Origin of the sequence: Shewanella psychrotolerans, from assembly GCF_019457595.1 — a bacterium.
GTDB classification, from domain to species: Bacteria; Pseudomonadota; Gammaproteobacteria; order Enterobacterales; family Shewanellaceae; genus Shewanella; species Shewanella psychrotolerans.
The window spans coordinates 2,018,505-2,479,877 of the sequence record NZ_CP080419.1 but is presented as its reverse complement, the minus strand read 5'-3'; the positions used below and the strand labels follow the sequence as shown (position 1 = coordinate 2,479,877).

The following is a 461,373-nucleotide window of genomic DNA, read 5'->3' as shown; positions in this document are numbered from 1 at the left end:
AGGTGTATCAGGGGTTCTCCAGACGACACCGTCCACGCCATAAAGATTAAGGCCGCACCATTGTGGATGCTCAGCCAGCATGTTCCATCTCTTTTGAGTCTGTCGAAAAATATCTTTTACAACGTCACTGCCCAATTTCTTTCTTGCCTGAGTGACAGCACTTCGAGCAACATAATCGACCTTATTTGGGAGGATAATATCCAGTTTATTAATCAGTTGCCTAACGGACTCCCCCCGAAATAAAGCCATGCCGATAACAGCCCAAATCATAGACTCCATAGGTAATTTTCGCTTACGAAGCGTGGCTACACCATTGGATTGTAAACAGTTTTGAATAAGCTCTGGACAAAGAAGCTCCCCAAGATTGGTGAACTCAGTAGGTCGATTGATAGAAGTACGCGCTAAAGCTTCAGAAAGTTCCATTAAAAAATCCAGTACAAACAAGAGTCTGTACTGGATTTTGACGGCTTTTAAAGATCAGTCAACCGATCATATTGGCATTAACTGATCGGCATTAAGCTACTGCTGGCTTTTAGATTTTTAGATGTTAGCGGTAACTGATTAGCGTTGCTCGATATAATCAAGTACGACTTGGTGGTGATCTTTGGTCTTAAACTTATTAAACACATGAGCAACTTTACCATCTTGGCCGATTAAGAAGCTGAGACGGTGAATACCATCGTAGATCTTACCCATAAACTTTTTTTCACCCCAAACACCAAAAGCATCTGCAATGGCATGGTCTTCGTCGCTTAATAGTGAAAAGTTAAGTTGATGCTTATCGGCAAAGCGTGCCAGTTTAGCCACTGGATCAGGGCTAATACCAAAAACGGTTACAGCAAGATCATCTAATTGCGGCTTGCTATCGCGTAGCCCACAAGCTTGTACTGTGCAGCCTGGTGTCAATGCCTTAGGATAAAAATAGACCAATACAGGACCCGCTTCTAAGGCATCTTGCAGTGAGATGGACTCATCATTTTGATTTTGCAGCGTAAAGCTTGGTGCAGTATCACCAGTAACTAAGGTGTTCATTTCTGTTCCTTTATTGTTGGGGTTCGATACCTTGCATACGTTCTATACTGCAACTTAGGTTCATTTCGGCAGCTAATTCATTAAGACTCTGCTCAAGTTTTTCGATATCGACTTTTTCTGGGACATTAACGGTAAGTGAAACATTTTGTACAGGCTCACCTTCGAGGTTCTCTTCAGCATGGGAGCGAACAGCGGCAAGATCCAGTGACCTATCGGCCATAAACTGGGTGAGGCGTCCCATGGTGCCGCGCTGATCTTTACCATTAAATGTGACCAGTAGCCGAGAGACAAAATTAAGCGGTGTATGTTTAGAGGTCCGCTTCATCACAGTTAATAAGCCCAGCTCTACACTTAATGCAGGTAGACTCGTTTCCATTTTGGTGATTGAAGCCCACGCCCCAGAAATCATCATGATCAGAGTAAACTCGTTGCCAAATATTGCCATTCTGCTGTCGACGATATCGCAGTCGCATTCACTTGCTAGTCGCGCGAATTTACTGACAATACCAGGGCTATCAGAGCCCAGTGCGGTAACGACTAGATGATTCGACATTAAATTCTCCCTCTTAATTACTGCTACAAATTGTACAAATACACACCAAATAAACCTAGTGTCGTTTTGAGGAGCATTATGCTAACACATGTTCGTTGTTTTGAGATCCCTGTCTTAATAAACAGCCAAAGAAATGGTTAGCATCGGCCTGAGATAAAATTCTAAGAAATCTCAAGAGAGTTATGCTTGTTTTTACAGGTTACCATCAGTACCATAGCGAGTCCTGAACCCTTGGGGAAGTCACATGATAAACGGAAGCATTGTAGCCTTAATCACACCAATGAATAGTGATGGCTCGGTTGATTATTCAAGTTTAGAGAAGCTCGTCGAATACCATATTGAGCAAGGTACTGATGCCATTGTTGCCGTAGGCACAACGGGTGAATCAGCCACGTTACCACTTTCAGAACATATAGAAGTTGTTGCCCATACCGTAAAATTTGCCGCAGGCCGAGTGCCAGTGATTGGTGGCAATGGCGCTAACGCGACAGCAGAAGCAGTAGAATTAACTAAAGCACAATCTAAGCTCGGCGTAGCTGCGATGCTGGGGGTAACCCCTTATTACAATAAGCCAACACCTAAAGGCTTAATTGCCCATTATAAAGCCGTTGCAGCAGCAACCGATATCCCTCAGATCTTGTACAATGTGCCTGGTCGTACCTCTGTTGATATGTTGCCAGAGACCGTTGCACAGCTTGTTGAAGTACCCAATATCATCGGTGTTAAAGAAGCTACTGGTGACGTGAGTCGAGTCGCACGCTTACGTGAACTTTGTGGTGCCGATTTCAAATTATACAGTGGCGATGATGCGACCGCTCGTGAGTTTCTGACGCTCGGTGGTGATGGCGTCATCTCTGTCGCTAACAATATCGTGCCTAAACAGTTTAAAGCCATGTGCGCTGCGGCGTTAAATGGTGACAAAGCTGGTGCTTTAGCCGTCGAAGCTGAGATTAAAGATTTGTTCAGTGTTCTGTTTTGTGAAGCGAACCCGATACCTGTAAAATGGGCCGCTCATCGTATGGGACTTATCAGTAATGGACATATTCGTTTGCCGTTAACGGAACTTTCACCCGAATATCATGGTCTGTTGCTAGAAGCGATGAAAAATGCCCGAATAGAGGTTCAATAATAAATGCTAAAGCAAGTAACTCCAATTTTGCTGATTGCAGCTGTCACAGCTTGTAGTTCACCAATAGATAGACGTCAGGCTAACGGTAATGATGATTATGCTTTGTTGGAGCCTCAACCAAGATTAGTTATTCCCGAAGGTTTGAACGAGCCTAAGTATAGTACCGAGTATGAGATCCCTACAGTCAGTAATAAAGTTGATACTAATTTAGTGGGTAAAAAGCTTGATATTAGACCGCCGCTGCAAGTATTGCCAATGGCAGAAGGCACCCATGTTGAAGAGTCAAGCGACAGTATCAAAATTGTCGTTGAATCTATCGATAACGATGTTGATCTTAAGCAAGAGCTATTTACTATTTTGACCGAATATTTAAATAGTAAGTCAATCAAGATGGTTAAAGAAGATTATGATGCTGGCATCATAGAGACCGATTGGATTGAAAATCAAGAGCTTATTGATTCAACGATGTGGGGCAGCGACGAAATTTACACTGTTCGTCAACGCTATCGTTTTACCCTTAATGTTAGGCCTCATGGACGCACTGGTAATTTAGCCATTGAACTTGCCGAGCATGAAGAGAGCTTTGACGGCAAAGATCAAGACATAGTACTAAGCGGCGAAGATAAGCGTCGTTATACTGTCGATATGCTTAACAATACAATTACTTACATGAGTGTTAAACGTGCTAAAATGCTTAAAGCTAAGCGTTTACGTGAGAGCCTCGGTATTGATGTTGAACTTGTTAAAGCTCAACCTGCTGGCGAAGGCGAGACCGCTGAAGTGAGCTATTGGTTGGCACAGGCTCCATATTCTCGGACATGGGATCGTTTGCGTATCGTGTTGCCAGAAATGGGGTTTGAAATTGTCGATATGGATAGCAATAAAGGTCTATATTACATTAACGTGAATGATGATTCTGGTTTCTGGAGTTCACTATGGAACGAGAAGAAACTTCCTGTGGAGGAAGGTTCATATCGTCTGCGTGTTGAAGAAGATGAGCTTGATAGCAATCAATCACGGATCTACCTCAACGATATGGCTGATGAGCCTGTAGGTAATGATGTTGTTGAAGCGGTTTATGAGGGATTATCTGAACTGATGAAAGAAGATCGTAAACTCAAATAATATCTGTAGATAGCTAAAAAGGAGGCGAATATCGCTTCCTTTTTTTGTGTCTTTTTTGTATCTAGATTTTAACTTTTTTTGATAATGGTACATTGCATGAGTAAATTTTTGCCATATAGTTGAATGGCAATCAGTATAAAGAGGTGATCGCTCAGTGAGAGTTTAGTGCCTCAGAGGCAATGCCCTTAATTGCTCCTCGGCTCTAGCATCCTCAGTAATCGCTCCATGGCTAACTCCTAAGCCTCTTCAACAGCATCAAAAGCGTCTGTTAGGCGTGTTTTTACCTTCCTACCTCCACGTTGAACCTCACAAGGAAATAAGCATTTCATCATCCACTCGCCTTGAATGCGTTGCCAAAAAAGCACACTGAGTCGATCACTGTCTTATACTGATTGGTATAAGACTTTTAGCGTACATCGATCTTAATTAGAGATTGATCTCAATGGAGAGCTGATGGCGGCAAAACTGCATCTGCAAGATATCGAAGCTAAATATTTAAAGATTGTCAGCGAGTTTGCTATTGATATGTTGTCCCTTCAAGGGATTGATAATATTTTGTGGCATCTTGCCCAAAATGTCGTTGCACAACTTGGCTTCGATGATGTTGTTATCTATCTGCTCGATGAGAAACGCCAAGTGTTGGTGCAGAAGGCGAGTTTTGGTGCAAAAAATCCCAAAGATCATGAGATCTTAACGCCAATTGAATTGAAGGTGGGTGAAGGCATTGTCGGCCAAGTTGCTGAGACTCAACGTCCTATCTTGATCGGTGATACCCGGCTCTGTGATAACTATATTGTTGATGATGCGCCAAGACTCTCAGAATTAGCGGTACCTATGCTGGTTGAAGGTGAAGTCGTTGGAGTGATTGATAGTGAACACCCAAAGAAGGATTTTTATAACAAGCAGCACGAGCGTACTGTATTTGCTTTAGCTTCGATAACCGCATTAAAAATTCATAAGGCTAAAACCTTAGTAAAACTGCAGCATACCATTGTAGAGCTTGAGTATTCGAGCAAGATCCAAGATACCCTATTTGAAATCGCCGAAATTATTTTTGAAACTGACAACATCTCCACATTTTACCGTCGATTGCATCAATGTCTTGCTAGATTAACATTTGCAAAAAACTTCTATGTTGCCATTTTAGATGACGGCGCCAGCGTATTGCGTTTTCCCTATCATGTGGACCAATTCGATAAGATTGAACAAGGTAGCACAATAGCAATAGATCCCATGTTGTTGAGTATTAATGACTATGTATTGCTAAAAAACAAACCCTTATTAGCGGATGAAGCACAGCTCAAGGCGATGGTCGAAGCGGGGGATATTCATATTAATGGTCGAGTGCCAAATGCGTGGCTGGGTATTCCATTTGCTGGCGATCAATATAAAGGTATTGTGGTGGTGCAAAGCTACCTAGATAGTTATCAATTTCATCAAAACGATAAACAACTGCTGATTTTTGTTGCAAAGCATATTCGTAATGCAATTGAACGCATGAAGGTTAAATCTCGAATGGAGTTCTTAGCCTTGTATGATCCCCTAACAGACTTACCTAACCGAACCTTATTTGTTGATCGGTTGACAAAAGCGCAGCAATCGCTATCAAGCGATAGATTTCAAGGCATCGCTTTACTTTATATTGATATTGATAATTTTAAAGCGATTAATGATACCTATGGTCTCCACCTAGGTGACGAGTTATTAAAAGGCATTGCGCTGCGTCTTCGAGAAGCGATAACAGAGCAAGATACCTTGTGTCGTTTTAGTGGCGATGAGTTTGCTATTTTGTTAGAGCAAATCGATACGCCTCAAAAGAGCCATGAGGTAGGACATAAATTACTTGAGCTCCTTGATGATGTTATCGATCTCGGTGGGATCAGAATCGCAGTCTCTGCCCGTGTCGGTATTGTTAATTGTTTCCAAGCGACTCGGTCTATTTCGCAGATTTTAAGTCAGGCTGATGAGGCGATGTATAACGCCAAGCTATTGGAAAGAAACAGTGTCTATGTCTATGAGGCTGATACAACCGAAGGCCAGTGTTTAGCTTATGAATTAGAAGCTCAGTTTGAAAGGGCGGTAACACGACAAGAGCTGTATCTCGAATATCAGCCAATATATGATCTCAGTTCAGAGGCGATTGTTGGCGCCGAATCCTTAATCCGTTGGTCTCATCCGCAACTGGGCAAACTCGCCCCAAGCCGTTTTCTGCCTGAGCTTCAACGGGAGGGTTTGCTTGAGCGTCTTGATATCTATGTTGTACAGCAAGCGATGGCGTTTGTGTCAGTGAATCAAGCTCAGTTACCAGAGGGGTTTAAGCTCAGCGTTAATATCTCAGTAACAGGATTTAATTCAGCTCATCTGTTAGCACTTTTTGAGGAGCAATACCTGCTTCATCCGCAGATAATGTCGCAGTTATGTATAGAGATCACTGAGCAGACATTAGTCAACTCCGTGAATGAGACTAAGCTGACCATTGCGCGGCTGCGAGAAATGGGGCTCTCTGTATCGCTAGATGATTTTGGTACAGGGCATTCATCATTAAGTTACCTGCATCAGTTCACCTTCGATCTATTGAAAATTGATCGGGCCTTTATCAGTCATATGGATATGCTCAATGATAATCGAGTCGTTCTGGAAACGATCATTAATTTAGCCAAGACGCTCAATATCAAAACCGTTGCCGAAGGGATTGAAACCCAAGAACAGTTTATGAATATGCAACAACTCGACTGTGATTTCGCCCAAGGCTATTTTATGAGCTCTTCATTATCAGGTGCTAGGTTACTTAATATTTTAAATGACCGTCGTAGTTACAGTTGTGTCGACTAAGCTTATGTCTAATAACAATCAGCATAAGACAGTGGTCTACTCTGCGTGTTTTTTGGCAACTCCTTCAAGGCGATGGGTGATGGAGTGCTTGTTCCTTTGTGCGGCTAATCAACACAGAAGTAGGAAGGTAGGGCGAAGCACGACTAAAGGGATTTAGGAGGTAGAGTAACGTATGGAGCGATTACCGAGGATGCTAGAGCCGAGAAGCAATTAAAGACTTTGCCTCATCAGCGCTAACCTTTAGTGATAAATCGTCGCTGAGCGATCGTACCTTTATACTAATTGGTATAAAGATATGTTGACTTTAATCCTGTTCATTTTAGTTTTTTATATCGATTTTATGATAATTAGAAGTTTAAGTTTGAGCTCAAATAACAATAAAGTGGTTAATGTGTCTCGACGTATTTTTTCTTTTAATCTTATATAGATGATCCATTTGAGTCTGTGTTACGTATAACTCAAATGTTTTACGTCAGTTAAGTTTGTAACTAAAAGTAAAACACCTTGATGAGTTGCCGTTCATAGGTAAACTAGCGTTAATTAATTGTCGCAATTCGGAAGATTGATGAAAAAAATTATAACAATCTCAATACTATTAGCGGCAGGTGCCGCCACTTATTACTACCTAAATCAGCCCCAATCGTCAGGCTCTGCTCGAGCAAGACCAACGCCTAATGTCGTTGTTGCAAAGGCTGAGATGCAACCCATTCGTGATGAGGTTGAAGCATTAGGTACCGGAAAAGCCAATGAGTCGATTACCGTAACTCCCAAAGTGACCGATGTGGTAACAGAACTCAACTTTGATGATGGGGATATTGTTGAAAAAGGCCGACTGTTAGTGCGTTTGCAAGATAGAGAGCAGATTGCTAGCGTGACAGTGGCAAATGTTAAAATGAATGACCATAAGAGAGAGCTTGATCGTATTAGCTCTTTGGTGACCAGTCAAACTGTCGCAGCGCTTGAGCGTGATAGATTACAAACCCTAATCGATACGGCTAAAGCTGAGCTTGAACAAGCTGAGTCCGCATTGAAAGATCGCCGTATCCGTGCTCCGTTCTCGGGACGTCTAGGTCTACGTCAAATCAGTCAGGGTAGCTTAGTTACTCCTGGTACAGTGATCACGACTCTTGATGATATATCTACCATTAAACTTGACTTTTCTGTTCCAGAACGCTTTTTACAAGCTTTGCAAATAGGTAAATCAGTTGAGGCCACCGCTGTTGCTTTCGATGGTGAAATGTTCAGAGGCAAAGTGGTCTCTATCGATAGCCGTGTTAACCCTGTTACCCGCGCCGTCGTGGTTCGCGCGGAAATCCCGAATAAAGATTTACGTTTGCTGCCTGGTATGTTGATGAAAGTTAAACTTATCAAGCAGAGCCGAGAGGCATTAATTATTCCTGAAGCTGCAATCATTCCAATCCAGAAAGATCATTTTGTTTATCTTGTTAATGATGAAAATGTCGTTGAGCGTCGTCAAGTTAAGCTTGGTTTACGTAAACGTGGCTGGGTTGAAATTGTTGAGGGGGTTGCAGTTGGTGAACAGGTGATGATCCGCGGTATTTTGAAGGTGCGTCCAGGCGATACGGTCAAGGTACAAATGAGTGAACATTTTAGCTTTCAAGAACAAGCTAAGGTGGAGCCAGTAGTATGATTTTGACGGATTTGTCGGTAAAACGGCCGGTTTTTGCTTCCGTCATCAGCATATTGTTAATTGCGTTTGGTTTAGTGTCATTCGATAAGCTACCACTTCGTGAATATCCTAACATTGATCCACCAATTGTGTCGGTGCAGACCAATTATCGCGGCGCGAGTGCTGCGGTGGTAGAAAGTCGAATTACTCAGTTAGTCGAAGATAGGATCAGTGGCGTAGAAGGGATCCGTAATATCAACTCATCGAGCAGTGACGGGCGTTCGTCGGTTACCCTTGAATTTGATGTCGGCCGAGATATTGAAGCCGCGGCCAATGATGTTCGTGACCGTATATCGGGCCTGTTGAACAATCTACCAGAGGAAGCCGATCCGCCAGAGGTACAGAAAGCTAACGGCGGTGATGAAGTGATCATGTGGTTAAACCTCGTGTCTGATCAGATGAATACATTGCAGTTAACTGATTACGCTAGACGCTATTTGGTCGATCGATTTTCTGTTATCGATGGTGTTGCCAATATTCGGATCGGTGGCGGTAAAGTCTATGCGATGCGGATATGGATCGACAGACAAGCGTTAGCGGCTCGTAACTTGACGGTTGCAGATATTGAATCGGTACTGCGTTCTGAAAACGTTGAGTTACCGGCTGGCTCTGTGGAGTCGCAAGACCGACACTTTACCGTTAGATTGGAGCGGACATTTAAGACCGAGTCCGATTTTGCCAACTTAGTGCTTGCCCAAGGTGAAGACGGATATTTGATTAAACTCGGCGATGTCGCCAGAGTGGAGATCGGCTCAGAAGAGGAGCGGATCACCTTTAGGGGCAACCGTGAATCGATGATTGGCCTTGGTATTTCCAAGCAGTCAACGTCTAATACCCTTGAAGTGGCAAGAGCGGCAAATGTACTTGTCGATAAAATCAATCCCACTTTGCCAGCAGGCATGGAAATTAAGCGCTCTTACGATAGCTCTGTATTTATTGAAGCGTCGATTAGCGAAGTTTACCAAACTCTGTTTATCGCGATGTTTTTAGTGATCGTGGTGATCTATCTGTTCCTTGGCAGTGTGCGGGCCATGCTGATCCCTGCATTAACGGTTCCAGTGTCACTTATGGCAACCTTTATCGTACTCTATGCCCTTGGTTACACCATTAACTTGCTGACATTGTTGGCGATGATCTTAGCCATTGGTATGGTGGTCGATGATGCGATTGTGGTGCTTGAAAATATTCACCGCAGAATAGAAGAGGGCGATTCGCCATTAAAGGCCGCCTATCTAGGCTCCCGCGAAGTTGCGTTTGCGGTGGTAGCCACAACCTTAGTGTTAGTCGCGGTATTTATGCCAATTACCTTCCTTGAAGGGGATTTAGGTAAGCTTTTTAAGGAGTTTGCTGTTGCTATGAGCGCGGCGGTGATCTTCTCAAGTATTGTCGCATTGACGTTAAGTCCTATGATGTGCTCGAAGCTGCTTAAACCCGCGGGGCAAGACCCTTGGCTGGTGCGTAAGATTGACGCTGGTATGAACAAGTTATCTGCCAGTTATCGTGACACCTTGTCTAAAGCGATGGCTCATCCGTTTATCGTCAGTTCATTAGTGATACTTGCGCTCACAGCCAGTGGCTATTTGATGACTAAAGTGCCGCAGGAATTTGCGCCACGGGAAGATAGAGGCTCGATGTTCCTTATCGTCAATGGTCCTCAAGGAGCCAGCTTTGAATACATCACGCCTTACATGGATGAAATTGAAAACCGTTTAATGCCATTGGTTGAAAGTGGTGACATCAAGCGTTTGCTTATTCGCGCGCCACGTGGCTTTGGTAGAAGTGCAAACTTTTCAAATGGTATGGCGATTATTGTTCTCGAAGATTGGTCTGAGCGACGCAGTGCGTTTGAGGTTATTGGTGATATTCGTGCCAGACTATCGGATTTAGCCGGAGTAAGAGCTTTCCCTGTTATGCGTCAAGCCTTTGGCCGCGGTGTGGGTAAGCCGGTGCAGTTTGTGCTGGGTGGTCCAAGCTATGAAGAGATCGCTAAATGGCGTGATATTTTGCTGGAGAAAGCCAAAGAAAATCCAAATCTCGTCGGCTTAGATCATGATTATCAAGAAACCAAGCCGCAACTGAGAGTGGTTATCGATAAAGATCGCGCTGCCGATTTAGGGGTGTCTATTTCTCATATTGGCCGAACACTCGAGTCGATGCTGGGCTCTCGTTTGGTGACCACGTTTATGCGCGACGGTGAAGAATATGATGTGATCATCGAAGGTAATCGAGATAATCAAAATACCGCTAATGATTTAAGTAACATCTATGTCCGTTCCGACAGAAGTAAGGAGCTTATTCCATTAGCAAACTTAGTCTCTGTTGAAGAGTTTGCCGATGCAAGCCAGCTCAATCGTTATAATCGCATGCGTGCGATCACTATCGAGGCCAACTTAGCCGATGGCTACAGTTTGGGTGAAGCCTTAGATTATTTAAATGATCTTGCTTATACCTACTTACCCGCAGAAGCTGTGATTAGCTATAAGGGGCAATCGCTAGATTATCAAGAGTCGGGTAGCTCAATGTATTTTGTGTTCTTGCTGGCGCTAGGGATCGTATTCTTAGTCTTGGCCGCTCAATTTGAGAGTTATGTTCATCCGATAGTCATCATGCTGACCGTCCCGCTTGCCACATTAGGTGCGCTTATTGGCCTTTGGGCGACGGGGCAAAGTCTCAATATCTATAGTCAGATAGGGATCATTATGCTGGTGGGCCTAGCGGCGAAGAACGGTATCTTAATCGTCGAATTTGCCAACCAGTTGCGAGATAAAGGTGTGGCGTTCACCGATGCAATTATTCAGGCGTCGAGTCAGCGTCTACGTCCTATCTTAATGACTGGGATCACTACTGCGGCGGGGGCTATTCCGCTAGTGATGGCGACAGGTGCTGGCGCTGAGACTCGGTTTGTGATTGGTGTGGTGGTGCTTTCAGGCATTGTACTCGCGACCTTTTTCACTTTGCTTGTTATTCCTGTGGCTTACTCACTGTTAGCTCGTAATACGGGCTCGCCAGAGGCGGTCGCTCAAGCATTAGAGAAAGAACTTAAGCAAAGCTAAATGAAATTAAGCTAAACAGTAAAGACGAAGGGCCAACCGAGTTAGAGGTTGGCCCTTTGATTTTAAGCCCTCAATCATTAACTTTAGTAGGTGGTTATCATCAATTAGGCTTTGCCTGAAAAATGAATGAAAGTGATGGCATCGACTATGTTTGATAACTTATAAGCACGCCATTCACCACGGATGCTTAGGCTATAAGAACTTCGAACATCATGTATGGCATTTAAAGCAAAACGAAGAGTTGTAATCGATCGAAGTTAACTGTCGCCAGACCGCCAATGATGCCACGATCTTAATGCAAGGCGCATTACATCATGCGGGTATTACAATGCCGCCTACTTACTTAGTGTACCCCTATTTTGCACATGCATGTTGCGTTCAGGAAAGGGCAAGAGCTGGCTTAAACTTGATAAAACCTACAGATTGAATGCCACTTATATTTAATCTTTATTCTGCTCAGAAATAAACTCCCTAAATGCTATTAGCTTCTAAATCTCATTAGCTTTTAAATCCTATTACCGTCTCAATCCTACCATCGTTTAAAGATATTGACCTTAATTCGAAAGGAAGCTGTGAAAGCGGGTTCAATTACGATGATAGAGAGTGAGATCGACGATCTTTAATGTAAACCTTGCGATCTCAGCGTTTATAAATATACTGTTTTTATATACAGTGTTTGTGCGCAGTGTTTAATATTGAAGCTAAGTACAATGTATTACAGCTTTATAAGGGGAAGATGATGGTGGCATTCAGTGCATTTGAGGCAAAAACGCTTAGTGATCTGGCAATAAAGGATAATCATTTAGCGATAGAGCAGTTATTGCAGCGTGGCGATCTCTGGCGCGGTGATCAAGTTGAACAACAGCAGGTCATCGATAGTGGTTTTAGCCAACTCAATAAACATCTACTCCATGGTGGCTGGCCTGCAAAGGGCTTATGCGAGATTTTTTATGCAGGCGAGGGTGTCGGTGAGTTAACGATAATGTTACCGCTAATGGCGTCACTTATTCCTGCATCAGTTCATAGAGGCATCAATAATAAGTCGTTTAATGACAGCAGCTCTTGTGATCATCGTTATCAACATTATCGCTGTGCCCATCAAGGAGACACCTTGGTGAGTTTGGTATCACCACCTCATATTCCTTACCCTGAAGCATTAGCTATGCAGGGTATCGATGTTCGTCGGCTATTATGGGTCGATACCGCTAATAGAAAAGATCAGCTTTGGGCATTAGAGCAAATAATCAGTAGTGGCGTATCACCATTAACGCTTTGTTGGCTTGATAAGCTAACGGTAACGGAGTCAAGAAGAATACAACTTGCGGCTGAAAAAAGCGGTACTTTTTGCGTTTGTTATTTACCTGAAGCGGCGAAAGCTCAGGCTCATCCTGTACATCTGCGTGTGCAACTAAGTCGCCACCGAACCATTCAACAACATCGCATAGAGCAGCAAGGCCATTTAGCACGACAAGATAATGAGCGAGATGACCGTTTAGTCACTCAAATCAATATTATTAAACGTCGAGGTAGCTGGCCTGTACCTGAGTTTAATTTGTCTTTGTTACCTCCCTATTTAGCTGCAAGCCTCAATAAGCAAAGCCTTATTAATCAGGGTGTTAATCAGAACCTAGCAGCCATGAAACCATCGTTGCCATTGAGTACCAATGTGTTTCAAGGTCCTTGGTCAAGCTAGTATGTTGTGGCTGGCAGTTCATTATCCTAATTGGCTGTTGCAGTACCAAAGCTATTGTCACGGCTTACCGCTTGACTGCGAAACGGCGATATACAACAAGCAAACGAGTAAGATATTAGCCGCATCGCCTCGTGCTCAGATGAAAGGGATTACAGCAGAACAGAGTGTTGCGACGGCGTTGACACTCGTTCCATCACTGACATTAATTGCGTTTGATCGTCGCTTAAGTCAAGAGGCTAATACTTGGTTATGTCATTGGAGCTATGGTTATAGCGCCCGAGTTGTGCTGCCTGTTTGCCAACACCAGATTGATGTCGAGAACCGCGGTGTTATTGATGCTGGGCGAGTGAGCGATACGCTACTATTAGAAGTCGGTTCTATGTTAAAGGTGTTTGCTGGACTAGAGAGTTTAATCGAGCAATATAGGGCGCAAGCGGATAGCTATTCACTGCGATGGCAGTTAGCACTCGGAAATAATCCTTTGTTGGTCTCATTGGCGGCTAAGTATCAGCCGCAATTCGTTAGCGGCGATCATAGTGACTATCATCAAAATAGAGACGAAAGTGCGCAATTTAGTGTGTCATTTTCTTATGTGACATTAGCTCAGATCGCGGCATTGGCTGTAGAGGCATTACCTGTCAGCGATGAGACATTACGTACTTGCCATAATATGGGATTATATCAGATCCAGCATCTATTAGCATTGCCTCGCGCCGAGCTGGCTAAGCGATTTGAACCATCATTGCTGACTTTGTTAGCGCAGCTAAACGATCAACAGCCTCAGCCACAAAGATTTTTTCAGCCACCTAAACGGTACAAAAAAAAGCAAACCTTACTCTATGATGTTGAGCATATAGAAGGGGTGATATTTCCATTGAGTCGGATGTTGAGCGAACTTGCCAATTATCTACAATGTCATCAACAGGCAATATTGAGTCTCAAAGTCTATTTCGTATATCGGGATAAAGCCTGTGAGCCTTTATGTTTAACCATTCATTATCCTTTTGCTGAACATCGCAGTGAAGGGTTGCTTAAGCTGCTTCGAGTACAGCTCGACAGGAGCGCTTTAGCATCTCCAGTGGTCAGTATTGAGCTGGTATTAGGTGAGGTTGTGCCGCTGTCTTTATCACCGAAACAGTGGTGGCAGGAAGGAGCGCAAGATGAAAGTGCTAAGCGCTTGCTGGCAACACTTCAAGCAAGACTTGGAGATAAGGCGGTTAAAGGAATTAAGGCCGTATCGGCGTCAATGCCAGAGTCTTGCTGGCAGGCAACGGGGCTATCGCAGTGGCAGGGTGATCAATGTCGTGAAAGCGGCTCTCACTATCACCAAAACAGGCTGCATAAGAAGCCGATTCAGGCCAAAACGGCAGCCATACGTGATGAGCAACAACTCAAAATGCAGATCGCCGAAGGACTTAATGATGGGCGTTTTCGTCCCTCATGGTTACTTAAGTCTCCGCAGCTTATACAGCCAGATGATGTTGAGCTACTTAAAGGACCTGAGCGGTTATCGAGTGATTGGCAAGCGGGAATAGGGACACGCGATTATTATATTGCGCAGCATAATGCTGGTGGATTGTGCTGGGTATATCGCGATCAACAAGGACTGTTTTTGCAAGGGTGGTTTAGCTGATGTATGCCGAGCTACATGCCATTTCAAACTATAGCTTTCTTCGTGGAGCATCCTATCCCCATGAGATTGTCGAGCAAGCCAAATCTTTGGGTTATCAGGCTATTGCTCTGACGGATGAATGTTCTTTCGCTGGCGCAGTGAAAGCCCATGATGCGGCTAAGCGCTGTGATATCAAATTGATCCATGGTGCCGAATTTCATTTAGCAGAAGGGCTTTTTGTGCTCCTTGCACCAAGTCGCCGCGCTTATGCTGAGATCAGTCGCTTAATAACTCAGGGTCGTCGCAGTGCCGTAAAGGGCGAGTACCAGTTAACCCTTGCAGATCTTATGACGGGGCAGCAAGAAAGTTTGTTACTTTGGAAGCCGCTCACTTTAGCGCAGTACTCGATGAGTGGCCATTACCATGGAGATAAGGATAGTCGTGAAGCGCTAGGATCTGATGTGCATCAGATTCAAACAGATCAGCAACAAGCCGCCGATAGTGACTATTTAGGACGATTTGAATTACAGCTTGAGGCTTATCAGCAATGCTTAAATGCTATCGCTGAACAGCTTAAAGCCGCTTTTGCATCCAGATTATACTTACTTATGGAACGGCATCTGATGGCTGGCGAAGCGTTAAATATTGAGGTGTTGCAGTGTTTAGCCAGAGCCCACAAGGTTAACTGTGTAGCCGCTGGTGGCGTTCGTATGCACAGCACAGATCGCCAGGCACTACTGGATGTGCTGACCTGTATCGCTCATGGAACTAATATTGCTGAAGGGGGGCATCTGCTGTCGACTAATGCAGAGACAAGCCTTAAGCGAGTCGATCAACTTATTAAGCGTTATCCAAAGGAGTGGATCGATAATGGGTTAATTATCGCTCATCGATGTCAATTCTCACTCGATGAACTCAAATATCAATATCCTGCAGAAGTGGTTCCCAAGCAGATGGATGCGGGTGATTATCTTGCGCAAGAGGTCGAAAAAGGTGCCCTTGAGCGATTTGATGGACAAGTGCCAGATGGAGTGAAGCTGCAATATCTTAAGGAGCTGCAGTTAATTAAACAGATGTCCTATGAATATTTCTTTTTAACTATCTATGACATTGTTTGCTTCGCTAAAAGAAAGCACATTTTGTATCAAGGACGAGGCTCTGCTGCTAATTCAGTCGTTTGTTATTGCCTTGGGATAACGGAGGTCGATCCGACTAAAGTGAGCATGTTGTTCGAACGCTTTATTTCTAAAGAGCGAAATGAGCCCCCTGATATTGATGTTGACTTTGAACATGAACGTCGCGAAGAGGTGATCCAGTATATCTATGGCAAATATGGGCGGGAGCGAACAGCGCTTGCCGCTGCGGTGATAAGTTATCGTTTCAAGAGTGCCATGAGTGATGTTGGTAAGGCGTTGGGGCTAGATCAACAGCGGATCAATATAATGGTAAAGAGTATCGATCGTCGCGATCTAGGCTGTGATTGGATAGCACAGCTTGAATCAAAGCAGCTGATACCTAAACAGGGGATTGGTCAGCATCTTGTGCCTTTAGTGCAGCAATTAAGAGGCTTTCCTCGCCATCTGTCTCAACACGTGGGTGGCTTTATTATTTCAGCTGGGCCCTTATCTGAGTTGGTGCCCATTGAAAATGCAGCGATGATCGATAGAACCGTTATTCAGTGGGATAAAGATGATCTTGAGAGTCTTGGGTTACTTAAGGTCGATATTTTGGCATTAGGCATGCTAACGGCGATTCGCAAAACCTTTGCCTTGCTGAGCCGTGATGATTATACCTTTTCAATGAAAGATGTGGTTTGGGAGCAGCCCGAGGTATATCGGATGCTGCAGAGTGGTGACAGTGTGGGGGTATTTCAAGTTGAGTCTAGAGCTCAAACGGCAATGTTACCTAGGCTTAAGCCAGCTTGTTATTATGATTTGGTTGTACAAATTGCTATCGTGCGACCAGGACCCATCCAAGGAGATATGGTGCATCCCTATTTGCGTCGAAGGGAAGGGATAGAGGCGATAAGTTATCCGAGCGCTGAAGTCGAAGCCGTTTTGTCTCGTACTATGGGGGTTCCTATTTTTCAGGAACAAGTGATTAAGCTTGCTATGGTGGCTGCAGGTTTTAGTGGTGGAGAGGCCGATCAGCTTCGCCGTGCGATGGCCAGTTGGAAGCGCTCTGGTGAGCTAGAGCAATTTGAAACCAAATTATTAGCGGGTATGGCACAACGTGGCTATAGCGAAGTTTTTGCCGGCCAAATTTATCGGCAAATAAAAGGGTTCGGAGAATATGGTTTTCCTGAGTCACACTCCGCAAGCTTTGCTTTACTTGCTTACACTTCCGCCTTTTTGAAATATCATCACCCTGCGGCGTTTTGCTGTGGGTTATTAAACAGTCAACCCATGGGTTTTTATACACCTTCGCAGTTAGTTCAAGATGTGCAACGTCACGGTGTTGTAGTGTTACCCGTTTGCGTTAATCACAGTGAGTGGGATAGTACCTTAGTCCCACTTGATATAGTCCCACTTGATTTAGCGCCTCTGGATAAGGTTAAACGGCAAGGGATCCGTTTAGGATTTAGATTGATAAAGGGGATGGTTAAAGGGGAGATTGACCAATTGCTCGCAGTCCGCCCGAAACAAGGCTTTAAGGATGTTGCTGCGTTATATCAAATTGGGCTTTCAAGGCGTTGTTTGACATTGCTTTCAGGTGCTGATGCCCTCGCTATGATCGCTGGGCATCGTTATCAGTCTCAATGGACATTAAGTGCATACCAGCCAAGTCTACCGCTATTTGATGACCTACCGCCGCAGAGTGAGAATATTTATTTAGCTCCTCCTAGTGAAATGGCCTGCCTAGTGAGCGATTATCAGTTTTTAGGATTGAGCTTAGGTCGGCATCTTATGGCGCAATTAAGGACGCGGCAACAACTGGCTAGCTGCATCCGCGCCAGTGATCTTAAGTTATGTCGCCACGGGCAGGTGGTACAAGTTGCGGGTGTCGTCGTTGGGCGTCAGCGCCCTAGTACGGCTTCTGGGGTGGTTTTTGTGACGCTCGAAGATGAAACGGGTAATATTAATGTGATTGTGTGGAGTGCCACAGCAAGAGCACAGCGCCAGCCATTTTTGATGTCAAAAATTTTGAAGGTCACAGGAGTTTTTGAAACACAATCTGGGGTGTGTCATATCATTGCGGGTAGGTTAGATGACCTTTCTATCGATATGAATGAATTTAATGTTAAGTCTCGAGATTTTAAATGATGTCATTTTTCACTCGATTTTTATCATTGCAATTGCAGCTAATAAAATGGTCTTAAACCAGCGCCAATTCAGATAGAATCACTCACCATATTTTAGTGTACTTGCTAAGTTGATGACACCTAGCATATGGGGCTTAAATAGCTGAACGAAAATCAAGCGCATAAAATGAAGATGAATAAGGATTGTTAGATGAAGGCCGCTAGTTAGATGCAGATAGTGTTACTCACCCATGAGCGAGAGCTCCAGCGGCCAACCAATACTGGTTGCCTAGCGTTAACTCATTTTCCCGAGCACTGTCAGCAAGTGGTTTGGTCCCGCGTTCACCCAGACGGTGCATTGCTGCAAGCCTGTGAAACGGGTCAAGCATTACTGATGTTTCCTGCAAAGGATGAGGCGAATAATGACGCTGTTCAGTTAGCTGAGGCCGTGATGGCAATAAAGCCAACATGGACTAGCTATAGTGGGCTTGATCAGATAGAAGCTGTGGCACAGAAACAGATCATTATTTTAGATGCAACATGGCAAGAGGCACGAAAAATGATGCGTCAAAGTCCCTATTTGCAACAGGCAGATAGACTGGCGTTAAGTGGCGCTGGTGATTCATCTTATCAACTACGGCGTAATCAATTAGAAGGTGGCCTATGCACCATCGAATGTGTTCAATTACTCTTCAGGCAAGCTGGAATGTTAAAACAGGCAGAGCAGCTTGAGGTGGTATTTACGCAGTTTAATCAACGTAGGTGATAGCAAATTTGTTATCACGCGAAATTCGAGAAGCAAAAAGCGGTTTGAGATAGGCTCCTTATAATCGAGTTTAGCTTATTTAGTCTCGGCACTATATTACCGTTAAGTAGACGCAGAGGAAGTGACTGAGTGCGCCAGCAAGCACGAATAGATGCCAAATAGCATGATTATAGGGAATACGTTTCACCACATAGAAAATCACTCCGACGCTGTAAAACAAACCTCCAAGCAGTAATAGCTGAAATCCTAGGGGGGTCATTGCTGCGATAAGATCTTCTAACACTAACATGCATAACCAACCCATGGTTAAATACAATACCAGGCTAAAGACCTTGAAGCGGTGGATGAAAATTGTTTTAAATAATACTCCGCCTAAGGCTATCCCCCAGATAGCCGCTAACATGATTGAGGCTTTATCGCCGCTAAATTCGATAAGCATTAACGGGGTGTAGGTACCTGCAATGAGCAAATAGATGGCACAATGATCGGCTATTTTAAGTTTATGTTTCAGTCGTGGGTCACTAACGCTATGGTATAACGTTGAGCAGAGAAAAAGCAGAATGATACTGCAACAATAAACAATTACACCTGTAAGCTGAGTGATGCTCAGGTGTTCAAAGCCTTTATTAACAGAAAATATTAAGGCTAATATACCTGCCGCAATGCCTAGTCCATGGCTAACCCCATTGGCTAACTCTTCCTTTTTGCTATATTGCTTAGGTAAATCAACTTGTTTACTTTGGATCGCAGATAGCTCTTGGCTCGTCATAGAATATCATTTTAACTGTTTAGGTATTATGGCTAGCAGTGTAACAGCTCAAATTCATAACTTCCATTATTAGCTTACAAGTGTTCGCTTGTTGTTTTTTATTCTATAGCGTTTGTTCTATCAGTAAGCTTATAGTTCGCCAGGCTTTTTTTGAATGGTTAACAAATGTACGTCTTAGTTAAAAATGCCTCTGTTAACATAGCGTTTAAACCATAGATGCACTAGTGAAAACAGTGAAGGGTAATCATTATCATTTCATACACGTTATCACTAAGTGTGATGTGTTCCTCGGCTTATTTTCTAATTTTTAAAGTTTAGGCTTAATCATACTTATATTAATCAGGTTATAGCGTAGTCGATGCCCATTTATTGTGAATATGGCTCTACAACATGGGAACTAACATCTATTGATGTAACTCTAAGCGTTTATGCACTGGAAGAGGCTGAGGAAAGGATACTTTGCCGATAAGAATAACGCTTGGCGATAATGGACGAAAACTGTGTTACAACATGGTCGAACCTTCATTTAGTAGAACATTTAGTTCATATCAAGATGACTCAGTTTTAGTTAATCATATCAATGATAGGCGTTTGGTTGATAATACAAAGCGTCCTGTTTCTACGACTATTTATCTGATTTTTGCGGTTGTACTGGCTCATTTACTCTTGTTATGGTGCTTGCAAATTGCTTGGAAACCCAGTTTACACTCTACGGACATCAAGCAGAGCTCGGCAAAGGATAAAAAGGTCAACGCTTATATCATTTACCAGCCTGCGACTTCTTTAACGCTTGATTCAATAGCACCTACCTCCGCTAAAGTTCAGCCTAATGTTATCGAGCAATCTACATCACCCGCAGCTCAGGTGGATTTACAGACTGCAATATTAACGACAGACAACAATGTTAACCAAGCTGATAACCAGTTAAAAAATGGGGTGTCAGAGAACAATAAACCAAGGTTGCAGGATAAAAAAACCAGTAGCCAAAATCACAAAGTGAATAACACGGTTACTCAAACCAGTGCAGGTACTGTTAACGTTAGCCTGTTCACTCAAGGCTATGTTGAAAAACAGCGGTTAATTGCACTCGATTCTTTAGTGGCTACAGAGGCTAACCTTTATACTCAGAACCGCTCACTAAGTGAAATGGATGGTGATATTGAAATCCTTCAACTTAGTTCACCTGATGAGTTTACCGTGGCCGGCACCTTAGATAGCCATATCGATCCTAATCGCATTGTTAAGCAAGGTGATACCTGCTATCGAATTGTTAAAGTGGGGACCGTATTAAATCCCCATGCTGAGAATTTAGGCTATCCGTTTAAGTGTGGGGGACAGACCATTCAGCAAGCATTAAAAGCAGCGCTCGATAAACGTCTCGCCATAATGGGCGTTAAAAACTAATGTAATTGCCATGATTAATATTCAACGAAGTGGTTGGTCTTCTGTATATTTTGAACTTGATTTGTATTTAACTCTTTGTTTTGTTTTTAATATCTTTTGTCAATTAATTTGTCTTAACATCCATTTTTTAGGGCTTGTTTATTTCTCTTACTTGAGAGTATACTGGCCACCTCTTGTCGGAGTGCCATTTGGCTGAGACCGTTTATTCGGGATCCGTTGAACCTGATCAGGTTAGTCCCTGCGAAGGAAACAAGCATGATATTAATGCAACATTATTGTAAAAAATGATAGATTAGACTCAGCAACACGCTTGCTCTAAATCGTCGTTTAAATACCGTTTAGAGTGACTTTTCGAGTATTTTTGAATTTAGTGCTTCTTGGTTTAGTCGTTTTATCTACAATTTTATCGCGTTACTATTTCTGAGCAGTTTAACAGGCAATGACTATTGCTAAGTGTTAATAGACTTGCTCAATGCCATCAACTCTCAATTCTCCTGACAAGCAACTTCATATTCATTAAATAGTGAGATTGCTTATGTCAAATCGTCGTGAAAACCGAGCTCAGGCTCAAGCGTTTATTGATAATCTAAAACCACTGCAACATCCTAATTCTGAAAAGGTTTACTTAACCGGAAGTCGAGATGATCTTCGGGTTGCCATGCGACAAATTGTTCAAAGTGATACTGTTATCGGTAGTGCTGAGCAAGATCAAATACTCGAAACTAATCCACCACTAATGGTCTACGATTGTGCTGGTCTTTATTCTGATCCCGAGGCACAGATTAACGTGCGAACAGGATTACCTAAATTACGTCAAGCTTGGATCGCTGAACGAGAGGATACTGAACAGCTCGAAGGGGTTAGCTCTCATTTTACCCAGCAACGCCTGCAAGAGGATGGTTTAGACCACCTGCGTTTTGAATCACTATTATCCCCCCGAAAAGCAATAGCTGGCCGATGTGTTACTCAGATGCATTATGCACGCCAAGGGATCATCACCCCAGAGATGGAATATATCGCCATTCGCGAGAATATGGCGCGCACAGAGGTGCGTGATGAAATTCTTAATCGTAAAGCGAAAGGTGAAAGTTTTGGCGCGACTATCGGTGAGCCTATTACTCCTGAATTTGTACGTCAGGAAGTCGCTCGTGGTCGCGCAATTATTCCACTCAATATTAATCATCCCGAAGCTGAGCCAATGATCATCGGTCGAAACTTTTTAGTGAAAGTGAACGCCAATATCGGTAACTCTGCAGTGACCTCATCGATTGAAGAGGAAGTCGAAAAGCTAGTTTGGTCAACGCGCTGGGGCGCCGATACTGTGATGGACCTTTCTACTGGGCGTTACATCCATGAAACGCGCGAATGGATAATACGTAATTCACCAGTGCCTATTGGTACCGTTCCCATCTATCAAGCCCTAGAGAAGGTTGGGGGCATCGCAGAAGATCTCACATGGGAAGTCTTTAGAGATACTCTGATTGAACAAGCTGAGCAAGGAGTCGATTATTTTACTATCCATGCTGGCGTGCTATTGCGCTATGTGCCGATGACAGCTAAGCGCCTTACTGGGATGGTATCGCGCGGCGGTTCTATCATGGCTAAGTGGTGCCTTTCTCACCATAAAGAGAACTTTATTTACCAACATTTTGAAGAAATTTGTCAGTTATGTGCAGCGTATGATGTGTCCCTTTCATTGGGGGATGGCATGCGTCCGGGCTCAATCGCTGATGCAAACGATGAGGCGCAGTTTGCTGAATTGGAAACACTGGGTGAATTAGTCAAAGTTGCTTGGCGATATGATGTTCAGACCATTATCGAAGGTCCAGGTCATATTCCTATGAACTTGATTAAAGAGAATATGGATAAGCAGCTCACCCTTTGTGATGAGGCACCATTTTATACATTAGGCCCACAAACGACTGATATTGCGCCTGGTTATGATCATTTTACCTCGGGGATCGGTGCTGCGATGATCGCTTGGTATGGCTGTGCCATGTTGTGCTATGTCACGCCTAAGGAGCATTTGGGGCTGCCAAATAAAGAAGATGTTAAGCAAGGACTCATCGCCTATAAAATTGCCGCTCATGCAGCAGATGTCGCGAAAGGACACCCTAGTGCGCAAATGCGTGACAACGCTTTATCTAAGGCTAGATTCGAATTTCGATGGGAAGATCAATATAACTTAGGACTCGATCCTGACACGGCTAGGGCTTATCACGATGAGTCTTTGCCACAAGAGTCGGCCAAAGTAGCTCATTTTTGTTCCATGTGTGGACCTAAGTTCTGCTCTATGAAGATCACACAAGAAGTTAGGGATTATGCAGCGGCACAGGCGATAACCGTTAAAGCAGTTAATGAAGTTGAACCTTCCTCGGCAGAAGAGGGTATGGCGATGATGTCCAAAGCGTTTAAACGCCAAGGCGCTAATATTTATCAGCCCGTTTCAAAGCTTAGTGCTGCCGAGGAGATAGAAACGACAGAAAGCGGAGCATTGTGATGGGTCGTCAACTACAAAAAGCTGCCAACGCAACACCGTGCAGCAAACCTGTGGTTTGGACCATTGCTGGCTCCGATAGTGGAGGAGGAGCTGGGATCCAAGCCGATCTCGCCACGATCAATGATTTGCAGTGCCATGCTTGCACTGTGATAACGGCAGTGACAGCGCAAAATTCGGTCAGTGTTGATGGTGTTTATGGCATAGATGAAAATACTTTACTGGCTCAACTTAACTGCCTATTAACGGATTTGCCGCCCGATGCGATTAAGATAGGTTTGCTGGTTAATCAAGCACAATTGAATTGTTTAGCTCGTTGGCTTGGCTCTGAGTTTGCGAGCTATCAACAAAAAGTCACCAAGAAGATACCCGTTATCCTTGATCCTGTTATGGTCGCCAGTTGTGGTGACACTTTAGGCGCGGTGCTCGACTATATGGTGCTTAAGGATGTGATCACCTTGATCACTCCCAATGCTAAGGAGCTAGAACAGCTTAGTGGTAGAGAGTTGACATGTGCTGTTGCCTTTTCCGATGCAGCGGTGCAAATGGCTGTTGATTTAAAGACCAATGTGTTGGCAAAAGGGGGAGATAAAGGCGGTTTTTGGCACGAAAAATATGCAAAAGATCTGTTTATTTGTCGAAACGCATCACACACCTCGTTTATTCATCAAGATCAGCGGTTCGTGTTATCAAGTCCACGATCTAATAACCCTAACTGTCATGGTAGTGGCTGTACTCTATCATCGGCCGTTGCCGCTTTTATGGCCCATGGTTATGTTCTCCATGATGCCATCTTGCTTGCAAAGGCGTATGTCACTGAAGGAATTGCTCATGCTCAACAAGTTGGTAAAGGTGCAGGCTCCTTAGCAAGGATGGGGTGGCCTACTGATTTAGATCTATTTCCCGCAATTTTATCTGGTGACAATAGACCTTTGTTACCAGTGGATCTTAATTTTGCGCGGTTAACTTATGCACTGGATATTTACCCGGTTGTTGACAGTGTTGAGCTGCTTGAAACATTGCTTTTAAACGATGCAACGACGGTACAGCTGCGATTAAAAATCGATGAACACTTTGATGATCAAATGCTTGAACAACAGATTGTCGAAGCAATTGCATTGGGGCGTCGTTATAAAGCACAGGTTTTTATTAATGACCATTGGCAGTTAGCACTAAAACATGGTGCCTTTGGGGTTCATCTTGGTCAAGAAGATCTCTATGACGCGGATTTGGAGCAAATAGCGAGTAAGGGACTCGCCCTTGGGATATCTAGTCATGGCTATTTTGAGCTTAAGTTAGCCGCGCAGATTAATCCCTCCTATATCGCAATAGGTCATATTTTTGCCACTACAACTAAGTCGATGCCATCTCTGCCCCAAGGAGTGGCAAAGCTTAGTCGATACGTGAAATTGCTGTCGGGTCATTTCCCAAGTGTTGCGATTGGTGGTATCGATGCGCAAACCCTTGAAGATATCAGCGCTACAGGGGTCGATGCGTGTGCGGTAGTACGGGCTATCACTCAAGCAAAGTCGCCAGCTATGGCTTACCAATTTTTGTCTCGTCTGTGGATGCACTCCTCAAAAGGCTCATTTAACCATTTGCAGGAGGTGGCAAATGGGAATTAACGATCGTCAGTATATTCATTATTCAAGGCAGATCATGCTGCCAGAACTGGGCGAACAGGGGCAACAAGACTTGATGCGGTCGAAGGTCGCAATTGTCGGTGTTGGCGGGTTGGGTCAGCTCTGTTGTCAGTATTTAGCCGCAGCAGGTGTGGGTCAGCTTACTATTATTGATGGCGATGATGTTGAGCAAAGTAATCTGCCTAGGCAACTTCTGTTTGATAAAAACGATATAGGAAACAACAAGGCATTGGTGAGTAGTCGTAAGCTCACGGCTCGTTATTCCGAGTGCCAAGTCTCGGCAATGGATTGCTTCTTAAACGAAGACAATGCAACTGCTTTGCTATCTGGCGCTGACATCGTGCTTGATTGCAGCGACAACTTTGACACGCGCCATCTAGTCAATGATTCCTGCATTAAATTGTCGATACCCAATGTTATGGCATCAGTGGCGCATTTTAGCGGTCAGCTTATGACTATCGATCTAGGACGTTATCCACAATCGGGTTGTTACCACTGTCTGTTCCCGACATCGCTACAAAGTACACAAAACTGCACAAATTCGGGCGTTCTCGGTCCCATGGTCGGTGTTATGGCATCAATGCAAGCCTTGGTGGCAATAAAGCACTTAGCAGGCATCTATGATGAAAATGCGCGGCTTTATCGTTTCGATGGCATGGGACTCAGTCAAACATCTTCATTACTAACCCGAGATCCCAAGTGTCCGGTTTGCAGCAAATTAGTTAAGGAAATACGTTATGAGTAAGATACAGATCACTGTTAATGGGCAATTATTATCCGTTGCCTATGATAGCAGTTTGCAACAAATCTTATTGGATCAACAAATCGCCCTTGATAGCGTAGCACTGCTGCGAGGCAATCGAGTCGTGCCTAAATCGCAATGGTCATTTACCACTTGTGAAGATGGTGATGTTATTGAGCTTTTTGGTGTAGTGGCAGGAGGTTAGTATGTTGACGTTAGCAGATACCCAGTTTTCTTCACGCTTGTTTACCGGTACAGGCAAATTTTCCAGCTCAAAGACTATGGTGGGTGCAATCGAGGCGAGTGGCTCGCAATTGGTGACGATGGCAATGAAGCGCCTCGATCTTAAAGCGGGAACCGATGATATTTTAGCCCCACTTAAAGCTTCCGGTGTAAAACTGTTACCTAATACGTCTGGTGCGAGGAATGCTCAAGAAGCCGTGTTTGTCGCAGAGTTAAGTCGAGAAGTGCTTGGCACCCCTTGGATCAAACTTGAAATCCATCCCGATCCCAAATATTTAATGCCCGATCCTATCGAAACACTCAAAGCCGCAAAAATGCTTTGTGATAAAGGTTTTGTTGTTTTGCCATACGTTCACGCCGATCCGGTATTGTGCCGACATTTGGAAGAGGTGGGTTGCGCCGCAGTGATGCCTCTAGGAAGCCCGATAGGTTCTAATCAGGGATTAGCGACGCAAACTTTTCTAAAGATCATCATAGAGCAAGCCAATATTCCTGTCATTGTCGATGCAGGAATTGGGGCGCCTTCACATGCTATGCAAGCCATGGAAATGGGTGCCAGTGCAGTGCTTGTCAATACTGCGATAGCGAGTAGCCGCGATCCGGTTGCTATGGCGCGGTGCTTCAAAAGCGCTGTCGCAGCGGGAAGAGATGCCTATCTCGCAGGATTAGGGATAACGTCCAGTGTTGCACAGCAAACCAGTCCGCAAATGCCATTAACCGCATTTTTGGAGTCCTAAGATGAGTTTTTATGATGAATTAAAGTTGCTATCTCGAGAGCAACTTAAATTAGCGCTTTACTCCATTGGCCCTGCAGAGGTAGAGCGCGCGTTAGTTAATAGCGAGGGCGATTTATCAAGTCTTATGGCATTACTCTCGCCAGCGGCAGAGCCCTACATTGAGGAGATGGCGATAAGGGCTGCCGAAATCACGCGGCAACGTTTTGGCACTAACATCGGTATGTATTTACCACTTTATCTATCTAACTTGTGTGCTAATGATTGTGACTATTGTGGTTTTAGCATGAGTAATAAGCTTAAACGCAAATTTTTAACGGCTGATGAATTACAGCAAGAGATGAATATTATCAAAGGGCAAGGCTTTGATTCTATCTTGTTGGTCTCTGGTGAACATGAAAGTAAGGTTGGTATTGATTATTTTTGTTCTATGTTGCCTCTGGTCAAAAAGCAATTTAGCTATGTTGCGATGGAAGTACAGCCGCTAGAAGAAGATGAGTATAGGCGCTTAGTCAATCTCGGCCTCGATGCGGTCATGTTGTATCAAGAGACTTATAATCCTACCACCTACCAAAAGCATCATACTTGGGGTAAGAAGCAAGACTATCGCTACCGAGTTGAATCTCCGGAGCGCATTGCCCGTTCAGGAGTCGATAAAATCGGTTTAGGGGTATTGCTTGGCTTAGATGATTGGCGTCTCGATGCCTTGTTACTTGGGCATCATCTGAGTTATTTAGAGCGACATTATTGGCGCTGTCGTTATAGCCTCTCTTTGCCACGTCTGAGACCTTGTACTGGCGGTATTTCTCCGCAAACCGTACTGACAGACAAAGGATTAGTTCAACTGATTTGTGCTTTTAGATTGTTTAATCAACAGCTTGAAATTAGTTTGTCCACGCGGGAATCGGCGAGTTTTCGTGATAATCTTTATGGCCTTGGGGTGACGCATATTAGTGCGGGGAGCTCAACTGAGCCTGGTGGTTACAGTAACCCTAAAAGCCAATTAGATCAATTTGAGATAAATGATGATCGTAGTTCTGCTGAGACGGTAAACGCCATGCTGGCGAAGGGATTTACGCCAGTATGGAAAGATTGGCAATCTGAGTGGGTAAATTTAGCCTAAAGGCGAGGATAAATGTGAGCGGCTCAGTGTTATTGCTGTACATTTATCTTAGTTTGGCTAATAATTAACCTACATGCTTTCTATCTAACGGAGCCAAATGTATGGAGATCCAATCAAGTTTTTCATCGGGATTATCCGGGTTGCAGAGTGCTCAGTCTGGGTTAACTCAAGCGACCGTTGATGTGGCTAAGCCATCTCAACCACCTGCGACAACGACTGAAACATTAGAAGCTGAGACCGCTACACCCGTTGAAGCAACGGATAAAACTCAAGCTTTAGTGTCGGCTGTCGAAGCGCAGAATCAAGGTGAAGCTGCAGTAGAAGTATTAGAGGTTTCATCTGAAACCCTTGGTACTGTGATAGACATACAGGTGTAGTAGCATGAGTGGCGTTATCTCTACGCCTACTAATACGGCGATGCATGTGAATGCAGCGCCTTTTGCTTTGTCTAATAGTAACGCTTCGAGTTCCAGATCCTCAGCGATTAGTCATGCTAGTGCAGGCCATTCTGGCATCAGTCACTCAGGCGTTAGCCCTCAGCAGACTGCTGAGGTAACAAATACCAGTGTCGTCAACGCAGCAACATTAAATGCGTCAGCGTCTTTCGCTGCGTTTTCTAAGCCAGCAGCTTCTCTTAATATTACATCTTCTTCAAGTACAACATCTCCTTCAAATAATATCCCTGTTAAAAATAATCGCGCGTCTTCTGCTTCGACGATACCGACAACTGTGGTTGTTCAAGCAAATACGCCAAGTCGTAGCTACAGTCTTTCTTTGGGGGCTTTGGAGCTATCGGGGATGATAAATAGCACGGCATCTAATGTTTCCCCTCAAGGCGATAATAGTAGTCAGATACGAGCCATTTTTAGTCCCAGCACTACGATTAATGAAGTGAATAATGTTTCTGGAACCAATGATACACCTCAAAATCCGCCCATTTTTACCGATGAGAATGCTCCTGAGTCAGCCGCTAATGCCGCTTTTGTCGAGCCAGAACAAGCATCGAAAGAGCAAGCTTATTCGCCATTTGAGCAGGAAGAGACGTCTGAGACGCAAAATAGAGAACAACAAAAACAGCAACAAAAAGCTGAAGATCTTGCTGAACAAGTTAAGCTGGAGCAACTCAGCAAACGGGATGCGGAAGTGCGTGCCCATGAGCAAGCCCATGCCAATGTCGGCGGAAATTATGCTCGCTCTCCAAGTTTAACGTACGAGCTGGGCAGTGATGGTAAACGTTATGCTGTAGATGGCGAAGTATCTATTGATATCGCAGCGGTTCCAAACGATCCGCTCGCTACGTTAAATAAGATGAAGCGAGTTTATGCTGCCGCAATGGCACCAGTTAATCCTTCGATGGCTGATATTCGTGTTGCAAGTGAAGCGCTGCGTAAGATGAATGAAGCTAAGGGGCAACTAGCGGCTGAACGCGTGCAGCAAGCACCCTCTGTACAAGAGATAAAACCGCTTATCGACGCCGATAATGCCAGTAAAGGGATCGTTATTCCTGAGCCTGTCATTAGCCAAGTGTTTGGTGAGGTAAATGAAAATGGAGTGATCTCGGGTAAGCGGACAGACTCACCCTCCGTTATCGATAATGATAAAAGTCCTTCTCAGACGATAGAGCGTTTAAGCCGTTACATATTGGCTAGCAATCATTCCACAGATAGTGCTTATGGAGGATATCAATCGAAGGTGATTGATAATCAATACCTTAATACCACAAGTGAAAAACGCTCATCGCAACTGGATTTCAGCGTTTAATATTCTTACTTTATATTTATCTCTTTAGCTGCATTTCTATCACTGATGCTGGGCGAGGATCAGTTGCTCAAGTAACTGAGAAGCAGCCCCTTGATTATCCCTATTAGGAATAATCAGATTAAGTGTTCCTTGCCGATGACTGCTGCCCTGTAAATCTAATTTATGCAAGCAGCCTTTTGCTAACAGGTCTGATACTAGATGTTCAGGGATCCAACAAAAGCCGAGTCCTCGGTTTAAAATGGCAATAGCTTCATGAAAATTTGCCACCGTCCATCTTTGTTCTGCTTTTAGCCAACCAAAATCGGATCGAGAGACTTGTCCTGTTTCTTTTATGACAATTTGCAGGTGTTCCGCTAATGATTTGTCATCGAGAGGTTCACTTCTCGTTGCCAATGGATGAGAGGGATGACACACGAGTAAAAACTTCACATGGCATAACGGCTCTGCAAGATACCCTTTAGGTGTTGTTCCTGCGATGGCGATATCCACTTGCTCCGATTCGATAAGTTCTAATGTTCCACTAATGACAGAGTCGAGGATAATGATCCTTGTTCCTCGTCCCTGAGGTTCAAATAGGCTTAATGCATCGACAAGTTTGTCCATTGGATAGATGATCTCGCGAGCAATAACTAGCGTCGGCTCCCAGCCTTTTTGAAGGTTTTTGGCTAATATTTCAAGCTCGGATACCGATCGAGTGATATGACGAGAACGTCTTAACAGTACCTCACCAGTTTCAGTAAGATAAGCTTTACGACCTTTAACCTCTAGCAGCGCAACGCCAAGTTGAGACTGAAGTTTGGCCACCGCATGATTCAGGGATGACTGACTCTTGTTGAGTTTTTGTGCTGCTTGAGCGTAACCACCGTGATCAACCACGGCTTGTAATATCCGCCACTGTTCTAATGTTGATTTTGCTTGGTTCATAGTCAGGCTCACATCCCTAAGTTTTATAAATTAAAGTTCATATCCATTATTAAGGTTTTATTTTAACCTGTTTAGGCAGGTATTTTTTTGTTGCTTTAAGCTGATGGAAATAAGGGCCTTTATGGAGTGTCTCTGGCCAGTCAAGCAACATCATTGCCAGTACATTGCGATGCTCTCCTAAGGCAAGATCTGGGTTTCCTTTTGGGGATGGGATTGTGCGCTCTGTGCTATCAAATGCGTTTACGATGTGGCGCTGGGTCTTATTAACGACTTCGTGATTAGATAATCCAGTGAGATGAAAGCTAATCCCTACTTCGGCAATAATATCATCGGTGGCATCGGCTAATATTCTATCTATATTGGCCGCGAAGTAATCCAAAATCCAAGCAAACTCTTTAGCATCTACTTGATGTTGGTAATATTCGCTAGCAGCAAAGATAAAATGGGTCATACCATAAATTTTGTTTCTAAACTGCTTTTTGGTTAACTGTTTATCTCTACTTTGCGGGTAGACTTGATTAAATGCGTCTTTGTACTCGGCAGTATAGTCACCGACGCCTAGCTGTTTTGCCCAATATACATAATTGATAAGCTGTGCAGCCCATGCTTCGATCATCGCTTTGTCTGTTAAGCCAGCTTTAAGATCGGTTGATTTTAGCGCCGAACGTAACTTGTCATTGCAGGGACCCTGTAAGCCAAACTCGTCTATACGACTAGAGAAACGCAATAATACATCGGTATAGAACAGAAACTCAGGAAAAGGCTGCAGCGCTTTTTTGCGTGCTTTAGCACGAGGACCGTTCCCTAAAACGGCTATAGCAGCTTTAGCTTCACTATCGATAAACCCTGGCTTATCTAATTGGCACGCATAGAAGCTTTGTGCTTCTGTCACTGCATATAGGTCAACTAATGCAGCGTTGGCGTATTTTTCATCACCAGTCATGCGGTAGAGGCGTATCCCATAATGTCCTTGAACACGAGGTGGAAGCTGATATAGGTGATTTTCTAAATTTGTTTTTATCGATTCACGCACTTGCTGTGGTGATATCGAGTCATGGGAGCTCAGTGTATCGGCATCTTTAGTCATGCCGATACTGGGAAAAACTAAAGCTGCAGCAATTGAAACCGAACAAGCTACCTTATAAAACATATTAGCGTTGACCATGTTGGATCCTTTCTATTAAAAATGAGGGTGAGATAGGCCTTCCAAAGATGGTTGCTAATTGCTGGGAGAAGGACAACTGTGCCTCGTTTATCATCAGAGTCGCAAAGAGTTGTTTTTGATCCTGATGGTCTTTATTGTTTTGAAAAATAAGCTGAGCTAAGTGCTTTTGCCATAAACTTTTGTAATACAAAGGGCCTTGATTAATCATGCCTGTAAAGCTGTAAATTGCATCTTGGGCTTGTGGCCATCCTTGATTGAAACTCCGCGAAAATTCGTATTGATATTTCTGTGGGTCGAGCGTTCCTTGATAGAAACCAAGTGCGAGCTTACTTCTAAAGACTTTTAACTGAGTGGCGTAGCGATAAAGATAGTCTTCTCGACTGCCGTCGACAACTGCGGGTAACAATTTATTACTAAGATAGAGCGACAACCAATGTTGGCCAACCTCATTAGTATCTTGGCTGTCGCCTAGTGTGTTTAATAGATAGTAATGGCCACCTTTTATCAGCTGAGCTAGTGAATCGGATAGCGCATCGATTAGCTGCTGCTGTGTTCGATAATCGGTGAGAACACCGGGGAAGGCTAACGATACTTGGCCAAACTGATGGCCAATAACGCTCTGACGCACTCTTTGGGCTTGTGGCGTATTGCCTTGCCTGAGATAGATCTCGCCGAGCAAACGTTGTTGATGCCAAACTCTCAATACTTGGGGATCGACTTCCTCTATCGTGACGTCAAACACCTTGAGTTCTTGGTAAATTTTTTGCAAAAATATTTGGCTAAAGATTGGCTCAATTGGTGTTGGTGACGCGGCTGAAAGGGTTTGGCCTATATCCCATGGTGCTGGAGCCTTGTCGGTTATCGCATCTAAAAATTGGTTAACAGATTTAGGGCTAGAAAGTTGTTGGTCTGCTAAGACATAGTGAGCATAATCAAGATAACCTTGCTGGGCTGCTAGGTTCTGTTTAACGTCGAATAGATACTGCAACGCCTGCTGATTTTTATCTTTTGCCCTAAGCTGGTATGCCTGCCATACCTGTTGCCTGCACTGACTGTCTTGTTGTTCAATAAGGTAAGCCGCTATCGATTCACTAAAGGGGGCCTTGATTTTAGCTGGCGCAGCGCCATCGCTAGGGAGCAAACATCTATGCTCACCAATCACTAAAGAGAGTGATTGGTGGCGTAAGGCATATTTTAGTCCCGCCTCTGTGGTGTGCAACGTGGCCTTTTGCTGAAGTGATGTTTGCCGCGTTATCAACTGAGATAAGCGTTGACCAAGGCGCTGCTCATTGACTGAGGAGCTGTGTTGTAATTGTTGGCTGAAGGTCTCGATGTTTGGTCGATGAGCTAATTTTGCAAACTCATCGGCTAAGCGTAATTGGCACTGTAAAAGTAACTCTTTATCGTCAGTATTAATGGAGAATTGACGATAGTAGTTGACACTATCCTTTAAGTTAAAAAGCCCAATGAGCTGACGCTCCAGCGCTACTGCTTTTTCGGCGGTATCTGTTGAATCGATATCATCGAGTAATACCTCATATGGTAAACATTGCTGAGCTAATAACGTAATAGGCGAGGCGGCTTGCACCGCACTCGTAAGACTAAGCGACAGGAGAATTGCTAAAATGCTTTTTAGCATATGCTACGCGCTCTTCTACAGACATGGATTTATTTTTCATCTGTTCAACATGCCTCAGTCTAGGCAAAATCCCTTGGCCATTGGCAATTTGAATCGCAAGGCCTGGACGCGCATTAAGCTCTAGTAGCAGCGGGCCGAGTTTTTGGTCCAGTACCATGTCAGTGCCTAAATATCCCAGCTCGCTCATTTCATAGGCTTTAGAAGCAGTATGCAATAAGGTATCCCAGTGAGGAACCGTGATATCGATCAGTTTTTTATCGGTATCAGGATGAAGCTCAATAGGTCTATCAAATTGAACGGCATGTAAGCCTTTTCCTGTTGCGATATCGAGTCCAACACCAACGGCTCCTTGATGCAGGTTGGCTTTACCATCCGAGGCTGCAGTAGATAAGCGTAACATCCCCATAATGGGAAAGCCTTTAAATACGATCAGTCGGATATCAGGTACGCCTTCGAAGGAGTAACCATCAAACACAGGATCAAACTGAATAAGTCCCTCTACAATTGCCACATCGGGTTTGCCGCCTAATGAAAATAGCCCGCTGAGAATATTCGATACATGACGATCTATCTCACTTGGGGTTACTTCATTGCCGTTGGGTTTAAAATAGTGACCATTCTCGACTTTAGTAATAACCAAAATCCCTTTGCCACCAGAACCTTGGGATGGCTTAATCACAAAGCCATCTTGGTTATTCACCATTTCAGGAATGTGAGCGATATCATGTTGCTGAGTCACGGTGCCGATCAGCGCCGGAACTGCAATATCATTGGCTAATGCCAATTGTTTAGTGGTGAGCTTATCATCGACACGTTTGTAATATTTACGTGGATTGTAGCGTCCAATAAAGTCGATATTGCGCTTATTCATACCTAGAACACCGTTGTCTTTTAGCGTCTTAGGACGCGCGAATAACATGGTTATTCTCCTGCCAAAGGTCTAAAACGTCGAAGTTCGAGTAATTTATATCCAGTGTATTGGCCCATTAGCAGCACGACAGCCAAAATGACTAAGTGGATACCAAGGAAGTTAAATACCCAATGTTGTACCCACGTTGCACTCATCGCTAGGTACGCCAATGTTGCGACAAACAAGCTTCCCCCGCCTTGAACGACAACTTCTTTGGCTCCTTCCTCTTCCCAAAGTATTGACATTCTTTCGATAGTCCAAGCCAAAATAATCATCGGGAAGAAGGTGATGGTTAGTCCTTCACTGAGGCCAAATTTGTACGACAGCAGGGTAAACAAGCCAATGATACCGATAACGACGATGATCACTGCTGATATTCGCGAAATGAGTAATAGGTTTAATTCCGATAAATAGGAGCGGATCATTAAACCGAAAGCGACGATGAGTAAAAAGCCGATAAGACCTGTGAGTAGGGTGGTCTGGATAAAGGCGAGTGCGATCAGCACAGGCATAAAGGTGCCTGATGTCTTAATACCAATAATCACGCGTAAAAACACTACCATTAACACACCTATCGGGATCAATAAGATACCTTTAAATAGGCTCTGTTCTTCAAGGGGTAGCTGGTACAAGGAAAAATCAAGCGCGTCTTTGTTTTTGAGCACATCGATAGAGGTGGCGAGTGCCGAACGCGTGTCTTGCAACATAGAGAAGGTCACCTGCGAATTAACGCCACCGATCACATCTAAGGTTGATTTGCCTGTTCTATCCCAAATCATCAAGTTGTCAGGGCGACCTTGTGTGCCGTCAGCAGGATTAAATAAAATCCATTCACCTTGATGGTAGACTTCGACGAAGGTGGTCAATTGTTGACGGCGACGTTGGTCCTCAAGGAACAGGCCATTGACTTTTTGCGCTGGGATCCCTTTGCTGTTTAGCATGTTAACAAACAGAGACGCTGGAGAGTTACCAGATAGCAACAGCTCAATATTTTGACTACGTTCGCTAGCATTGATACTTTGGTTAAGTTGCTGAGCAAACGAAAGATTTGTGGCGCTACGAGACCATATCTCATCCATTATCTGCTCGGCTGCAGCTTTTTCTGTCGCTGGCCAGCTGAAAGGCAAGGGCTCCGCTGGCTGATTTTTCGCGACGATCTCATTTTTACCGGTTGGAACCAGAGTGACCTTGTAATAGAGATCTTGTTGGCCGATAGCTGTGCGTGTTGACCAAGTTGCATGACGGCCTAGTTCATCATCTGCAATGGTTAGTCCATAACCTGGGGAGGTTGCATTTTCGACTAAGATCTCGAACGCTGGGTCACTTGGTAGTGAAAAAGTGACTTCAGTCGCTTCACCTACACCCTGAAAGCTGACCTTAGCATCTACCGCCCAGCTTTGAACTTGTTTGCCTGGAAGAAAGGGCACATTGTGCTCAATGCCTCGGTAAATGCTAGCGGCAACACCAGCTAAAAACAGTAGCGCAACTAATATATAAAATGGCTTTCTTGAATGCATTTGCAAATAATCCTATTTTACTTTACTGCCGAGATAGGCGTAGTCTTTCCGTGGATAAAGCTTTGAGCAACATCGACAACCGCGATATCTTGCATGAATTTACGCCCCAGTAGGAGTTGATATTCGAGGTGACTACGGTCAACAAGATTAAGATCGGTTTCTGCTTTATATTTACCGATCTGGAGATGAGCGTGAATAACTGGTCGACGGTCACTATTTTCATCAGAGTCTTGTTTTATACGTACAAAGCGTTCGACTTTGGATTCAAATGTTTGCGCTGGCTTATCCGATCCTTGAGTAAATACATCGAAACGAACCCACTGCTTACCATCGCGCTCAAACAAAATAATATTGTGCGCGTCTAAAGAAGAGGACTCGGCTCCCGTGTCGATACGAGAATGAAAGCCTGATTTTATTTCATCAATATAGACATTCTCAACGCCGCCTAAAACAAATTTATCTCCAATTGGAGATGGTTCGCATTCTATAGGAACTTCGATAACCCTCTTTTCTTGCTGTTGGTTACTCTCGACAGTTGCAGCCAAATCGTTTACTTGACGAGCGAGTGCGCTTATGGCTTGAGATTGTGTTTCCTGATTAGTATTAATCAGCTGCACTAATTCTTTTTGTTGTTGATTTAAGCTAGAGTTGAGCGTTGGTGCATCTAGCGGCACTGGTGAATTGACATTATCTTTGGCTGCGCAGCCAACTAAGGCTGAGGCAATTGCTATGGCGATCATCTGTTTTAACATAATGCGTCCCTACTATTTCAATTAAACCAAATCTTTATTCGGTTGATTCTTGGTGGCTACAAAGGTGGCTCGCTTTGGTGCTGGGTAGCCTTCTACGGTTAGACTTACGTCATTGGGATCAAGGTAATCGACCAAAGATTCATTTGGCATCCATTCGGTGCTGCGCTGCTCTGCTAATGAGGTCACGTCAACATCAACACAGCGAACGTCCACAAAATCGGCTTTCTTGAGCCAGCCTTCTAATGCTTTTACCGATGGTAAAAACCACACATTATTCATTTTTCCATAGCGTTCGCCTGGCACGAGTACGGTATTCTCATCACCATCGACAACCAGAGTTTCAAGCACTAATTCACCGCCTGCCCGCAATTGATCTCTTAACTGAAATAGATGATCGATAGGCGAGCGTCTGTGGTAAAGCACGCCCATTGAAAACACGGTGTCAAAAGCATCCAGTGGCGGCAGGGCTTCTATGCCTATGGGTAATAGATGGATCGGATGATGTTCTCCGGCAAGGCGCTTAACCGCTTCAAACTGACATAGAAATAGCGGTGAAGGATCGATCCCGACCGCATGCTTGGCACCTTCGCCTAACATGCGCCACATATGGTACCCGCTACCGCAGCCAACATCGAGAACAGTACGATTAGTCAGTGGCGAAATATGAGGTTTTACTCGTTCCCATTTCCAATCGGAGCGCCATTCGGTATCGATATGAATGCCATGCAGATGAAATGGGCCCTTACGCCATGGCTTAAATATTTTTAATAGATTCTCAAGCTTTTGTTGCTCACCTTCGCTTAGCTGTTTACCGCTACCTATGGTTACACTCGACAACAGATCAATATGATCGGGTTCAGGGTAATGCAACTTATTGAGTACTTTTTCCCACTTGGGGAGATCGCCATGTTTGTTATCTCTTTGCCACTGTCCAAGTATTGCAGGCAAGTTTTCTAACCAATGTTGTAGGCTAGAGTCGGCTATTTGTTTGTAGAAAGAACTAAAACCAATCACTTTATCGCCACCATAGATGCAAAATTAAAGCATTGAAACCAAACGCTAAAGTGACTAAATCCTTGTGCGTTTAAACGCTGCTCATGCTGACGCAGCGAATCAGGTTTCATTACGTGCTCAAGTGAACTGCGTTTCTGGCTTATTTCCAGCTCGCTATAGCCATTAGCACGCTTAAAGTCTAAATGCAGTTCATCGAGCAAACTCTGTACTGGCGCATCTTCGAATGTGAGTTTCTCTGATAAAACCAGTAAGCCGCCAGGCAACAAACCATCATAGATATTTTTTAGCAGTGTTTCTCTGTCTTTGGGGGCAAGGAACTGCATAGTGAAGTTCAGGATGACCATAGAAGCGTTTTCTATTTTTATATCGCGAATATCGGCGCAGATAAGATCCACTGGTGTTTCGCTGACATAGGCATTTAAGTTTTGCTGGCAACGCTCTATCATCGACTCACTATTATCGACAGCAACAATGGTACAATTACGGCCGTCAAGTCGACGACGTACACTTAATGTCGCTGCGCCTAAAGAGCAACCTAGGTCATATACACGGCTGTTGGGCACAACGGCCTTAGTTGCAAAGTCACCGAGTGTATTGATGATCTGTCCGTAACCAGGCACAGAACGTTTAATCATATCATTAAACACGCCAGCGACTCTGTCGTCGAATTTAAAGTCGCTGATGTTTTCGCAGGCTTGGGCGTATATAGTGTCTTGAGAAGAGTTCATTAGAGTTTTTTAGGTTAATTCGATTTTTCATTCTAGCGAATGATAACATCTAGCAGCAAGTCTAGTACTGGAAATTCTAAATAAAATTCTGTCTAATATCCTTTTTGTAACATGCATTTCACAGCCGCTTGACGTTCTAGGGAAGTTCATTGAAGTCACTTATTTGTTTTATCGTTGGATCGCTTTTCATCTTATCTATATCTGTTTCTGCTGCAGAGACTGAGCGTCCATTAATATTAGTGATGGGCGAAGATAGTTATCCTTATCAGTTTATTGATGATAATGGCGATGCCAAAGGGCTTTTAGTTGACTTATGGCGTGAGTGGTCTTTGCAAACTAAAACACCAGTCGTGTTTGTCGTACGTCATTGGAAAGATTCTCTGGAGCAATTATCGGAGGGTAATGCAGACATTCATCTGGGGATGGGGCGAACTCAGCAAAGAGAAGCTGTTTTTGATTTTGCTAATTCAGTGAGCTCGGTAAGTACTTATCTTTATCTACGAAAGTCACTAAAGGATAAAACAGCATTTAAAGATCTGTTTCCATATCGCATAGGCGTGGTCATGGGATCTTCCCATGAGTCAATTTTAAATGAACAAATTTCGGGGCTTAACTTTCGTTATTATAACAGTCGAGCCACTTTGCTTGACGGCGTTATCAAAGGTGAAGTTGATGTTTTTGCTGGGATGGAAGGTTATCTACGCGATACAACGATTAGTCGAGCGGTGTTGGAAGAGTTTCCCCTTGATAATCGTCTATTGATTAAAAAAACCTTGATCTTACCTGCCGTGAAGAAGGGGAATAAAGCCTTACTAGATAAAGTTAATCAAGGGTTTGCCGCGATGTCTCAGACTATTCGAGATGAGATAGACAAACGGTGGCTGGGTTATAGTCACGACGCCAACACCCTCGTGATTGCTACAACCACAGGAATCCCACCTTTTGTTGATGTCGGGGGCGACGGCGAACCTCATGGCATGTACATCGACATTTGGAAGCTGTGGTCTAAAAAAACAGGGATTAATGTGTTATTTAAACCTGCATCGATGGCCGACACCTTGGAAGATATTAACTATCGACGAGCCGATATTCATGTTGGTTATCCAGAGAGTGAGGCGATGAACACCAGTTTGACTCGTGCCTGGAAAATTTATCAAGTTAAGAGTCGTCTCTTTAGTTATCAGCAACCTTTAAAAAGCCTCGATCAGTTAAAAGGAAAGCGAGTGGGTGCAGTGCCGACCGATCCTTATCTCGATAAACTAAAAGCCTCCTTACCCGACTCTGAACTGAAGCTTTATCCTAATGTCACTCAAATGATTGATGCCGCGAGACAAGGACATATTTCTGCATTTGTCGCGTCTTCTACGTGGACCCAATACTATTTATTGAAATTGTCATCCTGGGGGGATTTTCATCAATATCGTGATTTGGAGTTTTTAACCGATATTTACGGCTTGACTCGTAATGAGGATAAAGGACTTGCACAGCGCATTGAAGCGGGTTTCAACTTAATTACACAACAGGAGTTAGCTCAAATTGAGCGTAAATGGGTGTTAGACCCTGAAGATCGAACCATAGCGGGAGGCCGAGAAAGTTTACAATTTACGCCACAGCAGCTTAATTATCTAGCAAGCCTTAAGCCATTAAAAATCGGCTATTTAAGAGATTGGCGTCCGATGGAATATCAAGGCGATGACGATCAGTATATGGGGATTAATAGCGAGATTAGTCAGTTGTTATTTGTTGACAAACTTAAGCTGCGCCTTGAGCCGATAGTATTTGACGAATGGAATGAACTACTTGGTGCGCTTAAGCACGGTGATATCGATATTGCTGGCAGCGTGGCTCAGACTGCTGACAGAGAAAAGGAGTTGCTATTTTCATCTTCCTATTGGCCATCCCCATGGGGGATCGTCACCAATCTAAGCCAATTATCGATATTTAATTTATCTCAGCTGAGTGGCAAACGGCTTGCCATAGTGGCCGGCTATCACCTTATCCCGAATTTAATGAATAATGGATTGGGAATAGAGTTAGTGTTGGTGCCTAACACACGAGCGGGTATTGATGCCGTAGCACAAGGTAAAGCAGATGCGTTTATTGAAAAAGTGGTCAATATGGGAGTTGAACTAAAAGGCGATGACTATAACGGGTTAAAAATGTCGGTGCTTGCAGATTATGCTGCGGAGCAAAGTTATTTTGGTATTCACCCAAGATTAAAGCCACTTTTACCCATACTTGATAGTGCGATTGCCCAGCTGTCCAAAGATAAGAAAGCGCAAATTTATCAACATTGGGTTAATGATGAAAAACCGAGTAAATTTGGCCAGCTATCTTGGCAACATGGCTTTTTTGCGCTTTTAGCTGTCTCATTGATGGCATTGTTGTTCGTTGTTTTATGGGGTCGTAAACAAAGTTCGGCTGAAATATCTTCGGTTAAAAAGCAGTTAGCTAATTTGGGCCAGTTTGATCCTCAAACTGGCTTGCCCAACCGTAGTTTGCTCGATGATAGGTTAGAGCAGGCACTGCTGTTACATAGAAGAGAGATGCAACCTTTTGCGATACTCTTTGTTTGCTTTGATAACATACGTGAACTCAATCAAGAATTTGGTCATAAGGTGGTAGAGCGAGCTGTGTTGTTCGGTGCGCGAAAATTGAAAGCGATGGCACGCAAGTCTGACACTTTAGCCAGATTTAGTGAAAATGAATTTGTTATGGTATTAAATCGTGTCAAAGACTTAGATAAAGTTTGCCAAGTTGCCGACGGTATAGTGGGTGTGTTTGGCACTCCTATAATTATCAGTGACAAAGATGTTGCACTATCGGTTAGTATCGGTGTCGCCATGTATCCAAATGACGGTGATAATGCATTAGAATTGCTGAAAGTCGCGGATAAATTGATGTCTCGAGCGGTTCAAGGTGGTGGCCGATGTTATCGAAGTGCATAACATGCGACGAAGAAGCCTAGTGTAGCAGCACCAAGTTCTTACTCAGCGATCACATCTTTATTCTGATTGGTATAAGATACTAGGCGATTAAGTTAACCTGAGCGTGACGTTCAGGTTAAGATTAAGATACTGACGCTGGTAAGCCCTCTTTTGGATGGTTTTTAGCGCAGAAAAGTGAATCAAATAACGACATTTAGTTTCAGTTGGTGGATATTTATCCAACCCAAGAGTTTACTTCATTTTAAGATGATGAAGTTGTTTTGAAATCGGCAATATTTCACTATAATGCCGCTTTTGTCATGTATTGAATATTCCCCAAGCACAGCTTTGTGGATGAAAGGAAAGTGTTAGATGCGCAGTCATTATTGTGGAGACGTCAATGGGTCTCATGTTGGAGAAGAAGTCACTTTAGTCGGTTGGGTTAATCGTAGCCGTGATTTAGGTGGGGTTGTTTTTCTAGATCTCCGCGATCGTGAGGGTATTATTCAGGTTGTTTACGATCCTGATTTACCAGAAGTATTTGAAGTTGCAAGTACGTTGCGTGGTGAGTTTTGCGTACAAGTAAAAGGTGTTGTACGCGCTCGTCCAGAGAGCCAAATTAATGATCAGATGCGTACTGGTGAAATTGAGGTGCTCGGTAAAGCCTTGACGATTCTTAATAGCGCTGCGCCGCTGCCGATCAATATGGACAAGAATCAGCACAACACCGAAGAGCAGCGTCTTAAATATCGCTATCTCGATCTGCGTCGCCCTGAAATGGCTGAACGTATCATTTTCCGCTCTAAAGTCACAAGTGCAGTACGTCGTTTCTTAGATGGCAATGGTTTCCTCGATATCGAAACGCCAATTCTGACTAAAGCAACTCCTGAAGGTGCCCGAGATTATTTGGTACCGAGCCGTACTTATAAGGGGCAATTTTTTGCGTTGCCACAGTCACCACAGTTGTTTAAACAGCTGCTGATGATGTCGGGTTTTGATCGTTACTATCAAATCGTTAAATGCTTCCGTGATGAAGATTTACGTGCTGACCGTCAACCCGAATTTACCCAGATCGATATCGAAACCTCGTTCATGACATCTGAGCAGGTGATGGACAAGACTGAAGAGATGGTGCGTGGTCTGTTTAAAGAATTACTCAATGTTGACTTAGGTGAGTTTCCTAAGATGACATTTGAAGAAGCAATGCGTCGCTTCGGCTCTGATAAGCCAGATCTTCGTAACCCGCTTGAACTGATCGACGTTGCAGACTTAGTAAAAGATGTTGATTTTAAAGTATTCCAAGAACCTGCTAACGATGTCGATGGCCGTGTAGCGGTATTGTGCGTACCTGGTGGCGCTTCACTTTCTCGCAAGCAGCTCGATGAATATGGCAAATATGTCAATATTTACGGTGCTAAAGGCTTAGCTTGGATGAAGGTTAATGAACTAGAGAAGGGCATGGAAGGTATCCAATCGCCTGTGCTTAAGTTCCTTAGCGAAGAGGTTGTAAACGGGATCTTAAGCCGTACGAATGCAGCCAATGGTGACTTGATCTTATTTGGCGCAGACAAAGCTAATATCGTTGCCGAAGCAATGGGCGCATTACGTCTGAAAGTCGGTGAAGATTTTGATCTGCTTCAGGGGGAGTGGAAACCATTATGGGTTGTCGATTTCCCAATGTTTGAGCGCACATCTGATGGCGGCTTACATGCGATGCACCATCCATTTACTGCGCCGAGCAACATGACCCCAGCTGAGCTTGAGGCTAATCCTATTGCTGCTATTTCAGATGCGTACGACATGGTGTTAAATGGCTGCGAATTAGGTGGTGGTTCGGTGCGTATTCATAACAGCGATATGCAGTCTGCAGTATTCCGTATCCTAGGTATTAGTGATGAAGAAGCGCAGGAGAAGTTTGGCTTCTTACTTGAGGCACTTAAATATGGTACGCCGCCACACGCGGGTCTGGCATTTGGATTGGACCGTATCATCATGTTGATGACTGGAGCGACCTCGATTCGTGACGTGATGGCATTCCCTAAGACAACGACCGCGGCATGTCCGCTGACCAACGCGCCAGGGTTTGCTAACCCTGTCCAGCTAGAAGAGCTTGGTATCGCAGTAGTCGAAGCGAAAAAAGACGCAGAATAAAGTAGTAAAAAGGCCGAGCGAAAGCTCGGCTTTTTCGAGGAATTCTCGAATAAGGAGTCATTTATGGCAGGTCACAGTAAATGGGCCAATATCAAACACCGCAAAGCCGCTCAAGATGCGAAACGCGGAAAACTGTTCACTAAATTTATCCGCGAATTGACGGTTGCCGCCAGAGAAGGTGGTTCAGATCCTGATTCAAATCCAAGACTTCGTGCTGCAATAGATAAAGCGTTGTCTAATAACATGACTCGCGATACCGTGGAGCGCGCCATTAAGCGTGGTGCCGGAGAGTTAGACGGCCAAGTGCTCGAAACTATCATGTATGAAGGTTACGGGCCTGGCGGCACTGCGGTGATGGTGGAAACCATGACCGATAATCGTAATCGCACGGTATCGGGTGTACGTAATGCTTTTAGCAAATCAGGCGGCAATTTGGGCACTGATGGGTCGGTCGCTTACCTGTTTGATAAACGCGGCGTCATCTCTTACGCTGAAGGCAGCGATGAAGATACCATCATGGATGCGGCCCTTGAAGCGGGGGCTGACGATGTTGTCGTTAACGATGACACATCAATTGATGTCTACACCACGCCGGAAGATTTTGGCGCGGTAAAAGATGCGTTAGATGCGATAGGCATTGAAGCGATTAATGCTGAAGTGACCATGGTACCATCGACTAAAGCTGACTTGGATGCAGACACTGCTCCTAAATTTTTACGTTTGATTGATAACCTTGAAGATCACGATGATGTACAAGAGGTTTATCATAATGCCGAGATCTCTGATGAAATCATGCAGGAGCTAGAGTAACTTGTTGGATATTGCATGCCGATTATATTAGGCGTTGACCCAGGCTCGCGGATCACTGGCTATGGGGTGATCAAATGCCAAGGTCGGCAGCAAATCTACCTTGGAAGTGGCTGTATACGCACTCAAGCCGATGATTTACCTTCACGTCTAAAGATTATCTTTGATGGAATAAGTGAGATCATCCGTCAATATCAACCCGATGAATTTGCCATTGAACGCGTCTTTATGGCTAAGAATGCCGATTCGGCACTTAAATTGGGTCAGGCACGGGGAGCGGCAATTGTTGCCGCGACCAATGCGGATCTTCCTGTGGCAGAATATTCAGCAACCCAAATTAAGAGCGCGGTTGTCGGCACTGGTCGAGCACAGAAATCCCAGGTTCAACATATGATCCAGCAGATATTAAAGTTGCCAGCCGCGCCCCAAGCCGATGCCGCCGATGCATTAGGGGTTGCAGTGTGTCATTTTCATACTTATCAAAGCCTGATCGCTCTAGGTGGTAAAGCAAGTTCAAGAACATATGGAAGGTACAGATGATTGGTCGTCTACGTGGTTTATTGGTAGAGAAGCAAGCGCCTGAGATACTCATCGACGTAAGTGGTGTCGGTTATGAGTTACAGATGCCATTAACCAGTTTTTATGAATTACCCGACCTTAACCAAGAAGCGGTTATTTATACTCATTTTGTTGTTCGAGAAGATGCTCAATTACTGTATGGATTTGTCACCAAGCAAGAGCGTGCACTATTTCGTTTGTTAATTAAAGCCAACGGCGTCGGGCCCAAACTCGCGTTAACTATACTCTCGGGGATGACTGCCGCCGAGTTTGTTAAATGCGTCGAACATGATGATATTGCCACTTTGGTGAAACTGCCCGGAGTGGGGAAAAAGACCGCAGAACGTTTGCTGGTTGAGATGCGCGATAAATTGAAAAGCCTCATGGAGGCTTCTCATGGCTCAGAGCGTGAATTTGTATTGCAGTCAAATTACAAGCCAGCTATTCAAGTTAATAGTGCTGAAGAGGACGCGATTGCAGCGCTGTTAACCTTAGGGTATAAACCTGCACAAGCAAGCAAGTCTGTTTCTGCCGCTTACCAAGATGGTATGGACTCAGAGACCTTGATTAAAGCAGCATTAAAATCGATGTTGTAGCGTGACAATGAGGATTAGATGATAGAAGCCGATAGGTTAATTCACGCGCAGCCTCAAGGTATTGAGGAGCGCGATGAGCAGGTAGATAGAGCGATGCGACCCAAGTTACTCGACGAGTATACGGGTCAAGATGATACTCGCGCCCAACTTAAGGTATTTATCGAAGCTGCGCAAAAGCGTGGTGAAGCATTAGATCACATGTTGATTTATGGCCCCCCTGGCCTAGGTAAAACCACACTTGCGATGATTGTTGCAAATGAAATGGGCGTGAATATTAAGTCCACTTCAGGGCCTGTACTTGAAAAAGCGGGTGATTTAGCTGCATTGCTGACTAATCTCGAAGAAGGGGATGTGCTGTTTATCGATGAGATCCACAGGCTCAGTCCTGTCGTTGAAGAAATTCTTTATCCTGCGATGGAAGATTATCAACTCGATATAATGATAGGTGAAGGTCCTGCTGCGCGGTCTATAAAGTTAGAGCTTCCACCGTTTACCCTTATTGGTGCGACCACCAGAGCTGGTGCCTTGACCTCGCCGTTGCGAGCGAGATTTGGTATTCCGCTACGTCTCGAATTCTATAACGTTACCGATCTCAGTACCATAGTGACGCGGTCGGCAAACGTATTAGGGTTGCCTATTGACGATGTTGGCGCGATGGAAGTTGCCCGGCGTTCAAGGGGCACTCCGCGTATCGCCAATCGCTTACTAAGACGTGTTCGAGATTACGCCGAAGTTAAACATGATGGTGAAATCACTAAAGCGGTAGCGGAGAGCGCGTTAGATCTGCTCGATGTGGATGTGGAAGGCTTCGATTACATGGACCGTAAATTATTGTTAGCCATAATAGATAAGTTTATGGGCGGCCCTGTAGGGCTCGATAACTTAGCCGCGGCGATAGGTGAAGAGCGTGAAACCATTGAAGATGTGTTAGAACCGTTCCTTATTCAGCAGGGCTTTATACAGCGTACGCCCAGAGGACGAATAGCCACTCCAAGAGCCTATCAACATTTTAACTTAATCAAACCTGAGTCATAGGACACATTTTCCATCGCTCAAGCTAATAGCCTTAGCTTGAGCTATAAAATTCCGCTATGAGACGTGATGCTCAGTACGACTCAATTATCTCTCCTATTTTACTATTTGTTATTTAGCACTTTCATATTAGGGCTTGATAGTTCTTAGTCTGTTGGCCGTGCTTTAAGATAAATTGCCTGTGTCGAATCACTCTACAAGTGTCTCTATTTACCCTATAGCTATTTTATTTATTTTTCATTATTAATTATGACCGTTTTAAATGATGGATAAATAGATTTATTCCTTTCATGTTTACGTTGTTAATTGATATTGATTTTTGGCTGAATTATCTAATTATCAATATGCAAACAAAATTCTTATAAAATTTATCGTCATTCAAAAATTAATAATGTATCTACGTTTATTTAATAGCATTATTTTTAGTTTAAAGATTAATTTAATCATAAAGACGGGTAAGTTTTGACTTGTACGGATATGAGTTGTTGATAATCACAGTGTGATACAAATGTTGATTTTATGCATTTAAGGGTCGCCAATGTGTTGGTATGATACATGTATAAACAATTGTTGCATAAGTGTTTTTTTGTTTTGCCGGTGTTTTGAGGGAGATTTTGGTCAAATAAATATTCACTTAAAGCGGTTTACCAACCCTAATATCTTGATGGTTAATGTGATCTGTGTCACATAAATTGATATTGTGCTTGTTGCGCCCATGTTTCAACTGCTGCAGTCGTAATCACTGGCAAAATACTATTTTGTTAGTTCAATCATCTTAACTTAAATAATATAAGCGCTTTCTTGGTTGAGGCTGTTGATATAAAAAACATAGGGGCAACAAAAGATGAACAGTGTGGCGTGAGTTGTTAATTTTTTGGTGGATTGACGAAGCGTAAGTGAAACTACAGTATCGAATGTAACGCCATAAAATAAGGCGTGTAATAAGAATTAGATAATTAGGGAGTTTCACTAGCATGATAAGAACAACCAAATTGGCCTCTGCGATTAAACTGGGATTAATTGCTTCAGTATCAACCAGTGGATTTATTGTTAGCAATAATGTGGTTGCTGCCGAAGAAAGCGCCTCTTTCGAACGTATTGCCGTGACAGGTTCGCGCATTCAACGTCAGGATATGGAAACAGCCTCACCCGTTACCGTTATTGATGCCAGTGCGATTCGCGCCGAAGGCTACAACTCGGTTGACGAGATCCTGCAAGCTCAACCAGCCATGGCGGGTATGGCTGCAGGCTCTACGACCAACAATGGTGCCGATGGTGTTGCCCAGGTAGACCTGCGTGGTATGGGCGCTAGCCGTACCTTGGTACTGTTAAATGGTCGCCGTATGGTTAACTCTGGTTCGGGTGCTGATAGCGCTGTAGACTTAAACACCATTCCAGTTGCCATGATTGCCCGTGTTGAGATCTTAAAAGATGGTGCCTCGGCGGTTTATGGTTCTGATGCCATTGCTGGTGTAGTGAACATCATCACCAAGAAAGACTTCGAAGGTTTCCAGCTCGATATTAACGGCGGCGCAACCGATAAGGGTGATGGTGAAAATGCTGAGATCAGTGCGCTATACGGTTTTAATACCGATGGTGGTAACTATACCTTTGGTGTGGCTTACTCAGATCGTGGTGGCGTCATGCAAAGAGATCGCGATTGGGTAGAGAAGGGGTCTAGTAGCTATATTCCTACAGGTACTTTAGGCGGTAAGGTACAAGATGAAAACGGTAACTGGGTCGATCGCACCGAAGGTTACGACTATACCCAGGACAGCTGGCTACAGACACCCAACGAGCGTTACAGCTTCTTTGCTAATGCCACCCAAGAGTTTGCAAATGACATCGTCTTTACCGGTGACATTCTTTATACCAAGCGTAAATCTGAGCAGATGATGGCGGCCCAGCCCGCTTCTGTAATGTTAGATGTATGTACACCTAGCTCAACAGGTAACTGCATTACCTTAACTGATGCCATGCTTGCTGGCGGAATTACGCCAGACGATCAGGACCGCGTTGAGTACCGTAGAAGAACCAATGATGCGGGTAATCGTATCTATGAGCAAGACACTGATACTCTGCGTGTCTCAGCAGGCTTAGCCGGCGAGTTGGATGTTCACACGGGTATTCAGTGGGATGTGGCTTACACCTATGGTAAGAACAAGGCGAAAACTTGGGTACACAACTCAATCAACGCTAAAAACATGGCACAGTCTGTTTATGATAACCAGGATGCTTGGTTTAGCGGTGACCCACTGTCGCAAGATGTCATCAATGACATTAGCTACTTAGAAAATACAACCGGCGGTAACGAGCAACACATCGTTTCAGGTGTGATCAGTGGTGAAGCGTTTGATTTGGACGCGGGCCCAGTGGCTTATGCGATCGGCGCAGAATATCGTCACGACAGCGGTTATTACAATCCAGATGCAGTGATTGTTGCTGGTGAAGGTACCGCTGCCCAGCAAGATCCAACTGACGGTAGCTACAGCGTCTTCTCTGTTTACCAAGAGGTAAGTGTACCGTTTACCGACAAACTAACAGGTGAATTTGCGCTGCGTTTCGATGATTATTCAACCTTTGGTAATGCGTCGACTTGGAAGATAGGTCTAACCTATGAAGCAACCAACGATCTGATGCTACGGGCTGTTGCTGCTACTGGCTTCCGAGCACCTAACGTCAGTGAATTGTTTGGCGGTAACGTAGGATCTTTCGATTACCTAGATGATCCATGGGGTAACGAGCAAGATCCACAGATTTTAGTGAACTACACCTCAGATGCAGACCTGAAGGCCGAATCATCAGAGTCTTACACAGCAGGTCTGGTTTACTCTCCTAGCTATATCGATGGTATGTCACTAACGTTGGACTACTGGCGTTTCAAGATCACTGATGCTATCTCGCGTCTGGATGTTCAGGCGGGGCTTAACGCCTGTCATGGAGGCGATACCTCAGCTTGTGAGACCTTTGGCATCACGCCAGATGGAAATCTTGAGAACCTGACCAACCCGCTGACTAACGTGGGTTATCAAGACACCAGCGGTGTCGACTTTAACCTGGCTTATCGTTTCGAAGGCTTAGGTTTAGATTGGAGCATTAGCAACGACTTGACCTACCTGGTTAAATTTGAACAGGATGGTATCGATTACACAGGCACTATCGGCGGCATGTTTGGTGGTTACGCTAAGGTGAAGAATAACTTTAGCGTGAAAGCTGGACAGGGTGACTGGAGCCTGATGTACTCTAACCGTTATATCGGTGAGATGGATGATATCAACTATGGTGATAACGTTGATTCAATCTTGTATCACAATATCTCGGGTATGTACCACATCAACGATAGCATTACGGCCAGCCTCGGCCTGAAGAATTTCACCGATGAGAAGCCTGTAATGGTAGCAAGTGGTAACGAAGCTGGTACCGTACCAGAGGTTTACGACACAATTGGTCGTCAAATCTATGGTGGAATCACTGTTAAGTTCTAATCGATAGACTGAATGTAAAAAGCGCCCTAGGGCGCTTTTTTTATGCTTAGCTTATGTATTAGCCTAAGCCTTGCTGGGCTGATTTCATCTGAATGAATTCAATCTTATAACCGTCAGGATCTTCGACAAAGGCAATCTCTGTGGTACCACCGGCAACAGGTCCAGGTTGGCGTGTCACCTTGCCGCCAGCGGCTTCAATGGCGGCGCAGCGGCTATAGATATCGGCTTCGCCAATGGCTAGGTGGCCAAAGCCTGTTCCGAGATCATACTTGTCGGTATCCCAGTTGTAGGTTAATTCGACCACTGCTGAACCAGTAGACTCTTCATCGAAACCGACAAAGGCCAAGGTGTAACGGTATTCTGAGTTTTCTGATTTCCTGAGTAGTTTCATACCAAGAATTTCAGTATAAAAATGGATACTACGATCAAGGTTACCGACTCTAAGCATGGTATGTAGAAGTTGTGCCATGAAGACCTCTAGTTTAGTGTTAGGAGATTGACTATTATAACAATAATCTAAGCGTAATGAGCATACATGCTTTGCAGCAATAAATCAGGGCTTGCCTTGTCCTCTGTGGCCTAAATAGGCAGACTTATACAGATTATTATTAAAGGTAACGATTAAGATAAAGCTAGACGATTGAGAACGCATTATCCTATTGGTTAATGTAATTTATCTTGGATCTTCAGCTCCTCTCATATTGGTTAGCAATAGCCTATGACTGGTGTCACATATTTAGGCTAAATCTTTGGTGTAAATAGTAAGGGTCAGGATAATGGGATTAAATAATTAAGGAGTATAACTATGGTTACTGAATTAAAAATGGCACTTGGGATCACTGTGATTGTTGCTTTAGGTCTATCTGTATTCTTTGTTTGTATGTTCTAAATGTAAAATAAAAAGCCGCAGTAGCGGCTTTTTATTTATTGTTTCTGAGCAATGGCTATTCGTCGGGGTAAACCTTCTCTTTAAACTCACAGAGTTCTTCGATTAAACAGCTACCACATCTAGGTTTACGGGCTAAGCAGGTGTAGCGTCCATGTAAAATAAACCAATGATGCACATCAACTTTGAATTCAGCTGGCACTACCTTTAACATCTTCTGCTCAACCTGATCCACATTTTTGCCCATGGCAAATTTGGTGCGGTTGGCGACACGAAAAATATGGGTGTCGACGGCGATGGTGGGCCAGCCAAAAGATAACAAAAGTAGATAGTGCTTTGTACTAGAAAGTGATAAAAGCAATCAGTTTTTATTTTAATTAAATGTTACATCCCTGACATTTCGTCTTTTAACCATTCCATAAATACTTTTAACCTTTTTAATCTAGTTGAGTTCTGGTCGTAAACCATATAACGCTTAACAGTTGCTGGATGAGGGACGTTAAATGGGATGACCAGCTTACCAGAGTCAAGTTGATGCTTGCATAAATAAGGTGCTGCCAAAGTAACTCCGTGACCATTTAATACCGCTGTTAGAGCCGTATCTGTGCTATTTACTTTTGTCCATTGTTTATGTTTGTCATAGCCAGTGACATTGAGACTTTTAAACCAAGTCCCCCAGTCATATGCTCCGGGTTTTTCTAAAGTTACTAACCATGTAGAAAGAAGGTCGTTAGGCAAAGTTAGATTTTGACTCTTAGCTAACTCAGCTGAGCAAATAGGGTAAACAGAGGCTTCGCCAAAGTATTCACAAATTAAATTTTTAGGTGTGTTCTCTTTTATCTGAGTGCCAAATCTTATAGCTAAATCTATTTGTGATCGCTTAAAGTCTTCAAAGCCAGCAGAAGGAAGGAATCTAATCTGGATACTAGGGTGCAATTTAGCAAAGCTTTGTAGCCTTGGCATTAGCCAAAAAGAAGTAAACGCTTGCGTCGAAGTAACCGTCAGCACGCCTGCTATATCTTCTTGGTGAATTTGGCTTATTCCTTGGTTAATAATGCCTAGCGCTTTCTTGGAAGAATCAAACAAAATTTGCCCTTGTTGACTGAGAAGCATTTGTTTGGCTTTACGGATGAAAAGCTTTGTATTAAGTGCTTGTTCTAATTGTCGCATCTGCTGACTAACCGCTGCTTGAGATATACACAGCTCCTCAGCTGCTATGCTATAGCTTTGATGTCTTGCCGCACATTCAAATGTCACAAGTAAGTTTATATTTTTAAACACAGTCTGCGCTCCGTTTAATACTTTGATAGCATTATAAGTATTTCTTATATAACAAGTCGATTTTTATCGTTGGTGTTTAACATTGAGAATAACGAGAATAACGAGAATAACGAGAATGACCTTTATTTGAGAAAGAGTGCATTGTAGCAAGTCACTCTAAATAGCTACGGGGAAATTTAATGCAAGAGTTTAAAAAACTACACCAACAAGATAAGCCACTATTACTAGCTAATGTATGGGATGCACCAAGTGCTAAATGCGCAGAGCAAGCAGGTTACCAAGCTTTAGGTACTTCTAGTGCAGCTATAGCTAGCTTACTTGGATATGAAGATGGTGAACAGATGCCATTTAATGAACTGGCTTTTATGGTTGGGCGCATTGCTGCTGTAATGTCTCTGCCTTTAACTGTTGATATAGAAGCAGGATATAGCCGAGATCCTCAGGTTATTGCTGAAAACATAAAGCAATTAAGCGAGCTTGGAGTTGTTGGCGTAAATATCGAGGATAGCATAGTAGGCGAAACAAGAACGTTGGTTGAGCGTGAAAGCTTTTCTGAAGTAATACTTCAGTTGCGAACTTATCTTGCGGAATTTGGTGTTGATATTTTCATCAATGTACGCAGTGATGTTTTCTTCTTAGGTATAGAAGGTGCGCGTGATGAAGCGATCTTGAGGGCTAAAAGTTATCAAGATGTTGGTGCAAACGGGGTGTTTTTTCCATGTGTTACTTGTGAAGAAGATATTCGAGCAATAGTTGAAGCAACATCGCTACCCGTGAACGTCATGGCTATGCCTGACTTACCTGATACAACTGTATTAGCAGACTTAGGTGTTAAACGTGTCAGTACAGGGAATTTTTCTCATGACAGAATTTACGGTCAACTGACAAATCTTTTAGTTGATATTAAAGCTAAAGAATCTTGTCAGCCACTGTTTACTTAACATCTTCGTGAGTAATTATTCCCTCTTGTATTTAGCATCATGAAAAGTCGAATTAACATTCAATACTATAAACATCCTTATGCCGAGTTTATTTTAGGCTCGTATGAGGAACACTTATGTTTGTGTGATTTTCGTTATAGAAAAATGAGGGCCAATATTGATAAAAGGATTCAGCAAGGGCTAAAAGCTAGTTTCATAGAGCAGAATGACGAAGTGCTAGAGCAAGCTAAAAATCAACTTGAAGAGTTCTTTTTGGGGCAGAGAAACTCTTTTAATATGAATTTGTTACATGTTGGGACTGAGTTTCAGAAATTAGTATGGCGCTCTTTGATGGCTGTTGATTATGGTGATACTACAACCTATCGGGATCTTGCTATTGAAACTGGTAATAAAAGTGCTATTCGAGCCGTTGCATCTGCAAATGGTGCGAATGCACTTGCTATAATTGTTCCCTGCCACCGAGTTATAAGCGCAAATCATGAGTTAGTTAGCTATGGTGGAGGATTACCATTAAAAAGAAAGCTTCTAGAGTTTGAGCAAGGTTTTAAGTTTTAGTTAGATTGAATGTATGTTGTTATTTTTTGCAGCGTATTGTCTACTTGTTTTTGTGCTTAGAAACAGGTTGTTAAGTAAAGGCACTTGAAAAGTAGTGCCTTTATATTTAGTTATTCCGTTTTATCCTTAAAATCACACAAATCTTCAATAATACAAGCGCCACATTTGGGCTTGCGAGCTGTGCAAACATAGCGTCCATGTAAAATAAACCAATGATGCACATCAACTTTGAATTCAGCTGGCACTACCTTTAACATCTTCTGCTCAACCTGATCCACATTTTTGCCCATGGCAAATTTGGTGCGGTTGGCGACACGAAAAATATGGGTGTCGACGGCGATGGTGGGCCAGCCAAACGCTGTGTTTAATACCACATTGGCCGTTTTTCGGCCCACCCCCGGTAATGCCTCGAGCGCCTCTCTGTTTTCCGGCACCTCTCCATTGTATTTCTCAAGAAGGATCTCACACGCCTTGATGACGTTGATCGCCTTGTTGTTGTATAGGCCTATGGTCTTAATATATTGCTTTAGACCCTCGACACCGAGATCATAGATAGCCTGGGCCGTATTAGCCACGGGAAACAGTTTATCGGTAGCTTTGTTGACGCTCACATCCGTGGCCTGTGCCGACAGGGTGACGGCAACCAAGAGCTCAAAAGGGGATGAGAAGTTAAGTTCTGTTTCTGGTTTTGGATTATTGTCGCGAAGAATCTCCAGTATTTTTATTCGCTTCTCTTTATTCATGACTTAACTCACCTTAGTGATACGGGCACGGGTGACGGCAGGTGCGGCTTCGGCTGCGGGTTTGCGTGCCTCGAGCTGCTTGTCGATCAGGTTTTTGATGGCGATCAGAAACCCCATGGCGATGAAGGCGCCTGGCGGCAGCATGGCCAATAGGAAGTTGGTATCCACCTGCCAAAGATGTATTGTGAGCCCTTTTGCCCAATCGCCTAATAAGAGATCGGCACCGTCAAACAGAGTGCCTTGGCCCAAGATTTCACGACAAGCGCCAAGTGCCATTAACACCAAGGTAAAGCCAATCCCCATCATTAAACCGTCAAACGCAGCCTTAATGACGTTATTACGCGACGCAAAGGCCTCGGCGCGGCCGATAATCACGCAGTTGGTGACGATAAGTGGTAAGAAGATCCCTAGTGATAGGTAAAGGCCATAGGCATAGGCGTTGATCAACAACTGCACACAGGTCACCAGCGCGGCAATGATCATGACAAATACCGGGATACGGATCTCTTTCGGGACAAACTCTCTTACCAGAGAGACAAGTACGTTTGAGCCAACCAGCACCACTAAGGTCGCCAACCCAAGGCCAATGGCGTTCGTTAAGGTAGCGGTGACCGCCAGCAGAGGGCAAAGGCCCAAGAGTTGTACTAAGCCAGGATTGTTTTTCCACAGTCCTTGCCATGCGATATCGCGATAGTTACTCATAGTTGACCTCACAATTGGCTGGACGACTCAACAGGGTCTGTTTATTAGTGTTGAAGTAGAGCAGGGTACGTCGCACCGCGCCAACATAGGCTCTTGGGGTAATGGTGGCACCGGTAAACTGATCAAACTGACCACCATCCTTTTTCACTGCCCAACGTTTGTCCTGCTCGTCTTGAAGGTTTTGACCGTTAAAGCCAAATACCCAAGGGGACTTTCGCAGATCGATCTTATCGCCAAGACCCGGCGTTTCGTTGTGATTAAGGGTACGCACCCCTAGCACTTCACCTTTTGCATCGATGGCGACGATGAGCTTGATCTGGCCATTATAGCCATCCGGCGCGACCGTTTCGATGGCAATGGCCACAGGCTCACCTTGGTTACTGGCGATATAGGCTGGCAACGGTTCCTCAACACCTAAAGCCGCTGCATCCTGAATAAGAATGCAGTGCTCAATCAACGCATTGTCATGCATATCATCAGGGATGAGCTGGTGCAGGGTACGCATCAACTCAAGATCTTCCTGCTGCTTAATACGCTCAAAGGTAAACTGGTTGACTAAGGCCACCAGTGCGGTGCACAGCAGGGCAAACAGACCGAGCAGCGTAGCATTTTTGACTATAGAACGTTTCACTTCATACTCCTGCCGTGGGCTTAGTGGCTAGCTCTGTGGCCATAGGCACGGGGTTTGACATAGTAATCGATAAAGGGCGCGCAAAGGTTTGCCAGCAGCACAGCAAAGGCAAAGGCGTCTGGATAACCGCCAAAGCTGCGTATCAGGTAAACCAGAAGGCCGATAAGCGCGCCGAATATTAAGCGTCCACGGGTGCTGGTTGCGGCTGTAACGGGATCGGTGGCAATGAAGAAAGCCGCTAGCATAGTGGCGCCAGAGAACAAATGTAATAAGGGGCCCATATGGGTATCAGGGCTCAGCAGATAACCTATGCTTGCACAGATAAACAGGCTGGCAAGAATTGCCGTGCTGATTTGCCAACGGATCAATTTGAGTTTCAGCATCACCAGACCGCCAGCAAGGTAAGCCAGGTTGATTATCGCCCAGCCGATGCCGAAGCCAGCGCTAAAATTGGGTTTGAGCAAGACTTCGTTGATGGTTAAGCCAGTTGATAGACCTGTTTTCACTGCATCCAGTGGAGTCGCCATGGTCATGCCATCGAACCCAGCGCGATAGGCGAGGATCTGCTCGGCATCGGCGCCTTGGAAGATAATACTTAGGCTTAGTAATAGATCCGTGCCGTGCAATGCGGCGCCGCTAGGGGCCACCCAGGTAGTCATCTGTACCGGGAAGGAGATAAGCAGCATGACATAGGCTGCCATGGCTGGGTTAAAGATATTATTACCAAGACCGCCATAAAGTTGCTTTACCACTAAGATGGCAAAGATCACCCCAATGGCTGTAATCCACCATGGTGCAAGTGCAGGAATCGCAACACCGATCAGTAGGCCGGATAGCGCGGCGCTATTATCGCTGAGGGTTTTTCCTACAGGGCGGCCGCGTAGCTTTAACACCGCAGCCTCTGTGGCCAGTGCTACGCTGATGGCGAAGACGATTTGGATCAGGGTGCCCCAACCGAAAAAGTAGCACTGGGCCAGCACGCCCGGTAGGGCACACAGCATGACCTTAAACATTAACCCGCGGGTTTGTGCTTTGGTTGAAAGGTGTGGCGATGAGGCCAACTTAAATGCCATGGTTAATCCTTGTGCTCATTGGTTGAGTTATCAGCTTGGGCCTTTGCCAGTTTCTTTGCCTTAGCTTTAGCGACCGCAGCGGCGATTTTGGCTTTCTTGAGCGCCGCGGCATCGTCAACAGGTGCTACAGAAGCAACTGGCTTATCAGCCATGACAGGCGTTTCGTCGGTGGCTTGTTCAACGCTAACGACTGTTTGCTCTTGGTTTAAACCCGCTTGTTGGGCCTTCTTCGCCTTGGCCTTAGCGACCGCGGCGGCGATTTTAGCCTTCTTAATCGCCTCGGCATCGTCAACGGGGCCCACAGAAGCAACTGGCTTATCAGCCATGACAGGCGATTCGTCGGTGGCTTGTTCTGCGCGAGCGACTGTTTGCTCTTGGTTTAAACCTGCCTGTTGGGCTTTTTTTGCCTTGGCCTTAGCGACCGCTGCAGCGATTTTAGCCTTCTTGATTGCCTCGGCATCATCGATAGGTGCAGCTGTATCAGTTAGCGCTTCCCTTGATTGCTCAGTTAAGCCTGTCTGCTGCGCCTTCTTCGCCTTGGCGCGGGCAATGGCTGCTGCGACTTTCTCCTGTTGGCTTAAAGGGGCTGTCTGCTTGTCTGTCTGAGCCGGCTCTTGGTCAATTTCAGCTGCTGGCGACTGTTGCTGCGCGGCTTTTTTCGCTTTGGCGCGGGCAATGGCAGCTGCGACTTTCTCTTTTTGAGTCGATGCGGCCGTGCTGCTATCACCACTTGCTAGCGTTACGCTAGATTCCGTTGCTGCTGTAGATTCAGCTTCTGCTTTTTGCGCGGCCTTTTTTGCCTTGGCTCGAGCGATTGCGGCGGCAACCTTATCTTGTGGCTTCACTTCTTGTGGATTTACTTCTCGTAGATTCACAGGGCTATCAGCGGCTATGGCCTCAGTTTGTGTTGGGCCTGGTGTCTGAGTTTGCTCTTGAGCGGCTTTCTTCGCCTTAATCCTTGCCATGGCAGAAGCGACAGCATCTTTATCTGAGCCTGTCATCTGCGTCTTGCGCCGCTCGGCCGCTTGTTTTGCTTTCTCTTCCCGCGCGTGCTTTTCCTGCTCGAGTCTTAGTGTGCGGGAATCGAAGCGCTGTTTGGCGAGTTCGGCCTGTTTCTTCTCTTCGGCTTCCTGTTTTAGCGCCGATTTCGCTACGCGGTAATATTCAACCAAGGGGATATCGCTTGGGCAGACATAACTGCAACAGCCACATTCGATACAGTCTCTTAGGTTGTAACTGGCTGCCTTGTCATATTCTTGCGCTTTAGCGTGCCAAAAGAGCTGCTGTGGGAGTAGTTGAGCAGGGCAGACTACCGCACACTCACCGCAGCGAATACACGGCTGCTCTGGGCTCTGTGGTGCTATCTCTTGCTTACTCGGCATCAAAAGACAGTTAGTGCCTTTGGTGATAGGTGCATTCCAATTGGGCAGCATATAACCCATCATAGGACCACCAATGATAACGGGAGAATCACTATCACCCTTAAATTGGACGCTATCAAGGAGATGATTAATCGGTGTTCCAATGGGAACCCAGTAGTTCCCAGGCTTCGCAATATTGTTGCCTGTTAAGGTGACCACTCGCTCAATAAGCGGGATATTGCTATAGACGGCTTGTTCAATACTGAAGGCGGTACCGACATTTTGTACCAAGATACCGAGATGCGCGGGTATTGAGCCTGAAGGGACTTCTAGTCCCGTTAAGATTTGGATCAGTTGCTTTTCCCCACCGGAAGGGTAAAGCGTAGGGATCGCGGTAACACGGGCGCAATTACTGGGTAGTGCACTACGATTGAGGGCATGATTCATCTGCTCGATGGCTTGAGGTTTATTGTCCTCAATAGCAATAATGATGCGTTTGGGGCTGAGCAACTGATGAATGATCTCTATCCCAGTGACAATGTCATCACTGTGTTGCTGCATCAAAAGATCATCTGAGGTGATATAAGGTTCACACTCGACGCCATTGATGATTAACAGCTCAATGTCACTCGCAGGTTTTAGCTTGATATGCGTAGGGAAGGCCGCCCCTCCAAGTCCAGCAATCCCCGCATTTTGCACTCTGGTTAGTATCTCTTGTGAAGACATCTGCTGAACATCATTGCGGCTAAGGCGAGCATGTACTGAGCAGGCTAATCGCTGCTGGTGATCATTTTCTATCACGCAGCACATAACAGGTAATCCAGAGGCGTGATTGCTAGGATGCTCTTCTATGGCAACAACAGTACCCGAAACCGGAGCGTGCACCGGCAGGTGTCTAAAGCCATCGCCTACAGTCAGTGGCTGCCCTTTATCTACCACATCGCCGACGTTAACGCCTAACGTACAGTTTTCACCTACATGAGGAATGGGGACGATAAGACGATCTGCATGTGGTAAGCGAGAAATTGGAGATTGGCTCGACAATGTCTTAAATTCTGGTGGATGTATTCCTCCAGGGATCTGCCAAAGTGTTCCTTTATCAATTTGTTCAAATAAAGCTAACACTTAGATTCCTCGCTAATATTCATAACTGGTATTGCATTAAGCTTCCAGTTCCAAGTTTGTACCGTCTGTTCTACTGGTAACATGTCGATGCAATCGACGGGGCAGGGTTCTACACAGAGATCACAGCCTGTACAGTAATCGGTGATCACCGTATGCATCTGCTTGCCAGTACCCAAAATCGCATCGACTGGACATGCCTGAATACACTTTGTACAGCCTATGCACTCGGCTTCTCGAATGTAGGCGACCTTTTTGATTTGAGTTTCTTGTGTCGCGGTCAGCGGCTCGGGATCTACTCCCATGAGCTCGGCTAATTTTTCCATAGTGGCTGTGCCGCCAGGAGGGCATTTATTGATTTTTTCACCATTGGCAATAGCCTCCGCATAGGGACGACAGCCTGGGTAACCACACTGGCCACATTGGGTTTGAGGTAAAAGCGCTTCGGCTTGGTCGATAACGGGGTTACCTTCAACCTTAAACTTTTCTGCAGCGTATCCAAGTAGCGCACCAAAAACGAGGGCCAATAATCCCAAAAGTGCGATGGCGATAACAATTTCAAACATGTTTAATTTACCAAGCCCGTAAAGCCCATGAATGCTAGCGACATAAGACCTGCTGTGATCATGGCAATAGCGCCCCCTTTAAACGGTGCAGGAACATCCGCGGCAGCCAATCTCTCACGCATAGCAGAGAACAAGATCAATACAATGGAGAATCCTGCCGCAGCGCCGAATCCGTAGATAGCAGACTCGATGAAATCATGATTTTCATTGACGTTGAGCAGGGCAACCCCTAACACTGCACAGTTGGTGGTGATAAGCGGTAGATAGATCCCAAGAGCTCGATGAAGCGACGCGCTGGTCTTTTGGACTAGCATTTCAGTAAATTGCACTACGACAGCAATCACAAGAATAAAAGCCATGGTTCTGAGGTAGCCCAGTTCGAAGGGCTGCAAAAGATAGTTATCGACGAGGTAACTCAAAATTGAGGCAAGCGTGAGCACAAAGGTTGTCGCCATGGACATACCTATCGCGGATTCTAATTTACTCGAAACGCCCATAAAGGGACATAAGCCGAGAAATTTGACTAATACAAAATTGTTGACCAGCACAGTGCCGACCAAAAGCAGGAGATATTCGCTCATCGCAAATGGTTATCTATATCTAATTTAACGGCTATTATCGACCTTTCGGCATGGATAAACAACACATAGAAAGCAGGGATTATTTCAAATCGGGTTTAACTGGTTGCAGAGTGTTCATCTGTTACGGTCATTGGTTTCGGTTTTGCAATGTAATAGCCTTGCAGTCCATCAACGAGAAGGTGTTCAAGGGTAAACTTCTCTTCTTGGCGCTCTACACTCGTTGCAATCACTTTAATTGATTGTTTTTGTGCTACATCGACAATCATTTTTACAAAGAAACGATTATTATCATTGGTATCAATTTCTTCAGTATAACTACCGTCAAGCTTTACAAAGTCAGGCCTTATCTCTTTAAAGAACTTAAAGGAGGTAAATCCTAGGCCAAAATGCTCGACAGATACACGTGCACCGACACTGTGCATATCTCTGACAAATTGATGAGCAATATTTATATTACTTTGAATTCCCGATTCGTTAATTTCTATTACTAATCTCGCTGCAATATGGCGATATCGTGCCAATAGATCTTTAACCCATGCCGAAAACTGAGCTTGCTGCATCGAGGCTGTACTGACATTTATACCGAATGATCCCGTTAAGCTTGGATTATTAATCAATAGTTTAATGGTATTTTGAATAATAATTTTATCCAGTTCTACATTCAGTCCATGACGCCCAGCCATACCTATCACTGTGGCTGTGGGTAAAAATTTTCCTTCACGACTGTAAAAACGAGAGAATAGTTCTCGATACACTTTATCGGCACCACGGCAGGGTTGTATATCCTGAGTATGAAATTTCAATGCTTGACGCCGGATAATATCTTCGATTGCTGTTTTCCAATGGGAGTCGCCGATTAATTCATCTCCATTAAGTTTTTCTTGGATGTGACAAGTGTTAGGCCCCATGGTTTGAGCTATGCTGACAGCAGCATCGCCTAAATAAACCAGTGAAAGGGCATCATTTCCCTGTTTGTATGGTACTAACCCCGTATAGGCCACAGACTCAATATCGATAGTTTCTTGAAAAGCGTCGAAATTATGTTTTAGATCGTTTAATAATCCGTGTACGTCGTGAATGAGTAAGTTGGGAATAAAGACGGCAAAATCACTGGCAGATATTCTGAAGCATTCAGCTTGTTGCTGATTGGCGATGCTTTTTCGGATACAGCTGGCGATGCCTGCGAGATAATTGTCACCCGCTTCTCGGCCTTGAGATTGATTTATATTGGCGAGTTCAGTGGCCTTTATCATGGCCATTATGCCGTAGTTATCTTTTCCGGCCTTAGCGAGACTGTCTAGTTTCTGAGTAAATTTGGGGCGAGTGTTAAATAGCGTTACAGGATCTTGATATACTTCTTTATTCAGTTGCAGGTTGTGGTTTCGCATTTCCTCAAACTTGTCATGCAGTATGCCTCTGGCCTTATCTAAGGCTACGCCAATTGGCTTGAGCTCTCCACGAAAACGTGAATGCGCCAATGCTTCGAATTTAAGTTCCGATAGGGCGTCAATATAGCTACTAGCATAAACAATGCTGCGTTTTAATCTCATCATCAATAGGCTAAATATTGTTGCTATTACGAGATAGAGCAACCAAATAATCGTTATATTGCTAACGAATGCCTGTTTGGCCTTGCTGGTTATTTTTGAGTCATCAATTTTTACCTGCAGGCGTCCTTCTGCTAAGCTCCGAGTATCACCTAAGCCTTGGGTAAATAATGCCGCAATAGTATCGTCATTGTCTGGCAGTAATTGTCCCTCGGTATAGTTTAATGTGCCATCTTGCCCGTGAGTATATTGAAAAAAATAAAAGGGATATTGACTATTTAAAGTTGTAAATAGCGACTTTCCATCGACGGGTAGCGTTGTTTTCCAGATAGGGCTATTGAGGTATTGTTGCAGTGCTTCATCGGCTAATTTTGATGCTTTATCATACTCATAGTTAAAACTTATGAACGATAAACTGCCGAATATGATGAGAAGAACTAAATGAAATATTTTCGCAATGCTCATAAAAAGTGTATCCACTACATTGTGCAAGCTAATTATAAATAATTATGATGCCGCTAGTGTAACTGATTATGTAATAAAGCGAAATTTTATTCTTAGGTAGGTTTAATTGTTGAGTGGCTCCCCAGACTGGACTTGAACCAGTGACATACGGATTAACAGTCCGCCGTTCTACCGACTGAACTACTGGGGAATACTCAAAATGATATGGTATAGCTTAAATCTTGTTGAAGTGGCTCCCCAGACTGGACTTGAACCAGTGACATACGGATTAACAGTCCGCCGTTCTACCGACTGAACTACTGGGGAATCGAATACTTCAAACAATAAGATTTATAAGTGGCTCCCCAGACTGGACTTGAACCAGTGACATACGGATTAACAGTCCGCCGTTCTACCGACTGAACTACTGGGGAATCTTATAAAGTATTATTCTAAAATTGGCTCCCCAGACTGGACTTGAACCAGTGACATACGGATTAACAGTCCGCCGTTCTACCGACTGAACTACTGGGGAATCGAATTTTAGTTTTAAATGCTAACTTACGTTAACACTTTGTCTTCCGCTTTATTGCTTTGGCTCCCCAGACTGGACTTGAACCAGTGACATACGGATTAACAGTCCGCCGTTCTACCGACTGAACTACTGGGGATTCGTTAAAGCAACTCGTCGTTGAAGACGGAGCGCATATTAAAGCGCTCTTACACATGAGTCAACTCAGGTTAGAAAAAAAAATGTAATTATGCGGTTAAGTGCTCATCTAATGCTCATCGTGATCGCTTCTTGCTCATTTTGATTATCTTATCAGCGGATTTTAGGCTAGGTGGGATAAGAGCCTGTTGAATATAAGAATAAAGTGTATTTATTTACGCTTTATATTTGTTCGATTGTCAAATGTAGTAAAATTACATCTATTGCATCAGAACGCACTAATAAACAAAAATCGTTTAAAGCCACGGAATACCTAGGGTTGCATGACTTATCCACTAAATCTGTGGATAAACCTGTGGGTTAGCGCAAATATTGGCTTGCAAAGCCTTGTGGATTGGGGATTGTACTTAAAATGCCAATATTTTAGGGCTAGAGATATAGACACATATTTTCAATGACTTACAAAAAGCAATAGCCAGTTTTAATTTGTATCCCAACCGTTACAATTATGTAATAGATTTAGCGGTTCATCTTGTGTATTAAAGTGCCTAATTAGCTGGGTTTTCGTTCAATTAACGACCTGAGAGCACAGATTTTGTCTCTGTACTAAAGTTTCATTACAAACATATTAAATTATGTAAAAGCGCTCAAATAATTTTAAGGCTAGTTCGCCACGATTTACCTATTTCATACTATCTGGGTTTGTTGAAAGCCTTTAGGTCGATTAAGATACACAGCTACATTATTGGGAGTGCTTCATTGAGTGATTCGACATTTCAGCTAGTTTCGCGATATCAGCCCGCGGGAGATCAACCGACGGCTATTCAAAAGTTGGTGGAAGGCATAGAGTCTGGTTTGGCTTGTCAGACACTGCTGGGGGTAACGGGATCGGGTAAGACGTTTACGGTCGCCAATGTAATTAAGCAATTACAGCGGCCTACGATTATCATGGCACCTAATAAAACCCTGGCGGCACAACTATACGGTGAGATGAAAGAGTTTTTCCCTCACAACGCTGTTGAGTATTTTGTCTCCTATTACGACTACTACCAGCCTGAAGCCTATGTGCCGTCAACGAACACCTTTATTGAAAAGGACGCATCGGTTAATGCCCACATAGAGCAGATGCGTTTATCGGCGACCAAAGCGCTTTTAGAGCGTAAAGATGTGGTGTTGATTGCTTCGGTCTCGGCTATTTATGGTCTTGGCGATCCTGACTCGTACCTTAAGATGCTGTTACATCTTCGTCTGGGTGACTTTATGGGGCAGCGTGAAATATTGCAGCGCCTAAGTGAACTTCAATATACCCGTAATGATATTGAACTGCAGCGCGGCACTTTTCGGGTGCGCGGAGAGGTGATTGATATTTTCCCAGCGGATTCGGATAAAGATGCAATACGTATCGAGCTGTTCGATGATGAGATCGACCGATTAAGTTTGTTCGATCCATTAACTGGGCATATTCTACAGCGCATTGCCCGTACCACTGTTTATCCCAAGACCCATTATGTTACGCCGCGAGAGAAGATTTTGGCGGCAACCGAAGAGATTAAGCAGGAGCTGCGGGAACGTAAAAAGTATCTATTAGATAATAATAAGCTTATCGAGGCCCAACGCATCTCTGAGCGAGTGCAGTATGATATTGAGATGATGACCGAGCTGGGTTATTGCTCCGGGATAGAAAACTATTCACGCTATCTCTCAGGGAGGAGACCAGGAGAGGGGCCACCGACCTTGCTCGATTACCTCCCCGCCGATGGATTACTTATTATCGATGAGTCCCATGTTACCGTGCCCCAAATTGGCGCCATGTATAAAGGTGATCGCTCTCGTAAAACAAACTTAGTCGATTATGGTTTTCGCTTACCGTCAGCGCTAGATAATCGTCCGTTGAAATTTGAAGAGTTTGAATCCTTAATGCCACAGACGGTATTTGTATCGGCGACACCGGCGCAATATGAGATAGATAAAAGCGACGGGGAAATTGCCGAACAAGTAGTGCGGCCAACCGGGCTGCTTGATCCTGAGATTGAAGTGCGGCCCGTTTCGATACAAGTAGACGACTTGCTGTCAGAGGTGGGTAAGCGAGTTGCCGTTAATGAGCGGGTATTGGTGACGACATTAACCAAACGTATGGCCGAAGATCTGTCGGAATACCTTGATGAGCATGGCGTTAAAGTCAGATATTTGCATTCTGATATTGATACCGTAGAGCGGGTTGAGATCATTCGTGATCTTCGTTTAGGTGTGTTTGATGTCTTGATCGGTATTAACTTGCTCAGGGAAGGCTTGGATATGCCTGAAGTGTCGCTTGTGTGTATCTTAGATGCTGATAAAGAGGGGTTCTTACGTTCAGAGCGATCCCTTATTCAGACTATTGGTCGTGCCGCCCGTAATGTTAACGGTAAAGTGATTTTATATGGCGATAAGATCACTAAGTCCATGGCCAAGGCCATCGATGAAACTGACTGGCGACGAGAAAAACAGCGCCAGTATAATCTTAATAATGGCATTACGCCTCAAGGATTGTCGAACAAAATCACCGATGTGATGGATATTGGCGGCCATAATGAACATACGGCGAAGGTGTTACCTCGTTATCAAAGAGTCGCTGAGGCTAAGGCGAACTATCAACTTGGCGACGCCGCTAGCTTGAGTCACCAAATTGACGAATTAGAAAAACGTATGCATCAACACGCGAGAGATCTTGAGTTTGAGCAGGCGGCGGCATTACGTGATCAGGTGCTGAATTTAAGAGAGGCGTTAATTAAGGCATGATCTGGTGTGCATTAGCTAAGCTGATTAACGAAAGAAGCCACCTGCTGAAGTAGGTGGCTTTGGGCAGAAAACAAAAGCTCTAGCGCTAAAGTTAAGTCTTTGACTCAGGCTTTGCTCAGCCAATGTATTCCAATGAAAAACACGTTTGAAATGCAATCGACTAGCGCGATATAGAAAACAATCAGACTTATCTTGCTAGTTATTTGATGAATTTTCTAATCACTTTATAAGTAACAAAAACCAAAATGCCTGTCACTACACCCACAAGGTGAGCTTCAGTTGCCACTCGAGCCCCAATTAGCTGAGTAATTTGCTCAGTGGCACCATAGATTTGCTCATAAGCCACTTTTGCGCAAACCCCTGCAAACAACAAGTAGCCAGAGCGCATTCCTGCTTGAATATCTTTAAGCGCGCCATAGGTAAATAGGCCATGTAACATACCACTTAGCCCCACATAGCCCCCCAACGCAGGAAAACAAAGATAGAGGCCAATGCCTTGCAACACGCACAGTATTGCAAATAGCAACGTAAAATTAGTTGCCCTGTAGTGGCATTCGTGTAAAAAGCTGATCACCCAAAGCCCTGCAAGATTCATTAACAGATGCCATTGATTGGTATGAAGCAAATTTCCGGTAAGCAATCGCCACCATTCGCCGCCAGTAATTGATGAACGTCGATAGGCAAGCTGAGAGTCAAAGTCCATAAAGTAAAACAGGGCACAGACTATGGTAATGGCTAATACAACGCCGTAGGGCTTTGACGTTGATTTTAAGTGACTTAGCATTTTTGGTTTAACTCAGCCATGATGCTTGTCTTGTTGTCGAGATACTCTTGCAATCCCTTGCTTCTGAGGATACACGCTGGGCAGGTGCCACATCCTGCGCCTACAATCCCGTTGTAGCAGGTCAGCGTTTGGTCTCGAACGAGGGTTAAACTGCGGTATTTATCAGCCAAGGCCCAAGTTTCCGCCTTATTGAGCCACATTAATGGGGTCTTAATCGTTAATTGTCGATCCATTCCTTGTTCTAATGCCGATTGCATCGCTTTAATAAATTGATCGCGGCAATCTGGGTAGCCAGAAAAATCGGTCTCGCAGACCCCTGTTATCACAGTATCGGCACCGAGTTGATAGGCATAAATTCCCGCTAAGGTCAGAAATAGGATGTTACGCCCAGGCACAAAGGTGTTGGGTAAGCCATTTTCCATTAACTCATTTGAAACGGCAATGGCATCGCGTGTTAATGCAGAAATCGCCAGTTCATTGAGTACTGTCACATCGAGTATCTTATGACTAGCAACACCGAGCTGCTTGCCTAAGTTCTGCGCTATTGCGATCTCTTCTCTATGGCGTTGACCATAATCGAACGTAATTGCGTGCACTTCATCATATTGATTTAGGGCTTGAATCAGACAAGTTGTGGAGTCTTGGCCTCCACTAAAAACAACGACCGCTTTAGACATAGTGATTTATTAAGTATGGAATTTGGCGTTAGTTTAACTGACCATAGCAAGGTTGCAAATCATCTTACTACGCACATTCATATCCAAAAGTTTCCATTAGCAATAAAGTGGCTGCAAATAATGGAGTTATACTTGCTTGTAGCGTCAAAATCTTCTATAAAAGCCGACCCACAGCGATGAGGTTAACCATGAAGTATCCCGTGAATGAAGTGTTTGAAACCATACAAGGTGAGGGCGTCTACACTGGCGTGCCTGCTATTTTCGTACGTTTACAGGGATGTCCAGTTGGTTGCTCTTGGTGCGATACCAAGCATACTTGGGAAACGCTAACTGAAAATCGAGTCGATCCCGATCTTGTTATCCAAATCGATGGTGAAATAGGTCGTTGGTCTGAGCTAGACGCTAAGGAGCTGATCGCGCAATTAGTGGCTAAAGGATTTACCGCAAAACATATTGTGATCACCGGCGGAGAACCGTGCATTTATGATCTACGTCCACTGACTCAAGCACTGTCTGAGCAGGGTTATCAATGTCAAATAGAAACAAGTGGCACATTCGAGGTGTTATGTGATCCACGAACCTGGGTAACAGTGTCACCAAAAGTGAATATGAAAGGCGGTTATAAGGTGCTGGAGCCGTCACTGGTTCGCGCCGATGAGATTAAGCATCCCGTTGCAAAGCAGATGCATATTGATGAATTAGATCAATTACTAGAGGGCATTGATACCCTTGGTAAGACCATCTGTTTACAACCAATAAGCCAAAAGCCTAGAGCAACAGAGCTGGCGATGAAAGTGTGTATTGCGCGTAATTGGCGTTTATCTATTCAAACTCACAAATACCTCAATATCGATTAGATTTTGGTGAGTGATAAGCATAAGGGCTGTTGTGTTTTTAGCCCTTATTGCTAATCACTATTTCCAATAGCTGTGTTTGTTAATCTAGTAGACCCGTCTGATTAAAGCGTTCAAGTCTTGTTTGATATTTACCAATATCACCGATATTGTCGTTAATCCACACCTCATCATAATAGGTATCTAGGTAACGTTCACCGCCATCACAGAGTAAGGTCACTATTGAACCTTTTTGGTTCTCTTGCTGCATTTGGGTTGCCAATTGCAAGGCACCATAGAGATTGGTGCCAGTAGAAGGACCCGCTTTACGCCCGATAAGCTGCTCCAGCCAATAGATAGTCGCGATCGAGGCAGCATCTTCAACTTTTACCATATGGTCGACAACGCCTGCGATAAATGAGGGTTCTGCTCTTGGACGACCAATTCCTTCAATTTTACTACCATTACAACAGGTGACGCTTGGATCTAGACTGTGATAATAATCGTAGAAAACCGAGTTCTCTGGATCGACGACGCATAATTTGGTTTCTTCTCGTTGATAACGGATATATCTACCTATGGTAGCGGAGGTGCCTCCTGTGCCAGGACTCATCACAATCCAGCTTGGAACTGGGTGCGGTTCCCGTTTCATCTGGTCAAATATCGAATTGGCAATATTATTATTGCCTCGCCAATCTGTTGCGCGTTCGGCATAGGTGAATTGATCCATATAGTGACCTGACAGTTCGTCGGCCAGTCGTTGGGATTCGGCGTAGATCTCGCTGGAGTGGTCGACGAAATGGCATTCACCCCCATAAAATTCTATTTGCTGAATTTTCTTTTTAGCTGTTGTCTTTGGCATTACGGCAATAAAGGGCAGACCTAAGAGACGAGCGAAGTAGGCTTCTGATACTGCCGTACTGCCTGATGAGGACTCAATAATAGGAGTCCCCTGTTTGACCCATCCGTTACAGAGTGCATATAGGAAGAGTGAGCGTGCTAAACGATGTTTGAGACTGCCGGTAGGGTGGGTACTCTCATCTTTGAGATAAATATCAATATCTTTTAAACAAGGTATATCGAGTTTAATTAAATGGGTGTCGGCGCTGCGTTGATAATCGGCTTCAATTTTTTCGATGGCTTGGTTAACCCATAAACGTTCCATTCGCTCTCCTGTTATTGGTCCCAGACAAGCCATTACAGATGAGATGCCTGCCTTCAGTAGTGATATAAAATTTAGCGATGAATTATAACTATAAATGCTAACGGAAGTCGTACGAAATATTGATTGATGGTTTTAAAAGCGAATATGAGGTGGGCATAAAATTTTACTAGAGTGCTGACGAGTTTGGCAAACCAGCATAAAGTTAAGTGTAAGGCCCAAATAGCGGAATTTGATACTTCAGAGATCAAACCTGAGCATGAGATTACTTTGGGGACTAAGGTGTTGCACCAGCAGTGCAGCGGGATTATGAAGTGGTGCTATATAAAATGGTGTTGGGTGGAATAGAGACGTTATGTGAGATGGTGGAGGGAGAAGGATTCGAACCTTCGAAGGCTGAGCCGTCAGATTTACAGTCTGATCCCTTTGGCCACTCGGGAACCCCTCCACATATGTCACTTTTACATTTTACAGCTTTTACAACATGTCACTATTTAATTAAGAAATAAAGATGGTGGAGGGAGAAGGATTCGAACCTTCGAAGGCTGAGCCGTCAGATTTACAGTCTGATCCCTTTGGCCACTCGGGAACCCCTCCACAAATATTTCTTTATCAAATTGTGCGCAAATGGTGGAGGGAGAAGGATTCGAACCTTCGAAGGCTGAGCCGTCAGATTTACAGTCTGATCCCTTTGGCCACTCGGGAACCCCTCCTCAATTGCGGCGGCAATAGTAGTCACAAACTCGGCCGCTGTAAAGAGCATTATTGAACTTTTTATTAAAGTTATGCTTCAAGCGGTCGATTAAATTACAACGAGTTGTTTTATTGTTGTTTTTTTATGCGAACCAATCAGTTATTAATCAATGAAGCCAATTTAGGCACCCGACTTAACCAAGCTGTCACTTCAGACAGACGGGGAGAGTTTGGCTTGTTGTTGGCTATGTTATCGATTGATGCGCGTGATATGGCGCAGTTTCATCTTCAATCACCGACGGAAGAGAGCAAATGCCAGTTAAGAGATAAATTTGAACTTGCGGAGGAGCAGCCCTTAGTTGCCAATATGGTGGAAGAGGCCGTTGTTGATAATAGTCCTCAGTTTCACTCGGCAGGCCTGACTAATTTTCATCTACACCAGTACCTAAAACCCGAAGCCTTAGTGATAAGGGGAAGTGATTCACTTGAGATGAGTAAAGTGCTTGCTAATTGCGATCAGGTGACACGATCTCGTTATCGAGGCCTGATTGAACCTCAAGCGATGATCGGTGACTATTTACACTTTGGCGACCAATTGGTTGCTCAGCGCGCAATGGCAGAGATTTTGGCATAGTTTAGAGCTACATCTCGAACTAAAATATTAAAGTCACTATAATTACCGTTTTTGAATACAAGGCAGTTGTGAATTATGAAAAATATTGAAAAAGGGCAATCAGCACTGGTGAATGATACATGTACAGATTGCGGCAGTTACGCTGATATCGGTGCTGTCATAGATGAACACGATACTGTGCTCGTGATAGAGAAACATGGCGCGGATGCTCTTGCTGAGGTCGAATCATTAGCTAATGCAGCCAAGGTAAGGTTTGATGCTGTTCAAGCTGAAATTGTCGATATAGTGGATGGCCAGCAATTATCGTTAACATTTGCATTTAGCGCAGAAAAAATGATTTTTCAGTTACAAAACAACCTGTGATCTTATCGCGTTAAACTTGTTGCTAATCAGTTAATTATTCCTATAGAATTGCCGATAGCCACTTATTTAAAACAAAAAATGTGTGGATAAACATATTAAATGCTCTGTTTTAGAGCGTTTTTACCTCGACAGCGACTTTTAGGCTGTTGGTTGTAGGGATTTATGGTAAAACGCAAATATCAACACTTGCTAGAGTCGATCGTTAATTCGGTAGAGAAGCAAGAAGGAAAATTCAATGAGACTGCCACGCTAGCGATAAATTTGCTGAGTGAGGAGCTTGTTGTCGACTATGTTGGTGTGTGTATTTTGTCTATCGATGCCAATACAATTGAACAGGTTGCCCATTCGGGAAACGCCATCGATGTTATTCGTCCCAAACCGCGATTTTGCTCTCAATACCTAACAGACCTAAAACAACATCGGATAATTGATGTTGCAGATGTCAATGAAGATATTCGCGTTAAAGCGCTTTTTGAGTGCTATTTCTACCCCAAGCAGATAAACAGTTCTCTCGATGTCGCTATTCGTATTAATGGACACCTTGAGGGCGTGCTGTTTCTAGAGTCGAGCACGCCAAGGTCGTGGTCTGAGAGTGAGCTTGATATCGTAGCTCAAGTTGCAGATCAGCTCGCATTGACATTAGCGACTCAACGCGCTTACGAAACCGATGAACGTTTGAGTCTTTTTTTAAAAGCGATTGAGCATTCAGAGCAGGTGAGCATGGTTGTCAATTTACATACCGATATCATCGAGTATGTAAACAGCGCTTATCATTCAATGTCTGGTACCCCGAAACAGAAAATATTGGGATGCCCAATTTATAGCCTCGATTTTTTCAAACAGTCTCCCGATCAAGCTCATTCGGTGTTAACCGATGTTAAGCGAGGCAGAATCGCAAAAGGTGATACTAAGCTCACTCGTTCCGATGGCAGTAGCTATTGGGTGCGTTATTCGGTGAATCCTTTCACTACCCAAAGAGGGAATTATTACGCATTAATTACCGCTGAGGATAGCTCTGATGAGCTAGAACATAAAAATGAGCTCGAGCGCTTAGCGTGGCGATGTTCGCTTACTGGTTTGTATAATCGCAGTTTCTTCAATAAGGCTCTTGAACGTCGAACGACTGGCCATTTAATGTTAATAGATCTGATGGGTTTTAAACGCTTTAATGACACCTATGGCCATGAAAAAGGGGATCGTTTATTGGTTGAGGTTGCGCGGCGTTTGCGTCATTTTGCCAGTATTAATCAAGCAGAGCTTGTCGCTCGTGTTGGTAGTGACGAATTTGCGGTTGTTGTTGATGGTTTAGAAGACAGTAAGCATCTCGATTACCTTATTAAACGTTTATATCATCAATTGACACTTCCCGTGACCATCGGACGCGAAGCATTTGACGCAAAGCCTGCCTTATCGATTGTTGAGATCGATTCCCTTGAAGAGATGTTTTCAGCATTAACTTGCGCCGATATTGCAGTGCAGTACGCTAAACGCAAGCAAGGTGATGCTATTCAGCTTTTTAACAATGCTTTACTTAATACATTTAAAGAAGGTGCACAGATTGAGCGCGATTTACAATCAGCATTAAAGAATCGTGAGTTTGAACTTTATTATCAACCATTAAGAGATCTTAATACACAGCGATATATTGGTGCTGAAGCGCTTATTCGTTGGCACCACCCTAAACGTGGGGTGCTTTATCCAGCAGCCTTTATCGACATTGCCGAGCAAACGGGAATGATTGGGGCGATTGGCGAATGGGTATTGGAGACCGCATGTAGGCAGTTAAACCTGTGGCAGCACCATAATATGAATCTGTCCATGCATGTTAACGTTGCTGCTCAGCAGTTTTTTAATACAAGTTTGTATGATCAAGTTTGGCAGTTGGTAACTCGCTACCGGATAAAACCACGCACTCTTATCATTGAGATCACCGAAACGGAACTGATGGAAGATATTATTTATGCGACCAATTTATGTAAGGAGTTAGCTGAGTTGGGTGTTGGTTTAGCCATTGACGATTTTGGCACAGGTTATAGCTCTATGCGTTATCTTAAGCAGTTTCCTATTTCAAAATTAAAAATTGATCGATCATTTATTTCCGACCTGAGTGTGAGCCACGAGAGTCGAGAGATAGTTAGCGCAATCATAGCAATGGCTTCGGCATTAAATATCTCTTTGACCGCAGAAGGCGTCGAAACGATTGAACAAGAGCAGTTTCTTACTAAATTAAGATGTCATCATGCACAAGGATTTCTATACAGTCCTGCGTTAAGAGAAGCTGAATTTGAGCGATTTTTAAAAGTGAATGTCCAACTTACCGATACGTTACTGTCGGTCTCTTAGTTGCGGTCGTTTAGCATTGTTTTGATACTAATTAGTTTTTGTGCCTAACGACTATTAATTAGTTCTATTTAGAACAGCATTGTTTAAATTTCTTACCGCTGTTGCAGATGCAAGGGTCATTGCGCTTAGGCATAACCGTTTTTAGTTGTTCCCCTGTGGTATATAGCCATCTATCGCCTTGTTTCACAAATTGTGAGATTTCATGAATCGCTTCAATTCCGCCTTCGTTGTACCATGCATGAAACTCTACAGAACTTGTATTTCCCTCAATGTCACAATTATTGATGGTTAAACCAAGCCAGTTGGTGTGGTTGTCTTGATCTAATATGGCTGTAGTGAGGCCGTTGAGGTAACGAGAATCATGAGTTTCAATTAAATAGTCATGGATCTTCAGAACAAAAGCACTATATCGACTGCGCATCAACAACTCTGGGGTTTGTGGCCGCGCTCCTCGATGGTAAGGTTGGCAGCAGTTCTCATAGCTTAATCGTTCTATTATTGATTTGGTGGTTATTTGCCTACCGCAAGGGCAAGGTTGTTGATTACTGTTCATGGTGCAGGGGATCTTCTGTTTTAGTAAATTGGCGGCCGTAATAGAGGTTGGGCGATGGCTTTGCACTGAAGTAAAACGATGGCTCTGAGCGATTATTGGTATCGACAGTTAAATACCATTTACCATCGGCTTTCTTTTTTGAAACGGTGACAAATTTCCCAGCGAATTCACTCATAGGCTCTTCTGTTTCTTTGGGCGGATAAAAGCGAATCAGGTAATAGCCAATATCGGTAGCACTTTGACCTTCCATTTGGCGTTCTACCACACGAAAGTCGACCTCAATTTGTGCATTTTTGTGCTTAATCTTGCCAAAAAAAGCTTTATATAACGCGCCGATATTTTCACGGCCTATTGTGATCTCTTGGCTTTGTTGTTCAGGGATATAACAGGCATTTTCAGCATAGAGTTCTTCAATTACCTCTGCATCAAGTTGTTCAAATGCCGTAGAAAATTGGGTATAAAACTGATTTAATGCCTTGTCGTCACTGTTCGAGTCTTGCGCCATTACCGGCACACAAAGCACACAAATAAGCGTGAACATGATAAATTTCATAAATTTCATTTAGCTATTCATTTTTGCTAATACTTAGCTCACTATAATCTATGCACTTTTGATGGGAAAGATTTAGTTATTAACAAAGTGTGTATCATCTGCTAGGTGTCTATATTTCAACCTTATGTAATTGCTTCTGCTTGGTTGGACAAGAATTCAGCGGTTGTTATATTAGGCGTTTTAATCGACTTGTCATTGCACGTTTTTATCATAGATAATTTATAAACAAGATCCATCCACTAGGTTTCGCTCGCTAGAGAGGAAGAAAATACGATGGCAGAAGATGAGTTAGCGCTATTTCGCGCTTCAATGGCAGATGTGGTGCCGTTAAAGGCTGATGTCACTGTTAACCTGTGTAACGATATGAGACGTGAGGCGCAGCGTGCTAAACAGGCCCAGACGAAGAGAAGAGAGATTGTTTCACTGTTAAGTCTCGATTTTAGTGAGATAACCCCAGTCGAGCCAGATGAGATCGTTAGCTTTAAGCATCAAGGGGTTCAGAGTCAGGTCTTTAAGTTGTTTCGCCAGGGTAAGTATCCCATGCAAGCATCACTAGCTCTAAAGGATCTTGGCGTGAGTCTGGCGCGAGAAGCATTGTATGACTTTATCTTACAAAGTCAGAATAATGATCTTCGAAATCTGTTGATCATTCATGGTACAGGGGTTAATAACAAGCCATTTCCAGCATTACTCAAGTCATGCTTAGTACAGTGGTTATTACAGCTTGACGGCGTAATTGGCTATCATAGTGCGACACGAGCTTTAGGAGGAAGCGGTGCTATGATGGTGATGCTGTCGAAATCAGATAATGCACGCCTTAATACTCGAGAGCTCACCAAGAAAGGGGCTAATTCTCGTTAACCGTTGAAATAATGATATTGAATCCTCGCTTTGTTGTTTAACTTTGTTATTTAACTTTGATGTTAAATTTGTTGCATAACAAGGCGAGGGTTCAATCTAGCAATCGGATTTACCGGTTTTGGGCCATTAATCAGTCCCAAAGCACTGGCAAAAGTTGATGAACTAACGTTCGCTTACCAACCGCATTGACGATTTTTCGATTGGTTTTGCTCATCTAACCACACCTTAAGTGGTGCAAAATAGTCGAGTACAGCTGAAGCATCCATCTCTTTACTGCCAGTTACTACTGATAAGGCTTCGGGCCATGGCTGACTTTGCCCCATCTCAAGCATTGCATTGAGTTTTGCGCCAGCTTCCTTGTTGCCGTAAATACTGCAGCGGTGTACAGGGCCTTTATCACCAGCGATGTCACAGAGCGCTTTGTGAAATTGGAACTGCAATATGTGAGCTAAGAAATAGCGAGTATAAGGAACATTTCCTGGTACGTGGTACTTAGCGCCAGGATCGAAGTCCACTTCGCTTCGTGCAATTGGTGCTTTTACGCCTTGGTACTTTTCTCTCAGCCCCCACCAAGCTTGGTTGTACTGTGCAGGCGTTATCTCGCCACTGAATACCTTCCAGCGCCACTGGTCTATCATCAGGCCAAATGGTAGAAAGGCTATTTTATCTAACGCCTGTTTAAGCAATAAGCCGATGTCTTTTGATTCATCGGGAACCTCATCTAGTAAGCCTATTTGTTTTAAATAATTAGGCGTAATAGAAAGGGCAACGGTATCACCGATAGCTTCATGGAACCCATCATTAGCGCTATTTTTGAAGATGAAAGGTTGATTTTTATAGGCTCTTTGATAGAAGTTATGTCCAAGTTCATGATGGATAACGGTAAAATCTTCAGCTGTCTTTTGAATACACATCTTAATGCGAATATCGTCAAGATTGTCGAGATCCCATGCTGATGCGTGGCAGACGACATCACGATCTTTGGGTTGAACAAATAGTGAGCGACTCCAAAAAGTGTCTGGTAGCGGTTCAAAACCAAGTGATGTAAAGAAGCCTTCAGCCTGCTTAACCATCTTATGTTCATCATAACCTTGCTTTGCAAGTAACTCGGTAACATCGTATCCAGGATCGGCATCTTCCGGCGCTACTATGTCGTAGACATTGCCCCATTGCTGCGCCCACATGTTTCCGAGCAAATGAGCTGGAATTGCGCCATTACTAGGAGCAACATCGTCGCCGTACTTCTGGTTAAGTTCACCGCGCACGTAACAATGTAGCGATTCGTAAAGTGGCTGAACTTGACCCCATAGCCTATCTAGCTCAGCGGAGAATGCGTCAGGTGCCATGTCATACTGGCTCCGCCATAGCTCTGACAAATTCGCATAACCTAAATCTTTAGCGCCTTCGTTGGCTAGCTCGACTTCTCGTTCAAATAGAGGACGCATTGGTTTTGCGATTTGGCGCCAACCTTGCCAGACATCGAGCAATGTTGCAGGATCTCTAGACTCGCCCATGATGCCCGATAACTCGGGTTGAGTAAGGCAACGACCATCGGCTAAACAGTATTTAGCTTTTCCATATAACCCATTTAGCTCGGCGCTAATATTAGCCAGCTCAGCATTCTTAACCGGATCAAGCGGAGCGGGTAACACCAATGAACTACGTAAAATATTGAGTTTTCGTTGTTCATCTTTTTTTAGAGGAAGCCCCGCAAACTCTGCGGCTTTAGTTGCCAATCTTACAGATGTCGCCGTTTGGCGCTCTGCAACCGAGGCTGATAACGCCGCAGTGTCTTCTGTTATGAAATTACTGTAAATCCATTCAGCGCGATTTTGCTCTATCGATAGCTGTGCAAGATTAGCTTCCGCATCTTGAATAAATTGCTGCGCTTCGGCTATAGGCTCGTTTTTTACTGGCGCGGCATTCACTTGTTCATTGCAAGCCGTGGTTGAGATGACTAAGGTCACGATGAGTGATAAAGAGGATAATCGTGGAGATATCGATGACATGCGGGATTCCTTGGGTGTTTGACTGTCGTCGTTGTTATTCTTGTGTGATCTAGTTTACTTAATTTGGTTAAATATTGCAGGCTGTTATTAAACTGGATCTAAACTATTGGCACTAACCGTGGTTCAGCAGAGATTTATCCTTACTTATAGCCGCATTACATCCGAATTTCATTTGACAAAAAGTGTATCAGTGTTTAATTTAAACGCATGTTTAAATCAGAGTTAAGGTCATGGAATGGCAAATCGATCCGATACTAAAACAAGAATACTTGATGCCGCAGAAAAGCTGTTTGCTGAACGTGGATTTTCAGAAACCTCATTACGACTTATCACAAGTAAAGCTGAAGTGAATCTCGCTTCTGTCAATTATCATTTTGGCTCTAAGAAAGAGTTAATTAGAGCTGTACTTGCTCGTTATTTAGATCGTTTTATGCCTGATGCATCTAATGAGCTAGAGCTTCTAAAACAAAGTTCAGAGCCGTCACTTAATGATATTTTTTCATCGCTGGTAAAACCCTTGCTGGAACTGAACAAGCTGAAGGTTGAAGGTACCCGCACGTTCCTACAGCTACTTGGTCGTGGTTATATCGAGAGTCAAGGCCATCTGCGTTGGTTTATCACCACTCATTACGGTGAACATTTAACGCGATTTGTCGATGCTGTTGCAGAAAGTGCGCCACACATTCCACCTGCTGAGATGTTCTGGCGACTACACTTTACCCTTGGCACCGTTGTGTTCACTATGGCATCGGCCGATGCGCTAACAGAGATCGCAGAAGCCGATTTCAATGAACACAACGATATTGAAGCCGTTATTCGTAAAGTTATCCCATACATTGCTGCAGGTGTAGCAGTACCAGTAAGTACCCAATAGGGGGCGTTATGACTGTTTTTATTTTAGTACTATTGATTTTGATAGTGCTGCTAGGTGTTAAAAATATTCGGATGCAATTTATCACTCGTCCTGTGTTCTCCTTTTTCAAAAAGGTATTGCCACCGCTCTCTAATACCGAAAAGGAAGCGATGGAAGCGGGCGATGTCTGGTGGGAAGGTGAGCTATTTAGAGGTAAACCAAACTGGAACACTCTCCACAGCTATGGTAAGCCTAGATTAACCGAAGAAGAGAAGTCCTTTATCGACAATCAGGTGATGACTGCGCTCACTATGATTGATGATTTTGATATTGTGCAACAGCGTAAAGATCTACCACCAGAGTTGTGGGACTACTTTAAGAAAGAGGGGTTCTTCGCACTTATTATTCCTAAGGAATACGGTGGTAAAGCATTTTCAGCCTACGCCAACTCTACTATTGTCAGTAAGCTTGCTAGTCGTAGTGTAAGTGCTGCAGTCAGTGTGATGGTGCCTAACTCTTTAGGTCCTGGCGAGCTACTTACTCATTATGGGACGAAAGAGCAACGTGATCATTGGCTGCCATTATTGGCGACAGGTGAAGCGGTTCCTTGTTTTGCTTTAACTGGCCCTGAGGCTGGCTCTGATGCTGGTGCGATTCCTGATGTTGGCATCGTCTGTCGCCAAGAGTTTAATGGTGAAGAGGTCCTAGGTATCAGTCTTACATGGGATAAGCGCTACATTACATTAGCACCAGTCGCTACTGTACTTGGTCTTGCGTTTCAAATGCGCGACCCTGATGGTCTGCTCGGCGATAAAAAAGAGATTGGTATTACCTGTGCCTTGATCCCAACCGATCATAAAGGCGTTAACATTGGTGCTCGCCATAACCCACTTGATATGGCATTCATGAATGGTACGACTACGGGGGAGGACGTCTTCATTCCGCTAGATTGGATCATTGGAGGCCCTCAATATGCGGGTAGTGGCTGGAAAATGCTGGTTGAATGTTTATCTGCTGGGCGAGGTATTTCGTTACCAGCGCTAGCGACGGCAACAGGACATTTGGCGACCAAAACGACCACAGCTTACAGTTTTGTTCGGCATCAGTTTGGCCTGTCGATTGGGCAATTTGAAGGTGTTCAAGAAGCCATGGCGCGAATTATCGGCAACACTTATCAGCTCGAAGCTGCGCGCCGCTTAACGACAACTGGGATTGACCTGAAAGTTAAACCTTCTGTGGTTACAGCGATAGCTAAATATCATATGACAGAGATGGGACGTAATGTCATTAATGATGCGATGGATATTCAATCAGGAAAGGGGATACAGCTGGGACCTAAAAATTATCTTGGTCACGGCTATATGGCGACACCTATCTCTATCACGGTTGAAGGAGCTAACATCTTAACTCGTAGTTTGATGATCTTTGGTCAAGGTGCAACACGCTGTCATCCGTATGTACTTGCCGAAATGGAAGCGGCTGCGATGGAAGATCAAAGTGCCGCGCTCGAGCGTTTTGATAATCTCTTGATTGGTCATATGGGCTATGCGACCCGTAATGCGTTTAGTGCTTTGTTTAGCGCGCTTTCGGCGAGCAAGTTTAATTCAGCCCCGGTCAGTGGTTGTACAAAGCAGTATTACAAAGATATGAGCCGTATGTCGGCAGCGCTTGCATTTATGACGGATCTTTCAATGTTGATCATGGGCGGCGATCTCAAACGTAAAGAGATGCTTTCAGCTCGTCTTGGTGATGTCCTCAGTGAACTTTATCTTGGCTCTGCAACGCTAAAATTGTTTGAAGATAATGGCCGTCAGCAGGACGATTTACCTGCGGTACATTATGTGATGCAAACACGGTTACATAACGCGGCGAAAGCATTAAAAGAGACGTTAAGAAACTTCCCTAATCGCCCAGTGGCATGGTTAATGCGAGCCGTTGTGTTCCCTATCGGCAATCACTTTAATGGTCCTGATGATAAATTAGTGGTTAACTTGTGTCAGGGAATGTTAAAGCCAAGCCCAGCTCGTGATAGATTGACTTTTCTTTGCCCTGATTTTGATGGCGATGAAGGCGGTATTGCCGAAGTCGAAAACGCATTCTTGGCGCAATATCAGTGCCGTAAGCTCCATCGTCAGATCAAAAAGGCACAAAAAGAGGGTAAGTTACCTAGTAAGATACCTACAGGAGTTTTGTATGAACAAGCCGCCGCTACAGGGATTATTACTCAAGAGGAACATCAGCAACTGATTGATGCAGACAAGCTTCGTAAGGCTGCTATTGATGTTGACGACTTTGAGCGTCTTTAAACTATACAAGAAATTGTACGCATAAAAAAAGGTACGCATAATGCGTAATGCCGTTCACTTAACGTGAACGGCTTTCTTTTTTATGGGATATCGGTCCTTCGAACACTTCAACACTCTAGGATAACTACGCTCCCTCTTTCCTTCTAAAACAAACTGTTTTGCATTTTTTTCTATATCAAAGATTACCTTAGGAATATTGCCGGGAGATATGCTAGGAAGTTGGGATAGTTTAAAAATAATATGCGACGACGCTTCTCTAAAACTCAATTGGTTAGGGAAGACCCCTTTTAATGAGTGTGCCATCAATACCATCTTATATCTCAGCAAGTTATACGCAAGAAGGACTCCCCACAACTCCTGCCTAATTAATTCCGGAAGCTGACTTCTGAGTGTAAACCGAGTTTCAAGCATATACTGCTTCATCTCTCTGTACCCCAACTCTATCTCCCATCGATGTGCATATAAATCAACGATTTCACCTGATGGATAACGCATTGGCTCTGTGAGTGAAGTGATGATTTGCAGCGTTTTTCCTTTCACTGTTTTAGTGAGTAAACGTGCTTCCATAAACTCAGGTAAATCAGGCCTTTTCTTTCTAGATTGAGGGGTTGTGGTTAGCCTGATAAGCTTATCTTGTCGCCCTAAAGAACGTACCACTTCATATTGTGTATTCTTCTTCAATGGCATTAACCAATGTCTATTACTGCCAGCTTGTGACCAGTCATGTAATAACCCCAACGAGTAAAAGCCCCGGTCGAACAGGGTTAAACTGTTATCCGGCGTATTGTTGATGAGATTAGCGGCTAATGCCATTTCATTTTCAGCTACACTCCCAAAAGATGAGTCGACTAACAGATGACTACTGAGTTCCATTAGACACACCATGCGAACTTGAGGATAGGAAGCATTACTCGATTGGTTGCTCGTGCGAGAAAAGGCGCTATCGTTTTCAGGTGTATCAGGGGTTCTCCAGACGACACCGTCCACGCCATAAAGATTAAGGCCGCACCATTGTGGATGCTCAGCCAGCATGTTCCATCTCTTTTGAGTCTGTCGAAAAATATCTTTTACAACGTCACTGCCCAATTTCTTTCTTGCCTGAGTGACAGCACTTCGAGCAACATAATCGACCTTATTTGGGAGGATAATATCCAGTTTATTAATCAGTTGCCTAACGGACTCCCCCCGAAATAAAGCCATGCCGATAACAGCCCAAATCATAGACTCCATAGGTAATTTTCGCTTACGAAGCGTGGCTACACCATTGGATTGTAAACAGTTTTGAATAAGCTCTGGACAAAGAAGCTCCCCAAGATTGGTGAACTCAGTAGGTCGATTGATAGAAGTACGCGCTAAAGCTTCAGAAAGTTCCATTAAAAAATCCAGTACAAACAAGAGTCTGTACTGGATTTTGACGGCTTTTAAAGATCAGTCAACCGATCATATTGGCATTAACTGATCGGCATTACGCATAATGCGTACCTTTTTTTATCTAAACAGGATTAAGCTACGATAAGTACCTTACTGGTGTTAGTACCACCAATGGTTTCCATCGCATCACCTTTAGTCATTAGCACCATATCACCGCTGTTTAAATAACCAGCCGCTTGCAATGCTTCCAGTGCTTTCTTAGCAAGTTCATCTGCAGGGTGTGCAGTAGAATCAAAGTAGAAAGGTTGAACACCGCGATAAAGAGCCATTTTAGCAAGTGTCGCATCATGACGAGATAAGGCTAAAATTGGTAAAGCTGAACTGATGCGAGACATTAACTGTGGTGTCGCTCCAGATTCAGTTAGCGCAACAATCGCTTTAACACCTTCTAAATGGTTAGCTGCATACATAGTAGAAAGCGCGATAGTTTCTTCAACAGAAGTAAAACGCTCATCTAAACGATGTTTAGACACTTGAACGCTTGGATGCGCTTCAGCGCCCAAACATACATTTGCCATCGCCAATACCGTTTCTTCAGGGAAATCGCCAGCAGCGGTTTCAGCCGAAAGCATTACCGCATCAGTACCATCAAGTACAGCGTTAGCAACGTCCATCACTTCTGCACGAGTAGGCATTGGGCTGGTGATCATTGACTCCATCATTTGGGTCGCAGTGATCACTGGCTTATTGAGTTGACGTGAACGGCGGATCAGTTTTTTCTGTACTGCCACTAACGCAGCATCACCAATCTCAACGCCCAAATCGCCACGCGCAACCATTACTGCATCAGATGCTAGAATCACATCATCCATCGCTTCGTCAGTAGCAACTGCTTCAGCACGTTCTACTTTAGATACGATTAATGCATTGCTACCCGCTTTTTGAGCTAGCTCACGAGCATAATTCAGATCAGCACCAGAGCGAGGGAATGATACCGCAAGGTAATCCACTTTAATTGCCGCAGCTGTGATGATATCTAGCTTATCTTTTTCTGTCAGCGCTGCTGCAGAAAGACCACCGCCTTTTTTGTTGATCCCTTTGTTATTTGAAAGTGGACCAGCAACGGTGACTGTAGTGTGAACCTTGTTACCTTCAACTTTTTCAACTTGAAGTTGAACACGGCCGTCATCGAGCATCAAGATATCGCCAATAGTGACGTCTTTTGGTAACTCTTTATAATCGATACCAACTTGATTCTCATCACCTTGGCCTTTTTCTAGGTCGGCATCTAATACGAATGCTTTTCCTAGATCAAGTTGGACTTTTTTATTGTCCTTAAAGGTAGATACACGGATTTTTGGACCTTGTAAGTCACCTAGAATAGCAACATGTACACCAAGTTCTTTGGCGATGTTTCTAACATCTGTTGCGCGTTTTTGGTGGTCTTCAGGTGAGCCGTGAGAAAAGTTAAGGCGAACAACGTTTGCACCAGCTTTGATAATACGACGTAGGTTGTCGTCACGATCAGTCGCTGGACCGAGTGTTGTTACAATTTTGGTTCTGCGGAACATGAGATACTCCGTTAAGTTTAAAAAAAATCTTACTCTATATTAACAGACAAAAATGAGTTTTGTAGGAAAATTACAAACAAAATGATCTATCTCAAATTATTATTTTTATGAAGACTGCGATTAAAAAATAAAAAAAAGGCGGAAGAGAATACTCAAACCGCCTTTTGTCCTTACAAAACCGAATTATAGTATCGATTCTTTCTCTATGCGTGACTCTTTTAAGGCCTCTTTTACACGTTTGAGACTTTCTCTAAAACGAGGTCCTCGGCGCAGGGTAAAGCCTGTCGCTAATACATCTACAATCACTAATTGAGCAAGACGCGAAGCCATTGGAAGGTACATATCGGTATCTTCTGGTACTTCCATTGTCACAGGTAAGGTGCATTCGTTGGAGAGTGGTGAGTTACGGGAGGTTATTGCAATGACTGCTGCACCATTTTCACGCGCTAAACGCGCAATATCGATAAGCGATTTTGTGCGACCAGTGTGCGAAATTAGCACGACAACATCGCCCTCTGAACTATTAATACAACTCATGCGTTGCATTAATACATCGTCAAAACAGATCACGGGCACATTAAAACGGAAAAATTTATTTTGCGCATCGTGAGCAACAGATGCTGAAGCGCCTAAGCCAAAGAAAGAGATTTTATTGGCTTGAGTCAGCACATCTACCGCCTTATTTATCGCAGCAGTGTCTATACTCTGTCTTGCTGTATCTAGTGCAGCCATTGACGATTCGAAGATTTTAGTCGTATAAGAGTCGGGACTATCATCTTCTTCAACATGACGACTAACATAAGGCGTACCATTCGCTAAGCTCTGCGCTAAGTGCAGTTTGAAATCAGGGAATCCCTTTGTATCTAAGCGACGGCAAAAACGGTTAACTGTAGGTTCACTGACATCGGCCATTTTGGCGAGAGTAGCGATGCTAGAGTGAATTGCAGTCTGAGGCGATGCTAAAATTACCTCAGCAACTTTGCGCTCCGATTTACTGAATTGAGTTAGGCTATTTTGAACCTTTTCTAGAGTATTCATATGCGTACATCCACTCGATGGTAATGTAATTATATTTATTCTTTTATGTCGTTAAAGAAACAAACAAAAGTGCTAAAGTTTAGCTTATATAACGAATTATGATTTAACTACAAAGCAAACTTTCTGCTAGATATAGTAATTTTATCACGAAAAGCATATCAGATTTTGAGGTCTTGTTACTAGTTTACTTATAGCTCGATTTTCACAAAATTATGATGCAATAATTAGATTCTGTTGTTATATTACAACAAACGTGTGTATTTCTCATTGACTTGATGAGGCACAGTGACATAGGAGATTTTTAAGCTATGGGCATGACATCACCAGAAGCCAAAGCTTGTGATTTTGTATTGTTTGGGACTAAAGGCGATTTAGCAAGGCGTAAATTACTGCCTTCATTATACCAGCTAGATAAGGCTGGTCTGCTTAATGAAGAGACTAAGGTAATTGGTGTCGCTAAAGACGCGTTTACTCAAGATGAATATCAAGCGATGGTTATCAAGGCGTTAAATAGCTTTGTAAAAGAACCACTGTGTACAGATACGCTTGAACGATTTTTAAAGCGTTGTATCTATATTGGTACTAATTTTACCGAATCTGAAGGTTATAAAGCATTTCATGAGGTGCTAGAGCCTGAAAAGCGCGTGATGGTTAATTACTTCGCGACACCCCCAGCCATTTTTGGCGATATTTGTCGTTGTCTAAACGAACAAAATCTTATCTATCCAGATACTCGTGTTGTTCTTGAAAAGCCAATTGGCTCCGATCTCAAATCTTCTAAAGTCATCAATGATCAAGTCAGTGCTTATTTTAATGAAAATCAAGTTTATCGTATTGACCACTATCTAGGCAAAGAGACGGTACAGAATCTCATCGCATTACGTTTTGCTAATTCTCTGTTTGCGTCTAAGTGGGATAACCGCACAATCGATCATGTACAAATTACCGTAGCCGAAGAAGTGGGTATTGAAGGCCGTTGGGGTTATTTTGATAAAGCCGGTCAAATGCGAGATATGATTCAGAACCATTTATTACAGGTTTTGACTTTGGTCGCAATGGACCCTCCAGTAAATCTGGATGCTGATAGTATTCGTGATGAAAAGGTAAAAGTACTTAAATCACTGAGAAAGATCGATGCCGATAATATTTACGAGAATACCGTTCGTGGTCAATATTCTGCTGGTTTCTTAAAAGGCGCGCCTGTTCCTGGTTATTTGGAAGAGGAGGGTGCTAATACCCAGTCTCATGCAGAAACGTTTGTTGCACTGCGTGTCGATATCGATAACTGGCGTTGGGCAGGGGTGCCTTTTTATCTGCGAAGCGGTAAGCGCATGCCTACCAAGAGCTCTGAGATTGTCGTTTACTTCAAAAATCCACCTCATAATCTGTATCGCTCTAGCTATAGAAATTTGCCTGCAAATAAATTGACTATACGCTTGCAGCCCCATGAAGGTGTCGAGATCCAGATGATGAACAAAGTCCCTGGTCTTGAGCAGAAACAACGTCTGCAAACCACTAAATTGGATTTGAGTTTTTCTGATACGTTTAAAAATGATCGTATAGCCGATGCTTATGAGCGTTTATTACTTGAAGCTATGCTGGGTAATCAGGCGTTATTTGTTCGTCGTGATGAAGTGGAACAAGCGTGGAAATGGGTCGATGGCATCATTCAAGCGTGGGAAGAAAGTAACGAAAAGCCAAAACCTTATCCTGCGGGAAGTTGGGGTCCTGTAGCATCAGTTGCTTTGATAGCAAAAGATGGCCGTTCGTGGGATGAGTAAAGGAGTTAGATTATGATTAAAGAATCTGTATTCAAATCATTTGATAGCAAATCAGCATTAGAAGCACAATTAGCCGATCGTATCGCGAATCAATTGCAATCGGCAATTGATGCTCGTGGTAAGGCTAGCCTCGTGGTTTCTGGTGGATCAACACCGCTAGCGTTATTTGAGCTACTTAGCCATAAAGCCATTGAATGGAACGATGTTTACATCACGTTAGCCGATGAGCGTTGGGTCGATACTGAGTCTGACGATTCTAACGAGAATCTCGTTAGGCAACATCTGTTACAACATCGCGCAGCAGCTGCAAAATTTCGCGGCTTAAAGAATATGTTTTCTACCGCTGAAGCGGGTGTGGAAATGGCGATAGAGCAGCTAGCGAACTTTCCAAAGCCGTTTGATGTCGTTGTTCTTGGTATGGGCAATGACGGTCACACCTGTTCTTGGTTTCCCTGTTCACAAGAGATAGAGCAAGCATTAACAACTGATGCACTTTGTCTTGCTGTTAATCCTGGGGCGGCGCCACATGGCAGAATGACAATCTCTAAACAGGGGATTTTAGCGAGTCGCCAAATATACTTACACATTGTCGGTGAACAAAAGCTGACTGTTTACCGTCAAGCGCTTGAAAATGAAGACGCCAAAGCGATGCCAATACGAGCCGTATTGGCTCAACATCGTACGCCCGTTGATGTTTATTGGAGCGCTTAAGGAGCTATATTATGCACGCAGTAGTAAAGTCGGTTACCGACAGAATCATTGAGCGAAGCAAACATTCTCGCGCTCAGTACCTTAAAGCCCTTGATGAGGCCAAAGCCAACGGCGTTCATCGTAGTAGCTTAAGCTGTGGCAATTTAGCTCACGGTTTCGCCGCGTGTAGTCCAGCGGATAAGAGTACGATTAAAGCGCTCACAAAAGCGAATATAGGTATTGTGACCGCATTTAACGATATGCTGTCAGCACATCAGCCTTATGAAAGCTATCCGCAGCTACTAAAAGATGCTTGCCAAGAAGTGGGTAGTGTTGCTCAGGTTGCTGGCGGTGTTCCTGCGATGTGTGATGGGGTCACTCAAGGCCAACCGGGTATGGAGCTTAGTTTACTAAGCCGTGAAGTTATCGCGATGTCGACCGCCGTAGGGTTGTCGCATAACATGTTCGATGGTGCGTTACTCCTCGGCATCTGCGATAAAATTGTGCCTGGTTTGCTGATTGGTGCGCTCAGCTTTGGCCACTTGCCAATGCTATTTGTGCCAGCTGGGCCGATGAAGTCGGGGATCCCAAATAAAGAAAAAGCACGTATTCGTCAACAGTTTGCTCAAGGTCAAGTCGATAGAGCTGCACTGCTAGAAGCTGAGTCGAAATCTTATCACAGCGCTGGAACCTGTACCTTCTACGGTACCGCGAACAGCAATCAGCTGATGCTAGAAGTGATGGGACTGCAGTTACCTGGTTCTTCTTTTGTTAATCCTGATGATCCTTTGCGAGAGGCGCTAAATAAAATGGCGGCTAAGCAAGTGTGTCGTTTAACCGAAATGGGCACCCAATATACGCCTATTGGTGAAGTGGTTAATGAGAAGTCTGTGGTCAACGGTATCGTGGCATTACTTGCTACGGGCGGTTCAACCAACCTGACAATGCATATTGTGGCAGCGGCTCGCGCAGCTGGAATAATCGTTAACTGGGATGATTTTTCAGAGCTATCTGATGCGGTACCTTTACTGGCTCGTGTTTATCCTAATGGCCATGCCGATATTAATCATTTCCACGCTGCTGGGGGCATGGCGCTGTTGGTAAAAGAGTTACTCGATGCAGGTCTATTGCATGAGGATGTCAATACGGTTGCAGGGTTTGGCCTTCGCCGTTATACCCAAGAGCCTAAATTGATCGACAACGAATTAGTTTGGGTTGATGGTCCTACTGTTTCACTGGATAAAGAAGTGTTAACTGCAGTTTCAGAACCGTTCCAAAGTAACGGTGGCTTGAAATTACTTAAAGGTAACTTAGGACGTGCGGTTATTAAGGTATCTGCAGTGGCAGAAAAGCACCGTTTAGTGGAAGCACCGGCAGTCGTTATTGATGATCAAAATAAACTTGAAGCGATTTTTAAAGCTGGTGAACTCGATAAAGACTGTGTCGTTGTCGTTAAGGGCCAAGGTCCTAAAGCGATAGGCATGCCTGAGTTGCATAAGTTGACACCGATATTAGGAACGTTGCAAGACAAGGGCTTTAAAGTTGCGTTGTTAACTGACGGACGTATGTCTGGTGCCTCAGGTAAGGTACCCGCTGCAATCCATTTAACGCCAGAGGCGCTTGATGGAGGCTTGATTGCCAAAGTACAAAATGGCGATTTGATACGGGTTAACGCTAACACTGGTGAAGTGACTCTTCTTGTGGATGAGAGCATTTTAGCTGCTCGTGAAGCAGGTAAAGTCGATCTTCGTCGTACGAGTTATGGTATGGGACGTGAGCTATTTGCGGCACTACGTTCAAATTTAAGTAGTCCAGAAACGGGTGCTCGTTGCACTACGACTATCGACGAAAATTATTAATCATTGAGGAAGAGTAAAGCAATGGCTGAGAATAACTGGTCAATCCAACCGCAAGATATTTTTAAACGTAGCCCAATTGTTCCTGTGATGGTGATTAATAAGATAGAAGATGCCGTGCCATTAGCGCGGGCTTTAGTCGCCGGTGGGATCAGTGTTTTAGAAGTGACTTTGCGCACGCCTTGTGCGTTAGAGGCGATCACTAAAATAGCAAAAGAAGTACCTGAAGCACTTGTTGGTGCGGGAACCATCTTAAATGAAGCTCAGCTTCAACAAGCTATTGATGCCGGTGCTCAGTTTGTTATAACGCCTGGTGCGACGACCGACCTGCTTAAAGCTGCTATGGCAGGTACCGTACCGCTAATTCCTGGTGTTGCGAGTATCTCTGAGGTGATGGCGGGCATGGAACTTGGTTATACTAACTTCAAGTTCTTTCCTGCGGAGGCTTCTGGTGGCGTAAATGCATTAAAGGCATTTTCTGGTCCACTTGCTAATATCCGATTCTGTCCAACTGGTGGCATTACCCCAAGTAGTTATAAAAATTACTTAGCTTTGAGCAATGTTGACTGTATCGGTGGCAGCTGGATCGCACCTACTGATGCGATGGAACAGGGCGATTGGGATCGTATCACTCAGCTTTGTAAAGAAGCGATTGCCGGCATTTAGGCTGCAGCTTATTTAAATTAAAACCTCTGCTTAGCAGGGGTTTTTTTTTGACTATTTTTCGGGGGAATAATGATATTCGCCATTAGTGTTCCAAATTCGATATCTTAGCTGTGCGCCTTGAGGTAGATAAAATACTTTAGGTAAACGGCTATCGTAGTTGAGCATTAATGATCCTGGGATAGTTAAAAAGGCTTCGGTTTTTGCCATATCAAAACAGGCCATCATAGTACTCGGGCCTTCGGTTATCGTATTGACTTGATAATATTCATATCCCCAGCCACTGAGAGTCATATGCTGTAATGTTCCGCTTAAACCATGCTTATTACAGTCAACCCATTTTTTTTGGCCGATACTAACCTCTAGCTTATAGTGCTGTTCATCGGCTAATTTAGGCAAGGCAATAACATGTTGAACCATGCCTTGAATGGGTTCGGGAAACATCTTACTGCTTTCATTTACTTGATAATTATTACTGTCATAAACTGAGATGGTCGCTGATGAATCCATATTGATACCTGTGTGTTGTGGTGTAGCAGCTTGAGCAAGGGTTAGTGGGCTGAGCGCTAAACTGCTTGCTAAAACCGCGTATTTTAGCGATTGGATCAGTGATTGTTTCATGGATGCTCCTAAGGTACGTATTGAATCTATCTTACGGTATAAACGCCGATTTTTGTGAAAAGGGTTATTCATTGTTAGATATCTGCACCATTGATGCAGATTATGCTTAGTTATCTCAATCTCTCCGAGGATTTATAGATGAGGCAATGCTAGATGTCTGATATTGAAAAGATATAAATTTAAATATTTAGTTTGGCTGTCAAATTATATTCGTTTAGTATATTTTGATTATCAAACTAAATAATTTGACTTTATTATTGGATACCTACTCGATGAAACACAGTATTGAGCCTTGGCAGCATAAGCATCGTTTTTCAAACATTAATACCAGTGGTGAGCGTAATACTCGCTATGTGTTATATCTAACGCTGATCACTATGGTCGCAGAGATTGTCGCAGGTATTGTCTATGGTTCGATGGCGTTGCTTGCCGATGGTTGGCACATGGGAACCCATGCCGCCGCATTTATGATCACCCTATTTACCTATCGTTATGCCAAGAAATATGCAGATGACCCTAAGTACGCTTTTGGTACCGGTAAAGTGAGTGTACTCGGTGGCTTTACGAGTGCAATTGCGTTGGGACTCGTTGCGTTATTAATGGTTGTAGAATCGATAAGTCGGTTACTTAACCCTGAGCATATTCAATTTAACGAAGCTATTTTAGTGGCTGTGATTGGTTTAACGGTAAATGTAGTATCCGTTTTCTTGTTAAAAGATCACCACAGTCATGATCATCACGGACATCACCACCACGGCAACGGACATCATGCTCATAGCCATAATCCTCATAGTCATGAACACCATCATGCCCATGAGGGGGCCGACCATCATGCACACCAGAGCAGTCTGGGACACGACAGCGACAGTCAAGCAAAGCCAACTCATGATCACAACCTCAGGGCGGCCTACTTTCATGTGCTTGCAGATGCATTGACCTCGCTATTGGCGATTGGCGCACTATTGTTCGGCAAATACCTAGGGTTAAACTGGCTCGACCCGGTTATGGGCATCGTTGGCGCGATTATTATTACGAGCTGGGCATGGGGCCTAGTTAAGCAAACGGGACCAATATTGCTCGATGCCAGTATCGATGACGAATATATTTCGAAAATGGTGGCCACAGTGGAAGAGGAGGAGGATCATCAGGTTACCGATATTCATGTTTGGCCAGTCAGTGCCGACCACCATGCAGCAATGATTTCAATTGTGAGTCATCACCCCAAAGATACCGATTATTTTAGGGCTAAGTTAAGTGCGTTTAAGCGTATTGATCATCTGACGGTTGAAGTATTTACTTGTCGTCAACAAGAGTGCGGTGTTAATCAGAGTCAAGCGATAGAAAAATAGAAGGAACAATGAGTTGGATAAGTTGAGTCATGAAATCGTAGAGTTTTATGAAAAGCTCTCCTCGTGGGAGCATTCCGTCGTTAAAAATGCAGGTTATTCTTTGCCCCAAGTTCATGCCGTCGAGATCTTAGGTGCCAATGGCGCTATGCGAATGAAAGAGCTCGCCGAAAAGATAGGTATTACCACAGGTACCTTGACGGTACAAATAGATAAGATGGAAAAGGCTGGTTTAGTTACTCGTAAGGCCCATGTTAGTGATCGCCGTGCCATCTTGGTTGATTTAACCGATAAGGGGGTGGCCGTCTATAAAGAGCATGATCAGCTGCATCACACGTTAACGACCCAAATAACGGCTAAGTTTAGTGATGATGAAAGGCAGCAATTGTTAACTTTCTTTGAGCGGATAAATCAAGAGTTTTAATGTTTTCGATACCATTATTAATGGGTGGGTTAATCATTAAGGTAAATTGATATTCGTAGCGCCTAACAGATAAGGATAGGCCGCGCGCAGCCGCGTTCTATCCTAAGTGTTGGATAAGCACGAGCTTGCTGGAAGTGATACCTTTTATATCGTCACTAACGGCGTGAGAGTTCACGCGAGTTTAGGTGTGATCTCATCAGTGACTCTTTTTGCAGCTCACCGCTATCTCTTAGCATGGAAAGCTACCGCTATATCAGAGCGTTAACCATTTCCTTTTTGTCTATATTTTTCGGTCTCTTAAGTTTGTATTCTTGAGCTTTCCCAGCTTAAACAGTAGCGTTAGGTGGTGTTGCTTATGGTTTTTTTTACGCTCATTAATGAGAGTTTTGCCTAAGCCAATCCTGAGCATCTGTCATCATTTTGTCTCTATGTGTCGCCACATATGTCGCCATTATGGCGCTATCCACGCTTGTATCGCTCCCCATTTGTTACGACTTTAGTCTAAAAATTAACAATATTGTCGACAAAATAAGTCATTGAGCTTGTGTTGGTATTCATTCGTGGCTATATTGTCGACAACATGGTTTTCTAATTGAGTTTTTTATCAAGATGGCATTTGAATCCAAACCCGCTGTGACTTCGGCAGACAAAACCTTTTATCAGCTAAGACAAGACATCGTCGAAGGTGTTGTGGCAGCGGGTTCTAAGTTAAGTGAAACCGAATTGTCGACAACTTATGGCGTTAGTCGTGCGGTGATACGTGAGGCGATAAACCGTTTGGAGTCATGTCACATTGTGGAGCGTAAAGCCAATGTGGGTGCCAGAGTGGTTGCGTTGACATCTGATGGCTTACTTGAACTTTATCAAGTACGCGAGTCGCTGGAGGGAATGGCGGCGAGGCTGGCGGCGAAAAATATGACCAACGATGAGATTGGTGAATTAGAGGCCTTACTTAAAAGCCATTTTCAAGATGTTAAGCAAGGTGAATCTTATTATCAAGAAGCCGGTGATGTCGACTTTCACTATCGCATTATTCTCGGCAGTAAAAACAAACACTTAATCTCTATGCTGTTTGACGGGATTTATCATCTTGTGCGCATGTATCGAGTGCAGTTAGGTATGGCTGGGCCGCGAGTGACCACCGCTTTTGATGAACATAAACATATAGTACAAGCCATCGCCAATCGGGATGAAGAGTTGGCCGAGATGTTGATGCGCCGCCATATTATGTATTCAAAAAATAATATTAAGAACAAGCTTTCATAAATCAAATAGAAGAGGAATCTAGCATGAGCGCAGGTAAAAAATTCCGTCAGGCCTTGGCTGATAATAAGCCATTGCAAATCGTGGGAACGATTAACGCCTACACAGCCATGATGGCGAAACAAATTGGCCATCAAGCTATCTATCTTTCTGGTGGCGGCGTCGCGAATGCGTCTTATGGATTACCCGATCTTGGTATGACATCTCTCAATGATGTGATTGTCGATGTGCAGCGTATTACCTCAGCCTGTGATCTGCCCCTTCTGGTTGATATCGATACTGGATGGGGAGGCGCATTTAACATTGCCAAAACCATTCGCGATATGGAAAAAGCGGGCGCTGCGGCTGTGCATATGGAAGATCAAGTGGCGCAAAAACGCTGCGGTCATCGCCCAAATAAAGAGATAGTGTCAACCGAAGAGATGGTTGATCGTATCAAGGCAGCCGTTGACGCGCGTACCGATCCTGATTTCTTTATCATGGCGCGAACCGATGCATTTGCCCAAGAAGGACTGGAAGCTGCGATTGAGCGAGCGAAAGCCTATATCGCTGCCGGAGCCGATGGCATTTTTGCCGAAGCGGTACAAACCGAGGCGCATTACCGCGCGTTCGCTGGTGCGATTGACGCGCCGTTACTGGCCAATATTACTGAGTTTGGTCAGACAGAGCTTTGGAATAGAGAGCAGCTAGGAGCGTGGGGCGCTGACATGGTGCTTTATCCACTTAGCGCCTTTAGAGCAATGAATAAAGCGGCTGAAAATGTCTATACCGCGATATTACGTGACGGTGACCAAAAAGCCGTTGTCGACACCATGCAAACCCGCATGGAGCTATATGATTACCTCGGTTATCACGATTATGAGCAAAAGCTAGATAGCTTATTTGCCGAAGGTAAAAATAAATAGTGTGGCTTGAGCTGCGCAGTTAATCCTAAGTGATGAGCCGCAGCTCAATAAAGAACAGGTTACACCCTACGACCAAGATGATACTTGGTGACACAAATAATAGAGATTCCAAAAGGAACACATTATGGTTGATAAAAAATTGAGTGGTGCAGGTCTTCGCGGACAAAGTGCAGGTGAAACGGCGTTATGTACCGTGGGTAAATCAGGATCTGGTCTGACTTATTGTGGTTATGACGTATCTGATTTAGCCGACAATGCGACCTTTGAAGAGGTTGCTTATTTACTGTTTAATGGCGAGCTTCCTACTGCGGCGCAGCTAGACGCATACAAAAGTGTATTGATGTCGCAGCGCGATCTGCCTCAAGCCCTTAAAGAGGTATTGCAGCGTATTCCTGCCGATGCTCATCCAATGGATGTGATGCGTACAGGTTGCTCGTTTCTCGGTAATCTCGAACCAGAGGTTGATTTCTATGAGCAACATAAAGCCGCTAATCGCTTACTGGCAGCGTTCCCCGCCATCATGTGTTACTGGTATCGCTATAGCCATGAAGGTGTTGAAATAGAGTGTACAACCGATGAAGACTCGCTCGGTGGACATTTCCTTAAACTGTTAAATGGTAAAACGCCATCAGAGCAACATCGCAAAGTGATGGATGTGTCGCTAATTCTTTATGCTGAGCATGAATTTAATGCATCGACCTTCACCGCGCGTGTATGTGCCTCAACCTTATCTGACATGTTCTCCTGTATTACCGGCGCTATCGGCTCGTTGCGCGGTCCATTGCACGGCGGCGCTAACGAAGCTGCTATGGAGATGATCCAGAAGTTTAGTTCGCCAGAAGATGCCAAGGTGCAGATGGCGGGTATGCTTGAGCGTAAAGAGAAGATCATGGGTTTTGGCCATGCGATCTATCGTACATCGGATCCACGTAACGTGATCATCAAAGCTTGGTCTGAAAAGTTGGCGCAAGAGTTTGGTGATACCTCTTTATATGATATCTCAGTCGCGTGTGAAGAGTTTATGTGGGATACCAAAAAGCTATTTTGTAACGCTGACTTCTTCCATGCATCGGCTTATCACTTTATGGGGATCCCGACCAAATTATTTACTCCTATTTTTGTCTGTTCACGTTTAACAGGCTGGGCCGCCCATGTGATGGAGCAGCGTGCTAATAATCGTATCATTCGTCCAAGTGCGGATTATGTTGGATCTGAGCCACGTAAAGTTGTGCCTATTAGCCAGAGATAAGGGCGCAGGTAAACAGAATAAATAGTGAGCCCGATTGATGATATTAAATGGCCAGTCTGATCACACCGTCGCAACGTATCAGAGTGTTTTGCCATCAGTTGGGGGATTTTTCGCGCAGCATAAGAGGTTGTTTATGCTGCGCATCACGCCAAGAGATGAGTTGGTCATTAGCATAGCGGTTATCACCGTTAGCGACTAAGTGTCGATGTGGCGTGAGCGTCAATAATTCAGTGGATGATGTTATGAACACAACACACCGTAAACCGCTTGCCGGTACCACGTTAGATTACTTTGACACCCAAAGTGCTGTCGATGCTCTAGTACCTGGTGCCTACGATAAACTTCCTTATACCTCTAAAGTGCTTGCCGAGAATTTAGTTAGACGATGTGAGCCATCGATGCTCAATGATGCGTTACTGCAGCTTATTGAGCGTAAGCGCGATCTTGATTTTCCTTGGTATCCAGCGCGGGTCGTTTGTCATGATATTTTAGGGCAAACTGCGTTAGTGGATTTGGCGGGTCTTAGAGACGCGATTGCCGATAAAGGTGGCGACCCTGCAGAGGTTAACCCTGTGGTGCCAACTCAGCTAATTGTGGATCACTCGTTAGCCGTCGAACATGCAGGTTTTGACAAAGATGCTTTTGCTAAAAACCGTGCCATCGAAGATCGTCGTAATGAAGACAGGTTTCACTTTATCAACTGGACCAAGAAAGCATTTAAAAATGTCGATGTGATCCAGCCTGGCAACGGCATTATGCATCAGATCAACCTAGAAAAGATGTCGCCCGTGATTCAGTCTCGTGATGGCGTTGCTTTTCCTGATACCTTAGTGGGCACAGACAGCCATACTCCCCATGTAGATGCACTTGGTGTTATCGCTATCGGTGTGGGTGGTCTAGAAGCCGAGAACGTCATGTTAGGCCGCCCCTCATATATGCGTTTGCCCGATATTATCGGGGTCGAATTAACTGGTAAGCGTCAAAGTGGCATTACAGCAACCGATATCGTATTAGCCTTAACCGAGTTTCTACGCGAGCAAAAAGTGGTGTCATCCTACTTAGAGTTCTTTGGTGAAGGTGCAGCCAACCTTACCCTTGGTGATCGCGCGACCATTTCTAACATGACGCCCGAGTTTGGTGCATCGGCGGGCATGTTCTATATCGATCAACAGACTATCGATTATTTGACCATTACTGGTCGTGATAGTGAGCAAGTTAAGCTGGTCGAGAACTACGCCAAACAAACAGGCCTTTGGGCTGATAGTCTCAAAAATGCTGAATATGAACGAGTGCTGAGCTTCGATTTATCCAGTGTCGTGCGTAATATTGCCGGTCCTTCTAATCCTCATCGCCGAGTTGCGACCAGTGATTTAGCGGAGAAAGGGATATCAGGTATCGTCGAGAATGAAGCTGGATTAATGCCTGATGGTGCAGTAATTATTGCGGCTATTACTAGCTGTACTAATACCAGTAACCCTCGTAACGTTATCGCGGCGGGTTTAATCGCTAAGAAAGCCAATGAACTTGGATTAACCCGTAAGCCTTGGGTGAAATCCTCATTTGCTCCTGGTTCAAAAGTGGCCGAGCTCTATCTGAAAGACGCCAACTTGTTGCCTGAACTTGAGCAACTGGGTTTTGGTATTGTTGGCTTTGCTTGCACGACCTGTAATGGCATGAGCGGCGCCCTTGACCCAGTTATTCAACAAGAGGTGATCGATAGAGATCTATACGCCACCGCAGTCTTGTCGGGTAACCGTAACTTCGACGGCCGTATTCATCCATATGCTAAACAAGCCTTTTTAGCATCGCCTCCGCTAGTCGTAGCTTATGCAATTGCCGGTACGATCCGCTTTGATATCGAGAAAGATAGCCTAGGGCTCGATAATGCTGGCAACCCAATTCTGCTTAAAGATATTTGGCCAAGTGATGAAGAGATCGATGCTATCGTTAAGGCAAGCGTTAAGCCTGAGCAGTTCAGAGAGATCTATACGCCAATGTTTGATATCGCTGTCGATTACGGCGAGCAAGTGAGTCCACTGTATGATTGGCGCGCTCAAAGTACCTATATTCGTCGTCCTCCCTATTGGGAAGGCGCGCTTGCTGGTGAGCGAAGCTTAAAAGGGATGCGTCCTTTAGCCGTGCTTGGTGATAATATTACTACCGATCACTTATCGCCATCAAATGCGATTCTGGCAAGTAGTGCAGCGGGTGAATACTTAACCAAGATGGGTTTGCCTGAGGTTGATTTTAACTCCTATGCGACTCACCGCGGCGATCATCTTACGGCTCAACGTGCGACCTTTGCTAACCCTAAATTGATCAATGAAATGGCGGTAGTTAATGGCGAAGTGCAGCAAGGCTCGTTAACCCGTCTTGAGCCAGAAGGGCAAGTGACGCGCATGTGGGAAGCGATTGAAACCTATATGCAACGTAAACAGCCGTTGATCATTGTTGCTGGTGGCGATTACGGACAAGGCTCATCACGAGACTGGGCTGCGAAAGGGGTTCGTCTTGCTGGCGTTGAAGCGATTGTCGCCGAAGGCTTTGAGCGTATTCATCGCACTAATTTAGTGGGGATGGGCGTGCTGCCACTTGAATTTAAAGCGGGGGATACACGTAAAACCTATGGTATCGATGGCACTGAGACTTTTGATGTTGTCGGTGAGCCGACCCCAAGAGCCGATCTGATCTTAGTGATCTATCGTCAAAATGGTGAACGTATCGACGTTCCAGTGACCTGCCGTTTAGATACCGCAGATGAGGTGTCTGTCTATCAAGCGGGTGGCGTATTGCAGCGTTTTGCTCAAGATTTTCTTGAGGCTAAAAAGGCATAGATGATCTTAGCGGTGGCATGGAGCTACTTATGCCACCGCTAGACTTGCTAAAGGAATGACCATGAAACAGATAAAGATTGCCGCAACTTATATGCGTGGCGGCACGAGTAAAGGGGTGTTTTTTGCCCTAAACGATCTGCCTGAGGCGGCCAAGGTGCCAGGCGCTGCGCGTGACGCTATGCTGTTGCGGGTGATTGGTAGTCCCGATCCTTATGGTAAACATACCGATGGCATGGGCGGCGCGACCTCTAGTACCAGTAAAACGGTGATCCTATCGAAAAGCACTAAAGCGGATCATGATGTTGACTACCTTTTTGGCCAAGTTGCGATAGATAAACCTTTTATCGATTGGAGCGGCAACTGCGGTAATTTAACCGCTGCTGTGGGCGCGTTCGCGATTAGCAAAGGATTGGTTGATCCAATTAATGTTCCCGGTAACGGGGTTGCTGTGGTGCGAATTTGGCAAGCCAATATTAGTAAGACCATTATCGCTCACATCCCGATGCAAGATGGTGAAGTGCTTGAGCTAGGTGATTTTGAGCTCGATGGTGTTACGTTTCCAGCGGCCGAAGTCTTAGTTGAATTTGTCGATCCTGCCGATGGTGAAGGCGCAATGTTCCCTACAGGCAATTTGGTCGATGAGCTTAACGTACCGGGTGTTGGCACCTTTGCCGCGACCATGATCAATGCGGGGATCCCAACGATATTCTTAAATGCGCAAGAATTGGGATACGATGGCACCGAATTGCAAGAAGTGATTAACGGCGATGCTGCTGCCTTGGCTAAGTTTGAGTTGATCCGTGCTTATGGCGCGCTGAAGATGGGTCTTATTGACGATATTGAGCAGGCTAAAACTCGGCAACATACGCCTAAAGTGGCCTTTGTTGCACCGCCGACAGCTCATATATCATCGAGTGGCAAAGCTGTCTCAGTAGATGATGTCGATCTGTTAGTGCGTGCCTTGTCTATGGGCAAATTACACCATGCCATGATGGGCACCGCGGCGGTTGCTATCGGCACGGCGGCAGCTATTCCCGGAACCTTAGTTAATTTGGCTGCTGGCGGTACTGAACGCAGTCATGTGCGCTTCGGTCATCCTTCTGGGACGCTAAAAGTCGGCGCTACAGCAGCTCAAATTCAAGGTGTGTGGAGCGTTGAGAAAGTCAGTATGAGCCGCAGTGCGCGAGTATTGATGGAGGGATATGTCAGGATCCCACCCTTAGACTCAGTTTTATAACGTCTGATTATTGAAATCGTTTCCGATAAAAGGATGCAGTAATTCGCATCCTTTTTTGTAATGAAAATAAGAGTTTGCTAATTAGCGTTAAATTTAGCCAGCAATAGTCAAAACGTTTAAGGCCTAATTTTTGTACCGTATTATTCTAAAATAGATTACTTATAAATCATTGATTTAGTGATGAACAATTTGTCCTTTCCTATTGATAGTATTTGGGCTAAATTACCATGTGTATCGTACGCAAACTAATGTCGGTTTAGTGTTGGCTATCAGGGTAGAGTTAAGTTGATATCTGTATATTTGGTTGATGACCATGAGTTAGTGAGAACTGGGATACGTCGTATTCTCGAAGATGAGCGTGGGATTAAAGTTGTGGGTGAAGCCGGCGATGGAGAATCTGCTGTGCAGTGGAGCCGTAACAACGAAGCCGATGTGATCTTAATGGACATGAATATGCCAGGCATTGGGGGTCTTGAAGCCACACGTAAGATTCTCCGCTATCAATCCCATGCGAAAATTATTGTGTTAACTATACATACCGAAGATCCTTTTCCAACCAAAGTGATGCAAGCGGGTGCATCTGGATACCTGACTAAAGGGGCTACACCGCCTGAAGTGATCCAAGCGATTCGACAAGTTGCCGTCGGTCAACGTTATTTATCTCCCGAAATTGCCCAGCAGATGGCGTTAAGTCAGTTTAATCAATCTGAAGATAATCCATTTAAGTCATTATCAGAGCGAGAGCTACAGATCATGATGATGATCACTAGTGGTGAGAAGGTGAGTGACATCTCTGAGCAGCTTAATTTAAGCCCTAAAACCGTTAATAGCTATCGTTATCGTTTGTTTGCAAAATTAGGCATTAGTGGTGATGTGGAACTGACCCGATTAGCCATTCGCTATAAGATGCTTGATACTGGTCAGTTTTAATTTTTATCCAGTAGATAAGTCGTCATAATGCCAGGTCCTGTATTCGATTCAGCGCAATTTCTTAAAACGGTTTCCTCTTCTGCTGGCGTCTATCGTATGTACGATGCTAGCGGTACCGTTATTTATGTTGGTAAAGCAAAAGATCTTAAGAAGCGTCTTAGTTCCTATTTTCGTAAAAACCTAAACAACGTTAAAACAGAGGCTTTGGTATCAAACATTTGCGATATCGATGTCACTTTGACCCACAGCGAAACCGACGCGCTCATTCTTGAAAATGATTACATTAAGCAGTACATGCCCAAGTACAACGTATTGCTGCGTGATGATAAGTCTTATCCCTATATTTTACTCAGTGACCATCAACATCCTCGGCTAGCGTATCATCGCGGCCCTAAACGAGAAAAAGGCCAATATTTTGGTCCTTATCCTAATGGTGGGGCGGTAAGAGAAAGTTTGCATCTAATGCAAAAGCTATTTCCAATCCGTCAATGTGATGATCTTTACTATAAGTCACGTTCGCGCCCCTGTTTACAGTATCAAATTGGTCGTTGCAGCGCGCCGTGTGTCGGCAAAGTATCCGATGAGGAATACCAAGAGCAGGTCAAGTTTGCCACGCTGTTTTTAAAGGGCAAAGACCAACAAGTGATGGGCAGCTTGGTGGGCAAAATGGAACTTGCGGCTCAAGTGCTTAATTATGAAGATGCGGCGCGTTACCGCGATCAAATTGGTGCGCTAAGGCGGGTTGTTGAGCAGCAAGAGGTCTCTGGTACCAGCGGTGATATGGACGTTATTGGTGTCTATTTTACTTCTGGTATCGCCTGTTTTCATTTGCTGTTTATTCGTAGTGGCAAAATTTTTGGTAGTCGCAGTTATTATCCTGCGGTACCTGATAAGACAGAGCTCGACGAAGTGCTCCGATCGTTTATGTTGCAGTTCTACTTGAATGCCGATAGTCACAGAACCTTACCCGCTGAGATTATCGTCAGCCATGAATTTGATGATATTCACGAGTTAGAGCATGCCATAAAGCAAGCATTAGAAAAGAGTGTCGTCATTAAAACCAAAGTACGCAGTGAGCGAGCGAGTTTTTTACGTATTGCTGATACAAATGCTAAAAATGCGGTTGAAACACGTCTTTCCCACCAAAACACGGTCGAGCAACGCTTCGTCTTGCTAGAGGAAGCGCTTGAGCAAACTAAGACGATTGGCCGCATGGAGTGTTTTGATATTAGCCATACCATGGGTGAAAGTACGGTAGCTTCTTGTGTGGTATTTAATCGTGAAGGACCAGATAAGGCAGAGTATCGCCGTTATAACATTGATGGTATTACGCCGGGCGACGATTACGCCGCAATGAAGCAAGCCATCAGTCGTCGTTTCGATAAGATTGATGCGACAGGCAAAATTCCAGATATCTTATTTATCGATGGTGGTATAGGGCAGCTTAGGATTGCGCAGAAAGTCGTCGATGAAAAATTTGCCGAGCTAGATGTCGCCCCAACCTTAATTGGCGTGGCAAAAGGGGAAGGGCGTAAACCAGGTCTTGAAACCTTGATCTATGGGGAAAATGAAATCACTTTTAATCTACCGGCAGATTCGGGGGCGTTACATTTAATTCAACATATTCGAGATGAGTCACATCGTTTCGCGATAACAGGGCACCGCAATAAACGTCAGAAAACGCGTAACACCTCGAGTTTAGAATCTATCGTGGGAGTGGGTCCTAAACGTCGTAAAGCACTGCTGCAGTATATGGGTGGCTTGCAACAAGTTAAGGCTGCAAGTGTCGCTCAGTTGACAAAAGTACCCGGTATTAGCTTAGAAATGGCACAAACAATACATGATGCATTGCGAGGGTAGCAAAATTAAGGCAAGATTGGCGCTGCTTTTAGATAATTGGTTTCATCATGCCGTTTAATGTTCCAATAGCGCTGACGCTATTCAGGTTGGTTTTACTACCTATTTTTGTTGTTATTTTTTATTTGCCTTACAGTTGGTCGCCGTTTGCTGCTGCCTTCGTGTTTTGGCTTGCGGCGGTGACCGATGCCCTTGACGGTTACGCAGCGAGAAAGCTAAAGCAATCGACTCGATTCGGCGCCTTTCTCGATCCTGTTGCCGATAAAATCATGGTCACTACCGCATTGGTGCTATTGGTCGCTGAGTTCAATAGTATCTGGTTGACGTTACCCGCACTATTTATGATTGGCAGAGAGATAGTCATCTCTGCACTGAGAGAGTGGATGGCTGAAATTGGTAAACGAGGTGCGGTCGCAGTGTCTTGGATTGGTAAGTATAAAACTGCTGCGCAAATGGTTGCGATTGTTGGGTTGATTTGGCGACCTAATGACGTTTTAACTTATACAGCAATTGCGCTGTTTTATGTGGCTGCGATTTTGACGTTTTGGTCTATGGTTAGCTATATTATGGCAGCTTGGGGCGATTTAACCGACGAATCGAACAATTAAAATGCAATGCGATCACTTAGTGTTCAAACGGCTCAATAATCTAAAATAGAGCGTTGACACTGATGGGTAAATCGGTAGAATGCCATTCCGCAGTCAGGAGAAAGCTTCTAAGTAAAACTTGATTGAGATTGAACGTTTTAAATGAGGCGACATTAGCTCAGTTGGTAGAGCGATACCTTGCCAAGGTATAGGTCATCGGTTCGAACCCGATATGTCGCTCCAATCTTTTAGATTGGCATTAAACATTCGATGATGGCGCGATGGCAGAATGGCTATGCTGCGGATTGCAAATCCGTCGATCTCGGTTCGACTCCGGGTCGCGCCTCCACTTTTAGTTTTAACGTTGTTAACGGTAAAACACACATTGCCCGTGTGGTGGAATCGGTAGACACAAGGGATTTAAAATCCCTCGCTGAATAAGCGTGCCAGTTCAAGTCTGGCCACGGGTACCATCTTAAGATGACAAAAAAGCCTCAACAGTTGTTGAGGCTTTTTTGTTTGAATTTTTTGTATCTCTAATTAGAAATACGATGGGTTATGACCATTAAACATGTGTTTGTTGGATATCTTTCCTTACATAATTGTTCAAATCGTATTTATCGTCAGTCAAGGCGTTGAATTATCGCCTCTTAATGATGTTGTTTGGTATTCCACTTAAAATACATCTTTAGTTGTCTAGGCTAGAAGTGGATCTATGCATCATAATAAATCGAGGAGGATTTATGATGCGATGGACGATTTTTAGTTTGTTGCTGTTGATTAGCTTTACGTCATTGGGCGACGAGCGACTTCAAGCTGCCAATAAATTGCTGTTAAATCAGCTCAATTTTATTTTGTTAGCAAGTCCTGATGATGAGCTGCGCCAATTTAAGGTGCAGTTAACTACTAACAACACTATTTCTCCAGCGCATATTCAAGAAATTAGTCAGGCTATTGCCTATTATTGGCAAAAAAATGCAATTACAACTCGCTATGATCCAGTAGCTAACTATCACGATCCCTATTTTCAAGCGCAAGCAGCCGAGCCACTGGTCGGAAACTACTTACAGGTCAATAACCGGATAAGGTATCTGCTATGGCTAGATGATACCCAGCAATGGCCAAGGCTGACACCTGGGGTTTGGCTGCATTTAGGTGATAGACATTCAGATATTGCGTTGATCTCAAGTCGGTTAAATTTATTGGGTGATTATCCAAGCCCTGAGCTAGAAAACTCTGTCTTTTCTGAATCCTTACGCCAAGCCGTGGTGAGGTTTCAACGACGCCATGGCTTAAAGCAAGATGGTATTATCGGCCCTGCAACCATTAAGTGGCTAAATTGGACGCCTTTACAACGAGCCCAGACATTGGCGAGAAACTTTGTCGAGAAACATCGGTATCTTGCTCAAGTTGGACCGCGTTACCTGTTAATCAATATTCCTGAGTATCAAATGGTGTTGGTCGACCATAACCGCATCGCCTTGCGTTCTAAAGTGATTGTCGGCAAACCTTATAGACAAACACCATTAATCAAAGGTCAAGTTAGTAATTTAATTATCAATCCGAGTTGGCGAGTACCTCGTCGATTACTTAAATATGATCTGCTACCCAAAGTGAGGGAGGACGGTAGCTATATAAGTCGTCGTAATTTCGAAGTGTTTGATTATTCGGGTGAACAGGTAGTTAAGACGGATGAAGAGTGGCGAGATATGGCTAAAGGTCAATTTCCCTATCGATTAGTGCAAAAACCGGGGGAGGACAACACTCTGGGTCGGTACAAGTTTTTCTTCCCTAACCAATATAATATCTACTTGCATGACACCACAGACAAACATCTATTCGCTAAAGAGGTTAGGGCATTGTCGTCTGGTTGTATTCGAGTGGAAAAAGTGGAGCTGCTGGCAAACTGGATTGCGTCCAATTTAGTGAGAGATAAGCAAACCTGGGTCGATATGCAGATTGAACGAACTAAAACTCAGTGGTTTGCTTTCGATGAAAAGCTCCCATTACATTTGGTATATTGGACCTCATGGTTAGACAGTCAAAGCATTCCCCAGTTTAGGGATGATATATATAATAGAAATCAGAATATTACCTCAGTATTACACGCTGGTAATTAGCCTCTAGCCCTTGCTGGCAAAGGGATAGCAAAAAACAATTACTTGATCTCAATGCCGATAACGTTTAATTTAGCGTCTGTTTTGTATAAAAAGTAATCGGCGGTATTAATGTCAATAGTGTGTCCTGCGCGTAGGCAGTTGTTGTTAGGCCTAGGTGGTGTAGCGATGTTTTCTATGGTATCTCCAAAAGTACAAGCGAGTCGTTCGACCTCAGGGGTACGCTCTCTTGGCTTTTATAACCGACATACCGGGGAAAGAGGGCAAGGAAGCTATTGGATTGACGGGGATTATCAAGCAAATACCCTTTCAGATTTTAATCATATTTTGCGTGATCATCGCCAGAATGAAGTGGCGCCGATGGATAAGCGACTGTTTGACCTGCTTTTCTCTTTAAAGCAAACATTAAATGTTGACCAAGAGTTTCACGTGATCTCGGGTTATCGCTCGCCTAAAACCAATAATATGCTGGCCCAGAAAAGTAACGGGGTTGCGAAGAAAAGCTACCACATGAAAGGCATGGCAATGGATATTGCCATGCCTGATGTTCACTTAAAAGATCTACGTGACGCTGCGATATCGCTAAAATTAGGTGGCGTTGGTTTTTATCCTAACTCTGGTTTTGTTCATGTGGATACAGGGCCGGTTAGAACATGGTGATATTTTAACGCGATCTTCTATTTGTGCTGTTGATAAGCTTGTGCTAGTATTCGCTCGCTTTAAATGAGGTCGTTGTTGGTCGAAAACGACGACCACCCAATATTTTATTAAAAATTAAGTGAGTAAATTATGTCTTACACAATTACCGCACAGACCCGTACTGAAATAGGGAAAGGTTCGAGCCGCCGCCTACGTCATGCTGGTAAAGTTCCTGCTGTTATTTACGGTGCGGGCAACGAACCTGTTTCTATCGAATTCGAACACAGAGAGATCATCAACATTCAAGCGAATGCAGATTTCTATACTTCTGATATCACTATCGCTTTAGATGGTAAAGAAGTTAAAGTTCGTGTTCAAGCTATTCAACGTCACGCGTTCAAGCCTCTAATTGAGCATGTGGATTTCACTTTCGCTTAATGCGAGACTGAGACAATAAAAAAGCGCCTAATAGGCGCTTTTTTATTGTCTGTTTTTAATCGGAAAAGCGTAATGTTGTTGCATTAAATACTATCTAACTCTGCTTGTTTATCAGGACAAGACGCAATAATGCACGACTCGCCTTGTTCATCAAGCTGTTCTAACGTGACCGAAAATCCCCAAAGCCGATGCAGATGTTTCACCACTTCATTACAACTGTCATCGAGTGGAATTCGATTGATAGGGATATAACGTAATATCAATGAACGATCACCAGATACGGCGACACTTTGTACTTGTATATTGGGTTCTAGGTTTGACAAGTTATATTGTTGAGACAGTTTTTGACGTATATCTTGGTAGCCCTGTTCATCATGAATTGCCGACACGTTGAGATAGTTTTTTTTATCATCGTCAAGGATGCTGAACAATTTAAATTGACGGATGATATTGGGTGACAAGTATTGGCTAATAAAGCTTTCATCTTTAAAGTTTGCCATCGCAAAATGCAGTGTATCGAGCCAGTCACTCCCCGCGATATCTGGAAACCAACGTTTATCCTCCTCTGTAGGTGATTCGCAAATCCGGCGAATATCAACGAACATGTTAAATCCTAATGCATAGGGGTTAATGCCACTATAATAGGGGCTGTTGTAACTTGGTTGTGCAACGACATTAGTGTGATTTTTTAAGAATTCAATCATAAATCGGTCACTGACTAGGCCATCGTCATAGAGGTGGTTGAGTATGGTGTAGTGCCAGAAAGTTGCCCAGCCTTCATTCATTACCTGAGTTTGCTTTTGAGGGTAAAAGTACTGTCCCATTTTTCTGACAATACGAACCACCTCACGTTGCCAAGGTTCAAGTAAAGGCGCATTTTTTTCGATAAAATAGAGAATATTCTCTTGGGGCTCGGTTGGAAAGTTAGCCCTGAGTTCCGCTTTTTCTGCCGCGGGATTGAGAGGAATTGTTCGCCATAGGTCGTTCACCTGACTTTGCAGGTATTCTTCACGCTCTTTTTGACGAACTTTTTCCTCTTTAAGTGAGATTTCACTTGGACGTTTATAGCGGTCAACGCCATAGTTCATCAAAGCATGGCAGGAGTCGATAACGAGCTCTACTTGATCCGCACCATAACGCTCTTCACATTCCCGGATATAGTTTTTGGCAAACACAAGATAGTCAATGATTGAGCTCGCATCGGTCCAGGTTTTAAACAGATAATTACCTTTAAAAAAGCTGTTGTGGCCAAAGCAAGCATGGGCCATGACTAATGCTTGCATCGTAATGGTGTTTTCTTCCATGAGATAGGCAATACAAGGATCTGAGTTAATCACTATTTCATAGGCAAGCCCCATTTGTCCACGCTTGTATCCTTGCTCTGTTTCAATGAACTTTTTACCAAAGGACCAATGGGTATACCCAATAGGCATACCTATCCCGGCATAGGCATCCATCATTTGTTCGGCAGTGATAACTTCTATTTGATTGGCATAAGTATCGAGGCGATAGTGTGCAGCAACCCTTTCAATTTCAGTGAGATAAGACTGTAGCAAATCAAATGTCCAATCCGGACCATCATCCAATCTAGTGCGCTTTTTTGAATTCATAAGTCCCCCTTAAACAGCTTGCTTCTTAAATAACTCTCTAAATACAGGATAGATATCTTCAGCTTGTTTAATATGTTGGACGGCTATATTATCGTGAGTCTTTTGTAGTCCTTCATATTCGCGCCATAGTGTTTGATGAGCACGGTTAGTAATCTCTATGTAGCTAAAGTAGCGCACAACGGGTAATAGTTGTTTCTCTAATAATTGTCTGCAGGTAGGGGAGTCATCGGCCCAGTTATCACCATCAGATGCTTGGGCTGCGTAGATATTCCACTCGCTCTCTGGATAGCGTTCTTGTTGGATCTCATGCATTAATTTCAGGGCACTTGAGACAATAGTTCCGCCTGTTTCTTGAGAGTAGAAGAACTCATGTTCGTCGACTTCTTTTGCTTGGGTATGATGACGAATATAAACCACATCGAGGTTTTTATAGGTTCGGGTAAGAAACAGATACAGCAGTATATAAAAGCGTTTCGCCATATCTTTCGTCGCTTGATCCATTGAGCCCGATACATCCATTAGACAGAACATCACCGCTTGACTAGAGGGAACCTCTCGTTTGGCAAAATTGTTGTAGCGCAAATCGAAGGTATCGATAAAAGGGACTTTCGCTATTCGCGCTTCGAGTTCGTGGATCTGCTCTTTCAAACTGATGATCTTTTCTGCTTCAGAACCAGGTGTTTGTTCCAACAGTTCCAGTTCAGCTTTTAATTCAGCCAACAATGCTTTTTTTGATGACGACATGGCGATGCGTCTCGCAAGCGATGACCGTAGTGAGCGAACAATATTAATATTGGCGGGAACCCCATCGTTAGTAAAACCCGCTCGATAAGTTTGATATTCAACTAATTTGTTGAGTCGATTGTTTTGTAAATTGGGTAACTCGAGATCTTCAAACAGTAGTTCTAAATACTCATCTTTTGAGATTTGAAATACAAAATCATCCTCTCCCTCACCAGAATTAGAGGCGTCGCCTTGGCCGCTACCTTTTCCACCTCCTTGAGGTGGACGATCAAGTTTGTCTCCGCGGGAAAATTGATCGTTTCCCGGATGAACTCGTTCTTTTATTCCACCGCGACCTTGATGAAAAGAGGGCTCGCTGATATCCCGTGTTGGAATACCAATTTTTTCTCCTTTATCTATATCGGTGACACTGCGTCTTGTTACCGCATCGCTAACCGCTTTTTTTATTTGCTGTTTATAGCGATTGATAAATCGTTGTCGATTGACTGTACTTTTCCCCTTGGCATTTAACCTTCTATCGATAAAATTAGCCATGCGCACCTCCTCAAGACTCGTGGGGAGCAAGCTCCCCATGGGGTGATTATCAAGATGATTTACGCACCCTTAGATACCACTCTGATAATAACCTTACTTGTTTTTTGGTATAGCCTTTTTCCATCATACGATTAACGAAGTCATCATGCTTTCGCTGGTCATCAGTAGATGTTTTGGCATTGAAGGAGATCACTGGCAGCAGATCTTCGGTATTAGAAAACATCTTTTTCTCGATAACGGTACGAAGTTTTTCATAGCTGGTCCAAAGTGGATTTGAACCTTCATTGTTTGCTCTGGCTCGAAGAACGAAATTAACGATTTCATTCCTAAAGTCTTTTGGATTACTGATCCCTGCTGGCTTTTCAATTTTTTCGAGTTCAGCATTTAGTGCTTGGCGATCAAACAATTGCCCGGTTTCAGGATCGCGATACTCTTGATCTTGGATCCAAAAATCAGCGTAGGTAACATAACGGTCAAAGATGTTTTGCCCGTACTCTGAGTAAGATTCTAAATAAGCGGTTTGGATCTCTTTACCGATAAATTCGATGTACTTAGGTGTTAAATATCCTTTTAAAAACTCCAAGTAACGTTCGGCTGTTTCACTAGGAAACTGTTCTTGTTCGATTTGGCGCTCTAATACATAAAAGAGGTGGACCGGATTGGCCGCAATTTCACTGTGATCGAAGTTAAATACTTTAGATAGAATTTTGAATGCAAATCGCGTCGATAGTCCCTGCATCCCTTCATCGACACCTGCGTAATCTCGATACTCTTGATAGGATTTAGCCTTAGGATCGGTATCTTTTAAGCTTTCGCCGTCATAGACACGCATTTTTGAGTAAATTGATGAGTTTTCGGGTGTTTTTATGCGAGATAACACGCTAAATTGTGCCAAGATTTCCAATGTATAAGGGGCACATGGTGCTTGAGATAGCTCTGAGTTCAACAGGAGTTTTTTATAGATTTGAATCTCTTCAGATAGGCGTAAGCAGTAGGGGACTTTGACGATGTAAACCCTGTCTAGGAACGCTTCATTGGTTTTGTTGTTTCTAAATGTGGTCCACTCTGATTCATTTGAGTGAGCAAGGATTATTCCGCTGTAGGGAAGGGCCGATAGTCCTTCGGTGCCGTTGTAGTTACCTTCTTGTGTTGCGGTTAACAAAGGATGTAGCACTTTTATAGGTGCTTTGAACATTTCGACAAATTCCATCAATCCCTGATTGGCACGGCAAAGGGCACCAGAATAGGAATAGGCGTCGGCATCATGTTGAGCGAAATGCTCTAGCTGGCGAATATCGACTTTACCTACGAGTGACGAGATATCTTGATTGTTTTCATCACCAGGTTCGGTTTTAGCGATACCGAGTTGATCTAAGATAGATGGATAGACTTTAACAACCTTAAATTGAGAGATGTCACCACCAAATTCATGTAGCCGTTTTACAGCCCAAGGCGACATGATTGTTTTTAAGTAGCGCTCAGGAATGTTGTACTCTTTTTTCAATAAGTCAGCGTCTTCTTCTGGATTGAATAAGCAAAATGGATGGTCATTAACCGGGCTTCTAACGCCGTTAGCACTCAATACATAAATTGGAACATGCTGCATTAAGGATTTTAGCTTTTCGGCGAGCGAAGACTTACCGCCACCGACAGGTCCGAGTAGATAAAGGATCTGTTTCGATTCCTCTAGCCCCTGAGCTGAGTGTTTTAGGTAGGCTACGATTTGTTCAATGGCTTCTTCCATACCATAGAAGTCTTTGAACGCGGGATAACGTGAGATCAGTCGGTTAGAAAATATTCGACTGAGCACAGAGTCTTTAGACGTATCGATGACTTCTGGCTCACCAATAGCGATTAATAGTCTCTCCGCTGCGGATGCATATGTGCTCCGGTCGTCTTTACATAAGGCTAAAAATTCTTGTAATGAATACTCTTCATCTAACTTCTTTTCATAGCGCTGTTGATAATGCTCAAATATGCCCATTTTTCACCCCCTGAAACGCCAACGATACATCGTGAGGAACAACTGATATTCAGCGACCTACTCTTAATAATAGACGCTAAATGTGATGAGGCTATAAAAAATGTAATAAAAACAATAACAAAACATTGCAAATGCAACTGTTGCATATGTTGTATCATCTTAAACTGATGAGAGTAGTCTGTTTTTGGGCATAAAAAAGGGAGCCATTAATGGCTCCCTTTTTGCGCGTGGCGTTGATTAGCCTGCGAAGTTGCTGTTAACGAATTCCCAGTTAACGAGTTCCCAGAAGTGAGCTAAGTAATCTGGACGAACGTTACGGTAATCGATGTAGTATGCGTGTTCCCATACATCTACGGTCATCAATGGTGTAACACCTTCATCTGTTAGTGGTGTCGCGGCATTGCTAGTGTTTACGATAGCAAGGCTACCATCTGCATTTTTAACTAACCAAGTCCAAGCGCTACCAAAATTGTTCACTGCCGCGTCAGTGAATTGTGCTTTAAATGCATCGAAAGAACCGAAAGCGGCATCAATCGCAGCAGCAACGTCACCAGTAGCCGCGCCGCCACCGTTAGGTGATAGGCAGTTCCAGTAGAAAGTGTGGTTCCAAATTTGAGCAGCATTGTTAAAAATACCACCTGTAGAAGTCTTGATGATCTCTTCTAGGCTTTTTTCTGCAAGTTCGGTACCTTCAACTAGACCGTTTAGCTTCACGACATAAGTGTTGTGATGCTTACCATAGTGGTACTCAATAGTTTCTTGGGAAATATGGGGCTCTAGTGCGTTTTTTGCATAAGGAAGTGCTGGTAATTCAAAAGCCATGTTTTTTCTCCATTGACATTCAATTGTCTTATTAGGTTTGCTCACTCGCCACATTCTACCTGATAAAATTGTGATGTGAATCATTGTTTGGACGATTTCTTCGATTAATTCAATCGCTTTATTGCTGAGTATAAAAACCATAAAAAAAGTAGGTTTTTGTTCTGGCCTTTCCTGACGTACAATAGGGCAAATTGTTTAAGTAGCTTAAGTTGCAATATTTAGGAAAGAACATGGAAACGAATGAAACAGTAGAAAAGATCAAGCAGCAAATTGCTGAAAACCCAATCATTGTCTATATGAAAGGCTCTCCTAAGTTACCTAGCTGTGGATTCTCTTCTCAGGTAGCGCAAATTATGATTAATTGTGGTGCTCAGTTTGCGTATGTCGATATTTTACAGCATCCAGATATCCGTAGTGAATTGCCTAAGTATGCAAACTGGCCAACCTTCCCCCAGCTATGGGTTGAAGGTGAGTTAATTGGCGGTTGTGACATTCTGGTTGAAATGTATCAAAAAGGTGAGCTACAAACCTTAATCAACGAAACAGCTGCTAAATATCCTTCAGCAGAAGCTGACGCGTAAATAAGCTTAAATTAACAAAAAGCCCAAACATGTTGTTTGGGCTTTTTTATTACAAATGTCTTGTACTGATTGGTATAAGCTTGGGATTAAAATGCCAAATCAAGTGCACAAAAAAGACCAGCAACAAACGCTACTGGTCTAATGGAAACCGTCAACTTATTTCATAACGGGACAAAACAGCTGAAGCTTTGGTTTAAGCTGCTTGATGCTGCTTTTGTGCGATAGGCTCTTGTGCCTTTAGTTCACTGGGGTCGAAATCATCAACATTAATTGACTTCATACGACCGATTTCAGCGCGTTCAAGTAAGGCTATTTCATCTTCGCTTAAAATCCCTAACGCCTTACCTTCAGCAGCTAGCTTATCTAACCACATAAATTGAAGACGTTTGCCTGATGCTTTACAGATTTTATCGTACAGAGGTTCGCAGGCAAGAATATCTTTAAAGGTTTGCTCTTGAATACCCACAGCGTTAAATTCAGAAGGCGTCCAGAATTGACCTTTACCTAGACGATCACGACTAGCACAAGGGGTTTGCATGATCTTAGCCACCTTATGATCCAACAAATCACTCGGACGTTTCAATGGGCGACCGAATGGGAAGATCACAAAGCGTAATGCTTTACCTAATCCCATAGGGAAATTATCTAACAGATCATCAAGTGAATCTTGTAGTTTGTAGAGCGAGTCTTCAACGGCCCACTGTACTAGTGCTAAATCTTCAGTTTGACGACCTTCATCTTGGTAACGCTTCAAGGTTGCGGAAGCAAGATACAGTTGGCTCAGCAGATCGCCAAGACGTGCTGAAACGCGTTCTTTACGCTTCAGTCCACCACCCAAGGTTGCCATTGCAAGATCTGATAACAGGGCAAGGTTCGCACTGAAACGGTTCATATGTTGATAATAACGCTTGGTCTTATCGCTATATGGACTGTTTGAAAAACGGCTGGATGTTAGGCCTAACCAAAAACTGCGAATAAAGTTGCTCGTGGTAAAGCCAATATGACCAAATAACGCTGAATCAAAATCATTAAGTGCTTTGTTCGCATCTGGATCAAATGCCGATTCCATTTCCGCTAAAACATAAGGATGACAACGGATAGCTCCTTGACCATAGATGATCATTGAGCGAGTTAAGATGTTGGCGCCTTCAACGGTAATCGCAATTGGTGCCGCTTGATAGCCACGGCCAAGATAGTTGCCTTCACCTAAACAGACACCTTTACCGCCATGAATATCCATGGCATCGATAATACATTTTTGCATTCTGTCGGTGAGGTGATATTTAACGATTGCCGAGATAACCGACGGTTTTTCACCAAGATCAATACCGGTTGTGGTTAATGTTGTCACTGCATCCATTAAATAAGCGTTACCACCGATACGTGCCATTGGCTCTTCGATGCCTTCAAGCTTACCAATAGGTAACTTAAATTGGCGACGAATACGGGCGTAGGCACCCGTCGCCACCGCTGCGGTTTTAACGCCTCCGGCAGAGTTAGAAGGCAGGGTGATTCCGCGTCCAACGGACAGACATTCAACCAGCATGCGCCAACCTTGGCCTGCCATCTCTGGACCACCGATAATAAAGCTCAGTGGCACGAATACTTCATTACCGCGCGTCGGGCCGTTTTGGAACATACAGTTAAGCGGGAAATGACGACGGCCGGTCTCAACGCCTGGTACATCGGCGGGGATAAGGGCACAGGTAATACCTAACTCTTCTTTATCACCAAGTAGTTTATCTGGATCTTGTAGTTTAAACGCTAAACCTAATACGGTAGCGACGGGCGCTAAGGTAATATAGCGCTTGTTCCAAGTCAGCTTCATACCAAGTACTTCTTCACCTTCCCATTGACCTTTACAAACCACGCCAAAATCGGGGATTGCGCCAGCATCACTACCCGCTTCAGGGCTGGTTAGTGCAAAACAAGGAACCTCTAAACCTTTAGCTAGGCGAGGTAAGTAGTGATCTTGCTGCTCTTGAGTACCATAATGCTGGAGTAGCTCACCAGGGCCTAATGAGTTAGGTACACCGACAGTTGACGCCAATTCGCTCGATACGCCAGCGAGTTTTTGTAACACGCGAGATTGTGCATAGGCTGAATACTCTAGACCACCATATTTCTTCTTGATGATCATCGCAAAGAAGCCGTTATCTTTTAGATATTGCCAAATCTCAGGTGGAAGGTCTGCTAATTGATGGGAAACTTGGTGCTCATTTAGCATCTTACAGACTTCTTCAACAGGGCCATCGAGGAAGGCTTGTTCTTCAGCGGTTAATCGTGCAACAGGATAGTTGTGTAGTTTTTTCCAGTTTGGTTTACCTGCAAAGAGGTCTGCTTCCCACCATGTTGTCCCTGCTTCAATTGCTTCTTTTTCGGTTGATGACATTTCGGGCATGATGCCTTTGTACATCTTAAGTAGCGGACGAGTGATAAAGTTTTTTCGAAAACTTGCGGCATTAAGTGGTAACGCAATGACAAGAAAAACTAGCCAAGTTAGTGGGGCGATAGCATCCATAGCTGAACCAGCTGCCATGACAATGGCTGCGAGAACGCTCGAGGTGAGTAGAGAAACTCTTAGATAGGCTAGGGCGCCTAGCGTGAAGAGCATCACTAAAATCCAAAGTAAGGTAGTCACTGTTATTCTCCTTCAATTGCGACTGATAACTGCACTAATGCGACAGGTAACGGCGCTAAGTCAGCTCTTTTTTTTGTATGACCTTTATCACAATTATAGATTGTGGTCAGACCTGTGTCGCATAAAATCTACCCGCCTCGTGACTTTTATACAAGCATTTTTCAAACAATTGTTTAAATATTTTTATAAAAGTGAGCATTCCACAAATCGCATCAACTAGTTAGAATGACTTTAATTTCAGATTTGTAAGTAAAAGGTATCGCTTTTATGTGTGAGCTACTGGCCATGAGCGCAAACGTGCCAACCGATATTGTATTTAGTTTTACAGGCCTAGCTGAACGCGGTGGGGTCACAGGACCCCATGTTGATGGCTGGGGGATCACCTTTTATGAAGGTAAGGGAAGTAGAACATTTAAGGATGCTTGTCCTAGCAGCCAGTCCCATGTCGCTAAACTCATTAAATCTTATCCAATTAAGAGTGAAGTCGTGGTGAGTCATATACGGCAAGCAAACCGTGGATGCGTATCTCTTGAGAATACTCATCCGTTCACCAGAGAGTTATGGGGCCGTTATTGGACCTATGCTCATAATGGTCAGCTAAGTGATTATCAAAGTAAGTTTGCTGTTTCTCGCTATCAGCCTGTAGGAGATACCGATAGTGAATTGGCCTTTTGTTGGATCTTAGAGAAAATAGTTATGCAATTTGGTGATACAGAGCCAGATGATCTGCTCAAGGTTTATCGCTATGTAGCAACACTAGCCGATGAGATTCGTGAACTTGGGGTGTTCAATATGATCCTAAGCGATGGCGAGCATTTGATGAGTTACTGCAGCAATAACTTATGTCATATCACTCGCCGCGCGCCTTTTGGCAAGGCTAAGTTAATTGATACCGACGTTGTCATTGATTTTAATAAAGAAACAACCCCCAACGATATCGTCACCGTTATCGCGACGCGGCCCTTAACCGATAATGAGCAGTGGCATATTTTAGCACCGGGAGATTGGAAACTCTTCTGTCGTGGTGAGATTGTGCTCGGGTGTTAAACGGGGTTAGCAATAGCATGCGAGGAATACCCCCTCGCGTCTATTTTTGTTCTGGGCTGAGTCGATCACTTTGTCGTATTAATTGGTAACATTTGTGTTTCACTCTCTGAACTCACCTTGTTGGTCGTCTCAACGTTGATTGGCATGGCATCAAAGTGATAGGTCAGTAGCTTTATGTCTAACTGCTTACTGCCTTTCTCGAAATGGGTTAATCTAATTGGCAGGTAGCCCAAATCCGGTGCCATCCAAAATAAGGTTTGGCGTTTGTTGTTGTCTCTGACCACTTCTATTTTAACGGTATCGTAGCTGCCACTTTCGATGTTAACTCGCTCTCTACCCACGACCTTGAAATCATACTCATCAATTTCGCCACTCTTTAACATCTTGTAATGCATGGTTTTAGCACCAGCTGCAATATCGAGTCGAAATTGCAGCTGAACCATTAGCGGGTCAAATAAATCTTCGGTGTAAGGGAATTTTGCACGTTCGTCTTTATAGTGACTATGAACTAAATTTTGACTGAGTACATAGGCTGACTGTTCCTGATAACTGGGGCCAGTGCCATGGCGTTCATGGCTGTATCGCATGGGGATAAGCTTAGTGCCATTTAAGGTAAAGATGCTCTTTACTGTGCGTCGATCAGATAGCATCAACAGGCTCACATCACTGTCGAATCGGTATTGGTAGAGATCGCCCTCAGGCGCTGGGAGTTGATAGCGTGCCTTGCCCAGCTCAATACTGCCGTAATTGACCTGATACTCGGCTGTTTGCGGCGCAAGAGGTTGTTCGGCTGCTCCGACGTTAACACTAAACACAAGTAGGTAAGATAGGATAAATTTACGTTTCATTGTCGACAAAAATATCTCCTACAAGAGTCAGTTAAAATGATAATTCAAACATGAGAGTTGCGAGATCCGGTCGCCACTCGTAATTGGACAGCTTAATTTTACCACGGTTCACTTCGATATTTTCGTTTCTTAACAATTGCATCTGTTCTATGAACGCGGCACTTGTTTCAGGGAAGGCTATTTTGCCCTGACTATTAATGACCCTATGCCAAGGCAGATTTAGCTCATCAGGTGCCAGTTTCAGGGCGCGAGAGACATACCTAGCTCTCCCTGGGAGGCCTGCTAAATCGGCGATTTTCCCATAGGAGCTCACCGTACCTCGAGGGATTAATGCAACGACCTGCCAAATCCGCTGTATAGGTGAAACCGAACCTTGTATCACTTTATAACCTAAATGGAGTGTTATGAACAAAATATACCGATTAACTTGATGCTAGACCAGTTAACCTAGGATAAAAACAGTAACAAGTAGATATGCCCTAAGATGAATAGGCCGAGCCGGTTATCGTGTAAATCCCTAGTAGTAATGGGAGTGGTAATTTGCAAGATGTGGCATAGACGACAAGGCTAACCACAATTATTAATATAAAAAGTGCGATCAAGTTGCCTTTAGTGTGATTTCGGTCATAATGACGGCAAATTTTTTACATCAAATAAAATAATGTCAGTACTGGAAATTCTTACTATTCCTGATGAGCGTTTAAAGCGTAAGGCTCAAGCCGTTAGCGATATCGATGCGCTACAACCTTTTATCGATGATCTGATAGAGACTATGTATGACACAGATGACGGCATTGGTTTAGCAGCAACTCAAGTTGGTAGTCCTCATGCGATTATAGTCATCGATCTGTCCGAAAATAGAGATGATCCGTTGGTGCTAATCAACCCTGAATTTATTGAGCGCTCTGGTGAGTTTGTTGGTGAAGAGGGTTGCTTATCTATCCCTGGTTACCGCGCTAAAGTGACCCGTTATGAAAGCGTGAAAGTCAAAGCATTGGATCGCCAAGGTAATCCAATTGAAATTGAGAGCGATGATTTTCTTGCTATCGTGTTGCAACATGAGATGGATCATCTTGATGGTAAAGTGTTTATTGAACACTTATCTAAACTCAAGCAGCAAATAGCACTAAAAAAAGTTAGCAAGTATCGTTAATTTTTAAGTTTATCTATTTTTTAAGCTATCGACTAAAAGAACCACCTCTATATTTAAGAGGTGGTTTTTTTTATCATGGGATGGAAGATTACAGTTGCACCTACACCGAGTTATCTATTTCTTCGATTTAGCCTTACTGATATCACTTGGCAGTCAAAAAGTTAAATTGTTTTTGGACAAAAATAAGCTGACCTTCGAATGAAGGTGTTGGCATTTTTGGTTTGTAGCATTTAGCTGTGTTGATTTTTACTTCGCTGATGGTAGCGTTGACCTTCATGGTTTTGAATTGCTTGCAGCAGGCCTCTCGTGCAAACACATTTGTGACACGCTACAAGCACTTCTATGTGAGCTCTACCTCGGCATCCATGCCTCGGAAGGTCACAACTGTGTTCACACCGAGTTTTCTGTCTCTTCGATTGGACCTTACCGGTACCACTTGGGCAATCATAAGTTAACTCATTTTTGGATAAAAGAGTGTTTACCTTCGAATGACGGTGTTGGCATTTTTGTGGTTTAACATTTGGCTGTGTTAGTGTTGGCAGAGTGTCTTTGAAATTTGTATTTTCACTGTAACTAATCGCCTGTCCAGCGAGGAATGTGCAGATACTGCTGCTACACGCCGTGAATCCATCCGTGGAGGCTCGACGATGGCATCCCTGCCATCAACGTCCGCAGCCGCATCTGCACCGAGTTTTCTGCCTCTTCGATTTGACCTTGTGAGAAGCTTTTGGACAGAAATACGTTAGAGCTTAAACACTAGTCCATTATGCTTTGATTAGGAAAAATATGGCAACATAGAGAAACAGTTAAGTGTCTAAGAAACTAGGGGCTTACCAAAGTGTTAAAAGAATAGTGGCTAACAAGTCTTACGCTCTAAATTAAATGACACTAAATAATTGGTGATAAGACTCACATAATATTCAACATTGATTCTATAAACTATGTTCATTCATTAGAAAGGAGTCTTGTCGTGCGATTATGGATTTTAATCGGTTTAGTCTGTTTACCAATCACTTCTTGGGCCTGCAAACCTTTACCTACACAGTTAGAGGCTGTAATAGATAATAGTCGTCCTTTGCTACTCGGTGAAATCCATGGGAGTGCTGAAGCTCCTCAATGGATTGAAAACATCGTCTGCAATCAGCTGAAAAAGGGACCAGTAACTCTAGCCATTGAGTTGCTTGGTTCTCAAACCGATATAAGTGGCGACACCAGAAAACTTGCTAAGAGCATCGCCTCTAGCTACCAATGGAATAAGCTTCACACCGGAAAAACGAGTGAAGCTATGTTTGAGCTTTTAGAGGCACTACTTCCTTTAAAGAAACATGGCCTCACCTTGGTTCTTTTTGATGACCATCAGGAGCCAAGATCGTTGAGAATGGCCAACAAGCTCAAGCCATATCTTGACCATGAATCTAGACTAATAGTATACGGTGGAAATTGGCACACCAAAGTCATACACGACATCAGTTGGTCTGAGGATGCGACGAATATGGGAGCATACTTAAAGGAGTGGGGGGGCAATCCACTGAGTATCAATCTTTTACCTGCTGGCGGCAGTGCCTATAACAACCAGGAGCAAGGCCCGATGATTTATCCCGTCAAGAAGAGGCAACGACCAAAGAACCAGCTCTTGATTTCAGCTTCTAAAACTAGTGGTTATCATTGGCACTTGAATATTGGCATAATCACTCCCTCGTTGCCAAAAGTACGCTAAATTGCCATCATTACAAAAAAATAATCTAGAAAAATAATCTAGCCAGCCATTATAAAACAGTTTTTTTACTGGAGTAATTATGATTAAACATTTATTACCAAGCATCACATTCAATTGTCTAGTAATTTATTTTATTTCTGACCTGCCTACTGCAGCTTTTGTTGGTTTGGCATTTGTTTATTTCGAATTAAAATTTTACAAGATTGATATTGAAAAGACTAAATGGGAACGAAATAATGAAAATTAAAATTAATTTGATTTTATTATTGATGCTCGCTGCATTAGTTTTGTCAAAAAATAATCTAGCCAGCCATTATAAAACAATAACATAATCCCCTTTATGTTTGCGTTCAAGCGACGTAAGGTGGTCAGCCCATTAACAGGTCGATAAAAAGTGGCTAAGTTATAGATAGTTGACAAAATCTAGCTAATTCACTCAAAAATAGCGTTTTTAAGTCGTGATATTCCACCCCATATAGCTTTAGGGGGAATCGGTGTGGTTGATTTACGGCGAGGTGGTAATTAGCTGGCTTGAAAGTGCTGACAGCTCATCGCAAAGTGCCGTCGTCGTTTATTTAAGTGTTCGCAGTAGTTGGTGAGTTCTTGTAGCGTGCCCACTGGGCCATGAAATAATTGACCAAATTCGGTGGTAAGCTTGAGCCAATTATCTTGGGGGATGTTCAACTTAGTCAGTAACTTGGCACTATTTTCACTGATAACACCGCGTTTATCGTCGCGAATGATACGCCCTGTATCATCCACCAGTTCGAGATAATCCGTTAACGAAAAAGCTAAGCCGTTGGCTTGGTTATCGCGTTCATTACCGATGAAAGGCTGTAAGTGCTTGGGCTGCTCACCTTTTAAAGCTGCCTTAATACGCAGTTGGATACTGGTGTGGTCTGATTGCTCTGGAGTGTCTGCCATCTTGGCTCTGATAGGATTCAAATCAACGTAGGCCATACAGGCTAAAACCGCTGCTTCATCTAACAACGGTTGTGATTTAAAGCGTCCTTCCCAGAACCGGCCAGAGCAATTATCTTCTTGATTTGCTAGCCGTGCTATAGGCTCGTTTAGGCAGCGCATAAACCAAGATATATCACACAATCTGCTTCGATACGTCGCAATAGCGTGCTTTAGTCTAGCCACCTCGTAGGCTTCTACCAATTCACCTTGGACAAATTTACGGGTTATTGCATCGCCTTTAAACAGTTTATGCCACTGCTCAAGCACTTGTCGGTCAGTCCAACGATTTGCGCTATCGATATCAATTCGTAACACTAGGTGCAGGTGATTCGACATCACCGCAAACGCTGTAACGTCAATGGCAAAAGCCGTTTCTAGTTCAAATAATAGTGACTCAACCCAGTTTCTACGGTGGTCGTAATTCTTGCCAGAATAAGCGTCATCACCGCATAAAAAGGCACGGCGAACGACTCTGCTACAGCAATGATAATAGGGAGTGTCTTCAAGACTAACTTGAGTTCTGCGAGGGCGCGGCATAAAAACCTCCTTGTTTAATGCTCCTTTCAAGCTTAGTAGAAGGTCGTTTTCAATGCCATTAACTATGGGTGGCCATAGTCATTGTTTTGCCAATTTGAGTTATTCAGTTGTAACCATTTAGTAAGCTGAACATATTCAACTGAATCCTTGTTGATTTTTCCGTTGCATGTAACCCAAGCATCAGGATGATAAACGGTAAAATCTATATCTTTTGAGCGGTCAAACCACAAAAGCAATGCGCCAACTATGACCACTCCTCCAATAAGAATATATGCAATTACTTTCAGAAACTTGACCATGCTAATCCATGCAGTTAACGCCCCAAGCAGGGGATTTTATGAGTGTTTTTCAGCGAGTAAAATTCCCGCTGACTTGGCTTGTTAACTGCTTTTGCAAATACCATGAATTTCCTTTGTATCAACTGACTTTTGTACTTGAGACCAGTTTTGACCGTCATAATAATTAACGACTACGCCATGCTTATATACATGAATCGTAATATCGTCTGATTTATAAAAATAACCAGGAGATGCAGTTGCTACATAGTTTTGCCAATTTGAGTTATTCAGTTGTAACCATTTAGTAAGCTGAACATATTCAACTGAATCCTTGTTGATTTTTCCGTTGCATGTAACCCAAGCATCAGGATGATAAACGGTAAAATCTATATCTTTTGAGCGGTCAAACCACAAAAGCAATGCGCCAACTATGACCACTCCTCCAATAAGAATATATGCAATTACTTTCAGAAACTTGACCATGCTAATCCATGCAGTTAACATTTGTATAGTGCGCATGCGCACGTATTTGGCAAAACACGCATGCACATTTAATAAACCTATTATTTAATTTTTGCTGAAGAAAAGCTATTGATTTATAGGCACTCTACCAGAGTATTACTGGGTAAACGCGCACAGAAATGAACAAAGTGAGCATTGGTATTGATGTTGAATCGAATGTAATTCGTGATTATTACTTGTCGATTCGTAAAAGTTGGCCAACAGACTCTTCACTGTTCTTTCCTGCTTATTGTCTGTAACTAATAAAGGGGCATAATTAAGTTAGCTTCTGAACTAGCAACGCACACCAAATGTAGCCAAATCTGAGAAAGTTAGATACCAAGTGTGAACGCGGCTGCGGCCTTTGCCAGCATGGATGCTGGCGTAGAGCCCACAGGGACTGTGCTTGGGGCGAGTCGCAGAAGTGTTCGCACATTCGCTCACCGCAGGTGATAAGTAGCCATGAAGGTTCGACCTTCAAACACTCTCAGTAAATGAAAACACAGCCAAACGCTACTAAGCCAAAAAATGCCATACCTTCATTCCAAGGCCGCTAAACTTTGGGGCAAAACCTTCTTAGCTTTTAATTCTCAAGTCACACCAAACACTATCAAATCGAAGAGATAAAATGACCCAGTGTAAGCGCGGTTTTGGCCTTCGAAATCATGGATGATTTCGCAGAGCCCACATGGAAGTGCTCGTGGCGAGCCAAAAGAGTGCTTGCACATTCCTCGCCGGATAGGCGATTAGTAACAGTGAAAGTGTGACCTTCAAATACACTTAACAAATAAGATGCGGCCAAACGCGACTCAAGCAAACATAAAAATGCCTTCCCTTCATTCTAAGGGAGAAGGGATGTGAGAGAGTAAAAACGAAAAAGGCTTACCGAGGTAAGCCTTTGTTGAGGATAACGTAAGCTAATCCTTTTTAGTTTTGGTGTTGCTATCTGAATCGAGCTCGGATTGCCGCTCTTTAGATTCAGGATCGCTGTTGTCATCTTTTTTAGCCTTAGGTTGCTGTAAATCATCTTTACCAAACTGAGGCATCTTAAACTTAGCGCTGTATTTAAGCACGGCGATATTACTCGCTATCACGCCGATAACTAAGATGATGATGAGCCAAGCTTCTAAATTAGACATCGTTATCCTTTAGTGGCTGTTAACCTAGGGCTAAACGCTTTTCACATTTGCGAATATCTTCGGGAACGTCGACTTCTGGTGAGTCGCAAGCACTAATGGCAACTTTAATTTTATAGCCATGTTCAAGTGCACGTAGTTGTTCAAGTTTTTCTAAATCTTCTAAGCGGCCAAGTGGTAGCTTTGCGAAGGTCGAGATAAACGAACGGGTATAGGCATAAACACCGAGATGTTTATATACAGGGTAATCGTTGGTATCGCGGCCAAATGGAATACGTGCACGTGAAAAATAGAGAGCATTAAAGTCGTTATCAAATACCATCTTTACATGTTGGGGATCGTTACGATCATGTTCATCGGTAATTTCATAACCTAAGGTGGCCATGGAAAACTCACCTGGATGACGCTCAAAAAGCGCAATAATTTGTTCAATCGATATAGGATCGATTAGAGGTTGATCACCTTGCAGGTTAATGACTAGGTCATCATCTTTTAGGCCTAACAGGGTGATAGCCTCTTCAATACGATCTGTACCCGATGCCGCATTTTCGTCTGTCATGACAACATTGCCGCCAAACGCTTCAACTGCATCTTTAATGCGATCGTCATCAGTCGCTACGTAGATAGCCGTTAATCCTTTGGCTAGGGACGCTCGTTCATATACGTGCTGGATCATCGGCTTACCACTAATCAGCGCTAACGGCTTACCAGGAAAACGGCTAGAGCCATAGCGTGCAGGGATCAAAAGGGTTACATTCATAGATTTACCTATATTTATAGCTGTGTAGCATGTTTGCCAAGAGAAAAGGGGGTTATATTGAACCCTTATCATCACTTGGCCTGTTTAGATGTGACGGAATAGCTCAGTCAGCATTTCGTCGGTCACTTTCTCTTCCCATTCGCTGTCGCAAACATTGTCCCATAGTGAGCCTATGCTCTTAGTGACGGCGACCATCTTAGCGATAGTTTCATCAGACAGATCTTTATATATTCTTCGGTAGAACAATATTGTGATTATCCATCATCTGACGGAATTCTGCTATGCCTTCAGGATAGAACTCTTCGAGTACATTGAATGCTAAGCAGTTACCTATACCGTGATGATAGCTCAGTACCTAGCCCAGACCATAAGATATCGCATGACATGCATCAATCTGCTGGCTATAGATGATACTCATCGCCTCATATATGAAGCGAACATTAATTTGTCATCGTTCTTAGGACGATCACCGAGTAACACTTCACGGCAATGATCCATCAACTTCTCTGCAAAGCTTCCATCTCGCGCGTTTTCCAACGGTCATTACCTATGTGATCACAGTCATAACGGAAAGTGAACCCGTTCTCCACTACGTCTGCAACGTCCGGTTTCTCTTCAGGACCAAATAATTCAAAACCAAACATGGAACATTTTGTTAGCAGTTGCTAAGCGCATTGCACGAAAAAATTATGTGAATTATAAATGGGATAGGGGATAAACTGCGATGTTTATTAAGGATTATTTATCCAAAATGATCGTTTTTTTCGTGTTTGCTTAAACGCTGTGCATAAAGCGCATGATTTTCGGCATCATGCGCCCAGATAAAATAGCTAAATGCCAGTTTTTTTCGAGTTCACGAGTGCTTTATCTACCGTCACATCGAGATCGGAAAGTAAGCCGTTTTCTACACTGTAAATCCAGCCATGGATAGCTACATCATGACCTTTTTCCCACGCATCTTGAACGATATTGGTGCTAGCGACATTACCAACTTGCTCTATGACGTTAAGTTCGCAGAGTCGATCGAAGCGTGTCTTTTCGTCTAATTGATTTAATTCATCTTCGTGAAGGCGATGAATATCTCGAATATGCCCAAGCCAGTTATCGATAAGCCCTAAACGCTCCTTGCTCATGGAGGCTTTTATACCACCGCAGCCATAATGTCCTACCACCATGATGTGCTTCACTTTTAATACATCAACGGCGTATTGAAGTACCGATAGGCAATTGAGGTCTGTATGGATAACCATATTGGCGATGTTGCGGTGAACAAAGACTTCACCTGGCATTAAGTCGATAATTTGGTTCGATGGAACACGGCTATCGGAGCAGCCAATCCATAAATATTCTGGGTTTTGCTGTTGTGCTAGCTGTTGGAAGAAGTTGGGATTTTCTTCAAGAATGCGTCCAGCCCAGCGACGATTATTGTCAAACAAAGGTTTAAGTAGTTTCATTATATAAAATCATGTCTATTGAAAAGATTTTTCTGCTCGCATTCTAACACTGAATATCCAAGGCTCTGGTCTATTCAGTCGATAAACAAATAATTACTCTAATTTAAGTGTTTAGCATAGAAGTCGAGTAGCTGCCGATTGATAAAATCACTTTGCTCTAAGGTTGAAATATGGCCTGCCTTGGGAATGTGAATATACTCACTGCCATCAATGGCATCGTGCATCAAATAACCTTCCAGTGCGGGTCTGGGTTTATCTTCTGTGCCGGTCATGATGAGGCAGGGTAAGGTAAGTTGCTCAACATCTTCCATTATATCGCGGCGGCCAAAAATAATTTTTCCTAGACGCGCAATGGTGTCGATTTGTTCGGCGCTGATATTGGCTAGTTCTTGTTTGAAAGCGTTAATTAGCTGAGGATTATCTTGGTTAACCCCATTTGCAAAAAATAGCGGCGCGATTTGATCGATCAATGATGTAGGTATGGATTGTGCCTCGGTCATGATATCGAGCATCTCGTAATATTTAGCGCGGCTGACTTCCGGTTCGAAACCGATAAAGCAGCCCATCATTACCAGAGTCTTAACTCGACGAGGCGCAAGCAAGGTTAGTTCTGCGCCCCACATTCCCCCGACCGATAATCCTAAAATTGAAAACTGGTCGATATTAAGATGGTCAATCAGGGCTAAATAGTGCTCGGCCAAATGTTTAAGCGAGCGACAGCGAGCGGGCATTGAGCTAGATAGGCCATGTCCCCAAAGCTCTGGCACAATACAACGATAGTGCTGGCTTAATACGGCAATTTGCGGCGCCCACATGGCACTATTCCATAAGTAACTGTGGCCGAGCAATAGCACTGGGCCTTGGCCGACATCGAGGTAACTCATGGTGTGATCATCAATAATAAAACGATTACGGTGCTGGTCTAAATTCATGTTGAAACTCTGAAAAGCCTAGTCGCTAGGCGTTAATATTAGTGGTTAGCCGTGTATAGCTAGGTCTTAGGCCAAGGTGCAATACGGTAGACAAATTCGTCAACTAAGGTCTCTAGTCGCCCAAGCACCGAGTGCTTAAGGTGCATCTCTTGTTGTGACAATATATTGGCCAGTGTTTTAATATCGAATGCCTTAAGGTATTCATTAGCTTTAGGGTAATAACTTAGGTGCCACGGTTCTGGGCTGACGCCACTCAGCTTAGCTTGATAGGGAAAATAAAACCCAAAATTGCTGGCATGGCAAGTGAGCCAATTATGCAGGTAATGGCAGGGCCCGTTGGGCTCATATTCGCTGGAAATTAGCTGCAAATCGTTGCGGGTAATATTATTGGCATCAAACAGGTCAATATCGGTTCCCCAATGATGGCGGGATATGCCTGGTAATGCTGACCAAAGTAAAATGGCATCCACGAGTTGATCGTCGTTAAGTGACGCTATTTCAATTGGCTCGGAATTTTTATCGAGTAAGGTTCGTTTTCCGCTTGCCTTAGCATTCCAGATAGCCAGCTGCTTAGCCAGATCTCGATAGGCAGAGCAGATCTGGATGGATAAACCATCCTTAGCAGCCGCAAGTTGCATCAGTTTAAATTTAGCGAGTGTATTGGGTTCGACAAGATGGCCTTGGTATTGCTCGAGTGGAAGCTCCCCAAGACCATAGATATTGCTAACGGCATCTAGCACAGTAGTTTTTCCAAAATACGCTGATAGACCTTGGCAAGCTGTTCGATATCATCGACTTTAACGCATTCGTTAACCTTATGAATGGTCGCGTTAACAGGCCCTAGCTCTATTACTTGAGCGCCCGTTGGTGCGATAAAGCGTCCATCAGAGGTTCCGCCAGACGTTTGTGGATCGGTATCTGTGCCTGTTACTTCTTTAATTGCAGCCCGGGTGGCATCAAGCAGTGGGCCATCTTCAGTTAAGAAGGGTAAGCCGTTAAAAATCCAGCTAATATCATAATCTAAGCCGTGGGCATCGAGAATGTTAAGTACGCGTTGGATTAATATTTCCGCGGTGACTTCGGTTGAGTAGCGAAAGTTAAACATCACTTCTAATGTTCCGGGGATCACATTTGAAGCGCCAGTACCGCCGTTGATATTAGCGATTTGGAAGCTGGTCGGTGGGAAAAATTCATTGCCATTATCCCACTTCATTCGAGCAAGCTCATCTAATGCAGGCGCGGCTTTATGTATTGGATTGTCGGCAAGGTGAGGGTAGGCCACATGTCCTTGAATGCCTTTAACCGTCAGGTTGCCGGTTAAGCTGCCACGGCGCCCATTTTTGACGATATCTCCTAATTTGTGGGTGGACGATGGCTCACCGACCAGCGACCAGGTGATCTTTTCATTGCGCGCTTCTAAGGTGTCGATAACACGGGTCGTCCCATTGATGAAAGGACCTTCCTCATCGCTCGTGATCAGAAAGGCGATGGAGCCATGATGATCGGGGTGTTCATCGACGAAACGTTCGGTGGCGACCAGCATTGCAGCCAGTGAGCCTTTCATATCGGCGGCGCCGCGCCCGTGGAGATAACCATCTATCACTACAGGATCGAAAGGCGGTGTATGCCAACGATTTAGATCGCCTACGGGGACTACATCGGTGTGACCTGCGAAACAAAATAGTGGTCCACTATTGCCGCGTCTTGCCCACATATTAGTGGTATCTTCAAATAGCATTGGCTCGATATTAAACCCTTTAGCTGCCAGTCTGTCGGCCATCAGTTGTTGACAACCTTCATCGAGTGGTGTTACCGATGGCCTTGAGATAAGGTCTTGCGCCAGTGTTAATACATCTTGAACCATTATAGGAAGATCTCCTGATACTGCAGGGGCTTAAAGCCGACAAAGACCTTATCGTCTTTCGCTAAGACGGGACGTTTGATTAGTGTCGGATAGGTTAACATCAGATCGATGGCTTTATCTTGGGTAAGATCTGATTTTTCTGCTTCGGTTAAATTCCTAAAGCTGGTGCTGCGCTTATTAAACAGGGTTTCCCAACCAACGCATTCTACCCAATATTCGATATCCGTCACCGTTAAGCCATCTTCGCGAAAGTCGTGAAAGGTTACCTGTTGTTGATGCTGTTCAAGCCATTTACGGGCTTTTTTCACTGTGTCGCAATTCTTGATGCCATATAGGGTCAAAGCGGTTCTCCTTGTTGAGCTGGCTCATAGTGTGAGCTTATATTATCTGTGCATTGTGGCATTGAGTCGGCTGCGGCTCAAGTGGATATCACGATTGGGTGAGTTCGACGGGATGAATTAAATTCAATAGCATATATATGCTCCGAATGTATCGGAGCACATGAGTTGAGCGTTAAAGTTGAACAGAGAAGATGATATCTTTACCCGCTTCAATTGATCCTTGGCGTTTATCGATGCTCTGAACGTCTTCCATATTCGCTAGGACAACAGGTGTCAGTAGGCTCTCAACATGGTCTTTTAAATATGTTAAATCAAACTCTAAAATAGGGTCGCCCATTTTGACGTTTTGACCCTCTTCGGCTAATCGTTTAAACCCATTACCACGCAGTTCGACAGTACCTACACCGAAATGCACAAACAACTCTAACCCGTGAGGTGATTCAATACTGAATGCATGGTTTGTTTCAAATATCTTGCCAATGGTGCCATCTACTGGCGCGAGAATTTGAGTCCCTTTAGGCGCGATCGCAATACCGTCACCGACAATTTTTTCTGCAAAAACCACGTCCGGTACCTTTTCGATCGCCACAATTTCACCAGATACGGGCGCGTAAACATCTATACCGCCTTTTACGGGAGGCTGTCCTGATATTAACCGTCGAATTCGGCTTAAAAATCCCATTTTTGAGTTCCTGTGTTGATCCACGTGTGACGCATTTTTATTTTCCTAGCATACTCAATAATTATCAAGAGTGACAGCGTGTTAGCAATTCATTTAGTTTATCTATGCGCGATATCACCATTGCCTGCTCGGCCTGTTTTACACAATCCTCATAGCGCCATCGACTGAGCTCCTGCTTTATTTCTAATAGTGCTGCGACGCTGACACTTAGCTCATCAATGCCTAGGCCAATAAGTAACGCGGTAGCATTGGGATTACTCGCCAATTCACCACACATGGATACTTGCACATTTGCGGCTTTTGCGCTGGATATTGATTGGGCGATCAACTTGATAATAGCAGGTGACAGTACCGGATATTTATCAATAAGATAAGGACTGGTACGGTCTGCGGCCATAGTGTACTGGGTTAAGTCATTGGTTCCAATGCTGATAAAATCAAGTAAAGGTAACATGGAGTCTAAGTTTATCACTGCGGCAGGGGTTTCAACCACAATGCCAATAGTGATATCACCAAAGCCCTTTTCCGCTTCATTGAGTTCATCTTTACATCGCTCAATGAGGGCTAGGGCGTCTTCTAACTCTTCGACTTGGTTAACCATAGGGAACATCAATCGAATCGCGCCGTGATTCGCTGCACGAAGAACCGCACGCAGCTGCGCACTAAATAATTGCGGATGGTTCAAGGTGTAACGAATGCCGCGTACGCCCAGTGCTGGATTTTCCTCTTTTATCATGGATAAAGAGGGCACCTCTTTATCTGCCCCCAAATCGATTGTCCGTATCGTTAATGGCTTGCCGTTAAGTAACTGAAGCGCATCACAATAAAGCTGGTATTGTTGGTGTTCATCGGGCAATTCGTGGTTATTCATAAACATAAATTCGGTACGAAACAACCCAACACCTTCGGCACCAACATCCGCTAGATGATTGATTTCGCTGATACAACCCACATTAGCGAGTAGCGAGATCTTATGACCATCTTGGGTCTGTGTTGCTTGGTTTTTAAATTGCTCTAAGCCAACTTTACGTTCGATGGCTTGTTGCAGCGCGACTTTTAATCGTGCGACTTGCGCTTCAGTCGGGTCAATAATTAGCTCCCCCGATATCGCATCTAAGGCGATAGGGGTCCCGTTGGCGATAAGCGCTAAATCACACGGACAACTCATCAGCGTGGGGATTGATGCACTACGGGCCAAAATTGCGGTATGACTGGTCACGCCGCCTGTTTGCAGCACTAAGCCTTTTAATCTATTTAACGGAAGCGTGGCAAACTCTGCTGGAGTAATGTCTTTGGCGATGATAATGCTGTTATCGGGGATATTGGATAACTCTGTAGATTCGCCTGTCAGCAGTATTTGAATGAGGCGTTGTCCTAAGGAGAGGACATCTTCGGCGCGGCAGCAGAGGTAGGGCGTGTCCATATCTCGCATCGCTTGTGCCTGTTTGGCAAAGGTGTGCTCTACTGCTAAGGCTGCAGAAAATTGTTGCTTAGCGATGGCGACATGTAATTCCTGTTGCAACTCTTCATCTTCGAGCAGCATTAAATCGGCTTCGATTAACTGGTAATGCTCGCTATCGGGTTGTAGATGTAAGGCGCTGTTTTTTATCTGACTAACGAGTGTGGCAATGGCATTATCTAGGCATATTTTTTCAAAACGAAGTTGCGAAGGGGGAAGTAGATGATAATCGAGTTTGTTGTCTAGCGGTTGAAGTACTTTTGCTTGACCTAAAGCGATACCCGCTGAAACGGCAATTCCTTTAATTATCATTCATATACCCTTTTAGCTAAGTGTGATAAGCAGCTCAGAGACTCTTTCAACAGCCTGCTGCGACTGTTCTCCTTCCGCGCTAACGGTGACAGAGACACCTTTATAAAGACCTAAGGTTTGTAGTTTAAACAGGCTTTTGGCGCTCGCTTGTTTGCCGTGGCATTCGACCAAAACATCACAATCGTACTGTTTTGCTTCTTTGACTAAAAGTGCTGCTGGTCGTGTATGGATACCATGTTCAGCCGTAATAGTAACGGTTTTTTCATATATCATCGTGATTCTCTACTGCGTCATATTAACCGTAAACGGCTAATAATGAATAATCTGATAATTGTTTTTTTTAAGAGCTTGTATGGCGAGTTCAAGTTTATCTTTTTTAACTAGGATATAGTCGGTATCAAAGGTTGAAATGGCAAAAATACTGACTTTAGCATTCGCCAATGTTCCTGAGACACTAGCTAAAATACCTGTCATTGAAAATCCTAAGGGGCCTACCACCTCGAAACAGCGCCAGTCACTTTCAATCTCTAGACTCTTTAGCGATAGGTCAGCTGGTACAACAACCGACAGTTCATCTTTGGTCTTGCCAATAAAAAACATGGGTTGTTCAAATACTTGTGGATCGATTTTACTATCAGGAGTAAAGCTATGAATGCTATAGAGCTGAGGATGTACCGCTAACGTCATTCGAGCCATGATTACTTGGTCACTTTAGTTATATAGTGGGACTAAGCTTATCATAGTTTAGGTAAAAAAAAGGAGAAGCCATTTGCTTCTCCTTTTTGTGATAAATCGATGGGTTAGACTTTAAACTGCCCTAAAATCTTAGTGCTGGTTTGGCTTATCTCTCGTAAAGATTGTGCTGCCAATCGATTGCTCTCGTTAGCCTTAACAGAGACTTCAGAGAGTTCGGTAATGCTACAGATGTTACGATTAATTTCTTCAGTAACTAAAGATTGTTCTTCTGTTGCACTGGCCAGTTGGGTATTCATATCACTGATATGAGCGATAAGATCTAAAATCGAGCTAAGAGATACACCAACGGCTTGCGCTTGGCTTTGCAATTGCTCTGACTGATCCTGAGTTTGGCTGTTACTCGTCATCACGCTAGCAACACCATTTTGGATATCAGTAATGATCTTCTGGATCTCATTGGTAGAGTCTTGAGTGCGGTTTGCTAGTGCCCGGACCTCATCGGCAACCACGGCAAAGCCTCTGCCGTGCGCTCCGGCGCGTGCAGCTTCAATGGCCGCGTTGAGTGCCAATAGATTAGTTTGATCGGCAATTCCGCGAATGACATCCAAAATACTACCGATCTGTTCTGACGATACGCCTAAGTGTTGAGTGATTGATTCGGCATTTCGTAGCTCATTAACCAGTTTCTCAGCATTGAGTACAGTGCTGTCCATTTGCGTTTTGCTGTCGAGTGCTTGCTCTTTTACGCTATTTGCTGCATCGGCCGCCTGTTGAGTGCTGCTTGCCATCTCATGTGTTGTTGACAACATTTGATTGATTGCCGTAGCAACACTACTGGTTTCTTGATGGAGGTGATCCACGCTGGCATTAGATTCGCCCACGGCACAGAGTAATCTATCGGCGTCCAAATTTAGGTTTTGTCCAACGGGTTGAAGATCTGCGACCATCATGTTGATTTTACCAACAAAGATATTAAATGCCTTAGCAAGTTCGACGACTTCATCGTTACCTTTTGTCGGAAGACGTTTAGTCAGATCTCCTTCACCTTGTGCAATATCCTTCATCGCTTCAATTGCTTGGGTCAGGGGAGAACTAATAGAGTGATTTAATACAAGGAAAAATGCAAAAATCGGAACTGAGATCAGCATCATAATGATAAAGTAGTTAAACAGTAGAGAAATTAACGTGTCGTTGACATCACTCATATAGGACGCTGTGACAATCGTCCAGCCCCACGAGTTGAAGCGGCGAGCCTCCATTAACGCTGTTTCTTGCTTATTGTTAAGAGGGTTAACAGTGTCGAATGTCGCGTAGGCAATGCCTTTTGAATTGGCTTCGTTTACCAATTGACTGATTGTGGATTGTCCCTGTCTGTCTTTTAAGCCACTAACGTGCGTACCCAAGGCGTTGGAGCTTGCACCGTGAGCGATGACGACTTGCTTAGCGTTAAATATAATAAAGAAGCCATCAGAACCGTATTTTATGCTATGAACAAGCTTGCTCGCGGTTTTCTTTGCCTCTTCTTGAGTCATTAAACCTTGCTGAGCTTGTTTTTCGTGTGCGTCGAGGACACTCAATATGGTCGATAACTGTGCGTCATTTTGTATCCATTTTTGAGCAATTAGACTATTGCGTTGCTCGTTGATGGAAAAACTACCAAATACAAATGTACCAATTGCTGCAAGTATTAACATAAAAATAAGGCGTTGCAGAATAGTGAATCGTCTTAAAATAGCTAACATGATAATCCTTACACGGTAGCGTTAGGTAACAGTGTTACAAATATACCTGTTATCTATATTAAATTGAACAAATACTAAATTAATCTGTCGATTATTGGCCGTATAGTTGAATCAGTTCACGCTATTACTTAACTGTACTGAAACAGGCCTGATTAACATCAGCTATTTCAATGCGAAACCGACATTTTATGCAAATTTGCAACTAAAGTTGTAGGCTGTAACATATTTGTAAATCGCAAGTATTCAATAACTTGTATAGAAATATGCGCCAATTTGTTGCAGTGCTATACTAATCCGCTGTTTTCACTTTGATTTTTACATCAATAGAGCGCAGAATTAAGTATTGATTCTTTTCGGTTAGTAACATGACTATGACATCTCAAGTGATCACCTCTGACGATATTTTATTAAAGCTTTGCCATTCGGTTTCTCATGTTCTTTCGAGTACAACTTCTAGCCAAGTATCTCATGCGGCTATGGTGCAAAGTATTACTAAAACCTGCCTTAAGCCTGATTTAGGTTGTTTCTCCATATTTGATGGCGGGTTTTCTGGTTTAGTGGTAATTAACTTCTCTGCGCAAGCCGCTGTCGAAATATACCAAGCTTATATGACACAGATGGGGATGCCTGAATCTGAGTTTGCTTTTTCACACACGTCTGATGAAGTAGGTGATGTGATGGGTGAGCTAATGAATCAAATTTTAGGTGACTTTATCGTTAAGGTTAACAAAGAATTACAGACATCCATTAATCAGAGTCAGCCAAAAATGCTGACCATTAATAAAGAACTCACCATCTCTATTGATACTAACTTAGATGAAGCTGTTGCGCGCCGAGTGGCATTTAAGACTGAGAGAAACCATATTTTTTATCTTGAATTCGCGATGGATAAGACAGAGTTTATAAAGTTAGCTGATTTTGTAAATGATGAAGAACACGATCCTGATGCACTACTTGCCCAGCATGGTCATGGAAGCAGTAACATTCTCGGATCTACAACCTGGTCACAAGGTGTTAAAGGTGCCGTAGTCGTCGATGATGCTGATGATTTAATGAAGGAGCTAGGTATCTAATCAAGTGCAGATTAATTGGTTAGCTATTTAAGTTGTATGGTATTGGTCGGCGAGTGCTACTCGGCGACCATTTTAGGTTAAAGGGTAGCAACAACGATGACAACAAAAGCGACCTCAATAGATATAGCTTATAGGGCTGGAGTGTCCCAATCAACGGTTTCTAGAGCGCTACGCAATAGTCCATTAGTTAATGAAGAAACCCGCTTGAAAGTGCAAGCAATAGCGAAGGAACTCAATTACAAAGTAGATAAAAATGCCAGTAATTTACGTACACAAAGTAGCTTAACGTTAGCGCTGTTACTGTGTGAAGATCCCACCAATGATGATTCGCTGATCAATCCGTTTTTTTTGTCTATGCTTGGTTCGATCACTCGTGCGACTGCACAACAAGGTTATGACCTCTTAGTTTCTTTTCAACAGCTTAGCAGTGATTGGCATGCTGATTATGAAGACAGCAATAAAGCCGATGGCATTATTTTGCTGGGGTATGGCGATTACATGGATTATGAGGCGAAGCTAGAAAAACTGTTAGCGCAAAATACCCATTTTGTTATTTGGGGAGCCGCGCAAACCAAGTCTTCTGTATTATCGATTGGTTGTGATAATCGCCAAGGTGGCATTATTGCAACTGAACATCTTGTAAAAAAAGGCCGTAAAAAAATCGCTTTTATTGGTGATGCATCGAGTCATAGTCCTGAGTTTCAAGAACGTTATTTAGGCCATCAACAGGCGCTTAAAGATGCCGATATTAAATGTAACGCAGCATTACAAATCGATGCCATTAGTACTGAAAGCTCAGGTTATGATGCGACGTTAGCACTTATTCGATCAAAGGTTGAGTTTGACGCTATTTTTGCCGCCAGTGATCTCATTGCTATTGGCGCTATTCGAGCGTTAAAAGAGCAGGGGTTTGATGTGCCAAATGATATTGCCGTTGTGGGTTATGATGACATTCCTGTGGCAAGTTTTGCTAATCCGGCATTGACGACAGTGAAACAAAATACCAAATTAGCAGGGGAAATCTTGGTCGAAAGTTTGTTGAAATTGATAAAAGGTCAGCAGGTTTCTAATCAACTTATTCCGACGAATTTAGTTGAGCGTCAGTCGTGCGGTAGCTGATGAGTTAAAGCTGTTGTGTTAAAACGATTCAGTTATACATATTTGGTTAAAAACTTGCTGATATTGGCCTTGGATTGCTTTTGTAAGCTTAACATCAGCTCGAAGCTTGGATTATGGCAATGCCAGCGCTCGGCTAATGTGCCCAACATGTGTTGCCATAACGTTGCCGTCATCTGTGCATCGGCTAATGCCCGGTGAAATACCCCATCGTGTTGAATCCGATTGTAACTGACTAAGGTTCCTAATTGATGATTGGGGGCATCTGGATAAATTCGTCTTGCAAGTAGCATGGAACACGCAAATGGCGATGAATATTGCCGGCCAATGCGTGACAGCTCAGCCTCTAAGAAGCGTTGGTCAAAGCTCGCATTGTGAGCAACCAGTTTTGCATCGCCAATAAAATCAGCAAAGTCCGCCATTCCTTGTTTACAGCCAGGAGCATCACTTAACATCTCATTAGTGATCCCTGTGTATTGTTCTATAAAGCTAGTGATGCGAAACCCTGGATTCATTAGCTGCTGAAACGTATCTACGACGATACCTTTCTCGAGTTTGACTGCGCCAATTTCGATTGCGCGGTCGCCTTGGGTAGGCGAGAGTCCTGTGGTTTCAAAGTCGAGTATTACAACACTGTTTGCTTCTGTCACGTTTTCTCCTTTGTGTTCGACTCTTTTATTCGGTTTTCAATAGAGATAAAAAGAAAAACCCTAACGATCTGCATCGTTAGGGTTTTATAGCTAGCAAGCGTGCTTAAAAAGTAATATTACTTCTTAGCTTCAGCAGCCTTACGCTCTTTAACTTGCGCAATAACTTTCTCAGAAACGCTGTTTGGACATGGGTTGTAGTGAGCGAACTCCATAGAGAACTGACCACGACCAGATGTCATTGTACGTAGTGAACCGATGTAACCGAACATTTCTGAAAGTGGTACTTCAGCCTTGATACGAACACCTGTTACACCAGCGTTTTGATCTTTGATCATACCGCGACGACGGTTAAGGTCACCAATTACGTCACCAACGTTGTCATCTGGGCTAAATACGTCAACGTTCATGATAGGCTCAAGAAGTTGTGCACCCGCTTTTGGCATAGATTGACGGAAAGCGCCTTTAGCAGCGATTTCGAACGCGATAGCTGACGAGTCAACTGCGTGGAAAGCACCGTCAGTCAGTTCTAGTTCAACGTCAAGTACTGGGAAGCCTGCAACGGTACCAGTCTGCATCATGCTCTCGAAACCTTTTTCAACAGCAGGCCAGAATTCTTTAGGTACGTTACCACCAACAACAGATGACTTGAACGTGAAGCCAGAGTTTTGCTCACCAGGACGGATGGTGTAGTCGATCTTACCGAACTGACCAGAACCACCTGACTGCTTCTTGTGCGTGTAGCTATCAGAAATTTCTTGAGTGATAGTTTCACGGTATGCTACTTGAGGCTCACCAACGATTAGGTCAACGCCATAAGTACGCTTCAGGATGTCTACCTTAATGTCTAGGTGAAGTTCACCCATACCCTTAAGGATGGTTTCGCCTGAATCTTCGTCAGTTTCAACGCGGAATGATGGATCTTCTGCGATCATCTTACCGATAGCGATACCCATTTTCTCTGAGCCGCCTTTATCTTTTGGCGCAACAGCGATAGAGATAACTGGCTCTGGGAATATCATGGCTTCAAGAGTACAAGGGTGCTTAACATCACACAGAGTGTGACCAGTTTGCACGTTCTTCATACCTACGATAGCGATGATGTCACCCGCTTGAGCTGATTCAAGTTCGTTACGTTCATCGGCTTGCATTTCACACATACGGCCGATACGTTCAGTCTTACCAGTTGCACTGTTAAGAATGGTATCGCCTTTGTTGATGCGACCAGAGTAGATACGTACGAAGGTTAGGGCACCGAAACGGTCATCCATAATCTTGAACGCAAGCGCTTTTAGTGGCTCGTCAGCTGAAACGATAGCGTGTTCGCCAGTCTCGTTACCTTCTTCGTCGGTAAGAGGCTGTGGATCTACTTCGTCTGGTGCTGGCAAGTAATCAACAACTGCGTTTAGTAGAAGCTGCATACCTTTGTTCTTGAAAGCAGAACCACAGTATGTAGGGAAGAATGCTAGGTCACGAGTACCCTTACGGATACAACGATTAATATCTTCCATAGATGGCTCTTCGCCTTCCATGTAAGCTTCCATTAGGTCATCGTCTTGCTCAACGGCAGTTTCAATTAACTGTTCACGGTACTCTTCAACTAGGTCAACCATGTCAGCTGGAACATCTTCGATGGTGTAGTTTTCAGCTTCGCCAGTTTCATCCCATATCCAAGCTTTACGAGTCAGTAGGTCAACAACACCTTTGAACTCATCTTCGATACCGATTGGTAGAACCATTACTAGTGGAACGGCAGCTAGAACGTCTTTAGTTTGCTTAACAACACGTAGGAAGTCAGCACCCATACGGTCTAACTTGTTTACGAAGATGATACGAGCAACTTCTGATTCGTTCGCATAACGCCAGTTGGTTTCTGATTGTGGTTCAACACCACCAGAACCACAGAATACACCGATACCACCGTCTAGTACTTTAAGAGAACGATAAACTTCAACTGTGAAGTCAACGTGGCCAGGGGTGTCGATAACGTTAAAACGGTGATCGTTCCAGAAGCAACTTACAGCAGCAGACTGAATGGTAATACCACGCTCAGCTTCCTGTTCCATGAAGTCGGTTGTAGATTCACCATCATGAACTTCACCGAGCTTATGAATCTTACCGGTTAGTTTAAGAATACGCTCAGTTGTGGTGGTCTTACCCGCATCAACGTGAGCGAAGATACCAATGTTTCTGTACTTTGATAAATCAGTCATTTTTCTACTCTATTGGAGTTACGTTCTAAAATTCGGGGGGAAGTATATCAATACTTTTAGAATTCTTTTATAGATTTTTATTAAAATCGTTCAAATTTCACCAATTAGGTCTGCTTTTGATGGGATAACGGCTTATCGACGTTTGCTAAAAGCCTTGTTATTTCTATGTTTGCTGCATTTTTAGCCTGTTAGCTTTAACGGTTTTTTTCTTTATATCATTTTGTTCAAATATGAGCTCAGTTCATTACTGATTATTATGTTTGGGTCCAGTTTCGGGTTCACAGTTGTTTTTACACCAGTTTATTAGCAATCTGCTTCTTTAATAGGCTGGTATTCATTTGCAATAGTCAGGTTATTGCCGTTAGAAGTTGGCATACCGTCTTTTTAATCTTATTGGGAATTTAAAGCAAGCCGCCGTATCTGATATTTGCTATTGTGCTAGCCAAATCGAATTGGGCTCATTAGTCTCTATTCGAGCAACTATTTTAGGAGCGTTGATCTTGGCCATTGAACATAGTGGTTTAGTCGCGGTTTTGAGTTTACTCAACTGCAGAACTAACTTTACCATCAAAAAAATCACAGAATATATGTTACCTGCATTGAAAGAGCCGTTTTATCTCCATGGCAGCGAGCGCGATTGTCAGCTGGTGATCCGTCCAGCATATGAGATCTTTTTATCTGAATTATCGGCTATTGAAGGGGTGAGTCATAAAGAGGGCTATTTTCATAACAGTGAAATGACGCGGTTTCCCAAACGCATTCAGAAGAGCTTAAACGGTATCCATTATGGCCTCGGATTTAAATTTAACGACGAGGCAGCGGTAAAACGTTTTATCGAAAAGCTGATCAGCATTAACTCTGGTGGGTGATCTCGTTTGCGAATAGATAAAACGGTCATTTTCGCGGTTATTAGCGATCAGCTTAAAGCGCTCACCCAAGTTGCCATCACCGCTGCAAATCAAGCGCATGAAACGGCGACTCACAGTGAGACTGTGGCCCGAAGTAAATATGAAACCTTTGGTCTGGAAGCGTCTTATTTAGCTCATGGACAAGCGCAGCGAGTTGCAGACTGTAAAACGGCTGAGGCGATGTTTGATGCTTTGAACATCAGAGGGTTCGGTATCTATGACGCCATCGACTTCGGTGCTGTCGTGGTGGTGAGGGATGGTGAAGACAGAACTCAGCTACTTTTTATTGGCCCCGCGGCTGGCGGTGTAAGGGTTAAATTACCTTTAAAAGTGACTAATCTGCCGCAGGGATTAGATGAAGTCATGGTGATCACACCATCCTCTCCTTTGGGGGCGGTTTTGATGGGCCGCTATCAAGATGATGAGGTGGTTATTCATATCGGTGGAGAGCAAAAGCGGTATCTGATCTCTTTGGTCGCTTGAGATTAAGCTTGTGATTAAGATAGGGGCGTAATGGTCAAAATTTTTATTGATAAAGGAGAAAGATAAAGTAACTTACTAATTAGGGACTAAATCATTTTCTCCTTAGTTGGCTAAATGGAATTATAGATGCGATTATCTAAGATAAAACTGACTTCCTTCATTAGTCAGGTATTACAATATTGTGATACTTATCGTTATAGCGCTGTGTTACTTATCATTCTGTCGGTTTCAAATTTCGCTTACGCCCAAGATTTAGAGCCTCGTAGCTATACCAATATCCCCATCAACATCAACTTTCTTGCCACTGGTTATCTTCATTCTGAAGGCGGTGTGTCACCTTCTCCAGGTGTATTACTCAAAGATGCTCAACTTAATATCAATACTGCAGCGTTAGCCTATGTGCGCTCATTTGAACTCGCTGGGCGCAGCGCGAAAGTGGATTTAGCCCTTGCTCGAAGTTGTTTTGAAGGTAGTGCTATCTTAAATGGTGAGCGGATTGAAGCGGACAATTGTGGTTATAACGATCCCACACTTAAATTAACATGGAATTTCTTGGGCGCACCCGCCTTGGAAATAGAAGAGTTTGCCTCTTGGCAACAAGGCGTTGTGGTTGGCACCAGTTTGGAGGTAACGGCTCCGATTGGTAGCTATAATGTTGATAAATTACTTAATGCCAGCGCTAACCGTTGGATATTAAGGCCTGGCGTTGGAATGTCGCAAAAATTAGGTGATTGGTATTATAACGTGATCGCCTCGGTACGGTTTTATGGTGATAACAATGAATATCTGGGTAAGGGGACATTAGCACAAGATCCTCAGTATACACTGCAAGCGCATCTTATTTACACCATAGGCCCAGGGCACTGGATCTCGCTCAATAGTAATTATTTTTTTGGCGGGGAGACGATTAAAAATGGCGTCAATTCAGATGATAATCAAGATAACTCACGCTTTGGAATAACCTATTCAATGGCAATAAACCCTGTTAACAGCATTAAGCTTAACTACAGCACGGGAGTGCTAACCCGCTTTGGTAATGATTTCGATTCATTTGGTGCCTTTTGGATGTATCGTTTTTAGACCTAGTCGGTGCATACGTCAGTGCATTGTAGATATCTAAGATGCAGTAAAGATTCGCGCGTTAAAAACAAAAAAACCAGTCGCTTAATTTTAGGTAAAGCAAAGCGACTGGTTTTTATTATCAGCTCACCGCAATCACTCGGTTAACGCTGGCGATACGATAGGGTATTTATCCCAAACTTGATTGTCTGTCATCGAGCGAACTAATTTGACATATTCGGCGTGGGTCCAGGCGAGTGGTGTAGCCGAGTTTGTACCTTGTCCTTGCTGATAATGGTATCGCGTTGGGTGGCCGACGCCGTCCCATGCTTGCTCTGGCAGCATTAGGCCATCATTAGCAAAATATTCCATTCCTTTTACATATTGATTTTTTAATTGCGAGTGGCGCTCCGCGGTCAATGTGCCAGTTGCTAACGCTTTGGCTAGTTCAAAATGACCTCGCTCGCCAGTAAAGAACGGCCATACTCGTCCTCGCTGATTGCTCGTATTACTACCTGATTCGGCATAGTTAGCGCCACTTTGAGTATCTTCACCATAGCCATCATTGCCATAACGTCTAAAGCCAGGGATCTGCCTGCCATCTTGGGTGGTGAATAGGTACTTGACCCTAAGATTATCTTCTAGCGCCATATTATCAATCAGGCTAACAGTATGATTAATGGTTGGATCATCGGCGCTGCGCACGCCGTAGCGCACAAGCTCTAAGAAACCGCCGTCTAATATTAGCCGTTGATCAAGACCCGTTTTACCATTGTTGTCAGCCAGTTTTTCACTGCTATTAGGTTGTCCAGTTGGCGCAAGGCGAACATAGTAAGGTGCAGTGTCACGGGCTTGACTATTGTCTTTTTCATTGAGCAAACCTTGGGTCGTGATCATTAATTCGGAAAGGCGAGAGTCCATCAGCTTCGCTTCATCGAGATAACGAATCGCGCCTTGTTGATCACCACTTTGTTTAGCAATGTCGCTCGCTGCGATTAAGCCTGCAATGACGGCTGCCGCTGTCGATGGCGAGTAACCTTGCTGCTCCTCCCAGCGCTCTTGTTGTGTCTTAAGTGGCGTAATGCTGGTGTGGTTCCAATCTAAGTTAATATCGCCACCCGTTACCAAAAATTCGGCCGCGGGTTTCAGCATCTCATGATACCAATGGCTGATCTCAATATCGGTTAATACCCCAGCTTGCCAAAGCTTCCAACCTAGCATGATAGGCATAGCAGTTTGATCGAGTTGCACACCAACCCATTCAATTTCGCCATCGACATGGGTCTTTTGCAAGAACCAACCCGGTACCCCTTGATATCCGAGTGTTTGCGCCGATACTTGGACTTTCTTTAAGTATTCAAAGGCAACTTTTGGAGTTTGGCTGTCTCCCATGGCGAGAAAGGCCATCGCACATTGATAGAAATCTCGTGGCCATACTGCTTTATAGCCAGTACTCCCCTTATAGGCAGAAACGGTATCACCCCAAGGGTTAGACAAGGAGGCGATCAGCGCCCCTGCATGGGTTTTATCTTCCTGTGCTTTTAGTACCAGCGCACTGGCATACAAGAGTTTACCATTATCAGTCGTATTGGCTGTCATTGCTGGTAGTGTATCGAGAGAAGCGAGGTAATCTTGCCAGCCAAGCGCTTCGCCTTCACCGTTATAACGACTCAACACTTTGTCGTAACCGCTATCTAATGTCGCTTTAGTGGTCGCTATGCTGCTTGTTTTATCTGGGCCAAAACCAATGACAAAAGTCGCACTTAGGCTGGGTGCGCCATCTTGACTTACTTTAAGGCTAGGCAGCTGAGCGGTTAACGCCACATTACCTGTTGGACTATTGTGGTCGGTTGTCGTTTGATACTGCCAATCCATGTGTCCATTTTGCTTAAGATCTGTCATGCCATCAGAGCGCCCAACAAACCCCGCACTCGATTTTACGAATGGGATATCGGCTTTGATGGAAATCACTGTGGAATCTTTGTTACCCGTTTCGGCAAATAAAGTCGTGCCGTCGCTACTGATGCTGGCGATATCATTGGCACCACTGTTATCGACATGGGGATTAACATAAAGGTAGGGCGTGATTCCTGGCTCAAAAGCGGTAAAGATCACCTTCATCATTAAGGCATCACGATCGGGATCGGTAAAAAAATGTTTTTCTATCTGGTATTTGCCTTCAATATCTTTGTTGACCACTTTATAGGCGAGCGATAGTGGCCGACCTGCGTCATCCTTATGCAAATAATCTATGCTCGTGACTGTGTTGTCTTTTTCGGCGTCGACAAAACCTTTACCCGCGATAATAAACTGTGCTTCTTTTAGCTGGGCATTATGAATAAGCCCATACATGGTTTCGGTTAGCACCCCTTGTGCTAACGAGAACCAAACTCTGCTAACAGCGTTGGCAGCGCTGTCTTTGTATTCCCCAGCGCGTAAATCGGTTGTTGTATAGGGTTCATAGGAGGTGCCTATTCCTGTTTTACCTGAAAACGCCCAAGTCGGTGATGCACCTGGCGCTCCCGGTGCCACAGTGGCTGGGGTTTTAGCGCTAGTGTCTGCAGGGGGGCTCGATTCTGCTCCGCAACCAAAGAGGAAGGCACTGAGCGATACGGCAATCAGTGATCGGCTAAAAAGGATTGGCTTGATAGTCATTAGGCAAGTCCGTTGTCAGTTAGTATTAGTTATTGTTTTGCAGGGTTAGATGACACAAATAACACGCTTATTCCTGCCAACAACATAAAGCTTCCACCCATGATTAAGGCAAAAATGGGTTGGCCATCGAAGAAGGTATTTAAGAGCACCCCGAGTACGCTAGCGGCTAATAGTTGAGGAATAACAATGAAGAAGTTAAAAATTCCCATGTAGATCCCCATCTTTTCTGCAGGTAGTACATTTGATAGCAGGGCATAGGGGATCGATAAAATAGAAGCCCAAGCGATGCCCACGCCTATCATAGGCAGCCAAAGTAACTTTGGATCGTTAATGAAATAGAAACTAATAAGTCCGAGACCACCACAGAAGAGATTGATTAAATGAGTAAACTTGAGCCCTACGGCCATGGCTAGTAGGGGAATTAACAGTGCCGCTAATGCTGAAAATCCATTGTAAGAGGCAAATAGCATTCCGACCCAATCGGCGCCATCATTATAGGCCTTAGATAATACATCTTGGGTACCATAGTGATAGTCGGTGACGGCTGCTGTGGTGTAGATCCACATCGAAAACAGCGCGAACCAAGAAAAAAACTGCACAACGGCGAGCTGACGCATCGCCTTGGGCATATGAAATAGTGAGTCAATAACGCTAAATATCATTCCCTGCTCATCGCGTTCAACATCGCTATGATGCTGTAGACGCAAGCTGCAAAACCATTGCAGCGGCCCGAAAGCGAAAACTCCTAACGTTAGAATATACAGCTGTTTATCGAGTGATTTAAGTAGAACTAAGCTTGTTAATACTGCGCCTATTAGGCTCCAGATAACTGCCGCTTTTCGGTAGGCTTGCCATGTTCGAGTGTACTGGGCTGTAAAAGCGTGCTGCTCGTGAGATTCAAATGTAGCGAGCTCTTGTGGCGAATATTCTTTGGTCGTAAATACAGTCCAGCACACCGCCAACAATAGGACTGCGCCGCCAAAGTAAAAGGCGTAGCGTACTGAGTCGGCAATTTCGCCAGGGGGCGCGGTATTGGCGACATTAAAATAGTTAGTCAATATATAGGGCAGCGCTGAGGCAATCACTGCGCCGATGCCGATAAAGAAGCTTTGCATTGCATAACCTTGGGCTCGCTGCTGGTTAGGCAGGTTATCACCGACAAAGGCACGAAAGGGTTCCATAGCAATGTTGATCGATGCATCCATGATCCACAACATACCAGCTGCCACCCAAAGCACTGGGGAGTGAGGCATCACAAAAAGGGCTAGAGTGGTGCAGATAGCGCCAATAAGAAAGTAGGGGCGACGACGGCCCAAGCGGCCCCAAGTATTATCGCTCATGTAGCCAATAATAGGTTGAACCAACAATCCTGTAAGCGGCGCGGCAATCCACAATATTGGAATATCATCTATTGAGGCGCCTAATGTTTGAAAGATGCGGCTAACATTGGCATTTTGCAGCGCAAATCCAAACTGTATGCCAAGAAACCCAAAGCACATATTGAAAATTTGCCAAAAATTAAGCATGGGTTTGGTGTGAATTTGCTGAGCACTTGAATCAATGTCAGTCATCAATTTTTCTCTTGTTATTATAAGGGTTATGGTGTTTTTATTGTTCTATTTTGTCTAGCTTCTTTTTAGGTAGTTCTTGTTCAAAAGGCCTAATTCATGGCTTCATTCAGCACTTAGAGCACTTAGAGCACTTAGAGCACTTAGAGCACTTTTGGCGCAAGATTTAGCTTCGGAGTTAGTGTGCCAATTTGGGCACACTAACTGGGTTTCTTGAGTCTCGATAAAAAAATAGCGAATACACGCTTCCCTACACGGGTATTCGCTAACAGCTCGGGTTCTACTTTCTCAAGGCTGTCGCCTAGATGAGTAGATAGAGACGCTAGAGCGACTCAAATGAAGTAGAAACAGTTTACTTCAACCTGAGTCGGTTCGACCTAGTCAATTCCATATGGATCACACAACATGAAATTAAACACCTCTGCATGTTACCCCTGAGCCGATTTCACCTACAACCGATTACATACGTATTCATCACTGCGCATTAACTTTTGCGCATCCTGTTATTAACTTGAATTGGTGGGAAGTGGGAAGGATTGATTGGTCAAAAAGATAAAGAGGTTAATTTAACAGCGCAATGCTTAATACTAACATTGCACTGTTATCCCTGTAGCCAAGATGATTTTACTGCGGTTTATTTGGCGTGGATCTTTTGTACTAAAACTTACCCGCAGCGCCGGGGAATACCACAGGGCTAGTGTTGCCATTGTGACCCACTGCGGCAACACCAAATAGGTAGTTATCTATAACCAAGTTGTTGAAAGTAAATTGGTCGACGTGACCAACATAACGGCTGTGACTCCATTCACTCTCTGTGGTATTGCGCCAATATACACGGTATCCTGCCACATTAGCTTGGTTTGATTTTTGCCAATTGAGTGTGGTGTCAGCAGTGACTTGGCCACTTATTTTAACGTTACTCGGTGGTGTCGGTGCCCAAGCCATTGATGCGAGACTTATGGCATTTAATGCGGTGAGTTTTGCCGTAAGAACCTTATCAACCCCCTCCATAACATCACCATAAGCGATACCGTTTTCGAGGCGAATATCTTGATGCTGGCGATTGTAATTTTCGTTAGTCTCCATTATCCGAACGGCAGGGAGTCCGGCTTTGTTAAACGGCAGATGGTGGCCGCCGCGCCCAAACCTATCTAACCGGTAGATTAATTTCACATCCAGATTCGTCATATATTGATCGGCAAGGGATTTAATATGGCGGGCAAGATTACGAGAGGCCGAATCATTCTCGCCTCCACTGAAATAACGCTCTTTTGCTTCGCTAGGAGTCTCTGCGATACGCACACCTTCTGAAAAAACCCGTACCGTGTGATTACTCACCACACCGTTGATCCCTTCGATGTTACCTATCATATCGTTGTTAAGCACAGCTTCTACCTGCCAGCCTTGGTTTTTGGCATAATCGGCAAGGGCTGCGCCGCCATATAAGCCTTGCTCTTCACCCGACAGCGCCGCATAAACAATGGTGCCTTCGAACTGATATTTTGATAACACTCGCGCGGCTTCTAACGCGCCGGCTACGCCAGAGGCATTATCGTTAGCGCCAGGGGCGGTAGAGGTTGAGTCCATGACATCGCTCACACGTGAATCGATATCACCGCTCATCATCACTACGCGATTAGGGTCTGTTTTGCCTTTTTGAATGGCGATGATATTGATCACTTCACTTTCTGTGGGAATACGTTTACCAGAGACCTTAGCGCCCACTTCAATGACATCGAGGCAATTGCCACATTGCGCCGATATGCGCTCAAATTCGGCCTTCACCCAGCGACGCGCAGCGCCAATCCCATGGGTATTTGACGTCGTATCAGACAGAGTATGGCGAGTACCAAAATCGACTAAGGTTTGAATATCCTTAATGATGCGCTGACCTTGTGTGGCAGTGGCAATATCATAAAGACGTAGATCTTCGTTTGATGGCGCCATTTGAGGAGTGTTTGGCGTTTGTGATGATACTGTCGCTGTCGCGGTAGTGATCCCTAAAGGCAAAAGCAGCAATAGAGTGTGAAACCTGTGGGTTGTCGGGCGAATGTGCATCATTACCTCATTATTTTTGTATACAAGTTTTGGCTATAAATATTGTCGTAAGTTGGTCGATAAGTATCGTTGATAAAATGGCCATCACGCTTTCTGTTTTGTGACGTGAGCACACAAATAGTCAGTAACAGTATCAAAAAGTAGCAATAAGTGTACAAAAAAATAACAGTAAAAAAGTGAGTAGATGTTACAGCGAACAGAGTTTAATGAGGACGATGCTTGCTGTGAGGATGAGTGTCGCGCAGAGCTTAATCTGTTGGTGGCTTTAGATGCGGCTCGTTTGCACTGCCGCATCGAGAGTTTTAGTTAGGGTGAAGTCTTTAGCGTTTATTGAGCGCTTTAAAGCGAATAGCCGTCCCACCGCTGCTTGCAAGGGATAGGGTAAGTTTATCTTTATGGTTAACTAGCTGATTTTCAATGACATAATCGTAGGGCTTCGTTCGCCAGTTAGCTTTATCACCATCACGGTAGATTTGTGCTTCATAGCGTTTGTTTGGCTCTAGAAAGTCTAAATCGATCTCAATTTTACGGGCGGTATCATCGGTTATTGCGCCTAAGTACCAGTCATTCCCATGGCTTTTACCGCCTCGCTCTTGCCGAGCAAAAACAACATATTCGCCCACTTCGCCTGCAAGCGCGATACTTTGCTGCCAATCGGTTGGCACATCTTGAATAAACTTAAAAGCGTCGGGATGCTTTGCATAGTTACGAGGGAGATCGGCTGCCATCTGAATTGGGCTATAAAGCACGACGTAGAGGGCTAACTGCTTAGTAAGGGTAGTTTGGACACGATTGACGGCATCTAACCCTTTAGGCGCTAAGTCAAAGATCCCCGGCGTAAAATCCATAGGGCCTGCGAGCATGCGAGTATAGGCGAGGGTGGTGGTATGGGACGGGTTATTTGGCGGCGTTCCCCATGCGTTAAACTCTTGACCACGCGCGCCTTCACGACTTATCCAGTTAGGATAGGTGCGGCGAAGTCCCGTGTCTTTAATCGGCTCATGGGTATTGATGCTGATCTGGCGTTTGGCGGCTTCTGTGACGCTATGTAGATATTCGTTGACCATAAACTGACCATCGTGCCATTCATGCCGAATGATGCCATCAGCATCGACGCGCTTGATATCACCACCATCAGCCACATATCCTGTTTTTATTTGAGTCACACCATATTTTTGGTACATATCATAAGCGTCCGTCATCTGCTTACGATAGTTGGTTACCGATCCCGATGTTTCGTGGTGACCAATTAGACGCACGCCTTTAGTTGCACCGTAGGCCGCGATCTCGGGGAGATCAAAATCTGGGTAAGTCTCTGTGAAACTAAACACATCGCCATTATGAAACCAGCTGCCGTCCCAACCGATATTCCAGCCTTCAACTAACACGCCCGCAAAGCCATTATCGGCGGCGAAATCCATATATCGTTTGGTCTCGTCGGTGGTTGCGCCGTGCTTATCGCCCGATCCCCAGGTGTTTTCATTGAGATGCATTCCCCACCAAATCCCCACATATTTCCCAGGTTCAACCCAAGTGACATCACCGAGCTTATTGGGTTCGTTGAGATTCAAAATGAGATCTGAGTTGAGCAAACCTGTGGCATTATTAGCAATTTGAATGGTACGCCAAGGGGTTGAAAACCCAGCGTGGGTTTTCACTTTTAGTCCATCTGACCAAGGTGTAAGATCGGCCCGAAGGATCCCATCTCTACGTTGATCTAGGGTCATCGCGGCGTAATCCACCAGCGCGGCTTCATGAATACTCATGTGTACGCCATTGTCGAGTTTAAAAGTAAATGGCGTATGTACTCTGTCTATTTTTGTCAGTGGGGTCTTGTTATACAGGTATTCGTAGCGGTTCCAGCCTCTTGCTGGTATCCACCACGCCGTTGCTTTGTCCGCTTGATCTATTGAAAACTCGGTTAACTCTTGGGTGATATTAAGCTGGTTTAGATCGGCTTGTTTGGGGACGCGATAACGAAAGCCAACGCCATCATCGAAGGCTTTAATATCGACGTAAAAATAGTATTTACCGTTACTCAATTTGGTGCTTAAGCCATTGTGTCTATCAATGACCCATTGGCGTTCTCCCCAAGGCTGTTGCCATTTACGTGCGACTTTAGAGGTTTGGGTTTCCTCAATGGTGAATTTTGAGCCAAATTCGCCTAAAGATTGAAATACCAAGCCAAGCTTTGAGTCATTAATAACTGGCTGACCCTGAAATAGCACTCGATATTGTGGACCTTGATTGTTATCTGTCAGTTCAACGACTATCTGTTTTTCAGGGGAGCTAACAACAACTGTTTTTGCCAGCGCCATGTTTGATATACCGAGAAGCGCTGGGGCTGCCAACACAGAAAACGCTAGGTTAGTATATTTGTTGCGGAATAAAGCAACGCTTTGTTTTGCCACCGTTTTAATAATAGAGTCCATCGACGCTCCATAGTCATTGTTTTTTTATTGTTACTGACCCATGGTAGAAGTTTATTATCTGTCCGAGCAATTGGCTGCATACGTATTCAGGTTATGGTATATGGCGGGATACAGATTTAACGGTCATAAGCAGGGGGCTTTTGCTTAGTGTGGGCTATTCCTCTAATGATGTTTTCGATAGCTTCTCAAATTGTTGATTAATTTTAATAAAGCTCTCAACTAACTTTGGATCAAAATGTGATCCTTTACCCTCGACGATGAGCGACATCGCTTCTTGATGACTAAAGGGGCGCTTATAGCAGCGAGGTGAGGTTAGGGCGTCATAAACATCGACTAATGCGACTATACGGGCCGATAAAGGAATGTTTTCACCTTGTAATCCTTTGGGATAGCCGGATCCATCCCATTTTTCATGGTGTCCGCCAGCGATATCTTTACCCATTTGAATAAACTTACATTGTGGCGCGTAAGTTAACAGACTCTCAAGCACTGTCGCGCCTATGGCTGGGTGCGCTTTGATTTGATCGAACTCTTCAGGTGTTAGGCGGCCAGGTTTTAATAAGATGGCATCTGATATACCGACTTTACCGATATCATGCAACATCGAAGAGAGTGTGATCTCATGAATAAAATCGCTTGTCAGTTCTTGTGGCGCATCTTCATCATTTTTGCGTTCGCTCGCTAGCATACTGGAATAGTGCTGCATTCTAATAAGGTGCGCACCTGTTTCATTATCTCGATACTCTGCAAGCTTAGCTAGACCCATTACGGTCGCTTCTCTGGAGGCTAATGTAGACTCAAGGGAGCGAGTTAATTTACCGAGTAAAAATGAGGTAGATAGAGTAACCATGGCATTAGTTACGATAAAATTGATACTCACGACGAACCAGATAAAGGTCGTGTAGCCAGCTGTTAGTGGCCAATTAAGTTGTGCAAGATGAAATGCGCCGCCAACGACTAATAAGCAAAACGCATTAAGGAACTGGGCAAAAATACTGGCTTTTTTTCCCAGCAAAATGGCGGTTAGTGGAGGAAAAACAAACAACCAAAAAAAACCGGCACCGGTCGGGCCTATCGTGATGAGAAAAGCGAAACCGATACCGTATGCCAGCAGACACCCGATTAAATATCGGTTACGCTCAGATAAGGTTTTTGACAATAATATGTAAAGCAATAAGCCATAAGCTAGGGTGTCAACGATTGCCATTGACCAGAGATCGCCGACGATACATAAGTAGACGCTAGTCAAGTAAACCGGAACACACAGCAGTGCTAAAAATCCAAATAAACGTTTGAAGATGAGGCGACGCCAGAGGGGGAGCGTATCGGTTAAACCTTGTGGCATCGGCCTCGAAAAGTAACGAGATGGGATGTTCATTCCATTGATTTCCTTCACTTTCAGCGAATTAAAAACTGCTGTTGAATAATAGTAGTTTATTAAGTCAAATTTAGAAACTTCTTTTGATATTGCCCTATTTTTACGTAAGTTGAGCTTAATTTTATTATGTGACAACGATAAGTTAGCCATTAACTAAAGCTTCTGTTGTTTGTGGGTTATTTGGGTTGATGTTATCAATGATGATTAGCGTTAGCTTTTTAGCGTGGAGTAGTTTATAAATATGTTTACAAATTTTATTGTTAACAAGATGTTATTTAAGGTGTTTTGGCTAGCGTATGTTGATCTTTTAAGGTTGTTTTTGCAGCGAATTGTTAGATATTTTGCTTAGTTTACTAAGCAGCAATCCATTCGACTCGATTAACCCGTTTTTGTATCGAACAAAATTTAATCGCAAAAGTTCAGCTGGCCCTAGTGATTTGATACCTCTTTGAACTGAATTTACCATGTTAGACTAAACGCAAAAGAGTATTTCATATGTCTGCAGCAGAAAAATCATCTCGAAAAATGAGTTTCTATATCATTGGATTGATCGTCGGGGTCTGGCTTTACAGCTTGTGGGCCGATCGGGTAACGCCAATGACAGGTGAGGCGAGAGTGCATGCCTATTTGGTCAGGATTGCCGCCGAAGTTTCGGGCAATATTATCGATGTAAACGTTAAGAATAATCAAATTGTAGAAGCCGGCGAGCCGCTATTTGAGATTGATCCAAGAAACTATCAGATAAGCCTGCAAACCGCCGAAGCCAACCTTGCTACAGCGGGACAAAATATTGGTGCAAGCACGGCGGCAGTCGAAGTGGCTCAGGCGAAAGTCATTGACGCCTTGGCTGCACGTAATAATGCCAGAGAACAGGCATCACGGATTAGCGAACTTGCTGGCCAAGGTGTGTTAAGTAAGGCTGAGCTTGATAATGCGATTGAAGCTCGTGATCGTGCTCAAGCTAATCTTGAAGCGGCTGAAGCCTCACTTACCCAAGCTAAGCATAGCCTTGGACCTGCAGGTGAAAATAATCCACAAATTTTGGCTGCAATGGCAGCGTTAGAGAAAGCACAACTTGATCTACAAAAAACCCAAGTCAGAGCGCCTTCTAAAGGGGTTGTCACAAACCTTCAACTCACCGAAGGGCAAAACGCTTCAGTTGGCTCACCATTATTAACCTTTATTGACCCTCGCGGTGTGTGGATATCGGCATTAGTTAGAGAGAACTCTCTGGAGCATATTCGAGTCGGAAATCGAGTGGAAATTGTACTCGATGCCTTACCGGGCAGAGTGCTCAATGGCAAGGTTGAAAGTATCGGTTGGGGTACTGGCGGAAGCAATAATATTGACCAATCTACCGGCTTTTTAAGTGCGGATACTAATTCGATGAAAGCACAGCGCTATCCTGTGAACATAGTGTTCGAAAATGGTGACGTCCCTAAAAATATTCGATATGGCTCTCAAGCTACAGTGGCGTTCTTTACTGAACAGAGTTCCTTTGGCGAATGGTTAGCTGGTATATGGATGAACATATTGAGCGTGTGGACTTATGTTTCGTAATCCAGCGAATTCCATTATTAGGCTCGTTTTTTTTCCCGTGATACTGCTGTTTTATCAGCAGTATCATGGCGTGGCTTTGCCTATACTCGCGCCGATATTTGTGGTGATTTTTTTGACAATTATGCCCTCAAAACCACCACTTAACATGCTGCTAAAACTCCTTTTGGTGCTGATGTTTGTCAGTTTTGGGGTTGTATTTCTCGGTGGGCTGCTCATTGATACGCCGACGGGATATGCGCTTTTTTGTTGGTCGATGCTGTTTTGGTGTTTTTATCGAAGTCATCATGATCCCAAAGATCTGATCTCTACTTTAGTGATTATGGTCGTGATCATAATGACAGTAATGAGTGTCCAACTCGGTGCACCTATTGATGTATTACCTTGGTTAATGTTTGAAGCCTTTGTGGTTGCATTGCTTGTGACTTACTTGAGCTTTGTTATTTTCCCTGGTGATGAGCAGGATATTCTACCTGATGAAACCAGTACTGAGGGCGCTGAGACCCATATGGGTCTTATCGTGTTTAAAGCCACAGCAATGAGTGTGGTGTTAGTTGCATTAGTGGGCTCGGGTAGCGCACAGTCTATACTTATTGCCATTACAATCAGTAGTATGATTAAGATCCCTAATCCTGAAGAACACCGCACATTTAGTCAAACTAAAATAGTGACAACCGCAGTAGGGATCTTATTCACTTTACCCTTAATGTTTCTATTTAGGTTTGGAGTTGCAACATGGGTGCTGTTGGGCGTGACGATTTTTCTTGGGTTACAACTTGCTTGTTTTGCAATTAGAAGACAGTGTACTTTGACCATCTATCAACTACTGTTCACCAACTTTGTGGTGTTGGTCTATCAAGTCATTAAACAGCAAGGGAGTGAGTCATTATCTGCTGAATTTATGCGTTTGGTCTCGATTGTTATTTCTGTCCTTATTGGTGCACTTATTTTGAACTTAACCAAACATAAGCCGGTTCTGCGAGAGAAAATAAATGATTAACTGGTTAAGAGACCATGATAAATCTTGTTATTCGCTTTCTAGCATTATGGAGAATAAATAAAACTGTTATACTGACTCGTTCAGATCTTAGGCTCATTTAACGCTGATGTTCAATGAGCCTAATCCCAACATAAAAGCATCATTTTGAGATCTTACATGTCATTTTCTACACTCGGTTTGAACCCGCTTATCCTTAACGCTGTCATTGAGCAAGGTTATGTCACGCCGACTCCCATTCAAGCCGAAGCGATACCGTTAGCATTAAAAGGTAAAAGTTTGATTGCCGCTGCGCAGACAGGTAGCGGCAAAACCGCGACCTTTGTCCTGCCAATTTTAGATAAACTGGCAAGTGGCGACACACAGCGAAAGAAACGTGCACGAGCATTGATTTTAACGCCGACACGAGAGTTAGCGATTCAAGTCGACAAGCATATTCAAAATTACGGTAAGTATCTGAATTTAAAATCGATGGCGATATATGGCGGTGTCGATCTTGCTCCCCAGAAGCAGCAACTGATTGAAGGTGTCGATATTGTGGTGGCGACACCCGGGCGCCTTAGGGATCTCTATACCCAAAGAGCGATCCATTTCGATGAAATAGAGCTGTTAGTGTTAGATGAAGCCGATCGCATGTTAGACATGGGTTTTATCGAAGATATTACTAAGATCATCGACAGCCTACCAGAAGAACGCCAAAACCTGATGTTTTCAGCAACCTTGTCTCGTCAGGTGAGAGAGCTTGCTAAGCAATATATTCCTAATGGTATCCATTTGTCTGTTACCAAGAATAGCCAAGGTGAACCCGATATTGAGCAGTGGCTCACTACAGTCGATAAAGATAAAAAATCTGCATTGCTAAGCCATCTAATTCAAGAGAATAACTGGCCGCAGGCGCTGATATTTATTGAAACAAAGCACGGCGCTGCTAAGCTGGTGAGTCAGCTGGAAAAACGTGGTATTGAGGCCGATTGTATTCATAGCGGCCGCGCGCAAGCTATCCGTGAGCAGATCTTAGCCGACTTTAAGAGTGGCAAAATTAAGTACCTTATTTCGACAGGGATCTCCGCTCGAGGTATCGACATCGATAATCTGCCGTTAGTGATTAACTACGACTTGCCTTTCCCTGCTGACGAATATGTCCATCGTATTGGCCGTACGGGACGCGCAGGAGCTGCGGGTCAGGCGATATCGTTAGTGTCGAAAGATGATTTTAAAAATCTTTGTATGATTGAAAGCCGATTGGGACATCTACTCGAACGCCGCGAGATAGAGGGTTTTGCGCCAAGAAAGCCAGTACCTACCTCGATTCTCAATTATGTGCCTAAGGCCAAGCGTGAGCAGCAAGGTGAAAAGGGGGGCGAAGCGTCAACCAGCCGGGGTGAGAAGGGCACTAAGGATGCTAAGGATGCTAAGGATAAGCGCCAAGAAGATAAGCCTAGCGGACAGTCTAAGTCTCATGAAAAGGCATCGCCCTATAAAGGTAATTTTACAGACAAGAAGGCTAGGCCTGCTAAAGCAAAGGCAGAGCCCAAGGCTGAACAAAAGCCAGCCTTTAATCCTTGGACGGATAGTCGGCCTCCGAAGGAGTAAGGTTAAAATAGAAAGCCCTCTAGTCGAGGGCTTTTTTGTGGCAGGTGGTTTTGGATTTGATTAGCGGATTTTGAAATTCATATTTTCATTTTACTTATAGACCGTGGCTCGCTTAGATGTAGATACTTCTGTGATATATAGTTTGTCGTCTGACTTACATTGATGTTGGAAAGGGAATTGAAGGTCAAACCTTCACTGTGATTTATCGCCTGCCCGGCGGGGGAATGTGCAGATACACCTGTGACACCCTGTCCGCCATCCATGGCCGCTCTGCGGTTTCATCCCTGAAACCGAAGGTCACCGGCGTATCTGCACCTGGTATCTAAACGTCTCTTCGATTTGGCCCCAATTGTAGGAATTGGATCGGAAAGTCTTACCGCTTCTTTATACAATACTACTCTGATAGAGTGCATATTAATTAATAGTTATTTCTCTCCGACAACAAGCACCTTAGATTCCAGTGGGGCTAGGGTTAGTGTAACTTGGGCTCCCTTTGCCGATAGTGTCAGCGGCGTTGTTGGCTTCTTATCACTTAGCATCTCTTTAAGCGGGTAAGCGCCGGGATTGAGTTGCCATTGGTTAACCAAGGTCTCGGGTAGTGCTAGTGTCAGGCTTTTTGTCTCAGTGGATGAGAAATTGCTGACGATGATCAGCTTTTGCGTCTCGTTGAAGCGACTGAAGGCAAAGAGATCTGTGTCATAACCCTTCTCTTGCGCGAGATTGGCCTTGTGCAGATCGCCATACTCACCGCTTAGGGCGCTGAGGCTGTGGCTAAGGTTTAGTAGCTTGGCGTAGTAAGCTCGCAGACTCAACTCTTCTTTTGATGACTGACCGCCGTCAAATTCACCCATGTTCATAAAGCGCTGGTGAGCGGGCACACCAATATAGTCGAAGATACTGGTGCGACTTGGCTTGCCAAAGCCTGCATCTTCACTGCCATCTTCGCCGACTTCCTGGCCAAAATAGATCAGGGTAGGTGCCTGGCTCAGGGTGGTGGACACCACCATGGCTGGGAGTGCCTTGGTGGGATCGCCGGCAAACTCCGGGCTGGCGATACGCTGCTCATCGTGGTTCTCCAAAAAATGCAGCATATGTTCGGCGATGTCCGCAACACTTTGGCGATCGCGCTCGATCGCCCGGGTGTCGGCTTTACCCTGAATGATCGCCTTGAGGCTGTCATAAAGCCCAACTTTGTCGTAGAGATAGTCCATCTTGCCAAGGTGAATATAGTCGCGATAACGACTCGGGGTGTAGACCTCGGCCAGAAGTAGGGCATCGGGATTGGTGTGCTTGATATGGCTATTCAGATAGCTCCAGAAGGCTACGGGTACCATCTCAGCCATGTCGAAACGAAAGCCGTCTACGCCTTTGTCGAGCCAGTATTGGGCGATCTGGTTAAACTTATGCCAGGCGCCTGGGATCTCGCTGTGAGGCACCTGTTGCCAGAAGGCGTAGTGCTCAGCAACGGATTTCGTCTCATAGCCTGAGGGCAGCTGCGGGTAGTCGATGCGGCCGTCTGGTGTGATGCCATAGTTGATCTTCACTGTCTCATACCAGTCGTTGGCATCTGGCTGGGCGGCGCGAGCGCCGTTGCCCGTCCATTTGGCGGGAAACTCATTAAACTTACCATCGGCCTGGGGATGGGACTCGCCGCCAAGGGGCTTTATCTCATCTGAAAGTAAGGGCACCTTGAAGGGAGTGTCGACCACATAGCAAAAGTCGTTGTGCTTAGCATAGCTGACTTGGGTATTGTCATCTGCGCCGAAGTCTCTGACGCCTTTTGGCGCCGATAGCGATTTATAATGACGCGCCACATGGTTGGGCACTATGTCTATGATCACTTGCATGCCCGCCTCATGAGTTCGTGCAATAAGGGCTTCGAACTCCTGCAGACGCTTGGCGGGATCGTCTGCCAGATCCGGGTTGACGTTATAGTAGTCTTTTACCGCGTAGGGAGAGCCTGCACGCCCCTTGACCACATCGGGATCGTCATTGTCTATGCCGTATTGGGTATAATCACCCACCAAGGCATGGTGTGGGATCCCTGTATACCAGATGTGGCTTGCTCCTAATGACTTTATGCTATCAAGCGCCGCAGGGGTAAAGTCACTGAATTTACCGACACCATTTTGCGCTTTGGTGCCCCATGAAATATTGGCGGTTTGAGTGTTACCAAACAAACGGGTGAAGACCTGATAGATCACAGGCTTTTCACTCCTAACGAAAGCTGGCTGTGGCCCAGCAGTTGTTTGGGGCACAACGGCGTGCTGAGCGCCGACTTCAGGCTGCAACGCTGATGGCAGCGCCACCACCTGCGCCGATAACAGCATTGCAGCGCTAGTCAGTAGCAGTTGATAGGGCTGCTTGCAGCGTTTAAGTAATGCATGTGTGGGCATCAATTGGTTTCCTCTATGGCAAGCAGGGTAACCCCTTGGCCGTTAAGTGTTAGTGTTTTCCCAAGTGCGACGGTCTCGCCACTGATCACATCGCGAGCACTGCCAGCGCTTGCGAGCAGATCGCGGTAGCGGGCGAGGGGAAGCGTTACTGGCTTATCGTTTTTGTTGTACACCACCATGAGGCGCGCCTTGTCACTGCAATCTTGTTTAGCGCAGCGCATCTGCACATACACACCATCTTGGGGCACATAGTGACGCAGCCCGCCATTGTGAATAAAGTCTGCCTGTTTGCGGTAATTTAATAAGCTTCGGGTAAAGCTCAGCATAGAGGCTTGGTCATCACTTAGTCCTTTGTTATCAAAAACAGAGACAGCATCATCTTGCCACCCGCCAGGCATATCTGCACGAACAGCACCATCATTTCTGCCTTTTGCTGGACTTTGCATCAAAATTTCTGTTCCATAAAATAGTTGTGGGATACGGTTGCTGGTGAGCACATAGACCAGGGCCATCTTAGTGAGGGCCACATTGTCGCCTAGCAGGCTGTAGAGGCGGTTGGTGTCATGGTTACCCTCGAACAGTACCAATTGGGTTGGGTCGGCATAGACCACATCGTTGGCCAGAAACTCGTACAGGCGTATCAGGCCTTCGCTCCAGCCTTCCTCTTTGCTAAGCGCCTTGATCAGGGTTTCATAAAGTGGGAAGTCCATCAAGCTGGGCAGTTCAGATTGGTAGCCATCCTGATTTTGTTTATCTTTTTGCCAATAGGAGACGGTAACAGGGTTAGCGGTCCACTCTTCTCCGACGATATTAAAGTCAGGGTATTCATCCATTATCGCCTTAGCCCATTTCACTAAAAAGCCTTTGTCCGCGTAGGAGTAGGTATCCTCACGTATGCCACTAAGATTGGCATATTCTATCCACCAGATACTGTTTTGTATGAGGTAAGTTGCGAGCAATGGGTTTCTTTGATTAAGATCTGGCATGCTGTCGACAAACCAGCCGTCAGTAAATTTTTGAATGTCGCTACTGACCGCATAGGGATCTTGCACTGTGGTGCGGCGATGAGTGGTAAATTGGATATCGTCATTTGGATAATTGGCAGTGAGTGGTTTGTTTATCCAATCATGACTAGGCAGATCGTTCATCCACCAATGATTTGAACCTATGTGATTCACCACCACATCGGCAATGATCCCTATACCGTGCTTTTCCGCTTGGTATGCTAATTGACGATATGCTTCATTACTACCAAAACGTGGATCGATCCGGTAATGGTCGGTGACCGAGTAACCATGGTAGGAGTATCGTTGCTGATTATTTTCGGTGAGAGGGTTGATCCATAGTTGAGTAACACCGAGATCTTCAATGTAATCTAGACGGTCGATAATGCCTTTTATATCGCCTCCATGGCGACCATCTTTGTCTGTGCGATCCGCCAGTTCTAACATCTCTGGGTGATTGTCATTGCTGGCATCACCATTAACAAAACGGTCTGGGGTGATGAGATAGATTGCATCTTTATTACTAAATCCTTTTCGCTGTGCACTCCAGCTCTCTCGTTCATTGAGTGAATAGGTAAGGCTTTGCTTTGATCCATCGTTATCGGTAAAGCGGATAGTGAATTCTTGTGGTTTAGCCTGATTGAGATCAAGGTTGATAAATAGATAATTTGGATTATCAGTAGTTTCCACACCGAGTAGTGTTATATCACGGCCATTAATACTGAGTTTTTTACTAGCAATCTTGTTGCCATGCACCATCAGTTGCAGCTGTGGATTTTGCATGCCGGCCCACCAGTTGAGCGGGTCAACTCTTAACTCGAATGATTTTTCATGGGGAATAGGTGAAAACGGCGTAGCACCCACGGTCAATGAGGTTAATAGCAGCATCCCCAGTGAGAGTGGCTTTAGTTTTCTTGCGGTGAAACGTTTAACTATTCTCGACTGGCTTAACATTGTGACTCCTGTGATCCATCTGCTTAATCTAAGGAATAAATAAGCTCTTGTTGCTCTAGGATGAATATATAACGCTTTATTTTTGTTATAAAAACGCCTGTTTCAGTTGGCTGAAGCAGGCGTTTTTGACTAATGCGCTGTGGCTAATATCCTTTGGCTATTGCCCGTTAAGGATGCCGCAAGGACTAATACCAAAGCTAAGGGCCGATCACATGGTATAGCTTAAGCCCAAGAAGTACTGACGACCGAAGCTTTGAATTGTTCCAGTTTGGTGAGGCTCACCAAAGTAGGTCTTATTTGGCTCATCGGTTAGGTTATTGACTTGGAACAAGAACTTAAGTCCGTTATCCATTGCGTATGATGCTTGATAGTCAAAGATGGTTTCTGCATCGAAGAAGGCCAGTTGAGATTCAACGGCGACTTGCTCTGATACATATTCACTGCGATAACGCATGCTTAGGCGAGTATCGAAGCCATCTAAGGTGTAGAACAGCGTTGTGTTGACTACATGCTCAGATAAGCCTGGCAGTGGTATTGATAACGACTGGCCGCTTAAGTCAGTTTCAAACTCTACTTCACTGTCTGAATATGAGTAACTGCCCGTGAAACCTAATCCATTTAGTGCCCCAGGTAAAAAATCAAATACTTGAGTATAAGCAAGTTCAACACCTTGGATATAACCGCCGTTATCGTTATTGATAGCGGTTTGATATTGGCCTTCATCTTTAATAACAGGGAACTCTACGCCGTTATCGACAATAGTGTCAGGCACGATAAAGCCCGCTTTTTCGAAGTCAAATGGCTGGATGGTAAAGTTGTTAATAAAAGATTTAATATCTTTATAGAACAAGGCAAATACGATCGCGCCTTCAGATTCTTCAAAATAGTGCTCATAGGACAGGTCATATTGATTCGCATAGAAAGGATCGAGTAATGGGCTAGTGTTTCCCCAAGCGTTATACTTTTTGTAACCAGGAGTTGACGCGTCATCATACCAAGAACCCATACCCGATTTTAGTTTGTCGATCGGAGGACGCGCCATAACCGATGCCGCGGCAAAACGGATCTGGTCGTTTTGTGTCAGGTGGAAGTTTAAGTTAATCGAAGGTAGGTAATCGGTATAAGATTTACCCACTTCATTGCGGATATAGTCGGTGCTGACTACTCCTTTTTCATCGATAATCTCTTCACCCAAACCAAAGCCAACTTGCTGTAGTCCCTTACTTGATTGGTCTGTGTTCACCACGCGTAGACCAAGGTTACCTGTTACTGGGATATCACCAATTTCGAAATTAAGATTGGCTTGAACATAACCGGCCAGTACGTCTTCATTAACGGATCCACTTTGGATCATGGTCCAGTTGTTGCTCCAATTAGCGGTTGGAGTAAAGGGATCTTGCCCCGTTGCCGCAAGCTGTGCATTGACTAAATCTACTGCTTTATCAAAGTCGATGGCTAGGAAACTAGGATAACCAGATAGCTCACCGCCAAAATTGACCACATTGGTCATATCAGTCGTTAATTCTAGAACTGGTTGATTATCTGGATTGTGACCAAACTCAAAACCGTAGCCAGCTTGAGAGCGCTGAGCATTAAATTCACGCTGGGAATAACGAACACCCACATCAATAGAAGAGACAACGCTATTGTTCAGCTGATAATTTAAGTCAAGCTTATAGGCAATAAGATCATTTTGTTGATCGTATGGCCACATGCCAACTTCTTTCAGTCCTAATGTTGAAGTGTCGGTATAATCGTTGGCAAAATTAACATCGGCAGGGTTAAGCCCGTTAAGCTTATAGTTGATTGACTCTGCCGAGCGAACTTCATTGTCGATATCATCGTAAACTACGGCGCGAGTGCCGCCATTAACAAATTCACCGTCGGCAGAGGAGTAGCTAATATCGGCCACGATAGTCAGGTTTTCACCGTTATTCCATTCAATGTTGACAGCGCCAGAGGTCAGCTCAGAAAATTTAGAATCGTTGTCGTTTACCACAAATACGGCAAAGTTATCTGTGCCGTCGGTTGAAACTGTGCCGCCAACCATTGAGCCATCTTCTACGATAGCATCACTGATTTGACCATTTTTCAGTGATTTAACTCGGAAACCACGGGCAAAGTTTTCTGAATCGAACTTAGAATGGAAAATGTCGCCTTTGATGCTCCAGTTATCATTTGGTTGCCAGTGGATGGCGCCCATATAACCGTCACGAGTATCGGTGCCGCCTTTTTGTTGCATCTCGAAGCCTTCACTGATGGACTCTAGATTACCATCACCGTTCACATCACGTCTGTCATCGTTAAAACGCAGACCAATGAACTGACTTGATACATAAGGTTGATAAAGGTGGGCATAACCAACGGCAACACCAAGCGTTTCTTCCAGGAACTTACCTTGGTAAGAGAAGCTCAGGCGGTTGCCATATTCTTCAGCGTCAGACACTTCGCCAGCTCTGTCGTTAAAGCTGCCACGGGCATTAACGGTAAAGTTGTGTTCATTTGGGGCTTGCAGCGGATCAGCTGTTTTGAGTTCTACCGTACCGGCCACACCACCTTCGATTAGAGATGCTTTTGGTGATTTATAGACTTGCGCCTGGTTAATTAGCTCTGATGGATATTGATCGAACTCGATCGCTCGCTTACCTCCTGTGGTCACTTGCTCGCGACCATTTAAGGTTGCGGAGACAAAGTCGCCATCAAGACCACGAATATTGAGTCCACTTGCTTGTCCACCGGTACGAACCGCAGTAACGCCGGGTAAGCGAGTCAGTGCATCGGCGATAGATTGATCGGGCAGGGCACCTAAGTCATCTGCTGAGATGGTTTCTGATACAGTATCCGAAAACCGCTTGTTGTTAAGCGATTTAATCACACTAGTGCGGAAACCACGTACCTCAATGACTTCGATTGATTCTTCTTGTGTTGTAGCGTTTGCATCGGCTTTAACATCTTCTGCATCAGCAGCGTAGACGTTTACACATGCGCCAGCAGCAAGCATAGCGAGTGTCAGTAGGTTCGGTTTAAATTGAAACATCCATCTTCCCCTTTTCACTCAGTGATTCATTTTACTTCTTATAGGTGCAATTACGGCTGAGCTTTATAGCATCAATATTGCTGAACCAGAGTGATTGTTGTTGTAATTGTTTCTGAGTTGTTATGTTGCAAGTCGATACTACTCTCGCATTTGAGTAAGGAACAATATTATGCATACGTATTCAAAGGATGGCTCTCATCGAAAGGTCCTTAAAACGAGCAACTTTTTATGCTTGTTTATGACTTTAATTTTCTCATTATGTTATTGATTGTAAGGTATTTTGTTGTGTGTCGCTGTAGGCTGCTATCGGTCTAGGGATTATGCATACGTATGCAGGGATATTGAACCTCTTTTGAGGGATGGCGTATGCTCGTTTCATTCTAACAACAAATGTTATCAGTAACGTGCGGGTAACATTGGGATAACGAGTAAGGTGTAAAAAGCCTGTCTACTTGTTTTCACACTAGGGGCAATAATGAATCAACTATCGTGGTGGCGCGGGGCCGTTATTTATCAGGTTTATCCTCGCAGCCTAATGGATTCAAACGGAGATGGTGTTGGTGATCTACAGGGGATCATCTCGAAATTAGATTATATAGCGAGCCTCAATGTCGACGCGATATGGATCTCTCCCTTCTTTAAATCCCCAATGAAAGACTTTGGTTACGATATTAGTGATTATCGTGCTATCGATCCACTGTTTGGTACTATGAGTGATTTTGAGCAGCTTATCGATAAGGCGCATGAGTTAAACATTAAGGTGATCATCGATCAGGTCTTGAGCCACACATCAGATCAGCATCGATGGTTTATCGAGAGCCGCCAAGATAGGGTTAATCCTAAGCAAGATTGGTATGTATGGGCCGATCCAAAAGAAGACGGTACCGCTCCTAACAACTGGTTAGCGATATTTGGTGGCTGTGCTTGGGAATGGGAACCCCGTCGTCAACAGTACTATTTGCATAATTTTTTAACGAGTCAACCCGATCTTAACTTCCACAATTCAGATGTACGCGCCGCTGTGCTCGATAACGTTAAGTTTTGGTTAGATAAAGGGGTCGATGGCTTCCGTTTGGATGCGATCACATTCTGTTACCACGACGAACTATTGCGTGATAATCCAGCTAAACCTAAAGATAAACGTCAAGGTCGCGGTTTTAGTGAAGATAACCCTTATGCCTATCAATACCACTATTACAACAATACCCGTCCGCAAACGGTTGGTTTTATCGAAGCACTGAGAGGGTTGGTAGATAGATACCCCGGGGTTGTTACCTTAGGCGAAGTCTCCTCTGAGGATTCGCTCGCCACAATGGCTGAATATACTCAAGGCGAAGGGCGTTTACATATGGCTTATAGTTTTGAGCTGCTGACCGATGATTTTAGCCCACGCTATATTCGTGAAACCGTTGAGGCTTTAGAGCATAGCATTGGTGACGGCTGGCCATGTTGGGCTATTGGTAATCATGATGTACAGCGAGTCGCATCACGTTGGGGTAAGGCGCACTTTAATGCTGACATGGGCAAAATGCTCAATGCAATGCTCTGTTCCCTTAGAGGCAGTGTATGCAGTTACCAAGGTGAGGAATTAGGTCTCACCGAAGTTGATATTAGCTTTGAGCAACTGCAAGATCCTTTCGGTATAGCTTTTTGGCCAATGTTTAAAGGACGTGATGGTTGTAGAACGCCGATGCCTTGGATTCAAGAGGCGTCACAGGCAGGCTTTAGCGATAGTGAAGCTTGGCTGCCAATTGCTCCGTCCCATCTGTCGCTCGCGGTTGATGTGCAAGATAGTGATCAGAATTCGATACTCAGCAGTTATCGGAAAATGCTTGCATGGCGTGGTCAATATCCTGCTTTAGTTAACGGTGATATCAAATTTATTCAATCAACTGAAAATGTTTTATTATTTGAACGTCGATACCAAGACTCGGTGATCTTAGTGGGCTTTAATTTCACTAATAGTCCAGCAAGTATACACGTTGAAGCGGGCGAACGCTGGGCTGTTATCGAAGGTCATGATTTACCAAAGGCAGTACTTTCAGATGGCAAGATTCAATTCTCACCATTTGGATGTTTCTACGCAGAGCTTAGGTGAAAAAATTTAACAGGATAATTTTGGTTCAAAATTCAGGTTCAAAATTCAGGTTCAAAATCTTGATTCAAATAGAGGTATTTGATGTATTAACAATGCTGCTCGGGGCGAATTGATGATCAGCGTGATAGCGTAGAAATATAATAGCGAATTAAGCATAAAAAGTGGCAAGTAATCAGGCTTGCCTTTTTTATTCGGATAAATCATCGTATCACTTGCGTAATATGACCTTAACTCCTATGATCCTCCCGATTTTTCTTAAGTAGGCTCTATCATGTTAAACGCGTCGCTGTCTCCAAGTTCAACTGAATTAGTTATCAATATACTCGCTATGGTTCTCAATGAAGGGAAGCCGTTGGATAGAGCTTATTCTCATCATTTTTCAGGACTAAAGTTAGCCCCAGCTGAACAAGCGAGGATCACGACTGTTGCCGGTGATTTACTGCGTAGATTAAATCTGTATTGCCATCTAGCGGACATGAAACCGCAAGAGATGGAACGCGAAGGCACCCGTTTACTTAACGCATGGCATATGTTCCATCAACTTGAGTTACCAAAATTACAGTATGCTTTATCTGTCGAGCCTGAGGAGTTTAAACGTCGTTTAGCTGAGGCTAAGGCGATCCCTGCGCTCTATGACGGCTGTCCGCAATGGTTAGATGAGTTAGGTCAAAGCCAAATTGGTGATAAATGGCCTGCAGAACGTGCGGCGTTGGCCATGGCGCCAAAGCGTTATTTACGCACAAATTTATTAAAAACCACTCGCGATGAATTACAGCAAAAGTTACTCCGTGAAGGCGTGCAGACAGAGATAGTCGCTGGCGTCGATACCGCGCTTGAAGTGACATCGGACTCGGCACTGTTTCGCACTGAGTGTTTTAAGCAAGGGCTGTTTGAGCAGCAAGATGCGGGTTCGCAACAGGTTGCCACCGCTGTAGATGCTAAGCCTGGCATGCGTGTTATCGACGCTTGCGCGGGTGCTGGCGGTAAAACCTTGTCAATTGCGGCACAAATGGAAGGTAAGGGACGTTTGCTTGCTATGGATGTAGAGCAATGGAAACTCGATAGTCTCAAGCAACGGGCACGTAGGGCTGCTGCCCATAACGTTGAAACCCGCATTATTGCCAGTAGTAAGACCATTAAGCGCTTAAAGCTAACCGCCGATCGGGTGTTGCTTGACGTTCCTTGTTCTGGTCTTGGGGTATTAAAACGTAACCCTGACGCAAAGTGGCGTGATACGCCTGAGCGTTTACCTGTGTTGCTACAGTTGCAAAAGGATATTTTACAGAGCTACAGCCGTATGGTTAAAGTTGATGGCATATTGATTTACGCAACGTGTTCAATTATGCCTGAGGAAAACCGTCAGCAAGTTGATGCATTTCTAAGTGCAAACCCTCATTTTAGTTTTATCGACGATGAAAGTATTAGCGTTGCCGATAGTGGGTTTGACGGATTCTATTTAGCCCGAATGAAGCGTGTTAGTGAAGCTTAGTCGTCATTAATCGCAATCACTGCAGCTAACGCTTGTACCTCGAATTAAAGGAGGGGAAAGTTTCTCTCCCCTCAATATATTTTCTCTTTGAGCGCTTTCCCATAACCCCTTTTTTGAAAATATTCGTCGTAATCTTTGTACCTTCTGGTAGAGAGCGAGTGCGCCAAAAACACTTCCTTGAACAACTGGAGTTCATTAACGCAATCGGTATCGATTTAGGTCAAGGCTATCAATTTTCCAAACCTATCCCCAGCTCCCAACTTATTGACTTACACCGAAAACAATAGCGAGAGTACAATTTCATTGGCGATAAATACTGCAATTATTGTGATTATCGTTGATAGATCGCTCAAAGTGAGTGCTGTTGGTTAGTGTAATCTGCTGACTAGTGATATGCTTTCTCCTTTCGACGAAATATTGATGGGCTATATGCTTCGTCACGGATGGTTTCATTGTTAAAGATTGCGCACGATTTTACTCACCAACAACTGTTTGCGGGTTTACAACTTCTTCTGCAGCAGGAACTGATCGACTTTTCTCACAACGCAGATAGCCTTTACGGCCGTTTTATCGATCCTCAAGGGGATCTGTTTACCCGTGTATTCTTTACTGTTGAAGGACTTAAATGCGAGTGTTCTTGTTCACAACGGCAATGTGCTCATGTTGCCGCGTTGGTGATCGAATATGACGCGAGCCAACCGGATCCTATTACTGCGCGTAGTCGTCGTGCAGATACCGCTATCCGCCTATTTAAAAGCGAAGCTAATCAACTTTTTGACCCGTTCCCTGCAATGGCCCGTCATCGCGTCTTGTATCTTATTCACGGTGAGCCAGATGCACTGCAATTAAGTGTGCATAAAGGCTATCTTAATAAAAATGGTAGCTATCAATTACGTGGCCCCTTAGGTTTTGATATTACTAACAGCACGCCACTACCTAAATACGTGAGTCAATCTGATTTACAATTACTCTACCAGCTTAAAAGCCTGTTATCGAACGAAGAGGTTGCTGGTCAAAATGATCAGATTCAGCTTCCTTTAGATAGAGGATTGTCAGCAGATTTTTACCAATTGCTTGGCATGACCGGAAGAGGGTTCTATCAAGACGCTCTAAGACCATTACGCTGCGATATTCACTATGATGAAGATTATGTTGATACGAGTTATTTAATTGAGCTTGAAGATAAATGTTATTTGGAGCCAGTAAGTCATACTTTGGTCATCGATGAGCGCGATAGTCATCTCATTGGGCAAAGTATATTAGAGAATATTGATCTCGATGGCGAATGGTTACCTCGTGTTGAGGTGGTACGTCATGGGGTCGATTTCCCTTGGTTGATACCCGCAATGATGCCACTGGATGTAGCCTTGTTTACTATGGTGCATCGTGGTGTCGCATATAACTTATCACAGTTGTTATTTATCGCCGCAAATCATAAGCCCTTGATGACTCAGATTGCCAAGTGTCAACTAATGCTTAATATTCTTCCTTTAGTTAGCCAGCAGTTTGAGTTACCTATCAGCCAAAGTTTAGCTTCTGGTACGCGGCTGGTGCCTGACGATGTCAGTGAACATGTGGTGTTTTTCAGAAGATTGACCTTAGCGGGTTGGCTGGTCGATTTTGCGGCTAAAAAGCGATTTGTAAAAGTAGCCGCAAATAACTGGTTTGCAGAGGTCGAAACACCTAACAAAGATTGGTTTGAACTCAGCTTAGGTGTTGAAGTTGATGGTGAACGAGTCAATCTATTGCCTTTATTAACCAACTTGATCCGCCAAGGTAAATTGTCGTTGGAGCTGAGCTGTGAGCCTATCTCTTTGGAGCTCGATACTGGTGAGTTATTGTCATTGCCAGCCAATAGGGTTGCACGGATTTTGAGTGTATTGGGCGAACTATTTAACAAACAACCGCTAAATGAGTCGCAGCAGCTGGTATTACCTCGTCACCAACTGACCCGATTACCGCAACTCGATAATGCATTAAAACAAGATCTCACCGATAAACGCTCTAAAGCGCTGAAATGGAGTGGTGCGACTTGGCTACGAAAACAGGCGCAAGCACTAAATAGTTATGTGAGTAATACACCTCACCATGCTGATATCGAGGTGCCTGAGGGACTTAATGCGGTATTGAGGCCCTATCAGGAACAAGGCGTTAGTTGGCTACAGTTTATCAAACAGCATCATTTTGCTGGCATTTTGGCTGATGATATGGGGCTAGGTAAAACCTTGCAAACCTTGTGCAGTATTTTGTTGGACAAGGAGCAGGGCAAGCTAACGGCACCAGTGTTAGTCATAGCTCCCACCAGTTTACTCAGCAATTGGCAACGTGAAGCAACCACTTTTAGTCCAAGCTTGAGCACGTTAGTGTGGAGCGGCCGAGCGAGGCGTGATCACCATCAGGCGCTAGGCAGTGTCGACATAGTGATCACCAGTTATGGCATTCTTGCTCAAGATGCCGACGAATTAACTGGGCGCCACTGGTACCAAGTTATTTTAGATGAAGCTCAAACGATTAAAAACAGCAGGAGTAGGGTTACTAAGCTGGTTAATCGTTTAGATACAAGCCATCGTCTATGTCTTACCGGAACACCGATGGAAAACCATTTAGGTGAATTGTGGTCGTTGTTTCATTTTTTAATGCCAGGTTTTCTCGGCAGTGCAGCGCAATACCAACGCCAGTTTAAACAACCGATAGAAAAAGATAATTGTGACACCGCGAGGCGTAAATTAGCCCAACGAATCGCGCCCTTTATGTTGAGACGTACCAAGGTTGAGGTGGCCACTGAGTTACCGAAAAAGACGGTGATCAATACCCTCATTGAATTGAGTCAAACTCAGTCAGATCTCTATGAAACTATCCGCTTAACGGTTGCTGAACAGTTACAGTTAGCTCTATTACAAACGGGGGCAAAAGCCAACCGATTAGCTATCAGTAATGCATTATTAAAATTGCGCCAAGTATGTTGTCATCCAGCAATGCTTAAGCTCAATCCAACTGTTGACGATGACAGTACGCTTAATCTTGAAGGTGATGTATCTCAAGATCTGTTGGTCGCAGAATCTTCTAAGCTAGCTTGGCTTGAAAATAAGCTGCCAAATATGATTGAGGATGGACGTAATATTCTTATTTTTTCTTCCTTCACCACCATGCTTGACCTCATAGCTCAGCAACTTGATGATCAAGGCATCGATTATGAGATGTTAACGGGTAGAAGTCGTCATCGAGATCGGATCATCGACCGTTTCCGTAGCGGCAAGGTTAATGTGTTTCTGATCAGCCTTAAGGCGGGAGGTTCTGGCCTTAATCTAACTGAAGCAGATGTGGTTATTCATGTTGATCCATGGTGGAATCCAGCCGCTGAGGAGCAAGCCAGTGATCGGGCGTATCGCATTGGTCAGCAAAAGCCGGTCTTTGTTTATAAGCTGATATGCCAAAACACCGTTGAAGAGCGTATTCAGCAGTTACAACAAACCAAAAAGGCATTGGCGCAGAGTATGTATCAAACCGAGAGTCTTTCTGTTGCAGAGATGAATAGTGATGATTGGTTAGCCTTGCTTCAACCAATCGCCGATGAAGCCAGCTCAGATCAAGCACAGTCTTGAGTTTAACTTGAGATGAAAAAACCTAATAGTTGCTCATAAAGGGGATTTCATCTCAAGTTCCACTAGCACTATTCACCTTGAATGGTAACGATAATGATTCGTTCGCTGGCGCGATCGCGTGCTTCACAGAGGTAAATCCCTTGCCATGTACCAAGGTTAAATGTGCCATTAGTAATGGGGATGGTGAGTTCAGCGCCAAGTAGGGATGATTTTAGATGGGCCGGCATATCGTCAGCACCTTCATAAGTATGAGTGTAGTAAGGTTCATTCTCTGGTGCTAACTGATTAAAATAGCGCTCAAAATCTTCGCGGACACTCGGATCTGCATTCTCATTTAGAGTGAGCCCGGCCGATGTATGTTGTAACAGAAGGTGCGCTAGCCCGATATTAACTTGTTGCAGTTCTGGGATTGCCTGACATATCTCATCAGTGATCAAATGAAAGCCACGGTTTTTTCGAGTGAGGGTAATTCGTTTCTGAATCCACATGATTAATATACTCTTGTTATCGCGTATGTCGTTAGGATGCGCTCTTAGCGATTGATTTGTAAAGTTTGTATTGTATACCAATCAGTATAAAGATGTGATCGATCCGCAAGAGTTTAGCGCTTATGAGGCAAGGCACTTATAAGGATATTTACAACATCCACATTGATTGGTGTTTGCTGCGGTTTTACCGTTGAAGCTTATACTTCTTCATATCTAAAAAATTGTATCACAAGAAATTATTGCCATAAAAAAACGCCCAAAGATGGGCGTTTTTAAATTTATATCAACTTAATCAATTATATAACTCACTCATTTAGCTATCAATAAATTCGATGCTAAATAAGATCATCGCTTATAATTAGAAATTTGCCGATTTAGGTGCGCGTGGGAATGGGATAACGTCACGAATGTTGGATACACCTGTTACGTAAGACACCAAACGCTCAAAACCTAAACCAAAACCTGCATGAGGCACGGTGCCATAACGGCGTAGGTCACGGTACCACCAGTAGTCTTCTTGGCTCAAATCCATCTCAGCTAGACGCATATCGAGAACATCTAGACGCTCTTCACGCTGTGCACCACCGATGATCTCACCAATACCTGGTGCGAGCACATCCATCGCCGCAACGGTCTTACCGTCGTCATTAAGGCGCATATAGAATGCTTTGATATCTTTTGGATAGTTCTTAACAACCACAGGTGCTTTGAAATGCTCTTCAGCAAGGTAACGCTCATGCTCTGATTGCAGATCGATACCCCACTCAACGTCAAACTCAAACTTTTTACCGCAGTTTTTAAGGATCTCTACCGCATCGGTATAATCGACTTGGGCAAAATCACTATTGACGAAGTTCTCTAAACGCTCAGTGACTGTTTTATCAACACGTTGAGTGAAAAATGCAAGATCATCACGGCGCTCTTCAAGTACGGCTTTAAAGCAATACTTAAGCATACGCTCAGCAAGGCCTGCCACGTCATCTAAGTTCGCGAAAGCGACTTCAGGTTCAACCATCCAGAATTCAGCTAAATGACGACTTGTATTCGAGTTTTCAGCACGGAAAGTTGGGCCGAACGTGTACACTTTTGACAATGCACTCGCGTAGGTTTCAGCATTGAGCTGGCCTGATACGGTCAAAAACGATTCTTTACCGAAGAAATCTTCTTTATAGTCCACTTTACCTTCATCTGTGCGAGGTAGGTTTTCTAAATCTAAGGTCGATACACGGAACATCTCACCAGCGCCTTCACAATCTGAAGCCGTGATAAGTGGTGTAGATACCCAAATAAAGCCTTCTTCGTTATAAAAACGGTGAATAGCTTGAGATAGGCAGTTACGCACACGCGCCACAGCACCGATAATGTTGGTACGAGGACGTAGGTGAGCGAGTTCGCGCAGATGCTCAATTGAATGACGCTTCGCCGCCATCGGATACGTGTCTGGATCATCGACCCAACCAGTAACTTCTACGTTAGTGACTTGTAGCTCAAATGCTTGGCCTTGGCCTGGAGATTCAACAACTTCTCCAGTCATCACTACAGAACAACCTGCAGTCAATTTTAAGACTTCATTATCGTAATTTTCTAAGCTATTTGGCACCACGCCCTGAATTGGGTCAAAACAGGAACCATCATAAACGGCAAGAAAAGAGATGCCGGCCTTGGAATCTCGGCGAGTTCTCACCCAACCGCGCACAGTGACTTGCGAACCAACCACAAAATCACCTTTAAATACAGAAGCGACAGATGCAATGCTCATTGTTGCTTAGTTCTCCAACGAATCGTTTTATTAAAAATTTTGGAGGTTTATATTACCTTGCTGGTGGCTTTTCTCAAGGAAAAAACCGCATATAAAGCCCGTTGGCGACAAATAATCTTGAGTTTATGAGTTGATTTTGCGAATCTGTTGTAAATTATTGGATCCAAGCCATCGGCAGCGGCGATTATATCATTTGCTCATAATCAATATCATGCCCTTTGCGTTACGATAATGTTGAGCGTATTGATCAAATCAAGGCACTAGACACAGTTGCCCCAAGGCTTGTACCTAGTTAGTCAGCTTGTTTCCCCAATCGACATTCTTAGTCTTATGACTTTGTTCATTGCTTTGACATCAGTAAAAGCTGTGCAGACCAGCGTATTGTTAATCATTTAAAACGCCGTTTTTCTGTTTCTATTTTTAAGAGAGACTCGCTGCAATTTGAGCTAAGTTTAGATATTAATTCAAATTGTTATCGCAGTTTGAATTTTGTTCAGGCGTTATACTTGATATAGTGAATGGGATATCGAGTAAACATGGAGTGGTGGAGGCTGATATGAAAAAAATCAAAATTTTTCAGATTTTTTTAGGGACCTTGTCCATCTTAGGTTGGTCTCTGGCTGTTTATGCACTGATCTTATTTGATAAAGCCAGACCCGATCGCGCTGTTGGGTATTTTCTCAGTAAAGGGGCCAGCGTGCGTTTAGATTGGGATCCTACCATTACCTTACGACTTGAATATGTATTGTGGACGTGCGCCGCGATAAGCTTGGTGAATTTAGCGTTCAATTTCTATGTGGCGCATCATAGTAAAATGGGGTACTGGTTTAACATCCCCTTGTTGTTGCTCACTTCCAGTGCTGCTGGGCTTTATATTAAGTTTCTCATTTAATCAAAAGGAGACAAAAAGCTAGACTGAGATTTGGCGACATATTTTGTCTATCATGGCGGCAGTAGCTCCCCAGATAAAATACTCTTCATAGGAGATAAAGTAGACGGGATAGGTTGTTCCGTTGCGGGTGAAATACTTGACGATTCGATTCGCGGGATCGAGCAAGAATGTTAATGGAACGGTAAACAGTTCATCCACTTCACCTGGATCCAGTATTGGTTCAAAGTCCTCTTTAACTATGCCAATAATTGGCGCTATCGCAAAACCAGTAAAGGTATTAAATAGGGGATATTGCCCCAAGATGTCGACGTTTTGAGTTGGTAATGCAATCTCTTCAAACGCTTCTCTCAGTGCCGTTGCAATTCGGTCAGCATCTTGCTCCTCAACCTTGCCACCTGGAAAGCTGATTTGTCCTGGATGGGCTCGCAGATGGGTTGGGCGGCGAGTGAGAATAAGATGTAACTCTTGCTCTTTTTCGATTAATGCTATTAAAACCGCTGCTTGACGAAGTACACGGTTAGTTTTAGGTGCATCATCGCTGGGTAACACCTGCAGGGCATAACGCCGTTTAAACTCATCGAGTGTCATTAGAATTAGCCAAAATCGGTAATATCTTACTTACCTTATCATAGCTTTCTTGATATTCGGCATCGACGAGGCTGTCAGCCACTATGCCGCCGCCAGCCCAGCAGTAGAGCTTGTTATTTTCAGCAACTAAGGTCCGTATGGTGATACTTGAGTCCATTTGGCCATCTTGACTGATATAGCCGATCGAGCCGCAGTAAAGGCTGCGCCTTGACGGCTCAAGCTCTTCAATAATCTCCATGGCTCGAATCTTAGGTGCGCCAGTAATTGAGCCCCCAGGAAAAGCGGCTCGCAATAGATCCGTGGCATGGTAGCCTTTATCTAATTTCGCTGTAACGGTACTGACCAAGTGATGTACCGCGGGAAAGCTCTCGATAGCAAAAAGTGCTGGTACACGGACTGAACCAGGCTGGGCAACTTTACCTATGTCATTTCTCAGTAAGTCGACGATCATTAAGTTTTCAGCGCGATCCTTTTCAGAATTGGCCAGCAGTTCAGCGCTCTGTCGATCGAGCTGCGGATCGGTTGAGCGCGGCATAGTGCCTTTAATGGGCTTGGTTTGGATTGCATCCCCCTTAAGTTGAATAAAACGCTCTGGGGAGATGGATAGCAGGACATTATGTGGCAAGCGACAAAATGCGGAAAACGGCGCCTTATTGGTTTGGCGCAGCTTTAGATAAGCGAGCCATTCATCACCCTGATATTGCGCCTCGAAGCGCTGGGTAAGGTTGATTTGGTAGCAATCGCCGCTATGCAGGTATGCTTGAATGACGGCAAATTTGTCGCTATAGGCTTGTTTGTCTATCTGCGCCTGCCAGTCAGTCGTCAGTGAAAATCTCTCTTTGTGAGCAGGCGTCGCAAAGACTTTTTCAATTTGAGTAAGCTGATTTTCAAGTTGTTGTTGTCCAAGATAATGCACCATGGACCAAGTCGCATTTTGACTATCAAATATCAGCGCCCAAAGGTAGATCCCGACATTCATCTCTGGCAGCGCGATATCTTTTTTCGCTGTTGTAGGCAGAGATTCAATCACTCGGCCCAAATCGTAGCTGAAACTGCCAAGTGCACCGCCACTAAAGGGCAGTTCACAAGGATAGGCTGTAGGACAATATTGTTCGATAGCTTGGTTAAGCAAGAAAAATGGATCGAGTGTGCTTATCTCTGTTGTTGAGGCATCTTGCTTGTGATGGCACATCTTGGTTATCTGGCCTTGAGTGACCAAGGTTGCTATCGGGTCAAAGACAATAATGTCAAAACGGGCGTCGATATGATCCGCACTCGCTGAATCGAGCAGCATGGCCCATGGCTTGTCTGAAAAATGGCTAAAAACCTCCGTCGTTGACAAGTTCCAGCCCAAAGTTCTAACTGCAATGCCTTGAGTTGACGAATAAACCATCAAATAACCTTATCTAAAATGTGATGTTCCCCTAAAAGTCGCGAAAGAGTATCATAATGTGAGCGGATTCAAAAAAAATACACGACCCAGCAAAAGGGCGATGAACAACCAAACTGTGATAAAGGAAAAGTCTGTGAGTATAGAACAGCCCATCATTAAGCAAGCGGATCTTATCGAGAGCGTTGCTGACGCACTACAATACATCTCTTACTATCACCCTAAGGATTTCGTCGATGCCATGGCCGAGGCCTATGACAAAGAAGAAAGTGCAGCAGCCAAAGACGCGATAGCGCAGATCCTAATTAACTCTCGTATGTCTGCTGAAGGCAAGCGTCCGTTATGCCAAGATACTGGCATTGTGACCTGTTTTGTTAAAGTCGGTATGGGTGTTCAGTGGGACAAGACCGATATGACAGTGCAACAGATGGTCGATGAAGGTGTTCGTCGCGCATACACCAATCCAGACAATCCGCTGCGTGCTTCGATAGTGGCCGACCCTGCGGGTAGTCGCAAAAATACCCGCGACAATACCCCTTCAGTCGTTCATATCGATATGGTGCCGGGGAATCACGTTGAAGTGGCTATCGCGGCAAAAGGTGGTGGATCGGAAAACAAATCTAAGATGGTCATGTTAAATCCATCTGATGATATCGCCCAATGGGTTGAAAAAACCTTACCGACCATGGGAGCGGGTTGGTGTCCACCAGGTATGCTTGGCATAGGTATTGGTGGTACTGCCGAGAAAGCCGCTGTCATGGCAAAAGAATCATTGATGGATCCTGTCGATATTCATGAGCTACAGGCTCGCGGCGCAGAAACCACCGAAGAAAAACTGCGTCTTGAGATCTTCGAGCGCGCCAATAAACTCGGGATCGGCGCCCAAGGCCTTGGTGGTTTAACGACCGTACTCGATGTTAAAATCAAATCAGCGCCAACTCATGCGGCATCAAAACCTGTGGTCATGATCCCTAACTGTGCTGCGACTCGCCATGTACATTTCCATCTTGATGGCACAGGTCCTGCTGATCTCACGCCTCCATCACTAGCAGATTGGCCTGAAATCACTCGTGAGGCAGGCGCGGATGTTCGCCGTGTTAACCTAGATACGGTGACACAAGCCGATATCGAGCAGTGGAAGAGCGGTGACGTACTATTACTTAACGGTAAAATGCTCACCGGTCGCGATGCGGCGCACAAGCGTATTCAGACTTTAATAGAAAGTGGTGAAGGTCTGCCAGAGGGCGTCGACTTCACTGGTAAATTTATCTACTACGTTGGCCCTGTCGATCCCGTCGGCAATGAAGTTGTTGGCCCAGCAGGCCCAACAACGGCAACGCGTATGGACAAGTTCACCGATCTGATGCTGGATAAAACTGGTTTGATGGGCATGATCGGTAAAGCTGAACGTGGCCCTGCGACGGTTGAATCAATTAAGAAGCATAAAGCCGTATACTTAATGGCTGTTGGTGGCGCTGCATACTTAGTGTCCAAAGCGATTAAGAAATCAAGAGTGGTTGCGTTTGAAGATTTAGGCATGGAAGCTATCTACGAATTTGACGTACAAGATATGCCTGTAACGGTGGCTGTCGATAGTGAAGGGGTGAATGCCCATGAAACCGGCCCCGCAAGCTGGAAAGTGAAACTTAGCTAACGTTAGTTAATCGTGATTCCACATATTGCGTTACATATTGAATAAGTTCTTGGGGGAGTGGGCGTCTTGCCTAATTCCCCATTTTTGTTTAGTGTGCTTGCGCTTATAAATTTCTGTGTTGGGTGACAACCTGACTATCATTTCAAAAAGATGACAATAACAATGAAAAAAACTGCAATCATACTAGCCCTTGCGGCTGCGGGTGTTGCTTTTGGCGCCAATGCAGCGTCACCAGAGCCTTTTAAGGTTCAGCACCTTGTTAAAATGAATAAACTACATTCGACAGCATTATCTAATGACGGTACCAAAGTTGTTTATGCTGTGAAAAATATTGATGACAATGGTGAAGCCGAATCGGATCTGTATCTTCAGATGATCGACGGCTCTGGTGAAGTTAAGCGCCTAACTTCGATGAAAGGCACTGAGCATACGGTTTCGTTTAGTCATGATGATAAAAAAATCTATTTCCTTGCCGCACGTGATGGCAGCTCACAGCTATTTGAACTTGCACTCGATGGTGGTGAAGCACGCCAGATATCTAAGCTACCTTTAGATATTGAAGGGTACAAGTTGTCCCAAGACACGCAGCAAGTTGTGTTTAACATGCGCGTCTTTCCAGAATGCAAAGATTTAGCCTGTTCAGCAGATAAATTTGTCAGCGAAGCCGAGCGTCAATCCACTGGTCGTGAATACAAACAGTTAATGGTTCGTCATTGGGATACCTGGGGCGACCATGCTCGCAGTCACTTATTTGTTGCGCCATTAAACGGTGAAACCATTACTGCACCCGTCGATGTGACCATGGGCTTAGATACTGAAACGCCACCCAAGCCATTTTCTGGTATGGAAGAGGTGACTTTCACTCCCGATGGTAAATATGTTGTCTATAGTGCGAAAGCACCAAGTACCTCACAAGCTTGGGAGACGAATTATGATTTATGGCAAGTCCCCGTTACTGGCGGTCAAGCTAAAAATCTGACCGAAGCCAATAAAGCGTGGGATGCACAGCCTACATTTTCGACTGACGGACGCTATATGGCTTATTTAGCCATGACTAAGCCTGGGTTTGAAGCCGACCGTTACCGTATCATGTTACGCGATACGGTAACTGGGCAGGAAAAGGAAGTGGCGCCGCTTTGGGATCGCAGTGCGAGTTCATTAATGTTTGCCAGTGATAACCGCACCCTGTATGTGACTGCGCAAGATCTTGGTCAAGTTAGCATCTTCGAAGTGAATACTCAGTTTGGCGATGTTAAGACTGTCTATAACGAAGGCAGTAACAGCCTTGTTGGTTTAACTCAGGATAAAATTGTATTTAACCATAAAAGCTTAGTCGAGCCAGGCGATCTTTATACCATGTCGCTAGATGGCCAAAATATGAGCCGCTTAACTGAGGTTAATAAAGAGAAGCTGGCTAATATTAAGTTTGGTGAATTTGAGCAGTTTAGTTTCAAAGGCTGGAACAACGAAGAGGTCTATGGCTACTGGATAAAACCAAGTAACTATCAGGAAGGTAAAAAATATCCTGTTGCTTACCTTGTTCATGGTGGCCCACAAGGATCATTTGGTAACTCATTTAGCAGCCGCTGGAATGCGCAGTTATGGGCAGGCGCTGGATACGGCGTTGTGATGGTCGATTTCCATGGCTCTACTGGTTATGGCCAAGCATTTACTGATTCAATCTCCAAAGATTGGGGTGGTAAGCCACTAGAAGATCTGCAAAAAGGCTTAGCCGCTGTAACACAACAGCAGAAGTGGCTAGATGGTGATAAAGCATGTGCATTGGGTGGTTCTTACGGCGGCTACATGATGAACTGGATCCAAGGTAACTGGAACGATGGCTTTAAATGTCTCGTTAACCATGCTGGTTTGTTTGATATGCGGTCTATGTACTATGTGACAGAAGAGCTATGGTTCCCTGAATACGAATTCGGCGGTACATATCAGGACAACAAGGAGTTGTTCGAGAAGTTTAACCCCGTTAACTATGTAGAGAACTGGCAGACGCCTATGTTGGTTATTCATGGTGAGAAAGATTTCCGAGTGCCTTATGGTCAAGGTCTTGCGGCATTTAGCTTTATGCAGCGGAAAGGTATTCCGTCTGAATTGCTGATTTATCCAGATGAAAACCACTGGATATTAAACCCTGATAACTTAGAGCAGTGGTACGCGAATGTGCTAGGTTGGATGGATCGCTGGACTAAAAAGTAAGCTTTTGATTCCCGATCACATAAAGCCAGAACCGATGTTCTGGCTTTATTATATGGTCCGCCTCACCCTAAGCTAACCTAAGGGTAGACACATCTTCCTTTCACCAGTACCACGCACGCAAATGTAAGCCAGCTGATGGTTCGGCATCAAAACAGGTGTATCCATGTTTGACTTTCCGTATCCCTTTTGGCGGGCTTTACTAGCAACGACTTGCAGTAAACGATCAATATCGTATCGTTTCGTTCATCATTAACTCGATGAGTTTACGATTACATCCAGTATCAATAAAAGGTATTATCAGATTGCTACTATAGGACTAAGTTGACTGGCGAACTCGGCCCAGATAAGGAGATTTCGATGAGTAATTTGCGTGAGCAAGTGTGGCGCTGGTATGAGCAAGGGAAGATAGCTGCAGAGGAGATGCCTAAGGCATTAAAGCTGGCAGGGCAGTCCCAAGCGGATGTCGAATGGCAACAGAAAATAGAGCAATTATTGCTTTGGCTTGGCGTACTGCTTTTGGCTGCTGGGGTGATCATTTTCTTGGCTTTTAATTGGCAGGATTTTGGTAAATTTGGCAAATTTGCCCTAGTGCAAGCGTTGCTTCTGATTTGTTCCTTTAGCTACACCTGGTTTCGCTGGCAAGAACGTGACTCTCTCGTCGATGGTTTGGGTGCAACCAAAGCCAACTCGGCCTTACTGGGGTTAAGTTTTATGATTGGCGCTTTGCTCGCGCTTGTTGGGCAAACCTACCAAACTGGCGCAGATCCTTGGCAACTATTTGCTATTTGGTCACTGTGTCTGTTGCCATTGGCATGGTTGTCTGGATTTGATCTACTCTGGCTAAAGCTATTACTCTTACTCAATGTCAGTGTGGTGTTATATTTTTCGACCTGGCCGCAAGCGTTATGGTGGTTCGGCTTTGACATCTTCCCCTTGGTGGTGATCAGTGTCTGTAATGGCTTAAGCTATCTCTTTTTCTATGGCGCAACCGCCTTGGGCCTCACCCGCTGTAATGCCCCAATCACTCAGGCGCTCACAATGGTCACTGCATTGAGCGCACTCACTTGGTATGGCTGTTGGCAAGCTGCCGATATGACAAACAAGGCTTCTTTCACTTTTTATTGGTTATATGCCCTAACGGTATTTATCTTATCGCGTTTTGTACTACAACAATTATTTCCTTTAGCCTTAGTGTGTTTTAGCGTTATTGCAGTCAGCACCGTCTGGCTCGCAACGAAACTGTTTGTTGGCGCCAATAATGGAGTCTATATGTTTCTGTTGTTAAGCCTATATGTTATTGGCGTCACTACGATGGCCTCGGTTTGGTTAACTAAGGCTCGTGGTTTATTCCATGGCGCGCAGGCTGATCAGGAGGCGTGAAAATGACAGCAGCAAACGAACAATTATGGCAAACATTACAACAGGCCAATTGTGTCAATCTTGATATGCCAGTGCCAAAGGAGCCTTTAATGCCCCCTTGGTATCTCACCCTGTTAGAAGGGGGCGCAGCGTGGATAGCTGCTGTGCTTTTATTGGGCTTTGTGGGCAGTTTTATGAGATTAATCGTGACTGAAAACATAGGGCTTGGGGTATTGATTATTGGTAGTGTCTTCGTATTGACAGGCCTCTTTTTCGATCGACAATCGACTCGCCAGCAGGTGTTTATGTCACAGTTGGCTTTGGTGTTAGGTTTATGCGGATTACTCTGTCTCAGTTGGGGTTTATGGGAAGAACTTGGTCATCACAATTGGGTGGCTTGGTTTATCAGTTTAGGTGTGCTGCTGAGTATCCATAGTCTTTTTATCCATAATCGCTTGAGCGTGTTGCTTAATGGCATAGGTATTGGTGGATGTATAACCGGTGTCTTGTATCAGTGGCAATGGATGAACCTATTGCCGTTGATAATGTTAGTGCTTGCGATAATACTCTGCCTGAGTATAGAGCGTGTAGGGGTATATTACGGCCGCATATGTTATTTGGCTTATGGGTTGGTGTGCTGGACGTTAATGACACAAGGTCTACTTATTCTAGGCACATCGCAAGTCGATTTTTTTAATAATTCGATTCGCGAGTTATCGGTTTGGGCTTGGTTGCTGCCTTGGTTAGTCAGTGTGCTAGCAAGTGTCATGGTCGTTGGGTATATCTTCAATCAAAAGAGAGCGTCATTAAGAACGCCTGCGGGTTACGCGGCAATGACTGGCGTTTTATTCATTGGCTTTTTAGCCATACCGCTATCGGGCTTAAGTTGTGCGGTGCTATTTTTGTTACTGGGTTTGCAGTTGCATAATAGGGTATTTACCAGTTTAGCCCTCGTCAGTATCCCACTGTTTATTTGCGCCTATTACTATTCACTTACGGTTTCCTTATTAGAAAAATCGCTATTATTAATGGCATTAGGTGTGGTGTTATTGCTTGCCCGCTGGGGAGTCAATTATTGGCTGTCTCAACCGAATAGCCTTACCAGCCAGGAGGTACTATGACATCAATTAATCGAGCGAAATGGAATATTGCGTTGGTGGCAGTGTTAAGCGCTAGCCTACTTATATTGGTTAACTGGGATATTTTCACGCGCGAAGCTTGGCTTGCCAAGGGGGATGTGGTGCGTCTTAAACTTGCGCCGGTCGATCCACGTTCGTTAATGCAGGGCGATTATATGACGTTAAATTATGAGATCATGGCTCCGATCCGTAGCAGTACAACTGAGCAAAACCTCGACGCTTATGTGCGCGTTAAGCGTGATCCTGATCTGGTGGCACAGTATATCGGCGTTGAAACCCGTTATCTCGATTCGACTGCCTTAGCTGAAAACGAGTTGTTATTGCAAGTGAGAGTGCGCGGTGGCCAAGTAAAATTGGCCACCAATGCCTATTTTTTTGAAGAGGGAAAAGGCAAACATTTTGCTGCGGCCAAATATGGAGAATTTCGAGTCAACCACAAAGGCGAATTGCTGCTTGATGCCTTGCTCGATCAATATTTGCAAAAATTGTAAACGCTATCGTAAGTGACTAACTTAATTCTACATCGGTGTTTTAGCCAGATAATTGGTCAACATCGATAGGTCATCGTGACGGCAATCAGATGCTGTGGCTTTCAAGTCTACTGCCGAGCTTATTGGCTATACCCGCACCTTGCCTGAGTCATTGGCAACAGTGTTGGTTATCTGTATAACGCATTATTGATGCCAGCCTCCATTATCCAACGACTTAAAAATCGGATGGATAATGGTGAAATAGTTAATCTAACGGTATACCTTCATTGATGCGATACCAACCCGTTAGGCTGTAACGATCTTTATTGGACAAGCTTACTTCGTGAGGGAATAACTCGCTTAAGAAGACCACCATAGTGCCAAGGCGAGGCTCAACGGTTTCAAATGGCATTGCTTCATCATGGCGATACATGAGTAATTCGCCCCCATCACCTTGCTGCCACTCTTTGTTTAAATAAAGAATGGTGGTTAATTTACGGTTTGATTGCCCTTTAAATGCATCAACATGGCGTTTATAAAAAGTGCCCGGTTCGTAGTGGGCAAACATGGTTTCATAATCGAATAGGCCTAAAAAGAAATAGCGATTAATAGCGAGTCTTAATCGTTCTGACCAATCAAAATAGGGAGCAGCGAATGTCATGGTGTTATCTAGCCAACAAATTTTGTCACTGCGTATAGTTTCAACAACTTGTTGATTTTTTTGTCTACCAATGGCTGCGGGTTTAAATGCGCTAGTGTTTATTTGGCTGAGATCATCGACTAAGTTATTAAGCACTGCGATAGGAAATAGATTGTGTAATACGATATAGCCTTTGTCGGCGATAGTTTCACAAATGTGGTCAAAGATATCTTGGGTTATATCGATAGCGGGTCGGTTGTTCAATTAGGTATTGCTCAAAAAACAGGGGCAGATTTTATATCTCAGTTAGGGAATAACTGATAGCGAATAATTTCTATGGTGTGAACAAATTTAATTTGTTTAGCCTGATCCTTTAGCTTTGGGATTTTTGCTTAGTTGCTTAGTTGCTTAGTTGCTTAGCTCGGGTTGTCGAGTGTGAGAGGGGATTGAAAAAAAGGGCGCCGTATGGCGCCCTGTTAATGTATCGCGATATTAAACGATATCTTGATACTTTTTACCGTAAAAACTTGCAGTAAGCAGTGCCTTAAGTTCAGCGATTAGTGGGTAGCGTGGGTTAGCACCGGTACATTGATCATCAAACGCATCTTCGGCTAACTCATCGAGTTTGGCAAAGAAATCGGCTTCGTTGACGCCTGCTTCTTGGATTGAAGCCGGAATGCCAATCGTCTTCTTGAGCTTAGCGATTTCTTCAAGCAATGCTTCCACTTTTTCCTCATCACTAATGCCTTCGCCTATTGCGCCTTTAAGGTTTAGATGCTCAGCTATCTTCGCGTAACGACATAGTGCTTTAGGGCGGTCGTATTGACTGAATGCAGCTTGTTTGGTTGGCAAGTCTGTCGCGTTAAATCGGATCACGTTGTCGATCAGTAACGCATTGGCGAGTCCATGAGGTATATGGAATTCTGCGCCCAGTTTGTGTGCCATTGAGTGACAAATACCTAAGAAAGCGTTGGCAAATGCGATACCAGCGATAGTCGCGCCATTATGCACCTTCTCCCTTGCAACCGGGGCTTTTGCTCCTAAGTTGTACGAATCAGGTAAGTATTTAAATAATAGCTCAAGTGCTTGCAACGCTTGACCATCACTGTATTCGTTTGCCATGACGCTGACATACGCTTCAAGCGCGTGTGTTACCGCATCGATACCACCAAAGGCGGTTAATGACTTTGGCATATCCATCACTAGGTTAGGATCGACAATTGCCATGTTTGGTGTCAATTCATAATCTGCAATTGGATACTTCATCCCAGTTGTTTCATCAGTAACCACCGCAAATGGTGTAACTTCAGAACCAGTGCCAGAAGTGGTAGGCACTGCCACCATCATCGCTTTCTTACCCATTTTAGGGAACTTATAAATACGCTTACGGATATCCATAAAGCGTAGAGCTAAGTCAGCAAAGTCGACTTCAGGATGCTCGTACATCACCCAAATGATCTTAGCGGCATCCATTGGTGAGCCACCGCCGAGGGCGATAATCACATCAGGCTGAAAACTTTGAGCCATCTTAGCCCCTTGATTAACGATAGCAAGGGTTGGATCAGCTTCTACATCGTAAAACACTTCGGTCTCTAGACCTTGTGCTTTAAGGATTTTTATCGTTTCATCACAATAACCATTGTTGAACAAATACTTGTCGGTAACAATTAATGCGCGTTTTTTATCGCTAAGTTCTTCTAGGGCGATAGGTAAGCTACCGCGGCGGAAATAGATAGAAGAAGGGAGTTTATGCCACAACATATTTTCGGCTCTCTTAGCAACAGTTTTCTTATTGATTAAATGGCTTGGTCCTACGTTTTCAGAGATTGAGTTGCCGCCCCATGAGCCACAACCTAAGGTCAAAGAAGGCGCTAACTTAAAGTTATAAAGATCGCCAATTCCACCTTGAGATGCCGGAGTATTAATTAAGATACGGGCCGTTTTCATTCTGAAACCAAACGCTCTAACACGCTCAGTTTGCGTATCTTGATCGGTATATAATCCAGATGTATGACCAATACCACCAAGCGTAACAAGGGCTTCGGCCTTATCCATTGCTTGTTCAAAATTGGCTGCGCGGTACATCGCCAGGAGTGGAGATAGCTTCTCATGAGCAAATGCCTCTGCTTCTGAAATAGACGTTGCTTCTCCAATCAACACTTTAGTTGACGCTGGCACTTTGATATTAGCCATAGCTGCGATTGTCGCTGCGCTTTGGCCTACGATATCGGCGTTAAGATTACCATTTTTAAGGATAACCTTTTGCATTGCTTTCGCTTCTTTGGCCGACAAAATATAGGCGCCATGGCTAGCAAAGCGTTCTTTTACTGCATCATAAATTTCATCGACAATAACAACGGCTTGCTCTGACGCACATACCACACCGTTATCGAAGGTTTTTGACATCAATATTGAGCTAACTGCGCGCTTAATATCGGCAGTTTCATCAATTACGATAGGTGTATTTCCCGCACCTACGCCAATTGCAGGCTTTCCTGATGAATAGGCGGCTTTCACCATACCTGGCCCACCAGTTGCTAAGATTAGGTTAATTTTATCGTGGGTCATTAATTGGTTCGACAATGCAACACTTGGCTCGTCAATCCAACCGATAATATCTTTAGGAGCACCGGCTGCGATAGCGGCATCAAGTACTATTTTAGCTGCAGTTGTTGTCGACGCTTTTGCACGAGGATGGGGAGAGAAAATAATCCCGTTACGCGTTTTTAAACTAATCAGCGCTTTAAAAATAGCGGTAGAGGTTGGGTTAGTCGTTGGCACAATACCACAAATAATCCCTACGGGTTCTGCAATGGTAATCGTCCCGAACGTAGGGTCTTCGGCTAAAATGCCACAGGTTTTTTCATCTTTGTACTTGTTGTAAATGTACTCAGATGCAAAGTGGTTTTTAATCACCTTATCTTCAATAACGCCCATTGACGTTTCTGTTGACGCCATTTTGGCAAGTGATATTCTCGCATCAGCAGCGGCTAAAGCTGCTGCTCGAAAGATTTTATCGACCTGTTGTTGACTAAAATTGGCATATTGGGCTTGGGCCTTAGCGACCCGTTCTACCAGTAGGTTGAGTTCCTGTTCGTTTGTGACGTTCATAGTTAAGATCCTTGAAAAATATTTAGCCAAAAACAGTTTTGGCTAAATGTTCTCCGTGAATAAAAATTACACCCAAAGCCCCATTTTATCCGTGATCTTAACCACGTTTTTCGTCTGTTATGTAATAAAATGACGAGATTTATAACTTGTTTGGATGATTTGTACTCAATGTGGCACTAAAAATAGAAAATTTAATTCAAAGTTGTGAATTGTGATAGAAAATCTCATTTCTCGAATACTAGGCAATAATGTAGAGTAGCCTTTTTTTCAACATTCCACTTTTATCACCTAGTATTGAAACCTAGTAAAAGTCACTGAGGACATGACATTGGATTTAACTGTATATGTTAAATTTTTTCTTGGCTTAGTTGCTATCATTAACCCGGTAGGGCTACTACCTGTTTTTGTTAGCTTAACCAGCCACCAAACTGAATTGGAACGAAATCAAACCGCTAAGAACGCCAATTTAGCCGTAGTGATTATTCTCTTGGTCACCATCGTCGCAGGGCAACATATTTTAAATATGTTTAGCATCTCACTGTCAGCTTTTCGCATCGCGGGTGGGGCGCTTATTGCAATCATCGCAATGTCGATGTTGCAAGGTAAACTGGGTGAAGTGAAACGTAACCAAGAAGAAGATCGTGAAGCTTCTGGTATGGAATCGGTGGCGGTTGTTCCGTTAGCACTGCCATTAATGGCCGGTCCCGGTGCCATTAGTTCTGTTATTGTGTCGGCTGCGCAGCACAAAACATTGACCGATTTAATGGGGATGTCTATTACGGTGATTATTTTTGGTTTGACCAGTTTTGCGCTATTTAGAATGGCACCAGTGATTTTTAAACTATTAGGTAAAACAGGCATCAACGTAATCACCCGTTTAATGGGTTTGTTAATGCTATCAATTGGGATAGAAGTTATGGCTGCTGGATTTAAAGGTTTGTTTCCGACGTTAGTCGGCTAGTCTAAAATTCACCGTTTAAATGAGTACAGAAGCAAATAGCCAATAAGGAAAACGCGCCAAAGAGCGCGTTTTTTTAGCATTCTACTTATACGTTGAATGACCTCACAAGGGAACAAGCATTCCATCATCCATTTACCTTGAATGAGTTGCCAAAAACACGCGCAATAGATCACTTTCTGATGCTGATTGCTATAGTCCAAGCCGCAAAAATGTGATGACAGAGCGGTTATTATTGCAGATCGATCAATGACCCCGCTCGGGCACTAAACAGATGTTGATGCAGCCTTGCTGCAAACTCATCGGTCATTCCCGATATGTAATCAGCGATAACTCTATGAGTATTACCATCCTTGTCATATGTCACTTGCCAACGCTCTTGAGTATTGAGGGGTAATAGGCGCTGGGGATCGGAGGCGAAGGCTTCAAATAACTCCATCACTATTTGTTGGCCTTTATATTCAAGCATCTGAATCTCAGGTTTACGTATCACTCGCTGGTATACAAATTGTTTTAGTATGTCTAAAGCCTCTTGGAATGGTTGCTCTAAGGCTGCGTTGTAACGCAACAATGGCTCTGAAAAATGGGGGTTATCATCGATAATAATAGCAGTGACAAATCCGTTCACTAACGTGCCTATGGCATCTTTACGCAGGTGATTTTCAATAGAGAACAGTTTATCGCCGATGTTGGCAAACTCCTGCTTTATCCATGAATCCTTGCTGGCGGCTAGTTTGTCTGCGACATCTTGTTGCCACATAGCCTGCGTCACAATCCCCATTACAATGGCATCTTCCAAATCATGGATGGCATAGGCAGTATCGTCTGCAAGTTCCATTATCGAACAATCCAGTGATTTATAGAGAGTTCGTTTATGCTCTGCGGGATCGATAGTCTTGGTCGAGAGGAACAGGCTTTTATCACTGCTTGATAGGGGCTCAAGCACCCAGTCAACAATCGGTTTATCTTCATCAAATATCCCTTTAACGGGCCGCCATTGAGATGGTTTGAGTTGTCGATAACTACTGACTTCAGGTTTGGGATAGGACTGGTATAACTCGGCGTGACAGGCTGGGTATTTTAAGATCCCAAGTAAGGTTCTACGGCATAAATTCATCCCAAAAGATTGAGTATAGGGTTCTAGGGCCGTTAAAATTCTAAAGGTTTGGCCGTTGCCTTCAAAACCGCCATCATTTCGCATCATGTAATTAAGCGCAACTTCACCACCATGGCCAAAGGGAGGATGGCCAATGTCATGGGCTAAACAGAGGGATTCAATAAGACTCATGGAATCAAGCAAGGCCGCCAGTTGCGGGTATTTTTGTTTTAATTGGGCACAGATCCCTGTGCCAATTTGTGATACTTCAAGGGAGTGGGTGAGTCGTGTACGATAAAAATCATTCATGCCGACGCCAAGAACTTGGGTTTTGGCTTGTAAACGCCTAAATGCAGCTGAATGTAATATCCGAGCCCTGTCGCGTTGATAGGGGCTCCGATGATCGTTACGGCGATGTTTATCTTCGCCTAAACGTCTTTCATGCCATTGGACTGAAGTCATTTTTGCTCCTCTTGAGCGAGTAGTTCCTTAGGATATGATCATAAAAGGCGGTTAATATCATCCAAGTTTAGCTCGAAACTCGGGATGAAAGTATCGATAAAATATTTCACGGCAGGGTCTGAATTATTGGCTAAAGATTGTGATAATCGCTTTTTGGCGGTTTTGAACTCATGATTGCCAGCGCCTTCTTCTTCTAAGCACTTCAGGTAAGCACACAGGGTGTCTGCCGATTTAACTATCTGTTTATACGTGCTATCGGTGTTCTCACTGGTTAACAGTTCGCGATAGTCCTCTTTAAATTCATCGGGAACCATCTCCAACAATCTATGTTCTGCAATCGCTTCGATTTTTTTGTATTCAGCTTCGATTTCTTTATTGAAATACTTCACCGGAGTGGGGAGGTCACCTGTTAACACCTCACTGGCATCATGAAAAATGGCAATAGTAGCGGCGCGTTCAGCATTGACTTCGGTATTAAATTTTTTATTACTGATCACCGCAAGCGCGTGTGCCACCATAGCGACTTGCAGTGAGTGTTCTTGAACATTTTCGGGCCGGACGTTGTACATCAATGGCCAGCGTTGAATAAGCTTCATTCTGGCTAAATGGGCAAATAAATGACTCATAATTAATCTATTTCTACTACTGGTGCCAACACATTACCACAGGCGTTGAGTGAAGAAATAGGGGGGATAAAATAAAAAAGCGATCAAATTGATCGCTTTTATTTAGGAATCTAAGTGATTACTGACGATAGGTTTCGAGAAACTCACCAAATTCAGTGATCGCTTTTTCGAGGTCTTCCTTATAGGGTAAAAATACGACCCGCAAGTGATCGGGTTCGCGCCAGTTAAATGCGGTGCCCTGTACTAGGAGGATCTTCTTTTCTTTTAATAGATCGAGGACCAAACGCTCATCATCGCGTAAGTTAAACTTTTTCGCATCGAGTTTAGGGAAGGCATAGAGTGCGCCTTTGGGTTTCTTACAGCTGACTCCTGGGATCTGATTAAGCAGTTCGAAACAGGTATCACGTTGAATCGTTAATCTTCCCTGAGGGGCGACGAGTTCTTTGATACTCTGGTAGCCGCCTAATGCAGTTTGTATGGCGTGCTGATTGGGTACGTTAGCGCAAAGACGCATCGAGGCTAACATATCTAACCCTTCTATATAGCTTTTGGCTGCTTTAAGGTTACCCGATAACATCATCCAGCCAACACGAAATCCTGCTGCGCGGTAGGATTTAGATAAACCATTAAAGGTGACGGTAAGAATATCGTCCGAGAGTGTTGAAGCCGGGATATGCACGGCGCCATCGTAGAGGATCTTGTCGTAAATCTCATCGGTGAACAAAATGATGTCGTGCTGACGACAAAGCTCTATCACCTGCAACAATAGTTCTTTTGAATACACCGCACCTGTGGGGTTATTGGGGTTTATGAGTACCAAACCTCGAGTACGATTAGTGATCTTAGACTTGATATCCTCAAGATCGGGAAACCAATCTGACTCTTCATCACAATGATAATGTTGCGCCTTACCACCAGAGAGGTGAACCGCAGCGGTCCATAGTGGGTAGTCGGGCGAGGGCACCAGTACTTCATCGTCGCTATTTAACAGGCCTTGCATTGCCATGACGATAAGCTCTGAAACGCCGTTACCGATATAGATATTTTCAATATCGACGCCGAACAACCCCTGACTTTGATAATGTTGCACAATGGCTTTACGGGCAGAAAATAGGCCTTTAGATTCACAGTAACCTTGCGCACTCGGCAGGTTAAGGATCACATCTCTGACAATCTCTTCAGGTGCTTCAAAACCAAATGGCGCGGGATTACCAATATTAAGTTTTAAGATCCGATGGCCTTCGTCTTCTAAACGACGGGCTTCTTTATGTACGGGTCCTCGAATGTCATAACAGACGGTATCGAGCTTATTTGACTTAATGATTGGGCGCATTGAAACCTCTTAAATGCCTTCGAAGAAGAATTTTTTGAACTTAAGTCTGCGAACAATAACGAAAAAATCTCGTTATTAAAAGGGGGTTAAACAATAAAAAATGTGGACGAGGCAGGATAAACTGCTGACTTTGGTGTTCTGTCAATGGATGGTCAGTTATTTATCTTGTAAAAAATGCTTTTTACATGATTATTGTCTGATTAATTAGGCTGTGACAGAAAAAAGCCAGCGATATACGCTGGCTTTTTTAAACACGTTAAAAATTAAGCGCGTTTTTTAAATTCGTTAGTACGAGTATCAATTTCGATCATGTCGCCAGTTTTAACGAAGTCTGCAACACTTAGGGTGCCGCCACCTGTGATAGTTGCTGGCTTCATCACTTTACCTGATGTATCGCCACGAGCTGAAGGCTCAGTGTAAATGACTTCACGTACGATAGTGGTTGGCAGTTCAACAGAGATTGCTTTACCTTCGTAGAAAGTCACTTGGCAAATGTCTTCCATACCATCACAGATATAAGCAGCTGCATCGCCTAGGTTATCAGCTTCTACATCGTATTGGTTGTACTCAGAATCCATGAATACATACATAGGATCTGCATAGTAAGAGTAAGTACAATCAAGACGATCTAGAATGATATCGTCCATCTTGTCTTCGCCTTTGAAGGTCGTTTCAGTTGAAGAGTCTTGTAGCACGTTCTTCAATTTCATTTTTACGATAGCCGCGTTACGGCCTGAACGCGTTGTTTCGGTTTTCTGCACAACCCATGGGCTGCCATCTAACATGATCACGTTACCAGGACGGATTTCATGAGCAGTTTTCATTTCACTATTTCCTATTTTAGGTTTTTTCTATTTCAACGCAGTATCTTAGCTATTTTTCACGAATTGAACTAGTCGCGAAGCAAGATCTGTGTCATTTAATGCGTCAATTGGCCACTTCTGAGCATGATGCATCAGTGGCAAATTGGCTAATTCGAGTTTTTGCCAGTACTGTTTTATGTCATTTTCGCTAGCTTCATTGAAGGCTAGATTCAGCGCCTGCCAGCTGTCAGCAATTTCCGGCGCCAGATTATGACAATAAAGTGCCATAAAGGCTCGTAATTTTATTAGATGATAATCCTCTTCTTGAGGATATATGTGCCAAATGAAGGGTTTTGCAGCCCATTGAGCCCTTAAAAACGAGTCTTCTCCGCGCACAATATTAAAGTCACAGCTCCATAATAAGCGATCAAACCCCAATTGATCTGTCATGGGGAGAATATGAATGGTTAAATTGCCATAGGTAAACTGTTGACCGGGACTAACCTGCCCAGGATGAGTTATTATGCTACCTAGGCTGTTTAAACTCCGCCCTATGGGAATTAACGCATGGACTTTGGTTGTAGCCGATTGCCATAACTGACATAAAGACGCTAAGGCTTCAGTTTCATAGCTAAAGATACTAATAACCGTGTCAGCTACGCCTATGCCTTTGAGACCCAATTGTTGAAATAATCCATCTCTGTTGCTCGGGTCTGATTGCCAACTTTCTCGCTCAGCAAAAAGATCCCGCTCACAAATAAGCCCGCCCGTTTTTTCATTAAAGCCTGGGAAGTAAAAATACTTTTTCAATCCACTCGCTTGTAAAGAGGGAAGGGCGTGACACCCATCGACCCAATCTTCAGCACTTAAATATTCGAGGTTTAACCACAAAGGGGCCGTAAGTGCTGTTGAGTGATGGTATTGAGTGATTTTATCAATAACTTCGGTGGGAAGCTCACATGCAAATGCTTCGATAAGCACGCTGCCGGGGTGATACTGGAGCGAGAGCGGCTTATCCCATAACTTAATGGTCACACCATCAAAGTGCTGTATTGCTTGGTTTGGATTAAGCGTCGGTAAAATATGTGAAAAACTATTAAGATCGTCGACCCAAAGGTTAACCGCTATCAGGTATTCCCGCGCGAGTTGTTTGGCAAGGCGCCATGTAACACCGATATCGCCATAGTTATCAACGACAGTGCAAAAAATGTCCCAGTGCTCTTGTGTCTGGTGGGCATGTGTCCAGTGGTTATGAGTGTTGTTATTTGCCATCTGTAATGTTTACATTGCTAGCTAAAAAAAGCGGCTAAAAGCCGCTTTTTATAATGTTTTGGACAAACTCAATTTCATTCAAATTGTATCTTGAATACATCAGAGCTTGAACAAAATCCTGAGTTAATCTTCTAGCTCAGCTAGGCACATCTCTTCATAGATCTGCTTAACCCATGCGTCGACACGTTCCTCTGTAAGTTCTGGCTGACGATCTTCATCAATACCTAGACCCACGAAGTGCTTATCATCGGCTAAACCTTTTGATGCTTCAAAGTCATAGCCGTCAGTTGGCCAATGGCCAATCACAACAGCGCCTCGGGCTTCAACAATTTCGTTAACCATGCCCATCGCATCAAGGAAATACTCGGCGTAATCCTCTTGGTCACCACAACCAAAAATAGCCACTAATTTACCGTCGAAATCAATTTGCTCTAAATCTGGGAAAAAGTCATCCCAATCACACTGAGCTTCACCGTAATACCAGGTAGGAATACCAAAAAGGAGTAGATCATATTCAGCGATCTCTTCTTTAGTACTCTTGGCGATATCTTTAACGTCGACCATCTTTTTACCCAGTTTTTTCTGGATCATTTTGGCGACGGCTTCGGTGTTACCTGTATCACTGCCGAAAAAAAGACCTACAGTTGCCATTGTCTTTCCTTTATCTAGTTCATTAACTTAATTTTATGCAAAATCGCTATAGATCAGTTATTAACCTGCTGTAGCAAAATTGACTCGATTAATTGGCTGCGGCTGATGTTACTGGCCAATGCCTTTTCATTCAAGGCGTCATATAAATCTTGTGACACCTTTAACTCTATTCGTTTTAATCCATTCGCTTTGTCACGTTGGATTTGATTACGTTTGTTGATCTTTAGCTGTTGCTCTCTGGATAACGGATTACTGCGAGGGCGACCTCGACGCTTTTCAGTAGCAAACAGGTCTATCGTTGTTCTGTCTGATGATTCTTTTGCCATTGAAACTACATTTAACCTATGCCTGAGCCTTCCCAGGACATCTGTATTAATCCTTTAGCTATAAACCCGGCGCAGCCGAGAAACAATACTAACCATACAATAACGCGGCCAAATTTAGGAACTTCCCCCTGCTTTAGCACGTCATGAATTGCCATACCAATAAAGAAAAATATCGAAGCAAAAAACAGATCCAATCCAATCGATTCTATCTGCTCCATATACTGAGATAACATTACGGCGTTCCCTCAGGCGAAAAAATGAGGCGCGAATATATCATAGTTAACCCATGTCTGCTATACGATTTACCATCACTTATTTGAAAAAAATGATCTAAATAAGTGATGAATATCGCCGATAAACTGGGATAAAAACACTGATGGAACCGCAGCACGCCCTAATCATTGCTAGCGATAAAATCACTCACCAAGCGATTAAATATTGCTGGTTTTTGAGCATGTAACCAATGTCCTGTTCCTGCTAATGTCTTGGCTTGAATAGCTGGGAACTGCTGCAAAAATTGAGCGCTATGCTCAGCTTTGACATAATCTGAATCACCACCGCGAATACAAAGACTTGGCCCTGTATAACTGAGCTCGGTCGAAATTTTATTTGACGGTAACTCATTTGCGGGCAAATTGTCATCACTCAGATCCCAACCGATGAGCTTGTCGTAACAGGCTTGTAAGCCCGCAAGGTTCATCTTCCAACTAAAACCTGCGTCATCATTTTGCAGGTTCTTCAGTAAAAATTGCGCTGTGCCTTCATCTATACCGCTATTGAGCAGTTCGGTTAACGCTTGTGAGCGGCTACGTAAATTTTTAAGATCCAACTGATTAAGCGCGGCAAAAACGAGCTGATGCCGTGGATTATAGGAAACGGGGGCGATATCTGCGATCACAAGGCTTTTTACATATTGAGGGTTAAGTAGCGCCGCCGCCATCGCGATTTTACCGCCCATTGAATGGCCCATAAAGTGTGCGCTGTCAATCGATAACTCGTCTAATAATTGCGTCATCGCTTGCGCTAAAGAGGGGTAATCCATCTTCTGCCAATGTGGGCTTAGGCCATGGTTAGGCACATCGACCCGTATAACCTGGTGATCGGTCAATGCGTTAGCCAGTGTTCTAAGATTATCTAAGTTGCCGAACAAGCCGTGGATCAGAATCACCGGCGTGCCATTACCCGATATTTGATAGTTGAGAGTCGACATGAGTTAGCTTGTTGAAAATTTGCGTCAAATTGTGCCTGTAAATACTGTTAAATGACAGTACTATGAAAATCGATGAATATCACTTGAATGGTTTTTCAGCAAATGATCGTTAATTTATTGATCAAACGACGATCTGCGATAAATTTAGTGCGATCGCTCTTTATTCTATAAGGGCAGTTGGCATACACTGGAACGGATCTGAGCCAAGGGTGTACGGATCGGTTTATAAACAATAAGAACGAGTTAATTTTCACTTTCTAAGGAAGATTTTGGTCATGAAATATATTGAGATTGATGAAGAGCTATATCGCCATATCGCAAGCAAAACCGAGCGCATAGGGGAGAGTGCTTCAGAGATCCTACGCCGACTACTCGGATTAGATGTTAAAACGATTCCAGTGAAAACGCCGAAACAGATAAGTGAACCGAGCTTAGAAAATAAGCAGACATCAACGACAACAAGACCTGAAGTCGCAATATCGGTTAATTCAATCGAGACTCTAATAGATAAAGAGTTGCTAGCTCAGCAGAAAGGTGCCGTAGGTCGTTTTCTTTATAGCCTTGAAGCCATCTATAACGCAATGCCACAGCAGTTTGATCAGGTGCTACAGATCCAAGGCAGAGATCGCCTCTACTTTGCAACCTCAAAAGAATCGCTACTCAAAGCCAGTAAATCCGCCAATCCTAAAGAGATCGGTAATAGTGGGTTTTGGGTGACGACCAATAATAACACCGCTAAAAAGCGCACCATATTAACTGAAGTGTTATTGCAATTTGGTGTAAGCGAAGCGCAAATTGAATCGATAATTAGTAATATTTAGCGCTTAGGATGTATTTTGTTTTTTGATCACGCATATTCACGATAGGAGTCAATGGTGGCGATAGATAAACGCGCTGGGCAAGCTGCACAACAAACGGATTTGGTTAATATTCCTAAATTGATGAGCCATTATTATCGGCTCTCACCAGATGTTAGCATTGATGCACAAAAGGTGACTTTTGGCACATCAGGTCATCGTGGTTGCGCATTTAGCAAGAGCTTTAATGAAAAACATATTCTCGCGATTGTACAAGCTGTTGTTGATTATCGGCAGCAGGCTAATATCACTGGGCCGATGATTGTCGGTATCGACACTCATGCACTGTCTCAAGCGGCTTACATAACCGCTCTCGAAGTGCTTAGCGGCAATGCGATACAAGTTTTAGTCGCAAAAGATGATGAGTTTACCCCAACACCAGTGGTATCTCATGCCATTATTCGCGCAAATCGAGATAAACCGGCAGACTTAACTGACGGACTCATCATCACTCCTTCACATAATCCGCCTCAAGATGGCGGCATTAAGTATAACCCGCCCCATGGCGGACCTGCTGAAAGCGACATCACTGCTTGGATTGAATCTCGTGCTAATGATTATTTAGCAAAACAGCTCGAAGGTATTAAAAGGCTCAGCTATTCAATTGCTGTCCACACAGCGCTGATCGTAGAGACCGACTTTATGTCTGCTTATATTGACGCGCTCGATGATGTTATCGATATGCAAGCAATTAGCAAAGCTGGAATAAAGATTGGCGTCGACCCTCTAGGCGGCTCGGGGATCCATTACTGGAGTAAGATCGCCAGTCGCTACGATATCGACATTGAACTGGTTAACGACAAAGTCGACCCCACATTTAGCTTTATGACATTGGATAAGGACGGCAAGATCCGAATGGATTGTTCATCACCTTATGCGATGGCGGGGTTACTCGAACACCAAAACGATTTCGATATTTGTGTGGGTAATGATCCAGATTATGATCGCCACGGCATTGTTTGCCCTGGCACAGGTTTGATGAATCCTAACCATTATTTGGCCGTTGCGATTGAGTATCTATTAATGCATCGCCCCGATTGGTCTGTGGATCTCATTATCGGTAAAACCCTTGTTTCGAGTGCGATGATTGATCGGGTTTGCGCCGAACGAAAACGCACCATGAGTGAAGTCCCTGTTGGATTTAAATGGTTTGTCGACGGCCTCGCGGACGCAAGCTTTGCATTTGGCGGAGAGGAGAGTGCGGGGGCGGCATTTTTACAGCGTGATGGCCGTACCTGGTGTACCGATAAAGATGGCTTTATTTTGGCGTTGTTGGCGGCAGAGATCTTAGCGGTAACCGGGTATACACCAGCGCAGCTATATCAGCAGATGGTAGAGCGTCATGGCGAGAGTTTTTATCAAAGAGTTGATAGTCCAGTAAAACCAAAGCGTAAAGCTAAGTTTAATCAACTGATTAGCGAACGGGTGACTACAACGCAATTAGGCTGTGACCAACTTGCGGGTGACGCGATTACTGATGTGCTTACTCACGCACCCGGTAACAAAGCTGCCATTGGTGGCATAAAAGTAGTGACAAAAAATGCTTGGTTTGCGGCGCGCCCGTCGGGAACTGAAGCACTGTTTAAGCTCTACGGTGAAAGTTTTGTGTCCAGTGACCATCTCGAGCAGGTATTGACCCAAGCACAAGAGATGATTGACACCCTGTTAACATAGTGTCAGCCACAGTGACCGTTATAGTCAAATATTAAAAATGACTTAGTTGCCAGCAATTAGAAACAACGACAAAGACCCCATCTATTTCGATGGGGTCTTTTTATTCGTCACTAAGTTTTATTCAGTGAGGTGGTTTAGTAGGTCAGGTGGCAGGATGGAAGATTATTCTTTTCTAAGTAGTTCTGGTGATACTCTTCAGCTCTGTGGAAGGTGACTGCAGGAACAATTTCGGTCACTATGGGTCTCTGTCCCCACTTTCCACTACGAGCAAGCGCCAGTTTAGCGCTCTCAGCTAGCGCTTTTTGTTGTTTGTCATGGAAGAAGATCGCACTTCGATACTGATGGCCAATGTCACCGCCTTGCATATTGAGCATAGTCGGGTTGTGATTAGACCAAAATACCGCGAGTAGTTGTTCATAATCTACGCGTGTTTCATCATACTCAACTTGGACCACTTCAGCGTGACCGCTATTGCCCGCTTTTACTTGCTCATAAGTGGCTGCGTTGTCGTCACCGCCCATGTAACCAGAGGTTGCTGTTGTTACACCTTCTATTTGCTTGAAGAAGTATTCAACGCCCCAAAAACACCCTGCACCAAATGTCGCTAAAGCCATTACTCGTTACCCCATGATACGTATTCGCTAGAGACCTACTAACCAAATCGTGGCCGATTAAAAGCTGATAAGTGATATAGCTAGCGTTTAACCTTTGTTTAAATGCCACCGTCTAATATTAGCAGTCAAATTTTATGCTTCTATCCGTTTAGATGGCTAGATGTCCTTATTTTGGCACTACTACCAATAGTAATGCAAGAGCATTTTTGCTATTAATATTGGGTTTCTACGTTTGATATTCGTGGATAAATAGCTGTCTTTTCCGTTAAATGATACTATGCCACTCGCTGATTATAATTCTAATAAATCAAAGGACACATCCCTTAAGCGCCTGATCATAAGCGCCTTAAGGAATGATAAATGTAAGGAGTTTTCTTGTGTCACACGCACTGAATTTGTCGAAAGACTTTTTGCAATTCACACTTGCTAACCCTAAATCTATCGATGAGGCACTGTCATTTAGCGTCGACGAACATACCGACGTTGAGGTATGGGATACTGGGGTTATTGTGTTCGAGCCCCGCCTTGAATCTGCAAATACACCTGAAAATCAAGTAAAAAGTATCGTGATCTCTTCTGCAGTACATGGTAATGAAACCGCCCCGATTGAACTCTGTAATAGCCTGATCATGGCGTTGCTGACGGGTCAACTCGTGTGCCGTCATCGAATTTTATTTCTTATTGGCAATCCTCCAGCTATTCTCAATGGCACCCGCTTTGTAGAAGAAAACCTCAATAGACTCTTTAGTGGTGCCCATTCGCAGGGGGAAGGTCTAGTGAACGCTGAGCGGGTGCGGGCTAAAAAACTTGAGCAGTATGTTGGCAAGTTCTTTAATAGTATCAAAGCAACCGGGCCACGTTGTCATTACGATCTGCATACCGCAATACGTGGCTCAAAACATGAGAAGTTTGCCATTTACCCCTACCGTGGTGCGAAGCCTTATAGTCAGGAGCAGTTAATGTTTCTTGCGGCGTGTGGCATCAAAACTGTGCTGTTTCATCATGAGCCAACCACCACCTTTAGCTATTTTTCATGGAATAGCTACCAAGCCGAAGCATTTACTATCGAGCTGGGCAAGGTGATGCCTATGGGTCAAAATGATATGACACGGTATATCGCCTTAAAAGAGATGTTGTGCCGCTTGATCACAGGTCAAGCGCTAGAGTTAGACTCATTTGATGAGAGCAAGCTCAATCTTTATCAAGTCAATCGTTCTATTAATAAGCATTTTGATGACTTTGAATTTACATTTGCGAATAATGTGGAGAACTTCACCACTTTTCCTAAGGGCTATGTATTAGCAAAAGAGGGGGGAAGAGATATTAAAGTTGAGGCCCCAAGTGAAGCCATTGTTTTCCCAAATGCCAACGTGCCAATAGGCCAGCGTACTGTGTTATGTTTAATTCCCGCAAAAGATTACAGCATAGAGTGATACGGGTTAGAACAGAGTGTTGTAAAGCTAGATATACATCCGGTGAGGATGCTAGTTAGTGGCTTTAAACTCGTTAAGCTTGATAGGTAGTTTACGTTAACGTAATTTTAAGGCCGCGTAATTAACAAAGAGAGCGAGTGGTGTCTGCATTCGCAACCAGATAACAAGAAAACTCAGCTGATAAGAGAATAGTATGAGCAACGCAACAAGCACTACAGAAACTGTCCATCGTGTCAGCTTTCTCGATAAGGATTCACTGTCAATTCCGATCTTGAAGATCTTACAAGCCGACGGAACCACCTTTGAAAAGGCGGTTTTGCCTGTTATTGACCAGCCATTAGCCGAAAAAATTTATGATACTTGTGTTTTCACACGAGTACTCGATGAACGCATGTTAGGCGCTCAGCGTCAGGGACGCATCAGTTTTTATATGACTTGTACTGGTGAAGAAGCATCAATCGTTGGCAGTGTGGCTGCCCTCGATAATGAAGATGTGATTTTAGCCCAGTATCGAGAGCATGCAGCGATTCGTTATCGCGGTTTTTCAACTGAACAGTTTATGAATCAGATGTTCAGTAACGAAAAAGATTTAGGTAAAGGGCGGCAGATGCCAATCCACTATGGTAGCCAAGCGTTACATTACCAAACTATTTCTTCGCCACTTGCAACCCAGATCCCTCAGGCAACGGGTGTCGGCTACAGCTTAAAAATGCAAGGCAAACGCAATGTTGCTATTTGCTATTTTGGTGAAGGAGCTGCATCTGAAGGTGATTTCCACGCGGGTTTAAATATGGCCGCAGTCCTGAAATCTCCAACCATTTTCTTCTGTCGTAACAATGGTTACGCCATTTCGACTCCAACTAGCGAGCAGTTTGCCGGTAATGGTATTGCAAGCCGTGGCATAGGCTATGGCATGCATACCATACGTGTCGATGGTAACGATATGTTAGCGGTATTGGCGGCAACTCAGCAGGCCAGAGCTTATGCGCTAGAGCATAATGCGCCAGTCTTGATTGAAGCCATGACCTATCGCTTAGGCGCGCACTCTTCTTCGGATGATCCATCGGGTTACCGCTCGAAAGAAGAAGAAGCCAAATGGCAACAACACGATCCCGTTAAACGATTTAAATTGTGGATGATGAATAAAGGCTGGTTGTCCGAAAGTGACGATCAGGGTTTATATGAGAAATATCGTCAAGAGGTGTTGGCTGCAGTTAAGGTTGCTGAGAAATTACCAGTCACCCACGTCGATGAAATAATCAATGATGTCTACGATACGCCAACCCCACGTTTGAAGCAGCAGCTAGCCACATTGAAACAGCACATTAAAAAGTATCCGGATTCCTATCCACATAGCGCAGGGAGAGTATAAATCGTGGCCAAGATTAATATGTTACAAGCCATCAATGATGCTTTGACGATCGCTATGGAAGCCGATGATAAAACAGTATTATTTGGCGAAGATGTGGGTCATTTTGGCGGCGTATTCCGTGCAACGTCTGGGCTACAAGAAAAGTTTGGCCGTGATCGCTGTTTTAATACGCCGCTGACCGAGCAGGGTATTGCAGGGTTTGCAAATGGTTTAGCCTCAAACGGCATGACTGCGATCGCCGAGATCCAATTTGCTGACTATATTTTTCCCGCCATCGATCAGATAGTCAATGAGTCGGCTAAATTCAGATACCGCAGTGGTAATGAGTTTAACGTCGGTGGGATCATCTACAGAACGCCATACGGCGGTGGTATTGCCGGTGGCCACTATCATTCACAATCACCAGAGGCTTATTTTACGCAAACAGCGGGTTTGAAGGTGGTTGTGCCACGTAATGCGTACCAGGCCAAAGGGCTATTGCTAGCCTCAATCCGTGATAAAAACCCAGTGGTATTTTTTGAACCTAAACGTTTGTACCGTGCCAGCGTCGGTGAAGTGCCTGAAGGGGATTATGAGATTGAGCTAGGGAAAGCTGAGGTGGTTAAAGAGGGTACCGACATTACGTTACTCGCATGGGGCGCCCAGATGGAGATCATCGAAAATGCGGCCCAGATGGCAGCGAAGAAAGGGATCTCATGTGAGATCATTGACTTGCGTACATTAGCGCCATGGGACGTTGATACGGTAGCCACATCAGTCAAGAAGACAGGACGTTTACTTATCAATCATGAAGCACCACTAACAGGCGGATTTGCGGGCGAAATCGCAGCAACGATCCAAGAAGAGTGTTTTCTTTATCTCGAATCGCCGATTAGCCGAGTGTGTGGTCTTGATACGCCTTATCCTTTGGTTCATGAAAAAGAATATATGCCAGATGCGCTCAAAACCTTTGAAGCGATCAAAGCGTCGATGAAATATTAGGAGTATAGGCATGATCAAAGATTTTATTTTGCCGGACATCGGTGAAGGTGTTGTCGAGTGTGAGCTGGTCGAGTGGCTCGTTAGCGAAGGTGATGTGGTTACAGAAGATCAACCCATAGCCGACGTTATGACGGATAAAGCCTTGGTTCAGATCCCTGCACCTCACGCTGGTGTCATCAAAAAACTTCACTATAAAAAAGGCGATATAGCTAAAGTTCACGCCCCTCTCTATTCGGTGGAGTTAGAGGATGCTGCAGGGGGAGCTAGCGAGGAAAAATCGGGTGTGGCTGTGAATGTTGATGAAAACAGTTCACAAGAAAGTGCGGCCGTAACACAGGCTGGCGGCAAGGTGATTGAAGAGTTTTTACTCCCCGATATCGGTGAAGGTATCGTCGAGTGTGAACTCGTGGAATGGTTAATCGAAGAAGGCGATATGGTGGTCGAAGACCAACCGATAGCCGATGTAATGACCGATAAAGCGCTAGTACAAATTCCTGCGATAAAAAACGGTAAGGTGGTAAAACTCCATTATCGTAAAGGACAACTAGCAAAGGTGCATTCGCCTTTGTTTGCCATTGAAGTTGACTCTGATGTTGTGTCATCGGCTGCGCCTGTGGCAGACATTGCCAAAGATGAACAACAAAATGACAGCGTAGAAGCTGTATTACCAACAAATGGTAAGGCATTGGCTAGTCCTGCCGTGAGACGTCTCGCTCGTAGTTATGATATTGACTTAGCCCTTGTTCCTGGCACGGGTAAGCATGGCCGTGTTTATAAAGAGGACGTTGAAAGGTATCGAGGTGGTGAAGCGACAAAGGCGCGTGCAGCTAAAGTGGAAGCCGCTGAGCAAACTCACACTGCAGCTGTGTCGACGCCGATAACAGTTGGCGATCGCGTCGAGCCGATCCGTGGTGTTCGTGCTGTGATGGCTAAGATGATGATGGAGTCAGTATCGACCATTCCTCATTTTACCTACTGCGAAGAGTTAGATTTAACTGAGTTGGTTACCCTGCGAGAGTCGATGAAGCAGCGTTACTCCACTGACGAATTAAAGCTAACGATGATGCCATTTTTTATGAAAGCAATGTCATTAGCATTGACGCAATTCCCAGATATTAATAGCCGTGTAAATGACGACTGCAGTGAACAGACATATTTGGCCTCACACAATATAGGTATGGCAGTCGACTCAAAAGTGGGCTTGTTAGTACCTAACGTTAAAGATGTACAAAATAAGTCTATTCTCGAAGTCGCGGCGGAGATCACGCGTCTGACCAAGGATGCACGTAGTGGCCGAGTTAGCCCACAGGATCTAAAGGGTGGCAGTATCTCTATCTCTAACATTGGTGCGTTAGGGGGCACGGTTGCAACGCCGATCATTAACAAGCCCGAGGTCGCCATCGTTGCCTTAGGTAAACTGCAAACCTTACCAAGGTTTAATGACAAAGGTGAAGTCGAAGCACGCAAGATCATGCAAGTAAGCTGGTCGGGTGACCATCGCGTTATTGATGGTGGAACCATTGCTAAGTTCTGTAACCTGTGGAAGCGTTATTTAGAGCAACCGCAGGAGATGTTGCTGGCGATGCACTAGTATTGTCACCTATAGAAAAAGAGCGCGCTGCGCTCTTTTTTTTTTCTAGAGTTAATCTTTGCAGTCGAATTAAGTATAATGCCCTAATCAGTCGTATCCTATTGGTTTAAGCATGAGTCAATCAGCCCCAAGTATTGAAAACATACAGTATCCATTTCCCGCGAAGCCTATTCCGCTAAATGAAATAGAAAAGCAGGAGTATAAGGCGCGCATTAAGCAGCTATTAAAAGAGAAAGAAGCCGTTTTAGTTGCGCACTACTATACCGATCCAGAAATTCAGGCGTTAGCTGAGGAAACGGGCGGCTGTGTTTCCGATTCACTTGAGATGGCACGATTTGGTCGTGATCATCCGGCAAAAACATTAATCGTGGCTGGGGTTAAGTTTATGGGCGAAACCTCTAAGATTTTGAGCCCAGAAAAAACGGTATTAATGCCAACCCTTGAGGCGACCTGTTCCCTCGATGTAGGGTGTCCAATAGAGACCTTTAGTGCGTTTTGTGACGCTCACCCCGATCATACCGTCGTTGTTTACGCTAATACCTCTGCAGCAGTCAAAGCGCGAGCCGACTGGGTGGTTACCTCCAGTATTGCACTTGAAATTGTTGAACATCTCGATAGCGAAGGTAAAAAAATTATTTGGGGCCCAGACCGTCATCTTGGAAGCTATATTGCTAAGCAAACCGGTGCCGAGATGCTAATGTGGCAAGGTGAGTGTATTGTCCATGACGAGTTTAAGGCTAAAGCCTTACGCGAGCTTAAAGCATTGCATCCAAACGCTGCGGTGTTAGTTCATCCAGAATCACCAGCCAGTGTAGTTGAACTTGCCGATGCGGTGGGTTCGACAAGCCAGCTAATTAAAGCCGCGCAAACTATGGACAACGATACCTTTATTGTTGCGACCGATAAGGGTATTTTCTACAAAATGCAGCAAGCTGCGCCAAATAAAATCTTGATTGAAGCGCCCACTGGCGGAAACGGCGCAACATGCCGAAGTTGTGCGCATTGTCCCTGGATGGCGATGAATGGCTTGAAAGCCATTGAACAGGCATTATTGAATAACAGCGAACAGCCGCATGAGATCTTTGTCGATGAAGCATTGAGACAGCGCGCATTGTTACCTCTTGATAGAATGCTTAATTTTGCCAAGACACTCAATATGCAAGTGAAAGGCAACGCGTAGCCTAAATATATTTCTCTATCTCAATTTGAAAGGCATAAGATTTAGCCGACATCAGATGTAGAAGCGCCTTCTTAGGCGCTTTTTTTGTGGCCGAGATTCATCGACGTCTTAGACTATTTGTGCATTGTAGATGTTAGCGATAGCTAGGTAAAATGGGTTTAAATCAAGCAAGTTGGCTATATTGAGTTAGGTTTTATTAGCCTAATTAAGCGCTTGATTTAGATCTGTGCTAACGTTTATAAGCAAGGCTCCTTTAGTAAGCTTTCAGTGTCCATATATTGGATTATTGATAGGTAATATTAATTTTCTCATCTAACATAGTCGCGTATAGCTATAGCTAAGTGAATGTTAGGGATAACGGATAATGACAATGAAATGGATCAGTAACCTCAGTATAAGAAACAAACTTTTGTTAGTGATCGTTCCACCTATATTAGGGGCGACTTTTTTTGGTCTGTATGTGGTTTACAACCAATACCAATTGCATCATGGTTTGAGTCAAGTTGAAACCCTTACCGAATTGACCCTAGTGAATAGCGATTTGGTACATGAGCTGCAAAAAGAACGGGGGATGAGTGCAGGATTTCTAGGATCGAAAGGCAAAGCCTTTGGTGACAAACTTCCAGCTCAGCGTCAACTAAGTGATCAACAGATAAATCAATTTAAATCTTTCATTGCCGCCCATGATATGCCCAAGGCCTTTATCCCTTATATGGCCAATGCTAACAATTTGTTAGATCAGTTGGGTGATATTCGTCGTCGAGTTGATCAACAAACGATAGCGGTTCCTGAAGAAGTTGCCTACTATAGCAAGCTTAATAGCGCGTTACTCGCGATTGTAGATAGTGCAAGTCAGCAAGGCGATGATAGAGCGATTGCTATTGAATCGGCCAGTTTTGCAGCTTATCTGCAAATGAAAGAGCGAGCCGGAATAGAGCGTGCCGTGTTGAGTTCGACTTTTGGTAATAGCGAATTTAAACCTAATATGTTTCTTAAGTTTGCGACCCTAGTATCAGAACAAAACACCTACGAAGAGCGCTTTAAGGCGTTGGCGAGCGACAAGAGCCGTGCAGCGTATAATCAGTTAACTAGCTCTGCGGTGTTTTCAGATGTCAAGCAACTTCGTGATATTGCATTTAGCCAAAATCCCCAGCAACTAAAAGCCCAAAGTTCCACTGAATGGTTCGCCAAATCAACTGCACGAATTGAATCAATACGAAAATTTGAACAACAGCTTTCTCAAAACTTGCTTGTAGATACACGCTCTGCCTTATCACAGGCAACAAGTTTTATGATTGGTGTGATCATCTTAATGGCGATATCTGGCTCTTTGATTATCATCGTTTCGATTATGATTGGCCGGTATCTGCATCGTTCTCTTCGACTTCTGCACCATAAAGTCACCGAATCTCAAAAGCACTATGATCTTAGCGTTAGAGTCGACTTAGATGGTAAAGATGAAGTCGGTCAGCTCGGCCACGCGTTTAATCATATGATGGAAGACTTTGAAGCCGTCATAGGGACAGTTAGAGCAAATACCAAAGGTTTATTAAGCGCATCTCAAGAGATGGAAGGCTATGCCAAAGCAATGCGAGAAGATGTCGCTTTAGGGCACAGTGAAGTTGATCAAGTCGCGTCGGCGATGACACAAATGAGCGCAACGGTGCAGGAAATAGCGCAAAATGCAGTGCAAGCATCTGAAGCATCGGCCCTGGCAAATAAGGAAGCAAAAGAGGGCAGTGAAGAAGTCGAACGCACTTCTCAATCCATCAATCAGTTGGCGGTTGAAATCGGCGAAGCGGCATTGACCATCAATAATCTCGACCAAGATATTAAGGGCATTGTAGACGTACTTGGTGTGATTAGCGGTATTGCGGAGCAAACGAATCTGTTGGCGTTAAATGCGGCAATTGAAGCGGCAAGGGCCGGAGAGATGGGTCGAGGCTTTGCTGTCGTTGCAGATGAAGTTCGAAGTCTAGCGCAGCGAGCGCAGACTTCCACCGAAGATATTCGTAGCATGACCGAACGTCTAGAGCGCGGAGCGCAGTTAGCGGTTAAGGCAATGGAAAAGGGCAAAGCGAGGGCGGAAAGCAGTGTCAGTGAATCAACTAAGGCGGGTCAGGAGTTAGTACGCATTGTTAAAGAAGTGAGCGTTATCGATAGCATGAATGAGCAAATTGCTGCAGCGACTCATGAGCAGTCAGCGGTATCGGAAGAGGTAAATCAAAATGCGATGAAGATCAGCGACATTTACCGCCGAACACATGATGTATCTGATAAGTTGAGTGAGTTAAATGATGTTTTACTAAACGATGTCAGCGCAATGTCTGAGTTAGTCAGTAAGTTTAAATAGGCAGCATTTTAGGCGTTTACAGTATTTGTTGGCGATCAATTATGCAAACGTTTGAGTCTATTGTTTTTTAACTTGACCCAGTTTAGTGATTTGCGTAAAGTAGCGCCCCGTTGGCAGCGTTAATATCGACTATGATATCTCGCATTCAATGATACGGTGAGATGTCCGAGTGGCCGAAGGAGCACGCCTGGAAAGTGTGTATACGGTAACGTATCGAGGGTTCGACTCCCTCTCTCACCGCCAAATTAAAAGAACGGGAATCAGTAACTTACTGGTTCCCGTTCTTGCTTTGGGGCATTTTTGGGGCAAATTCGATGCTTCCGTCTGTTTTTTCATATCACAATTTCACACTTCAAAACTAGACAGGGCATAGACTCCTAATTGCTTGCTCTGCAATCTAAACCATTTAGACGTAGAGTCACGGTACCACCACAGACCCGCTATCAAAAAATGGCATTTGACAGTACAAGAAGAGCTTTAAAATGGTTAGCAGCTACTGTTTTGTTGGGAAACATGCATAGGCAAAATGAATATGTACCATTCCGTGCTGGTAACTAGGAAGCAATTCTTCTCAGTTGCCTAAATCACCTTTGCCCCAAAGTATGTAGGCCTTGGAATGAAGGTTTAGCTTTTTTGGCTTAGTAGCGTTTGGCTGTATTTTCATTTACTGAGAGTGTTTGAAGCTCGAACCTTCATGGCTGCTTATCACCTGCGGTGAGCGAATGTGCGAACACTTCTGCGACACGCCACGAGCACAATCCCTGTGGGCTCTACGCCAGCATCCATGCTGGCAAAGGCCGCAGCCGCGTTCACACTTGGTATCTAACTTTCTCCGATTTGGCTGCATTTGGTGTGCGTTGCTAGTTCAAAAGCTAACTTGGTTTTGCCCCAAAGTTTAGTGGCCTTAGAATGAAGGTTTAGCATTTTTTGGATTAGCCTTAGTTGCGTTTGGTTGCATCTTATTTGTTAAGTGTGTTTGAAGGTCACACCTTCACTGTTACTAATCGCCTGTCCGGCGGGTGCTGTACACGGAAGTACCAATGTCGTGATCACATGGATGTGAAGGAACTACGTATGTGCAAGCACTCTTTTGGCTCGCCACGAGCACATCCATGTGGGCTCTGTGAAATCATCCATGATTTCGAAGGCCAAAACCGAGCTTACACTAGGTGATTTTATCTCTTTGATTTGACAGTGTTTGGTGTGACTTGAGAATTAAAAGCTAAGAAGCTTTTGCCCCAAAGTGTGTAGGTCTTGGAATGAAAAACGATGACATTTTGATTTTTAGGGACTGCTTTAGTGGGTATTAGTTCAGAGAGTTTGAAGGTCGAACCTTCTGGCAACCTATCACCTGCGGTGAGCGAATGTGCAAACACTTCTGCGACACGCCACGAGCACAATCCCTGTGGGCTCTACGCCAGCATCCATGCTGGCAAAGGCCGCAGCCGCGTTCACACTTGGTATCTAACTTTCTCCGATTTGGCTGCATTTGGTGTGCGTTGCTAGTTCAAAAGCTAACTTAATTATGCTCAAAAACGCTTAGAGCAAAAACTAAACATATACTGTTAACACTCACTTAACTTACAAAAAGTAATCTGAAAAGGTGAGTAGTGAAAATTACGCAATGTTTAGCAATCTAATCTAATCTAATCTAATACCCCTCACACCAACTAGCTGCCAAACATTACCCTATTTCTCACCCACCCAAAACAATCATTGATAACAACCTAAAACTCTTAATTGTTTATCTTACACTTTTCGCAACTGTGGTATCATGCAATCGTATTGGTATATCAGTAAGTATCTGGCATATATGAAAATAATAATTATTAGTGATTTGCATGTTGGTGATGCGGCTGTTTCAAACGAGTTTGCAGTAGGAAGCTCTACCAACGCCGTAAAAAATCGGTTTCTAGATGAATTAAGGCAGCTTGCTAAACACGAGAAAATACAAGCCGACTATATTGTCGTCGCTGGTGATATCACCAATAGAGCAACTAAAGAAGAGTTTGAACTTGCATCTACTAGATTGAAAGAAATCGCAACAATTGTGGGTGTAGAACAATCAAAAGTCTTTTTCGTTCCAGGAAATCACGACGGTAACTGGACTGAAGAAGAGATCTCAATGACCGCACTAGAAAACATCAACATAACAATTGAGCGCAAATATAACAACTTGCGTTGTAATGATTTTTTTAAACAATGTTTAGATCGAGCTCATTCCGGCTGCTATTACAACGAGCCATATTTTGCGATTTGGAGTGATGAGAACCTAAATGTCATTGGTGTGAACAGTTCGGTTTTTGACCATTATGACAAAAAACCTCATCACGGTGTTATTCGCCAACAGGACTTAGAAGCACTGAATACAAAACTCCAAGAACTACAGATTGCAAATAGCGATAAGATTAATCTGCTAGTCGTTCATCACCATCCAATCCAGCAGCCTGATTTACCTTTTGACAGAGCTGATCATAGCATCTTACAAAACGCAGCTATTTTGATGGAGATTGCTTCTAAGCATAACGTTAACTTTATCGTGCACGGACATAAACATATACCTAGGCTTGCCCAATACTCCGATGACTATCTGCATCCTATAAATATACTTTGTGCTGGCAGTTTCTCAGCGCGTTTGGATGATAGGTGGTTCCAAGGTGTACCAAACACAATTCATCAAATTGAAATCGATAAAGTTTGTGATGTAAACAAAACACCTTTAGGAAGAGTAATGAGTTGGTCACACAATACCGGACATGGATGGACAAAAGATGAGTCCATTAATGGCATACCTCACAAAGAGTTTTTTGGTAATCGCATGTCACCTGTAGAGCTAAGAAAGCAGCTAAAAGAATCTATTGAGCGTTTTTTTGAGATTCAAACACATGTAAAGTGGAGTGAACTATCCAACCATAGTGCTGACATTATATATACTTCAAGAAAACTACTTGAAAAGACCATTGTAGATTTATCGAGTGAAATAGGGTTTACAATATTTAGAACTCCAGGACAAGATGAGCTGTTCATTTTGCTGAAGGGAAACTAATATGCATAATTTATTTGGATTTAATAATATATTCGAACATTCTAATGCTAGATACTTCACTTCTGACCAACTAGCTGAAGAATTTGTTTGGACTCCTGCATTTGAATCTTTAATATCCAACAAGAACCATATAATATTGGGTTCTAGAGGCTCGGGTAAGACAGCTCTGATTAAGATGCTTTCTCATGAATGTCTTACTAAGTTGAACGATGATAAAGCAAAACAAATCATAAATGAACGCTCATTTATTGCGACTTATATCCCCTTAAAAGTTGAGTGGGTAAACTCAATTGGTGATATTGACGACAATAATCAACTTTTCAAGTGGAGTTTGAACTTATCTTCATGCGCAAGATTTCTAGATACAATAAGAAGTTGTCTGTACTCATATGTTGAAGATGAAGTAAATAGAATTATAACAGAAAAAGCTATTTGCAATAAGATTTCAGAACTATGGTTATCAAAAAAATTAAATACGATTATCGATATCTATGACGAACTAGAGATTGTTGAATATAAAAAGAACATTGTTTTCAATAAAATAAAATTAGATCTAGAATTAAGTGGTGAAGATCTGATGGTCGGAATTAACTTTAATACTGATTTGTTTAAGCCTCTAATAATGGCACTTTCGACGGTAAAAAAAGAAATCGGACTTTCTGATGCTTCCACATTCTGTGTTTGTATTGATGAAGCTGAATTCTTAACAAAAGATCATCATAGAATATTGAACACACATATGAGATCATATAATGAAATAGTGTTCAAAATAACAACCATGCCATATCGACACTACACTCTGGAAACCGATACGGGTACGCCATTAAATATGGGACACGACTTTGATTATTTAAATATTGATAAGCAAGGTCTTCATGGTAGCTCAAAGAATAACTCTCAGAGTTTCTTTGAAAGCTTCGCAGAGAAACTGTTTAGAAAAAGAATAGAAAGTTCATCTATTATAAACAAAGACATATCACTAAACTCTCTTTTAGGGAATTCAATTTTAATTGACTCTCCTAAAGATGCCCTCCCTGATGAAAAATTGATGGATAAAGTTAGAGAGTATTGCGATTCTAATACGATAAAAAGAGCGGAGAGGTTAATTGAAAAAGACTACTCTCTCTTTGAAAGCTCAGTATCAAGAAAACTGAGAGGGACTCTGATATTAAAGGACTCCTTTCAGCGCTATAAAGGTAATGCTTCACCATTTATATTTTCTGGATATTCATTGGTAGTAAGATGTACTGACGGAAACCCACGTCGACTATTAAGGCTATTCAATTATCTTTTTTCAAAAAACATTGAATCTTGCACTGAGCTTAAGCCTCTATCAGACAAAGAACAAGGGGCTAGACTAAAAGAGTTTTCTTACTCAGAACTCGATGCTCTAAACTTAGAGGTGGATGGTAAGAAAGCTTTCGATTTGTTTACAACAATTGGTAGATTCTTAAAGGATAAACTACATACTGATAAGATAAATACTGATACCTACAGCTCATTTTCATTCAACGTTGAAGATGATGAAATATGGAATTATATAGAAAAAGCTGTCGATCTAGGCTTAATTTACCCTGACTTTAGGGGGTTAGATAATGATAATAAAATGCCTAACAGAAAAGGCAGATTCGCCTTGGCTTTTTGTTTGTCACCTCATTTTTACTTAATGCCAAGAAAAGGAAACTCCATCAAATTATCTGTGATAATGAACAATTATTCATATAGCCGATTTAAAGCCTTAAATAAGAAGAATGATGATGGACAATATAGTTTAGACTTGGAGGGGGATGATGAATAAGTTACATGTAGACGACTTGTCAATTGGTGAGTTAAGTCAATCAAAATATGATATTGCACTGTTTTCCTGTGGATACGAAGAGCGCTGTATTGATGTAGCCACACGATTACATAAAGATAATGTCGAAAATGTGATTGTTTTAGCGTTTGACCAACACAAAGAAGACTCTGTTCGAGTAGATAGCTTGAATTATTTTGCTGAAAACTGGAGTGATTTCCAATTACTAGAGGTTTCACAAAGAGAGATATCTAAAATACAAAAAAAACTAAGTGAGACAATTAATAAAGTAAAGCGTGCTGAAATAAAAATATTAATTGACTATACTTCGATGTCTCGAGCTTGGTATGCAGCAATCTTGAACTACTTAGTAAATTTCAGTGAAGTAAGAGTAACGGTTGATTTAACATATGCAACAGCAGTATACAAAAATTTAGACCTCAATGTAGAACTAGGTGAGCTACGCATAATTCCTGGTTGTGAAGGAATTTCATTAACAAAAAGACATAATGCAGCAATATTTATGTTAGGTTTCGATAGATATGGCCCACAACGATTATATAACCTATTAAACCCAAATAAATGCTTTGGTATTATGGCTTCGCCAGCTGCAAGCTATGATTATGAAAATACTTGTTTAGAAAAAAACAAAGACTTTATTTCACACTATCTTGGAGGTGAAGACAAACTTATAAAGCTTCCTATAAATAGTATTGCTACGTGTTATGATAATATGTCACAAATGCTCTCACCTCTTCGGTCTGAGTATAACGTGTCAATCATTCCATTTGGGCCAAAACCACACATTTTGACTGCGATATTATGTAGTTTTAATTACCCTAACGTTACCTGTCTTTACTCTGAATATATTCGAAAGGAAACTACGAAAGTTCAATCCTCTGGTGATTTTGTAATATCTCGCTTGTATATCCAAAGATCTGAATAATTAATTGAAGGGAGTATAATTTTCGAGGGTTCAATTATGATGTAAGGCGCACTATATCTAGAAAGCCTGACACTGATTAGCCGTCAGAGTCAGTATTATAGATGCATTTCCTTCGTACAAGTCTATATTCTTATAGGGGCAATACCTCTAGTTATCACTTGTTAATCGTTTGTAACCTAAACGATTAACCTTTAAGGCTTCAAGATACTTTTTCTAATCTGGTGTTAAGGGTTTAGTGCAATCCTCCTAAATTGTCCCTATCCAAAACGATTTAACTTTTGATTGCCCGAGTGATACCCGTAAGGCTAAATCGAAGAGATAAAATGACCCAGTGTAGATGCGGCTGCGGACGTTGATGGCAGGGATGCCATCGTCGAGCCTCCACGGATGGATTCACGGCGTGGAGCAGAAGTATCTGCACATTCCTCGCCGGACAGGCGATTAGTTAGTGAAGATACAAATTTCAAAGACACTCTGCCAACACTAACACAGCCAAATGTTAAACCACAAAAATACCAACACCTTCATTCGAAGGTCAGCTTATTTTTGTCCAGAAATGAGTTAACTTGTGATTGCCCAAGTGGTACCAGTAAGCTCAAATCGAAGAGACAGAAAACTCGGAGTAGGTGCGGCTGTGACCTTCCGTGACATGGATGTCACGGCAGAGCCTACAGGGAACGTACTTGCGGCGTGTCACAGAAGTACCTGCACGAATAGGTCGCTCTCTCACATCCTGTGATCACGACATTTGCGCATCCATGCGCTTCACCTGCTGCAAGCAATTCAAAACCATGAAGGTCAGCGCTGCCATCTGCGAAGTAAAAATCAATTTTGTATTCGCAGCAATGGTGCCCATTGAGCAGGAATGGATCCCTTTTAGGGAATGCTAAGTTTAAATTGTGTTTTGGGCTATTAGCGCATTGGATAGCTAAGCGTTTAGCAAGGGAATAATTTGGCGAATGTATAGGCAAGCTAGTTGGGATTTATTATAATCAAATGATAATAGTTTCAATCTAGGTTTGATGATGGAAAATAAAACAGCCAGGTTTACAGTGCTGATGGACCCAAGTAAAAAGCAAGCATTTGAGCAACTCTGTGCTTCGCAAGATCTTACGCCATCACAGGTGGTGCGTCAGTTGATCAGGGGATATCTTGAGCAACATGGTGTTGGATATGGGCAAGAACAACCCACTCATAATCCTAAGGTCAAAAGCTAATTTCGTTTTTAGCCATTGATTGATAAATGTTGGCTAGCTGAAACATGATAATTTTATTATAATGCAATTATCATTTGAGACCAGCGTTTAGCTATATACCTAGATATCTTGTCTATAAGTATTTTTCGGCTAGTCAGTTTTGGTTGTTATATTTTGTAAATTAAAGAGAATTTGTGATGAGTGATACAATCCCACCATGTCCAAAGTGTGAGTCTCCGTATGCGTATTCAGACGGCACTTTATTGATTTGTCCTGAATGTGGTAACGAGTGGAACCCAAACGAAGAGATCGTTGATCCTGATGCGATCATCTTGAAAGATGCCGTCGGCAATTTATTGGCTGAAGGCGATAAAGTTACCTTGATTAAAGATCTTAAAGTGAAAGGTTCATCACTGGTCCTTAAAGTGGGTACTAAAGCTGTTATCAATCGTTTTGTCGATGGCGATCACGACATTGACTGTAAAGTTGACGGTAATGGTCAAATGATGTTGAAGTCTCAGTTTGTGAAAAAGCAAAACTAATTATTGCTTTGCGCATCAAAAAATACCTGCCAAGTGCAGGTATTTTTTTGTTTACGATTTGTGTGTTTTGGCAACTCATTCAAGACGAATGGGTGATGGAATGCTTGTTCCCTTGTGAGACGATTCAACTTAGCAGTAGGAAGCGTCTGACAGGCAAGTTTTAGGATGTGTTAACGAATTTGCCCCAAGAAGACGTATGCGCTTCGTCTCATTAGCGCTAACCTTTAGTATTAAATCGTCGCTGAGCGATCACATCTTTACACTAACGAGTATTACCTATTGGGTTATAACAATGGACTGAAAAGATAGAAACAATGTTCTATAAACCTTTTATATAAAGGTCGTCTTTGCCATCGTTTAAGCTCCAGTTGCTCAGCATCATCGATGTAACCCTGTTGAACGTGCGCTAAGTTTCTGGAGAATGTCAGATCGTCGACCGCAAGGGTTAATTCGAAGTTGAGCCATAGGCTTCTCATATCTAAATTGACCGTCCCGATAAGACAATGTTCATCGTCAATGACGACAGATTTAGTGTGCAGTAATCCGCCATTGAATCGATGAATTTTCACCCGAGCTTTAAGCAGTTCGCCAAAGAAAGAACGACTGGCCCACTTCACCATGGTGGAGTCATTTTTTCTTGGTATGATTAGATTGACGTCTACACCTCTTAATGCCGCGGTAGTTAGGGCATCAATTAAATTTTCACTTGGTACAAAATAGGGCGTAGTGATGACAATTTTACGTTTGGCTTCATAGAGACTTTGTAGTAATACTTTGTGGATCACCTCTTGTGGCATGCCTGGGCCCGATGGAATCACTTGAACTAAGGATGTGGGAATTAGCGATGAAATTTGTGTTTCAGGTGGTAAAGGTAACTGGCGCTGATGGGTTTCGACTTCCCAATCCCAAGCGTGTATTGTGTTTATGATGGGAACAACTGGCCCAGTAATTCGAACCATGACATCAATCCACTGTCCTACACCTTCGTCCTGTTTAAAGCATGTGGGATCAACGAGATTCATTGAACCTGTATAACCTATCTTATTGTCGATAACCACCATTTTGCGATGCAGGCGTAGATCTAAACGGCGAAACAGCATTCGTAACGGACTGACGATAAGCGCGGCAACAACCTCAATGCCAGATTGTCGCATTTTCTTTGGCCAAGTTGACTTAAAAAACTGACGACTGCCCGCAGCATCCAGCAGTACCTTGATCTTGACGCCTCGCTTGGCGGCGGTGATTAATGCTATTGCGATCTCATCAGCGAGTCCACCGGGGTACCAAATGTAGAACTCCATGTTAATTGAGTGTTCGGCAGCTTCAATATCCTTAGCGATTGAGGATAATATCTGTTGTGGGGTGTGTTGAAGGTCTAAGTGGTTGCCACTTAGCGATGGAATAGTAAGCTGACTATCGCAAAGCTGGCTAATAGAGACCGCGTAATGACTTTGGCTTTCTGGGCGGTGCTCTGGATGCCTATAGAGTTTAGCAAACCAATCACCATAGGGCTTAAACATCGATTTGGAACGGGTTGCTCTGCTACTACCGATATGCAGTTCGCCAAAAAGAAAGTAGGCAAAGATGCCAACGAAAGGGAGAAAATAGATCACCAAAAGCCAAGAAAAAGAAACGCCAATCGTACGACGCTTTATGACGATTCTAACAGCGACAGCGGCTAAAACGAGCCAATATGCGACGATACCCGCCAGGGTAAGTATTTGGGATATGTTTTCCATTGATGATTAAAGTTCCTTTATCGTCATCTTACTGCTTGTTATGCTGATTGTACTGATATAAAAACTAAAAGCGTACTTATTCACATGTTGAACTTAGGTTTAATATGAAAGGATACCTCTTGCAAACAAATAAAATAAAACTTGGCGTAACTATATCGTTAATTTTGCTAATCGCACTATATTTAGTTGGCACGGCAATTTTCAACGGTGAACCAGAGGTGATGATGAGTGAAGTCGAGCCGATGTTTATTTCACAGTGTGTGTCACAATCAAACCAAACACCATTAGATAGAAATGGTGAGCTCGCCGTTAGCGTGTGGAATATCTATAAACAACAAAAACCACAATGGAAAGCACAACTGCAAGAGTTAACCGATCATAGTGACTTGGTTTTGCTGCAAGAGGCACGACTAAATAATGGCTTTTCAACATATTTGGCACAAAGTCAGCGCCATGTGGTGATGGCTAAGGGGTTTAGGCTTTTTAATATTCCTATGGGAGTGATGAATATCTCTACAGAGCAGGTAGGTCATGCCTGTGCTTATCAAACCATAGAACCTTGGATTCGTTTTGCTAAATCAACATTAATTACCTCTTATCCATTATCGACAGGCCAGCAGCTGTTAGTGATTAATCTGCATGGGCTTAATTTCGATTGGAAATTAGATCGATTTCACGCCCAATGGCAACGGGTTTTGCAGAAGGTTGCAATACATCAAGGGCCTGTCATCGTCGGTGGTGATTTTAATACTTGGCGTGATGGTCGGGTTAAACTCGTAAGAGAGCTGACTGAGCGGTTAAAACTAAAAGAGGTTAAATACCATGTTGATCATCGCCATCGAATATTCGGTTTACCGCTAGATCATCTCTATTACAAGGGCCTTATTCTAATTGATGCCCGTTCTACTCAAACTAATGCGTCAGATCACAATCCCATTTGGGCCAAGTTTATGGTTGAGTCAGTGCTCATTTAGTATCGCTAAACTGGCAGGTCTGGGCATGTCGGTAAAAGGTATCTAGGAATTTAGGGGAGTGGTGTAGAACGGATTTCCCAAAATAGACGCCAAGATCATATTGCATATCGTCACGTATTTGAAACTCAGTCAGTGAGTTTTTGCTTGGCGGCGTAGCTTCTTCAATAAGTAAGCTGTTTTCCATGATTGCATCGATTCGTTTGTTTGATAGCAGTTTGATTAAAGATGCTATCGATGGAAATTGCCTTACTTTTTTAACATTATTGCTGTTCAGTCACCGATAGGTAGTTGAATGGAGGCATTCATCGAAAACCATTATCGGTTTCCATTGATTAACATCGTCTGGGATGAAGTCATCCTTGTTGAACCATTGTTGTTCGATGAAGGTTATGGTGCGTGTGCCTCTGTTTTATTATCGCTAACGGTATTTATACCGATCATGCCTTGCGATTAATTAATCTGTTAGGCAGTCTTAATATTGGCTTTTTATTTAGGTAGCATTTGTGCAATCACTTCTTCAACAGTATTTTGGTTTTGATCACTTTAGAGCGGGTCAGGAACAAGTCATTACCGCCATAACATCTGGCCGTAGCGCTGCGGCCATCTTTCCTACTGGCTCTGGAAAATCGCTCTGTTACCAGTTACCCGCTTTGATTTTGCCTCATTTGACTATTGTGGTTTCGCCATTGCTTGCGCTTATTCAAGATCAATTGGCATTTTTACAGACAAAAGGCATCCCCGCAGCGAGCATAGATTCAACCCAGAGCCGAGAGCAAAGTCAGGCGGTGATGAGTGGCGTTAGGCAAGGTAAGATCAAAATTTTGATGATCTCGGTCGAGCGTTTTAACAATGAGCGATTTAGAGAGTTTATCTCAAGTATCCCGATCTCATTGCTTGTGATTGACGAAGCCCACTGCATCTCGGAGTGGGGTCATAACTTTCGTCCCGATTACCTAAAATTACCCCAATATGTAAAAGAGCTGTCTATTCCTCAGGTGCTTTTATTGACGGCAACTGCGACAGCTAAAGTTATCCAGGACATGGGCGCCAAGTTTACTATCGCGCCAGCAGACATTGCGGTAACAGGATTTTACCGACCAAATCTTAATCTTCACGTCCAAGGAGTTAAAGCGCAAGATAAATTAACCGCATTGGTTGATTGGCTAAGGAAGCGAGACGGGCATCACGGCATCATCTATGTGACATTGCAGCAAAGCGCAGAGGAAGTGGCGAAAGCGCTAAGCAGGCAAGGTCTCAATGCGTTAGCTTATCATGCAGGGATGGACAGTGATAAGCGTCAGCAGGTTCAAAAGGCATTTATGTCGGGTCGATGTCCTATTATTGTTGCGACGATCGCTTTTGGAATGGGGGTCGATAAGCAAGATATTCGATTTGTTGTTCACTTTGATCTGCCAAAATCGATCGAAAATTACGCCCAGGAAATAGGTCGTGCTGGACGAGATGGTCAAGTGGCAGAATGTTTAGTGCTCGCCAATACCGATAATCTCAATGTGTTACAAAATTTTGTTTATGGGGATACACCAGATCGAAGAGGAATAGCCTATGTGCTTAATGACATTGCGACAGCAAGTCGAACTTCTCATAAATGGGAAGTGGTATTAAATCACTTATCGGCTCAATCAAATGTGCGGCTATTGAGTTTAAAAACCTTACTCGTGTATTTAGAAATGCTCAATATTATTAAACCCTCGTTTAGCTATTACGCTGAATACCGCTTCAAGCTGCTCTGTAGCGAATCAGAATTGGTGACTAGGTTTACGGGCGAGCGGCAGCGATTTGTTCAGGCGTTACTCAATAGTTCTCAAAAAGCAAAAATTTGGTACAGCATAGACTTCGATTCGCTCAATAGTTGCTATCCAAGCGATCGGAGGCGGGTTATTTCTGCGATTAATTATTTTGAAGAAAAGGGTCTGATTGAGTTGCAAACAAAGCAAATAACTGAGGTTTATCAGTTATTAAAATTAAACGAAAATATTGATGAAACCGTCGATATGTTAGCGAACAAGTTCCTAATTAAAGAGCGAAGTGAGATAGCCAGAATTCAGGCTATGGTCGATCTACTCGCAAGCAATACGTGTCTTACTAGGCGGTTGTCGGAATACTTTGCAGATACTCAAGTCCCAGAGCAGTGTGGTCATTGCTCTGTTTGTACTAAGGGGGGCGCGATTCTACCTAGTAGTAGCAAGCTTACACCATTGAGCCAGCTCGACTTCTCATCCTTATGTCATGATTTAATTATTCCGCTAAAGGGGACGCACATGGCCGATGCAAACATGTTGGCTAGAGCACTTTGTGGGTTAACCACACCATTATTTACTCAATTGAAAATGCGCCGGGTTCACTCATTTGCCGCGCTTGAAGCTTATCCTTTTGCGGAGGTTAGGCTCTGGTGTGAGCAGCATGTTGAAGCGAGTTTGTAACAAAGCTTGTCCAACCTCTGCCTTTAGCTGATTTTTAACCGCGAACATGATTTACTAACGTGTTCGCGGACACTCATAATAAAAACAGATATCGATCAGGGATATAAATATGAAAAAATCTTTTATCGCAGCGACGATGTTGATTGCGCTTGGCGGTTTGACGGCATGTCAAAATCAATCTGTGACATCGGTTTCCTCCGTAGCCGAAGCTAAGCAACAGAATTTTGCACAGTTTTCACAGCAGTTTATCGATTCATTGTGGCAAGAATCGCCTACTTGGGCATTGTACAGCGGTTATCATAAGTATGATGCCGTACTTAAGGTACCTAATGCGGCAAATCGTATTAAGTCACTGCAATTTATTGAAACTCAGCTGAATTTACTGAAACAATTTGATATTAAAAGCTTAACTTCTGGAGAGGTGATCGATTATCACCTCATCGAAAACCTGTTGTTACGCGATCAATGGGAAATTAACACATTTAGATCGTGGCAATGGGATCCGTCGTCTTACAATGTGGCGGGAGGGTTTGCGCAAATTATCAATGAAAATTTCGCACCGTTAGATGATCGCTTACGCGCCTTCTTAGGACGAATGGAAAACGTCCCTGCTTATTATTCTGCAGCGAGAGAAAATATATCGGATCCGACGCTTGAGCACACCCAACTGGCGGTGATGCAAAATAAAGGGGCCTTTTCGGTATTTTCAGATCAGTTGTTAGAAACAGTGAGTCAATCAGGTCTAACAACATCGGAAAAGCAGCTGTTTAGTGAGCGTTTTGAGCTAGCAACTAAGGCGATTAAAACTCATGTAGAGTGGTTAGAAGCACTTGAGAATAAGTTGAAGAAAGAGGGGGCTCGCAGCTTTCGTATCGGTGATAACTTGTATGAGCAGAAATTTGCCTTCGACATTCAAGCTGGTATGACGGCTAAAGCGTTATATGAAAAAGCCCTTGCTGACAAGGCTCATATTCAGGGAGAGATGGCTAAAATTACCGAGCAGCTTTGGTCAAAGTATTTTACGACACCAATGCCGAAACAAAGCAATGTCGCGACACGTCAACTCATCGACAAACTATCAGCTAAACATGTAAAACGTGAGGATTTTGTGAATGAAGTAAGGGCACAAATTCCACAGCTAGTGAAGTTTGTAAACGATAAACAACTTGTCACACTGGATCCTAAAAAGCCGCTGGTGGTTCGAGAGACACCTGAATACATGAGAGGTTTCGCTGGTGCATCGATCAGTGCCCCCGGTCCCTATGAAAAGTCGAGTAACACTTATTATAACGTAACCCCGCTTGATGAGATGAGCGATGAATCGGCTGAGAGTTATTTACGTGAATATAACCACTGGATTTTGCAGGTGCTCAATATTCATGAGGCGATACCAGGGCACTATACGCAACTGGTTTACTCTAATGAATCGCCCAGCTTAGTGAAGAGTCTATTTGGCAATGGCGCTATGATTGAAGGCTGGGCGGTATATGCCGAACGGATGATGTTAGAAGAGGGCTATGGTGATTTTGAGCCGGAAATGTGGTTGATGTATTACAAATGGAACCTTCGCGTTATCGCTAACACGATCCTCGACTACAGTATTCAAGTTAAAGGGATGACTGAAGATCAAGCGATTAAGTTGATGACTGAAGAGGCGTTCCAGCAACAAGCTGAGGCCGAAGGAAAATGGCGTAGGGCAACCCTTAGCCAAGTTCAGCTTACCAGCTATTACTCTGGATATAGAGAGATCTATGACTTTAGAGAAGAGCTAAAAGGGATCGAAGGTGAAGAGTTTGACTTAAAAAGGTTTCATGAAACCTTCTTAAGCTACGGTAGTGCACCAGTTAAATACGTACGGCAACTTATGTTAGCCAAATAATTACTAATGACTTGTTTAAGGGCCGCATTTGCGGCCCTTTTTATTTGATCAAGTACTCATTTTTTTGCTTACAAATGTAAAAATACTAGTCAGCGTTATTTAAAAGCTGTAATCTTAATGATAATTGTTTTCATTAAGGTTGATGAAGTGAAAAGGGTGTTGTTAGTCGATGATGATCCTGTTTTTAGGGACGTATTACAACATGCGCTTGAGGCCCAGGGATTTAGTATAGTTTGTGCTGGTAACGGCTTTGAAGCGATAAATAAAATGGCCGAGCGAGCAATAGATCTTATCGTGTTAGATGTCGATATGCCGACGATGAATGGCTATCAGTTTCTTACTCGTCGCAATAATAATCTACCCGTTATTCTTATCTCTTCTACAGATACTGAAGATAGAAGGGTTAAAGGCTTTGAATTAGGCGCAGATGATTTTATATCTAAACCGATTAGTGTTAGGGAGTTAACCGTGAGAATAGCCGCATTAAAACGTAGGGTTGATATTGCAAAAACGGATCTTGTTGATGCCGAGCCACTCATGATAAAGGATGTCGAATTTAGTGAACTAGACTGTAGCGTTAAATTTGATCAGCGTTCAGTCACCTTGACTCAGACAGAGTTTAATCTGTTTAAATACTTATTTGAGCGTAAGGGACAAGTTGTGCCTAAGGCTGAGCTGCAAATGAGTGTGTTAAAGAAAGAGCTTGGGCAATTTGACCGAAATTTAGATATGCACATCAGTAATACACGTAAAAAATTGGCTCAAACAGCATTGCCAAAAACCTGGATAAACACAGTTCGAGGCCAGGGTTACTGTTTTTCGTTTTAGCATCATGTTTTCAGCACGACTCATTGGTTTTTTTCGCTATTCACTGCGAAACTTTGTTGATTTAGTTTATCCTAGGGGCACTAACAGGGCTTAGTTCTCTGAGATAAAAACCAATAAAGGAAGTGGATATGCAGATCAGTGCCAATTTTGATGGCGGTAATATTGAAGTCATTAACCAAGATAATATCGATGACGTACAACTGGCGATACGACCCGATGAAGGTGGAGAGTTCTTCCAATGGTTCAACTTTAAACTACAGGGCAATGTTGGCCAACGTTATACCCTCAATATCATTAATGCTGGCAGTGCTTCGTACACAAAGGGCTGGGATGATTATCAAGCCGTGGCGACTTACGATAGACAGCAATGGTTTCGCTTACCGACTCGTTACCAAGATGGCACATTAACGATCCAAGTTGAGCTAGACTGCGATGCCATTCAAATTGCCTACTTCGCACCCTATAGCTATGAACGCCATCAAGACCTGCTCAGTGCGGTTCAAGTGCACCCTTTAGTATCGTTAGAACATCTCGGCTTAACGTTAGACGAGAGGGATATCACTTTAGTTAAAGTGGGTAATGGTGACGAAAATAAAGCCAATATTTGGATCACTGCACGTCAACACCCAGGTGAAACGATGGCCGAGTGGTTGGTCGAAGGGTTACTTAACAATTTGCTCGATAGTGATAGTCCGACGGCAAAATCGCTGCTCGACAAGGCCAATTTCTATATCGTACCTAATATGAATCCAGACGGCAGTGTTCGTGGTCATTTGCGCACCAATGCGGTAGGCGTCAACCTGAATCGTGAATGGCAAACACCATCGTTGGAAAAGAGCCCTGAAGTTTATCATGTGGTGAATAAGATGAAGGAGACTGGCGTCGACCTTTATTATGATGTGCATGGTGACGAAGGTTTACCTTATGTCTTTTTAGCGGGATGTGAAGGCGTGCCGAGTTATAGTGACGATATGGCAAAGCTTCAAGACAAATTTGTCAATGCACTGCTAATGGCGAGTGCAGACTTTCAAAATGAGTTTGGTTACGATAAAGATGAACCGGGTCAAGCTAATCTTACAGTGGCATCAAATTGGGTGGCCGAAACCTTTGGTTGCTTGTCTAACACCTTAGAGATGCCCTTTAAAGACAACGCGAATATGCTCGATCCTATGTCTGGTTGGTCTCCAGAGCGTTCAATTTATTTAGGTGAAGCATCGCTACTGGCAATGCTCGCAGTCATTAACGATATAAAATAGGGGATAGCGAAATGGCGTTGGTACAATGTCCTATTTGCGATAAGCGAATATCTAGTTTAGCTAAGAGCTGCCCACACTGTGCGACAAAGCATAGCTCGGATAACGAATCGGCCAGTCGGATATCCCATATTAAGCGTAGCAATCAGTTGATGAATCAAAGCTTCTTCGCTATGACACTCTTTATTGCAGGCGTGTTTATTTGGTTTTGGGGCGGTGAGCCTGCCGAGGGAATGAGAGCGAATATTGCCGGTGCTTGCTTCGTTTTTGGTTTTATAGGCTACTTAATTACAAGAATTCGTATCGTGTTACATAAGCGGAAAAGTATATGAGTGATATCAATAAAGTCATCGATGAAATGCCTGATGAGGTATATAAAAAGTTGCTTAGCGCGGTTGAATTAGGCAAGTGGCAAGATGGTAGTGAGCTGTCTCAAGAGCAGAAAGATTCGACGCTGCAATTAGTGATGCTTTATCAAGCGAGACGTTTAAACCAGACGGATCATTTTACCATTAATAGTCAAGGTGGCTTGAACGAACTATCGAAAGCCGAGCTTAAAAAGCAATTTAAAGGCGAAAGTATTGCCGCTTTTAAAGAGCAAGATCTGTGATCGTTAGGCTGTATCGCAATTAGATCTAAAACGCCCCTTAACGAATAAGATTAAGGGGCGTTTTATCAATCTTCGGTTAACTCACCAAACAGGTCGCGCTGCATCATATCGCGTATTTGCGCCGATGAGTAATTGGTGGAAAGTAGGTAGTGTAATTTAGTTAGTGCAGCTTCCGTGGTCATATCATATCCACTGATAACACCAGCTTTCGCCAATGCATTACCTGTTGCATAGCCCCCCATGTTCACTTTACCTTGCATACATTGAGTGAGGTTGATCAGGATGATGCCACGCTCATTTGCCCGCCGTAAACATTCAAGTAGCTCAGGCGTTTGGGGCGCATTACCAACGCCATAGGTTAGTAAAATAAGCGCTTTAACGGGTTGCTGCAAAATATTATCGATAATTTGGGTCGAGATCCCTGGATAGAGAGTAACCATGCCTATTGGCTGAGGACTAATACTGGCGACCTCTAAGGTATTCTCGTTTGAGGTACATATCTTTCCCGCTTTCATGCGAATTTTTATCCCCGCTTCTAGCAGGATGGGAAAATTTGGCGAGGCAAACGCGTCAAAACCATCAGCATGGGCTTTTGTGGTTCGATTTCCTCTAAAGAGCTTGTTGTTAAAAAACAGACAAACCTCTGCCACCGGATAGTTCGCAGCAATATATAAGGCGTTCAATAGGTTGGTTTGTCCATCTGATCTCAGTTGTGCCAACGGTATTTGCGACCCTGTCACAATCACGGGTTTAGTCAGGCCTTGCAACATAAAGGAGAGTGCCGATGCTGTGAACGCCATGGTATCTGTGCCATGAAGAATCACAAAACCATCATATTTATCGTAGTTAGCCTTGATATCGTTAGCGATCATTTGCCAATCGGTTGGTGCCATGTTGGAGGAGTCAATTAAGGGCTGATATTCACTGATGACAAAATTGGGCATCTCGCTATGGAAAAACTCAGGCATTGCATTAACACAGTCGGTAAGAAAGCCAGGAACAGGAGCAAAACCATTGTTGGTTTTCTGCATGCCTATAGTACCGCCAGTATAGGCTACATAGATGGAACGTTTACTCATGATTATTTTTGCTTTTAGGGGCAGAGTTTGGCGAGATTATACTGGGGATAACGCGAATAAAAAAGCCCGTATTAACGGGCTTTCGATCTTGTTACTGCGATGAGCTATTAATAGTTACAGGCATCACAGTAGAGATAAACACCATTTGGATCATCGAAGGCACTGAACTCGTCGGCAAACTGGTTAAACTGACTAATAAATTTATCCATTACGCTATGTTGCTGCGACGTTTGCGGAAGATAAGTCGATACTGAAGCGAACATCTCTTGAATAAACTTCTCTTGAGGCGTTAGCTCTTGTTCAATGATATGGCTGTCAAATTTGTCGAGCTTGGCTAACTCTGCCGCTTTGCTTACGGCTTGGTCTATATCGCCAAGTTCATCGACTAACCCAAGTGTTAAGGCTTTCTTACCTGACCAAACACGCCCTTGAGCAATATTATCAACTTGCTCTAAGGTCATATCTCGCTCGTTGGCAACTAAAGAGATAAAATCATGATAACCACGCTCTATATGACGCTGGATAATCTGCTTTAATTCTGGCGTGATCCCTTTGGTCACTGAGAAGGCGGCCCAATCAGATGTTGCAACGCCATCAGTGTAAACCCCAAGCGATGCTAACGAATCTTCGAAGGTTGTCACCATGCCAAAGATACCAATTGAACCTGTTAGGGTTGTCGGCGTCGCAAAGATATAATCAGCGCTAGCCGAAATCCAATATCCCCCCGATGCGGCATAGCTTCCCATACTAACAACCACTGGCTTACCTGCGGTTTTTAGTGCTAGCACTTCTTGACGGATCTGCTCAGAAGCAAAAGCACTACCACCAGGGCTGTCAACTCTAAGGACGACCGCTTTAACCTTATCGTCGAAACGTGCCTTACGCAGTAATGCTGAAGTGCTTTCTCCGCCGATTTGTCCCGGCGCTTGTTGACCGTTCAAAATATTGCCTTTGGCAACTATGATACCCACCGTATCTTGGACAATAAGTGGCGGTAATTCTTGAATCAGGCTTTGATAGTCATAATAACTTATCTGTTTATATTGGTTACCTTCGCTGGCTTTTCCAACTTGATCAATCATATCTAAACGAAACTGCTCAGCAGAGGCTAACTTATCGACCCAGCCTAAGTTTATCGCCATATCAGCAGAACGCCCTTTGGCTTTATCTAGCTCGGTAATATATCGATCAGCGCTCATTACCAGATCGCTTGCAGAAATATCGCGATTACTGGCGACAGTCAGCTGGTAACTTGACCAGATATCGCCTAAAAGCTCGCTATTGGCTTCTTTAGCTGAATCAGACATGTCGTCACGCAAGAAGGGTTCTACTGCCGATTTAAAGGTACCAACCCTAAATACATGCGCCTTAACCTTTAATTTATCGAGTGCCGACTTGTAATATTGACGGTAACGGCTTAAACCATCGATCTCCACACCACCCTGAGGGTTGAGATAGATAGAATCGGCAAAACTTGCTAAGAAATATTGACTTTGCCCGTACCAGTTACCATTGGCAATAATCGGTTTACCTGATGTCTTAAAACGCGTTAGCGCATCACCGATGCTTTGTAATTTACTGATCTCAGTCCACTTTAGTTGGCCGACATCAATAATGATCGATGAGATCCGTGTATCCGCTGCAGCATTATCAATAGCGTGGATAAGATCACTGAGTAATATTTCTGCGTCACTATCGTTACCATTACCACTTTTCATTGCAGCTTCTATGGGATCAACTTGGCGCTTTTGTTCAACGATTGCGCCAGACAGATCAAGCACTAAAGCTGAGCCATCTTCTACAACGGGCAAATCGTTGCTGCTCAGCGCGATGACAACAAAAGCCAAAAATCCAAAGAAGAACAAGTTAAGGACTACTTTGCGGGTGCCATTTAGGCCTTTCCACAATACAGATAAGATCCTTTTAAAAATTGAGGGTTTAGCGGACATCATCCACTCCTATATAACCGAGATGCTCCTATGCTAACTTAAAATTATCTCTGGAGCGAAACACAATTGTAAATGAATCTTTTATCTGGCTGTTGATTGTGTATTGAGCTTAAAACAAGTTACGGGTATGCTGGTTTAAATCACTTGTTTAAAAAGGATGTTTAAATGTCGTTTCCACATTTACTAGAACCCTTAGATCTTGGATTCACTCAACTTAAGAACCGTGTGCTGATGGGCTCAATGCATACAGGGCTTGAAGAGGAAAAGGGCGGCTTTGAGAAACTGGCAGCATTTTATAAAGAGCGAGCAAAAGGTGGTGTCGGCCTGATTGTGACGGGAGGCATATCGCCTAATTTGCGCGGACGCCTCGCCCCCCATGCATGTCAATTGAGTTTCCCTTGGCAAGTCGCTAAACATAAAATCGTCACTCAAGCAGTACATGAGGCAGGCGGAAAGATCTGTATGCAAATTTTGCATGCAGGCCGTTATGGTTATCATCCGTTTTCACAGGCGCCAAGTAAGATAAAGTCGCCCATCACTCCGTTTACCCCTTCGGCTATGTCATCTCGTCAAGTTAGATGCACGATAAAGGACTATGCGACATCGGCAGCCTTGGCAAAAAAAGCGGGCTATGATGGCGTTGAAGTTATGGGATCAGAAGGATATCTCATTAACCAATTCATTTGCGCTAGAACCAATAAAAGAACTGATGAATGGGGTGGTGAGTTTGACAATCGTGCTCGATTCCCAATAGAAATAGTAAAAGCCATACGGGCTAAAGTCGGTATGGATTTCATTATTATCTTTCGATTATCAATGCTGGATCTGGTTGATAATGGCTCCTCGTGGGAGGAGGTGGTGAGCTTAGCAAAATCGCTTGAACAAGCTGGCGTGTCTATTATCAACACCGGGATTGGTTGGCATGAGGCTAGAGTACCAACCATCGCAACGAGTGTTCCACGCGGTGCATTTTCTTGGGTCACTGAGCGCCTCAAAAGTGAAGTTGGCCTGCCGCTTATCGCAACCAATCGCATTAACACCCCTGAGATCGGCGAGCAGATCATCGCATCTGGTCAAGCGGATATGGTGTCGATGGCAAGGCCATTTCTTGCCGATGCTGATTTTGTGAATAAGGCCGCAGCGGGCCAAAGTGAATTAATTAACACCTGTATTGGTTGCAATCAAGCATGTCTCGACCATACGTTTTCCATGAAGCGGGCGACCTGCTTAGTTAACCCAAGAGCCTGTTACGAAACTGAGCTTAACTTTACGCCTGCGGCGATTAAAAAACGCATTGCCGTAATGGGCGCAGGCCCCGCAGGCATGGCGTTTTCGATCTATGCTGCAACAAGAGGACATAAAGTTGTGGTGTTTGAAGCAAAGTCAGAGGTGGGTGGCCAATTTAACCTTGCTCGAAAAATCCCGGGAAAAGAGGAGTTTAATGAAACGATTCGTTACTTCACCGAGCAGATGAAGCATCATCATGTTGAACTGCGTTTAAATACTCGACTCGATGCCTCTGTCGTTAGAGATGAGCAGTTTGACGAAGTGGTCATCGCCGCAGGTGTTATACCACGACAACTCGATCTTCCTGGTTTTGACGATCCTAAGGTGGTGACCTACCAGCAGGTACTTAGTGGTGAGGTTGCAGTGGGTGAGCGGGTGGCACTAATTGGTGCTGGCGGTATCGGTTTTGATATGGCTCACTATTTGGGAGAAAGTGAATCATCGACGTTGCAGCCAGATAAATGGTTAAAACAGTGGGGCATAGATAAAAATTACGCCGAGCGCGGCGGATTAACCGAACCTCAACTGGAGCATCCAAAGGGTAAGATTTATCTGCTACAACGCAAAACAAGCAAAATGGGTAAAGGTTTGGGTAAGACAACGGGCTGGATCCACCGCAGCGTGCTTAAACATCATCAAGTTGAGATGTTAAGCGGTGTGAGCTACGAGCGATTCGATGAACAAGGGTTACATATCAAGGTTGGCGACAAGCAGCAGATCTTAGCCGTTGATAATGTGATTTTGTGTGCCGGTCAAGAATCTAACCGAAGCTTAGTGGATGAGATGAAAGCCACAGGTTTGCCTGTGCACCTTATTGGCGGTGTCGATGTCGCGGCGGAGTTAGATGCAAAACGGGCTATTCGACAAGGTGCTGAGCTGGCCATAGCCCTATAGGGCTCGATTGTGCAATATTGGTGCTGCAAGCTGTATGACCATTTGTGAGTGGTAGTTGCAATCCAGTTAAAAAGCTAACTTTAATAAGTTAGCTTTTTCATTTAATACCAATTAGTAATGATCTATGATCTAATATGCGCACCAACCTTAACCCGTATTCCAAATTGAAAACTTATAGTGCCGAAGAGCTTTTAGCTTTATCTAGAGCAGAAAAAGAACCTCGTAAACGTATGCGATTACTTGCCGTCGCTCTCTTCCTCGAGGGAAATAATCGTACTGATGTCGCCTTGAGGCTCAAAGTTGCCCGCGCTAGCGTCAACGCTTGGGTAGCTAAGTATCTTGCCAACGGTATCAAAGGGTTGGATGCTAAGAAAAATAAGGGACGTGATAGCTACTTAACCTCAAGTCAAAAGCAGCAACTCAGTGCCTACATAGAGGAACAATGCTCGAGTGATTCAGGTGGAAGACTGACAGGTGATGCGATCCTAAAATATGTCAAATATCACTTTAATGTTGATTACCATCCAAACGCGATTTACAAATTACTGGAACAATTAGGTTTTAGTTGGATAACGAGTCGTTCAAAACATCCTAAGCAATCAATAGAAGTCCAAGAGGCTTTTAAAAAAGTTCCAACTGGAAACGATCCTTAACATCCCTGGTAGTGTGGCGCTTGAGCGAGTTGATATCTGGTTTCAAGATGAGGCCCGCTTCGGGCAGCAAAACACGACCACACGTTTATGGGCAAGAAAAGGCACTCGTCCTCGCGCTATACGCCAGCAACAGTTCGAATATGCGCATTTCTTTGGCGCTGTTTGTCCGCAAACAGGCGATACTGAAGCGATGATCGTTCCTTACCTAAGCAAAGACGTCATGCGTCAGCATCTATCACTGATAGCACAAAGGACAAAACCAGGTAGGCATGCCGTTGTTGTCATGGATGGTGCAGGTTGGCATACAGCAGATCTCGCAGATGAGTTTAACAACCTTAGCATCATCAAATTACCGCCATACTCCCCTGAACTAAATCCGATAGAGCAAGTATGGAGTTGGTTACGGCAGCATCATTTAGCTAATCGCAGCTTTCAAGGATACGATGATATCGTTGCAGCCTGCTCTGATGCTTGGAACAACTTCATTAGCGATACGAAAAGAGTGATGTCTTTATGTCGTAGAGAGTGGGCAATAATGACTAAGTATTAAGATGGAATGGTATAATACCACAAAATTATTGGTGGCTAACGTTTATGCAAGCGTGCAATTTGCTTAATCACAGCAATTGGGCGGTTTAAATGAGAAGACGGGAAAACAAGAGAAGCGTAAAACAAGAGTTACGCTTCGTTGGTGGCGTATTTGAGGCGCCTATTCGGCTGTTGAGCCTGTTTATGATCTTGGCTTTGGTTACGTTCTTGTTTTGATTGACGCATGATCACGACATCGACACCTTGAGGTGACAATAACAAGTCAAGATCGCCATCGGGGTGACAACAGCAGGGCAGACACTCATCAGCTTCGAGTTCGACTAACGGCTCGGTGTGGTAACTGACTGCACCTCGAATCATCTTGGTTTTACAGGCGCCACAAAAACCATTGCGACATTCAGAGAAAATCTTAACTTTTTTTTGCTCTAACGCCTCAAGCAAACTTTGATGCTGCAGGGTATATAACAGAACAGGTTGACCTTGAAGGCTCACAATGGGAGCCTTCTTGAGTATCAGCTTATTCAAGTCGGTTTTATTTGCGCTCATTGTTACAGGTTAAAGTCCGCAAACTCACTCTCATCGATTGAAGAATCGATTTGACCCACAAGGTAGGAGGAGACTTCAACCTCTTGAGGTGCGACCTGAACAGAATCACTCTCTAGCCAGCTCTTCATCCAAGGCAATGGATTACTTTGTTCAGCATAAGGACTAACTAAGTTGACCGATTTCATGCGCTCATTAGTAATGTATTCGACATACTGGCATAAGATCTGCTCATTAAGACCAATCATTGAACCATCTTTGAATAGGTATTTAGCCCATTCTTTTTCTTGTTCTGCCGCCTTAACGAAAATATCGGTCGCTATCTGCTCACATTCTTTGGCGATCTCACCCATCTCAGGATCATCTTTACCGGCTTGCATGATTTTGAGCATGTGCTGTGTACCGTTAAGGTGCAGAGCTTCGTCACGGGCGATAAGACGAATAATCTTAGCGTTACCCTCCATCACTCTGCGCTCGGCAAATGCAAAAGAGCAGGCAAAGCTGACATAGAAGCGGATCGCCTCTAATACGTTGACCGATACGGTACAAAGATAGAGTGCTTTCTTGATCTCTCTCTTAGTTACTTCGAGCATCTGGCCATCGATCTCATGCATGCCTTCACCGAGTAAGTGATACGCTTGGCTAAGTTTGATCAAGTGGTCGTAATATTCTGCAATATCACTGGCACGTTTAAGGATCTCTTGGTTTTCGACGATGTCATCAAACACAATCGACGGATCGTTAACGATATTACGAATAATATGAGTATACGAGCGCGAGTGGATTGTCTCAGAGAAAGACCAAGTTTCAATCCAAGTTTCTAACTCAGGTAAAGACACCAAAGGCAGGAATGCCACGTTGGGTGAACGGCCCTGAATCGAATCAAGCAGCGTCTGATATTTCAGATTGGAGATAAAAATGTGCTTTTCATGATCGGGCAGCGCCGCATAATCGATTTTATCTTTACTGACATCAACTTCTTCAGGACGCCAAAAAAAGCTTAATTGTTTCTCAATCAGCTTTTCGAAAACTTCATACTTTTGAATATCGTAACGCGCGACGTTAACCGATTGCCCAAGAAACATAGGTTCTAATGCGGCGTTATTTGGTGTTTGACAAAATGTTGAGTAGGCCATTTTTTCTATCTTCCGATAATGGGGGCATCAGCCCCCTTAAATTAACGTGTTATACCAATTAACAAATTTATGGTTAGATTTTACAGGCGCCGCCAGCGCAACTGTCATCTTCTTTCTCGATAGCGGTGATATCATCGTGGCTATCTGAAGCACCATCACGAGTGTTGTGATAGTAGAGCGTCTTCACACCATATTTGTACGCGGTCAATAGATCTTTAAGCAATACTTGCATCGGTACTTTAGAACCAGGGAAGCGGCTCGGATCGTAGTTAGTATTGGCAGAAATAGATTGGTCGACGAACTTCTGCATTAGACCAACTAATTGCAAGTAACCTTCATTACCTGGCATTTGCCACAACAGCTCATAGCTGTATTGATATTTTTCAAAATCGGGCACGACTTGCTTTAGCTGACCATCTTTACTCGCCTTAACGCTAATCAGGCCTCGTGGAGGCTCAATACCGTTGGTCGCATTGGAGATCTGCGACGAGGTTTCCGATGGCATAAGCGCCGATAGTGTCGAGTTACGTAATCCGTGAGTCTTTATCTCTTCACGCAGCGAATCCCAATCTAGATGTAGTGGCTCATCACAAATTAGGTCTAGATCGCGCTTATAGGTGTCGATTGGCAAAATACCTTTTGCATAGTTAGTTTCATGGAACAGCGGGCAGGGGCCTTGCTCCTTAGCCAAATTAACCGATGCTTTCAATAGATAATACTGAATCGCTTCAAAGGTTCTATGAGTGATGCCATTTGCAGAACCATCTGAATATCGGACACCTTCTTTCGCCAAATAGTTAGCAAAGTTAATGACACCGATGCCTAAGGTACGACGATTCATCGATGCTTTATGGGCAGAGGTGATCGGGTAATCTTGATAATCGAGTAGATTATCCAAGGCTCGTACAGCAAGGTCAGCCAATGGCTCAAGCTCTTCAAGATTCTTAATCGCACCTAAGTTAAGCGCCGAAAGGGTACAGAGTGCAATTTCACCATCAGGATCATTAATGTTGTTCAGTGGCTTAGTCGGTAACGCAATCTCTAAACATAAGTTAGATTGACGTACTGGTGCTACTTTCGAATCGAACGGACTGTGGGTATTACAATGATCGACGTTTTGAATATAAATGCGACCTGTCGATGCGCGCTCTTGCATCATTAATGCAAATAACTCGACAGCCTTGATCTGCTTCTTACGCACAGTTTTATCAGCTTCATATTTAAGATAGAGACGTTCAAATTCGTCCTGATCTTCAAAGAAGGCATCATACATACCTGGTACGTCAGATGGGCTAAACAAACTGATCATTCCACCTTGGATAAGGCGTTGATACATAAGTTTGTTAATTTGGACACCATAATCCAAGTGACGGATACGGTTATCGTCAACACCACGGTTGTTTTTCAGAACGAGGAGCGATTCGACTTCTAAATGCCACATAGGGTAGAAGAGGGTCGCAGCGCCACCACGAACACCGCCTTGAGAGCAAGACTTAACCGCAGTTTGGAAATACTTATAAAAAGGTAAACAGCCAGTGTGGAACGCTTCGCCACCGCGAATAGGGCTTCCCAATGCGCGAATACGACCAGCATTGACCCCGATCCCAGCGCGTTGTGATACGTACTTAACGATCGATGATGCGGTCGCATTAATGGAATCTAAGCTATCACCACACTCGATGAGTACACAGGAGCTGAACTGACGCGTAGGTGTGCGCACACCAGCCATGATTGGCGTTGGCAATGAGATTTTAAATGTAGATGTGGCATCGTAGAAACGTTTGACATAATCTAAGCGGTTTTCTTTTGGATATTTAGCGAACAGACAAGCCGCCACTAAAATATAGAGGAACTGCGCACTTTCATAAATGTCATGGGTAACACGATTTTGTACTAAGTATTTCCCTTCTAATTGCTTAACCGCCGCATAAGAGAAATTCATATCGCGCCAGTGGTCGATATAGCTATCGAGAGTATCAAGCTCTTCACGAGTGTAGTCGTTTAGAATATGGGTGTCGTATTTGCCCATCTCAACGAGCTTAACGACGTGATCATATAGCTTTGGCGGTTCAAATTGACCAAATGCTTTCTTACGTAGATGAAAAATCGCTAAGCGTGCAGACAGAAACTGATAATCGGGCGATTCTGGCGAAATAAGATCCGCCGCGGCCTTAATAATCGTTTCATGAATGGCTTCAGTTGGAATGCCATCATAAAATTGAAGATGTGAACGTAATTCAACCTCAGAAACCGAGACGTTGTTGAGTCCTTTTGCCGCCCAAGTGATCACTCTATGGATTTTATCCAGATCGATGATCTCACGTTCGCCACTGCGCTTAGTGACCTGCATATTGCTGTTCATTGAAGATAAGCCTTGAATTAAATATCGCGATGAGGTGAGCCAATATGTTCACCCGACGTTTCCTTGTAAAAACAATCGAAGGGTTAAGAAAAGTGCCTATGCACAACTGATGTTCTAGTGGCTTCGATTATCACTCATACACAATATATGGTGTTTTATATTTTATAGGATACAAGATAGTGAGGTTGTAGACATATTGCAAGCGTGAATTCAGGGGACAAGTTGTGGATATCTTGGGGGTAAAGCTTAGGGTTAGTGACGGCTAACCTTTAAGCCTTGTTTTTAATTACGATCACTGCCAAGGGTTAACTTTTAGTCAGCTGAATTTAAACTTAAGGACCGCTAGTTTTATAATCGATCGGCTAGATCATCAATGCCATAAAAAGGTCAGATCGTTTTGAGCAAGATAATTTAACCTTGGCTCTGCGTCTGAGTCAGGAAAGCCGCCACTAAATGTTTGGATTTGATTGTTTCAATAAGGCGATAATCTCTTCTGGGCAGTTAAAGATAAAATCTTGTGGCCAAGTGATAGGATCATCGCTTTGTGCGAGATAACCCCACATGGCAATTCCCCCCAACATTTTACTGTTTTGAGCTGCCTCAAGATCGCGCCGTGCATCACCTACATATAATACCGATGTTGGGGCGCACTTTAGCTGCTGTGCCGCCAGTAACATAGGTGCGGCATTGGGTTTACTATAATAGGTTGAATCTCCGCTTATGATCGCTGGCATCAGAGATACTAGATTGAGTTTGGCTAATAGTGGTCTGGCAAATCGCGCCGCTTTATTGGTGACCACACCAAAAGGAATTTGATGCAGTTCAAGATAATCAAGCAGGGCCGCGATCCCATCAAATAACACGGCATGCTCACCATTGACTCGAGCGTAATGGGTTAACAGTGCCTGCTGGATAAGTGCTTTGTTATCATCACTAAGAGAAGGTTGGGCCGCATTAACCAAAGCCAAACTACCATTTGACGCTGCGTCTCTGACTTGTTCAAGAGATTTTGTTGGGTAACCATGCTCAATCAAGGCTAGATTGAGCGCATTCACTAAATCAGGGGCAGTATCCACTAAGGTGCCATCTAAATCGAACAGCACCCCTGTGATATCCAAAGGATTTGCATGACGATTAATTATCGTCATTTTTGACTGTCGCTATCATATAGTTAACATCAAGATTCTTGGTATAGCGAAAGATACCCGTTAATGGGTTATAGGTGATCCCTGCCGCGTCAGTACAGAACAAGTCTGCTGCATCAGTCATTGCAATTAGTTCGGCTGGCTTTATGTACTTGTTATGGTCGTGAGTGCCAACAGGCAACATTTTCAAAATATATTCCGCACCAATAACGGTTTCGATATAAGCTCGGATATTACGATTTATTGTGGAAAAGAAAACATAACCACCAGGTTTCACCATGTCACTGCATGCTTTGATGACAGAAGCAGGATCGGGAACATGTTCAAGCATTTCCATACAGGTGACAACATCGTAATGACCTATATGGTTATCGCGATGGGCTTCCGCTGTATCTTGAACATAATTGATTTCAACGCCCATCTCTAATGCATGTAGTCTCGCAACATCTAATGGCTCAGTACCCATATCTAAACCGTCGACCTTGGCACCAATGCGAGCCATACTTTCAGAAAGAATACCACCGCCGCAACCGACATCTAATACTCGTTTACCAAAGAGACCACCTACCGTTTGATCAATAAAGTTTAATCGTAGTGGGTTTAGCTTATGGAGCGGTTTAAATTCACCTTCTGGATCCCACCAAGTTTCGGCCATTTTTTCAAACTTAGCGATTTCTTGCGGATCAACATTCATTGAATTAGACACTTTTAGACCTCTGTCGAGTCGTTATTTTGCAGCCATTATACCGATAGCTTTTGATAAACAAAGGAGAATCAAGCGGTAACTGGTGAGATATTCAGCAGATCGGTTTTATAGGCGTGAGGTCATTGACCTGAATCAATGTTTATCGGCCTAATCAGTTATTTGAAGGGAAATTTCAATAGGGTCTAGCGACAATAATTATCTGTGTTAGAATGCCAAATCACGTTTTCAGGCTTGACTTAATATTGTCTGGTTTCTGAACAGTATTTTGTCAGCTAAATTTCAAGGGATCGAGCAGTTTATGACTGATCTGGCTTCATCTATAACACCAATTAATATTGAAGACGAATTAAAGAATTCATATTTAGATTACGCCATGAGCGTTATCGTTGGCCGAGCTCTACCTGATGTAAGAGACGGACTAAAACCCGTTCACCGTCGCGTACTTTTTGCGATGAACGAACTTAAGAACGATTGGAATAAACCCTATAAAAAATCCGCACGTGTTGTCGGTGACGTTATCGGTAAATATCACCCACATGGTGATACAGCGGTTTACGACACAATCGTTCGTCTAGCGCAGCCTTTCTCTATGAGATATCCACTCGTTGATGGCCAAGGTAACTTTGGTTCTGTCGATGGTGACTCTGCAGCTGCGATGCGTTATACCGAAATTCGCATGGAAAAGTTAGCCCATTCATTATTGGCTGACTTAGAGAAAGAAACGGTCGATTACGTGCCTAACTATGATGGCACTGAATTTATTCCTGCCGTGCTACCAACACGTGTACCTAATTTATTAATTAATGGTTCATCGGGTATTGCTGTTGGTATGGCAACGAATATTCCACCACATAACTTAAATGAAGTTGTGAAAGGCTGTTTAGCCTTGATTGAGGAGCCAAGTCTCTCAATCGAACAGCTGATGGAATATATCCCAGGACCTGATTTTCCAACTGCTGCATCGATTAATGGTCGTAAAGGTATTATTGATGCTTATAAGACGGGTCGCGGCCGCGCCGTTATGCGTGCCAAGGCGGAAGTTGAGACTGAAGATAATGGCCGTGAACGTATTATCGTTCATGAGATCCCTTATCAAGTTAACAAAGCTCGGATGATCGAAAAGATCGCTGAACTAGTAAAAGAAAAGAAAATTGAAGGCATTAGTGGTCTTCGTGATGAGTCAGATAAAGATGGTATGCGCATCGTTATCGAGATCAAGCGCGGAGAAGTAGGCGAGGTTGTACTTAATAACCTTTATGCTCAAACCCAGATGCAGTGCTCTTTTGGTATTAACATGGTGGCATTGACCAATGGTCAGCCTAAGTTATTTAACCTTAAAGAGATGCTAGAGTGCTTTATCCTTCACCGTCGTGAAGTGGTTACTCGCCGTACTGTATTTGAACTCCGTAAAGCCCGTGAGCGCGCTCATATCCTTGAGGCATTAGCGATTGCGTTAGCTAACATCGATCCGATTATTGCGGTCATTAAAGCCTCACCAACGCCAGCTGAAGCGAAAGTCAAACTTGTCGCGCAAGGCTGGGAGCTTGGCAATGTACAAGGCATGCTTGAAAAAGCCGGCGATGATGCAGCGCGTCCAGAGTGGCTTGAGCCAGAGTATGGTATTCGTGATGGCAAGTATTTCTTAACTGAGCAGCAGGCTCAGGCCATTCTAGAGCTTCGCCTACACAGATTAACAGGCCTTGAACACGAGAAGATCCTATCTGAATATGAAGAACTCTTGGTCCTCATTGCCGGATTACAGCTGATCCTTCGTAGCCCTGAACGTCTGATGGAAGTGATCAAAGAGGAACTCGAAGAGATCTTAGAGCAGTATGGTGATGAGCGCCGCACTGTGATCAACGCCAACGAAATTGATATGAGTCTTGAAGACCTGATCAACGAAGAAGACGTTGTGGTGACATTGTCACACTTAGGTTATGCCAAATATCAGCCGCTAACTGACTATCAAGCGCAGCGCCGTGGTGGTAAAGGCAAAGCGGCAACCAAAGTGAAAGATGAAGATTTCGTCGAGAAGCTATTGGTGGCCAATACCCATGACACCATCTTGTGCTTCTCTGATTTTGGTAAGATGTATTGGCTCAAAGTTTATCAGTTACCGCTTGCAAGTCGCACCGCACGTGGGCGTCCAATTGTAAACATTTTGCCACTCTCTGAAGGCGAACGCATTACGGCTATTTTGCCTGTACGTGAATACGCGGAAGACAAGTACATTATTATGGCGACTTCTCACGGTACCGTGAAGAAGACGGCTTTGACGGCGTACAGCAATCCACGTTCAAACGGTATCATCGCCGTTAATCTTAAAGATGGCGATCAGTTGATTGGCGTAGACATCACCGATGGCAATGATGACATTATGTTGTTCTCTAACGAAGGCAAGGTCGTTAGGTTTAACGAGAAAGCACGCAGTTCAGAGACTGGTGAAGTTAAAATCGATCCAGAAACTGGCGAAGAAGTGATAGCACTACGAGCTATGGGCCGTACTGCAACCGGTGTTCGTGGTATCAAGCTCGAAGATGGCCAGCAAGTTGTGTCTCTCATCGTACCTAAGGGCGATGGCGCTATCCTAACCGTGACAGAAAACGGTTATGGTAAGCGTACAGATCTTGCAGAGTACCCAGCTAAGAGCCGTGGCACTAAAGGTGTGGTTTCTATCAAAGTGAGCGAACGTAATGGGGCTGTTGTCGGTGCTGTTCAAGTTGGCGAAAACGATGAAATCATGCTGATCAGTGACAAGGGAACATTAGTTCGCACACCTGCAACGGGCGTGTCAAGCATCGGTCGTAACACCCAAGGTGTCACGATTATCCGAACAGCCGATGATGAAAAAGTGGTTGGTCTGCAACGCATCGATGAGATCCAAGATGAAGTAGAACTTGATGAAGAGGGAAACCCTATCATTAATAATACGGAATCAGTCGAGACTGACGTAGAGCAAACGCCAGGTGATGAGCCTGACACGCAATCTGACACTGAGCAGCCAGCTGAGTAGCGATTTGTGAGTTTAACGGGCGTCCATTTGGACGCTCGTTTTGTTTCAGCAAGCAAAAAAAGAAAACAGATGATTCTAATAATAATGCCAGTGGCACCAACTATTGTATCAACGCAATTGACCCGATGAGTCAAAGGAGAAGTAAGTGAGCGCGACATATAATTTCTGTGCAGGACCTGCAATGCTGCCTGTTGAGGTGATGAACAAGGCACAAATGGAGTTATTAGATTGGAATGGCCAAGGTGTATCCGTTATGGAGATCAGCCATCGTAGTAAAGAGTTTATTGCGTTAACAGAGCAGGCTGAAGCGGATATTAGAGAGTTAATGTCAATTCCAAACGATTACCATGTGTTGTTTATGCATGGTGGTGGTCGAGGTCAATTCGCGGCTGTTGTGAATAATTTTCTTGGCGATAAAGGTAAAGCACTCTATTTAGTGGATGGTAGTTGGTCATCTGCGGCTGTTGATGAAGCAATAAAACTTGCAGGTAGCGACCAGATAGACACCATTAATATTGTTGATAAATCTAATACTATCAAGAAAGTGGCAATACCTAACTTAGGTGAATTAGACAAAGACTATCGTTATGTGCACTACTGTCCAAATGAGACGGTTGATGGTATCGAAATTTTTGAAGAATTAGATTCTCCTTGGCCAATTGTCGCCGATATGTCATCGAATATCATGTCGCGTCAAATCGACGTTAGCCGCTACGGTTTGATCTATGCTGGCGCGCAAAAGAACATTGGTCCGTCGGGGCTCTGTATCGTTATTGTAAAAGATGAGCTGCTGCAGCATCCACAGTTGGCGCAAGCCTCTATCATGGATTACCGCCTAGCGGTGAAACATGATTCTATGTATAACACGCCACCAACGTTCGCTTGGTATTTAGCCGCGGAAGTTTTTAAATGGCTAAAAGGCAAGGGTGGTGTTGCTGCAATGGAAAAGGTCAATCAACAAAAAGCACAATTGTTATATACATTTATTGACAGTAATGCATTTTATGAAAATAGAGTGGCAGTAGAGAATCGCTCTACTATGAACGTGACCTTTTACTTAAAAGATGAAAGCCTAAATGAAGAGTTTATTAAACAGGCTAAATCGAAAGGGCTTGTCGCATTAAAAGGCCACAGAAGTGTCGGTGGTATGCGAGCGAGTATTTATAATGCGATGCCTATTGAAGGCGTTGAAGCGTTAGTCAAGTTTATGCAGGCATTTGCAGAGCAGCACTGTCGCTAATAGCTATTGCAAAAGCAAAAAACTTATCTCTACAATAGAAAAGTTCCTAAGGTTGTCCCCTAGGAACTTTTTGTTTTTAATATGTTACTTTGGTTTTGCTTCTAGGTTTTGGTTCTATAGTACTTTAGCAATTGACTCGGCCAAATAGTCCACATTGGCTTCACTGATCCCAGCAATGCTAATACGGCTTGAATCGACCATATAGATACTGTGCTCTCGTTGCAATTGTGCAACTTGCTCTGGCGTTATACCAAGGAAAGAGAACATCCCTTTTTGCTGTGCGATAAAACTAAAATCACGAGTTACGCCTTTCTCTATCAACTTGTTTACTAACATGGCGCGATTACCATTTATTCGATCGCGCATCACCTTAAGCTCATCTAACCACTGTTGCTTAAGGTCACTCGAGCCCAAAATAGTTTCGACGATCGCTGCGCCGTGTGCTGGCGGCATCGAATAAATGCAGCGTACAACATAAAGTAACACTGATAACGCGATATCTGCCGTTTGGCTGTCTTTAGCAACGATTGAACAGGCGCCAATTCGTTCACGGTAGAGTCCAAAGTTTTTAGAACATGAACTGCATAAGATCATATCCTCAACCGTTGCCGCCATTTGGCGTACACCATAAGCATCTTGATCAACGCTCTCACCAAAGCCTTGATATGCCATATCGATGAGTGGCGTAAAGCCTTGCTGTTGGGTCAACTCAATGACCTTATCCCACTGCTCATTAGTCAAGTCCATGCCGCTTGGGTTATGGCAACATGCGTGCAGTAACACCACGTCTTCACTGCTAATTGTCGCCAATGTCGCGAGCATTTCGTCAAACTTGAGCGTTTTATTTTCATGATCATAGTACGGATAGGTTTTTACCGTGATCCCAGCTGCTTCAAATAGACCGATATGATTCGCCCACGTTGGATCGCTCACCCAAATCGCCGCATTGGGATTTATACGTTTAATAAAATCTGCAGCCACTCTTAATGACCCTGTACCGCCAGGCGTCGACACTGAGCGAATGCGATTAGCTAAGATTGCAGGATTATCTGTGCCAAACGCTAAATCACCGATCAGTTGATTAAAAGATCCTGAGCCCGCTGGACCGATGTAAACTTTAGTTTCCTCAGTGTCTATCCTAAGTTGTTCGGCCTTTTTTACGCAGGCTAAAATTGGGGTATGTCCAGCTTCATCTTTATAAACACCAACACCGAGATCGATCTTATTAGGATGGGTGTCTTCGCGGTATTTTGCCATTAAGCCAAGGATTGGATCAGCAGGCATAGGGGAGAGTTTTTCGAACATAGTTCCAACGACCTTATATTCTGATTATTGGCCTAATAAAGGCCTTTGCTAGGATTTGACTTAGCATAAACTAAGTTTGTAGCGGATTAATAGTTAAACTCATCATTTTATCAAGAGATAGCGGTGGCAAAGTTTCATGCCAGCTCGCTAAAATCGATCATTTAAATTAGCAAAATTGTTATGCTAAAACGTAATTTTTGGCAGCAAGAAAGAAAATTACTCTTTTAACGATAAAAAAGTGAAAAAAGTATTGAATAGTGCGCCCCAATCAGTAACTTTATAACCACGAGGTTCAAAGTCTTTTTGAACAGATCGCCATTTTGTCGTGATGGTACAAACGTTAATGATAACCCGCGTGGCTGTTAAGGCGCCGTGCAATGATAAAAGAAGTGATTAATGAAGCAACTACGACTCGAACCCATCCACAAAGTCCAAGGTACAATTAACATCCCTGGCTCTAAAAGCATTTCTAACCGTGCGCTATTATTAGCGACGTTAGCGAAAGGGAAAACCAAGCTAACCAATCTGCTCGATTCAGATGATATTCGTTACATGTTGAAATCACTCGAGCAATTAGGAGTGGCTTATCAACTTTCCGATGACAAAACGGTTTGTGAACTGGAAGGACTCGGCGGTGTAATGAATGCCTCTCAGCCACAAAGTCTATTTTTAGGTAATGCAGGAACCGCGATGCGGCCTTTGTGTGCAGCATTAACACTGGGAACGGGTCAATTTACCTTAACTGGCGAACCTCGTATGGAAGAGCGTCCGATAGGTGACTTAGTTGATGCGCTGCGTGATCTTGGGGCCGATATTCACTATCTTAAAAATGAACACTTTCCACCGTTAACCATTAATGCGACAGGCTTGAACGGTGGCGATGTAGAGATAGCGGGGGCATTGTCAAGTCAGTTTTTAACCGCATTATTGATGGTTGCACCGTTAGCGAACGATACCGTTAATATCAAAATTAAGGGTGAGTTGGTTTCTAAGCCCTATATTGATATCACCATTGCGATGATGGCCCAATTTGGTGTCAATGTGATTAACCATAACTACCAACGATTCGAAATCACTACAGGCCAATCCTACGTTTCTCCTGGCACGGTGCTCGTTGAAGGTGATGCATCTTCTGCTTCCTATTTCTTAGCAGCAGGTGCCATCAAAGGTGGCGAAGTAAAAGTAACCGGTGTTGGCCGAAAGAGTATTCAAGGTGATGTGAAATTTGCAGATGTACTTGAAAAAATGGGCGCTGAAATAGAGTGGGGCGATGACTATATTATCGCGCGTACAGGTAAGTTGAACGCGGTCGATCTAGATATGAATCATATCCCTGACGCTGCAATGACGATCGCAACCACCGCGCTATTTGCAGAAGGAACAACCGTTATTCGCAACATTTACAATTGGCGTATTAAAGAAACTGACCGTTTAGCGGCAATGGCGACAGAGTTACGCAAAGTAGGGGCTATAGTCGATGAAGGTAATGACTATATCGCGGTTACACCACCCGCTAAACTTCATACTGCTGACATTGATACCTATAACGATCACCGTATGGCGATGTGTTTCTCTATGCTTGCCTTTGCAGAGTGTGGGATCACTATCAACGATCCTGATTGCACCTCTAAAACATTTCCTAATTATTTCGAAAAATTTGCAGCATTAGCTGTTTAGCCTCCCTAGCAGAAGGAAGCCCGCTATAGGCTTCCTTTTCTTAACCTAAGCTTGCCGCTCGAAGAATAAAGTCAAGTTTTTGCCGCTTTGTTATCAATTTTGGTTTATAATGCGCGCGCTCTTTTTCAGTGGACGACATTCGAGATCTTTAGGGAAGATAGATTTAATTTGGAGAAATATATGTCACAACGGGCTCCTATCGTCACTATTGACGGCCCTAGCGGTGCAGGTAAAGGCACAGTAAGTCAGATACTTGCAACAAGATTAGGTTGGAAGTTATTAGATAGCGGCGCCATTTATCGCGTACTAGCTTTGGCGGCTATTCACCATAATGTAGAACTCGACAACGAAGCATCATTAGCCTTGTTAGCGGCGCATCTCGATGTGCAATTCATTACAACTAACGCAAACGGCATAAAAGTTGTCCTAGAAGGTGAAGACGTATCTCATACTATCCGTAGCCAGGAATGTTCTAACGCAGCATCTAAAGTTGCAGCTTTTCCGAGTGTGCGAGAAGCGCTGTTACGCCGTCAACGTGCTTTTGTCGAAGCACCTGGCTTAATCGCCGACGGTCGTGATATGGGAACAGTGGTATTCCCTTCAACACCCGCTAAACTATATTTGACAGCATCGGCAGAGGAACGGGCGCAAAGGCGCTATAATCAGTTGCAGGACAAGGGCTTCGATGTTAATATCGACCATCTTTTAGCTGAAGTCATTGAACGCGATGAGCGCGATATGAATCGTCCTGTAGCTCCTTTGATCCCAGCTGAAGATGCGCTTATTATCGATACAACGGCAATAAGCATTGATGAAGTTGTCGAGCTTGCGCTTGCCCACATCATACAAAAATTACCTAACGTTAGCTTGTAAAAGCTAGCGTTTTACTATTTATCGCACGGATGTGATGAATGATTAATCTGACTCCACGTCTAGGATGGGCTGTGGTTTATTACTTTAAGTAAATTAAACATGACTGAATCTTTTGCTGATCTATTTGAACAATCCCTTGAAACACTTGAGTTCCGTCCAGGTTCTATCGTTCGTGGTACTGTAGTATCAATCCAGAACGGTATGGTACTTGTTGACGCAGGTCTTAAGTCAGAAAGCCCAATCCCAGCTGAACAGTTCAAAAACGCTCAAGGCGTTCTTGAAATCGCAGTTGGCGACCAAGTTGACGTAGCCCTTGACTCTGTTGAAGATGGTTTCGGTGAAACTCAACTTTCTCGCGAGAAAGCTAAGCGTCACGAAGCTTGGATCGTTCTAGAAAAAGCTTACGAAGATGCTGAAACTGTAATCGGTATCATCAATGGTAAGGTTAAAGGCGGTTTCACTGTTGAATTAAACGGTATCCGTGCATTCCTACCTGGTTCTCTAGTTGACGTTCGCCCAGTTCGCGATACTGCTCACCTAGAAAACAAAGAACTAGAATTTAAAGTTATCAAGTTAGACCAGAAGCGTAACAACGTTGTTGTTTCTCGTCGTGCTGTTATCGAATCTGAAAGCAGTGCAGAGCGTGATGCTCTTCTTGAAAACCTACAAGAAGGCCAAGCAGTTAAGGGGATCGTTAAGAATCTAACTGACTACGGTGCTTTCGTAGATCTAGGTGGCGTTGACGGTCTTCTACATATCACTGATATGGCTTGGAAGCGCGTTAAGCACCCATCTGAAATCGTCAACGTTGGTGACGAAATCAACGTTAAAGTACTTAAGTACGATCGTGAGCGCACTCGTGTTTCACTTGGTCTTAAGCAACTAGGCGAAGATCCATGGTTAGAAATCAGCAAACGCTACCCAGAAAACACTAAGTTAACTGGTCGCGTAACTAACCTAACTGACTACGGTTGTTTCGTTGAAATCGAAGAAGGCGTTGAAGGTCTAGTACACGTTTCTGAAATGGATTGGACTAACAAGAACATCCACCCATCTAAGGTTGTTAACCTAGGTGATGAAGTTGAAGTTCTAGTTCTAGACATCGATGAAGAACGTCGTCGTATCTCTCTAGGTCTTAAGCAATGTAAAGTTAACCCATGGGATGACTTTGCAGAACGTTTCCAAAAAGGTGACAAAGTTACTGGTAAGATCAAGTCAATCACTGACTTCGGTATCTTCATCGGTCTTGACGGTGGCATCGACGGTCTAGTTCACCTATCTGACATTTCTTGGAACGGTACTGGCGAAGAAGCGGTATCTGATTACAAGAAAGGCGACGAAATCAACGCAGTTGTACTTTCAGTTGACCCAGAGCGTGAGCGTATCAGCTTAGGCGTTAAGCAAACTGAAGACGATCCATTCAATGCTTATCTTGCAGATAAGAAGAAAGGTGCTATCGTAAACGGTACTGTTGTTGCTGTAGACGCTAAAGGTGTAACTATCGAGCTAGCTGACACTGTAGAAGGTTATCTACGTGTTGCTGATATTTCTCGTGAGCGCATCGAAGACGCATCTACTGTATACTCAGTAGGTGACGCTGTTGAATCTAAGTTCATGGGTGTTGATCGCAAGAACCGTACTATTAGCTTATCTATCAAAGCGAAAGATGAAGCTGATGAGAAGGAAGCGATGGCTAACTTGAACAAGCAAGATGACGTTGCTATGAGCAGTGCCATGGCTGAAGCGTTCAAAGCAGCTCGTAAGTAAATCGCCTGAAGTTCGGGGATGTTTCATCCCCGTTAGGTGACTGTGTTTGGCTTGATTATAGAGGGTACAGGATGACTAAATCCGAACTGATCGAAAAACTTGCCACTAGGCAGTCGCAGCTGTCGGCAAAAGAAGTAGAAAGTGCAATCAAAGAGATGTTGGAGCAAATGGCAACAACATTAGAAGGCGGCGATCGTATTGAGATCCGTGGTTTTGGTAGTTTTTCTCTTCATTATCGTGCACCGCGTGTTGGCCGTAACCCAAAGACTGGAACGTCAGTCGAGTTAGAAGGCAAATATGTACCGCACTTTAAGCCTGGCAAAGAACTGCGTGAGCGCGTTGATTCAATCAACTCGTAAATGACATTGTTTTAAAAGCCTCCGAAAGGGGGCTTTTTTATATCTAAATTCTCGGTATCGCTAGCTAGTTAGTTAAAATTCTTAGATAATCAATCCATCATTACGCGTATATGGAGTGTAACGTGAAGTCATTTATCGCGACTGTACTTGTCGCCTTATTTTTCGTGCTTGCGTTGTTGTTTGGTGCCCGCAACGAGCAACTGGTGACGATCAGTTACTTTATTGCTCAAGGCGAATATCGTCTTCCTGTTGTATTAGGTGTTGTTTTCTTAGCCGGTTTCCTCGTTAGTTGGCTTTTCGCCATTTATCACATCACTAAAATGAAATTGGTTGTTCGTCAAGCCAACAAAAAGATAGAACAACTGGAAGCAAAACTGCCACCATCAAGTTCTAATGATCAAAAAGCGCTAGGTGATGCTAACGCTAAGGAACTAAACGCTTAATATGTTAGAGATCCTGTTTCTGTTACTTCCTATTGCAGCCGGTTATGGTTGGTATATGGGACGCCGTAGTATTAGGCATAAACAGAATAGTAAACGTAAACAATTAAGTCGGGATTATTTTACTGGCCTTAATTTTCTACTCTCTAACGAATCAGACAAAGCGGTTGATCTGTTTATCTCTATGCTTGACGTGGATGATGACACTATCGACACTCATCTCTCTCTAGGTTCACTGTTTCGTAAACGAGGCGAAGTAGACCGCTCTATACGCATTCATCAAAACCTTATCGCTAGACCGACTTTAACTACCGAACAACGTGATATAGCCATGATGGAACTAGGGAAAGACTACTTAGCAGCGGGGTTCTATGACCGCGCAGAAGAGATTTTTCTTAATCTAGTTCGCCAAGAAGATCACAGTGAAGAAGCAGAAGATCAGTTAATTGCCATTTATCAAGTGACCAAAGATTGGCAAAAAGCAATCGATATCATTAAGACGTTAAAACGCAAACGTCAGCAATCGCTGAAACACCTATGCGCTCACCTATATTGCGAACTCGCAGATGAACAACAAGATCTCGAATTAAAACAAAAGACGCTTAATTTAGCCCTGAAACAAGATAATAATTGTGGTCGAGCATTATTACAGTTAGCAAAACTTTATCTCAACCAGCATGAGTTGGCGCGTGGTAAAGAGATGATAGTTCGTCTTAAAGATGCTGATATTGAACTCTTTCCAGAAGCGCTAGCCATTACCAATGAATTATATCAATCACCTAATGAGCGCAGTGCCTATCGCGAATTACTTCGTGAAGCGTTAGAGCAGGGTGCCGGTGCGAGTGTAGCAATCACGCTCGCGCAGAATATGATTGAACATGGCGACGTACAAGATGCAGAGAAGCTGATCTTAGATGGACTCTATCGCCACCCAACAATGAAAAGCTTTCAGCATCTAATGAAGATGCAATTACAACATGCTGAAGATGGTCAGGCTAAAAAAAGTCTCAATATGCTATCAGAGTTAGTAGAACAACAAATTAAATATCGGCCGAGTTACCGTTGTATAGAGTGTGGATTTCCGTCGCACACACTTTATTGGCATTGCCCCTCTTGTAAGAGTTGGGGGTCAATCAAGCGGATCCGTGGTCTGGACGGCGAATAAACAATAAAAATGCAAAGCACCAGGAGAGATTAATGAGCAACAAACCAATTATAGTGGCGTTAGATTTCGATAATAAAGCCGAAGCTTTGCAGCTAATTGATAAGTTAGATCCAAACATGTGTCGTCTGAAAATCGGCAAAGAGATGTTTACCTTGTTTGGGCCTGAGCTGGTTAACGAGATCCATCACCGAAATTTCGATCTATTTTTAGACCTTAAATTTCACGATATCCCGAATACGGTCGCTAAAGCAGTTGCCGCCGCCGCAGAGCTTGGCGTTTGGATGACCAATGTCCACGCTAGTGGCGGCTTAGCGATGATGCAAGCCGCACAACAAGCATTATTGCCCTACGGTGACAACGCCCCATTACTGATTGCGGTTACCGTATTGACTTCAATGAGTGACGAAGAGCTCAAGTTGCTTGGTATTAATGTATCTGCAGCTGATCATGTTAAGCGTCTAGCCGCACTGACTCAACAGGCCGGGCTTGCAGGTATCGTGTGTTCGGCCCAAGAAGCGACAATGTTAAAAGAGACCTTTGGCAAAGATTTCAAATTAATTACACCTGGTATTCGTCCTGTGGGCAGCGATAAGGGCGATCAACATCGGGTGATGACACCTGTTGAGGCGCTGGCTGCTGGCTCAGATTATCTGGTGATAGGTCGCCCTATCACTAAAGCTGCCGATCCTTTAGCTGCATTAACCGCAATACACGCATCGTTAGGCTAACATCGGAGCAATTAGCAGAAATAGGACCTAACAGGAACGGGATCCGAAGGAGTTAATATGTTTGATAACCAAGGAAAGAATATTGTCGTCGTTGGCGATACGAGCGGAATTAACTGAAGGATCGCTGAGGCATTTGCTAAAGCGGGCGCATGTCAGCGCTGCGAAAGCTGGAGTCGATATGTTGACAAAAAGCTTAGCGCTTGAATGGGGCGCAGAGGAAATAAGAGTAAACTCATTGGTTACAGGGCCAATTGCCGATAACGAAGGCTTCTATCGTCTTGCGCCGAATAAGGCGCTACAACAGAGAGTCGCTCAAAGTGTGCCATTACAACGTAATTGCCAATGCCAAGATATCGCAAATGCAGCGCTTTTTTAGCGTCGCCTATGGCAAGTTATATTACAGGTGTTATTTTACCCATTGATGGCGGATGGTCATTGGGCGGCACCAGTATGGCGATGAGTGAGCTAGGTATGTTTGCTCAAATGAACTAAATTTTTGAAAATAGATAGCATAAGTGATGCTATTGAATAAGCGAGAAAACTAATGGCAAACCCATTTCAAGAACAACTGTTAAAGGCTGGTTTAGTCAGTAAACAGAAAGTACGTGATACTAAAACCCAAAAACGCCGAGATCGAAAAGCCAAAGTAGACGACGGCTCTGAAGTGCTCAGACAAGAGATCGCTGCTAAAAAACAGGCGCAAATAGAAAAAGATAGAGCCTTAAATGAACAGCGTTTTGCCGAGGCGACTGAAAAAGGCCAAGTAAGAGGGCTTATCACCGAGTTTAAGCGCCTTGCTATTGAGATTCCAAAAGATGCTGAAGTGAAATTCAACTACACCTTAGGCACAAAAATCTATTCAATTTATATCAATGATAAATTGCAAAGCCAGCTTCTAAATGGCCAATTAGGTATTGTTCGCCACGATGAAGTTAGCTATTTAGTGCCGCATAAATTAGCCGAAAGGGTACAGTTATTAGTACCTGAATGGTGTGGTTACTTGTGGCAGCAAGACGATAACCAACAAGTAGTTGAAGAGGATGATCCCTATGCCGATTATGTCATTCCAGACGATTTAATGTGGTAATCCACTCTTATAGGCATCATCTTATCGCCCTGCAATAATTGCGGGGCTTTTTATGTCTAGCTGCAAGCTAAATCACGCTAATTCAGTACAAAAGACTTTATTCTAAATGCTATCTAGTATAAGTTTAAACAACCGTTTAAATCCAATGTTTAAGAGTGAAGATATGAACCCATACCAAGCACCGTTAGCCGATATGAAGTTTTTATTAGAGAAGGTGTTTGATGCGCCGACAACCTGGGCGAGTTTACCTGAACTTGCAGATGCTGTAGATATGGATACAGCACAGGCGATAATGGATGAAGCTGACAAAATTGCCCGCGATCTTATTCATCCCATCAATCGCAGCGGCGATGAGCAAGGTGTTCGTCATGAAGGCGACAAGGTGATGACTCCTGATGGTTATAAGGCCGTATACGATCAGTATGCTGAAGGCGGTTGGGTTGGGTTATGTGGCGATCCAGAGCTAGGCGGTATGGGGATGCCCAAAATGCTTGGGGTGCTGGTCGATGAAATGGCTTATAGTGCCTGTAATGCATTTACGCTTTATGGTTCATTAACCGCAGGGGCTGCATTATGTATCAACGCTCATGGTACAAACGAGCTCAAACAAAAATATCTGCCCAATCTTTATAGCGGAGAATGGGCGGGCGCGATGGATATGACTGAGCCACAAGCGGGATCTGATCTACGTAACATTCGTACTAAAGCCATACCTCAAGATGATGGTAGCTATTTGATCAGTGGTAGTAAGATTTTCATTACTGGTGGCGATCACGACCTTACTGAAAATATCATTCACCTGGTTTTAGCCAAATTGCCAGATTCAAATGGGATCTCACTATTTTTAGTACCCAAAATTAAAGTTGATGACAACGGTGAACTCGGCGAGGCCAATGGCGTTACTGTCGGTTCTATTGAACATAAAATGGGCCTAAAAGGCTCAGCAACCTGCGTGATGAACTACGATGACGCCCAAGGCTACCTCATCGGTAAACCAAATCGTGGCTTAGTCTGTATGTTTACCATGATGAACTATGAACGCTTAGCCATCGGTATTCAAGGTCTAGGAACATCACAAGCGGCATATCAAATGGCGGCCGTCTATGCCAAAGAGCGTACCCAAGGTATTGCAGCGGGCGGCTCAGCAACAGGCGCTGTGAGCGACCCAATTATTGTTCACGGTGATGTTCGCCGAATGCTGCTAACGATTCGAAGTTACACAGAAGCTGGGCGTGCATTATCAGTGTTTACTGGTCAGCAGCTTGATTTGGCTAAGTATGCAGAAGGCGAGGTTAAAGCGAAAGCGGCTCGTTATGTTGGTTTACTCACGCCTGTTGCCAAAGCGTTTCTCAGTGATCGCGGTCTTGATGCGGCGATCATGGCACAGCAAGTATTTGGCGGTCATGGTTATATCTGTGAAACAGGAATTGAACAGCTGGTCAGAGATACTCGTATCGCCCAAATCTATGAAGGCACCAACGGTATTCAGGCCATTGATTTCTTAGGTCGTAAGACTACAGGTGACAATGTAGCGGCATTAACAGAGTTATTAAGCGAGCTTGATGTTCAGTTGCAATCATTCGCTCATGTGAGTGACACTCATAAACAGGCGATAGTATCGCGCTTTGATGCGCTGTTAAAAACGGCTACGCAAATCAATGACAACAAACTTGCTCAACCAGCATTGATTAATGCTTGTGCCGTTGATTTCCTCGATGCCTTCGGTCATCTAATTTATGGCTATTTCTGGTTACTGATGGCAGAGCGCTCAGTTGATCATGAAGATGACAATTTCGCTAAAGCCAAAACCCAAGTTGCTGAGTTTTATATGGCAAAGATTCTGCCTAAAGTGGATTACCATCTTGCCCAAGTTAATGCTGGTGATAGCATGATCATGGATATGGAAGAAGCTATTTTTTAATACGTTATACCAAACAGTATAAGAAAGTGATCCACTCAGCGTGTATTTTGCCAACTCATTCAAGGCGAACAGATGATGGAATGGGTGTTGCTTTTAGTGCTAAATCGTCGCTGAGCAATCACCTCTTTATTCTAATTGGTATTTGTTATTACGTAGACAAGCGCTCTTTATAGATAAAAAGCCCTAAGCGTGTTCTATTAGGGCTTTTTTATTGATTTAGGGGCTAGCAGTTTGTTGAAAAGAGCGAGAGAAATCTAATAGTGTTTGTAAAAAAAGTGCGCTAAATGGAGCAAGTTGCGCTTGCTCGGTTTGAGGGCTTTGCCCATTTTCTAATATGGCAAATAGGACTTGATGCTCACTATCGATAGTTAAAAAACCCGCTAAATTATCAACCCCTTGCATCGATCCCGTTTTTGCAATCACCTTATCTTTTAACGGTGCTTTATTGTATCCGCTTTTGTAACGCAGCGTACCGCTTTGGCCCGCAACGGGTAGCTTACCAATAAGATGTGCAAAATGCGGCTCCTGATAAACGAGATGCAATACCTGCATTAATTGGCTTGCACTCAGTAAGTTATAACGTGACAAGCCCGAACCATCGACGATCTGTGAATGAGTTAAATCCACACCAGCATCGGTCAATATTCGAACCATAGCTTTCGCGCCGTTAGTAAAGCTGCCTGGCTGATCATAGACGCTTTCACCTATGGCTTTAAATAAACGATCGGCGATCAAATTATCTGATTTTAATAACATGGTTTCGATTAACGATGATAAGGGCCGCGACCTATGCTCCGCGATAAGCTTAGCGCTCTTATCAAGAGTATGGGTTAATTTAACCTTTCCTTTGACCCGTATCTTTGCTGAGGTGGTCAGTTGTGCCACCAGCTGCTGCGCATAAAGATCGGGCTCTGAAATAGCGATAGCTAGCTTCAGTGGTTTATCGCCGCTAACGCAGCCGCTAATGTGAAACTGGTTTTTGGCCAAGCGCTGTAACGACAGCTCACAAAACTCCTGTTGTTTATTTTTATCAAAATAGGCGGTGGTGGTAATTTTTACGGGAAGATAGCTAGGAAAGCTCAGTTTAGCCTCATTGGTGGCCAGCATAGGGATTAACTGACCTTGGATACAGTTTTGGTTTATCACGAAACGCGATACGGGAGCCGCATAGCAAATTCCCAAATCATCCCAAACGACCCCCGGCGCCTTAAACTGCTCGTCAGCCTGACTAACTAAATAGAGATCGCCAGTAATATCATAGATCCCTAAATTGCTTAGTTGCTTAAAAAGTTGCCTAAGATCATCACTCGTCAACGTTGGATCGCCACTAAATTGCAAATAGAGATCCCCAAGTAGCTTACCGTGCCTAATTGGCGACCTTGAATACAAGCGGGTATCGAAGGTCAAGTTTTCATCAAGCTGAGCGGTCGCCGCCACTGCGGTTAGTAGCTTTTGAGTGCTAGCTGGGATCATCAAGCTATTGGCATTGTATTCAAAAATAGATGTATCAGATGCTAAGTCGAAGGCTACGACCCCCACTTGAGAGTAGGGCGATTTGATCACTGACATCATGTTGGTTAAGTACTGATTAATATCTGAGTCTGCTTGCGCGCTAAAACTTAAAGTTGAACCAAGTATTAATATCATCACCGAGCCAGCGCCGCCAATAACGCTAACAGTAACACCTGCAATATTGATTAACTTAGCCGCTAACTTGATAAAAAAATCCATAACCTCTTTATTTGCATCCCAGCTTCATTGCTCGGTGCACCTTAGTTATTGTCGTTAGGCTTTGCCGCAGGTTTTTCCGACGTATCGTCTTTCTCCATCAAGCGATATAACCTTAAAGTGACAAAGGCAACTAAGCCAATAAATAGCGGCAGGATAAATATCCCAAGCTCCGCTTTAAAATGGAAAATAGCCCAAGCTAACACCAGCGTGATAGCCAAAGTAATCAGGATGTTTCTATTCATACCATGCCCAAGATTAAGAAAAAGATATTGTATATCGCCTGCATTAAAAAAACCGTAATCCAGGCGGAAAAACAACAGCACATCCAAAAACTCTGAGCAAATTCGGCTATTTGGTTAAATTAAAAGCACTATTTACCGACAGGACTCCCATTACAGCAGAAAAACCTTGCCCCTAGAGGCTTAAATCGGTAATTTCTATCTCCTTAAAGATTAGGGATGGGACCACTATGCCACATATTCGTATGCGCGGCTTACCACAAGAGGCGGTCAGAGACATCAGCAAGACGTTAATCGATGAATTAGCGGTACTTTGCCAAACAGCCCCAAGTAACTTTACGCTAGACTGGGTGCAGAGTATTAGTTATCGCCATGGAGAGGTGGACAGAGACTTTGTACAGGTTGAAGTACTCTGGTTCCCTAAAGACCCTGAAACACATCACGCAGTGGAGCAAGTTATTCGCCAAGCCATATTATCGGTTTATTTATCGGCGAAGCATATCTCAATCATGTTCACGGCATTATTGCCAAGTTGCTACTACCGTGATGGACACCATTTTTAAAGGAGGATGCCTTGCTGGATAAGCTAGGTGGAATTGCGTTACCAGACGATGCTATTCGTTGGTTGTTAACGCCAACGGCACTAAAAGCCGAATTACTGCAGCAGATCGCTCAGGCAAAATTTGCAATTACCATTGCCGCACTTTATCTAGAAGATGATGAAGCAGGGCGAGAGATCCTTAGCGCTTTAATGCTTGCAAAAGCCAATAACCCTGAATTAGATGTGACCGTTTTAGTTGATTTTCATCGCGCACGACGTGGGTTAATCGGTCACAAAGGCGATAGTGGCAATTACTTGATGTACAGCAAGTTTGCCCAGAAGGCTGAGCATCCTATTAAGATCTTAGGTGTGCCAGTTAAATCCCGTGAGTTCATGGGGGTTTTGCACCTTAAAGGTTTTATTATTGACGATACCGTTATTTTTAGTGGCGCGAGTCTAAATAACATCTATCTGCATCAAGGTGATAAGTACCGTTTTGACCGTTATCATGTGATCTCGTCGCCTGAGCTTGCTCGCTCGATGAGGCAGATGGTTAAAGACTATATTGAAAATGACAAAGCGGTAACCTCGTTAACGCAATCAAAAGACTGTGAGCAACTGCCCGATAAAGTGGATGTACGCACCCTTAAAACACGTCTTAGTGCAGCTAAGTATGAATTTAAGTCCACCAAAACCGGTAATCGTATTACACCCGTTGTTGGCCTTGGTCGTAAACGTAATAAGCTTAACAAGTTAATCATCGATTTGGTTAGCCAATCAAAACAGTCGCTGTTTATCTGTACGCCTTACTTTAATCCGCCATATATTTTATCAAGAGCACTGTCAAAGCACCTCAAACAAGGTAAGCGTATCGATATTGTTGTAGGGGATAAAACCTCTAACGATTTTTATATACCACCAGAAGAAGCGTTTTCGACAATAGGGGCATTACCCTATTTATACGAACAATCGTTGCGTAAGTTTGCTAAGCGTCAGCAGTGGGCTATTGATTCAGGACAACTGAACATTCACTTATGGAAGCATGGGCGTAATAGTTATCACCTCAAAGGTATCAGCGCTGATAATTGCAACCATCTCATTACAGGCTCTAATCTCAATCCAAGAGCTTGGGCGCTGGATTTAGAAAATGGTTTACTATTGCAAGATGAAACAGGCTGTTGGAAAGAGCAGTTTAATACAGAGCAGCATCATATCCTTGAGCACACTGAGCGTCTTTATCATTACAGTCAAATAGAAACATTACATGATTATCCGACACCGGTAAGAAAGATCATGAATCGTATTCGTCGCTTAAAAGCCGACTTTTTGCTTCGCAGAATACTCTAGCAGACACACGTTTAAGCCAGATATAATTTTTGATGCCATAAATGAGCGAGCTTAAGGCTCGCTTTTTTATTATCAACTTCATGCGTAATGAATTAAGCTTGTTACGACTCATGGCACTCCTTGATATAATGGCTATGTTTGCATTCAAAAAATTTAAAGGCAAAAATGACTCAACTCGGTATTAAACCTCATGCGGTTCATCTGCGTTATCAGTATAGAAAAGCAATTTCGACTAGACCCTATAATGCACGCGGTAAAAACTTGATACGATGTGAGTCATGTTTACTTGCAAAGTCATTTTGTACCTGTGAATTTCGTCGACAGTTAAACTCCAATGTTAGCTTTTTATTGATCATGTATGACGATGAAGTATTAAAACCAAGTAACTCAGGACGATTAATCGCTGATCTTATTCCCGATACCCACGCTTATATCTGGTCGCGTAACTATGCTAATCGTAAGCTATTACAACTATTAAGTGATCCAAGCTATCAACCCTATCTGGTGTTTCCCGGAGCATATGCAGCGCCCGATCAACAGGTCGTTGACGCTATATCGCAACAAAGCGCTAATGAGCAACAAAGTAAGCGACCATTATTTATTCTGCTCGATGGTAGCTGGCGCGAGGCCATTAAAATGTTCAATAAAAGCCCTTATCTGCATCATTTGCCAATGCTGTCATTTACACCAGAAACCGCCGCTCGTTACGGTTTAAGGAAAGGTAGCCGTGATTTTCAATTGGGCACTGCAGAGGTTGCTGCGTTGGCACTGGGCTGTGCCGGCGAGGTTAACAACGCTGCTAGTCTCAATATGTGGTTTTCTTTATTTATAGAATCGTCACTTTTTAGCCGTAGCCGTAAGAGCACACATGACCTTTCACCGTTAACAGCGCTCAGACAAGCGTTCGAACAAAGCCTAGAACCTAGCCAGAATTAATGGTGCATAAGTGAACAAAGTCTGAGTGGAAAAAGCGCATCATATATTGGTCACAGTTACTTGGCCTGCGTCGTTAGCGTATGTTTTGCCTTTTACAACGAAAGTCCCTATATTAATTATTCTAGCTAACGAATAAGGTAGGCTTTTTGATTTCATGGCAGCACAGACTTATCAAGCTTGGCATTTTCCGTTTTAACCTCGCTATTGGCGTGATGTTAACGCTCTACGCTGCAAACGCTGCTCCCAAACATGACCTCTATGTTAAAAAGCTGCAGTTGATGTCTTCTAGTCCCACTAATCACTTTAATTATTCGTTATTGCCAAGATTTACATCATTAACCCCGTACCAATCCCTTTCACTCTATCAATACCAACTAATGTCTCACGCTCAGTTTATTGCAAAGGTTAAATCGCCTTCAGACGATCTGCAGCTCACATTCAATCGTTACCAAGCCATTTATTTTTGTAAAAAGCATCGATGGGAGTTTTGCGAACGCTGGGGCTCTTTAACGGTTACTCGCATTGCATAAACCTATCACTGACTACTTTGTTTATTTTCGCAATCGGTCAAAAACAACTTAACCATATACAACATAAGCTTAACGTGGCTTAATAATGGTTAGTACATTAGGGAGTCACTGTTAGGGATAGTATTTTGTCTTCTATAGAACAAGCCGAGCAGCATATAGCGCAGGGTGAGTATTATTTAGCGCAGCAAATATTTACAGCGCTTACCCACAATCGACCAACCTCAAAAGAAACCGGTTATGCCTATATGGGATTAGGGAAGTTAGCCCTGCTTTCAAAAAATGGCCATAAGGCCGTTGAGCTTCTTAGCCAGTCCTGTGAGTTTTTAGCTGGCGACACTACACCATTATCTTTGCTAGCAGAGGCGTTTAATATGGTTAACGCTGCGGAAGATGCGTTAACGGTATTAAATTACGCAAATCAAATTGTTCCCGAGTCGCCCACATTGCGTTATCAATTAGGTCGACAACAAATAGCAATGGGGGAATTAGAGCAAGCTAAAGCGCACCTATTACTTGCTCTATCAGGTTTAGGACTCACCGACAATGCTCATCCTTGCGAGCTATCCATTGAAGAAGTATCTATTTACTCGCAATGCTTACTGTCGCTCAGTCAGCTAGTGATCCATGCAGACCCTGTCGCCAATCTCAATATGAATGTGGGAGATAACACATCAACTAAAGCTGTAAATCGGTTATTAGAGAAGGCATTGAGGCTTAATCAGTTATGTGACAATATCAACACGAATATCGACGCAAACATCAATAACGATGCGGTGACATTAAATAGCGCTCGGATCGTACTCCATTATTGCTTGGGTCATTTGTTTCATCACAGGCAAGCGCATCGCCTAGCGTTTGATCACTATCAACAAGCTAACAATTTGCAACATCAAGGTTGCTGTGTCAGTACTTCCGAGTTAGCCGCCTATTTTCATTCAATTAAAACCTTTGTCAACAAAGGAGCAATCTCGGTACATAGTGATAGACACTTTGATATTACACCTATTTTCATTTTAGGATTACCCCGCACCGGTGCCAGTATACTTGAGCAGTTATTGGTCAAGCATAATCAAATCGGCAGTGCAGGGGAGTGTGACTATCTCAACGACGATGTACTTTCATCAGCATATAAGTTAACCGCTAAACATTATCCCCGCTGTATCAGCGATCTCGATGTACAGCAGCTAAATACGCTCGGTGAGTTATACCTGAGGAAATTGAAGCAATATGTGAACCCAGAATTTGATACCAAGGCTATTCGTGGTGATAGCCGAGTCTTTCATCCCGATATCACCCATATTATCGATAGATCCCCCGCAAATTTTCAAACGGTCGGCTTAATTTATAAACTGTTTCCCAACGCCAAAGTCATCAACCTGACTCGCCAACCCGAAGCGGTATCTTGGTCGGTGTATCAACACTACTTCGAAAAGAGTGAGCCGCATTTATGCTCATTAAAAGAGTTCGAGTTATATAGACAAGAATATGAAGCACTTATGGCTTATTGGCACCAAACGCTGCCTGGTTTCGTGCTTGATGTCAGTTATGAAGCCTTAGTCGATCTTCCCGAATCGCAAATAAGTCGGGTTTTAGCATTTTGTCGGTTACCTTTTGGTGATACACAAGTTAAGCAGATGAAAGAGATTATCTCTGCGTTTAATATGGTTAAAGATGTCAGCTGGCAAGATTATCTGGGCTTTGTTAACGGTAATGCGTAGTACGATATGGATACTTAATCTTTGTATTTTTTACTTATTAAGCAGTTGATTTTAATAGTGAGTTTTATTCATGAACAATTTCTATAATGACAATGCGAATATGCTAGCGCGCAGGTATTTATTGACTTCTTTTGAAGAGGTTCATGTTAGCTGGCTACACCATCTTAACGATCTTATCAATCAGCAAGAGTCGATATTTAGGGTATTAGATGTTGGTGCTGGCAATGGTCGTGATGCGAAGTATTTAGCCGAGCAATCTACAAATCTTCAAACGGTTGAAGTGGTTGCGGTTGAACCCGCCTATAAACTTGCAGAGTTTGGCGCACGATATACGAGTGACCTCAACGTTAATTGGATTGATGATCACTTACCACGATTGAATCGCCTGACAGTTTACCGAAACAGCTTTAACCTGATCTTATTAAGTGCGGTATGGATGCACATTCCTCCTGAGGAACGACTTACAGCATTACAAACCTTAGCAAAATTAATGACGCCTAATGGACGCCTGATCATTTCGCTGCGCTTTGGGCCTAATGAAGATACAAGAGTACTGCATCCAGTTAGCGTTGAAGAGATTGAAACATTAGCTAAGAAGGCACACCTAGAAGTTATCGAATGCAGCGACAGAGACACAGATAAACTTGGGCGGACACAGGTATTTTGGCAAACGTTAGTGCTGCAAAGAGATAGTGGTAACGTCAATTGATTAAGTTACCACTATCGATTAGAGAAATGTCGATTGGGGCTGAGCGCTCGGGATGAGTAACTATTCAAAATAATGAATGAAGGGCAAAAAATTATCGGGGTTATATTTTTAAAGCTGCATAAAACCGAATAATTATTCTTTGTAATTATAGTCTATTGGATACGGCAAACATCAAAACTACCAGCAACAGAACCCACCCATGCCAGCCTCATTGATCGTTTTCACGAGTTCGCTCGTATTAGCTAATACAGTTTTGGCATTCATCGCCGTTAAAACTGAGTGACATATGCACAATACACCGATGTTAATCTGTATTGTTAATATATATGTCAGCCCCTTTTTGAAGAGGCCTCCCTCCGGTCTCTTCTTTTTTTCTGAAACTATACCATGATAAAAACAAGTAAAACAATATGTTAAGTGGTGGCATTTTCAATTCGCACTTTTATTAAATAACTTTTGTTAAATAACTTTTAGTAGAGGTTGCAAGACAGAATTTAACAAGCAGCTACAAAACATTCGCAGCATCACCTCTACGACCAAGCGCTACATTGTTGCGTTAATCTTTGCCCATTCCTTTTGCAACTATTTTGCTATTTTGCTTTGCATGGCTAAATAGATCATGCCAAAAATAAGCGCCAAGTTCTGCTATCACCCTAGACTCGCCATTTAGCAGCATTGCCATCCCGACATTGAGCTCTGGCGAATAGGCAATTTCAGTAACATATCCAGCGACCCATCCCGCATGGTAAATAAGCGGGTGACCTTGAAAATCATACACACGCCAACCTTTACCATAATGCGCATCGTCTAAATAGGCTTTCCATTCACGACGGCGTAGCTCTTTGGTCGTTCGAACTCCTGGTGTCGTCACATCTTCAATGACTCGCGAAGAAATAACATCCTGTCGATGGCCCATGTTAGCGATTAACCATTTGGATATATCGGTTATGCTGGCATTCACACCCGCAGCGGGTAACAGTTGATAGTAATTAGGTTTAACTTTCACTTGCTTGAAACCAAAACGGGTCTTGATATGCGGCTCTGCACGATTACTAACCTGATTGAATGCATCAAAACCGACCGATGCGGTTTTCATATCCAGAGGTTCAAATAGACGCTGATTAATCACCTGTTCATAACGCTGGCCACTTTGCTGTTCAATCGCTTGTTCAATAAAAGAGAAAGCAACGTTTTGATAGCTATAGCAAACACCAGGGTCACACATAGGGGTCAAATCTGCAAATTTAGGTAAAATGTCGTCGAATTTAATATTGGCGTTAATCAGGTTGTCATAGCTGTTGGGCATCAACCCTGTACTTTGGCCAATGACATGACCAAGGGTTATCTCTGTACTTTTAGCGGGTGGGGCAAGTGAAAACGCTGGCAGATAGGTGGTTATCGGTTGCTGCCAACTGAGTTTATGCTCATGAACCAATAAGCTTGCTAGTGTTCCGGCAAAGGTTTTAGAGACTGAAGCAAGTCTAAATACCGTATCTGCATTGATCTTTTCATCACCGCCTTTATGACGTTTACCGAAAGTGCCGAGGTTAACAATTTTGTCGCCTTCAACAATAACAAATGCGCCACCTGGCACCTTATTCTTTTTTAAGCGTTTTTGAAACTGCTGTTTAAAATCATCACTGACGGTATGATATTGGGAGGCGTCTACACAGGAACTATAGATAGCGGCACTACTACAGAAAACTGCCAAAGACGATATGACCGTTTTTAAAAACATTAAAAATACCCGATAATCCGTATGTATACGGTATTAATTATTATGGTTGCTCAACGCTACCTTTTATAGAGAAAACGCCAATTTATGGTAATTGGTCGTACTTTTAATCGAGCCATACTAGCTAACCCATTAGCAAGATGTAAGTCTAATTCAAAAGTTTTATGTCAAATTGCTTAACGAACACACAAATAGCTAGCATTTACTCCATATTTGAACAATTCGGTACTTCACTCCCAGTGATCTAACCTCAATATGACTTAACGCCAATCTTGCTCCATTGATGCCATTTTCCCTAAGTTGCATGCTTCACACAAAATTTGTAAGTTGTTGATATCGAGTGCGAGTTGTGGATAAAGCGACCTAGGTTTTATGTGGTCAACATGCAATACAACGCCCGTGTGCACCGATGCACCACAAGAGACACAGCGGCGGCCATAACGTTCTAATGCCTCTAAACGCAACTTTAGCCAGGCTTTGCTTTTATAGAAATCGACGTTTTCACTTAGCGGTGATTCTTCAAAAGGGGCATCAAAACTTAAATGGCCTTGGGTTTCACTAAAAAATGAGGCGTTGATATCACGCTCATCTTGATGTTTAACCAGCCACTTACCAATGCCCCGCATTGCACTTTGCTCCGTTTTGTAATGTTTAGTACGAACTCTATTGGCAATCCTAAACGTGACGCTAAAACACCTTTCCATCGACATACTCCTTTTTAAGCTTTTTGATTAACTTACCTTGTTAACAGGTTAAATTGATAGCGAGTCAATATTAAGGCTATTATATCTGGCCATGGAATAGCCGTCGTAGGTATAAGGAGCCAAATATGAACATAGCCAATAGTCCTCGATTATGTTTTGAGATGATGGGCCAAGATGACGGTCAGTTGCTGTTTGAGCTAGATCAAGACCCAGAGGTAATGCGCTATATTAACGGCGGTAGGCCTAGCACTATGGACGAGATCAGCAATATCTTATTACCACGGCTTAAGGCTTATACCAATCCAGAGAAGGGTTGGGGCATCTGGAAAGTCAGCACTCTGAGCGACAATAGCGCTTTATCATCGCGCTATATTGGGTGGATTTTAGTGCGTCCCATGGACTTTTTTGGCGACAGCCCCCAGTATCATGATATTGAGGTCGGTTGGCGCTTTAAGCAGTGTTGCTGGGGTAAAGGTTACGCGACAGAGGCGGCAAGTGCGGTCGCCACACAAATCGCAAAGCAAACGGATGTTAGTTACCTTTCGGCCGTTGCTGATGAGGGTAACTTAGCATCAATAAAGATCATGCAAAAATTGGGAATGACCTTTAACCAAATAGCTCAATACCCTACGCCAAAGGGCTATGTTGAGGTGGTTCATTACCAAATGTCAGCAGATAAACTTTAATGCTTTATTTTGGTACCTAGATGTTTTGGTAAGCAGATGTGTACTAGGCTAGCTATAAAGCAGTCAATTTTGTAACATTTGCCACAAAATCGCCACACGACACTGCAGCCATTATCGCTGCTACGTCCTATGGCACGTTCAGAAGTACCAATCAAACTCCTTAGCAGCTCTATTTTTCTTAATTAAAAAGCAGACTTATAGCAAATATAAAACTGGTTATAACGTCATGAAAAGAGAAGGTATACAAGAAAGATCGGATAAACTAACGAGGGCGCTTGGTATCATTATTAAATTAAAGGAATCCCATGTACCGTATTGTCACTTCAGCAATCGTGACCGCGGCGCTATGTAGCAGTGCATCGCTAAGCGCTAATGAATATGTCTTAAGTAAAGTCGCAAAGCCACTTTCCCAAGCCATAAACTTCAACTTAGATCCCAAGCTCGATAGCTTTTCAGGTTCAACGCAGATCCAAATAGAAGTGCTTAGCCCAACACACATTATCGATATTAATGGTGTCGCTTATACGGTATCTAACATTAAGCTTGATGGCGCGTTTCAATGTGATATGAACGCCAATATGCTTGATACTGGTATCGTTAAACTCAAATGCGACGATGAGATTGCCCCAGGCAAATATACCTTATCAATGGACTTTGCTGCGCCTTACAACCGCCAATCTGTCGGGTTGTACAAAACTATCGATGCCGACCTACCTTATCTGTTTACTCAATTTGAGATGAGCGATGCTCGTAGAGCATTCCCTGTATTTGACGAACCTGAATATAAAATTCCGTTTCAAGTAACCATCACCGCGCCTAGCGACGAAAAGGTGTATAGCAACACACCTGAAATGGAGACGGTGGTAAAAGGTGAGCTAACGCGTCATACATTTGCCCAAACCAAACCGATCCCATCGTATCTCGTCGCATTCGCTGTAGGTCAGTTTGAAGAGCTTGAAGTGACTGGCATGAAAATACCGGGCAGGGTGATCACGACTAAGGGCAAAATTGAATTAGCTAAGTATGCTGCCGAACAGATGCCTATAGTGCTAGGTGCATTAGAAGAGTATTTTGGTGTCGATTACCCTTATGCCAAACTCGATTCTGTTGCTGTGCCTGAGTTTCCTTTTGGTGCGATGGAGAACGCTGGGTTAGTCACATATCGCGAAGATATCTTGTTACTCGATGACAGCAACGCCACTCAAAATGCGCGTCAACGCACGGTATCCATTGTCGCTCATGAGCTTGCTCATCAATGGTATGGCAATTTAGTGACCATGAAATGGTGGAACGATCTGTGGCTAAACGAAGCATTTGCCAGTTGGATGGCCTCAAAGATCACTCATCAGACCCATCCAGAGTTTGAGTCTAATTTACGTTTATCAAAAAATCGTGTAATGGACGTTGATGCGCGTCTATCGACTAAGCCCATTCGTAAGCCAATCAAAACCGAAGCTGATATTATGGATGGGCTAGGGCTCGCATACAGTAAAGGCGAATCCGTGCTTTCTATGGTAGAAAATTGGATTGGAGAAGAAGCCTTTAAATCGGGAATACGTAATTACATAAAGGCCCATGCATACAAAAATACCACGGCAGATGATCTATGGAATGCGTTAGCTAAAGCCTCGGGTAAAAATGTGGCCAAGGTATTAAAAACCTTTATTGAACAATCCTCTTATCCTTTAATCAGCGTTGACGTGTCAGGTAACAAATTAACCTTGAATCAACAGCGCTTCGTCTCGGCGGCAACCAAGGCACCCGCACAGACCTGGACAGTGCCTGTATCAGTCAAGTTTGGCGATAGTCACCAAGTTAGCGAGCAAACATTACTGCTGGACGCGCCGAGTAAAACATTTGAACTCCCATTTGCACCTAAGTGGGTATTCCCTGATGCACAAGGCATGGGCTATTACCGCTGGTTATTAACAGCCGATCAGATGGCGATATTGCTCAGCAACAGTAAAACGGCGCTAACCCCCAAAGAGCGTAAAGCATTAATTTCGGCAGCTGACGCACTACTCGAAGCAGGGTATATTTCTGGTGGCGATCTGTTCAATATCTTAGGAGAGTTTATCAATGATAAGCATCCACAAATTGTCTCCGATGCACTTGGTTATTTGCAAGCGCAAAAGGGCACCTTTGTCGATGACAGTAACCGCGAATTATGGGCAAAATTTGTCACTCAAAAAGCGCGAAACGCGCTAGACTCCTACGGCTTAACCACTAAATCGGGTGAAGATGCTCAGATCAGTAAGTTACGCCCATTGCTAATTGCGTTATTAGGCTTTGAAGGCCACGATGTTAATATTATTGCAACGGCAAAGGCCCAAACACTGCGCTATTTAGATACGCCAATTGAAGTCGATCCCTATCTTATTAGCACCTATTTACAACTTGCCGTATTTCATGGTGATGCAGCACTACTTAAGAAGGTTAAACAGGTTTTTGAAACAACCAAAGACCCACAGCAAAGAACAAATCTGTTGTATGCATTAGGTTATGCATCAGAGGGGAAACTGCAGCAAGATATATTGGCATATAGCTTAAGTGAAAAGCTAACCGCGCCAGATCTAAGTTATCTGTTTGCTGGTCAACATTATACCAAGGCACGTCAGACGGCCTTTAGCAACTGGGTATATGCTAATTATGCGGCGCTTGCTGATAAATTACCGCCGTTCGCATTACCTCGTCTACCCGGATTTTTAGTCGGTAGTTGCGACCTCGAGTCGCTTGCACGTGCAAATGCATTTTTCTCAACCAAGATAGATACGGTTCCTGGTTATGCCAGAAGCCTGTCGAAACTCGAAGAGCGTGTTAGAGACTGTGTACAACTCAAGGCAAGAGAGCAGGCCAGCGTCGATCGTTTCTTGAAAAATCATTAATCGAACCATTACGTTAACAAGAGCTCGCTATGCGGGCTCTTGTTTTTGCTAATCTACGTCACAACGCAGATCACCAATAGCATTGTATTTTCCTTATGCAGGTTCCGTCACGACGTTTTGACCCCATCCTTAGAGCTTGGGCTAAACTTATTAGGGTAAGCAAAAAACACATATGGGGTTACTTCGCGCTAACTAATTAATGTTTTTAGCTAATGTAAATTTTATTCTTCTTTGGTAAAATGCGGCAAATTTTACCGTGAGAATTAACTATGCCAATGTACGTTGTGGGACATAAGATCCCAGATTCAGATTCTATTTGCGGCGCTATCGCACTCGCTTATCTTAAAAATCAGATCGGCGAAGCGGCTATTCCAGCGCGTCTTGGTGAACTTTCTCCAGAGACAGCATTCATACTCGAACGTTTCGGTTTCGAAGCTCCTGAGTTCAAAGAGAGCTATGCTGGCGAACAAGTTTACATTGTTGATCATTCAGAATTAACTCAAGCACCAGATGATATTGCTCAAGCTACCATTGTGGGGATCGTTGATCACCATAAGTTAGGTGACCTAACTACATCGACTCCGCTCGAGTGTTGGATCCGTCCAGTCGGCTGCAGTAATACCGTTATTAAGATGATGTATGATTTCTACAATGTTGAAATTCCAAAAGACATCGCAGGCATCATGCTGTGCGCCATCTTAAGCGACACCGTTATTTTTAAATCGCCAACCTGCACAACTGCCGATATTAGATGTGTTGAAGCATTAGCCGAAATTGCTGGAATTGAAGATTTTAAAGCCCTAGGCATGGAGATGTTTAAGGTTAAATCAGCCGTTGAAGGCACACCGGTTCGCGATCTTGTTATGCGTGACTTTAAAGACTTCAACATGAACGGTAACTTAATCGGTATCGGCCAGCTTGAGGTGATTGATCTGTCTGTATTTGATGATATCAAAGCCGAGCTTGAAGCAGATATTGCTGCGCTAAAAGCAGAAGGTAATCGTCATAGTGTGTTGTTATTACTAACAGATATTATGAAAGAAGGTTCTGAAATGCTGGTGGTATCAGATTGTGATGACTTGACTGCACGCGCCTACGGCAAAGCAACCGAGAACGGCCGAGTTTGGTTAGATGGCGTTCTTAGTCGCAAGAAGCAAGTTGTACCACCATTGCAAGATGCTTTTGCTTAATCAAGCAGACAAATAGATAAGCCGAGTGTTCGGTTAAAAGATCAATCAAATGGCCGGTGATTTACCGGCCATTTTGCTGTTATGTTTACGATGGCTATCATTAATAAAAATAGCGTCTATTTAGCGGACTTAGCTTGGCTTTTTATATGGGCTCTGAGTTTTTGTAGTCGTCTATCTGCGATCCCAAATACTGAATCATCAGCATAATCTTCAAACTCAAAATCGCGCTCGCCAGCCTGCACACCCATTAATATCTCTATTGCTTCCGTTACATGGTCAATCGCCCATATGGAAAAGGTACCTTTTTTAACAGCATCAACAATATCGGATCGCAACATTAAGTTTTGAACATTCGATTTAGGGATAATGACCCCTTGGGTATTGCAGCGTCCTTTTATAGTGCAAACATCAAAGAAGCCTTCAATCTTTTCATTCACACCGCCAATAGGTTGAGCTTGCCCAAATTGGTTCATAGAACCCGTTATCGCAACATCTTGCCTAAGTGGTAACTTAGCAAACGCCGAGATAATGGTGCAAAGCTCAGCCATCGATGCGCTGTCACCGTCGACCCCACCATAATTTTGTTCAAAGGTGAGGTGAGTGGTTAATGGAATCTTATCAGTTTGCCCCAAAACCGTGGCAAGGTAGGCGGTTAAAATCATCACCCCCTTGGAGTGAATGCTGCCACCAAGTTCAACTTTACGTTCGATATCAAATACCGCTCCTTCCCCAAAAGCAACGGTCGCCGTGATCCGGTTCGGTGCACCAAACTGGTGATCAGAGGTTGACAGCACCGACAGCGCATTAATTTGACCCACAACAGCGTTTTGAGTGTCGATTAAGGTAGTCCCATTAACAAAGCTTTGCATAATGTTGTCTCTAAGACGACATACCCTATGTTCATGATTACGCAGCGCTTGCTCAACGTGGCCAAGCCTTATCATGTTAGCATTACTAGATTTAGCTACGTAGTTAGATTCACGCAGCAAGTTTGCAATATCCGCTGAATGAAGCGAAAGCTTGTTTTGTGCATCCGCCTGACGTGAGCTAAATTCGATGATGCGTTTTATTGCACCACGGTCGCAATGCAGCATTTTGTTGCCATGAACTATACTCGAAATAAATTTGGCATATAGAGCTTCTGACGCATCGGTTCTTGGCATTTCATCTTCAAAGTCGGCAGTGACTCTAAATAGTTCTTTAAATTCAGGGTCATAATGCTGTAAAAGTTGGTATGTTTGATAGTCACCAAACAGAATAATTTTCACATCTAACGGAATGGCTTCTGGGTCAAGAGAGATGGTGCCCGACAAAGTTACTTCACGCTCCAGTGAACTGAGGCTAAGCTTTCTTGACCGCAGCGCTCGTTTTAATCCATCCCATACGTAAGGTTGTTCTAGTACCTTAATAGCATCGATCATCAACACGCCGCCATTAGCTTTGTGCAAACTTCCGGCGCGGATCAATGAGAAATCTGAAAAAATGGTGCCTTTAAAAGTAGCGTTTTCGATATAACCAAAGATATTGTGATAGTTAGGGCTTTCCTCTATCACAATCGGCATCACTTTATTTGCGTGATTAACTAATACATTAACTTGATAACGCCGAGGCATCTTCTTTTCGAGTGACGCGTAGGATAGGGCAACTTGCTCTTCATTTTGCTCTAGGAAAATATCGAGATTATCAATAATATCTTTATGCATTTCATTTAGGTGGGCTTTAATTTCACCTTGTTCGGCATAAGCTTCTTTTAACGGATCAATCAGATGGATTAAAACATCTTGCGCAACTTGTTCGTCATGCTTTTGTTGCTTTTCGGAATACCGTTCTTCCCAGGCGGTAAATTTTCGCACCACTTCACGCAGTTTCGATTCCAACTCACCAATTTGCTGTTCTAGTTGTTCCTGTTCTTTATTACTTAGCGCAGCAAAAGACGCTTCGCTATGGGGTTCTTCACCATTCATCGCCACTAACTCATAGCTACCTTGAGCTGTGATGCTAAGGCTAATATTTTTAGAAGCCGCTTCTTTTGTGAGTTGGGTGAGGGCGTTTTCTTGTCTGGTCGCTAACTGTGACTTTAATTTTTCGGCCCGTGCGTAATACATTTCATTGTCGAACGCCAACGGCAATGCTTTAACAAGCCGTTTCATCAATTGCTCAACATCTTTTTTAAATTGAACACCATGCCCTTGAGGAAGCTTTAACACCTTTGGTGTTCGTGCATCATCAAAGTTAACCACATAACACCAGTCATATAGCTGATGATGACCACTAGGCTCATAGCGATCTAAATATCGCATTACCATGGTGCGCTTACCTAAACCATTACGGCCAATAGCATAGATGTTATAGCCTTTGTCTTTCATCGACATTGCGAACTCGACAGCACCTTGCGCTCGTTCTTGGCCCACTATTTCATTAAGCGGTGTTAGGTGTTTTGTTGACTTGATATCGGGCGCCAAGCCTGACAGCTCACAATGGCAATAAAGTTTGTCACTGGTAAGAGGGGAGATTGGCATAGATGAATTACCTTTTATGACAGATATTAACCTCAGTGTAGGCATGAGATTTTTAAATTTCAGTACTTTATTGATGAATAACCGTTTTTTGGCTAAATAGCCTCGTCAAATGCTCATTATATAACCAGAACCAGTCGCCATCCGGTTATCTACCTACCAACCAGTCGACGGGAGCATAAAGACATAACGGTCGCGAGAGACACACAGCGGTAATCTCTCCTAAAAATTGAACAGTCACATTTTGAAATTATTTGCAGTAGGCTAATGTGTAAATACTTCGACGACAAGGTGTTGTGAAGCGGCTTCAAGTTCACGAATGAGAGACATGGATTGCCAAACTGACTTTTATACCAATCAGTATAAGAAAATGATCGACTCAGCGTGTTTTTTGCACTTTTGATGCTGTGTTAACGAGTCTGGCTGACTTATGCAATACTAAACGTGACAGGTTTAATGATGGTGACTCATTGCTTAAATAGGGTCTTGTCTTAATAGTATAGAAGCCAAGACCCACAATGGTTTTCTTGAATACAATTAACTAATTTTTAAATATCATTCTGCGGCGTGGGGCAAAATAAATGACAGTGTTGCTAAGTGCTCAATTTTATCAAATATTGCTAGATTTGTACTTTCCTCATCATATATTGCGGCAACTACGTTCAAACCTTGGTTGCGTAGTGGTAATGTGACTACACCATCATCATTGCTTATCATAGGCTTTTGATCTGGGTCGTTTACAATGTCATTTATCACTTTAGCACCTTTAACCGCTTTACCATTGAAGATTATACGGTAGCTAACCATTGTGCCTTTCTGGTCTGAAAACGAATTGCCTATGGGGAGAATTTGCAATTGTTGCTCTTTAAGTGGAGGAATTTCAACAAGTGGCCCACGTAAATGTACAGCATGTTTTTTTGTGTGCTCGCTTAAGATTGCATCGGGTATCTCATCACGACCATTGGCAAACCATTTGCCATCTTTTGTTTTACTCCACAAACCATTATCGAGCATGCCTGTAACAGCATAAACCGAGTTATCACTCAATATCATCATAGGTCCAGACTCAACAAGTTCCACGCTTTTTTCTTGCCAACTTTTGTTATAACCAGTAACACTTTTGATTTTGTTCTGCCGCTTAACTGTATCTAAGTCTTGTGCACCTTCACCATATATCAGGGCAAGTTGCGATGATCGCTCTGCAAACCATATTGCATGGGCTTGTATCTCTGAGCTGTATATGGTTGATATCGACATGACTAATATAATGCAAGCTAAAGTAAGTTTTTTCATCGTCTTCTCTAAGGTTGTTACTTTGGTTGTTAATTAGGTTTTATTTTTACATTTTTTGTAATTTCTGTGACTTGAAAGGCTGGTTCTCGTTGTAATATTTCTATACCATACCGCAAATGATAACCGTTACCATTTACATGTTCAATAACTGGCGTGGTTAGATTTTAAATGTTTAACAAAAGCCTTAATGAATAAGTAAAGTTGATACCGAGAGATAGAATGAACAGATACCAAAAATCAGCGCTTTCAGTCGTTATTAGCGCAATTTTAACATCGTCCGTATATGCCACCACTGAGTCACCCAACATAGAAAAAATATCAGTATCGGGTGTTAGGCAAGCTTTTCGTGGTGATGTGCCTTTGAACGAACAACCACAAAGTGTTGAATTTATTTCTGCTGAAACACTCAATGACGCTGGGGTAACCACCTTAAGTGACATATTCGATTTAACGCCGAGTATTGCTGAACAAAATGATTTCGGTGGATTGTGGGAAAGCTTTGCAATACGTGGCTTAGTGGGTGATGAGAATATTCCATCGGGCTTTTTAATTAACGGATTTTCGTCCGGGCGAAGTTTTAGCGGTGTCCGTGATACGAGTAATATTGATTATGTCGAAATCATGAAAGGTACCGGCTCTGCACTTTATGGCCGTTCAGAGCCTGGTGGTACTATTAATATCATTACAAAAAAGCCAAAGTTTGAACAACAAGGATATGTGAAAGTTACTGCCGGTAGCTGGCAAAGCTATCGCGCTGAAGGTGACTATACCAATGCCATTTCGGAGCAATTAGCCTTTAGAGTCAATGGTGCTGTTGAAGATAGTGAAAGCTTTAGAGACTATCATGAATCGAATAAAACAGTATTAACACCTTCAATATTATGGATAATTTCAGATAACACAAAATTAAATTATGAGCTAGAGTACGTTGATCAAAGTTCGACGTTTGATCGTGGTATTGTGGCTATAGACGGAAAAATTGATGCATTGCCTATCGAGACTTTTTTAGGTGAACCAAGTGACAAACCTACAGAAGTAAATGCTATTTCTCATCAGCTTACCCTTGAGCATCAAATTGGACAATGGTCCCTTTTAACTGGCTTTAGTTATAATGATTCGGAATTTTTAAGCGAATCGAGTGATGCCGAACTGGCTCCTAGCCGACAAGTTTACTTTATTGATGGAGTAACACTGAGTAGGCAACATAACCAGCGCGACTTTCAAACTAACTATATGTCTGCACGTGTAGAGGTTAGCGGTAGTGTAGAAGCTGCTGGTTTGACGCACCATCTATTAATTGGTGCTGATGCCAGCAAGTTTGATTTTGATAAACACTGGTATAGATACCGTCCCACTCTTGATGACACCAGTTATGCAATAAATATGTACAACCCTGTGTATGGAAAAACGGCGCCTGAAGGTTCACTGCTATTTGATAGTACTGAAGTACAGCATAGCTATGGGGTTTATATTCAAGATCAAATAGACATCACTGAGCAATGGAAAATACAAGTTGGGGGTCGTTACGATTGGTTTGATCAGCGAATCGATAACCACATCAATTTAACTCAATCTGAGGCTGATCAAAGTACATTTAGCCCTCGTGCAGGTGTAGTGTATGCCCATTCTGACGACCTACAGCTCTATACCAGTTACTCTGAAGGTTTTAGGCCTAATAGTGGTTACGATGTAAATGGAGACGCATTTGATCCTGAAGAAACAACCTCTTTTGAGGTCGGGGTTAAATTTAATACCCATATTGTCAGTGGTAGTTTGACAGTATTTAGCGCTGAAAAGAGCAACATGCTAAGCACAGATTTGCAAGCCGGTATATCTAGGGCGTTAGGCGAGGTTACTAGCGAAGGGGTTGAGTTAGAGTTACACGGTGATATTACCGACCAAACGTCGTTTGACCTTGCTTATACATACACCGATGCTAAAACGGCAAAAGATACGGTTAATACAGATTGGTGGGTAAGTTTACCAAAAGGTAGCCCGTTACTTAATATTCCCAAACACAGTGCAAATGCTCGTCTTAAGAGAGATTTAAGTGATCTAATCGACTCAAATTCGACAATTGGTATGTCGGTTCAATATGTTGGTGAGCGATTAGGTGAAGTCATTGATCCTACGTATTACTTACCGTCATACACCTTGGTAAACCTGTTCGCAAATTACCACGTTAATGATGATTTGAGTGTCCAGTTTGTTGTAAATAACGTGTTGGATAAAACTTATTATGCTAACTCCTACTCTGCTATTTGGACTCAACCAGGTGAGCCAGTAAATTATAAGGTTAGCTTAAATTATAATTTTTAATCTAAATTAAAATGCATTTGGCTTAACGGTGATAATTTGAGCCCCCATTCTTTTTCGAGGAGTTCTTTATCAAGGAGTTTGTGGGGCAGTGCTCTACTTAAAAATGGAAACGAACCTTCGGGTTCGTTTTTTGTTGATGAAGCCAAGATGTTGTAGATAAGACAATTTGGCCAGCCACATGTAGGCCTAGCGGATAACCATGCAATTCCTTTTAAAATCAATAATTAGGAATACATGGTGCTGTTTAAACTCATCAATTTCTCTAAAATCTTATAAAAAATGCTATTTTTATAAAAAAAATTTCTAGCATTACCTCTTGGTTTTTTATTTTTCGACCTTAATTTATTTCATGTGGTTAGGTTGTCTGTGACAGAGATTTAATCACCATTAATTGTCTTTATTTTATGTTGCTTCTTACGGAGGATATATTATGAACTCAGTTGATTTAACCCCACTATACCGTAGCAGTATTGGTTTCGATCGCTTAGCATCCTTGATTGACAGTGCGTTAGCATCTGATGCCTCTTCAAGTGCTTACCCCCCTTACAATATTGAAATACTTGATGAATCTCGTTATGCAATTTCGGTTGCCGTAGCTGGTTTTTCTCAAGATGAACTCGAAATCCAAGTAGAGCAGGGGGTACTCAGCGTGAAAGGGCATCGAGGCCAAAACGATGAGCACACATATCTCTATCAAGGGATAGCCAATCGAAATTTCGAACGTAAGTTCAATTTAGCGGATTACGTCGAAGTGACTGGCGCAGATTTATCTAATGGTTTATTGATAATCTCTTTGGTCAAAGAGGTTCCAGAAGCCATGAAACCTAAGTCGATCCCCATTAACCAAGCACAAAAGGCTTTATCTCATCAATCACAGGAAAAAGAAGTGAAAAGTGACAAAGCCGCTTGATGCGGTATTGAAGGAGGGTGTTAATGACACCCTCCATCTCTTCATTAACCACAAGAGATTATGTTCAGTCGAGTTGGGAGGAAAGCGAAAAATTGAATCTACAATATTTTTGTTAAGACCGAATTCAGATAATAACTGCGACACTCTTAATTGAGGCGTAGAAGAAGCCAACTGCTGAAAGTGGTAGGCTTTATCTCGCCAAAGAAAAAAGAGTATCACTATGAGTTATCAGCAGTTGACTGAGGGAAGAAGATATCAGATTTCAGTCCTGAGCACCATAATATTGAACTGGTATATATCCAGCCAGGTAAGCCACAACAAAATGGTTTTTGAACGCTTCAATGGTTCATTCCGCAGAGAGTTCCTTGATGCTTATCTGTTTGAAAATCTCAGTCAGGTGAGAGACATGGCCTGGTTCTGGCGCTTGGATTACAACGAAGAAAGAACACATGAAAGTCTCGGTAACCTGCCTCCGGCAGCTTATCGGGCAAAACTGGAAAACTCTAGCTTAGAATTGTCTCATTAAAGGGGAAGTGGACATAAGGTTTGATACATTCCGACCAAGGAGTGCAATACATGTTCTGATTGGCGTAGCTTCTTAAAAGAGCACAATTTAGAAGCCAGTATGAATCGACGAGGAAACTGTCATGATAATGCTGTCGCGGAAAGCTTTTTCTCGTTGCTGAAGAAAGATAGAGTTAAGAGAAAAATCTATAAAAACAGAGATGAAGCTCGCTCAGAAATATTTAACTATATCGAATATTTCTATAATCCTGTGCGTCGTCATGGTAGTAATAATGGACTGTCTCCTGTGCAGTTCGAAAAACAGTACTTTGAGAAACAGTTAAGTGTCTAAGAAACTAGGGGCTTACCATTACGCATTGTATTGTTAAACGATTCAACAAATGGCTTCATCATTGGTGAATAGGCGGGGTTATATGTAACAGTCACGCCTAAACCTTCACCTAATTTATGAAAGATACTGTTGTTAAAACCAGATCCATTATCCGCTACCAATTCATGGGGCTTTATACTAGTCGGTAAATAATTGTCCGACTCATAGATAGATTGGATCAACCTTGTCACTGATTCTTTGTTTTCACCTTGACCAAATTCCAGTGTCACACCAACTGGAACACGGCTGTACGCATCGAAGGCGATATAGATATCGACCTTTTCTGTTGGTAAGCCAGTCTCATCATCTATTAAGCAGAGGTTGGGGGACATTCGGTCGACTTCAATTCGTTCGCCAGCATAGTTCAACTTAATTTTCTTGCATAATGTGCTGAATATCTTAGAGCGTTCAGACGGGTGAAGGTTTGGGTCTTTCAGTCTGTGTTCGAATTCACTCATGTTCAGTACACGTCTGCGATAAGTGCTAAGGGAAACAGCCTTGATTTCGTTATCCTCTCCATCGACATCTGACTTATAGGCTCTGTAACAAGCGGTCAGGTTATGGTGTTGCCCGTTGCAGAAGTCTTTAAAGATCCTTTCTTCAAGATACTCTTCTGATATAGGATCTAGACGAATAGACTGTTTTCTTTTCTTAGGCATCAAAGAATTGTCATCGTAACCATTGGTTACCCAAGTGTGCCAATAACTACAAATGGTCGTTCTACCGGGCATGCAGTCATAGACTAACTCAGGTTGAGTGGCTAATAACCTTGACTTAAGTTCTTCGAAGGCTGCTTGCGTTGTTGGTGCGAGGTCTTTCCCCAGAGCATTAACTATCTCGTGTAGTGTTTTCACGTAAGCTAGTTTTCGTTTGAATGCTATTTCTTGTTGCTTCGTCATCACAGGGGCTACACGCTGTGGGAGAACTTCCTGTATATCACCATTGAGCAACTTCTGAGCAAATAGTGATGTTTTAATGTACTCCCGCTGCCCCTGATTATCTTCTTTAGCAAGAATAGTCATTTCTTCATCGGCAAAAATAGGCGTCAACATCACACCCGCTTCATTTAGATAGCGACCAGAAAAGGACACTGCTTGTGGAATCATCAGTTAGCCCTCCTCAAGACAGAATTAGGGTTTAATGTCTGTGATGCTTCGAAGAGATAAGCCTTTCTAGCAAGTAACTCATAGATGGCCCCGCTTGGATCCGAGCTTAAGGGGGTCAAAATTGAATAGAGCTCACCAAACGTCAGCTCAACGGGAAGGGCGTTTACTTCAAGAAATGGTAACGCTTTCGCATTTCTGTCGTTGGAAATGAGTTTTAGGTTTAATGCGACCTCAACCGGCAAATCATGCTCGGTAATGATAATAAAATTTGATGGGGTGTTTAGACTGATAAACTTGCGAACCGCTTCCATCTTGGACAAAAACGCTTGATCAATGAAGTTGGAATGATGAACTTCGACGTAGTAAGAGTACCCGTCATGGTCTTCGACCAAAAAGTCAGGGGTATAGCTTAATGTTCTGCCATCAACCTTGATTTTCATGCTCTCTGGTTGAGTAGCATAATGCTTTACCTCTGTAGATAACTCGAGCAGATAGGCATAGGACTGCTCTAAGAATGAGTCAGTAAAAACCGACTTGTCATTCTTGGCACTGAACATCCATGTTACGTTACGTCCTCTCCGCATTCTGGGTAAACGTCGCGTATTCAATTTTTTTTCCTCATCATGTCGCGCTGAACAAATAGTAGCCTATTGGCACGTAAACAGGTGTTTAACTCAGTTTTTGGGGGCTTACCGCCTCCAACGACAAAAAATCAAAAAAACCTCCGAAAAATCAGCCTCTAAAAATTTCAAAAAAACATTAGAAAATTTTTAAGTCCGCGTATTACGACACATTTATGTTTACTGTTACACCCAACCTCAAAATATTTTGTGGATAAAAACACTAAATCAGACTTCGAAATTTTTTGAAACCAAATAAAGCCAAATACTCTAAGTGATTGTTTTATATGCTTTTGTCTGCTTGTTTATTTTTAATGTTTTGTTACAAAATAGCAGTCTGACAATTTACTCACGCAACCGGAGTGAATATGCTGTGAATAAGTTTTTCTTTCTGCTTTAAAGACTTAGCAGTCAATGTTTATTTTTCTAAGTGGCCCCGTTCGTTTTTCATCTCAAAATAGGCATTTTTCTACATTAAATATTCTTAATTTTTGAAAGTGCTCTTCAACTAGCTGTCTAGATAGGTGTTTTTAATTTATGATTGATCAAATTTTGAACCGCTCTAGTTGCTGTTTCAAAAAAACAAAACTGCGCCCATGACTCTTAACACGCTTAAGAGGATATGTAGAAGAAAGCAGAAAGGGATATAGAGATGTGCGAACAGTAGTGGTTTACACAATCGCAAGGGCGCTTTAGGCTATCGGCCAACATGTCATTAAGGGATTAGGAACATGCTCAAACTAGCTAGTTTTGCTTTGTCTGCGGTGATTACCATCACATACGTGATAGGGTTCATTTATGACGCCTCGTTTCTAGAGGCTTTTCATTTGTCCTACTACGAGCTTCTTGGTTCGCCTCTCGATTACCTGACGATTGGGGGCATGTACTTAACGTCAATTGCAGCTAGAAATCTCGTCGCAGTAGTTATCCTTTCCTTGTTGAGCAGTTTATTAGCGGCGGCTATAAGCAACTATTCACACCTCTTAATTCAAATGCTTCCGAATCGATTCAATTCAACCGTTGTGTTGTTAACCCTAAGTCCTTTGGGGCTCATACTGCTCATGCTGGTCGTGCATCATTCTGCGCGAGCAAACTCAGAGAATTACAAGAAAGATGGCAATCACATCATTCAGGTTGAGGGTGCTGATGGTCAGTTTGTGAGTCACTGCGGAAACCTACTTAGATATCGCGATAACAAGACAGTTTTTTACTTGCCTTCTAATGATAAAACTATGGTGATACCGGATAAAAGGGTGATTCAAGTTTTTACAAGAGAATGTAGTCGCCAGAAAGAACAATGATTGGCAATAGGAATTAAGTTGTTGGTAAGTGGTGAGGTTACCGTTCAAGATTCGATGCTTATCGTTAGAATTATTGCGTATTACTAATGCCTGTCAAAATCTCAATCAGTTACACCTGTTTGGTTAAAAACCATACTTACCAACAGGTTACCCTGAGAGAGGGAGCGCCAGTGTATTATGCTTATTTTTCTTTGTGTTCTACACTAATAGCTCTACACATTAAACAAGGACGTATAATGCTAATACTTACACGTGCTGAAGGCGAATCACTGTACCTTGATAACATCTATGATGTTGATGGCAATCAATTGCCACCTATAGAAGTGATCAATATGGGAAAAAATAGCATTGGCGTACATGCTGCAAACTCAATCACTATCCTACGAGCGGAAATCCTCCACAGAGCTAATATAAAGCAGCTCAATACCCGGTATCGAGACAATGTTTGTTTAGCTGACACTGATAAGTAAAAGTCACTTGTCTGCTAATAAAAGCACTTGTATAAAGCTTGGGCATTATTGGTTTCAATCGGTTTTGGAGTTTACGGCAAACTAGGTAGGTCAGATGTAGTATTGCTAACAGTTATTTGAGGGAATATGCTGACATCCACTAAATGTTTCGTGTTGATGCTCAGCCACAAGACATATAAAACCCTAATTATGACACCTGATATCAATCGTTGGGCACCACATGTGCGCTCATGGCTCGGCTTTCATTGAACACACACTTATGCCCTCTTATTTGAAAGTGATACCTACAAAGAATAGATTATGGAAGAATTTATAAAGTTCAGTGAAATAAACAAGCCAGATGAAAGACACGCGCTTTTGGAGCAAGTTACAGGTACAAGGTTTACTCTTGAATGCCTCTACTCGGCTCTTGATGAAATCACGCTAATTGCTGGAGTGCCAGAGGAAATTCAGTCTCAATTTAATGTAACCAAGAATCTAGCCATTTATACATGGTACTCATACTCATTAGATCCTGTCGTAAAACTCAAAACTTACATCCTTATTGAACATGCTCTAAAGGTTAAAACAGGCAAGAAGAAATGGCCTTTCCCCAAGCTAATAAAGCGCGCCATAAGAAGTGGCTGGGTAAAAGATAGTGGATTCAGGCATATTGAGTATGATGAGCTTAACCCTGATATGTACGTTGAAGACATGATAGAGCTACTACCAATCATGAGAAATGCAGCCGCGCATGGCAGTAATGATTTGTATCAAGGTGCTGTACTTTACATCCAGATATGTGCTGATTGGATTAATCAAATTTTTAGCAGTAAAAAAGAGTGAAATCATTCACTCTGGAGGGAAGCAGTCTGTAGTGGTCAAGTAAAACTGGCCGCTGGTTTAGAGCTTTTTCATACTTTTGGTAATCTGAAATGCTGTCATTAGAGCAACAGTCCTAACTCGAAAATGTCCATTTTCGAGTCAGCGAGTCTGCGCTGACTCACTTATGCCCCTTTCCTTGTTTCGCATGGCTGAACTAGCTCTGCTTGGTATTGGACTGTTGACCTAATTTTAGTAATGCTACAAAGTGTCTACTGTTCTAGAGGCTTACTATTCTCTAGATAATCTTGGTAGTGCTTTTCTAATGCCTGCAAGAATGTTGCTCCACCCAATATGTTCTTTCCAAAGCTTGCCATCGACTATTACTCTGTAGCAGTCAATACGATTGGTTTTATATAACTCTAACGTGTGCTTGGTTGGTACACCATTGTCGTAATCTGTAATTTCGATAACTCTACGAAGATCAGGGATGTGTTGAACCGATACATCACCCTGTTCGCATTGTGCTGAGGCCGTATTTACCTTACTGTATGATTTACGATAATTTTTTTTGAGTCTTGCTAGTATGTTTATACATGCTTGGTCTCCTACCTTACAAGGTAGCGTACCTTACAAGGTCTCGCTAATAAGTTGTTATGCCTTAGAGGGAATATATGGCAAGTAAATCTGAAATTGCTAAAGAAGCTTTAACATTAGCTGATGAAGCTCTTAGAGAATTGGAGCTATCGGAGGCCACTTTAACTTCTATTGCGCTAAAGGCTAGCCGAATAGCTCGAATAAGCGGCGACTTAGATATGCAAAATATTTTTCTTTATGAGGTTGGGGGTTACCCTTCGGATCCTGACGGCGTATCTAAAGAAGTATGGCGACTAGCTGATAAAGCTGGTCGTATTTACAGAAAAAATAAAGATGGTGAAGTTAAAAGCTACGCAAAGCTAGAATCAATTGAAAACCTAGAAAGTAGACTTGAAACTAATAGAGAAAGCTTAAAACGCTCGGCACATGCCGGAGAAAGAATACAATTATCTAAATCAATAAGTGATTCATCAGTCTTAACCGGTCAACGAAGAGCATTTATCTATAAATATCTCAGTGATATGTATTATGAGTTGAAATATTCTATCGCCACAGAAGATAGTTTCTCTCGAATTCGGCTGCTAGTTGATAACAATATTGCTGATCTAGTACCGGCTTCACTGCAAAAGTTCTCAGCTATTTACGATAATCTTGAATCAGAGAACTCTGAAGATTGGTCGAATGCTGTTCATAGCTGTCGCAGAGTCCTGCAAGACTTAGCTGATGCCTTATATCCAGCAAGAGAAGATGCAAAAATAGATGTACGTGGGAAAGAAAAAGTAATTAAGCTTGGTCCAGACGCATATATTAATCGATTGGTAGCTTATGCCGAAGAGCATTCAAGTTCAGAGCGCTTTCAAGATATTGTTGGCTCTCATATGAAGTTCCTAGGTGAACGGCTGGATGCAGTTTTTCAAGCAGCTCAAAAAGGTTCTCACTCTGAGATTGTTACAAAGATGGAGGCCGATCGTTACGTTGTATATACCTACATGATAGTTGGGGATCTTATGTCATTAAAACAAGAAGTAGAACTTCAACAAACAACAGCATAACAAGGCCATGCAATCTGACTCCGCAACTTGTCACGCTTTGTGCGTGCCGCACACAGACGTGCCATGTTGCTACGCAGTTGATGGCGGCGTTATCCCATAGAAATTTTTATCCGAAACTGACATGTTAGAGTTAAGGCTTTAACTCGAAAATGTCCAATAATTGTCTGAGAGCGAGCGGTCTTCTCTATTATTCAGAATTAACGCAAATGAGAACCACTTGTATTTGCAGCGTGTTTATGTCATTATAGAACATGAGCTTCTATTCTTATATTCAAACTACCCTCGTCACTACCCTTACATCTTCTAAAAAAATTATTCTTTTTCAATAAGGAGGTATTTTAATGTCCGAACAAAATGTGCAATCAATTCAAAACTGTTTTAACCAAACTAAATGATTATCAATAAATATAAGGAAATATATGTTAAGTAAGCAAAGTCAGAACTATTTAAATGATGTTAAGAATCGAATTAAGAAACATCAGGGAAAGATCAACATCATTACAATTCATCCAATTCCAGAAACGTACAAACTTGTTTTTTTAAGTGGTTCGCCTAGCTGCATTATTAATTCTAAAGAACTACAGAGTAAAAATACTGAGGGAAGTATCGTCCATCTAAATGGCTCTAGTTACAAGATAATAACACGGATATTCATATCTAGTACGGTTCTAGAACTACACCTAGATAATATATTACCTTAATAATGCAAAAATTCTAATATAGGACATTTGCTAAAGTGACGTTACCTTGAGGCGGACATGATTGACCAGCCACATTTAAGCTGGTCGTGCGCTTGCAATACGAGAAGTAACCCGAAAAACTAGAATGATTTATAGATCGTAACTCGGAAATGTCCAACTTCTAGCTATGCCTCTCAGAAGTAATAGATCCAAATTTAGGCAAAGCTTCTACTTCAGAAATGAATCGCCGCTACTATCGTTCAGTTGGAAGTGACAAGGAAGAAACATCTGACTTTGAATTGGTTTGCGCAAGTAATAAAACCATTAAGGAACTAGCCACTACTTTAGATGCCGATTTCTTTGACCGGATCTCCATGCTAATAATCACAATCCCTCCGCTGAGGGTCTGTAGAGAAGACTTACCAGACGACTGGAAAAAATATGGGGAGAAGTAAACATCAATCCGAATTTGCCAAATGACGTGCCGATATCTAGACAATTGAATAAACTATTAGAGCCGTCATTGGCTGGCAATCTTCGAGACCTGAAGAAGCTTGCTTTTATTACCTGTGCATACATGAATAGCTATAGCCCGACTGAAGCACTTTCCAAAGCCATCTGCTCGCTACAAGAGTTTGATAACATTGAGGAGAATGAAGGAACCAAATTTAATTTTGGTGACTTGTCTAATACGACAAAAGATGAATTAGACAAGCTTTTTAAGTATGAGCTAGCAAGGGCTGCGAAACGCCAATTTGGGACTTGGAGTAATGCCGGTAAAAACCTTCAGATTGACCAGAAAACACTACAGAAGTACATGAAAAATGATAGCTGATAACTTTTGCGGACTGATACACTTCTTTAAGTTAATCAAAAATTGCATGAACATTGCATAATGGTTATTACTGAACTATCCTTTTTAATTATAAACTGAATGCTAATTTCATCATAAAAGACAAGGAGTCATGAAATGAATTATTCTAGGAAGATTATTAAGGTCTTCGGAATCATATTAGCAGTTTCATTCTCTATCCAATCAAGCGCTAACAACACTAGTAAAATAACTGGTAACTCACCTGAAACCTTTACTATCGGGAGCATCTCCCTTGGGAATAAAATAGCTGAAATTAAAGCTAGAGAAATAGTGTTAAGCAATGGTGAGATAATACAAACAGGATTAAACGAGAATGTAAATATCGGTAATGCTTTAGATTTTTGTCGCAAGCCTCACCAAGAGCAGATAAATGAATTTAAAAAAACATTCCCTGAAGCTTTTACTAGTAATCTAGGTATAAGCGATTTCTACAAACTGAATTATAAGATTGTTACTCTGCTTGAACCCTATAACGATGTCAATATTTTGTTGAATTCAAATAATAGTATAACAGCTATTACTGTTCGTAAAAAGTATAGTGACGTTGCAGAGGGTGTAGTGATAGATGCAATATTTGATCGCTTTGGTGATCCAAAGTATATTTATAAAAAGAAAAAAGAGATTAAATCAATTATATTCACTGATATCAACTTTAGTGAAGATAAGTTGGATCACATTTGGATAACTGCCTTATATTCAAACATGAACGATTTGCTTCAACTTCTAAATAACTTCTCCAGTATAGAACATAATGACAATATAACCCCATTAAAAGGCAACCACCTATTAATTGTTTCAGCATCCTCCGAGTTCAATAAAGGTGTAGCATTTATGGCAATAAAGGACTACCAACCTTTTTTTGATGAGCTGAGAAGCCTGAGGCGAAAATGTGTAACTGAATTTAAAATCAGACTAGATAAACTAGAGGAAGATACTATAAAAAATGCTAAACCATTTAATTTGTAGTCTATTAGGCTTTGTTGCTTGATTCGGTGAAGAAGAACGAACCGTTAGTAAATCATGGTTGTTTAAAAAAATATAAATTATTTTATGTGGAGAGGTTAAAATGAATTTTTTTAAGTTTTTTTTGTTACTTCAGCTTTTTTTGGCACCATTTGTATTTTCTGAAGCTAAAATGCCCGATAATAAATACTTTAAAATTGGGGGGCATGATAAAATTGAGTTTGGCGATGTATACCTAGGAATGAAAATACCTGTTAATCAGTATTTATCCGGGGATTTTAAGATAGCAGACTTCGAAATTGAAAAGAAGTATTCCATCCCTATAATTAACCTAATGGCAAAAGAATGTTACAAGCACATCCCAAAGGGAGAAAAATACTATGCTTTCAACAGAAATCATGAATATAATTTTAAAATAAACACTTGGATCAAGAATAAGTTCCCCATCAAGAGTATTATACTCAACAATGCACGTAATAATATACCTGCAAAAAAAAGATATGTACATGAGTTGATTTTAAATTCAGAAGATCGTGTTGTATACATGAAGTCTAAACGTGTGTTTAAGGGAGCCTTATCCCAAGCGGAATTATTATCTGCAATAAAAAATCAGTTTGGACAATCTTTGAGTGACCCATATAAACGACAATCAGCAACCGCTGTTTATGCATACTACTTGTATGATGAATATTTTTTATCGAAGAGTAGTAAACTTCTACAATTTAATGATTCATTAGTTTCACGAGTTAATGAAGATATTCTTGGAAAGAATAGAAATGATGAGGATAGTTATTACATCCAAGCTGTTTCTGTAACGAGGCCACTTATACTATTTAATGCCTATAAGTGGATGCCAATTCGAACTATCCTTGAAGATGGTCTATCTGAATGTAAAAGTGAAATTGAAAAGGCAGCTAATGACATTCTATATCCTAAAAATGAATTTAAAATTGACATTTGATATAGTCGCGAACTCAACGCCAATATAAAACTTATGCAACCATAAAATCTGTTATTTAATGCACATGAATTATATTTGCAAGCCGCGACAACTTACGTCGCACAGGTCTTCATTCGGTGAAGCTTTAGAATTTAGCAAGTAAAAGCTGCATAGCTATTTCTAGACCGAAAGGTTGCGCATTCAATCTATTATTTAGCACTTTATCTTTGGAATGTGTGACCACCGTGTCGTATATTGCGGTGTTAGCAAGTCTCGCTTCATTTGCCATTTCGGGGCTACGCCTTGGCCAGCAACAAAAAGTGAGTCAGTTCCATAACGCGCGTTGATACAATCAAGCGCCACCATTAGCGCGGGACTCTTAGGTTGATTGAATAAATCTCGTTGAAAGTGCTTTTCGCTACATAACTCAACCAGGCCTACGCCAACTTTGTAGTAACGTACCCCTGGCTGAAATCTAAGACTACTGTCACGCACTGCCTTTTCTATCAATTCGCATGTATCATTCGTTGGTAACTCGAGAGGGAGCGTGATTTTAAATCCTGCCGGCCGCTCATCAAACGGTGAGTTACTCGCAAAGACGAGTAACGTTTTGCAAAGGGAACCTTGTTGCCTTGCTTTGGCTGCTGCGATAGCGACATGCTTGGTGATAGCTTGGAGTAGGGATGCCTTATCGGAAATACGGTTACCCATACTCCTCGTTGAAAAAATCTGCTTTTTATCAGCCCTTGCTGCATCCCATCCTTTGCATGGAATGCCATTGAGTTCTCTTACTGTGCGCTCGAGCTCAATACTAAATTGCTGGCGTGCAATACTCGGTTCAAGCCGGGCCAAGTCTAATGCAGTATTGATACGAAGAGCCGCCAGGCGTTTCGCAATACGCTTACCCACTCCCCATACATCTTGAGTCTCCATTTGCTCGAGAATATAACTGCGCTCCTCATCTGTGGTGATAGCACAAACGCCGGCGTAGCCTGGTAGGTGTTTAGCCGCATGGTTTGCTACTTTGGCTAGTGTGAGTGTTTCTCCTATACCTACACACACCGGCAACCTTGCTTCTTTCCATACGGCTCTGCGGATTTTATGACCGTGAGATATTAGACAGGGGATAGCCGGGTAAAGGTTTCTGAAAGATAAAAATGACTCATCAATACTATAAATGTGTTGCTCAGGCGCAAACCGACCAATAACTTCCATCATGGCGGCAGAAAGAGAGCCGTATAGCTCATAGTTGGATGACAGAGCAATCACGCCTTTCTGCTGACATAATGACTTTACCTGAAAGTAGGGGACGAACTTGCTTATCCCCGCTTCCTTAGCCTGCCGATTAGCCGCGACAATACACCCATCGTTATTACTGAGCACCACTATTGCCTTTCCACGCCATTCGGGACGAAATACCTGTTCAGCGCTGCAGTAAAAGGAATTAGCGTCGACCAAAGCGAACAAGGTTATTAACTCCTGCTCAGTATCGAGCTTTGCCTGTGACAGCGAATTGAACGAATCACCACGCCCTCAATAGTAAAAGAGTCATGCTCAAAAATAGGTGTGTTCATATGAAAGTCGTTCGCAGATATCAACTGCCTGTTGACTGTATCAATGATTTTGCAAACGAAGCAGCCATTGTAATTCGCAACGATAATGTCTTGGTTTTTGACGGTTACATGCCTATCCACAATGAGGATATCCTGGTCAAAGATGCCAACGCCTTGCATTGAGTCGCCACTTGCCTGGCCGATAAAGGTGGCGCTTGGGTGTTCAATAAGCAACTCATCGAGGCTTAATGGCAACTGTTTATAGTCCGTTGCTGGGGACTCAAAGCCGGTTATCCCGGCACTGGCTAAAATGGGTATGACTTTCATTTCTTACTGACACTGTTTATTTATACAGTATTTTAGCTGAATTTAATTTTTTGGCAATATTCGGAAGCTTTCCTTGTACATGCTACAGCTCGATTCAACGAAAGGTCACTACCTGTTTTGATTTTTACCAACCAAATAGCCCTACACCAAAGTCCGCTAGTGTGCCGATTTTGCTAGCTTTTTACAGCAAATTTATTTAGCGTACTAAAGAGGCACATCAAGTGTCGGCGAGATATGAAACCATGGGTTGATCTTTCAATCGCTGTAATGTCATAAACATGGAGGTTTGTATGAATAGGGTGTACGCGGGCTTAATACGCCGAATCGCATTAGCTTTGGCTTTTACCGTGTTCACGCCTAGTGCCATTGGTCACAGTGGTGCAAAAGATGAAAATGGTGGCCACCTTGACAGGTCAACCCGTACATATCATTGCCATACCCAAGACTGTCTGCTCCCACTTAATGGCTTAGAAGCAACTAATTACCTTTCGATTGTGTCTTTCAATATTCAATTTTTGGGTAACTTTAAAGACCGCGATGATAAAGCGTTAGCTCAACTATTAGCGAATGAGGATATCGTCGTCATTCAAGAGCTTGTTGCCCCGCCTTACGATGGTACCTTTCCAGATAACACGCCATACAAGCCTGATGTTGAAGCTCGCCGATTTTTTGAAGCAATGTCGTCATATGGGTTTGATTACATTCTGTCAGAAGAGGACACAGGCACAAATGACACCATTCACCTTAATAGTGCTGCAACTGAATGGTTTGTCACGTTTTTTAAACCAGACAAAGTGCAATATGAACCAAGCTTGCCTAATGGGTTCTTGGCGGACGACCGCTCGAATAACGATAAGTACGAGCGCGTCCCTTACGCTAGCACGTTTAAAGCAAAAGCGACGGGGGATGACTTTGTCCTGATATCTGTCCATCTACAACCAGGAACGAGCAAGAAGGATGAGGCGCGTCGTAAAGGTGAGCTATTGGAAGTAGCCAAATGGATAGAAGAGAACGATTCAGTTGAACGAGATTTCTTTGTATTAGGCGACATGAACTTCTAAGACTGCGATGAAATATCGACGATTTTACCCGACGCCTTGTCTGCACTGAATGCAGGGGGTAGTTGTCTCATGACCAACACTAACGTTAATAGTCCTCGGCCGTATGACAATGTCATTTATCCGACCTCAAATACAAGTAGTTTGTTTTTGGGCGGGCAGTTTGAAGTCATCGACTTAATAGATGAGATGGAAGATGACTGGTTTGAGGATTTTACGACTCCATACCCAGGATCGCCGTACAACCACAATGCATTCAGGGCTCGGTATTCAGACCATCATCCGGTTCGTTTTAAAGTCGTGCTAACTGGCGATGATGATTGAATTGATAGAGATGAACAAGACAGATTTGGCGACAGTGATGCCCCAAGAAAGTAATGGCTTATGAAAGACTTTTACACTGAGCATGTGAAAGCACTCAGTACCCAATACAACGCACAACGCTTTGAAGATGTGCATCAATCATGGCAAGACTTTTGGCCAAAAGCCGAACAGCGCGTGCTTGATGTCGGGGCTGGCACCGGGCGCGATGCAAAGTGGTTTTCCCATCAAGGCTGCGAAGTATATGCACTTGAACCTAACGATGAAATGCGCGCAGAAGGGAAGCGCTATACCCAATCACACAGTGTGACCTGGCTGAATGATAAGTTACCGGAGTTAAAGAATATTCTTTCATTGGGTATTCAGTTCGACGTTATTCTCGTCAGCGCGGTGTGGATGCATTTGGCTGAGTCCCATCGTCAGCGAGCATTTCGAAAGCTAAGTAACCTTCTAACACCCAATGGAAAGTTGATTATTACACTTCGCCATGGTGGGTTTGATGATGGCCGCGTCAGCTATCCAGTAAGCGTCAGTGAGCAAGAAACACTTGCCAAGATACATGGCTTGCAAGTGGTTCATGTACAGAGCGCGCCCGATAATATGGAGCGGGATACTGTTAACTGGGAAACGGTTGTACTTAATATGCCCGACGATGGTTCGGGAGCACTTCTTAAAATTCGGCATATTTTGGTTAACGACAGTAAAGTCGCAACCTACAAACTCGCGCTCCTGCGGGCATTGGTCCGAATAGCTGATGCGCATCCTGGATGCGTTATAGATAAGACTGACGGTAAAGTGGCGCTTCCATTAGGGCTTGTTTCGCTTTACTGGACTAAACAGTATCACCGCCTTCTATGTTACCCGCTGAAACAGGCCAATGATAATGACTACCATGAAAGTCATAGCGGAATTCAACAAAGCAGCAATAAAACGAAAGGGCTGAGTTTCATCAAAGATAACTGGCACTCTTTGAATAGCCTTCTCCATGCTAATGACTTATCTATCGGCGCGTTGTTTCTCGGCCAAGAGGCCCGAGCAGTAACTGGAACACTCTCTGATTGCGCAGCAACAATACGCGATATGCCGGTTAAGCATTTATGGCACAAAGATAAAGCTAACCATTTATTTCAGGTCAATAAGCTAACCGTCCGGAAAAGCGATCGAGTGATAATTGATAGGCAATACCTCGAATCTTTCGGTGAATTCATTCTCGATGAACAGTTTTGGCAAAGTTTAAAGGTGTTTGGAAGTTGGATAGAACCGCTTATTGTGAATCAGTGGATAGGGCTGATGCAAAGTTTCGAGTTGAACAAATCAAGGCAAGTATCACTTGAACAGTACTCTCAAGCACTGCAGTGGGAAGACGCTAGGCATGATACCAGAGTTGTTCGACAGCGCGCAGAAGAGTTGATACGTCAGAAGAGCAGATTGGAGTCCGTATGGAGTGGTAAAGATATTCGTAAAAACTATCACATAGACCACTGCATACCATTTGCTCACTGGCCAAATAACAATTTGTGGAACTTGCTGCCGTCATCGGTAGCTGAAAATCTGCGAAAGAAAGATAGGGTGCCTAGTGCAGCACAATTGCAGCAGTCAAGAAATCGAGTTCTGGATTGGTGGCAAGAGGCCTGGAGTAATGAAAGTGACAGACAGAAATTCATGATTCAAAGTACTATGGCGCTGCCAGGTCTAGCTATAGATACTCATAGCTTTGAAGATGTATTTGAAGCTATGAATTACCAGGTTAAAGGTGTTAAGGGTAAATTCTTGTTAAGTGAATGGCATGCGTAAAAGTAAAATAGGTTAGGGTGTTTAGCTCTTAAATGCCCCATTCAGAGTTTCGAAGGCTGCTGAGCAGCCCTATTTGTCCATTTCTATTGTTCAAGTTTTAGTAGTGCTACAGAGTGACTAGTGTAATGGTAGCGATTCAGTTTGCTGCCGCAAGCATTAAAAAGGGGACGACCTTGGCCGACAAAGATATACAAAAATCAAAAAAACTACCTAAATGGGTCACAGAACATTTCGAAGATTCTGTAGAGTCTATTCAAACTTTGATACAGATCGTTCATTTAAGCGAAAAGGGAATATCTGTTCTCCGTGGTATGCCACAAATCGTAGGGGTTTTGGCCAAAGTTAACGGTGACACAGAGGCAACTTATACGCAGAAACAACTTGAAAATGCCAAAAAGCAAGCTTTACTTGCACAGACTGAAGTTGAAAGTGGCTTTCCTGTACTCCATGGTTTTGCTGTCGTTTCTCTTTGGGGCTGGCTTGAGCAATTTATTAAAGAGTTTGTAGCACTGTGGCTTTTTCACCGTAAATCAGCCTTGTCTGCACCTTCTGTTCAAAAGCTTAAAATCAGATTTGGTGAGTACATGCAGCTCCCCAAGAGCGAACAGGCTGCTTATCTAGTAGAGTTGTTAGAGAAAGATATGGCAAGTTCTTTGAAAAAGGGAGTCAATCGATTCGAAAGTCTTCTTGACCCATTTGGATTGGGTGGAGGATTGTCTTCCGATTGTACTCAGAGTCTTTTCGAGCTTCAGCAAGTAAGAAATTTATTAGCACATCGAAGTGGTCGAGTTGATCGGAGGTTTAAGTCAGAATGTCCATGGATAAAGTGTCGGGTGAAGGAGCAGTTAGTAGTTAATCAAGAGATGCTCGAACGCTACAGCTCTGCATGCATAGAATATTGGATGGAGCTACTTTATCGACTAGGGGATTTTCACGGAGTTGCTCTTCGACCAGAATCAGGTAAAGCCTGCGATGCAAAGACCTAGCAACATACCCTGCTGAAATTACTTTTGGAATGCACTGACTCTGACCTATTTGTCTAAAAAGTGCTGGGTTTACTTTGCTCGTCAGTACAGTTCCAAAACCGCGCATCAGTCCATAGAAATTCACTTGTTACAGCTGATGTTCTAACACGGTTATATCCAGGGACGTTCTAGGCTTAAAGCTTCTGGCACGCCTTAGCCCCAAAGTGTTTATAGCTTCCAATGAAGACAGATTACATTTTTGTAAAATGTCCGTAGTGAAGTGTGCTCTAAATTTTTGATTAATGCCTATCAATCGTTTGCAATGATATGTGCAAACATTCCTACGACACTATGTGTTTGGTACAAAGAGGAAGCTTGGATATAAGCTTTTAATTACTTAGCTACAGGGCATGTCTGGCGTCATTAGTGAACTTATCTGCAGTATCATAGACCACCTTAAACCCTTCAGTCTTGAAGATAAGGCCATTAATCTCTACACTGTGCATGGTTAATAATTTGTCGACGACGAAGGCACGACCTTTTGCTGTTATAGGCATATAGGCCCAATATGTACCTTCGTTTATCTCAAAACAAAGTCTAAGGGATTTAACAGAAGTTCCTTCGACATACATGAGAACATTATTTTCTACTTCTTCAAGTAAGTTACACGTTTCTGTCTCTGCTAATGAAATAACCCTGAAAGTTGACATAGGACCGTCTTTAAAATTCATGGTCATGTAGTCAATATAACCATAGTCAATGACATCAGTTTCACCTCCTTCCGTAAGCCTATCTAACCCATCCTTAGTAACCCCTAGAGTCCCACTAATGACACCATTAGCCGTTACATTTGGCTTAGCCCATTTAAACGGGTTTTCTTTAGCTATGGAATTAGCGGTAAATAGACAAAAAATCAAGAGAGTTATTGAGGTTATAATCTTTACTGATGACATACCGCTACCTTTAGCCTTCAAATTTTTTTATACGCCCTTCTTAATAATTATGCAAGGACATGTGTTTACAATGACATTTCACAACTGAAGAGTAATTACCAGTGATAGATGCTTGCAGTGAATATTTAATTTTTTACATTGGTTCAGATACTTATATTTATAGCGGCGTTTATCACAACTTGGCACGGTATTAAATGTCATTCAAGTTTACGGATGGATTAAGAATAAATAAAAAATTATGAATTGTTCTGCCATCACGGGTAGACGTTGTTAGATACTGGACTAACTCCTTAATAATCAACTGAAAACGTAACACGCTTTATCTACAGATGTTTCAGTGCATCCTCACTGACTGTGTGATAGGCTATTATCGCGACAGGAACAGTTCCAGTTGATAGCCAGACTGTACTGACCAATAATTATGAAAGCGTTCAATGCATCCAGCAAGAAACGGGCACCGATGTACACTATGAAATTACTCCTAGAACGCAACAATTATTAGTCTATTGTTCTACTCAGTACACCTAGAGGCAAGTAGTTTTTTATTTCCAAGTTGTCGCCGTAAAGGCCAATCTATCAATCGTACGATTATCAGGAACTGGGCTGTAAAGCTGGGGCTGAATGCGGACTATGATGGTACTCATTCCAAGCGACGTACTAAAGCTACTCTGATCTATGGCAGAACTAAAAACATTAGGGCTATACAGATCTTGCTTGGGCATTCGAAACGAGATAACGCTATTTGATACGTTGAAATTGTACAGGAAGATGCACTGGGGCTCTCGGAGCAAACAGATAACTAACATTACTGATACAGGCTTTTCTATCCATTGAGAAGACTACGCCCCAAAATATTTTAGTGAATCCTATCAGTGGTGAGAAGCAGTTTACACTGTGGTCTATTTTTTCTAATACTAAAGTGTCTACATTCTTCAGGCCTTACCAAGCCGTACTTTATGAACTGAACACTTAGGTCGTAACCAGTCCCTCAATTATCACAGATACTAGAAGAACAATTGTAAAAAGAAGAGATAGGCCATATCTTACTGATGTGTAAAGTTATGTTGAGAACGGGCAGTATGGCGCTAGAAGCTGGTGGATATGCAGAAAAGCTTGGCAACAGGTATGAATCTAACTGGATTGCATATCAGTTATTAAGGCTGTTACAAGAAAAGACAAGTTATGTGACTGTAGAGCCTATTGGGGATGATGAGGTCGGAGTTGACTTGGTAATAGGTAATAATGATGGCTCATACGAACACCACCAGTGTAAAGCAAGCTCTGGCAATAGCGAATACTGGCATTTATCTAAACTCCATAGTTCCAACATTCTAAAAAACGCAAGTTTCCAAATCGGCAGAGGGGCTACAGAGTTTCACTTAGTTTCACCACTTTCGAGTAGAATAATCAGCGATTTATGCGAAAGTGCATTGAACAGTAATGCAATGCCTTTTGACTTCCTCGAACATCAGGTAAAACAAAGCCAAGAGAGAGAAAAGTGCTTTAGTTCATTATGTGAATATCTTGGTCTAACTGTTGAGTTAGAGGAAGATATCCGCAAAGCAATGCTGTTTTTACAGCGCTTTAAGATTATCCGTTATGATTTGAATAAACATAACCAAAGTGAGTTAGAAGACAAAGCTTCCTCTATGTTCAGTGGTAGTAGTACCAAGCTAGTCCAGTTCCTTAAATATTATCCTGTTGAGTACAATAAATTACGTAACAAGATTACGGCGAACCAATTATTAAATGATCTTAAAAAGGTTGGGTTTGTTGCTAGAGGGATACCCGAAGATGAAAGAGTACTTTCAGTTGTTGATAACCTTTCCAAAGAGTTTGACGAGTCAATCAAACCATTCTTGATATGTAATCAGCTTATTAAACGAAGAGAGTTGGATAACATCACCGATTCTTTAGAAGAAAACCCTGTAACTCTGATTAGAGCAGAAGCAGGAGTTGGGAAAAGTTCATTACTTCTCGAACTTCATAATTACCTTCGTAAGAGAGGAGCCATAAGTGTTCCAGTGAGGCTTGATCGACGAAATCCAGAGGTTAATCTAGATGCGTATGGAAGAGCATTAGGTTTCCCATACTCGCCACCTTTCAGCTTAAGTGCATTATCAAAACACAACAAAGTAGTGATTATATTGGATCAGCTTGACGCTATCCGATGGACTGGCGCACATTCTAATATAGCTTTGCACATCTGCCAGGAGTTAATCAGGCAAACAATTGCGCTACGTAAAGAAGGTGCCGACATATCAATCGTCTTGGCTTCTAGGGATTTTGAGCTAAACGAAGATATCGCTTTATCAAGTTGGCTAGATAGTATTTCGGAGTCATTGCATGAAGTTACATTATCTACATTAGATGAAGAAAAAGTAGACGAGTTAGTCTCGCCATTTGAGACGTACTCACAACTATCTTCCGTCAAGAAAGAGATTCTTAAGATACCGTTATGGCTTGGTATTTATCTAACTATTGCGCATCGGACACAGACTGCTCCAAGATTTGATAACAAATTAGAGTTGGTTAAGAATTTTTGGGACGATCGACTAAGTCAAATAAGCGCCCATCACTTATCGATTGAAGAAGTTGAAAAACTTATTGATAAGCTAGTGGGCGTAATGATGAAACAGGGTTGTTTGTCTGTGTCATTGACCTCTCTTCCTGCAGGTTCTCGGTGGGCCTTAGATGTATTAATTTCAATAGGAGTGATAACTAAGCAGGATCAACGAGTAAGTTTTAGGCACCAGGCATTATATGATTATCAAGTCGGTTCCAAGTTATATCGAGCAGGAAGCGAATCTTCTGAAAAACTTCTATCTGAGCTTGGAGGGTTTGAGAAGCAAACGCTAGATAAAAGGGAGCACCTTAGGTACGCGCTAAACATGTTGCTAGACGCTGGCCAAAAAAATTATTGCTCTAGCATTGAGGCGGTTTTATTTAGTGATAAGGTTCGTTTTCACCTCAAATTCTTGGCTCTTAATTCGCTAAAAGACCTAAAGGTAATAAAAGCCCCCGCTAGAAAACTAATCAATAAGTTAGTTCATGCCCCTGTATTAAAAAAGAAATTTATCTCGACGAGCTGCTTTAAAAATCCTGAGATAATCGAGTATCTGATAGAGAGTAGCATTTTAGAGGGTTGGCTCAGCAGCTCCGATGAAAAGTTGGTGGATGCTTCGGTTGGTCTTCTAAGTTCTATTTCAGAAATTAAGCCAGACGTTGTGGTCAGCACTCTGCGCCCATATGTCGATGTGTCAGATAGTTGGAATCAAAAAATCTACAGTAGTCTGTGCTGGAAGATTGAAGATGATTCTGATGACATGTTTAAGTTGAGGAAAGATCTTCTACTAAAAAACTGCCCAGAAAACTATATAGATTGGCGTTCTCTTTCAAAGAAGCACCCTAATCGAGCATTGTCTTTGATAGAGGTAGTTTTAGAGCAATACCGAGATGTGATTTGTAAGCCTAGGTATTCGGCAGAAGTTAGGGCGCATGAAAAGCTAACGCAAACGGGTAACTGGTCACCGACTGAGTTAGAAGACATTCTAGGTGTGGCGGATGTGATTCCTGAAGCAGTAATTAGCAGGTTGCTAAGGAAGATAAATGACATCGCTGAATCACAACCAAATCGAGATAGTGTATTTTTATGGTTACATAAGGATGAAGCGAGTGATTATGGTCATGATTGCCGTCTTACATCTGGACTGTTCTCTCTTATAGAAAAGGCTGGGGAAAAGCTAGGCTCTGATCCTAACATGCTGCACGAGTTAGTCAGGCCGTACCTCTCAACATCCAATCCAGTTACAGTACACTTGGTTGCGCGACTATTATTTAATCTCTCTCACAATGAGTCTGATATAGTTATCGACTGGTTGCTGGCGCGTCCAGATTTACACTTGTCTTGTGGGAATACCTACCGTGAACCTATCTGGATTCTACCAGGGAAATTAATCGGAAAATTTTCTGAGAGTTGCAGCCAAGAAGGGTTTACGGCCCTTGAGAAATGTATATGTAGTCTTCAGAGTTACCGTAACCTAGATGAAGTACGGAGGAAGCTTGAAACGAGAAAGTGGGGAGTTTATCGAAGCTATTGGGGGCAAACTCAACATTTTTTACTACCTAAACTCGATCAAACTAGAGTTGTGAATAGTACTCGTGACTTGATCGACATGTTAGCTAGAAAGTTTGAGTCATATTCATATTTAGATTTTTGTTCTAAGTATGAGACTACTGGAGGATTGATTACTTCTCCATTGCCTATGGGAAACAAGTTGTCCAATGGGTCTTGGTCGAAGCTAATTCTAACTCCTGAAAAGCAGTCTGTTGGTAGAAATTGGAAGCAAGTAGCTAAAGAAGTAATTTCTGAATCGACCATCGAACAGTTCTCTCGAACTCTAGAAGGTTCTGTTTGTAATGAACCTGTCAGATTCGCGAACCTTGCTTTGTCACTGCCAAAAGATATAGACCCTCAATATATCAGTGCGTTTTTTCGAGGGTTAGCTGACTGTAGTAAAGAGAAAGCTCATGAATACTACAAAGACAATTGGGCTCCTTGTAGCGATATCTTATTGGATAAGGTGATTTCGCATTTCCCTCACGGTGAAAGCGAGTATGCATTGGTTAGATTGCTCGACTGTCAGTCGTTAGCTTCGGACTCAAAGGCCTTTCATTTATTGTTCCAGCTAGCTCGACATGCTAAAGACCCTGAGTTAAACAAACTGAATGTTTGGAACCCTGACAAAGGTCGCTCAGTAGACGTTGCGTCAGCTAAGTCTTTGATGGATAACTCAATTAAATGTGTTCGTGGGCAAGCATATATAGCGATAGCTAGGATTTTTTTCAAAAATGAATCGCTTGCATACCAAAATAGAGACACTGTCACGTATGCGATTGAAGATGAACACCCAGCGGTTAATATGTCAGCTTTAGAGTTAATTAAACCATATCTAAAGTACGATAGTTCATTTGCCCATACTAAGTTTATAGAGTTATGCACTAAAGATATTCGAATCAGTGCGGGGTATGGTGCAAACTACTTTTTTAATCAAGGATTCGAGAGTGAGCATGTAAATAAATACATTGATCTTGTTTTACGAATGCTAGACTCTCAATATGCGGATATCAGGAAAGAAGCTGCTAGACAAATTTATGCCCGTTGGTTTTTCAATGACCTATTTGAAGATGAGTTAGCATTGGTTCTTAAAGGTGACAAGGAGTTAAGGAGTGGCTGTTCTTCTGTTATTTCCCAGTTCTTAAGCGAAGATAAACACCATGATCGAATTGGCAAAATTGAGTCGTCATACATAATGTTGTTAAACGATGAAGACAAAGATATTTTGCAACAAGTGGGTAGGTGCATTCAGTATGATAGCTACTGGGCAAAGCATAATTCGACGGTCTTATTTAGTGAATTTGTCAAGTCGAAAGCGGTAAGGTACTGCATTTACGACTTATTTAGGATGCTGGAAAGTTTTCCGGGTATGCTTGTAGACATGAGTGACTCTTTGTTGGGGCTAGTCAAAAACATCGTTGAAGTGGATAAGAATGATCAGTCTTTTAAGCATCGACATATGCATATCCGGGAATCTTCTCTTCTAAGCGTGTTGCAACGTCTTTACGATGAAGCAACAGAAGATGAAGATGATGAGGCAATCAGTACTTGTTTGGACATCTGGGATGAACTGTTGAATTCGGAAATTTATACAGCGATGAGTGCAGTTAAAGTACTTGATAATGGGCTTCTGTCTTAGTTGATAAGCATAATGAGGCGAACACGAGTTTGTTCGCCTCATTACAAACTTGCAAAGTATCTATATGTAGACTGAAACTACTGTGTTGACTCAGAATTGTCCAAAAGCGGGTTAGGGGGCTTCACTCACTGCAGCTAAGTTAATTGTCCCCGAAGTAGTTAAGCTCGATGTCGAAGATTTTTTAGATAGTAAAGATATTGACTTTGTACGTGAGCAGATGGAGGCAAAGAGAACTATACATACCTTCCATTATTACCAAGTATGTAGTTATAGATAGTAAAGTCATTTCTGTATCAAACGATGCCACTGTTGATAAAAAGTCTGGCTTAATCTGGTATGCGACTCTAGAAGAAGCGAAACACCATAATGGTTGAGGGTGAAGAGATGAACCGAATACTTTATCGTCAGAACTTACTTAATGACTAGGATCAATCTTAGCCCACTAGCTTGTTCACCACAAAGGGGGGCATCTACGACAGAAGGTTTGAAGAACCTAATGATCATCTGCGAAGACGGCGTTAACCGACAAAAGCTACAACTAAACCTGGAAGTTTAACCCAGAGGTTTTAATTCGGCGCAGTTGGGTCCGTTTAGACTTGGTCGACATCCGTTGGCAATCGCCCCCATAGAGACAACTGCATATCAGCTTTTAAGTGCACGCAGAAACAAAAGCCCAATTTGTTTTAGAAACAACCATCTGTGTTTGTGCAAAACTGAAGCGCATGGAAAGAGTATAGGTGGGCCTGGGTTTTATTTAACACGTTGAACGAGATTCTGACTTTCAGTGAACTTTACCACACTTGTAAAGATTCACTCAATTTCAGAATCTGATTCACCCAAGTAATTGACCTTCCTGCTAACTTCTAAACCCTTGTTTTTTATCGTTCCATTCAAATTCAGATTTTTCACCAAAAATTCCTTTTAAAATCAGATTTTCTGTAATCTATGAGTCCACTAGAATTTTAGAGATAAGTGGTTGTTTTAATGCAATTCATTAAAATTCAGATTTTCAGCGCAAAATCTGAAATTCAATGAACACTATACATATAGTTAGGATGGATACTAGGTAAATATCTTCTACTCTTAGTATTTAGTACCTATCAATTAGATAGTTCGTTTGTATGGCTAAACCTTGTGTGTTGTTATCGGTGGTAAGCCATTTGGCCATTAGACTCGGGGCAGTCCACAATGAATTATTTTTCAGGTGCATTTCGATTTTCAAAGAATTGGACCTGTATGTATCATTCAGCATGAATAAATCATTGAGCAGCGATTGTTTTGATGTAGTCACTTGGTGTTAGTCCAAACTTGCCTTTAAAGCGTTGGCTAAATCGTCCTTCGGATTGATAGCCACACGAAAGGGCCAGCATTGCGACGTTATTGTGACCTTTTTGCATTAAGTTTAACGCATGATTTAATCGGACTTCAGCTAACACTTCTCTATACTGCATGTCTTCTTTCTTAAGTTTTCTAATCATTGTTGAACGGCTTATAGCAAAGTGCTGCGCAACAGTATCTAAAGAGTGTTCTTCACTTGGTTTTTTCGCCAGATAGCGGCTTAATTTCTGACTAAATCTAGTATTGTTATCAGTAAACAGACAATGTAATACGCCACGTTCTGCCAACTGTTGAAAAAGCCCCTGTACCCAATGATATTGTGTCTCTTGACTCATACTTAGTTGGTTGAAAGAGAAAAGTGCGTTAAGGGTAACTTGTAGCTCGTCACTAGCTTCTAGTATGGGAGTCTGTTCTGTACCACCGTTACTTTTACTTAGTTCAATTATTGAGCCATTCGGTAAGCCATAGAAACTGAACACTCTGGAACGAAAATTTCCCTTTTGTGGTAGGTTTTCAAAACTCAATGACTCGGAAGCCTCGCATAACAACAATTCAGAATGGGAAACATCTATGGTAGATTCCCTCCAAAATAGACGTTTACTGCCAGTCATAATTTGAATAATGCTTGGGGAATGAAGCCGTACGTTCCTGAGCTTCTGAAGTTGCTCTGCTCGGAATATCGTAACTTGATATTGTTGGTTCATCACTCCCCTCATTGTTATCTTGCTTTAACGTGTATAAGTAGCAGTTAACTTGGATTTGTCTAAAGCGATACTGTTCAACGTAAAGCCGACCACAGCTGCTGGAGTATTTTCGTTAAGTTCTAGTTTTTCTGTAGGCAATGCCCACACAGTAAATTGGTAACGGTGCATACCATTCCCTTGAGGAGGGCAAGCTCCACCAAAGCCAGCAGTACCATAATCTATACGAGACTCGATACCACCTAGATGTTTAATTTTTACACCTCGCGGTAGTTCGTTGACTGATGCTGGAATATTGAATGCAACCCAATGCCAAAATCCGCTGCCTGTGGGTGCATCGGGATCATAGACTGTGATTGCAAAGCTCTTAGTACCTGATGGCGCGTTTTTCCAGGTTAGCTGAGGTGACTGGTTATCACCACTACAACCCCAGCTATTATATTCAAAGGTCTTAGCCATAGGATAACCTTCTTGAATATCACTACTATTTAATTCAATGGCTTGCACTGAGCCCAAAGTTGCCAAACTTAGTGCCAATAAAGACGTACTGATTACTTTCATTAAAGTTTTCCTTTTCTTGAGTTCGGGGCTAATTATATGCCTCTTATCAAGTTTCGACTGCTCAATAAGTATCATAAGTGGCTTTGGATGATGATTTATTGACACTTATAGTTTCCAGTAAACAGCCTATGCGAATGGTTGTTTGATAGATATCGCAGCATTACACAGCACAAGAGTGTCCTAAGACATTATTGCCCCAAAACTTGTTAGCCTTCGAATGAAGGCTGGTTACATTTTCTCTTTTGTTCATTGTTATTGGGGGGATTACCCATGGTCCTGTGGCACATGTTGTCATTGATTCAACAGGCCTCAAAGATTACGGTGAAAGTGAATGAAAAACCCGTAAGCATGGCAAAGAAAAGCGCCGTATCTGGCACCTCGCAGTTGATAGTAATACGCATGAGATTGTGTCAGCTGATGGTCCACACGATACTAAGGCATGCCATAAGCTACTTCAGCGCAAGAGTTGCAAATCCACTATTCCCGTCAGAAGCAACGCAAGGTGCTGGGAAGGTGGCCACCCGAGAAATGTGGTAGTAAACGCGCTCAAGACAAAGCAATTAGCGCAATGGAAGCTGGATAATGCTTACCACCTAATGATCACTATTTGAGACAGCGATGTATCGATATAAGCAGTTGGTTAGCACTAAGCTTAGTCTTCGGGAGCGCAACGCGCAGGTAGGTGAAGCTTTAGCTGGTGTAAAAGCAATAAACAAAGTCATAGAACTAGGGATACCAATTAGGAAACAAGCTGCCCAATTTGTTAAAACACCTGGGGTAGTTGCATCTAAAACTGGGATTTGATCAACAACGTCCATTGAAGTGAATAAAAATTGTTCGCGATTTTACTCATCTACAAAAATAATTAATAAATATTTTCAAACTTTATCTACTCCTCAAATAGATACAATTGTTATTATTATGTTGCGTTATCCAGCGCTGCGATATAGTTACTCTGTCAAGTCGAACTTTTTGTTAACAATTTTACAACCAAGCGCTAAGTTGATTTTTATAATCAAATTGCTTTTTATTTTTATTCTTTATGTTGCAAAGTGTTTGATAATAGTGTCTTATCAACCCCCACTTTGTAACACACGTAACAAGATTGATTGTTAACATGTAGAAGCTCAATGCCAAAAGAATTTGGCATGTATTTGAGTATATGGAAGTTGTATGTCAGCATTATTTCGTAAACAGGTATTAGAAAAAAGTAAGACAATATACTACAGTAAAGCTGTGGTTATCACTCCAATACATTATTCTGTTTTTTTATTTTTCATTTCGATTGTTGTTATTTTTACTTTGGTTTTTCTTTTTTGCAGTGACTACGCAAAAAAAGAAAAAGTAAAGGGGTACCTTGTTCCAACTAATGGACTTGCTAAAATTTATTCTCATACCAGTGGTGTAATAAGTTCGATTGCCGTAAAGGAAGGAGATGTCGTGACAAAAGGCGACAATTTACTTTCTGTGTCAAATGACAAGTTTCTACAGAATTCATTAAATTCTGACAAAGAAAAAATTAGAGAATTCGATAATCAAATAAAGTTAGTAAAAGGGCAGTTAGAACAATACAACGCTCTATTTAAAGAACGAACATCAAGATTGAAGAGTATTATTGATTATTTAAAGCAAGAGCAAATTGAATTAAGGATCCAAGGTGAATTGTTGCGAAATAGAGTGCAGCTTGCCAAAGAACGTTTAGCCGATATCCGAACATTACAAGCAGATGATTACGCTAGCCAAACTGAAGTAAAAACACAGCTTGATTTAGTATTAGACTTTCAGCAACGGATACAAGAATACAATACTATTGTATTGAAATCTGAGACTAATCTTGCTAACGCATTAAGTGATAAAGCACGATTACCGTTTGAAAGGCTACAGCAAGTTGACCTGCTTAATATTGAACTTTCAAAACTTTCAAATAATAAGGTTGCAATTTTAGAGAATAGTAACTTAGTATTAAAAGCTCCAATAAGTGGTGTTATTTCCTCAATGAAATTTAACGTCGGCGAGTTTGCATCTTCTGGTGATTACCTTGCGACCATTATTCCAACAGACTCTAAACTCGAAGCAGAAGTGTTTATACCTACACGTGCCATTGCTTTTATCAATAAAGGGGATGAAGTCAACCTCAAACTAGACGCGTTTCCATTTCAAAAATTTGGAGTTACCCGTGGACAGGTCTCGCATGTGTCTAAGAATATTATATTTTCTGCAGAAACGGCAAATAAGTTATCATTTAATGAGCCTGTTTATAAAGTTAAGGTCGAATTGGCACAGCAATATATCAAAACCTATGGCAAGCAAACCGCATTAATTCCAGGTATGTTATTGCAGGCGGACATCAGTACTGGAAAAAGAACCCTACTTGAGTGGTTGCTTGATCCATTATTTGTCATCAATGGCTACTAAACTCTAGGTTTCACTAGTTATATTTAAAGGATTTTTTATGAAAAAATTTAACCCAACCAAAGTGACTATTATATTTAATCTTTTATTGATTTACAGTATTAGCGTTGATTTTGTTTTAACTGAAAGAGTAGAACTTATTCATTTTCAGCTTACCACTTTTAATGCTCGCCTTTCAGGAGTGATGTTAGGGTTTGTTATTTTTTATTTTTGCATCGCAATTGCTTTTAACCTCAAGTTCTTTAAGTTAATTATAGGGAAGGCTTATGAACAGAACTTATTTAACTTCGGGAAGTATAGGATGATTCCTTTTAGCATCACATTCGGCCTGTTGTTATCTGGTTATATTCAATATGTTTTCATTCCTATAATGCTATTAGTTAGTATGGAATTGTTATATTTGCTTTTAATGGATAAGAATAATAACCAGCGACAATGCTAGGTTGGCGGGGTATGTGGCCTTGTAGCAAAAAATCAACATGATATTTTATGTGTATCCATGTACTTAATCTCCAAGAATGGTTTTTAAGTTAGTTATCGATGAGGTCTATATTCCCCGAGTGGAAGAAGGGCAGTGAAATGTGTGTAGAACAGTTTTTTTGCACTTTGTTTTTGGTTGCATATCACTATGCCTTTGGTATTGCTGAAAATTACGTTTTCGCCCTTCTATAAGTTATTTAAAATGATATTGGATTATATTAATTTTAATAATAAGTTCAAACTGGAGATAGTACAATTTAAATCAATAAATACCGTATAGATTTTCTACGTTAGAAACGTGTAAAAAAGGTTTTACATTATTTAAAACCCCACAATACTTTTAATAAACAAGGAAAGGAAAAACTATGAAAGAATTATCGATTCATGAACAAGATTCAATAATTGGCGGCGGCTCTGGAGCTTTATCTGGAGCAATAGGGGCTGGACTTGGTGAGGCTGCGTTCGGTGATGGTTCACCTGGATGTGCTGCACTAGGCTCAGTAGTCGGAAGTGGAGTGACTGTAGCTATGGGTATGACTCCAATGGGAGGAGTGGCAGGCGCATTTGTTAGCACAGGAGTAGCCTCCGCTTGCAACAATCGACCTGGATATTCCGGCTCGTCTGGTGGTTCTGCTGGCGGCTCGTTTGGTGGTTCTGCAGGTTATTGGCCATCTAGCGGAGGTTCAACCGGCGGCGGTGGTGGTGGTTCTAACAAGTTTCAGTTTTTAATGTGTATGGCCGAAGAATAATATCATTTTGAGTGCCTTCGGGCACTCATATTAAACCAAAGTAGTTTCTATTCTATGTTTACTCTCCTCCCTCAAAGTAAGTGCTCAATTATATATCAATCTGAATACAGTGAGTGTGGTTTAGCTTGCCTTGCTATGATGTCTAGCTTTTACCAAAGAAAAACCAATTTAATGACCCTCAGAAAAGAACTCGCTTACAGTGAGTCAGGGATGTCAATACGTACACTGTGTGAGTATGCAGAGCAGATAAACCTAGATTCTAGACCCTTACAGGCTGATGTTCATGAGATAGAGCAACTTCGCTTACCCTGCGTGCTGCATTGGGACTTAAATCATTTTGTTGTCCTAACTGAGTACAATAAAAATACTGTAACTATTCATGACCCCGCTATTGGTAAAGTTAAGTATTCGATTGAAAAGTTTAAAGAACATTATACAGGTATCGCGGTAGAGTTTTTCCCTGCAATTAACTTTAAAAAAGAAACTCGTGATAAGGGCCTTAAGTTAAATTCTTTCTGGCAAGCAAGTGTTGGCTTAAAATATGGGTTGTTTAAAATATTTATTGCATCGCTTTTGTTACAGTTATTTGCATTAGCTTCCCCTTATTATATGCAACTAGTAATTGATGATGTTATAGTCAATCAAGATAAAGAACTGCTTAATTTATTGTTTATTGCGTTTTTCATTCTAACATTAGTCTCTCTTATAACAAGTATTTTAAGAAATTTAATTGGTTTGCATATACAGAATCATCTAAACATTCAGTGGAGCTCTGGATTATATTCTCACTTGATTAGATTACCTATTAGCTGGTTTGAGAAACGCCATATAGGTGATATTGTCAGTCGTTTTGGTTCTCAGGGGGAAATACAGTCTTTTATTACCTCTACTTTTGTTAGTGTTGTACTTGATGGTTTAATGGTCACTACAACGTTGATAATGATGTACGTATATAGCCCGAAATTAACATTGATTGCTACTTTAGCCGTTCTTATCTATGCGCTTGTGAGGTGGATGTTCTATCGACCATTTAGAAGGAATGCTGAAGAGATCATTATAGCATCAGCTAAAGAAGATAGCTTTTTCTTAGAAGGTATACGTTCAATTCAAGCTATCCGTTTGCATGGCCATGAAGATAAACGTAAGAATGAATGGCTATCTCTATACTCTGATGTTATTAATTTAGGAATTAGAGGTTCGATATGGTCCCTATGTTTCTCATCTGTTAATACCATTATATTTGCGATTGAAAACTTGTGCGTGATTTATTTTGCCGCGAATTTTGTGATGGATGGTTTGTTTTCGATAGGAATGATGATAGCTTTTATGTCATATAAAGGACAATTCTCCTCAAGAATTAATAGCCTTATAGATAGTTTTGTTTCTTTTAAAATGTTGGACATTCACTTGTCTAGACTATCAGATATCGCATTAGAGTCACAAGAAGATAACCGTAAGGGGCTGGGGTTAACAAAACCTGTCGTTGGCTGTATCAAACTTGAAAATATTAGTTTTAGATATGGAGCAAAATACAAACCTCTGTTTGAAAATGTAAATCTCACACTCGAGTTCGGCGACAACATTGCCATAACCGGCATTTCTGGAAGCGGTAAGACCACACTGCTAAAAATAATTCTAGGATTATTAGAACCCACCTCTGGAAGAATCCTTTTTGATGGCGTTGATATTAAAAAAATTGGTTTAGTAACATACAGAAAATTAATTGGTAGTGTTATGCAAAATGACTCCTTATTATCAGGTACTTTAGCCGAAAACATTTCATTTTTCGACGATGATTATAATCTCTTAAAAGTTGAGCAGGCATGTAAGTTAGCCTCAATACATGATGATATAGAGGCTTTGCCTATGGGATATCAAACATTAATTGGCGACATGGGAGTTCAACTGTCCGGAGGGCAGGTACAACGGGTATTACTGGCAAGGGCTTTATACCTAGAACCCTGCATATTAGTATTAGATGAAGCAACCAGTAATTTAGATTTAGACAATGAACAACGAATCAATTCCGGTATTAACCGCCTCCCAGTAACAAGAATTTTGGTTACTCATAGGGAGTCAACGCTGGAGTATGTTAATAAAGTGTACAACTTAACAACTCAAGGACTTGAATGTGTCTCTTAAGGCTAAAGTGTAGTCATAGACAGGATCTTTAGCGTAGGCATAAAAAAGATAGAAAAATGGCTCTTGGTGTGATCAGGTTAAGTCGCCAAACACAAACTCGAAAGCCATGACTATTATCGACGCAAGCTGTGGTCGAGTAATAAAGATTCATACCAAGTATTAAAGTCTCATACTGAGTAATATAGTTTAATACTCAGGTCGAAAAATCACTTGCCATGACCCCCATAGCTGTCACTTGGGGTCTATCGATTAGAGTAAGAGCCAGCGGCAAGAATCGACACTAGGGCCCAGTGGTAAATATTCCTTTCAAGTCTTGTTATGGTGTCTTTTTTTGTACCTATTCATAGCTTCAACTACGCTAGGAAATATTTCTGGAAAATCTGATATCAAACTTTCTTGGGCTGACATCATATCTTCCACTACTGAGGACTCAAGCTTACGTGTAAAAGGATAAGTGTTTGATGACACTCTTTTAGCTATTTTTCTTCGAATTACCCTAAGTGCATGTTTCGGAGTAATCCGATCACCGATTCCGGGATAAACCGATCACCTGTTTCGGTTTAATCCGATCACACATTCCGCGATAATCCGGATGACGTATAGCGTCCCGAAGCAGTATCTGCACTTAAGCGAGCCGCAGGCTTTTAACTACAATGAAGATTCGACTTTAAACACAAATTCCAATTCCAAAACAGCCAAATGTTAAACCACAAAAAATGCCAACACCTTCATTCCAAGGCAAACACACTTTTGTCCAAAATCGATTTAACTTTTAATTGTCAGATTGATACCCAAAGGCTAAATCGAAGAGATAGAATAACACCGTGTAGATGCGGCTGTGGTAAGCTCAGGAACACTATGCACTTCATACTGGTTGGTGAAATTTGTTCATAAGACTCGGGGCTGTCCATCCATAGCTCCAAAACACTCGCCAATGTTCTACACTGATAGCTCAATACATTAAACAAGGACGTATAATGCTAACGTTGACACGCTTAGAAGGCGAATCCCTTGAGCTCAGTAACATCTACGATGCTGAGGGTAACGAACTCCCACCAATTGTCGTATGCCATGTTAAGGCCAATAAAATCGGTATTCATGCTGACCACACAGTGAAAATACTGCGTAGTGAAATCCTTGCTCGAATCAAAATCGACGCATTAAATGAAAGCTACCATCACAAATTTACCACTGACATAGAAGATTAAGCGGTATATAGGTTCAGATGGCATTTAGCTTAATCCATTTGAGCCTAGTGATAGGCGAATCTATTCGGGTTATTGTATTAGTAGAGCTAAAGCGGTTTCACTGAACAGCAATAGAAAAACGGTTGGTCCTCAATGCGCTTTCTCTATTTCCGCGTCATTCAGAGTGATCCTTTCTACGAGAGCACCTGACGCTTGAGCGGCAGACGATAGGTCATCTAAAACACTTGCAGTGTAAATGCTCATGCCACCTTCAAAATCTTTTGGCAACAAGTAAACCGTACCTGATTGCTGCGGCCAAACAAAGTGATCGCCGTTATCCACTAACTGCGATTTATCTGTAGCACCTGATGATAAGCGCCACCTATCTCCTAAGCGCCAAGAACTAAAGATCTTGTACCAGATTGTGTTGTCTGTATCTGTTACTTTCAGCACGACCCAACCTTCAGATGTGATTTCCATAATTTATCCTCTACTTGTTTTACTCTATGGGTCTGAGTCGAACAGCATCTGTCGCTTACTCAGTCAATTAAGCTGCCGAGTTATCCCATAGAACCAGTTGCTTGCTTTCGAGTTGTTGCCTTAAGGCCAGTACATCTTCAAAACAGCATTGCTCATGCCCACCATGCATCCAGACGCGAGGAGGGCGTAGTTGACCTGTCTTACGCAAACGTTTCAGTGCCTGCTCCGATAGCCCGGTCAACTTCATTGCTTTCTTGAACGATATATTTTGCGGGGAAAATTGAGTGAATCTGCTTTGCCCAAAGGCTTTCAGTGCATCAGCGTTAACATGTATTGAGTGATGTAAATCTACGCTAGCAATGCACTTTGCGTGCAACACCCCACACTTCATCCCTAATAGTACGTCGACCATATCAAGTGCATAGTAATCTAAAATACCACGGAGTTCTGATAGAGACTGGGGCTGCGACACGTCAGCATTGGCTTGCTTTAACATCGAGAGGATCAAGGTGAGATCGACGTCAGCGCCAATATGTATTCTATTGTGCGTATGTGGTATCAAACCTTCTTCTTGTAACAGCTTTAACGCCTTTATATTGGTGGTGAGCAACTTATTCGCATCCGGCACTGAAACCATAAACTTACCCGATAGGGAGGTCTGCTGTGTGTTGGGTAAATCGGCTTTTAGTAGCTGACTGTTCTTCCAGTCGCCGATAGCATTAACCAACATACTTGCCCCGTGATTACGAAACGATGCAGGGAGGGAACTCGGCATACTGTTTGCCATGACACTCCGCCATTGCTTCGCTGTTTCGCTATCGCTCAATAATTTGTAGCCTTGGTTTACCTCCTGTTCTAATGAAGTAAACGTTGGCCATGTCGATACGCTGATTGTCATCGAGCATGTATTGCGCGCGAAGTGACTCGCCAGTATGCAATCCGATACTTGTTGCTCGGTGAGTTCTAAGGGAAACTCTGGCCCTGAAGCCGAGACTAATCGTTTACCGCAGTCTCTATTCGTACATCGACCATCAAGTAAGCCAAGCTCCCAGTTCAGAGTGGTGTCGCAATGCGTGCAACGCTCGATGAACCCTTTGTTATGTTTGGTACATTTCACCACAAATGGGTTTTGTACTTCCAGGTGCACAAATTTTGCCTCATCAATACAATCAAGGCACACGCGTGCTGTCAGTAGCCGATTATTCTTGAACAGTGGGTTAAATACCTCACTGAGCGAATTTGGATGGCTGAGTTCCTGTAAACGCCCTAACACTAGCTTAGAGTAATTCGTCCCTTTGACCAGCCACTGAATACGTGTCGATTTGAGTAGGGAGCCTAAGTATTGGAGCCCATTTCGTTGGGCAAATCTTAGCGCGTACCCGATACCAGACTCATTTGGCAGGCATAGAGGTTGGATACCCATGTTCAGCCCTCCATTCGTTGACCCATACTTTGTGCTTTTCGACGACAAGTGTTGCATCCATGGCGTTATAGTCTTGCTCATTGAAAGGGTTAGCCTCACAAGGACAATTAAGCTCAAAACTCTCTCTTAGCGCATCTAATAACATGATGCGATCGTGAACATATGAAAAGTCATAGCCTTTGAATAATTTGTCCAAGGTACCGAAGTGACCATTGATATAAGCAAGATTCAAACGTGTGATAAGTTCACGTTCATTGCTTTGCAGCAACGGCAGATTTTCTCTTGCCATGAAATAATTAAAAACATTTAACGACTCTTTGCTAATCGGAATAATTTGATGCAATTTCACCGGTTTTATCATGCGGCGTGACAATTGCTCATCATCGTCATAATCCTTTTTAGTTGTACCGAATGTCATTAATCGGTTGGCGGCTTGGGTCCCCATGAACACAATCGGTACGCCTGATTTATCGAGCATGCTCGCGAAACACTTCAGCATTTGTTGAGCCTTTATCCCATCATTTTTAGGTAGGGTGTGTTGAACTTCATCAATGATGAGTAACTCGACTTCAAGTTCGACCAATAATTGATTGAACTGAGCAAACAGTTCAATAAAGTCTATCGCCTTCCTTGGTAGTGGGGCGCCCATCCGCATGATTATTCCGCGAAGTAACGCACTGGGGCTGTTCGTTTCGATTGCCACTTCATGATGCAATACAGGAATAGTGACTTTCTCTTCACTCTCGCGTCTCTTTATCTGACTCGCGTATGTTTCCGCGAGTAGCGTTTTACCGATGCCAGATGGCCCCGTAATGAGCAGTCCGAGCTTCTTATCTTGATGCGTAAAATTGTAATGCACATGGTTCATCGCTTTCCATGCTGCTTTAAGCGTGCAATGTTTAGCAATGTTATCAGGCATATCAATGCGATTTAACGCGGCCATCAGTCGTTCCATAAATCTTCAGCGCCCTCATCATAATTGTCGTTAGGTTGGTGATGTCTCTGTTTTGTTTCGCTCTGCTTCGGTTTGTCTTCTACAACCGCAATGTTTGCATCATATTCCCTGCGCTCATTAACCACTTTTTCGTTTGAACGTTGGACGCGCTCCGCTGCGGAGAGGTTAGCGACATTATTGGCCTCACAAGAAAGCACAGGCTTGCCAGAGCGCTTTTTCCTTACCTTGACGGTTTGCAGGACGCTTTCAACTTGATTGGTTACTTCGCCTTTATGTGCTTGCATATAAACACTGAATGACTTCGGTTTGTGACCATTAAGCTCTTCAAATGAAACAGGGAAGGGCATATCATCGAGCTCTCGGTTGGGCACCACTAAACAAATGTCTGCCTTTGTTTTCGGGTGCTTACCGATAACGGTCACATAGCGAGCATCGAATGGACAATACTGAATCGTAACTGAAGGCAGCTCATGGCCGTAGGTCTTCATCTGACTGTAGAGGTCTTTTAAATCTTTGCTACTGAAAATCTGGTTGTAGCAGGTAATATAACCACTGGCCTGTAACTTGTGTTGACTCGGTTTTAGGTATACATGAAACGCAGAGACGACATGGTCATAATTATCTCGCTTAGATGAGCGCATCATCGCCTTTGTATCCCAACGTTCTTGCGGTGTTTCGCCAGTCATACTGTGCTTGGTATTGACATATTCACTCAAGAACCTATTGAGGTGCTTTTTAAAATCACTCACGAACATGCTTGCGAGTTGTTTTGGTTGTTTGCTTTGTTGTTCTTTTCCCGTCCTAGGAGGTAGGTACCCGGGAACACCGATGACACGCTCGCCATTTGCTAAGGTGACTTGATAGCCCTCAAAGAATTGCTTACGCAATGTATTATTGAACGACTCAACAAAGGGCTTCATCGTTGGCCTATTTGCTGGGTTATGCTTAAGGTTTATTGCCAAGTTATTGCAAAGTTTATGCATGATGCTGTTGTTAAAGCCCGCTCCGTTATCTGTGACAAGTTCGAATGGTCTCCCTTTTGCGGGTAAGAACTCATCCGACTCAAAAGTACTTCTTATCAGATTGGTCACCGACTCTTTGTTTTCACCTTGCCCGAACTCTACAACAACACCAATGGGATAACGCGAGTACGCATCCATCGCGACATAAATCCCCATATTCTCAGTGATCTCCCCAGTGTCATCATCGATTAAACGAAGCGTTGGGCACATTCTGTCCACTTCTACGCGCTCAAGTGGGAAGTCGGTTTTTATTCGTTTACCGATAGTGTTCAGTAACTGATTTCGTTCAGCGTCGGATGTAGCATCGTTATTTAGCTTGTTATAGTGTTCGCTATAGGTTTTTAAACGACGAAGGTAGGTGCTGTAGCTTGCTAATTGGATCGTCTCATCATTGGCCTTCCTTACATCATCTTTATACGCTCTGTAACACGCTTTCTTATTGTCATGGACACCATCACACCAGTCTTTGATGATGCGGCTTATCATGAACTCTTCAGATCCAGTACTTAGCCGTGTTGAAGACTTGCGCTTTTTGGGCATCAGCACATTGTTGTCGTAACCATTTTTGACCCATTGGTGCCAATACGCATTAATTGTCGTTTTGGCGGGCATGTTCGGATAGACAAGTTCAGGGTGTCTTTCAATCAACACCGCTTTCAAGCGTTCATACGCTTCTTCTGTACTAGGCTTCAGTTCCCCATTGCTGTTATCAACAATTTCACACAGGATCTGTACATAGAGCATTTTGCGCTGATGCGCTTTTTTCTGCCTATCATTCAGTACACGATGCACTGGCGGGGGCAGTATTTCAGTAAGTTCACCTTGTTCAAGCTTCTCGTGGAACTCCTCGGACTTTAGATAAACACTTTGTTCTGTTTCATGCTCACCTTTAAGCAGGATAGAATCACTATCTTGATACACAGACGTGAGAATAACGCCTGTGGATGCTTGGTATTGAGTGTTACAGAGCCTTGCCAGCATTGTTATTGCGCCCTCACGAGTTGAGTTGAAGGGCCAAAAATCACACATTCATCATACTTAAAGACTTTGATTGCAATGAGTTCATAAATAGCGGCCGCAGGGTCTTCAAGGTCATCACTTAGCAGCCGATAAAGCTCTGCGTATGTTGTAACATCAGGCAGTTGGCTAACATCAACGTGTTCAAGCTCAGTGGCATTTCGGTTCATGACGATCATTTGTATGTTTTTACCCACGACCATTGGAAGTTCGGCTTCATCTACCAGAAGAAATGACGATGAGGTCGTTTCATTGATGTATTGCTCGGCAGCATCAAGCTTCTTGAGATACTCATCATTAATAAAGGCGTTATGATGAACTTCGACATAGATTGAAGTCCCATCATGATTGACGACAAGAAAGTCAGGCGTATAGCGACATTTCTTACCGTCCACATTGACGTGCATACTCTCAGGTTGTGTGGCATATGCTTTCACCTCAGGTGAAAGTTCTAACTTGTTAGCGTAGGTCTGCTCAAGAAAAGAATCGATGAAGACTGATTGCTCATTCTTGTGGCTGAACATCCATGTAATATTGCGTCCTTTTCGCATATTGGGTACACGTTTAGTCATGTTTAGCTCTCAACTAGCTCTTAATGATTGAATAATAGCCGAACCGGGCAGAGTGCAAGTTTCGGGGTATCTACAACATCAAACTCGTCATTTCAAAAAAATTTGCTTCAAAAAATTGATTTGAATTTTTTTGAATTTTTAGAAATCGCTTAAGTATTCGTATTAAGTCAGAAAAGCGTTCACTGAAACACCCAACATTTAAAATTTTTGTAGAAAAATATTTTTTTGGAATTGCAAAATTTTTTTTGAAAACCACCTCTCAGAAAAACGTTACCTCATTGTTATAAAACAGGTTTATAGTCAAATTATCGCGCGAAACACTTCGTTACAAATCAAATTAAGTTTTATTCTCAAGAGGCACCCACTCAACAACCTATCAGTAACTTAGGCCTTATGCAGCAGCGACTTATCCGTCAATAGCTGATTTGATTTTCATCGGCTATTTTCATCATCTAAAACCAAACATTAATTATTGTTAATCTTTATCAAACTTCTCCAAACAACTGTATACATGTAGTTTTTGTAACATTAATTACCCCCATTTATTGATTTACAGCACTAAGAAAGAGGTCTAACCGTGGGTTTTTCCGTCATGGCACCAGTAAACCGCCATCCCGCTTAATGCCACTAATGATGAAAAGGATTCATAGCTAGTGTTAACGGTTACATCTCAGGCTCATCACCATGAAATAATTGAGGTTTATCGCTTCTGTAGCGTCAGTGAACGTTTCTTACGTTGCAGTGATGGGTGCGCTATCAGCAACTGATTTGCGGGATATCGTGCCAATTGGTTGTGTATTGAGGGGTGAGCATGTCTCGGCGCATTCGCCATTTGGGCGCAATGCCTTGTCCGGCAACAAACAAAGCATCGGTACCATAGCGATTGTTAAGCGCATCCAGCACATTCATGAGCGCAGGGCTTTTAGGTTGGGCGAATAAGTCATGTTGGTAGTGGGCTTCGTTGCACAAATCAATCAGCCCGACACCCACCTTGTAGTAGCGCACGCCATGTTGGAACCGCGACTCACACAGACTCACTGCGGCCTTAACGAGTTCACAGGTATCATTCGTTGGACTAGGTAAGCGCACAGTGACTTTGAATCCACAGGGCTGTTCATCAAAAGGCGAGTTGCTGGCAAACACCAGCATGGCATTGCACAATGAACCTTGGTGTCTCGCTTTGGCGGCGGCTATCGCGGCGTGCTTGGTGATGGCCTGTAATAGGGATGCTTTGTCCATGATGCGCTGCCCCATGCTTCTGGTCGAGAATATCTGCAACTTATCAGCACGGGCTTCATCCCACCCCTTACACGGTAAGCCGTTTAGCTCACGGACGGTTCGCTCCACCTCAATATTGAATTGTTGGCGAGCAATGCCGGGCGCTAAGCGTGCTAACTCAAGCGCCGTGTTGATATTCATCGCTGACAGCCGCTTGGCAATACGTTTACCGACCCCCCACACATCGCTGGTTGCCATCTGCCCCAACACGAACTCTCTTTCGCTGTGACTGGAGATGGCGCACACACCGTTATAGCCAGGGAGCTTCTTAGCAGCATGATTAGCCGCTTTGGCCAAGGTCAGTGATTCCCCCATGCCGACGCACACAGGTAACCGCGATTCTTTCCAGACCGCTCGCCGTATCCGCGCGGCTTGAGTGATTAAGCAGGGAATGGCTGGGTAACAGTGTTTAAACGACAGAAAGGACTCATCAATACTGTAAATGTGCTGCTCTGGGGCAAAGCGACCGATGATTTCCATCATGGCGGATGAAAGCGAGCCATAGAGCTCATAGTTTGAGGAGAGCGCTATCACGCCTTTACGCTCGCACAGCGACTTAACCTGGAAGTAGGGGACAAACTTAGCTATCCCTGCTTCTTTAGCTTGGCGATTGGCGGCCACAATACAGCCATCGTTATTACTGAGCACAACGATGGGCCGACCACGCCATTCGGGCCTGAACACTTGCTCGGCACTGCAGTAAAAAGAGTTCGCATCCACAAGCGCAAACATAGTGGTTAATCTCTTGTGAGTATTGGGCTTTGACGATGACAACGTATCGAGCGAATCACCACACCTTCCACGCTAAACGAGTCATGCTCAAGTATTGGCGTGCTCATGTGCGACTCATTGGCAGAGAGGAGTTGACGATTAACCGTATCAATGATTTTGCAGACAAAGGCGCCATTGTAATTAGCCACAATCACATCTTGGTTTTTGACACTGACGTGCCTATCCACAATCAAGATATCTTCATCGAAAATGCCCACGCCTTGCATGGAGTCGCCACGGGCTTGCCCGATAAAGGTGGCGCTAGGATGTTCAATCAGCAATTCATCAAGACTTAGTGGAAGTTGCTTGTAGTCAGTCGCCGGAGATTCAAATCCGGTGATGCCTGCGCTAGCTGAAATGGGAATAACGTTCATAATTTACTGTGTGCTGTATGTATATACAGTATTTTAGCAATTATTCTGATTTTAGCAATCACCACGAAGCTAGGCCTTTCATTCAACACGCCCATGTTACTGACGAGCTTATTATTAAAGGCAATATTGCTCACCATTGAATGAGTCTAAGCAAGTCGCTCTTAATGCAAACCACCGATGAGAAGCATCTTTAAAGATGGCGAGTTAGAGGAAATGACAGCTCATAAGGATTGCTTAGCAATTCGTCAAGAAGGGCGCAGAAAGGTAAGACAGACCCTTAAACACTATCATTTGGACGCCTGTATATCCGTTGGCTAAGAGTGAAGTTGAAACGTGGTATGAAGCTCCAACCGTGGGCAACAAAACCATTAAGAGAACATTTAGTCCAAGGCTAAACAATCGACCATGCTTGTTTCGAGTCAAGCACTCAACTGGTTAGTGAGTTAACTCGTTTATGCCCCAAAGTTTGGTGGCCTTGGAATGAAGGTTCGGCATTTTTTGGATTAGCCTTCGTTGCGTTTGGCAGCATCTTATTTGTTAAGTGTGTTTTAAGGTCGAACCTTCACCATTTGAAATTGCCTGCCGCAGGCTTTATGTGCAAGCGCTCTTTTGGCACGGTGAGTGAAGCGCAGCTTCGAGCTCATGAACGAGAGGCATGGACGCCGAACTGGATTTTAGACATGGACGTTGTTCGAGCACTTCCATGTGGGCTATGCGAAATCATCTGACTTACATGGAAGTAGGGAATGGCGAAAAATGTCGGGAACATTTTTGGCCATGATTTCGAAGGCCAAAACCGCGCTTACACTGGGTTATTTTATCTCTTCGATTTTACTTCATCTGGTGTGAGTCGCTAGTTCAAAAGCTAACTCGCTTTTGCCCCATTACACGTCAGCGAGACAAGTTTATAGTTTTTATTCTGTCAGAGTTTTACGAGAAAAAACTAATGTGAATAGTTCAAACCTGAAAGCTTGCCAATTAGTTAATTTTCAAGCTTTTTTACTTTATTGAGTGAACTATCAAACTATTATGATCGGTTTCATATTATTCTCTAGTTCAATTGATGGCTACCAAGGCTAGATAAAAGGATGAAGATTAATTTTGTACAAATCCAAAACTTTCGAAAACTAAAGAACTGTAGGGTTAACCTGTCAGATAATGAAACTCTACTAGTCGGTGCAAACAATAGCGGCAAAACTTCAGCTACAGATGCTCTTATATGCTTTCTCGACAAGTCACGGAAGATTACAGTTACTGACTTTACCCTAAGTAACTGGTCGGCTTTAAATCAATACGCAGAATCTTGGCTTAGTACCGACCCAAAAGAGTTAAACGGGCAAGATATAAGCGATTGGATTCCGTATTGCCCTTCACTTGACGTTTGGCTTGATGCTGGTGTTGAAGATGTTCACAGAGTGGCACATTTAATTCCAACACTTAAATGGAAGGGCGAGCCTCTGGGTATCAGACTAACATATGAACCCAAAGATATTGAAAAGCTTAGAGAGAACTTTTTACAAGATTTCAGAGCTATAGATGAGTTGCGCACCGACGAGACAAAGCTATCTTTTTGGCCTCGGGACTTGAAAGATTATCTCAATAGAAAGTTGTCTGATTCCTTTGTTATCAGAGCTTACATCTTAGACCCTAAAAAAATCTCTACTACTCAAGATTTGCCAAAGCAAGCCACTCCACTAGAGAACGATCCTTTTAACGGTTTGTTTAAAGTTGACACTATAGAAGCACAACGCGGATTCACAGATCCTAATAGTGAGCAAGTGAATACAGGCATTACCCTGTCTAGCCAGTTGCAGGAATACTACATTCGCCATCTAAACCCTACTGATTTACCTGATGACGATGATCTTCCTGCACTGAAAGCAATTGAGGAAGCTCAGGAAGAGTTTGATAAGAAATTAGACAAGTCGTTTAAGGGAGCATTGGGCGAAATACAAGCTCTTGGTTACCCAGGATTCAATGACCCTGATGTTAAACTATCGAGTCGCGTTAATCCGATTAAAGGGTTGGAACATGATGCTGCCGTAATATTTGATATTCAAAAGCAAGGTTTTAATAATCACACGTTCTCCTTACCAGAGCAATATAACGGACTAGGATACAAAAACCTTATTCATATTGTGTTCAAGTTGATTACGTTCAGAGATCGGTGGCAACGAATTGGAAAAGCTCAAAAAAGAAGATCTGCAAATGATGTTGCAATAGAACCAATCCATTTGGTATTGGTTGAAGAACCTGAAGCTCACCTGCACGCTCAGGTTCAACAAGTATTTATACGCAAAGCCTATGAAGTTCTTAGGAAAGATATCGACGAACAATTTACTACGCAGATGGTTCTTAGCACCCATTCAAGCTACATAGCTCATGAAGCTGGATTCGAGAAACTACGCTACTTCAAACGCAAAGCCGCAGTTAGTATCGCTGATGTACCTGAGGCTGAGGTCGTCGATTTATCTTCAGTTTTTGGAAGTGGTAAGAAAAAGGCAACTGAAGACGAACAGATTCTTAACACTCAGAAGTTTGTTTCGCGTTACCTCAAGACAACCCACTGCGATCTTTTCTTTGCAAATGGCATCATTCTGGTTGAAGGTGCTGCAGAGCGAATGCTACTACCGCATTTCATTAATTATAATTATCCTGAGCTACGAAGTAGCTATTTATCAATACTAGAGGTTGGTGGTGCGCACGCTCAACGTTTGAAACCACTAATCGATACTCTAGCCTTACCTACTTTGGTGATTACCGATACAGATGCGAAGGGCGTGGATGGCAAGAAGGTTCAGCCTGCAAGAAATAATGATTATAAGTATGGCAGTGATACGCTTAGGGAGTGGTTTGAACTGAAAGACCTAAGTCTGGATGACGTACTGGATCTTTCAAATGATAAGAAAGTTAAAGGTAATGTCAGAGCTGCATATCAATATGGTTTCATGATCAAATATCATACAGATGGTAAAGAAGAGGAAGCGATTCCATACACATTTGAGGATGCAATAGCACTCAGTAACATTCAACTATTTCGAGACTTGACTAGCTCAACTGGGATGGTCAAAAAGATGCACGAAGCGACGATGAAGGTTTCTTTGGAAGAATGTGCGGCTACTCTATATAAAGCCTTAGATGGTGAAAAGGCGAAGATGGCATTGGATCTTTTGTATGATGTTGATCCTAAGAAGCTAAAAGTTCCAACCTATATTGATGAAGGGCTTCAGTGGTTGGAAAAGGAGTTGAGCAATACTGACCAAGAATTTGTCTTTGCAGAACCTGAAGAGGTTGAAGAACCCGAAGAGGTTGAAGAACCCGAAGCCTTGGAGGAGTTCTGATATGGCAGATACTCATAGTCTTCAAGAGGTTGATAAAGAGATTTATCAATATCTAAACCTTGACAGCCCTACTAGTTTTTTATTATTTGCTGGAGCTGGATCGGGTAAAACCAGAACTCTTGTAAATGTTCTTCAGGCAGTACGTGACAATGACCTTCATAGGTTTATAAAAGCAGGACAGCGCATTGCCGTTATCACCTACACAAATGCTGCTTGTGAAGAAATTAAGCATCGCCTTCAATACGATCCAATATTTGCTGTCTCTACCATACACAGCTTTGTTTGGGAGTTAATTCAGCCATTTACGAGCGATATGAAAATATGGTTGGAAGCCGACCTAAAAGCAAGTATTGATGATTTACAAGCAAAAATTTATAAAGCACAAGACAAATCTGGTAAGACGGCAGTAAAGAACGCTCGAAGTAGAGATTCAAAATTAAAACGGTTAGAAAAACTCGACATAGTACAGAATTTTACATACAGCCCAACTAGCACACGATTGACAACAGGGTCTTTGACACATGCAGAGGTAATCAAAATTGCCACTGAATTTTTAACTGAACAGCCACTGTTCCAAAAAGTGTTAGTTAACAAGTTCCCTATACTACTCATTGACGAGAGTCAGGATACAAATAAAGGTCTGATGGATGCATTTATACAGACCCAGAAAAATAATTCAGGCTGCTTTTCTTTAGGTCTTTTTGGTGACCTTATGCAGAGAATTTATAGCGGAGGTAAAGAAGACTTAGCGACAAGTCTACCTGAGAACTGGAAAACACCCGAAAAGAAAACCAACTTTCGGAGCCCCAAAAGGGTTATCAAGCTGATTAATAAAATTAGGCAAGAGGATGATGGTAAACAACAAACTGCAAAGCCAGATGCAGAAGAAGGTATTGTTCGCTTATTTATTGCCCAGACACCTAATGAAAATAAATCAGAAGTTGAGGCTCGTATAAGAGAGCAGATGAAAGCTATAACTGATGATGAGAATTGGAAAGATGTTAGTCAGGTAAAAACATTAACGCTTGAACATGCCATGGCAGCTCGTAGAGGAGAGTTTGACGAATTTTTCACTCCATTGTCAACGGAGGATAGCCTAAGAGATTCATTACTAAACGGAACGAGTTCAACATTTAAATTTTGTACTCATCAGGTTTTACCTTTGGCTAATGCGATTCGTAAAGAAAATGACTTTGAAGTTATGAGAATTATTAAGAAACATTCTCATTTGATAGGGGGAGAGAATAAAGACTTCCTTGCAGATCCGATAGCACTATTAGCTTCTGTGGAGGATGCAGTTAGTAAGGTTAGAGCTTTGCTGAAAAATGACATTAGCCTCAGAGAATTATTGTCATTAATAGAGAAGAATCAACTGTTAGAAATCCCCGATATTTTGAACGACCTTTTACTGGAAGGTATCGCAGATCTCGCAGAGGGCGTTGAGTCACCTTCCATCCAAAAAGCTTGGGATACAGCACTTGATGCAAGACTGAGTCACGTTGAAAACTATGCAAAATATGTGGCCGACGAGCTAGGTTTTACTACCCACCAGGGAGTTAAAGGGTTGGAATTTGATCGCATTTTGGCAGTAATAGATGACAAAGACTCAAAGGGCTTTCTTTTCAAGTATGAGAAGCTCTTTGGCGCTGAAAATCTGTCGGCTACAGATAAGAAAAATGAGGCGAATGGTATAGACTCCGTCTTATCCAGAACCAGACGGTTGTTCTATGTAATATGCAGTAGGGCGGAGAAGAGCCTTGCTGTTGTTGCTTACTCACAAGAGCCTTCAGCAGTCAAGAATCGTGCTATTGATGCTGAATGGTTTGATGAAGATGAAATAATACTGATTTAGTTAGAGGTCATTTTTCTAAGTCTAATAGGCTGAGCTAGAGTAAAGGTTCTAGCTCACTTCTGCCCATGGGCGTTACAGTTCGTTATGACTGACGGTTAGTACGACTGCAACACTGTGAGTTGATAAGCCAGACTCTATGTTGGCCAATAACAACCTGAGAGGAGGTCAACACGAGAAAGTTTTCTTCGGGAAAATGTAGCGGCATTCAAAGACCATCAAAGTATTTAATGTGGATTCCTAATGTTCGGCATTTTTGGTTTGCTTCAGCTTAAGTGTCTACGGCACATTGGTTTAGTTAGGTGGTAGGCGTTATTCCCCCTTAATGCGGTGTTAAGTTTATGGAGAAAGGTATTTGAAACAGGGTATTTTATATTCACAAGAGCAAATTCCAGCATTTGAATGTCCATCATGTAATCAGGGGGATATGAGTCCCGTTGGCGAACTAAAAATTCGTCAGATAGCAGATGCTCGAACTGGTGGGGATACAAGGACAATCTTAAGATCAGACTTACTGTGTCAAAATCAGGAATGTGCTGATGTGGGCATTCTTGTGATGTCAGGTGAGTTATACTTTGATGAGGGCTGTGGGTACGAAATGCTATTTACACCCACATACATAAATCCAGCTCCTGATTTTTTCCCTTTAGACCCCAAATATCCATACAAGATCAGAATGTTGTTGGAGTTAGTGTTTTCACTTTTCTGGGTTGAACAAGCATCGTGTGGCAACAAACTGAGAGTTGCTGTTGAAGAGCTATTGACTCAATTGGGTATTGAGCAGCATAGAACTAAAAGCGGTGTAGCCGTCCTTAGTAGTAAAGGGTATCCAAAACCAATTCCACTACAAGAACGTTTAGATAAATGTAAAAAATTGGGGAAAGTAGAGCGTAAATGTATTGGAGCACTTGAAGCAATTAAGTGGCTAGGTAATGAATCTAGCCATAGTGCAGATGGCGTGTTTCAGCATACGACTTATCAAGCAATTATGGTATTTGGTGCGGTACTACAACAAATTTATTTAGGTGCAGCTCTACCAGAAGACATGGATTTCTCCGTAAACAATATTAACTTTTTTTACAATCCAAACGAGCAAAAAGTAAGACCGAAAAAATGAACTTAATAAGTGTTTAAGATTTCAAGATACTTTTTCTAATCTGGCGTAAGTTGTTTAGAGTAATCCCACTAACCAATTTCTGTCCAGAAATGCTTTAGATTTTGATTGTCAAAGTGATACCAGTAAGGCGAAATCGAAGAGATGAAATAACCAAGTGTAGATGCGGATGAGGGTATCGAAATCATGGATGATTTCGTTAAGCGGTCAGGGATGACGCATAGCGTCCCGAAGCTGTATCTGCACACAAGCGAGCCGCAGGCTTTTAACTACAATGAAGATTCGACTTTAAACACAGATCCCAATTCCAACTAAGCCTAATAGAAAATGCCAACACCTTCATTCGAAGGTCAGCTTATTTTTGTCCAGAAATGTGCCAAGGGTCGTAAATCATTTATGCACCATTGCTTGTTGGCAGACAATTTCATCAACTCTGGGGTAATGGCCATTTTCCATATAAATACTAGTCAAGTTATGTGTCATTCCTATTTTTGAGCTTTGTTTGAAAATTACACAAAAGAGTAAGTACTTCTAAATTTTACTCTGACTCTATTTACTGAAGCTAAAAGCATCAAAAACAAGGCAGAATTCCCTTTCGGACAGGACTTACCTATGTGTCTAATTGAAACAAACAATACAGTCATAGGTACCAGTCGTGATCATTACAGCCATAACAGACTGTCACAGTGACGAGAGTGTAGGGTTTTGATATTAAAACCGTACTGGAATATAATACTAATGCAGACAATACGTTAGCTTATTCAATTCAAATTAGTTTCAGCGAAACGGAACATGATGGCCACAAACAAGAATAGGGACGACTTCACGTCTCTGACTAAGCGGAAAATCGAGAGACAGGCACTTAGCCGTTGCTCAAATCCCAGTTGTCGCCGCGTGACGCACGCCGCCTCGTCGGACCGTCAGGGTGAAATAAAAATTGGAATAGCCGCTCACATCTGCGCGGCCGCACCGGGCGGGCCTCGCTATGATTCTACAATGACTTCGGAAGAGCGAGCCTCTGCAAGTAACGGCATCTGGCTATGTGATGTTCATGCGCGCGCTATCGACGCAAAGGATTCAGAATTTTCTGTCGAATTGCTCCAAGAGTGGAAGCGGAGGACAGATGAAGCCTCGTGGAAAAGCGTCATAGAAGGTATTCCTTTCGGGGTGGAGGTACTGATACCCACTCTCGGTGAGTTGGGCAGTCTGCTGCATGTAGCAACGTCAGCTGACCTCGACATTTTTCGACGTACACCCAAATGGCCCGCGACCACAGTGATGCTCACGCTCAAGGTTGATCATGTAGATGAGACGCTAAGTACTCGTGCACTCGCCAAAGCAGTAATCAAACTGGACGATCTGATACTTGTTGCACCACCCGGTATGGGAAAAACTACCACGTTATTTCAGATCGCAGAGGGCATATTGGATTGTAACGGAGGCACCCCTATCATTGTTCCCCTAGGGGATTGGGCTACAGAGAACGAGACAATTCTGAATTCTATTTTGAAGCGTATTGCGTTTCGTGACATCTCAGAATCTGACCTTCGCAGCGTAGCTTCCAAGCCAGGTGTTGTTCTACTGCTAGATGGATGGAACGAATTGGACGTAGCAGCGCGGGCCCGTGCCCGCTCTCAAGTGGCTACGCTAAAAGCAGAATTACCTGAGCTAAGTTTCGTGATTTCGACTCGAAAACAGGCCACAGATGTTCCATTCACAGGAACTCGTGTGGATCTACTGCCGCTCAGCGAAGAGCAGCAAATAGAAATTGCCATAGCGATCCGTGGTAATGCTGGTAAAAAGCTTGTGGACCAAGCGTGGCGAACAGCGGGTGTCCGTGAGCTTGTAACCATCCCACTCTATTTGACGACGTTACTCGCCCTTCCCGAAAATACACCATTCCCAACGACCAAGGAGGAAGTGCTGCGGCACTTTGTGACTGCACACGAAAATAAAGCTAACCGCGCAGAAGAGTTTTTCGCTGTCACACAAGGATTTCAACAGGATTATCTCAATGAACTCGCGGTAGTTTCTACGTCTATAGTAAATACTGCCATCGTCGATAATAACGCGCGGAAATCAATTAGCCAAACGGCAACTCTGCTGGCCAACGACGGTCAGATCTCGACCAAACCGCAGCCCAACGCAGTGCTCGATGTGCTAGTTAGCAATCATCTGCTCATGCGATCGGGTGAGATGCTCGGCTATTCATTCCAGCATCAGCAGTTTCAGGAATGGTATGCCTCTCATTCAGTCGAACGGCGTATCATGACTGAGGTCGCAGATGTCAAAACACGCGAAGTGCTGAAGGCGGAAGTGCTAAATCTTCCCGTATGGGAAGAAGCTATCCTTTTTTCAGTCGAGCGTCTGGCTCGCGGCGATACGCACCAACGTGCAGAGTGCGGCAAGGCGATCCTTGCCGCGTTTGAAGTCGACCCCATCCTCGCAGCTGAGATGATCTTCCGCTCTACGGAAGATGTGTGGGCACATATCGCCGTGACCATTCAGGAACTGGTGGCACATTGGCACACGCCCGGAAAAGTGGATCGCGCTGTTCGATTCATGCTCACCTCAGGCCGCTCTGAATTCCTTGATGCTGTCTGGCCACTAATCACTGACGAAAACGAGCAGAACAGTCTCGAGGCGTTGCGCAATTGCAGGCGCTTTAGACCGTCAATTCTTGGGAAACAGGCCGAGAATAAAATCAAGGATCTGCCTAAGCACGCTAGAACGGTACTATTAAGCGAAATTGCCTCGCACAGTGACATGGATGGTCTCGACCTAGCAAGCACTATAGCGATGAACGATCCAGAACCAGAAGTTCAGGCGTCTGTTATTGAGGCGTTTATGTTCCGGCGCGCGGACTATCACGTGGCTAAAGTGCTGCAAAAGGCTGGCGACGAGACCTTCGACTTGATAGTCAGAAGGTGCCTTGTCGATGAAGTTGACGATGAGCGGGTCAAGAAGAGCGTCGAGGCAGCTCGAAAAAGACAGGCAGCAGAAGAAGAAACGTCTACATATGAACAGCTACGCATGATCGTGTATGCGAAAGAAGGCGAAAACTTCAGCTCCGAGATAGCTGAGATCATCAGCATGATTGAGATTGATCATCAAAGTGTTGTCAAGCCACTCATCGAGCAGGCGTATAACCTATATCCGGATGCCGTTGCGGACGGCCTGCTGGCACGTGTTAAGGCGGGCAGTACGCTGTTCTATGGCGCAGATGACATCTTGTACTCCGCCGGGTTAGTTTTAGAGGATGATGCGTTGCTTCAACTAGTACTAGCTGGTCCAGCGTCCCGCGATGACCTAGCTGAAGCCGCTGCATCGGTACTGGGACCGATGGCGGTTGGCAATGTAGTTGACGCATGCCTTAATGTGGAAACGTGCTTGCGACTAGCCGATGGAAAATACGATAGTGACACAAGTGATATTTATAGAGGGCTGAAACGCCGACTGGCACACGTACCAGGATCGAGCCTTGTTGCCTCCGTAGTTGCACGTTCGGCGTTAGCGGACAATGGGCAGATGGGGTCCTTGGCCGACCTTCTTTCGGATCATTCCAATGACGATAACTATTGTGGCAGGCCGTTTGATGCGGCTTCGCTTACGGTCATTCAGAACCTCGTAGAGGTCTGGGGCAACCGTATGCTAGCTTCGGGCAAAGCAACCCGCCGACAGCTAGCCAGCATTGCCAGGCTTGTGAGCCGCGTTCCGTCCGTGAGCCTGTTACCAATTTTAAAACGACTTTTGGATGAAGAACTACATCGCTACCGAGACTTTCATGAACAAGCAAGAACGGCAGGCTGGCGACCGAGCGATGCAGTGAACGAAGCTCGCAACCCCTTGACACATGTATATCAACAAGCGTTCCTTGCTATCAAAACGCCAGAAACCGCCGTCATGATAAAGGAATATCTGACGGATGAGTATTTCGGCGTACTCTCTGCACGGATACTCGCCGACCAATGGCAAACTGCAAACGAACCTCCACGGAACAAGTTCTCTTTAGGCAGAGTGGATTTCTCGGGGGTAAAAGAAAAGCATGCCGCCTGCACTGCCAACCCATATGCCACCTCAGTGGAGGCGGAAGCAATTTTCGAGGCTATCGAACTATTGATAGTCGATAGTGCGTCAAAAGAGCATAAATGGCTTGCCGTCGCACTTGCTATTTCAGCGTTGAGACTCCCTCACGGTGAGCGCGATTGTACAATCCAAAAGCTAATTAGCATCGCGCCGAGATCTGGTCACGATTGCTCTCGTTCCGAACTGCTCCTAAGCCTTGTGCTGTCAGGCAAGGAAATCGATATCGATCTCATCGGTGACGGGATTGCTGAGACCTTTGAAGCGGCAGAAACCAAGAGTTGGATTCTGATGCATAGCGAAGGTTACGAGTTGAAGATTTGGTTACGTCTTCTCCCGTTTGTAAATCGCCCCGTCGAGGCGTTGGCCATCGTGCGCGGTATGCCGCCTGAGCAACGTGAACCCCAATTTTTACAGGAAATGATAGACGGTATCGGTTATGCTCCGACAGTAGCAGCCGAGGAATTACTGTTTAAGCTAGCAGAAGAAGACACGCGCTTTTATCTCAATCACCGCTGGCGCGGGGTAGCTTTACGTTTAGGCACACTGTCTTCCGCACAACGAATCCTTAACTTAACCATTAATGGGGCTTTTGATGGTGAAGCTACGAATGATTGGCATTTTCTACGGGAACTCGGCGGGCTGATTAGTGCACACCCTGATTTGCGAGCTCATGTATACGGCAAGTTGAAAGAGGGGGGGCCTACTGCCACGCTCATATTGCTTGCTCGTGCGGTTGCCGAAAGCCCAGATGAAGACGGTATTCTACTACTAGTTAACCTCGAATTAAGCCTGAAGCACTCTTTTTTAAGCTATAGAGCCATCAAAGAGGTTATCACTAAACATATCCCTTCCGAAAGCTGGAAAGGTGCGTACAACATTGTACCAAACCCTGCCATCGAACTTCGCCGAAAGCTATTTGCAATGACCTCTGACGGCTGTGGGACAGATGCACCTGCGCGCTGGCTGAATATAATCGACGAGATCAGAGATGAATACGGCACGCCAGAAACCGAACCACGCCATCCCGATCTTACGTCCGGAAAGGCTTGGCCTATTTCAAACATCAATTCGTACATGTAATGGTTGAGTTTAATTGCCCACTATTTTGAAGTAGGTGAAGCTTTACGTAGCTTATTGATGTTAAGAAATGAGCAAGGGAAGCGGAAAACTTTTCTGACTCAAAGGCAAAGGAGGCGGGCGAATTATGGCCTTAAGATAAACCAAGATACTTTTTCTAATCAATGTTAGGTTGATTAAAATTATTGCTCTAACTTGGTTTTGTCCAGATATGCCTTAGAGTGGTTACCCTAAGACGTTATTGCCTCAAACTGTGTTACGTACTATTGCTCAAAACATAATTGTATCTAATAATAGATGTCGAGTTGTTGGTAAGCCCCTACAACTTCATATTATTAATGTCAAAATCAAGCCAGCAACGACTTGGGAAGAAACGCTGCGCTCATAAACAGGGAGGTTTATATGCTGAATAAAAGTGCAAAACTGCTGCGCCTTGCGGCAGCTATGTCATTTGTGGCGCTTATTCCATCAGCGATTGGTCATGGTGGCGCTAAAGATGACAACGGCGGTCATCTAGACCGCTCAACACGCATTTATCATTGTCACACCGACGATTGCCTCCTCCCTATAGATGCGGTTACATCAAAAGAATACCTCTCCATTGTTTCTTTCAATATTCAGTTCTTGGGTAACTTCAAAGACAGAGATGATGCTGCGCTGGCTAAGCTTGTAGCTGATAACGATATCGTTGTCATTCAAGAGTTAGTGGCACCGCCTTATGACGGGACTTTCCCGGATAACACATCGTACAAACCCGATGTCGAAGCACAGCGCTTCTTTGAAGCGATGGCCTCCCATGGTTTTGAGTATGTATTGTCTGAAGAAGACACCGGAACCAATGATAAAATTCACGTCAATAGTGCTGCAACTGAATGGTTTGTCACGTTTTTTAAACCTGAAACGGTGCAATATGCTCCAGAGTTACCTAAAGGATTCTTGGGTGAAGACCGCTCAAATCATGACAACTATGAACGAGTCCCTTATGCAACACCGTTTACGGTAACCGCTACGGGGGATGATTTTGTATTGGTGTCGGTGCACCTGCAACCGGGCACAAGTAAGAAGGAAAAAGCACGCCGAAAAGAAGAGCTTCATACTGTCGCGCAATGGATAGATAACAATGATGCGGTAGAGCACGATTTCTTCGTGCTTGGTGACATGAACTTTAAGAATTGTGCAGAAATCGCAGAGATTTTGCCTGTTTCACTGACAGCACTGAATCATGGCGAAAATTGCCTCATGACGAACACAAACGTGAATAGCCCTAGGCCATATGACAATGTCGTATATCCAGTGTCGAACGCTAGCAGCTTGTATTCCGGTGGCCAGTTTGAAGTGATTAATCTGATTGAAGAAATGGAAGATGACTGGGCGGAAGATTTTACAACACCATACCCAGGCAACGCCCCGTATAACCACAATGCATTTAGGGCAAGGTATTCAGACCATCATCCGGTACGCTTTAAGGTCGTTCTAGCTGGCGATGATGACTAAGTTAAATGATGAACACGAGACGTTTAACGGCAACGATGGCCAAAAGACAACCCGAATAATGGCAGATTTTTACACAGAACATGTGAAGCAACTCAGTACCCAATACAATGCGCAGCGCTTTGAGGATGTACACCAATCATGGCAGGCCTATTGGCCTAAAGCTGAACAGCGCGTGCTTGATGTAGGAGCGGGCACTGGTCGCGATGCGAAATGGTTTTGCAATCAAGGTTGCGATGTATATGCCATTGAGCCCAATGATGAAATGCGGGCAGCAGGGAGGCATTATACTCAATCACAAAACGTGACTTGGCTGAACGATACGTTGCCAGAGTTAAAGAATATTCTTTCATTGGGTATTCAGTTTGACGTTATTCTCGTCAGCGCTGTGTGGATGCACTTGGCGGAGTCACATCGACAGCGTGCATTTCGAAAGCTCAGCAATCTATTGGCGCCAAACGGCAAACTGGTGATAACGCTTCGTCACGGTGAGTTTAATGATGGCCGTGTTAGTTATCCCGTGAGCGTCACAGAGCAAGAAACACTTGCTAAAGCTCATGGGTTACAAGTGGTTCACGTCCAGAGTGCGCCTGACAACATGAAGCGCGATACCGTCAGGTGGGAAACGGTTGTACTCAATATGCCGGACGATGGCTCCGGTGCACTGCTTAAAATCCGCCATATTTTGGTTAACGACAGTAAAGTCGCTACCTACAAACTTGCATTACTGAGAGCATTGGTCCGAATTGCCAACGCACACCCTGGCAGCATCATCGATAAAACCGATGGCAAAGTTGCGCTCCCACTCGGCTTGGTTGCACTTTACTGGACTAAACAGTACCGCCGACTTCTATCTTATCCGGTGCATCAAGCGAGTCAATTTGACCACCATGAAAGTCATAGCGGAATACAGCAGAGCAGCAATACGACAAAAGGTCTCGGGTTCATCAAAGACAACTGGCGCTCGTTGCACACACTCGGTGCCAATGATTTATCAATCGGTGCGCTGTTTTTGGGTCAGGAGGCTAGAGCCGTAACCGGAACACTCTCTGATTGCGCAACAACAATACGTGATATGCCAGTTAAGCATTTGTGGCACAAAGATAAGACTAACCATCTATTTCAAGTAAATAAGCGAACTGTTAGGAAAAGTGATCGAGTAATCATTGATAAGCAATACCTAGATTCTTTCGGTGAATTCATTCTTGATGAGCAGTTTTGGCAGAGTTTAAAGGTATTTGGCAGTTGGATAGAGCCGCTCATTGTTAATCAGTGGATTGGGCTCATGCAAAGTTTCGAGTTGAACAAATCACGGTATGTTTCACTTGAGCAATACCACCAAGCACTGCAGTGGGAAGATGCTAAGCACGATACCCGTGCAGTAAGACAACGTGCAGAAGAGTTGATACGAGAAACCAATAGGCTGAAGTCGGTTTGGAGCGGGAAAGATATTCGTAAAAAGTACCACATCGACCATTGCATACCATTTGCTCACTGGCCAAATAATAACTTGTGGAATTTGCTGCCAACGTCTGACAACGAAAATCTAAATAAGAAGGATAGGGTGCCTAGTGCATCCAAGCTGCAACAATCTAGAACTAGAGTCTTGGACTGGTGGCGAGAGGCTTGGAAAAGTGAAGAAGCCAAGCAGACGTTCATGATTCAAAGCGTGATGGCATTGCCTGGGCTACCTAACGACACAGGTAGCTTCGATGATGTATTTGAAGCTATGAATGTCCAGGTTAAAGGCGTTAAAGGGAAACTCTTGCTAAGAGAATGGCATGATTAGAGGCTAAACAGTTTAGTGAGATAACTCGTTTATGCCCCAAAGCTATTTAGCTGGATTAATTTAGAATGTAACTTGTCCAACTTCGTGTCAGTCTTTCATCAGGCGCGGTTACCCCCAAAAGTGATAGAATGATAACGCGCTCCATTCACTTTTCCATACTCAAATAATGTAAAAGCAAAGTTCTGAGTTTTTTGATCGATGTAACTTACAAACACACTTCCTTTTATACAACAGATTGACTAACTAGTTTATATTGGTCTCAATACCATTCTGCTTGTAGGAAATATTGCAAATATGTCAGTTGAATTAGTTAAAGAACAAACTCGAAGGTTCCTTTCCACAGAGACCCCTGAAGTATTAGCTATCAAAGGTGATTGGGGGATAGGTAAAACTTACAGCTGGGAGCAGTACATCGAAGAATTCAAAGGTGAATGCGCTTTGAAATCATATTCTTATGTTTCATTATTCGGGATTAATTCAATTTCCGAGCTAAAGCAAACTACATTCCTAAACACGATTGATACCAAGAGAATAGGGCAAGCTCCTAACATCAAAGGCTATTCAAAAAAAGTAGCTGATCTGGTAAAGGATACAAAAATCCCCTATGTGAGTAGATATGTCGGGGGTATTGGTAGCCTTATTAATTCAGTTTCTCAACTAGCGATGAACAAAACAATAATCTGCTTTGATGACTTAGAGCGCCATAGCAACGGCATTAATATCAAAGATTTTATGGGACTAGTTTCTTTCTTCAAGGAGCAAAAAGGATGCAAGGTTGTCTTATTGCTTAATGAGCAAGCTGGTGACCAAACTTTCGAAGATTATAGGAAGTACAAAGAGAAAATCGTAGATAGACAACTCCACTTTGAGCCAACAGCTGAACAGTGTTTCGACACTATGTTTGTAGAAGATTTCGAATTTAAAGATTATGTTCGTGATTGCTGTGTGGGACTGGATATTAAAAATAAGCGAGTTATCAGAAAGATAGTTGAGCACACGAAAGAATTCTTAGAGTTGGTTGATGGTTTCGATGAAAGCATCAAGAGGCAAGTGATTCACTCTACTATAGTACTCAGTTGGTGTTACTACTGTCATGGTGCTGATGAAAAACACATTCCAGAGTTTGGGTTTGTAAAGCAGTCTGGGACTAGGAAGAAAAATGAACAGGCGGGATGGACGAAAGAAATAACCGTTAGATGGAATATGACATTAAGTCGATATGGTTATGGATATACTGATGAAATAGATTTGGCTGTTGCTCGTGGTATTGAGCAAGGGTTTCTTGATAAAGAAAAGTTAATTCCCCTTTGCATACATAAGCAGAAAGAGTTTGAAATTCAAAATGCTAGTGTGAAATGGGATGAAGCTTGGAGACTTTTCCATGGCTCATTTAATAACAATGAAAAAGATATTGCTTTAGCTTTTGAAGAGGGAATGCGAGATATAGCGTCTAGTACTTCTGCTTCTCAATACAGCTCTGGTTTGAAGGTGTTGCGTACGATTGAAAAAGATGACAAAGCAGATGAGTTGATTGAATTTTTCATTGACTCAAGGCGTGGAAGTCCCGAAGCTTTTGATGTAGATAGTGGTTTCTCATTTGAGGTTAAAGACGAGCGGTTTGTTGAAAGATTGCGTGAATCCTACTTAGAGCTAAAGCCAGAACCGACAGTGAAAGATATATTGGACTTGAGGCGTGGTTCAAACTCTTACAACTCGTCTGAAGCTGAAATATTAGCAAGACTCAAGACAGAAGACATTTATAGTTTGTTCATGAGCTTTGAAGGTGAAGAGCTAACGGATTACATTCGAGTCTTTATGCTACTTGCAGGGAGCAATCAAGATTTGGCCACTAAGGTTAATGACGCCCTCGATAAAATTGCTAGTATCAGTGAATTAAACAAATATAGAATGGGTAAATTTCGAAACTAATAGACTAGCAATGCTGGATACATGACTATGCGACTTTTCCATATCAAAGCTAATTCATGAGTTTCTAATTTAGCTAAGCCCGTAAAAAGGTTTTGTCCAGAAACGATTTAACTTTTGATTGCCAGATTGATACCCGAAAGGCTAAATCGGAGATATAAAATTACCCCGTGTAGGTGCGGCTGAGGGTATCGAAAACAGGGATGTTTTCGTTAAGCGGTCAAGGATGACGTATAGCGTCCCGAAGCAGTATCTACACATAAGCGAGCCGCAGGCTTTTAACTACAATGAAGATTCGACTTTAAACACAAATCCCAATTCCAAAACAGCCAAATGTTAAACCACAAAAAATGCCAACACCTTCATTCGAAGGCCAACACATTTTTGTCCAAAAATAGGTTAGGGGACTTAACTCACTAATGCCAAAGCGTACTAGCGTCTATTCTTTGCGACAGGACTATAATTTCGTATAGATACCAACCTGAACCCATTGGACCAAAAGTTACGGCCAACTTTACTGTTCTAGAGGCTTTCCACACCTTTCATTCTGGAACAATCACATATTTATAGATAATCAGACCGCAGATATAGAAAACTAGTGCAGAAAAGTACATTCCCGCTGAATTTTCATCACTATCAACAATTCTATCCAAATTGAAATTTAAGCATTTTCCAAAGAGGCTGTCATAACGCTGCGCACATTCTACTGGGCAATCGTATGGTATCAATGATTTCATGCACGTAGCGACGCCTAATCTTTAATCAATTCAATTGCCTTTCATCATTTAAACAATCTGGACTAAGGCAGAGAGGCTAATGACTGTCATAGCTTGAATTGCTTCTTGATTCAGATTCTGAAATTAAGTGAAACTTTACACACTTACACATGTACGTAATATAAATCAAAGGGAATTTAACATAATATACAGAGTGTGTTTTAAAAAAATAGAAATTAAGATGCGAGGGCTTCATAAGCTGCTGATATTTCTTCATTTTCTATCTTTGCTGCCATTGTCGCAAAATGAGATTTTATTTTGTCTTCACCTGCTAATTCAGCAATTTTAAACAACACATCATCTGACGGAAACTTGCCAGTTTCACGCCATTTAACTAACTGTCCTAAGTAAGTATCCCTAATACCAATTTTAGCTGCTGCCTGTCTTATGCTGCCACGACATGACGCGCGTGCAATTGCACGAGATAAAAGCTCATCGTAATGCATTAATAAAAACCCATGTTTTGTAGTCACCTGCTTAGAATAGCACCAGTATCAAAATGAGACAAATGCGAACAAAAAACCATCACAGCGCGCACTAGGTTGTGTGTACTGTACACAAAATTGTGTGTATTGTTTGTTGCGCCGTTGTTTTGTAGTCACATGTAAAGCATCGGTGTTTTCAACTTCATGAAACAAAAAAGCTGTCTCGGTGTGAAGGGGGGGTGTGCATACCCCCCCCGAACATTTAGCCAAGCCAGCTTACAAACCGAGACTTGAACATGATTGCTATAAATACCATTTTAAAGATGAACAAAGGCTTAACGCCTAATAGTTCAACCCGTCATTTTATTGCGCTCCAAGTAGAGCGATACCAAGAGATCGCCCAATGGCACTTAGAACACGGCAAGCTTAACTCCGCTGTTGAAGCCTTTGGTGTTGTCTGCGCGTATCAGCGTCAAGCTGTTAAGCTTGGTGCGTGATCATGCGGTCATGGTCAGAATCCGAACTCTACGAACAAGCTAAGATCATGCTTAAGTTTGCCAGACAGGACAGGCTAGCAGCTTGCCCACGTTCGGCAACATTCTGTTTGATCTGCGCTGGTGAGTACCGTCAACGTTTAGCCGCAATGAGGTTAAACAAAGCATGAATCAAGCAGCACCAACCACTAAAACCAGATCTGATCGCCCGTTTGCGGCGCTCAATCGGGCGCGTTGGTCGCAATACCTAGAAACCCCTTCAGAGCAAGCAGCGCTGCTTAGTCAGTGTGGGCGAGCTACGCAAAAGCGTTTTCTTAAAGATATAGCCAAGTTAATGACCTGCTTAGTCGATAATATGGAGTTAAGAACGCGCAAAATAGGCATGACTACAAGTAATGGGTTCTTTCTCTATACGTGGGAAACTATCGCGAAAAAGTGCGATCTTCCGCTTTGGAGGGTCAAACAGTGCGCTGCGCGTGTTATCGAAAATGGCTGGATTGAGTCTACGCAGCCGCGAGGCATGAAGAACAGCCAAGGCGAATACGTATGCTTGGCATCGATAAAGCGCGTCACAGAGAAATACTTTGATGTGTTCGGGCTGTTAGCACCCTACGTAGAAGCAGCGAAAGCCACAACTAAAAAGCTCGTTCGTGAGTCTAAGCAGTGGGGCGTAGCAATCAAATACATACTAACCCCTATCACTCTATTAGATAAATTCAGACGCCGCAAACAAGCCCACAGCAATACCCCGCCACCAAACTAGCCAATATATTACCAAAATGCCGCTTAATTGCGGATTTTTGCGATCATCTATCGCAAAAATCGCCTATATATTAACCAATCTCATCGACTTAAATTAGATTGTACTTATGTTTGAACTGGAGCAATGCGACTTGAAGCGGTCAAAAATCGCGCTAGCTGTGTATAAGTATGTGTGTAAGCTGTGACTTGGGACTAAAACTACTCCGTGTAATATGTCCGAACATTTAAACGCCATAGTTACCTAAATGTTTTATCTAAAGATAAAAGGTAAGGGTTGATTAATGCTTTACCCCTCGCAAGCTTGGGGATAAAGCATTAATCGAAGAATGCCTGACCACTTCCTAGCTGCGCTAGGGGTCAGTCGCGAGCGCGGTACCTGATTTTGTCTACGACCGTCTAAGCGTGTTTGTAAGCATGGCTTGGTGTCCCTGCGGGGCTGTTGCTGCGCAACTGTCTAGCAGAACAGAAAGGCGAAATTGTATACCCAAGCAACATTTGTTAACCTGATAGTGAGACAGCCCTTTTTAATTTACTAAGGGTTAACACAGTGACCGATACAAGCCAAAAAATAGAGCAACAAACAAAACCCCTTTCCTTAACACAACAATTTGATGTGATCATGACGAAGCTCGCAGAGATGGATCAAGTGTCCTCTATGAGAGTAGATCTAAAAGCGAAGATGGGCCAACAACTTGTTGTTGATGCCGTCAAGCTATCAGGCACATTAACTCAATCAGTAGAACACCAACAAAATCAAATTAAAGCCCTCTACGCTAAGTTAATCTCACTTGAAAACCGAGTAATAGAATTAGAGGGTGCAGCCAATGAAAAAGCCTAACCCAACAGTTTTGGGAAAAATGCGCTGTCAATGTGGCGATGAAATGGAAGTTCGCCAACGCTCAAACGGGAAAAAGCTGTTATACACCTATTGCCCAACATGCAAGCAAGATATGCGCAGCGGTGAAGGTTTGCAGCTATTTTGGCGGGCTAATATGGTTCCGCTTGATGCCGATTTACCGACTATTTCCGAATCATTAGCCATTGATACAAAATTGCCGAACCAAGATACCCAAACAATCAAAACGCCTGTAAGCGATTCTAACGCAGAAATAACCGAATGGGAGCCAGAGCCTAACGAAATCGAAGATGATCACGATAGCGGCGATTCTGGCGGCTTTTTGGGGTGGGTTTTGGGTGGTTTAGTTACTGCTGGGTTAGTTGTTTTGGGCGTTAAAGTGGTGAGGGCGGTTTAATGACTGGCGAAAATTTAGAAATAAACACCGAAATTGAGACCGAAATACCCGTATTAGAAACCGTTATTGATAACGGAAATGATTGGAATAAATTCGCTTCCGATACCGTAATTGATACCGAAAATACGGAATTTGATGCATTTTTGTTTGAGAGTAGCGCGCCTGATTTTAACGAAGTCAAAGCCGCAGCAGATGAAAAGATAGAGAAGATAACCCAAACCGCCGCTAAATCGTTAGTTATTCAGGGTGCAAACGGTTTGATGATGTTTGCGTCAACAATTACGAAAACCGATCTTAAAATATCGCCCTTTGAGATTGAAAGCCTAGCCGATGATTTAGCGCCTTGTGTTGTAAAATATGGCAATGATATTGCCGATGCACCGCCATGGTTAAAGACGTTATTTAAATATAGAGTTGAGTTAATCGCCTTAAAAGGCATCGTTTTGTTTGCTGTCACCGTATATTTGAAATTTAAAGACCAAAAGCGCTTGCAACTAGAGGCCGAAACAGCAGCGAAAAAGGAAAGGCTAAAAGAGCGATCAGAATTAAGTGAGGCGGCATAATGGCAATTAACAAATCAAACCGCCACAAAGCGCTTCATGTGAGCTATACCGCTGGCACTGGCGGCGGTAAAGCTGTTGCTGTTCAATGGGCTGGCATGATGCCCAAAAGCCCTTGTTTATCGATATTCGATCCCTATGGTGATTACGTCTACAAAAAAGGCAGCATCGACAATACAGGCTTTGCTAACAAGCGGGTTTATCACTATTCGACCAAAGCTACATTTGCTAAAGCGTTTGCATCCGCATGGGCATCTAAAAAACCGTTTAGGATCGCGTATAAACCCGCAGAACCTAGCCGTGAAGAAATGCTTTGGTTTTGTAAGTTGATGTGGTTAGCATCTGACGGCCAACGGCGCTTAGATGTGATCATTGAAGAATTAGCGAAATGGTGTGACAGCACAGGCAAAGAACAAAGCGCATTTGGTGAATGCTTAACAGGTGGCAGAAAATTTGGTTTAGTTATGCATTGTATTTTTCAGCGTTCAACCGAAGTTCCAAAAACGATTTTAAGCATGACACCTTATAAAATAGTTGGGATTCAAGAAACTTTAGCCGATGCCGAACGCATGGCGAGAGAATGCGGAATACCTGTTAATGATATTTTGGCACTGGATCCGCTAACGTATATCAAGAAAAACCCCAAGATGGGGGATATTGAAAGGTTAGATTTGCGGCATATTTACCCCGATGCTTAAATTATAATCTGATAAAACCCGCAAAAGTGCGGGTTTTTTTATGGTCGGTCATCTAGTCATATTACCGAATTTGACCAAATCGAGAACCGAATACCATTTTTTTTGATTCTAAAACGCCAGTTAAAACAGTTGAGGCAATTTAACTATTTTTAACTACAAAGGTAATTCTATGAATCTGACAAAAAAGCAAAGCTGGTCACTAGTGGCAATGCTGGTTATTAGCGCGGTAGTTTCTGCCGCTATTGTTTACGCATCAAACAATATTGATGCAGTTGAAGACGCGATCGGATAAGGGGTTATATATGAATTCAGCATTATTATATGCTCAGTTGATGAACCGATACGCACCATTAAGCCGCGATACTTTATCGCCTGTTGGTATGGGTTGGGGTCAAAAAGGGCATTTGCAAATTCAAGCAGGAATGACAATCCAGTCAATCGAATTAATAACAGATATAACCGATGCTTCAAAAGTTAAGCGCGTTAGCCTTGAATTAAACGGTGAAGAAATTGTCGCGCTCACAGGCGCTGAAATTGTAATGATCCAAGCGTTTAAGAAAACATTTGCCGAAGCTGGGCGCTATATCATCGATTTTGCGGATAAAAAATACCGCACTAAAAACGGCATTCGTAGCGGTGAACTCGTCACGTTACCGACTGACGAAGTTAACTTATTTGTCGAATTGGTTGATGATGTAGATGGCCCATCGTTTTCAATTCGTGGGCGTACTTGGGTAACACCTGCACAGCCTCAACGCTATTTTGTCCCGCGAATTTATGGATCAACTTATGACGCCGCCATGAGTGGCGACAATGATCTAATTTGGAAAAACGGAAATATGAACCGTTTTATTCGTCGCGTTCACTTCAAAGCCGCTGATATTAACCGTGTTCAAATCTGGCGTGATGATACAAAGCGCCACGATTTACGCGCCGTAGATAATAACTATGATTTGAAAGCTAACGATCTTGCACCACAGGCGGGTTATTTTCACTTTGATCCAACACAATTGGGCCTAGGATTAGACGGTCTATTCCCAACTTTCGCAAATACTCAATTAAAGTTTGTGTTAACAAAGGCCGCTTCTGGTGCTGTGCCTATGCTTGTTGAAATGTTAGAGCAGGTTCGACCATTACCAGTGCGCCAAGCATAAGGGGGGCTTATGTCTTGGATTGATGATTTAGTTGGGCTAGGGGGTGAGGTTGTCGATATGGTCGGCGAAGTTGGTTCGCAATACGTTGATTCGTATGTGACCAGCCAGACGGCTAATAGACAAGAGATCAATTCTCAGCCCGAAACCGCACAGCAACGGGAACCAACAAAAGGCACTAATGCCGACGGTTCGCCTATTGTGCAAACTGGCGACTATCCAGCGCAACCCGCACAGCCGTCAATTATTGCAGGTGTAAGCAATCAAAATCTAATGCTAGGCGGTTTAGCCTTGTTATTGGTGTTTGTGCTTGCTCGTAAGGGGTAACAGATGTTTGGAGCCATGACAAGTTTAACGGGCGGCGGCGGTTTGTCGGCTTCTGGTGGTGATGCTACATCAGGAAACGGCGATCAAAACCTTGGTGGAAGTTCGTTCGGGGGCATTAATTTTGGTCAGCAGGGGCCAAACTGGGGAATGCTTGCGGCATTGGGAATTTTGGCTTTGCTGCTATGGAAGCGTTAATACCAGCAATCTGGAGTAAAGCAGCTCGTGAGCAATTAAAGCCAGCGGGGGCGATCAGTAATCTAGAACGTGAGGTTCTCAGGGGTCGAGCTCGTCTTTGGTCTGCTAACAATGGAGAGTTGTTAATAGTAACCCGCTTAGAAGTGGTCAACGGTCATAGAGAGTTTGTGATCGTTGCCGCAGCTGGGCGCGGTCTTAATCGCGCCTCCAGAGCTATATATAATTTAGCTCAAGCTGCTAATGCTTCAGTAATTCGATTCCACACGTTTAACCCCAAACCATTGGCTAACACTATGCAGTATTGGCCTATTTATCTAACAGAAATTAGGCGCGGACTTTTTCGCACTGAATATGTCTATAAATTGGAGGTCAAATAATGGGCGGTAAATCACGTTCAGATCAGACCACAAACACCGCCACACAAAACACCAATTTAGCCATTCAAGGCGACAATGAAGGTCAAGTGATTGGCGGCGATGGTAACAGCGTTACAAATACAACAACGTCTTTTGAAATTGGAGAAGAATTTACAGGCGGTAATCGCACCGAAATTGGCGATGAATTCACAGGCGGCAATCGCTTTGGTGACGATTTTACAGGCGGTAATCGCACCGAGATAGACGGTGATTTTACAGGCGGTAATCGCACTGAAACCGAGATAGACGGAAATTTTTATAATGGTAACTATACCGTTACTGACGGCGGAGCGTTTGCGTTAGCTGAAGAAGTTGTTAAACAAGGATTTAATTCAAACAATAAAGCCTTGGAAAACAGTTTTGATTTTGCGGGGGATACCGTTGATAAAAGCTTTGATTTTGCCACGGGTGCTAATAACAATTTAAAAGATGTTGCTAGTACAGCAATTGACAGCATGAAAGATGCTAATCGTGACGCGCTTAACTTTGGCAAAGGTGTAATAGGCGATTCATTTAAATTTGGCTCATCTGCGCTTAATGAAATGTCAAAAACCCAAGCTAATGCAATGGATAACGTGACCGATGGCATGAAACTCTTTGCTGAAGAATTGCAAGCTATCAGTGATAAGAGCGTAAGCGCTGTTAATTCATCAGCACAAGCGGCTATCAAAGAAAACAGCGAAACAACAACAAAAGGCCTAATGACAATTGAGCAACTAGCAGCAAAAACGGCGCTAGGCGGTCAAACCGTTGTCGCGGAACAAGCTGGTAAAATGGCTATGTATTTTATGGGCGGCGCTGCGCTTATCTTTTTAGGTTTGGTTGTATCGAGGGCGGGATAAATGATTATCACACTGCAAGCGGGTGAAACTCGCTTATTTCCTACCGCTGGACGCTATTTTAATGTGATAGCGGCTAGTGATACTTTTGAATTGAGCAACTCTGCGTTAGGGCTTGCTGCAAATCAAATCAAAGCTGGTTGGATTGTCGATTTAGAAAAATATCCAAGCGTGGATATTGAAAATAAACACAGTTACCCGATCACATTAGAGTTGCAATCGTCACAGCTTAAAATCAATGCAGCGGGTGGTGAATCGGTATCTATTAGCAATAAACCAATTATTCAACGAATAGAGGAATCTATCAGAGTTGACGCGCAAGCCACTGTAGAGAATGGAACTGTTCATGTAGTGCTAGGGGCAAGCGTTGCTGATGCTCAAGATATAACAATAACAGCAGGGCAAAAGGTGCAAGTATTAGCCGCTAATCCTGATCGCAAATCGGCACTAATACAGGTGTTAAGTGCAACACGTACCGATTTACGTATTGGAAGCAATGCAATACAAGCGGGTCGCGGTGTGTTTGTGTCAGGATCTAAATCTGCGCCCGCTGTTATGCCGATTGAGTCAACTGGGGCGCTTTATGCGTTTAATGAGTCGGGCGATATTGCAACCCTATCAGTTACGGAGATCATTAAATGATTAATGTAATTATGAGTGCTGAGCCTGTTGATTTAACGCCAAAATTTGACCAGTTAAAGGCCGATATTCTGGCCGATAATGCGGCCAAATTAACCGCAAACTTAACTGCAAGCGAGAATCAAAACGCGGTTATTGATAATAAGATAGATAATTTGACAACGGTTAATAGCGCCACGAATACAAAAATTGATGAAGTTAAATCAGATATAGCATCTAAGGTCGTGATTAAATCGATCCAGCGTGGGGAATCGTTAGTTAGTTATGAAAGTGTCATTAATATTGCAATTTCCGCCGTTGATCTAAATAAATCTATTTTAAATATTAATTGTGCTGATGGTGTCTCAAAAACAGCGTCTGGAACTACATCTGATTCAACAAGTTTTAGTGCAGGGGGCATTTTAACCAGTGCTACAAATTTAAAATTGGTAGGCGCTAAAAAACTTAATGCCTATATGAGTTATGCGTCAATTGTATTTTGGGAAGTGATCGAATATGAATAACCGTTATCTTTACGCGCAAATAGATAGTAACGGCTTAGTTATTAGTAAGTCAGATTTATCTAAAGAAGTAAGCAATCATCAGTTAATCCCTGTTCAATCATTTGATGGCTTTGATTTAGGAGATAGCTACATTGCAGGGGAATTTGTTCCAAAACAACTAGAGGAGGGCGCTTGATGCGTCCCTTTATCCCTTTTTTATTAGTAATAGGAATCTGGTTAATTATGACTAAAAGCACAGGGGATGCCACGGTTGCGCGTGGTATTCGTAACAACAATCCTTTAAATATTCGTGAAAATGAAAATGTAGATTATGAATGGATTGGTGAGCATGAACAGGATTTAGATCCACAATTTGAGGAATTTGAATCCCCCGAATATGGTATTAGAGCAGCTGCGCGGCTTCTTAATACATACCGAACAAAGCATGGTTTAAACACAATCAACGGTATCATAAGCCGTTGGGCGCCGCGCTCAGAAAATGAAACTGATAGTTATATTGCTTCAGTTGCGCAAAAGGTCGGGATCGATGCCAATGAGCCATTACCGCTAGATCAAATTCCCGCACTTATCAAAGCAATGATTTATCACGAAAACGGATCGCAACCTTACAGTGACGAAATCATTATTAAAGGGGTGGCAATGGCATGAAAATCAATTACAGCTTAGTTATATCTGGCATTGCAACAATTGTTATTGCTCAATTGATACTAAATTACATCGGGGTGAGTAATGAAAATAACAACTAGTGAAAAAATAGAATTACTCAAGATCACTGGGATCGGTATCGCTGTAATTATTGCGTGGAAATACATTAGAACTTGGTCTACACCGATCGGGCAATGGATTGATTCAGGTTCTGCAGCTGCTGGTGTGGCATTATCTGATATTACAGCCGCGCTAAATGGAAATCATCGGGTAGAATTTAGCGAGGCGCGTTTTTTTCTTGATGAACGATATATCGAAAATGATTTAACGGTAAACAGAACATGGATACAAACGCTAATTAAATCTAATGCAGAGATAGAGCCGCTATTTAATGAATTGCTCGATGTAAAAGGGCGCTTAAAACTGAAATATGAGCATTTAATAAATGGCGAAGTATCAGCCGAAACGCTGGCGAACGCCTCTGGCGTTACGATTGGTCTAGTTAATCAAAAGGTATAGGCGTTCTTATGGGATGGTTAACATTGTTAGTCGAACCAATAAAGCTTTGGTTTGAAACACGGAAACAAAAAGCGGCGGCTAAAGCGGCTCGTGATATAGCCGTTCTCAACAATCAGGCGCGGCTTGCGCAAGATGAACAGAGTCATAACCATGATTGGGAGATGGCCAATTTAGCCGATAAAGACAAGGGGCTAAGATATGTAAGCTATTCTATGTTTGCTTTGCCTATCTTGATCACTGTGATTTATCCGCAGCATGGACAAGAGATATTTACTAACTTAGATTTGGTTCCAGATTGGTGGGTTAAAACTTTTATTAGTATCAACGGCGGCGTGTGGGGAATCGTCGAGCTAAAACGTGTTGCACCTGCGCTAATCTCAGCGATAAAGGGGGCGGTAAAAGGTGGATGAAAAAATGATTTTGCTCATGTTTACGCAATTTTTATCAATGGCCGTGATCATAATTAGCAATAAAACAGATATAAAATGGCTTACTAATATCCAGCAAGATCACGCAACAAGAATAACCAAGCTAGAAGATAAATAGCCGTCCAGCAGGGCGGTTTTTTTTGATTGCAGATTTAAAGCCGGTGATTTGCTGCAGAAACTCACAATGCTATCAAATTGCGCCTCGATGCCAGGAACGAAAATCAAAAAATGCAATCATTTTGATTTACTCGAGAAAAAACCAGGTTTACTATCTGCAATCATTAAGAGGTAATTTATTCTGGCACCGGTTAAAGGATTGCAATCAATGGCGATAACAGTAAGAGCAAATGAATCACAGCTAGCTGATATAGAGAAACTAAAGAAATGCTTAGATGTTAATACATCTGCGGGGGCATTACTCAGAGCAGCAAAAGAACACCCAGCATTAGCAGAACGCTATCGTGAAAGCCTAGAAGCAAATAGAAAGCTACAACACGAACTCAATCAAATTAAACGGGCTGTAGGCAATTACAGGGATTATCAAGAAAGCCTATTTAAGCTAGTTGATTAAATAAACATGAAAGCCCCGTCTGGGGCTTTTAATTACTTGCTAGAATGAAACCGCTTCACAAAGTCGGGTTCTCTGTCTCTCCAAGGTTTAAAGTTTCGCGGCTTATTAATAAGCTTTTCTGCTGTTGGTACGCGCTCTAATGTTTCGCACATTATATCAAGTTCCCAAGAGTGGATCACAAAGCCGCTTGATGTCACCAGCGAACCATCAAAGATAAAAAAGCCGTTCCAATGGTTGTTGCATGGTAAAAAACCGCTAGCAGCTATATCTAGAAGCCTTAGCGCTGTTTTATTGGTCGGCTTTCCCTCGTTGATCCATCTATAAGCAGTCGCTTTAGTGACGCCAAAATAGTCACAAATTCGGCGAGGATCATCATTAAATAAGATCTTAAACTTAGCGCTATGAGGGTATGAGTACAGATAATTGTGAGCGTTCCTGAAATTAAACAGCATTATAATTTCACCTTCTTTATAATATTTTAAAATAACAAATGCAGATTTGCCACTTTGAGGTTATAACGGTTGTCATCAGAAAAACTTGATGTAATGGGGTTAATTTTGGTTAGGTGTGTTGAACATTGCAAAAGTGTGACTAATGATTTTAAATGCGCGTTGTGATTGGGGTTTTTGTTATGAATTCGTAAGTCACTGAAAGTCAAGGGTATAAAGATACACAATTTAACATAATATACATTGTGCGCGGTTATGTGTGTGAGGATATGGAGGTGCCGATAATGTCTGATCAACTGAATTCAGATTCAGGTTTCGAACTTTTTTCAGGCTGACTTGTTATTGAGATATTCTTCTGATACTTATCGAGTTTTCCTAAATTTTTAATGCTTAAATTCAATTGCTATATACAAATAAACGCATTTTTTGAAACTTGCGCATGCTGGTTTGAGAAGGATTTCAGAAACCGTGCGCTGTGTGAATGAAATGAAACTTTGCGGCCCCAACTACAGTTTTATTCACACAGCGTGATGTATCTGTATCAATCACACTTCATCTTCATTGCAAGTTTTCATCTTCAAATTTGATATTTTGCTGTATTGATGGCATCAGCCGTTCAATCTGTTCTGATGTGTCATCAATTTGCCAATTAAGTCGTTTGCCCTGGTTTACACGGTATTACTTACTCGCATCAACCCTCAAAGCAAAATGAAACGTCAGCTCAGCTGTAATTAGCACCATTTATTGCCAGTTAATGTAGTCCAAAAAGTTCATTTTAGTGTTAACAACTGTGCAAGCGTGTGACAGCGCAGCTTTAATGGCCTTTTCAAACCAAACTAGCGATATACTTAAGAGTCGCACAAATGAAATGATTTCTAGGTGTATCTACAGATAGTTCCTTCCGAAATGAGCAACGCAACTTCCCGTTATTCAACAAATGCAGTGAGTAGGTTTAAAGAAGGTTAATACGCCCCCTAACCTTTTTTAGCTCGCGTTGTTAAGTACTTATAGCCGTAGTTAAACTTCGTTTTAGTCAGGCTTAAACTTGAGTGCACAAGACTGTGCGATACCTTGTTTCGCCAAAACAATCCATCAAATAATGAAATTCAGACGTATACAGCATAAGGTGACTTTCACGCACCAGAGTGTGTTAAAGCTCAAACAAATGGATCTTTTTTAATATTTTTTTCGGCAATTTTTTGCGTTAATTATCAATATACTAACTCGAAAAATGTCAAAAAATGACTTTCATTTTTGACTTCTCATTGATTTCACTCTGCTTTTCATTTTTGCCATTTTTTACATACTATTTCGATATGTGTTTTACTGTCAAGTCATTGAATTTGTACAATATTGTACGATTTGCACTGCAAAAATAAGTCAGCTATTTTCAATTTTAAGTTTATTAACAGAGAAATTGATTTGAGCGAAATTAGACGAGTCGGAAGAGTCAAACATAAGCACAGTAGAAAGAAGTATACGAACTATTTTTACAGCTACAAATCAGCGCGACATCTCTGGTGCGAAGGTCGTTCCGAAATCGACACAGCACTAATATTAGAGTTTGACGATGCAATTCTGAGTTATTCAGATCAAAATTTAACTTTTGAACTCGAAGATCCAAATGGAAAGCTTTTTACTTACACACCGGATTTCGTGGCTTTTGACTTAACTGTTTTTGACTGGGTTGTTATTGAAGCCAAAACCCAGTTTTATCAAATGACTGAAGAAGATATTGCACTGCTACGATGGTGCTTTAAAACTCAACATGGAAAAACGTTCCGGCATATCGTGCCGGAAAACGAATGTACAGAGTTACGCTTAAAAAATTACCGTACCTTGTACAAATACTTGAAGCTCTGCCCTACGCAAGTACTGCCAATTGTCACTGCCAAAATTCTATGCGGTGATGCTCTTACTTTTGAAGACTTTCGACTCGCTTTATCACAAAGAAATATCGATGACGCTTTTGCTTTCTCATACCTAGCGCATCGCTTAGCAGTTTTTGATTTTGATTTGCCTCTTAATGATCTAACCATTGTGGAGTTTATATAATGACGTCTAAATTCGAATATCAGCTAGTACACTTGGACAGCATATACATAATTGGATACCCGGAAGGGGTGTATTTTCTGTTAAAGATTGACCGTTTCACCAGAAAAATTATTTCCATTCAGCAAATCAAGTGATTAGAGACCAGTTCAATGGCTGAATATCTTCCGTTCAACGTCGGAACTTCTATCTCGTACAAGAGCACGGTTGGTCAAATAAAATTCACAGATCATCGAAATAATATGGTCGGTGTGCACGAAATACACAATGATAAGCTGACCCAATATAAGCTCTCTGAATTACTTGAAGCATACAAGCTCAGAGCACTATCGATTGTCACTGACATTCCGCCGCAATCAAAGGGCGTGCAGCTGACGAGTGCAGAGTTAAAACGCATTAAAAAGATAGACGCATTTTGCCAACAGGCTAGATTGCACGAAACTCCACAAAGCATCCCCATGTTAGAAAAGATGATCCCAGTTGTCGCGGAGCATCATGGCTATGCCGGTAAAGATATACCGAAAGCGAAAACCATACAGGGGTGGTACAGAGATTGGGCATTACATAATTTTGATACAGTGCAATTAGTCATTTCAAAAAGAGCGGGAAAAAATAAACCTCGATTAGCTGATGATATTGAAGACATCATCAAAAATTGCATCGATAACATCTATTTAAAAGAAAAAAACTCTCAAAAAGCGACTATTAAATGCGTTCGAATAAAAATGCTAGATGTCGGATATACAGACAGCGATATCCCTGATGCAAATACTATCCGTGCACGCATAAAACAATTAGACCCCGCCAAGGTAAAGAGAATTCGTGAAGGTGAAATTGCGTACCAAGAGTTCATCCGAATAACCAAATCTCATCACCCTGATTACGCTTTATTAGAACGAGTCGAATGTGACGTCATGCACGTTAATATAGGGATTTTAGATAATGAGGGGTACTACATCGGTAGTCTTTCCATTGCATTTTGTCTCGATGTTGGCACTCGCGCAATCGTGGGTTATTCGTTGATGGTGTCGGATAAGAAAAAAGAAACGGCGTCTTTTGTTCTCGAAGCACTGCTTCACTCGGTGATTAAGAAAAACGATCCCGATTATCCATTCGGCGGCATTGCACATTTGTACGCACAAGATAACGGCCCAGGTTACAGGGATTCTGGTAACAAAAAGTTTATTGAGAAAGTTCTTAACGCGTTTATGCAGATGCTACCCAGTCGTAAAGGATGGGGTAAGCCGTTTGTTGAAGCCGCCGTAAAAAGTATACGACAACATGTCGGCGACGAAGTCCAAGCTGTCCTAGGCAAATACAAGCCTGGTACATTTTCTGAAGACACTTTAAGAAGTACGGCTAAGTACACCATCGAGCAGATTGAAGAAAAGATTTATGATGCTTTGTGTTACACGTACCACGACACCCCCATGGAAGCGCTGAAATATCAGACTCCACGCCAGGTATGGGCTGAACTAGCAGATAAAACGCCACCCATTTATCTAGAGCAATTACCCAATCCTCAAGAATTGCGGCCAGTGTTAATTGAAAATAAAGCGGCAAACTCGGTTAAAGGGGTTCAAGTTCTATATCAAACGTTTCAAAGCGACGATTTGCAAAAATTAGTATTCGAAATCAATGGTAATCGCTCTTTAAAGAGTATCAGGGTTTGCGTTGAAGTTAATTATTACGATGCACGTGCAATCAATGTTATTAACCCAAAAACGGGCGAAAGAATCGAAGTACCCAATACAGCACAACTATCAGAGCGCGTATCCTTCTATCAATTAAATGCGTTTCGTAACGGTATAAGGAAGCGTATTGAGAATCAAGCCACTATTGCATCTGAAAAACGCATTAAACAACGTGCTGCAAATGTACGTAGAGGGCCCAAGACAAACTTTGTACCCAAAGGGGCTCCGAAAGACATATGGGATGACTTATCAAAATCAGGGCTAAGCCCCCATGAATTTATGTCTGAGCACGACATTGAATCAGAGAAAGTAGCAAAGAAAATCGCTGATAGCAAACAGGAAAAGCCTGCTAGTATCGAGCTTAAAAAGGAAAATGCTTCACGATTTGAGTCAGATAATAAACAATCGAAGAAGTCGGGAGGATTTGATGCCATTTAAGCGGCCAAAATTATCGGAAAAAACGCAGAGATTTTCCAACCTGACTTTGAAATTACCCACTTTTTTGAGGGTTCAAAAAGCGCTTAGTCGGCTTCATAAATATGCAGGCGTTCAACCGCGTATTCTTCTTATCACATCCCCTTCGCATTGCGGCAAGACGACAGCACTCAAGCACTATATGAATACCGTTAATGAGTCGGCATCAGAAGAGAATAATCACGAATTTACTTATGCTCCGATTATTTACGTGCAAGCATTTGGTAAATCGGGATTAAACGGGCTCTTAGTGTCTATTCTCAAAGAGCTGGGCGTTCGTAATGCAAAAGAGACAAACAGAGCATCAGATTTATTGAGCTCTGTTGTCGAGAAACTCAAAGCATACAAAATCGACATTGTCATTATCGATGAAGTTCAACACATTGTGCCAGTGTCTGGCCAAACAAAAACGCAAGGTATTGCAGACGTTATCAAGACTATTACGAATGAAACAAACACTTGCGTTGCACTTAGTGGACTACCAGATGCCAAGAAAATATTGAGGCCTTCGGCAGAGGAGTATCGAAAGCAAAACAACTATCAGCACGTTGATGACTCTCAACAGATGCAGTTGACGAACAGAGCGCTAAAGTCTGTTCACTTAAAACCCTTTTTCTACGATATTGATCCGGATTCAGACTGGATGAATATCGTCATCGGTTATGAAAAGGTACTTCAATCTTTGGAAGTGCCGCTAATTGACTTTGAAAAGCAAGATTTGCCGCTGAGACTTTGGCTCGCCACCGGTGGGATCATCGGACGACTAAAATATCTTTTTCAAGAAGCTATCGAAGAGTTTGAATCTGGTGACCATAATCGCTCAAAACTAGATTTAAAGATTCTTGCAGAAGCTTATGAAATCACGGCTGAGTACACGGAAGTTGATGATACGCCGGATTTTAATCCATTCACCGCTACTGATAAGCAATTAGCCCTTCAGCTTTCAATTGCTCAATACGGAGAGTGAACATGACTAAAGCACTTCTTCGTACACACCCTACTCCCAAACCCGATGAAGACCTAAATGCTTACGCGCTTAGATTAGCAGTATTAAACTGTTGGCCGAGTGCTTCCGCGATGTTTAAAGAAATGGGCTATCATGAGTTAGTCAGGAAAAAATATCTAACGGACGAAAGTAAAAAGCCATTGTCTGCATTAAATGGTCATTCAATTGAATTACTTAATCGTTGGGAAAACACCAATAAATTTTCTGATGTGATTTATGACCAAAGCCGGGTATACCGAATCATCTATTCAACAACTCCTGTTATATGCCCAGATTGCGTTAGAAGTGATGGCTACATTAAAAGTGATTGGCAGGTTATTGGGTTAGGCTATTGTGAACAACACCTATGTGATTTGGTTAGCCATTGCCCGAATTGTAGCAAAGCACTTCGTTGGGCCGAACCAACGCTAAGTGGCATATGTTCACACTGCTCTAGTATATTGCGTAGGCCAAATAGCAATTTTGCGCTAACTGTTAACGAACAATTGGAAACACTAGAATTTGCTAACAAAACGAGTGCAATAAAGGATATGTTCTTAGCGTCTCAAAGAGTTATTCGCCCTTTTGATTCTTTCTTTGAACTGATGAAAACCCCTTATGAACTAGATAACTGGCCAGCTATTTTGCTAGATTCATTAAGGCTTCTAAATGATAGCGCATGTGCCTTGTCCTGGCACAAAAAGTTAATATTACAGCGTGCCTGCTTAAAACCGATTGGCGAACTTGCTGTTGGACTACCATATGTATCGCTATTATCAAAATTAGAAAACAATTGGCCAATAACGAACGTAGCATTTGAATCATGTACGCCGCATGCAGCCCATAAGATAACGGAATCCCCTGCTTTTACGTCAATTAAAAAGGCTAGACAACCATATTCAAACGAAGAGCTCAAGTATCACGCCGATACAGAGCAAATGTCTGAAGTACTTGGTTTAGAAGATCATGATGCTTTCTATAAGCTAGTGGATAAAAACTTAATACCGCCGCTTAAACAATTGAGGATTTTACGAGACTCAATATTTGATCTTAAGCAGATCACGAAAACGCTAGAAGCATTATCGAGTAACAATGGTGATTGGTTGGACTATGACCAATATTGGTATCTGCTTGAGCATTTTGGTGTTCGAACAACAGACTGGCTCCAGCTTTTAATGAATAACAAAGTTACTTTTAGACTATCTATTGAACAACATACGTTAATGGAATCTATTCAGGTAGATAGAACAAGTTTACAAGCAACGCTGGTTCGTTCACTCAAAATGATGAAACAAGCAAAATTATCATCTGTACGGACTAAGCATATCTTAGGTCTTAATCAAACATCACTTGCCTTCCTTGCTAAGAACAACAACCTCAAATTGTTTAGTTATAACAATCAAGCACACATTACCGGGCAGGACTTTATAAACCTTATTCGTAACTTTTTACCGGTATCGTGGTTGAGCAAGTTATTACAACTATCTCCTGAGCTGATTGTTTCTCAACTATTGGCTAACGATGCAGAACTGGTTTCAACGAATCGTTTTGTGCCGTTATCGACAAAAAGCTTAGATGCGTTGGTAGAGATTGTACCACAAGATAGCCTTATTAAATCCCGCCACAACCGTCTAATCTGGCTAAATACAAATATACAGTGAGACGTCAATGTTATTGATACTCTACTCCACCATAAACGTAGGTCAGTTCAATTCAGCTGAAACATAGGTTTATTTATGATTGTAAAGGTAGGTAAAAACGGAGCAATCGCTTCTTTACCTTTTTAATGTGTGTAAAAGCATTTTGTAGGTGATCGCGAAACCATCGGCGGCGCTCAACTTGACGAAACTCGTTCAAGACCAACCGATAGTCACACGAGCCAAGACGATCACCACAACCACATGGACAAGGTAATTTATTTGCCTCACGCTTTCAAAGCCCGTAGAACTGATGCTTTACCATTAACATTGAACAACTGAGAATAATCATCAATCAGGCCTTTCTCACCATGGTCCAGTTCGCCATAGGGGAAAGTTGTCAAATTCAACCCTATGGGACACCGAATAAAGAAACCTGACAACAATCTTTTCGAAAAAGGTTGTCAATGACGAGTCGGTTTTTAAAATTGACTTAATTTTCAGGTCTGAGCCAAGACAAAATGATCCATCAGAGTAAGTATGGAAGTCTTGATTATGAGGAAAGTAACCAGCTGTATCAGATACCACTGGTAAAGCCATCGGATAATCACTTGAACATACAATGCTTAGAAAAAATTTTCGTTCAATAAACTGTACTAGCTCATACCTGATCTGACAGTTACCCGGTTTTCTGGTGCCTTCGTCAGATTAGATTTGAGCTAAATTCTTTTCAGCCCAAATCCTTTTCCCATCAGTTAATGTTTCCATTGGCGTTCTGTCACAACTCATTACTCAGAAATCAGAGGATAATTTGCATCTCCCCATAGAGTTTCAGTGTTATCCATCATTACATTAATTATGATCGGAACAAGCTTACTTAAAAAAGCAACTCCGTCTCTTATCTGTTCCCGATTTGCCGTACTATTCCAAGCACCACCACCATGCACAATCTGATTTCTAAGTGTGTATAGCCTTTGCAATATTATGCAGATAACAACATCTGTTTTTTTGCTACTTAACGCATTGTTAGCAGCTAGCTTTGCCGAACTAAAGCGATTTTTCCAATCAGTTTCACTTATCTTGCCATTTTGATAATCCCAAAATGGTTGGTACACCAACTTATTATCTAGCAGTACTCTGATCGTAGATGAAAATTGAGACCAAATTAGCTCTGAAAAATCACTATTTTCATCCATCGCAACTAATTTAGAAACAAACTTTGAAAAAGCTTCTGACTCAGTATGTCTCAAAATCTCTGTATCTTGGGCATATGCAGCATTAAAAGCAATCCATAAGAAAATAAACTGGCTATCTTGTTCGTCACATTGCTCTGATTTATTTAACTAACTGAGAGCACGATGTACTCTTAAGGCTAGGTTTTGCGAGAAGCCATCTCTCACTTCTCTTTGTTTATTTTTTAATATTTGATATTGCATAAATTCCCTTATTAAGCTGTATTTAATTTTACCCTTAAGTTTCTAGATATTTTCTTTTTTCACTACGTGCTGGTATGTACTTTTCTTTCTTAGAGCGGTCTATAATTTCCTTGAATAAATTTACCTCTCCTGTTTTGGGCTTCCAGTTTTCTAGAGCTCTTATATTTCCAAAAAACACTAAATTCTCTTTGGCTCTTGAACAAGCAACATTAAGCCTCTTTTTATCAAGCAAAAACTGCATTGAACCATGTGTTCTTACAGTAGAATAACAAACAAGCTCAGCCTCACTTCCCTGAAAGCTATCAACAGTATCGATTTTTATGCTTAAACTCCCTAGCTTAACCTGTTGACTTCCCTTACTTGTTTTTAATAGTTTTCTAATCAAGCGCTTTTGTGCTCCATAAGGAGTAATAACGGCGACATCGATTTGACGAGAGAATGACTCTGATAACTCTTTTAAATAAGAGCAAATAGCCTCAGCTTCTAATTGGTTTTCAAGACTTGTTGAACCTTGTTGCTTTAGTTGTTTCCCCCAAACATCTACCCAAGTTAGACAGTCTCTAGATACAAATCCATGAGTATCTAATGGGGCTTTATTGCCATTAAATAACCTTCTCTCACCGTCTTTTGTATAGAAAAGCTCAGCAACCAGATCACCTATTGGCTTTGACATCCTAAATTGTTCAGTTAACGCCGCAGTACAATCTTCTGCTAACTGTTCGAATAAGCTTTCAAAAAAGCTAGTTTCTAAAAATGTTTCTTCTAGAAACTTCATTTCCTCTTTTGCGCTATCTTCTCGAAGGACAGGAGCAATACTGGGAGGAAGTTGGTGATGATCTCCGATTAATATTGCCTTACGTGCCCTTAACAATGGAATCAACAGTTCAGGTACTGTAGCTCTTCCAGCCTCATCAACAATAGCTACATCAAATGTAATGTGATCAATACCAGAATGTCTTGCAGCTAAACCGACACAAGTTGCACCTATTAAGTTTTTATTAGCGAGCATCGATGTAAAAAACTCATCTGATACTTTACTATCTGTCGCAGAGTCTTTCATTTGCATCAGTAACGCTCTCCACTCATGCATGGCATCTAGCTTAGCAGTATTATCTTCTTTAGCTTCAATAGCATTAAAAAGGGAAAATCTAGTAGTAGTATCTGACAAACATTTATCAATGAAATTTTTAAAAATTAAATCAAAATGATCTTTAGCCATTTCATCATCAATTTTGTCTGGATTTCCAACCCTGACTATATTTACACATGAGTTTACTAGCTCTGGGTAAACTTTTTTAAATTTAGTGATAGCATTATCTACAGCTGTATTTTGTTGTGATACTACTAAAATTTTTTGGTTAGGATTTTTTTGAAGTAGCTGAAATAACATTTCAACAATAGTCGTTGTTTTTCCTGTCCCTGGCGGCCCCTGAATCATGGCAATATGTTTAGCCGCCAATGCGACCTTAACAGCATGTTTTTGACTTTCAGTGAGTTTGCCACTCCAATGTATATCGCTTTCTAGCCAGTATTGTTGATGTTCTGCATTGTAAGAAGAGGGAGCTAAGAAAATATCTTTTAAATGAGGTTCTACGAGCCTATCCTCAAATAGTGCATCTAAAGCCATTTGTTGCCTATGAAGTGGTGCATTTGGCAACTGAACCATTAATTGAAATTTATGTAGTTCAGTAAAGTCTAACTTCTTAAAGTTGTTCAGAGGGGCTTCGATTTCAATATTACCGTTATCAAGCTGATATCTTATTCTGTGTGTTTGCTTGTGCTGGACGGCTGGTATGTATTTACCATTTTCTGCGTCCCAAATTAATAAACGGCAACTTCGATTAAATTGTAAAAAACCAGAGGTTTCTATTTCCCTCATGAATTGATATGCAGATTTCTCATTTATACGAGACTGTTTGATACATTCGTTACCAATGCTGAGTAAATAATATGAACCTTTGATTTGGACTGGAGATATCTCAAACTCGATGCATCGAATACTTTCTTGCTGCTTTTGGTATTCAACCACTTTTTCCCAGCGTCGAAAAAACTCTACTTGTTTAACTCTCTCTCTTGAAGTAGTCGAGTTAATAAAAGCTTGACTAGCAAATGATAGAAGTTCTTCTAGTCCATAAACCCAGCCAAAAAGCTCGCTTACCGAAAGGTCGGATGAAAGTACAATAAACTCGAAAGGTAAATCTATACCTACTTGCGGTAATTCATGAACTAAAATTTTTCTGATGACTAAACCATCATTATTTTCAGATAACTCGCACCGAGCTTCAACCTCACCTTTACCTAGAGTAATGAGGTTAGTATTTGCATCAAAATCTAATAGTGACCAATGAGTGGATTCACAATAAAAAGAACTATCTGAAGGAATTTTCCTCAATACATGTGCATCAGCTTCTATGAATAACTCAAATTCATCATATCCCATTGTAGATGGAGATTTCTCAGTAACAGAAGGTAATGGTTTCCTGCTTTTTGATTCAAAGCTTCTTAGAGGGTTTGAATCTAAAGTTGCAGAATAACTATCGAAATATACATCTATAGACTGCCCTGGAATACAACGTATTTCTGGCTGAAGGAGTGATTGCTGCGGGAGAGCAGCTCTAACTAAGCCATCATTGAAAGTACATATATAATCTTTAGAGCCACCGCGATAACGCTCTACAGTCATACTTAAAGGTTCTGATAGCCTAATATGATCATGAAAAACGATTCCACGAGCAACACACCCAAAAAATTGATTATGATGATTTTTGACTATGAGTATTGGAAATTCAGAGCCATAACTCAAAGCTAAAGCTTTCTGTTGTTCAGGCTGTTCACCAAACCCTAAAAACTTCAAAATATGACGGCTATTATCTAAGGGCTTGTCGATATCTTCTAACTCAACAACTAATAGTTTACCAGGGTATAGCCACTCCAAAGGTAGTAACGCATCAGCAATGGGTCTTTCTAGCAACCAATCATAGCTACCTTTATCCCATAGCTGATTAACTTTTGTTTTTTCAAACTCTAAATATTTTGCATATTCTGAAATTCGGATTTGAGCATCTTCGATTCGAGCAAACTCTTTTTGAAGGGCTGACTTCCTATAAGGGCTTGTAGTATCAGCCTTAATTTCTGTAACAATAGCGTTATATAACTCTTGGTAAGCTTGAGTTATAGGCAAAACTTTCTCAAAATGTTTGTCGATTTCTCTAAGTAATAATGTTTTGTATTCTCTAGCTTGAGCCTGCCTTTGCTCTCTATAATTTTCATCTTGAGCAGATCGCTTAGCGTTATAACGATTATAAATATTATCGCGGTCTCGATAGGCTCTGTTCTGTCGCTCTATTTCTTCGTTTGTTTTTTCATTATAATAATAAGCTACAGCACTTCCAGCAACAACTACACCAAGCCCTAAAGCAATTTGCCACATAAATTAAGAACCTGACTTAACAGCATAAATTAATTCTGAAAGTTGTTCTGAGGATATTTTCCCACTTTCAACTTGCTCTAATATTCTCATTATTTGTTCATGAGAGTTGGCTTCCTTACTCGTTTCAGAGTAATAATTTAATTCGTTATCCTTACCTCTCTGGTCTATTTCTTTCCTTTTAGTTTCCTCTTCTAAAGCAACTTTTTTAACCTCAGCTTCACTTTTCCTAATTTCAGCTTGAGCAGAAGCTATAACCTGCCCAGTTTTTAAGTATTCTTTAGCTAAATCTAAGCCATTATTAGCTAATTCAATTACACCATTTCCCAGTTGTGTAATTTGGTCGCCGTCTAGTTTGCCAAGCATTTCTCCAACGTCAATTTGTGGGGATTTACTTGCTGGCTTTTGTGGAGAGCTGGATTTTTTCCTTGGAATATACTGGCCTTTAACTGGTTGTGGCTTCCTCATAACTTATTTCCTTACTTATTCAACATTATTTGTAATAAACATTAGAGATGTTAGCAATAAGTGATCTAATGCTTGTTGAGCTTGCTGTAACTGCTTGAAGCTGACTCCTTCTTCTCGTTCTTCTTTGAGCTTTTTTTGTATAATCTTGATTATTTGAAGATGTTTTTTTACTTGAGTAAGTAAATTGGCTCTTTGATCATGACTCAATTGAATTCTTCTACTTAATTCATCTAAGCGAGCCTGACCTTCTTTTAAACTGGTTTCTTGTTTTATCTTTAGTATTTTTAATTGAGCATCTAACTGTGATTTTATTTTTCTATTTTCTGCGAGTATTTGCTTAGTTTTCTGGCATTCTTTTGCATATTTTAAATAGCTATTAACTGCCTCAAAAGCCGATAGTGCAGCATCAACATAAAGTGCTGCTGGATTAATTTTTTTAGCAGCACCTTTAACTCCGTGAGCTAGTACCATCATCCCATATTTACGTACTCTGCTATCATTAAATAAGTGCTCAACCAATGAAGGGTGCTTTTCAACTGCTCTCATCCTTCCACCCTTATAATTTCAGAATCTAAAATGTAACTAGTAACTTCGTCGTATGAAAATTCGTGGCGTTGCCATAACTTATCAAAAGAGTTTGAACGGGAATAAAGTTGGGCATTTTCATCAATATAAGAGATTGAGTGCTCCAATAAACATAAAGCACTTTTTTGTTCGTCAAAATCCCCGTCACTATACAGCCGTTTTTCTTCATCAGGTGAAGATTCAAAACTCATGGAGTTATAAATTTTTTGGTCATTATCAGAATAAATAAAACTCAACGGTTCTATGTTTTCAAGCTCGCCCCAATTAATACCTAAAGGTAATGAAAACTCAATATTCAACCTCAGGAGTTCGGTATATAGGCATAGTTTTTTGTCATTACTTTCAGCTTTGGTTTCATTGAATTCCTTTAACTCTAACTTAATTGGTACACCCATTCTTTTGTCACAAGTTTTAGTTCTAAAAATAACATCCCATTCTTCACCCCAAATACGATTACGATCCGACACGTCAATCACTCGACTAAATTCGGGTAATAGTTTTGGGAGTACTTCAGAGTAATTATTTTGAAACCTCTGGCTTTGTTTAAAGCAATCTTCAATTGGGTTAAAGCGAATATCTCTTGGTAAAGGCACTTCAAAACTGCTGCCTTTAACTTCTTCCAAAATAGAATTATCCTCAGGTACTATAAACCAGTCATGACTATACGAGGTGTAGTTTTGGTCAATATATACTGAAAGCTTATGGCCATGAATGTTCTTTAAAATATAAGCAAGCCTTTTACCTCTTTCTGATAACTCACTCTCATCATCAGTTAGAAAACCTAATGCTTTTAATCTATCTACTACAGGCCTTATTTGTATATCAGATAACCCTGTAACCTCTATAACATTTTCAATTGTTAAATTATGTCTATCCATAACACTTAAAATGAAATGAGATAATTCACCAAGCTCGTTAAGCACTCGATGATTTATCGATACTTCATAAAGCTTTAGTGGTAGCATTACAATCACAACATCTGCTCCATATGCATCATTGTCGAGTTTTATTGCTGGCTCCGATTGCTGTTCGACCTTGCTTTCCATTTCTTTTTCTCTTACTTCTCAATTAGAGTTTTTAAAGGCTTACATACCTACCATTCGTTGCATACTTTGCGTCCACGACGCTTTAAATGCTGAATCTCCTGCGAACAACTTGTAGAGCTCAAGTTCATCTTTACGGCGTTGCAGCATAATTTCCTTGAGCATTTTTTCGAAAGCCAAATCTCGATTATGAGGATCTGGGTTGTTTTTGTATTTAGATTCGAAATCTGGGTGATTGCGGATACTCTCAGCGATGTTCACAAACTTAACTTTTTGCTCTTCAGGTGTGGCACTCCAGCCCTGGAACCATCGCTCATTAAATGTGCGAATGATTTCATCCAGCGGGTCAGTTTCTTTTTCACCGCCATGCGCCCCACGTGGGTTCGGATTTTGAGGATCAAGCTCCGCTTCTTGGTCACTAAGTTTAATGCTGTGGTTAAGCTTCACACGTTGCAAACCGTATGAACTCAGATCGACAGAATCGAGAAGCTCATCAATAGCATCTGCATCAGGATCTTCCACTTTCAATTTCGGTATTAAAAACTTCAGGAACCAAAACAGTTTTTCCCAGCTGACCATTTCATAAGGCATGATAGAAGCCATCTGCCCATAGATTTTAACGAACTGTTTGGCTTTAATCTTAAAGTCCACTTTAGCTTCAGCTTCAAGCTCCAGCTCATGGTCGAACCGGGCTGCTGCAACATCAATGATTGGGCTGAGTGTTTGGGCGTCTTCATTCTTGAAATAACGCGTCACAAAGTCTTCAACCTCATACCACTCGTACACACCGACATCGTCCATTTCATCTTTCAACTCGTGCAGTACGTTTATATCTGTAGCTTGGGACAATGAAGTTGCTGTGTAGAAAGGATCGAATGCTGACTGAATATCTTCAACCGAGTTGAAAAAATCTAAAACAAACAAGTCTTCAGTTTTTTTACCCCATTTAGGCGCACTTCGATTGAGACGAGACAATGTCTGTACACACAAGACACTGGCGAGCTTCTTGTCCACATACATGGCGCAAAGCTTAGGCTGGTCAAAGCCTGTCAGATACTTGTTCGCAACCACTAAAAGTCGATACTCATCGGTATCAAACATATCTTTGGTATCTGACTCGGCAAAACCATTAATATCTGCTTCGGTATATTCAATACCGTCAACTTCTTTGGTTCCTGAGAAAGCAATGGCAACTTTAAACGGGTTTCCTTGCTCCTCAAGTATCCGCCTAATCGCTTTGTAGTATCGAATGGCCGTCTCAATATTTTGAGTGACCACCATTCCCTTACCTTTACCTTTGAGCTTTTTCGCATTCACGACATGTGGAACAAAATGCTCCAGCATAATCTCTGCCTTGGTATCAATCGTTTGCTGGCTTCGCTCTACATAAGCTCTGAGTTTTTTCTGCGCCTTTTTGGTATCAAACTCTGGGTTATCAGCGATTGATTTCTCAATCTCATAATAACTTTTGTACGTCGTATAATTTGCCAGCACATCCAAGATGAAGCCTTCTTCAATGGCTTGTTTCATCGAATACAAGTGAAACGGCTTGAAAGAGCCATCTTCTTGGCGTTGACCAAATTTCTCCAAAGTGCTGTTTTTTGGTGTTGCAGTAAATGCCAGGTACGATGCATTCCCACGCATCTTGCGCGATTTCATCGCCTGAAGGATTTTATCCTGGGCATCTTCGGCCTCTTCGATTTCAGATTTGCCCATCGCTCGGTTCATATTGTCATGCGCCGAACCAGACTGTGAGCTGTGTGCTTCATCAATAATCACCGCAAAGCGCTTGTCACTAAGATCGGCGATACCATCAATAATGAACGGGAATTTCTGAATCGTAGTTATAATGATCTTTTTGCCATTCTCCAGCGCCTGCTTAAGCTCAGAAGACTTGTTCGCCGGGGCAATAATGTTCTTTACTTCAGAAAACTCTTTAATGTTATCCCGCAGCTGCTTGTCCAATAGGCGTCTATCGGTGACCACAATCACAGAGTCAAACAACGGCTGCTCCAAGCTTTTACCACCTGCCACATCAGACGATGCAGGATAGGTTTCAATTAACTGATAAGCGGCCCAAGTAATTGAATTAGACTTACCTGAACCGGCTGAATGTTGAATTAAATAAGTCTGACCGACACCGTGCTGGGCAGCATGGTCTACTAATTTTCTCACCACATCCAATTGGTGGTATCGAGGAAAGAACAGGGTTCGCTTTGGTAATGGATCTTTGCTTGACCCATCCAGACGCACAAAATGCTGAATAATATTCGCCAAGCTTTCTTTGGTGAATACTTCATGCCATAGGTATGCCGTTTTATGGCCAGATGGATTCGGCGGATTGCCTTGTCCAAGATTGTGTCCTTTATTGAACGGCAAGAAGAATGTACTGCCACCTGATAACTTGGTGGTCATATACACTTCGTCGGTATCGACCGCCATATGCACTAGGCAGCGGCCAAAGGTCAGCAATGGCTGAGTTGCATCTCGATCATCTCGATACTGCTTTTGGCCGTGATAACGTGCAGTTTGCCCCGTCCATGCGTTCTTCAACTCTAGCGTTATCAATGGTATTCCGTTGATAAACAATACCATGTCTATTTCTTGTAAGGGATTTGCCATGGAATAGCGCACTTGGCGAGTACAACTAAAAAGGTTGTCCGCAAAGTTTTGCTTTACCTTCTCACTACTGCTTGCCAGGGGGGCTGGATAGAGCAAATTGAAATGAGCATCGTCTACGCTTAGCCCTTTCTTAAGTAAATGCAGAATGCCATGCTTCTTAATCAGTCGGTCAAATCGTTCGAGTAACTTACGCTGCCAATCTGAGGGGTTGTTCTTTTGCAGTTTGGCCAACTCTACTTCTTGTGTCTTTTGCAGAAATTGCCAGAAAAAACGTTCATCAATGGCATATTGCATGTTGAAATCAGATGGCAAGCCCGAAGAATAACCGCAATTTTGCACACCGTACGGTGCAACAAGATTTTCAGACATGCCTGCCTTTTGATCCTCAAGGCAATGACCAGTGAGAGCTCTTTCAATACTAGCCTCTAGTGCCTGCTCGTTAGTCTTACTGACCATTGATTGCTCCTTGTGTGTAATGCCTTTCCAACAATGCCAACATGTTGTTTTGATGCTTCTCTATTTCGGTAGAAGACCATCTGTTATCCGATTGGGTGTACGTCTCAAAAATATCTTTCAGCTTTAAGGCGTCATAACGCGGTTTAGAATCAAAATCTGCTTTTTTCTTTGCTACCGTTTGGTTGCTATATGATGAGTTTTCACCCGGACTTAAGAGCACTAAATTACCAAAAGCATTTAATGGGCTCTTTTCTAGCTCATGATGGTATTCCTCTGTTTGAGGATGAACATGCTCAACCGAATTCTTCGAAGTGATCCGATAACGTTTTAACTTATCATCATTGGCTTTATCACCGTTTTTCCAGAGCAAGTATTCCAGCTTCTGAAACCAATAGTGTTCGAATCGAGTTCCCAAAGAACTTTTAAGATAGGTAGCTTGTTCTTCCCAAGGAATCGTTTGTGGCGAAATATCTGATGCAAGTTTAAAGCTAGCTTCTTTTTGCGTTTCCCTAGTAAGCGACATTTTATTGTCGATGCTCTCCAATAGCGTAACCACGTCTTCATCTTTCGCTTTAGGTTCCGCAACCAATCGACTTAAAAACGCTGTTAGCCAATACTGGGCTGAGCGATCACCGGTAGAGTTTCGCACGGCTTGCAATTGTGCAAGTAATCCAAGCTCCTTTGCTTTACGGTTGATATAAGCTTTATTCTTACTAATCGAAGTTAAACGTAACCGCGCATCTTCCTCGTCATCATGCTCGACCCATTTCACAACCCAGGTATCGAACTGATAACGAACCTGCCATAACAATTCGATAAACGATTTAATGGTTCGTTCATCATGTTGTAGTAACCCTTCAAAACATGACATCAGATTGGTAGCACGGATACGAGGAGCAAGATCATTCCATGATTTCTGGGTGCAAAAAATTCTGAGTGTATGAATCAACAGCAACTCAAAACTGATAATTGAACGACAATAAACGGTCTCATCGTCAAAATCATCGCTTGGACTTTCAGATTGTTCAGGTTCGACATAAAAGTCCAATGATCCAGATGCTATCTCAGCAATTGACTTACCAACTCGTTGAACACTATTACTAGAGCTGACTAGAGGAAATAGCTCTGCCTGATAGTTGGCAAGATCGATATACTCCAGCGTTTGCCAGTCGGCATTTTTGAATATCTGTCTCAGATTACGCTCAAAATAGTTATCGGTATGTTCACACGCTTGCCAAATACTGCTGTAAACGGCTTTATCTGTTGTTATGTGTTTGAACAACTTTGCTTTCAATAAATCAACTGGTTCTAGCTGTATGCCACCTGTATTTAAACTCGAAAACAACCTATTCAGATCCATAGTTGCTGGAACAATATTATTTACCCACTGCACTTGGTTAAAAATGTAGTCAGCAAAACCATGGATATCGAAGTCTGATTGCTCAGCCAACCTATCGACTTGCTGCTTCAGAATAGTAAGGTTGGCTTCTAAATGTACTAGGTACTCATCTTTACGAATATCTTCTTCACCGGGTTTCGTAATTTTGTCCAGTCCCGCGTAGCTACCAAGCAAGTTCCGCACTGACTCTCTGATTTCGAACGTTAACCTTGGATTTTCACCTTTGATACTCACATGAGCCAGCTGAGTCTCAATCCCTACAGCCTTGAAGGCAAGTGATATCAGCATCAATGTTGTGGTTCTTTGCTGCCCATCGATCAGCTCATATTCGTTTTTACCACCATTTAACGCACTCAAGACACTGCCAATAAAGTAATGTGGCTCGTTAGCTAAATAAGCATCTCGAACGTCGTCAAATAACTTAATCACCTCTTCTTCACGCCAGACGTATGGACGCTGATAGCAAGGAATAACAAAGCCAAAATCTTTTGTCGCGATGGTTTGTAATGAAAGCAGCTCTGTTTGTACCTTTGAACTCATGCCGCCTCCGTCATTTTGGTGATATTACGGGTTAATAAGTTAGCAAATGAAGACGCGTACTGTTCTGGTGACAACCCCAGCTGGAAATGCTTAGTCACTTCTGCAATAAAGCGTTTCTTAACACTACTAGTATCTAATTCTAAATTGCTAGGATCGACGACTAAATCAAATGCATCAAAAAGGGCAAAGCACTGCTTTGGCGTATAGCTCAAAGCAATCCAGTCTAATACAGGATAGTCCCTCACAAAACTTGAAATTGAATTTTCTCTTACCGCTTTCTGATTACTTACTCTGCGGGAGTAAACGACTCTGAATAATTTTTTCGCGGCCAACTCTAACTGGTATTCTCCAAACTGGCTGATGTACATCATCAAGCACGCTTCATAGAGACCTTGTAAATAGCCACAGCCTTCTAACCCTCTAAGCCAGCAAATAAAACGGTTGTAACCTTCTTGATGGGGCAACGTCGGATTAACCCAGTATTGCTGATATAAGTTTTGAAAATACGCCAAGTAACGAATAGTGTTGATACCCGAATTAAGCGGCTGTCTGACTTCGTATCCCTGTTGTGCGGCTTGTTGGACAACTTCGCCACCAATCCCGGTTAACCGCAATACTTGACCATAAGCAATGTCATCACCTTCGGTAGTTTGTTCTCCAAGTTCAGCAACAATTTGATCCCTTACCACTTTGGTTTGTTGATGTGGTGCGAGTTCTCGCATATTCAGCTGTTGCCAATAACGTCCTTTTAAAAGAGATTTGACTGAGTTGTCTAATTTACCCAACCCTTCCCATTGCAGTGCAAATCTTGTTTGATGAACCTTAGGAACTGCTCTTAAATGATGTGCTTTAATAATATCTGGGCCACCCAGCCTCACACCGCCAGTGTTTTGCGTTTCAAAAAAGCGGTACGCATCATCTTCTGACTCAGTGACTACCAATGAAAACTGAATACGCTCAAAATTGATAAGTTTCGCCCACTTTGACTTTTGATTTTCAATCCAATCAAGATTTGCCTTAATTTGTTGTTGGCTAAGGGGAGATTCATAACGTAGATCAAGCTTTTGGTTCTGTTGTAAGAGGAAACCGAATAAAGCTAATGTTGTAATGCGCTGTTGACCATCGATGATTTTCAGCTGTTGTTCATCGCGGTGAAGAATAAGGCTACCCAAATAATACGATAGCTCATTATGCTTATCAAAATGCGCTTCTAAATCTTCTAGCAAGCTATCAATTTGCTGGCTTTGCCAACAATAAGGCCGCTGGTATTCAGGAATAACTAATGTTCCAGTAATTTGCTTACCATTACTCCCCTGTATTTTATGGCCTTCAAAAAGTTGTTGCACTGAGCAGGTTGCGACACTTACCGTCATTTCACATCCTTATGTTTTAATTTCTCTGAAGCTTGCAGCAGCGGTGCCTTAAGTACTTTTTCCAGTTTAACCATATGCTCAAGATGCCAGGTAATATGATCCAGCCAAGTGTCTTTATTGAACCCATCGGCTTTAGTGGAAAACTGAATACGCGATTGCTTTTTGTCATCGAGACGAAGCCATTCGAGCGGTTCGCCAAAGGCTGAATCTATCTGATCTTTTTGCTTAACCAGTTCGTCAAATAGCCATTTGTTTTCGTCACTGTTGGCACGGCTCAGCCATAACTCAACACGCAGCTCTTTTTGATTAAAAATTAGACTGAATGGACAGCCTGTTACGCCAGAGCCCGCGCATAACCAGTGATCTTTTGTGGTACTGATATTGTCATACAAGTCGCAGCTGCTTTTCTGAAATGCCTCTAAGGCACGCTCCCAGTACTCGCGACGCACGGTATGGCGGTTTTTTAGTACCACTTCGGTGGTTTTTTCTTCCGCTTCCTTGGCATTAATGCCGATCATCAACTCTTTCGCTTCTGGCGTTGGAATGATCTGGTCAATATTAATCAGTAGCTGTTCACCCAGTGAATAAGGCGTAATTTTGAAGCAGGCAATGCCAATTCCTTGACCCAATAACCACAGCGCGGTGCTGGTCACTTCTTTGCGAAAGTTTGCCGCAACTAGCATAATGCGCTGGCTGTTACCCAGGTTGAGCTTTAACTCATCGAGATCGGGCGCATCCAAAAACTCACATATTCTAGCTGAACCACTTGCAGGGGCATTTAACAGGTCATCCTCTGCTGTTACAGGCTCATAGCGGTCTAAGTACTGCTGGTAAATGTCAACTATTTGTGCTTTGGTTAAACTGGCACAGTAAGAGGCATATTTAAGGGCCTGCCACACCACATCTCGGCCACTGTCGTCCAGCTTGTTTTCAATAATGACCAAGTTGCCATCTTTATCCAGTGCCAGTAAATCTAAACGTTCACGAGTGTCATCAAAGCCATCGAACTCTTTTTGAATAATCAACAGCTCTTCACCGAGTGCGGAAGGCTCGTGTGCCAACCACTCCTGAAGATGCTTGCGCTCAGTAAAGCCCAGCTCACTGAATCTCTTCGTCTTAACAGGACTGATCCTGTTGGTTTGATGATTTACCGTGAACATATTCGCGTCCTATTGCTCAACCATTTCTGGGGTGATTTTTATTTTTCCTGTCACGGCGCTGTTGATCAGGGTGGTTTTGTATTCTTTAAGCTTTTCGATTTGTGCTAATAGCAACTCAATGCCTTCATCAGAAGACTTCATAAAAGCGCTGACGTAGTTAGCTATTTCTTTTTGCTCTTCAATGGGCGGAATAAACAAGTCAACCTTTGAAAAGTTGTCAAAGTTTAGGTCTTGACCATCTCTAATGAAACTTGCTGTCTGCTGCAAAGCTGCTATGTAAGAGGGTAGTTTTAATAAATACCCATAGAACGAAGGATCAATTTCTTCTAATGCTCTCAGGACTACATAGGAGGACCGGATACATCCTTGCGACCAGGCACGCTCTAAGCCGCCTTGGAAACTTCTCATACTGATTACAAAGTCGTCCTTTTCGACGTGCTTCCTTTTATCTAAATGAAGCTGAATTTTGACAACGCGTTTGCCTGTTAACTCCTCATACTGGTCTTGCGGAATAACACCATAAGCTTGAGTTGCAGAAAGCTGTACGTCATCTTTCCAAGCCCGCTCTTTTCTTTGAGTAAATACAAACTTGCTACGACGGACTTCCCAATGCGCTGGAATCTTGCCAATCCAATCCACACCGGAGTCTTTCATTGGCACATTGGGATCAAGCCCTTGGGTCACCGCCTGTTGGATGATGATCTGCTTACGCTCTTTGAGCAGGTTAATTTGCTGCTCTTTGATCGCAATCGCATCGTCGATTTGTGCGGTTTTCTTGTCTAGAAAGGCGGCTATTAGAGATTGTTCTTCTAGAGGTGGAAATACCAGCAAGCTATTCGCAATATGGTTAAAACTAATTGTTTGTCGTACCCCTGAACCCAATAGCTTCATATAAGCAACATCATATCTGTGCAAAAGATATTTGAAATACTGCTTTTGCAGTTCTTTCTTTTCTTTAACGACGATATATCCTGCACTAACAACCACATCAATTTCTGAAAGAGCAATTCTCAAACTGATCAAGTCGTAATTAAGATTTAACGGATTTATTAAAAACTCACCAGATAATACCTCCTGATAAGAGGCTTTAGTGCTCAGTAAAATCTTTTCATCATCTTTTGTAACCACTTTTCCAAAACTAATAGCACCGCAATTCAAGCTCATATTTGGCCGATGCTTCTTTTCATAAAAGAGATGCTTTAACTTTCTAATATCCCAGTGTTCCGGTACATCACCAATCCAGCCCTCGGTAGAGTCCTTGTAAGTTTGATATTTAAGCATTTCAGCAATATTTATCATAACTGCTTACCCCTGAACCTTTTCTACTGCGACGCCCAGAATCTGCGCAATAAGGCCTTCGGCTTTTTGTTCTAGGTTGATGATATCGGTTGCGACCTTTTCTAAACTACGCAGAGGTTTATGACGGTAGAAATACTTATTGAAGCTGATTTCATAGCCAATTTTTACTGTATCTAGGTTTATCCATGCTTCATCAACATGTGGCTTCACTTCGTCTAGGAAGTACTGGTAGATGCTTTGCTGCTCTCCGTCTTTACGTAGGGGAACAGATTCTGTGTCACGCAGGTCTGAATTGGTCTCGTAAGTGATGAACTCGCCCTTTTTACCGCCTTCAGTGGTAAGAACGGGGTAATAACCAAAATCGGGCAAATCAGCGACTTCACACTCATAGCGCTCCAGCAGGTCGTTTAATTTATCACCGCTTAACTTAACTACCTTTTTAACCACTTTCTTGGCGGTTTCGTCATACCAGCTCACCGCGTTCAGGATGGCATTTTTCTCAGGTGCTGAAAGCTTAATGGCGTGGGCTTTTAGTGATTTATCAACTTGAGTTTTAAAGCTATTGAAGTCATCAAATTCAATGCTACCGATATCAGCCATCAGCGTTTGTGCAGTTTCAAGCAATGCTTTTAGCGCTAGCCAGTGTTTCACATCAAGCAGTTTTGCCTTAGCCTTGGCATTGAGACTGATGTCGTTATCTTCACACCAAGAAAGAATGTCCTTCTCAGTGGATTTTAAGAAGCTCTTTTTCTTTTCAGTACCATAGCCAGTTTTTTCGTAAACACGTTCGCCGTGCTCTGCGTACACGTACTCCATCACTTCACTAAGCTGCTTATCAAAACGCAGTGGGGCTATTGCGTCTTGAGTGAACTTGGCTCTTCGGCGGTCTGGGCGCTCGATAGTGACTTTGTAGTAGCCAAAGTCGTCATTACTAAACACCTTGCTGGCGATGCCAACAGGATCGCCCATGCCTTTAGGAGCAGTTGCATCAAGCGCTCTTTCAACGTCCACACACGCGAGGTAAGTATCGGTAATTTCCGTGATGTGCTCAGGCGCAAATTCGCAGTTTTTGTTACCTAAGTTCTTGCGCAACTTACGGTATAGCAAGCTCGCATCAATCAGTTGCACCTTTCCTTTGCGTGCCTCGGGTTTATTGTTGTTCAACACCCAAATGTAAGTGGTAATGCCGGTGTTGTAGAACAGGTTATTAGGTAACTGAACGATGGCATCTAGCATGTCGTTTTCAATGATGAAGCGACGAATGTTACTTTCGCCACCGCCCGCATCACCGGTAAAGAGCGAGGAGCCGTTATGAACAGAAGCAATCCGGCTGCCTAATGGGCTTACGCTCGGATCTTTCATCTTGTTGACCATTTCCATTAAAAAGAGCAGCTGGCCATCACTTGAACGTGGCGTGGCATCCACCACTTCGAGATTTCCCCAATAGTCTTTCAGGCTAACCTTAAAACGTGGGTCAATCACATCACTGCCGTCTTTAATGTGCTTCTGTTCAGACACCCAACTCTTACCGTATGGCGGGTTAGACAACATAAAGTCAAAGCGAGAAGCCGAAAACTCGTCGGTAGACAAGGTTGAGCCTACCTTGATGTTCTCAGGGTTGTTACCTTTGATCATCATGTCCGATTTACAAATTGCGTAGGTCTCGTCGTTGATCTCTTTGCCGTAAAGGTAAACATCTCGGCTGTCGTTCGGGTATTTCTCTTCAATGAAGTTTTGAGATTCAGTGAGCATACCACCGCTACCACACGCAGGGTCATACACTGTCATGGTAAGCGGTAACTGGTCTTTGACTGGGTCGAACACCAGGTGCGTCATCAATTCAATCACTTCACGTGGTGTGAAGTGCTCGCCTGCTTCTTCGTTGTTTTCTTCGTTGAACTTGCGGATCAACTCTTCGAACACGTAACCCATACCCAGGTTAGTAAGGGATGGCATCTTGTTGCCATCTGGGTCTTCGACCGTTTCATGAGTTAGGTTGATGTAGGGGGAAACAAACTTTTCGACGACATCAAGAAGGACTTGCTTTGAGGCCATATGACGAATTTGCGATTTGAGGTTAAAGCATTCAATGATTTCTTTAACATTATCGCTAAAGCCAAGCAGATACTCTTCAAAGTTGGCGAGTAATATCTGTTGGTTATTCGTTGCGGTGTTGAACAGGGATTTCAGCGTCCATTTAGATGTATTGTAAAAGACATAACCACTGGCCGCCTTTAATGGTTCATCATCAAGCTCCGTGGCTTGCATCTCTTCTTTTTGGAACTTTACCTCTTCAAGCACGGCTTCTTTGGTAGGTTCTAGTAACGTATCTAAACGTCGTAATACCACCATAGGTAAAATCACATCGCGGTACTTACCGCGAACATACACATCCCGTAAACAGTCGTCGGCAATGTTCCAAATAAATGAGATGAGCTTGTTATGTACACTATGATCCATTTTATTTTCCTGTTCAGTGTTGGTTGCATCCCACTAAGTTGCTGCAACGGCTTCACTATAAATTTAAAATTCTGTTCTTTATGTAACGTATAAATGGCCGCTACATCTTTTGATTAACTGGTTCTTCCCGGCGCTAGATTTAAGTTTGTAACACCGTAAAGAGCCTGGCTGTTACGCAACCAAAGCTGATACTCAAAGCCCATTAATGAGTGTTCCGTGGAGCAATCCACATGCCATTGACGTAGCAAATACCCAGCGGTTGCAGCCCTAATCTCAACCTTTAGAACGCCATCCGTCATACCATAATCCAGTTCAATCGCTTCGCTGTGCTCAATACGTGGGTGAGGCACTAACTCTAGCTCGACAAAGCGATTCCATTGCCGATCTTGGGTTTCTAGTTCAGTCTCAGATAACGTAGAGTTTTCAAGCACAACCGCTTCTTTAATTCGGGTCAGTACAAAGTCTCTGAATTCACCATGATTGCGGTCAAAACCACGAACGTGCCAACGCAGGCCATTGTCTACCAGCGTATGCGGCACAATTTCTCGCGTGGTTTCACCACTCGATAACGACACATAGGTAATACTCAAAGCTTTGCCTTTATGTATGGCCTCGGTAACCTTTGCGACTATTGATAGACTCGGCTTGTTAAGGTGATAAGGTGCTTCACACGCAAGAGGTGGTTTTACCTTGCCAGTAAAGCCATCTCCGTACCCTTGGCTAATCGTCGCCAATGTTCGAACGACGTCATAATCGAACAAGGGTTCAAATGCTTCACCGCGCTTATGCAACTTGAGCTTTTGGTCATACTCAATATTGCTTGGTGCAAGCTCTCGGTATAGGGTGAAGTCTTTCGTTGCTTGTGTTGGCGCTATACTGAAACGCTCAACCAAATCCGCCCGTACCGCTTCCCCTTTAAACAACAAGGTAAAATCAATGTGGGCAATGCGATCCCTCGTTGCTTGTGGCAACTGCGCTATCTGCGAAAGCCTATCCGGCTTCGTCACTACCGTTTGTTTCAGACCGTTATTTGTCATGCGCCTTGTTCATCCAATTTGGATTAACACCTAATCAAATTTATTAGGTAGCATACTAGCATAAAAATATATTTATAAAACAGTTAGGGGAAATTTACTGGATGATAGAGGAAATGAATTGATGAATACTGTGGTAAATCATATGGTGGATAGCATGTTTTTTGATAAGGGTTAGTTATTTATTTCGCTCCTACTCAAAATTTTTCACAAAATTTTAGTGACACTTCCGAGATATTAGTGACACTTCCGAGTATTTCCCCGATGTTCGTGCTTTACTTAGATTTTGCCTGAAGGAGAGCCCGATGTCCGCAGCTCACGCCCTCGAAAACCGAATGACAAACCACTACCCTAATGTCGTGTTCTATGCGCCCTTAACCGTAGACTCGCCGTTTGTATTTATTCTGAATCGGTTGCTAAGTACGCTATCTACCATGGCAGAAGACGGTCTAGTGGAGGTGCTGCATATCGATGTTTGCTCCGCTACAGGCATCCCTACCGTACAATTGATGCTACCGACTTGGATTAGCAATGCTATGGTGGATCCCTTATTTGATGAAACTCAGATATTGCTGCACCGCGCTGCGGGATTGAACAGCATTCATACCTCCACGAAGGAGGTATGGCAATGAATATCTTGTTTCTGTGTACCTCTAACGTCAATCGCAGTAAGACCGCTGAAAAGCATTTTGCTACTAAAGAGCCGCATGTTCATTTTCGCTCAGCAGGTTTGAGCAAAAAAGAATGCCAGCGCAAAGGCACCACACTCTGTACCGAAGAAATGCTGATTTGGGCAGACATCATTTTTGTCATGGAGGCGGAGCACATTCGCCGGATTGAGGAGCACACAGGCATCCAGTACCTCGATAAAATCCTCAACCTTGACATTCCGGATATCTACAAATATTACGCTCAAGAATTGATTGAGCAATTGGAAGCCCGCCGCGAGGCATTGCATTTCGAAGAATTGTTTGCCCGTATCCAATCTCCGTCCTCTCGGGCATCGGCCTTACGTTTATTTGAGGTCAGTGAAGAGGAACTCGCCAGTACATTTCAACCTGACGGCAGATACAACAAGTACAATCCTACCGAAACCCTAAATCTAAATCCAAACCCGACCGCCGACAAACTGACTCAGGCGAAGCAGGATAAAGAAAGTCAGTGACATAGTGACCCATGCACTTTCGCGGAACAAAGCCTATTACTAACTGTATAAGTTGACGAACGGCACCAGTCTTTCATTGCAGCAGTTGGCTGACTACTTTCTTAATAGCAACACAGTTGCAAAATATTAGCAGGGGTTTATAATTTAAGTGTACGGCAAATTTCGCCGTATAACTTTGTTTTTCAAAGACAATTTGGTTGCAAAAACCTGAATTTGGACTGGTATTTCTATATGAAAAACCTGAGTTTTAATTCGTCTTTTAGACGTTCAGCCTGAACGTTTTTCACAAGTCCTTGATTTTTAAAGAACGGCCTGCCTGTATTTCTATTCAGTTGATCATGTCACTTATCGGCATTAGCCTATCATGGCTTAGGTTTCTATTGGATCGTCATCCGTGATGTCTCTGAGCTCTCCATGGCAATTTTGGCAAGCAATGAATACTGAGTTATCAAAATCATCTGCCCACCATACCTTAAAGCAGTGTTTGCACTGATATGTCGGTGCATCATCACGAGCAACCAATGTTACGCCTTTATATTGGATGACTTGCATGAGGCCTCCTTGATCTCAATTAGCGTGTCATCGAGTCGACCCAGTAACACGCAAGCATGAGCCGTTAATCGCTTTTGAACATCTTCAACAACGATGCCTTTGAGTAAAAACTCATTGATATGGCCAATATCTTTGGCTAGTTCGATAGCTTGGTTTAATTGTTCATCCATGATGATTTCTCCTTAATTAGCGACTTTTAACGTGTCGCTGCTTGTCTGCTTTGACAGTTTGCTGATGGTTAGTCCAAAGCGTTTAAGCTCAAGGCCGCCAAAGTTATTGACGATGAAGCTTGAGCTGTCGGTTTGGAATTGGTCTGCTAGATATGTTGTCCCGTTTTTAAACTTCAGTTGAACCTGAATTTTCGGGGAAAATCAGCTGATGCAGTTAGCCGTCAGTCATTACTTTAGAATTGGCATCCTTTGAACGATCAAAATCGAATCTGTCATCTATAGCGTTGGATGAACTATTATAGGAGGATTTTTAGTAATTAAAGGACCTTGTGCAAGTCCGCCACATTTTATACACAAATCACACACTGATACGTTTTAGACTATTTTTGATGACCGGGTAAATATTATTTAGATAGGAACTTAATAACACCGATTAAAACTGATTAAAAATTAGATGTTAATCATAATGTAACTGTTCAGACATTTAACTGAAAACTAAGACCATTATGGTAGCTAGGTCAACTTATTCTAGCCTTACTTAATATGTTGTGTGTCACAAGAGTGGCTTAATCCCGTACTTTCCCCAAAGGGTACGGGATTTTTTTTATGCTAATTATTTCTATCCTCTTAATATAACTATTCAATTCCCGCTAAAGAATCAATGGGTTTATTAACCGTACTCTGATGACGCTCTGTTTGCGTGGTATGTAAATATTGCGACGTGGTATCGATGCTCTCGTGGCCCGCATCAGCCTGTACATGCGACAATGGACGCCTGTAAATATTAATATCATGCGTGATCCCAGTGTGACGTATATTATGAGCCGTTAATTTTCTCATCGCCTTTGCGTCTTCAAACATGCCAGCATTTTCCGCGCAGTTAGCACCATGTTCAATGATTTTTTGAAGTTCTTCCCTCACCTGTCTTATACCAAGATTTGCGTTTATAAAGCCGACATCCCTTCCCCTGCCTGCAGCTTTATGCCTTATAAACAGTGGGGTTTGTTCGTCTGCTTTGGGTAACTCACTTAAACCAAGAAAGCGTCGATATTCAATGAGTGCATCGAGCAGTGCATTAGAGATAGGAATGTTGCGTGATTTTCCACCTTTACTTTTAGGGATATTAAACCGCCAAATCCCTGTTTGTTTATCTTGAACAAACTGACCCATTATCGGGCTATATCCGACTCGAGCACTCACATCTGAGACTCTTAAATAACAACTATAGATTAACTTGACCAAAAACAGACTACGTTGATGCAGTTCTGGCTGTGCCTTGGCTAATTCCTCGACCCCAGACATAAGATATGACCACTGTAACTCCGTAAATGCCAAGGTATTGAGATCGTCTTCATTCGCTTTGTACTTTCGCTTTTGTGCAAAACGCGAATGATTCATCCACGCTTGCGCGGGGTTACGCTCACAAAAGTCCTCTGCCATTAAAAAGCCATAAAATGATGATAATATAGCCATTTTGGTTTTTAACGCGTTATCGCTCAAGATATAATGTTGCACTTTACCGTCGATTTTTTTACCAACAAATGGTCGCCAATGAGGGTTAGGAATTCGTTGTTCGCTGGCTTTATCGAGTTGAAACTGAGCAACATTGAAATAACCGATCAGAGCTTTGGGTGGATTCTGGCAATAAGCGACAAACTTATCCATGTCTCGCCGACTGACTTCATCGGGAGACAACTGCACAACATCGAAACACCAATGTAAAAAACAACTTAATTCACTACGATAACTTTTATAACTGTTTTCATTATCTCGCTGAGAAAAGAGTAAATCACAAGCTAACTCATAAACAACACCCGCGTCTTTTACGGAATTAATACTAATCGCGGTGATGTGTTGGTTAATGATTGGGTTTCCCTGTTCAATAAACTCCTTAGATTCAAAAAGAGGTAAAACAGGGCATTCCAGTAAACTCGAGTTTATCTGTATGTTATTCATAGATAGTATTGATTAGCTAAAGCAAGATAGGCGTGAGTCTACCACATCTCATTTCGATATTTTGTTAGTTACTGATAAATAACAACTAAATAAAATGTGTTATTTGCCCCGCTGTTAACTAGGTTCCAATGCTGACCGTCACCTTATCTTAATGAAACAATGCGTTAAACATGATAAGTCGCGACTCGGCGCGAAGGCTTACAGCACCGTTAATTTTTTAAGCTTTCAGTAAGATCTCAGCCCTCTGTCTATGTAAAAAAATAGTCAATCTCTCCTAGTGGGTTAATCATCTACCATGCATAACGATTCGACTAAGTACCGATGTCTTGCAATCAGTCCTAACCCTCTTCTCTTACCAAGGTTAGTGCGCTTTATATTAGTTGTCATCAGTATCATGACCTCAACGAGCTACAAAAGTACTAGTTTGCATACATCGATTTAAAGGGGAAATGCACTAAAAAGCATTACACCCCATACTAAAATAATCTTTTATTTCATTGACAAACGGCTGCCAAAATCTGATGTTGTTCTACAATAACTGTTAGTACATTATTTTTTGACGTCGAGGATGTTGAATGCTGATCGATATGGCAAAAAAAAGCCCTCTGTTTGCGGGTAGAAAGAAAGCTCCCGAAGAATGCACAGGCCCAGCTTGGCGTATTTTGATAGTAGATGATGAGCGAGATGTTCATACAGTTACTAAGCTTGCTTTATCCAGATTTCGCCTCGATAACCGTCCAATAGAGTTTATAAATGCCTACAGTGGTGAAGAAGCTAAAAGCATACTAGCAAGTCATAACGATGTAGCGATGGCGTTTGTGGACGTTGTAATGGAAAGCGATCACGCTGGTTTAGAACTTGTGCGTTGGATCCGAGAAGAAAATAAAAATAAGTCCATTAGATTAATACTCAGAACAGGACAGCCAGGTCAAGCACCTGAAGAAGACGTCATAGTAAATTATGATATTAATGACTATAAAGCTAAAGCTGAGCTAGATTCAAGAAAGCTCATTACCAGCGTTTATTCAGCCCTTAGAAGTTATCGCGATATTATGGAAATAGAGCAAGCTAGATTAGCTCAATTACAGTATCGTGTAGGGTTGGAGCGTGTAGTTGAAGCCACATCAGGTTTATTCGAACTTCGTACTCTACATCATTTTGCCGATGGTCTTTTAACCCAAGTCGCTAATCTTCTCAATCTCAATAGCGAAACCATGCTAATTAGCTGTAACGGCATCGATGCGATGAGTGAGGTGCTCAATACCGACAAGTTACATATCCTCGCAGGCACAGGTCAATTTGCCAGTCACCAAGATAAAGCAATACCTGAGCCTATCGAACAATTATTAAAAAGAGCGCTCAAAGAAAGACAATGCTTATACGAAGATGATCTCTTTGTTGGTTATTTTCCCGCTAAAAGCGGTTGGATCAATCTGCTATATATGGACAACATCCATACCATTAGTGAACTTGATAAACGACTTATCGACATCTTTGCAGTTAACGTCGGTGTCGCGTTTGAGAATTTGCTACTCAACAAAGAGCTTGAAGATACCCAATCTGAACTCATTTTCCGTTTGGGAGATGTCGTTGAAAGCCGCTCTAAGGAAGCGGCAAACCATGTTAAAAGAATGGCGGAATATTGCTATAGACTCGCGTTGCTCGCAGGTCTTGACGAACAACAAGCTGTACTCATTAAACACGCCTCCCCTATGCATGATATAGGGAAAATCGCGACCCCTGATGCTATCTTATTGAAGCCAGGAAAGTTAACCGATGATGAGTGGGCAATCATGCGTCAACATCCTGCAGTCGGCCATCAAATTTTGGGTAATTCAGAGCGCCCAATATTGAACGCTGCAGCGATTATTGCGCTGCAACATCATGAAAAGTACGATGGTTCTGGTTATCCAAGTGGACTTAAAGGTAAAGATATTCATATCTTTGCTCGAATCGTTGCCATTGCAGACGTATTTGATGCGTTATCTCATGCACGTTGTTATAAACCCGCATGGCCTATTGAAGACGTTATCGATGAAATGAAACGGGAGGCTGGTCATCACTTTGATCCAGAACTGGCACAAGTTTTCATCGATAATATTGAGATATTTAATAAAGTTAGAATTGAACTCTCAGATGAAAATTAGCGTAGAGCAGAAGCAGCGTATACCAACTGGAGCATGATTTAATTAATCATCGCACCAGTCTTTATACTATCTAGTGGCCTCATCACTGTCAGCCAGAAAATCAAATAGCACAGTTTGTGACTTGCCATCGACATTGAAACTAACAAACATTCGCCAAACCATGTAGTTACTGCTGCATGAACCGTATATTAACTTACCCTGATATCGATTTTCAGCCGTTTGGGCTAATTTCATAGGAATAATCCCCATAAACATATCTCTTCCTTCAACTCTAGCACTGAGATTATCGACGGGTTTTGTGAAGTCTAAATATACATCTAAAGGCCTTTCGCTTGGGGTGTCTGGTGGCGAAATGGCCAAGGTAATCGTGATGCCTTTAACTGTTTTAGTACATGCTTTTAAACCGAACTCACATAAGGTTTTATCCACTGAAAATGGCGTTTCAGCACTTGATAATGCTGCTTCTGTTGCGGGCTCATTTACCTTGGAACACCCTAATAACGTAAAGCTAAACGCTATTGCTAAAGTCGCAGCAGCTTTGTAACCCATCATTCTCGTCAGCACAATTTTTAACCTTCTGAATCAAAGTGTTTACATTCTATATATGTAGTTTGATCTGGATCAATGTTCAGAACCGCATAATTCCTATCTTTTTTGATGTTGCTCAAGTATCATTGCATTACTCAGCATTAATTCGCGTTAATGTTGTGCAACACATTGACACATTCCAGTTTGTTTCGTAGGGAACAAACTTTTGAGGTCACTTTACCGGGTAAAGCATGACTTTACTCAAACAATAAGTATAAGTAATAAGCAGTGGAAGCAATATGATGAACCATTCCCAGCCTCAAGGCGCTGATTACAATTACACCGTTGTCCGCCAATTTGCATTAACCACAGTCATGTGGGGAATTATTGGTATGGCAGTGGGTGTATTGATCGCGGCACAGTTAATCTGGCCACAACTGAACTTCGATACTCCATGGTTAACGTATAGTCGTCTTAGACCTCTGCACACTAACGCCGTGATTTTCGCGTTCGGTACTTCAGCACTTTTCGCAACATCTTACTATATCGTCCAGCGTACCTGTCAAACCCGTCTATTTGCACCTAAGCTAGCTGCATTTACTTTCTGGGGATGGCAAGCAATCATTTTATCTGCAGTGATCACTTTGCCACTGGGTTTAACCAGTAGTAAAGAATATGCAGAGTTAGAATGGCCTATTGATATCGCCATTACTATCGTTTGGGTAGCTTATGCCGTGGTGTTCTTTGGCACCATAGTCAAAAGAACAACATCGCATATTTATGTTGCGAACTGGTTCTTTGGTGCCTTCATCATAACGGTAGCCGTGTTACACATTGTGAACTCTATGGCCGTGCCTGTTAGCCTATTTAAGTCTTACTCGTTGTACTCAGGCGCAGTAGATGCCATGGTTCAATGGTGGTATGGACACAACGCTGTTGGCTTCCTGCTAACTGCAGGTTTCTTAGGTATGATGTACTACTTTGTACCTAAACAAGCTGGTCGCCCTGTTTATTCTTACCGTTTATCTATCGTTCACTTCTGGGCATTGATCGCTTTATATATCTGGGCTGGTCCTCACCACCTGCATTATACAGCACTGCCTGACTGGACTCAGTCACTTGGTATGGTGATGTCTCTGATCCTATTTGCGCCATCTTGGGGCGGTATGATCAACGGTATCATGACCCTATCAGGTGCTTGGCATAAGTTAAGAACCGATCCGATTTTACGATTCCTTGTTGTGTCATTGTCATTCTACGGTATGTCTACCTTCGAAGGACCAATGATGGCAATCAAGACGGTTAACGCCCTTTCTCATTACACAGACTGGACTATTGGTCATGTTCACTCTGGTGCGTTAGGTTGGGTTGCTATGGTTTCAATTGGTTCGCTTTATCACCTCATCCCAGCGGTATATGGCCATGGCCGTATGTACAGTACTAAATTGATTAATGTACATTTCTGGTTGGCTACAATTGGTACCGTACTGTACATCGTTTCTATGTGGATTTCGGGTGTTATGCAAGGCTTAATGTGGCGCGCAGTTAACTCTGACGGTACCTTGACTTACAGCTTTGTAGAGAGTCTTGAAGCTTCTTACCCATTCTACTTTGTTCGTTTCTTAGGTGGTTGTTTCTTCGTGACGGGTATGCTGTTAATGGCATATAACGTAACTAAGACAGTTAGAGCACCAAAAGAATCTTTGCCAGCACTTGCTGAAGCATAAGGAGTAGATCTGATGAAATTTAATCATGAAATAGTGGAAAAGAACATCGGTCTACTGGGTATCTTCACCGTCATAGCAATTAGTTTTGGTGGTTTGGTACAGATAACTCCCCTTCTGTTCCAAAAAGATACGACAGAACCGGTAGACGGTCTGCGTCCCTATTCAGCTTTAGAACTTGAAGGTCGTGATATCTATATTCGCGAAGGTTGCGTTGGCTGCCACAGTCAAATGATCCGCCCATTAAGAGCTGAAACTGAACGCTATGGTCACTACTCAGTAGCAGGCGAATCAGTTTGGGATCACCCTTTCCTTTGGGGTTCTAAGCGTACAGGTCCTGACTTGGCCCGTGTTGGCGGTCGTTACAGTGACCGTTGGCATGAAGTGCATCTGATTGACCCTCGTGCAGTGGTTCCTCAATCTAATATGCCCGGTTTCCCATGGTTAGCAGAAAACGTCCTAGACGGTAAGTTGACTGCTAAGAAAATGGAAGTTTTCCGTGGTTTCGGTGTTCCTTATTCTCAAGAAGATGTCGATAACGCTCAAAAGGCAGTTGAAGGCAAAACTGAGATGCAGGCGTTAATCGCATACCTACAGTCGCTAGGTCACGCACTGAAATAAATTGGAGGCAATAATATGGATTACGGAACAGTACAAGGGATTATCACCATTGTCGTAATGTTGACGTTTGTCGGTATTTTTGCATGGGCTTATAGCGGTCGTCGCAAAAAACAGTTTGACGAAGCCGCTAACCTTGTTTTCTCAGATGAAGAGAAACTCAAGGACTCAGGAGAGCATAAGTGATGATGAGTAGCTTCTGGAGTATTTGGATTACCGTACTCACAATAGTGGTAATCGCGGGATGTTTCATCCTATTGAGACTCGTCTCTAAAAACACCACAGGTGTTGAAGAAGGCAAGTCAATGGGCCATGCCTTTGACGGTATTGAAGAGATCAATAACCCACTACCAAAATGGTGGAGTTATATGTTCTATTTGACTATCGTTTTTGGCGTTATCTATTTAGCGCTTTATCCCGGTTTAGGTAACTTTAAAGGTTTCCTCGGTTGGTCAAGCTCGAACCAAAGCATTGGTACTGAAAACGGTATTAAAGCCGACTCAGAGGCAGCAATTGAGCTCGCCGCTAAAGAAGGTCGTTGGGTTCAGTATGATAAAGAAGTTGAGAAAGCAAACGCCAAGTACAGTCCTATTTTTGAGGCATACTTAGCAACTCCTCTTGAAGAGCTAGTTAAGAATGAAGAAGCGCTTAAAGTAGGCGGCCGTTTGTTCCTGCAAAACTGCGCCCAGTGTCACGGAAGTGATGCGCGTGGTTCTAAAGGCTTCCCTAACCTAACTGACTCGGCTTGGCTATATGGTGGCGAACTTGCGACGATCAAGACGACAATTATGAACGGTCGTCATGGCATGATGCCTCCTAAAGGCGGATTACCGATTGAAGACTCTGAATTGAAAGGTCTAGCTGAATATGTCTTTAAGTTGTCAGGTCGTGAACACGATGCTGAACTTGCTGCTCAAGGCCAAGGGTCATTCATGAAAGGTTGTTTTGCTTGTCATGGTATGGACGGCACGGGTAACAAGTTTATGGGTGCACCTAACCTAACTGACAACGCATGGCTCTATGGTGGCAGCCGTGGCGTGATCATGGAAAGCATCAAAAACGGTCGTTCTGGTGTGATGCCAGCGTGGAAAGACGTTTTAGGTGAAGAGAAAGTTCACGTTATTACTGCATACGTATATAGCTTGTCAAACAAGTAGTTACATAAAAACAACATTAAGGCCTCGAGTAGTTCGAGGCCTTTTTTTTAGGTGCGATTCGCCGTAATTAACGGTAAAATGAGACCAACAAAAACGACAGGTAGTACCCATGAACAAACCGCAAGCTTGGTATAAACAGTTTTGGCCTTGGTTTCTGATCATTTTGCCTCTGTGCGCCGTCATCGCCAGTGTTAATCTGTTGATGGTCGCAATTAATAATAAAGACTCATTAGTGTCCGAGGATTACTATAAAGATGGTAAAGCTATCAACATGGATCTGCGTAAGTTAAAGCAGGCAAAGCAGCTCGGTATGCAGTTTGAATTAACGCTCGACGATAACGAAATTATGCTGACTCAGCATGGCGGCGAAGCTTATCAAGCAGCATTAAGTGTTGAGTTTTTCCACCCCACGTTACAAAAGCGCGACTTTGGCGAGATAGCGACAGCTGACGGCCAAGGTATCTATCGTATTAAATTAGATGCTCCTATCAGTGGTCTGTGGGAAGTTAGACTCGAAGGGTATGATAAATCTTGGCGCATTCAAAAACGTCTAGATCTTAAAGATGACGCTCAGTACTGGCTAAATTAATGAGTCCAGTAGCCTGTTTTCATTGTGGTGAGCCAGTGCAAACTGGCTCGCAGTTTACGACGCTGATTAATGATCAACTTCAGCCTATGTGTTGCCCAGGTTGTCAGGCGGTATCCGCTGCAATTATTGATGCTGGGCTGACAAATTATTACAAATACCGCACCGAACTAGGTAGTAAGCAAACCGCCTTGGTTCCCGATGAGTTAACGACCTACTCTGCTTTCGATCTAAAAGAAGTACAACAAGACTTTGTTCATACCAGTAACGAGACATGTGATGTATCGTTAACAATAGATGGCATAACTTGCGCCGCATGTGCTTGGCTTATCGAACATAAGCTAAAAACGGTAAAAGGCATTAATCGTATTGCTGTGAATACCACCACAGAAAGAGCGCTAGTTAACTGGGATCCGACAATAATAAAACTCAGTGAAATTTTAACACTTATTAGTCAAATAGGTTATCAAGCAGCCCCCTATCAAGTTGATGACGAAGAGATCCAAAGTAAGCGTAATAGTCGTAAATTTTTATTGAGACTTGGACTAGCAGGCTTTGCGACAATGCAAGTGATGATGTTCGCGCTAGCACTCTATTCTGATTACTTCACCGATCTCGATGTTGAATATCGTGATTATTTTCGCTGGGTTAGCATGATATTTGCTGCGCCAGTGGTATTTTATTCAGCTCAACCTTTCTATTTTAGTGCGTTAAGATCCATGTTATCAGGTCGACTGAATATGGATGTCTCTGTATCCATTGCAATATGCGGTGCCTACATCGCAAGTTGTATCGCAACGGTCAGCGGTCAAGGTGAAGTCTATTTTGAATCGGTGAGTATGTTTACCTTCTTTTTACTATTGGGCCGCTTCTTCGAACAAAATGCGCGCCAGAAGGCCTCGGTAAGCTCTAATAATCTCCATAAATTGATCCCGTTAACGGCCAACCTTATTGATGCACAAGGCCAGCATAGTGAAGTGCCTGCCAAGCGGCTTAAAATAGGCGACCTCATTTTAGTTAAACCTGGTGAGGTCATTGCTGCCGATGGTGAATTAATTAATGGGCGCAGCAGCGTTAATGAAGCAATGTTAACCGGTGAGCAGATGCCCGTAGCCAAAGTTGATGGTAGCCAAGTATTTGCTGGCACCATCAATGTTGACCATCCTATCGAAGTTAAAGTCACCGCCATAGGCCAAGATCAGCTCGTCGCGGAGATCATCCGCTTACAAGAAGCCGCCTCCAACAACAAACCCAAAGTCGCACTCTATGTTGACACGATTTCAAACTATTTTACTTGGACAATCCTTATCGTTGCAGCATTGACCTATATGATATGGAAAACCTACTGGCCAGAAGACGCCTTTTGGGTGACTTTATCTGTGCTGGTTGCTACCTGCCCTTGCGCCTTGGCGTTAGCGACGCCCACCGCAGTAACCTGCGCGACAGGTCTATTTACTCGTATCGGCGTCGTGGCCAAAAAACCTGGCGTCTTCGAAAAGCTACCCAAGATTGAACATGTAGTATTTGATAAAACAGGTACACTAACCTGTGGCAGCCTGACGATTGCCCATATCGAGCTCTACAGTGACCTCTCTGAAAAAAGAGTCTTATCGATAGCGGCGGCATTGGAGTCCAGTTCGCTCCACCCTATCGCTCGCGCATTCGAAAAATACCGGGATAATTCGATTTTAACTAGCCACAGCAGAAATCTTTCAGGTTTGGGGATCAAAGCCAATATTGATAATGAGACCTTCTGTATTGGCAGTGCTCAGTTTATTAACGCCGAACTTAATATCGCATTACCTATACTGGATCAACAGGCGGTATATTTAGCCGATAAATCCAAAATGCTGGCGCGATTTGATTTAGTCGATGAAATTAGACCTGATGCAGCAGCTACGGTGAGCCAACTAAAAGCGATGAACTGCGACGTAAGCATTGCCAGCGGAGATAGTTCATCACACGTTGACGAGGTCGCGAAATCAATCGGTATCAATAATGTACATAAGTCACTTAAGCCAAGTGATAAACTTACGCTGATTGAATCTATGCAAAAGAGGCAAGCTGTCGCTATGTTTGGTGATGGTATCAACGATGCTCCTGTGCTGGCTGGCGCCAATTTATCCATTGCGATGGGGAGTGGCGCCGCAGTAACCAAAAATAGCGCCGATGTGATTTTACTTGGCGATCAGCTGTCCCGTTTCGTCGATGCTGTAAAAATAGCTAAATTGACTAGTAAGGTCATCCGTCAAAACTTATTATGGGCGCTTGGCTACAACGTATTCATTATTCCACTAGCCGTAACAGGTCACGTTGTCCCCTACATCGCCGCAATTGGAATGTCTGCAAGCTCACTAATCGTGGTAGCAAACAGTCTTAGACTTCTAAAGGTTCGAATATGAGTATTATCTACGTTTTAATTCCTATCGCGATGTTGTTTGTGCTTATTGCCGTTGGAATTTTCTTTTGGGCGGTAAAATCTGAGCAGTTTGATGATCTAGACCGTCAGAGTGTTTCCATCTTATTTGACGATGACATTCAGAAAACTAAAGATGCCGCTAAAGATGAGTCGAAGCCACTTTGATTGATTTCACCGTTACAGGCGCATTTCTTGTTGGATTGATGGGCGCAGGGCATTGCATTGGCATGTGTGGTGGACTTGTTGGCGCCTTCTCACAGCAGTTACCCAAGCCACCCGGGCAAAATATGCTTGCCGCTCAGTTACAATTTATATTGAGTTACAATTTTGGACGCATCTTAAGTTATACCATCGCAGGTGCCCTTATCGGCGGATCCGCTAGCGTGCTCAGCACTCTTTTCAGTCTTGATCTATATTTGATCAGTATGCGAATTTTTGCTGGGATGATGATGATCGCAACGGGTTTGTATATTGCGCAAATTTGGTCCGGTGTCGTTCAAATTGAAAGGTTAGGTAAATTGGTATGGAAGGTCGTCGGACCTGTCGCTAATCGATTGCTACCGATAAAGAATCTGAAACAAGCATTCGTGGCTGGCTTTTTCTGGGGCTGGCTGCCCTGTGGTTTAGTCTATAGCACATTGACCTGGTCAGTTGCTGCAAATAGTGCTCAACAAGGCGCGTTGATTATGGCTGCATTTGGCCTAGGAACGCTTCCTGCGTTAGTCAGCGCAGGCGTTGCAGCGCAGTTTTTTGCACAACTGGTCATGAAACGTGCGGTACGTTTATTCAGTGGTTTGATACTGGTAAGCTTTGGTATACAGACTTTGTATATTGCATTTGCACAGCTTAGCTAGCTCAGTTAATTAAATTAGTTTAACATAAGGCTAATTGTGAAATTTGAGAGAGATTATGACAGATTATATTAAAAGTCGTCGTTCGGCCGTGCCCGGATGCGCCATTCATTGTCATGACTGCAGTATGGGAACCTTATGTATCCCTTTCACGTTAAATAACAATGAGCTTGATCAACTCGATGAGATCATTGAACGTAAAAAACCGATACAAAAAGGTGAACAAATCTTCAAATCTGGTGACTCTCTTAAGTCGCTCTACGCCATTCGCTCGGGCACTGTCAAAAGCTACACTATTACCGAACAAGGTGATGAGCAAATTACTGGCTTTCATTTAGCTGGCGATGTGATTGGTTTTGACGGCATTCACTCTCAAATTCATCAAAGCTTTGCTCAAGCGTTAGAGACATCTATGGTGTGTGAGATCCCGTACGAAACACTCGATGATCTATCGGGCACTATGCCTAAGTTACGTCAACAAATCATGCGATTAATGAGTAACGAAATTCAAAGTGATCAGGAGATGATCTTGCTCTTGAGTAAGAAGAATGCCGAAGAGCGCCTAGCAGCGTTCATCAGCAACCTCGCTAATCGATTTGGTAGCCGTGGGTTTTCACCTAAAGAATTTCGTTTAACCATGACTCGCGGTGATATTGGTAACTATCTAGGGTTGACTGTCGAAACCATTAGTCGACTTTTAGGACGATTTCAAAAGGCTGAATTGATAGAAGTTAAAGGAAAGTACATAACAATAATCAATTTTGAAGCTTTGAATAAACTAGCTGGAAACAATAAGATCGGTCGCTAAATATACGATATAACGGTCAAATTTGATCTAAAACAAGGCAATTTGCTCTATATCGCTCATTATTAAACTACCACATCAGATAAAGGAATCATCTATGAAGGACTATAATAAAATCCTTGTTGTAGTGGATCCAACTAACGACAAACAACCAGCCCTCGCAAGAGCCATTGAATTAGCTTCTAAGAATCAAGCCGCTATTTCTGTATTTTTGTCCATCTTCGATTTCTCCTATGAGATGACCTCGATACTTTCTGGTCAAGAACGCGAAGCCATGCGTCAAGGCGTTATTGCCCAACGTAAAGCATGGTTAGAAGATTTGCTAGTGGAATATGAAACGAGTGGCGTCGTGATAGAAAGTGAAGTGGTTTGGCATAATCGTCCGTTCGAAAGCATTATTTTACATGCGCTTGAAGGTGGTTTCGATCTTATCGTCAAAGGAACCCATCAACACGACAAGTTAAAATCAGTCATTTTTACACCAACAGATTGGCATTTGATGCGAAAAGCACCTGTACCAGTGCTGCTAGTGAAAGAGCATGATTGGCCTGTCGCCGGTAAAATTTTGTGTGCCATCAACGTAGCCTCTGAAGATGACGATCATCAAACCTTAAACGGTAAAATTATTGAGCACGCACTGGATCTTGCTAAAAAGTTTGATGCTCAAGTTCATTTAGTTAATGGGTATCCTGGTACGCCAGTAAATTTGGCGATTGAACTCCCTGATTTCGATGCGCATACCTATAGCGAAACCATCCGAATGCAGCACGAGCAACGTGTTTGCTATCTTGCAAATAACTACGGAATATCCAGCGACTTTTGTCATATAAAAGAAGGCTTACCTGAGGATGTCATTCCTGAACTAGCAGAGCAACTCGATGCTGAACTTGTGATCCTTGGAACTGTTGGGCGAACTGGCTTTTCCGCAGCCCTTATCGGAAATACCGCCGAGCACGTCATTGATAGCATTAATTGCGATTTACTGGCAATCAAACCCGATGGTTACAAGTCACCATTAGAAGATGATTAAGCTGACAAGCTTCACTTCTTAAGCCGAATTTTTTAAGCTATACTACGCGCCCAGAATTTGATGATACTAGGCGCGTTTTTTATTATGTCTGACGATACCCTCTCAAAAAAGCAGATCACGAGGTTAAATAAACTCCAGAAACGTCTTCGACGTGAAGTAGGCACCGCTATTGCCGACTACAACATGATTGAAGAGGGTGATACGGTAATGTGCTGTCTTTCTGGCGGAAAAGATAGCTACGCCATGTTAGATATCCTGATTAACTTACAGCAACGTGCGCCAGTATCATTTAACTTAGTCGCAGTTAACCTCGACCAGAAGCAACCAGGGTTCCCTGAAGATATTTTGCCAGCTTATTTAGATACCTTAAATGTGCCTTATCATATCTTAGAGAAAGATACCTACTCAATTGTTAAAGATAAAATACCTGAAGGCAAAACAACTTGTTCTCTTTGTAGCCGCTTGCGAAGAGGCACCCTCTATGGCTTCGCTCAAAAAATTGGCGCAACCAAAATTGCATTAGGCCATCATCGCGACGATATTATTGAGACCCTGTTTCTCAATATGTTTTATGCTGGTAAACAAAAAGCAATGCCGCCAAAGCTCCGTTCTGATGATGGTTCGAATGTAGTGATCCGTCCCCTCGCCTACAGCCGTGAAAAAGATATTGCTGAATACGCCGAGCTAAAACAGTTTCCGATAATTCCATGTAACCTGTGTGGCTCACAAGAAAACCTTAAACGTGCAGCAATCAAAGATATGTTAAATACTTGGGATAAACAGTTTCCTGGCCGCTTAGAAACCATCTTTACAGCGATGCAAAACACTAGCCCTTCACAAGGTGTTGATAGATCTCAATTCGATTTTGTGTCATTGAAGCAAGATCCGAACGCACCAATGAAAGGCGATGTAGCCGAGTCAGATCTTCCAGCATTCGACTTTCTTGATTTATCCAACAGTGGTCATATTGATTTAGATGAAGCCAAGCGTAACACTGACGCCTTAAAAATTAATGTGGTCAGCACTTATACGCCGTAATTGGCTGTCGTCGACGAAAAGTAAAACTGCAAATATAAAAGCCCCTAATGATATAGAGTAATATTGAGGGCTTTTATATTGCTATTGAGGCTAGTGATTTATCCACGGGCTAATGACATTAGGTTCACGACTAAAAGAGAGTTTTGTCATGGTATTAATATGTTGGCGAGACAATCTATATGTCCCTTCTATTAACTCCATCTTTCCATCAATTGTTACACTAGCTGGTTCAACGAATTCAAAACTGACGCCAGCAATATCGTCAGTAAAATAACGCATCGGAAAACCTTGCATACTGTGAAGCAGTTCATCCATTTGTGATTGAATGGCTAATAGATCAGCTTTGCCATAATCAATCATTGGTCGTTTGGCTCTTATTTGCATAGCGACGCCACAGAGGCTGGCATCATTTTCCATCTGTAAATTAATTAATGCCCGATCAGACTTCAGCCTTTCATCGAAAGGAATAAACACTCTTTGCTCTGCCGTGATGGTCAGTGGAAACCGCTCTTTTTCGGTGCTAATAAAACCGTCTTGAATGATACACCCATTATCTTTGGGCACCGAAAAAACGAGTTCGATGAGTGGGTAGTGTCCTTTATTTACCTGTTTCAACCTTTGATAAAACCCTTGATATTCAAGAGATATCGGTGATGATTGTGCTACAAAACTCACAGCAAATAGGCAACTAAACAGCAGGCCTTTGTTCATTATTTTCCACCAAATATTGATTGTTATGACGTAACATTTCAAGTAACTCATCAATGTAAGCTTCTTGACGTTCTGAATAATTCATTAAACCGTATACCAGTTTATCAGCGCTAACAGGCTGATCTTCCGCTCTAAGATCGGCCCTTATTGCTCTTAGCAGGGAGTATGCAGCATTTGAATTTAGATTGCGCATGTAGGAGCCAACAGATTCATCAACACTTTTAAAAACAGCAACTTCATGACTCATGCCTTTAGAACGCGATTGTGGTATAAGCCCGCAGCCCTTTTTAAAGCACCATTGTCCAAAAAAATTAAGGCCTTCTTTAGCAAATCGACTACTTCCCCATCCAGTTTCATTAGCAGCCTGAATAAGCACAAGGTTCTCAGGAATAATATCGACTCGAACGAGAAGATTATCTAATGTGTCTTGAGTAACGCTGCGCATGGCATATTGATACTTACTGGCTATTTTGAAAATTCGAAACTCCTCCGCCTCGGACAACATAAGATCCTCTGCCAGATGTTGCTGCGACTGAAGCAAAAATTTTCTCTCATCGAGGATAATCGCGTTATGGTGAGATATAGCTGGTCGCAAAAAATCAAAAAATGCTTGTTTCTTTTCGCCAACATCGACTATTGCGTCAAAATCTGGAATAGCACTGTACTTGAGTTTGTTTTTTAATAGTTTCCCATTCACTTCTTGACTCTGAATCGAATCCCGTTCGATCAATATCAGTTTAATTGCTAATAAAGCCAAAACCACGATGGCTAACGACAATATAAGTTTGTTGATTAGACCTGTTTTCAAATTAGCTCGCTCTTTTTAGACTATATCGCATCGATTATATGTCATCTGGCAATTTTAACAAAACCGCTATGCTAAGCGGTGATATTGGATATAATGGCCACCGTTCGATCAGGGGATTCAGGAAGGAAAGACCCGAATGCAAAACAATGCACTTAATCAATTTTCAAATGTAGTGGCAATTGGCGGAGGCCATGGACTTGGCAGAGTTCTCTCCTCATTATCATTTTTAGGCCCGCGTCTAACTGGAATTGTTGCAACTACCGATAATGGTGGTTCAACAGGCCGTTTAAGACAAGAACAAGATTGTATCGCTTGGGGCGATCTGCGGAACTGTTTATCCCAACTTGCCAGTCGTCCCTCAATCGGCTCGTTATTATTTGAATACCGTTTCGAAGGTAATAGCGAGTTAAACAATCACAATTTAGGCAATCTTATCCTTTTGGCGCTGGATCAGTTGTGTGTCAGACCACTCGATGCGGTTAATCTAATTCGAAGGCTACTAAACATTCAAACCAAAGTGATCCCAATGTCTGAGCAACCAACCCATTTAGTGGCTATTCAATCTTGTGGAAATCGTATATTCGGTGAAGTACAAGTTGATGAAATGAAGGAAGATCCTATTGCACTATCACTTGAGCCAATGGTCGAAGCCACACATGAGGCCTATTTGGCAATAAAAAATGCTGAGTTAATTATTTTAGGACCTGGCAGTTTTTTAACCAGTATTATGCCGCCACTGCTATTGCCCCTACTCAGCCAAGCATTAACTGAGTCTAGAGCAAAAATTATTTTAATAGAAAATCTCACGGAAGAACCATCAACAGCGGCAAACTTTAGTTTAGATAAGCGCTTGCATTGGTTCAAACAGGTTCTTGGAAACAAAGCGGTCGATCACGTTTTATGTAATGGTGAGTCTTATCTCACCGAGGGCAATATTACTTACTATCCGCTTCGTAGTAGACATCATGTCGCACTCCATGATCGCCAAGCATTGGTTGACGCTTTATCGTTAATCGTTGCGTCACCAGAACTTAACGTAAAGGGATAAAAATCCCATTACAGGCATGCAATGGGATTTTTAAATTGTAATTCAACACAAAATATTAGATTACTTGTGCTATCGCTTTGCAGATGGCGGGCATATTGTCACAAGTCATACCTGCCACACTGATGCGGCCAGAACCTACAATATAGATCCCAAACTCGTCCTTTAGGCGCCCGACTTGTGACTTGTTCAAGCCTGAAAAACTGAACATACCATTTTGAGTCGAAATAAAGCTAAAATCTTGAGTTACGCCTTCCGTTTTTAACGTATCGACAAAAAGCACCCGCATCTGAGCGATACGGTCTCTCATCTGTTGTAACTCTGACAACCACAGCGCTTTGAGTTCATCATCACCTAAAATGGTAGCAACGATCAGTGCGCCATGTGCTGGAGGATTAGAATAGTTACCGCGAATGGTACTTTTTACTTGGCTAAATGCAGTATCAGCGGTTTCTTTATCTTTAGCAACAATAGTCACTGCACCAATACGCTCATTATAGAGACCAAAGTTCTTTGAAAAAGAATTAGCAACGATCAATTCTGGGACCACGTTTGCTACGGCACGTAAACCTTGTGCATCTTCTTCTACGCCATCTCCGAATCCTTGATAGGCAAAGTCAAATAGTGGTACTAACTCTTTTTCCAAACATAACTGAGCTATCACTTCCCATTGAGTGATATTAAGATCGATACCCGTTGGGTTATGACAACAACCGTGTAAAAGTACCAGATCGCCAGTCTTGGCTTGCTCAAGATCGGCTAACATCGCATCGAAATCCATACTATGGGTTGATGCATCGTAGTAAGTGTATTGCTTAACGTCTAAACCAGCAGATAAGAAAATATTGTTGTGATTGGCCCAAGTTGGATTACTTACCCATATGGTTTTCGAGTCGGTATTACGAACCACAAATTCAGCCGCTACCCGTAACGAACCTGTGCCACCTGGCGCTTGCGCAGTTGCAGCGCGCTGCGCGTTAACGACACTGCTATCCGCACCAAACAAGAGAGTTTGTACTGCATGGTTGTACGCCTGAACGCCTTCAATGCCCAGATAACTTTTACTCGTTTCATTTCCTAACAATTTCTGCTCAGCCAATTTAACCGACTTCAGAATTGGAGTCTGACCAGACTCATCCTTATAAATACCAACACCTAAATTGACCTTCTCAGATCGAGGATCAGCTTTAAATGAATCGGTAAGACCTAGAATTGGATCTGCAGGAGCCAGTTCTACCTGGTTAAATATCATGACGGCATTCCTAAAATAAAGTGTTAATGTAGGGTTCGTCGCTAGTTATACCACTGTCATCTTGTGCTTCATAGAGGATTTTATTCAACGCAACAATTTTTCCACTTCAATGAGATTTACCGCAATATTTATGGGTTTCAATGCATAAAACTGAAGAATGTTTGATAAAGATAGCTATTATTTGAATGCTGTTCTTGGCGATGAAAAACAAAAAAGCCTCAACAACTATTGAGGCTTTTTTGTCATCTTAAGATGGTACCCGTGGCCAGACTTGAACTGGCACGCTTATTCAGCGAGGGATTTTAAATCCCTTGTGTCTACCGATTCCACCACACGGGCAATGTGTGTTTTACCGTTAACAACGTTAAAACTAAAAGTGGAGGCGCGACCCGGAGTCGAACCGAGATCGACGGATTTGCAATCCGCAGCATAGCCATTCTGCCATCGCGCCTTATATCGAAGGCGTTAACCCAATATGTAACTATTGGAGCGACATATCGGGTTCGAACCGATGACCTATACCTTGGCAAGGTATCGCTCTACCAACTGAGCTAATGTCGCATTATGTAATAACTTTCAATATCATCGAGGTTAACTTAAAAAGCTTTCCCTTGACTGCGGAAACGAATTCTACCGATTTAACAAAAAGAGTCAACGCTATTTTTAGTAATAATTGAGTTTAATTAACTGTTTGCTGCAATATTCACCTTTGTGGTTTTTTGTTAATCAGCAACATCATCTTATTGATAAAAAAATGCCCTAGTCTTTGCTAGGGCATTTAAATTATAACAGTAAGCTATAAACTGATCAGCTTTTAAGCAGCAGGTAGAGACTGATAATTAAGTCCTAACATTTTCTGCATCACACCAACCACCTGGCAGCTATAACCAAACTCGTTGTCATACCATACATAAAGAATCGTACGGTTGCCTTCAGCGATGGTCGCTTGCGAATCAACTACACCAGCATAACGAGAACCGACCAGATCTGAAGAGACGATCTCTGTTGACTCGGTATAGTCGACTTGATTTTGAAGCTCTGAACATAACGCAACATTACGTAGGTATTCGTTCATATCCTCTTTATTCGTTTCGCCATTTAGATTCAAGCTAATAATAGCCATCGACACATTTGGCGTTGGAACACGAATCGCATTACCTGTAAGTTTGCCAGCAAGTATTGGTAGCGCCTTAGCAACCGCTTTAGCCGCACCCGTTTCTGTGATAACCATATTTAATGGCGCACTACGACCACGACGATCTGCTTTGTGGTAATTATCAATTAAGTTCTGGTCATTGGTATAAGAGTGAATCGTCTCTACGTGACCATTAATAATGCCATATTTATCATTAACCGCTTTTAACACTGGCGTGATAGCGTTGGTAGTACAACTTGCGGCAGACACTATGGTATCTTCATCTAAAATGTCGCTTTCATTGACACCATAAACGATATTCTTAATTGCACCTTTTGCGGGCGCAGTTAACAGCACTTTTGATGTGCCTTTGGATTTAAGATGTAAACCGAGACCGTCTTCATCTTTCCAAATACCCGTATTATCAACAACCAGTGCGTCATTGATACCATACTGAGTATAGTCAATCTCATCTGGCGAGTTAGCATAGATGACTTGGATGTAAGTCCCGTTTGCGATGATCGCATTGTTCTCTTCATCGACTTCGACAGAGCCGTTGAATGGTCCATGGACTGAGTCGCGACGAAGTAAACTTGCACGTTTCTCTAGATCACCTTTGCGACCACCACGAAGAACAATTGCACGCAAACATAACTTATTGCTCACGCCCGTTCTTTCAATCAATAAGCGCGCTAATAGACGTCCAATACGACCAAAACCATATAAAACAACATCCCTCGCCTGCTGATTGTCTTCATGGTCGATTGCTGAAGCAAGTTCATGGGCCATATACGCTTCAACTTGGCTTGCATCAGTGTGCTCACGCCAATAGTTAACCGCCAATTTACCAATATCGACTTTGCATTGTTTTACTGCAAGTTTGCTAAGTGCTTCAACAAATGGGAAGCTTTCACGCAACCTTAGTTTGTCACCTACATGACGGCGCACTAAGCGGTGCGATTTAATGATTTCTATAGTGGAAGCATTAAGAAGGGGTTTACCATATAACACCACTTCTACACCTTGATTACGGTATAGCTTACCAAGTAAAGGCTGCATAGCCTCTGCCATTTCGAAACGTTCTTGCCAACTTTGTAGGTGTTTATCAGCGGTCATTGCAGGTCCTTTATCTCACTTTAACTACATTTATTTGTAGAAATATTTGAGTAACAAAAAGAAAAGACCAATACTCTATTATTATCGGAATGTGATTCCAGTTATTGGTCGGCGCTATTGTAATGAAAAGTCGGCTTTTGATCTAGTAAGATGTTTTCGCTAACTATGTAATAATATTAGATAAACTCACGAAAGGACGTTCATTTGAGAGCAAATTTTGTAATCATTACACCATTATTATCTCTTTTCGCTATTTTTGGGCTATTTGGATGTGATAATGCCGTCAATACCGACACTATATGTAAAAATAATCCTGAGCTGTGTGACGATTTACATCGCGACAGTTGGTGTCGTTATGAAAAATCAGACCTGATCCAAAAGCGCTACGCGTTAAAGAACAGCCCTTCCCCCTCTGGAAAACAGATTTATCAACATCTCATTAATCTCGAAAAATACAGTAAGTGCATTGAACTCGCAGCTGGAGTACAACATATACTTCATCCTGAACGGACAAATGATAGAGTGCGAGCATTTGGTATTAGTGCACAGAACTTGGCTGAACTTCGCGATTCAACTAAAAACAGTAAAGATCTTTATCTTTCGTTTTACCATTGGGTAAGGTTTGGCGATCAACAAGCTCAAGCCAGAGTGATAAAAATGGAGCGTGCTGGTGAAGTCAAAGATCCATTGATATTGGCTCATTTAGCGGCCTATTACCAAAAGTCTGATCTTAATAAAGCAAAAAGCTTGTATCTCACTCTGCTAGATATTGCATCTAGAGAAGAGTTTGACCCTAACTGGTTGCTTGGTCTGGCGAGTATTTATCATCAGGAAAATAATTTAGAGAAGACTTATCTTTTTTCCAAAGCCAATGTCTTAATGACTTCAAATACCGCCTCAGCTCAAAAAATGAGTGCTTTGGTCAAAGACGATCCTAAACTTGAAGCCTTTTTAACAGAACAAGCTGAAACTTTAGTAAACCATCTCAATGACGGTGACTACGCTTCTAGTGAAATTAGGCAACAGCTAAACGCCTCAAACTAGCCTGCCGACTTGCCCCATATAGCGCTCGGCAAAATGTTTGCCACTAGTATTTTTTTTACAGAAAAATAGCGACTTTTTGTAAAAAACCTGACCACTGTAAAGAAATCAGTAAATTTGTTAACCTAAATCACCGAATATTGGGGATATTACTTGACGGTCGCTGTCAATTTGGTAATTTTACTACCAGATTATTTTTATACATTTACCTGAGGGATATGAGATGACTATCCGCGTTGCAATTAACGGTTATGGCCGTATCGGTAGAAACGTACTTCGCGCGTTATATGAAAGCGAAAAGAACTATCCAATCAAAATCGTAGCAATTAACGATCTAGGCGATGCTTCAATCAATGCTCACCTAACCAAGTATGATTCTGTGCATGGTCGTTTCAACGCTAAAGTTGATCATGACGAAGAAGCTATCTACGTAAACGAAGATAAGATTGTTACCTTCTCTGAACGTGACCCAGGCAAATTGCCATGGGCTGAGCTAAACGTTGATGTCGTATTCGAATGTACTGGTATCTTCACTTCTAAAGAAGCCGTTCAACCCCACCTAACCGCTGGCGCTAAGAAAGTGATTATCTCTGCACCTGGTAAAAATGTTGATGCAACGGTTGTATATGGCGTAAACAACGACGTTATCACTGCTGATATGACAGTGATCTCTAATGCCTCTTGTACAACTAACTGTTTAGCGCCATTTGCTAAGCCGTTAAATGATGAGATTGGTATCGAATCAGGTCTAATGACAACGATTCACGCATACACTAACGATCAGCGTTTATCAGACGTATACCACACCGACCTACGTCGTGCTCGTGCTGCTGCTATGTCAATGATCCCGACTAAAACTGGTGCAGCTGCTGCTGTTGGTTTAGTTGTACCTGAATTGGCTGGCAAATTTGATGGTATGGCTGTTCGCGTACCGACAGTAAACGTTTCTTTGGTTGACTTATCATTTATCGCAGCTCGCGATACTACGGTTGAAGAAGTTAATGCGATTATTGAACGCGCGGCTAGCATGGCACCTATGAGTGAAGTGCTATCAGTTAACCACGAGCCATTGGTATCTATCGATTTCAATCATAATGCTTTCTCGTCAAATTTCGATGCAACTCAAACTCGTGTTAACGGTCGTTTGGTTAAAGTTATGTCTTGGTATGACAACGAGTGGGGCTTTAGTAATCGTATGCTAGATAACGCTGTTGCATTAATGACAGCTAAATAGCATCTGATCGCTAGATGAAAAAAGGAGCCTATTGGCTCCTTTTTTAGTTCTATCACTTTTAGCTTACTGAATGGCGGAAGGATATGACGACGATTCGCGCAATATCATTGATACAAACCACCAGTCATTCAAGACGCTATTTTTTAATCAGCAGCGCTTATAAACAATATTAAAAGCGTTTGATTCTAACGACTTTCATTATTTCAAAATCAAAGCCCGCTACCGTCTCGGTTTCTGGATAATAGGTCATGTTGACTTTTTGGCCTTGTAGACTGCGATACTTCTTGGTTCGTCGAAACTTAAAAGGTGCATCACACCCTTCAATCGTTACCGTATGCTGCACCCACTCATCAATCTGTCGCTGAGTATGCGAAACAATTTTAACGCCTTCCGAATGAACCAAATCTTTGTGAGTATCAAGCATTTTATCTACAACATGTTTCATAACGAAGCCTTAAAACGAGAGCGTTTGTCTACCTAAGTAAGAGTGGAAGTAAAAAATTATAGAACATAGAGAAAATTTTGCGCTAAGCTCCCATGATAACAAAATTACGCCCTAAAAGTATCGCTCCTTTAGCCATGCATATTGGTAATAGCCTCATTTGCCTAATCTTCTGAAACCAGCATAGAAAAATTTAAATCACTGAGTTTGATAGAGCAGGAATGACCACTGAACATAAGCTAACGAGTGCAGAAATCATCCCAGACAAGCAAGCGCCTTATCACTATCGGTTCGAGGCTAAAAAATGCATCCCCCGTCAGATATTCCTGAATAACAACCTCAAACGATTAACACTTTTTAATACCCATCCATCAGAATGATGAATGAAGTGATTAGGTTAATTATATTTCACGATTTACGGTGGCAATTACCTTTGCTTATTCACGCTATCGAAAGGATAAAAATTGATTGATCATTAACGCAAGTAGATCATGAAATTGCTCTTCAAATTGCGCCAAATCTTTATTAAATACCTTAAGGTAAGCAGTAGCTTGGGTACGAGATAACCCCTTGTTGCCTACCGAATATTCGATTTCAGGCAGCGATTTATCATACCTTGGCAGTGGCAACCATCTTATAAAATGGCTTTCCTCACGCTTTAATTCTTGATTAGCATACCGACAAAAGTCAGCAATATGATCAATACCATCGGGTCCTAAACAACCAGGTTCTATTCTGCATAAGATCACTAGCTTCTTATCGTCATCAAGCATTTGTAGCTCCAAAACGTCATCTTATCTTTGAGTATACCTGAGTAACTCAAAATTACATCGTAGATATTGCTCGTAACGATAGTGCCAGATCGCCAGCGCGTCGATTGGCTATAAATTCATTTCAAACTAGAAAATTTCGTTTTAATTACTGTGCGTTAAGTGACGAGTTACAGTACACAGACACGCCAAAATTATGGGTAAAAATGGCAAGCTAAACACGTTTTTATTTGACGACACACTTAATCTAACTAGTATAGAGGAAACACTAATCACTTAATCGAACTAGCAAAGTATCGTGTGATATTAACAGTTCAATATAAGGCGAATTTAATGGAATTTCCTGCTCATGGCTCAGTAGAGATAAGCTGCTCAAACCAAATTATAGTGGCCAATATTGGGGGACCGTGGAATCTAGAGCTTATCAAGATCTATCGAGAAAAAATGGTGACTTTGTTCAATCAACTCAAACCCAACGAGCCCTGGGGGCTTATTGTGTGCATACATAATTCAGCTACGTGCCCTCCTGATGCTATTGAATTAATAAAAAAAGGTGTCCAGTCAGATAGTATTAAAAACCATCGAATCTGTACCTCTTATGTGATCTCCAAAGAAACTGAGGGAAGAAGATTAATGGATCCTATATGGCGCAAAATTTATCTCAATGTTATGCCCTTTGAGATCTTCCCTACATTAGATGAGGCGATGAATTGGACAGAGATGCAAATCAGTAACAGCAACACCTAACCTTTCTATTTCCGATAAAATCGAACGTGGACTGGCCCCAGAACCCTAGACATTTTAAAGCCTCATTTTGAGACTGCTTCAAACGCTTCAGGACTCGCTCCACCGAGGTGCGTATGGCGTCGTTGGCGATAATAAAATATATCGCTACGCGCCAGTTCACGGGTCTTGTAGACCCGTTTTTTAATCCTTTCTTTTTTAAACTACGAAAAAACGATTCGGCTACCGCATTGTCCCAGCAATGACCGCGACTACTCATGCTTTGTTTAAGGTTATATAGGGGCTCGATAAAGGTACATTGTCTGAGCCAATCCTCTTGGAAAGCCTCTCTAACGCCAAAAACAAAAAAGCCGTTGATAATCAACGGCTTTTTTTGTTTTCAATATGGCGGAGAGATAGGGATTTGAACCCTAGACGGGCTATAAACCCGTGCCGGTTTTCAAGACCGGTGCATTCGACCACTCTGCCATCTCTCCGAACGCCGCGAATAATATAGCTGACTACCCCTGATGTAAAGAGAAAATTATCGCCAGCTACTTATTCGTTTAACTATCAATCAATCTTTATTCTCTTTATCACGATATAACGCAATATTAGCGGGATCTGGCGTCTGTAACTCATCGGTTAATATTTTCCAATTTGATAATTTTCTTATTCTATAACCAGCTAATACACCGACCGAACACACGACTATAGCTAGTGCAATAGTCACTTCGCCCTGTGAAGCCCAAATGGCGACCAGTGAGGATGCACCAAAGGCCATCCCTATCTGCAAGAAGTTCTGTAATCCTGCTGCTTTTGCAGAAGCGTGCTTGAAAACTTGTAGCGCGCTATTAACAACAATCGGATAACAAGCACCATTTGCAGCGGCAAGGATTGAGAAAATAGTTAACAATGGCCAGATAGTTTCGCTTCTTAAAACCAAGGTGCTGAACGCTATACCAGCAACGCAGAGACCAAATAATAACAGTAATAGCGTTAAGCTTTGCTCTACTCCAACCTTTCTGATTAACACCTTACTCATATAACCACCAACAATGAACATGATGGTCTGCGGAATGAAACTTAACCCGATCTCAGTAGCTCGATAACCATGCTGTTCCATTACAATCGGCCAAAGGGTCAAGTAAGAGAAAAACGCTGCTGAGCAAGCGCCAAAAATTATCACGTTACCTAGGTATTTAGGGCTGTTAAACATATCCAAATAGCTAACGGCGTGATTATCGTCTCCACCAAGCTTAACAGGCTCTTTTTTTACCCATAATACGGTGGCTAACATCAATAATACTGTTAGTGCAGTTAACATGATAAAGATGGTTCTCCACTCGCTATGTTCAAGAACATAGGCACCTAAGATAGGGGCTAATGCTGGAGAAAGTGCGACCAATGGCATAATATTACTAAATACCTTTTGTGCCTCTGTCGCGTCATATTTGTCAATCACGATGGCTTGCCAAATAACCGCAGCACTACAAGCGCCGAGTGCTTGGAAAAAGCGTCCAATATTAAACATTAGCATCGAATCACTTATCGCTATGGTATAACTGGCAACACCAAACAATGACAAACCAATAAGTAAACTCACCCGCTTACCATAACGCTGCACCAATGGCCCATAAAGAAGCTGACCAATGGCTAAACCCGCTAAGAAAAAGGTCAGTGAACTCGCCACCTGCGCGGCACTAGTATCAAATGTCATTTCAATTGATTTGAATGCAGGTAAATACATATCGGTTGCAACAAAACCTAACATGCTGAGTAACGCTAAGTAACCAAGAAACAGCAAGCGTCCGCTTTTATTAATAAATTTCATACATACACACTATAGCTAACAAGAAGACGTGCAGTGTAGATACTTGCCAAATACTTGTGAAACGGTTATTTTTGCATGCAGCCTTCAAAATTAATCACAGCAGAGGTCCGCACAATGCTTTCAGAACAATCCATGCAACTTATCGACATGGTCGCTAGAGTTGGAAGTTTTACAGCGGCAGCTAACAAACTTCATAAAGTCCCTTCGGCCGTAAGTTACGCCGTCAAACAAGTAGAAGAAGAACTCGGTGTTATCTTATTCGAACGTCATCACCGAAGTGTTAGTTTAACCCCTGCAGGAATGCATTTTGTAAAACAAGCTAGACTGTTATTGACCAATCTCGAATCGCTAAAAGTCGATACCAAACAAGTGGCAAACGGCTGGCAACCCACCTTATCAATCGCACTAGATAATATCGTCAGAGCCGACAAAATCAGCGTACTCATCGCAGATTTCTATCGTCACTTTGACGACGTCGAGTTGATCATTCGTATTGAAGTATTTAATGGCGTTTGGGAAGCGATTGCGACTGGCCGTAGCGATATTGCGATTGGTGCAACCACCGCTATTCCGGTTGGTGGCGATTATCACTTTAAAGATATGGGAAATATTGAGTGGAGCTTTTTAGTCAGTAAAAATCATCCTCTGGCCTCAATTGACCGCCCTCTTCACGATGATGAACTCAGGATTTATCCTTCAATTTGTTTGGAAGATACATCAAGAGAGATACCTAAACGTATGACCTGGCTACTCGATAATCAACGCAGGCTTGTTGTTCCTGATTGGATCCGCGCCATAAACTGTTTTCGCGAAGGACTTGGTATTGGCTATATGCCAAAACATTTTGCCACCCCTTTTGTGGCTGCTGGCGCCTTGATTGAAAAGCAACTCGAACGACCCAAGGCTGCGAGTCCCTGTTGTTTGGCCTGGAATGACACAAATACATCACAAGCAATGGCATGGGTACTAGACTATTTAGGCGATAGCGAGAAACTACAAAAAGATTGGTTTAATTAAATTGATTTATATTTAGTTATTTAATCGCTTTAACCTAAGAGACTGCTCAGGTATGATTAATCTCATTTAGGGTTAAATGTTATTCATCTAATGGAACTGATAATCACATTTACACTCAAATAAAATATCACGTTATTTAAAGTCACTGGAGACTACAATGACACAAGAAACACTTTATGCAGGACATGCTTCGACCCAAGAAGTAAACAAACTACTCAAAAACACCTATATGTTATTGTCGATGACATTAGCATTCTCAGCATTGTGTGCAGGGCTTGCAATGGTCATGCAGATAGGACCTATGATGTCGCTAGGTCTTTCAATTGGTGGACTAGTTTTGCTTTTTGTTACATTACGTAAAGCGGAAAGTGCTGCTGGCTTGTTTTGGGTTTTTGCTTTTACTGGCATGGAAGGCGCATCATTAGGTTACATACTAAATCATTATGCTGGTATGGCAAACGGCCCTCAGCTAATTATGCAAGCTCTTGGTTTAACTGCTGTTGTATTTGTTACTCTGAGTGGTTATGCCCTAACGACTAAAAAAGATTTTTCCTTTATGAGGGGATTTTTAGTCGCAGGTCTTGTTATCGCTATTGTAGCGGGTATAGCTAACATCTTTATCGGCAGCGGAACCGTATTTATGGCGCTTAATGCGGGTATTGCACTGTTAATGACTGGCTTTATCTTATTTGATACCAGCCGTATCGTGAATGGCGGCGAAACCAATTATATTCGGGCAACGGTTTCTTTATACTTAGATTTCTTAAACCTATTTATCTCTATCTTGCACCTTATGGGTATTGGTGGCGACGATTAATCGTTTTTGATATCCAGCCTAAGGTTTGAGATATCAAGCTAAATTACGATAGAATAGCTCCCATAACAAGGAGCTATTTTTTTGCCCCAAGTGAGCAACAGTGGATCTGATGAGCAAGATATTAATACAAGTCAATCGCCCTGCCTATGGTTACGCTAACAGTTATCAGGCACTCGATTTTGCAAAAGCCGCCGTTGAGCAAGGTCATGAGATAATTAAAGTATTTTTTTATCAAGATGGCGTGCTATCAACAAGCTCATTAAATAGCCCTGCATCAGATGAGTTTCACCTTACCAAAGCATGGGCCGATTTTGGCATAGCTAATAACGTGCCGTTAGTAAACTGTGTATCTGCAGCGCTACGACGCGGGGTGCTATCTGAGATTGAAGCAAGAGAAAACCAACAGCAACATTGGAACCTAACAGCACCGTTTGTCATGGGCGGACTTGGCGAATTGGTCACCGGTATTGAACAAGCAGATCGCGTGATCAGTTTTTAAGGCAAATTTGTGAAAACAATTACCATAATATTTAGGCATTCGCCTCATGGCAAAGCCAATAGCAGAGAGGCTCTCGATTTCGCCCTGCTAAGCGCAAGTTTTGAGCAAATAGTGAGCGTCATTTTTGTCGATGATGGCGTGCTTAATCTACTGCCAAACCAAATGCCGAGCAAAATTGGTTGCCGAGATTTTATCTCCACATTCAAAGCTCTGTCACTGTATGACATTGAAGATGTATTTGTGTGCGAAACATCTTTAGTATCGATGGGGTTAACTACACAGGACTGTTTTATTGACGTTGAAGCGTTAAGCAACGAGCAAATAAAACAACGACTCAAAAAAGCAGATGAAGTATTAGTGTACTGATGATCTTACATACCATTCAAGACTCCCCAACCCAAGATGCTGCTCTATCCTGCTGCTTACGTTATAGCAGCTTAGATGATACCTTGCTGCTCATTGGTGATGGTGTTAACGCTCTGCTGCATCCCTATTGGAAGAAACAGCTAATCAATCGAAAGCTGTTGTTACTCGAAATGGACGTAAGCGCACGTGGATTAACTCAATTGCTTAATCAATATCAACAGATCTCGTCGGCGGAGTTTGTTAAACAAACAATGCTGCACTCAAAGGTAATAAGCTGGTGAGCTATATTCAATATCAAGCACAACAAATAGAGACCGATCCTCAAGGTTATTTAAAAAACGTGTCAGACTGGAACGAAGAACTGGCCGTGGTTATTGCTGAGGGCGAAAATATCGCTTTAACACCCGCACATTGGGAAGTGATCCATTTTGTGCGAAACTTTTATCTGGAGTTCAACACCAGCCCAGCTATTCGCGTGTTAGTCAAAGCGATCGGCCAAGCCTTAGGGCCCGATAAAGGTAACTCAAAATACCTATATACTCTTTTTCCTACTGGCCCAGCTAAGCAAGCGACAAAAATTGCGGGGCTACCTAAGCCAGCCAAGTGTATTTGACCGGCTGTGATACCAAGCCGAATAAAGAACCCACCTTATTAACAAGGTAATTTAGCGCTAAAAATACGAAAGCCTAGCAAATACTAGGCTTTCTTCTATTTGATTTTTAAGACCAATTATCTAAAACAAGTAATATGGCTTTACCAAATGTAGCTAACATTACCGCACCAAATATACAAATAATCACTACATAGCTCAGCCATTGAAAATAGCGTCCACCATTATCCATTTAGCATATTTTCTCTAGACGTTAGCCTATTTGAGTTAACCCGCCCATATAGGGACGTAACACTTCAGGGACCGTTATTGAACCATCAGCATTTTGATAGTTCTCAAGCACTGCAACTAATGTGCGTCCAACCGCCAAGCCAGAACCATTAAGCGTATGCAGTAATGCGGGCTTTTTGGCTGATTTCGCCTTATAACGAGCCTGCATACGACGAGCTTGGAAGTCTTGCATGTTACTGCAAGAAGATATTTCACGATAGGTATTTTGTGCAGGCAACCAAACTTCGATATCGAACGTCTTAGCCGCACCGAAACCCATGTCACCGGTACATAACACCACGGTACGGTATGGTAAACCTAACTTTTGCAATACCGTTTCTGCATGCAGAGTCAGGCTTTCTAATGCTGTCATTGAATCTTCTGGTTTAACCAACTGCACAAGCTCAACTTTGTCAAACTGATGTTGTCTGATAAGTCCACGAGTATCACGACCGTAAGAGCCGGCTTCACTTCTGAAACAAGCGGTATGTGCGGTTAGCTTAACAGGTAGTTCGTCTTCATCGATGATCGTATCACGAGCAAGGTTGGTTAGAGGTACTTCAGCTGTAGGAATGAGGCTCAGCCCCTGCCCCTCTTCAGTAGCCGGTTTAGTGTGGAACAGATCTTCACCAAACTTTGGCAACTGGCCTGTGCCGAGTAAGCTGTCTTCATTCACCAAAAGTGGCACATAAGCTTCTGTATAACCGTGCTCTGTCGTATGCAAATCAAGCATAAACTGCGCTAATGCTCTGTGCATACGCGCAATTTGACCTTTCATGACAATAAAACGAGAACCAGTGATCTTAACTGCATTCTTGAAATCTAAGCCGCTGTGAAGTTCACCAAGATCTACATGATCTTTGACTTCAAAATCAAACTGCTTTGGTTCGCCCCAACGACGGATCTCAACATTTTCATTTTCATCGGCACCAATGGGCGCTGACTCATCAGGAAGATTAGGCACACTCATGGCTATGCTATTAAGCTCTTCAAGTAGCACGGCCAGCTCAGCCTTTTTACTATCTAACTCGGCACCTAAATCCCCAACTTGCGCCATAATTGGTGCAACATCTTCGCCTTTTGCTTTAGCCTGTCCAATAGACTTAGAAATGGCATTTCGTGATGCTTGTAACTCTTCTGTAGCCACTTGTAATGACTTGCGTTTTTCCTCTAGTGAGCTTAAACGACCAACGTCCAAGATAAAACCACGAGTTGCTAAGCGTTCTGCTGTCGCTTCTAATTCCGTTCGTAAAAATTTGGGATCTAACATGTTTTTAGTTTCTTAATAGTTAAATACGAGAGAAAACCAACTGCTGCCCTAAGTAAACCATGAAAAGACATAGACAAAGGTTCAGAGCGATATTTATAAATGCTTTCAACCAATCACCTTGCTGAATAAGCAACAAGGTTTCATTAGAGAAAGTTGAAAACGTGGTAAGTGCCCCTAAGAGGCCAACACCTACTAAAGCTTTTAATTCGGGACTGACATCACTGACTTGACCAAAGGCATAAATCGTCCCCATCAAGAAAGAGCCTATAACATTGACGACCAGTGTACCAAAAGGAAATGCTGAGCCAAATAGCTGAATCATGAATATTGAGATCAGATACCGAAAAACAGCACCAATTGACCCGCCAAGTGCCACAAACAACAAATTACTCATAACGTTTGGTCTCACTTTGCTGGTCAAGTTGGGCTAACGACTCCAACTTGGTCTTGATCCGCTTTTCAAATCCATGCTCGGTAGGATAATAAAACCGACTGTGTGCAAGTTCTGGAGGAAAGTAACACTCACCACTGGCATACGAATGAGGTTCGTCGTGAGCATAACGATACCCCTCTCCTAAACCAATATCGGCCATTAATTTTGTGGGCGCATTACGTAGATGGTTTGGCACACTCGCCTGCCCAGTCTCTTTCGCTAACGTTCGCGCCGCTTTAAACGCGGTATAAACCGCATTACTCTTAGGCGCACTGGCAAGATAGACAATCGCTTGTGCAATGGCTCGCTCGCCCTCTGATGGGCCTACTCGATGAAAACACTCCCAAGCATTGAGCGCTACCGTCATCGCCACAGGATCGGCATTGCCGATATCTTCTGAGGCTATTGCAAGTAATCGCCTAGCAATATAAAGCGGATCGCATCCGCCCTCGAGCATTCGGCAAAACCAGTACAGCGCCGCATCTGGTGCAGAGCCTCGAATCGACTTATGCACTGCGGAGATCAGGTCGTAATACTGATCGCCATTTTTATCGAAACCCGCGAGTTGTTGACCTGCAACCTCGATAAGTAATTGCTCATTGAAGGTACCGGCATCGGGGAGCATATCACTCATTAACTCGATGAGATTTAGCGCTTTACGCGCATCACCCTCACAGATGTTAGCCAGTTTTAACGCTACATCTATTGGCATAACAAGTTGACGTTTGCCCAGACCTCGCTCTATATCAGCAATGGCCTGCTGGACAATATCGACGATTTCATCGTTTTCTAAGCGCTTTATCAGATAAACCCGAGCGCGCGATAGCAAAGCGTTATTGATCTCAAACGATGGGTTTTCCGTGGTGGCACCAATAAAAATAACGGTGCCATCTTCAATAAAAGGTAAAAAAGCGTCTTGCTGGCTCTTATTAAAGCGGTGTACTTCGTCAACAAACAGCAAGGTTCTTTGACCGCGGGATTGAGCAACACTTTTCGCCTGTTCAATTGCCGAACGAATCTCTTTGACACCCGATGTTACTGCGGAAATTCGTTCTACATGGGCATTAGCGTACCGAGCGATAAGCTCTGCAAGGGTCGTCTTTCCTGTCCCCGGCGGTCCCCACAGCATCATAGAGTGCGCGCGGCCGGCTTCAAGCGCCTTTCTCAGTGGTTTGCCTTCATCTAGCAAGTGGCCTTGACCAATATATTGCTCAATCGTTTCCGGGCGCATTCTTGCCGCCAGCGGCCTAAAATCAGGCGCAAAATCGAAGCTTAAACTCGACACGACAAAACCTTAGTTGATGGCTTTAAGGCGCTGATCATCAATATCAACACCTTCAGGAATTACAAATTTAAACAAAGCATCATCGCTTTCTGCAAGCTGATGCTGATCGGTCAACTGAAATTGACTTATATTACCTTGCTGATCTTCAAGCTTCATCGAAGTCAGGCTATCTGTTGAAAAACACACTTCAACCTTAGCTACGCCAGAATCGATATTTTTAGGTGAAATTTGATAGCAATTATCTGCAAGCTCAACCTTAAATTGCTGCCAAGTTGTTTCATCACGGTGAACGAGTAATGCTATTGGAGACGCATCAATCGCTTGGTTTAAATCGAGGACAGACACCTCTTCAGCAAAGGGGTTATAAATCCAAACATCGCTGCCATCTGCCACAATAAGCGATTCATCAGGAGCGGTTAAATGCCAGTAAAACTGATTTGGTACCGCGAGAGCAAATTGCCCAGAGCCCTGTTGTATAAGCTTACCGTTTATATCAACCACGGTTTGACTAAAATCGGCTTTCAAGCTGTCAAGCTCGACCAATTTTTGTTTTAAAGATGCTGAGTCATCAGCGCTAACGTTTGTTGTAAACAATGTCGCAAGACTCAATGTTAATAAAGAAATTGTTTTCAACATTTTGTTTCCTATCCGGTTGCTATATTGCAGCATCATCTGCTCTTAATAATTCTTAGGTGGTGGAGGCGCTAATACTTCACGGTTACCGTTGTGACCTTGTGAGCTGACAACACCTTGCGCTTCCATCTGTTCAATAATACGGGCGGCTCGGTTATAACCGATTTTAAACTTACGTTGCACACTCGAAATTGAGCCTCGGCGAGTTTCTGTCACAAATGCAACGGCCTCATCATAAAGCGCATCCGTATCTTCATCGCTTTCAGCCGCTTCGCCAGGCAATAACACTTGCTCACCTTCAGCGGAACCTTGCAAAATTTCATCGATATATTGAGGCTTACCGCGATTATGCCAATCGGCGACAACAGCATGCACTTCATGATCATCGATAAATGCCCCATGGACACGATTTGGGACACTGGTGCCGGGCGGCAAAAATAACATGTCGCCCATACCCAGCAATGCTTCAGCACCTTGTTGATCTAATATGGTGCGTGAATCGATTCGTGATGACACCTGAAACGCCATACGGGTTGGGATGTTTGCCTTGATAAGACCAGTGATAACATCTACCGAAGGTCGCTGCGTCGCTAAGATCAAATGGATCCCCGCAGCACGCGCTTTTTGAGCGATACGGGCAATGAGTTCCTCTACTTTTTTACCGACAATCATCATCATGTCAGCAAACTCGTCAACCACCACAACGATTGATGGCAGTTTATCGAGCTCTGGCGCTTCAGACTCCATACTGTCTTGAGAACGCCAAAGCGGATCGGTTATCACTTCTCCGCGCGCTTTCGCGTCTTTAATCTTAGCGTTATACCCTTTAAGATTTCGCACCCCTAATGCAGACATCAGTTTGTAGCGACGCTCCATCTCTCCTACACACCAACGTAGTGCATTAGCCGCTTCTTTCATGTCGGTGACCACTTCACACAGTAGATGCGGTATGCCCTCGTATACCGATAGCTCCAACATCTTAGGATCGATCATGATAAAGCGAACATCGTCTGGCCCAGACTTATACAGTAAGCTGGTGATCATCACATTCACACCAACCGACTTACCAGATCCCGTAGTACCGGCAACCAGTAGATGTGGCATTTTACCCAGATCGACAACGACAGGCTCTCCAGCAATGTCTTGTCCTAACACCATACTAAGATGTGACTGACTATTAGCAAAAGCTTCACTGTCTAATACGTCACGCATATAAACGGTTTCGCGGAACTTATTCGGTAATTCGAGCCCGACATAGGCTTTTCCAGGGATAACTTCGACTACCCGCACGCTTTCTGCGAGCAATGAACGAGCTAAATCTTTCGACAAATTAGTGATCTTTGATGCTTTGACACCTGGCGCAAGTTCTAATTCAAATCGGGTCACAACTGGGCCAGGAAAAACCCCAACAACATTAGCCACAATATTAAAATCAGCCAATTTAACTTCAACAAGTCTCGCGACTTGTTCGAGCTCTTCGGTGCTAATTGGGTTCGCTTTTCTATCAGGAACGTCGAGTAATGAAATATCCGGTAAAGGCGTTGTTGGCTTACTTGGTTGCACATCGTCGCCCCCAGGCAAAATAACGATGCCATCAACTATTTTCGCCTTGTCATCTTTACGTTTTGAATCAACCACTGCACCGACAGAGTGTTTAGTATCAAAATTGATAGATTCAATATGGCTCTGTTGTTCTAGCCCATGGTCAGATTCAAATGAAACAGGCTGTTCAGAAGGCGTTTCTACCCGCGTGGTTTTAGGTTGAACACGAATGTTAGGTAAGGAAAATGACGGCTCTGCATCCCGAGGTGATGGCACAGCGTCATCATCAATTTGGTCTTCGTCATCAGGTTGATCTCTTTGTTCGCGCTTTTCTTTAAATCGATCAAATACAGACATAAAACCTTTAGTATCATCAGTCTCTGGCGCACTTGAAAACTTCTCAGGGATGGTTTTAAGCTGCAGGAAACACCAAATCGTTGCAAATCCAACCACATCGATAATAGTTAACCAACTGATACCTGTTAGCAAAGTAAATCCTGCTCCAACGAAACAGAGTAACAACAAGGTGGTCCCAAGCTGATTAAAATAAGGCAACATAGCGCCAGCAATAACGTCGCCAGACACACCGCCAGCAGAGAACTCGTAAATATCATTAGCATTCATGCTTGCTAGTGCCGCTAAACTAAACATGATCAGCAGAAAACCAATGAGCCTTAAGCCCACAGAGAAGTAGTCAACTTCAAGTAACTTATGAATGCGTTTAAATAGCAACCATCCAGTTAACGCCACCATAACCGGAATGATATAGGCCGTGTATCCAAAGAAATAAAATAATACGTCAGCCAACCACGCACCCACAGCACCAGTAAGGTTGTTTATCTCGCCTTCAAAATTAGACTGACTCCACCCTGGATCAGAAGAATGAAAGCTGCTTAAGGCGAGTAAGATAAATGTCGCAGCCATGCAGCAGATGATCAGTCCTCCCTCAAGAAGACGCTGCACTCCATTGAGTGTCTTTACACTATTTCCTTTAGTCAAACGAAAACCCACGATGAAGAAAATGATATGTGGAGCTAAGATATCAAAATAATTTACTCGATGCAGCGTTTTCCCAGCCTATACAGCACAATAGCTTTAGATTGATGAGTTAATGGCGAAATTCTATGCGGGAATAAAAAAAAGGAGCTACGAAAGCTCCTTTTTATCGATAAAGATCGACTTATGACTCTAACGTTACATTAATTGCAACTCTATTGGTTTGCTTAACTTCTTCCATCACTACGTAGGTACGAGTATCAGAAACAGCAGGCAACTTTAGTAAAGTTTCACCTAACAAGCGGCGATATGCAGACATATCTGATACACGCGTTTTTAATAAATAATCAAAATCACCAGAAACTAGATGACATTCTTGAATATCATCTAACAACTGCACTGCCCGATTAAATTTATCAAATACTTCCGCGGTATCGCGATTTAACGTGATCTCAACAAACACTAATAATGAAGCCCCCAAATAATGAGGGTTAACTAGCGCAGTATATCCATTGATGTAACCTTGCTTTTCGAGTCTTTTAACTCTCTCTAAACAGGGGGTAGGACTCAGCCCAACACGCTTAGACAGTTCAACATTTGAAATGCGACCATCCATTTGCAACTCGTTAAGTATGTTACGATCGATGCGATCTAAGTCTTTTATAGGACTCTTTTTATTATTAACCATATTTTTAACCTTGCTTTATTACTAAAACAACATTTATTGCTACGTATGTCAAAACTTCAGCAGCATCAACTACTGAACTGATACTATACTAGATTTCCCTGAAACAATCACGTTCAGGACCTATAAAATAACAATTCAACCCATAATAAATGGGTTTTTATTCAATTTGAGGCTCGAAGATGATAATTGGTGTACCTAAAGAAATCAAAAACCACGAATATCGTGTTGGTATGGTTCCGTCAAGTGTCCGCGAATTGACCATTAAAGGTCATGAAGTTTATATAGAGACAAATGCGGGTGCAGGAATTGGGTTTAGCGACCAAGACTATATCGATGTCGGCGCTTCTATCTTAAACACTGCTGCTGAAGTTTTTGCGAAAGCAGAAATGATCGTTAAGGTAAAAGAACCTCAAGCCGTCGAGCGTGCCATGTTACGTGAAGATCAGTTACTGTTCACTTATCTTCATCTTGCTCCAGATTTGCCACAAACTGAAGATCTCATTAAAAGTGGTGCCGTGTGTATCGCTTATGAAACTGTTACCGATGCCCGTGGTGGTCTACCATTACTAGCCCCTATGTCTGAAGTTGCTGGCCGTATGTCTATTCAGGCGGGTGCCATGGCCTTAGAGAAATCTAAAGGCGGACTAGGTATGTTGCTTGGTGGTGTTCCGGGTGTTGAACCAGCTAAAGTTGTTATTATCGGTGGCGGCATGGTCGGTACCAATGCAGCACAAATGGCTGTCGGCCTCGGAGCTGACGTCGTTATCCTAGATCGTAGCATAGATGCTCTGCGTCGCCTGAACGCTCAGTTCGACAACCGAGTGAAGGCTATTTACTCTACCGCTGATGCGATTGAAAAGCATGTACTGGAAGCCGATTTAGTGATTGGTGGCGTACTGGTTCCTGGCGCTGCAGCGCCTAAACTAGTGACCAAAGATCATATCAAGCGTATGAAGCCAGGTAGCGCAATTGTTGACGTCGCAATTGACCAAGGTGGTTGTGTCGAAACCTCTCATGCAACGACTCACCAAGATCCAACCTATATTGTCGATGATGTTGTACATTACTGTGTAGCGAACATGCCTGGTGCAGTCGCACGCACCTCAACTTTCGCGCTCAACAACGCGACCTTGCCATATATCATTAAGTTAGCCGATCTTGGTTACCGTAAGGCACTACTTCAAGACCAACACCTGCTAAACGGCCTAAACGTTATGCATGGTAAGATCACTTGCAAAGAGGTTGCTGAGGCACTAAACCTTGAGTTTGTCGATCCAAGTGTTTTACTAAGCTAATCAATTTCAAATGTAAAACGAGGGAGCCACATGGCTCCCTTTTTCGATTAGAGCAATCTAAAAGATTGGCTTTACCCAAGGGTGTAAATTCCCTACAATCGCTGCAATTCGCTAAAGGCACGGAGAAAAAGATGAGCCAAGCTAGACACTGTAACTTACTAATTCTGGGTTCTGGCCCTGCTGGATACACAGCAGCAGTTTACGCTGCCAGAGCTAACCTAAAACCCGTGATGATCACAGGGATGCAGCAAGGTGGCCAACTTACCACCACGACAGAAGTTGAAAACTGGCCAGGTGACGCTGATGATCTTACAGGCCCAGCGTTAATGGAACGTATGCAAAAGCATGCAGAAAAATTTGATACCGAAATCATTTTCGATCATATCAATGAAGTTAATCTTAAAGTTCGTCCCTTCCAACTTAAAGGTGACAGCGGAGAATATACATGTGATGCATTGATCATCTCAACGGGTGCTTCAGCTATGTATCTTGGTTTAGAGTCTGAAGAGGCGTTCAAAGGTAAAGGTGTTTCAGCCTGTGCGACTTGTGATGGTTTTTTCTATCGCAACCAAAAAGTAGCAGTAATTGGTGGTGGTAACACGGCTGTTGAAGAAGCGCTTTACTTAAGTAACATTGCTTCAGAGGTCCACTTAATTCATCGTCGAGACAGTTTCCGCTCAGAAAAGATTCTAACAAAGCGTCTGATGGATAAAGTTGAAAACGGTAATATTATTTTGCACTTAGACAACACCTTAGACGAAGTTGTTGGTGACAAAATGGGGGTTACGGGGCTCAAGATGAAAAGCACCAAAGATGAGACAATCAAAGAGATTGATGTCATGGGTGTATTCGTTGCCATTGGTCATAAACCTAATACCCAAATGTTCGAAGGCCAATTAGCCATGAACAATGGTTACATCAAGGTACAGAGTGGCCTCGATGGAAACGCGACCCAAACCAATATTGAAGGTGTATTTGCCGCTGGTGATGTGATGGATCAACATTATCGTCAAGCGATCACCTCTGCGGGAACGGGTTGTATGGCAGCGCTCGATGCTGAAAGATACTTAGATGCATTGAAATAGCATTCATCATTATTAAAAAAGCAGACATAGTCTGCTTTTTTTGTCTCTCAAATTCCGAAGTAAATGCCGATGAGTATAAATCGAAGTAAAAATCCACCTTCTGAAGAAGGTGGCTTTGTATTAGCCCCCTCAAAGGGGGCCAAAAGCGTCTACTTATTTACCCAACCTATTTTTGGCTCTATTTAGCCTGCTTATAGCATTGGGAAAATAATTACACTGCCCCGTACGATGGGTCACTGCATCTATCCATCAATGCAAATTATACCAATTAGTAATGATTTATGATCTAATATGCGCACCAACCTTAACCCGTATTCCAAATTGAAAACTTATAGTGCCGAAGAGCTTTTAGCTTTATCTAGAGCAGAAAAAGAACCTCGTAAACGTATGCGATTACTTGCCGTCGCTCTCTTCCTCGAGGGAAATAATCGTACTGATGTCGCCTTGAGGCTCAAAGTTGCCCGCGCTAGCGTCAACGCTTGAGTAGCTAAGTATCTTGCCAACGGTATCAAAGGGTTGGATGCTAAGAAAAATAAGGGACGTGATAGCTACTTAACCTCAAGTCAAAAGCAGCAACTCAGTGCCTACATAGAGGAACAATGCTCGAGTGATTCAGGTGGAAGACTGACAGGTGATGCGATCCTAAAATATGTCAAATATCACTTTAATGTTGATTACCATCCAAACGCGATTTACAAATTACTGAAACAATTAGGTTTTAGTTGGATAACGAGTCGTTCAAAACATCCTAAGCAATCAATAGAAGTCCAAGAGGCTTTTAAAAAAGTTCCAACTGGAAACGATCCTTAACATCCCTGGTAGTGTGGCGCTTGAGCGAGTTGATATCTGGTTTCAAGATGAGGCCCGCTTCGGGCAGCAAAACACGACCACACGTTTATGGGCAAGAAAAGGCACTCGTCCTCGCGCTATACGCCAGCAACAGTTCGAATATGCGCATTTCTTTGGCGCTGTTTGTCCGCAAACAGGCGATACTGAAGCGATGATCGTTCCTTACCTAAGCAAAGACGTCATGCGTCAGCATCTATCACTGATAGCACAAAGGACAAAACCAGGTAGGCATGCCGTTGTTGTCATGGATGGTGCAGGTTGGCATACAGCAGATCTCGCAGATGAGTTTAACAACCTTAGCATCATCAAATTACCGCCATACTCCCCTGAACTAAATCCGATAGAGCAAGTATGGAGTTGGTTACGGCAGCATCATTTAGCTAATCGCAGCTTTCAAGGATACGATGATATCGTTGCAGCCTGCTCTGATGCTTGGAACAACTTCATTAGCGATACGAAAAGAGTGATGTCTTTATGTCGTAGAGAGTGGGCAATAATGACGAAGTATTAAGATGGAATGGTATTACAGGCTAAGCCTAAATGATGATAACCACCTACTGAAGTAGGTGGTTTAGGGCTGAAAATAAAAAAAGGGACCCTAAGGTCCCTTTTCAAGCAATACATACTAATTACTTAGCTAATGCTTCTTTTGCTTTTTCAACTAAAGTTGCAAATACAACTTTGTCGAATACAGCGATGTCAGCCAAAATCTTACGATCGATTTCGATAGACGCTTTCTTAAGACCGTTGATGAAACGGCTATAAGACAGACCATTTTGACGAGAAGCCGCATTGATACGTGCAATCCATAGTTGACGGAATTGACGTTTCTTCTGGCGACGGTCACGGTAAGCATATTGACCAGCTTTAGTTACTGCTTGCTTAGCAACACGGTAAGTACGTGAGCGAGCTCCGTAATAACCTTTAGCTAGTTTAAGTACTTTCTTGTGACGAGCACGAGCGGTTACACCACGCTTAACTCTAGGCATTGTTCTTTACTCCTCTAATTAAGCGTATGGTAGTTGACGTGCGATTGCTGGCACATCAGACTTTGCAACTAAACATTTTGCACGTAAGTGACGTTTACGCTTAGTGCTCTTCTTTGTCAAAATATGACGTAAATGGGCTTGCTTGCGCTTAAAACCGTTAGCGGTTTTCTTAAAACGCTTTTGTACACCCTTGTCTGTTTTCATTTTAGGCATTGCTAAAACTCCGCATTGGGACATTAATAAAACGCAAGGCGAGCAGAGCCCCTAACAGGTCCCTGCTACTTTTCTGGTTGCCTTACTATTTCTTTTTCGGCGCAAGAACCATTACAGCTTGACGACCTTCCATTTTTGGAAAAGCCTCCACAACTGCAATCTCTGCCAAATCATCTTTAATACGATTCAAAAGATTCATACCAAGACTTTGGTGAGCCATCTCGCGACCACGGAAACGCAGCGTTACTTTCGCTTTGTCGCCGTCATCAAGAAAACGCTTCAGGTTGCGTAGTTTTACCTGATAGTCGTTTTCATCAGTACCGGGACGGAATTTAATTTCCTTCACCTGTACGATTTTCTGCTTCTTCTTTTGTTCTTTTTGAGATTTTGCTTTATCAAAAAGAAACTTTCCGTAGTCCATGATGCGACATACAGGAGGCTCGGCATTTGGGCTGATCTCCACGAGATCAACACCAGCTTCATCAGCGAGTTCTTGCGCTTCGCTGAGGCTAACAATACCAATTACTTCACCATCTAACCCACTCAAACGTACTTCTGATACACCTACAATGAGTTCGTTAATTCTGTTTGCCGCTGCTTTGCGCGCATCTGTTTTTTTGATCTTTATGACCTATTCCTCCAACATATTTAGACTACGGAGCGAAATTTGTTCTTTAACTTTGGCCGCGAAATCTTCGATTCGCATTTTGCCAAGGTCAACACCATCTCTGGTTCGCACCGCTACTTCCCTATTTTCCATTTCTTGATCACCAACGACCAATAAATAGGGAACACGCCTTAGGGTGTGTTCGCGTATTTTAAAGCCTATCTTCTCATTCCTCAAGTCTTTAGAGGCACGAATTCCAAGATCTTTAAACAAATTGACCACTTCGTCAACATATTCTGACTGTTTATCGGTAATATTCATCACGACGGTCTGCACAGGTGCCAACCATGTCGGGAATTTACCAGCATACTCTTCAATCAAAATACCAAGGAATCGTTCAAGCGACCCTAAAATTGCACGGTGGATCATTACCGGTGTTTGACGACTATTATCTTCTGCAACATAAGTTGCACCAAGACGACCTGGTAATGCATAGTCCAATTGAACTGTTCCGCACTGCCATGCTCTGTCTAAACAATCATGAAGCGTAAATTCAATTTTAGGTCCATAAAAAGCGCCTTCGCCAGGTAAGATCTCATATTCGATCTCATTTGACTTTAATGCGTCCATCAACGCTTGTTCAGCACGATCCCACATCTCATCATCGCCGATACGTTTCTCTGGACGAGTGGACAGCTTAACCACGATGTCTTTGAAACCAAATGTTTCATAAGTATCGTAAACCATCTTAATACAGCCACTCACTTCCTGTTGAACTTGCTCTTCAGTACAGAACACATGAGCATCATCTTGGGTAAAGCCGCGAACGCGCATCAAACCATGCAGCGAACCTGACGGCTCATTACGATGACAGCAACCGAACTCTGCCATACGTAGTGGTAAGTCTCTGTAAGACTTAAGACCCTGATTAAAGATCTGTACATGACCTGGGCAGTTCATCGGCTTAACCGCATATTCACGGCTTTCCGAATGTGTAGTGAACATGGCTTCTGAATACTTATCCCAGTGACCACTACGCTCCCACAACACGCGATCCATCATTAACGGACCTTTTACCTCTTGGTAAGTGTATTGGCCAAGTTTTTGGCGAATAAACTTCTCAAGCTCTAAGAAAAGGCTCCAACCGTCATTATGCCAAAACACCATTCCTGGCGCTTCTTCTTGCATATGGTATAAGTCGAGTTGCTTACCGATCTTACGATGGTCACGTTTAGCAGCTTCTTCTAAACGTGTAAGATGGGTTTTTAATGCTTTTTTATCAGCCCAAGCCGTACCGTATACACGTTGCAGCATCTTATTGTCTGAATTACCGCGCCAATATGCACCAGCCACACTCATTAACTTAAAATGGTGACAAAACTTCATGTTAGGAACATGAGGTCCGCGGCACATATCGATATATTCTTCATGGTGATAAAGCGCTGGGGAATCATCTTTACTGATGTTTTCATCCAAAATCGCCATTTTGTAAACTTCGCCACGAGATTCGAATGTATCACGCGCTTCTTGCCAATTGACGACGCGCTTAACCACCTTATAGTCGGTTTTAGCTAATGCGAGCATACGCTTTTCAAGCTCAGCGATATCCTCTTCGGTCAATTTGTGGTCGAGGTCGATATCATAATAGAAACCATTATCGATCACTGGACCAATTGCCATTTTAGTTTCAGGCCACATCTGCTTGATTGCATGGCCTAATAAATGGGCACATGAGTGACGTAATATCTCAACGCCCTCTTCATCCTTGGCAGTGATAATTGAAAGCTCAGAATCGGTTTCAATAAGATCGCAAGCGTCTTTTAGCTCACCATTAACTCTACCCGCGATACAGGCTTTTGCCAGGCCAGGACCAATATCAGCAGCAACATCGAGAGTAGAAACAGATTCAGCAAATTCACGTTTGCTGCCATCAGGAAGTGTAATTACAGGCATGAAAATTCCTTACCCAGTGGTGACCCCCACGTAGGGCCACTTGGTTATTTAGTAAAAAGAAAATAAACATATGAAGAGCAAAACATTACTGAAGTTTTGGTATTCCCCAATGCTGGCTGTCATTCTAGGGGTCTAGACGGTAAATCGCAAGGAATAAGCACTCGACATCACGGATTATGGCAATTAATTAGAAACCCACTTTGTCATCGTTTATTAATTTGAGTGTCATAGACTAAGTGTCATAGATAAGTCATCGACTCACTTTAACCTAGCGACAACTTAATCGAAGCGCATAAAACATGTTAACCGCAGCCCTTTCGCTACCCAAGGCTGCCGACTAAATCATAAAATTATCACGGTTTCATTAACCAAAGCGCATTAATACCACAAACTTTTAATAAGCAAAATTTAGAAGCGGAACTTGATCATCAGTTCAGTAAAGAGTTACTGAAACTGCATAAGCACTCGGGTGATGAACTAAGTAACTATAAGTAACCTTGAGTAACTATAAGTAACGAGTTACTTATAGTTAGCAATACAGGGCTACTACCTGTCTAATACAACCTGCCTTATTAGGCTCCATCTAGATAAGCTATCACATGGGCATAGACTATACTCTGTATCAAGGGCAGCATTTAGCTAAGTTCAATAATCTGACCTCGATAATCACCTCAATGGACTTTTACAAAGCACTATGTTTTTGATCAGCGGAAGAAAAGTGATTTAACGTCAGCGACATGGAAGATGAGGAAACCTCCTCCAATGCCTTTTTAATTGATGCCTTTATCCTAAGAGTCAACACGATGTCTATTGACGAAAATTAGAAGCGCAATAACATATCAAGGAGCCGACAGATGAATATCATTAACAAAGTGATCCACTGCCCTCACTGTGGACATCACCAACACATCAATATCGATCTTTCTTGTGGCGACCAAGACTATTACGATGACTGCAGAATATGCTGCAATCCTATCCATATGCGGACCCATATCGATCCCCAGCATCAAAAAGTCGAACTCTATATTGATGCTGACGATGAACAGGTCTATTAAAAGCAGTTAAGCAAAGCGTTTTGCTAACACACGCTCTACTGTATCGACTATCGCTTGAGTTTGGCTATCAATCTCAATATTTAATCTATCGCCAACTTTACATTCGCTCAAGTTTGTCAACGACAAGGTTTCCGGGATCAGGTGCAGTTTAAAGCCGTTATCAGATACTTCGCCAACGGTTAAGCTACAGCCATTAACCCCAACAAACCCTTTGTATAAGATGTAATTCATCCACTTAGGTTCAACCTTTAAACTTAAGTCGTAATGGCTATCGGTATCACTTACCTCTATCACCGTGGCTTGAGCATGGATATGACCAGACAGAATATGTCCTCCAATCTCACTACCAAAAGTCAGTGACCGTTCAATATTAACTGACGAGCCAACCTTCAATTGACAAAGATTGGTCACGCTTAAGGTCTCTTCCATTACATCGAAAAACACCCTATCATCGACAATCTTAGTTACAGTTAGGCAGACCCCATTGTTCGCGACACTCGCTCCCGTAACTAATCCGTCTTTAAGATGGGGCGGTAACGCAATTTCAATCGTGTTAAGTCCATCATTTTTAGTTATTGCCACAACATTAGATGTAGCTTGAACAATACCTGTAAACATATATTACTCGCTTTATTAAGGCTTCTTTCATGAATCAATTCGGCTTTCAAGCCAAAAAGCTCGTCCAATTAGCGTTACCTGTACTCATTGCCCAAGTGACTCAAACCTTGATGGGCTTTATCGATACCGCAATGGCAGGCAGAGTGAGTGCTGTCGATATGGCAGCTGTCGCAATAGGTGGAAGCTTATGGCTCCCCGCATTACTGTTTGTGCAGGGACTATTAATGGCCTTCACACCGGTTTTCGCACATCATCATGGCGCAGATGATCAAAAAGCCATTCAGCCTATCGCATTTCAAGCCGCTTATATTGCCATAATTGGCAGTGTAATAGTGATCTCCTTTCTGCTTTTTGCGCCACAGATCTTTAAAATGATGGATCTTGAACCTCGCTTAGCGGCATTAAGTGTTGAGTACCTTTATGGTTTTGCATGGGGGGTTCCCGCTTTTGTGCTTTATCAGGTATTACGAGGATGTAGTGAAGGGATCTCTTACACGCTACCGACGATGGTCATCGGGTTTGTTGGACTTGCAGTCAATATTCCAGCCAACTATATCTTTATATATGGCCATTTCGGTGTTCCTGCAATGGGAGGGGCGGGATGTGGTATCGCAACCGCATTAGTTTTCTGGGCAATGCTCATTGCAATGACTATCTATATGCAACTGCATTCACGCTTTGAACAATTAGCTCCATTCAGTGCACTGCACCTACCCAATTGGTCCACCATCTGGACAATGACCAAACATGGTTTGCCTATCGCAATGGCGCTGTTCTTCGAGGTCAGCCTGTTCGCCATTATTGCATTACTGCTCGCGCCTTTGGGCGCAAATGTCGTTGCCGGTCATCAAATAGCCCTCAACTTCTCTTCGATTGTATTTATGTTGCCGCTGTCAATTGGCATCGCGGTATCGATACGAGTGGGGTACTACCTAGGACAAGAAAAGGAAATTGTCGCAAGACTCGTCACTAAGGTGGGATTAACGATAGCGTTTTCTTTAGCCTTAATGACCGCCATCATAACCGTAGCCTTTCGGACTCAGATCGCACTGCTTTATAACAATAATCCTGAAGTGGTCACCCTTGCGGGGAGTTTAATGTTTTTAGCTGCACTGTATCAGCTATCTGATTCAGTGCAAGTCGTCGCAGCAGGTGCGTTACGAGGCTATAAAGATACTCGTAGTGCATTTTATATTACCTTGGTCTCTTATTGGGCCATTGGCATGGTATTGGGATACATATTGGCGCAAACTAACCTTATTGTGCCAGCGATGGGCGCCCACGGTTTTTGGATAGGACTTATTGCTGGACTGACCTCGGCTGCAATGCTATTTGCATTGCGTCTTAAGTACATCCAAACCCATAGATCCGCCATTAGCCAGTTTGAGCATTAACTCAGGCAATGACAAGATGATGGTGATTAGGCCACCATCTTGGAGGATAAAACAACAAGTTGCACAGCAAATCACCGCTTAAATAAAAAGTTAACTTTTTTACTTGCAACAACAGTAAGATCCCCCTTAATATAGCGCTCGTTCGATGGCAACAGCCAAACAACAGTACAACCGTAGCTCAGTTGGTTAGAGCACTACCTTGACATGGTAGGGGTCGGTGGTTCGAATCCACTCGGTTGTACCAATTCTTAATAGCAGAATTAAAAAAGCTAAGTTCAAATACGGACGCGGGATGGAGCAGTATGGTAGCTCGTCGGGCTCATAACCCGAAGGTCGTCGGTTCAAATCCGGCTCCCGCAACCAATTTTGAATAACAAATTATACAACCGTAGCTCAGTTGGTTAGAGCACTACCTTGACATGGTAGGGGTCGGTGGTTCGAATCCACTCGGTTGTACCAACTTCTTTTATAGTCGAAGTAAAAAAGCTATAGCGACTTAAATACGGACGCGGGATGGAGCAGTATGGTAGCTCGTCGGGCTCATAACCCGAAGGTCGTCGGTTCAAATCCGGCTCCCGCAACCAATTTATATTTTTAAGTCATAAGCCAGCGAAAGCTGGTTTTTTTGTACCTCAAGTTCTTCTTACAGTCATTTAATTTGCTGACTTGAGTTCTTATATGTACAAAATTGGCCCTGCCACTACTCCCAACCTTCCCCCTAGCCTTTTACATCGACTTGTACATTCAGTTATTTGGATTAGTTAATGATGCTTAATACCAATTAGTATAACGATGTGATCGCTCATGGAGCATTGGCCATGCCGATGCAAGACCGCTAATGACTCCTCGGCTCAAGTCTCCTCGGTAACCGCTCCAACCTACCCTAACTCCTAACTCCCTATAGTCGTCCATAAAACTAGTCGTCCATAAAACGCATTCACAATGTTCGGCCTCCATAAACGAGGGAATGCCTTAAGTATCAAGGGACATGCAAGACCTTGTTGTTTGCAACGAGATTAAACACAGTCCCTCTATGTTAAAGCTCGTTAATACTGCACCGGATGCGCGAAATGTGTAAACATCACACCATTTGTAATACAATATGGCTTTTGATTATGAGGTGATATATAAATAAACATAATCTGGATTGAAAAAGGCGTTAATCCTGAGTGTAAGGTAAATCACAAATGCTTATTGGATCCTTTTGACAACCATAGGTTGCCCTATGCCCAAGGTCAGCATTTTTGAAAAATAGGATTTTAAATATGGTTATTAAATGGAGCTAAGATGAAAAAAAATTTCGTATTACTAATGTGCCTCATCCCTAGCCTTTGCTTTGCAAAAATTGAACGCGTCGAGACGATAGACAACGGTGGGACAGGCGACTACAAAGCAATAGCGGTAACAGAGTCGACATTAAAAGATTATGTTATCTATCGGCCAAAAAATATTGCTCTCGCTGCCGAGAAGGAAGGTCCACTTGCGGTGATGGTATTTGCAAATGGCGGATGTAATGACACTTCATTTCCCTTTAAACGTATGCTGTCAGAGATAGCTTCCAAGGGATATCTCGTCATAGCCTTAGGCTCAATGCAAAGCAGTTTAGATGACAGGCCGCTAAAAAAAGCCCCAAATGAGATGATGCCTAAAGCTGTAGATTGGCTTGCCAGTCAACAAATGAATGAAGACAGCGAATATTTTCAAACCGTTGATATTAATAAGATTGCCTTTGCAGGCCAATCCTGCGGCGGCGCCCAACTTCTTGCGGTCGCAGCGGATCCTAGGATCAAAACGTACATGATGTTCAACTCTGGTATGGGCGACATGTCAATGGCGGCAGCGAGTCGAAGTTCATTATCCTCGTTGCATGCACCGATCATTTATTTGGTTGGCGGTGAATCCGACATTGCAACGTCTAATGCCGAGCTCGATTACGACCGCATCAATCATGTGCCCATTGCTTTTGCGAACATGCTTGATGGTGGACATTCTGGTACATACGAATCTCCTTATGGCGGCTCATTTACCCGAATGGCCCTTAAGTGGCTTGATTGGCAACTCAAACAAAAAAACAAAAATAGTCAGGTGTTTTTAGAAAATAATTTAGAAGAATTTGACGGCTGGACCATGAAGGCTAAACATTTTATTGGAAGTTAGCACCAAGACAAGTGTTAGCGCTCCCGCTGTTAAATTACCTGCGCCAGTCATTACTGCGCAATATGCGGATCGTTAACCACCTGCTACGCTCCCAAACAACTCATACTTGCAAAAATATGGATATTTAGATGAATAAACTCACGACTATATTCACAGTTACCTTGATGTCACTATTGACGATTTATACTGGCGTCGTTAAGGCTAACACTATGGAGAAAATTACCGTCGAACAGGGCGTACTCCAAGGGAAAATCGAAAACAACCTCGCGATATTTAAAGGTGTCCCATTTGCTAAGCCGCCAGTGGGGGAGCTTCGTTGGAAGGCCCCGCAACCTGCGGAGCCATGGGATGGTATAAAACAAAGTTTCGACTATGCGCCCGCGCCAATACAAGCAGGAAATCCTCCTTCAGGTAAAAGCGAAGACTGCTTATACTTAAATATTTGGACTCCAGCACGCTCGGCTGATGAAAAGTTACCCGTATTAGTGTGGATTTATGGCGGTGGATTTAGTTTCGGCTCCTCTTCAGACCCCATTTTTGATGGACGTAACTTAGCGAATAAAGGCGTTATATTAGTGACGATTGCCTATCGAGTTGGGCAGTTAGGCTTTTTAGCGCATCCTGAATTATCTGCAGAAAGTCCTCACCATGTATCTGGCAATTATGGGTTGCTCGATCAAGTAGCAGCGCTTAAATGGCTACAGAAAAATATTTCAGCCTTTGGCGGTGATGCGCAAAACATCACTATTTCTGGCGAGTCTGCAGGAGCAATATCCGTAAGCATGTTGGCCGCCTCCCCTGTTGCTAAGGGACTATTTCAAAAGGCAATATCGCAAAGTGGAGGCTCATTTGGCCCCGCTAGAACGACTAACTATCCTGGCGAGAATATGTCACTGTTGAGCCAAGCAGAAGCCGAAGGCCAAGATTATGTAAAACATTTTGGCGCGAGCTCAATTGCAGAACTTCGAAAAATGCCTGCAGACAAATTTATTCCAGCAGGATGGTCGTTACCTGGAGGATGGCCAGTCATTGATGGACATGTCATACCTGATGATCAATATAAAATGTATCAACAAGGTAATTTCAACGATGTACCTGTACTCATAGGATATAATTCTGACGAAGGTGCAAGTTTCATGTGGAATAACGATGTTAATCAGTTTGTTCAGGGAATAGAAACGCGCTTTGGAAAGTTTGCACCGAGCCTATTAAAAGCCTACCCAGTGGATAAAGACAAGATCACCAGAAGTGGCAGGAACTTAATCCGCGATGTGGCTTTTGGCTGGCAGACTTGGAGTTGGGCGAGATTACAATCAGATAAAGGTCAGGCGCCAGTTTACCTTTACTACTTCGATCAGCATATTGATCATCCAATAGGTTCACCCAACTTTGATCACGGCTCACCTCATGGGCAAGAAATTGCTTATGTTTTCCAAAACTTTAATCGTGCAGACCCCTCGCTAACGAAAACCGATTTTAAGCTATCGGAGTCGATGGCCACTTATTGGACCAATTTTGCTAAAAATGGCAATCCAAATGGCTCAGATCTACCAAATTGGCCGGCCTTTAGCGATTCAAACCAAAAAGTGATGTATTTTCAGCAGCAACCTAAAGTGGGTCCCGTTCCCGATAAAAAATCACTCGAAGCACTTGATCAATACTTTGAGTGGCGCCGAACGCCAGAAGGTGAAAAGTGGGCCAATGAGTAACGCTCATTAAAGTTAACTATCGACCAACTCGCTGCGTAGATGTCGATGTTTAACGTTCACCAAATCCTCTTTAATAAGAAGGGACCGCAATATCGTCCCTTCTTATTAAGGAAGTATCATCAAAGGTTCAAACATATCAACATGAAAAAATTAACTAACTACATCGTCACATTGTGTTTTATTGCAACATCTATGGGTCAATGTATCGCTCAAGAGCAACCGCCGAAATCTTTAAATGCTGAACTTTGCTTTACCATTGAAGCCAATATTGGCGAAACGATTGTCATGGGGGACAGCGTCGACGGAAAACGCTTATCGATACCGATCACAGGAGGACGCTTTTATGGTGACAAATTAAAGGGAAAACTGCTTGCAGGCGGCGCAGATTATCAAGTTATTCGTAATGATGGCGTAACCTCTTTGCATGCTGTCTATATGATGCAAACCGATGACGGTATATTAATCAATGTCATAAATGATGGGTTGCTGGTACCTCAAGCGGAAGATCAGGCGTTTTATTTTCGCACATCCCCCCATTTTATCGCGCCAAAGGGTGACTATGACTGGTTAAACAAGGCCATTTTTGTGGCAGGCGTTCGAGGTGATGCTCACAAAAAAAATACGGTTTATATTGATGTCTATAAAGTGAATTAATGCACATCGGTTGTATGACAATCCACCTTACGACCGATGAAGATATCCACGACTTGCTCAAACATCGTGATAACAAAGAATTGAGCGAAACTTATAAACGTGATTTCGATAGGTAACGATTAGCCGCTAATCCATTAATGCCATGTAACTGATAAATAAATAGATCGCCAGCTTGAGGCTCAAGCGTTAACTGCTGATCTGACAATCCGTGCTTAGCACTGGTGATGATTAACCAATCGAGATTTTTACCGCCAAACGCGACACTGGTAGGGTTACTCACAGGAAGCGACAGGCTAATATCTATATCACCATCTGGCGTATAACGAACAATTTTGCCTCCGCCCCACTGTGCATTCCATAGATAACCGTCTGCATCGACCTCTGAACCATCGGGAAAAACATGACCCTCTGTCGTAGCAAAACAACAAGGGGTCTTCAATGCTACCGCTTCGCTATCAAAATCAAAACGAGTGATCTGCTGCTTGGTAGAATCAGCATGATACATATATTGACTATCCGGACTCCAACAAAGGCTGTTAGCAGTACCAATACCGGTTAACATCTTTTGGCAACGCGCATAATGATCAACACAGTATAGTGCACCTAACGTCGCTATCGAGGGTTCAGAATCAAAGGCGCTCATCACATGTCTGCTGTGTTCATCCACCATAGTACCTGCCCAAAATCGTCCTTGGCGATCGACTCGACCATCATTAAAACGATTACAAGGTAAATGTTCTTCTGGCTCGGCTAACCACTCAATCTCTGCACTGTTAAGATCATATAAAGCAATGCCTCTATCAAAAGCAACAATTAAACGTGGGTCATCTTTAATTAGCGCAAAACATCCCACTCTATAGGGCATTGAATACGCTTTTAACTGTTTAGTGTCGATCATATATTGGAAAATTGATGCGTCTTCGATATCGGTCCACCAAATAGATTGAGTTTGCTGATCCCAAAAAACACCTTCACCTAGCGTATTTCCGGCCTTAACCGTTGTGATCAAGCTGCCTATTGTTACAGAGGTCATCGTTAGCCTTTTTATCATGGTCATGAGCTAAATGCGCTGCCTAATATAACAAGTAGATCGATGAAACACGAGTGGCTATTTCGAGCTTTACACATTGTTTATTTGAGATTTTATGCCCTGCTTAATTAATCAATCGATCATATAGCTGCTCAAAAAGTAAAAAAGCCAGCGAAAAATCGCTGGCTTTTTGTGATGTAGACACCTCAAACAGCGTGACTACATAAATAACAATTTATTGAGCTTCATTAAATAATTCGACTACATATTCCGCTGTGATAGCTTCATCGTAGAATTTGAGTTCATCGATAGCACCAACAAACGGTGTATCCCAGAAGTTAACTCCGATAGCAAACTTGGTCGTAGGAACAGAGAAGACGTCTGGGAAACTCTCACCAGAGAACTTTTCTTCACCATTAATATATATTTTGATGTTACCGTCGTTGACGCTATAGGCTAAATGGGTCCATTCACCTGTTGGCATCACATAATCAGTTTTTCCATCAAACCAAGTTTCACCAGACCACACTACCATTTTCTCATAGTCATTTTGACCACCAGGTAACACACTCGTCCAGCTGGTATTACTCGCATAACCAAATAATGCAGTAACATACTTGTCTAGTTGAGTAGGATTCAACCACATCGACACAGCGTAGGTATTATCTTTGATCAGGTTATCCGGTAACTCAATGCCCGATGTACCATCGAGTACTACCGCTTTGCCCACGGCACCATCTTCGAAGGTAACACTACCACCTTCAACACCAATTTTATCACCTACGAGGTTGCCCGCACCAAAATTAGCGCTAACATCTTTAAGGTCATCTTCGAAGCTGAAGATTGCAACAGGTGTTGGCGGCGCTTTAGACTTAACGGTTGCGGTAAACACTTTCGTGCTCATCTCACCAGCCAATTTCAATGTCGCCGTTAACGTCACCTGTTTATCGGTTTCCTCACGTCCAGGCAGAGTTACCTTACCCGTTTCGCTAATAATGGTAGGCTCTGACGATGTCCATACGATGGAAGCGGCATATGGTCCCGTTATCGGCAGATCTAGATCTTCTTTTACCGCCGTTAAATCGCCAAGATCTAAAATTTCAGTCGCGGAAGCCAATAATTCGCTATCTGGTAACTTATCAATGTCAAGCGCTTTAACTTCATCGGCCGTTAAGCTAGCTTCATATACGTTAAACTCATCAATCAGACCATTGAAAGGTGTATTCCAGTAGTTAACACCGAGGGCAAATACGCCTTCATTCCCGGTAAAGAAATCCCTTAAATTACCACCACTGAATTTCTCGACACCATTGATATAAACTTTCACTAACCCTTTATCAAAGGAGAATGCCATATGGGACCAGCTATTCTCAGGAATTCGTTCTTCAGCAGAGCCATCAAACCAGACACCATCTCGGGTATTATTGCTCCACAGCATAGTATTATCATCCCATGACTGAGGTACAAAGCTTATCCAATTATCTGATGTCTTATCATCAGATTCGTCAACGTCATACTCATCGACCGCACCGAAAAATGCCGTTGTGTACTTGGTGTTCACTGTAGGGTTAGCCCAAAATGAAACGGTATATTCATTGCTAGAGATAAGTCCTGATGGCAATAACACACCGTGAGCACCATCAAGTGACAATGCTTGTCCGTCGAACCCTATAGCATATTCAATGTTATCTGCTGTTTTAAATAATCTATCCCCAGTAGGTTGACCATCGTCAAACAATCCGAGTGAATCTTCTAAGCTGTTATCAAAACGATAGTTAGCAATACGGTTATAAATCTGTCTTGCTAATACAGTCACCTGATAGGTTTTAACAACCTGTTCACCATTTACCATAATGGTAGCGGTAAGTGTCACCACTTGGTCGCCTTCACCCGCATTAGGACGAAGAACTTTACCGTCGGGCCTGATAACTGCATCATTACTTGATGACCAAGTAATGGTCGCCCCTCGAGTTGCCTCGGTTGGCAAAGAGATGATACCGCCTTTAATTTCACTAGGAATGGTGATGCTCGAACCAATATCTTCTAATACTTCAGATGTTGACTTATTCTCAAGCTGAGAACCCCAAACGGTAACACCATCATCTGATAACGCGCTAAATGTTGGTACCAGCTTTTGTAACTGCTCATCCCATTGCCAAGCGAGAACCCCCTCAAAAATACCCGTTTCACCAAGGTCGAGGGTAATGCGGTTCGGCTCATTCTCATACATGAGATAAGTCCCGCTCACGGCGCCTTTAACTAAACGATCTTCAGTCAAGCTAATATAAACGGACTGTTTAGCCGTTTTATTGGTATCTTTCCCTAAATTAATAAAGCGATAATCGCCAACTAAATCAACACCATCGACAATATTATCTCCATCAATCGGAGCATAGCGTTGAGGAGAAGCAATTAGCCAACCATCGGCGTTAACAAACATCTCGTGAACACGAATTGAATGTTGCTCATCACGATTAGGAAAACGAGTATGAGTGATCAGTAGATGCTTGCCAGTCTTCTCATCATAATATGCGGAGTTATGCCCAGGAGAAAGGTAACCATAAGAGTCTCCCACATCACCGGTTTTCGCTACAAACTCGAAACCACCCATCAGCTTGTTACCAAAACCTTCGGGTGAGTCATAAACGGTACTCATATCATTGCCTGCGGCATCAATATAAGGGCCATCGGGGTTTACAGAGCGAGATACACGAATATTGTAACCACCGTTAGCATCATAGCCGCCGATAGAAGTGAATAAGTAGTAGTAATCTGATTCAGGGCTATAGAGAACATATGAGCCTTCATTGGCATGGAAGTTACCGCCAGTCAGACGTTTACCATAGCCTTGCCCTGGTAATGGCATCGCAGTTTCTTCATCCATTTTAAGAATGAAAATACCACCAGAATATGAACCATAGCTCATCCATAGCTGACCATCTTTATCATAAAAAACATCAGGGTCGATAGCGTTAGGCATGGTAGCAGGATCGTAACTGGTCACACCTTCAGGGCCTTTACCATCGGCGATATCTTGATCAGTCATGCCTGAACGAAGAAATACGCCTTTATTGACATAAGGACCTTCAACATTATCAGCAACTGCGACACCGATAAATGAACGGTGATGACAAATTGCTTCATCTGCATTATCTGGGTTGTTACACCAGTTGTAGTAGAAATAGTACTTTTCATCTTTTAACTGAATGACATCTGCAGCCCAAGAACCTTTAAAGTAAGGCCCAGTCCATTCGAAGGCATCAGCCATCTCGGTAGACATGGTATCAAACAATGGGTTTTGATCAGTGGCATCGTTGGCAATACGCTCAACATCATTATCAGTACGAGTAATGTAGCTCCAATTCATCAAATCAATAGATTTAGCGGCTGCTAGGTGAGAGCCAAATACATAGTAGGTATCACCAGACTTGACCACTGATGGATCGTGAACCCCAAGGTCATTAAAAGTTAAAAGGTCTTTATTAATTGTAGGATCAGGAAATTGTGGAATTTCTGCAATAGGATTTGGCGGCACCCCCCCCGACTGCCCATCATCACTTCCACAACCAGCTAATGCTATGGCCCCAACCATAGCTAACATCAACTTATTCAATTTCATTTGCCTTTTTCCCCAAAGATAAATAGGCCATAGGCCTTTTTTGTTATGTATAAAAATGTCTATGGCGGGTCACTAAAGAACAGGAATTTGTATAAACCGAGGCCAAAAACAGCCCAAATCATCATACAATACTATTTAACAAATCAGTAAAGACTTTTAACAAATAAAGCAACAAAATAAAATGAAAATATGGACTGTTGTTCAAAAAAATGATCGACGCCACAATTAATGTCACACCAAAAACTATTTATTGACAGCCTATTAGTCATACAATAGCATTATTAATAACATAGCAACAAAATCTTTACTGAACCGTTATATCTATAATCAATGAAGTAATTGTACTTTGGGGGCTTTACACATGTTCAAACGCACATTAGTTAGTATGGCTGTAGCTTCATCGCTACTTATCACACAACAAGTCTACGCAGAAGAAGAGGTAAATACTGATGACATTGAAGTCATTCAAGTTACTGGTATCCGAGGAAGCTTAAATAAATCGATATCTTTGAAAAAAGAGAACGTGCAGGTTGTTGATGCAATCGTTGCAGAAGATATTGGTAAATTCCCAGACAACAACGTAGTAGAAGCACTACAACGTGTTACAGGGGTTCAAACGACTGACCGCAACGCTGGTGAAGTTAACACTGTTACCATTCGTGGTCTAACTGATGTAACCACAACCATTAACGGTCGCGAAATGTTTACCGCAGCCGGCCGAACCTTAGCAGTTGCAGATATTCCTGCGGCTCTACTTCAGAGCGTAGCAGTTTATAAAACCCGTTCAGCTAGCCAGCTTGAAAGTGGTATTGCGGGTCAATTAGATGTTCTTACTCAACGTCCGTTTTATTTTGACGGCGCAAAATTTATGATTAACGCCCGCGGCGTATATCAAGATCAAGCTGACAAAACCGATCCAATTGTTAGTGCATTATTGTCTAATCGTTGGGATACTGGACAAGGTGAGTTTGGCGCCTTACTAAACCTCTCTTATGCTCGCACAAACTACCGCGACCAAAGCGTAACAGCAGGTGCGGCAGTCCCATTTCGCGCTGATAACTTAGAACGAATGTTCCCTGATGGATATGGCTGGGAACCAGGTCTGGAAGGTGGTCTATCGACTACACCAGGTTCAACGATTACCGATTTAGCTACTGGTGAAGAAGTTGAATATTTACTCTCTCGTGATGCCATGTTCCAAAATGACTATACCGGTGAACGTGAACGTCCAGCAGTAAATTTATCGTTACAGTGGGCACCGAACAATACTTCTGAGTACGTATTTGAGGCTTTCTATAACGGTTATCGTAATGAAAGCCAAAATGACCTGCTGTTCTCGTTTGCTGACTGGTGGGGCAACCTTCCATCGACACCACCTGTAGTCTACGAAGGCACTAACATTATCAAGTCTCGTGGAATTGGATCGCCATATTCGTTCACTAGTGGTGATGTTACCAAGGAGACCACTGATAGCTACATGTTCGCCTTAGGCGGTAAGTGGGATGTTGGTGAAGACACTGTTATTAAGTCCGAAATCGTTTATCAAACCAGTGAGTTTGAAACTGAGTTCATGGCAATGCGTACTGATACTACGCTGCCTTATGTTGAATTTGATTTCAACGCTGACGATGGTGTACCTGCATGGGATGTTTTGGATCGAGAAGGTGGTCAATCAGTAGATCTAACAGACGTATCAATGTGGAATACTGCGCAAGTATATGATAATGGCGGGAAAAATGAAGGTGATGCGCTGACATATACTTTAGATGCTGATATTTACCTTGATAACGGCTTCTTCACTAGCGCAAAAGTGGGTATGCGTTATGACCTACGTACCGCCAAAGAGTATGCACGTGATGTAGAAGGTGAATATCGTTCTGCTCTAAGTTCACTTGATCCAAGTATGGTGAAGACCATTACTGACTTCTACGATGGTGGCGCCAGTGTGCCAACAAGTTGGGTTGGTATCAATGGTAAAGCACTGATGAAGAATCGTGACTTATATCGTGAACTGTCCGGCTTTAACGACCTAGTTCTAGAACAAACTTTTGACATTGAGCAAACCACTTGGTCACTCTATGCGCAAACTGACTTTGAAACAGAGCTAGGTGGAAATATTTTAGATGGTCAATTCGGTGTACGTTATGTTAACGCCGAAGCGGATATGACCTTCTTTAACATTGATGGCGGAGAAGGAGAAGAAGCATCCACCGATTCAACCAACAGTAGTAGCAAACTATTGCCAAGTTTGGTGCTGCGTTATTATATCACTGATGATTTAATCGCTCGCTTTGCTTACACAGAAACGTTGCGCCGTCCAGAATTCACCCAGTTAAATAGCTTTTTACGCCTTCGTGAAGACGTAACCAATAAAGGCTATGGTGATGGTTCTGGTGGTAACGCAAATCTTAAGCCTGTTGAATCTGTAAACTACGATTTATCACTTGAATATTACTTCGGTGAAGGTAGCTCTGTTTACGGTACCTATTTCTACCGTGATATTGAAGGTTTCGTATATGATTCACTTCGTCGTGTAACCGTTGATAATAAAGACTACATTGTGACCATGCCGGATAACTCATCAAACGGTGTGTTAAAAGGGTTTGAACTTGGTGGAGTATACTTCCTTGAGAATGTGCCAGAGTGGGCGGATGGTTTCGGCATCCAAGCCAGTGCAACTTTCCTAGATTCAAGCCAAGATCTTCCTGAGTATGCAGAAGATGGCTCTCTAATTGGTTACTCGACACGTGAAATGTTCGGTGTATCTGATACTTCATTTTCTGGTGTGTTAATTTATGAAAAAGAAGATTTCAGTGCCCGTCTGTCATATGTATGGCGTGATGCGTTCTTGGCTTACTATGAAGCACCTTCATTCGCGAACCCTCGTGGTGTATATCGTCGCCCAGAACAAAGCTTGGATTTCCAGTTTAGCTACGACATTACTGATGATCTAGTGATCAGCTTCGACGCGACTAACCTGACCAATGAAACGTTCCAGCAATACTATGAATATGAAGACCATTTCAACCTAAGTAACTCAATCTACAGCCGTACCTTCGGTTTAGGTCTACGTTATACCTTCTAATTAGTAAATTAGATACATAGTAAATTTAATAAAAGCTAATCATTTGATTAGCTTTTATTTTTTCTAGCTTCTGCAAACTATTTCCAGGCCACAAGGAGCCAGTATGAAGTCGATATTGCCAATGACATTGTCGTTACTTTGTTTAGCCGCCAACACCGCTTATGGCAACGATTATCAAGTTCACAGTCCAGATCAACAAATAGCCGTCACCATTAGCTTGAACGATAATCAACTCAGCTATCAAATTGATAAAAACAACGCCATTGTTTTAGCACCTTCGTCACTAGGGCTGAGCTTAGCTGATAGACATTTTTATCAAAACTTTACCCAGCTCACAGCCTCTGATATCAGCATAATCTCAGAAGATTATCAGCTGTTTACCGGCAAGCAATCACAAGTACACTATCAGGCTAATCAGCGCCAGTTTTATCTGCTCAATGATAAAGACCAAAAGTTAGCGATCACCTTCAGGGTCTCTGATGATGGCGTAGCCTTTCGCTATAGCGCGCTTGCAGATGAATCAGCAAGCGACAGCGACAGCGTCAAAACCATCACCAAAGAACATACCAGCTTCCAGCTTCCGAGCCATAGCAAAGCCTGGTTACAGCCTATCGCCGAAGCACAAACAGGATGGGCAAACACCAACCCTTCCTATGAAGAACACTACCTCATGGAGATAGATGTTGATCAACCTTCTCCCTCTCCTGCTGGTTGGGTATTCCCCGCCCTGTTTAATACTTCAAAAGCACAAATCGACGAAAAACAGCAAGTTTGGCTCGCCATTACCGAAGCAGGGGTTAAAAGTTATCACCACGCCTCTCGTCTTGAGGCACAATCGCCCAATGGCAATTATCACATCGGCCAACCTCAAGCGGCCGAAGTGTTCACCCATCAAGGATTGTTGACTACGGGAAAATTACCACTGGACACCCCTTGGCGGGTGCTAGCACTAGGTTCATTAGCACAAGTGGCCAATTCAACCCTAGGAACCGATCTGGCTGAGCCCGCTCAAACCTTTGCCACTAACTTCATCAAACCCGGTGTCGCGTCCTGGAGCTGGGGACTACTCAAAGATGATTCCATCACTTTCCCAGTGCAGAAACAATTTATCGATCATGCTGCCGACATGCACTGGCAATACGCCTTAGTGGATGTTAATTGGGATAAGAACATTGGCGATAAAAAGTTAGCTCAGCTGGTTGAATATGCAAACAGCAAACACGTGGGAGTATTTGTTTGGTATAACTCCTCGGGGGATTGGAACACCACGGAGTATAGTCCCAAGAGCCAATTATTGACGAAAACGACTCGTCAGAAGGCGTTTGCTAAGCTACAAGCTGTGGGCGTAAAAGGCGTTAAAATCGACTTTTTTTCCGGTGATGGTCAATCTATGATGCAGTATTATCACGATATTTTAGATGATGCAGCGAAATATCAACTGTTGGTCAATTTTCACGGCACCACTTTACCACGCGGTCTACAACGCACTTACCCTAACCTGCTCACGTCTGAAGCGGTAAGAGGCTTTGAGATGATCACCTTCTTCCAGAATGCCGCAGATAAACAAGCTAGCCACTGTGCGATGCTGCCTTTTGCCAGAAATTTGTTTGATCCCATGGACTTTACCCCAACAACATTTAATGAAATCCCTAGTATCAAACGTAAAACAACCAATGGGTTTGAACTAGCCTTACCCATTATTTTTATTAGTGGTATTCAACACATAGTCGAGACACCCGGTGGAATAAAAACGGTTCCCACCTATGTAAAACAGTTCTTGCGCCAATTACCAGTGCAATGGGATGAATCCCGCTATATTGCCGGTACGCCTGGTAAACTCGCGGTATTTGCCCGCCGCAGTGGCAACTTGTGGTATATCGCAGGTATTAATGGTGAAAACAGCGCTAAAACAGTTAACTTAGATCTCAGTTTTTTAGCGGGTAAAACTGCCTATGCCATCAAAAGTGATGGCGATCGAGGCTTTTCGGATCAAAACATCGTTATAACAACAACGACTAAAGTAACACTTGCTGGTAACGATGGATTTGTCATGCGTATAGAAAATTAATTAGTTTACCCAAACAAAACTCACCGAAGAAGCGATGTATATCATCGCTTTTTTATGTCTTATGCCCTCTGTAAACGCCTATATTAATCATTGCGATACCAATCAGTAAATATCAATCAGTATAAGAAAGTGATCTACTCAGCGTGTTTTTTGGCAACGAATTCAAGGCGAATGGATGAAGGAATGATTGAGGCCATTCAACGCAAAAGTAGCCAGCTAAAAACACACCTAACAGGCGAGTTTTAGCATTTTTGATGCAGTTAACGAGTTTGAGCCTAATTCAACGATGCTCTTCACTCGTTGCAAACAACAAGGTCTTGTATGTTCCCGATATACTTAAGACATTCCCTACATCTTTGGCGGTCAGATATTGTGAATGTCTTGAATGCATGACTGCATGGAGCCGTTAATGAGGAGCAATTAAAGATCTTGCCTCATCAGCGCTAAATTCTTGCTGAGCGATCACCTCTTTATGCAAATTGGTATAAGCCCCAAATTCAAGGCAAAAAAAAGCAGTAACCAATTCCCGGAGTTACTGCATAAAACGTCGAGCGATGGATGTAGCTCAACAAAATTGCCATAGAAGCGACCTATACTCTTATGGCAAAACACATGAACTGGGTTGAAGCAGTTATTTAATCCTTATTCACCTCTCTAAAGTAAAAACTTTGATAAATCGTATTCTTCCACACATCTTCAACGATGTTGTCGCCATTTGAATAGGATTCGCCCGACACTTTCATCGATGAACCACCTTTACGTGACACCACGCGTAAGGTGCCATTTGGCATATATTCACTGCGCCATTCCCCATCATCACTGGTACAGCTACCAAGGGTGAGGTTGCCTTTATCACTTACAAGACACTGACTGGCACTATTGAGCGACTGCAAGCGATAATAACCATCGGTTGTAGGCATCGCTTGCCATTGCTGACAGGCACTTCCCGTGTATTCATATTGCACAACATTGGCATTAGTGTTCTTATCACACTGCTCTGCAGTAACCACTCGACCACTGTGCGCATTAACAATAGCGAACTGTGATACCGGCTCTATGCGCCAATCGGTGCAACTACTGAGGCGATTATCACCCGCGGCGACATCGGCTCCCTTCTTACTGCTGCAGTTGTCAGCTTGAAGATTTTTTATCGATAGTTCATTAGCGAATCTAAACCAACCATCATGAGTTGCATCGACTGACCAGCGTTGGCAGCGAGAAGCTGTCCAAGGACCTGCATTTATGCCAGTTGCTTTTTCATCCTGACACTGCGGTTGAGTCAAAAATGTGCCATGTTCAGCGTTGGCTAAGCGATAAAGGCCTTCGTTGGTCGGATCTATCACCCAAGCGCTACCTTTATCGTCACAGTCACTGACAGTGACATTGCCCTTTTTATCCGTTACCACACATTGATTGATATCACGATTAACAATACGGTATTGAACCCCTTCCACTTTTGTTGTCAAAGGTCCCTTCTCACCGCTAGGTACAGGAATTTGCTGTTTATCGGCTTTGGGCTCACCAAAATTAGGCAGTCCATTTTCATCCCAAGTAAATGATTGTGCTCTCGCTGAACGAGTGCCGCTGCAACCATCGGTAGGCGATGAGTTACCGTGATAGATCAACCAATCTTCACTGCCGTCAGGAGAGGTGAAAAAGCCGTGATGTCCTGGTCCATATACGCCATTTCCTTTACTAAAAAATGGCTTGTCGTATTTAGTCCATGAAGCGGGATCGAGTGGATCTTCACCTGTTAATTCAACCACCGCGAGAGAATAATCCTCGGTGTTACAATAACTCGATGAATGAACCAAGAAGGTTCTGCCGTCACGTTTAATAATCTCAGGACCTTCATTAACATTAAGTCCTGATTTCTCCCATTCATAGATAGGCTTAGTGATCACCTTATGCTCACCAACAACCGTCCAAGGATTAGACATCTCGGCGATCAGGTTAACTTGATCGGCGCCATGCCATTCAGACCATAAAAAGTACAATTTACCCTGGTGTTCGAGGTAACTGCCGTCGATGTTCCAGTGATCTGGCATCGGCGTGCCTTTGAACTTGTAAGGACCCATAGGGTCACTACCTTCGCTTTCTAATATATGATTGCGTTGGCCATCAAAGTTTTCCTTCACGCCAGAGGTATAGATCACATACCAACGCAATCCCTTTTCTGTTTCCATAGGGTGAAACTCAAATGCCCAAAAATTGCAGCAACGAGATTTATCATCACCCGTCCAGATATTATGAGCTGGTGCATCAGCAAGGCCAGCAAGCGTTGGTGATTTACGCATCACTAACTCAGACGTCCACGTGGTCGTCGTTAAATAATAGTTACCATTAAAATAGTGCAACCAAGGATCGGCGCCATTTCTAAATAGTGGATTGGCAAATGTTGAGGCACTGATACTGGTTTCTTCTTGTATCTGCGGTGTAGCCGTTACAGCCGCACTAGACAAACAAGCTGCTATCGCAATTGCCGTCACCGATTTAGCGAGTATACGAGTCATTATTTATTACCTACTTGATTAATTAATACGCTCTGATATTCGTCCAGTGCTTTGGGATCAACGACTGGCCACCCTTTATCATCCCAACTTAGCTCTGCCATCTTTAATTTCTGCAATCCATTATCTGCAGACTCATAGGCATGAAACACTAGATAATCTTTCCCATCAAATTCATATACGCTGTTATGACCAAGTCCAGGCCAAGCTTTTGTGCCGTTAAGTAGTACACTTCCGCCGCCCTTAGCCATATCTTTGCCCTCTTTATCGAGGTAAGGACCAGACACCGATTTTGAACGACCAATGGCTAAACGATAAGTGCTATCATCTGCTCGGCAACATAAGCCGTAAGATACTATTAGGTAGTAATAGTCATCTTTTTTATAGATAAATGGCGCTTCGATCTGCGCAGGTCCTGCCGCAGCTTCATCTTCGAACGCTGGGCGGTCGAGCTTAGCTAAAGTATGCCACTCTTGCGGCTCGGCAATAGAGATCAAATCATCATTTAATTTGACCAACTTAAGTCCTGCCCAAAACGAGCCAAAGCTCATCCAAGGAGTACCTTGTTCATCGATAATGATATTAGGGTCAATAGCGTTCCATGCATCACGGTGCGGAATAGATTGCAATACAATGCCTTTGTCTTGCCAATTGTATTCTTTTGAAGTGGGATCTAATGTTTTATTAACCGCAACACCGATTGCAGAGGTATTTTTACCAAAAGCGGATACTGAGTAATAAAGATAAAACAACCCCTTATGCTCAAAAACATCGGGCGCCCATAAATGACCATTAAAGCCAGGGGCGATATCTCGTGCCCAGGTTGGTTCAGTATCGAAAACACGACCCGAACCTTTCCAATGGATTTTATCTGTAGATGAATAGATGGTGATACCTGGTCCTGTACTAAACAGATAATAGCTATCCCCCTCTTTTGCCATGACAGGATCGTGAATACTAACTTGAGTCGCACTCAAATTTGCGCTACAACCCACAAGCCCTACAAGCGTAAGACATTTTAAATGGCTAAGCGCTTTACTCGTGATATTTGACATAGATCGCATCGTTTCTCCCTAGTGCACATGCATCGATGATTTTGGCATTAATGCTATTGTATGATGATTGAGAATATCTTACTATCAATTTCACAATTAACAAACCCATCGCAGAAATTTAACAGTAAATTTGTGAGTAAGGTTATAGTTATCGGCGCACTACCCCATTGGTGTAACAGGTTGTATCTGACACTATTGGTGTAACAAGCTGTATCTAAATATAATTAAGGGAACCTGGATGAGTACCAATAAGCTTTCAGTACTTGAAAAAGTCGGCTATGGCTCTGGAGACATGGCGGTAAATGTAGTTATTTCATCGATGATGCTAATCATCACGTATTTCTATACCGATATTTTCGGTTTGAAACCAGCAGATATCGCAATTTTGTTTTTGGTTGTTAGGCTTATCGACGCGGTCACCGACCCGTTAATGGGGATTATCAACGATAAAGTCTCAACTCGCTGGGGCCGTTACCGTCCCTACTTCCTCTTTATGGCGGTCCCATTTGGTATATCGGTTTTTTTAACCTTTAGTACGCCAGACTGGGACTACAACAGTAAACTGATTTGGGCTTACTCTACCTATATATTAGTCACTGTTATCTTTACCGCGGTGACGATACCGTACATCTCAATTATTGGTGTGATGACCGATAATCCCAAAGAACGTTTATCCGCGGCAGGCTACCGATTATTTTTCGCTAAAGTAGCCGCATTTATGGTGACCATCATAGTCCCCATTCTTGCAGAGGCGTGGGGAGGCGACAATTTAGCGAAAGGTTATCAAAGTGCTATGGGACTAATGGGCGCAATGGCGACGCTACTATTCCTGTTTTGTTTCTTTACCACTCGTGAACGTGTGGCGTATCAGGTTGAAACTAAACCTATAATCACACAGTTTAAGCTATTAATTCGTAACGACCAATGGCAGATCCTCAGCACTATTTGTGTTATCGGTACCATTGGCTATGTGATCCGCGGGTCGGTAGCGGCCTACTACGCTACTTATTACTTAGGCGGTGACGCAAAACTGCTGTCAGCGTTTTTGTCTACGGGTGTGGTAGCGGCATTACTGTCTATGATCGCATCAACTTGGATCACCAAACGATTTTGTAAACTTAAGCTATTTAGATATAGCCAGATAGGCGTTGGCCTACTCAGTGTCATTATGTTCTTCACCGTACAGCCTGGTGATGTTGCATTGGCGTTTGTCCTCTATTTCCTTATCTCTTTCGTTGTTGACCTTCATGCGCCAATATTTTGGTCAATCATCTCGGAAGCGGTCGATTATGGTACGGTAAAAAATGGCCACCGAGTCTCTGGTTTAGCATTTGGCGGCATCTCTTTTGCCCAAAAAGCGGGCATGGGTATCGCAGGTTTCGTCGTGGGTATGCTACTGACCTACTTTGACTATGAGGCAGGCGCGGTACAAAGTGAATATACCCTTACAGGTATTGCATTGATGCTAACGGTTATCCCAGGCGCATTCCATACTCTAATGGGCTCACTGATGTTCAAGTACCATATAACCGATAGTAGCTATGAAAAAATCAAAGCGCAGCTTGACGATATCACCTATAACGAATCAATTGACCAACAGCAAACACAGTCTGGCATTAAGCCAACTGAAGCCACTGTTTAACAAAATTTGGAGCTAATTAGATGTTAAAGCTATCCCCCATTATCGAACAACGTGCCGATCCGTTCATTTATAAGCACACCGATGGGTACTACTATTTTACCGCATCGGTGCCTGAATACGATCGTATTGAGCTTCGCCGAGCTAAACGCATTGACGAACTAAACGAAGCTGAACCAGTTGATATTTGGCACAAACCAGATACAGGCCCTTACTCTGATTTGGTATGGGCCCCTGAAATTCATTTTAATCAGGGCGCTTGGTATGTTTATGTTGCCATCGCACCGAGCCGTGAGATTAAAGACAATCTGTTTCAGCATCGTATGTATGTTCTTAGATGCAAGGATGCTAATCCGTTAACAGGGACTTGGGAGTTTTTAGGTCAGCTCGATACGGGAATCGATACCTTCTGTCTCGATGCAACCACCTTTGAACATAAAGGTCAGCTCTATTATCTTTGGGCGCAAAAAGATAATGCTATTGAAGGGAATAGCAATCTTTACATCGCTAAGATGGATACCCCAGATAAGATAAGCTCAGCGCCTGTTATGTTGACAAAACCTGAGTTTGACTGGGAAATTAAAGGATTTTGGGTTAACGAAGGTCCTTCAGTTCTTAAGCGTAACGGTAAGATCTTTATCAGTTATTCAGCCAGTGCTACAGACGAAAACTACAGCATGGGTTTATTAACTATCGATGATGACTTAGATCTATTAGAGCCTGCAAATTGGCATAAGTCGAAAGAGCCAGTGATGACAAGTTGCTATGAACACGGTGTTTACGGCGCTGGACATAATAGCTTTACCGTTGCAGAAGACGATGACACAGTGATCTTGGTTTATCACGCTCGTACCTACACCGAAATCGAAGGTGACCCATTATGGGACCCTAATCGTCACACCTACGTCAAAGCCCTTCGCTGGGATGACAATGGCTTGCCGGTATTTGGAAAACCTTCATTGCAAGAATAAATCGATTCAACTCTAAAGCTCCTACTTTGTTAGGAGCTTTTTTATAGGTGTAAATCAATGAAAAAATTATTGCTCGCCGCTACGTTAATCCTCACCACAGGCACCGCATTTGCGATGCAACCAACCCCGATCCCCTTAAAGGATGTGCGCATTACATCGGGACCGTTTCTTCATGCTCAGCAAACTGATTTAGCCTATTTGATGTCGATGGATCCTGAACGTTTACTCGCCCCCTATCGCAAAGAAGCAGGTTTAAAGAGTGAAGCAGAAAACTATCCCAATTGGGAAAATACTGGGCTTGATGGTCATATCGGCGGCCACTACCTCAGCGCACTTGCATTGATGTACGCATCTACTGGCGATGAACAGGTACTCGAACGTCTTAATTATATGATTAATGAGCTTGATAAATGTCAGCAAGCTCACGCGAATGGCTATTTAGGTGGTGTCCCCAATGGCGCAAAGCTGTGGCAAGAGATCGCCCTTGGCGATATTCGCGCTGATCTATTCACCCTCAATGAAAGCTGGGTTCCTTGGTACAATGTCCATAAGGTGTTTGCAGGATTGCGAGATGCTTATCAATTTGCGGGGAATCAGCAAGCTAAAAAAATGATGATACTTTTTAGCGACTGGATGATAAAACTCAGTAAAAACCTCGGTGATGAACAGCTTCAAGTGATGCTGAGAACCGAATATGGCGGGCTCAATGAAACCTTAGCCGATGTCTATGCCATTACAGGCAATCAGCAATACCTAACCTTAGCAAAGCGCTATACCGACCAATCCTTATTGTCACCGCTACTGGCAAAAACAGATGCCCTTACTGGACTGCATGCCAATACCCAAATACCTAAAATCGTGGGCGTTGCGCGTATTGCACAACTCGAAAACAATAGCGCCTGGCATGATAGTGCCGATTTCTTTTGGCAAACCATAGTTAACCAGCGCACGGTATCAATCGGCGGCAACAGTGTTCGAGAGCATTTTCATCCCAGTGATGATTTCTCTAGCATGTTGCAATCGGTTGAAGGCCCTGAAACTTGTAACACGTACAACATGTTGAAACTGTCTAAGCTGCTGTATGAAGGCAATGGCGATCTAAACTATATCGAATATTACGAACGCGCCTTATACAACCACATTTTGTCGTCACAAAATCCACAAACCGGTGGATTGGTCTACTTTACGGCAATGCGCCCCAATCAATACCGTGTCTACTCAGATCCGCAAAAAAGCATGTGGTGCTGTGTTGGCTCGGGGATTGAGAATCACGCCAAATATGGTGAAATGATTTATGCCGAAGACCAAAATGACTTATTCGTTAACCTATTTATCGATTCGAGTATCCACTGGCAGAGCAAGCAGATTGATATCAAGCAAACAACGGACTTTCCCGATAGCAATAGCAGCAAAATATCGATATTAACGGCAGGGAAATTCAATCTTAATATTCGCTATCCCCACTGGGCCGAGAAAGGAAAAGTGAGCGTCAGCTTAAACGGTAAACCACAAGTCATCGACACCAATCCAGGCGACTACATTAAAATCTCACGTAACTGGGCTGCAGGCGATACGCTATCAATCACCTTACCAATGGCGATTAGCCTAGAGCAGATGCCTGATAAATCGTCGTACTACTCAGTGCTATACGGTCCAATTGTATTAGCAGCAAAGACCGACCCGTTCCCTGATGAGAAGTTGGACTTTATTGCCGACGACAGCCGCATGGGCCATATTGCTAAAGGGCAGATGTGCGAGCCTGAAAACGCCCCTATTTTCATTAGCAATGGAACACAATTTTTAAAAGAGATCAAAAAGGTGGCCAGTAGCCAACTCGCGTTTACAACAGGCAATGCCAAACTCAACCTAGGGCAACAGCTCGATTTAATCCCCTTCTACCGACTTCATGACAGCCGTTATACCCTTTATTTTGGTCAAAGTGATGCTGAGCATTGGCAAAGTCGTCAGGCTGAATTGGTACAGCAATCAAAACAAGATGCCCTACTCGCTGCAAACACCTTGGATTTGGTGCAACCAGGAGAGCAGCAACCTGAATCAGACCACTTTTTTCAGGGCGTTGGCAGCGAAGCTGGATTAAATGGCACTCGCCACTGGCGCCATGCAACCAACTGGTTCGGCTATCAGCTCAATGCGAAAGGCGAAGCCAACCCTATTATTAGGCTCACCTATTTCGGTTTAGACACTCATCGTCAATTTGATATTGTGATTAATGATAAAAAGTTGACGACGGTACGCTTATCGGGGACCAACGAGGCAAACTTTTATAGCGTCGACTACCCTATTCCAGCAGACTTTATTGCCGATCCTAACCAGCCATTCAGGGTAAAGTTTGTGGCAAAACCAGGGTCAATTGCTGGTGGATTATATGAAGTCAGACTAATGAAACCCGCGCTAAGTAACTAACAGCATGATGTAACCGACAATACCGTTACCTTTGATATCTGTTAAGCACTTCACTAAAGAGGCCTTACAACTTTATGTTGCAAGGCCTCTTTGATACCAATCAGTATAACGATGTGATCGCTCAGCGATGATTTAGCACTAGATATTTGCGCTTACTTTTAATTGCTCCTCGGTAACGACTCCATTAGTTACCCTAGCTTCTATATCCATTTACCTCCCAACTTCAGTTGATTGGCCTCACAAGCGAACGAGCATTCCATCACCCATTCGCCTTGAATGAGTTACCAAAAAACACGCTGTGTAGACCACTTTCTTATACTGATTGGCATTAGGTTTTTCCGAGTCACTATTACTATTGTTATAAGCAAAAAAATGGCGCTAATCCTAATGATTAGCGCCATTTTATTACCTTACCCGATAAGCTTACATTTTATTTAACGTCAAATGTTTGCCTATCTGAAAGCTCGTTATAAAACTCAGGAAAGCCATCTTCCGACCAACCTATCGCCCGATATCGAGTGTGACGATTACCATCTGTCAATGGGGTGCCCTGTAGCTCTAAATAGTCCCTTGCATGATAAAACATCAAATCGGTTTTACCATCCTCTGCAACCACAAAGCTATTGTGGCCTGGCCCAAAACGCTTGAGTTCGGCTTGTGTTGTAAAAACAGGCTTCTCTAGCTTATGCCAACTCTTAGCATCGAGTAAGTCAGCGGTTTCATCCGCCCAAATTAACCCCATGGCATATCTATCGTCTGTCGCACTGGCAGAGTAAGAAACAAATACCCTACCGTGTTTTTTGATCACCGCCGCCCCTTCGTTAACCTTAAAACCTAAGCGCTCCCAGTGTAATAACGGCTCGCTAATAATTGTTTCAGGTAACTCAGTGCTAATTGGTGACGTCATTTTGGCAATGACCAGCCCAGTGTTATAGGTCTTTGCCGTGTCTTGCTGAGCCCATATAGCGTAACGCTGATCACCCACAGTGAACGTGGTCGCATCGAGCGAAAATGCATCCCGGCCGGTTTTAAAGCGCCCAAGTTCTCGCCACTGCCCAGTCATTGGATCATCACCTTCAAGACCTAAAACGAACATGCGGTTATGGAAACGGGTATTCACATCACTAGCTGCGTAGTAGATATACCAGCCACCATTGATATAGTGCATTTCTGGTGCCCAAATATCGATACTCATTGGGCCTGTTTTATGCTTTTTCCAAATATTTCTAGGCTTAGCGCTGGCAAGTCCATCGATAGTTTTAGCATAGCGGATCTCGATAACGTCAAACTCAGGAACCGAGGCGGTATAATAATAACCACCATCAGCGGCTTTAATCACCCAAGGGTCTGCGCGACGTTCGATAAAATTACTATCTTTAACAGTCGTTTCAGCGACTTCACTATCTAGATTTAGCAGAGGTACGGCATAAACTGCGTTTAACGCACTGAGCCCAAACGCCATCATCAATCCAATCGTCACAATGCTATAAGTTGAGATGCGATTAGCCATGAGACGCCGTTCTCCCGTTAAGCACTTTTTGCAAAATGATGAAGAAGAACAATAGCAAACCGATAACAATCTTAGTCCACCAACTGCTTAAGGTGCCATCGAAAGTGATATAAGTCTGTATGACTCCCATCAAAAACACGCCAAGCACAGTGCCTAAAACATAACCACTGCCACCAGTCAATAATGTGCCGCCAATCACCACTGCAGCAATCGCATCAAGCTCTACACCTATCCCACCTAAAGCATAACCAGAGAACGTGTAGAAAGAGAATACGATACCCGCGATTGTTGCTAAGGCACTACTCATTGCATAAATGGCGATAGTAGAACGACCTACATTGATCCCCATTAATTTGGCCGATTGTGCGTTGCCGCCTAAGGCATAAACATTAGTGCCAAATCGGCTAAAGTGCATCATCACAGCGATTAAGATAAAAATGAAAATAAACAGCAAAGCGCTTGCGTCCAACCAACCATTATCTGGTAGCGCAATCCCAAAATCGGCCACTGCATCATAAAATGGATGATCAATAGCAATAGACTCTTCACTCAATGTCGTTGCTAGGCCTCGAGCGAGGAACATTCCCGCAAGTGTCACGATAAATGGCTGCAATTTATAGACGTGAATCATCACCCCCATCCCCGCACCAAACAAGGTGCCGAGTGGCACTAACAACGCGAATGCCGCGAGTGGATGCCAGCCATATTGTGTTATTAACAAACCAGCAATCACGCCACTTAAGGCGATCACAGAACCGACAGAAAGATCAATACCACCGGAAATGATCACCAGCGTCATCCCAAGCGCTGTAATAAGTAAAAATGCGTTGTCACGAAATAGATTAGTAACAACTCGAACACTGGCAAACCCTTCAAACTGTGTCGCACCGAAGGCGAACATCAGCACCAACAAAGATGCAGTGATCCACAGAGGTAGAAAACGACGAGAGATCATTTAGCACTCCCTTTCTCAGATGAACTAACATTTTTAAAAAAGCTAAACAGTGCTTTAAGTTGGTTTCTAAACAGCTCAGACTGAAGTAGCAGGACTAATAGAATCACTACAGCTTTAATAAGTAGATTAAATTTAGCGGGTAGACCGCTAACAATTATCGTAGTCGCTAGGGTTTGGATTATTAACGCCCCAACAATTGATAAGATCAACGAGAAACGACCACCCGTTAGCGCTGCACCACCAATGACCACCGCTAAAATAGCGTCAAGCTCAAGCCAAAGCCCTGCGTTATTGGCATCAGAACCTTGAATATCCGCTGCGCTGATCATCCCTGCAAGCGCTGCACATAACCCCGCCACAGCATAAACAAACAGCTTAATAGACTTATCGTTTATCCCCATGTAACGGCTTGCTTTAGCATTACAGCCCACCGCCTCAATAAATAAACCCAAAGCCGTTTTTCTGAGCAGTAATTGCGTCGCGATTAGCATCGCAATCACGATCCAAATCGGCATCGGCAAACCAAGCCATTGACCCGTCCCTATTGCTGCAAAACCCGGGCTTTGGAAAGTCACGATTTGTCCCTGGTTAATTAGCTGAGCAATGCCCCGTCCCGCGACCATTAGCAGCAAGGTGGCCACAATCGGCTGAATGCCTAAATAGGCGACTAAACCACCGTTAACGCACCCAGCCAAAATGCCCACCAACAGACCGATGATCACTACAGTAAACACGCTTAGATCCGGTACCAACAGCAAGTTTGCACACGCCGCGCCTGCAATCGCCATCACAGCACCAACTGACAGATCAATACCGCCAGTAGCAATCACCAAACTCATACCTATAGCTAGTAACGCCACTGGCGCGGCTCGATTTAAGATATCGATCAATGAGCCATAGAAGCGGTCATCTTGAAAAGTTAAATGGAAAAAGCTGCTGTCAATAAACAGGTTAACCACCAATAACAACACTAACGCTGCCACTGGCCATAAGTACCTAAGCCATGCTTTTTCCGATCCAGCTTGATATCGACTCGTTTTCTTATCAATCATTTCTTCAGTTTTTTCAGGCACCGCTACCGATGGCTGTTGTAATACTTCTGCTGACTTGCTCATGCGCCCTCCGCTATCGCTTGCATCACATGTTGCGACGTCAGTTCTTCACCGCTAAGCTCTTTGATGGCAAAACGATCTCGCATCACCACCACCTTGTTAGAAAACGCAACGAGTTCATCGAGTTCCGAAGAAGCGACCAGCAATGACATGCCGTCATCACATAAGCTTCTGATCAGCTTAATGATCTCTGCATGCGCACCAATATCGATACCTCGAGTCGGTTCATCTAAGATCAACAAGATAGGTTCAATCGCTAACCAACGAGCCAGAATCACTTTCTGTTGGTTACCGCCACTGAGCTGCTCTATCGGTTTATCAGCATCAGGAGTCGCTATCTGCAACTTATCGATAAAAAACTGCGCCATTTGATCTTGTTTCGCTCGCGACAAACAGCGCCACCATCCAAGTCGTGCTTGCAGCGCTAAAATAATATTTTCACGAATAGACAAAGGCCCAATAATACCATCGACCTTGCGATCTTCAGGGCATAACGCAATCCCTTCATGAATGGCGTCCGCAGGATTGGTAAGCTTTAATGGCTTACCCTTAAGTTGAATATTACCGCTGTTGAGCTGATCGAGGCCAAACACAGCGTTACAAACTTCACTGCGTCCAGAGCCCAAAAGCCCCGCGAGTCCCACGGCTTTGCCTTCTGACAAAGTTAGATTCAAAGATTGAATCGAGCCCTTAACCGATACCCCTTCTAAACTCAGCAGCACCGCCTGAGTGCTATCGGCTGCGTTAGTTGATTTAGGTGCGCTATCGAGTTGAAGATGATCTTCTAGTGCTCGACCCAGCATCGCCTCAACTAACTTAGATTGAGGTAACTCTTTGGTTAAATGCTCTGCAACAAACTCACCATTTCGCAGCACGGTAATACGGTCGCTAACAGCGTAAACCTGATCAAGGAAGTGAGTAATAAAAACAATCGATACTCCCTCTTTCTTGAGCTGATTTAGAATACCAAACAGTACTTTAACCTCATCAGCATCCAAGCTTGCAGTTGGCTCATCTAATATTAATACCTTTGCAGACATAGCTACGCCGCGGGCAATTGCCACCAATTGCTGAACTGCAACCGAATATTTAGATAACGGCTCACTGACATCAATATCTAACTTAAATTGCTTGAGCACCTGCTTAGCTTGTTTAATCATCTGCCGATGATTAATCAGGCCAAACTTTCTCGGCTCATGACCAAGAAACAGGTTTTGGGCAACGGTTAAATTAGGTAGTAAGTTAACCTCTTGATATACACTGACAATTCCGACACTTTGTGCCTCGATTGGCGATGTAAAATCATATGTTTTACCATCATAATCGATAGTGCCACTATTTTTTGTTTCTGCACCGGTCATGATTTTGACCAAGGTTGACTTACCTGCTCCGTTTTCACCGAGCAGCGCATGTACTTCACCAGGATACAGATTTAAGCTCACATCTTGCAGTGCTTTCACACCAGGGTATTGTTTACAAATACCCTTTAATGCTAATACAGCTTCCATTTAGCCTTCCCTCACATTAAATTAAGTCGCTTGTTACACGACCTTATCTATTTGCGCGTTTTTTATATTCTTCCGCAGCAGTTGCTTGGGTAAATACATCGCCGGTTGTGCTAATAAGCTTGGGAATATTTTTGTCTCCCGCTAAGTATTTTTCGATAACATCAAATGATGGCGCGCCTAAGTAAGGGCTAAGTTCAACGGTGGCATTAGTATCTCCTTCTGCCATTGCTTTGAAATAATCGGGGACACCATCAACCGCAACCACTAGAATATCAATTCCTGGTTTAAGTCCGGCTTCTTTAATAGCTTGTACGGCGCCCAATGCCATCTCATCATTGTGTGACCATACGGCACAAAAAGGTTCGTCAGCAGGCTGGGATTTGAGGAAACTTTCCATCACCTCTTTACCTTTTGCCCGGGTAAATTCACCCGTTTGGCTGCGCACTATAGTGGCGTTGGGATAGTTAGCAATAACATCGTTGAATCCTGCAGCGCGATCAATTGCAGCAGTAGCACCAACCGTGCCTTGTAGCTCAGCGATACGACAATTTCCTTGGGTGGTATCCATTAACCAATTGGCTATTTTTACACCCTCTTCCCTAAAATCAGACGCGATACGAGTGAGGTACAAGTTGTCATTAGACACTTTAATATTACGGTCGACGATGACTACAGGGATCCGCGCTCTTTTGGCCTCTTTTAACACTGGCGTCCAACCGGTTTCAACCACTGGCGCAACAATGATGGCATCAACACCTTGGGCAATAAAACTACGTACCGCCTTAATTTGATTTTCCTGTTTTTGCTGTGCATCAGAAAACTTAAGATCAATACCGCGTTCCTTAGCTTCGGCTTTTACCGCCTCACTAAAGCTGGTTCGCCAGCCACTTTCAGAACCAACTTGTGAAAAGCCAACCGTTGTTGCGTAGGCTGCACTGCTTCCTAACGCCCAAAACGCTAATACTGGAATAAACTGTTTAATCTTCATTTTAATATCCTTTACCTTTTTTAGGTACAGCATGGTCGCGGCCTTGATCTCAAAGCCTATTCTTAATTAATAATGACTCAGCTATAGATGTTTAAATCTATGCACCGTTGTTTGTGTATAAGGTGTATTTTTTTCAACTATTGTTGTTGGAAAATGTTCGATATTAACGGCATTAGGATAGCCATGAGTTTCTAAACATAAGCCTTGGTGCTTATTTATAAACTCGCCATTTTCCCGTCGATAAGATCCATCTAAAAAGTTGCCGCTATAAAACTGCACGCCAACTTCTGTGGACAGTATTTCCATTTCGCGCCCAGAGGCCTCATCAGTTAATTTAGCAACAAAATTTAATTGATCAGCTTTATGGTCATTAACAATATAATAATGATCGTAGCCATTACTCGGCTCACAAATATCAACACCAACTAACTTAGGTTGACGAAAATCAAAGCAAGTATTGCTGACAGACTGAATATCGCCATTAGGGATCTGTTGATCATCTAAAGCGAGGATATTATCTGCATTGATCTGCAAGTGGTGATAAAGAATACCGCTGAGCTCATCAGAGCTGAGATTCCAATAGGTATGATTGGTCAAGCAGATAGGCGTAGTTTTATCGCAAACCGCATGATAATTAATGATCAGTTCATTGTCATTGGTAAGGCGATATTCGACACTAGTATGTAGGGTTCCAGGAAAGCCTTGATCGCCATCAGCACTTTCTAAATGGAAAAAAGCACTCACTCCATCGTCATTCGTTTTAGTTTCGGTGCGCCAAATTCTATGGCTGAAACCACCTGGGCCGCCATGCAACTGATTAGGCCCTTCATTTTCAATCAGTTTAAATTGCTCCTCACCGATTGAAAAACGTGATTGACCAATTCGGTTGGCAACGCGTCCAACAGTAACCCCAAAATAGTATGGATTAGTTGCCCAATCTTCTATCTGTTGGTAACCGATCGTCAATGGCACTTTTACACCATCATCACCGATATGCTCGACTGACCATATGCTCGCACCATAACTCGATAAAGTGACAATTAACCCCTTATTGTTGGTTAAGACAACTAAATCAAATTCACTTGGAAACGCGGGGTGTTGCTTATTAAATGTTGAAATTGAAGCTTGCATCGTTTACTACGCACCTTTTGACAAATGTTCCGCTCAAGGAAGCTGACTATGGATTCGCACAGCCAAACTTACAACCCTAAACAATTGCTTGTTAAATGGTGCTGTAACGACTAAATCCAGCCACCATCAACTATAAAATTCTGTGCAGTACAGAGTTTACTATCATCGGATGCCAAAAATAACGCCATCGCGGCGATGTCTTCGGGCATCACATAATCTTTAATACACTGATTATCTTCAATATATTTAGCAGTGTTTCGATCAACCCAATGTGTTAACTGACGCTTCGTCATTACCCAGCCAGGCGTCAAGGTATTGATACGAATATGATCTTTACCAAGGTCGGCAACCAATCCACGGGTCAATCCCATCACTCCCGCTTTTGCCGCGGTATAGCCCGCCATTCCACCTTGGCAGTTATGCCAGCTCATTGAACCTAGGTTAATGATTGAACCACCGCCCAACTTACACATCTGAACTCTCACCGCCTGCGCAGCAAAAAAATAGTGCTTTAAATTGGTATTGATACAACGATCCCAATATTCAGGCGTTAGCTGTTCTATCTTATGACGTTCGTCACAAGCTGCGTTATTAATCAGCACACCGATTGGACCTAAATCGACTTCTACTTGTGCAATAACCGCTTGTAATGCAGGAATATCGACCAAATCACAATGATAAAACTTCAATTCAGGGTCGATATATTGCTTATTTATATAATCAACCAACTGATTTGATTCGTTATCTAAAATGTCCACAAACGCAACTTTGGCGCCCTGTTGTAAGAAGGCTTCGACTAAACAAGCTCCAATACCTGTGGCACCACCCGTAATAAACACTGTCTTACCAGACAATGTTGGATATTGATTGCTTAACTTCATAACGTAACCTTTATTATTGTTCTATTATCTGGTTGCATTATAAAAGAAAAAGTCATCAAGTTTAATGAGAATGTGCAGGAATGTCGGCACCACGACATCCCAAGAGAAAATCAAAATCACATCCTTCATCTGCTTGTAGAACATGCTGTTTAAATAAGGAAAGATACCCTGTCTCAATGCGTTGCTCTTTTATCAAGGATAATTTTTGCAATCTAGTTGCCATCTCTTGATCGCTTATCTCTAATGTCAATGTGCCGGCAAAGCTATCTAAAGCGATAAAATCACCATCTTGTACCGCTGCCAAAGGGCCTAATGCTTTCGCTTCTGGTGCGACATGTAACACCACAGTACCAAACGCTGTGCCACTCATTCGTGCATCAGAAATCCGCACCATATCCTTAATACCTTTTTTGAGCAGCTTTGGTGGCAGGCCCATATTGCCAACCTCAGCCATGCCAGGATATCCCTTTGGACCGCAGTTTTGCAGCACCATGACACATGACTCGTCAATATCTAACGCGTCATCATTAATTCTCGCCTTATAATCATCAAAACTTTTGAATACTACAGCTCGTCCACGATGACACATCAATTCGGCTGTTGCAGCAGAGGTTTTTATCACTGCGCCTCGAGGAGCGAGATTACCTCTTAAGATCCGAATTCCGCCCTGTTGAACCAAAGGTTCTGCAAAAGGTTTTATTACGTCATCATTGTAGCAAGGGGCGTCACTAACATTCTGCCAAATAGTTCGCCCATTAGCTGTAAGCGCCTCTTTATTAATGATATCTTCATCACCTAGACGTTTAAGCACTGCAGGTAAACCGCCTGCATAATAGAAGTCTTCCATCAGATACTTTCCCGATGGCGCCAAGTTGACCAAGGTCGGTACTTCATAGCCTTCAGACCAATCATCTAACTCGAGTTCGACACCAATACGCCCCGCAATGGCCTTTAAATGGATAACGGCATTAGTTGACCCGCCTATGGCGGCATTGGTCTTGATAGCATTAATAAATGCTGATTTAGTGAGAATTTTTGAAAGGACTAAGTCCTCTTTGACCATCTCGACAATCCGCATCCCCGACATATGCGCTAAAACGTTACGACGAGAGTCCACAGCGGGAATGGCCGCATTATGTGGCAGACTGGTACCTAATGCCTCAGCAAGGCAGGCCAATGTTGACGCTGTCCCCATGGTATTGCAGGTCCCTGTTGATCGCGACATATCGGCTTCGGCGTTCATAAACTGATGTAAACTGATCTCGCCCGCTTGATATTGCTCATGCATCTGCCAAACCAATGTTCCTGAGCCCACATCTTGACCTTTATGCTTGCCATTAAGCATCGGCCCGCCCGTGACCAGTATGGTCGGAATATCACAACTAGCGGCACCCATTAACAGCGCTGGCGTTGTTTTATCGCAACCCACCATAAGCACCACACCATCGATAGGATTACCGCGAATAGCTTCCTCAACGTCCATTGCCGCTAAATTTCGGGTTAACATCGCGCTAGGGCGTAAGTTTGATTCTCCGTTAGAAAAAACGGGAAACTCGACAGGGATACCACCGGCTTCGCGAATACCATTTTTTACTCGCTGTGCCAGTTCCCTAAAATGACCATTACAGGGCGTAAGTTCAGACCAGGTATTACAGATCCCAATCACTGGTTTACCTTGAAAATGATGATCAGGTATTCCCTGATTTTTCATCCAACTACGGTACATGAAACCATTCTTATCGTTGCTACCAAACCAACTTGCAGATCGTAGTGGTTTTTTTTTGTTATTGTTTTCCATCTATCCACCTACACCTTTGGTCTGCATTTTTGCAACCACGTAATTGGTATCTGCCCTCGTCAAACGACTCGTTACCCCAAATCCCCGTAACTTTAATTAATTGAGAGCAATGTTAAGTTTTGCAATAACTATCGTTGCGAACGAGTAAATCTATTGGTATTACTATAATACTAAATATCGGAAATACAATAGAGGATTTATGAAAAAATGCATTTTGGGACTTAGCCTTGCTTTTAGCACAAGTGTATTAGCAGCTAATCCAATCTTCACCGACGTGTTTACCGCTGATCCTGCTGCCATAGTGCATCAAGACACCGTTTACTTATATACTGGACATGATGAGGCTAAAGATAATCGAACTTTCTTTGCTATGAACGACTGGTTAGTATTTAGCTCTAAAGATATGGTCAATTGGCAGAGACACGGCGCTAAATTGTCGGTCAAAGATTTTGACTGGGCCAAAGGTGATGCCTGGGCCTCTCATGTGATCGAGAAAAATGGAAAGTTCTATTGGTATGTGACATTACGCCATGCAACGATTAATGGTTTCGCCATCGGAGTGGCGGTAGCAGACTCACCTGTTGGACCATTTAAAGATGCGCGAGGTAGCGCGATCATTACCAACGATATGACCACTGATACCGATATCGACTGGGATGATATCGATCCAGCCGTGTTCATCGATGATGATGGCCAAGCCTATCTTTTCTGGGGCAACACCAAGCCAAGGTATGTAAAATTAAAAGACAACATGATTGAAATGGATGGTCCTATCCACGCCATCGATATACCAGACTTTACTGAAGCCTTGTGGGTACATAAAAAAGACGATACCTATTATCTATCCTACGCCTCAGGATTCCCAGAAAAAATTGCCTATGCCACCAGTAAGAGCATTAAAGGCCCATGGCAATATCAAGGGATATTAAACGAGGTGGCAGGTAACTCTCCAACCAATCATCAAGCGATTATTGAGTTTAAAGGAAAGTCATACTTTATTTACCATACTGGCGCATCGCAAAATGGAGGGGGGGAATTTAGACGCTCTGTCGCTATCGATCCATTACACTACAACGAAGATGGCACCATTAAGCTTATCCATATGACGACCAAAGGGATCAGCAGCGCCCAATAGTCGTTTTCAATATAACAGTAACGAAAACTGTAATGGCCACTAACGAAAAATGTCTAACACTTAATGGTTAGACATTTTTTTACGACCTAGTTTATTTTAGCGACCTAGCGGAGCATTCGATCCAATAGCAGTTCAATTATCGATCGAAGTTTTTATTGACAGTTTCTTGTGATGTTGACAGCAATGAATGCATTGCCAATTTCGCTGCTTCGCTATCGCTAGCTTCTATCGCAGTATAAATCGCTTTGTGACCAGGCAAAGACGAAGTAAAGTCATCGGCAAAGTTACTACTAACACGGAAAATTTCTAACAGCGCAGATTGAATTGATTCCCCAAGAGAAACCATAAATTCATTATTCGTCCCATCAAGAATTGCCATATGGAAATCGATATCTGTGGTGTAGATCTCGTCGGTGCCTAGCTGCGCATTTTCCATGTTGTAATAACAACTAGCAATTTTTTCCAGTTGCTCTGGGCTACGCTTTTTTGCCGCAAGCTCAGCAGCAGCGGGCTCAAATACCGCTCGGATCTCATACAGTGAAGTGTAGAAATCTGGAGAAGGCTTAGACTGAGAAAACCATCCTAAAATGACAGGGTCAAACATATTCCAAAAACGACGTTCACGAATTCTAGTACCCAGTTTTGGACGAGATTCGATCAGCCCTTTTGCGGTTAACACTTTAAAAGCTTCACGCAACGATGTGCGTGATACTTCAAGCTCTTCGCATATCGTAATTTCATTGGGTATATATTCACCTGGAGCGTAATATCCGCTAACAATACGAGAGCCAAGTTCACCTGCCACCCAAGTGTGGATATTCTGTGGTCGAGTGCTTACCGGATTAGCCATTACGTCCTCTCATTTTCATTCTAATTACTCTAGAATGCTTTAATAAAACTGCGACTAACATGAGCGCAAGTTTTATATGTTTTCTAATATATACGATGCCCCCAAAAGCAAAATACGTTAGCGGACATTACGCTAATATTTTTTTTGCTAGATTCATCGGTTACTTAAGGTTTAATCTCTAATATTAATCGGAGCCCCCTTTAATTACAACGAATTAATAACAAAGTTTGCCCCTAATTATATTCATCTTGCTTGCCTATTTGATTTAGATCAAAGCATGGTCACAACAGTTAGGTTCGAAAGTAATCATTCTCTATACCTAATTCAACCAGCACATCGACCACTGCCATACCAGCAGCTTCAGCCGCTTGCATACCCGTTTTTGCATCTTCAAATACAACACACGATTCAGGACTCACTCCCATCAACTCGGCGCAGCGTAGAAACGTATCTGGCGCAGGCTTAGGCGCTCCAACTTGATCGGCACCGACAACATGGTCAACAAGATCGATAAGACCGCACAAGGTTAGTATCTCAACAGCCTCAGCTGTATAGGCGCCAGTACCTACCGCCATTGGCCTAATGCCATAATTTTTTTTGGCAAATTCGATAAGACTCGTCGGCTTAACGAAATCAGCCATTAACGCTTTGACTCTCGCCTCTTTATAATCATTGATCTGCTCATTACTGAGCACAGTTTCGACCTTAAAGTGTGACTTTAATATCGCTAATGTCTCAATGGTTGGCACACCCGCAAGCGACCGCATTAAAGGAGGCGCGATTGGAATTTGAAACTGAGTGAGGGTTTCACGCCACGCTATTTCATGGAGTTGTCCGCTATCAACTAAAGTACCATCCATATCAAATATAATTGCATCAAATTCTGTATACATACTACGTCGACTCTCCTATTTAATGCCTTACACCAATCAGTATAAAACTCGCTAAAAAAACGAGCTTTGTACTGATTACTTGGTATTACTCTAAAAAGTAAAAATCCACCTACTGAAGAAGGTAGCTTTGATATAACGCCTGCGAAAATCGCATTCCTATTCTGCTTTAACAAGATGCTATAAGTATCTCTATCGGCTCTGCTAAGTCCCCTGATTTAGCAGCTTGCAAAGCACTTCGAGTTAAAGCTCAACTGTCACGCTGAACCTAACGCGGATATGTTTAAATGAGCGTATAAACTGTGGTTTGCAGCCATGGTGCACATAAGCCATTAAACATTGCCTACACCATAACTTTCATTCGCGTTATTTCGGCCAAAGCCTAATTGATGATAACCGCCTATAGAAGCAGCTGCTTTAGGCGCTAAAAAAAATAGCCGCCTAGAAGGCGGCTATTTGTTTAGCATAAAGGTTTAAAGACCTCTAGCCAATCCATAATAAACAGAATTGTGTCTCAGTTCATTCTTGAGCTGTCGAATGTTGGTATTTTCATCAATGATAACCAACTCGGCGCCAGCGATCTCTGCAAAATCAACTATATTGTCGGTAGTCACAGCTTGGCTATATGCCGAATGATGCGCACCACCTGCATGGATCCACGCAGCAGCTGCTACAGATAAATTCGGCTTAGGCTCCCAAAGCGCTGAAGCCACAGGCAGATTCGGTAGATCTTGTGGTGGTGTAACCGTATCAAGTTCGTTAACGATAATACGGAAACGATTACCCATATCAATAGTTGAAACATTAATTGCTGGGCCAGCTTTACCAGTAAACAGCAATCTAGGTACATCACAACGAACACCAATGGTGTGCAGATGAACTTCTAGACGAGGCTTAGCCGCAGCAATAGATGGACAAACTTCTAGCATATGTGCGCCTAATACTTGGTCCGTTGCACCAAAGTTATAGGTATAATCTTCCATAAATGAAGTGCCTGCGTTGCGACCCTCTCCCATCACTTTCATGATGCGAACCATCGCAGCAGTTTTCCAATCACCTTCACCACCGTAACCAAAACCTTGTGCCATTAAGCGCTGAGTCGCTAACCCTGGAAGACCTGTCATTCCAGTAAGGTTTTCGAAGCAGTTGGTAAACGCTGCGTAGTCACCTGCAACTAAAAAGCGTTTTAAACCAGCTTCAATACGGGCTTCTTTGCGCAACATATCGAGTTGATGTTCATTGGTGAAAACATCATTACCGATAATATAATCTTGGTTATAGCAATCGATTAGCGCATCGACATCAGATTCACTGACCTCGGCAATAGCATCGTTTAATTCGCCTAAGCTATGGGCATTAACTTCATAACCAAATTGGATCTGTGCAGCAACCTTATCACCTTCCGTTACCGCCACTTGACGCATATTATCGCCAAAGCGGGCAACTTTAAGATTACGACTCTCATGCCAGCCCGATGCAGCGCGACACCAGTCATCGACTTCAGTCTGAACGGCTAATGTATCCCAATGGCCAACGACAACTTTACGTTCTTTACGCATACGCGTACCGATAAAACCAAATTCACGACAGCCATGAGCACTCTGATGAGTATTCATATAGTTCATGTTGATTTCAGACCAAGGCAGTTCTGCATTGAACTGAGTATGCAGGTGCATAAACGGCTTGCTCAACTCATTAAGTCCGGCAATCCACATTTTGGCTGGTGAAAAAGTGTGCATCCATAAGATCACACCCACACAATTAGCGTCGCTATTAGCCGCTTGGCAAACAGCGTAAATTTCACGAGGAGACTTAACCGTAGGCTGATATACAATTTCAGTTGAAATAGCTGCCGATTTATTGAAGCCCGCAACAATCTCTTGACTGTTTTTTGCGACTTGCTCCAATACTTTTGGTCCATACAGATCTTGTGACCCAGTAATAAACCACACTTGTTTCTTAGACATTGAATTCATGACTTTCTCTCTTTATTAACTGGTTAGCTTATTACTTAGATTGTCCGTAATAAGCATCCTTGCCGTGCTTACGTAAGTAGTGCTTATCTGTAAGCCCCTGCTTTAACGGTCCAACATTTGGCGCGAGCGTTTTGGTCAAGTAAGCCATCTTGGCCATCTCTTCAAGTAACACTGCATGATAAACTGATTTTGCAGCACTATCACCCCAGGTAAACGGCGCGTGTCCTGCAACGATGACCATTGGCGATTCTTTCGGATCGCGATCGGCAAAACACTCTAGAATTTGTACCCCGGTTTCTTCTTCATAATCGCGCGCAATTTGATCGTCACGCATTACAGCAGTACAAGGGATCTCACCATAAACATAGTCAGCATGGGTGGTGCCATAACATGGGATGGCCAACTGAGCTTGTGCCCACGCAGTAGCGTAAGTAGAGTGCGTATGAGTCACGCCACCAATGCTATCCCACTGTCTATATAAATAGGTATGAGTTTTGGTATCAGAAGACGGGTTTAATCGCCCCTCTACCACTTGATTGTTAAGATCAACAATCACAATATCTTCAACGGTCAGCTCTTCATATGGCACACCGCTTGGTTTAATAGCGATCACACCGTGTTGACGGTCAACTTGTGATACGTTACCAAAGGTATATGTTACCAATTTACGCTTTTCAAGCTCCATATTGGCTTCATAAACTTCACGCTTTAACTCACGGTAATACATTAGGCTTCTCCTGCATCGACAAACTGACCGAGCGCAATGTAGCGTCGATACAAGTCTTCATATTGCTTAGCATTAGTTGCAATAGGTTGATAAGTTTTAACCACTTTTGATGCCATCACTTCTTGGGCTGCGCTAACACTTGGGTAGACGCCTGCAGCGGTAGCCGCATAAATTGCCGCGCCAAGCGCACAACTTTGCTCGCTCTCAAGCACGTCGATAGGACAGTTCCATACGTCTGCGCAAGTTTGCATTACAAAGTCGGATTTCTTCGAAATCCCGCCGATAGTGACCACTTGATTGATAGCAACGCCCTCTTCAACGAAGCGATCAATAATCGCTTTGGCGCCAAATGCGGTAGCTTCTACCAAGGCTTTAAATATTTGTGGTGCATGACTACCCATATTAAGACCACTGATAGCCATAGCAACTGACTGATCAGCATCAGGTGTTCTGCGGCCATTCACCCAATCTAAGGCTACGATATCTGTAACATTAATAGGTAATTTGCTTGCAGCGATGCCCAGCTGAGCAAGAATTTGATCTTCTAGATGTTCAGTTAGCTTCTCTTTAGTATCGGCATCGATAACTGAGTCAGTGGCAATGTTATTAATTGGCCAACAAAGTACCTTTTTAAACCAAGCGTAAAGGTCACCAAACGCACTTTGGCCCGCTTCAAGTCCAATCATGCCTGGCATAACAGAACCATCAACTTGACCACAGATCCCTTTAATACAACGTTCGCCAATATCTTCATAAGACGCGACGGTAATATCACATGTGGATGTGCCCATCACTTTGGTCAGAACGCCAGGCTTCACATTGGCACCCACGGCACCAGCGTGACAATCGAATGCCCCAAATGATACGATCACATCACAGCTTAAACCAAGCTTTTCTGCCCACTCTGCGGTTAAGTTGCCGCATACGGTATCTGCCGTCTCAGTTTTGGCTGGTAAACGATCACGTAATCCATCGAGTAGCGGATCGATACCGACAAAGAAGTCATTTGGTGGATAGCCACCCCAGCTTTCGTGCCACATTACTTTATGACCAGCTGCACATCGACCTGCAATAAACTCACTCGGATGCGTAGTGCCAGTTAATAGCGCTGTCATCCAGTCGCAGTGTTCAACCCAAGCGTAAGCGGCGTTACGAACACTCGCATCTTGGCGAAGCACGTATAACGCTTTGGCCCAGAACCACTCAGATGAATAGATACCACCTTCATATTTAAGGTAGTTAACGGTATTTGCATTGGCCGCTGCGGTGATCTCTTGCGCTTCTTTAATTGCACAGTGATCTTTCCAAAGCACAAACATCGCATTGGGATTTTCAGCGAACTCAGGTTTCAACGCTAACGCGATGCCCTGCTGATCAACTGCTATGGGAGTTGAACCTGTGGTGTCAAAGCATAATCCACATACTTTGCTCGCAGCCCCAGCAGGTGCTTTGTCCCATAAGCCATTAATCACCTCAACCAGTGATTCAACATAATCGAGTGGATGTTGACGAAACTGACTCTTCGTTGGATCGCAATACAATCCCTCGGCCCAGCGAGGGTAATAAACGACATTCGTTGCTAGTTCTTCACCATTTTGTGTGTCAACGAGAAGTGCACGAACGGAATCTGAACCAAAATCTAACCCTAACGCGTAAGACATTTGCATCTCCGTAAAATTAACGCTGTTATCTTAATTAACTACTATTGTACTACAATACTACGATAAGGTATTTTGGTTCAAATAATATTTTTCACCAAACATCAGCAACTTTTTAACAGCGATTTCGATTAATCCATGGAAATTCAGATTAAACTCACATACCGCAAGACCTTAACATATTGTTTTAAGTGAATTAAAAAAAACCAATACATCTGCGGTGATCACATGAGATATCCATAAATTAGTCTGGTAACCCACCTGGACTTTTTGAGGGAAAAGTGATCTCGGTAGTGTTTAGGTCAACAATGGAGATGCGAGTCACCGGCACTAAACCTGCAGAATTCATGTTTAGCGCCAGTTGCTTAAAGGCTAATAGTTTTGAGACAGATATCTGAAAATTTATGTGTTGAGACTGCTATTTAGAGTCGCGTTTTAGCTTTAGGCAAATGGCCTCCACCGCTGCAGCGCCCATAACAGCTTTGCACCTTTGATAGTGTCAGTATTGCTGCTGTATCTTAAGCGATGGCATGACAGTTAAAACAGCGAGTCATTCCTGCCTTCCCCCAAAGCTCCCTCGAAACTGGCTTTAAGCAGCCACATAGATGACAGGCGAATACCTGAATACGCAGGATTGATATTATTATCGACAATGATTGCAGTGATACCTAGCTAGCCAAGGCGTTAACTTATCCTACTAAAATCCTAGAGAAAAATTTATAAACTGAGTTACACTGCAATCAGAGCAATCGCCTTCGGAGCTAAGCATGAGTCAACGAACGTTACACTCTTTATTTAAACCAAAATCGGTCGCTATCATTGGAGCGTCGAACGGTAAAAATCGCGCGGGTAATGTAGTGATGCGAAATCTGCTATCTGGCGGATTTTCTGGGCCAATCATGCCGGTAACGCCCAAATATGAAGCAGTACTCGGTGTATTAGCTTACCCCAATATCGAAGCGTTACCCTTAAAGCCCGATCTCGCGATCATCTGTACTGCCGCATCTCGTGTCCCTGCGATTGTCGAACGTTTGGCACAATTTGGCTGTAAAGTGGCGATCATCAATGCTTCAGGTATGGCGATGCAAACCGATGATGAAGGCAACAATCTGCTTGAACTCACTCGTCAATATGCCAAGCGGTACGGGATGCGGATTTTAGGCCCCAATAGTTTAGGAATGATGTTGCCCAACCTGGGCCTAAATGCCAGCCTCGCACACACGACTGCCCTACCAGGAAAAATAGCCTTTGTATCACAATCAGCCGCAATCTGTACCACAGTGCTCGATTGGGCAAATAACAAAGGTATTGGCTTCTCATCGTTTATCTCCCTAGGCGATGCAACCGATATTGACTTTGATGAACTACTCGATTTTTTAGGACGTGATTCACGAACCAATGCCATATTGCTTTACGTCGATTCGATTAATGAAAAGCGTCATTTCTTATCGGCGGCAAGAGCGGCTTCTCGCAATAAACCCATATTAGTGATTAAATCTGGTAGAAGTCTTGAAGGAAGCACCGCGGCCAAATTGCACACTGGCGGCATCGGTGGAAATGACGCGGTTTATGAAGCCGCATTTAGGCGTGCCGGTATGCTGAGAGTTAACGATCTTGTGGAGCTTTTTGCCGCCGTTGAAACCTTAGCCCACTCAACGCCACTGCTTGGAGAGCGCCTTGCTATTCTCACTAACGGTGGCGGACCCGCTGTATTAGCGCTGGATCAATTAATGTTACGCGGTGGTAAACCCGCAGCTCTTGATGAAGAAACCATACAAGCGCTAAATAAAATCTTACCTAATACTTGGTCTGGCCAAAATCCAGTAGATATTGGTGGTGATTCAGATGCACAACGTTATGAGCAATGCCTTGAGATTTTAATGAGTGCTGATGTTGCTGATGCGATTTTAGTGCTGCATTCGCCTTCGGCTCTCGGTGACAGTGTTGAAATAGCCAAACGAATTACTAGTGTTATCGAAAATAACCCTCGTCGAAATCGCGTCAACATCTTAACCAACTGGAGCGGTGAAGATTCCGCTTATCGGGCTCGCAAGCATTTTAACAAGGCTGGCGTGCCAACCTACCGAACCCCAGAAGGTGCAGTGGGTGCCTTTATGCATATGGTTGAATATCGACGAAATCAAAAGTTGTTGCAGGAAGTGCCGCAATCGATCCCCGATAACATTCCCACCGATGCACAACTTGCTAGACAACGACTATGTGAAGCATTAAGTAAGAATAGAAAAGTATTAGAAACCCATGAATCCAGTGCCATATTAGCAGCCTACGGGCTCAATACCATTGAAACTCATTTTGCAACAACGGCGCAGGAAGCGGCTGATATCGCAGAACATATCGGCTATCCCGTTGCATTAAAAGTGCAATCTCCCGATATTCATCATAAGTCTGATGTCCATGGTGTAATGCTAAACCTGACAACCCAAGCTGATGTACTACACGCCGCAGAAGCCATTGTTAGTCGTGTACATAGCTTAAATGAACATGCCACTATCGAAGGACTTATTGTTCAAAAAATGGCTCTGACGGCGGGAGCTCAAGAGATCCGCGTTGCCGTCATTAACGATCCCGTGTTTGGCCCCGCTATTTTGCTTGGAGAAGGCGGCTCTGAATGGCAACCCTCCACCGATGCATCTGTTGCGCTTCCTCCTTTGAACATGACGTTGGCGCGTTACATGGTAATTCAAGCACTCAAAACCCATAAGCTGAAAGATAGACATCTCCCACTAGGGCTCAACATGAATGCCCTTTGTGTCATGTTGACACAGATCTCTCACCTTATTATCGATTGCCCTGAAATTGCAGGGCTCGATCTTAACCCCGTACTTTGCGCGGGAGAACAAATCACTCTGTTAGATGTCAATATTCAACTGCAAGAATCAGCTGCCGACAATCCTAATCGATTAGCAATCTGCCCCTATCCTAAAGAACTCGAGGAATACGCTACCTTAAAAAATGGCTTACAAATCATGTTGCGGCCGATTTTGCCAGAAGATGAACCTAAGCATTTAGCGTTTGATAATTCTCTTTCAGATGAAGATCGATATAAGCGTTACTTTGGTGTTAGATCTAAAATGACTCACGAAGAGATGGCGGTGTTAACTCAAATTGATTACGCCAGAGAGATGGCGTTTATCGCAACAGCTAAAGGTGAGGATGGTGACGATATCACCCTTGGTGCGATTCGCGCATCTATCGATCCAGACAACACCGAAGCTGAATTTGCTATGGCAGTAAGAAGTGATCATCAAGGAATAGGCTTAGGCAAGTTACTACTTGAAAAACTGATAACCTACTACAAAGCCAATGATACAGAGGTATTAACCGGTTTTACCATGTTTGAAAACCGTAACATGGCAAGTCTCGCCAAGAGTCTAGGCTTTACGGTCACCTTCGATATGGAAGAACATCTTATCAAAATGGATATGCAGCTAAAGCCAACTCAAACATAACCTCTGATGATACTTAAGCTAACTTTAGCACTAGCTAAATTGTTAGCTTAACCTTTAACACAATTTCGACCAGCTGATTTGGCACGATAAAGCGCCTCATCGGCGCGAACAAAATAGCTTTCTTTATCATCATCATGGCGAAGGGTTGCAACGCCAACTGACACGGTTATCGCACCAAGAGAGAGCTTTTTATCTTTGCCTATGGTTAATTTTCGCTCGGCGATTCGGCTACGTAACTGCTCCGCAACGACAACTGCACCAGAGTGATCGGTATCTGGAAGTAACACCACAAACTCTTCACCACCATAACGGGCGACAAAATCCTCTCCTCTAACCCCCTGCTTCAAAGCGATAGCAATATAAGCAAGCACTTTATCGCCTACTAGGTGACCATGAATATCGTTAAACGCCTTAAAGTTATCGATATCAATCACTAACAAACTGCTGTTGGTATGCGTCTGTCTAAAACATTGAATATGATTGAGAATTTCTGCATCAAAAGCACGGCGATTATGCAAGGAAGTTAACTGGTCG

Annotated in this window: 371 protein-coding genes, 20 tRNA genes, 9 pseudogenes and 1 riboswitch (2 of these 401 running past the window's edge); of the genes and pseudogenes, 220 read left to right on the top strand and 180 right to left on the bottom strand. The window is 43.0% G+C overall.

Translation table 11 applies throughout. The features are described 5' to 3' along the window. The 3 genes from K0I62_RS10925 to K0I62_RS10915 form a co-directional block, all read right to left on the bottom strand. Positions 1–423 carry the start of an IS4 family transposase gene (locus tag K0I62_RS10925; protein ID WP_220068182.1) on the bottom strand. The gene continues 897 nt to the left of window position 1, outside the view, so 423 of the gene's 1,320 nt are visible here — the first part of the coding sequence; the start codon lies at positions 421–423; its stop codon lies off the left edge, out of view. A 138-nt stretch (positions 424–561) separates the two neighbouring features. Next, on the bottom strand, positions 562–1,032 hold the full coding sequence (gene bcp / locus K0I62_RS10920; protein ID WP_220068181.1) for a thioredoxin-dependent thiol peroxidase: 471 nt from the start codon (positions 1,030–1,032) through the stop codon (positions 562–564). A gap of 10 nt (positions 1,033–1,042) precedes the next feature. After that, positions 1,043–1,585 carry a glycine cleavage system transcriptional repressor gene (locus K0I62_RS10915; RefSeq protein ID WP_220068180.1) on the bottom strand — a complete coding sequence of 181 codons (543 nt, stop codon included), beginning with the start codon at positions 1,583–1,585 and terminating at the stop codon, positions 1,043–1,045. 244 nt (positions 1,586–1,829) lie between these two features. On the opposite strand from K0I62_RS10915, the gene dapA reads away from it, so the two are divergent. The 9 genes from dapA (at position 1,830) to K0I62_RS10870 (ending at position 18,726) form a co-directional block, all read left to right on the top strand. Next, positions 1,830–2,714 (top strand): 4-hydroxy-tetrahydrodipicolinate synthase, encoded by an 885-nt coding sequence (dapA, locus tag K0I62_RS10910; protein WP_220068179.1) that lies wholly within the window; start codon positions 1,830–1,832, stop codon positions 2,712–2,714. A gap of 3 nt (positions 2,715–2,717) precedes the next feature. Beyond that, complete coding sequence (bamC, locus tag K0I62_RS10905) at positions 2,718–3,839, top strand: NlpB/DapX family lipoprotein (protein WP_220068178.1); 1,122 nt, start codon at positions 2,718–2,720, stop codon at positions 3,837–3,839. Between the two features lie 453 nt (positions 3,840–4,292). Continuing rightward, positions 4,293–6,671, top strand: a complete 2,379-nt coding sequence (locus K0I62_RS10900) for a GGDEF domain-containing protein (protein WP_220068177.1) — start codon at positions 4,293–4,295, stop codon at positions 6,669–6,671. Positions 6,672–7,236: 565 nt separating this feature from the next. Further along, positions 7,237–8,322, top strand: a complete 1,086-nt coding sequence (locus K0I62_RS10895) for an efflux RND transporter periplasmic adaptor subunit (RefSeq protein WP_220068176.1) — start codon at positions 7,237–7,239, stop codon at positions 8,320–8,322. Next, the gene (locus tag K0I62_RS10890) at positions 8,319–11,414 is read left to right on the top strand and encodes an efflux RND transporter permease subunit (RefSeq protein WP_220068175.1); all 3,096 of its coding nucleotides are present in this window, start codon (positions 8,319–8,321) and stop codon (positions 11,412–11,414) included. The genes K0I62_RS10895 and K0I62_RS10890 overlap by 4 nt, the downstream gene beginning before the upstream one ends. Positions 11,415–12,099: 685 nt before the next feature. Continuing rightward, on the top strand, positions 12,100–13,107 hold the full coding sequence (locus tag K0I62_RS10885; RefSeq protein WP_220068174.1) for a hypothetical protein: 1,008 nt from the start codon (positions 12,100–12,102) through the stop codon (positions 13,105–13,107). Next, entirely contained in the window at positions 13,079–14,740 is a 1,662-nt protein-coding gene (locus tag K0I62_RS10880) for a Y-family DNA polymerase (RefSeq protein WP_220068173.1), read from the top strand. Before K0I62_RS10885 ends, K0I62_RS10880 begins: the two co-directional genes overlap by 29 nt. Beyond that, entirely contained in the window at positions 14,740–17,982 is a 3,243-nt protein-coding gene (locus K0I62_RS10875) for an error-prone DNA polymerase (protein ID WP_220068172.1), read from the top strand. The genes K0I62_RS10880 and K0I62_RS10875 overlap by 1 nt, the downstream gene beginning before the upstream one ends. A 207-nt stretch (positions 17,983–18,189) precedes the next feature. After that, on the top strand, positions 18,190–18,726 hold the full coding sequence (locus K0I62_RS10870; protein WP_220068171.1) for a tRNA-uridine aminocarboxypropyltransferase: 537 nt from the start codon (positions 18,190–18,192) through the stop codon (positions 18,724–18,726). A 91-nt stretch (positions 18,727–18,817) separates the two neighbouring features. On the opposite strand, the gene trhA is transcribed toward K0I62_RS10870, so the two are convergent. Continuing rightward, on the bottom strand, positions 18,818–19,495 hold the full coding sequence (gene trhA / locus K0I62_RS10865; RefSeq protein ID WP_220068170.1) for a PAQR family membrane homeostasis protein TrhA: 678 nt from the start codon (positions 19,493–19,495) through the stop codon (positions 18,818–18,820). 459 nt (positions 19,496–19,954) lie between these two features. On the opposite strand from trhA, the gene K0I62_RS10860 reads away from it, so the two are divergent. The 9 genes from K0I62_RS10860 to K0I62_RS10820 all read left to right on the top strand — a co-directional run bounded on the left by K0I62_RS10860 (position 19,955) and on the right by K0I62_RS10820 (position 29,642). Next, positions 19,955–20,899, top strand: a complete 945-nt coding sequence (locus K0I62_RS10860; RefSeq protein ID WP_220068169.1) for a hypothetical protein — start codon at positions 19,955–19,957, stop codon at positions 20,897–20,899. Between the two features lie 167 nt (positions 20,900–21,066). Next, positions 21,067–21,165: riboswitch (TPP riboswitch) on the top strand. 269 nt (positions 21,166–21,434) lie between these two features. After that, positions 21,435–23,399 carry a phosphomethylpyrimidine synthase ThiC gene (gene thiC, locus K0I62_RS10855; protein ID WP_220068168.1) on the top strand — a complete coding sequence of 655 codons (1,965 nt, stop codon included), beginning with the start codon at positions 21,435–21,437 and terminating at the stop codon, positions 23,397–23,399. Beyond that, positions 23,399–25,021, top strand: coding sequence for a thiamine phosphate synthase (gene thiE, locus K0I62_RS10850; RefSeq protein ID WP_220068167.1), 1,623 nt, complete (start codon positions 23,399–23,401; stop codon positions 25,019–25,021). Before thiC ends, thiE begins: the two co-directional genes overlap by 1 nt. Further along, the gene (locus K0I62_RS10845) at positions 25,011–25,784 is read left to right on the top strand and encodes a HesA/MoeB/ThiF family protein (RefSeq protein WP_220068166.1); all 774 of its coding nucleotides are present in this window, start codon (positions 25,011–25,013) and stop codon (positions 25,782–25,784) included. The genes thiE and K0I62_RS10845 overlap by 11 nt, the downstream gene beginning before the upstream one ends. Next, positions 25,777–25,986, top strand: a complete 210-nt coding sequence (gene thiS / locus K0I62_RS10840) for a sulfur carrier protein ThiS (RefSeq protein ID WP_220068165.1) — start codon at positions 25,777–25,779, stop codon at positions 25,984–25,986. The genes K0I62_RS10845 and thiS overlap by 8 nt, the downstream gene beginning before the upstream one ends. Before the next feature lies 1 nt (position 25,987). Next, on the top strand, positions 25,988–26,761 hold the full coding sequence (locus K0I62_RS10835) for a thiazole synthase (protein ID WP_220068164.1): 774 nt from the start codon (positions 25,988–25,990) through the stop codon (positions 26,759–26,761). A 1-nt stretch (position 26,762) separates the two neighbouring features. Continuing rightward, complete coding sequence (gene thiH, locus K0I62_RS10830; protein ID WP_220068163.1) at positions 26,763–27,881, top strand: 2-iminoacetate synthase ThiH; 1,119 nt, start codon at positions 26,763–26,765, stop codon at positions 27,879–27,881. Positions 27,882–27,982: 101 nt separating this feature from the next. Beyond that, a complete protein-coding gene (locus K0I62_RS10825) occupies positions 27,983–28,258 on the top strand; it encodes a chemotaxis protein (RefSeq protein ID WP_220064071.1) in 276 nt (91 codons plus the stop codon). Between the two features lie 4 nt (positions 28,259–28,262). Then, positions 28,263–29,642, top strand: a complete 1,380-nt coding sequence (locus K0I62_RS10820) for a putative metalloprotease CJM1_0395 family protein (protein ID WP_220068162.1) — start codon at positions 28,263–28,265, stop codon at positions 29,640–29,642. 39 nt (positions 29,643–29,681) lie between these two features. Here K0I62_RS10820 and K0I62_RS10815 read toward each other — a convergent pair whose 3' ends face one another. The 8 genes from K0I62_RS10815 to cmoA form a co-directional block, all read right to left on the bottom strand. Next, positions 29,682–30,566 carry a LysR family transcriptional regulator gene (locus K0I62_RS10815; RefSeq protein ID WP_220068161.1) on the bottom strand — a complete coding sequence of 295 codons (885 nt, stop codon included), beginning with the start codon at positions 30,564–30,566 and terminating at the stop codon, positions 29,682–29,684. A 49-nt stretch (positions 30,567–30,615) separates the two neighbouring features. Further along, the gene (locus K0I62_RS10810; protein ID WP_434086847.1) at positions 30,616–31,653 is read right to left on the bottom strand and encodes a DUF3541 domain-containing protein; all 1,038 of its coding nucleotides are present in this window, start codon (positions 31,651–31,653) and stop codon (positions 30,616–30,618) included. Positions 31,654–31,717: 64 nt separating this feature from the next. After that, positions 31,718–33,370, bottom strand: coding sequence for a M3 family metallopeptidase (locus tag K0I62_RS10805; RefSeq protein WP_220068159.1), 1,653 nt, complete (start codon positions 33,368–33,370; stop codon positions 31,718–31,720). Next, positions 33,333–34,289, bottom strand: a complete 957-nt coding sequence (locus K0I62_RS10800; protein ID WP_220068158.1) for an alpha-L-glutamate ligase-like protein — start codon at positions 34,287–34,289, stop codon at positions 33,333–33,335. Before K0I62_RS10800 ends, K0I62_RS10805 begins: the two co-directional genes overlap by 38 nt. Before the next feature lie 2 nt (positions 34,290–34,291). Continuing rightward, positions 34,292–35,797 carry a UUP1 family membrane protein gene (locus tag K0I62_RS10795; RefSeq protein ID WP_220068157.1) on the bottom strand — a complete coding sequence of 502 codons (1,506 nt, stop codon included), beginning with the start codon at positions 35,795–35,797 and terminating at the stop codon, positions 34,292–34,294. A gap of 17 nt (positions 35,798–35,814) precedes the next feature. Beyond that, positions 35,815–36,549, bottom strand: coding sequence for an ATP-dependent zinc protease family protein (locus tag K0I62_RS10790; RefSeq protein ID WP_220068156.1), 735 nt, complete (start codon positions 36,547–36,549; stop codon positions 35,815–35,817). Between the two features lie 21 nt (positions 36,550–36,570). Continuing rightward, entirely contained in the window at positions 36,571–37,563 is a 993-nt protein-coding gene (cmoB, locus tag K0I62_RS10785; protein ID WP_220068155.1) for a tRNA 5-methoxyuridine(34)/uridine 5-oxyacetic acid(34) synthase CmoB, read from the bottom strand. Next, complete coding sequence (gene cmoA, locus K0I62_RS10780) at positions 37,560–38,291, bottom strand: carboxy-S-adenosyl-L-methionine synthase CmoA (RefSeq protein ID WP_220068154.1); 732 nt, start codon at positions 38,289–38,291, stop codon at positions 37,560–37,562. The genes cmoB and cmoA overlap by 4 nt, the downstream gene beginning before the upstream one ends. A gap of 149 nt (positions 38,292–38,440) precedes the next feature. On the opposite strand from cmoA, the gene K0I62_RS10775 reads away from it, so the two are divergent. The 7 genes from K0I62_RS10775 (at position 38,441) to K0I62_RS10745 (ending at position 49,847) form a co-directional block, all read left to right on the top strand. Continuing rightward, on the top strand, positions 38,441–41,239 hold the full coding sequence (locus K0I62_RS10775) for a transporter substrate-binding domain-containing protein (protein ID WP_258404984.1): 2,799 nt from the start codon (positions 38,441–38,443) through the stop codon (positions 41,237–41,239). A 351-nt stretch (positions 41,240–41,590) separates the two neighbouring features. Continuing rightward, on the top strand, positions 41,591–43,369 hold the full coding sequence (gene aspS / locus K0I62_RS10770; protein ID WP_220068153.1) for an aspartate--tRNA ligase: 1,779 nt from the start codon (positions 41,591–41,593) through the stop codon (positions 43,367–43,369). Positions 43,370–43,432: 63 nt separating this feature from the next. After that, complete coding sequence (locus tag K0I62_RS10765; protein WP_220068152.1) at positions 43,433–44,179, top strand: YebC/PmpR family DNA-binding transcriptional regulator; 747 nt, start codon at positions 43,433–43,435, stop codon at positions 44,177–44,179. 15 nt (positions 44,180–44,194) lie between these two features. After that, positions 44,195–44,716, top strand: a complete 522-nt coding sequence (gene ruvC, locus K0I62_RS10760; RefSeq protein WP_220068151.1) for a crossover junction endodeoxyribonuclease RuvC — start codon at positions 44,195–44,197, stop codon at positions 44,714–44,716. Beyond that, positions 44,713–45,330 (top strand): Holliday junction branch migration protein RuvA, encoded by a 618-nt coding sequence (gene ruvA / locus K0I62_RS10755; RefSeq protein ID WP_220068150.1) that lies wholly within the window; start codon positions 44,713–44,715, stop codon positions 45,328–45,330. The genes ruvC and ruvA overlap by 4 nt, the downstream gene beginning before the upstream one ends. 18 nt (positions 45,331–45,348) lie before the next feature. Next, positions 45,349–46,365: a Holliday junction branch migration DNA helicase RuvB gene (ruvB, locus tag K0I62_RS10750; protein WP_220068149.1), complete on the top strand. Its 1,017-nt coding sequence runs from the start codon at positions 45,349–45,351 to the stop codon at positions 46,363–46,365. Between the two features lie 971 nt (positions 46,366–47,336). Continuing rightward, positions 47,337–49,847: a TonB-dependent receptor plug domain-containing protein gene (locus tag K0I62_RS10745; protein ID WP_220068148.1), complete on the top strand. Its 2,511-nt coding sequence runs from the start codon at positions 47,337–47,339 to the stop codon at positions 49,845–49,847. A gap of 58 nt (positions 49,848–49,905) precedes the next feature. Here K0I62_RS10745 and gloA read toward each other — a convergent pair whose 3' ends face one another. The 3 genes and pseudogenes from gloA to K0I62_RS10730 all read right to left on the bottom strand — a co-directional run bounded on the left by gloA (position 49,906) and on the right by K0I62_RS10730 (position 52,014). Continuing rightward, positions 49,906–50,316, bottom strand: coding sequence for a lactoylglutathione lyase (gene gloA, locus K0I62_RS10740; protein ID WP_220068147.1), 411 nt, complete (start codon positions 50,314–50,316; stop codon positions 49,906–49,908). A 475-nt stretch (positions 50,317–50,791) separates the two neighbouring features. Then, positions 50,792–51,052 (bottom strand): annotated as a pseudogene (locus tag K0I62_RS10735) (endonuclease III); the annotation flags it as partial. Positions 51,053–51,117: 65 nt separating this feature from the next. Continuing rightward, positions 51,118–52,014, bottom strand: a complete 897-nt coding sequence (locus K0I62_RS10730) for a LysR substrate-binding domain-containing protein (protein ID WP_220068146.1) — start codon at positions 52,012–52,014, stop codon at positions 51,118–51,120. A 179-nt stretch (positions 52,015–52,193) separates the two neighbouring features. On the opposite strand from K0I62_RS10730, the gene K0I62_RS10725 reads away from it, so the two are divergent. Together K0I62_RS10725 and K0I62_RS10720 are read left to right on the top strand one after the other, a co-directional pair. After that, positions 52,194–52,955, top strand: a complete 762-nt coding sequence (locus K0I62_RS10725; protein WP_220068145.1) for an isocitrate lyase/PEP mutase family protein — start codon at positions 52,194–52,196, stop codon at positions 52,953–52,955. Positions 52,956–52,994: 39 nt separating this feature from the next. Continuing rightward, positions 52,995–53,510: a methylated-DNA--[protein]-cysteine S-methyltransferase gene (locus tag K0I62_RS10720; RefSeq protein WP_220068144.1), complete on the top strand. Its 516-nt coding sequence runs from the start codon at positions 52,995–52,997 to the stop codon at positions 53,508–53,510. 110 nt (positions 53,511–53,620) lie between these two features. On the opposite strand, the gene nth is transcribed toward K0I62_RS10720, so the two are convergent. The 13 genes from nth to K0I62_RS10655 all read right to left on the bottom strand — a co-directional run bounded on the left by nth (position 53,621) and on the right by K0I62_RS10655 (position 62,951). Further along, the gene (nth, locus tag K0I62_RS10715) at positions 53,621–54,253 is read right to left on the bottom strand and encodes an endonuclease III (protein ID WP_220068143.1); all 633 of its coding nucleotides are present in this window, start codon (positions 54,251–54,253) and stop codon (positions 53,621–53,623) included. Between the two features lie 3 nt (positions 54,254–54,256). Continuing rightward, positions 54,257–54,955 (bottom strand): electron transport complex subunit E, encoded by a 699-nt coding sequence (locus tag K0I62_RS10710; protein WP_220068142.1) that lies wholly within the window; start codon positions 54,953–54,955, stop codon positions 54,257–54,259. Next, entirely contained in the window at positions 54,948–55,586 is a 639-nt protein-coding gene (rsxG, locus tag K0I62_RS10705; protein ID WP_220068141.1) for an electron transport complex subunit RsxG, read from the bottom strand. The genes K0I62_RS10710 and rsxG overlap by 8 nt, the downstream gene beginning before the upstream one ends. 20 nt (positions 55,587–55,606) lie before the next feature. Next, positions 55,607–56,659 carry an electron transport complex subunit RsxD gene (gene rsxD / locus K0I62_RS10700; protein WP_220068140.1) on the bottom strand — a complete coding sequence of 351 codons (1,053 nt, stop codon included), beginning with the start codon at positions 56,657–56,659 and terminating at the stop codon, positions 55,607–55,609. Between the two features lie 2 nt (positions 56,660–56,661). Beyond that, positions 56,662–59,145, bottom strand: a complete 2,484-nt coding sequence (gene rsxC / locus K0I62_RS10695; protein WP_220068139.1) for an electron transport complex subunit RsxC — start codon at positions 59,143–59,145, stop codon at positions 56,662–56,664. Next, positions 59,139–59,708 (bottom strand): electron transport complex subunit RsxB, encoded by a 570-nt coding sequence (gene rsxB, locus K0I62_RS10690; protein ID WP_220068138.1) that lies wholly within the window; start codon positions 59,706–59,708, stop codon positions 59,139–59,141. Before rsxB ends, rsxC begins: the two co-directional genes overlap by 7 nt. Positions 59,709–59,710: 2 nt before the next feature. Beyond that, positions 59,711–60,289: an electron transport complex subunit RsxA gene (gene rsxA, locus K0I62_RS10685; protein ID WP_220068137.1), complete on the bottom strand. Its 579-nt coding sequence runs from the start codon at positions 60,287–60,289 to the stop codon at positions 59,711–59,713. Between the two features lie 95 nt (positions 60,290–60,384). Beyond that, complete coding sequence (locus K0I62_RS10680; protein WP_220068136.1) at positions 60,385–62,301, bottom strand: EAL domain-containing protein; 1,917 nt, start codon at positions 62,299–62,301, stop codon at positions 60,385–60,387. A gap of 114 nt (positions 62,302–62,415) precedes the next feature. Next, positions 62,416–62,491, bottom strand: a tRNA-Asn gene (locus tag K0I62_RS10675). 40 nt (positions 62,492–62,531) lie between these two features. Further along, a tRNA-Asn gene (locus K0I62_RS10670) sits at positions 62,532–62,607 on the bottom strand. A gap of 31 nt (positions 62,608–62,638) precedes the next feature. After that, a tRNA-Asn gene (locus K0I62_RS10665) sits at positions 62,639–62,714 on the bottom strand. A 25-nt stretch (positions 62,715–62,739) separates the two neighbouring features. After that, positions 62,740–62,815 (bottom strand) — tRNA-Asn (locus K0I62_RS10660). Positions 62,816–62,875: 60 nt separating this feature from the next. Then, positions 62,876–62,951: transfer RNA gene (locus K0I62_RS10655), tRNA-Asn, on the bottom strand. Positions 62,952–63,709: 758 nt separating this feature from the next. Between K0I62_RS10655 and uvrB the strand changes: the two genes are divergently transcribed. Further along, the gene (gene uvrB, locus K0I62_RS10650; protein WP_220068135.1) at positions 63,710–65,728 is read left to right on the top strand and encodes an excinuclease ABC subunit UvrB; all 2,019 of its coding nucleotides are present in this window, start codon (positions 63,710–63,712) and stop codon (positions 65,726–65,728) included. Positions 65,729–65,927: 199 nt separating this feature from the next. On the opposite strand, the gene rrtA is transcribed toward uvrB, so the two are convergent. Both rrtA and queC read right to left on the bottom strand, forming a co-directional pair. Beyond that, the gene (gene rrtA, locus K0I62_RS10645) at positions 65,928–66,512 is read right to left on the bottom strand and encodes a rhombosortase (protein WP_220068134.1); all 585 of its coding nucleotides are present in this window, start codon (positions 66,510–66,512) and stop codon (positions 65,928–65,930) included. Continuing rightward, a complete protein-coding gene (gene queC / locus K0I62_RS10640; RefSeq protein ID WP_220068133.1) occupies positions 66,506–67,189 on the bottom strand; it encodes a 7-cyano-7-deazaguanine synthase QueC in 684 nt (227 codons plus the stop codon). Before queC ends, rrtA begins: the two co-directional genes overlap by 7 nt. Positions 67,190–67,377: 188 nt before the next feature. On the opposite strand from queC, the gene queE reads away from it, so the two are divergent. Continuing rightward, complete coding sequence (gene queE, locus K0I62_RS10635; protein WP_220068132.1) at positions 67,378–68,046, top strand: 7-carboxy-7-deazaguanine synthase QueE; 669 nt, start codon at positions 67,378–67,380, stop codon at positions 68,044–68,046. A gap of 79 nt (positions 68,047–68,125) precedes the next feature. Here the strand turns inward: queE and K0I62_RS10630 are convergent, their stop codons facing one another. From K0I62_RS10630 to K0I62_RS10615, 4 genes are all read right to left on the bottom strand, one after another. Beyond that, complete coding sequence (locus K0I62_RS10630) at positions 68,126–69,187, bottom strand: PLP-dependent cysteine synthase family protein (RefSeq protein WP_220068131.1); 1,062 nt, start codon at positions 69,185–69,187, stop codon at positions 68,126–68,128. 360 nt (positions 69,188–69,547) lie between these two features. Next, positions 69,548–69,632: transfer RNA gene (locus K0I62_RS10625), tRNA-Tyr, on the bottom strand. Positions 69,633–69,696: 64 nt separating this feature from the next. Next, positions 69,697–69,781 (bottom strand) — tRNA-Tyr (locus K0I62_RS10620). A 31-nt stretch (positions 69,782–69,812) separates the two neighbouring features. Further along, positions 69,813–69,897 (bottom strand) — tRNA-Tyr (locus K0I62_RS10615). A 125-nt stretch (positions 69,898–70,022) separates the two neighbouring features. On the opposite strand from K0I62_RS10615, the gene K0I62_RS10610 reads away from it, so the two are divergent. The 3 genes from K0I62_RS10610 to K0I62_RS10600 all read left to right on the top strand — a co-directional run bounded on the left by K0I62_RS10610 (position 70,023) and on the right by K0I62_RS10600 (position 73,217). Then, positions 70,023–70,511 carry a VC2046/SO_2500 family protein gene (locus K0I62_RS10610; RefSeq protein WP_220068130.1) on the top strand — a complete coding sequence of 163 codons (489 nt, stop codon included), beginning with the start codon at positions 70,023–70,025 and terminating at the stop codon, positions 70,509–70,511. 75 nt (positions 70,512–70,586) lie between these two features. Next, positions 70,587–70,874, top strand: coding sequence for a DUF406 family protein (locus tag K0I62_RS10605; protein WP_220068129.1), 288 nt, complete (start codon positions 70,587–70,589; stop codon positions 70,872–70,874). A 162-nt stretch (positions 70,875–71,036) separates the two neighbouring features. Then, positions 71,037–73,217, top strand: coding sequence for a putative bifunctional diguanylate cyclase/phosphodiesterase (locus K0I62_RS10600; RefSeq protein WP_220068128.1), 2,181 nt, complete (start codon positions 71,037–71,039; stop codon positions 73,215–73,217). A 64-nt stretch (positions 73,218–73,281) separates the two neighbouring features. On the opposite strand, the gene K0I62_RS10595 is transcribed toward K0I62_RS10600, so the two are convergent. Next, complete coding sequence (locus tag K0I62_RS10595) at positions 73,282–73,770, bottom strand: YchJ family protein (protein WP_220068127.1); 489 nt, start codon at positions 73,768–73,770, stop codon at positions 73,282–73,284. Beyond that, on the bottom strand, positions 73,760–74,332 hold the full coding sequence (locus K0I62_RS10590; RefSeq protein ID WP_434086810.1) for a YybH family protein: 573 nt from the start codon (positions 74,330–74,332) through the stop codon (positions 73,760–73,762). Before K0I62_RS10590 ends, K0I62_RS10595 begins: the two co-directional genes overlap by 11 nt. Positions 74,333–74,596: 264 nt before the next feature. Here K0I62_RS10590 and smrA point away from each other — a divergent pair, with 264 nt between their 5' ends. Next, positions 74,597–75,184 carry a DNA endonuclease SmrA gene (gene smrA, locus K0I62_RS10585; RefSeq protein WP_220068126.1) on the top strand — a complete coding sequence of 196 codons (588 nt, stop codon included), beginning with the start codon at positions 74,597–74,599 and terminating at the stop codon, positions 75,182–75,184. Positions 75,185–75,357: 173 nt separating this feature from the next. Here smrA and K0I62_RS10580 read toward each other — a convergent pair whose 3' ends face one another. After that, positions 75,358–77,193: a M2 family metallopeptidase gene (locus tag K0I62_RS10580; protein WP_220068125.1), complete on the bottom strand. Its 1,836-nt coding sequence runs from the start codon at positions 77,191–77,193 to the stop codon at positions 75,358–75,360. A gap of 235 nt (positions 77,194–77,428) precedes the next feature. On the opposite strand from K0I62_RS10580, the gene psrA reads away from it, so the two are divergent. Continuing rightward, entirely contained in the window at positions 77,429–78,067 is a 639-nt protein-coding gene (gene psrA / locus K0I62_RS10575; RefSeq protein ID WP_220068124.1) for a TetR family transcriptional repressor PsrA, read from the top strand. Between the two features lie 8 nt (positions 78,068–78,075). Beyond that, a complete protein-coding gene (locus K0I62_RS10570; RefSeq protein WP_220068123.1) occupies positions 78,076–80,352 on the top strand; it encodes an acyl-CoA dehydrogenase in 2,277 nt (758 codons plus the stop codon). 54 nt (positions 80,353–80,406) lie between these two features. On the opposite strand, the gene K0I62_RS10565 is transcribed toward K0I62_RS10570, so the two are convergent. The 3 genes from K0I62_RS10565 to K0I62_RS10555 form a co-directional block, all read right to left on the bottom strand. Beyond that, entirely contained in the window at positions 80,407–81,726 is a 1,320-nt protein-coding gene (locus tag K0I62_RS10565) for an IS4 family transposase (RefSeq protein ID WP_220068122.1), read from the bottom strand. 128 nt (positions 81,727–81,854) lie between these two features. After that, positions 81,855–83,294, bottom strand: a complete 1,440-nt coding sequence (pyk, locus tag K0I62_RS10560) for a pyruvate kinase (protein WP_220068121.1) — start codon at positions 83,292–83,294, stop codon at positions 81,855–81,857. A gap of 183 nt (positions 83,295–83,477) precedes the next feature. Further along, positions 83,478–84,332: a MurR/RpiR family transcriptional regulator gene (locus tag K0I62_RS10555; RefSeq protein ID WP_220068120.1), complete on the bottom strand. Its 855-nt coding sequence runs from the start codon at positions 84,330–84,332 to the stop codon at positions 83,478–83,480. Between the two features lie 308 nt (positions 84,333–84,640). Here K0I62_RS10555 and zwf point away from each other — a divergent pair, with 308 nt between their 5' ends. From zwf to K0I62_RS10535, 4 genes are read left to right on the top strand one after another with little or no spacing between them, the layout of a single operon-like run. Continuing rightward, positions 84,641–86,113: a glucose-6-phosphate dehydrogenase gene (zwf, locus tag K0I62_RS10550; RefSeq protein ID WP_220068119.1), complete on the top strand. Its 1,473-nt coding sequence runs from the start codon at positions 84,641–84,643 to the stop codon at positions 86,111–86,113. Between the two features lie 12 nt (positions 86,114–86,125). Further along, on the top strand, positions 86,126–86,824 hold the full coding sequence (gene pgl, locus K0I62_RS10545; protein WP_220068118.1) for a 6-phosphogluconolactonase: 699 nt from the start codon (positions 86,126–86,128) through the stop codon (positions 86,822–86,824). Positions 86,825–86,835: 11 nt separating this feature from the next. After that, positions 86,836–88,662, top strand: coding sequence for a phosphogluconate dehydratase (edd, locus tag K0I62_RS10540; RefSeq protein ID WP_220068117.1), 1,827 nt, complete (start codon positions 86,836–86,838; stop codon positions 88,660–88,662). A gap of 21 nt (positions 88,663–88,683) precedes the next feature. Next, positions 88,684–89,325, top strand: coding sequence for a bifunctional 4-hydroxy-2-oxoglutarate aldolase/2-dehydro-3-deoxy-phosphogluconate aldolase (locus tag K0I62_RS10535; RefSeq protein WP_220068116.1), 642 nt, complete (start codon positions 88,684–88,686; stop codon positions 89,323–89,325). 51 nt (positions 89,326–89,376) lie between these two features. On the opposite strand, the gene eco is transcribed toward K0I62_RS10535, so the two are convergent. Next, positions 89,377–89,943 (bottom strand): serine protease inhibitor ecotin, encoded by a 567-nt coding sequence (gene eco / locus K0I62_RS10530; RefSeq protein ID WP_220068115.1) that lies wholly within the window; start codon positions 89,941–89,943, stop codon positions 89,377–89,379. A gap of 272 nt (positions 89,944–90,215) precedes the next feature. On the opposite strand from eco, the gene dmeF reads away from it, so the two are divergent. From dmeF to rplY, 16 genes are all read left to right on the top strand, one after another. Further along, positions 90,216–91,292 (top strand): CDF family Co(II)/Ni(II) efflux transporter DmeF, encoded by a 1,077-nt coding sequence (gene dmeF / locus K0I62_RS10525; protein WP_220068114.1) that lies wholly within the window; start codon positions 90,216–90,218, stop codon positions 91,290–91,292. A 13-nt stretch (positions 91,293–91,305) separates the two neighbouring features. Then, entirely contained in the window at positions 91,306–91,713 is a 408-nt protein-coding gene (locus tag K0I62_RS10520) for a MarR family winged helix-turn-helix transcriptional regulator (protein WP_220068113.1), read from the top strand. Positions 91,714–92,322: 609 nt separating this feature from the next. Next, a complete protein-coding gene (locus tag K0I62_RS10515) occupies positions 92,323–92,979 on the top strand; it encodes a GntR family transcriptional regulator (RefSeq protein WP_220068112.1) in 657 nt (218 codons plus the stop codon). A gap of 23 nt (positions 92,980–93,002) precedes the next feature. Next, a complete protein-coding gene (prpB, locus tag K0I62_RS10510) occupies positions 93,003–93,881 on the top strand; it encodes a methylisocitrate lyase (RefSeq protein WP_220068111.1) in 879 nt (292 codons plus the stop codon). Positions 93,882–94,005: 124 nt separating this feature from the next. Next, the gene (prpC, locus tag K0I62_RS10505; RefSeq protein WP_220068110.1) at positions 94,006–95,130 is read left to right on the top strand and encodes a bifunctional 2-methylcitrate synthase/citrate synthase; all 1,125 of its coding nucleotides are present in this window, start codon (positions 94,006–94,008) and stop codon (positions 95,128–95,130) included. A 242-nt stretch (positions 95,131–95,372) separates the two neighbouring features. Then, entirely contained in the window at positions 95,373–97,964 is a 2,592-nt protein-coding gene (acnD, locus tag K0I62_RS10500; RefSeq protein ID WP_220068109.1) for a Fe/S-dependent 2-methylisocitrate dehydratase AcnD, read from the top strand. A gap of 55 nt (positions 97,965–98,019) precedes the next feature. Beyond that, positions 98,020–99,201, top strand: a complete 1,182-nt coding sequence (gene prpF / locus K0I62_RS10495; protein ID WP_220068108.1) for a 2-methylaconitate cis-trans isomerase PrpF — start codon at positions 98,020–98,022, stop codon at positions 99,199–99,201. Between the two features lie 285 nt (positions 99,202–99,486). Beyond that, positions 99,487–100,131, top strand: a complete 645-nt coding sequence (gene uvrY / locus K0I62_RS10490) for a UvrY/SirA/GacA family response regulator transcription factor (RefSeq protein WP_220068107.1) — start codon at positions 99,487–99,489, stop codon at positions 100,129–100,131. 27 nt (positions 100,132–100,158) lie between these two features. Next, positions 100,159–101,991 carry an excinuclease ABC subunit UvrC gene (gene uvrC, locus K0I62_RS10485; protein WP_220068106.1) on the top strand — a complete coding sequence of 611 codons (1,833 nt, stop codon included), beginning with the start codon at positions 100,159–100,161 and terminating at the stop codon, positions 101,989–101,991. A 47-nt stretch (positions 101,992–102,038) separates the two neighbouring features. Continuing rightward, positions 102,039–102,596, top strand: coding sequence for a CDP-diacylglycerol--glycerol-3-phosphate 3-phosphatidyltransferase (gene pgsA, locus K0I62_RS10480; RefSeq protein WP_220068105.1), 558 nt, complete (start codon positions 102,039–102,041; stop codon positions 102,594–102,596). Between the two features lie 146 nt (positions 102,597–102,742). Continuing rightward, a tRNA-Gly gene (locus K0I62_RS10475) sits at positions 102,743–102,818 on the top strand. A gap of 32 nt (positions 102,819–102,850) precedes the next feature. After that, positions 102,851–102,924: transfer RNA gene (locus K0I62_RS10470), tRNA-Cys, on the top strand. A gap of 38 nt (positions 102,925–102,962) precedes the next feature. After that, positions 102,963–103,048, top strand: a tRNA-Leu gene (locus tag K0I62_RS10465). 270 nt (positions 103,049–103,318) lie between these two features. After that, the gene (locus K0I62_RS10460; RefSeq protein WP_220068104.1) at positions 103,319–104,695 is read left to right on the top strand and encodes a L,D-transpeptidase family protein; all 1,377 of its coding nucleotides are present in this window, start codon (positions 103,319–103,321) and stop codon (positions 104,693–104,695) included. Positions 104,696–104,803: 108 nt separating this feature from the next. Then, entirely contained in the window at positions 104,804–105,352 is a 549-nt protein-coding gene (gene mepK / locus K0I62_RS10455; protein WP_220068103.1) for a peptidoglycan L,D-endopeptidase MepK, read from the top strand. A 129-nt stretch (positions 105,353–105,481) separates the two neighbouring features. Further along, entirely contained in the window at positions 105,482–105,769 is a 288-nt protein-coding gene (rplY, locus tag K0I62_RS10450) for a 50S ribosomal protein L25 (protein WP_220068102.1), read from the top strand. 83 nt (positions 105,770–105,852) lie between these two features. Here rplY and K0I62_RS10445 read toward each other — a convergent pair whose 3' ends face one another. The 4 genes from K0I62_RS10445 to sodB form a co-directional block, all read right to left on the bottom strand. Next, complete coding sequence (locus K0I62_RS10445; protein WP_220068101.1) at positions 105,853–107,379, bottom strand: SpoVR family protein; 1,527 nt, start codon at positions 107,377–107,379, stop codon at positions 105,853–105,855. 9 nt (positions 107,380–107,388) lie between these two features. Beyond that, positions 107,389–108,657 (bottom strand): YeaH/YhbH family protein, encoded by a 1,269-nt coding sequence (locus K0I62_RS10440; RefSeq protein WP_220068100.1) that lies wholly within the window; start codon positions 108,655–108,657, stop codon positions 107,389–107,391. Positions 108,658–108,706: 49 nt separating this feature from the next. Next, the gene (locus K0I62_RS10435) at positions 108,707–110,641 is read right to left on the bottom strand and encodes a PrkA family serine protein kinase (protein ID WP_220068099.1); all 1,935 of its coding nucleotides are present in this window, start codon (positions 110,639–110,641) and stop codon (positions 108,707–108,709) included. 237 nt (positions 110,642–110,878) lie between these two features. Continuing rightward, positions 110,879–111,463 (bottom strand): superoxide dismutase [Fe], encoded by a 585-nt coding sequence (sodB, locus tag K0I62_RS10430; protein ID WP_220068098.1) that lies wholly within the window; start codon positions 111,461–111,463, stop codon positions 110,879–110,881. 230 nt (positions 111,464–111,693) lie between these two features. Here sodB and K0I62_RS10425 point away from each other — a divergent pair, with 230 nt between their 5' ends. Further along, complete coding sequence (locus K0I62_RS10425; RefSeq protein ID WP_220068097.1) at positions 111,694–112,044, top strand: Grx4 family monothiol glutaredoxin; 351 nt, start codon at positions 111,694–111,696, stop codon at positions 112,042–112,044. A 193-nt stretch (positions 112,045–112,237) separates the two neighbouring features. Here K0I62_RS10425 and fadE read toward each other — a convergent pair whose 3' ends face one another. After that, positions 112,238–114,685, bottom strand: coding sequence for an acyl-CoA dehydrogenase FadE (gene fadE, locus K0I62_RS10420; RefSeq protein ID WP_220068096.1), 2,448 nt, complete (start codon positions 114,683–114,685; stop codon positions 112,238–112,240). 267 nt (positions 114,686–114,952) lie between these two features. On the opposite strand from fadE, the gene K0I62_RS10415 reads away from it, so the two are divergent. After that, entirely contained in the window at positions 114,953–115,732 is a 780-nt protein-coding gene (locus tag K0I62_RS10415; RefSeq protein ID WP_220068095.1) for a class II glutamine amidotransferase, read from the top strand. Between the two features lie 65 nt (positions 115,733–115,797). Here K0I62_RS10415 and K0I62_RS10410 read toward each other — a convergent pair whose 3' ends face one another. Then, entirely contained in the window at positions 115,798–116,589 is a 792-nt protein-coding gene (locus K0I62_RS10410) for a DUF3108 domain-containing protein (protein WP_434086809.1), read from the bottom strand. Positions 116,590–116,611: 22 nt separating this feature from the next. Continuing rightward, positions 116,612–116,995, bottom strand: coding sequence for an MGMT family protein (locus K0I62_RS10405; RefSeq protein WP_434086846.1), 384 nt, complete (start codon positions 116,993–116,995; stop codon positions 116,612–116,614). Positions 116,996–117,241: 246 nt separating this feature from the next. Between K0I62_RS10405 and def the strand changes: the two genes are divergently transcribed. Next, entirely contained in the window at positions 117,242–117,733 is a 492-nt protein-coding gene (gene def / locus K0I62_RS10400) for a peptide deformylase (protein WP_220068093.1), read from the top strand. Between the two features lie 970 nt (positions 117,734–118,703). After that, a complete protein-coding gene (locus K0I62_RS10395; RefSeq protein WP_220068092.1) occupies positions 118,704–119,450 on the top strand; it encodes a TraB/GumN family protein in 747 nt (248 codons plus the stop codon). 522 nt (positions 119,451–119,972) lie between these two features. Here K0I62_RS10395 and K0I62_RS10390 read toward each other — a convergent pair. The 17 genes and pseudogenes from K0I62_RS10390 to K0I62_RS10315 all read right to left on the bottom strand — a co-directional run bounded on the left by K0I62_RS10390 (position 119,973) and on the right by K0I62_RS10315 (position 133,107). Continuing rightward, positions 119,973–120,950, bottom strand: a complete 978-nt coding sequence (locus tag K0I62_RS10390) for a transposase (protein ID WP_220068091.1) — start codon at positions 120,948–120,950, stop codon at positions 119,973–119,975. A gap of 62 nt (positions 120,951–121,012) precedes the next feature. Then, complete coding sequence (locus tag K0I62_RS10385; RefSeq protein WP_220068090.1) at positions 121,013–121,249, bottom strand: hypothetical protein; 237 nt, start codon at positions 121,247–121,249, stop codon at positions 121,013–121,015. Positions 121,250–121,330: 81 nt separating this feature from the next. Beyond that, on the bottom strand, positions 121,331–121,711 hold the full coding sequence (locus tag K0I62_RS10380) for a hypothetical protein (RefSeq protein WP_220068089.1): 381 nt from the start codon (positions 121,709–121,711) through the stop codon (positions 121,331–121,333). Between the two features lie 935 nt (positions 121,712–122,646). Continuing rightward, positions 122,647–122,868: a DUF2897 family protein gene (locus K0I62_RS10375; RefSeq protein ID WP_220068088.1), complete on the bottom strand. Its 222-nt coding sequence runs from the start codon at positions 122,866–122,868 to the stop codon at positions 122,647–122,649. A gap of 19 nt (positions 122,869–122,887) precedes the next feature. After that, a complete protein-coding gene (gene kdsB / locus K0I62_RS10370; protein WP_220068087.1) occupies positions 122,888–123,625 on the bottom strand; it encodes a 3-deoxy-manno-octulosonate cytidylyltransferase in 738 nt (245 codons plus the stop codon). Positions 123,626–123,709: 84 nt separating this feature from the next. Then, positions 123,710–124,141, bottom strand: a pseudogene (locus tag K0I62_RS19340) (dehydroquinate synthase/iron-containing alcohol dehydrogenase family protein); the annotation flags it as partial. Next, positions 124,135–124,269, bottom strand: a pseudogene (locus K0I62_RS19255) (L-glutamine--2-deoxy-scyllo-inosose aminotransferase KanB); the annotation flags it as partial. The pseudogenes K0I62_RS19340 and K0I62_RS19255, both read right to left, overlap by 7 nt. Positions 124,270–124,455: 186 nt before the next feature. After that, positions 124,456–125,079, bottom strand: coding sequence for a carbonate dehydratase (gene can / locus K0I62_RS10360; protein ID WP_220068086.1), 624 nt, complete (start codon positions 125,077–125,079; stop codon positions 124,456–124,458). Positions 125,080–125,177: 98 nt separating this feature from the next. Then, positions 125,178–126,011: an alpha/beta fold hydrolase gene (locus K0I62_RS10355; RefSeq protein WP_220068085.1), complete on the bottom strand. Its 834-nt coding sequence runs from the start codon at positions 126,009–126,011 to the stop codon at positions 125,178–125,180. A gap of 59 nt (positions 126,012–126,070) precedes the next feature. Further along, positions 126,071–126,751, bottom strand: a complete 681-nt coding sequence (locus K0I62_RS10350; RefSeq protein WP_258404982.1) for a M15 family metallopeptidase — start codon at positions 126,749–126,751, stop codon at positions 126,071–126,073. Continuing rightward, complete coding sequence (gene dapE / locus K0I62_RS10345; RefSeq protein ID WP_220068084.1) at positions 126,745–127,875, bottom strand: succinyl-diaminopimelate desuccinylase; 1,131 nt, start codon at positions 127,873–127,875, stop codon at positions 126,745–126,747. Before dapE ends, K0I62_RS10350 begins: the two co-directional genes overlap by 7 nt. Beyond that, positions 127,875–128,216 (bottom strand): ArsC family reductase, encoded by a 342-nt coding sequence (locus K0I62_RS10340; protein ID WP_220068083.1) that lies wholly within the window; start codon positions 128,214–128,216, stop codon positions 127,875–127,877. Before K0I62_RS10340 ends, dapE begins: the two co-directional genes overlap by 1 nt. Positions 128,217–128,388: 172 nt before the next feature. Beyond that, positions 128,389–128,898: a PTS glucose transporter subunit IIA gene (crr, locus tag K0I62_RS10335; protein ID WP_220068082.1), complete on the bottom strand. Its 510-nt coding sequence runs from the start codon at positions 128,896–128,898 to the stop codon at positions 128,389–128,391. Between the two features lie 64 nt (positions 128,899–128,962). Continuing rightward, positions 128,963–130,669, bottom strand: coding sequence for a phosphoenolpyruvate--protein phosphotransferase (gene ptsP, locus K0I62_RS10330; protein ID WP_220068081.1), 1,707 nt, complete (start codon positions 130,667–130,669; stop codon positions 128,963–128,965). A 12-nt stretch (positions 130,670–130,681) separates the two neighbouring features. Continuing rightward, complete coding sequence (locus tag K0I62_RS10325; protein ID WP_220071346.1) at positions 130,682–130,939, bottom strand: HPr family phosphocarrier protein; 258 nt, start codon at positions 130,937–130,939, stop codon at positions 130,682–130,684. Between the two features lie 39 nt (positions 130,940–130,978). Continuing rightward, the gene (locus K0I62_RS10320) at positions 130,979–131,365 is read right to left on the bottom strand and encodes an ACT domain-containing protein (RefSeq protein ID WP_220068080.1); all 387 of its coding nucleotides are present in this window, start codon (positions 131,363–131,365) and stop codon (positions 130,979–130,981) included. A gap of 104 nt (positions 131,366–131,469) precedes the next feature. Then, complete coding sequence (locus K0I62_RS10315; protein WP_220068079.1) at positions 131,470–133,107, bottom strand: methyl-accepting chemotaxis protein; 1,638 nt, start codon at positions 133,105–133,107, stop codon at positions 131,470–131,472. Positions 133,108–133,472: 365 nt separating this feature from the next. Here K0I62_RS10315 and K0I62_RS10310 point away from each other — a divergent pair, with 365 nt between their 5' ends. Together K0I62_RS10310 and K0I62_RS10305 are read left to right on the top strand one after the other, a co-directional pair. Next, on the top strand, positions 133,473–134,180 hold the full coding sequence (locus tag K0I62_RS10310) for a DUF3334 family protein (protein WP_220068078.1): 708 nt from the start codon (positions 133,473–133,475) through the stop codon (positions 134,178–134,180). Positions 134,181–134,276: 96 nt separating this feature from the next. Further along, positions 134,277–135,299, top strand: a complete 1,023-nt coding sequence (locus K0I62_RS10305) for a LacI family DNA-binding transcriptional regulator (protein ID WP_220068077.1) — start codon at positions 134,277–134,279, stop codon at positions 135,297–135,299. Between the two features lie 32 nt (positions 135,300–135,331). Here K0I62_RS10305 and K0I62_RS10300 read toward each other — a convergent pair whose 3' ends face one another. Both K0I62_RS10300 and fusA read right to left on the bottom strand, forming a co-directional pair. Next, entirely contained in the window at positions 135,332–135,946 is a 615-nt protein-coding gene (locus K0I62_RS10300; protein WP_220068076.1) for a 3'-5' exonuclease, read from the bottom strand. Positions 135,947–136,062: 116 nt separating this feature from the next. Further along, on the bottom strand, positions 136,063–138,156 hold the full coding sequence (gene fusA, locus K0I62_RS10295; RefSeq protein ID WP_220068075.1) for an elongation factor G: 2,094 nt from the start codon (positions 138,154–138,156) through the stop codon (positions 136,063–136,065). A 500-nt stretch (positions 138,157–138,656) separates the two neighbouring features. Between fusA and K0I62_RS10290 the strand changes: the two genes are divergently transcribed. From K0I62_RS10290 to K0I62_RS10280, 3 genes are all read left to right on the top strand, one after another. Further along, complete coding sequence (locus K0I62_RS10290; RefSeq protein ID WP_220068074.1) at positions 138,657–139,025, top strand: hypothetical protein; 369 nt, start codon at positions 138,657–138,659, stop codon at positions 139,023–139,025. Positions 139,026–139,031: 6 nt separating this feature from the next. Continuing rightward, the gene (locus tag K0I62_RS10285; protein WP_258404981.1) at positions 139,032–139,547 is read left to right on the top strand and encodes a GreA/GreB family elongation factor; all 516 of its coding nucleotides are present in this window, start codon (positions 139,032–139,034) and stop codon (positions 139,545–139,547) included. Between the two features lie 126 nt (positions 139,548–139,673). Beyond that, positions 139,674–140,627, top strand: coding sequence for a transporter (locus tag K0I62_RS10280; RefSeq protein WP_258404980.1), 954 nt, complete (start codon positions 139,674–139,676; stop codon positions 140,625–140,627). A gap of 135 nt (positions 140,628–140,762) precedes the next feature. Here K0I62_RS10280 and K0I62_RS10275 read toward each other — a convergent pair whose 3' ends face one another. From K0I62_RS10275 to K0I62_RS10265, 3 genes are all read right to left on the bottom strand, one after another. After that, positions 140,763–143,261, bottom strand: a complete 2,499-nt coding sequence (locus K0I62_RS10275; protein WP_220068073.1) for a glycoside hydrolase family 15 protein — start codon at positions 143,259–143,261, stop codon at positions 140,763–140,765. Positions 143,262–143,290: 29 nt separating this feature from the next. Further along, positions 143,291–144,832 (bottom strand): MFS transporter, encoded by a 1,542-nt coding sequence (locus K0I62_RS10270; RefSeq protein WP_220068072.1) that lies wholly within the window; start codon positions 144,830–144,832, stop codon positions 143,291–143,293. A 654-nt stretch (positions 144,833–145,486) separates the two neighbouring features. After that, positions 145,487–146,890, bottom strand: coding sequence for a M28 family metallopeptidase (locus tag K0I62_RS10265; protein WP_258404979.1), 1,404 nt, complete (start codon positions 146,888–146,890; stop codon positions 145,487–145,489). A gap of 181 nt (positions 146,891–147,071) precedes the next feature. Here K0I62_RS10265 and K0I62_RS19250 point away from each other — a divergent pair, with 181 nt between their 5' ends. After that, positions 147,072–147,197 carry a hypothetical protein gene (locus K0I62_RS19250; protein ID WP_258404978.1) on the top strand — a complete coding sequence of 42 codons (126 nt, stop codon included), beginning with the start codon at positions 147,072–147,074 and terminating at the stop codon, positions 147,195–147,197. 10 nt (positions 147,198–147,207) lie between these two features. Here K0I62_RS19250 and K0I62_RS10260 read toward each other — a convergent pair whose 3' ends face one another. Continuing rightward, complete coding sequence (locus K0I62_RS10260) at positions 147,208–149,319, bottom strand: glycoside hydrolase family 97 protein (RefSeq protein ID WP_220068071.1); 2,112 nt, start codon at positions 149,317–149,319, stop codon at positions 147,208–147,210. A 154-nt stretch (positions 149,320–149,473) separates the two neighbouring features. Then, complete coding sequence (locus tag K0I62_RS10255) at positions 149,474–150,697, bottom strand: HD-GYP domain-containing protein (RefSeq protein WP_220068070.1); 1,224 nt, start codon at positions 150,695–150,697, stop codon at positions 149,474–149,476. 495 nt (positions 150,698–151,192) lie between these two features. Here K0I62_RS10255 and K0I62_RS10250 point away from each other — a divergent pair, with 495 nt between their 5' ends. The 3 genes from K0I62_RS10250 to K0I62_RS10240 all read left to right on the top strand — a co-directional run bounded on the left by K0I62_RS10250 (position 151,193) and on the right by K0I62_RS10240 (position 154,844). Then, positions 151,193–152,257, top strand: coding sequence for an HlyD family secretion protein (locus K0I62_RS10250; protein WP_220068069.1), 1,065 nt, complete (start codon positions 151,193–151,195; stop codon positions 152,255–152,257). Beyond that, the gene (locus K0I62_RS10245; protein WP_220068068.1) at positions 152,247–153,254 is read left to right on the top strand and encodes a DUF2955 domain-containing protein; all 1,008 of its coding nucleotides are present in this window, start codon (positions 152,247–152,249) and stop codon (positions 153,252–153,254) included. Before K0I62_RS10250 ends, K0I62_RS10245 begins: the two co-directional genes overlap by 11 nt. Before the next feature lie 156 nt (positions 153,255–153,410). After that, positions 153,411–154,844, top strand: coding sequence for a DEAD/DEAH box helicase (locus tag K0I62_RS10240; protein ID WP_220068067.1), 1,434 nt, complete (start codon positions 153,411–153,413; stop codon positions 154,842–154,844). Between the two features lie 425 nt (positions 154,845–155,269). On the opposite strand, the gene K0I62_RS10235 is transcribed toward K0I62_RS10240, so the two are convergent. The 3 genes from K0I62_RS10235 to K0I62_RS10225 all read right to left on the bottom strand — a co-directional run bounded on the left by K0I62_RS10235 (position 155,270) and on the right by K0I62_RS10225 (position 162,235). Then, positions 155,270–157,240, bottom strand: a complete 1,971-nt coding sequence (locus tag K0I62_RS10235) for an alpha-amylase family protein (protein ID WP_258404977.1) — start codon at positions 157,238–157,240, stop codon at positions 155,270–155,272. Beyond that, positions 157,240–159,198 (bottom strand): glycoside hydrolase family 13 protein, encoded by a 1,959-nt coding sequence (locus K0I62_RS10230; RefSeq protein ID WP_258404976.1) that lies wholly within the window; start codon positions 159,196–159,198, stop codon positions 157,240–157,242. The genes K0I62_RS10235 and K0I62_RS10230 overlap by 1 nt, the downstream gene beginning before the upstream one ends. A 208-nt stretch (positions 159,199–159,406) precedes the next feature. Beyond that, positions 159,407–162,235, bottom strand: a complete 2,829-nt coding sequence (locus K0I62_RS10225) for a TonB-dependent receptor (protein WP_220068066.1) — start codon at positions 162,233–162,235, stop codon at positions 159,407–159,409. A 475-nt stretch (positions 162,236–162,710) separates the two neighbouring features. On the opposite strand from K0I62_RS10225, the gene K0I62_RS10220 reads away from it, so the two are divergent. The 3 genes from K0I62_RS10220 (at position 162,711) to K0I62_RS10210 (ending at position 169,424) form a co-directional block, all read left to right on the top strand. Next, complete coding sequence (locus K0I62_RS10220) at positions 162,711–164,333, top strand: alpha-glucosidase (RefSeq protein ID WP_220068065.1); 1,623 nt, start codon at positions 162,711–162,713, stop codon at positions 164,331–164,333. A gap of 271 nt (positions 164,334–164,604) precedes the next feature. After that, positions 164,605–165,822: an RsmB/NOP family class I SAM-dependent RNA methyltransferase gene (locus K0I62_RS10215; protein WP_220068064.1), complete on the top strand. Its 1,218-nt coding sequence runs from the start codon at positions 164,605–164,607 to the stop codon at positions 165,820–165,822. 452 nt (positions 165,823–166,274) lie between these two features. Continuing rightward, complete coding sequence (locus tag K0I62_RS10210; protein WP_220068063.1) at positions 166,275–169,424, top strand: DEAD/DEAH box helicase; 3,150 nt, start codon at positions 166,275–166,277, stop codon at positions 169,422–169,424. Between the two features lie 68 nt (positions 169,425–169,492). Here the strand turns inward: K0I62_RS10210 and K0I62_RS10205 are convergent, their stop codons facing one another. Together K0I62_RS10205 and asnS are read right to left on the bottom strand one after the other, a co-directional pair. Continuing rightward, complete coding sequence (locus K0I62_RS10205) at positions 169,493–169,912, bottom strand: secondary thiamine-phosphate synthase enzyme YjbQ (RefSeq protein ID WP_220068062.1); 420 nt, start codon at positions 169,910–169,912, stop codon at positions 169,493–169,495. Positions 169,913–170,270: 358 nt separating this feature from the next. Continuing rightward, a complete protein-coding gene (gene asnS / locus K0I62_RS10200; protein WP_220068061.1) occupies positions 170,271–171,671 on the bottom strand; it encodes an asparagine--tRNA ligase in 1,401 nt (466 codons plus the stop codon). 556 nt (positions 171,672–172,227) lie between these two features. Between asnS and K0I62_RS10195 the strand changes: the two genes are divergently transcribed. After that, positions 172,228–172,563 carry a hypothetical protein gene (locus tag K0I62_RS10195; RefSeq protein WP_220068060.1) on the top strand — a complete coding sequence of 112 codons (336 nt, stop codon included), beginning with the start codon at positions 172,228–172,230 and terminating at the stop codon, positions 172,561–172,563. A gap of 18 nt (positions 172,564–172,581) precedes the next feature. Here the strand turns inward: K0I62_RS10195 and K0I62_RS10190 are convergent, their stop codons facing one another. Both K0I62_RS10190 and pabB read right to left on the bottom strand, forming a co-directional pair. Beyond that, positions 172,582–173,151, bottom strand: coding sequence for a CoA pyrophosphatase (locus tag K0I62_RS10190; RefSeq protein ID WP_220068059.1), 570 nt, complete (start codon positions 173,149–173,151; stop codon positions 172,582–172,584). Next, entirely contained in the window at positions 173,138–174,544 is a 1,407-nt protein-coding gene (gene pabB, locus K0I62_RS10185) for an aminodeoxychorismate synthase component I (protein ID WP_220068058.1), read from the bottom strand. Before pabB ends, K0I62_RS10190 begins: the two co-directional genes overlap by 14 nt. 100 nt (positions 174,545–174,644) lie before the next feature. Here pabB and K0I62_RS10180 point away from each other — a divergent pair, with 100 nt between their 5' ends. The 5 genes from K0I62_RS10180 to K0I62_RS10160 all read left to right on the top strand — a co-directional run bounded on the left by K0I62_RS10180 (position 174,645) and on the right by K0I62_RS10160 (position 181,395). Beyond that, positions 174,645–176,195 (top strand): fumarate hydratase, encoded by a 1,551-nt coding sequence (locus tag K0I62_RS10180; RefSeq protein WP_220068057.1) that lies wholly within the window; start codon positions 174,645–174,647, stop codon positions 176,193–176,195. Between the two features lie 150 nt (positions 176,196–176,345). Next, complete coding sequence (locus K0I62_RS10175; RefSeq protein ID WP_434086808.1) at positions 176,346–178,406, top strand: dipeptidyl-peptidase 5; 2,061 nt, start codon at positions 176,346–176,348, stop codon at positions 178,404–178,406. A gap of 357 nt (positions 178,407–178,763) precedes the next feature. Further along, complete coding sequence (locus tag K0I62_RS10170; RefSeq protein ID WP_220068055.1) at positions 178,764–179,786, top strand: DUF2157 domain-containing protein; 1,023 nt, start codon at positions 178,764–178,766, stop codon at positions 179,784–179,786. A 2-nt stretch (positions 179,787–179,788) separates the two neighbouring features. Continuing rightward, complete coding sequence (locus K0I62_RS10165; RefSeq protein WP_220068054.1) at positions 179,789–180,886, top strand: DUF4401 domain-containing protein; 1,098 nt, start codon at positions 179,789–179,791, stop codon at positions 180,884–180,886. After that, a complete protein-coding gene (locus K0I62_RS10160; protein ID WP_220068053.1) occupies positions 180,883–181,395 on the top strand; it encodes a GDYXXLXY domain-containing protein in 513 nt (170 codons plus the stop codon). The genes K0I62_RS10165 and K0I62_RS10160 overlap by 4 nt, the downstream gene beginning before the upstream one ends. A 244-nt stretch (positions 181,396–181,639) precedes the next feature. Here K0I62_RS10160 and K0I62_RS10155 read toward each other — a convergent pair whose 3' ends face one another. Beyond that, on the bottom strand, positions 181,640–182,278 hold the full coding sequence (locus K0I62_RS10155) for a 2OG-Fe(II) oxygenase (RefSeq protein WP_220068052.1): 639 nt from the start codon (positions 182,276–182,278) through the stop codon (positions 181,640–181,642). 228 nt (positions 182,279–182,506) lie between these two features. After that, positions 182,507–185,125 (bottom strand): bifunctional acetaldehyde-CoA/alcohol dehydrogenase, encoded by a 2,619-nt coding sequence (gene adhE / locus K0I62_RS10150; RefSeq protein WP_220068051.1) that lies wholly within the window; start codon positions 185,123–185,125, stop codon positions 182,507–182,509. A gap of 328 nt (positions 185,126–185,453) precedes the next feature. Between adhE and K0I62_RS10145 the strand changes: the two genes are divergently transcribed. Continuing rightward, positions 185,454–186,086 carry a YchE family NAAT transporter gene (locus tag K0I62_RS10145; protein ID WP_220068050.1) on the top strand — a complete coding sequence of 211 codons (633 nt, stop codon included), beginning with the start codon at positions 185,454–185,456 and terminating at the stop codon, positions 186,084–186,086. A gap of 229 nt (positions 186,087–186,315) precedes the next feature. Here K0I62_RS10145 and K0I62_RS10140 read toward each other — a convergent pair whose 3' ends face one another. The 9 genes from K0I62_RS10140 to K0I62_RS10100 form a co-directional block, all read right to left on the bottom strand. Further along, positions 186,316–187,641, bottom strand: a complete 1,326-nt coding sequence (locus K0I62_RS10140; protein WP_220068049.1) for an anti-phage deoxyguanosine triphosphatase — start codon at positions 187,639–187,641, stop codon at positions 186,316–186,318. Positions 187,642–187,679: 38 nt separating this feature from the next. Then, complete coding sequence (yfbR, locus tag K0I62_RS10135) at positions 187,680–188,267, bottom strand: 5'-deoxynucleotidase (RefSeq protein ID WP_220068048.1); 588 nt, start codon at positions 188,265–188,267, stop codon at positions 187,680–187,682. 118 nt (positions 188,268–188,385) lie between these two features. Beyond that, positions 188,386–189,600 (bottom strand): pyridoxal phosphate-dependent aminotransferase, encoded by a 1,215-nt coding sequence (locus K0I62_RS10130; RefSeq protein ID WP_220068047.1) that lies wholly within the window; start codon positions 189,598–189,600, stop codon positions 188,386–188,388. A gap of 263 nt (positions 189,601–189,863) precedes the next feature. Continuing rightward, positions 189,864–190,424, bottom strand: a complete 561-nt coding sequence (gene efp, locus K0I62_RS10125) for an elongation factor P (RefSeq protein WP_220068046.1) — start codon at positions 190,422–190,424, stop codon at positions 189,864–189,866. A gap of 45 nt (positions 190,425–190,469) precedes the next feature. Beyond that, positions 190,470–191,675 (bottom strand): elongation factor P maturation arginine rhamnosyltransferase EarP, encoded by a 1,206-nt coding sequence (gene earP / locus K0I62_RS10120; protein ID WP_220068045.1) that lies wholly within the window; start codon positions 191,673–191,675, stop codon positions 190,470–190,472. 123 nt (positions 191,676–191,798) lie between these two features. Further along, positions 191,799–192,326, bottom strand: coding sequence for a flavodoxin FldA (fldA, locus tag K0I62_RS10115; protein ID WP_220068044.1), 528 nt, complete (start codon positions 192,324–192,326; stop codon positions 191,799–191,801). A 53-nt stretch (positions 192,327–192,379) separates the two neighbouring features. After that, complete coding sequence (gene ybfE, locus K0I62_RS10110; RefSeq protein WP_220060958.1) at positions 192,380–192,652, bottom strand: LexA regulated protein; 273 nt, start codon at positions 192,650–192,652, stop codon at positions 192,380–192,382. Positions 192,653–192,663: 11 nt separating this feature from the next. Further along, complete coding sequence (locus K0I62_RS10105) at positions 192,664–192,885, bottom strand: DUF2788 domain-containing protein (protein ID WP_220068043.1); 222 nt, start codon at positions 192,883–192,885, stop codon at positions 192,664–192,666. 161 nt (positions 192,886–193,046) lie between these two features. Continuing rightward, a complete protein-coding gene (locus K0I62_RS10100; protein ID WP_220068042.1) occupies positions 193,047–193,862 on the bottom strand; it encodes an alpha/beta fold hydrolase in 816 nt (271 codons plus the stop codon). Positions 193,863–194,137: 275 nt separating this feature from the next. Between K0I62_RS10100 and seqA the strand changes: the two genes are divergently transcribed. Beyond that, complete coding sequence (gene seqA / locus K0I62_RS10095) at positions 194,138–194,683, top strand: replication initiation negative regulator SeqA (RefSeq protein ID WP_220068041.1); 546 nt, start codon at positions 194,138–194,140, stop codon at positions 194,681–194,683. A gap of 54 nt (positions 194,684–194,737) precedes the next feature. Then, entirely contained in the window at positions 194,738–196,393 is a 1,656-nt protein-coding gene (gene pgm, locus K0I62_RS10090) for a phosphoglucomutase (alpha-D-glucose-1,6-bisphosphate-dependent) (RefSeq protein ID WP_220071340.1), read from the top strand. Between the two features lie 134 nt (positions 196,394–196,527). Here the strand turns inward: pgm and msrA are convergent, their stop codons facing one another. After that, entirely contained in the window at positions 196,528–197,007 is a 480-nt protein-coding gene (gene msrA, locus K0I62_RS10085; protein ID WP_220068040.1) for a peptide-methionine (S)-S-oxide reductase MsrA, read from the bottom strand. A gap of 377 nt (positions 197,008–197,384) precedes the next feature. Between msrA and astE the strand changes: the two genes are divergently transcribed. The 13 genes from astE (at position 197,385) to K0I62_RS10020 (ending at position 213,442) form a co-directional block, all read left to right on the top strand. After that, a complete protein-coding gene (gene astE / locus K0I62_RS10080) occupies positions 197,385–198,440 on the top strand; it encodes a succinylglutamate desuccinylase (RefSeq protein WP_220068039.1) in 1,056 nt (351 codons plus the stop codon). Positions 198,441–198,633: 193 nt separating this feature from the next. After that, positions 198,634–199,812, top strand: coding sequence for a thiamine pyrophosphate-dependent dehydrogenase E1 component subunit alpha (locus K0I62_RS10075; protein ID WP_220068038.1), 1,179 nt, complete (start codon positions 198,634–198,636; stop codon positions 199,810–199,812). Positions 199,813–199,815: 3 nt separating this feature from the next. After that, a complete protein-coding gene (locus K0I62_RS10070) occupies positions 199,816–200,793 on the top strand; it encodes an alpha-ketoacid dehydrogenase subunit beta (protein ID WP_220068037.1) in 978 nt (325 codons plus the stop codon). Between the two features lie 10 nt (positions 200,794–200,803). Then, entirely contained in the window at positions 200,804–202,384 is a 1,581-nt protein-coding gene (locus K0I62_RS10065) for a dihydrolipoyllysine-residue acetyltransferase (RefSeq protein WP_220068036.1), read from the top strand. A gap of 112 nt (positions 202,385–202,496) precedes the next feature. Next, positions 202,497–203,564 carry a quinolinate synthase NadA gene (gene nadA / locus K0I62_RS10060; protein WP_220068035.1) on the top strand — a complete coding sequence of 356 codons (1,068 nt, stop codon included), beginning with the start codon at positions 202,497–202,499 and terminating at the stop codon, positions 203,562–203,564. Between the two features lie 364 nt (positions 203,565–203,928). Continuing rightward, a complete protein-coding gene (locus K0I62_RS10055) occupies positions 203,929–205,917 on the top strand; it encodes a methyl-accepting chemotaxis protein (protein WP_220068034.1) in 1,989 nt (662 codons plus the stop codon). A 155-nt stretch (positions 205,918–206,072) separates the two neighbouring features. Then, positions 206,073–206,160: transfer RNA gene (locus K0I62_RS10050), tRNA-Ser, on the top strand. 1,056 nt (positions 206,161–207,216) lie between these two features. Continuing rightward, positions 207,217–207,423 carry a hypothetical protein gene (locus tag K0I62_RS10045; RefSeq protein WP_220068033.1) on the top strand — a complete coding sequence of 69 codons (207 nt, stop codon included), beginning with the start codon at positions 207,217–207,219 and terminating at the stop codon, positions 207,421–207,423. 307 nt (positions 207,424–207,730) lie between these two features. After that, positions 207,731–208,963 (top strand): metallophosphoesterase family protein, encoded by a 1,233-nt coding sequence (locus tag K0I62_RS10040; protein ID WP_220068032.1) that lies wholly within the window; start codon positions 207,731–207,733, stop codon positions 208,961–208,963. Position 208,964: 1 nt separating this feature from the next. Continuing rightward, positions 208,965–210,761 (top strand): ORC-CDC6 family AAA ATPase, encoded by a 1,797-nt coding sequence (locus K0I62_RS10035; protein ID WP_220068031.1) that lies wholly within the window; start codon positions 208,965–208,967, stop codon positions 210,759–210,761. Continuing rightward, positions 210,751–211,704, top strand: coding sequence for a hypothetical protein (locus tag K0I62_RS10030; protein WP_220068030.1), 954 nt, complete (start codon positions 210,751–210,753; stop codon positions 211,702–211,704). Before K0I62_RS10035 ends, K0I62_RS10030 begins: the two co-directional genes overlap by 11 nt. 1,025 nt (positions 211,705–212,729) lie before the next feature. Further along, positions 212,730–212,921, top strand: coding sequence for a ribbon-helix-helix domain-containing protein (locus tag K0I62_RS10025; RefSeq protein WP_220068029.1), 192 nt, complete (start codon positions 212,730–212,732; stop codon positions 212,919–212,921). Between the two features lie 176 nt (positions 212,922–213,097). Continuing rightward, complete coding sequence (locus K0I62_RS10020) at positions 213,098–213,442, top strand: zinc ribbon domain-containing protein YjdM (RefSeq protein WP_220068028.1); 345 nt, start codon at positions 213,098–213,100, stop codon at positions 213,440–213,442. 284 nt (positions 213,443–213,726) lie between these two features. Here the strand turns inward: K0I62_RS10020 and cls are convergent, their stop codons facing one another. After that, entirely contained in the window at positions 213,727–215,181 is a 1,455-nt protein-coding gene (gene cls / locus K0I62_RS10015) for a cardiolipin synthase (protein WP_220068027.1), read from the bottom strand. A 119-nt stretch (positions 215,182–215,300) separates the two neighbouring features. Here cls and K0I62_RS10010 point away from each other — a divergent pair, with 119 nt between their 5' ends. Next, positions 215,301–216,155, top strand: a complete 855-nt coding sequence (locus K0I62_RS10010) for an endonuclease/exonuclease/phosphatase family protein (RefSeq protein WP_220068026.1) — start codon at positions 215,301–215,303, stop codon at positions 216,153–216,155. On the opposite strand, the gene K0I62_RS10005 is transcribed toward K0I62_RS10010, so the two are convergent. Then, a complete protein-coding gene (locus K0I62_RS10005) occupies positions 216,148–216,339 on the bottom strand; it encodes a hypothetical protein (RefSeq protein WP_220068025.1) in 192 nt (63 codons plus the stop codon). The genes K0I62_RS10010 and K0I62_RS10005 overlap by 8 nt on opposite strands. A gap of 108 nt (positions 216,340–216,447) precedes the next feature. Here K0I62_RS10005 and K0I62_RS10000 point away from each other — a divergent pair, with 108 nt between their 5' ends. The 7 genes from K0I62_RS10000 (at position 216,448) to K0I62_RS09970 (ending at position 223,166) form a co-directional block, all read left to right on the top strand. Beyond that, positions 216,448–216,609, top strand: a complete 162-nt coding sequence (locus K0I62_RS10000) for a hypothetical protein (RefSeq protein ID WP_220068024.1) — start codon at positions 216,448–216,450, stop codon at positions 216,607–216,609. A gap of 49 nt (positions 216,610–216,658) precedes the next feature. Then, positions 216,659–218,596 carry a RecQ family ATP-dependent DNA helicase gene (locus K0I62_RS09995; protein ID WP_220068023.1) on the top strand — a complete coding sequence of 646 codons (1,938 nt, stop codon included), beginning with the start codon at positions 216,659–216,661 and terminating at the stop codon, positions 218,594–218,596. Between the two features lie 109 nt (positions 218,597–218,705). Further along, positions 218,706–220,475, top strand: a complete 1,770-nt coding sequence (locus K0I62_RS09990; RefSeq protein WP_220068022.1) for a DUF885 domain-containing protein — start codon at positions 218,706–218,708, stop codon at positions 220,473–220,475. Between the two features lie 117 nt (positions 220,476–220,592). After that, on the top strand, positions 220,593–221,303 hold the full coding sequence (locus tag K0I62_RS09985) for a response regulator transcription factor (RefSeq protein ID WP_258404975.1): 711 nt from the start codon (positions 220,593–220,595) through the stop codon (positions 221,301–221,303). Positions 221,304–221,431: 128 nt separating this feature from the next. Further along, on the top strand, positions 221,432–222,559 hold the full coding sequence (locus tag K0I62_RS09980) for a M14 family metallopeptidase (protein WP_220068021.1): 1,128 nt from the start codon (positions 221,432–221,434) through the stop codon (positions 222,557–222,559). An 11-nt stretch (positions 222,560–222,570) separates the two neighbouring features. Then, positions 222,571–222,888 (top strand): zinc ribbon domain-containing protein, encoded by a 318-nt coding sequence (locus K0I62_RS09975; protein ID WP_220068020.1) that lies wholly within the window; start codon positions 222,571–222,573, stop codon positions 222,886–222,888. Continuing rightward, entirely contained in the window at positions 222,885–223,166 is a 282-nt protein-coding gene (locus K0I62_RS09970) for a YeaC family protein (protein WP_220068019.1), read from the top strand. Before K0I62_RS09975 ends, K0I62_RS09970 begins: the two co-directional genes overlap by 4 nt. A 65-nt stretch (positions 223,167–223,231) precedes the next feature. Here K0I62_RS09970 and ansA read toward each other — a convergent pair whose 3' ends face one another. Together ansA and sppA are read right to left on the bottom strand one after the other, a co-directional pair. Continuing rightward, positions 223,232–224,245: an asparaginase gene (ansA, locus tag K0I62_RS09965; protein WP_220068018.1), complete on the bottom strand. Its 1,014-nt coding sequence runs from the start codon at positions 224,243–224,245 to the stop codon at positions 223,232–223,234. Between the two features lie 107 nt (positions 224,246–224,352). Beyond that, a complete protein-coding gene (gene sppA / locus K0I62_RS09960) occupies positions 224,353–226,194 on the bottom strand; it encodes a signal peptide peptidase SppA (protein WP_220068017.1) in 1,842 nt (613 codons plus the stop codon). A 165-nt stretch (positions 226,195–226,359) separates the two neighbouring features. Here sppA and K0I62_RS09955 point away from each other — a divergent pair, with 165 nt between their 5' ends. Both K0I62_RS09955 and K0I62_RS09950 read left to right on the top strand, forming a co-directional pair. Then, positions 226,360–228,375 carry an NADPH-dependent 2,4-dienoyl-CoA reductase gene (locus K0I62_RS09955; RefSeq protein ID WP_220068016.1) on the top strand — a complete coding sequence of 672 codons (2,016 nt, stop codon included), beginning with the start codon at positions 226,360–226,362 and terminating at the stop codon, positions 228,373–228,375. A gap of 134 nt (positions 228,376–228,509) precedes the next feature. Further along, a protein-coding gene (locus tag K0I62_RS09950) for an IS630 family transposase (RefSeq protein ID WP_220068015.1) occupies positions 228,510–229,578 on the top strand; the annotation gives its coding sequence in 2 pieces (ribosomal slippage) (positions 228,510–229,006 and positions 229,005–229,578; 1,071 coding nt in all). 128 nt (positions 229,579–229,706) lie between these two features. On the opposite strand, the gene yfaE is transcribed toward K0I62_RS09950, so the two are convergent. The 5 genes from yfaE to ubiG form a co-directional block, all read right to left on the bottom strand. After that, positions 229,707–230,123: a class I ribonucleotide reductase maintenance protein YfaE gene (gene yfaE, locus K0I62_RS09945; protein WP_220068014.1), complete on the bottom strand. Its 417-nt coding sequence runs from the start codon at positions 230,121–230,123 to the stop codon at positions 229,707–229,709. Positions 230,124–230,125: 2 nt separating this feature from the next. Continuing rightward, a complete protein-coding gene (nrdB, locus tag K0I62_RS09940) occupies positions 230,126–231,256 on the bottom strand; it encodes a class Ia ribonucleoside-diphosphate reductase subunit beta (RefSeq protein WP_220068013.1) in 1,131 nt (376 codons plus the stop codon). Positions 231,257–231,329: 73 nt separating this feature from the next. Next, positions 231,330–233,618, bottom strand: a complete 2,289-nt coding sequence (nrdA, locus tag K0I62_RS09935; protein ID WP_220068012.1) for a class 1a ribonucleoside-diphosphate reductase subunit alpha — start codon at positions 233,616–233,618, stop codon at positions 231,330–231,332. Positions 233,619–234,067: 449 nt separating this feature from the next. Further along, positions 234,068–234,766 (bottom strand): HAD family hydrolase, encoded by a 699-nt coding sequence (locus K0I62_RS09930; RefSeq protein ID WP_220068011.1) that lies wholly within the window; start codon positions 234,764–234,766, stop codon positions 234,068–234,070. Continuing rightward, entirely contained in the window at positions 234,753–235,457 is a 705-nt protein-coding gene (gene ubiG, locus K0I62_RS09925) for a bifunctional 2-polyprenyl-6-hydroxyphenol methylase/3-demethylubiquinol 3-O-methyltransferase UbiG (protein ID WP_434086845.1), read from the bottom strand. Before ubiG ends, K0I62_RS09930 begins: the two co-directional genes overlap by 14 nt. Before the next feature lie 310 nt (positions 235,458–235,767). Here ubiG and gyrA point away from each other — a divergent pair, with 310 nt between their 5' ends. Both gyrA and serC read left to right on the top strand, forming a co-directional pair. Continuing rightward, entirely contained in the window at positions 235,768–238,482 is a 2,715-nt protein-coding gene (gyrA, locus tag K0I62_RS09920; protein WP_220068009.1) for a DNA gyrase subunit A, read from the top strand. Positions 238,483–238,627: 145 nt separating this feature from the next. Then, positions 238,628–239,722, top strand: coding sequence for a 3-phosphoserine/phosphohydroxythreonine transaminase (gene serC / locus K0I62_RS09915; protein ID WP_220068008.1), 1,095 nt, complete (start codon positions 238,628–238,630; stop codon positions 239,720–239,722). A gap of 114 nt (positions 239,723–239,836) precedes the next feature. On the opposite strand, the gene K0I62_RS09910 is transcribed toward serC, so the two are convergent. Further along, a complete protein-coding gene (locus tag K0I62_RS09910) occupies positions 239,837–241,027 on the bottom strand; it encodes an amino acid aminotransferase (RefSeq protein ID WP_220068007.1) in 1,191 nt (396 codons plus the stop codon). 396 nt (positions 241,028–241,423) lie between these two features. On the opposite strand from K0I62_RS09910, the gene aroA reads away from it, so the two are divergent. The 10 genes and pseudogenes from aroA to K0I62_RS09860 all read left to right on the top strand — a co-directional run bounded on the left by aroA (position 241,424) and on the right by K0I62_RS09860 (position 251,044). Beyond that, on the top strand, positions 241,424–242,704 hold the full coding sequence (aroA, locus tag K0I62_RS09905; RefSeq protein ID WP_220068006.1) for a 3-phosphoshikimate 1-carboxyvinyltransferase: 1,281 nt from the start codon (positions 241,424–241,426) through the stop codon (positions 242,702–242,704). 180 nt (positions 242,705–242,884) lie between these two features. Further along, entirely contained in the window at positions 242,885–243,577 is a 693-nt protein-coding gene (gene cmk / locus K0I62_RS09900) for a (d)CMP kinase (RefSeq protein ID WP_220068005.1), read from the top strand. Positions 243,578–243,676: 99 nt separating this feature from the next. Further along, on the top strand, positions 243,677–245,344 hold the full coding sequence (rpsA, locus tag K0I62_RS09895; RefSeq protein ID WP_220064152.1) for a 30S ribosomal protein S1: 1,668 nt from the start codon (positions 243,677–243,679) through the stop codon (positions 245,342–245,344). A 71-nt stretch (positions 245,345–245,415) separates the two neighbouring features. After that, the gene (gene ihfB / locus K0I62_RS09890) at positions 245,416–245,703 is read left to right on the top strand and encodes an integration host factor subunit beta (RefSeq protein ID WP_220064153.1); all 288 of its coding nucleotides are present in this window, start codon (positions 245,416–245,418) and stop codon (positions 245,701–245,703) included. Positions 245,704–245,825: 122 nt separating this feature from the next. Then, positions 245,826–246,146 carry a LapA family protein gene (locus tag K0I62_RS09885; protein ID WP_258404973.1) on the top strand — a complete coding sequence of 107 codons (321 nt, stop codon included), beginning with the start codon at positions 245,826–245,828 and terminating at the stop codon, positions 246,144–246,146. Between the two features lies 1 nt (position 246,147). Further along, positions 246,148–247,308: a lipopolysaccharide assembly protein LapB gene (gene lapB / locus K0I62_RS09880; protein ID WP_220068003.1), complete on the top strand. Its 1,161-nt coding sequence runs from the start codon at positions 246,148–246,150 to the stop codon at positions 247,306–247,308. A gap of 32 nt (positions 247,309–247,340) precedes the next feature. Further along, positions 247,341–248,036, top strand: coding sequence for an orotidine-5'-phosphate decarboxylase (pyrF, locus tag K0I62_RS09875; protein ID WP_220068002.1), 696 nt, complete (start codon positions 247,341–247,343; stop codon positions 248,034–248,036). Positions 248,037–248,178: 142 nt separating this feature from the next. Then, positions 248,179–248,528, top strand: a pseudogene (locus K0I62_RS09870) (SDR family oxidoreductase); the annotation flags it as partial. A 52-nt stretch (positions 248,529–248,580) separates the two neighbouring features. Then, entirely contained in the window at positions 248,581–249,123 is a 543-nt protein-coding gene (locus tag K0I62_RS09865; protein ID WP_220068001.1) for a DUF2058 domain-containing protein, read from the top strand. A 163-nt stretch (positions 249,124–249,286) separates the two neighbouring features. Next, positions 249,287–251,044: an acyl-CoA dehydrogenase C-terminal domain-containing protein gene (locus K0I62_RS09860; RefSeq protein ID WP_220068000.1), complete on the top strand. Its 1,758-nt coding sequence runs from the start codon at positions 249,287–249,289 to the stop codon at positions 251,042–251,044. Between the two features lie 216 nt (positions 251,045–251,260). Here the strand turns inward: K0I62_RS09860 and dacB are convergent, their stop codons facing one another. After that, positions 251,261–252,775 carry a D-alanyl-D-alanine carboxypeptidase/D-alanyl-D-alanine endopeptidase gene (dacB, locus tag K0I62_RS09855; RefSeq protein ID WP_258404972.1) on the bottom strand — a complete coding sequence of 505 codons (1,515 nt, stop codon included), beginning with the start codon at positions 252,773–252,775 and terminating at the stop codon, positions 251,261–251,263. A gap of 41 nt (positions 252,776–252,816) precedes the next feature. Next, the gene (locus tag K0I62_RS09850; protein ID WP_220067999.1) at positions 252,817–253,017 is read right to left on the bottom strand and encodes a hypothetical protein; all 201 of its coding nucleotides are present in this window, start codon (positions 253,015–253,017) and stop codon (positions 252,817–252,819) included. Positions 253,018–253,244: 227 nt separating this feature from the next. Here K0I62_RS09850 and K0I62_RS09845 point away from each other — a divergent pair, with 227 nt between their 5' ends. The 6 genes from K0I62_RS09845 (at position 253,245) to K0I62_RS09820 (ending at position 258,795) form a co-directional block, all read left to right on the top strand. After that, complete coding sequence (locus tag K0I62_RS09845) at positions 253,245–253,577, top strand: DUF1904 domain-containing protein (RefSeq protein ID WP_220067998.1); 333 nt, start codon at positions 253,245–253,247, stop codon at positions 253,575–253,577. Positions 253,578–253,588: 11 nt separating this feature from the next. After that, positions 253,589–254,902, top strand: a complete 1,314-nt coding sequence (gene pssA / locus K0I62_RS09840) for a CDP-diacylglycerol--serine O-phosphatidyltransferase (RefSeq protein WP_220067997.1) — start codon at positions 253,589–253,591, stop codon at positions 254,900–254,902. Between the two features lie 165 nt (positions 254,903–255,067). Continuing rightward, complete coding sequence (locus K0I62_RS09835; protein WP_220067996.1) at positions 255,068–255,838, top strand: tRNA-uridine aminocarboxypropyltransferase; 771 nt, start codon at positions 255,068–255,070, stop codon at positions 255,836–255,838. Between the two features lie 146 nt (positions 255,839–255,984). Beyond that, the gene (locus K0I62_RS09830) at positions 255,985–256,368 is read left to right on the top strand and encodes a hypothetical protein (RefSeq protein ID WP_220067995.1); all 384 of its coding nucleotides are present in this window, start codon (positions 255,985–255,987) and stop codon (positions 256,366–256,368) included. Positions 256,369–256,493: 125 nt separating this feature from the next. Next, positions 256,494–258,086, top strand: a complete 1,593-nt coding sequence (locus K0I62_RS09825) for a tetratricopeptide repeat-containing sulfotransferase family protein (RefSeq protein WP_220067994.1) — start codon at positions 256,494–256,496, stop codon at positions 258,084–258,086. A 70-nt stretch (positions 258,087–258,156) separates the two neighbouring features. Further along, the gene (locus K0I62_RS09820) at positions 258,157–258,795 is read left to right on the top strand and encodes a class I SAM-dependent methyltransferase (protein WP_220067993.1); all 639 of its coding nucleotides are present in this window, start codon (positions 258,157–258,159) and stop codon (positions 258,793–258,795) included. A 556-nt stretch (positions 258,796–259,351) separates the two neighbouring features. Here the strand turns inward: K0I62_RS09820 and K0I62_RS09815 are convergent. Together K0I62_RS09815 and K0I62_RS09810 are read right to left on the bottom strand one after the other, a co-directional pair. Then, a complete protein-coding gene (locus K0I62_RS09815) occupies positions 259,352–260,533 on the bottom strand; it encodes a serine hydrolase domain-containing protein (protein ID WP_220067992.1) in 1,182 nt (393 codons plus the stop codon). Between the two features lie 257 nt (positions 260,534–260,790). Beyond that, positions 260,791–261,234: an HNH endonuclease gene (locus tag K0I62_RS09810; RefSeq protein WP_220067991.1), complete on the bottom strand. Its 444-nt coding sequence runs from the start codon at positions 261,232–261,234 to the stop codon at positions 260,791–260,793. A 125-nt stretch (positions 261,235–261,359) separates the two neighbouring features. Here K0I62_RS09810 and K0I62_RS09805 point away from each other — a divergent pair, with 125 nt between their 5' ends. From K0I62_RS09805 to K0I62_RS09795, 3 genes are all read left to right on the top strand, one after another. Continuing rightward, complete coding sequence (locus K0I62_RS09805; RefSeq protein ID WP_220067990.1) at positions 261,360–261,920, top strand: GNAT family N-acetyltransferase; 561 nt, start codon at positions 261,360–261,362, stop codon at positions 261,918–261,920. Positions 261,921–262,225: 305 nt separating this feature from the next. Next, positions 262,226–264,805, top strand: coding sequence for a M1 family metallopeptidase (locus K0I62_RS09800; RefSeq protein WP_220067989.1), 2,580 nt, complete (start codon positions 262,226–262,228; stop codon positions 264,803–264,805). A 269-nt stretch (positions 264,806–265,074) separates the two neighbouring features. Then, complete coding sequence (locus K0I62_RS09795; protein WP_220067988.1) at positions 265,075–265,995, top strand: manganese-dependent inorganic pyrophosphatase; 921 nt, start codon at positions 265,075–265,077, stop codon at positions 265,993–265,995. A gap of 116 nt (positions 265,996–266,111) precedes the next feature. Here the strand turns inward: K0I62_RS09795 and K0I62_RS09790 are convergent, their stop codons facing one another. Together K0I62_RS09790 and K0I62_RS09785 are read right to left on the bottom strand one after the other, a co-directional pair. Beyond that, positions 266,112–268,514 (bottom strand): AAA family ATPase, encoded by a 2,403-nt coding sequence (locus K0I62_RS09790; protein ID WP_258404971.1) that lies wholly within the window; start codon positions 268,512–268,514, stop codon positions 266,112–266,114. 552 nt (positions 268,515–269,066) lie between these two features. Beyond that, positions 269,067–269,804, bottom strand: coding sequence for a DUF4198 domain-containing protein (locus tag K0I62_RS09785; RefSeq protein ID WP_220067986.1), 738 nt, complete (start codon positions 269,802–269,804; stop codon positions 269,067–269,069). Positions 269,805–270,023: 219 nt separating this feature from the next. Between K0I62_RS09785 and K0I62_RS09780 the strand changes: the two genes are divergently transcribed. The 4 genes and pseudogenes from K0I62_RS09780 to K0I62_RS09765 form a co-directional block, all read left to right on the top strand. Then, positions 270,024–272,123 (top strand): TonB-dependent siderophore receptor, encoded by a 2,100-nt coding sequence (locus K0I62_RS09780; protein WP_220067985.1) that lies wholly within the window; start codon positions 270,024–270,026, stop codon positions 272,121–272,123. 430 nt (positions 272,124–272,553) lie between these two features. Continuing rightward, positions 272,554–273,033 carry an Hsp20 family protein gene (locus tag K0I62_RS09775; RefSeq protein ID WP_220067984.1) on the top strand — a complete coding sequence of 160 codons (480 nt, stop codon included), beginning with the start codon at positions 272,554–272,556 and terminating at the stop codon, positions 273,031–273,033. Between the two features lie 270 nt (positions 273,034–273,303). Continuing rightward, a pseudogene (locus K0I62_RS09770) lies at positions 273,304–273,559 on the top strand (integrase core domain-containing protein); the annotation flags it as partial. A 20-nt stretch (positions 273,560–273,579) separates the two neighbouring features. Next, positions 273,580–273,889 (top strand): annotated as a pseudogene (locus K0I62_RS09765) (IS3 family transposase); the annotation flags it as partial. Here K0I62_RS09765 and K0I62_RS09760 read toward each other — a convergent pair. Beyond that, positions 273,886–275,034: a TnsB C-terminal domain-containing protein gene (locus K0I62_RS09760; RefSeq protein ID WP_220067983.1), complete on the bottom strand. Its 1,149-nt coding sequence runs from the start codon at positions 275,032–275,034 to the stop codon at positions 273,886–273,888. The pseudogene K0I62_RS09765 and the gene K0I62_RS09760 sit on opposite strands and share 4 nt — an antisense overlap. Beyond that, complete coding sequence (locus tag K0I62_RS09755) at positions 275,034–275,642, bottom strand: TnsA endonuclease N-terminal domain-containing protein (RefSeq protein ID WP_220067982.1); 609 nt, start codon at positions 275,640–275,642, stop codon at positions 275,034–275,036. The genes K0I62_RS09760 and K0I62_RS09755 overlap by 1 nt, the downstream gene beginning before the upstream one ends. Positions 275,643–276,385: 743 nt before the next feature. Here K0I62_RS09755 and K0I62_RS09750 point away from each other — a divergent pair. The 7 genes from K0I62_RS09750 to K0I62_RS09720 all read left to right on the top strand — a co-directional run bounded on the left by K0I62_RS09750 (position 276,386) and on the right by K0I62_RS09720 (position 283,353). Then, complete coding sequence (locus tag K0I62_RS09750; RefSeq protein ID WP_220067981.1) at positions 276,386–276,955, top strand: hypothetical protein; 570 nt, start codon at positions 276,386–276,388, stop codon at positions 276,953–276,955. 236 nt (positions 276,956–277,191) lie between these two features. Further along, complete coding sequence (locus K0I62_RS09745) at positions 277,192–277,425, top strand: carbon storage regulator (protein ID WP_220067980.1); 234 nt, start codon at positions 277,192–277,194, stop codon at positions 277,423–277,425. A gap of 300 nt (positions 277,426–277,725) precedes the next feature. Continuing rightward, a complete protein-coding gene (locus K0I62_RS09740; protein WP_220067979.1) occupies positions 277,726–278,250 on the top strand; it encodes a hypothetical protein in 525 nt (174 codons plus the stop codon). A gap of 650 nt (positions 278,251–278,900) precedes the next feature. Then, positions 278,901–279,875 (top strand): hypothetical protein, encoded by a 975-nt coding sequence (locus K0I62_RS09735; RefSeq protein WP_220067978.1) that lies wholly within the window; start codon positions 278,901–278,903, stop codon positions 279,873–279,875. A gap of 1,179 nt (positions 279,876–281,054) precedes the next feature. Continuing rightward, positions 281,055–281,390: a hypothetical protein gene (locus tag K0I62_RS09730; protein WP_220067977.1), complete on the top strand. Its 336-nt coding sequence runs from the start codon at positions 281,055–281,057 to the stop codon at positions 281,388–281,390. Between the two features lie 135 nt (positions 281,391–281,525). Next, positions 281,526–282,395: a hypothetical protein gene (locus K0I62_RS09725; RefSeq protein ID WP_220067976.1), complete on the top strand. Its 870-nt coding sequence runs from the start codon at positions 281,526–281,528 to the stop codon at positions 282,393–282,395. 100 nt (positions 282,396–282,495) lie between these two features. Continuing rightward, positions 282,496–283,353, top strand: a complete 858-nt coding sequence (locus tag K0I62_RS09720) for a hypothetical protein (RefSeq protein WP_220067975.1) — start codon at positions 282,496–282,498, stop codon at positions 283,351–283,353. A gap of 192 nt (positions 283,354–283,545) precedes the next feature. Here the strand turns inward: K0I62_RS09720 and K0I62_RS09715 are convergent, their stop codons facing one another. Beyond that, positions 283,546–284,799, bottom strand: coding sequence for a Y-family DNA polymerase (locus tag K0I62_RS09715; RefSeq protein WP_220067974.1), 1,254 nt, complete (start codon positions 284,797–284,799; stop codon positions 283,546–283,548). Positions 284,800–284,804: 5 nt separating this feature from the next. Continuing rightward, entirely contained in the window at positions 284,805–285,212 is a 408-nt protein-coding gene (locus K0I62_RS09710) for a LexA family protein (protein WP_220067973.1), read from the bottom strand. Positions 285,213–285,502: 290 nt separating this feature from the next. On the opposite strand from K0I62_RS09710, the gene K0I62_RS09705 reads away from it, so the two are divergent. The 4 genes from K0I62_RS09705 to K0I62_RS09690 all read left to right on the top strand — a co-directional run bounded on the left by K0I62_RS09705 (position 285,503) and on the right by K0I62_RS09690 (position 289,371). After that, positions 285,503–286,273, top strand: a complete 771-nt coding sequence (locus tag K0I62_RS09705; RefSeq protein ID WP_220067972.1) for an endonuclease/exonuclease/phosphatase family protein — start codon at positions 285,503–285,505, stop codon at positions 286,271–286,273. A 69-nt stretch (positions 286,274–286,342) separates the two neighbouring features. Further along, the gene (locus K0I62_RS09700; RefSeq protein ID WP_220067971.1) at positions 286,343–286,594 is read left to right on the top strand and encodes a hypothetical protein; all 252 of its coding nucleotides are present in this window, start codon (positions 286,343–286,345) and stop codon (positions 286,592–286,594) included. Positions 286,595–286,654: 60 nt separating this feature from the next. Further along, positions 286,655–288,385 carry a class I SAM-dependent methyltransferase gene (locus K0I62_RS09695; protein ID WP_220067970.1) on the top strand — a complete coding sequence of 577 codons (1,731 nt, stop codon included), beginning with the start codon at positions 286,655–286,657 and terminating at the stop codon, positions 288,383–288,385. A gap of 125 nt (positions 288,386–288,510) precedes the next feature. Continuing rightward, the gene (locus K0I62_RS09690) at positions 288,511–289,371 is read left to right on the top strand and encodes a hypothetical protein (protein WP_220067969.1); all 861 of its coding nucleotides are present in this window, start codon (positions 288,511–288,513) and stop codon (positions 289,369–289,371) included. A gap of 380 nt (positions 289,372–289,751) precedes the next feature. Here K0I62_RS09690 and K0I62_RS09685 read toward each other — a convergent pair whose 3' ends face one another. Beyond that, positions 289,752–290,303 (bottom strand): hypothetical protein, encoded by a 552-nt coding sequence (locus K0I62_RS09685; RefSeq protein ID WP_220067968.1) that lies wholly within the window; start codon positions 290,301–290,303, stop codon positions 289,752–289,754. Positions 290,304–291,382: 1,079 nt separating this feature from the next. On the opposite strand from K0I62_RS09685, the gene K0I62_RS09680 reads away from it, so the two are divergent. After that, positions 291,383–296,059: an NACHT domain-containing protein gene (locus K0I62_RS09680; RefSeq protein WP_220071223.1), complete on the top strand. Its 4,677-nt coding sequence runs from the start codon at positions 291,383–291,385 to the stop codon at positions 296,057–296,059. A gap of 1,259 nt (positions 296,060–297,318) precedes the next feature. On the opposite strand, the gene K0I62_RS09675 is transcribed toward K0I62_RS09680, so the two are convergent. Both K0I62_RS09675 and K0I62_RS09670 read right to left on the bottom strand, forming a co-directional pair. After that, a complete protein-coding gene (locus K0I62_RS09675; RefSeq protein ID WP_220071222.1) occupies positions 297,319–298,101 on the bottom strand; it encodes a helix-turn-helix transcriptional regulator in 783 nt (260 codons plus the stop codon). Positions 298,102–298,125: 24 nt separating this feature from the next. Further along, a complete protein-coding gene (locus K0I62_RS09670; RefSeq protein WP_220071221.1) occupies positions 298,126–298,659 on the bottom strand; it encodes a YbhB/YbcL family Raf kinase inhibitor-like protein in 534 nt (177 codons plus the stop codon). Between the two features lie 272 nt (positions 298,660–298,931). Here K0I62_RS09670 and K0I62_RS19240 point away from each other — a divergent pair. From K0I62_RS19240 to K0I62_RS09645, 6 genes and pseudogenes are all read left to right on the top strand, one after another. After that, positions 298,932–299,463: pseudogene (locus K0I62_RS19240) on the top strand (transposase); the annotation flags it as partial. 369 nt (positions 299,464–299,832) lie between these two features. Then, positions 299,833–301,074: a beta-barrel domain-containing protein gene (locus K0I62_RS09665; protein WP_220071220.1), complete on the top strand. Its 1,242-nt coding sequence runs from the start codon at positions 299,833–299,835 to the stop codon at positions 301,072–301,074. Positions 301,075–301,111: 37 nt separating this feature from the next. After that, positions 301,112–301,513 carry a hypothetical protein gene (locus K0I62_RS09660; protein WP_220071219.1) on the top strand — a complete coding sequence of 134 codons (402 nt, stop codon included), beginning with the start codon at positions 301,112–301,114 and terminating at the stop codon, positions 301,511–301,513. A 403-nt stretch (positions 301,514–301,916) separates the two neighbouring features. Beyond that, the gene (locus tag K0I62_RS09655; RefSeq protein WP_220071218.1) at positions 301,917–302,300 is read left to right on the top strand and encodes a hypothetical protein; all 384 of its coding nucleotides are present in this window, start codon (positions 301,917–301,919) and stop codon (positions 302,298–302,300) included. Between the two features lie 54 nt (positions 302,301–302,354). After that, on the top strand, positions 302,355–304,442 hold the full coding sequence (locus K0I62_RS09650; protein WP_220071217.1) for a peptidase domain-containing ABC transporter: 2,088 nt from the start codon (positions 302,355–302,357) through the stop codon (positions 304,440–304,442). Between the two features lie 977 nt (positions 304,443–305,419). Next, positions 305,420–305,650: a carbon storage regulator gene (locus K0I62_RS09645; protein WP_220071216.1), complete on the top strand. Its 231-nt coding sequence runs from the start codon at positions 305,420–305,422 to the stop codon at positions 305,648–305,650. A gap of 129 nt (positions 305,651–305,779) precedes the next feature. Here K0I62_RS09645 and K0I62_RS09640 read toward each other — a convergent pair whose 3' ends face one another. From K0I62_RS09640 to K0I62_RS09610, 7 genes are all read right to left on the bottom strand, one after another. Next, complete coding sequence (locus K0I62_RS09640) at positions 305,780–306,109, bottom strand: hypothetical protein (protein ID WP_220071215.1); 330 nt, start codon at positions 306,107–306,109, stop codon at positions 305,780–305,782. 67 nt (positions 306,110–306,176) lie between these two features. After that, positions 306,177–307,532, bottom strand: a complete 1,356-nt coding sequence (locus K0I62_RS09635) for a hypothetical protein (RefSeq protein ID WP_220071214.1) — start codon at positions 307,530–307,532, stop codon at positions 306,177–306,179. Beyond that, the gene (locus K0I62_RS09630) at positions 307,501–308,487 is read right to left on the bottom strand and encodes an ATP-binding protein (RefSeq protein WP_220071213.1); all 987 of its coding nucleotides are present in this window, start codon (positions 308,485–308,487) and stop codon (positions 307,501–307,503) included. Before K0I62_RS09630 ends, K0I62_RS09635 begins: the two co-directional genes overlap by 32 nt. Continuing rightward, entirely contained in the window at positions 308,475–310,490 is a 2,016-nt protein-coding gene (locus K0I62_RS09625; RefSeq protein ID WP_220071212.1) for a TnsB C-terminal domain-containing protein, read from the bottom strand. Before K0I62_RS09625 ends, K0I62_RS09630 begins: the two co-directional genes overlap by 13 nt. Positions 310,491–310,492: 2 nt before the next feature. Beyond that, on the bottom strand, positions 310,493–311,098 hold the full coding sequence (locus K0I62_RS09620) for a Tn7 transposase TnsA N-terminal domain-containing protein (protein ID WP_220071211.1): 606 nt from the start codon (positions 311,096–311,098) through the stop codon (positions 310,493–310,495). A gap of 756 nt (positions 311,099–311,854) precedes the next feature. Beyond that, complete coding sequence (locus K0I62_RS09615) at positions 311,855–313,108, bottom strand: Y-family DNA polymerase (protein ID WP_220071210.1); 1,254 nt, start codon at positions 313,106–313,108, stop codon at positions 311,855–311,857. A 5-nt stretch (positions 313,109–313,113) separates the two neighbouring features. Next, positions 313,114–313,521, bottom strand: a complete 408-nt coding sequence (locus K0I62_RS09610) for a LexA family protein (RefSeq protein WP_028765124.1) — start codon at positions 313,519–313,521, stop codon at positions 313,114–313,116. A gap of 1,088 nt (positions 313,522–314,609) precedes the next feature. On the opposite strand from K0I62_RS09610, the gene K0I62_RS09605 reads away from it, so the two are divergent. The 7 genes from K0I62_RS09605 to K0I62_RS09575 all read left to right on the top strand — a co-directional run bounded on the left by K0I62_RS09605 (position 314,610) and on the right by K0I62_RS09575 (position 330,197). Next, positions 314,610–316,862 (top strand): ATP-dependent nuclease, encoded by a 2,253-nt coding sequence (locus K0I62_RS09605; protein WP_220071209.1) that lies wholly within the window; start codon positions 314,610–314,612, stop codon positions 316,860–316,862. A gap of 1 nt (position 316,863) precedes the next feature. Next, entirely contained in the window at positions 316,864–318,714 is a 1,851-nt protein-coding gene (locus K0I62_RS09600) for a UvrD-helicase domain-containing protein (protein ID WP_220071208.1), read from the top strand. Between the two features lie 352 nt (positions 318,715–319,066). After that, positions 319,067–319,828, top strand: coding sequence for a DUF4145 domain-containing protein (locus K0I62_RS09595; RefSeq protein ID WP_220071207.1), 762 nt, complete (start codon positions 319,067–319,069; stop codon positions 319,826–319,828). Between the two features lie 993 nt (positions 319,829–320,821). Further along, positions 320,822–324,991 carry an NACHT domain-containing protein gene (locus tag K0I62_RS09590; RefSeq protein ID WP_220071206.1) on the top strand — a complete coding sequence of 1,390 codons (4,170 nt, stop codon included), beginning with the start codon at positions 320,822–320,824 and terminating at the stop codon, positions 324,989–324,991. Between the two features lie 399 nt (positions 324,992–325,390). Next, a complete protein-coding gene (locus K0I62_RS09585) occupies positions 325,391–326,482 on the top strand; it encodes a hypothetical protein (RefSeq protein WP_220071205.1) in 1,092 nt (363 codons plus the stop codon). Continuing rightward, the gene (locus K0I62_RS09580; protein WP_220071204.1) at positions 326,472–328,268 is read left to right on the top strand and encodes a class I SAM-dependent methyltransferase; all 1,797 of its coding nucleotides are present in this window, start codon (positions 326,472–326,474) and stop codon (positions 328,266–328,268) included. The genes K0I62_RS09585 and K0I62_RS09580 overlap by 11 nt, the downstream gene beginning before the upstream one ends. A gap of 294 nt (positions 328,269–328,562) precedes the next feature. Then, entirely contained in the window at positions 328,563–330,197 is a 1,635-nt protein-coding gene (locus K0I62_RS09575; RefSeq protein WP_220071203.1) for a P-loop NTPase family protein, read from the top strand. A gap of 949 nt (positions 330,198–331,146) precedes the next feature. On the opposite strand, the gene K0I62_RS09570 is transcribed toward K0I62_RS09575, so the two are convergent. Next, positions 331,147–331,416 carry a hypothetical protein gene (locus tag K0I62_RS09570; RefSeq protein ID WP_220071202.1) on the bottom strand — a complete coding sequence of 90 codons (270 nt, stop codon included), beginning with the start codon at positions 331,414–331,416 and terminating at the stop codon, positions 331,147–331,149. 275 nt (positions 331,417–331,691) lie between these two features. Here K0I62_RS09570 and K0I62_RS09565 point away from each other — a divergent pair, with 275 nt between their 5' ends. The 20 genes from K0I62_RS09565 to K0I62_RS09475 all read left to right on the top strand — a co-directional run bounded on the left by K0I62_RS09565 (position 331,692) and on the right by K0I62_RS09475 (position 341,395). Then, positions 331,692–331,892: a hypothetical protein gene (locus tag K0I62_RS09565; protein WP_220071201.1), complete on the top strand. Its 201-nt coding sequence runs from the start codon at positions 331,692–331,694 to the stop codon at positions 331,890–331,892. A gap of 2 nt (positions 331,893–331,894) precedes the next feature. After that, positions 331,895–332,059 carry a hypothetical protein gene (locus K0I62_RS09560; RefSeq protein WP_220071200.1) on the top strand — a complete coding sequence of 55 codons (165 nt, stop codon included), beginning with the start codon at positions 331,895–331,897 and terminating at the stop codon, positions 332,057–332,059. Continuing rightward, on the top strand, positions 332,056–332,652 hold the full coding sequence (locus tag K0I62_RS09555) for a hypothetical protein (RefSeq protein WP_220071199.1): 597 nt from the start codon (positions 332,056–332,058) through the stop codon (positions 332,650–332,652). The genes K0I62_RS09560 and K0I62_RS09555 overlap by 4 nt, the downstream gene beginning before the upstream one ends. A gap of 546 nt (positions 332,653–333,198) precedes the next feature. Then, positions 333,199–333,489 carry a hypothetical protein gene (locus tag K0I62_RS09550; RefSeq protein WP_220071198.1) on the top strand — a complete coding sequence of 97 codons (291 nt, stop codon included), beginning with the start codon at positions 333,199–333,201 and terminating at the stop codon, positions 333,487–333,489. Then, positions 333,476–333,904, top strand: coding sequence for a hypothetical protein (locus K0I62_RS09545; protein ID WP_220071197.1), 429 nt, complete (start codon positions 333,476–333,478; stop codon positions 333,902–333,904). Before K0I62_RS09550 ends, K0I62_RS09545 begins: the two co-directional genes overlap by 14 nt. Beyond that, a complete protein-coding gene (locus K0I62_RS09540; protein WP_220071196.1) occupies positions 333,904–334,467 on the top strand; it encodes a hypothetical protein in 564 nt (187 codons plus the stop codon). The genes K0I62_RS09545 and K0I62_RS09540 overlap by 1 nt, the downstream gene beginning before the upstream one ends. Next, positions 334,467–335,162 carry a hypothetical protein gene (locus tag K0I62_RS09535; RefSeq protein WP_220071195.1) on the top strand — a complete coding sequence of 232 codons (696 nt, stop codon included), beginning with the start codon at positions 334,467–334,469 and terminating at the stop codon, positions 335,160–335,162. The genes K0I62_RS09540 and K0I62_RS09535 overlap by 1 nt, the downstream gene beginning before the upstream one ends. Positions 335,163–335,331: 169 nt before the next feature. Further along, on the top strand, positions 335,332–335,454 hold the full coding sequence (locus tag K0I62_RS19235; RefSeq protein WP_258405124.1) for a hypothetical protein: 123 nt from the start codon (positions 335,332–335,334) through the stop codon (positions 335,452–335,454). Between the two features lie 10 nt (positions 335,455–335,464). Then, the gene (locus K0I62_RS09530; protein WP_220071194.1) at positions 335,465–336,316 is read left to right on the top strand and encodes a major capsid protein P2; all 852 of its coding nucleotides are present in this window, start codon (positions 335,465–335,467) and stop codon (positions 336,314–336,316) included. 9 nt (positions 336,317–336,325) lie between these two features. Next, complete coding sequence (locus K0I62_RS09525; RefSeq protein ID WP_220071193.1) at positions 336,326–336,640, top strand: hypothetical protein; 315 nt, start codon at positions 336,326–336,328, stop codon at positions 336,638–336,640. A 3-nt stretch (positions 336,641–336,643) separates the two neighbouring features. Continuing rightward, entirely contained in the window at positions 336,644–336,835 is a 192-nt protein-coding gene (locus K0I62_RS09520; RefSeq protein WP_220071192.1) for a hypothetical protein, read from the top strand. After that, positions 336,823–337,212: a hypothetical protein gene (locus K0I62_RS09515; RefSeq protein WP_220071191.1), complete on the top strand. Its 390-nt coding sequence runs from the start codon at positions 336,823–336,825 to the stop codon at positions 337,210–337,212. The genes K0I62_RS09520 and K0I62_RS09515 overlap by 13 nt, the downstream gene beginning before the upstream one ends. After that, the gene (locus K0I62_RS09510; RefSeq protein WP_220071190.1) at positions 337,212–338,093 is read left to right on the top strand and encodes a hypothetical protein; all 882 of its coding nucleotides are present in this window, start codon (positions 337,212–337,214) and stop codon (positions 338,091–338,093) included. Before K0I62_RS09515 ends, K0I62_RS09510 begins: the two co-directional genes overlap by 1 nt. Then, positions 338,094–338,732, top strand: a complete 639-nt coding sequence (locus K0I62_RS09505; protein ID WP_220071189.1) for a hypothetical protein — start codon at positions 338,094–338,096, stop codon at positions 338,730–338,732. Continuing rightward, positions 338,729–339,232 carry a hypothetical protein gene (locus K0I62_RS09500; protein WP_220071188.1) on the top strand — a complete coding sequence of 168 codons (504 nt, stop codon included), beginning with the start codon at positions 338,729–338,731 and terminating at the stop codon, positions 339,230–339,232. Before K0I62_RS09505 ends, K0I62_RS09500 begins: the two co-directional genes overlap by 4 nt. Continuing rightward, positions 339,225–339,407, top strand: coding sequence for a hypothetical protein (locus K0I62_RS09495; RefSeq protein WP_220071187.1), 183 nt, complete (start codon positions 339,225–339,227; stop codon positions 339,405–339,407). Before K0I62_RS09500 ends, K0I62_RS09495 begins: the two co-directional genes overlap by 8 nt. After that, positions 339,407–339,880, top strand: a complete 474-nt coding sequence (locus K0I62_RS09490) for a hypothetical protein (RefSeq protein ID WP_220071186.1) — start codon at positions 339,407–339,409, stop codon at positions 339,878–339,880. Before K0I62_RS09495 ends, K0I62_RS09490 begins: the two co-directional genes overlap by 1 nt. Positions 339,881–339,961: 81 nt before the next feature. Next, positions 339,962–340,396, top strand: a complete 435-nt coding sequence (locus K0I62_RS09485) for a hypothetical protein (protein WP_220071185.1) — start codon at positions 339,962–339,964, stop codon at positions 340,394–340,396. Positions 340,397–340,404: 8 nt separating this feature from the next. Further along, positions 340,405–340,806 (top strand): hypothetical protein, encoded by a 402-nt coding sequence (locus K0I62_RS09480; RefSeq protein WP_220071184.1) that lies wholly within the window; start codon positions 340,405–340,407, stop codon positions 340,804–340,806. Positions 340,807–341,149: 343 nt separating this feature from the next. Beyond that, positions 341,150–341,395: a hypothetical protein gene (locus K0I62_RS09475; protein ID WP_220071183.1), complete on the top strand. Its 246-nt coding sequence runs from the start codon at positions 341,150–341,152 to the stop codon at positions 341,393–341,395. Between the two features lie 32 nt (positions 341,396–341,427). Here K0I62_RS09475 and K0I62_RS09470 read toward each other — a convergent pair whose 3' ends face one another. After that, positions 341,428–341,847, bottom strand: coding sequence for a helix-turn-helix domain-containing protein (locus tag K0I62_RS09470; protein WP_220071182.1), 420 nt, complete (start codon positions 341,845–341,847; stop codon positions 341,428–341,430). A gap of 1,419 nt (positions 341,848–343,266) precedes the next feature. Between K0I62_RS09470 and K0I62_RS09465 the strand changes: the two genes are divergently transcribed. The 4 genes from K0I62_RS09465 (at position 343,267) to K0I62_RS09450 (ending at position 348,710) form a co-directional block, all read left to right on the top strand. Beyond that, positions 343,267–343,899: a hypothetical protein gene (locus tag K0I62_RS09465; RefSeq protein ID WP_220071181.1), complete on the top strand. Its 633-nt coding sequence runs from the start codon at positions 343,267–343,269 to the stop codon at positions 343,897–343,899. A gap of 149 nt (positions 343,900–344,048) precedes the next feature. Further along, entirely contained in the window at positions 344,049–346,028 is a 1,980-nt protein-coding gene (locus K0I62_RS09460) for a TnsB C-terminal domain-containing protein (RefSeq protein ID WP_220071180.1), read from the top strand. Next, the gene (locus tag K0I62_RS09455) at positions 346,018–347,031 is read left to right on the top strand and encodes a TniB family NTP-binding protein (RefSeq protein ID WP_220071179.1); all 1,014 of its coding nucleotides are present in this window, start codon (positions 346,018–346,020) and stop codon (positions 347,029–347,031) included. The genes K0I62_RS09460 and K0I62_RS09455 overlap by 11 nt, the downstream gene beginning before the upstream one ends. Positions 347,032–347,033: 2 nt before the next feature. Then, on the top strand, positions 347,034–348,710 hold the full coding sequence (locus tag K0I62_RS09450; RefSeq protein ID WP_220071178.1) for a TniQ family protein: 1,677 nt from the start codon (positions 347,034–347,036) through the stop codon (positions 348,708–348,710). Between the two features lie 764 nt (positions 348,711–349,474). Here K0I62_RS09450 and K0I62_RS09445 read toward each other — a convergent pair. The 12 genes from K0I62_RS09445 to K0I62_RS09390 all read right to left on the bottom strand — a co-directional run bounded on the left by K0I62_RS09445 (position 349,475) and on the right by K0I62_RS09390 (position 367,991). Then, positions 349,475–349,936 (bottom strand): HEPN domain-containing protein, encoded by a 462-nt coding sequence (locus tag K0I62_RS09445; RefSeq protein WP_350354800.1) that lies wholly within the window; start codon positions 349,934–349,936, stop codon positions 349,475–349,477. Positions 349,937–350,156: 220 nt separating this feature from the next. After that, entirely contained in the window at positions 350,157–353,552 is a 3,396-nt protein-coding gene (locus K0I62_RS09440) for an AAA domain-containing protein (protein ID WP_220071177.1), read from the bottom strand. A gap of 3 nt (positions 353,553–353,555) precedes the next feature. Further along, complete coding sequence (locus K0I62_RS09435) at positions 353,556–354,017, bottom strand: hypothetical protein (RefSeq protein WP_220071176.1); 462 nt, start codon at positions 354,015–354,017, stop codon at positions 353,556–353,558. A 15-nt stretch (positions 354,018–354,032) separates the two neighbouring features. Then, positions 354,033–354,563, bottom strand: a complete 531-nt coding sequence (locus tag K0I62_RS09430; RefSeq protein WP_220071175.1) for a hypothetical protein — start codon at positions 354,561–354,563, stop codon at positions 354,033–354,035. Continuing rightward, positions 354,560–355,648, bottom strand: a complete 1,089-nt coding sequence (locus K0I62_RS09425; protein WP_220071174.1) for a hypothetical protein — start codon at positions 355,646–355,648, stop codon at positions 354,560–354,562. Before K0I62_RS09425 ends, K0I62_RS09430 begins: the two co-directional genes overlap by 4 nt. 39 nt (positions 355,649–355,687) lie before the next feature. After that, positions 355,688–358,723, bottom strand: coding sequence for a type I restriction endonuclease subunit R (locus tag K0I62_RS09420; RefSeq protein WP_220071173.1), 3,036 nt, complete (start codon positions 358,721–358,723; stop codon positions 355,688–355,690). After that, positions 358,713–360,662 carry a DUF262 domain-containing protein gene (locus K0I62_RS09415; RefSeq protein ID WP_220071172.1) on the bottom strand — a complete coding sequence of 650 codons (1,950 nt, stop codon included), beginning with the start codon at positions 360,660–360,662 and terminating at the stop codon, positions 358,713–358,715. Before K0I62_RS09415 ends, K0I62_RS09420 begins: the two co-directional genes overlap by 11 nt. Next, complete coding sequence (locus K0I62_RS09410; protein ID WP_220071171.1) at positions 360,659–362,035, bottom strand: DUF262 domain-containing protein; 1,377 nt, start codon at positions 362,033–362,035, stop codon at positions 360,659–360,661. Before K0I62_RS09410 ends, K0I62_RS09415 begins: the two co-directional genes overlap by 4 nt. After that, positions 362,032–363,195, bottom strand: a complete 1,164-nt coding sequence (locus K0I62_RS09405) for a DUF4268 domain-containing protein (protein ID WP_220071170.1) — start codon at positions 363,193–363,195, stop codon at positions 362,032–362,034. Before K0I62_RS09405 ends, K0I62_RS09410 begins: the two co-directional genes overlap by 4 nt. A gap of 9 nt (positions 363,196–363,204) precedes the next feature. Then, entirely contained in the window at positions 363,205–364,494 is a 1,290-nt protein-coding gene (locus K0I62_RS09400) for a restriction endonuclease subunit S (protein ID WP_220071169.1), read from the bottom strand. 6 nt (positions 364,495–364,500) lie between these two features. Then, entirely contained in the window at positions 364,501–366,954 is a 2,454-nt protein-coding gene (locus tag K0I62_RS09395; protein ID WP_220071168.1) for a type I restriction-modification system subunit M, read from the bottom strand. Between the two features lie 113 nt (positions 366,955–367,067). Next, on the bottom strand, positions 367,068–367,991 hold the full coding sequence (locus tag K0I62_RS09390) for a WYL domain-containing protein (RefSeq protein WP_220071167.1): 924 nt from the start codon (positions 367,989–367,991) through the stop codon (positions 367,068–367,070). 302 nt (positions 367,992–368,293) lie between these two features. Between K0I62_RS09390 and K0I62_RS09385 the strand changes: the two genes are divergently transcribed. Both K0I62_RS09385 and K0I62_RS09380 read left to right on the top strand, forming a co-directional pair. Further along, the gene (locus tag K0I62_RS09385; RefSeq protein ID WP_220071166.1) at positions 368,294–368,620 is read left to right on the top strand and encodes a hypothetical protein; all 327 of its coding nucleotides are present in this window, start codon (positions 368,294–368,296) and stop codon (positions 368,618–368,620) included. Continuing rightward, the gene (locus K0I62_RS09380) at positions 368,617–369,153 is read left to right on the top strand and encodes a hypothetical protein (protein WP_220071165.1); all 537 of its coding nucleotides are present in this window, start codon (positions 368,617–368,619) and stop codon (positions 369,151–369,153) included. Before K0I62_RS09385 ends, K0I62_RS09380 begins: the two co-directional genes overlap by 4 nt. A 369-nt stretch (positions 369,154–369,522) precedes the next feature. Here K0I62_RS09380 and K0I62_RS09375 read toward each other — a convergent pair whose 3' ends face one another. The 3 genes from K0I62_RS09375 to K0I62_RS09365 form a co-directional block, all read right to left on the bottom strand. Continuing rightward, positions 369,523–369,705 carry a hypothetical protein gene (locus tag K0I62_RS09375; RefSeq protein ID WP_220071164.1) on the bottom strand — a complete coding sequence of 61 codons (183 nt, stop codon included), beginning with the start codon at positions 369,703–369,705 and terminating at the stop codon, positions 369,523–369,525. Further along, the gene (locus tag K0I62_RS09370; RefSeq protein ID WP_220071163.1) at positions 369,678–369,875 is read right to left on the bottom strand and encodes a hypothetical protein; all 198 of its coding nucleotides are present in this window, start codon (positions 369,873–369,875) and stop codon (positions 369,678–369,680) included. Before K0I62_RS09370 ends, K0I62_RS09375 begins: the two co-directional genes overlap by 28 nt. A 636-nt stretch (positions 369,876–370,511) precedes the next feature. Next, positions 370,512–371,831, bottom strand: a complete 1,320-nt coding sequence (locus K0I62_RS09365; protein ID WP_220071162.1) for a tyrosine-type recombinase/integrase — start codon at positions 371,829–371,831, stop codon at positions 370,512–370,514. Between the two features lie 575 nt (positions 371,832–372,406). Here K0I62_RS09365 and K0I62_RS09360 point away from each other — a divergent pair. Beyond that, complete coding sequence (locus K0I62_RS09360) at positions 372,407–373,978, top strand: DUF3369 domain-containing protein (RefSeq protein ID WP_220071161.1); 1,572 nt, start codon at positions 372,407–372,409, stop codon at positions 373,976–373,978. Between the two features lie 66 nt (positions 373,979–374,044). Here the strand turns inward: K0I62_RS09360 and K0I62_RS09355 are convergent, their stop codons facing one another. After that, on the bottom strand, positions 374,045–374,542 hold the full coding sequence (locus tag K0I62_RS09355) for a hypothetical protein (protein ID WP_220071160.1): 498 nt from the start codon (positions 374,540–374,542) through the stop codon (positions 374,045–374,047). A 263-nt stretch (positions 374,543–374,805) separates the two neighbouring features. Here K0I62_RS09355 and ccoN point away from each other — a divergent pair, with 263 nt between their 5' ends. The 11 genes from ccoN to ttcA all read left to right on the top strand — a co-directional run bounded on the left by ccoN (position 374,806) and on the right by ttcA (position 384,734). Beyond that, positions 374,806–376,233, top strand: a complete 1,428-nt coding sequence (ccoN, locus tag K0I62_RS09350; RefSeq protein ID WP_220071159.1) for a cytochrome-c oxidase, cbb3-type subunit I — start codon at positions 374,806–374,808, stop codon at positions 376,231–376,233. A gap of 12 nt (positions 376,234–376,245) precedes the next feature. Then, positions 376,246–376,851 (top strand): cytochrome-c oxidase, cbb3-type subunit II, encoded by a 606-nt coding sequence (gene ccoO, locus K0I62_RS09345; protein WP_220071158.1) that lies wholly within the window; start codon positions 376,246–376,248, stop codon positions 376,849–376,851. Positions 376,852–376,866: 15 nt separating this feature from the next. Continuing rightward, positions 376,867–377,034 (top strand): cbb3-type cytochrome oxidase subunit 3, encoded by a 168-nt coding sequence (locus K0I62_RS09340; protein ID WP_220071157.1) that lies wholly within the window; start codon positions 376,867–376,869, stop codon positions 377,032–377,034. 2 nt (positions 377,035–377,036) lie between these two features. Next, the gene (gene ccoP, locus K0I62_RS09335; RefSeq protein ID WP_220071337.1) at positions 377,037–378,005 is read left to right on the top strand and encodes a cytochrome-c oxidase, cbb3-type subunit III; all 969 of its coding nucleotides are present in this window, start codon (positions 377,037–377,039) and stop codon (positions 378,003–378,005) included. 109 nt (positions 378,006–378,114) lie between these two features. Continuing rightward, a complete protein-coding gene (locus K0I62_RS09330; protein WP_220071156.1) occupies positions 378,115–378,594 on the top strand; it encodes a FixH family protein in 480 nt (159 codons plus the stop codon). Next, positions 378,594–380,993 (top strand): heavy metal translocating P-type ATPase, encoded by a 2,400-nt coding sequence (locus K0I62_RS09325; protein ID WP_220071155.1) that lies wholly within the window; start codon positions 378,594–378,596, stop codon positions 380,991–380,993. The genes K0I62_RS09330 and K0I62_RS09325 overlap by 1 nt, the downstream gene beginning before the upstream one ends. Continuing rightward, positions 380,990–381,175 carry a cbb3-type cytochrome oxidase assembly protein CcoS gene (ccoS, locus tag K0I62_RS09320; protein WP_220071154.1) on the top strand — a complete coding sequence of 62 codons (186 nt, stop codon included), beginning with the start codon at positions 380,990–380,992 and terminating at the stop codon, positions 381,173–381,175. Before K0I62_RS09325 ends, ccoS begins: the two co-directional genes overlap by 4 nt. Beyond that, entirely contained in the window at positions 381,172–381,864 is a 693-nt protein-coding gene (locus tag K0I62_RS09315) for a sulfite exporter TauE/SafE family protein (RefSeq protein ID WP_220071153.1), read from the top strand. Before ccoS ends, K0I62_RS09315 begins: the two co-directional genes overlap by 4 nt. Positions 381,865–381,919: 55 nt before the next feature. Next, positions 381,920–382,669 (top strand): electron transport transcriptional regulator EtrA, encoded by a 750-nt coding sequence (gene etrA / locus K0I62_RS09310; protein WP_220071152.1) that lies wholly within the window; start codon positions 381,920–381,922, stop codon positions 382,667–382,669. A 94-nt stretch (positions 382,670–382,763) separates the two neighbouring features. Then, a complete protein-coding gene (gene uspE, locus K0I62_RS09305; RefSeq protein WP_220071151.1) occupies positions 382,764–383,696 on the top strand; it encodes a universal stress protein UspE in 933 nt (310 codons plus the stop codon). Positions 383,697–383,780: 84 nt separating this feature from the next. Beyond that, positions 383,781–384,734, top strand: a complete 954-nt coding sequence (gene ttcA, locus K0I62_RS09300) for a tRNA 2-thiocytidine(32) synthetase TtcA (RefSeq protein ID WP_220071150.1) — start codon at positions 383,781–383,783, stop codon at positions 384,732–384,734. 90 nt (positions 384,735–384,824) lie between these two features. On the opposite strand, the gene K0I62_RS09295 is transcribed toward ttcA, so the two are convergent. Then, positions 384,825–385,445, bottom strand: a complete 621-nt coding sequence (locus K0I62_RS09295; protein ID WP_220071149.1) for a DUF2987 domain-containing protein — start codon at positions 385,443–385,445, stop codon at positions 384,825–384,827. Continuing rightward, positions 385,423–386,253: a glucosaminidase domain-containing protein gene (locus tag K0I62_RS09290; RefSeq protein ID WP_220071148.1), complete on the bottom strand. Its 831-nt coding sequence runs from the start codon at positions 386,251–386,253 to the stop codon at positions 385,423–385,425. The genes K0I62_RS09295 and K0I62_RS09290 overlap by 23 nt, the downstream gene beginning before the upstream one ends. A gap of 136 nt (positions 386,254–386,389) precedes the next feature. On the opposite strand from K0I62_RS09290, the gene yvcK reads away from it, so the two are divergent. Continuing rightward, positions 386,390–387,301: a uridine diphosphate-N-acetylglucosamine-binding protein YvcK gene (gene yvcK, locus K0I62_RS09285; protein ID WP_220071147.1), complete on the top strand. Its 912-nt coding sequence runs from the start codon at positions 386,390–386,392 to the stop codon at positions 387,299–387,301. 55 nt (positions 387,302–387,356) lie between these two features. Here the strand turns inward: yvcK and K0I62_RS09280 are convergent, their stop codons facing one another. From K0I62_RS09280 to K0I62_RS09260, 5 genes are all read right to left on the bottom strand, one after another. Further along, positions 387,357–388,550 (bottom strand): amino acid aminotransferase, encoded by a 1,194-nt coding sequence (locus K0I62_RS09280; protein WP_220071146.1) that lies wholly within the window; start codon positions 388,548–388,550, stop codon positions 387,357–387,359. Positions 388,551–388,803: 253 nt separating this feature from the next. Continuing rightward, positions 388,804–388,889, bottom strand: a tRNA-Leu gene (locus K0I62_RS09275). A 38-nt stretch (positions 388,890–388,927) separates the two neighbouring features. Further along, a tRNA-Cys gene (locus K0I62_RS09270) sits at positions 388,928–389,001 on the bottom strand. A gap of 34 nt (positions 389,002–389,035) precedes the next feature. Continuing rightward, positions 389,036–389,111, bottom strand: a tRNA-Gly gene (locus tag K0I62_RS09265). Positions 389,112–389,364: 253 nt separating this feature from the next. Further along, on the bottom strand, positions 389,365–390,801 hold the full coding sequence (locus K0I62_RS09260) for a glyceraldehyde-3-phosphate dehydrogenase (protein WP_220071145.1): 1,437 nt from the start codon (positions 390,799–390,801) through the stop codon (positions 389,365–389,367). Between the two features lie 204 nt (positions 390,802–391,005). On the opposite strand from K0I62_RS09260, the gene K0I62_RS09255 reads away from it, so the two are divergent. After that, entirely contained in the window at positions 391,006–391,845 is an 840-nt protein-coding gene (locus K0I62_RS09255; RefSeq protein ID WP_220071144.1) for a DUF2989 domain-containing protein, read from the top strand. 220 nt (positions 391,846–392,065) lie between these two features. Beyond that, on the top strand, positions 392,066–393,076 hold the full coding sequence (gap, locus tag K0I62_RS09250) for a type I glyceraldehyde-3-phosphate dehydrogenase (RefSeq protein ID WP_220071143.1): 1,011 nt from the start codon (positions 392,066–392,068) through the stop codon (positions 393,074–393,076). A 169-nt stretch (positions 393,077–393,245) separates the two neighbouring features. Here the strand turns inward: gap and K0I62_RS09245 are convergent, their stop codons facing one another. Beyond that, on the bottom strand, positions 393,246–393,521 hold the full coding sequence (locus K0I62_RS09245; protein ID WP_220071142.1) for a hypothetical protein: 276 nt from the start codon (positions 393,519–393,521) through the stop codon (positions 393,246–393,248). A gap of 443 nt (positions 393,522–393,964) precedes the next feature. Then, on the bottom strand, positions 393,965–394,291 hold the full coding sequence (locus tag K0I62_RS09240) for a hypothetical protein (protein WP_220071141.1): 327 nt from the start codon (positions 394,289–394,291) through the stop codon (positions 393,965–393,967). A 330-nt stretch (positions 394,292–394,621) separates the two neighbouring features. Here K0I62_RS09240 and K0I62_RS09235 point away from each other — a divergent pair, with 330 nt between their 5' ends. Then, complete coding sequence (locus K0I62_RS09235) at positions 394,622–395,035, top strand: hypothetical protein (protein ID WP_220071140.1); 414 nt, start codon at positions 394,622–394,624, stop codon at positions 395,033–395,035. A gap of 62 nt (positions 395,036–395,097) precedes the next feature. On the opposite strand, the pseudogene K0I62_RS09230 reads toward K0I62_RS09235, so the two are convergent. From K0I62_RS09230 to punC, 3 genes and pseudogenes are all read right to left on the bottom strand, one after another. Next, a pseudogene (locus K0I62_RS09230) lies at positions 395,098–395,348 on the bottom strand (integrase core domain-containing protein); the annotation flags it as partial. A gap of 69 nt (positions 395,349–395,417) precedes the next feature. Beyond that, a tRNA-Ser gene (locus K0I62_RS09225) sits at positions 395,418–395,508 on the bottom strand. An 80-nt stretch (positions 395,509–395,588) separates the two neighbouring features. Continuing rightward, positions 395,589–396,845, bottom strand: coding sequence for a purine nucleoside transporter PunC (punC, locus tag K0I62_RS09220; protein ID WP_220071139.1), 1,257 nt, complete (start codon positions 396,843–396,845; stop codon positions 395,589–395,591). 114 nt (positions 396,846–396,959) lie between these two features. Between punC and punR the strand changes: the two genes are divergently transcribed. From punR to K0I62_RS09190, 6 genes are all read left to right on the top strand, one after another. Beyond that, on the top strand, positions 396,960–397,862 hold the full coding sequence (gene punR, locus K0I62_RS09215) for a DNA-binding transcriptional activator PunR (RefSeq protein ID WP_220071138.1): 903 nt from the start codon (positions 396,960–396,962) through the stop codon (positions 397,860–397,862). Positions 397,863–398,019: 157 nt separating this feature from the next. Then, positions 398,020–398,679, top strand: a complete 660-nt coding sequence (locus K0I62_RS09210; RefSeq protein ID WP_220071137.1) for a Bax inhibitor-1/YccA family protein — start codon at positions 398,020–398,022, stop codon at positions 398,677–398,679. Between the two features lie 109 nt (positions 398,680–398,788). Further along, positions 398,789–399,178 carry a sulfurtransferase complex subunit TusD gene (gene tusD / locus K0I62_RS09205; protein WP_220071136.1) on the top strand — a complete coding sequence of 130 codons (390 nt, stop codon included), beginning with the start codon at positions 398,789–398,791 and terminating at the stop codon, positions 399,176–399,178. 9 nt (positions 399,179–399,187) lie between these two features. Continuing rightward, positions 399,188–399,544: a sulfurtransferase complex subunit TusC gene (tusC, locus tag K0I62_RS09200; RefSeq protein WP_220071135.1), complete on the top strand. Its 357-nt coding sequence runs from the start codon at positions 399,188–399,190 to the stop codon at positions 399,542–399,544. Beyond that, on the top strand, positions 399,544–399,825 hold the full coding sequence (tusB, locus tag K0I62_RS09195) for a sulfurtransferase complex subunit TusB (RefSeq protein WP_220071134.1): 282 nt from the start codon (positions 399,544–399,546) through the stop codon (positions 399,823–399,825). Before tusC ends, tusB begins: the two co-directional genes overlap by 1 nt. Then, positions 399,822–400,157, top strand: coding sequence for a TusE/DsrC/DsvC family sulfur relay protein (locus tag K0I62_RS09190; protein ID WP_434086832.1), 336 nt, complete (start codon positions 399,822–399,824; stop codon positions 400,155–400,157). Before tusB ends, K0I62_RS09190 begins: the two co-directional genes overlap by 4 nt. Before the next feature lie 250 nt (positions 400,158–400,407). Here K0I62_RS09190 and serS read toward each other — a convergent pair whose 3' ends face one another. The 6 genes from serS to lrp all read right to left on the bottom strand — a co-directional run bounded on the left by serS (position 400,408) and on the right by lrp (position 407,271). Then, on the bottom strand, positions 400,408–401,694 hold the full coding sequence (gene serS / locus K0I62_RS09185; protein ID WP_220071133.1) for a serine--tRNA ligase: 1,287 nt from the start codon (positions 401,692–401,694) through the stop codon (positions 400,408–400,410). A gap of 19 nt (positions 401,695–401,713) precedes the next feature. Next, the gene (crcB, locus tag K0I62_RS09180; RefSeq protein ID WP_220071132.1) at positions 401,714–402,088 is read right to left on the bottom strand and encodes a fluoride efflux transporter CrcB; all 375 of its coding nucleotides are present in this window, start codon (positions 402,086–402,088) and stop codon (positions 401,714–401,716) included. Beyond that, entirely contained in the window at positions 402,081–403,412 is a 1,332-nt protein-coding gene (locus K0I62_RS09175) for a replication-associated recombination protein A (protein WP_220071131.1), read from the bottom strand. The genes crcB and K0I62_RS09175 overlap by 8 nt, the downstream gene beginning before the upstream one ends. Positions 403,413–403,421: 9 nt before the next feature. Further along, entirely contained in the window at positions 403,422–404,048 is a 627-nt protein-coding gene (lolA, locus tag K0I62_RS09170; RefSeq protein WP_220071130.1) for an outer membrane lipoprotein periplasmic chaperone LolA, read from the bottom strand. Positions 404,049–404,090: 42 nt separating this feature from the next. Further along, positions 404,091–406,586, bottom strand: coding sequence for a DNA translocase FtsK (locus K0I62_RS09165; RefSeq protein ID WP_220071129.1), 2,496 nt, complete (start codon positions 406,584–406,586; stop codon positions 404,091–404,093). A gap of 181 nt (positions 406,587–406,767) precedes the next feature. Next, positions 406,768–407,271, bottom strand: a complete 504-nt coding sequence (lrp, locus tag K0I62_RS09160) for a leucine-responsive transcriptional regulator Lrp (RefSeq protein WP_220071128.1) — start codon at positions 407,269–407,271, stop codon at positions 406,768–406,770. A 179-nt stretch (positions 407,272–407,450) separates the two neighbouring features. On the opposite strand from lrp, the gene ald reads away from it, so the two are divergent. From ald to K0I62_RS09145, 3 genes and pseudogenes are all read left to right on the top strand, one after another. Continuing rightward, positions 407,451–408,566, top strand: coding sequence for an alanine dehydrogenase (gene ald, locus K0I62_RS09155; RefSeq protein ID WP_220071127.1), 1,116 nt, complete (start codon positions 407,451–407,453; stop codon positions 408,564–408,566). 131 nt (positions 408,567–408,697) lie between these two features. Further along, entirely contained in the window at positions 408,698–409,651 is a 954-nt protein-coding gene (trxB, locus tag K0I62_RS09150) for a thioredoxin-disulfide reductase (protein ID WP_220071126.1), read from the top strand. 291 nt (positions 409,652–409,942) lie between these two features. Next, positions 409,943–411,011 (top strand): annotated as a pseudogene (locus tag K0I62_RS09145) (IS630 family transposase). A 118-nt stretch (positions 411,012–411,129) separates the two neighbouring features. Here the strand turns inward: K0I62_RS09145 and rplT are convergent. The 4 genes from rplT to thrS form a co-directional block, all read right to left on the bottom strand. Beyond that, positions 411,130–411,489: a 50S ribosomal protein L20 gene (gene rplT / locus K0I62_RS09140; protein WP_011865827.1), complete on the bottom strand. Its 360-nt coding sequence runs from the start codon at positions 411,487–411,489 to the stop codon at positions 411,130–411,132. An 18-nt stretch (positions 411,490–411,507) separates the two neighbouring features. Then, positions 411,508–411,702 (bottom strand): 50S ribosomal protein L35, encoded by a 195-nt coding sequence (gene rpmI / locus K0I62_RS09135; RefSeq protein ID WP_011865828.1) that lies wholly within the window; start codon positions 411,700–411,702, stop codon positions 411,508–411,510. An 85-nt stretch (positions 411,703–411,787) separates the two neighbouring features. After that, positions 411,788–412,330, bottom strand: a complete 543-nt coding sequence (gene infC, locus K0I62_RS09130) for a translation initiation factor IF-3 (protein ID WP_258405145.1) — start codon at positions 412,328–412,330, stop codon at positions 411,788–411,790. 3 nt (positions 412,331–412,333) lie between these two features. Further along, positions 412,334–414,262, bottom strand: a complete 1,929-nt coding sequence (thrS, locus tag K0I62_RS09125; protein ID WP_220071125.1) for a threonine--tRNA ligase — start codon at positions 414,260–414,262, stop codon at positions 412,334–412,336. 854 nt (positions 414,263–415,116) lie between these two features. On the opposite strand from thrS, the gene K0I62_RS09120 reads away from it, so the two are divergent. Next, positions 415,117–415,317, top strand: a complete 201-nt coding sequence (locus K0I62_RS09120) for a CPXCG motif-containing cysteine-rich protein (protein ID WP_220071124.1) — start codon at positions 415,117–415,119, stop codon at positions 415,315–415,317. Positions 415,318–415,323: 6 nt separating this feature from the next. Here K0I62_RS09120 and K0I62_RS09115 read toward each other — a convergent pair whose 3' ends face one another. After that, positions 415,324–415,935: a riboflavin synthase subunit alpha gene (locus K0I62_RS09115; protein WP_220071123.1), complete on the bottom strand. Its 612-nt coding sequence runs from the start codon at positions 415,933–415,935 to the stop codon at positions 415,324–415,326. Positions 415,936–416,021: 86 nt separating this feature from the next. Between K0I62_RS09115 and K0I62_RS09110 the strand changes: the two genes are divergently transcribed. The 8 genes from K0I62_RS09110 (at position 416,022) to K0I62_RS09075 (ending at position 421,849) form a co-directional block, all read left to right on the top strand. Beyond that, a complete protein-coding gene (locus K0I62_RS09110) occupies positions 416,022–417,329 on the top strand; it encodes an MATE family efflux transporter (protein WP_434086844.1) in 1,308 nt (435 codons plus the stop codon). 167 nt (positions 417,330–417,496) lie between these two features. Next, positions 417,497–417,573: transfer RNA gene (locus K0I62_RS09105), tRNA-Val, on the top strand. Positions 417,574–417,615: 42 nt separating this feature from the next. Further along, positions 417,616–417,692 (top strand) — tRNA-Met (locus K0I62_RS09100). 19 nt (positions 417,693–417,711) lie between these two features. Next, a tRNA-Val gene (locus K0I62_RS09095) sits at positions 417,712–417,788 on the top strand. Between the two features lie 48 nt (positions 417,789–417,836). Beyond that, a tRNA-Met gene (locus tag K0I62_RS09090) sits at positions 417,837–417,913 on the top strand. 703 nt (positions 417,914–418,616) lie between these two features. Next, a complete protein-coding gene (locus tag K0I62_RS09085) occupies positions 418,617–419,486 on the top strand; it encodes a poly(ethylene terephthalate) hydrolase family protein (RefSeq protein WP_220071121.1) in 870 nt (289 codons plus the stop codon). A 128-nt stretch (positions 419,487–419,614) separates the two neighbouring features. Next, positions 419,615–421,195, top strand: coding sequence for a carboxylesterase/lipase family protein (locus K0I62_RS09080; RefSeq protein ID WP_220071120.1), 1,581 nt, complete (start codon positions 419,615–419,617; stop codon positions 421,193–421,195). 141 nt (positions 421,196–421,336) lie between these two features. Beyond that, entirely contained in the window at positions 421,337–421,849 is a 513-nt protein-coding gene (locus K0I62_RS09075) for a DUF3237 family protein (RefSeq protein WP_220071119.1), read from the top strand. A gap of 91 nt (positions 421,850–421,940) precedes the next feature. Here K0I62_RS09075 and K0I62_RS09070 read toward each other — a convergent pair whose 3' ends face one another. Then, the gene (locus K0I62_RS09070) at positions 421,941–422,882 is read right to left on the bottom strand and encodes an SMP-30/gluconolactonase/LRE family protein (protein WP_220071118.1); all 942 of its coding nucleotides are present in this window, start codon (positions 422,880–422,882) and stop codon (positions 421,941–421,943) included. Positions 422,883–423,114: 232 nt separating this feature from the next. After that, on the bottom strand, positions 423,115–426,498 hold the full coding sequence (locus tag K0I62_RS09065; RefSeq protein ID WP_220071117.1) for a LamG-like jellyroll fold domain-containing protein: 3,384 nt from the start codon (positions 426,496–426,498) through the stop codon (positions 423,115–423,117). Positions 426,499–426,859: 361 nt separating this feature from the next. Here K0I62_RS09065 and K0I62_RS09060 point away from each other — a divergent pair, with 361 nt between their 5' ends. Continuing rightward, positions 426,860–429,583: a TonB-dependent receptor gene (locus K0I62_RS09060; protein WP_220071116.1), complete on the top strand. Its 2,724-nt coding sequence runs from the start codon at positions 426,860–426,862 to the stop codon at positions 429,581–429,583. Positions 429,584–429,686: 103 nt separating this feature from the next. Further along, positions 429,687–431,651, top strand: a complete 1,965-nt coding sequence (locus K0I62_RS09055) for a glycoside hydrolase family 97 protein (protein WP_220071115.1) — start codon at positions 429,687–429,689, stop codon at positions 431,649–431,651. Between the two features lie 635 nt (positions 431,652–432,286). Here K0I62_RS09055 and K0I62_RS09050 read toward each other — a convergent pair. Together K0I62_RS09050 and K0I62_RS09045 are read right to left on the bottom strand one after the other, a co-directional pair. Next, positions 432,287–434,164, bottom strand: coding sequence for a family 43 glycosylhydrolase (locus K0I62_RS09050; RefSeq protein WP_220071114.1), 1,878 nt, complete (start codon positions 434,162–434,164; stop codon positions 432,287–432,289). Continuing rightward, positions 434,164–435,216, bottom strand: coding sequence for an arabinan endo-1,5-alpha-L-arabinosidase (locus K0I62_RS09045; protein WP_434086843.1), 1,053 nt, complete (start codon positions 435,214–435,216; stop codon positions 434,164–434,166). Before K0I62_RS09045 ends, K0I62_RS09050 begins: the two co-directional genes overlap by 1 nt. Positions 435,217–435,454: 238 nt before the next feature. Between K0I62_RS09045 and K0I62_RS09040 the strand changes: the two genes are divergently transcribed. The 3 genes from K0I62_RS09040 to K0I62_RS09030 are packed head-to-tail and all read left to right on the top strand — an operon-like array spanning position 435,455 to position 440,250. Further along, on the top strand, positions 435,455–436,858 hold the full coding sequence (locus K0I62_RS09040; RefSeq protein ID WP_220071112.1) for an MFS transporter: 1,404 nt from the start codon (positions 435,455–435,457) through the stop codon (positions 436,856–436,858). Positions 436,859–436,878: 20 nt separating this feature from the next. Continuing rightward, the gene (locus K0I62_RS09035; protein WP_220071111.1) at positions 436,879–437,826 is read left to right on the top strand and encodes a glycoside hydrolase family 43 protein; all 948 of its coding nucleotides are present in this window, start codon (positions 436,879–436,881) and stop codon (positions 437,824–437,826) included. 57 nt (positions 437,827–437,883) lie between these two features. Continuing rightward, the gene (locus K0I62_RS09030; RefSeq protein WP_220071110.1) at positions 437,884–440,250 is read left to right on the top strand and encodes a glycoside hydrolase family 127 protein; all 2,367 of its coding nucleotides are present in this window, start codon (positions 437,884–437,886) and stop codon (positions 440,248–440,250) included. A 430-nt stretch (positions 440,251–440,680) separates the two neighbouring features. Here the strand turns inward: K0I62_RS09030 and K0I62_RS09025 are convergent, their stop codons facing one another. The 8 genes from K0I62_RS09025 to K0I62_RS08990 all read right to left on the bottom strand — a co-directional run bounded on the left by K0I62_RS09025 (position 440,681) and on the right by K0I62_RS08990 (position 450,133). Then, positions 440,681–441,760 carry a glycoside hydrolase family 43 protein gene (locus K0I62_RS09025; protein ID WP_258405123.1) on the bottom strand — a complete coding sequence of 360 codons (1,080 nt, stop codon included), beginning with the start codon at positions 441,758–441,760 and terminating at the stop codon, positions 440,681–440,683. Next, a complete protein-coding gene (gene yjfF / locus K0I62_RS09020; RefSeq protein WP_220071109.1) occupies positions 441,753–442,715 on the bottom strand; it encodes a galactofuranose ABC transporter, permease protein YjfF in 963 nt (320 codons plus the stop codon). Before yjfF ends, K0I62_RS09025 begins: the two co-directional genes overlap by 8 nt. Next, the gene (locus K0I62_RS09015) at positions 442,712–443,830 is read right to left on the bottom strand and encodes an ABC transporter permease (RefSeq protein ID WP_220071108.1); all 1,119 of its coding nucleotides are present in this window, start codon (positions 443,828–443,830) and stop codon (positions 442,712–442,714) included. Before K0I62_RS09015 ends, yjfF begins: the two co-directional genes overlap by 4 nt. After that, positions 443,827–445,335, bottom strand: coding sequence for a sugar ABC transporter ATP-binding protein (locus tag K0I62_RS09010; protein WP_220071107.1), 1,509 nt, complete (start codon positions 445,333–445,335; stop codon positions 443,827–443,829). The genes K0I62_RS09015 and K0I62_RS09010 overlap by 4 nt, the downstream gene beginning before the upstream one ends. A gap of 43 nt (positions 445,336–445,378) precedes the next feature. Beyond that, positions 445,379–446,323, bottom strand: coding sequence for an ABC transporter substrate-binding protein (locus K0I62_RS09005; RefSeq protein ID WP_220071106.1), 945 nt, complete (start codon positions 446,321–446,323; stop codon positions 445,379–445,381). 81 nt (positions 446,324–446,404) lie between these two features. Continuing rightward, complete coding sequence (locus K0I62_RS09000) at positions 446,405–447,454, bottom strand: aldose epimerase family protein (RefSeq protein ID WP_220071105.1); 1,050 nt, start codon at positions 447,452–447,454, stop codon at positions 446,405–446,407. A gap of 110 nt (positions 447,455–447,564) precedes the next feature. Beyond that, positions 447,565–448,335, bottom strand: coding sequence for an SDR family NAD(P)-dependent oxidoreductase (locus K0I62_RS08995; protein WP_220071104.1), 771 nt, complete (start codon positions 448,333–448,335; stop codon positions 447,565–447,567). 61 nt (positions 448,336–448,396) lie between these two features. Then, complete coding sequence (locus tag K0I62_RS08990) at positions 448,397–450,133, bottom strand: IlvD/Edd family dehydratase (protein WP_220071103.1); 1,737 nt, start codon at positions 450,131–450,133, stop codon at positions 448,397–448,399. Between the two features lie 199 nt (positions 450,134–450,332). Here K0I62_RS08990 and K0I62_RS08985 point away from each other — a divergent pair, with 199 nt between their 5' ends. Then, positions 450,333–451,268, top strand: a complete 936-nt coding sequence (locus tag K0I62_RS08985; RefSeq protein WP_220071102.1) for a glycoside hydrolase family 43 protein — start codon at positions 450,333–450,335, stop codon at positions 451,266–451,268. 136 nt (positions 451,269–451,404) lie between these two features. Here K0I62_RS08985 and K0I62_RS08980 read toward each other — a convergent pair whose 3' ends face one another. The 5 genes from K0I62_RS08980 to K0I62_RS08960 form a co-directional block, all read right to left on the bottom strand. Beyond that, a complete protein-coding gene (locus tag K0I62_RS08980; RefSeq protein WP_220071101.1) occupies positions 451,405–452,118 on the bottom strand; it encodes a FadR/GntR family transcriptional regulator in 714 nt (237 codons plus the stop codon). A gap of 290 nt (positions 452,119–452,408) precedes the next feature. Next, positions 452,409–453,011 (bottom strand): HAD-IA family hydrolase, encoded by a 603-nt coding sequence (locus K0I62_RS08975; RefSeq protein WP_220071100.1) that lies wholly within the window; start codon positions 453,009–453,011, stop codon positions 452,409–452,411. A 470-nt stretch (positions 453,012–453,481) separates the two neighbouring features. Beyond that, entirely contained in the window at positions 453,482–454,984 is a 1,503-nt protein-coding gene (gene araA, locus K0I62_RS08970; protein ID WP_220071099.1) for an L-arabinose isomerase, read from the bottom strand. Positions 454,985–455,015: 31 nt separating this feature from the next. Continuing rightward, positions 455,016–455,711 (bottom strand): L-ribulose-5-phosphate 4-epimerase, encoded by a 696-nt coding sequence (locus tag K0I62_RS08965; RefSeq protein ID WP_220071098.1) that lies wholly within the window; start codon positions 455,709–455,711, stop codon positions 455,016–455,018. Further along, complete coding sequence (locus K0I62_RS08960; RefSeq protein ID WP_258405122.1) at positions 455,711–457,372, bottom strand: ribulokinase; 1,662 nt, start codon at positions 457,370–457,372, stop codon at positions 455,711–455,713. The genes K0I62_RS08965 and K0I62_RS08960 overlap by 1 nt, the downstream gene beginning before the upstream one ends. A gap of 764 nt (positions 457,373–458,136) precedes the next feature. Here K0I62_RS08960 and K0I62_RS08955 point away from each other — a divergent pair. Continuing rightward, positions 458,137–460,839, top strand: coding sequence for a bifunctional acetate--CoA ligase family protein/GNAT family N-acetyltransferase (locus tag K0I62_RS08955; protein ID WP_220071096.1), 2,703 nt, complete (start codon positions 458,137–458,139; stop codon positions 460,837–460,839). A gap of 47 nt (positions 460,840–460,886) precedes the next feature. Here the strand turns inward: K0I62_RS08955 and K0I62_RS08950 are convergent, their stop codons facing one another. Then, positions 460,887–461,373, bottom strand: partial view of a GGDEF domain-containing protein gene (locus K0I62_RS08950; protein WP_220071095.1) — the 3' end only. It continues 542 nt past the right edge of the window; the window shows 487 of its 1,029 coding nt (coding positions 543–1,029); its start codon lies beyond the right edge, outside the window; it ends in the stop codon at positions 460,887–460,889.

Excerpts from the sequence above, each read along its gene's own strand:
- bcp (WP_220068181.1), bottom strand. The coding sequence starts at position 1,032 with ATGAACACCTTAGTTACTGGTGATACTGCACCAAGCTTTACGCTGCAA.
- K0I62_RS10915 (WP_220068180.1), bottom strand. The coding sequence starts at position 1,585 with ATGTCGAATCATCTAGTCGTTACCGCACTGGGCTCTGATAGCCCTGGT.
- dapA (WP_220068179.1), top strand. The coding sequence starts at position 1,830 with ATGATAAACGGAAGCATTGTAGCCTTAATCACACCAATGAATAGTGAT.
- bamC (WP_220068178.1), top strand. The coding sequence starts at position 2,718 with ATGCTAAAGCAAGTAACTCCAATTTTGCTGATTGCAGCTGTCACAGCT.
- K0I62_RS10900 (WP_220068177.1), top strand. The coding sequence starts at position 4,293 with ATGGCGGCAAAACTGCATCTGCAAGATATCGAAGCTAAATATTTAAAG.
- K0I62_RS10895 (WP_220068176.1), top strand. The coding sequence starts at position 7,237 with ATGAAAAAAATTATAACAATCTCAATACTATTAGCGGCAGGTGCCGCC.
- K0I62_RS10890 (WP_220068175.1), top strand. The coding sequence starts at position 8,319 with ATGATTTTGACGGATTTGTCGGTAAAACGGCCGGTTTTTGCTTCCGTC.
- K0I62_RS10880 (WP_220068173.1), top strand. The coding sequence starts at position 13,079 with ATGTGTTTCAAGGTCCTTGGTCAAGCTAGTATGTTGTGGCTGGCAGTT.
- K0I62_RS10875 (WP_220068172.1), top strand. The coding sequence starts at position 14,740 with ATGTATGCCGAGCTACATGCCATTTCAAACTATAGCTTTCTTCGTGGA.
- K0I62_RS10870 (WP_220068171.1), top strand. The coding sequence starts at position 18,190 with ATGCAGATAGTGTTACTCACCCATGAGCGAGAGCTCCAGCGGCCAACC.
- trhA (WP_220068170.1), bottom strand. The coding sequence starts at position 19,495 with ATGACGAGCCAAGAGCTATCTGCGATCCAAAGTAAACAAGTTGATTTA.
- thiC (WP_220068168.1), top strand. The coding sequence starts at position 21,435 with ATGTCAAATCGTCGTGAAAACCGAGCTCAGGCTCAAGCGTTTATTGAT.
- thiE (WP_220068167.1), top strand. The coding sequence starts at position 23,399 with ATGGGTCGTCAACTACAAAAAGCTGCCAACGCAACACCGTGCAGCAAA.
- K0I62_RS10845 (WP_220068166.1), top strand. The coding sequence starts at position 25,011 with ATGGGAATTAACGATCGTCAGTATATTCATTATTCAAGGCAGATCATG.
- thiS (WP_220068165.1), top strand. The coding sequence starts at position 25,777 with ATGAGTAAGATACAGATCACTGTTAATGGGCAATTATTATCCGTTGCC.
- K0I62_RS10835 (WP_220068164.1), top strand. The coding sequence starts at position 25,988 with ATGTTGACGTTAGCAGATACCCAGTTTTCTTCACGCTTGTTTACCGGT.
- thiH (WP_220068163.1), top strand. The coding sequence starts at position 26,763 with ATGAGTTTTTATGATGAATTAAAGTTGCTATCTCGAGAGCAACTTAAA.
- K0I62_RS10825 (WP_220064071.1), top strand. The coding sequence starts at position 27,983 with ATGGAGATCCAATCAAGTTTTTCATCGGGATTATCCGGGTTGCAGAGT.
- K0I62_RS10820 (WP_220068162.1), top strand. The coding sequence starts at position 28,263 with ATGAGTGGCGTTATCTCTACGCCTACTAATACGGCGATGCATGTGAAT.
- K0I62_RS10815 (WP_220068161.1), bottom strand. The coding sequence starts at position 30,566 with ATGAACCAAGCAAAATCAACATTAGAACAGTGGCGGATATTACAAGCC.
- K0I62_RS10810 (WP_434086847.1), bottom strand. The coding sequence starts at position 31,653 with ATGACTAAAGATGCCGATACACTGAGCTCCCATGACTCGATATCACCA.
- K0I62_RS10805 (WP_220068159.1), bottom strand. The coding sequence starts at position 33,370 with ATGCTAAAAAGCATTTTAGCAATTCTCCTGTCGCTTAGTCTTACGAGT.
- K0I62_RS10800 (WP_220068158.1), bottom strand. The coding sequence starts at position 34,289 with ATGTTATTCGCGCGTCCTAAGACGCTAAAAGACAACGGTGTTCTAGGT.
- K0I62_RS10795 (WP_220068157.1), bottom strand. The coding sequence starts at position 35,797 with ATGCATTCAAGAAAGCCATTTTATATATTAGTTGCGCTACTGTTTTTA.
- K0I62_RS10790 (WP_220068156.1), bottom strand. The coding sequence starts at position 36,549 with ATGTTAAAACAGATGATCGCCATAGCAATTGCCTCAGCCTTAGTTGGC.
- cmoA (WP_220068154.1), bottom strand. The coding sequence starts at position 38,291 with ATGAACTCTTCTCAAGACACTATATACGCCCAAGCCTGCGAAAACATC.
- aspS (WP_220068153.1), top strand. The coding sequence starts at position 41,591 with ATGCGCAGTCATTATTGTGGAGACGTCAATGGGTCTCATGTTGGAGAA.
- K0I62_RS10765 (WP_220068152.1), top strand. The coding sequence starts at position 43,433 with ATGGCAGGTCACAGTAAATGGGCCAATATCAAACACCGCAAAGCCGCT.
- ruvC (WP_220068151.1), top strand. The coding sequence starts at position 44,195 with ATGCCGATTATATTAGGCGTTGACCCAGGCTCGCGGATCACTGGCTAT.
- ruvA (WP_220068150.1), top strand. The coding sequence starts at position 44,713 with ATGATTGGTCGTCTACGTGGTTTATTGGTAGAGAAGCAAGCGCCTGAG.
- ruvB (WP_220068149.1), top strand. The coding sequence starts at position 45,349 with ATGATAGAAGCCGATAGGTTAATTCACGCGCAGCCTCAAGGTATTGAG.
- K0I62_RS10745 (WP_220068148.1), top strand. The coding sequence starts at position 47,337 with ATGATAAGAACAACCAAATTGGCCTCTGCGATTAAACTGGGATTAATT.
- gloA (WP_220068147.1), bottom strand. The coding sequence starts at position 50,316 with ATGGCACAACTTCTACATACCATGCTTAGAGTCGGTAACCTTGATCGT.
- K0I62_RS10725 (WP_220068145.1), top strand. The coding sequence starts at position 52,194 with ATGCAAGAGTTTAAAAAACTACACCAACAAGATAAGCCACTATTACTA.
- K0I62_RS10720 (WP_220068144.1), top strand. The coding sequence starts at position 52,995 with ATGAAAAGTCGAATTAACATTCAATACTATAAACATCCTTATGCCGAG.
- nth (WP_220068143.1), bottom strand. The coding sequence starts at position 54,253 with ATGAATAAAGAGAAGCGAATAAAAATACTGGAGATTCTTCGCGACAAT.
- K0I62_RS10710 (WP_220068142.1), bottom strand. The coding sequence starts at position 54,955 with ATGAGTAACTATCGCGATATCGCATGGCAAGGACTGTGGAAAAACAAT.
- rsxD (WP_220068140.1), bottom strand. The coding sequence starts at position 56,659 with ATGGCATTTAAGTTGGCCTCATCGCCACACCTTTCAACCAAAGCACAA.
- rsxB (WP_220068138.1), bottom strand. The coding sequence starts at position 59,708 with ATGTTTGAAATTGTTATCGCCATCGCACTTTTGGGATTATTGGCCCTC.
- rsxA (WP_220068137.1), bottom strand. The coding sequence starts at position 60,289 with ATGAGCGAATATCTCCTGCTTTTGGTCGGCACTGTGCTGGTCAACAAT.
- K0I62_RS10680 (WP_220068136.1), bottom strand. The coding sequence starts at position 62,301 with ATGAGCATTGCGAAAATATTTCATTTAGTTCTTCTCATCATATTCGGC.
- rrtA (WP_220068134.1), bottom strand. The coding sequence starts at position 66,512 with ATGCTAAGTCACTTAAAATCAACGTCAAAGCCCTACGGCGTTGTATTA.
- queC (WP_220068133.1), bottom strand. The coding sequence starts at position 67,189 with ATGTCTAAAGCGGTCGTTGTTTTTAGTGGAGGCCAAGACTCCACAACT.
- queE (WP_220068132.1), top strand. The coding sequence starts at position 67,378 with ATGAAGTATCCCGTGAATGAAGTGTTTGAAACCATACAAGGTGAGGGC.
- K0I62_RS10630 (WP_220068131.1), bottom strand. The coding sequence starts at position 69,187 with ATGGAACGTTTATGGGTTAACCAAGCCATCGAAAAAATTGAAGCCGAT.
- K0I62_RS10610 (WP_220068130.1), top strand. The coding sequence starts at position 70,023 with ATGCGAACCAATCAGTTATTAATCAATGAAGCCAATTTAGGCACCCGA.
- K0I62_RS10605 (WP_220068129.1), top strand. The coding sequence starts at position 70,587 with ATGAAAAATATTGAAAAAGGGCAATCAGCACTGGTGAATGATACATGT.
- K0I62_RS10600 (WP_220068128.1), top strand. The coding sequence starts at position 71,037 with ATGGTAAAACGCAAATATCAACACTTGCTAGAGTCGATCGTTAATTCG.
- K0I62_RS10595 (WP_220068127.1), bottom strand. The coding sequence starts at position 73,770 with ATGAACAGTAATCAACAACCTTGCCCTTGCGGTAGGCAAATAACCACC.
- K0I62_RS10590 (WP_434086810.1), bottom strand. The coding sequence starts at position 74,332 with ATGAAATTTATGAAATTTATCATGTTCACGCTTATTTGTGTGCTTTGT.
- smrA (WP_220068126.1), top strand. The coding sequence starts at position 74,597 with ATGGCAGAAGATGAGTTAGCGCTATTTCGCGCTTCAATGGCAGATGTG.
- K0I62_RS10580 (WP_220068125.1), bottom strand. The coding sequence starts at position 77,193 with ATGTCATCGATATCTCCACGATTATCCTCTTTATCACTCATCGTGACC.
- psrA (WP_220068124.1), top strand. The coding sequence starts at position 77,429 with ATGGCAAATCGATCCGATACTAAAACAAGAATACTTGATGCCGCAGAA.
- K0I62_RS10570 (WP_220068123.1), top strand. The coding sequence starts at position 78,076 with ATGACTGTTTTTATTTTAGTACTATTGATTTTGATAGTGCTGCTAGGT.
- K0I62_RS10565 (WP_220068122.1), bottom strand. The coding sequence starts at position 81,726 with ATGGAACTTTCTGAAGCTTTAGCGCGTACTTCTATCAATCGACCTACT.
- pyk (WP_220068121.1), bottom strand. The coding sequence starts at position 83,294 with ATGTTCCGCAGAACCAAAATTGTAACAACACTCGGTCCAGCGACTGAT.
- K0I62_RS10555 (WP_220068120.1), bottom strand. The coding sequence starts at position 84,332 with ATGAATACTCTAGAAAAGGTTCAAAATAGCCTAACTCAATTCAGTAAA.
- zwf (WP_220068119.1), top strand. The coding sequence starts at position 84,641 with ATGGGCATGACATCACCAGAAGCCAAAGCTTGTGATTTTGTATTGTTT.
- pgl (WP_220068118.1), top strand. The coding sequence starts at position 86,126 with ATGATTAAAGAATCTGTATTCAAATCATTTGATAGCAAATCAGCATTA.
- edd (WP_220068117.1), top strand. The coding sequence starts at position 86,836 with ATGCACGCAGTAGTAAAGTCGGTTACCGACAGAATCATTGAGCGAAGC.
- K0I62_RS10535 (WP_220068116.1), top strand. The coding sequence starts at position 88,684 with ATGGCTGAGAATAACTGGTCAATCCAACCGCAAGATATTTTTAAACGT.
- eco (WP_220068115.1), bottom strand. The coding sequence starts at position 89,943 with ATGAAACAATCACTGATCCAATCGCTAAAATACGCGGTTTTAGCAAGC.
- dmeF (WP_220068114.1), top strand. The coding sequence starts at position 90,216 with ATGAAACACAGTATTGAGCCTTGGCAGCATAAGCATCGTTTTTCAAAC.
- K0I62_RS10515 (WP_220068112.1), top strand. The coding sequence starts at position 92,323 with ATGGCATTTGAATCCAAACCCGCTGTGACTTCGGCAGACAAAACCTTT.
- prpB (WP_220068111.1), top strand. The coding sequence starts at position 93,003 with ATGAGCGCAGGTAAAAAATTCCGTCAGGCCTTGGCTGATAATAAGCCA.
- prpC (WP_220068110.1), top strand. The coding sequence starts at position 94,006 with ATGGTTGATAAAAAATTGAGTGGTGCAGGTCTTCGCGGACAAAGTGCA.
- acnD (WP_220068109.1), top strand. The coding sequence starts at position 95,373 with ATGAACACAACACACCGTAAACCGCTTGCCGGTACCACGTTAGATTAC.
- prpF (WP_220068108.1), top strand. The coding sequence starts at position 98,020 with ATGACCATGAAACAGATAAAGATTGCCGCAACTTATATGCGTGGCGGC.
- uvrC (WP_220068106.1), top strand. The coding sequence starts at position 100,159 with ATGCCAGGTCCTGTATTCGATTCAGCGCAATTTCTTAAAACGGTTTCC.
- pgsA (WP_220068105.1), top strand. The coding sequence starts at position 102,039 with ATGCCGTTTAATGTTCCAATAGCGCTGACGCTATTCAGGTTGGTTTTA.
- K0I62_RS10460 (WP_220068104.1), top strand. The coding sequence starts at position 103,319 with ATGATGCGATGGACGATTTTTAGTTTGTTGCTGTTGATTAGCTTTACG.
- mepK (WP_220068103.1), top strand. The coding sequence starts at position 104,804 with ATGTCAATAGTGTGTCCTGCGCGTAGGCAGTTGTTGTTAGGCCTAGGT.
- rplY (WP_220068102.1), top strand. The coding sequence starts at position 105,482 with ATGTCTTACACAATTACCGCACAGACCCGTACTGAAATAGGGAAAGGT.
- K0I62_RS10445 (WP_220068101.1), bottom strand. The coding sequence starts at position 107,379 with ATGAATTCAAAAAAGCGCACTAGATTGGATGATGGTCCGGATTGGACA.
- K0I62_RS10440 (WP_220068100.1), bottom strand. The coding sequence starts at position 108,657 with ATGGCTAATTTTATCGATAGAAGGTTAAATGCCAAGGGGAAAAGTACA.
- K0I62_RS10435 (WP_220068099.1), bottom strand. The coding sequence starts at position 110,641 with ATGGGCATATTTGAGCATTATCAACAGCGCTATGAAAAGAAGTTAGAT.
- sodB (WP_220068098.1), bottom strand. The coding sequence starts at position 111,463 with ATGGCTTTTGAATTACCAGCACTTCCTTATGCAAAAAACGCACTAGAG.
- K0I62_RS10425 (WP_220068097.1), top strand. The coding sequence starts at position 111,694 with ATGGAAACGAATGAAACAGTAGAAAAGATCAAGCAGCAAATTGCTGAA.
- K0I62_RS10415 (WP_220068095.1), top strand. The coding sequence starts at position 114,953 with ATGTGTGAGCTACTGGCCATGAGCGCAAACGTGCCAACCGATATTGTA.
- def (WP_220068093.1), top strand. The coding sequence starts at position 117,242 with ATGTCAGTACTGGAAATTCTTACTATTCCTGATGAGCGTTTAAAGCGT.
- K0I62_RS10390 (WP_220068091.1), bottom strand. The coding sequence starts at position 120,950 with ATGCCGCGCCCTCGCAGAACTCAAGTTAGTCTTGAAGACACTCCCTAT.
- K0I62_RS10385 (WP_220068090.1), bottom strand. The coding sequence starts at position 121,249 with ATGGTCAAGTTTCTGAAAGTAATTGCATATATTCTTATTGGAGGAGTG.
- K0I62_RS10380 (WP_220068089.1), bottom strand. The coding sequence starts at position 121,711 with ATGGTCAAGTTTCTGAAAGTAATTGCATATATTCTTATTGGAGGAGTG.
- K0I62_RS10375 (WP_220068088.1), bottom strand. The coding sequence starts at position 122,868 with ATGTCTAATTTAGAAGCTTGGCTCATCATCATCTTAGTTATCGGCGTG.
- kdsB (WP_220068087.1), bottom strand. The coding sequence starts at position 123,625 with ATGAATGTAACCCTTTTGATCCCTGCACGCTATGGCTCTAGCCGTTTT.
- can (WP_220068086.1), bottom strand. The coding sequence starts at position 125,079 with ATGAAACTACTTAAACCTTTGTTTGACAATAATCGTCGCTGGGCTGGA.
- K0I62_RS10355 (WP_220068085.1), bottom strand. The coding sequence starts at position 126,011 with ATGAATTTAGACCAGCACCGTAATCGTTTTATTATTGATGATCACACC.
- dapE (WP_220068084.1), bottom strand. The coding sequence starts at position 127,875 with ATGGTTCAAGATGTATTAACACTGGCGCAAGACCTTATCTCAAGGCCA.
- crr (WP_220068082.1), bottom strand. The coding sequence starts at position 128,898 with ATGGGATTTTTAAGCCGAATTCGACGGTTAATATCAGGACAGCCTCCC.
- ptsP (WP_220068081.1), bottom strand. The coding sequence starts at position 130,669 with ATGATAATTAAAGGAATTGCCGTTTCAGCGGGTATCGCTTTAGGTCAA.
- K0I62_RS10320 (WP_220068080.1), bottom strand. The coding sequence starts at position 131,365 with ATGGCTCGAATGACGTTAGCGGTACATCCTCAGCTCTATAGCATTCAT.
- K0I62_RS10315 (WP_220068079.1), bottom strand. The coding sequence starts at position 133,107 with ATGTTAGCTATTTTAAGACGATTCACTATTCTGCAACGCCTTATTTTT.
- K0I62_RS10310 (WP_220068078.1), top strand. The coding sequence starts at position 133,473 with ATGACTATGACATCTCAAGTGATCACCTCTGACGATATTTTATTAAAG.
- K0I62_RS10305 (WP_220068077.1), top strand. The coding sequence starts at position 134,277 with ATGACAACAAAAGCGACCTCAATAGATATAGCTTATAGGGCTGGAGTG.
- fusA (WP_220068075.1), bottom strand. The coding sequence starts at position 138,156 with ATGACTGATTTATCAAAGTACAGAAACATTGGTATCTTCGCTCACGTT.
- K0I62_RS10280 (WP_258404980.1), top strand. The coding sequence starts at position 139,674 with ATGCGATTATCTAAGATAAAACTGACTTCCTTCATTAGTCAGGTATTA.
- K0I62_RS10275 (WP_220068073.1), bottom strand. The coding sequence starts at position 143,261 with ATGACTATCAAGCCAATCCTTTTTAGCCGATCACTGATTGCCGTATCG.
- K0I62_RS10270 (WP_220068072.1), bottom strand. The coding sequence starts at position 144,832 with ATGACTGACATTGATTCAAGTGCTCAGCAAATTCACACCAAACCCATG.
- K0I62_RS10265 (WP_258404979.1), bottom strand. The coding sequence starts at position 146,890 with ATGATGCACATTCGCCCGACAACCCACAGGTTTCACACTCTATTGCTG.
- K0I62_RS19250 (WP_258404978.1), top strand. The coding sequence starts at position 147,072 with ATGTTACAGCGAACAGAGTTTAATGAGGACGATGCTTGCTGTGAGGAT.
- K0I62_RS10260 (WP_220068071.1), bottom strand. The coding sequence starts at position 149,319 with ATGGACTCTATTATTAAAACGGTGGCAAAACAAAGCGTTGCTTTATTC.
- K0I62_RS10255 (WP_220068070.1), bottom strand. The coding sequence starts at position 150,697 with ATGAACATCCCATCTCGTTACTTTTCGAGGCCGATGCCACAAGGTTTA.
- K0I62_RS10250 (WP_220068069.1), top strand. The coding sequence starts at position 151,193 with ATGTCTGCAGCAGAAAAATCATCTCGAAAAATGAGTTTCTATATCATT.
- K0I62_RS10245 (WP_220068068.1), top strand. The coding sequence starts at position 152,247 with ATGTTTCGTAATCCAGCGAATTCCATTATTAGGCTCGTTTTTTTTCCC.
- K0I62_RS10240 (WP_220068067.1), top strand. The coding sequence starts at position 153,411 with ATGTCATTTTCTACACTCGGTTTGAACCCGCTTATCCTTAACGCTGTC.
- K0I62_RS10235 (WP_258404977.1), bottom strand. The coding sequence starts at position 157,240 with ATGCCCACACATGCATTACTTAAACGCTGCAAGCAGCCCTATCAACTG.
- K0I62_RS10230 (WP_258404976.1), bottom strand. The coding sequence starts at position 159,198 with ATGTTAAGCCAGTCGAGAATAGTTAAACGTTTCACCGCAAGAAAACTA.
- K0I62_RS10225 (WP_220068066.1), bottom strand. The coding sequence starts at position 162,235 with ATGTTTCAATTTAAACCGAACCTACTGACACTCGCTATGCTTGCTGCT.
- K0I62_RS10220 (WP_220068065.1), top strand. The coding sequence starts at position 162,711 with ATGAATCAACTATCGTGGTGGCGCGGGGCCGTTATTTATCAGGTTTAT.
- K0I62_RS10215 (WP_220068064.1), top strand. The coding sequence starts at position 164,605 with ATGTTAAACGCGTCGCTGTCTCCAAGTTCAACTGAATTAGTTATCAAT.
- K0I62_RS10205 (WP_220068062.1), bottom strand. The coding sequence starts at position 169,912 with ATGTGGATTCAGAAACGAATTACCCTCACTCGAAAAAACCGTGGCTTT.
- asnS (WP_220068061.1), bottom strand. The coding sequence starts at position 171,671 with ATGAGCATTGCATCTGTCGCTTCTGTATTTAAAGGTGATTTTGTGGTT.
- K0I62_RS10195 (WP_220068060.1), top strand. The coding sequence starts at position 172,228 with ATGAAAAAAATCAAAATTTTTCAGATTTTTTTAGGGACCTTGTCCATC.
- K0I62_RS10190 (WP_220068059.1), bottom strand. The coding sequence starts at position 173,151 with ATGACACTCGATGAGTTTAAACGGCGTTATGCCCTGCAGGTGTTACCC.
- pabB (WP_220068058.1), bottom strand. The coding sequence starts at position 174,544 with ATGGTTTATTCGTCAACTCAAGGCATTGCAGTTAGAACTTTGGGCTGG.
- K0I62_RS10180 (WP_220068057.1), top strand. The coding sequence starts at position 174,645 with ATGAACAACCAAACTGTGATAAAGGAAAAGTCTGTGAGTATAGAACAG.
- K0I62_RS10175 (WP_434086808.1), top strand. The coding sequence starts at position 176,346 with ATGACAATAACAATGAAAAAAACTGCAATCATACTAGCCCTTGCGGCT.
- K0I62_RS10170 (WP_220068055.1), top strand. The coding sequence starts at position 178,764 with ATGAGTAATTTGCGTGAGCAAGTGTGGCGCTGGTATGAGCAAGGGAAG.
- K0I62_RS10165 (WP_220068054.1), top strand. The coding sequence starts at position 179,789 with ATGACAGCAGCAAACGAACAATTATGGCAAACATTACAACAGGCCAAT.
- K0I62_RS10160 (WP_220068053.1), top strand. The coding sequence starts at position 180,883 with ATGACATCAATTAATCGAGCGAAATGGAATATTGCGTTGGTGGCAGTG.
- adhE (WP_220068051.1), bottom strand. The coding sequence starts at position 185,125 with ATGAACGTCACAAACGAACAGGAACTCAACCTACTGGTAGAACGGGTC.
- K0I62_RS10140 (WP_220068049.1), bottom strand. The coding sequence starts at position 187,641 with ATGACTTCAGTCCAATGGCATGAAAGACGTTTAGGCGAAGATAAACAT.
- yfbR (WP_220068048.1), bottom strand. The coding sequence starts at position 188,267 with ATGAGTCATTTATTTGCCCATTTAGCCAGAATGAAGCTTATTCAACGC.
- K0I62_RS10130 (WP_220068047.1), bottom strand. The coding sequence starts at position 189,600 with ATGCGCCCAATCATTAAGTCAAATAAGCTCGATACCGTCTGTTATGAC.
- efp (WP_220068046.1), bottom strand. The coding sequence starts at position 190,424 with ATGAAAACTGCTCATGAAATCCGTCCTGGTAACGTGATCATGTTAGAT.
- earP (WP_220068045.1), bottom strand. The coding sequence starts at position 191,675 with ATGGCAAATAACAACACTCATAACCACTGGACACATGCCCACCAGACA.
- fldA (WP_220068044.1), bottom strand. The coding sequence starts at position 192,326 with ATGGCAACTGTAGGTCTTTTTTTCGGCAGTGATACAGGTAACACCGAA.
- ybfE (WP_220060958.1), bottom strand. The coding sequence starts at position 192,652 with ATGGCAAAAGAATCATCAGACAGAACAACGATAGACCTGTTTGCTACT.
- K0I62_RS10105 (WP_220068043.1), bottom strand. The coding sequence starts at position 192,885 with ATGTTATCTCAGTATATGGAGCAGATAGAATCGATTGGATTGGATCTG.
- K0I62_RS10100 (WP_220068042.1), bottom strand. The coding sequence starts at position 193,862 with ATGTCGACTCTCAACTATCAAATATCGGGTAATGGCACGCCGGTGATT.
- seqA (WP_220068041.1), top strand. The coding sequence starts at position 194,138 with ATGAAATATATTGAGATTGATGAAGAGCTATATCGCCATATCGCAAGC.
- msrA (WP_220068040.1), bottom strand. The coding sequence starts at position 197,007 with ATGGCTTTAGCGACATTTGGTGCAGGGTGTTTTTGGGGCGTTGAATAC.
- K0I62_RS10075 (WP_220068038.1), top strand. The coding sequence starts at position 198,634 with ATGAGCAACGCAACAAGCACTACAGAAACTGTCCATCGTGTCAGCTTT.
- K0I62_RS10065 (WP_220068036.1), top strand. The coding sequence starts at position 200,804 with ATGATCAAAGATTTTATTTTGCCGGACATCGGTGAAGGTGTTGTCGAG.
- nadA (WP_220068035.1), top strand. The coding sequence starts at position 202,497 with ATGAGTCAATCAGCCCCAAGTATTGAAAACATACAGTATCCATTTCCC.
- K0I62_RS10055 (WP_220068034.1), top strand. The coding sequence starts at position 203,929 with ATGACAATGAAATGGATCAGTAACCTCAGTATAAGAAACAAACTTTTG.
- K0I62_RS10040 (WP_220068032.1), top strand. The coding sequence starts at position 207,731 with ATGAAAATAATAATTATTAGTGATTTGCATGTTGGTGATGCGGCTGTT.
- K0I62_RS10035 (WP_220068031.1), top strand. The coding sequence starts at position 208,965 with ATGCATAATTTATTTGGATTTAATAATATATTCGAACATTCTAATGCT.
- K0I62_RS10030 (WP_220068030.1), top strand. The coding sequence starts at position 210,751 with ATGATGAATAAGTTACATGTAGACGACTTGTCAATTGGTGAGTTAAGT.
- K0I62_RS10025 (WP_220068029.1), top strand. The coding sequence starts at position 212,730 with ATGGAAAATAAAACAGCCAGGTTTACAGTGCTGATGGACCCAAGTAAA.
- K0I62_RS10020 (WP_220068028.1), top strand. The coding sequence starts at position 213,098 with ATGAGTGATACAATCCCACCATGTCCAAAGTGTGAGTCTCCGTATGCG.
- cls (WP_220068027.1), bottom strand. The coding sequence starts at position 215,181 with ATGGAAAACATATCCCAAATACTTACCCTGGCGGGTATCGTCGCATAT.
- K0I62_RS10005 (WP_220068025.1), bottom strand. The coding sequence starts at position 216,339 with ATGGAAAACAGCTTACTTATTGAAGAAGCTACGCCGCCAAGCAAAAAC.
- K0I62_RS10000 (WP_220068024.1), top strand. The coding sequence starts at position 216,448 with ATGGAGGCATTCATCGAAAACCATTATCGGTTTCCATTGATTAACATC.
- K0I62_RS09990 (WP_220068022.1), top strand. The coding sequence starts at position 218,706 with ATGAAAAAATCTTTTATCGCAGCGACGATGTTGATTGCGCTTGGCGGT.
- K0I62_RS09985 (WP_258404975.1), top strand. The coding sequence starts at position 220,593 with ATGATAATTGTTTTCATTAAGGTTGATGAAGTGAAAAGGGTGTTGTTA.
- K0I62_RS09980 (WP_220068021.1), top strand. The coding sequence starts at position 221,432 with ATGCAGATCAGTGCCAATTTTGATGGCGGTAATATTGAAGTCATTAAC.
- K0I62_RS09975 (WP_220068020.1), top strand. The coding sequence starts at position 222,571 with ATGGCGTTGGTACAATGTCCTATTTGCGATAAGCGAATATCTAGTTTA.
- K0I62_RS09970 (WP_220068019.1), top strand. The coding sequence starts at position 222,885 with ATGAGTGATATCAATAAAGTCATCGATGAAATGCCTGATGAGGTATAT.
- ansA (WP_220068018.1), bottom strand. The coding sequence starts at position 224,245 with ATGAGTAAACGTTCCATCTATGTAGCCTATACTGGCGGTACTATAGGC.
- sppA (WP_220068017.1), bottom strand. The coding sequence starts at position 226,194 with ATGTCCGCTAAACCCTCAATTTTTAAAAGGATCTTATCTGTATTGTGG.
- K0I62_RS09955 (WP_220068016.1), top strand. The coding sequence starts at position 226,360 with ATGTCGTTTCCACATTTACTAGAACCCTTAGATCTTGGATTCACTCAA.
- yfaE (WP_220068014.1), bottom strand. The coding sequence starts at position 230,123 with ATGAGCGCAAATAAAACCGACTTGAATAAGCTGATACTCAAGAAGGCT.
- nrdB (WP_220068013.1), bottom strand. The coding sequence starts at position 231,256 with ATGGCCTACTCAACATTTTGTCAAACACCAAATAACGCCGCATTAGAA.
- nrdA (WP_220068012.1), bottom strand. The coding sequence starts at position 233,618 with ATGAACAGCAATATGCAGGTCACTAAGCGCAGTGGCGAACGTGAGATC.
- K0I62_RS09930 (WP_220068011.1), bottom strand. The coding sequence starts at position 234,766 with ATGACGATAATTAATCGTCATGCAAATCCTTTGGATATCACAGGGGTG.
- ubiG (WP_434086845.1), bottom strand. The coding sequence starts at position 235,457 with ATGAATGTTGATCCGCAAGAAATCGCTAAGTTTGAAAAAATGGCCGAA.
- gyrA (WP_220068009.1), top strand. The coding sequence starts at position 235,768 with ATGACTGATCTGGCTTCATCTATAACACCAATTAATATTGAAGACGAA.
- K0I62_RS09910 (WP_220068007.1), bottom strand. The coding sequence starts at position 241,027 with ATGTTCGAAAAACTCTCCCCTATGCCTGCTGATCCAATCCTTGGCTTA.
- aroA (WP_220068006.1), top strand. The coding sequence starts at position 241,424 with ATGAAGCAACTACGACTCGAACCCATCCACAAAGTCCAAGGTACAATT.
- cmk (WP_220068005.1), top strand. The coding sequence starts at position 242,885 with ATGTCACAACGGGCTCCTATCGTCACTATTGACGGCCCTAGCGGTGCA.
- rpsA (WP_220064152.1), top strand. The coding sequence starts at position 243,677 with ATGACTGAATCTTTTGCTGATCTATTTGAACAATCCCTTGAAACACTT.
- ihfB (WP_220064153.1), top strand. The coding sequence starts at position 245,416 with ATGACTAAATCCGAACTGATCGAAAAACTTGCCACTAGGCAGTCGCAG.
- lapB (WP_220068003.1), top strand. The coding sequence starts at position 246,148 with ATGTTAGAGATCCTGTTTCTGTTACTTCCTATTGCAGCCGGTTATGGT.
- pyrF (WP_220068002.1), top strand. The coding sequence starts at position 247,341 with ATGAGCAACAAACCAATTATAGTGGCGTTAGATTTCGATAATAAAGCC.
- K0I62_RS09865 (WP_220068001.1), top strand. The coding sequence starts at position 248,581 with ATGGCAAACCCATTTCAAGAACAACTGTTAAAGGCTGGTTTAGTCAGT.
- K0I62_RS09860 (WP_220068000.1), top strand. The coding sequence starts at position 249,287 with ATGAACCCATACCAAGCACCGTTAGCCGATATGAAGTTTTTATTAGAG.
- dacB (WP_258404972.1), bottom strand. The coding sequence starts at position 252,775 with ATGGATTTTTTTATCAAGTTAGCGGCTAAGTTAATCAATATTGCAGGT.
- K0I62_RS09850 (WP_220067999.1), bottom strand. The coding sequence starts at position 253,017 with ATGAATAGAAACATCCTGATTACTTTGGCTATCACGCTGGTGTTAGCT.
- K0I62_RS09845 (WP_220067998.1), top strand. The coding sequence starts at position 253,245 with ATGCCACATATTCGTATGCGCGGCTTACCACAAGAGGCGGTCAGAGAC.
- K0I62_RS09835 (WP_220067996.1), top strand. The coding sequence starts at position 255,068 with ATGACTCAACTCGGTATTAAACCTCATGCGGTTCATCTGCGTTATCAG.
- K0I62_RS09820 (WP_220067993.1), top strand. The coding sequence starts at position 258,157 with ATGAACAATTTCTATAATGACAATGCGAATATGCTAGCGCGCAGGTAT.
- K0I62_RS09815 (WP_220067992.1), bottom strand. The coding sequence starts at position 260,533 with ATGTTTTTAAAAACGGTCATATCGTCTTTGGCAGTTTTCTGTAGTAGT.
- K0I62_RS09810 (WP_220067991.1), bottom strand. The coding sequence starts at position 261,234 with ATGGAAAGGTGTTTTAGCGTCACGTTTAGGATTGCCAATAGAGTTCGT.
- K0I62_RS09805 (WP_220067990.1), top strand. The coding sequence starts at position 261,360 with ATGAACATAGCCAATAGTCCTCGATTATGTTTTGAGATGATGGGCCAA.
- K0I62_RS09800 (WP_220067989.1), top strand. The coding sequence starts at position 262,226 with ATGTACCGTATTGTCACTTCAGCAATCGTGACCGCGGCGCTATGTAGC.
- K0I62_RS09795 (WP_220067988.1), top strand. The coding sequence starts at position 265,075 with ATGCCAATGTACGTTGTGGGACATAAGATCCCAGATTCAGATTCTATT.
- K0I62_RS09790 (WP_258404971.1), bottom strand. The coding sequence starts at position 268,514 with ATGCCAATCTCCCCTCTTACCAGTGACAAACTTTATTGCCATTGTGAG.
- K0I62_RS09785 (WP_220067986.1), bottom strand. The coding sequence starts at position 269,804 with ATGAAAAAACTTACTTTAGCTTGCATTATATTAGTCATGTCGATATCA.
- K0I62_RS09780 (WP_220067985.1), top strand. The coding sequence starts at position 270,024 with ATGAACAGATACCAAAAATCAGCGCTTTCAGTCGTTATTAGCGCAATT.
- K0I62_RS09775 (WP_220067984.1), top strand. The coding sequence starts at position 272,554 with ATGAACTCAGTTGATTTAACCCCACTATACCGTAGCAGTATTGGTTTC.
- K0I62_RS09760 (WP_220067983.1), bottom strand. The coding sequence starts at position 275,034 with ATGATTCCACAAGCAGTGTCCTTTTCTGGTCGCTATCTAAATGAAGCG.
- K0I62_RS09750 (WP_220067981.1), top strand. The coding sequence starts at position 276,386 with ATGCTCAAACTAGCTAGTTTTGCTTTGTCTGCGGTGATTACCATCACA.
- K0I62_RS09745 (WP_220067980.1), top strand. The coding sequence starts at position 277,192 with ATGCTAATACTTACACGTGCTGAAGGCGAATCACTGTACCTTGATAAC.
- K0I62_RS09740 (WP_220067979.1), top strand. The coding sequence starts at position 277,726 with ATGGAAGAATTTATAAAGTTCAGTGAAATAAACAAGCCAGATGAAAGA.
- K0I62_RS09735 (WP_220067978.1), top strand. The coding sequence starts at position 278,901 with ATGGCAAGTAAATCTGAAATTGCTAAAGAAGCTTTAACATTAGCTGAT.
- K0I62_RS09725 (WP_220067976.1), top strand. The coding sequence starts at position 281,526 with ATGAATTATTCTAGGAAGATTATTAAGGTCTTCGGAATCATATTAGCA.
- K0I62_RS09720 (WP_220067975.1), top strand. The coding sequence starts at position 282,496 with ATGAATTTTTTTAAGTTTTTTTTGTTACTTCAGCTTTTTTTGGCACCA.
- K0I62_RS09710 (WP_220067973.1), bottom strand. The coding sequence starts at position 285,212 with ATGAAAGTCATACCCATTTTAGCCAGTGCCGGGATAACCGGCTTTGAG.
- K0I62_RS09705 (WP_220067972.1), top strand. The coding sequence starts at position 285,503 with ATGAATAGGGTGTACGCGGGCTTAATACGCCGAATCGCATTAGCTTTG.
- K0I62_RS09700 (WP_220067971.1), top strand. The coding sequence starts at position 286,343 with ATGACCAACACTAACGTTAATAGTCCTCGGCCGTATGACAATGTCATT.
- K0I62_RS09695 (WP_220067970.1), top strand. The coding sequence starts at position 286,655 with ATGAAAGACTTTTACACTGAGCATGTGAAAGCACTCAGTACCCAATAC.
- K0I62_RS09690 (WP_220067969.1), top strand. The coding sequence starts at position 288,511 with ATGGTAGCGATTCAGTTTGCTGCCGCAAGCATTAAAAAGGGGACGACC.
- K0I62_RS09685 (WP_220067968.1), bottom strand. The coding sequence starts at position 290,303 with ATGTCATCAGTAAAGATTATAACCTCAATAACTCTCTTGATTTTTTGT.
- K0I62_RS09680 (WP_220071223.1), top strand. The coding sequence starts at position 291,383 with ATGGCGCTAGAAGCTGGTGGATATGCAGAAAAGCTTGGCAACAGGTAT.
- K0I62_RS09675 (WP_220071222.1), bottom strand. The coding sequence starts at position 298,101 with ATGAACCAACAATATCAAGTTACGATATTCCGAGCAGAGCAACTTCAG.
- K0I62_RS09670 (WP_220071221.1), bottom strand. The coding sequence starts at position 298,659 with ATGAAAGTAATCAGTACGTCTTTATTGGCACTAAGTTTGGCAACTTTG.
- K0I62_RS09665 (WP_220071220.1), top strand. The coding sequence starts at position 299,833 with ATGTCAGCATTATTTCGTAAACAGGTATTAGAAAAAAGTAAGACAATA.
- K0I62_RS09660 (WP_220071219.1), top strand. The coding sequence starts at position 301,112 with ATGAAAAAATTTAACCCAACCAAAGTGACTATTATATTTAATCTTTTA.
- K0I62_RS09655 (WP_220071218.1), top strand. The coding sequence starts at position 301,917 with ATGAAAGAATTATCGATTCATGAACAAGATTCAATAATTGGCGGCGGC.
- K0I62_RS09650 (WP_220071217.1), top strand. The coding sequence starts at position 302,355 with ATGTTTACTCTCCTCCCTCAAAGTAAGTGCTCAATTATATATCAATCT.
- K0I62_RS09645 (WP_220071216.1), top strand. The coding sequence starts at position 305,420 with ATGCTAACGTTGACACGCTTAGAAGGCGAATCCCTTGAGCTCAGTAAC.
- K0I62_RS09640 (WP_220071215.1), bottom strand. The coding sequence starts at position 306,109 with ATGGAAATCACATCTGAAGGTTGGGTCGTGCTGAAAGTAACAGATACA.
- K0I62_RS09635 (WP_220071214.1), bottom strand. The coding sequence starts at position 307,532 with ATGGGTATCCAACCTCTATGCCTGCCAAATGAGTCTGGTATCGGGTAC.
- K0I62_RS09630 (WP_220071213.1), bottom strand. The coding sequence starts at position 308,487 with ATGGAACGACTGATGGCCGCGTTAAATCGCATTGATATGCCTGATAAC.
- K0I62_RS09625 (WP_220071212.1), bottom strand. The coding sequence starts at position 310,490 with ATGCTGGCAAGGCTCTGTAACACTCAATACCAAGCATCCACAGGCGTT.
- K0I62_RS09620 (WP_220071211.1), bottom strand. The coding sequence starts at position 311,098 with ATGACTAAACGTGTACCCAATATGCGAAAAGGACGCAATATTACATGG.
- K0I62_RS09615 (WP_220071210.1), bottom strand. The coding sequence starts at position 313,108 with ATGTTTGCGCTTGTGGATGCGAACTCTTTTTACTGCAGTGCCGAGCAA.
- K0I62_RS09610 (WP_028765124.1), bottom strand. The coding sequence starts at position 313,521 with ATGAACGTTATTCCCATTTCAGCTAGCGCAGGCATCACCGGATTTGAA.
- K0I62_RS09605 (WP_220071209.1), top strand. The coding sequence starts at position 314,610 with ATGAAGATTAATTTTGTACAAATCCAAAACTTTCGAAAACTAAAGAAC.
- K0I62_RS09600 (WP_220071208.1), top strand. The coding sequence starts at position 316,864 with ATGGCAGATACTCATAGTCTTCAAGAGGTTGATAAAGAGATTTATCAA.
- K0I62_RS09590 (WP_220071206.1), top strand. The coding sequence starts at position 320,822 with ATGACTTCGGAAGAGCGAGCCTCTGCAAGTAACGGCATCTGGCTATGT.
- K0I62_RS09585 (WP_220071205.1), top strand. The coding sequence starts at position 325,391 with ATGCTGAATAAAAGTGCAAAACTGCTGCGCCTTGCGGCAGCTATGTCA.
- K0I62_RS09580 (WP_220071204.1), top strand. The coding sequence starts at position 326,472 with ATGATGACTAAGTTAAATGATGAACACGAGACGTTTAACGGCAACGAT.
- K0I62_RS09575 (WP_220071203.1), top strand. The coding sequence starts at position 328,563 with ATGTCAGTTGAATTAGTTAAAGAACAAACTCGAAGGTTCCTTTCCACA.
- K0I62_RS09570 (WP_220071202.1), bottom strand. The coding sequence starts at position 331,416 with ATGCATTACGATGAGCTTTTATCTCGTGCAATTGCACGCGCGTCATGT.
- K0I62_RS09565 (WP_220071201.1), top strand. The coding sequence starts at position 331,692 with ATGATTGCTATAAATACCATTTTAAAGATGAACAAAGGCTTAACGCCT.
- K0I62_RS09560 (WP_220071200.1), top strand. The coding sequence starts at position 331,895 with ATGCGGTCATGGTCAGAATCCGAACTCTACGAACAAGCTAAGATCATG.
- K0I62_RS09555 (WP_220071199.1), top strand. The coding sequence starts at position 332,056 with ATGAATCAAGCAGCACCAACCACTAAAACCAGATCTGATCGCCCGTTT.
- K0I62_RS09545 (WP_220071197.1), top strand. The coding sequence starts at position 333,476 with ATGAAAAAGCCTAACCCAACAGTTTTGGGAAAAATGCGCTGTCAATGT.
- K0I62_RS09540 (WP_220071196.1), top strand. The coding sequence starts at position 333,904 with ATGACTGGCGAAAATTTAGAAATAAACACCGAAATTGAGACCGAAATA.
- K0I62_RS09535 (WP_220071195.1), top strand. The coding sequence starts at position 334,467 with ATGGCAATTAACAAATCAAACCGCCACAAAGCGCTTCATGTGAGCTAT.
- K0I62_RS19235 (WP_258405124.1), top strand. The coding sequence starts at position 335,332 with ATGAATCTGACAAAAAAGCAAAGCTGGTCACTAGTGGCAATGCTGGTT.
- K0I62_RS09530 (WP_220071194.1), top strand. The coding sequence starts at position 335,465 with ATGAATTCAGCATTATTATATGCTCAGTTGATGAACCGATACGCACCA.
- K0I62_RS09525 (WP_220071193.1), top strand. The coding sequence starts at position 336,326 with ATGTCTTGGATTGATGATTTAGTTGGGCTAGGGGGTGAGGTTGTCGAT.
- K0I62_RS09520 (WP_220071192.1), top strand. The coding sequence starts at position 336,644 with ATGTTTGGAGCCATGACAAGTTTAACGGGCGGCGGCGGTTTGTCGGCT.
- K0I62_RS09515 (WP_220071191.1), top strand. The coding sequence starts at position 336,823 with ATGGAAGCGTTAATACCAGCAATCTGGAGTAAAGCAGCTCGTGAGCAA.
- K0I62_RS09510 (WP_220071190.1), top strand. The coding sequence starts at position 337,212 with ATGGGCGGTAAATCACGTTCAGATCAGACCACAAACACCGCCACACAA.
- K0I62_RS09505 (WP_220071189.1), top strand. The coding sequence starts at position 338,094 with ATGATTATCACACTGCAAGCGGGTGAAACTCGCTTATTTCCTACCGCT.
- K0I62_RS09500 (WP_220071188.1), top strand. The coding sequence starts at position 338,729 with ATGATTAATGTAATTATGAGTGCTGAGCCTGTTGATTTAACGCCAAAA.
- K0I62_RS09495 (WP_220071187.1), top strand. The coding sequence starts at position 339,225 with ATGAATAACCGTTATCTTTACGCGCAAATAGATAGTAACGGCTTAGTT.
- K0I62_RS09490 (WP_220071186.1), top strand. The coding sequence starts at position 339,407 with ATGCGTCCCTTTATCCCTTTTTTATTAGTAATAGGAATCTGGTTAATT.
- K0I62_RS09485 (WP_220071185.1), top strand. The coding sequence starts at position 339,962 with ATGAAAATAACAACTAGTGAAAAAATAGAATTACTCAAGATCACTGGG.
- K0I62_RS09480 (WP_220071184.1), top strand. The coding sequence starts at position 340,405 with ATGGGATGGTTAACATTGTTAGTCGAACCAATAAAGCTTTGGTTTGAA.
- K0I62_RS09475 (WP_220071183.1), top strand. The coding sequence starts at position 341,150 with ATGGCGATAACAGTAAGAGCAAATGAATCACAGCTAGCTGATATAGAG.
- K0I62_RS09470 (WP_220071182.1), bottom strand. The coding sequence starts at position 341,847 with ATGCTGTTTAATTTCAGGAACGCTCACAATTATCTGTACTCATACCCT.
- K0I62_RS09460 (WP_220071180.1), top strand. The coding sequence starts at position 344,049 with ATGGCTGAATATCTTCCGTTCAACGTCGGAACTTCTATCTCGTACAAG.
- K0I62_RS09455 (WP_220071179.1), top strand. The coding sequence starts at position 346,018 with ATGCCATTTAAGCGGCCAAAATTATCGGAAAAAACGCAGAGATTTTCC.
- K0I62_RS09450 (WP_220071178.1), top strand. The coding sequence starts at position 347,034 with ATGACTAAAGCACTTCTTCGTACACACCCTACTCCCAAACCCGATGAA.
- K0I62_RS09440 (WP_220071177.1), bottom strand. The coding sequence starts at position 353,552 with ATGTGGCAAATTGCTTTAGGGCTTGGTGTAGTTGTTGCTGGAAGTGCT.
- K0I62_RS09435 (WP_220071176.1), bottom strand. The coding sequence starts at position 354,017 with ATGAGGAAGCCACAACCAGTTAAAGGCCAGTATATTCCAAGGAAAAAA.
- K0I62_RS09430 (WP_220071175.1), bottom strand. The coding sequence starts at position 354,563 with ATGAGAGCAGTTGAAAAGCACCCTTCATTGGTTGAGCACTTATTTAAT.
- K0I62_RS09425 (WP_220071174.1), bottom strand. The coding sequence starts at position 355,648 with ATGGAAAGCAAGGTCGAACAGCAATCGGAGCCAGCAATAAAACTCGAC.
- K0I62_RS09420 (WP_220071173.1), bottom strand. The coding sequence starts at position 358,723 with ATGGTCAGTAAGACTAACGAGCAGGCACTAGAGGCTAGTATTGAAAGA.
- K0I62_RS09415 (WP_220071172.1), bottom strand. The coding sequence starts at position 360,662 with ATGAGTTCAAAGGTACAAACAGAGCTGCTTTCATTACAAACCATCGCG.
- K0I62_RS09410 (WP_220071171.1), bottom strand. The coding sequence starts at position 362,035 with ATGACGGTAAGTGTCGCAACCTGCTCAGTGCAACAACTTTTTGAAGGC.
- K0I62_RS09405 (WP_220071170.1), bottom strand. The coding sequence starts at position 363,195 with ATGTTCACGGTAAATCATCAAACCAACAGGATCAGTCCTGTTAAGACG.
- K0I62_RS09400 (WP_220071169.1), bottom strand. The coding sequence starts at position 364,494 with ATGATAAATATTGCTGAAATGCTTAAATATCAAACTTACAAGGACTCT.
- K0I62_RS09395 (WP_220071168.1), bottom strand. The coding sequence starts at position 366,954 with ATGGATCATAGTGTACATAACAAGCTCATCTCATTTATTTGGAACATT.
- K0I62_RS09390 (WP_220071167.1), bottom strand. The coding sequence starts at position 367,991 with ATGACAAATAACGGTCTGAAACAAACGGTAGTGACGAAGCCGGATAGG.
- K0I62_RS09385 (WP_220071166.1), top strand. The coding sequence starts at position 368,294 with ATGTCCGCAGCTCACGCCCTCGAAAACCGAATGACAAACCACTACCCT.
- K0I62_RS09380 (WP_220071165.1), top strand. The coding sequence starts at position 368,617 with ATGAATATCTTGTTTCTGTGTACCTCTAACGTCAATCGCAGTAAGACC.
- K0I62_RS09375 (WP_220071164.1), bottom strand. The coding sequence starts at position 369,705 with ATGCAAGTCATCCAATATAAAGGCGTAACATTGGTTGCTCGTGATGAT.
- K0I62_RS09370 (WP_220071163.1), bottom strand. The coding sequence starts at position 369,875 with ATGGATGAACAATTAAACCAAGCTATCGAACTAGCCAAAGATATTGGC.
- K0I62_RS09365 (WP_220071162.1), bottom strand. The coding sequence starts at position 371,831 with ATGAATAACATACAGATAAACTCGAGTTTACTGGAATGCCCTGTTTTA.
- K0I62_RS09360 (WP_220071161.1), top strand. The coding sequence starts at position 372,407 with ATGCTGATCGATATGGCAAAAAAAAGCCCTCTGTTTGCGGGTAGAAAG.
- ccoN (WP_220071159.1), top strand. The coding sequence starts at position 374,806 with ATGATGAACCATTCCCAGCCTCAAGGCGCTGATTACAATTACACCGTT.
- ccoO (WP_220071158.1), top strand. The coding sequence starts at position 376,246 with ATGAAATTTAATCATGAAATAGTGGAAAAGAACATCGGTCTACTGGGT.
- K0I62_RS09340 (WP_220071157.1), top strand. The coding sequence starts at position 376,867 with ATGGATTACGGAACAGTACAAGGGATTATCACCATTGTCGTAATGTTG.
- ccoP (WP_220071337.1), top strand. The coding sequence starts at position 377,037 with ATGAGTAGCTTCTGGAGTATTTGGATTACCGTACTCACAATAGTGGTA.
- K0I62_RS09330 (WP_220071156.1), top strand. The coding sequence starts at position 378,115 with ATGAACAAACCGCAAGCTTGGTATAAACAGTTTTGGCCTTGGTTTCTG.
- K0I62_RS09325 (WP_220071155.1), top strand. The coding sequence starts at position 378,594 with ATGAGTCCAGTAGCCTGTTTTCATTGTGGTGAGCCAGTGCAAACTGGC.
- ccoS (WP_220071154.1), top strand. The coding sequence starts at position 380,990 with ATGAGTATTATCTACGTTTTAATTCCTATCGCGATGTTGTTTGTGCTT.
- etrA (WP_220071152.1), top strand. The coding sequence starts at position 381,920 with ATGACAGATTATATTAAAAGTCGTCGTTCGGCCGTGCCCGGATGCGCC.
- uspE (WP_220071151.1), top strand. The coding sequence starts at position 382,764 with ATGAAGGACTATAATAAAATCCTTGTTGTAGTGGATCCAACTAACGAC.
- ttcA (WP_220071150.1), top strand. The coding sequence starts at position 383,781 with ATGTCTGACGATACCCTCTCAAAAAAGCAGATCACGAGGTTAAATAAA.
- K0I62_RS09295 (WP_220071149.1), bottom strand. The coding sequence starts at position 385,445 with ATGAACAAAGGCCTGCTGTTTAGTTGCCTATTTGCTGTGAGTTTTGTA.
- yvcK (WP_220071147.1), top strand. The coding sequence starts at position 386,390 with ATGCAAAACAATGCACTTAATCAATTTTCAAATGTAGTGGCAATTGGC.
- K0I62_RS09280 (WP_220071146.1), bottom strand. The coding sequence starts at position 388,550 with ATGATATTTAACCAGGTAGAACTGGCTCCTGCAGATCCAATTCTAGGT.
- K0I62_RS09260 (WP_220071145.1), bottom strand. The coding sequence starts at position 390,801 with ATGACCGCTGATAAACACCTACAAAGTTGGCAAGAACGTTTCGAAATG.
- gap (WP_220071143.1), top strand. The coding sequence starts at position 392,066 with ATGACTATCCGCGTTGCAATTAACGGTTATGGCCGTATCGGTAGAAAC.
- K0I62_RS09245 (WP_220071142.1), bottom strand. The coding sequence starts at position 393,521 with ATGAAACATGTTGTAGATAAAATGCTTGATACTCACAAAGATTTGGTT.
- K0I62_RS09240 (WP_220071141.1), bottom strand. The coding sequence starts at position 394,291 with ATGCTTGATGACGATAAGAAGCTAGTGATCTTATGCAGAATAGAACCT.
- K0I62_RS09235 (WP_220071140.1), top strand. The coding sequence starts at position 394,622 with ATGGAATTTCCTGCTCATGGCTCAGTAGAGATAAGCTGCTCAAACCAA.
- punC (WP_220071139.1), bottom strand. The coding sequence starts at position 396,845 with ATGAAATTTATTAATAAAAGCGGACGCTTGCTGTTTCTTGGTTACTTA.
- punR (WP_220071138.1), top strand. The coding sequence starts at position 396,960 with ATGCTTTCAGAACAATCCATGCAACTTATCGACATGGTCGCTAGAGTT.
- K0I62_RS09210 (WP_220071137.1), top strand. The coding sequence starts at position 398,020 with ATGACACAAGAAACACTTTATGCAGGACATGCTTCGACCCAAGAAGTA.
- tusD (WP_220071136.1), top strand. The coding sequence starts at position 398,789 with ATGAGCAAGATATTAATACAAGTCAATCGCCCTGCCTATGGTTACGCT.
- tusB (WP_220071134.1), top strand. The coding sequence starts at position 399,544 with ATGATCTTACATACCATTCAAGACTCCCCAACCCAAGATGCTGCTCTA.
- serS (WP_220071133.1), bottom strand. The coding sequence starts at position 401,694 with ATGTTAGATCCCAAATTTTTACGAACGGAATTAGAAGCGACAGCAGAA.
- crcB (WP_220071132.1), bottom strand. The coding sequence starts at position 402,088 with ATGAGTAATTTGTTGTTTGTGGCACTTGGCGGGTCAATTGGTGCTGTT.
- lolA (WP_220071130.1), bottom strand. The coding sequence starts at position 404,048 with ATGTTGAAAACAATTTCTTTATTAACATTGAGTCTTGCGACATTGTTT.
- lrp (WP_220071128.1), bottom strand. The coding sequence starts at position 407,271 with ATGGTTAATAATAAAAAGAGTCCTATAAAAGACTTAGATCGCATCGAT.
- ald (WP_220071127.1), top strand. The coding sequence starts at position 407,451 with ATGATAATTGGTGTACCTAAAGAAATCAAAAACCACGAATATCGTGTT.
- trxB (WP_220071126.1), top strand. The coding sequence starts at position 408,698 with ATGAGCCAAGCTAGACACTGTAACTTACTAATTCTGGGTTCTGGCCCT.
- rplT (WP_011865827.1), bottom strand. The coding sequence starts at position 411,489 with ATGCCTAGAGTTAAGCGTGGTGTAACCGCTCGTGCTCGTCACAAGAAA.
- rpmI (WP_011865828.1), bottom strand. The coding sequence starts at position 411,702 with ATGCCTAAAATGAAAACAGACAAGGGTGTACAAAAGCGTTTTAAGAAA.
- thrS (WP_220071125.1), bottom strand. The coding sequence starts at position 414,262 with ATGCCTGTAATTACACTTCCTGATGGCAGCAAACGTGAATTTGCTGAA.
- K0I62_RS09120 (WP_220071124.1), top strand. The coding sequence starts at position 415,117 with ATGAATATCATTAACAAAGTGATCCACTGCCCTCACTGTGGACATCAC.
- K0I62_RS09115 (WP_220071123.1), bottom strand. The coding sequence starts at position 415,935 with ATGTTTACAGGTATTGTTCAAGCTACATCTAATGTTGTGGCAATAACT.
- K0I62_RS09085 (WP_220071121.1), top strand. The coding sequence starts at position 418,617 with ATGAAAAAAAATTTCGTATTACTAATGTGCCTCATCCCTAGCCTTTGC.
- K0I62_RS09080 (WP_220071120.1), top strand. The coding sequence starts at position 419,615 with ATGAATAAACTCACGACTATATTCACAGTTACCTTGATGTCACTATTG.
- K0I62_RS09075 (WP_220071119.1), top strand. The coding sequence starts at position 421,337 with ATGAAAAAATTAACTAACTACATCGTCACATTGTGTTTTATTGCAACA.
- K0I62_RS09070 (WP_220071118.1), bottom strand. The coding sequence starts at position 422,882 with ATGACCTCTGTAACAATAGGCAGCTTGATCACAACGGTTAAGGCCGGA.
- K0I62_RS09065 (WP_220071117.1), bottom strand. The coding sequence starts at position 426,498 with ATGAAATTGAATAAGTTGATGTTAGCTATGGTTGGGGCCATAGCATTA.
- K0I62_RS09060 (WP_220071116.1), top strand. The coding sequence starts at position 426,860 with ATGTTCAAACGCACATTAGTTAGTATGGCTGTAGCTTCATCGCTACTT.
- K0I62_RS09055 (WP_220071115.1), top strand. The coding sequence starts at position 429,687 with ATGAAGTCGATATTGCCAATGACATTGTCGTTACTTTGTTTAGCCGCC.
- K0I62_RS09050 (WP_220071114.1), bottom strand. The coding sequence starts at position 434,164 with ATGACTCGTATACTCGCTAAATCGGTGACGGCAATTGCGATAGCAGCT.
- K0I62_RS09045 (WP_434086843.1), bottom strand. The coding sequence starts at position 435,216 with ATGTCAAATATCACGAGTAAAGCGCTTAGCCATTTAAAATGTCTTACG.
- K0I62_RS09040 (WP_220071112.1), top strand. The coding sequence starts at position 435,455 with ATGAGTACCAATAAGCTTTCAGTACTTGAAAAAGTCGGCTATGGCTCT.
- K0I62_RS09035 (WP_220071111.1), top strand. The coding sequence starts at position 436,879 with ATGTTAAAGCTATCCCCCATTATCGAACAACGTGCCGATCCGTTCATT.
- K0I62_RS09030 (WP_220071110.1), top strand. The coding sequence starts at position 437,884 with ATGAAAAAATTATTGCTCGCCGCTACGTTAATCCTCACCACAGGCACC.
- K0I62_RS09025 (WP_258405123.1), bottom strand. The coding sequence starts at position 441,760 with ATGGCTAATCGCATCTCAACTTATAGCATTGTGACGATTGGATTGATG.
- yjfF (WP_220071109.1), bottom strand. The coding sequence starts at position 442,715 with ATGATCTCTCGTCGTTTTCTACCTCTGTGGATCACTGCATCTTTGTTG.
- K0I62_RS09015 (WP_220071108.1), bottom strand. The coding sequence starts at position 443,830 with ATGAGCAAGTCAGCAGAAGTATTACAACAGCCATCGGTAGCGGTGCCT.
- K0I62_RS09010 (WP_220071107.1), bottom strand. The coding sequence starts at position 445,335 with ATGGAAGCTGTATTAGCATTAAAGGGTATTTGTAAACAATACCCTGGT.
- K0I62_RS09005 (WP_220071106.1), bottom strand. The coding sequence starts at position 446,323 with ATGAAGATTAAACAGTTTATTCCAGTATTAGCGTTTTGGGCGTTAGGA.
- K0I62_RS09000 (WP_220071105.1), bottom strand. The coding sequence starts at position 447,454 with ATGCAAGCTTCAATTTCAACATTTAATAAGCAACACCCCGCGTTTCCA.
- K0I62_RS08995 (WP_220071104.1), bottom strand. The coding sequence starts at position 448,335 with ATGAAGTTAAGCAATCAATATCCAACATTGTCTGGTAAGACAGTGTTT.
- K0I62_RS08990 (WP_220071103.1), bottom strand. The coding sequence starts at position 450,133 with ATGGAAAACAATAACAAAAAAAAACCACTACGATCTGCAAGTTGGTTT.
- K0I62_RS08985 (WP_220071102.1), top strand. The coding sequence starts at position 450,333 with ATGAAAAAATGCATTTTGGGACTTAGCCTTGCTTTTAGCACAAGTGTA.
- K0I62_RS08980 (WP_220071101.1), bottom strand. The coding sequence starts at position 452,118 with ATGGCTAATCCGGTAAGCACTCGACCACAGAATATCCACACTTGGGTG.
- K0I62_RS08975 (WP_220071100.1), bottom strand. The coding sequence starts at position 453,011 with ATGTATACAGAATTTGATGCAATTATATTTGATATGGATGGTACTTTA.
- araA (WP_220071099.1), bottom strand. The coding sequence starts at position 454,984 with ATGAATTCAATGTCTAAGAAACAAGTGTGGTTTATTACTGGGTCACAA.
- K0I62_RS08965 (WP_220071098.1), bottom strand. The coding sequence starts at position 455,711 with ATGTATTACCGTGAGTTAAAGCGTGAAGTTTATGAAGCCAATATGGAG.
- K0I62_RS08960 (WP_258405122.1), bottom strand. The coding sequence starts at position 457,372 with ATGTCTTACGCGTTAGGGTTAGATTTTGGTTCAGATTCCGTTCGTGCA.
- K0I62_RS08955 (WP_220071096.1), top strand. The coding sequence starts at position 458,137 with ATGAGTCAACGAACGTTACACTCTTTATTTAAACCAAAATCGGTCGCT.